This is a genomic window from Massilia forsythiae, assembly GCF_012849555.1.
GTDB classification, from domain to species: domain Bacteria; phylum Pseudomonadota; class Gammaproteobacteria; order Burkholderiales; family Burkholderiaceae_D; genus Telluria; species Telluria forsythiae.
The window spans coordinates 2,007,603-2,468,975 of sequence record NZ_CP051685.1 but is presented as its reverse complement, the minus strand read 5'-3'; the positions used below and the strand labels follow the sequence as shown (position 1 = coordinate 2,468,975).

Genomic DNA, 461,373 nt, shown 5'->3' with positions numbered 1-461,373 from the left:
AGGGCGGCACGGACCTTGTTCTCGATCTCGCGCGCCAGGGCCGGGCGGTCCTTCAAGAACTGGCGGGCATTGTCCTTGCCCTGGCCGATACGTTCGCCGCCATAGCTATACCAGGAACCCGCCTTCTCGACCAGCTTGTTGTCCACGCCCAGGTCGATGATCTCGCCTTCGCGCGACGTGCCTTCGCCATACAGGATGTCGAAGTGGGCTTCCTTGAACGGCGGCGCGATCTTGTTCTTGACGACCTTGACCTTGGTTTCGTTACCGATCACCTCGTCGCCCGACTTGATCGAACCGGTACGGCGGATGTCCATGCGCACGGAGGCGTAGAACTTCAGCGCGTTACCGCCGGTCGTGGTTTCCGGGCTGCCGAACATCACGCCGATCTTCATGCGGATCTGGTTGATGAAGATGACCAGCGTGTTGGTGCGGTTGATCGACGCGGTCAGCTTGCGCAGCGCCTGCGACATCAGTCGGGCCTGCAGGCCCGGCAGCGAGTCGCCCATGTCGCCTTCGATCTCGGCGCGCGGGGTCAGCGCCGCCACCGAGTCGATGACCACCAGGTCGACGCTGCCCGAGCGCACCAGCGCGTCGGTGATTTCCAGCGCCTGCTCGCCGGTGTCCGGCTGCGAGATCAGCAGCTCGTCCAGCTTGATGCCCAGCTTTTGCGCATAGCCGACGTCGAGCGCGTGCTCGGCGTCGATGAAGGCGCAGGTGCCGCCCAGCTTTTGCATCTGGGCGATGGTCTGCAGGGTCAGCGTGGTCTTGCCCGACGACTCCGGACCGTAGATTTCGACGATACGGCCGCGCGGCAGGCCGCCGACGCCGAGCGCGATGTCCAGGCCCAGCGAGCCGGTGGACACGGTTTGCACTTCCTCGACCGGCGTGTTGGCATCCATGCGCATGACCGAGCCCTTGCCGAACTGCTTTTCGATCTGCGCGAGGGCTGCTGCCAGCGCCTTGCCTTTTTCGGCTGCATTTACTGCGGTTTTCTTATCGTCCATAATTTTCTTTCAGTCCTAGAGTCAACCAAGATGTGGGCCGCTCGCGCGATTTCAATAGACAGTACTGTATAAAATCACAGTGGTTTTGGCAAGCTGTATTTGCGTCCGGCTTGACCGATCCGGGGAGCAGGCAACATCGAAAACCGCTGCCTGCCGTGCCGCCGGGAGAACACGCTATCCTTGCCGCACACCATATGGGGCCGCAGCGGCGCGCTTCAACCGCCGCTACCGGCGCGTCGCAGCGGTTTTAGAGGTTTATTTGTTGCGAGTTATCAAACACAATACACGCCGAGGCCAGGCCGCCCCCGCGTCCGCGCTTTCTGAACAATGGAGTGTCACCATGCGTATTCTACTTGCCGAAGATGACAGCGTCCTCGCCGACGGCCTGACGCGTTCGCTGCGCCAGTCCGGTTACGCCATCGACTGCGTCAAGAATGGCCAGGATGCCGATACCGCCCTGTCGACCCAGGAATTCGACCTGCTGATCCTCGACCTCGGCCTGCCGAAGTTGCCGGGCCTGGACGTGCTGCGCCGCCTGCGCGCGCGCGGCTCGCTGCTGCCGGTGCTGATCCTCACCGCGGCCGACTCGATCGAGCAGCGCGTGAACGGCCTGGACGCCGGCGCCGACGACTACATGCCCAAGCCGTTCGCCCTGTCCGAACTGGAGGCGCGCGTGCGCGCCCTCACCAGGCGCGGCCAGGGCGGCGGCTCCAGCACGATCCGCCACGGCCCGCTGGTGTACGACCAGGTCGGGCGCAGCGCTTCCATCGACGACCAGATGCTCGATTTGTCGGCGCGCGAGCTGGGCCTGCTGGAAATCCTGCTGGCGCGCACCGGGCGCCTGGTGTCCAAGGAGCAGCTGGTCGACCACCTGTGCGAATGGGGCGAAGAGGTGTCGAACAACGCCATCGAGGTCTATGTGCACCGCCTGCGCAAGAAGATCGAGACCGGCGGCATCCGCATCGCCACCGTGCGCGGCCTGGGCTATTGCCTGGAGCGCTATGCCGACGGCGCCCGCAAGACGGCCGACGCCGCCAACGGCGGCGCGTGAAGCGCTTCACGGCACGCCGGCCTCGTTCGCCGCATCCTGTGCCGCCACATCCGGGCGCGCCGGAACCGCTGTATTCTCCGCCGCGGCCCGAACCCGAGGAAAGCATCCAGCATTCGCTGTTCGGCGAAATCCTCGACTGGATGCTGGCGCCGCTGCTGCTGCTGTGGCCGATGAGCATCGCGATCACCTACCTGGTGGCGAAATCGATCGCCAACCAACCGTTCGACCATGCGCTGGAAGACAGCGTCACCGTGCTGGCGCAGCAGGTCAAGGAAGTCGGCGGCAAGGTGACGGCGCGCCTGCCCGGCAGCGCGCGCGACATCCTGCGCGCCGACGACGTCGACAGCGTGTACTTCCAGATCAGCGGGCCGCAGGGAGACGTCGTCGACGGCGACCGCGACCTGCCGCAGCCGCCGCCGGACGATGCCGAGCGCAGCGGGCGCGTACACTTCCGCAACGCCAGCCTGCACGGCGCGCCGCTGCGCGTGGCCTATGCCTGGGTCAATTTGCAGCCGCTGCTGGACCCGAACGCCGAGCCGCGCCTGGCCCTGGTGCAGGTGGCCGAGACGCTCGATAAACGCGCGCGCCTGGCCAACGAAATCATCAAGGGCGTGATTTTGCCGCAGTTCATTATCCTGCCGGTGATCCTGGCGCTGGTCTGGTTCGCCCTGTCGCGCGGCCTGTCGCCACTGGCGCAATTGCAGGAGCGCATCCGCGCACGCCCGCCGGACGACCTGTCGCCGATCGACTCGCGCCAGGTGCCGGAAGAGATTTCGCCATTGGTCGGCTCGCTGAACGACATGCTGGCGCGCGTGGCCCACACCATCGATGCCCAGAAGCGTTTCATCGCCGACGCCGCGCACCAGATGAAGACGCCGCTGGCCGGCATGCGCATGCAGTCCGAACTGGCGCTACGCCAGGTCGATCCCGGCGAGATCCACCGTTCGCTGGAGCAGCTGGCCAAGAGTTCGGAATCGGCCACGCGCCTGGTCAACCAGCTGCTGGCGCTGGCGCGCGCCGAAAACCAGCCGCACGCCGGCGCCGCCCTGGCGCCGCTCGACCTGGCGGCGCTGGCCAGAAGCGTGGTGCTGGACTGGGTGCCAGCCTCGTTCGCGCACGACATCGACCTCGGCTACGAGGACCCGGACGGCGAACTGGCGGTCGACGGCAGCGCCATCATGCTGCGCGAACTGCTGTCGAACCTGATCGACAATGCGCTGCGCTACACGCCCGCCCAGGGCAGCGTGACCGTGCGCGTGCGCGCCAGCTCCGGCCTGGCGCTGCTGGAAGTGGAAGACACCGGCCCCGGCATCGCCCCCGGCGAGCGCCCACGCGTGTTCGAGCGCTTCTATCGCATCCTCGGTTCGAACGCGCCCGGCTCCGGCCTCGGGCTGGCGATCGTGCGCGAGATCGCCCAGCAGCACGGCGCCGACATCGACATTTTCAATAATCCGCGCAGCACCCATAAAAAATTCCCGGGCAGCCTGTTCCGGCTGACGTTCCCGCCACCCGCCGTCCCCGACAACGATGCCGACTGACTCCCGCCCCGTCCCGGCGCCCTCCACACCGGACCCGAACCTCGAACACCTGCACATCGAGCGCATCCGCCAGGAGCGCGCCCGGCACTGGATACGTGCGCGGCGGCTGGTGACGATCCTGCTGTGCCTGTGGCTGGCGACCGGCTTCGGCACCGTGTTCTTCGCGCGCGACCTGGCGCACCTTTCCGTGTTCGGCTGGCCGCTGTCGTTCTACCTGGCGGCCCAGGGCGCCTCGCTGATCTATCTCGCCATCATCGGTTTCTACGCCTGGCGCATGCGCCTGCTTGACCGCCGTTTCACGCAACAGCTGGAAGGCCGGCCATGAACGCGCCCGCCCCCATCGGCACGCGCGAAAAGACGCAGCGCTATTTCCGCCGCCTGACGCGCTACTACCTGTGGTTCACGGCCTGCTTCGGCCTGTTCCTGGCGGCGCTGGCGATCCTGGAAAAGGAAGGCATGCCGCGCCAGTGGATCGGCCACCTGTACATGTTCGCCACCATCATCCTGTACGCCACCATTGGCGTGGTCAGCCGCACCTCGAACGTGTCCGAATACTACGTGGCCGGGCGGCGCGTGCCGGCCCTGTTCAACGGCATGGCCACCGCCGCCGACTGGATCTCGGCGGCCAGCTTCATCAGCCTGGCCGGCACCCTGTACCTGCACGGCTTCGACGCCCTCGCCTACGTCATGGGCTGGACTGGCGGCTATTGCCTGGTGGCGCTCCTGATCGCGCCCTACCTGCGCCGCTTCGCCCAGTACACGATTCCCGACTTCCTGGCGGCGCGCTATGGCGGCGGTTCTGGAAATCGCGGCACGGCGGTGCGCGCGCTGGCGGTGGCCGCCACCATCGTGGTCTCGTTCACCTACGTCGTCGCGCAGATCTACGCGGTCGGGCTGATCGCCTCGCGCTTCACCGGCGTCGATTTCTCGGTCGGCATCTTCCTCGGCCTGGCCAGCATCCTAGTGTGCTCGTTCCTGGGCGGCATGCGCGCCATCACCTGGACGCAGGTGGCGCAGTACATCATCATCCTGATCGCGTTTTTGATTCCGACCATGTGGCTGTCGGTAAAATTCGCCGGCAACCCGGTGCCGCAGGTGGCCTACGGTTCGGTGCTGCCCAAGCTGGCCCAGCGCGAGGCGCAGCTGGCGCGCGACCCGCGCGAGCAGGCAGTGCGCGCGCGCTTCCAGGCGCGCGCCGACGCCGACGCGGCGCGCCTGGCGCAGCTGCCGCATTCCTGGGAGACCGGCAAGGTCGAGGCCCAGCATCGCCTCGACGCCGCGCGCGCCGGCAACGCCTCGCTGGGCGAGATCCGCAACGCCGAGCGCGCCCTGCTGTCCTATCCGCGCACGGCCGACGAAGCGGCGCGCACCTGGACCGAGCAACGCGCCGCCAACCTGGCGCGCGCCCAGCCGCCCGAACCGCACGCCGAACCCTTTCCCGGCAAGACGCGCGAAGAGTCGGATATCCGCCGCAACAATTTCCTGGCGCTAGTGTTCTGCCTGATGTTCGGCACCGCCGCCCTGCCCCATATCCTGATGCGCGCCTATACCACGCCCTCGGTGCACGAGACCCGGGTGTCGGTGTTCTGGGCGCTGTTCTTCATCCTGCTGATCTATCTGACCATGCCGGCGCTGGCGGTGCTGGCCAAGTATGACATCTATACCGCCGTGGTCGGCACCGACTACGCGTCGCTGCCGACCTGGGTCTCGTACTGGGCCAACGTCGACAAGGCCAATCCCCTGATCAGCATCGTCGACATCAACGGCGACGGCGTCGTGCAGCTGGCCGAGATCGCCATCGACGGCGACGTGCTGACCCTGGCCACGCCCGAGATCGGCGGCCTGCCCTACGTGATTTCCGGACTGGTGGCGGCCGGCGGCCTGGCGGCGGCGCTGTCCACCGCCGACGGCCTGCTGCTGGCGATTTCCAACGCACTGTCGCACGACATCTATTTCAAGATCGTCGATCCGGGCGCCTCGACCCAGAAGCGGGTGACCATATCGAAACTGCTGCTGCTGGCGGTGGCCTTCATCGCCGCCTACGTCGCCTCGCAAAAGCCGGCCGACATCCTGTCGCTGGTGGGCGCGGCCTTTTCGCTGGCCGGCTCGACGCTGTTCCCGGCGCTGGTGGCGGGCGTGTTCTGGAAGCGCGCCAACCACGCCGGTGCGCTGGCCGGCATGGCGGCCGGCTTCCTGGTGTGCCTGTACTACATGCTGCACACCAACCCGATCCTGGGCGGCAGCCTGGACGGCGCCTGGTTCCATATCGCCCCGATCTCGGCCGGCGTGTTCGGCGTGCCGGCCGGGATGGCAGTGCTGGTGGCGGTGAGCCTGCTGACGGCGCCGCCGCCGCGCGCCAGCGCCGGGCTGGTCGAGCATATCCGGGCGCCGGAGTGACACGCCTGCAGCGCATGGCCGATCTGCAACATTGGCACAAAATGTTGCATTAGAGAATATTCAAAATGCTATCCTCGGTGTTTCGGGCGGCGACCGGCGCTGCCGATTTTTGCAAAGGATCATCATGCCGTTCATGTCTGCCAAGCTGCGCCGCGGCACGGTGCTGGCATTCAATCTCGTGCTCGCCCTGGCCGCCCATGCGCAAGACAGCGCCGCGCCAGACGTTCCCGCACCGCGCCAGGCGACGGCCGCGTTGCCGGCACTGGCCAGCTTCTTCGACAATTCGAATTTCGGCGGCGCCCTGCTTTCGCCCGGCGGACGCTACCTGGCCGCCCGCCACGGCGCTCCCGGCAAGCGCATCATGCTGGCGGTGGTCGACCTGCAGACCAAGGCGGTCAAGGTGGTGGCCGGCTTCAGCGATGCCGACATCGGCCACATGGTCTGGGTCAACGACGAGCGCCTGGCCTTCGACGTCACCGAGCGCGACGTCGCGCCCGGGGAGACCTACCTGGGCGCCGGCTTGTACGCGGTCAACCGCGACGGCTCTTCCCTGCGCCAGCTGGCCACCCGCCGCGGCGAGTCCTTCGTCAGCGAGGGCGGCACGCATATCCAGAAAAAGATCCTGCCCTGGCATACCTTCCTGATGAACCAGACCGGCGCCCAGGACTCGGAATACCTGTACGTCACCAGCGTCGATTTCGACGAGCGCGGCCAGAAACGCAACGTCAGCCTGCTGCGCCTGAACACCCTGACCGGGCAGGCGACCAGCGTGCTGCGCCCCGCCACCGTGAGCGGGTGGATGCTGGACTACCAGGGCAGGCCGCGCCTGGCAGTGGGCGCGGAAAAGGGCAAGACCACCTTGTACTACCTCGATCCGGCCGGCGACAAGTGGCGCAGTCTGGCCAGCTACGATTCCTACAAGGGCGGGCGCAACGCCATCATGCCGCTCGGTTTCGGCCCCGACGGCACCCTGTACGTGGAAGCGCGCGGCGGCAAGGATACCTTGGCCCTGTACGCCTTCGACTACGCGAGCGGCAAGATCAGGCCCGAGCCGCTGGTCGAAACCCGGGGCTACGACTTCAGCGGCCAGCTGCTGGGCAACCGCGCCAGGCTGCTGGGCGTGCGCTACGAAACCGATGCCGAAGGCAGCACCTGGTTCGACCCGGCGCTGCAAGCCATGCAGGACAAGATCGACAAGCTGCTGCCCTCCACCATCAACCTGGTGTCGGTGCCGAGCGCGCCCGATGCGCCCTGGGCGCTGGTGCGCTCCTACTCGGACCGCCAACCGTCGGTCTACACGCTGTACGACATCAAGGCCGGCACACTGGACCGGGTCGGCGCCGCGCACCCGGAGATCGACAGCCGGCGCATGGGCCGGCAGGAGCAGGTGCGCTACAAGGCGCGCGACGGCCTCGAGATCCCGGCGCTGCTGACCCGCCCGGCCGGCGCCGCCAAGGACGCGAAACTGCCGCTGGTGATGCTGGTGCATGGCGGCCCCTACGTGCGCGGCAGCACCTGGGGCTGGAACGCCGACTCGCAGTTCCTGGCCTCGCGCGGCTATGCGGTACTGGAACCGTCGTTCCGCGGCACCACCGGCTTCGGCGCGAAACATTTCACCGCCGGCTGGAAGCAATGGGGCCTGGCGATGCAGGACGACATCGCCGACGGCGCGCGCTGGGCGGTCGCGCAGGGCCTGGCCGATCCCAAGCGCATCTGCATCGCCGGCGCCAGCTATGGCGGCTACGCCACCCTGATGGGCCTGGCCCGCGACCCCGACCTGTACCGCTGCGGCGTCGAGTGGGCCGGCGTGACCGACATCGGGCTGCTGTACAACGGCCATTGGGGCATCCAGTCCGACGTCTCGGACGAATGGAAGCAGTACGGCATGCCGGAACTGATCGGCGACCCGGTCAAGGATGCGGCCCAGCTGGAAGCCACCTCGCCGATCCGCCAGGCCGCGCGCATCCGCCAGCCGCTGCTGCTGGCCTACGGCGGTGCCGACCAGCGCGTGCCGATGTACCACGGCCGCCAGTTCCGCGACGCGGTGAGCGCGACCAACAAGCGCGTCGAGTGGATCGAGTACGGCGACGAGGGCCACGGCTGGTCGCTGCCGGCGCACCGTATCGATTTCTGGGGGCGGGTGGAAAAATTCCTGGACAAGAACATCGGCAACCAGGCTGCCGACGCGCCCCGCTGACGGCCCGGAGGGCGGCGTGCGCGGTCGTGGCCGAGGCTTACGCGACCGTGGTCTGCGCCTCGCCCTCGGCGCGGGCGCGGATCTCGCCGATGCGGTAGACGGTCTCGCCGGCCGCCTGCAGTTGCGCCATGGCGGCGTCGGCGTTTTCCCGGGCCACGATCACGGTCATGCCGATGCCGCAGTTGAACACGCGGTGCATTTCCGCATCCGCCACGCCGCCGTGCTGCTGCAGCCACTGGAACAGCGGCGGCATGGTCCATGCCTTGCCGTCCAGCGCCGCGGTCAGGTTGTCCGCCAGCACGCGCGGGATGTTCTCGACCAGGCCGCCGCCGGTGATGTGCACCAGGCCCTTGACTTCCATCGAGGCCATCAGCGCCAGCAGCGGCTTCACGTAGAGGCGGGTCGGCGCCATCAGCACGTCGGCCAGCTTGCGCCCGTGGAAGTCGGCGTCCAGGTCGGGCTTGGCGACCTGGATGATCTTGCGCACCAGCGAATAACCGTTCGAGTGGATGCCCGACGACGCCAGGCCCAGCACCACGTCGCCCGCGACGATCTTGCTGCCGTCGATGATCTGCGATTTTTCCACGGCGCCGACGGCGAAGCCGGCCAGGTCGTATTCGCCGTCCGGGTACATGCCTGGCATCTCGGCGGTCTCGCCACCCAGCAGCGCGCAGCCCGACTGTTCGCAACCTTCGGCGATGCCCTTGACCACGGCGGTGGCGGTGGCCACGTCCAGCTTGCCGCATGCAAAGTAGTCGAGGAAGAACAGCGGCTCGGCGCCCTGCACCAGGATGTCGTTGACGCTCATGGCGACCAGGTCGATGCCGACCGTGTCGTGGCGGTTCAGCTCGAACGCCAGCTTCAGTTTGGTGCCGACGCCGTCGGTGCCGGACACCAGCACCGGCTCCTTGTACTTCTTGCTGATCTCGAACAGCCCGCCGAAGCCGCCGATACCGCCGAGCACGCCTTCGCGCATGGTGCGCTTGGCGAAAGGTTTGATCGCTTCGACCAGGGCGTCGCCGGCATCGATATCGACACCGGCGTCGCGGTAGGAGAGAGAAACATTAGATGGTTGGCTCATGGTATTTGGCAGCGGAGGCGGTAAAATAGGTGGCGTTTGATCAATTGAACACGCTAGCGACAGGGCTGCCGACGGCCAACTGGTCAATCCGCTATTTTAGCAAAACAGCCTCACCCCGACGCTGTTTAACCGTCATAACAAGAACAAATGCCTTCATTCCGGCCCTTGCCAAGTGTGATCGGCACGTCGATCGGGTCCATGGCCACTATAATGCCCGATGCCCGACGCAACGAACTCTTTCGCATGACATGCAAGCGATGAAACAACTGGTGCTCGACCTGGGCGCGGAACCGGTGCAGAGTCTCGACACCTTCCAGATAGGCGCGAATGCCGAAATGGCGCACCTGATGCACCAGTTCGCGCAGCGCGCCTCGCGCGAGCATTTCTGCTACCTGTGGGCAGAGACCGGCGCCGGCAAGACGCACCTGCTGCACGGCCTGGCCGCCACGCCCGGCGCGCGCTACATCGCGGCCGACGCCGGCGCGCGCCGCTTCGCCTACGCGCCGGACGTGACGCTGTACCTGGTGGACGACATCGACCGCCTGTCGCCGGCGCGCCAGATCGACGCCTTCGCCCTGTTCAACCAGGTGCGCGAGCACGGTGCCTACATGGTGTGCGCCGGACCGCTGCCGCCGGCCGTGCTGCCGGTGCGCGAAGACCTGCGCACGCGCATGGGATGGGGGCTGGTGTACCAGATCCACGGCCTGTCGGACGAAGAGAAGATCGCTGCGCTGACCCAGGCCGCCGAGGCGCGCGGTTTGACGCTGTCGGCCAGCGTGTTACCCTACCTGCTGTCGCACTTCAAGCGCGACATGCGCTCCCTGTCGACCATGCTGGAGGCGCTCGATCAGTATTCGCTCGAGACCCAGCGCCCGGTCACGCTCCCCTTGCTGCGCGACTTGTTGCATCAGGCCAATCCGCCATCCGAAACCAAAGAATGACTACTCTCGCGCTGTTCGACCTCGACCATACCCTGCTGCCGATCGATTCGGATTACGAATGGGGCCAGTTCCTGGTACGCCATGGCGTCGTCGATGCCGCCGCCTTCCAGCGCCGCAACGACGCCTTTTTCGCCCAGTACCAGGCCGGCACCCTCGATCCGGTGGAATACCTCGAATTCGCCCTCGGCACGCTGGCCGGTTTCACGCCGGAAGAACTGGCGCGCCTGTCGGCGCTGTACCTGCGGGAAGTGATCGAGCCCGCCATCCGGCCCGAGGCGCGCGCCCTGCTCCGGCAGCACCTGGACGCCGGCGACCTGGTGGCGATCGTCACCGCCACCAACGCCTTCGTCACCGCGCCGATCGCGCGCCTGCTGGGCGTGCAGCACCTGATCGCGGCGCGCCCCGAGTTCGACGAGCGCGGCCACCCGACCGGCAGGCTGGTCGGCACGCCGACCCAGGGCCACGGAAAGGTGACCCACGTGCACGCCTGGCTGGCGGGATTGAAACGCCCGTTCGACAGCTTCGAGCGCAGCTTTTTCTACAGCGATTCGCACAACGATATCCCGCTGCTGTCCATCGTCTCGCATCCCGTGGCGACCAACCCGAGCGCCACCCTGGCCCAACATGCAAGCGCCCGCGGCTGGCCCTTGCTGCATCTGTTCGACGCACCTGTTCAATGATTAAACAATTCATCCGCAAGATCCTCGGCGTCAAAGAAGAGCGCGACCCCACCGAACCCGACATCCTCGGTCCGGACGAGCACGGCATCGACCCGAAACTGCTGTCGGCCAACGCGGTGCGCGTCACCCAGGCGTTGCAGGAGGCCGGCTACAAAGCCTTCGTGGTGGGCGGCGCCGTGCGCGACCTGCTGCTGGGGGTGAAGCCGAAGGACTTCGACATCGCCACCGACGCCACCCCGGAAGAGGTCAAAAAACTGTTCAGGCGCGCCTTCATCGTCGGCCGCCGCTTCCAGATCGTGCACGTGATGTTCGGCCAGGAATTGCTGGAAGTGACCACCTTCCGCGGCAATGCCAACACCAACAACGCGCCCAAGGACGAGCACGGCCGCGTCCTGCGCGACAACAACTTCGGTCCGCAGCACGAAGACGCCGAGCGGCGCGACTTCACCATCAACGCGATGTACTACGACCCGGCCACGCAGACGGTGCTCGACTACCACGGCGGCATCGCCGACATCCGCGACAAGGTATTGCGCATCATCGGCCAGCCGGAAGCGCGATACCGCGAGGATCCGGTGCGCATGCTGCGCGTGGTGCGCTTCGCCGCCAAGCTGCAGTTCACGATCGAGCCGGCCACGCGCGCGCCGGTGGCGGTGATGGCGCCGCTGATCAACAACGTGCCGGCCGCGCGCGTGTTCGACGAGATGCTGAAACTGCTGCTGTCCGGCCACGCGCTGGCCTGCCTGCAGGAGCTGCGCGCCTCGGGCCTGCACCACGGCCTGCTGCCGCTCCTGGACGTGGTGCTGGAACAGCCGATCGGCATGAAGTTCGTGACGCTGGCGCTGGAATCCACCGATGCGCGCGTCAAGGCCGGCAAGGGGGTGTCGCCGGGCTTCCTGTTCGCCTCGCTGCTGTGGCACCAGGTGCTGGAAAAGTGGAATGCCTACCGCGCCGCCGGGGAAGGCCCGATCCCGGCGCTGCACCTGGCCGCCGACGACGTGCTCGACAACCAGACCGACAACCTAGCCCTGCAGCGCCGCATCGCCACCGACATGCGCGACATCTGGGCCATGCAGCCGCGCTTCGAGCGCCGCAACGGCAAGTCGCCGTACAAATTGCTGGAGCACCCGCGCTTTCGCGCCGGCTTCGACTTCCTGCTGCTGCGCTGCGAGTCGGGCGAACTGGACGCCGAGCTGGGCAACTGGTGGGCCACCTTCTACGGCGCCGACGCGAATGAGCGCGAACGCCTGATCAACGGCGCGCGCGAACCGCAGGGCGGCGCCCAGAAGAAGCGGCCGCGCCGGCGCGGCCCGCGCCGGAATGGCGAGGGCGAAGCGCAGCAGGAGGGCCAGCAGCAGGACCAGCAGGACGGCGGCCACGAGCTCGAGGACGAAGCGCGCCAGGACGGGCACTCCGCTGCGCGGCCGGCGCCGCAGCCGCTCGACGCGCCGGTGGATGCACCGGCGCCGCGGCCGCCGCGCCGCCGCGAGCGCGCCAGGCCGGACGCCGCCGACGATGGCGTGAACCCGGACGCCAACACTTACGCCGACCGCGAATGATCGCCTGGATCGGCATCGGCGCCAACCTGGGCGATGCGCGCGCCGCCGTGCTGGACGCCGTCGAGCGCCTGGGGCGCCTGCCCGGCGTGCGCCTGCTGCGCGCCTCATCGCTGTACCGCACGGCGCCGATCGACGCGTCCGGCGACGACTACATCAACGCCGTGGCCGCTGTCGAGACCACCCTGGACGCGCACGCCCTGCTGGCGCAGCTGCATGCGATCGAACAGGCGCACGGGCGCGAACGGCCCTACCGCAACGCCCCGCGCACGCTCGACCTGGACCTGCTGCTGTTCGGCGGCGAGCGCATCGACGACGCGCCCACCCTGGTCGTGCCGCATCCGCGCATGCACGAGCGCGCCTTCGTGCTGGTGCCGCTGGCCGAGCTGGCGCATGAGTTGGCACCCGAGCTGACGATCCCCGGCCGCGGCGGCCTGGCAGCGCTGCTGCCGGGCGTGGCCGGCCAGGCGATCCAGCGTCTTCCCTGATCCACCCCTCTCCCGATTACCGATGCAAATCCCCGTCTTCGCCCAGACCGCCCTGCTGCTGGTCATGTCCAACGTGTTCATGACCTTCGCCTGGTACGGCCACCTGAAAACCCTGTCGAACAAGGCGTGGTACGTGGCCGCCATCATCAGCTGGGGGATCGCGCTGTTCGAATACCTGCTGCAGGTGCCGGCCAACCGCATCGGCGCCACCCAGTACAGCCTGGCGCAACTGAAGATCATGCAGGAAGCGATCACCCTGACGGTGTTCGTGCCCTTCGCGATGTTCTACATGGACCAGCCGTTCAAGCTGGATTACGTGTGGGCGGCGCTATGCCTGGTGGGAGCGGTGTACTTCATTTTCCGGTCGTGACGAGCGGCCCTTCGGCGAAGGGTGCAGAATAACGGCCGATGCGGCTTTTTCATGTTTTACAAAGGAATGACCTATGAGCGGATACCTGCAGGGCAAGGACATGGCGGCGGCGGCGCCGGCAAACAGTGCGCAGGCACCGGCAGTGCCCGCGAAACCGGTCCAGCTGGCCGTGACGATCCCGTCCTTGCGGGCGATGCGCGCGGCCGGCCAGAAGATCGCCATGCTGACCTGCTACGACGCCAGCTTCGCCGCGCTGATGGACCGCTGCGGCGTCGAGATCCTGCTGATCGGCGACTCGCTCGGCATGGTGTGCGCCGGCTACGACTCGACGCTGCCGGTGACGGTGGCCGACGTCGCCTACCACACCGCCTCGGTGGTACGCGGCCGCAAGAACGCCCTGGTGCTGGCCGACCTGCCCTTCGGCAGCTACGGCACCAGGGAGCAGGCCTACGACAGCTGCGCCACGCTGATGCGCGCCGGCGCCCAGATGATCAAGATCGAGGGCGGCGCCTGGCTGGCCGAGACCGTGCGCTTCCTGGTCGAGCGCGGCATCCCGGTGTGCGCCCACATCGGCCTGACGCCGCAGTTCGTGCACCAGCTGGGCGGCTACAAGGTGCAAGGTAAGACCACCGAAGGCGCCGAACAGCTCAAGGCCGACGCGCGCGCGCTGCAGGACGCCGGCGCCGCCATCGTGCTGCTGGAAGCGGTGCCCGCAGGCCTGGGCAAGGAAGTGACCGACATGCTGCACGTGCCCACCATCGGCATCGGCGCCGGTCCGGACTGCTCGGGCCAGGTGTTGGTGATGCACGACCTGCTCGGCGTATTCCCGGGCCGCAAGGCGCGCTTCGTGAAGAACTTCATGGATGGCCAGACCAGCATCGACGCCGCCGTCGGCGCCTACGTGGCCGCAGTCAAGGACGGCAGCTTCCCGGCGCCGGAACACTGTTTTTAAGGACGCCATGGCGACCGGGAACGGCCAAGGTGCATCCGGCGCCGCGGCGCCCTGCACGCGCCTGTTCCTGGCGCTGTGGCCGGATACCGCCGTGCGCGCACGCCTGCGCGCGCGGCGCGACGCCTGGGACTGGCCGCGCAACGCCGCGCCGGTACATGCCGACAAGCTGCACCTGACCCTGCACTTCCTCGGCGCCGTGCCGGACCAACGCGTGGCGCTGTTGCTGGACCGGCTGGCCGTGCCGTTCACGCCGTTCACGGTGCGGATCGGCCGTCCCGTGCTGTGGCACAACGGCATTGCGGTGCTGGAACCATATGAAACGCCGCCGGCGCTGCTGGACCTGCACGCACGCCTGGCGCAAGCCTTGCCGGAGCTCGGGCTGGCGCCGGAAGCGCGCGCCTACCGGCCGCACGTGACCATGGCGCGGCGCGCGGGCGGCGTCGTGGTGCCGCCGGAAGACGACCCGGTCGAATGGCTGGCCGACCACTATGCACTAGTCGAATCGCGGCCGGGTCACGGCGGTGGATATACCGTGCTGCGCGAATACCGCTAACGCGCATCGTCCGGATTCGTAGGGTGGGCGCGGCCGGCGAGGCGGCTTCGCCGTCCACCCTACGTACGATAGGCATCCACACGGTCGCGCGGTCGTGCACGCACGGCACGACGATCACGTATTACGCCCTTGGCTGCACCACCCGCGCATTCGCCGCGATGACGATCCCGGACAGGGACAGCAACCCCAGCGCCACCGCGATGCTGGTATGCGCCGCCACCGACCCGATGAGCGGCGGCGCCAGCAGCAGGCCGGCATAACCGAGCGTCGCCACCGTCGCCAGCCCGCCGCCGGCCGACATGCCCGGCGTGCGCGCCGCCGCCGCGAAGATCAGCGGCACCACGTTGGCCGCCGCCAGACCGACCAGCGCGAAGCCGAGCGCCGACAGCAGGAAATGGGTGCTCAGCACCGCCAGCATCAGGCCGCCGAACATGCCCAGGCCGCCGACCGCCATGATGCGCAGCGCGCCGAAGCGCAGCACCAGGCGGTCGCCGGCGAAGCGGCAGGCCGCCATCGCGATCGAGAACGCCGAATAGCCGAGCGCCGCCGACGCCGCATCGGCGCCGGTGCGATTCGTCAGCAGCAGCGCGCTCCAGTCGACCAGCGCGCCTTCGATGGCAAAGCACAGCATGCCGAGCAGGCCGAGGAACAGCGCCGGGCCGCGCGGCAGCGCAAAGTGGCTGCCGTGCGGCGCCGGCGCCACCGCCAGCACGCGGCGCGCGCACAGCGCGGCCAGCACGGCCAGCACGGCGAATCCCGCCAGCGCGCCGCGGCCGTCGCCCAGCCCGGCGCCGATGATGAGTCCACCCAGTGCCGCACCCAGCAGGCCGCCCAGGCTATAGAAACCGTGGAAGGAGGACATGGTCGGCACCCCGCGCGCGGCCTCGACCTCGCTGGCGTTGGCGTTCATCGACACGTCCAGCACGCCGTTGCTGGCGCCGAAGGCATACGCCGCCAGGAACAGCGCCGGCAAGCCGCCGGCGCCGCCGGCATTCATCAAGAGCGCGCCGGTGACGGTGAACAGCAGCGTGCTGCCGACGGCCACCGCGCGCGTGCCCCAGCGTCCGGACAGCCAGCCGGACAGCGGCATCGCCGAGATGGCGCCGCCGGCGATGGTCAGCAGCAGCAGGCCGAGCGTGCCGGTGTCGATGCCGGCGCGCGCCTGCACCACCGGCACGTGCGCGGCCCACAGGCCGATGCCGATGCCGTTCACCATGAAGATCAGGGAAATGGCCCAGCGCGCCGCATTGATCCTGGCGATCTCGGCAGCGGAGCGCACCGCGCCGCCGTGTTCTTTCACGGCGGCCGTCATGCGCCCGCCCTCCCCGCCAGCAGCACCTCGGGCGCCGGGTCGAGCCGGCGCAGGCGCGCCAGCACGTCGGCCGGGGCGTCGGCCTCCAGCACCAGCCGGTCGATTTCCGCCAGCGGCGCGACCAGGAACGGCGCCGGCGCTTCCAGGCGCTCATTGAGCACCGCCACCGCGCGCCGGCTGGCGGCGGCCAGCATGGCCGCCTTGACTGCGGCTTCCTCGGCATCGCTCGCGCCCAGGCCGCGGTCGGCTTCGACGCTGCAGGCGCCGACCACCGCCAGGTTCACGCGCAGGCGCCGGATCTCGGCCACCGTATGCGCCCCCAGCGCGGCGCCGGCATGGCCGGACACCAGGCCACCCAGCAGGATCACGCGGGTGGCGCGGAAATGGCCGAGCGCGAGCGCGATCTGCAGGCTGTTGGTGACGACGGCGGCGGCGTGGCCGTCTTCCAGCAGGCGCGCGAAAGCGAGATTGGTGGTGCCGGCGTCGACCAGCACGGTGTCGCCCGGCTGCACCGACTCGGCCAGCACGCGCGCCAGCACGCCCTTGCGGGCGGCGTCGGCGTCGGCGCGCTGGCTGAAAGCCGGTTCGGCGCGCGTGCGGCGCATGGCGCCGCCGTGCACCCGGCGCAGCAGGCCGGCGGCGTCCAGGTCGCGCAGGTCGCGCCGGATCGTGTCTTCGGAGGTGTGGAAGCGCAGCGCCAGCTCTGCCGCCATCACCTTGCCCTGGCGCTCGACCGTGTCCACGATCTGTTGGCGCCGTTCCTCGGCCAGTTGCATGTTCGTTCCCGTGATTGCAATAAGAATGCATCGCACTCTACAGCCATCTTCACGAACGTGCAAGAATATGCACAAACATGCATACGTACATGTGTGCATGGAACGGAACGCAGTGGTTCAGACCAGCAGCATCAGATGCTGGCGCTCCCACGAACTGATGACGCGCGAAAAGGTCGCGAATTCGAGCTCCTTGACTTCGCAGAACGCTGCCACGAACAGCGGCCCCAGCATCTCGGCCAGCGCCGGGCAGGCGCGCAGCTGCTGGATCGCATCTTCCAGGTTGCGCGGCAGTTCGCCGTGTACGTGTTCGGCGTTGTCCGCAGTGTGCGCGGACGGCGCCAAACCCTCGACCATGCCGAGGTAGCCGCAGGCCAGCGTCGAGGCCATCGCCAAGTAGGGGTTCACGTCCACGCCCGGCACCCGGTTCTCGACGCGGCGGTTGGCCGCGCCCGCATTCGGGATGCGGATGCCGCAGGTGCGGTTGTCGTAGCCCCAGTGCACGTTGGTCGGCGCCGATTCGAAGCGCGACAGGCGCCGGTAGGAATTCACGTGCGGCGCGAACAGCAGGGTCGCCGGCGGCACGTATTTTTCCAGTCCGCCGATGAAACGGTGGAACAAGGCGCTTTCGCTGCCGTCGCGGTTGGAAAAGACGTTGTGTCCGCTGGCGACGTCGACCACGCTCTGGTGCACGTGCATGGCGCTGCCCGGCTCGGTTTCCATCGGTTTCGCCATGAAGGTGGCGAAGATGCCGTGGCGCAGCGCGGTCTCGCGCACGGCGCGCTTGAACAGGAACACGCGGTCGGCCAGTTCGAGCGCGTCGCCGTGCGCAAAATTGATTTCCATCTGGCCGGCGCCGGCTTCGTGGATCAGGGTCTCGACGCCCAGCTCGTGCTGCTTGCAGAAGGCCGACAATTCCAGGAAAAAGGCGTCGAAATCGTTGACCGCATCGATCGAATACGATTGCCGGCCCTGCTCGGTGAAGCCGCTGCGCCCCATCGGCGGGATCAAAGGCTGGTGCGGATCGGTGGTGCGCGCCACTAGGTAGAACTCCATCTCCGGCGCCACCACCGGCGTCCAGCCGCGCGCCGCGTACTTGCCCAGCACGCGGCGCAGCACCGAGCGCGGCGCCAGGTCGACCAGGCTGCCGTCGAAGTTGCGGCAATCGTGGATCACCAGCGCCACCCGTTCGCTGGCCCAGGGCACCACGCGCATCGTGGCCGGGTCCGGCGCGCACACCATGTCCGGATCGGTGGGGCCCACATAGGGCGTGTTGTCGGGCTGGTCGCCGTTGACCGTGTTCAGCAGCACGCTCTTCGGCAGGCGCATCTGCTCGCCCGCCAGGAACAGGTCTTTCGGCAGGATCTTGCCGCGCGCGATGCCGGTCATGTCGGCGATGACGCACTCGACTTCGTGGATGTCGTGGTCGCGCAGGAAATCGCGCATGGTATCGCCGACCGCAGGGCTCATCGTGCTCTCGCGTCGTTCCGGTGCGGGCGACTATAGCACCGCGGGTGGCGGCGCCGCGCGCGCATCATGCTTTGCCGCCCGATGCCGCCCGGCGGCCGTTGGTGGCGCGCTTTTTGCGATTCGCGGCCGGCGCCGCCACACGGCGGGTATTCTGCGGCATACTTTTCAAAATGGAATCCCGACACGACGACGCCATCCCGACCGCCCGCATGTGGTCCGTCTATGCCTGCAGCTGGGTCGCCTACCTGGCGTTGCTCGGACTCGCCCTGCAGGTGGAAAACTTGCGGCACGGCCGTTTCGACTGGAACGAAATCGGCTCGATGTTCTGGACCCTGCCGCAGGCATTCATCCTGGCGCTGCTGTGGCCGCTCAGCGGTTGGTTGCGGCGCCGGCGCTGGCCGCTCACGGCCATCCTGCTGTCCCACCTTGCCGGCGCGACCGCCTTCGGCATCCTGTCGCTCTTGTTGATGTGCACGATGTTCAAGCTGGACAAGCCGCTGGGGTGGTACGTCTGGCCGCTGCTGTACACGATGATGATCTACGGCGTCATCGCATCGATCTTCCACACCGTGCGCATGCACGCCGCCGCGCGCCACCAGGCGCTGGCGATCCAGCAGGCGCATGCGCTGCTGGTCGCCTCCGAGCTGAACGCACTGCGCAGCAAGCTCAATCCCCACTTCCTGTTCAATACGCTGCACTCGATCATCGCCCTGACGCGCAAGGACCCGGACGCCGCCGAGACCGCGCTGTTCCAGTTCTCGGACATGCTGCGCTACGTGCTCGACACCGAAAAGAGCGGCAGCGACCGCGTGACCCTGGCAGCGGAACTCGACTTCGTGCGCGACTACCTGCAGCTGGAAGCGCTGCGCCTGGGCGGGCGCCTGAACGTCGACTGGCAACTCGACGCTGCCGCCGCCGCGCTGGCGCTGCCGGCGCTGTCGCTGCAGCCGCTGGTCGAGAACAGCATCAAGCACGCCTTCAATCCACACAGCCGGCCCGGCCGCCTGACCATCCGCAGCCGCGTCCAGGCGGGCGGGGGCGCGCTGGCGCTGAGCGTGGGCGACGACGGCCCCGGCGCCGACCTCGCCGCCGTGCGCCGCTCGAACGGGCTGGGCCTGCGCACCGTGGAACGCCGCCTGCGCCTCGAATACGGCGAAGACGGCCGCCTCGCCATCGACACCGCGCCCGGCGCCGGCTTCACGGTAACCATCTCGATCCCGCTCGACCCCCACCAGGAACCGTCCGCATGCATACCGTAAAAACCGTTTTCATCGCCGAGGACGAACCGCTGGCGCGCGAACTGCTGCGCGACGCCATCTACGCGCACGCCGGGCTGCGCCTGGTCGGCGAAGCGGCCGACGGCGCCGCGGCGCTGGCCCGCATCGACGCGCTGTGCCCGGACGTGGTGTTCCTCGACATCCAGATGCCCGAGCTGACCGGCCTGGAAGTGCTCAAGCGCCTGCGCTGCCGCCCGGCCATCGTGTTCACCACCGCCTACGACCAGTACGCGGTGACCGCCTTCGAGCTGCACGCCGTCGACTACCTGCTCAAGCCGTTTACGCGCGCCCGCTTCGATGCCGCCGTGGCGCGTTTGCTGGAGACGGGCGCGGCGCCTGGAGCGGCACAGGGAGCGGTGCAGGGGGCGGCACAGGGGGCGGCACACGGCGCGGCGCCGCTGGAGGCGCTGGAACGGGCGGTGCGGCGCGCACCGGCGCCGCTGGAACGCATCCTGGTGCGCGACCGCGGCCGCATCTTCCCGCTGGCGCTGCACGAGATCGAATACCTGAAGGCGGACGCCAAGTACACCGCCATCAGCGCGCGCGGCCAGACCTTCCTGGTGCGCATCGGCATCTCGGAACTCGAGGCCCAGCTCGATCCGGCGCGCTTCATCCGCATCCACCGCTCGACGCTGGTGAATCTCGATTTCGTCGAGTCGATGAAGGCGGACGAGCAGTCGCAGTTGCTGATCCGGATGCGCGACGGCAGCGTGCTGGCGGCGAGCCGCGAGGCGTCGAAGGTGTTGCGGGAGATGGCGCTATGATGCGAGCGCAGTTTGCGCGCTTCGAACGCTGCTTTCACCCGTAACTCAAACCGTCGTCCCCGCGGAGGCGGGGACCCATACTGAGTAACAATATTCGATACGTCGCAAGCGACACAAATATTTCAAGAATGCCGATTCCAGAAGCTCGGCATGGGTCCCCGCCTGCGCGGGGACGACGTTTTGAGGCCGACGACTTGATTGGCGTTTCACGCTGCGCAGCGCCATACGAGGATGCCGTTGTCGCGCCGAGACGGCCCGATAAAATCGATCCGATCGGGGTGGTCTGCCGCTATAATCGCGAATTTTTCCAGCCCAACATTTAGAACCCCGACCCGCTCGCCGCGCCCTGTCCGCCGCCGCCGAGCGCGATCTTCCCTGCCCCGGAGAGCCTCCTCGTGAACACTATTCTGATTTCATCCGTCGTGCTCTACCTGCTGGGCACCCTCGGGCTGGGCGTCTGGGCCGGCTCGCGCATCAAGAACACCACCGACTTCGCCGTCGCCGGACGCAGCCTGCCGCTGGTGATGGTGATCACCACCACCTTCGCCACCTGGTTCGGCGCCGAGACCGTGATGGGCATTCCGGCGCGCTTCGTGCAGGGCGGCCTGAACGGCCTGGTCGAAGACCCGTTCGGGGCCGGCGCCTGCCTGATCCTGGTCGGCCTGTTCTTCGCCGCGCGCCTGTATAAACTCAACCTGCTGACCATCGGCGACTACTACCGCGCGCGCTACGGCCGCGGCATCGAGGTGTTCTGCTCGGCCGCCATCATCCTGTCCTACCTCGGCTGGGTGGCGGCGCAGATCACGGCGCTGGGGCTGGTGTTCTCGGTGCTGACCGGCGGCGCCATGTCGGAAACCGCCGGCATGATCGTCGGCACCCTGGCGGTGCTGATCTACGTGGTGGTGGGCGGCTTCCTGGCGGTGGCGATCACCGACTTCATCCAGATGATCGTGCTGGTGGTGGGCATGTCGATCATCGCCGTGTTTTCGTCGGAGCTGGCCGGCGGCACCGGCGCCGTGCTGCACATGGTGCAGCAAAAGGATCTGTGGAACTTCCTGCCGAAGTCCAGCTTCACCGACATCGCCTTCTTCGTCGGCGCGGCCGTGACCATGATGCTCGGCTCGATCCCGCAGCAGGACGTGTTCCAGCGCGTGATGTCGGCGAAAAACGCGCCGACCGCGCGCGCCGGCGCCGTGATCGGCGGCGCCAGCTACATCCTGTTCGCCTTCGTGCCGATGTTCATCGTCGCCTGCGCCGTGATCGTGATGGGCAACGAGGCGATGGAGCTGGCCAAGAACGATTACCAGCGCGTGCTGCCGACCTTCGTGATGTCGAAGATGCCGCTCATCATGCAGATCCTGTTCTTCGGCGCCCTGCTCTCGGCCATCAAGAGCACCTCGTCGGCGACCCTGCTGGCGCCGTCGACCAGTTTTACCGAGAATATCCTCAAGAACCTGCGCCCGGGCATGAGCGACCGCCAGCAGCTGTTCGCCATGCGCGTGACCATCGTCGTGTTCGCGGTGCTGGTGCTGAGCTACGCGATCGCCATGAAGGGCACCTCGATCTACGAACTGGTGTCCTCGGCCTACCAGGTGACGCTGGTCGCCGCCTTCGTGCCGCTGGTGATGGGCCTGTACTGGAAGCGCGCCACCACGCAGGGCGCGGTGCTGTCGATCGCGGCCGGCATCGTCACCTGGATCGCGTTCTTCCCGCAGCTGTCGCCGCTGGGCGAGCGCTTTCCGGGACAGCTGGCGGGCCTGCTGATGGCGTTCGCCGGCATGATCGCCGGGTCGCTGGCGCCGCAGGTGCTGAAGAACCGCAGCGAGCCGCACAAGACGGCGGTCGGGGTGTAGTTCCCTACGCCATCCAGCCGCGCCTGCCGACGTCGGCCAGCGTCAGGTCCAGGCAATATCGGATCCGGTCGATCATCTCGTCGATCTGCGCGCAGTTCATCGACAGCGGCGGCGCCACGATCATGCGGTCGCCCACGGCGCGCATGATGACGCCGTTGTCGAACATGTGCGCGCGGCACAGCATGCCCACCGCCAGCGCACGCGCGAACGGTTCGCCATCGTGCAGCGTGGCGCCTTTCCGGCGCACCAGGTCCAGGCCCGCCGCCATGCCGATGCTCTCGGCATGGCCGACCAGCGGGTGCGCCGCCAGCGCGCCGAAGCGCGCCTTCAAATGCGGCCCGGTCTCCTTCGCCACCCGCTCCACCAGGCGCTCGTCCTGCATGATGCGCAGGTTGGCCAGCGCCGCGGCGCACGCCGCCGGATGGCCGGAGTAGGTAAAACCATGGTTGAAATCGCCGCCCTTGTCGATCAGCGCGGCCGCCACGCGCTCGCCCGCCAGCACGCCGCCCAGCGGCACGTAGCCGGAGGTAACGCCCTTGGCGAAGGCGATCAGGTCGGGGCGCATGCCCATCGTCTCGCAGCCGAACCAGGCGCCCAGCCGGCCGAAGCCGCAGATCACCTCGTCCGCCACCAGCAGGATGCCGTAGCGGTCGCAGATGCGCTGGATCTCGGGCCAGTAGGTGGCGGGCGGGATCACCACGCCGCCGGCGCCCTGCACCGGCTCGCCGATGAAGGCGGCGACCCGTTCCGGTCCCAGTTCCAGGATCTTGTCTTCCAGCCAGCGCGCCGCCGCCAGGCCGAACTCGGCCTCGCTCATGCCGCGGCCATGCTCGGCGTAGCTGGGTTGCCCGATGTGGTGGAAGCCGGGGAGCGGCAGCGCGCCCTGCGCATGCATGGCGTCCATGCCGCCCAGCGAAGCGCCGGCGATGGTGCTGCCGTGATAGGCGTTGCGGCGGCTGATGATGGCTTGGCGCTGCGGCTGCCCCATCAGTTGCCAGTAGCGCCAGGCCATGCGCACCGCGGTGTCGTTGGCTTCGGAACCGGAGCTGGTGAAGAACGCATGCTGGAAGCCCGGCGGCGCCAGGCCGGCCAGTTTCGCCGCCAGCCGCACCGCCGGCACGTTGGTGGTGTTGAAGAAGCTGTTATAGAAGGGCAGCGCCAGCAGTTGCCGGTGCACCGCGTCGGCGATGGCGCTGCGTCCATAGCCGGCATTCACGCACCACAAGCCCGACATGCCGTCGATGACGCGCCGCCCTTCCGAATCCCACAGGTAGACGCCCTCTCCACGCACCATCACGCGCGCCCCGGTCTCACGCAGCGCGCCGTGGTCGGTGAACGGATGCAGGTAATGGGCGCTGTCGAGCCGCTGCAGCTCGGCGGTGTCGAAGGCCTCGCCCGCTTGCCCGGTCATGCCCTCGTTGATCGCTCCGTTGCCGATTCCCACGCTGCCGCTTGCCATACCGGTCTCCCAGGTCTTGCGTTACGTGCGTCTGCGGGCCTCGAGAAACCGCACCGAGGCCCCTGCTGTTTTATACGTGGAGCAATAAATGCTCGCGTTCCCACGAACTGATGACGGTCATGAACTCCTGGTGCTCCAGTTCCTTCACCGCCGAATACACGTCGACGAAGCGCTCGCCCAGGATGTCGCGCAGGCGGTCTTCGCGGCGCAGCAGCGTCAGGGCTTCCGACAGGCCCTGCGGCAGCTCGACCTGCATCTTATAGGCGCTGCCCTCGACCATCGGCGTCGGCTCGACCTGCTCGGTCATGCCGAGGTAGCCGCAGGCCAGCGTCACCGCCAGCGCGAGATACGGATTGGCGTCGGCGCCGATCACGCGGTTTTCCACGCGCCGGTCCTGCGAGCCCGACACCGGCACGCGCAGGCCGACGGTGCGGTTGTCCACGCCCCATTGCAGGTTGATCGGCGCGGCGGTATGGCGCACGATGCGGCGGTAGGAATTCACGTAGGGCGCGACGATCGCCATCGCCGGCGTCATGTACTTCTGCAGGCCGCCGACGTACCAGCGGAACAGGTCGGACGGCGCGCCATCGGCGGTGCTGAAGATGTTCTTGCCGGTGTCCTCGTCGACCACGCTCTGGTGCACGTGCATGGCCGAACCCGGCTCGCCGGCCATCGGCTTGGCCATGAAGGTGGCGTACATCTCGTGCTTCAGGGCCGCCTCGCGCAGCGTGCGCTTGAAATAGAACACCTTGTCGGCCAGGCCGAGCGGCTCGCCGTGCTGGAAGTTGATTTCCATCTGGCCGGCGCCGATCTCGTGGATCAGGGTATCGACGTCCAGGCCCATCATGTCGCAGTAATCGTAGATGTCTTCGAACAGCGGGTCGAATTCGTTGACGGCGTCGATCGAATACACTTGCCGGCTGGTCTCGGAGCGGCCGCTGCGGCCGATCGGCGCGGCCAGCGGCAAATCCGGGTCGATGTTCTTGGCGGTCAGATAGAACTCGAGTTCCGGCGCCACCAGCGGTTTCCAGCCCTTTTGCGCGTACAGCTTCAGCACGCGCCGCAGCACGCTGCGCGGGGCGAAATCGACCAGGCGGCCGTCGGCGAAATAGCAGTCGTGGATCACCTGCGCGGTCGGGTCCACCGCCCACGGCACCATCGTGATGGTGCCCGGATCGGCCTTCAGGATCATGTCGCGGTCGGTGGTGGAGATGGCGCGGTCGAAGGCGTCGTCGTCGGCCGGCGAGTTGCCGGTGACGGTCATGCCCAGCACGATTTCCGGCAGGCGCATGCCGCGGTCCTCGGTGAATTTTACGCGCGGCAGGATCTTGCCGCGCGCCACCCCGGTCAGGTCGGGGACCAGGCATTCGATTTCGGTGACTCGCTTCGCATTGAGCCACTCTTCCATGTCGTTGTAAGAAAAATTGTCGCGGATTGCCATGGTTGTTCCTCGTTCTGGATTGAAAAGCGGACGCGCGCACAGGCGCGGCCCGCGCGATGCGGGAGCGGGAACGGGGAGCTAGGGGACCGGGCCGGCCGCGTCGTGGATGCAGTCGGTCATAATCGGTTCCGTTTGGTGCGTTCGTGATAGTCGCGGCAGGCATCGCCGAAGGCGCCGAACATCTTCATCGAATACGGATTGTGGACGATGCGCCATTCCGGATGCCATTGCACCGCCAGCGTGAAGCCGGGCGCCGACGCCACCGAAAAGGCTTCCACCAGCCCGTCCTCGGCCACCGCTTCGACCGTCAGGCCCGGCGCCAGTTCGTGCACGCCCTGCCCATGCAGGGAATTCACCGGAATCTCGGGCACGCCCAGGGCGGTGTGCAGCATGCCGCCTTCGGTCAGGCGCACCTTGTGCGCGTCGCCGTATTGCTCGTCCATCCCCAGCTCGGGGTTCTCGCGGTGGTCGAAGTGGCCGGGCACGGTCTGCACCGCCTGGTACAGGCTGCCGCCGAGCGCCACGTTCATTTCCTGGAAGCCGCGGCAGATGGCGATGATCGGAATGCCGCGCTTCACGGCCGCGCGGATCAGCGGCAGCGTGGTCTGGTCGCGCGCCGGGTCCTGCGGCAGCGAGGGGTCCAGCACTTCTTCCGAGTAATAGCTCGGGTGCACATTCGACGCCGAGCCGGTCAGCATGATGCCGTCGCACAGTTCCAGCATCGTCTCGAGGTCGAGCGAAGCGCCCAGCGAGGGCAGGATCATGGGAGCGCAATCGGCGCCGAGGACGACGGCGTCGACATACTTGTGCTGGGCCGCGTGATATGGATGTTCGCCGAAGTCACGGGTGCAAGCGGGGACGATAACGATCGGGCGCATGGTCTCTACCTTTCAGTGAGGCGCACGCGAACCATCTTACTGCAAACAGTTCCGCATGCGGTGGCCGTTGTTCCAGATCAAGAAATGCATGTGCACTCGGCATGCATTCCAGAAATCTGCCAGGGGAGTGGTTTCGTTCTTTGGAAACCAGTAGCAAAAGCTTAACTTCAACTTCAAAACCATGCCAACACAAAAGGGATGAGGCGATGTTTCACGACGTTAAGGACAGATGCCGGCAGGTTCGTTACGGCTGGCAAATCGATCAGTGTCCTGCCCGATCCGGCGCCGCGTGGTAAGGTAATTGTCTGACTCACACGAGAAACCGGCGAGGAACCCATGCTCAAGCTGAACGACCCTTCCCTGCTGCGCCAGCAAGCCTATATCGATGGCGCCTGGTGCGACGCCGCCGAGGGACACACCGTCGACGTGATCAACCCCGCCACCGGCGCAGCGCTCGGCACCGTGCCGCACATGGGGCAGCAGGAAACCCGCCGTGCGATCGAGGCCGCCAATGCCGCCTGGCCGGCCTGGCGCAAGAAGACCGCGCGCGAACGCGCCCTGGTCCTGCGCAAGTGGAACGACCTGATGCTGGAAAACGTCGACGACCTGGCCGCCATCATGACCGCGGAACAAGGCAAGCCGCTGGCCGAATCGAAGGGCGAAGTCGCCTACGCCGCCTCGTTCCTCGAATGGTTCGGCGAACAGGCCAAGCGCATCGAGGGCGACACCCTGGAAGCGCCGGCACGCGACCGCCGCATCGTGGTGACCAGGGAACCGATCGGCGTGTGCGCCGCGATCACCCCGTGGAACTTCCCGGCAGCGATGATCACGCGCAAGGTGGGGCCGGCGCTGGCCGCCGGCTGCCCGATCGTGCTCAAGCCGGCCGAACTGACGCCCTATTCCGCGCTGGCGCTGGCGGTGCTGGCCGAGCGCGCCGGCGTGCCCAAGGGCGTGTTCTCGGTCGTCATCGGCGACGCCAAGGCCATCGGCACGGAAATGTGCGCCAACCCGGTCGTGCGCAAGCTCAGCTTCACCGGCTCGACCCAGGTCGGCCGCGTGCTGATGGAGCAATGCGCGCCGACGGTCAAGAAACTGTCGCTGGAACTGGGCGGCAATGCGCCCTTCATCGTGTTCGACGATGCCGACCTGGACGCCGCGGTCGAGGGCGCGATCGCCTCGAAGTACCGCAACATGGGCCAGACCTGCGTGTGCGCCAACCGCCTGTACGTGCAGGACGGCGTGTACGACGCCTTCGCCGAAAAGCTGGCGGCGGCGGTGGCCAAGCTGCAAGTGGGCAACGGCATGGACGCCGGCGTGACCCAGGGTCCGCTGATCGAGGAAAAGGCGGTCGTGAAAGTCGAGCAGCACGTGGCGGATGCGCTGTCGAAGGGTGCGCGCCTGCTGCTGGGCGGCAAGCGCCACGAACTCGGCCACAGCTTCTTCCAGCCGACCGTGCTGGCCGACGTGACGCCGCAGATGCTGCTCGCGCGCGAGGAAACCTTCGGCCCGGTGGCGCCGCTGTTCCGCTTCAAGACCGAGGACGAGGTCGTGGCGCTGGCCAACGATACCGAGTTCGGCCTGGCCGCCTACTTCTATTCGCGCGACATCGGCCGCGTGTGGCGCGTGGCCGAGCACCTGGAAACCGGCATGGTGGGCGTGAACACCGGCTTGATCTCGAACGAGATCGCGCCGTTCGGCGGCGTCAAGCAATCCGGCCTGGGCCGCGAAGGGTCGAAGTACGGCATGGACGACTACCTGGTCGTCAAGTACATCTGCATGGGAGGCATCGAGTGAGCGCCGGCCCGTTCGAGTTCGTGCGCGACGCGCCCTTGTTCATCGTGCCGCGCACGCTGGAGCAACTGCGCGCCTTCCGCGCCGGCCCCAAGCTGGCCGACCTGCCCGGCGCCAATCCGTCGGCCGAGCGCGACCGGCTGGCGCTCGAACTGGAGCGGCTGGCGGACCGTTTGCTGTCCGGGATCGAGGCGCATCCGACCAAGGTGTGGGTGCTGAGCCAGTTCGGCAAGACGCTGGAAGCGGTGCAGGAAGAGGATACCGAGGCGCGCGAGCACGTGGGCAGCGAGCTGGAGCGGCTGATGGCCATCCTCGGCATCGACAGTGCGGATGGGGTGCTGGCTTATTACCTGGGCGGGATGTGATCTTTGCGTCGGCGTCGCGGATGGCGTAGGGTGGACGGCGGAGCCGCCTCGCCGGCCACGTCCACCCTACCCGCATCGGTAACGACCGTGATTTTCCGGGCAGCGCCGGCAGCCATCGTGGAGATGAAGCGTCCGGCTACCGCTTGTATTCGTGGTACTTGCGCGCATCGCCGCGCACCTGGTCGGCCGGGTACTTGGCGCGGTTGAGCACCATCTTATCCTGCACCGCGGCCAGCAGGTCGACGTCGAGCTTGTCGGCCAGGCGCACCAGGTACACCAGCACGTCCGCCATCTCGTGGCGCACCTCGGCGAGTTTGGCAGCGCCCAGTTCGTCGGGCCGGCCGTGTTGCAGCCACTGGAAGTGTTCCAGCAGCTCGGCCGCCTCGACCGTCAGCGCCGCCGCCAGGTTCCGGGGCGAGTGGAACTGGTCCCAGTCGCGCTCGTCGACGAACGCGCGCACGATGCCGCGCAGCTGCTCCAGCTCGCCGCCGGGCTGCATGCCCACGGCCGGTTCGGCCGCTTGGGCCTGCTGGGCGCCGACTTGCCGGGCGCCGGCCTGCGGCACCGCCTCAGCCGCGCCGTACGGCCCGGACGAACTCACTTGCGTTCCCCGCCTTCGCGGTAACCGGCCAGCACCGATTCCAGCTTCGGCGCGATTTCCTCGTGGCTGCTGACGGTGATGCCGAGGTCGCGCAGCAGGCCGTCCTGCAGGCCGTACACCCAGCTGTGGATGGTCAGCGGCTGTCCGCGTTCCCAGGCATCGCGCACGACGGTGGTCTGCGCCACGTTGATGACCTGCTCGGCCACGTTGAGTTCGACCAGGCGCTTGGCGGCGACCGCGCCGGCCACGTTGCCGAGGTACTGGGCGTGCTTGTCGTGCACATCGCGCACGTGGCGCAGCCAGTTGTCGGCCAGGCCGACGCGGGTGTTCATCAGCGCCGCCTGCACGCCCGAGCAGCCATAGTGGCCGCAGATGATGATGTGCTTGACCTTCAGCACGTCGATCGCGAACTGCAGCACGGTCAAGGCGTTCAGGTCGGAGTGCACCACCACGTTGGCGATGTTGCGGTGGACGAACAGCTCGCCCGGTGCCATGCCCAGCAGTTCGTTGGCCGGGACGCGGCTGTCGGAGCAGCCGATCCACAGGTATTCCGGCGCTTGCTGCGCCGCCAGCGACTTGAAGAAATCCGGGTTCTTGTCGATCATCGACGCGGCCCATTTGCGGTTGCGTTCGAAGAGTTCTGCGGCGGTGACGCCTGTGCTTTCGTTCATGTGTTTCCTTTGTTTCGTTTGCTGCCACGTCGTTCCCGCGGAGGCGGGAACCCATGCATCGCCTCCAAATCGCACATGGGTGATGCAGATGTAAATTTGGTCTTTTGAGTGTGTATGGGTCCCCGCCTTCGCGGGGACGACGGCGTGAGTCAAAAAAAACCGCCGAAGGCTTTCGCCGTTCAGCGGTCTGCGGACTTACTCGAAGAAGTCCTTCACTTTGTCCATCCAGCCCTTGCTCTGCGGGCTGTGCTTGGCGCCGCCCTCGACCGTCAGGCGATCGAATTCGCGCAGCAGGTCCTTCTGCTTGTCGGTCAGTTTCACCGGGGTCTCGACCACCACGTGGCAGAACAGGTCGCCCGAGTAGCCCGAGCGCACGCCCTTGATGCCCTTGCCCTTCAGGCGGAAGGTCTTGCTGGTCTGCGTGCCTTCGGGAATGGTGAAGGAGACCTTGCCGGCCAGGGTCGGCACTTCGATCTCGCCGCCCAGCGCCGCCTGCATGAATGAGATCGGCATCTCGCAGTGCAGGTCGTCGCCTTCGCGCTGGAAGACTTCGTGCGGCTTGATGTGGATCTCGACATACAAATCGCCCGGCGGCCCGCCGTTGGTGCCCGGCTCGCCGTTGCCCGAGGAGCGGATGCGCATGCCGTTGTCGATACCGGCCGGGATCTTGACTTCCAGCGTCTTGTTGCGCTTGATGCGTCCGGCGCCGCCGCAGGCCGCGCACGGTTCCGGGATGATCTTGCCGCTGCCGTGGCACTTCGGGCAGGTCTGCTGGATCGAGAAGAAACCCTGCTGCATGCGCACCTGGCCGTGGCCGGCGCAGGTGGTGCAGGTGACCGGCGAGGTGCCCGGCTTGGCGCCGCTGCCGTGGCAGGTGTCGCACTTGTCCCAGCTCGGCACGCGGATGGTGGTGTCGAAGCCGCCCGCGGCCTGCTCGAGCGTGATCTCGAGGTTGTAGCGCAGGTCGGCGCCGCGGTACACCTGCGGGCCGCCGCCGCCGCCGCGACGGGCGCCACCGCCGAAGATGTCGCCGAAGATATCGCCGAAGGCATCGCCGAAGCCGCCCGCGCCGAAACCGCCGCCGCCGCCCATGTTCGGATCGACGCCGGCGTGACCGTAGCGGTCGTACGCCTCGCGTTTTTCCGGTGTGGTCAGCATCTCGTAGGCTTCCTTCACCTCCTTGAACTTCTCTTCCGCTTCCTTGTTGTCGGGATTGCGGTCGGGGTGGTACTTCATCGCGAGCTTGCGATAAGCCTTCTTGATGTCATCTTCCGATGCACTTTTCGCGACCCCGAGGATCTCGTAAAAATCACGCTTTGCCATTTGTCGGCACCTTGCTGTTATCTACTTTACTGGACGAACTGTAAGTGGACCGAAACCCCGTCGTGGTGGCAGCGGTTCCGGCCGGCGCGCACAGTCCAAAAGGGTCGAGTATACAGTGAGCAACTCGGGCTTGCGCATGCCCATCAGAAATACAACGCGCACGCGGCGTGCCAAACGCTCCCGGCCTACCGCATCTTGCAAAAAAACCGAGCCGGAGCACCCTGGGGTCGCATCGGCTCGGCTCGGTGCAACGGGGCCGCCTCGATGGCGGTCCCGCATGAGGACGGATTACTTGGCGTCCTTGACTTCCTTGAAGTCGGCGTCGACCACGTCGTCGTCCTGCTTCTGCGAAGCGTCCGCACCCGGCTGGGCGCCGGCCTGCGCACCGGCGCCGCCCTGCTGCGCCTGCATGTCGGCATACATCTTCTCGCCCAGCTTCTGCGAGGCGGTGGTCAGCGCCGCGACCTTGGCGTCGATGTCGCCCTTGTCGCCCGACTTCAGGGCGCCTTCCAGGTCGGTGATCGCCGCTTCGATCTTTTCCTTTTCGCCGCCTTCCAGCTTGTCGCCGTATTCGGTCAGGGACTTGCGGGTCGAGTGGACCAGCGCGTCACCCTGGTTGCGGGCTTCGGCCAGTTCCTTGACCTTCTTGTCCTCTTCCGCGTTCAGCTCGGCGTCCTTCACCATCTTCTGGATCTCGTCCTCGGTCAGGCCCGAGTTCGCCTTGATGGTGATCTTGTTTTCCTTGCCGGTGGCCTTGTCTTTCGCGCCGACGTGCAGGATGCCGTTGGCGTCGATGTCGAAGGTCACTTCGATCTGCGGGGTGCCGCGCGCTGCCGGCGGGATGCCTTCCAGGTTGAACTCACCCAGGCCCTTGTTGCCGGCGGCGATCTCGCGTTCGCCCTGGTACACCTTGATGGTCACGGCCGGCTGGTTGTCGTCGGCGGTCGAGAACACCTGCGAGAACTTGGTCGGGATCGTGGTGTTCTTCTGGATCATCTTGGTCATCACGCCGCCCAGGGTCTCGATGCCCAGCGACAGCGGGGTCACGTCCAGCAGCAGCAGGTCCTTGCGCTCGCCCGACAGCACCGAGCCCTGGATCGCGGCGCCGACGGCGACCGCTTCGTCCGGATTCACGTCCTTGCGCGGATCCTTGCCGAAGAACTCCTTCACTTTTTCCTGCACCTTCGGCATGCGGGTCATGCCGCCGACCAGGATGATGTCGTCGATGTCCGAGACCTTGACGCCGGCATCCTTGATGGCGATGCGGCACGGCTCGATCGTCTTGGCGATCAGTTCCTCGACCAGCGCTTCCAGCTTGGCGCGGGTGATCTTCAGGTTCAGGTGGACCGGGGCGCCGTTCGCCATGGCGATGTACGGCTCGTTGATCTCGGTCTGCTGCGACGACGACAGTTCGATCTTGGCGCGCTCGGCCGAAGCCTTGATGCGCTGCAGGGCGATCGGATCCTTCGACAGGTCGAGGCCATTGATCTTCTTGAACTCGTCGATGATGTAGTCGATGACGCGCTGGTCGAAGTCTTCGCCGCCCAGGAAGGTGTCGCCGTTGGTCGACAACACTTCGAACTGCTTCTCGCCTTCGACGTCGGCGATCTCGATGATCGACACGTCGAAGGTGCCGCCGCCGAGGTCGTACACGGCGATCTTGCGGTCGCCCTTGTCGGTCTTGTCCAGGCCGAAGGCCAGCGCGGCCGCGGTCGGCTCGTTGATGATGCGCTTGACGTCCAGGCCGGCGATGCGGCCGGCATCCTTGGTCGCCTGGCGCTGCGAGTCGTTGAAGTAGGCCGGCACGGTGATCACGGCTTCCGTGACTTCTTCGCCGAGGTAGTCTTCGGCGGTCTTCTTCATCTTGCGCAGCACTTCGGCCGACACTTGCTGTGCCGCCAGTTTCTTGTCGCGCACGCCGATCCACGCGTCGCCGTTGTCGGCCTTGACGATCGCATACGGCATCAGGCCGATGTCCTTCTGGACTTCTTTTTCGTCGAACTTACGGCCGATCAGGCGCTTGACGGCGAACAGGGTGTTCTTCGGGTTGGTGACGGCCTGGCGTTTCGCCGGCGCGCCCACCAGGATCTCGCCATCTTCCTGATATGCGATGATCGAAGGCGTGGTACGGGCGCCTTCCGCATTCTCGATGACCTTCGGCTGACCATTTTCCATGATCGCGACGCAGGAGTTGGTGGTGCCCAGGTCGATACCGATGATTCTGCCCATAATATTTTCCTTTTTAGTACTCAGTTTTCAGATGTGTCGAATATTGGGAAATAGCGCTTGCTTTCAAGAGCTTGTTCAGCTCTCGTGCAACATTTATTTCGGTGCCGCAGCGGTCACGATGGCCGGGCGCAGCAGGCGGTCGGCGATCATGTAGCCCTTTTGCAGCACCGTCACCACGGTATTCGCTTCCTGCTCGGACGGCACCACGGCCACGGCCTGGTGCTTGTTCGGGTCCAGCTTGTCGCCGGCCTGCGGCATCACCTCGACCAGGCGGTTCTTCTCGAATGCGGTGGTCAACTGCTTGAGCGTCATCTCGACGCCTTCCTTGATCGAATCGACGGTGGCTGCCTCGACCTTCAGCGCCATCTCGAGGCTGTCGCGCACCGGCACCATGGCTTCGGCGAAGCTTTCGATCGCAAACTTGTGGGCCTTGCTGACGTCTTCCTGGGCGCGGCGGCGGATGTTTTCGCCATCGGCCTTGGCGCGCATGAAAGCATCATGCATCTCGGCCAGCTTGGCTTCGGTCGCGCTCAGTTGTTCTTCCAGGCCCGGCTCGGCTGCCGAAACAGTTTGCGCCTGGGCGGCATCATCGCCTTGCGGCTGATTGGCCATCTCTTGGTTTTCTTGGTCTTGCATCGAAAAAACTCCTGAAATCAAGGACTTGACTGACAAGGCGACATTGCCTTGGTTATCTCACAAGCCCCCATATAAGGCGATCTCCTACAGTTTCAAGGGGAATTGTTCAAACGCTCATGAAGACTGCAGGACGTGGACTCGCCTGACGGAACTTGGCACAGCGCCACAAAACATGCCATTTTAACAGCCGGATCGGGAAGCACCGGGATTGGGGCGGCGTTGTCACGCCAAGGCAAGAAGCGCGGCCTGCGCGCAATCGAAGGCGCCGGAATCGGTCCGGCGCCGGCTACAGCCGGTCTGGCAACACCGGCCAGGACCGCGTGTGCTAGTTGGCCGTCACGGAAAAATTACGCGCGGCGAAATCCATGCCGCCGGCCGAGGACGTGATCTCGAAGCCGTACTGGACGTCGCCCACCGTGATGTTGCCCATCCAGCCCTGGTTCTGCAGGTATTTCAGGATGGCCAGGATGTCCACCGTCGTATTGTTCGACTTCGACGTGCGCAGCAGCGAGAACACCTGGTTGCCGCCGTTGCTGCCGCGGTAGACGTTCCAGGTGGCGCCGCCCACGGATACGTTGCTGTACACCGGAATGGCGCAGCCGGCGGCGGTCCAGTTGTACGAGATCGGCTTGACGTTGCCGCAGCCGGCGGCGGTGCCGGTGTAGTTCAGCCACAGCATGATCTCGTAGGCGTTGTTGGTGTCCCAGATGTCGTAGGTCGATTCCCAGGCGCCGCCCGCGGGCGTGGTGGCGCTCACGGTCGACGTCAGGCGCGTCAATGCGCTCAGCGCGCGCCCGACCCGGTAGGTCACGTGCGGATACGACTTGATGCCGCCCGTGTTCGGCTGGTTCGACCAGACGCCCCAGTCCGCCACCGAATTGGCCCAGATCGTTTGCGGCCCGGCCCCGGCACCCCAGACGTCGTTGTTGAAGTTGTAGGCGCCGATGGTGGTGCTGCCGTACTGGTCCGACGACGACCAAGAGGCCGCCTGCGCGGACAAGGTGGTGGTAGCGGCGGCCAGCAACAGCGCGGCGGCGCGAAGCGTATGGTGCATGTTGTCTCCTCGTTATGGCGTCCCTGGTACCGGGCCGCAGGCGACACGCGGCCCGGCGCATTGCCGGGAACGGTCGGCAGTGCGTGAAGAAAACGGTTTGACTGATGGCGAAAAAGCTTGGCGGCCGCCGGCGCAAGGGGCGCCGGGATGTCCGGGGCGACGACCGTGTCGTACGCAAACACGGCGCCACCCGGCACGGCATGCGGCCGATCGCAGCGGCGCTCTTTATGGCCTTGCTTCCCCGCCCGGTAAGGCGGCGTGCAACAGGCTCATTGGCATTGGTGAGAACCAGTGTAGGAGGCGGACGAACCGGCTGTCAATGGAATTAACATGGATGTCAGGCGCTATCAGTCAGGCGCCATCATGAGGATGCGCCGCCAGCATCGGCAGCGGCATCCTCGGCCTCGGGGCACAGGCCGGCCTGCCTGTCGCGCGTGGCGCGGGCGCGTGCACGTGCGGCGTCCATCATGCCGACGGCGCGCCGATCGAAGCGTTCAAGCACCCAATTGGGCCGCATGCGCGCGGCCGGCTTCCAGCTCGCGCTTTTGTACCTCGCGCGCCTCTCCGTCGAGCCGCGTCGGCCAGCCCAGCATGTGCTGCTCGACGATGGCCGCCATGCCGTCGATCCAGTCGGGATTGTCGTTCAGGCAGGGAATGTAGTGATATTCCTGGCCGCCATTCGAGGTGAAATCGTGGCGCACTTCCATGTTGATTTCCTCCAGCGTCTCCAGGCAATCGCTGGTGAAGCCTGGGCACATCACGTCGATGCGGCGCACGCCGTCGCGCGCCAGTTGCTGCACGGTCGGCGCCGTGTACGGCTGCAGCCATTCGGCGCGGCCGAAGCGCGACTGGAAGCTGAGGATCAAGCGGTCCGGCCCCAGGCCCAGGCGCCGGGCCAGCAGGCGGCCGGTCTTCTGGCATTCGCAGAAATACGGATCGCCCAGTTCCAGCGTGCGCTTGGGCACCCCATGAAAACTGAGCACCAGCTTGTCGCCGCGGCCATGTTGCGCCCAGTAGGTTTCGACCGAACGCGCCAGCGCCTCGATGTAGGCGGCGTGGTCGTGGTAGTGCTTCACCAGGCGCAGCTCCGGGATGTTGCGCACCCGCTTGTAGTGGGCGAACACCGCATCCCAGATCGAGGCGGTGGTGGTGCCGGAATACTGCGGATAGGCCGGCAGCACCAGGATACGGTCGACATGGCGCGCCTTGAGTTCGTCCAGCACGTCCGCCAGCGCCGGAGAACCGTAGCGCATCGCCATGACGACGTCGACGTCCCGGTGGCCGCGCGCCGCCAGCGCCCCCTGCAGCAGCGCCGCCTGGCGCCCGGTGTACACCTTCAGCGGCGAACCCTCGCCGGTCCAGACCATCTCGTATTTCTTGGCCGACTGGCCGGAGCGGAACGGCAGGATCGCCAGGTGCAGGATCAGGCTCCACACCGCGCGCGGAATCTCGACCACGCGCGGGTCCGACAGGAATTGTTTCAGGTAGCGCCGCACCGCCGGCCGCGTGGGCGCATCCGGGGTGCCGAGGTTGACCAGCACGATGGCGCTTTTAAGGGGAATGCCGTGCGGCGGCGGACTGGGTTCTTTTCGAAATGGCATGGACGCGGCGGTAAACGGGTTGGAATCCCATTATAAGTGGCCGCCGCGATGCTGCCGGTTTGATAATCTTGATCGGTGCGATAGCCGCGCCCGCGGCGCCTTCAGGAGGCCAGCAGCTCGCGCGCATGCTTGCGCGTGGTCTCGGTGATCTCGATGCCGCCCAGCATGCGCGCGACTTCTTCCACGCGCGCCTTGGCGTTCAGCACGTCGATGCGCGAGACCGTCTTGCCGCCGTCCACGGTGCCCTTGGCCACCTGGAAGTGCTGGTTCGCCTGACTGGCCACCTGCGGCAGGTGGGTCACGCACAGCACTTGGCGGCTCTGGCCCAGGCGACGCAGCAGACGCCCGACCACTTCCGCCACGCCGCCGCCGATGCCGGTATCGACCTCGTCGAAGATCAGCGTCGGCACCACGGTGGCGTGCGCCGTGATCACCGAGATCGCCAGCGAGATGCGCGCCAGTTCGCCGCCCGAGGCCACCTTGGCCAGCGGACGCGGCGCCACGCCGGCGTGGCCGGCCACCAGGAACTCGACCTGTTCCAGGCCATACGCGGCCGGCTCGCACGGGTTCAGGCCGACCACGAAGCGCCCGCCGCTCATCGACAATTCCTGCATCGCTTCCGACACCTGCCCGGACAAACGCTGCGCCGCCGCCGCGCGGATGGCGGACAGCTTGCGCGCCGCCTCCATGTAGCTGGCCTTGGCCTTGGCTTCCTGGCGCCGCAGGCCCTCGACGTCGGAGGCGTCGGCCAATTGCTTGAGCTTGGCCTTCAGGGTCGCGTGCTCTTCCGGCAGGTCGTCCGGCGTGACGCGGAACTTGCGCGCGGTGCTGTGGATGGCGTCCATGCGCGCATCGACCTGCGCCAGGCGCTCCGGATCGAGTTCGACCTTGTCGACGTAGTTGTTCAGGGCGTACACCGCTTCCTGCAACTGGATACGGGCCGGTTCCATGCAGTCGAGCACGGCCTGCAGGCCGGCGTCGACGTCGGCCAGCTTCGACAGCTTCTGGTTCAGCGACGACAGTTGCGAAAGGATCGGCTGCTCGGATTCCGAGATCGCATTCAGCGCTTCCTGCGCCCCTTCGAGCAGGCTGGCGGCGTGCGACAGGCGGCTGTGCTCGTTGCTGATCTCGGCCCATTCGCCCGGCTTGACGGCCAGCTTGTCCAGTTCACTCACCTGCCATTCCAGGCGCTCGCGTTCCAGCAGCACGTTCCTGGCGTTGGTCTCGTATTCCTCGCACTGCTTGGCCAGCGCGCGCCACGCCTTGTGGCAGGCGGCCACCTGCTGCACCTCGGCCACGGCGGCGGGGTCGCGCACCGCCACCTGGTTGTCCAGCAGCGCGCGCTGGGCATCCTGCTTGAGCAGCGACTGGTGCGCGTGCTGGCCGTGGATGTCGACCAGCATCTCGCCGAGTTCGCGCAGCTGGCCGGCGGTGGCGGCGATGCCGTTGATGTAGGCCTTGGAACGGCCGGCATTGTCGATCACGCGGCGCAGCAGCACGCCGCCGTCCTCGCCCGCCAGTTCGTTGCGTTCGAGCCAGGCCACGGCGGCCGGCGTGAGCGCGAACTCGGCGCTGATGTCGGCCTTGGGCGCGCCTTCGCGCACCATGCTGGCGTCGCCGCGCCCGCCCAGCGCCAGCTGCAGCGCATCGATCAGGATCGACTTGCCGGCGCCGGTCTCGCCGGTGAATACCGAGAATCCGTTCGCGAATTCGAGTTCGATCGTGTCGACGATGACGAAGTCGCGGATGGTCAGTGTGCGCAACATGAAGATACGAATCTCCTGAAAATGGGGTGCCGGTGCGGCCTGCCCGGCTTCTTACTTGAGCTTGCCGTCGCTGGACGGATACTCGTTCCAGTGCAGCTTTTCGCGCAGCGTATGGTAATAGCTCCACCCTTCCGGATGCAGGAAGGTGATGGTGTCGGGCGAACGGGAAATGACGATCTGGTCACCGTGCTGCAGGCTGGCCACGGTTTGCATGTCGAAGTTCACGCTGATGTCGCGCCCGTTCATGATTTCGACCACGATCTCGCTGGTGTCCGGCACCACGATCGGGCGGTTCGACAGCGCATGCGGCGCGATCGGCACCAGCACGGTACCGGCCAGGGTCGGGTGCAGCAGCGGCCCGCCGGCCGACAGCGCGTACGCGGTCGAGCCGGTCGGCGTGGAGACGATCAGGCCGTCCGAACGCTGGTTGTACATGAACTGGCCGTCCACCGTCACCTTCAGTTCCGCCATGCCGGCGCCGGTGCCGCGCGCCACCACCACGTCGTTGACCGCCACCGAGCAATGGATCTGCTTGCCCTCCCGCAGTATTCTCGCTTCCAGCAGGCTGCGTTCCTCGGCCGTGGCCTTGCCGTTGAGGATCTCCCCCAGCGCCGGCAGCATGCGGTCGATCGGGATGTCGGTCATGAAGCCGAGCCGGCCCTGGTTGATGCCGATCAGCGGGGTATGGTAGCGCGCCAGCTGGCGCGCGATGCCGAGCATGGTGCCGTCGCCGCCGATCACGATCGCAGTGTGCGCCTGTTCGCCGATCTGTTCCACGGACATCGCTTCGACCCCGTCGACGCCGACGTGGGTGGCGGTCTCGGCTTCGAACACCGCACGGTAGCCGGCGCCGCGCAGGAAATCGACGATCGCCCGGACCGGCTCGTCGATGCCGGCCGTATTGTGCCGTACGACCAGCGCGATAGTTTGTTGCGGTTCAGGCGATGCGGGCATACGGATCTCGGCAGTAATGGAAGGCGTCGGACGCTGATATGGGGCACGATTTACGTAACGAAAGACCCATACGACGCGCGGTCCCGATCGGGGACACGGGAAGATTAACCGATTCGTCCGGCTTCTGCCATATCGCAACTCAGCGAATACTGTACAAACACACAGTATAGTTGGGCAAGCGGTCCGCCGGCAAGCGTACAGTCCGGCCGCTCGTCAATGCCCTGCCGCGACATAGAATACGGCGACGATCACCGCCAGGACGCTGGCCAGGTGCAGCGCCATCAGCACGAACCAGCGCGCGAAGGTGGCCAGGCGCGTGCCGCCATAGACCCGGCGCATCGCCAGCGGCAGGTAGAAGGCCAGCCACATCGCCAGCAGCGTGCCGAGCCAGGGGACGAAGGAAGGAACCAGCAGGAGCACGCTCAGCATCAGGTAGGCGAAGGCGTTGGCGTGCAGCGCGAACAGCAGGTGTTCGCCGTAGCGGCGCCGCGCGCCCAGGTACAGCAAGTTCAGGTACAGCGCGAACACCGGCATCAAGGCGAACACCGCGTACGGGGCATAGGCGAAGAACGCCGCCTTCAGCTTGTGCTCGTCGCTGCCGCTGAAACGCGCGTCGAGCTTGTCGCCCAGGCCGCTCAAGCCCGGATGGCGGTCGTGCAGCGCTTTCAAGTCTTGGTCCCTGGCCAGCTCGGCGCGCATGTCCTCGCGCAGCCTGGCCGGTACATCCTTGGCGGACGAGCGTGCCTCCTTGTCGGAATCGATCTTGACCACGTCGACGCTGTGGAACTTGATGCCGGCGATCTCGTGGTCTTCCCCCATGAACTTGAACAGGGCGAAGAAGATCAGACTCAGGGTCAGGTACACGCGCAGCGGCTCGATGTAGCGCACGCGCCGTCCGGCCAGGTATTCCCGGGTCAGCGCGCCCGGCTTCAGCACCAGCAGGCGCAGCGTGCGCCACAGCTTGCTTTCCAGCGCCACGTAGTGACCGATGAATTCGTGCAGGAATTCGCCGGCGCTGGGCGGATGCAGTTCGCCCGGCTGGCCGCAGCCGTGACAGAATTTGCCGGACAGGACGGCGCCGCAATTCGGGCAATCGCTGGCGTGGTGGTGAGCGGGGACGTGCGTCTCGACGAGTTCCGGCATCGCGGCTTCCTGCATGGTTGACGACCAGACACCATGGTAAACACATAATTGCAAAAATGCATCATCCAATTGCGCGACCACCTTCCAGGCGACGCGTTACGATTTGGACAATTGAATCGAAGGAGATCGTCATGCCCCAGGAAGAAAAAGACCGTGTGGTGAACACGGACCGCAAGATCGAGGAACAAAGCTACAAGCGCGAGCCGCACGAGCGCGACGAATCGCCCGACGGGCAGAATACCGATCCGCGCGGCATCATGAAGCAGGCCGCCGAAGACCTCAAGCAAGGGCTGGTCGATACCGACCTGCACGGCACGCCGGGTATCAGCCAGGCGGTGAACCCGAACCCGGAAGTCAACGCCGGCCAGGCCAACCCGCAGGCGGACCGCGGGGACGGCATGCGCGACCACGATGCCACGATTCCGGAGGGAGGAAAAAACCGATGACACCGCGTCCCCTCACCGCTTGCCTGCTGGCCTCGCTCGGCCTGGCCGCCCTGCACGCGCCCGCCATGGCGCAGCAATACGCCCAGGGCTTCGGTCCCAACCCGACCCTGCCGGCGCCGGAAAAATCGCTGATCCCGACCCTGAACATCGCCGATGCCGATCCGTGGCCGCAGGGCGCGCGCCCGACCCCGGCCACCGGCCTGGCGGCGACCGCCTACGGCACCGGCCTGAACCATCCGCGCTGGCTGTACGTGCTGCCGAACGGCGACGTGCTGGTGGCCGAGAGCAACAAGCCGGCGAACGCCCCGAAGGAAAGCGGCGTGCGCGCCAAGGTACAGGGCATGGCCCAGAAGCAGGCCGGCGCCGGCGTCGAATCGCCCAACCGCATTTCGCTGCTGCGCGGCGTCAAGGCGGACGGCACGGCCGAAACCAGGACCGTGTTCGCCCAGGGCCTGAACTCGCCGTTCGGCATGACGCTGGTCGGCGACAACCTGTACGTCGCCAACGCCGACGCGCTGTGGCGCTTCCCGTATAAAACCGGCGAGACCGCCCTGAGCGGCAAGGGCGCCAAGGTGCTCGACCTGCCGGCCGGCATCAACCACCACTGGACCAAGAACGTGATCGCTTCGCCGGACGGCAAGAAGCTGTACATCACGGTCGGCTCCAACAGCAACGTCGCCGACAACGGCATGGAGATCGAAAAAGGCCGCGCCGCGATCTGGGAATACGACATTGCCAGCGGCAAGCACCGCATCTACGCCAGCGGCCTGCGCAATCCGAACGGCATGGGCTTCCAGCCGCAGAGCAAGATGCTGTGGACCGCGGTCAACGAGCGCGACGAACTGGGCAACGAACTGGTGCCCGACTACATGACGAGCGTGAAGGACGGCGGCTTCTACGGCTGGCCGTACAGCTACTACGGCCAGCACGTCGACACGCGCGTGAAACCGCAGAACCCGGAGCTGGTGGCCAAGGCCATCGTGCCCGACTATGCGCTGGGCGCGCACACCGCATCGCTGGGCCTGGCGTTCTACGACGCCAACCTGCTGCCGCAATTCAAGAACGGCGCCCTGATCGGCCAGCACGGTTCCTGGAACCGCAAGCCGTATTCCGGCTACAAGCTGATCTTCGTCCCCTTTACCAACGGCAAACCCAGCGGTCCGCCGCAGGACGTGCTGACCGGCTTCCTGAGCAAGGAAGGCAAGGCCAACGGCCGCCCGGTCGGCGTCGCCGTCGACAAGGCCGGCGCCGTGCTGCTGGCGGACGACGTCGGCAACATCGTGTGGCGCATCACGCCCACCGGCAACATGGCAGCCGCTAACACCACAGCGCCTGCGCCGGCCACCACCGCGCAGGCAACCACCCCCACCAAGAAATAAGGAGCGATTCGATGATCAAACGTAATGGCAGCGCCGTCTGGAGCGGCGGCCTCAAGGATGGCAAGGGCGCCGTCTCGACCCAGAGCGGCGTGCTGAACCAGCAGCAATACGGCTTCAATACCCGTTTCGAAGACGGTCCGGGCACCAATCCGGAAGAACTGCTGGGGGCAGCACACGCCGGCTGCTTCACGATGGCCCTGTCCGGCCAGCTGGAAAAGGCCGGCATGGTCGCGCAAAAACTGGAAACCAAGGCGACCGTGTCGCTGGACAAGGATGGCGACAGCTTCGCCATTACCGCGGTGCACCTGGACCTGGTGGCCACGATCCCGGGCGCCGACGAAGCCGCCTTCCAGGAAGCCGCGCGCAAGGCCAAGGAAGGCTGCCCGGTCTCGAAACTGTTCAAGGCCGACATCACGCTGGATGCCAAGCTGCAGGCGTAAGGTTTCGAACCTTGCATGAACGCGTGGACGGCATAGCCAGCTAGGCGCCCCCGTCCACGCTACGCAGCTGTCATGACACCGATCGCGGCATATGCCCCGCCTGCAAACTTCGGCCCGAGCGCATAGAATCCCTGCTTCATTCATTTCTCCCAAGGACCACCATGCGTCTCCTGCACACCATGCTCCGCGTCGGCGACCTGCAGCGCTCCATCGATTTCTATACCAAGGTGCTCGGCATGAAGCTGCTGCGCACCAGCGAAAACACCGAATACAAGTACAGCCTGGCCTTCCTCGGCTACGGCAGCAACCCGGATCACGCCGAGATCGAGCTGACCTACAACTGGGGCGTCGACGCCTACGAGCTGGGCACCGCCTACGGCCACATCGCCCTGTCGACCGAGGACATCTATAAAACCTGCGACGAAGTGCGCGCGGCCGGCGGCGTCATCAGCCGCGAGCCGGGACCGGTCAAGGGTGGCAGCACCGTGATCGCCTTCATCACCGATCCGGACGGCTACAAGGTCGAGCTGATCGAGCGCGCCGATCACGCCGGCGGCGGCGGTATCGACAAGCGGGCGTGAACACGCCCCGGTCGCGCTGAAAACGGGCCGGCCCGGCAGCTTGCGGCCGGCCCTGCTACAATCCCTGCGTCCTTTACCAAAAGGACACACAATCAATTACGTCTTCGGGGCGGGGTGCGATTCCCCACCGGCGGTATGGCCATCACGGCCGAGCCCGCGAGCGCCTGCGTTGCAGGGTCAGCAGACCTGGTGAGAAGCCAGGGCCGACGGTATAGTCCGGATGAAAGAAGATGTGCGTCATTACGCAGGCTGCCGCGCGGTTCAAGCGTGTCCGGCTGCGCCGTTTCGCTTTGCCCTGATGCGTTTTTCGCTTTTATCTTTCCCATTGCGAGGAGCGTTTCAATGACCAGCACCACCATCGATCCCACCACCTACCCCGGCGCCTTCGTGCTCGACAGCGACAACATCGACGGCCGCATCGCCGCCGCCATCGAAGCCACGCGCGCCGGCATCCCCGTCATCCTGCTCGACGATTTCGACCGCGAGAACGAGGCCGACCTGATCGTCGCCGCCGAAAAGCTGACCACCGAAACCATGGCCGTGATGATCCGCGAATGCAGCGGCATCGTCTGCCTGTGCCTGTCGAGCGACACGGTGCGCGCGCTCGAGCTGCCGCCGATGGCGCCGGAAAACGGCAGCCGCTACGGCACCCCGTTCACCGTCTCGATCGAGGCGCGCGAAGGCGTCACCACCGGCGTCTCGGCGCAGGACCGCGTGACCACGATCCGCGCCGCCATCGCCGCGGACGCCACGCCGCACGACCTGGTACGGCCCGGCCACGTGTTCCCGCTGCGCGCCAACCCGGGCGGCGTGCTGGCCCGCGCCGGCCATACCGAAGGCTCGGTCGACCTGTCGATCATGGCCGGCCTGCAGCCGGCGGCAGTGCTGTGCGAGCTGATGAACGAGGACGGCACCATGATGCGCGGCGCAGCGATCGAAGGCTTTGCGCGCCAGCGCGGTTATCCGATCCTGACCATCGCCGAGATGATCGCGTGGAGGAAGCGCGACGAGCGTCAGGCGGCCTGAGCCGCCTGGCGTCTTGACGCGTTCCGGCGACGCATCGGCATCGGGATGCATGATGCGTCAGCTTGGGTCCCCGTCTTCGCGCACTACTGTCCAAGATAGTATTGCTGGCCTAAAGACCGTCGTTCCCGCGAAGGCGGGGACCCATAGCGAGTGTAAAAAGTTAGTATTTTTGAAGCATTCTGATTGCTTCCGGCTACCAAATTTTCTTGCTCAGTATGGATCCCCGCCTTCGCGGGGACGACGAGTTATTGGCTAGGAATGATTTTTACGTTACTGCTAGCAACAAAACCTGCTTAAGGCAGAGATAACGATTATCTTGGACAGCAGTGCGCCTTCGCGGGGAGTCGTTTCCGGCAGTGCCGGGAACGACGGCCTGGGCCGCTCAGGGCTGGATCAGCAGCGCGTTCACCGGCTGCAGGTCTTCCTCGCGCAGCGCGCCGGCCGCCGCCTTCAGGCGCAGGCCGGCCAGGATGGTGTTGTAGCGCGCGCGCGCCAGGTCGGTGCGGGTCTGGTACAGCTGGCGCTGGGCATTGAGCACGTCGATGTTGATGCGCACGCCGACCTGGTAGCCGAGCTTGTTCGATTCCAGCGCCGAGTTGCTCGATACCTCCGCTGCTTCCAGCGCCTTCACCTGCGCCAGTCCGGTGTTCACGCCCAGGAAGGCCTGGCGCGCCGTCAGCGCCGCGTTGCGGCGGTTCGCCTCCAGGTCGTTGCGCGCCTTGTCTTCCAGCGCGATCGTCTCGCGCACGCGGCTGGTGATGGCGAAGCCGCTGAAGATCGGAATGCTGTACTGGATGCCGATGGCGTTGCTGGTGGTCTTGCCCGATTGTCCGGCGACCTGGCCGCCCAGGTCGCGGTGCAGCGAACTGGCCACCAGGTCCACGGTCGGGTAATGGCCGGCGCGGTTCTTCGAGATGTCGCGCTTGGCCGATTCCAGCGCCAGCTGACCCACGGTCACCGCGTAGTTCTGGTTCTCGGCGGCCGACACCCACTGGTCGACGTTGACCGGCTGCGGCGGCGCCAGGGTGACGCCGGTGCGCAGCGTGGCCAGCGCCGCCGGCGGGGTGCCGATGATGGCCTGCAGCGAAGTCTTCTTGTTTTCCAGGTCGTTCACCGCCGCCAGTTCCTGCGACACCACCAGGTCGTACGCAGCCTGCGCCTCATGGGTATCGGTGATGGTCTGGGTGCCGACCTCGAAATTGCGCTTGGCCGAGGCCAGCTGTTCGGTGGTGGCGACTTTCTGGGCGCGGATCGATTCCAGCGTGTCCTGCGCCGCCAGCACGTCGAAATAGGCCTGCGCCACGCGCGTGATCAAGTCTTGCTCGGCCTGGGCGAACTGCGCTTCGGCAATGGCCTGCTGCAGCTTGCTCTGCTGGTAGGTTTCCCAGCGGTCCCAGCGGAACAGGGGCTGCTGCAGGACCACCGTGATGTCGCTGCTGCGCTCGTTCAGGCTGCTGCCGCGCGAGTAGACGTCGGCGCCCGCCGACTGGCCCAGCAACTGGCCGTCGTTCCAGGGAGAGAAGCCCTGGTTGTTCTTGGTGACCGACCCCGTGATGCCGACCGTCGGCAGCAACCCCGCACGCCCCTGGATGATGCGCTCGCGGCCGGCGGCGGCGGAGGCGCGCGCGCTGGCGTAGGTGGCATCGTTTGCCAGGGCTTGCTGGTAGACCTGGATCAGGTCGGCCGCCTGGGCAGTGAGCGAACAGCACGCGCTGGCCAGCAGCGCGGCGATGAGGGGTTTCCGCATTCGTTTCTCCATCAAGTCTAGTCAGGGACGCAGGCCGTCAATACTTCGGCATCGAAGGATCGACCTGTACTGCCCAGGCGTGTATTCCGCCCGTCAAATTGGTGATGTTGTTGAAACCGTTGTGTTCGAGGAAGGCGGCCACGTTCATGCTGCGTGCGCCGTGGTGGCACACGCAGACGATGGGGCGGTCGTCATCGATTTCAGTGACGCGGACCGGCACCAGGCGCATCGGGATCTGGGTCGAGCCCGCGATGCTGCAGGTGGCGAATTCCCAGTCTTCCCGCACGTCCAGCAGCAGCGGCTGCGGACGCGACGGATCGGCCAGCCAGGCGGCCAGTTCGGGAGCGGTGATGTGCTGCATGGCGTGCGGTCCCGATCAGAACTGGAAATGCGACGGCACCGGGGCGCCGCTCAGGTACTTGACGTTGGTCTCGAACACCTTGACCGCACTGAAGGTATTGTCGCCGGTGCGGGTGATGATGTTGAATTCCATGACCGGCGGCACGCCGGTGAACGCGGCGATGCGTCCGCCCACCTTGACCTGCTTCATCAGCGCTTCCGGCAGCACTTCCAGCGCGCCCGAGATCACGATCACGTCGTACGGCGCGCCTTTTTCCTCACCCTGCACGCCATTGCCCTGCTCCACCGTCACATTGGAAATACCGGCGCGCGCCAGGTTCTTTTGCGCCAGCGCGCGGCTTTCCTGGTTGATTTCGATGCTGGTGACCCTGGCGCCCTTGTGCGCCAGCAGGGCCGCCATGTAGCCGGAGCCGGTGCCGATTTCCAGGATGCTCTCGTGCTTGCGCACCTGCAGTTCCTGCATGATGCGCGCTTCGATCTTTGGCGCGAACATCGATTCGCCGCCCGGCAGCGGGATCTCGGCATCGGCGAACGCCAGGTTCTGGTACGCGGCCGGCACGAACTGTTCGCGCTTGACCACGTGCAGCAGGTCGAGTACTTCCGTGTCCAGCACGTTCCACGGACGGATCTGCTGTTCGATCATGTTGAAGCGGGCTTGTTCGATATTCATCTCAGTACTCGGCGGGAAAATAAATAATCCGATATTTTATCGTTGAACGGCTTCAACAAGCATATCTTAGTGATACGACAGTGAAGGCCGAGGGAAATTGCGACAGTCTGCAGTTTGGCGGGGATGAAATGCCGGAAAACCGGCGTAGCGACGCCCGGCGTGGCGACGCCCGGCAGGCAAGCCGGCGCGAACGCGAATCAGCCCGCGTGCACGCTGGCAGCACCGGCGCCGGCGGCCTGCGTGGCGCCGGCGCCGGTCGGCAGCAAGCCATGCAGCGCCACGTCGAGGAAGGTATCGAGGAAGGCGAGCGGCTCCAGTTCGGCGCGCGGGCACGGGCCGACCGAATGCTTCCAGGTGATCAGCATCAGCATCGGCGCCACCAGCACCTGTGTCATGAGGTTGATGTCGATCGGGCGGAACTCGCCGCGCGCCACGCCGCGTTCGAGCATGGTCGTCATGGCGCGGGTGCCGCGGTTGATGACTTCGTCCTGGTAGAACGTGGCCAGTTCGGGAAAATTGCCGGCCTCCGCGGTCACCAGCTTGATGATGCCGGATGCCTTGGTCGCGCCCACGCGCTGCCACCAGGAATGGATCAGGTGGCGCAGCAGGTCGGCGCTGTGGCCGTCGAATTCGGCCACCGAGGTCTCGGCCGCGCCGATGGCCGGCACGATGTTGCCGCGTACCACCGCCTTGAACAAGTCTTCCTTGTTCTCGTAATACAGATACAAGGTGCCCTTGGACACGCCGGCGCGGCGCGCCACGTCTTCCAGGCGCGTGGCGGCGTACCCGCGCTCGACGAACAAGTCGAGCGCGGCCTCCAGCAATTCCTGGGGCCGCGCGTCCTTGCGGCGCTCCCAGCGCGGCTTGGCGTCAAAAGGGCATGGCATGCTACTGTCCGGCAACTAAATGTTGAGTGGGACAAATATAGACCCGGGGCTGGGGGCAGTCAAGGACATCGGCACGCGCGTCCACAGGGAGTATACTGGCGCGTTGCCTATGCCCATCCTGTCCATTGTTTGCGCACCATGTCCCGCGAATCCGAACCCGTCTCTTGCCGCCCCGGCTGCGGCGCCTGCTGCACCGCGCCGTCGATCTCGTCGCCGATTCCCGGCATGCCCGACGGTAAGCCGGCCGGCGTGCGCTGCGTGCAGCTCGACGACCGGCACGGCTGCCGCATCTTCGGCCAGCCGGGCCGGCCGCGCGTGTGCGCCAGCCTGCAGCCGTCGCACGAGATGTGCGGGGCGTCGCGCACGCAGGCGATGCTGTTCCTGACGGAACTGGAGCGCCTGACCGCGTAAGCATCCCGGGACGGAGCGGACGCCGCCGGGCAAGCGCAGCAGCGCCCGCATGATGCCTCGGGCTCTTGCCTGCAGCAAAAAAGCCACCATCTCGGCGCGGGGAACTCGGCGGTAAAACACTTCCTCATGGTAAGCTTGCGCCCTTGCCCGCCGCGAGGCTCCGCAACACCCTTCCGCTTCCGGTTCTCTCATCAACCCATTGTCACCACAGCACAATTCCATGGACATCCTCCTCGCCCTGAAGGCGATCATCATGGGCCTCGTCGAGGGCTTTACCGAATTCCTGCCGATCTCTTCCACCGGCCACCTGATCCTGGCCGGCAGCCTGATCAATTTCACGGGCGAAGTGGCCAAGGTGTTCGAGATCGCCATCCAGGCCGGCGCCATCCTGGCCGTGATGTGGGAATACCGCGCGCGCATCGCGACCGTGGTGTCCGGCCTGGGTTCGGACCCGCGCCAGCGCAAGTTCGTGCTGAACCTGGTCGTCGCCTTCTTGCCGGCGGCGGTGCTGGGGCTGCTGTTCAACAAGGCGATCAAGGCGCACCTGTTCGCGCCGGTGCCGGTGGCACTGGCCTTCATCGTCGGCGCGCTGGTGATCCTGTGGGCCGAGCGCCGCCAGCGCGTGCTGCCGGGTTCGCATCGCATCGCCACCGTGGACGACATGACGGTGCTCGACGCCTTCAAGGTCGGCTGCGCCCAGGCGTTCGCGCTGGTGCCGGGCACCAGCCGTTCCGGCGCCACCATCATCGGCGGCATGCTGTTCGGCCTGTCGCGCAAGGCGGCCACCGAATTCTCGTTCTTCCTGGCGATCCCGACACTGCTGGCCGCCACCGTGTATTCGGTCTACAAGGCACGCCACGAGCTGCACGCCGCCGACCTGCCGCTGTTCCTGATCGGCGGCCTGGCCGCCTTCGTGTCCGCCTTCCTGTGCGTGCGCTGGCTGCTGCGCTACATCAGTTCGCACGACTTCACGATCTTCGCCTGGTACCGTATCGTGTTCGGCATTCTGGTGCTGGTCACGGCGCATTTCGGCTGGGTGGTCTGGGCCGAGTAATTGCATTGATTAAAGAGCTATCGAGAACCAAAGCGACACCATGACGAGCGAGATCCAAGCGGGCGAAACCCGGGCGAGCGAACTCCAGGAGCGCGCGCTGCACGTATTGGAGACGGTATTCGGCTACCCCGCCTTCCGCGGGCAGCAGGCGGATATCGTCGAGCACGTCGCGTCCGGCGGCGACGCGCTGGTGCTGATGCCCACCGGCGGCGGCAAGTCGCTGTGCTACCAGATCCCGGCGCTGCTGCGCGACGGTGTCGGCGTGGTCATTTCTCCGCTGATCGCGCTGATGCAGGACCAGGTCGACGCGCTGGCCGAGGTCGGCGTGCGCGCCGCCTTCTTGAATTCGACCCAGACCTTCGAGGAAACCCTGCGCATCGAGCGCCTGGTGCGCACCGGCGAAATCGACCTGGTGTACGTGGCGCCCGAACGCCTGATGACGCAGCGCTGCCTGGACCTGTTCGAGTCGGCGCACATTTCGCTGTTCGCGATCGACGAGGCGCACTGCGTGTCGCAATGGGGCCACGACTTCCGGCCGGAATACATCCGCCTGTCGATCCTGCACGAGCGCTTCCCGCACGTGCCGCGCATCGCCCTCACCGCCACCGCCGACCAGCTCACGCGCGCCGAGATCGCCCAGCGCCTGCAGCTGGAAGAAGCGCGCCAGTTCGTCTCGTCCTTCGACCGCCCCAACATCCGCTACTCGATCGTCGAAAAGGGCAATGGCCGCAAGCAGTTGCTGGATTTTATTTCGAGCGAGCATCCGGGCGACTCGGGCATCGTCTACTGCCTGTCGCGCAAGAAAGTCGAAGAGACAGCCGAATTCCTCAACGAGCACGGCATCCGATCGCTGCCCTATCACGCCGGCATGGACCACGCGCTGCGCGCGTCGAACCAGTCGCGTTTCCTGCGCGAGGAAAACATCGTGATGGTGGCGACCATCGCCTTCGGCATGGGCATCGACAAGCCGGACGTGCGCTTCGTCTGCCACCTCGACCTGCCGAAATCGCTGGAAGGCTATTACCAGGAAACCGGCCGCGCCGGCCGCGACGGCGCACCGTCGAACGCCTGGATGGCCTACGGCTTGCAGGACGTGGTGCTGCAGCGCCGGATGATCGACGAGTCGGAGGCGGACGAGAATTTCAAGCGCGTGCTGTCCTCCAAGCTGGACGCCATGCTCGGCCTGTGCGAAACCCTCAGCTGCCGCCGCATGCGCCTGCTGGAATACTTCGGCGAGCGCTCCGGCCCGTGCGGCAATTGCGACACCTGCCTGATGCCGCCGGTATCGTTCGACGCCACGGTGCCCGTGCAAAAGCTGCTGTCGGCGATCTACCGCGTCGACCAGCGCTTTGCCGCCGGCCACGTGATCGACGTGCTGCGCGGCGCCCAGACGGAACGCATCACCCAATGGCACCACGACCGCCTGACGGTGTACGGCGTCGGCGCCGACCGCGGCGAACAGGAATGGCGCGCCATCGTGCGCCAGGCGATTTCCCTCGGCCTGGTCACGGTCGACCACGAGTCGTACAGTTCCCTGAAACTGACCGATGCGGCGCGCCCGGTGCTCAAGGGCGAGCAAAAGGTGCAGTTGCGCCAGTACCAGAAACCGGTCAAGCAGAAGCGCGCGGACCGGCCGGCCAAGAGCTACGTCGAGATGGACCTGTCGAAGTCGGAACAGGCGATCTTCGAGAAACTGCGCTGGTGGCGCATGGAAACCGCGCGCGCCCACAACGTGCCGGCCTACGTCATCTTCGTCGACGCGACGCTGCGCGAGATCGCCAAGGCCAAGCCGGGTTCGCTGGAAGAACTGCGCGGCGTGTCGGGCGTGGGCGAGAAGAAGCTGGCCTCGTATGGCGAGGAAATCGTCGCGCTGATCGCCGACATGATGTGACGGCCGACGCCCACCCACCCATCCATCACATCATTTTTTGGTGAATACCAAGTCCCACACGCCGTGCCCCAATTTGATGCCGCGGTTCTCGAACTTGGTCAGCGGACGGTAGGCCGGCTGCGGCGCATACCCTTCGGCAGTGTTCTGCAAGGCCGGCTCGGCGCCCAGCACGTCCAGCATCTGCACGGCGTAGTCTTCCCAATCGGTGGCGCAGTGGATATACCCGCCCGGCGCCAGTTTGCTGCACAGCAGTTTCACGAACTCCGGCTGGATCAGCCGCCGCTTGTTGTGACGCGCCTTGTGCCACGGGTCCGGGAAGAAGATGTGCACACCGGCCAGGGATGCGTCGGCGATCATGTTGTTCAGCACTTCGACCGCATCGTGCTGGATCAGGCGCAGATTCGTGATGCCCTGCTCGCCGATCTGTTTCAACAGGCTACCCACGCCCGGCGTGTGCACTTCGACGCCGATGAAATCCTTGTCCGGCATCACCTTGGCGATGTGCGCCGTGGTGTCGCCCATGCCGAAGCCGATCTCCAGGACCAGCGGCGCAGTGCGGCCGAACGGCGCGTGGAAATCGACCGCTTCCTTGCGGTACTCGACCAGGAATTGCGGACCGAATTCCTCGAGCGCGCGCGCCTGCCCGGTCGACAGGCGTCCGGCGCGCGTGACGAAACTGCGGATGCGGTGCTCGGTCGGATCGTACAGCATGGGACGGCCTTGGCCGTTGGTGGGCGTGTCTGCGGACATGGGGAAAGAAGATGAGAAAAAACGGGCGTCATTATACCCCAGCGTGCGCGCGCATTTCCGCCCTCGCCGGCCGCGCACGTGGCGAGCGCTGCGCTTTGCCTGCGGCATCTCGGACATAATGTGTGTCCGACCAGAGGAGATGTCCCGATGCGCCAGCAGTCCCACCCGATCGCCACCGAAGACCATGTCGCCGGCTTCCAGTTGACCTCGTTCCACTTCGGCACGCCTCGGGGCAATGACGGCAGCGGCAGGAAGGCGTACATCCAGGCGTCGCTGCACGCGGACGAAGTGCCGGCGATGCTGGTCGCCCACGTGCTGCGGCGCGAGCTGGAACGGCTCGAACGCGAGGGCCGCGTCGTCGGCGAGGTGATCCTGGTGCCGGCGGCGAATCCGATCGGGCTGTCGCAAGTCATCCATGGCGCGCCGTTCGGCCGCTTCGACATCGCCAGCGGCATCAATTTCAACCGCTCCTACAAGCACGTGGCGAACGACCTCGAGCACAGCCTGCGCGGCCAGCTGGGCAACGACGCCGATGCCAACGCCGCCCTGATCCGCAGCCACGCGCGCCGCTCGGTGGCCGCCTGGCAGCCGGAAAGCGCAACCCAGGAACTGAAAAAGACGCTGCTCGGCATGGCGATCGACGCCGACGTCATGCTCGACCTGCACTGCGACAACGAAGCGGTGCTGCACCTGTACACCGGTACCCCGCTGGCGGAGCAAGTAAAACCGCTGGCCGCACTGATGGGCGCGCATGCCACGCTGCTGGCGCGCGAATCCGGCGGCGAACCGTTCGACGAAGCCTGCAGCCGCCTGTGGTGGGACCTGGCCGCAGCGTTTCCAGACGCCGCGGTGCCGATGGGCTGCATCGGCGTGACGGTGGAACTGCGCGGCGAGAACGACGTACGCTACCACTTGGCCGAGCAGGATGCGCACGCCCTGCTGCAATACCTGGGGCATCAGGGCATACTCGACATCGCACTCGATCCGCTGCCGGCGCCGCTGTCCCAGCCGACACCGCTGGAAGGCGTGGAGCCGGTGGCGGCGCCGCACGCGGGCGTGCTGGTGTTCCACAAGAATCTGGGAGAGCGGGTGCAGCCCGGCGATGCACTGGCCGACATCGTCAATCCGGTCAGCGGCAAGGTGACGACGCTGCGCGCCACGCAGACCGGCGTGCTGTTCGCGAGCACGGCGCACCGGCACCTGCTGCGCGGGATGAACGTGTGCAAGATTGCGGGTGAAAAGGCGTGGCGGAGCGGGAGCTTGCTGTCGCAGTAACCGCGCCGGCGGTCGAGCGGTGCGCTAAATGGAGGAAGGTCTGCGGGATGGAGCGGGTGAAGGGAATCGAACCCTCGTCATAAGCTTGGGAAGCTTCAGCTCTACCATTGAGCTACACCCGCGTTGCCTGCATTCTACGCGGATTTACACCTGCTTGACAAATCCGCGCTGCATCACATCTTCGCTTGGCACGTACGGCAATACGCTTTACCACCAAATCGTTGCTTGTTGTTCCAGCAATATTTGGCTACCACTTGAACGATTGGCTTTTTGCAATTCGCGCAGAAATACTTCGTTTCTTCTTTGTCCTTCGTTGGGCTTATATCGGAGTCGATCTTTGTTTCATCAGCTACAACCCTGATTGGCTCTTTACGCAACAAAGTCGGTCCCAAATCGAAACTTTTGATGTAATCGACGTAGGCAGGTTTATGCAGAGATAGTAATTTTTCACCAAGACTCTTGACCGTTTCGCTCGAACAGACCTTGAATATCCCTACAGTGTCTTTCAAGCTCACAGCATTCATTTTTTCGTTATACCAAGAGAAAAATTGATCGAGCTTGATAATCGACGCATCGAAATTTTCTATGTTTGGACGGTTGATGAGTGCTTTGGGCGATACAAGAATCACGGAGTGAAACGATGGCTGCAAAGTAATGCCCAAGCGTTTCGGCAGACCGATCGCTTTGAAAGCATCCTTCAAGACGGATATGTGACGGGCGTTTTGTTCTACTGGAGAAGGAATGCCCACTTCCTTTCCATCATAAAAGGTGGAAAATTCTCCTCTATCGTTGATTGCAAGACCGGTACTGAAGCTCTTGGTTTCCAGAACAAACACCTCCAAGAGCCTGTTCATCAACACATGATCGATTTGCGCTACGCGTCCATTGATTTCAAGCCGAAGATCATGGATGACAAACAAATTTTTACTGGGGGCAGCGTAGAAATCGATCTCGAATGCAGCCTGCTTTTCGGTCGCAATACCAATCGATAAGTTCCTTAACTGCTTTTCCAGCAGTTTCTTTTTTTCTGCAGAAACGCGTTCGTGAGAAAGGAGGTTTTGAAGGATTGCGATCTGCGAATCCTTGCTGTCTGCGCTTTTGATAAGCATGATAGGCTAGCGAGATACCAATACAATATTGCATTGTATCAACACAAGCGATCTTCTGTATCGGTTTTCACAATCATGTCGCTGAAAAATACATGCGATACCACAGTCACTGCTATGTCATTTCGGCATCATGAATATGATGGCAATAGTTTAATTGACCCCAATCCGCATGCGATAGATCGCCGGCGTCACCCCGAACGTGCGCTTGAACAGCGCGATGAAGGTGCTCGGCGTCGAATAGCCGAGCTCCAGCGCGATGCGCGTTACCGCGTGGCCGTCGGCCAGCATCGCCAGCGCTCGCAGCAGGCGCGCGCGCTGGCGCCAGGCGGTGAACGTAAAACCGGTCTCGTCCACGAAGCGGCGGCTCAGCGTGCGCGACCCGATGGCGGCCCAGGCCGCCCATTCCTCCAGGCTGCGCCCGTCGTCGGGCGCGGCGATCAGGGCCTGGGCGATGCGGTTCAAGCGCGCTTCCTTCGGCATGGGCAGTTCCAGCGCATCGACCGGCAGGGTGCGGATCTCGTCAAGGATGACGGCGGCGATGCGTTCGGCGCCGGCGTCGAGCGGCCCCGCCGGCCAGACGGCGGCGCGCAGTACCGCTTCGCGCAGCAGGTTCGACAGGCGGATACTGCACGGTTGCGCCGGCAGGCCGGCGCATTGGTCTTCCGCCACATATACGACAAAACCCTGAAATGGTCCATGCGAGCCGGCCCAGTGCCGGTGGTGCGGCGGCACCCACACCGCGTGCGTGGTCGGCAGCACCCACATGCCGGTGTCCAGTCCGACCGTCACCAAGCCGCGTGTCGATGCGAACAATTGTCCGCGGCTATGGCTGTGCGGCGGCGAAGCGCGTTCGCCGTCGTCGGTGCCGGCCACGGCAATCAGGATCGGCCCATCGTCGGAGGAATGGATGGCGGCAAGCGCCTTGCTGAGTTCGGGCATGGCGTCGAATCGATACAAGTTGGCTCGGCTATTGTACAGGCGCCATCCAGGCGCGGATTACAGTGGCTTCGAGCTTGCCGTTTATCGAAAGGAACCCATCATGTCCGAGCACCATTCGCTGCCCCCTGCCGCCACCCGCCCCGACCTCGACGCGCTGTACGATCCGCCCGCCGAGCGCATCCAGAAAAGCGTGCTGGATCGCTTGATCGACTTCCATGTCGATTACCTGAAGGCGGCCACCTTCTTTTGCCTGGCCACCGGCAGCGAGCGCGGCCTGGACGCCTCGCCGCGCGGCGGGCCGCCCGGTTTCGTGCACGTGCTCGACGCCCACCACGTCGCCTTTGCCGACTGGCCCGGCAACAACCGCATCGAATCGCTGCGCAACCTCGAGTGCGACGAACGCGCCGGCATGCTGTTCCTGTTTCCGGGATTGGATATCTTCATGCGCATCAACGGCCGCGCGCGCGCCACGGTCGAGCCCGGCCTGCTGGCGTGCCTGGCCGAAGGGAGCAAGATACCCAAGGCCGCGACCGTGGTGGCGATCGACGAAGTGCTGTTCCATTGCGGCAAAGCGGTCAACCGCGCCGGTTTGTGGAAAGAGGAAGCGCGGCTCGACCGCCATGCATTGCCGACGCCCGGCCAGATGGTGGTCGCGCTGAACGCCGCCGCCGCAGGCCGTCCGGCCGACCAGGCCGAGGCGGCGCAGCTGGACCAGCATTATGCGCACGCGATACGCCACAACTTGTACGGCTAGCCGCTCCGCTACACTGGACTGTCTCATGATGCGCCAAGCATGTTTTTCGCATGTCCTCATACGGATTTCTTCTTTTGAAGGCATGCGCGCCCCCGCGTATATTAAAAATTTGTCCATATCGTTTTGGAGAACGACCGTGCCGCCTGACTCACCGACAACACCCCTGCCCGCCCTGCCGCGAAGGATGGACTGATGGCGGACTTCGACATCGGCGCGATCGTGCACGGCCTGCACGAGGCGCGCAGCCGCTGGCGCGCGGCGCACCGGCCGACCGGCGAGTTGAGCGGCATCGAATTTCCTTCGCGCGACGCGCTCGGCACCATCGTCGGGCAACTCAAGAGCCTGCTGTTTCCGATGCGCCTGGGCCCGCCCGAGCTGCGCCCGGAAAGCGAGGATTTCCATGTCGCCCACGCGCTCGACGCGGCCCTGCACGCGCTGCTGCGCCAGGTGCGCCTGGAACTGCGCTACAACGCGGCTCTGCGCCAGCGCGGCGATGCCGCTGCCGACGCCGCCGCCGATGCCGACATCGACGCGCGTGCCATGGACATCACGCGTACCTTCGGCGCGGCGCTGCCGGCCATCCGCGCGCTGCTCGACAGCGACGTGCTGGCCGCCTACCAGGGCGACCCGGCGGCGCGCAGCGTCGACGAAGTGCTGCTGTGCTATCCGGGCATCCTGGCGATGATCCACCACCGCCTGGCGCACAGCCTGTACCGCCTCGGCCTGCCGCTGCTGGCGCGCATCATCGCCGAGCTGGCGCACGGGCAGACCGGCATCGACATCCACCCCGGCGCCACCATCGGCGCCGGTTTCTTCATCGACCACGGCACCGGCGTCGTCATCGGCGAGACCGCGGTCATCGGCCAGCACGTGCGCCTGTACCAGGCCGTCACGCTGGGCGCGCGGCGCTTTCCGGCGGACGCCGACGGCACCCTGCAGAAGGGCTTGCCGCGCCATCCGGTGGTCGAGGACGACGTGGTCATCTACGCCGGCGCCACCGTGCTGGGGCGGATCACGATCGGCAAGGGCGCCGTCATCGGCGGCAACGTGTGGGTGACCCACGACGTGGCGCCGGGCGCGCGCGTGGCGCAGGCGGCGGCGCGCGAAGACATGTTCGGGCCGGCGGGCGATACGGCCTGAGGCGGGCGCCCAGGTATTATTTCGGGCTCTCGACCGTGTACCCGCGCTCCTGCAGCGTTGCCAGGTAGCCGTTACGCTCCACCAGGTCCTTCATATCGAGGATGGCGAAGGTGACGCTGTTCCTGTCGAGCGCCTGCTGCGCCGCGTCCAGCCAGGTCGTGCGCAGGCGCTCGCGCACGGTGCGGAAATCCGCGTTGTTGCGCGCCATGTTGCTGGTCAGGATGGCGGCATCGCAGGCATCCTCGCGCGCGGAATAATCCAGGCTGCGGATGGCGGCGATGTCGCCGTCGGCCCAGGCGTTGGCGCGCGTGCGCATGGCGTCGAGGTCGCCTTCCAGGCTGGCCAGCGTCTTGTCGAAACAGGCCACGTCTTCCAGGCGCGCCGCCTTGAAATCCTTGATGCCCTGCTTGATCTGGGCGGTTTCCAGCGGCAGCTCGAAGCCGGTCGGTACCAGCTTGACCTTGTTCTTCCTGGCGATCTGGAAAATCTGCTCGCGCACGACGCCGCTGTCCGCCAGGCCATTGCGGTCGCGTCCGGCGCGCAGCAGCCGCTGCGCCGCGAACAGCGGACGCTGGGTTTCCAGGTCGTCGTCCTTGCCGATGTACTTGGCTTTCAGGCCGCTCCAGCGTGCGTACACGTCGGGCGGCAGCACCTCCTGCAGCGTGGCGCCGTCCGGGTTCTTCGTGATGCCGATCAGGCCCGGCAACGCCGGCAGCAGGGTCAACCCTTTCCAGAAGCCGAGCTTCGCCTGGGCCGACGGCGGCAGCAGCACTTCCTGCGACTGCGCCACCAGGCGCTCGACGCGGCCGGCATCCCATTCCATGTTGCGCGGCAGCGGGGAATACAGGCCGAACACCCACAGCACGTGGCCATCCCTGGACACCTTCCAGACGCCGGGGCCGGGACGGCGGCCGGTCACCACGATCTGGGCCGCTGGTTGCGCCGGCGCCGCATCTTCCTCCATCGGCTGCTGCATCGACTGCTGCTGCGCCGCTTCCGCACGCGCGGCTTCCCGATCCGCGGCGGCCGCCTGCTGCGCCAGCACCTGGATTGGCTGCGCCTGCCCGCCCTGCGCTTGTGCTGCCGCTACCGGGGCGCCGGCCGCATCGTGCTGCGCCAGGGCCGGCGCCAGCACCGCGCCCAGCGCCAGCGCACAGGCGCCCTGCCCGGCCAGCCGGCACACCGTACGCTGTATTCCTGCTGCCTTCATCCGCTTCGTCATGCCTGCCGCACCGCTCACTTCGGGCTCTCGACCGTGTAGCCCCTGGCCTGCAGCGCCGCCAGGTAGCTCTTCGACCCCAGCACGTCGTTCATCGACAGCATGGCGACGCTGGACGCATTGCCGGCAAGGGCGCGCTCGGCGGCCGTCAGCCAGGTCGCCAGGCGACGCTCGCGCATGCCCTGGAATGCGGGGTTGTTTTTCGCGAAGGAACTGCTGAACACGGCATCGTTGCAGGTGTCCTCGCGCTCGGCGAAGTCGAGGTTGCGGATGGCTGCGAGGTCGCCGTTGGCCCAGGCGTTGGCGCGCGTGCGCATCGCATCCATGTCGCCCTCGAAGCGCTCCAGGGTCTTGGTGAAGCAGGCCACGTCCTGCATCTGCGACTTCTTGAAGTCGGCCAGCGCACGCCCCGGGCTGTCGATCTCGATGGTGAAGCCGGTCTTGGTGGTCTTGACGTCGTGGCGCCTGGCGATCTTCTCGATCTGCTCGCGCACTTCGCCCGAGCGGACCAGGCCGTTCTTCCTGAGGCCGGCTTCCATCAATTCTTCCGCCGCAAAGATCGGCCGGTAGCGTTCGACGCCGTCCTCGTCACCGATGTACTTTCCCTTGAGCGCCTGCCAGCGCGCATAGACGTCGTCCGGCACGACGTCGTGCAGCTTGGCGCCGTCGGGGTTCTTCTTCATGCCGATCATCGCCGGCAGCACGGTGAGGGTGCCGATCCAGCTGGTGCCGATGGCCGCGAACGGCGGCAGCAGCACTTCCTGCGATTGCGCCACCAGGCGCTCGACGCGGCCGGCATCCCATTGCATTTTCTGCGGCAGCGGCGAATACAGGCCGAACACCCACAGGACGTGCTCGCCCTTCGACACTTTCCACAGGCCGGGACCGGGACGGCGGCCGGACACCAGCACCTGCTGCGCCGGCGCTTCCGCCACGACGTCGGCAGCGGCCGGCTGTGCCACCGGCTGCGCGGCGACCACGGCGGGCACGGCAGTCGTCGCAGCGGCAGGCTGCACGCCATCCTGGGCCAGCGCCGGCAGCGCCAGCAAGCCGAACGACAATGCGCACAGGCTTCGTTTGCTCATATGTATCCCTTTGTTGTTGTACGTCAAGAGAATCGATGAGCAAGCTTAGCGTAGTTACGCACGCATTGTTATGTTTTTTGAATGCATATGCCTGCCGTTCCGGATGGCCGGCAGGCAGGCGATCCTAGATGAGCCGGTCCTGCTGGTCCGGCTCTTCCAGCGGACGCTCCAGCAACTGGTGGGCCAGCTTGAGGCTGTCGACCATGATATTAAAGGCTTCGCGCTTGGCCTCTTCGCTCGGCACCCGCAGCACGTACGACGGGTGGTAAGTCGTCACCACCCAGCGCCCGCCGACGCGCATCGGCTTGCCGAGCGAATTGCGCAGCGTGACGTTGGCGGTGCGCAGCACCGATTTCAGCGCGGTTGCGCCGAGCGCCACGATGACGGTCGGGTTCACCTGCGCCAGTTCCTTGTCGAGCCAGTAGTGGCAGGCCTCGATTTCCTGCTGCGCCGGCGTCTTGTGCAGGCGGCGCTTGCCGCGCGGCTCCCACTTGAAATGTTTTACGGCGTTGGTGACGTAGATGGTCTCGCGGTCGACGCCGGCATTCGCGCACACGCGGTCGAGCAGCTGGCCGGCCGGGCCGATGAAAGGCTGGCCGGACAAGTCTTCCTGGTCGCCCGGCTGCTCGCCGACGAACATGATCTGCGCCTGTTGCGGGCCGATGCCCGGCACCGCCTGGGTCGCGAATTCCCACAGCGTGCAGCGGCGGCATTCGTCCAGTTTGGACGGCTGCTGGCGATCGGGCTGGGCGGCTTCCGGGGCGATCGGGATGGTGGTGCCGCGGCGCTGGCCGACCGCCTGGAACTGGCCGATCTTGCGCGCGCCCATGGCGGCTTCGCTGACCATGTGCGGCACGATCTTCCCCTCCGGCAGGTTCTTCCAGCGGTGCGACTGGATATGCTGCTGCATCACGGTGGTGTTCAGGCGCGCCGGGTTGAAGATGCTGCGGTAATAGGTGAGCCACAGCGCTTCGCCGCCGTCTTCCAGCTCTTCCTCTCCCTTCACCAGCGGGCCGGCGTTGTGCAGCGTGCGGCCATCCCACAATACGCTGGCGTCGGGCGTGGCGATCATCCAGCTGACCTTGCCCATGCGGTTGACGAAGTGCTTTGCCACCTGCGGCAGCACATCGTGCTGCGGCTCGTACCAGGCCACGAAGCGCGGCGCGCCGGCCTCCTCCGGCCGCTCGCGGAAGCGGATGTAGGCGTGCATGTCGTGCTCTTCGCGGCGCACCGCCTTCACCATCGCCTGCAGGCGCGCGCCATCCTCGTCGGCGGGCGACTGCACGTCGTGCTGGCCCAGCTGCCAGCGCCAGATGACGCGGTACAAAAAGGCCCAGCGGTCCGGCACGCGGCAGCAGGCGGCGCTCTGCAGCATCTCCATGAACGAGCGCGGCAGGTGCGGAGTCGGACGCGGCGTACGGGCCGGCAGCGGCGGCAGCGACGCCACATCGGGCGCGCCGGCAGCAACGGCGTCGGCGGCCGTATCGGCGCCGCCTTCCGGCGCGGCGCCGGCCTGCGCCGGCATGGCGGCGTCCTGCGCCAGGTCGGTCTGCGGCGTGCTCGTGAACAGGTCGCCGCCGCCGTGCGGCGAACCCCAGGTCACGCGTTCCGGGGCGATCTCGTAGGCCAGCAAGGCGCGCGCCGCCTCGCGCCATTCGGCGAAGGAAGCGACCAGCAGCGGCTGCCGGGCCAGCACCAGGCGCACGGCGAGGAAGGCCGGCGCACCGGCCGCGCCGGCCCGGGCCGCAGCCGGCTGCGCGGGATCGGCCGGCGCGGGATCGGCCGCCGGCGCGTGCGCCGGCGGGAATGAATGCGCGGACCGGTCCGCCGGGCGGTCGTCGTTCATGCGGCCTGCAGCTCCGGAAACAGATTCATCTGCTCGGGCGCGTCGGCCAGGTGGCGCCGCAGCAGCTCGGACGAAGCCATGCCCTGCGCCGGCTTGTAGTCGGCGACCACCACGAAGGGCGCCAGCTTTTTCAGGCTGCAGCGCAGGCGCGACAGATCTTCCCAGCGGATGCGTCGCAGGCGGCGCAGGTCGATCAGGCGCTTGGCCGAGCGCAGGCCGATGCCGGGCACGCGCGCGATCATGCTTTCGTCGGCGCGGTTCAGGTCGAGCGGGAAGTGTTCGCGGTTGGCCAGCGCCCAACCCAGCTTGGGGTCGATATCCAGCGCCAGGTTACCGGATTGCGGCAGGATCTCGCCGGCATTGAAGCCGTAGCCGCGCATCAGGAAGTCGGCCTGGTACAGGCGGTGCTCGCGCAGCAGCGGCGGCGGTGCCGACGGCACGCTGGACGGACTCTGCGGGATCGGGCTGAAGGCCGAGTAATACACCCGCTTCAGTTTATAACTGCCGTACAGCGTCTGCGCCGTGTTGAGGATGGTCTGGTCGTCGCTGGCGTCGGCGCCGACGATCATCTGCGTGCTCTGGCCGGCCGGCGCGAACACCGGCGCCTTGGGGTGGTCGTCCTTTTCGTCGAGCTTGGTGCGGATCGAACCCATCGCCAGCTTGATCGTGTGCACGCTCTTTTCCGGCGCCAGCCGCGTCACGCTGTCCTGGGTCGGCAATTCGATGTTGACGGACAGGCGGTCGGCGTACTTGCCGGCCAGTTCGATCAGGCGCGGGTCGGCATCCGGGATCGTCTTCAGGTGGATGTAGCCGCGGAACTTGTGGTCCTCGCGCAGGCGGCGCGCCACCTCGACCAGCTGCTCCATCGTGTAGTCGCTCGACTGGATGATGCCGGAACTCAGGAACAGGCCGTCGATGTAGTTGCGCAGGTAAAAATCCTGGGTCAGCTTGACCACTTCGTCGACCGTGAAGCGCGCGCGCGGCACGTTCGAGCTGCGCCGGTTGACGCAGTACTGGCAGTCGTAGACGCAGAAGTTGGTCAGCAGGATTTTCAGCAGCGACACGCAGCGCCCGTCCGGCGTGTAGCTGTGACAGATTCCCATGCCCGTGGTGGCGCCCAATCCATCCTTGTCGACCGAGTCGCGCTTGGGCGCACCGCTGCTGGCGCAGGATGCGTCGTACTTGGCGGCATCGGCCAGGATCTCGAGTTTGTCTTTGAGTTCCATCTTGGCAGAAATACTGTATGGATGTACAGTATACCCCAGTTCGCATGCCGTCTGCGGTGCGCGAACGCACTCATGTCGCAATTCCCATACGGCTGAAATCACATGAAATTTTTTACCAAGGAATTCTGGGCCAGCACCCGCGACGGCGAGGATGCCGAGCAGGGAGAAAACCCTGCCGGCAGCCGCGGCAAGGTGCTGCGCGCCTACCACGCGCAGCTGGAAGCGATGCGGCCGCGCCTGCCGGAGCACGTGTTCGCCTTTTTCGAGCGCGTCGACATCTACGAAGGCGAATTGCTGCGCCTGGACATCGCCGACGGCAGCCGCCCGGCGCCGCTCGGCCAGCCGCCGCGCCCGTGGGTCGCGCCCGGCAACCACCCGGTGCGGGTGGCGCTGGACATCCTCGACGTGTATGACCAGCTGGTGTGGACGCTGCGCTACCGCACGGTGCGCCGCATCCTGGTCGACTTCCCGGCCGAGCCGCCGCTGCTGTACCGCGACGGCGAGGGTTTCGGCGACCTCGGCTACCATGAACTGACCGATGCCGGCGACGGCTTCTTCCGGCACGAGATCCTGTATGCCAGCGGGGCCACGGTGCTGGTCGAGTTCAGGGAGGTGGAGGTGCACAGCCACGCGCGCGGGTAATACCAATGATATTGCTGACTCGAGAAGCGTCGTCCCCGGCCTCGGCGGCCCCCTTGGCGGGGACCCATGCCGAGTAACAGGATTCGATACATTAGAAGCATACCGCATGTTTCAAGATACCGATTTTGGATACTGAGCATGGGTCCCCGCCTTCGCGGGGACTACGGTTCATGCCGCTCCCGCCTGCCGTTGCGCCTGTTCCAGCAGCGCCGGCTCCATGCGCGCCGCCACGCGCTGCAGGTAGGCCGCGGCCGGCGCCAGGCCGGCGCCAGCGGCGCGCTGCAGCCATGCATACGCTTCGGCCAGGTCGGCCGCCACGCCCTGGCCGGCCGCGTACATCACGCCCAAGTTGTACTGGGCGCGCGCATGGCCCTGGCGCGCCGCGCACAGGTACCAGGCATGGGCGGCCTGATAGTCGCGTTCGACGCCGCGGGCGCTGTCGTAGCGCAGGCCGAGCGCGAACTGGGCCAGCGCGTGGCCCTGCTCGGCCGCCTTGCGGTACCAGCCGGACGCCTGGCGCGCATCGGCCGCGCCGCCGGGGCCGGCATCGGCGCGGTCCAGCATCTGCCCCACCATGTACTGGGCCGGTGCGTAGTCCTGGTCGGCGGCCTTGCGGTACCAATGCAGCGCCTGGCGCGCATCCTGCGGCACGCCGTTGCCGCTTTCGCAGCGCAGCGCCAGGTCGAACTGGGCGCGCAGGTGGCCCTGCTCGGCGGCGCGGCGCTGCCAGGCGGCGGCCGCGGCGGCATCGCGCGCCACCCCGAGGCCGGCCTCGTGCAGCAGGCCGAGGTGGTACTGGGCGGCGGCGAAGTCCTGCTCGGCCGCCAGGCGGTACCAGTGCGCCGCCTGCACGTGGTCCTGCGGCACGCCCTGGCCGTGCTCGTAGCGCAGGCCGAGGTTGTTGCGGGCGCCGGCGTGGCCCTGGTCCGCGGCCTTGCGGAACCAGGCCAGCGCCAGCGCCGGGTCGCGCGCCACGCCCTGGCCGCCGTCGTGGATCAGCGCCAGGTTGAACTGGGCGCTGGCATGGCCCTGCTCCGCGGCGCGGCCGTACCACAGCACGGCCTGGCCGCTGTCCTGCGGCAGGTGCTGCCCCTTGTCGTAGCGCAGGGCGAGATTGAACTGGGCCGGCGCGTAGCCCTGGTCGGCGGCCTTGCGGAACCAGTCGGTCGCCAGCGCCGGATCGCGCGCCACGCCCTGGCCGCCGTCGTAGCGCAGCGCCAGCGCGAACTGGGAACGCGCATAACCCTGGCCGGCAGCGCGCCCGTACCAATCGAGGGCGCGAACGGCATCCTGGGCCACGCCCTTGCCGCTTTCGTACATCATGCCAAGATTGTGCTGGGCGCCGGGGTCGCCCTGCTCGGCGGCGCGGCCGAACCAGAACAGCGCCTGCTGCACGTCGGCCGGCGTGCCTTGTCCCTTGGCGTGCAGCCAGCCGAGGTTGTACTGGGCCGGCGCGTAGCCCTGCTCGGCCGCCAGGCGGTACCAGTGGCCGGCCTGGGCCGGATCGGCGGCGGCGCCCTGCCCCTTCTGCAGCATCACGCCCAGGTTGTACTGCGCCTGCGCCAGGCCGGCGCTGGCCGCCATGCGGTACCAGGCCAGGGCCAGCGCGTCGTTGCGCGCCACGCCCTGGCCGTTGGCGTACATGAAGCCCAGGCCGTGCTGGGCGGCCGGGTCGCCACGCTCGGCCTGGTCCTTCAGGCGCAGGAAGTGCGCGCCGTGCAGGCCATGGTCGGTGCTAGCGGCGGCGCTGCTGCCGCCGCTGGCGATGGGTGGCGGCATCGCTGGCGGTCCGCGCGCTCAAGCCCGGAACGCCATCAGCGGGGCGGCGCCGGCCGGCTGGCCCTGCACGCGCAGCACGTCGGCAAAGCGCTCCAGCGGCATCGGGCGGTGGTACAGGTAGCCCTGCATGGTCAGGCAGCCGTTGGCACGCAGGTAGCGCGCCTGGGCGTCGGTCTCGACGCCTTCCGCCACCAGGTTCAGGCCCAGGCCGCGCGCGATCGAGATGATCGCCAGCACCACCGGATAGTGTCCGTGCTCGTCGTGGATCTCCTTGACGAAGGACTGGTCGATCTTGATGGTGTGCACCGGGAAGCGGTGCAGGTAGGCCAGCGACGAATAGCCGGTGCCGAAGTCGTCGATCGCCACCGACACGCCGAGCTGGCCCAGCTTGTTCAGCTGCTCGATCGCGTGCTGCGGGTTGCGGATGCAGATGTTCTCGGTGATCTCGATCTCGATCTGGCCGGGCGCGATCGCGTGCTGGGCAAGGGCGCCGCGCATCTTCTCGAAGAAGTCGCCGCGGTCCAGGTACTGCGGCGACAGGTTGAGCGACAGGCGCACGCCGTTGCCGGCGCTGTCCCACTTCAGCATGTCGCGGCACAGGGCGCCGATCATCCAGTCCGAGATCGGCAGCATCAGGCCATTCTCTTCGGCGAACGGCAGGAACTCGCCGGGCGAGACCATGCCGCGCGTCGGGTGGTTCCAGCGCATCAGCGCCTCGGCGCCGACGATGCGGCCGCTGATGGCGTCGATCTGCGGTTGGTAGTACATCTCCAGCTCGCCGTGCTCGAGTGCCTTGCGCAGGCTCTGCTCGAGCGCGATCTTCTGGTGCGAGACGTCCTGCATCGACGGGTCGTAGAAGGCGTGGCCGTTCTTGCCTTGTCCCTTGACCTGGTACATGGCGATGTCGGCGTGGCGCAGCAGTTCGTCGATCGATTCGCCGTGGCCCGGGTAGATGGCGATGCCGATCGAGGCCGAGATGTGGACTTCGTGGCCGTCCAGGTCGAACGGCTGCTGCAGGCGTTCGAGAAAATTGTCGGCCACCGCGCGCGCGTCGTCGCGCGAGCGCAGCTCGGGCAGCACGATGGTGAACTCGTCGCCGCCCTGGCGCGCCAGCGTATCGCCCTTGCGCAGGCACTCCTTGAGACGCTGGGATGCCTGCTGCAGCAGTTCGTCGCCCTTGACGTGGCCGAGGGTGTCGTTCACCAGCTTGAAGCGGTCCAGGTCGATGAACATCACCGCCAGTTCGGTGCGCTTGCGCTTGGCCTGGATCACCGCCAGCCCGAGGCGGTCCTTGAACAGGATCCGGTTCGGCAGGTCGGTCAGGATGTCGTGGTAGGCCTGGTACGAGATCACCTCTTCCGCGCGCTTGCGGTCGGTGATGTCGCGCGCCACGCCGTAGGTGCCGAAGAATTCCAGCTTCCGCACCGCCTGGTCGGGCACGTGCATGCCCATCGCGTTCAGCGAGATGGTCATCAGGGTGGTGTTGAAGGTGCGCTCGTCGGTGGCGGTGGCGTGGCACTTCAGGCGCAGCTCGACGTTGCGCGCGGCGCGCTCGTCGACGCGGCGCTCGTTGAACAGGTAACGCGCCCGTTCCAGGTCCTCGTCGTGCACCAGGATCGAGTAGTGCTGGCCGATCAGCTCGTCGCGCTGGTAGCCGAGCAGCTGGTAGGCGCGGTCGTTGACGAAGGTGAAGCGGCCTTCGTTGTTGAGCGTGTAGATGATGTCCGGCGACGAGTCGACCAGGTAGCGGTACATCTTTTCCGAGTTTTCCAGCTGGGTCGCGATGCGCGCGTTGGCCTGTTCCAGCGTGCGCTTGCCGAGCGCGTTGGCGACCGTCTTGAGCAGTTCCTCGCGGCTGTACGGCTTGCGCAGGTAGTCGTAGGCGCCGCGCTTGAGGGCGCCGATGGCGGCGTCGATGCCCACCTCGCCGCTCATCACGATGACGTCGGCGCCGAGGCGCTTGTCGTTGATGTAGTCCATCACCTGGTGGCCGCTGATGTCGGGCAGGCGCAGGTCGAGCAGCACCAGGTCGAAGCGCTGCGCCGACAGCTGGGCCAGCGCCTGGCCGCCGGTGGTGGCGGTGACCAGCTGGTAGCCGCGCCCGCGCAGCAGCTCGTGCAGCGTGGCCAGCATCAGCGGCTCGTCGTCGACCAGCAGCAGGCGAGGTTGGGAACCGGGTCCGGCGATGGCGCCGGAGACGGCACTCGACGGCAGGTTCTCGGCGGACGGCGTGGAACGGGAAACGTTGGTGGAAGTAAGGCCTGCGGAATGTGGATTCATTGTTGTCTTATGCGGGGCCAAGCGCGCGCGCCGGCAACGCGGCCGGGGCGCCGGCGCCGGCATGCGCCGGCAGCAGGATGTCGAAACTGGTCCCGGTCTTGCCGCTGCGGCAAGCGATGTGCCCGTCCAGCTGCTTGACCAGGCCGTGCACGATCGACAGGCCGAGGCCGCGGTGCGGCCCCTCCTTCGTGCTCGCCACGGGAGAAAACAGGTTGGCCAGCACCGCCGGCGGCAGGCCGGGGCCGGTGTCGGCGACGGCCAGCTCCAGGTACAGCCTGCGCTCGCGGGTGACGTGGCCGCGGTTGGCGATCTCGATGCGCCCGCCGTGTGCGCCCAGCGCCTCGACCGCGTTCTTGACCAGGTTGACCAGGATCTGCCTGAGCGTGTCCGGGTCGCCGGCGACGCGGTTGTCGTGGCCGCCGAAGCTGGTGGCGATGTCGACGTTGGACGGCACGAAGCCGGTGCCGCGGAACAGGCGCAGCACGTCGTCGGCGACGCGGGCGACATCGGCGAACGCCGCCATGGCGCCGCCGCCGCCGGCGCCGAGACCGCCGGCACCGGTGCCGGAATCGCCCAGGCCGTTGATCAGCTGGCCGACGCGGTCGATCTCGTCGTGCAGCACCGACAGTTCGCTGCCCACCGATTCCTGGCGCTCCAGCTTGCTGTCCAGGACCGACAGGTAGTTCTTGATGATGGCCAGCGGGTTGTTGACCTCGTGCGCCACGCGGCGCGAGGCTTCGCGGTATTCCTCGGCCATGCTGGCCAGCTGGCGCCGCGTGCGGTTGCGCGCCGCCATGGCGTTTTCCAGCGCGCTGGCGGCCTGGGCGCCGAACGACTGCAGGAAGCGTTCGCGCTTCTGGTAGGCGGCCAGCTGCCAGCCGGCCACGCCGCCGACCAGCACGCCCAGGCAGCGTCCGCCCGATACCAGCGGCACGCACACCAGCGACTCGGCGCCCAGCATGCGCAGCAGCTGCTCTTCCGGCAAGGCCAGCGGGGCGCCGCGCCGCACCAGCGACATGCGCCGCTCCAGCGCGGCCCTGGCCACGGCGCCGCCGTTCCTGGCCAGCGGGATGGCGAAGCCGCCGATGCGCTGGCGGCCGGCATCGGGCACGCCCACCAGCGCCTGGCCGGCCTGGTTTTCCAGCAGCACCACGGCATTCTCGAAGTCGAACAGGATGCGCGCCGAGCGGGTCACCGATTCCAGCAGGTCGCCCTCTCCGGTCTGGCGCGCGAAGGTCTGGCCGATCTCGGACACCAGCACCAGGTTGCGCATCTCTTCATCCAGGCGCTGCTGCACCGGATCCGCAGCCGCCTGCACCTGCGCCTGCGCGCTCGGGGCCGGGACGTCGTCGGCGCCTTCCAGGTCGATATCGAGGTGGATCGCCGACTTCTCGACCTGGCGCGCGGCGGCGGTCAGCATGTCGCCGGCCTCGTCCGGATCGATGCCGCACAGCGCACAGGCTTCCAGCACCTGGCGCGCATCGTCGGCATGGGTGGACAGCACGTGCGCCGTGCGCACCAGGCGGATCAGCGGATGGGCCGCTTCCAGGCGCTCGCTCGGCTCGTGGTGGTACAGCACCGAATCGGCCAGGAAGGAATCGAGCTGCCAGCGCTCGATCAGCCAGGCGCCGGCCTCGACGTGGGTGATCTGCAGGGTGCGTTCTTCCACCGCGCACAGGTCGGCGTCGTCGCGCGCGGTGAAATTGAAGGCGTACTCGCGCGGCGCCGCCGCCAGCAGCGCCAGGCGGCCGACGTTGTGCAGCAGGCCGGCCAGGTAGGCTTCGTCGGACTGGGCATAACCGATGCGGCGCGCCAGTTCGCGCGCCAGCACCGCGCTGGTCAGCGAATTCTTCCAGAACGCGCGCAGGTCGGTGGCGCCCGAATGCGGAAAGCGGTTGAAGGTCTGGAACACCGATTCGCTGATGACCAGGATCTTGATCATGTCGGTGCCCAGCGCCATCATCGCCTGCTCCAGGTCGGCCTGGCGCCCGCTGCGGTGATAGGCCGAGCTGTTGGCCACCGTCAGGATCTTGCCGGTCATGCCGGCATCCTTGGCCACCAGCTTGGCCAGTTCCGCCATGCCGAGGTCGTCCGCCTGCAGGTGGGCGAGCAGCTTGATGAGGATTTGCGGCATGGCCGGCAGCCGTGCGATCAGCAAACGATTGCGGATATCCTGGTCTGGTTGTAGGGTCTCGAGCACGGCTGCTAGTTCATGGGGCAAGGCGGACGTTGGCACTGCGCGTCGCGCGTTCTTGTAGTTATGAAAACAAAATTAGTTTCGGATAGATTTCGGAATCAACAGCTTATAGTATCACGGTAATATTTCTTCTAGTTAACAATGATTGCTACCGCAATGGATCACGCGTTCTGCATGGTCGTTCACAATTGTCTTAGTGACATAGCATAATAATCAAGCGAATTCTGCCAATCGGCAGCGACTCGCCGGCGCATTCGAGGCATTGCTCTATTCGCACAACGCATTTGTAAAAATACTACAGTGTGATCAAGAAATTCATATTGTCAGAGTGACTATTCGAGAGAATTCAGGCCGGTAAAAACCGCTATGACCCGGCCATGAAACTTTCTTTCCTTCAATCCAGGAATCGTGCCTGGCTGCTTTGCCTGACTCTCGGCCTGGGTGGCTGCGCGGCGGTTCGGCATACGCCGGCGCCGTTCATCCCCGTGGCAGATACGGCCGTCATCGCCCCGCGCACGCTGGCGCAAGGTATGCAGTTGACGCTCGACACCGGCTATGCGCGCACGCTGAAACCCGGCAGCGCCTGGCGCCGCAGCGGATCCATCGCCCAGGGCGAGGTGTAACGTCCGGTCAACGGCGTGTTCACCCTGGAAGGCGCCCACATCCACGAAGCCTACCTGGTGATCCGCGACGATACCCTGGTCGGCTTCCATCTGCCGGCTGAGGCGGGATTCTCGCCCTTGCGGACGCCGCTGCCGCTTCGTTTCACCCCCGATCACTAACAACAACAAGGAGTTCATCCATGTCATTCCCACGTTTCGGCATGCTTGCCCTGGCCATCGCCCTGACCGGCTGCGCGTCCGGTCCCAAATTCGCCGACCAGGAAGCCAGCACGCCCAAGCTTGGCGCGGAGCAGGGCCGCGTCTACTTCTATCGCACCAACAGCATGCTCGGCGCCGCTATCCAGCCGCAAGTCTCGCTGGACGGCGCCGCCGTCGGCAAATCGCAGCCTGGCGGCTATTTTTACGTGGACACCAAGGCCGGCAACCACGAAGCCGCCACCAGCACCGAAGTCAGCAACAAGCTCAGCTTCGTGATCGACAAGGGCGAAACCAAGTACGTGCGCACCAAGACCTCGATGGGCCTGATGGTCGGCCACGTGGTGCCGGAACTGGTCGGCGCCGACGAAGCGCAAAAGGAAATCGCCACGCTGAGCTACACCGGCGCCGCCAAGGCCAACTGATTTTCGCTCTACTGCCAGGCACGCCGCCCGGGCTGCGCTCCGGTGGCGTTTTTTCATTCAGGCGCGCGCCTGGCGCCGGCGGTAGTGGCGCGACACCAGCCAGCACGCCAGCGAGGCCAGCGCGAAGCCGGCCTGCCCCAGCGCCATCGCCAGCACCGAATGGGTCAGCGCCGGCGCGATGACGCCGGCGACCAGGGCGCCCATCAGCGTGGTCACGAAGGACTGGCAGGACGCCACCGTGCCGCGGATCTTCGGGAACAGGTCGAGCGCCAGCAGCGTCGCGCTGGGGTTGATGATCGAGCTGCCGAAGTTATAGAAGAACATCGGCAGCACGGTCCACGGCAGCGCCGGCGGCAGCACCGCGTGGTAGGCCACGCTGCCGCTCACCGCCGCCAGCATGAAGGCGTAGCCGATGCCGATCTGGCGCGTGAAGGGCATCTTGCCGGCCATGCGGTTGGCGGCCAGCGCGCCCAGGAAGATGCCGCTCACCGCCGGCACGAACAGCCAGGCGAAGTCCGACGGCCCCAGGTGCAGGTGTACCGGCAGCAGCACCGGCGCACCGGCGATGAACAGGAACATGCCGCCGAAATTGAAGGCGACCACGCCTGACTTCATCTGGAATGGCACCGAACCGAAGATGGTCCAGTAGCTCTGCCCGAGGAAGCGCGGGTTGAACGGCTGGCGTTTCTCGACCGGCATGGTCTCGGGCAGGTGCTGCCAGCAGACGTACCACAGCCCCAGGCTGAACACCAGCAGCGCCAGGAAGATCGCGCGCCAGTCGAGCAGGGTCACGATCCAGCCGCCCAGCACCGGCGCGATCGCCGGCGCGATCGAGAAGATCATCGTCACCATCGACAGCAGGCGCGCTGCCGCCGCGTCCGCGTACAAATCGCGGATGATGGCGCGCCCCACCACCACCCCGGCCCCGGCCGACACCCCCTGGATGATGCGGAAGACCCACAGGTAGTGCACCGAATGCGCGGCGGCGCAGCCGAGCGTGCCGACCGCGAACACGACCAGCCCCACCAGCACCACGTTGCGCCGGCCGAAGGCATCCGACAGCGCGCCGTGCCACAGCGACATGATGGCGAACGACAGCATGTAGGCGGTCAGGGTCTGCTGCACCTCGATCGGCGTCGCCTGCAGGGTTTCCTGGATGCGCGGGAAGGCCGGCAGGTAGGCGTCCACCGAGAACGGCCCCAGCATCGACAGCGCGGCCAGCAGCATCGCCAGACCGCCGGCCGACAGCATGGTCACCTTGTGCGGCGGCGCCGGCGGCACCGGGATGACCGGGTCTTTCGGCAGGTTGTCCGGATCGGGTTCGGGCAGCATGGCGGCTTTCTTAGTGGTCCTGCTTGGGTTTGGCGCTGTCGGGCTTGGCTGCGTCGCGGCGGTTGAAGCCGGCCACCATGTCGAAGCGGAACAGGCGGCATTCGAGGGCGCCGTTGAAGAACGGCGTCTTGCGCGATTCCTTCAGGCGCAGCATCTTCGGCAGGCCGAGGTCGGCGGTGAACAGGTACACGGTCCAGCCGGCGAAGCGCTGCTTCAGGGTGGTGCTCAGCGCCTGGTAGAAGCCGACCGCCATTTCGTCCTGCGGGATGGTGGAATCGCCGCGCACGCCGATGCGTTCGCCGTACGGCGGATTGGTCACCAGGAGGCCCGGCTGGGACGTCGGCGCCTGCACCTGCTGCGCTTCGATCTGCTTGAGCGGCACCTCGATCAGCACGCCGGCCGAGCGCAGGTTGTGGCGGGTCATGGCGACCATGTCGCCCGAGATGTCGGAGCCGAAGATGGTCGGCTCGGCGGGCAGCGGGTTCGGCTTGATCGCTGCCTTCATGTCCTGCCAGGCCTGGCGCTCGAAGTTGGCGAATTTTTCGAAGGCGAAGCGCCGGCGCGCGCCGGGCGGGATGCCCTGCACCATCTGCGCCGCCTCGATCAGGATCGTGCCCGAGCCGCACATCGGATCGAACAGCGGCATGCCCGGCTTCCAGCCGGCCACGCGCAGCAGGCCGGCAGCCAGGTTCTCGCGCAGCGGCGCGTCGCCGGTCTCTTCGCGCCAGCCGCGCTTGAACAGCGCTTCGCCCGAGGTGTCCAGGTAGATCGTGAAATTGCGCTGGTCGAGGAAGCCGACGATGCGCATGTCGGGCGTGCGCGTGTCGACCGACGGGCGCTTGCCGAACTGGTCGCGGAAGCGGTCGCACACCGCGTCCTTGATTTTCAAGGTCGTGAATTCCAGGCTGGTCAGCGGCGATTTGACGGCGGTGATGTCGACGCGGATGGTGTGGTCGACGCCGAACCAGTCTTCCCAGGGCTGTTCCAGCACCAGGTCGTAGATGTCGTTCTCGTTGGCGTAGGTGCGGTTGGCCATGCGCATCAGCACGCGCGAGGCGATGCGCGAGTGCAGGTTGACGCGGTAGGCGTCGAGCATGCTGCCCGAGCAATGCACGCCGCCCGGCACCTGGTTGTGGACCTTCAGCGTCGGGCTGTTCGTGTGTTGCGCGATCTCGGCCAGTTCGTCGGCCAGCGCCTGTTCCATGCCGCGCGGGCAGGGGCAAAAATAGGAGGTCATGGGGTACCCTTTGTCCGTTGTAGAAAATGACGCGGCCGGATCGATCCGGCCGTGGAATGACTGTCGTCCTCGCGCAGGCGGGAACGACGCTTTGATATTGCCGGCTTCGCTCAGAACGGCTTCACGATCACCAGGATCACGATCGCGATCAGCAGCAGCACCGGCACTTCGTTGAACACGCGGAACCACTTGTGGCTGCGCGTATTGACGCCGCGTTCGAATTTCTTCAGCAGCGAAGCGCAGGCGTGATGGTAGCCGATCACCAGCAGCACCAGTGCCAATTTCGCGTGCAGCCAGCCGCCCTGGATGTGGTAACCCAGCCACAACCACAAGCCCAGCAGCAGCGCCGGCACCGCCAGCATCGTGGTGAAGCGCAGCAGGCGCCGCGCCATGCCGAGCAGGCGCTCGGTCGCGGCCGGGTTGCTTTCCTGGGCCAGGTTCACGTAGATGCGCGGCAGGTAGAACAGGCCGGCGAACCAGGAAGCGACGAAGATGAGGTGGAAGGATTTGATCCAGAGGTACATGCGGTTCCTTGTGGGTGGTTCCCGGCGTGCCGGGGCAGCCGGTTGGTTTAGTTGACCGATGAACGTCGTCCCCGCGCAGGCGGGGACCCATGCCGAGCATCAGAATTCGTTATGTTGGAAACACGGCGGCTTTCGTGAGTTTCGGATTTTGGAAGTAGTGTATGGGTCCCCGCCTGCGCGGGGACGACGGTGCTTCGGTTTCGAAGTACCGTTACGTCCGCACCTCGCCATGCCCGAACACCACGTACTTCAGCGACGTCAACCCCTCCAGCCCCACCGGCCCGCGCGCGTGCAGCTTGTCGTTCGAGATGCCGATCTCGGCCCCCAGGCCGTATTCGAAGCCGTCGGCGAAGCGGGTCGAGGCATTCACCATCACCGAAGCCGAATCCACCTCGCGCAGGAAGCGCAGCGCGTCGCTGTAGTCCTCGGTGACGATGGCGTCGGTGTGCTTCGACGAATAGGTGTTGATGTGGTCGATGGCCGCGTCGATGCCGTCTACCACCTTCACCGCCAGGATCGGCGCCAGGTATTCGGCGCGCCAGTCGTCCTCGGTGGCGGCGGCCAGGCGCGGGTAGCCGTCCAGCAGCGCCAGCGCTTGCGCATCGGCGCGCAGTTCGACTTCCTTGGCGGCGTACAGCGCGGCCAGTTGCGGCAAGACCGTGGGCGCAATGTCTCGCGCCACCAGCAGCGTTTCCATGGTGTTGCAGGTGCCGTAGCGGTGCGTCTTGGCGTTGAACGCGATCGGCAGCGCCTTGGCGATGTCGGCCTTGCCGTCGATGTAGACGTGGCAAATGCCGTCCAGGTGCTTGATCATCGGCACCGTGGCTTCGCGCATCAGGCGCTCGATCAAGCCCTTGCCGCCGCGCGGCACGATCACGTCGACGTATTCCGGCATCGTGATGAGCACCCCGACGGCGGCGCGGTCGACGCTGTCGACCACTTGTACTCCCTGCTCCGGCAGGCCGGCGCCGCGCAAGCCCTCGGCCACCAGCGCGGCCAGCGCGCGGTTGCAGTGGATCGCTTCCGAACCGCCGCGCAGGATGGCGGCGTTGCCGCTCTTGATGCACAGGCCGGCCGCGTCCACCGTCACGTTCGGGCGCGCCTCGTAGATGATGCCGATCACGCCCAGCGGCACGCGCATCTGGCCGACCTGGATGCCGCTCGGGCGGAATTTCAAGTTGCTCATCTCGCCGACCGGGTCCGGCAGCGCGACGATCTGGCGCAGGCCGTCGACCATGGTCGTAATCGCCTTGTCGGACAGCGCCAGGCGCTCCAGCAGGGCCGGCGCCAGGCCATTGTCGCGCGCGGCGTCGAGGTCGCGCGCGTTGGCGGCGCGCAGCCGGTCGGCGTCGCGCTCGATGGCGGCGGCGATCAAGAGCAGCGCGCGGTTGCGGGTGGCGCCGTCGGCGCGCGCCATCGCGCGCGCGGCCGCGCGCGCCTGGCGGCCGATCGTGTGCATGTAGTTGGTGATATCCATCGTGCCTCGTCCAGTGCGGTTGCCCGCGTGTGTTCAAATCACCGGCGGCGCCGGTATCGTCCGGATGCACGTGCATCCATGACGTGGACGGGATCGCCGCGCACGTTGTGTTTCATTGTGCCAGCGGCCGGTTCGTGACCGGATGTGCCAGCGTCCAACCGCCATCAAATCATCCGCGCCGCCTCACGACGCCACGCGCAAGGCCAGCTGCAGCATGGCATCCCACGCATCGCCCGCGAACTGTTTCGCGCGCAGACCTTTCACCATCTTGTCGACCTGCGCCGCCTGCTGCAACGCTGCCTCCAGCGTCGGCAAGGCGATGCGCCGCAGGGCCGGCTCCATCATGCGTTCGCGCGGTCCCCAGATGCGGTATTCCTTCAGCAGCGCGCCGAGCGGCCGTCCCTGCGCCACCCCGGCCTTCAATTTTAGCAGCGTGCGGATTTCTTCGGAGACTGCCCACAGCACCAGCGGCAGCGCCTCCCCTTCCCCCTTCAGGCCGTCGAGCATGCGCACCAGGCGCGCGGCGTCGCCGGCCAGCATTGCTTCCGACAGCTTGAACACGTCGTAGCGCGCCACGTTCAGCACGGCATCGATCACCTGCTCGTGCGTCAGCTTGCCAGGTTCGTACAACAGCGCCAGCTTCTGGATTTCCTGGTGCGCCGCCAGCAGGTTGCCCTCGACGCGGTCGGCGATGAAATCCAGGCTGTGCCGTTCGGCGCCCTGCTGCTGCGCGGCCAGGCGCGTGCCGATCCAGGCCGGCAGCTGGGCGCGCTCGACGTTGGGGATCTCGATGTACACCGCCGTCTGCTGCAGGCTCGCCACCCACGCCGACTTGGCCGTCTGCCAGTCCAGCTTGGGCAGCGTGATCAGGGTCAGGTTGTCCGGGTTTAGGTCCTTCGCGTAGCCCTGCAGGGCGGCGCTGCCGTCCTTGCCCGGCTTGCCGCCGGGGATGCGCAGCTCGATCAGCTTCTTGTCGCCGAACAGGGATAAGGCCTGGTTGGCGGCCAGCAGTTCGCCCCACTTGAAGGTGCGCTCGACCGTCAGCACGTCGCGCTCGGAATAGCCGTGCTTGCGCGCCGCGCGGCGGATCTTGTCCGCCGCTTCCAGCGCCAGCAGGTGCTCGTCGCTGGTGATCACGTACAGGGGAGACAACCCCTTGGCGAGGTGCCCGTCGAGCGCCTCAGGCCGCAACTGCATGCTGTCTCCTCACCGTGCCGGCTTGATCGCCGCCAGGCGGCGGATGATCTGCTGCACCAGGTCGGCCTGCATGTCGCGGTACAGCAGCGCTTCCTCGGACTCCTTGGCCAGCACCTGCGTCTCGTCGAACGCCATGTTCCGGCGCAGCGAGATCTCGGTGGCCGGCAGCAGCTCGGCGCCTTTGGCATCGCGCACCGTGAAGCGCAGCGTATAGGTCAGCAGGTACTCGCGCACCCGGCCCAGGCTGTTCAGCGACAGGATCGACTTGCCGCGCGTTTCGCTCAGCACCACCAGCTGCGCGTCGGCGCCCTCGGCCTTGTCGGCAATCGCGACCTGGTCGCCGGCGCGCAGGTTGCGGCGCAGTTCCGTGCCCAGCGCCGAATTGTCCGGCAGGCCGACGTAGATGCTCTTGAAAGGCAGCGTATAGGTGCCGTTGGCGCCGCGCAGCTGGAACCCGCAGCCGGACAGCGAACCGGCCACCAGCAGCGCGGCCACGGCCGCGCGCACCATCTTGGAAGGGACGCGCATCGCCTACACCACGATGTTGATCAGCTTGCCGGGCACGACGATGACCTTCTTCGGCGTGCCTTCGACGAACTTCTGCACCGTTTCCGAGGCCAGCGCGGCGGCTTCGATGGCGGCCTTGTCGGCATCCTTGGCCACCTTCACCGAGCCGCGCAGCTTGCCGTTCACCTGGATCATCAGCTCGATCTCGGCCTGCTCCAGCGCGGCCGGGTCGACCTGCGGCCATTGCACGTCGAGGATGTCGCCGTAGGCGGCGGCGTAGCCGAGTTCCTGCCACAGCGCGTGGGTGATGTGCGGCGCCACCGGGTTCAGCATGCGCAGGAAGATCGACAGGCCTTCCGCGGTCACCGCGTCGCCCGCGCTGCCCTCGGCCAGCTTGGCCGACTCCAGGGTATTGAGCATCTTCATGCAGGCCGACACCACGGTGTTGTACTGGATGCGTTTCAGGTCGTAATCCGCCTGCTGCAGGATCTTGTGCACTTCGCGGCGCAGCGTTTTATGCGCTTCGTCCAAGGTCCCTTGCTGCTGGCCGGCCAGCGCCGCCGCGATGCGCTCGCGCTGGGCGTACGCGAACGCCCACACGCGGCGCAAGAAGCGGCTGGCGCCTTCCACGCCCGACTCCGACCATTCCAGCGTCTGTTCCGGCGGCGCCGCGAACATGGTGAACAGGCGCGCGGTATCGGCGCCGTACTGTTCGATCTGGGCCTGCGGGTCGATGCCGTTGTTCTTCGACTTCGACATCTTCTCGGTGCCGCCGATGACCACCGGCGCGCCGTCGGCTTTCAAGGCGGCGGCTTGCGGGCGGCCGCGGTCGTCGAACACCAGGTCGACGTCCACCGGGTTGAACCAGGTTTTTTTACCGGCTTCGTCTTCGCGATAATACGTCTCGTTGAGTACCATGCCTTGCGTGAGCAGGTTGACGAAGGGCTCGTCGAATTTCACCAGGCCGAAGTCGCGCATCACCTTGGTCCAGAAGCGCGCGTACAGCAGGTGCAGCACGGCGTGCTCGATACCGCCGATGTACTGGTCCATCGGCATCCAGTAGTCGTTGCGGGCCGGGTCGACCATCGCGTCGTTCGAACCCGGCGAGGTGTAGCGCATGTAGTACCAGGACGAATCGATGAAGGTGTCCATCGTGTCGGTCTCGCGGCGCGCCGGCGCGCCGCAGCACGGGCAGTCGACTTTCAAAAACGCTTCGTGTTTTTTCAGCGGATTGCCGCTGCCGTCCGGGACGCAGTCTTCCGGCAGCACCACCGGCAGGTCCTTTTCGGGCACCGGCACGGCGCCGCACTGCTCGCAGTGGATCATCGGGATCGGCGTGCCCCAGTAGCGCTGGCGCGAGATGCCCCAGTCGCGCAGGCGGAAGGTCACCTTCTTGTCGCCCAGGCCCAGGTTGGCCAGGTCGCCCGACACCGCGTTGACGGCGGCGATATGGTCCAGGCCGTCGTACTTGCCGGAGTTGACGACGACGCCCTTCTCCTTGTCGCCGTACCACGCCTGCCAGCCGTCCAGCGAGAAGTTTTCTCCCTCCACCGCCACCACCTGCTTGATCGGCAGGTCGTATTTTTTCGCGAATTCGAAGTCGCGCTCGTCGTGGCCCGGCACACCCATCACGGCGCCGTCGCCGTAGGTGATCAGGACGTAGTTGCCGACCCAGACCGGCACCTGCTCGCCCGAGACCGGATGGGTGACGGTCAAGCCGGTCGGCATGCCCTTCTTTTCCATGGTGGCCATGTCGGCTTCGATCACGGAACCCTGCTTGCACTCGGCGATGAAGGCCTGCAGTTCCGGATTGTCCCTGGCGGCGTGCAACGCCAGCGGGTGCTCGGCAGCGACGGCGCAGAAGGTCACGCCCATGATGGTGTCGGCGCGCGTGGTGAACACGTACAATTTGCCGTCGTTGATCGGCGCGCCGTCATCGCCCGCGATACTGTGCGGGAAGGCGAAGCGCACGCCGGTCGACTTGCCGATCCAGTTGGCCTGCATGATGCGCACGCGCTCCGGCCAGCCCGGCAGGCGGTTGTCGACGTAGTCCAGCAGCTCTTCGGCGTAGTCGGTGATGCGCACGTAGTACATCGGGATCTCGCGCTTTTCCACCGTCGCGCCCGAACGCCAGCCCTTGCCGTCGATGACCTGCTCGTTGGCCAGCACGGTCTGGTCGATCGGGTCCCAGTTCACGGTGCCGGTCTTCTGGTAGATGATGCCCTTTTCCAGCATCTTGAGGAACATCCACTGGTTCCACTTGTAGTAGTCCGGCTTGCAGGCGGTCATTTCGCGCGACCAGTCGATGGCCAGGCCCATCGACTCCATCTGGCCGCGCATGTGGGCGATGTTGGAATAGGTCCATTCGGCGGGCGGCACGTTGTTGGCCATCGCCGCGTTTTCCGCCGGCATGCCGAAAGCGTCCCAGCCCATCGGCATCAGCACGTTGTAGCCGTTCATCCGCAGGTAGCGGTACATCACGTCATTGATCGTATAGTTGCGCACGTGGCCCATGTGCAGCTTGCCCGACGGGTAAGGCAGCATCGAGCAAGCGTAGTACTTGCCTTTCGGGAAACGCGGGTCGTTCTCGACCGCTTTATAGGCGTCGATCGACTTCCAGTAAGCCTGGGCGGCCTGTTCGACTTCGGCTGGACTATATTTATCTTGCATGGTGTTCTGCGGACTGAATGGAGGTGAGCAGAACATTATACTGGCTCGCCTGGGCCGGTGGACGGCTTCGCGCCTTCGCGGTTCAGCGCCCGCCTATCGCAGCGCGAGCTCGAGCGCCGGTTTTTCGCCGTAGTCCTCGTAGCGCTCGTTGATGCCGATGATGCAGAACGCCATCTCTTCCAGCACATCCTCGGCGCGCTCGCGCAGGGCGTCGGAGTGAACGACCACGATGTGCAGGGTTTCGTCTTCCGCGAGGCGGATGCTGCTCATGCCATCCTCGTCGCGCAGGTAGCTCAGGCAATCGACCCAGGAATCCATGGTATGCGGATAGGAATCGGGAAAGCCGAAGGCGCGCTGGCTTTCGACGTGAAAACTTTCCGCATCGACGATTGCGGCGCCGTTCAATTCGACGGTGGCCATGGAATATCTCCTGTTGGAACGAAAGCTGAAAATGCGTCGTTCCCGCGCAGGCGGGAACCTATACTGAAGCGCCGACATTGACATCGCTGGCGTCATGGCGAAGCCGATAACTTCGGCAACTCAGCATGGGTCCCCGCCTGCGCGGGGACGACGGTACATGATTTCGAGGACAAATATGCAAACGCCCGCCGCTGGCCAGTATGCCAGCAGATCGCCGGCGATGCCGTCCAGTTCGGCGGGCGGGCGCGTCGGCGTGGATGCCGATGGCGCGGGTCGTCAGCCCAGCGCGCTCAAGCCGAGGTCCTGCGCCGCCGTCATCTCGGGCGCGGCCTTGAGCCCCAGCACGTCCTGCATGTCGAACAAACCGGCCTGCTTGTCGGCCAGGAAGCGCGCCGCGCGCAGCGAACCCTGGGCATAGCTGACCCGGCTGCTCGACTTGTGGCTGATCTCGATGCGCTCGCCGGTGCCGGCGAACAGCACGGTGTGGTCGCCGACGATGTCGCCGCCGCGCACGGTGGCGAAGCCGATGGTCGACGGGTCGCGCTCGCCGGTCACGCCTTCGCGGCCGTACACCGCGCATGCCTGCAAGTCGCGACCGAGGGCGTCGGCGATCACCTCGCCCATCTTGAGCGCGGTGCCGGACGGGGCGTCGACCTTGTGGCGGTGGTGCGCCTCGATGATCTCGATGTCGTAGCCTTCCGAAAAATTCTTCGCGGCCATTTCCAGCAGCTTCAGCGTGACGTTCACGCCGATGCTCATGTTGGGAGCGAACACGATCGCGGTCTTGGCGGCGGCGGCGCGGATCGCGGCCTTGCCGGCCTCGTCGAAGCCGGTGGTGCCGATGATCACCTTGATGCCGTGCTCGGCGCAGTAAGCCAGGTGCTGCAGCGTGCCTTCGGGACGGGTGAAATCGATCAGGAAATCGGCGCCCGCCAAGCCCTTGGCGAGGTCGGACTGGATCGCCACGCCGGCCAGCTGGCCGGAAAAGGCGCCGGCGTCGGTACCGATGCAGGGTGCGCCTTCGCGGTCGAGCGCGCCGGACAGGGTGGCGTCGGGTGCGGCGGCGATGGCTTCGACCAGCATGCGGCCCATGCGGCCGCTGGCGCCGGCCACGGCGATGTTCAACTGGGTCATGCTCACTCTCCCTTGCCGGCCTTTTCGTTCTTGCGCTTCATGTCGGCGATGTCTTCGTCGGCGCTCTTGACCTCGTACTTCGAAATGCCGATCAGGCGCGCAATGTATTCGCGTTCGGTCGGCAGGTTGCCGCCGTCGACATGGTCGACCTTGTTGTCCTTGAAGAACACGCTGACGCGGCTGGTGGTCAGCTCGCCGTTGCCGCGCGCCAGGTAGAACGGAAAGTCCCAGCGGTCGGCGTGGAAGGCGTCGGCCATCAGCGGCGTACCGAGGATGAATTTAACTTGATCGCGGGTCTGGCCGGGCTTCAGCTGGCCCAGCATTTCCTGGGACACGAAGTTGCCCTGCTGGATGTCCGGGCGATAAGGCGAAAACACCCACAGGAATTTCTGCAGCTTGGTGGTCTGCGTGGTCTGCGCGCCGGCGTTCGCGATGGCCGCGGCCTTGTCGGCATCGGCGGCGACCGCGCCCGGCGCAGTGCTCACCGGCGCTGCCGGCTTGGTCTGGTTACGCCAGGACGCGCAACCCGAGACCGCCAGCGCCGTGCAGGCGAGGCCGGCCACGAGCGCAGCCCGGGCGTGGGAACGATGGAAAACGGCATTCTTGATGCGCATATCTGACCTCAGTACGAATGAGCGGGAGCTCCGAAAACGCTATATCATAAAGCACTCCGCCCATATCCGAGTAACAAAACATGAGCAACAACCCTACCGACCTGAAGGCCAGCGGCCTCAAAGCGACCTTGCCGCGCCTGAAAATCCTGGAAATTTTCCAGAACAGCACGGTGCGGCACTTGACGGCGGAAGACGTCTACAAGACCTTGTTGAACGAAAACATGGACGTCGGCCTGGCCACCGTGTACCGCGTGCTGACCCAGTTCGAACAAGCCGGCTTGCTGAACCGGAACCATTTCGAAACCGGCAAGGCGATCTACGAACTGAACGCCGGCTCGCACCACGATCACCTGGTCTGCATCGATTGCGGCCACGTCGAAGAGTTCTACGACGAGGAAATCGAGAGCCGCCAGCAAAAGATCGCCCTGGAACGCGGCTTCAAGATCGCCGAGCACGCATTGGCCATCTACGGCAATTGCATCAAGACGAATTGCCCGCACCGCCACTGAGCGGCCGGTCTAGGGCATGCGCTTGTCGGCCGCGGCCATGACCTTGTTCACCGCGGCGATCACCAGCTCCGGCTCTTCCAGCTGAATATTGTGGCCGCTGTTCGCGGTCACCACCTGCGTGCCGTCACGGAACTGGCGCAGGAAATCGGCGTGCAGCGCGCGCTTGAGCGCCACCGCCTGCGGCGTCTCCAGGAAGAATTCCGGCTTGTCGGCCTGGCGCACCGACGTCAGCACCACCACCGGTACGTCCGGCAGCTTGCCGTCCACTTCCGCCGGCAATTTCCCGCTATCGAGCACCGGTTGCAACTGCTGCAGCTCCGGCTGGAATTTCGCCGGCACGATGGCGGCGAATTGCCTGTCGTCCTCGCGGGCGCGCGCCGCGTCCAGCTTGCGCAGCGCCGGATTGAAACGCTCGTTGGACGGATCGACCAGCACCATCCCGGCCACCTGCTCCGGATGGCGCGCCGCAAAGGCGCGCGCCAGCAGCCCGCCATACGAATGGCCGACCAGGATGAACGGCGGTTTCAATTGCGCGGCGGCGATCAGCTGGTCGAGTTCGCGGCTGCCCTGCAGGATGGTGCGCGGCTCCGGGCGCGCATCGGAAGCGCCGTGGCCGGCGCGCGAATACACCACGGTGCGCGCCCCGGCCGCCAGCGCGGGCGCCACCTTGCGCCAGGCGCGCAGGTCGGTGCCGAAGCCCGATTCGAAAATCACGGTATAACGGCCGCTGCCGGCGATGCTTGCCTGCACCTGCCAGGGGCCGACGGCGATGCGGTCGGCGGCCCGTACGGGTACAGATCCCGATGCGGACGCGGCCGGCGCGCCCGACTTGACCAGCACCGGACCGGACGCGGCCAGGCTGCACCAAGCAGCGGCCACCAGCAGGGCACATCGTTTCACTGCACATCTCCTCGAAAGCGCGCAGGCGCAATCCCCGAATCTAGCAGGATTTACAATGAAAATGTTGCTTTTAAAAAAAATCAACGCCCGGGCCGGCCGCGCTCGGGAATGGGCCGGCGCCTTCAGGAATGGCTCAACGCGTTGGACAGCAGCTTGGCCGTGATGTCGACGATCGGGATCACGCGCTCGTAGGCCATGCGCGTCGGCCCGATCACGCCCAGCGTGCCGACGATCTTGCCGTTGACCTCGTACGGCGCGGTGACCACGCTCATCTCGTCCATCGGCACCAGGCTCGATTCGCCGCCGATGAAGATCTGCACGCCGCCGGCCTTGCTGGACATGTCGAGCAGCTGCATCAGCCCGGTCTTTTGCTCGAACATCTCGAACATCTGGCGCAGCGAACTCATGTTGGACGACAGGTCCGACACCGACAGCAGGTTGCGCTCGCCGGCGATGACCATGTCGTCGGTTTCCTGCATCGCTTCGCTGCCCGCCTCCACCGCGGCCTGCATCAGGCAGCCCATGTCGTCGCGCAGCTGGCGCAGCTCTCCGGACAGGCGCGTGCGCACCTGGTCGAACGACAGGCCGGCGAAGTTCTGGTTCAGGTAGTTGGCGGACTGGGTCAATTGCGCCGGCGAATAATCGACTTCGGTCAGCAGCAGGCGGTTCTGCACGTCGCCGCGCGGATCGACGATCACCAGCAGGATGCGCTTTTCCGACAACCGTAAAAACTCGATCTGCTGGAACGTCGACTCGCGCCGCGGGCTTTGCACCACGCCGGCGAACTGCGACAGCGAGGACAGCATCTGCGCCGCGTTGGCGATCACCTTCTGCGGCTGGTGCGCCGGCAGGCGCATGCCGGCCTCGACGGCGTTCTCGTCGATCTGGCGCACGGTCAGCAAGGTATCGACGAACAGGCGGTAGCCGCGCGGCGTCGGCACCCGCCCGGCCGAGGTGTGCGGGCTGGCGACGTAGCCCATCTCCTCGAGGTCGGCCATGATGTTGCGGATCGTCGCCGGCGACAAATCGAGCCCGGAAAACTTCGACAGCGCGCGCGAGCCGACCGGCTGGCCATCGGCAATGTAGCGCTCGACCAGGGCTTTCAGCAGGGTTTGGGCACGATTATCGAGTTTCATGGAGTGGATACCGGTAGGGAAGGCGGATTGCGCCGCCTTCCCGCATTATGCCCGTTCGCATCCCCGGTGTGCAGTCATCCGCGCAGTCATCCATGGGTGTGTTCGAGCCAGTCGAGCAATTCGCCGAAGTCGCGCACGATCGCGTCCGGCACCACGCCGTGTTCCAGGTGCGCGCTGGAGCCGGTGCGGTTCATCCATACTGCGCGCAGGCCGGCGCGCTGGGCGCCCTGCACGTCGAGCAGCACGTCGTCGCCGACGTACACCGCATCCTCGGGCGCCACGCCCAGTTCGCGGCAGGCGGCCAGGAAGATCGCCGCGTCCGGCTTGGCCACGCCCAGCTGGTGCGCCGCCACCGATACCTTGAAGTGGTGCGACAGGCCGATCGCCTGCAAGTCGGCGTTGCCGTTCGAGATCGAGCCGACCAGCACCGTGCCGTTCAACTGCTGCAGGCGCTGCAGGCCGGACAGCACGTCCTCGTACGGATTCACGGCGTTGCGCGCGTCGGCGAAATGCGCCATCGCCAGCTCCACCTTGGCGGCTTCCTCGCCCGCGTGCGCAAAGGCGTCCAGCAGGCCGGCGCGGCGCAGCCTGGCCAGGTCGAGGTGGAACTCGGGCTGGCGCGCCAGCAGGTCCAGGCGCGCCTGGCGCAGGCTGTCGATGGTGAATTGCCCGGCCACGCGCGGCGCATGCTTGCGCAGCCAGGCGAACAGGCTTTGCTCGGCCCGGGCGATCACGGGGCCGATCGGCCACAGGGTATCGTCCAGGTCGAACAGGATGGCCTTGGGCCAGGCGCGCGCAGTGCTCATGGATAAAAGTACGAAAGTGGAAGAAGCGGCAGGAAGAGCGGGAAGTCGAGCGGTCCAAGCATAGCGACGGCCGTCGCGAAAAGCAATGCTGCACGCCCGGTTACACCGTGATACAAAGGCAAATCGGGCCGCGGCTTGGCAAATGCACTAAAATGATGGGCATTTTTCTACTCATCGGTGCTGTTGCGCCTGCCTGCCGAGAAAACATGTGAAATTGGCAAACAGCCCGGCTGCGGTGCTGGAGCCGATGCGACACTGGTTGCCCGGCCGGCACGCCCGGTGCGGGCGCCGAATCCTGTCCCTATTGGAGAAGTCATGAAGAGTTCGATCCTGCGTGCCGGCGTTGCCCTGGCATGCGCGCTGGGCCTGGCCGCGTGCGGCGGCAGCAGCGGCGACCTGCCCCTGTCCGTTACCATCAGCGGCGTCACCAAGGATGGCCTGGTACTGCAAAACAATGGTGGCGACGACTTGGCGATCGGTGCCGGCGTGACCACCGCCACCTTCAGCAAGTACGTGTCGACCGACGACAAGTTCAAGATCGCGGTGAAGAAGGATGCTTCCGGCAAGGACGTCCTGCCGTCGAACGTCTCGTCATGCACGATCACCAACGGCGAAGCGCGCGCCAATTACTATACCTACAATCGGGCAATAGTGAGCTGCACCATCAATCAGCACGACCTGATCGTCGCGATCAACGGCCTCACCGGCAGCGGACTGGTGGTGCTCAACGGTTCGGACCGCAAGACAGTCAATGCCGGCGCCACCACCGTCACCATGGACAAGGTGAACGAAGATGGTCCGTACGGCGTCACCATCCTGCAGCAACCGTCCGGCCAGACCTGCACGGTCGCCAACGGCAGCGGCATCGTGGGAGCGGTCAACGTGACCACCGTCAGCGTCAACTGCGCAGCCAGCGCTTAACCCTTGGAGAAGCACATGAAGTTTTCCCTCGCGCGTGGCGCGCTGGTCCTGGCGGCATCGCTGACGCTGGCCTCCTGCGGTGGCGGCAAGGCCACCTTTCCAATCAATGTCACGGTGTATGGCGTGGTCTATCCCGGCCTGGTGCTGAGCACCGGCGGGCAGGACCTGGCAATCAGTCCGCCGGCCACGGCCGGCGCCGAAGTGACTGCGGTGTTTCCGAACCAGATCTCGTATGGCGACAGCTACGACGTGATCCCGAAAGGGCAGGTCCTCGATTCCACCGGCGCCACCACGGCCGTGGGCGCGCAGCCGAAGCACCAGACCTGTTCGGTGTATTCGACGCAGTTTCCGGCCAAGGCGACCGCCGGCCAGTTCGCGTCGATCGACGTGCGCTATGCCTGCGTGATCAACGGCTTCAACGTCGGCGGCTCGATCACCAACCTGACCGGCGATGGACTGGTGCTGACCAACGGCAGCACCGCCGGTGCCACCGCTGCGCCAGCGAAAGGGTCGACCTCGTATGTGCTGAGCCTCAAATCGGCTTACGGCAGCACCTACGGCGTGACCGTGCTGACGCAACCGACCGGCCAGACCTGCACCGTGACCAACAATGTGGGCACCATCGACGATGCGGTCGAGACCGCGGGCAGCGTCAGCAACGTGAACGTGAATTGCGTTAACAATAGCTGAGCAACAGCTGAGTATCGCCTGGAGGGTATGGCTGAGATATGGAAGCTGGTGATATCGACTATCATCAATAAAAATTTGACTGATATGCTGTCGTGCAGCATACTAACTCTTGTCTCCTCCAACTCTCCTTAAAAAGAATTGGATTTAAGCCCGCCCTCAAAAGCGGGCTTTTTTTTATCCACGATTCACAGGCGGGCCTTTTCGGCGGCGCTCAGGCGCTTGGCGGTGACGGTTATCACGGCCACCTGTTGCGCAGCGCTCGCGTTCTGCACCGTGACGTGCTGGCGTGGTGCCGGGATCGCGGCGCTGGCGTAGCTGGTGACGCCAGCCAGGACCACGGCGGTCAGGAAGATCACTTCCATGTGTTTGAGGACGTTCATGTACGGCTCCTTGGGTTTCGCTTCGTTCGTGAGGGACGCCTTGCGGCTGTCGATGGCGTCACTCTAGGCGCCTGGCCGCAAGCGATCCAGGGAGCTGCGACGAACGGCGAAAAACGCGGGATGGAGCGCAAAAAACGGGATTTTGCGGTGCAGCAGAGCTGGCGCGAACGAGGCGCCGCAGCACCGTCCCCCGCGCAGGCGGGGACAGTGCTGGAACGATGGGGGGGTTTTATTCGGTGACCGGCTTCAGGATGTTGGCCAGCGCGACATACTGCTCCAGCGCCACCGCTTCCGGGCGCGCGCCCGGATCGATACCGGCCTCGCCCAGCTGCTGTTCGGTGAACATGCCGGCCACGCAGTTGCGGATCACCTTGCGACGCTGGGAAAACGCTTTCGTCACCACCGCTTCCAGCGTGGCGGCGTCGGCGGGCAGGCGGCGCCGGGTCGGCACCATGCGCACGATGGCGGAATCGACCCGCGGCGGCGGATCGAAGGCGGTCGGCGGCACCACGAACAGCATCGCCATGTCGTAGCGCCATTGCAGCATCACCGACAAACGGCTGTAGGCCTTGGTGCCGGGCTCGGCCACCATGCGCTCCACCACCTCCTTCTGCAGCATGAAATGCTGGTCCTCGATCAGGTACGCGAACTCGGCCAGGTGGAACAGCAGCGGGCTGGAGATGTTGTACGGCAGGTTGCCGACCACGCGCAGTTTCTTCCCTTCCGCCACCGGGATCGATCCGAAGTCGAATTTCAGCGCGTCGCCGGCGTGGATCGTCAGGCGTTCGCGCGGATAGGCTTTTTCCAGGCGCGCCACTAGGTCGCGGTCGAGTTCCACCACGTGCATGTGGTCGAGCTCCTTGAGCAGCAGCGCTGTCATCGCCGCCAGGCCGGGGCCGATCTCGACCATGGTGTCGCCCTGGCGCGGGCCGATGGCATCGATGATGTCGTGGAGGACATGGTCGTCGGTCAGGAAATTCTGGCCGAAGCGCTTGCGGGCTACGTGTTTCATGCTTGTTTTTCTATGGTTGTGCGCGTTCAGGAAACGCGCAGGGTGCCGGCGCGCGCCAGCACCATGGCCACGGCGACGCGGATCGCCTCTTCCATGCTGCCGCAATCGGCCAGGCCCAGGCCTTGCGCGGCCAGGTCGAGCGCGGTGCCGTGGTCGACCGAGGTGCGGATCAAGGGCAGGCCGAGGGTGATGTTCACGCCCCTGCCGAAGGTGGCGTGCTTGAGCACCGGCAAGCCCTGGTCGTGGTACATGGCCAGCACGGCATCGGCGTCGCGCAGGTACTTGGGCTGGAACAGGGTATCGGCCGGATACGGGCCGCGCGCATCGACGCCGCGCGCGCGCGCCGCCTGCAGCACCGGTTCGATGACGTCGATCTCTTCGCGCCCCAGGTAACCGTTTTCCCCGGCATGCGGGTTCAGGCCGGTCACCAGGATGCGCGGCGCCGCGATGCCGAACTTGTCCTGCAGGTCGGCGTGCAGGATGGCCAGCACCCGGGCCAGGCTGTCGTGGGTGATGGCGGCGGGCACGTCCTTGAGCGCCAGGTGGGTGGTGGCCAGCGCCACGCGCAGCCAGGGCGTGCGCCCATCCTCCTCCACCCCTGCATCCGGCGCCATGGCGCCGGCCAGCATCATGACGACCTTCGGCGTGCCGGTCTTGTCGGCCAGGTATTCGGTATGGCCGGAAAACGCGATGCCGGCGTCGTTGATGGTGCTCTTCTGCAGCGGCGCGGTGACGATGGCGTCGAACCAGCCGGCCCCCACGCCCTCGACCGCCAGGTCGAGCGTGGCCAGCACGGCGCGGCCGTTGGCGGCATCGAGCGTACCCGGCGTCACGTGGGCGTCGAGCGGCACGTCGATCACCGCAATCACATCCGGGCCGAAGTGCGGCAGGCCGCTGTGGCGCAGCGCCAGGGTCGAGATCGCGGACAGGCGCATCGCCGGATCGATCAGGCTGGCCGTGAGCGCCAGGAAGGCGGCGTCGCCCACCAGCACGCAGCGCGCGTCCTGGCGCAGCGCCCAGGCGGCGCGGATCGCGATTTCCGGACCGATGCCGGCCGGCTCGCCGACGGTGAGCGCCAGCGTCGGGCGCGTGCCTGCCGTCGCCATGGCCTTACTTGTCCTCGCGGAACTCGACGTAGGCGCGGTCGCGGATCTGGCGGCTCCAGTCTTCCAGCGCTTCGCCGCGCTTGCGCTCGGTCAGCACCTGGCGCGCGGCCGAACGTTCCTTTTCCTTGGACACGTCTTCGCTCTTGCGCTCGATGACCTGCACGATGTGGAAGCCGAACTGCGACTTCACCACACCCGAGATCTCGCCCGGCTTCAAGGTCTTCATCGCCTCCTCGAGTTCCGGCACCGTGTCGCCGGGGAACAGCCAGCCCATGTCGCCGCCCTTCGATGCGTAGCTGTCCTGCGACGACTGGCGCGCGATGTCCTCGAAATTGGCCTGCTTGGCCTCGATCTTCGCCTTGAAATCGAGCAGGCGCTTGCGCACCTCGTCCTCGTTCATGGCCGGCGTCACCTTCATCATGATGTGGCGCGCGTGGGTCTGCTCGACCACGGCCTGTTCGGCCTGCTGGGCGGCGCTCTTGAGCGGACGCACATCGATCAGCTTGAGGATGTGGAAGCCGACGTTGGTGCGCACGACCGGGGTCACCTGGCCGGCCTTCAGCTTGCGCAGCTCGGTGGAGAACACCGTCGGCAGGCGCTCCGGCTCGCGCCAGCCGATGGCGCCGCCCTTGAGCGCATCCGGGGCGTCGGAGTAGGTCGCGGCCATCTTGCCGAAGTCGGCGCCGGTGCGCAGCTGGCGCGCCACCTCGTCGGCGCGCGCCTTGCGCGCCGCGATCTGCTCGGGCGAGGCGTTTTCCGGGATGCGCACCAGGATCTGCGCCAGGTCCATCTCGACGCGGTCGGCGGCGGCGGCCTTTTCGGCGGCCAGGTAGGTGTCGATCTCGGCTTCCGAGACCTGCAGCTTGCTGTCGACCTCGTGCTCGACCAGGCGCTGCGTCATGATCTCGTTGCGGATCTGCTCGCGGAACGCGGCGAAGGTCAGGCCCTCCTTCTCGATCTGGTTGCGCATCTCCTGCACGCTCATCTTCTGGCCTTCGGCGATGCGGCCGATGGCGCGGTCGAGCGTGGTGTCGTCGACGCGCACGCCCATCTCCTTGGCCAGCTGGATCTGGGCGCGCTGGGTGATCATCGATTCGACCACCTGGCGGCGCAGGGTGTCGGCATCCGGCAACTGCGCCTGGCTGGCGCGCGCCTGCTGGGTGATCTCGGCCACGCGCAGGTCGACTTCGCGCTTGGTGATGACTTCGTCGTTGACGATCACGTACACGGAATCGATCACCTTGGCGTCGCTGGACGCCGGCGGCAGGAAACCGGTGGACGGCTTTGCCGCGGCGGCGGCGGCCGGTGCGGGCGCGGCGGCCGGCGCGGCGGCGCCCGGCTTGGCGGCCGGCGCCGCGGGACGGGTTGCGGCCTGGGCCAGGACGTCGCCGGCCGCGACGGCGCACAGCAGCGCCGCCGCCAGCTTGATGTGGTGCGTTTTCAGTGCGGGCAGGTGCAAACGGGTGGTACGCATAGTCAGGAAAGCACTCATTTCAGGGTTCTAGTTGTCCAGGGCCCGGTCAGGGGCGGCCGACGTTGGAGTTCAGCCGGGTGTAGCCGGGAATGCTCTTGTTGAAGGTTTCGAGCGGGTTGCCGAATCCCAGGCGCGACAAGCCGTTGAGCTCGAGCTGGAAGAAGGCCGGCGTCGAGATCGTCTGGGAAGCGGTCACGAAGCGCTGCACGCCCATCCGGAACACCCAGCAATCGGCCTTGTACTCGAGTCCGACGAGGCTCTCGAGCAGCTTGCGGTCGCGCAGCGAATAGCTGACCCGGGTCACGCCGTACCAGCGCTGCGTCAGCGGCCACTGGCCCGAGATGTCGGCGTTGCGGAAACCGGTGGCGTTGCCGACGGTGTCGCGTTGATAACGGTATTCGACGTTGACCACCTTCATCGGCGCCGGCTGGTACTGCACGCCGTAGTTCATGCTGTACAGGCTGCGCGCCTGCGCATCGTATTGTACGCCGCTGTCGAAGCTCCAGGTTTCGGAAATGCGGCCGGAGGCGGCCAGCAGCGCGTCCGAACGGGTCACGTTCGGCGCTTCGCTGGTGTCCAGGCGCACGCGCGGATCGCTGAAATAATAGCGGCTGCCGACGGCCAGGCGCAAGCGCTCGACGCCGCTGCTCTCGATGAAGCGCGAGACGATGGCGGCGGTCAGCTGGTTGGCGTCGGACACCTTGTCGGCGCCGACGAAGCGGTTCTCGGTAAACAGCTGGGCGTAGTTGAAACCGGCGATGCCGGTGTCGAAGTTCGGAATCGCGCTCTGGTCCTTGTACGGCGTGCGCACGTAGAACAGGCGCGGCTCCAGCGTCTGGGTGGCGGCGCGCCCGAAGAACGAGGCCTCGCGCTCGAACACCAGGCCGCTGTCCAGCGAGACCGTCGGCAGCACGCGCGAGATCTTGCTGTCGGCGCCGCTGGCCGTGCTGTCCAGGTCGTACTGGGTGGCGTGCAGGATCATCTTCGGCGTGAAGAACCAGCCCGGACGCACGATCGGGTAGCTGACCTGGCCGACCAGGTTGGCGCGGTTGCCCTGCACCACGCCCTTGTCCGGATGCGAGAACGACACCGCCTCGGCGTCCAGCGCCCAGTCGAAGCCGCCCAGCACGTCGTAGCGGCCGGCATGGAAATTAATCTGCGGCAGGCGGTCGTACGGACGCGGCACCGTCAGCGACGGATTGGCGGCGGCGCCCGGGTCCTGCAGCACCTGGTAGCTCTGCACGCGCGCGATCAGGCTCCAGTACTGGCCATAGTAATCGGTGCGCAGCTCGCGCAGCAGCTGGCGCTCGGCGCTGGCCGCCACCGTGCGCGAGAAATCGGACGGGTACTGGTTGTCGGAGGCGCCGTGGGCATTCCAGCCGAAGGTCCAGCCCGGCGCCAGCGTCTGGCTGTGCAGGGTATCGATCCACCAGCGGTCGCTGTGCCCGAGGCCTTCGCTGCGCGCCATGCGGTCGTTCGGCATGTACTCGATATGCGTCTCGCCGCTGTACGGCCCGCGCCCGGTCTCGCCGATGTAGCGCCCGGTCGCGCCCAGCTGCAGGCCGCGGTCGAACATGTAGCGCGGGAACACGGTCAGGTCGCGATTCGGCGCCAGGTTGAAATAGTACGGCACCATCAGCTCGGCCGAACCCTTGGAGCCCAGGCCGATGGTCGGCGGCAGCCAGCCGGAGCGGCGCGCGCCCGACAGCGAGAACGACAGCGCGGGCGTACCGAGGATCGGCACACCCTTGAAATAGATGACGGTCTTGCCGGCGGTGCCGACGTCGCGCCCCTGGTCCAGGCGCAGGGTGCTCGATTTCAGGTACCACGACGGGTCGGGGCCGTCGCAGGTGCTGTAGGTGCCGTCCACCACCACTGCCTGGTCCTCGCCCAGGAAGTCGATGCGCGCCGCCTGGCCCTGCGCATTGTTCATGTGCAGGTGGTATTGCGGATCGAGCACCCAGCCCTTGCCGGTCTCCAGGTTCAATTCCAGGGCGTCGCCCTTGTAGCGGTCGCCGAAGCGCCACATGTTGATGTGGCCTTCCGCCGTGACCTTGTCCTCGACGCGGTAGTAGCAGGCGGTATCGGCGGTGATGCCGGTGGGGCCGCGCGTGATCTCGACGTCGCGCGCCAGGTTCATCTCGCGGTCCGGCCGGCCGCTGATTTCCTCGGCGCGCATGGTGACCGGCAATTCCTGTTCGTCGGCGCGCGTGGCGGCGACGGCCGCAGGCACCGGCAGCGGTGCCGGGGCAGAAGCTGCATCGGAAGCGGGAAAAGCGGCGGCGACCGCGGCCGTGGTGGCGGGCGCGGTCTGGGCGTGCAGCGGCCCCGTGGCCACGGTGACGAGGGCGGACAAGGCGACTGCGCGCCGCGGCGGGAAAGGAAGGGCCGTAATCCAGCTCATGAAAGATCGCGATGCACCATACAGGGGCGAGGTTGGTATCGAATTCCTTATTATATGGGAATATCTCAGCCACGGTCGCAAAAGCGCCGCCCGCCGGCGCCGCGCCGGGCATTGCCAACAAACCGCAAGCCATTGATTTGCAAGGCTTCTCGCCAAGCACGCAGATACAATTGTTACACCCGAAGCAGGATGCGACCGCCCGGCTCACGGCCGGCGCAGGAGGCTTTGAGGAGGCTCAACAGTAAGCCGGCCATCCGCGCCGGGGCCGCCCGATTGCGTCCGCATTGCCATGCTCAGGTGCATGCTCTACACTTGAACGTTACCACTTCGCCGTATTCACCCATTACCGACCGGACCCACCGGGACGCTTCATGTCTTCTCTGTCTCAACTCTCCCCTACCGCCGACGGGCAGGATGCCCGCCTGGCCCAGCTGACCGCATGGCTGGGCACCCTGGACCTGGTCGAGGCCGGGAGCCTGCGCCCCGCTTCGACCGATGCCAGCTTCCGCCGCTACTTCCGCCTGGACGTGCTGCCGGCGCTGCGCGACAAGCTCGGCGCCACCCTGATCGCCATGGACGCGCCGCCCGAGCGCGAGAACGTGCCGGCCTTTATCCACGTCGACGGCCTGCTGTTCGACGCCGGCGTCACCGTGCCGGCGATCGTCGCGCGCCAGGTCGAGGCCGGCTTCCTGCTGCTGTCCGACCTCGGCACCACGACCTACCTGCAGCGTCTCGACATCGACAACGCGCCCTTCATGTACTCGGATGCGATCGATGCCCTGATCAAGTTCCAGCAGACCAGCCAGCCGGGCGTGCTGCCGGAATTCGACCGCGCCTTCGTGCTGCGCGAGATGAATTTGTTTCCGGAATGGTTCGTGGGACGCCACCTGGGCGCCACCCTGACCGACGTCCAGCAAACCCAGTTGAGTAAAGTGTTCGAGGCGATCACCGCCAACGTGCTGGCCCAGCAGCAGGTCTTCATGCACCGCGACTACCACTCGCGCAACCTGATGTTCCTCGACCAGGGCAACCCCGGCGTGCTGGATTTCCAGGATGCCGTGTACGGCCCGGTGACCTACGACCTGGCCTCGCTGCTGCGCGACGCCTACGTCCAGTGGGACGAGGAATTCGTGCTGGACTGGGTGGTGCGCTACTGGCAGAGCGCCAAGCGCGCCGGCCTGCCGGTGAACCCGGACATCGACGCCTTTTATCGCGACTTCGAATACATGGCCTTGCAGCGCCACCTGAAAATCCTGGGCATCTTCTGCCGCCTGAACTATCGCGACGGCAAGGCCGTCTACATGGGCGACCTGCCGACCGTGCTCGACTACGTGCGCAAGACCGCCAACCGCTACACCGAACTCAAGCCGCTGGCGCGCCTGCTCGATTCCTTCGAGGACAAGGCGCCGCAGGTCGGCTACACCTTCTGAGGAGGCGCGCGATGAAAGCCATGATCTTCGCCGCCGGCCGCGGCGAGCGGATGCGGCCGCTGACCGACACCGTCCCGAAGCCGCTGCTGAAGGTGCGCGGGCGGCCGCTCATCGCCTGGCACGTATTGAACCTGGTGCGCGCCGGCATCCGCGACATCGTCATCAACCATTCCCACCTCGGCCACATGATCGAGCAGGAACTGGGCGACGGCAGCCGCTACGGCGCGCGCATCGTGTACTCGCACGAGCCCACGCCATTGGAGACCGCGGGCGGCATCGCCAACGCGCTGCACCTGCTGGGCGACGAGCCGTTCCTGGCGGTGTCGGGCGACATCTACGCGCCCTACTTCGACTTCGAGCAGGTCAAGGATGCGCTCAAGGACCAGGACATGCTGGGCAAGGACATCCCGCTCGACAAGCGCGACATCGCCTGGCTGTACCTGACGCCGAATCCGTGGCACAACCCGGAAGGCGACTTCGGATTGACCATGTACACGCTGTCCAACGACGGCGCGCCCAAGTGGAACTTCGCCGGCATCGGCGTCTACCGTCCCGAGATGTTCGAGGGCATCGGCGCCGGCGAATTCCTGAAGTTCGGCCCGCTGATGCGCAAGTTCATCGAGCAGGGCCGCGTGGGCGGCGAGTTGTACGAAGGCGAATGGGTCAACGTCGGCACCGTGGAACAGCTGGAAGCCCTGAACGCGCCCTTCGGCGCCCGCAAGGGCGGAGCGGGCAACAGCGGCAGCAGCGGCAGCAGCGGCGGCGGCGCCGCATGATGGACTACGCCGGCCGCCGCGCGCGCCTGGCCGCGCAATTGCCGCCTGGCGCCGTGGCCGTGCTGATGACGGCGCCGGAAGCGCTGCGCAACGGCGACAGCGACTACCCGTACCGTCACGACAGCTATTTTTACTATCTGACCGGCTTCGGCGAGCCGGAAAGCGCGCTGGTGCTGGTGGCCGCCGCCGGCGCGACCCCGGCGCGCTCGATCCTGTTCTGCCGCGAAAAGAACCCGGAACGCGAGATCTGGGACGGCTACCGCCACGGTCCGGAAGGCGCGCGTACCGCCTGCGGCGTCGACGCGGCCCATCCGATCGCCGACCTGGATGCGCAGATGGGCACATTGCTGGCCGATGCGCCGGCGCTGTACTGGGCGACCGGTGCCGACCATGCCTTCGACGCGCGCGTAAACGGCTGGGTCAAGGCGGTGCGCGCCCAGGCCAGGAGCGGCGTCACCGCGCCCGACACCTTTCGCAACCTGCTGCCGCTGATCGACGAGATGCGCCTCGTCAAGGACGCCGACGAACAGGCGCTGATGCTGCGCGCCGGCGTCATTTCCGGCCAGGCGCACGCGCGCGCCCTGCGCGCCGCGCGCGCCGGCGTGTTCGAATACGAACTGGAAGCGGAGCTGCTGTACGAATTCCGCCGCAACGGCGCCCAGTTCCCGGCCTATACCCCGATCGTCGCCTCCGGCCCCAACGCCTGCGTGCTGCACTACAACGCCAACGACCGCCGCACCCGCGACGGCGACCTGGTGCTGATCGACGCCGGTTGCGAACTGGACGGCTACGCCGCCGACATCACCCGCACCTTCCCCGTCAACGGCCGTTTTACACCGCCGCAGCGCACCTTGTACGAGCTGGTGCTGGCGGCCCAGCAGGCGGCCTTCGAGGCGATCGCCCCGGGCCGGCCGTACGCCGCCTTCCACGAGGCTGCGCTGCGCGTGCTCGCGCAAGGCATGCTCGACCTCGGCCTGATCCCGGCCGGCAAGTACGCCGGCGTCGACGAGGCCATCGCTGCGCGCGCCCACCTGCCCTTCTACATGCACGGCACCGGCCATTGGCTGGGCATGGACGTGCACGACGTCGGCGCCTACCGAGACCTGCAGCTGCCGGACAAGCCGTCGCGCCTGCTGCGGCCCGGCATGGCGCTGACGGTGGAACCGGGCATCTACGTGCGCCCCGGCGAGGGCGTGCCGGAACAATTCTGGCACATCGGCATCCGCATCGAGGACGACGTGATCGTCACCGACGACGGCTACCGCGTGCTGACCGCCACGGCGCCGAAGACCGTGGACGAAATCGAGGCGCTGGCCGGCAAGGCCCAGCCGGCGGGCGCCTGACGCAACATGCTGCAACACGATGGAAGCTGATATGACGACTGACCAATTCAACCCGGCCGACGGTGCGCCCGGCGCCGCCGCGGCGGCCGATGCCGCGGCGGCCGATGCCGTGGCAACCGGCAACGCGCCTGCCGTACCGCCGCTGCATGCGGACGTGGCCATCTGCGGCGCCGGCCCGGTCGGCCTGGCGCTGGCGGCGCTGCTGGTACGGCGCGGCATCGACGGCAGGCGCATCGCGCTGGTCGATGCCAGGTCGCTCGGCCAGGCGATTTCCGACCCGCGCTCGATCGCGCTGGCCTGGGGCAGCCGCATGCTGCTGGACGACGTCGGCGCCTGGGCGGCCGTGGCGCCGGCGGCCACGCCGATCCACCAGATCCACGTGTCGCGCCGCGGCCACCTGGGCCGCAGCCTGATCGGCCGCGAGGAACACGGCCTGGAAGCGCTGGGCTACGTGACCCGCTACGGCACGGTGGTCGACGCGCTGGCGCGCGCCTGCGAGCGCGCCGGCGTGCAGGTGCTGCGCCCGCAGCGCGTGAGCGCCGTCGAGGAGCGCGGCGCCGAAGTGGTGCTGCAACTGGACGACGGCCGCGCGCTGCACGCCGCGGTGGCGGTGCAGGCCGAGGGCGGCGTGTTCGGCGAACAGGCGGATAAATCGCGGCGGCGCGACTACGACCAGACCGCCGTCATCGCCCGCGTCAGCGCCGATGCGCCGGTCGCCCACCGCGCCTTCGAACGGTTTACGGACGAGGGTCCGCTGGCGCTGCTGCCGCAGGATGGACCGGACGGCCACCAGTACGCGCTGGTGTGGTGCGTGCGGCCCGAACGCGCCGAGCAGTTGCGCCAGCTGGGCGCGGACGCCTTCCTGCGCCAGCTGGCCGAGGCCTTCGGCGAGCGCGTCGGCAATTTCACGAAGGTGTCGGAACGGGCCGCCTTCCCGCTCGGGCTGAACGCGGACGCGCGCGTGACGGCGCGCACGGTGGCGATCGGCAACGCCGCGCAGACGCTGCATCCGGTGGCGGGACAGGGGCTGAATCTCGGACTGCGCGACGCGGCGGTGCTGGCGCGGCTGCTGGGACGCGCGCTGGCTTCGGCACCCGCTGCGGACGGCGGCGCCGAGGTGCCGCAAGCGCTGGCGCAGTTCGCGCAGGAGCGCGGGCGCGACCGCGGCGCCATCATCCGCGCCACCGACACGATGGCGCGCGCGTTCGCCGGCCGCGGGCCGCAGCAAGCCCTGTTCGGGCTGGCGCTGGCGGCGCTGGACACGCTGGCGCCGGCGCGCGCGCTGCTGGCGGATTTGATGATGTTCGGGCGGCGGTAAACGGTATATTGCGTTCTTGCGCGTGTCGCTCGAACGCGTGGACGGCTATACCACGGTAATCGAAACACCGGCGCGGTGACCGCCGTCCACGCGTCCAGCAATCGCCCGGACCGCCATGCATGCCATCGCCCCTACTCCACCGCCTTGACCATCGACTCGATCACCTTCTTCGCATCGCCGAACACCATCATCGTGTTCGGTTGATAGAACAGGTCGTTGTCCAGCCCCGCATACCCGGACGCCATCGAGCGCTTGTTGACGATGATGCTTTTCGCTTTATAGGCTTCCAGGATCGGCATGCCGGCGATCGGCGACTTTGGATCCTTGGCTGCCGGATTCACCACGTCGTTGGCGCCCAGCACCAGCACCACGTCGGTCTGGCCGAACTCGCCGTTGATGTCTTCCATTTCCGCCACCTGGTCGTAGGGCACCTCGGCTTCGGCCAACAGCACGTTCATGTGGCCCGGCATGCGCCCGGCCACCGGGTGGATCGCATAGCGCACCGTCACGCCGTGTCCGGTCAGCTTGTCGACCAGTTCCTTCACCGTGTGCTGGGCGCGCGCCACCGCCAGGCCGTAGCCGGGCACGATGATCACGGATTCCGCATTCTGCAGGATGAAGGCGGCATCCTCCGCCGAGCCGGATTTGACCGGGCGCTGCTCCTGGGCGGCGCTGCTGCCGGCGCCGGCCGCCTCGCCGCCGAAGCCGCCCAGGAGTACGTTGAAGAACGAGCGGTTCATGGCCTTGCACATGATGTACGACAGGATCGCGCCGGACGAGCCGACCAGCGAGCCGGCGATGATCAGCATCGAATTGTTCAGCGAAAAGCCGATGCCGGCCGCCGCCCAGCCGGAATACGAATTCAGCATCGACACCACCACCGGCATGTCGGCGCCGCCGATCGGGATGATGATCAATACGCCCAGCACGAAGGACAGCGCGGCCATCGCGATGAACGGTCCCCAGGCCGGCGCCGCGCCGCCGTCGAAGCAGAACGCCAGGCCGAGCGCGACGATGGCGATCGCCGCCAGCAGGTTGACCGTGTGCTGGCCGGGGTAGCGCACCGGGGCGCCCTGGAACAGGCGGAATTTGTAGCTGCCGGCCAGCTTGCCGAAGGCGATCACGGAACCGGAAAAGGTGACCGCGCCGACGAAGGTGCCGATGAACAGTTCCAGCCGGTTGCCGAACGGCAGCGCCGCCCCGCGCGCGGCGATGTTGAAGGCCCACGGTTCGGACACGGCGGCGACGGCGATGCACACCGCCGCCAGGCCGATCAGCGAATGCATGGCCGCCACCAGTTCCGGCATCTTGGTCATCTCGACGCGGCGCGCGGCGGTGGCGCCGATGGCGCCGCCCACCGCCACGCCCAGCAGCACCAATCCAAAACCCATGCCGCCGCCGGCGAGTTCCTGCTTCAATTTCAGCATCAGCGCGATCGTGGTCAAGACCGCGATCGCCATCCCGCCCATGCCGAAGGCGTTGCCGACGCGCGCCGTCGACGGCGACGACAAGCCTTTCAAGGCCTGGATGAAGCAGACCGACGCCACCAGGTAGAACAGTGTCACGGTATTCATGCTGATCGCGTTCATGCGGCCTCCCCGGCCTTGGCGGGCTTGGCGGCGTCGGCGGATGCCTGTACTGCGGCGCCGGCCCTGGCTTTCGGCGCCTTTTTCTTGAACATCTCCAGCATGCGCTGGGTCACCAGGAAGCCGCCGAACACGTTGACCGCCGCCAGCGCCACCGCCAGCGTGCCCGCCACCCGGCCGGCGAGGCCCTCGGTGAGGCCCGCCGCCAGCATGGCGCCGACGATGATGATGGCCGACACCGCATTCGTCACCGCCATCAGCGGCGTGTGCAGCGCCGGCGTGACGGTCCATACCACGTGGTAGCCGACGTAGATCGCCAGCACGAAGATGATCAGGTTGATGATGGTGTGACTGATTTCCATGCCGGTCTCCTTTTGTGTTCTCGACGTGCTCGCATGCTTCCGGTGTACGGGATCTTGTTGCTCCGTATGGGTTCCCGCCTGCGCGGGAACGACGGTTTTTTTGCGCCGGGACGACGGGATGCCTACTGTCGTCGGAATACTTGCCCGTCGGCGCAGACCAGCACCGCGCGCACGATCTCGTCCTCGCGGTCGACGGCCAGCCGGCCCTCGGCGTCGATGATCAGCTTCAAAAAGTCGAACACGTTGCGCGCATACAGCGCGGAGGCGTCGGCCGGCACCAGCGTCGCCAGGTCCGGTTCGCCGATGAGGATCACGCCGTGCTTGACCACGGTCTTGCCGTATTCGGTCAGCGGGCAGTTGCCGCCCTGCCCGATCGCCATGTCGACGATCACCGCGCCCGGCTTCATGGCGCGCACCGTGTCTTCCGCAATCAGCACCGGCGCCTTGCGCCCCGGGATCAGCGCGGTGGTGATCACGATGTCGGCCAGGCGGGCGCGTTCGTGCACCAGTTCGGCCTGCCTTTTCATCCAGTCGGCCGGCATCGGGCGCGCATAGCCGCCGGCGCCCTGGGCGATCTCGCGTTCCTCGTCGGTCACGAAAGGTACGTCGATGAACCTGGCGCCCAGCGACTCCACCTGTTCCTTGACCGGCGGGCGCACGTCGGACGCCTCGATCACGGCGCCCAGGCGCTTGGCGGTGGCGATCGCCTGCAGGCCGGCCACGCCGACGCCCATGATCAATACGCGCGCCGCCTTGACGGTGCCGGCCGCCGTCATCAGCATCGGCATGAAGCGGCCGTAGGCGTTGGCCGCCATCAGCACCGCCTTGTAGCCGGCGATGTTGGCCTGCGAGGACAGCACGTCCATCGACTGGGCGCGCGTGATGCGCGGCGCCGCTTCCAGGGCAAAGGCCTGCAGGCGGCGGTCGGCCAGCGCGGCCAGGGTATCGGTGTCGAACGGATCGAGCATGCCCACCAGCGCCGCGCCCGGCGCCATGAGGCCACGCTCGCGCGCGTCCGGCGCGCGCACCTTCAGTACCAGTTCGGCCCGGAATGCTTCCTCGGCGCTGCCGATGCGGGCGCCGGCGGCGGCATAGGCATCGTCGGGCGCGGCGGCGTGCAGGCCGGCGCCGGATTGCACGATCACGTCGTGCCTTGCGCAGAGTTTCTTGACGGTTTCGGGAGTGGCTGCGACGCGTGTCTCGCCCGGCTTCGATTCGGCCGGAACACCAATTTTCATGATGCCTCCGTAGAATTGATAAACTGTCTACAATCTAGCATGCAAGCCAGAAAAACAATGCGTGCCGGCGGCAGTAAATATCGATAAGTGGTTTTTCGTAAACAGACTGGCAATTGTCGTATCCAATGTGATACACACCCAGGACTATTCCAACTTTTGTCGTAACAGATCAATACCTTGGCCGCACAGAAAGTGTTGCGCTGCAACGTGCGCGCAAGCAACTGCCGTTCCGTCAAGGTAGAATGTCGGCTCATTTCCAAGGACGCGCATGACCCATACCTTCAGACCTTCGGTGACCGTCGCCGCGATCATCGAACGCGACGGCCGTTTCCTGCTGATCGAAGAGGAAACCAGCGACGGTATCCGCTTGAACCAGCCGGCCGGCCACCTCGACCCCGGCGAATCGCTGGAACAGGCGGTGGTGCGCGAGGCGCTGGAAGAAACGGCGCACGAATTCATTCCCGAAGGGCTGGTCGGCATGTACATGTCGCGCTATCACTCGAAGTCGCGCGGTGCCGACGTGACCTATCTGCGCTTCACCTTCTGCGGCAAGCCGGGACGCGATTTCGACCAGCCGCTCGACGAAGGCATCCTGCGCACCCTGTGGATGACGCGCGACGAGATCGCCGCCACCCAGGAACGGCACCGCAGCCCGATCGTGCTGCGCTGCGTGGACGATTACCTGGCGGGCAAGCGCACGTCGCTGGACCTGCTGTACACCGACCATTCGGTTTTCGATGGCGGACCAACTATCTGAGCGGACGTAACATGAGCAAGAAAAAAGTCGTGATCGGGATGTCGGGCGGCGTCGACTCCTCGGTCGCGGCGTGGATGCTGAAGGAGCAAGGCTACGACGTCGTCGGCCTGTTCATGAAGAACTGGGAAGACGACGACGACTCCGAATACTGCTCCACGCGCCAGGACTGGATCGACGCGGCCAGCGTGGCCGACGTGGTCGGCGTGGACATCGAGGCGGTGAACTTCGCCGCCGAGTACAAGGACCGCGTGTTCGCGGAATTCCTGCGCGAGTACCAGGCCGGCCGCACGCCGAATCCGGACGTGCTGTGCAATGCCGAGATCAAGTTCAAGGCCTTCCTCGACCATGCGATGAAGCTGGGCGCCGACCTGATCGCCACCGGCCATTACGCGCGCGTGCGCCCGAACGGCGGCAAGTTCGAATTGCTGAAGGCGTTCGACGCCACCAAGGATCAAAGCTATTTCCTGCACCGCCTGAACCAGGCGCAGCTGTCGAAATCGCTGTTTCCGCTGGGAGAAATCCCGAAGACGGAAGTGCGCAAGATCGCCGAGAAACTGGCGCTGCCGAATGCGCAAAAAAAGGATTCGACCGGCATCTGCTTCATCGGCGAGCGCCCGTTCCGCGAATTCCTGGGCCGCTACGTCTCGCACAAGCCCGGCCCGATCAAGCTCGACGACGGCCAGACCGTGGGCGAGCACGTCGGCCTGTCGTTCTACACGCTGGGCCAGAGAAAAGGGATCGGCATCGGCGGCCTGAAGTCGCACAAGAACGCGGACGGCACCAGCGAACCGTGGTTCGTGGCGCGCAAGGACATCGCCACCAACACCTTGTATATCGTGCAGGGCCACGACCATCCGTGGCTGCTCTCGAGCGCGCTGGCGGCCGGCCAGGCCAGCTGGATCGCCGGCGCAGCGCCCGAAGCGCGCGCGCTGTCGGCCAAGACCCGCTACCGCCAGGCCGACGTCGCCTGCGAGATCGCACCCGAAGGCCGGGACCGCTTCGCGCTGCGCTTCTCCGATCCGCAATGGGCGGTGACGCCGGGGCAATCGGCGGTGCTGTACGACGGGGAGGTGTGCCTGGGGGGCGGGATCATCGATGCGGCGGGGACGCGCTGAGCCGTCAGCATATTGCTGACTCAAAGACCGTCGTCCCCGCGCAGGCGGGGACCCATGGTGAGCATCAGAAACTCATCTAGCTTGGAACGCTGTACCGTTTCTACCTGCGTGGTGTTGGTAGCGATGCATGGGTCCCCGCCTGCGCGGGGACGACGTGCTGCTGTCAAGAACGGTGTAACCGGCGCGGTGCCGGCCACGAGCCATGCCGCCTCAGGCCGGCTGCAGGCTGTCCTGCTGTTCTTCCACCCCGTTCTGCACCTTGAACCACTGCGCGAACGCCTCCGGCGCCAGCGGCCGGGCGAACAGGTAGCCCTGCGCCTCGTCGCAATCGGCCTGGCGCAGCACCTGCGCGACACCTTCCGTTTCCACGCCTTCGGCCACCACGCGGTGTCCCAGGTCGTGCGACAGCTTGATCATGGCCGACACCAGCGAGCGCTTGCGTTCGTCCTGCTCGATGCCGCGCACGAAGGACTGGTCGATCTTGACCACCTGGACTGGCAGGCTCTGCAGGTAGGCCAGGCTGCTGTAGCCGGTGCCGAAATCGTCGATGGCCAGGCGGATGCCGGCGGCGTTCAGCGACGCCAGCGTGGCTTCGGCCAGCTTGGGGTTCTGCATCAGCGTGCTTTCGGTGATTTCCAGTTCCAGGCAGCTCGGCGGCAGGGCATGGCGGCGCAGGCCGTCCACCACGCGCTCGCAGAAGTCCGGCTCCATCAGGTTGACCGCCGAGACGTTCACCGCCAGTTCCAGCTCGACGCCTTCCAGGCGCCACTGCGCCAGCTGGCGCATCGCCGCTTCCAGCACCCAGCTGGTGGTCGCGCGCAGCATCGAGGTGCGCTCGACGATCGGAATGAATTCGCCCGGCGACACTTCGCCGAAGCCCGGGTGGGTCCAGCGCAGCAGTGCCTCGGCGCCGATGCAAGCGCCGCTGGCCAGGTCGACCTTGGGCTGGAACACCAGGCGCAACTGGCTGGCGCCGTCCTCGGGCACGTCCAGCGCGGCGCCGAACTCGTTGATCAGCAGGAAGCGGCGCCGGTACAGCACGTCCTGTTCCTGCGAAAACGTCGACACCTCGCAATCCTGGTCGAGGCTGTGCTGGACCGCCGAATGCAGGTTGCGCAGCAGGTCGGTGTGGGTGGTGACGCCGACCTCGAACGGCGCCACGCCGATGCGCGCGGTGGTCACGAAGCGCGACGTGGTCGAGGCGGCGCGCCGCTGCAGCCAGCTTTCCAGCGTGGCGCGGAACGCCGCCGGATCGGTCCCTTGCGGGGCGATGAAGGCGAATTCGGTCGGGGTGACGTGGTAGACGATGCTGTGCACGCCGAAGGTCTGCGCCATCAGGCGCACCGCCTCGCCGACGATCTCGTCGAGGTAGGCCGGCCCCATCGCGCGCAGGGCATTGCTCAGCTGTTCCGGGCTGGCCAGGTTGATCAGCGCCGCCAGGCGCGCCTCGCCATGGACGCAATCGGCAGACATGTCCTTGAAGTCGTCGATGAACTGGTTGCGATTCGGCAGGCCGCTGAGCGGGTCGACGCGGCCGAGCGCGTGCTGCAGCTCGATCTGCGCCATCACCATCGCCGCCAGGTCGCGCAGCACCGCGCCTTCGGCCGGGCTGATCTCGCGCGGGAAGGTGCCCAGCACGCACATCGCGCCCAGGCAATAGCCGTCATGCGTGACCAGCGGCGCGCCGGCATAGAAGCGGATGCCCGATTCGGCCAGCAGGCTGTCGCGGTAGCAATCGTCCTGCTGCAAGTCGTTGATGACCAGCAGCATGCCGTCGTCCGCCACCTGGCCGCACGGCGCCTTCATGCGCGGAATCGAGTCGTGCTCGACGCCGACACGCGACTTGAACCACTGCCGGTTGCTGTCCGTCAGCGACACCGCGGCGATCGGCAGATTGAACATCTGGGCCGCCATGCGCGTGATACGGTCGAACGCCTCGGTCGGCGGCGTATCGAGGATATTCAGTCTGCGCAGCGTGTCGAGCCGGTTGGCTTCCTTGTGCGCCAGGGATAGGGGGAGACTCATGATCACTGTAGCCAACCTATTTGACGGAATTGATTAAATAATTGAATTTGCTAAGATTGTGCCCGTAACATTTCCAATAGTCAATTAAAGTTTCCATATTATGACAATTTTTTGCCGTGATAGTGGCTTGTAGATGACATCAGTCAATACAAAATCATAATCAAATTCATCAAATTATTGATCATAAAGTTGATTGCAAGTAAAATTCATTTGTCTTCAGCTGCATTATCCTCCCCATGTCTTCCTCATCAGACAACACCGATGATCCCGTGTTGACGACCGCCGCCGCCGCCCGCCTGCTGGGGGTTGCGGTCAGCACTACCCAGCTCTGGCTGGAAAGCGGCGCTCTTCCCTCCTGGAAGACGCCCGGCGGCCATCGCCGGGTCAGGCACAGCGCCGTCATGAAATTGCTCAAAGAGCGTGGCGGTCCCGTGCGGCCGGTCGCCCATGCGGCGCCAGCCGCCGCAGTGCAGACGGCTGCGCCGGTTTCCGCGCCAGGCGCTGCCAAGCCTGCCGACTTCATCCCGGCGCCCCAGCCCGCCTATCCGATACCGCTGGACGAACGGGCGCGCCTGGCTGCGCTCGAAGCCAGCAGGCTGCTCGACACGCAGCCGGACAACGTGTTCGACCGCCTGACCCGGCTCGCTGTCCAGGTCACTGAGTGTCCGATCGCCCTGGTCACGCTATTGACGGCGCAGCGCCAGTGGTTCAAGTCGGGCGTCGGCCTGGATATCGGCGAAACGCCGCGCGGCTGGGCCTTCTGCAACCACGCGATCCTGCAGGACGGGCCGTTCATCGTGACGGATGCCGGACAGGACCCGCGTTTCCGCGCCAATCCGCTGGTGGTCGGCGCGCCCCATGTCCGCTTCTACGGCGGCATTCCGCTGCGCGATGCCGGCGGCCATGCACTGGGCGCCTTGTGCGTGATGGACCGCGAACCGCGCCGCCTGCGCGAGCGCGAATTGCAGGCGCTGCAGGAACTGGCGGCGATCGCCACCGACGAGCTGCGCCGGCGCACCTGAAGCGTTTCCGGCCTGCGCCTAGATAACCGCTGGCACAGGGTCCAGGGCAAGACGACGCAACGCCACCATGGAGCGCGTGCCGGCGGCGCCTATTGCGGCCCCATGCGCTTGACCATGGCCAGCACGGTATTGCGGATGGTGCGCAGCACCGTCTCCGCCTTGAACGGCTTGACGATGAAGCCGTGCACGCCGCGCGCCAGCGCGGCCTGGATCGCCGCCGCATCCAGCGTGCCGGACACCATGAATACCAGCGTCTTCGGCAGGCTGGCGCGCAGCTGCTCGACCACGCCGTTGCCGTCCTCGACCTGCTCGCGCGCGATGCAGATGATGTGCGGCTGGTGCTTGAGCGCCAGGGAATACGCGAGCGCGCTGGTGTGGCCCTGGCCCACCACGTTGTAGCCGCCGTCCAGCAGCACGGTGTTGAGCAGGCCGCGCGACACTGCGCTGGAATCGATGATCACCGCCTTGAGCATGTCTTGTCTCCGTTTCGATGCGATGCGCGGCGCGGATCAATGCGCATCGTAGGCCAGCATGTTCCAGCTGACGCCCAGGCGCACGTCGGTCTTGACGTGCACCAGCTGCCGTGAAATTTCGAGGATCCCGCGCTCGGCGCGCAAGCGCTCGCCGAGCGGCGTCTTGAGGATGCCGGCGCCGGCGATCACCGCATCCAGGTCGCCATAGGCGTTCAGCAGGCGCGCCGCAGTCTTCATGCCGACCTTCGACACGCCCGGCACGCCGTCGGTCGGGTCGCCCATCAGCGCCAGCAGATCGTGCAGGCGCTCCGGCGCGACGCCGAAGCGCTGGCGCACCCAGGCGTCGTCGTGCCATTCGTTCTTGAAATGGTCCCACACCAGCGCCCCGTGCGCGATCAGGTGGTGCAAGTCCTTGTCGGTGGTGGCGACGATGGCTTCGCCCTTCCCTTCCGACAGCCAGCGCAGCACGCCGGTGCCGATCACGTCGTCGGCCTCGACACCGGGGATCGCCAGCACCTGCAGGCCGACCTCGCGCAGGCGCTGGTGAAAGCCCGGCAGCGCCGCGCGCAGCACCGCCGGCATCGGCGCCCTGCCCTCGCGGTAGCGCGGATACAGCGCGTGGCGCCAGTTTTCGCCGCCATGGTCGAACGCCGCCAGCACATGGGTCGGCTGGTGCGTTTCCAGCAGGTTGCGGAACGACGACAGCGCATGCCGCAGGGCGATGCTCGCCTTCAGGTCCGAGTCCGGTTCCGGGCTGGCTTCGTACACGCGGCGCACGATGTTCAGTCCGTCGATGGCGAGCAGTTTGGCCATGGCTGGTCCGATGCCTTCCTTGCAGCGCTTACTTCACGAAGTCGTACTGGCCGCCGCGCTCGAGCGCACGCCGGTAGGCCGGGCGCGCATGGATGCGCTCCAGGAAACCGACCAGGTTCGGGTAGCGGCCGTCCAGCCCGCCGCGCGAGGCGGCCGCTTCCAATGGAAAACTCATCTGGATGTCGGCGGCGGAAAACGCGCTGCCGGCGAACCAGGTGCGCTTGCCCAGTTCCCCCTCCAGGAAGGCCAGGTGGGTGTCGAGCTGCGGCTGGATGAAGGTGCTCGTCACCTTGGCGGCGATGCCGCGCGCGATCGGTTTCACGAAGAACGGCGCCGGCCCGTTGGCGACGCGGTCGAACACCAGCTTCAGCAGCAGCGGCGGCATCAGCGAGCCTTCGGCGTAGTGCAGGAAATAGGTGTAGTGCAGGCGCTCGGGGGTGCCCGGCGCCGGCGCCAGGCCGGCGCCCTGCGCGCTGACGCCATGGCGCCCGGTCAGGTAGTCGACGATCGCGCCGGATTCCGCCACCACCGTGTCGCCGTCGCTGATCACCGGCGACTTGCCGAGCGGGTGCACGGCGCGCAGCTCGGGCGGCGCCAGCATCGTCTTCGGATCGCGCTGGTACTTCTTGATCTCGTATTCCAGGCCGAGTTCCTCCAGCAGCCACAGGATGCGTTGCGAACGCGCGTTGTTCAAGTGGTGGACGATGATCATAAGCAACCTTATGTTGGCAAATGCGCTAGCTTAGCATGGGGCGGACACGCGGCAGGGGCGTCACCGTTTCGCGACAATCGACGCAGGTTTGGCGAAACCGATATTCTTTTCTGGCAAGCTTTGCTATTCTTGCCGACTTTCCAAAAAGAAATACCAATTTCTTTTAATTCATCGGCCGTTCGCGGCATATCTTACCCGTTTCCATGACCTTCCTTTCCAGATTGACCATCGCGAAAAAACTCGGCCTGCTGACCCTGATCACCGGCCTGGGCATCGCCCTCGTCGCCGCTGCCCTGCTGGTATCGGAACGGCGCCTGATCGCCGACGAGCGCGGCCGTGCAGTGCGCCAGGCGGTTGAGGTGGCCAGCGGCGTGGTGGCGCGCTACCAGCAACTGGCGGCCGCCGGCGCCATGAGCGAAACACAAGCCAAGCGCGACGCGCTGGAAGCCCTGCGCGGCCTGCGCTATGACGGCAAGGAATATTTCTGGGTCAACGACATGCAGCCGCGCATGCTGATGCACCCGATCTCGGCCAAGCTGGAAGGCCAGTACCTGGCGCCGCTGGCCGATCCGCAGGGTTTTCACCTGTTCAGCGCCATGGTCGAGGTGGTGCGCACCAGCGGCGCCGGCTTCGTCCCCTACCTGTGGCCGAAGCCGGGCAGCGCTGCGCCGGTGCCCAAGGTATCGTATGTGAAAGGCATTCCGGGCTGGGGCTGGGTGCTCGGCTCCGGCGTCTACATGGATGCGGTGGACGCCGCCTTCTGGCCGCGCATGGCGCTGTTCACGGGCGCCGCACTGCTGCTGGCGGGCGTGCTGGCGCTGTGCGGCCACCTGGTCTCGCGCAGCATCCGCCGGCCGCTGGCGCGCGCGGTGGCCCTGGCGCATACGGTGGCCGCCGGTGACTTGACCACCGTGATCGAGGCGCGCGGCAACGACGAGACCGCCCGGCTGCTACGCGCCCTGCGCGAAATGAACGCCAGCCTGTGCGGCATCGTCGGCGCGGTCGACACCGGCATCCGCACCATCTCCGACGCTTCCCGCCAGATCGCCAGCGGCAACCAGGACCTGTCCAGCCGCACCGAGCAGCAGGCCGGGGCCCTGCAGCAGACCGCGGCGACCATGGAGCAACTGACCGGCGCCGTGCAGCAGAACGCCGGCAATGCGCGCCATGCCAGCCAGCTCGCCGCCAGCGCCGCGGAAGTGGCCCAGCGCGGCGGCGCCGTGGTGGGCCGGGTGGTCGAGACCATGGATGCCATCGACGCCTCGGCGCGCCGCATCGCCGACATCATCGGCGTTATCGACGGCATCGCCTTCCAGACCAATATCCTGGCACTGAACGCGGCGGTGGAAGCGGCGCGCGCCGGCGAACAGGGGCGCGGCTTCGCGGTCGTGGCCGGCGAAGTGCGCACCCTGGCGCAGCGTGCGGCCGCCGCCGCCAGGGAAGTGCGCACCCTGATCGACGATTCGGTACGCAAGGCCGGCGCCGGTGCGGCCCTGGTGCAACAGGCCGGCGGCACCATGCGCGAGATCGTCGACAGCGTCACGCGCCTACACGACATCATCTCCGACATCGCCGGCGCCGGCGAGCAGCAGCAGGCCGGCATCGCCATGATCAACCGCGCCATCGCCGAGATGGACGACGCCACCCAGCAGAATGCGGCGCTGGTCGAGCAGGCCGCCGCGGCGGCCACGGCGATGAACGAGGAGGCGCGCCACCTGGGCGACGTGTTCAGCGTGTTCAAGGTCGGCGCCGCCGATAGCGGCAGCGCGCGGCGCGGCCTGGCGCCGGCCTGAAGCTTATCTGGACTCGGCCAGCGCCGCCGCCGGTAGCGCAGCAATGTCGCCGCCCGCGGCGCCGGCGCCATCCAGCGCTTCCAGCCAGCTAAAAATGGCCGGCCAGATGCGCGCGTGGGCATTCCGTCCCACCAGCACGCCGACGTGCTGCAGGTTCACGCCGACGTCGCCCATGTAGTGCAGCAGCAGCTTGCGTGCGCTGGATGCCGCTTCATGGAAGGGCAGCATCGCCGCCAAAGGGATCAGCTTGCTGCGCGGATCGACCACGCTGACCAGCGGCGCGCGCAGGTCGCGCGGGCCGATGCGGCGTCCGCCCACCACCAGCTCGCCGCGCATGAATTCGTCGTGCCGGTACAGCGACTCGACGATGTCCGTGAACAGTTTACCGGGCAGCGGGAATTCGTCGTGGGTCCAGCGCTCCACGCGCAGGTGCGTCGCCAGCGCCTGCGGATCGGCCATCGACAGCCAGCGGTCCATGACGCGCTCCCACTGGAAGGCCTGCGGTTCGGCGATCGCGCTCATCATGTTGAGGAACGCGCCCGGCACCTGGCTGAACGCCTCGGCGATGCGGCCGGCGTGCGGCGTGGCTTCCACCAGCGGGCGGAAGCAGCACAGGCGCGGCTCGACGTGCAGCGGCGACTCCAGCAGGATGGTGGCGCGCACGTGCTGCGGGTGCAGCGCGCTGTAGACCGCGGCCAGGATGCCGCCCAGCGAGTGGCCGGCGACGATCGGTTTTTCCGTAGCGCCATCGGCCTCGATCGCGCCCCGGCACGCTTCCAGCATGCGGTCGCCGTAGTCGTCCAGTCCGGCATCCTGCCGGCCTTCGGCCACCGGCCCCCATTCCACCAGGTACACGCGGTAACCGCGCTCGAGCCAGCGCCGTACCACGCTGACCTCGGGAGACAAGTCCCAGATATAGGCGCGCTTGATCGGCGCCGGCACGATCAGCAGCGGCGCACCGCCTGCGCCCGCGTCGGCATCGCCGTACCGGCGCAGGGTGAAACCGGCTTCGGCGTGGATCACCGTCGACGGGGTCTGTTGCGGCCCATGGCCGGCGCGGTCCATGTCCACGCCGCGCGCCTGGCGGCTGCGGTCCATGTTCTTGAGGGCTTGCACGCCAAGCGTGCCCAGCGGGTTCCAGTCGGTTGCGCTCATGAAGGTCTCGTCTCGTTCAGGGTGCGAGAAGGGTACGCCAACCGGCCTGGGCTTCCAACCGTGTTCCAGCCGAATGGCGCTCGGGTTTGCGGCGCATTAAAGGAACCTCGAAAAATCGTAGCGAGCGGCGGCAGTTTCGGCTGAGAAGCGCAGCCGTACAGGCGTACGGCGAGCATCGCAAGTCGAAAATGCAACGCGCAGTAGATTTTTCGAGGTTTCCTTAAATGCGTCATGTCCATAATGTATCAAACCGCATGAACAGCGGAATCGATCCATGTGTTGCCTGGACGTTGCAGATTGCCAGCATCCCGATTGCATGACGCGCCCGGCTTGGGTACTATGCTTTTTTGCAACTTTTAACAATGTTGCTGATTTTTCAATCGATCCGTGGAGATTCCGATGTCGCGCCCCCGCCTGCCGTCCCTGTCCGCCCTCTTCCTGGCCACCGCCGCGCTGTGCAATACAGTGTACGCCCAGACCGCGCCGATGGCGCCCGACATCCCTGCATCGAAATTCGCCACCACCGTGCCGAATGCCGACTACGTGCGCCAGGAAGTCATGATTCCGATGCGCGACGGCACCAAGCTGTTCACGGTGATCGTGATCCCCAAGCGCATCGGCGGCGCCAAGGCGCCGATCATGCTGACGCGCACGCCGTACAACGCGGCCCGGCGCGCCGGCCGCATGAAAAGCCCGAACATCACCTCGATCCTGGGCGACGGCGACGATGCCTTCATCGAGAACGGCTACATCCGCGTGTTCCAGGACGTGCGCGGCAAGTACGGCTCCGAAGGCGATTACGTGATGACGCGCCCGGTGCGCGGCCCGCTCAACGATACCAAGGTCGACCACGTCACCGATGCCTGGGACACCATCGACTGGCTGGTCAAGAACGTAGCGCAGTCGAACGGCAAGGTCGGCATGGTCGGTTCGTCCTACGAAGGCTTCACGGTGCTGATGGCGCTGGTCGAGCCGCACCCGGCGCTGAAGGCGGCGGTGCCGATGAGCCCGATGGTCGACGGCTGGCGCGGCGACGACTGGTTCCACAACGGCGCCTTCCGCAACACCAACCTGAGCTACATCGCCAGCCAGAATTCGGCGCGCGGCGAAGGAGAACAAATCGTCACCGGCAACTACGACGACTACGACGCCTTTTTGCGCGCCGGTTCGACCGCCGACTTCGCCCATGCCTACGGCGTCGACCGGCTGAACTTCACCAAGAAACTGTTCGAGCACCCGGCCTACGACAGCTACTGGCAGGAACAGGCGCTCGACCGCATCCTGGCCAAGCGCCCGCTGACGGTGCCGACCATGAGCGTGGTCGGCCGCTGGGACCAGGAAGACATCTACGGCGCCTACGCCACCTATGCCGCGGTGGAACCGAAGGACACGAACAACAAGCTCAATTCGCTGGTGGTGGGCCCGTGGCGCCACAGCGGCGTCAACTACGAGGGCTCGACGCTGGGCGCGCTCCGCTTCACCGGCGATACCGCCCAGCAGTTCCGGCGCGACGTCATGCTGCCCTTCTTCAACCAGTACCTGCAGGATGGCGCGCCGGCCTTCGACACGCCGCCGGTGTGGTCGTACCAGACCGGCGTCAACCGCTGGCGCCGCCTGGAGCGCTGGCCGCTGGCGCCGGCCACCACGCCGCTGTACCTGCAGGCGGGCGCCGCACTCGGCTTCGACAAGGGGCCGGGCGCCGGCCGCGCCGCGGGCACAAACGCCGCCTTCGACGAATACGTGTCGGATCCGGCCAAGCCGGTGCCCTTCGTGCCGCGCCCGGTGCGCATGGGCGAAGGCACCGTCTGGAAACCGTGGCTGGTCACCGACCAGCGCTCCTACTCGGACCGCCCCGACGTGCTGACCTGGACCAGCGCCCCGCTGGCGGCGCCGCTGCAGCTGGCCGGCCAGCCGATGGTCAATTTGTTCGCCTCCACCAGCGGCACCGACAGCGACTGGGTCGTGAAACTGATCGACGTGTATCCGGACGAAGTGGCGGCGCAGCCGGACCTGGGCGGCTACCAGTTGCCGATCGCCATGGACATCTTCCGCGGCCGCTACCGCCAGGGGCTCGACAAACCGCTGGCGATTCCGGCCAACAAGGCCGAGCGCTACCGCTTCGCCCTGCCGAACGTCGACCACGTGTTCCTGCCGGGACACCGCATCATGGTGCAGGTGCAATCGAGCTGGTTCCCGCTGTACGACCGCAACCCGCAGACCTTCGTCCCGAACATCTTCCTTGCCAAGCCGGGCGACTACCGCAAGGCGACCCAGCGCGTCTACCACGCGCCGGGCATGGAAAGCGCGATCGAGTTGCCAGTAGTAAATTCTCAGCAATAAAGGTCGCCGGGAAACCGGCGTTGCGGCCCCGGCCATGGACGACGGCCGCGGCCGCGACAAACATGTCGAACAGCAGGGACGCGCACGCGAGACGGGAGTAGGCTTGCCACGTCGATCACACGGCGGGACCGTCCCGCCCCAACGCGAGGTGCGTCATGAAACGCTTGCTTCCCGTCGGCGCGCTGCTGCTCGGCAGCGCGCTCGTCCATGTTCCGGCGGCGGCCCAGGCGGCCGTCTGGAGCTTCACCTACACCGGCTTCTACGACCAGGAAGCCCGATCCTTCCTGCCCGACACGAAGCTGTCCGGGTCCTTTTCCGGCACCGACGGCAACGGCGACGGCACGCTCGAACTGGGAGAACTCACCACCCTGATGGTGGGCGCGACCGATTTCATTTCGTGCGCCGCCGCCAGCAACGCCTTTTACCATTGCGGCGCCGACCGCTTCCGCTTTTCGCCCGCGAGCGGCCTGTCGTTCAGCCTGGGCGAATACGGCAGCGACCCCGAAGGCTGGGTCGGCGGCGGCCACCTGGTCGAGACCGGCGCGCTCAGCTACGAATACCGGTTCGACCCGTACAGCAGCTACGAGCGGCACCTGCAGTGGACCAGGAGCACGACGCTGCAGGTGGTGTCGGTGGTGCCGGAACCGGCCGGGTGGGCCATGCTGGGCGGCGGCCTGGCGGGCATCGCCTTGTGGCGCAGGCGGCGCGCCTGATGCCAGGGCGGGCCGGCCGCGCAAGCATGCCGGGAAATGGACTCAGCGCTTCACGTGCAGCTGGATGACCTTGCGTCCCTGTGCATCCTGTTCCGGCAGCGGCGCCTCGGGCGCGCAGCTGCCGCAGGTATCGCAGCCGCTGCCGCAGCCGCTCTCGGTGCCCAGCCACTTGGCCAGGCGCCCCTGTTCGCCGCCGCGCGCGAATCGGTAGACCAGTTGCCGGCGCCAGGCCAGCGGCAGGTACCTGGCGCCGGCATACAGCGCGGCCAGCGCGACGATGACGGCGACGACGAGTGTTTGCAGCATGTCAGCCCCCCAGGAAGTGACGCGCGACCTGGTACGTGATGAACGAAGCGGCGTAGGCCAGCGCGAACATGTAGCCGGCCATCAGCCAGGCATAGCGCGCGCTGCCGGTCTCGCGCCGCACCACGGACAGGGTCGACAGGCATTGCGGTGCGAACACATACCAGGCCAGCAGCGACAGCGCGGTCGGCAGCGTCCAGGACGCGGCGATCAGCGGCGCCAGCGAACCGGCCACGTCGTCGCCCGAGGCCGACAGCGCGTATACCGTGCCGAGCGCGCCGACCGCCACTTCGCGCGCCGCCATGCCCGGCACCAGCGCGATGCAGATCTGCCAGCCGAAGCCGATCGGGGCGAAGATCACGGACAAGGCGCGCCCCAGCATGCCGGCCACGCTGTAGTAGATCGGCGGGTGGGTCGCCCCTTCCGGCGCGCCCGGGAAGCTCGACAGGAACCAGATCAGGATCATCAGCGTCAGGATCACGGTGCCGACGCGCATCAGGAAGATCTTGGCGCGCTCCCACAGGCCGAGCGCCAGATTCTGCAGGTGCGGCCAGTGGTAGGCCGGCAGTTCCAGCATCAGCGGGTGCTGGCCGCGCGCTTTCAGGCTGCGCTTGAAGAACCAGGCCACGCCCATGGCGCTGACGATGCCGGCCGCGTACAGGATGAACAGCACCAGCCCCTGCAAATTGATGCCGGCCCCCAGCTTGCGGTCCGGAATGAAGGCGGCGATGATCAGCGCGTACACCGGCAGGCGCGCGGAACACGTCATCAGCGGCGCGATCATGATCGTCACCAGGCGGTCGCGCGGGTTCTGGATGGTGCGCGCCGCCATCACGCCGGGAATCGCGCAGGCGAACGAGGACAGCAAGGGGATAAAGGCGCGCCCGGACAGGCCGACGCCGCCCATCATGCGGTCGAGCAAGAAAGCGGCGCGCGGCAGGTAGCCGCAATCCTCGAGGATCAGGATGAAGAAGAACAGGATGAGGATCTGCGGCAGGAACACCAGCACGCTGCCGACGCCGCCGAAGATGCCTTCTACGATCAGGCTGCGCAGCGGCCCTTCCGACATGCCCTGGCCGACCAGCACGCCCAGGTGCTCGACGCCGCCCTTGATCAGGTCCATCGGCACCGCGGCCCAGCTGAACACGGCCTGGAACACCAGGAACATCAATACCGCCAGGATCACCGGACCGGCCAGCGGGTGCAGCACCACCGCGTCTATCTGCTCGCTCAGGTTGCCGGTGTCCTTGTCGAAGCTGACGGTGGCGTCGATGATGCGCCGTACCTCGCGCTGGGTTTGCTGCACCGGCACCGCATCGATGGCGGACAGGGGCTGCGCCTTGACGGCATGGTCGAACGGCATCGCGGCCAGGGCCGCCAGCAGCGCCTTTTCGCCGCCGGCCTGCACCGCGACCGTCTCGATCACCGGCATGCCGAGCTCCTGCGACAGGCGCGCGGTATCGATCTCGATGCCGCGCTTTTTCGCCACGTCGACCATGTTCAGGGCCAGCACCATCGGCAGGCCGAGGCGCTGGATTTCCAGCACCAGGCGCAGGTTCAGGCGCAGGTTGGTGGCGTTCACCACGCACACCACGGCGTCCGGCGCCTGTTCGCCGGCGCGCAGGCCGGCCACCACGTCGCGCGTGATCGCTTCGTCCGGCGTATGCGCCGACAGGCTGTAGGCGCCGGGCAGGTCCAGCACGCGCAGCGGCTTGCCGCTTGGCAAAATAAAACTGCCTTCCTTGCGCTCGATGGTGACGCCCGCGTAGTTGGCGACTTTCTGGCGCGAACCGGTCAGGCGGTTGAACAAGGCGGTCTTGCCGCAATTCGGATTACCCAGCAGGGCAATGAGCGGCGTCCTGGCCGCGGTGCGGACCTGCTGTTCTACTGCTCCCATATGTTTCGTTCCGTCATTCCGGCTGGATCGAGACCAGCGCCGCCTCGAAGCGGCGCAGGGCGAACGTGGATTGGCCGACCTTGACCGCCAGCGGTCCGCCGGTGAAGCCGCGCTTGAGCATGCGGATGCGTTCGCCCGGCACGAAGCCGAGTTCCATCAGGCGGCGCGAGACGTCGAGCCCTTCGCCGCCGATCGCGTTCGCGCTCGGCGCGAGGTGGATCACGGTGGCGCTCTGCCCGGCTTTCAGGGCATCGAGCGTGGTCAGGGTAGGTGCGAGGGTCATGGCGTCGTTTCCGGTAAGTGGAGCGCTGCGGTGGCTTCAGCGCAAAGCCTTGGATGGCAAGAATTTGATGAAGATGGTGCGCTGATGAGACAACTATGTGCATGATAAACCTAAATGCGAATTATTTCTATTTGCGCTTTGTCTACTTCTGCCCGATCCGCGCGCTGGAACAACGAAAACGCTTGCATTCGTCCATCGAGTTCGGGAGAATACAAACCCGAATGAGAATGATTCGCATTATAGGCAGATCGATAACGCCTGTCCGGATCGCTCCCGACCTCTTCCCGGCTCACTGCACGTTTATTGAAATCGACATCATGATCGTCTGCGTCTGCAACAACATCTCCGACCGTGAAATCCGCCAGGCGGTGGACCTCGGCCTGACCTCGATGGCCGACCTGTACAAGGAACTCGGCGTCGGCACCTGCTGCGGCAAATGCGTCAGCTACGCCCGCGAAGTGATGCACGAACACCTGGAAAGCAAGACCACGGTCACCGAGCTGCGCCGCGCCCCGCACGGCGGCATGGTGGCCTGACTCCGCGGCGGCGCAATGCCGCCGCCGCATCGGTTTTCTCCCTTGCATCATCCCGGTGTTGCAGCGCGTCCATCGATGCGCCACCGCGGCCGCGTCCCGGCCGGTCTTGGTACACTGTGGTCTCCACCCCGTATCCAGGCCTGCTCCCATGCCCGTGATCCCGTTCCGTTCACCAAGAGCGCCGTTCAAGGTCGAATTGCCGCCGGTGCCGTCGCGCCGCGCCGTCGTCACCGAGTGGCTGCGCAAGGCGCATGGCTGGATCGGCTTGTGGGGTGCCGTGCTCGGCCTGCTGTTCGGCGGCACCGGCATCCTGCTCAACCACCGCGCCGCGCTCGGCCTCGCGCCCGCCCAGGTGCGCACGGCCACGGTACAAATTCCGCTGCCCGCGCCGGTGCCGGCCGATGCCCGGGCGCTGGCCGCCTGGCTGCAGCAATCGCTCAAGCTGGAAGCCGAACCCGGCAGCGTGCGGACGGAGGCGGCCAGGCCGGTGGCCTGGGGCCGGCGCTCGCTGCTGCAGCCCGCGCGCTGGCGCGCCAGCTTCGCCTCGCCGTCGGAACGGGTGCAGGCCGAATACTGGGTCGGCAACGGCTTCGTCACGCTGCACCGCAGCGACAACGGCGTGCTGGGCACGCTGGCCGGCCTGCACCGCGGCGCCGGCATGGGCGCCGGCTGGATCCTGCTGGCCGATACCGTGGCCGGCTCGATCGTGCTGCTGTCGCTGTCCGGCGTGGCGCTGTGGGCCCTGACCAGCCGCCGGCGCACGGTCGGCCTCGCCATCGGCGCGCTGGCGCTGCTGGCAGCCGGCGCCCTGGCGCTGGCCGCGCTGTAGGCGCCGGCTTGCGCCGGTTCGCCGGTTTGCAACGCGGCGGCCGTAAACCCTGTCCGGCATGTCCATGCTTTTGCTATGATGGCCGGATCGTAAACATCAAAGGCAATCATGAAGGGCGATCCCACCATCATCCGGCACCTGAATGCGCAGCTGACCAACGAGCTGACCGCGATCAACCAGTACTTCCTGCATGCACGCATGTACAAGCACTGGGGTTTCTTCAAGCTGGGCAAGAAGGAATACGACGAGTCGATCGGCGAGATGAAGCATGCCGACTGGCTGATCGACCGCATCCTGATGCTCGACGGCCTGCCCAACCTGCAGGCCCTGCACAAGCTCCTGATCGGCGAGTCGACCGAGGAAATGCTGAAGTGCGACCTGACGCTCGAGCGCGGCGCCCAGATCACGATCAAGGAAGGCATCGCCGCCTGCGAAGCGGCGCACGACTACGTGTCGCGCGACCTGCTGCTGAAGATCCTGGACGATACCGAAGAGCACATCGAGTGGCTGGAGACGCAGCTCGACCTGATCGTGAAGATCGGTATCCAGAATTATTTGCAAAGCCAGATCGGCGACGAGTGATTCCACGCCCGCCATACGGCGTCGTCCCCGCGAAGGCGGGGACCCAGTGGGAGTAACCCAAGCCGCCGGCTTCGACCCTGGCGAGCTGATGCTAAGGCAGCGAGTTCCGAAGCGCGGCATGGGTCCCCGCCTGCGCGGGGACGACGGTTATACCGGTAGCCGTCTGGAAACGATCACAATGCCGAATCGGCCTTGACCGCCGGCTCGCGCCAGCGATTGACCCACTTGTCGTAGAAATTCATGTCGCGCGGCACCGCGCCACTGACTGCGCAGATGGCGCCGGCAAATTCGTTGGCGCGCGCCAGCGTCAATGCCAGCGGCCAGCCGCGCACCTGTCCCAGCAGGAAGATCGCGGAGAACGCATCGCCGGCCCCCGCCGTGTCGATCACGAACGGCGGCGCCGGGTTGTCGCGGTTGGCGATCAAGCCGCCGTCGGCGCCGAAGTACACCGAGCCGCGGTGGCCCAGGGTGACGATCAGGGCTTCCAGGCCGAAGCGGTCCATCAGCGCGCGGCAGGCCGCATGCGTCTCGTCCTGCGAGAGCGGCGCATCCTGCGGCTGGATCTGGAAGTACCACTGGAACAAGGCCTGCAGTTCCTCTTCGTTGACCTTGGCGATGTCGGCCGTTTCCAGCGCACGCGTGACGATCGCTTCGCCGGTGTGGTCCGCATGCAGGTTGAGGTCGAGGAAGCGCTTGGCCGGCGTGCTGGCCAGCACCGCCTGCAGCGCCAGACGCGAACGTTCCTCGCGCTGCACCAGCGTGTCGAAGCAGAGCATGGCGGCCGGTGAGGCCAGGCCGGTCATGGCGGCCACCGCGGCGCGCGGGTCGATGAAGTCGTAGGCCTGGCGCGGCGGCAGCACGGCGCGCTGTCCCTGCCCGCCGCGCCCGGCCAGTGCCCGGCCGGTTTCCTCCATCGGGTCGACCTGCAGCCCGAGGTCCGGCATCACGAAGCGTTCGAACTCGGCGCGCACGATGGCGCCGTTGCGGTCTTCGCCGACGCGCGTGATCATCAGCGGCGGCGACAAAAAGGCGGCCAGGTGGCGCGCCACATTGAAGGGCGCGCCGGCCGCCTGGGCGCCGCTGCCCTCGTCAACCAGGGTCTCGCCGAATACCACCACCGTCCCGCTCCGCTCCAGCATGGGCTTGCTCCGTCCGTTCGATCGCATTGCGGGCATTGTAACGCACCAGGGTCACCGCGGCGGCGGCGCAGAGCAGCAGCGCGCCGGCCAGGCGCACCACGTTTTCCGGCCGTCCGCCGAGCCAGGCCTGGTAATACAGGGGCAGAGTGAAGATCTGCACGATCATCGGGATCACGATGAACATGTTGAAGATGCCCATGTAGACGCCGGTGCGCTGCGGCGGCAGGCTCGATGCCAGCATCGCGTACGGATTGCCCATGATGCTGGCCCAGGCCAGGCCGATGCCGACCATCGGCACCAGCAGCAGCGCCGGGCTGTGGATGTGCGGGATGGCCAGCATGCCGGCGCCCGCCAGCAGCAGGCACACCCCGTGCACGTTGCGCGCCCCGTGGCGGCGCACGAACGGCAGCATGGCGAACGCGGCGAAGAAGGCGACCAGGTTGTAGAACGCGCCGATCTGCCCGTTCAGCAGGCCGGCGTCGCGGAAGCCCTGCGAGGCCGGGTCGCTGGTCCCGAACAGCGTGCGCGCCAGCGCCAGCGTGATGAATTGCCAGTAGCAGAACATGGCATACCACTGGAACAGTTTTACCCATGCCAGCTGGCGCATCGTGGGCGGCATCTCGCGCAGCGCCGCGCCGATCTCGGCCAGCGTGTGGCGCCAGCCGGACGGCGCCGCGCGCAGCGCCGCCAGCGTCGCGGCCGGCAGCGGGTCTTCAGGCGTGGTCCGGACTGACCACAGGACCGAGCCCAGCGAGCAGACCGCGCCGATCATGAAGGCGGCGATCACGATGTGCGGGATATGGTTGGCGTTGACCGCATCCTTGTCCATGCCGAGCCAGACCAGGAGCGAGGGCGCCAGGTAGGCCAGCGTCTGTCCCAGGCCGGTGAACGCGCTCTGGGTCAGGAAGCCCAGCGAATGCTGGGACGGCGGCAGCTTGTCGCTGACGAAGGCGCGGTACGGCTCCATGGTGATGTTGTTGGCGCTGTCCAGGATCCACAGCAGGCTGGCGGCCATCCACAGGGTGGGACTGTAGGGCATCAGCAGCAGGCCGATGCTGCACAGGATCGCGCCGATCAGGAAGTACGGCGTGCGCCGGCCCCAGCGGCTGGTGGTGCGGTCGCTCAGCGCGCCCACCAGTGGTTGCACCAGCAGGCCGGTGACCGGCCCGGCCAGCCACAGGTAGGGCAGGCTGGCCTCGTCGGCGCCGAGGTAGCGGTAGATCGGACTCATGCTGCTCTGCTGCAGGCCGAAACTGAACTGGATGCCGAAGAATCCGATGTTCATGTTGACGACCTGCCAGAAGCGCATGCGCGGCTTGGCGGCAAGGGCGGACAGGATGGTTGACATGGGCTCTCCTCAGGCGCCGAACCAGCGCGCGGCGAACGGCCGGTAGAACGCCAGGTCGTCCGGCACCGCGCCGACGATGCCGCACACGGCCCCGGCGAACTCGTTGGCACGCGCCAGCGTCAGGGCCAGGGGCCAGCCGTGCGCGCGCCCCAGCAGGAACACCGCGGAAAAGGCGTCGCCGGCGCCGACCGTGTCGGCGATGGCCACCTGCGCCGCCGGCGCCGGGATGGCGATGCGCTCGCCGCCGGCGCCGAAGTACACGGCGCCGCGCGCGCCGAGCGTCACGATCAGCCCCTGCAGCTTGAACACGCGCAGCAGCGCGGCGCAGGCGCGCCCGACCTCGGGGTCGTCCATGTCGGCGGTGGACAGGCGCATGTGGGTGTACCAGCCGAACAGGTCGTGCAATTCCTCCTCGTTGACCTTGACGATGTCGGCCGCGTGCAGCGAGGCGAACACGCATTGCTCGGTCACCTGGCCGGCGCGCACGTTCAGGTCCAGGTAGCGGCAGGCGCCGCTGGCGGCGAGCAGGTGCTGCAGCGCGGCGCGCGCCGTCGCCTCGCGCTGGGCCAGGGTGCCGAAGTACAGCGTGGCCGGCGTGACCGCCGCCATGGCGGCCAGCGCCGGCCCGGCCTCGATCGCATCGTAGGCCTGGCGCGGCAGGATCGTGAAGCGGTGCTCGCCGGCGCCGGTGCGCTCGACCGTCACCCGTCCGGTCGGCAGCGCGTCGTCCACCTGCAGGCCGCCCGGTTCGAGGCCGAAGCGCGCGAACTCGGCGCGCATGCGCGCGCCGCTGGCGTCGCGTCCCACCCGGGTCAGCATCAATACCGCTTCCCCCAGCGCCGCCAGGTTGCGCGCCACGTTGAAGGGCGCGCCGCCCACCACCTGCCGGTCGCCGAAGTCGTCGACCAGCGCTTCGCCGAACACCACGATGGCCGGCGCCGCCGCATCGGGGACGCGCGCACCCTCGTATTCTTCACGCTCGCATTCTTGCATCGCTTGTTTCATCGTGTCTCCTCGTCGCTCGCGGCCACGGCCAGCCAGGTAGCCCGGTCCAGCCAGGCCTGCTCCCACGGACCCAGCGCCAGCGCCCCGTGGCCGCCGAACTCGGCCAGGTCGAGCGCCAGCGTGCGTCCCGAAAAATTGAACAGCCCCAGGAAGCGCGCGCCGCGCGCCAGCGCCAGCACGGCCGGGTCATGCGCCGCCAATGCTTCGCAGCGGGTGCCGGCGGCCAGGTCGGGCAGGCGCCGGCGCAGGCCGACCAGGCGCACGAGGCCGGCCCAGGCGCGTCCCGGCACGCTGTCCGGATCGTGGCGCAGTGCCGCGCGCGCGGCGTCGAACGGCGCGCGCTGGACCCAGCGGGTATCGTGCGCGCGCGCCGGATCGGCCAGGTAGCCATGGTCGTTGGCCATCGCCAGCTCGTCGCCCATGTACAGCATCGGCAGGCCGCCGAAGCACAGCGCCAGGCCGTGCACCAACAGCAGCCGGCGCAGCGCGTGCTCGGTTTCCTCCGGCGTGGCCGCCTTGTCCAGCCCGCTCAGGGCGGCGGCGCTGCCGTTGGTGGCGGCGCCGCCCTGGAAGCCGATCCCGGCCGGGTAGCCGGCGCCGCCGTTATAGAAGGCGGCGATACGCTCCAGGCGCGCCATGCTCCCGGCTTCGGCCAGCAAGTGCTTCCAGCCGATGTCGTCGTGGCAGCGCACGTAGGTCAGCCAGCTGGCGCCGGGCGGCAGTGGCGGCGTGGCGTCCGCCACCGCGCGCACCGGGCCGGCATCCTGCTCGGCCAGCGCGGCCCAGCCGGCCGTCATCAGCGTGCTGTGGTAGGCCAGGTGGCATTCGGGGGCGCCGGCCGCGCCGAAATACGCCGGCAGTTCGCGCGTGGCCACGATCGCCTCGGCCTTCAGCAGCACGCCGGGCGCGGCGATGTCGACCAGGGCGCGCAGCGCCTGCAGGATCAGGTGCGCCTCCGGCTGGTTCATGCAGTCGGTGCCGAGGCGCTTCCACAAGAAGGCGGTCGAATCCAGGCGGAACACCTCGATGCCGCGGTTGGCCAGGCCGAGCAAGGCGGCCGCCACCGCCGCGAACAGCGCCGGGTTGGCATAGTTCAGGTCCCACTGGAACGGATAAAAGGTGGTCCAGACCCAGCCGCCCATCGCCTGGTCGTAGGTGAAATTGCCGGGCGCGGCCTGCGGGAATACCTGCCCCAGCGTGCGCTCGTAGGCCGCGGCCTGCTCCTGCTGCGGCAGCACGTGGAAGAAATCGCGCAGGCGCGCGTCGCCGGCGCGCGCGCCGCGCGCCCACGGATGGTCGTCGGCCACGTGGTTCAGGATCAGGTCGGCGCACAGGCTGATGCCGGCGCCGCGCAGGCCGTCCGCCAGCGCTTCCAGGTCGGCCATGCTGCCCAGTCTCGGGTCGACCTCGTCGAAGCTGGCCACCGCGAAGCCGCCGTCGTTCTCGCCGGCGCGCGGGCGCAGGAAGGGCAGCAGGTGCAGGTACGTCACGCCGAGTTCGCGCAGGTGCGGGATGCGCCCCGCCACCCCGCGCAGGTCGCCGCCGAAGCGGTCGACGTAGGCGCTGTAGCCGAGCATGCGTTGATCGCAGAACCAGGCCGGATCGGCTTCGCGCGCGGCGTCCAGCGCGCGCAGCGGCGCTGGGCGCGCCGCCATCAGGCGCCCGGTCCCGGCGAGGAGCTCTTCCAGCCAGGCCGCGTGGCCGGGCAGGTGGCCGTACAGCCACCCCAGGCGGTCGCACAGCACCGCCTGGTGGCGCGCGAAGCGCCGGCGCGCATCGTCGTGGCGCTCGGCGGGCAAGGCGTCGAGCAGGGATTGCAGCAGGGTCGGCATCGTCATCATCATCATGGGTAAAACGGCCGGCGCACCGGAAGGCACGTGCGCCGGGAATCGCGCGCCTGAACGGCGCCTGCATCAGAACGCGTACTTGACGCCGGCCTTGACGGCGCGCCCGGTGACCGCGCGCGCGGCATGGCCGTCGCTTTCGATCTCGGTATAGCCGATCTTGTTGAACAGGTTGTTGGCGCTCACGCTCAGTCCGATCTTCGGCGTCAACTGGTAATTCAAAAAGGCGTGGACCACGGCGTAGCCGGGCAGCACCAGCGTGTTGGCGTCGTCGCCCCAGCTCTTGCCGGTGCCGACCACGGTCAGGCCGAAGCGCGCCTGGCCGAGCTCGTAGCTCGGCGCCAGCTGGTACACGGCGCGCGCCTGGCGCCGCGGCGTGTGGCCGATGTTGGCTTCGCCGCCCGGCGCGGTGGCGGTGATCTCGGCGTCGGTCAGGGTCAGGCCCCCGGTCAGGTTGAAGTCGCCCACGCGCCAGGCCGCTTCCAGCTCGGCGCCCTTGGCATCGTAGCTGTTGGCGGTGGACAGGCGGGTGGTGGCCTCGAAATTGGTCTCGCTGGTGCGCGCGCGGAACAGCGTCAGGAAGGAACTGAAGCCGCCGCTGCGCCATTTGACGCCGCCTTCCAGCTGCCTGACGGTGTTGATGTTGACCGGCGCGCTGCCGTCCAGGGGCGTACCGAACAGGATGCGGTCGGCGTTGAAGGCGACGCCCTCGCTGGTGCGCGCGAACAGCGCCAGCGCCGGCGTGGCGCGCCAGTTGGCGCCCACCGAGTACGAGGTGTGGCCGATCTCGTAGTCGACCCGCTGCACGGTCGCGGCCTGGTAGGCCACGGCGCTGGCGGCGATGTTGGCGCTGCCATCGGCATGCTGGCGGTCGCGCCGCACGCTGGCATCGACGTTGACGGCGCCCTGCTCCCAGCCGAGGTTGGCGTACGGCGAGTTGGTGCGGTATTTCATGTCGACCGCGCGCGAGCAGCAGCCGCCGAAGGCCGCGCCGACCAGGCCCGGGGTGGTGCTGGCGGTGCGCAGCAGCGCCGGCTGGTCGCCGCTGGCCTGCAGCAGGTACTGGTTGAAGTTCCAGGTCAGGCCGAGTTTCTGCTGCGACGCGTACCAGCCGGCGGTCAGGTTCAGCTTGGCGCCGTCGAGGCGGAAGGTCTTGCTCAGGCGCGCATCGTTGAGGGTATTGCCGGCATCGTCGATCGAGGTGTTGAACACCACGGCGTTGATGGCGCGGCCGCGGTAGGCCTGGCCGGCATTCGGGCCGGTGGCGAAGGTGTAATTGCCGACCGTGCCGTTGTCGGCCGGGAACACGCCGATGAAGCGGCCGCTGTTGTCGGCCTTGCGGAAGCGGTCGGAGACGGTCCAGCCGTTGCCGAGGTCGTACGATCCTTCCAGGCCGAGGGCGTTGCTCTTGACGGACAGGCCGTCGTTGACGTCGCTGGACGCCTTGCCGTTGCCCTTGGTGAGGGTGACATCCTTGACCCAGTACGGCGAATAGAACGCCGCCTCGCGCGGGTCGATGCCGGCGATTTCCGCGATATGGCCGTTGCGGGTCGTCACCGGCACCGGCAGCGCGGTCGGGCTCTGGTCGTCGAGGTGCTTGAACGACACGCGCAGGAAGCCGCCGTCGAACTCGTGGGTGTAGTTGGCGCGCACCTGGCCGCCGCGCTCTTCCTTGACGCCGGTGTTGCGGATGCCTTCGCCGTAGCGGTAGAAGCCGGCCACGAAGAAGCGGTCTTTCGGCGACAGCGGCATGCCATAGTCGAAGTCGACGCGCGTGCTGTCGTAGTCGAGGCCGCGCGACAGGCCGATGCTGCCGCCGGCCTGGCTGCCGTCCTTGCTGATGAAGTTGATGATGCCGCCCGGCGAATTGGTGGCCAGGGTCGAGGCCGAGCCGCCGCGCACCGCTTCCACGTGGTCCAGGGCGCCGTCGATCTTGACGAAACTGTCCGGGGTGGCGAAGTTGAAGTCGCCGAACTGCAGCACCGGCAAGCCGTCTTCCTGGATCTGTACGTAGCGCGCCCCGCCGGCCGAGATCGGCACGCCGCGCACCGTGATGTTGGCGTTGCCCTCGCCGCCCGAGGATTCCGAGCGGACGCCGGGAATCGCGCGCAGCACGTCGGCGGCGCTGGTCGGCGCCAGGCTGGCGATGGTATCGGCCTCCAGCGTGCTGACCGACACGCTCGATTTCAGCTTGCTGGTACCGCTAGCGGTGCCGGTGACCACGATGCGCTCCATGCGCAAACCGTCGCCCGGGGCAGCCGCGGCGGCCACGTCGGCGGCGCCAACCTGTTGCTGGGCGGATGCCGCGCCCACGTGCAGCAAAGCCAGCGCCACGGCGCGCGCCGTGTGCTTCATGCGAATTTCCATGTCTCCTCCATGTTGTAGTGGTCGCCCGATGGCTCCAGCCGGCCTCGTCGGGCACATGTGGATTATTCAACGAAATTCCTGCAATTGCAATCGATTGCAATCGAATCAGGAAAGTGTTGTTTTCGGCGACTTTACCGATGTACGCAGCGAAACTGACTTTGAGGGCAAGGAATGAGACGACGAAAAGCTAACTTTTAAAGACCTTCTGCAAACGTTTGCAAAAACCGATGCAAGGATGCTGCTGCTGTTTGGTGCGGCCAGACGTCAGGCGGCGCTGGCGCGCACCACCAGTTCGGTGGGCAGGAGCGAGGAAGGAACGGGCTGGCCGTCGATGCGGGCCAGCAGCGCGGCCACCAGGGCGCGCGCGGCGGCGTCGCGCGGCTGGCGCACGGTGGTGAGCGGCGGATGAAAATAGGCGGCCAGTTCGATGTCGTCGTAGCCGACCACGCCCACGTCGGCCGGCACCGCCCTGCCCTCGGCGCGCAGCGCGTGGATGGCATGCATCGCCATCAGGTCGCTGCAGGCGAACACGCCGTCGTAGGCGGCGCCGCGGCGCGCCAGTTCGTGCACGGCGTCGGTACCGCTTCCGGGCAGGAACGAGGCGGCCACCTGCAATTGCGGATCGGGCGCCAGGCCGTATGCCGCCAGCGCCTCGACATACCCCTGGTGGCGCAGCGCCGCCTCGGGCAGGCCGGTGTCGCCGAGGAAGGCGATGCGGCGGCGGCCGTGCGCCAGCAGGTGCTCGGTCGCCATGCGCCCGCCGGCCACGTTGTCGCCGCCGACCGTGGTGTACAGTTGCTGCGGCAACTGGGCGCCCCAGACCACCACCGGCACGCCGCGCGTGGCCATGCGGTTGAGCTGGTCGTGATGGCGGCCCTGGCCGATCAGCACCACGCCGACCACGCGCCCGCTGTCGAACGGCGCCGAGGCGGCATCGACCTGGTCGGCGTCGACGCGCGAGACCAGGATGTCGAAACCCTGCTCGCTGAGCACGTCGGCCAGGCCGCCCAGCATCGACAGCAGGAAGGGGTCGGACAATTGCTGGCGGGTCGACTTGTCCAGCGGGACCACGGCGGCCACCGTGCGGTTCTGCTGCAGGCGCAAATTCTGCGCGCCGATGTTGATCGAATAGTTCAGCGAACTGGCCAGTTCGAGGATGCGCTCGCGGGTTTCCTGGTTGACCAGGCCGCTGTGGTTGAGGGCGCGCGAGACGGTCGAGGTCGATACCCCGGCCAGGCGCGCGATGTCCGCCATCTGCAGGCGCCGCGAAGTCGACATGCGCGTGCCCTTCAGCGCGGAACGGTGTCCTTGAACGACTGGCGCTCGGACAGCTTGTCGAACAGGCGCGCCAGGTTCGGATAATCGCCGCGCCAGTCGATGTCCGGGAAGCGGAACGCCAGCCAGCCCAGCGTGCAGCCGAGCGCGACGTCGGCCAGCGTGTAATGGATGCCCATGCAGAACGGCTGCTCGCCGAGGTTCACCGACATCACGTTCAGGCCGGCGCGCACCTTGCCCAGCTGGCGCTCGGTCCAGGCCTGGCTGCGCAGCTCCTCGGGACGCCAGGTGCGCTCCAGGTAGGCCAGCACGGCGGCGTCGAGCACGCCGTCGGCGAGCGCTTCCCAGACCTTGACGTTGGCGCGGTCGCGGCTGTTGGCGGGCAGCAGCTTGCAGACCGGGGTCAGCGTGTCGAGATATTCGGCGATCACACGCGAATCGTACATCGTGCTGCCGTCTTCCATGACCAGGCACGGCACCTTGCCGAGCGGGTTGGAGGCGGCGATGGTGGTCTCCGGCGACCAGACGTTTTCGAGCTCGAACACGCATTCGAGCTTTTTCTCTGCCAACACGACGCGCACCTTGCGCACAAACGGACTGGTGACAGAACCGATGAGTTTCATAAATGCCCAGTTAAGGAGAGTGGCAGACAGTATAGCATCGGCCCATGACGCGCCAAAGACGCCCGCCGCGTTCCCGATCTCCCCGCAACCGCCCTGCAACGCCTGCGATTCGCCCTTGACAAACCCGCTTGACGGCAGGTGCGCAAAGGCGGGCCGCGAGCCGCGGCCGATGGTAGAATCGGCGCTTTTGCACGGACCGCCCGCCATGACCTCCACCACTTCTTCCCCGACCCTGTCGGCCCTGTCCCCGCTGGACGGCCGCTACGCCGCCAAGACCGACAAGCTGCGCCCGATCCTGTCGGAAGCCGGCTTCATGCATCACCGCGTCAAAGTCGAGATCGCCTGGCTGCAGGCGCTGGCGCAGGCCGGTTTCAGCGAACTGACACCGTTCTCCAGCGAAGCGGCGGCCCTGCTGGACCGGCTGGCGGCGGATTTCTCGGAAGGCGATGCGGCGCGCATCAAGGAAATCGAGGCGGTCACCAACCACGACGTCAAGGCGGTCGAGTACTGGCTCAAGGAACAAGTCAAGGACGTGCCGGAACTGGTGGCGGCGAGCGAGTTCATCCACTTCGCCTGCACCTCGGAAGACATCAACAACACCTCGCACGGCATGATGCTGAAAAGCGCGCGCGACGGCGTGCTGCTGCCGGCGCTGCAGGCCATCGTCGCCAGGCTGACCGACATCGCGCACGCCAACGCCGAGCTGCCGATGCTGTCGCGCACCCACGGCCAGACCGCCAGCCCGACCACGCTGGGCAAGGAATTCGCCAACGTGGTGGCGCGCCTGCAGCGTGCAGTCAAGCGCATCGCCGAGGTCGAAATCCTCGGCAAGATGAACGGCGCGGTCGGCAACTACAACGCCCACTTGTCGGCCTACCCGGGCTTCGACTGGCCGGCGTTCTCGCAGGACGTGATCGAGCAGCGCCTGGGATTGACCTTCAACCCGTACACCATCCAGATCGAGCCGCACGACTACATGGCGGAAATGTTCGACGCCATCGCGCGCGCCAACACCATCCTGCTCGACCTGAACCGCGACATCTGGACCTACGTATCGCTGGGCTACTTCAAGCAGAAGCTGAAGGCCAGCGAGATCGGTTCCTCGACCATGCCGCATAAAGTCAACCCGATCGACTTCGAGAATTCGGAAGGCAACCTGGGCCTGGCCAACGCCGTGCTGCGCCACATGGCGGATAAACTGCCGGTATCGCGCATGCAGCGCGACCTGACCGATTCCACCGTGCTGCGCAACATCGGCGTCGGCTTCGGCTACACCCTGCTGGCCTACGACAGCTGCCTGCGCGGCCTGAACAAGCTGGAAGTCAATCCGCAGCGCCTGGAGCAGGACCTGGACGCCAACTGGGAAGTGCTGGCCGAGCCGGTGCAGACCGTGATGCGCCGCTACGGCATCGCCAATCCCTACGAGCAGTTGAAGGAACTGACGCGCGGGAAAGGCATCACCCGCGACGCTCTGCAGGAATTCGTCAAGGGCCTGGCGATTCCGCAGGATGCCAAGGACCTGCTGCTGGCGATGACCCCGGCCAACTACACCGGCCTGGCGGCAACGCTGGCCAAGGCGATCTGATCCGCCCGGACGCGCGCCACCCGGCAGCGCTTGCTTGACGACGGCGCCGCCGGATTACGATCCGGCGGCGCCGTCATGCGTTTACCGGCGCTTCCTGCACCGGCAAGCGAGGAGTGCCCCGTCACCGATTGTTCCACTTGCTGAACAATGTTATCCGTTCCATTGGCTAGCGCGCCTTGGATGGAACCTATAAAGTGTCTCCATCGCAATTCCATCATGCTGTCGGGATCTGCCAGCGTAAAGACAGGACGCTATGGTTCGCAGCAACGCTTTTTTGATAAGATTTCCGCTCAACATAAGGACCAGGCCATGCAGCGCTATACCAAGACCGCGATCGCGCTTCACTGGCTGGTCGCCCTGCTGATCATCGGCGCCTTCACGCTCGGCCTGGTCATGACCGACATTCCCGGCTTTTCGATGACCAAGCTGCGCTACTATGCCTGGCACAAGTGGGCCGGCGTGACCGTGCTGGCGCTGGCGGCGCTGCGCCTGCTGTGGCGCCTGGGCCACCGTCCGCCGCCGCTGCCGTCCACGATGCCGGCCTGGCAGCGCGGCGCCGCGCACGGGCTGCACCACCTGCTGTACGTGTTCATGTTCGCGCTGCCGCTGTCGGGCTATTTCTATACGCTGGCGGCCGGCTTCCCGGTCGTGTATTTCAACCTGGTCCAGCTGCCGGTACTGATCGGCAAGGACCCGGCCCTGGCGGAGGTGCTGAAAGTCGTGCATTACTGGCTGGCCATGAGCCTGGCCGCGCTGGTCGGCCTGCACGTGCTGGCCGCGCTGAAGCACGCGGTCGTCGACCGCGACGGCACGCTGCGCCGCATGCTGCCCGGCCGTTCCGCCTAACCTCACGCACAACAGGAGAAAACCATGCTGTCCAAGCGCCTCAACCGTTCTACATTCGCCGGCGTGCTGGCCGGCGCCGTGCTCGCTGCCGTCGCCACCGCCGCCCCGCTCAAGACCGATGCCGCGCACAGCAGCGTGTCGGCCGTGTTCAAGCAGATGAACGTGCCGGTCGAATCGAATTTCAAGCGTTTCAACGCCGTCCTCGACTATGATGCCGCCCATCCGGACAAGGCATCGGCGCGGGTCGACATCGACATCGCCAGCTTCGACCTGGGGTCGGCCCAATACAATCAGGAAGTGACCAAAAAGGGATGGTTCAATGCCGCTCAATTCCCCAAGGCCAGCTTCGTGTCGTCCTCGATCAAGCCGGCCGGCGCCGGCAAGCTGAACGTCACCGGCAAATTGACCATCAAAGGCAAGACGCAGGATGTCGGCTTCCCGATGACCGTCAAGACCGCAGCCGGCAAGCAAGTGTTCGAGGGCCAGTTGCCGATCAAGCGGCTGGCGTTCAATATCGGCGAAGGCGAGTGGAAAGACACCGATATGGTCGCCGACGACGTCGTCATCAAGTTCCGCGTGACGGCGGGACAGTAACAACCATTTTTTTACCCACGCAAAACCAACGGAGAGAAGCGCACCATGAAAATGAAACACCTGAGCCTGGGCCTGCTGGCCGCCGCCATCGCCACCGGCGCCTTTGCTGCCGACACCTACCAGATCGACCCGAGCCACACCTACCCGAGCTTCGAAGCCGACCACTTCGGCGGCCTGTCGACCTGGCGCGGCAAGTTCAACGAGACCAAGGGCACCATCGTGCTGGACCGCGCCGCCAAGACCGGCAGCGTCGACATCACCATCGACGCCGGCAGCATCGACTTCGGCCATGAAAAGCTGAACGAGCATGCCAAGGGCAAGGAAATGTTCGACACCGCCAAGTTCCCGACCGCGACCTACAAGGGCAAGCTGGTGTTCAAGGGCGACGTGCCGGCCAGCGTCAACGGCGAACTGACCCTGCACGGCGTGACCAAGCCGGTCACGCTGACCATCAACAAGTTCAAGTGCATGCAGAACCCGATGACCAAGAAGGACACCTGCGGCGCCGACGCCTCGGCCACCTTCAACCGCAGCGATTTCGGCGTGAGCTACGGCGTGCAGTACGGCTTCAATCCGGAAGTCAAGCTGGCGATCCAGGTCGAAGGCGTCAAGCAGTAATCGGCTTCGGGGAACCGTAAAAAAAGTGGGGTGGACGGCCAGGCCGTCCACCCCACTTTTTTTGTCGAACCAATTCAACCGATCCAACCGATGCGACCGCCGATGAGCGGCAGCCGCATCATGTCAAATCAACGACCGTCGCGGTCCGAATCGCCCGGGATCGCGCGCTCGACGCGGTTCCACGCGGCGCGGCTGGCCAGCTTGGCCTGGTCCCACGACAGGCGCGAATGGCCCTTCACGCGGTCCCACTCGCTCGCCATCTGCGGCTCGGCCTGGTCGTAGCTGTTGAAGCGGCCGGTGTTGTTGTAGCCCAGTGCATAGGCCGGCGAGTAATCGTCGTAGCTGAAGCCCGGGGTGTAGTACGACTGGCCCTGGAACGAATTGCGCCAGTAGGCGTCTTCTTCCTGCGGGTTGACCAGGTGGCCGGCGCCCTTGCCGACCATGCCGCCGGCGATGCTGCCGATGGCAGCGCCTGCCGCCATGCCGACCGGACCCCCGACCGCGCCCAGCGCCGCGCCGGCCACTGCGCCGCCGCCCACGCCGACGCCGCCGGCCAGGTTGTGCTCATGCAGCTCGTCGCCCGCCTTCGGGTTGGCGACTTCGCCCACGCCGCGGCCGGCCACGCCGCCGGCGATGCCGCCGATGGCCGCACCGGCGACCGCGCCGATCGGGCCGGCAGCCGCGCCGATTGCCGCGCCGGTCAGGGCGCCCGCGCCGGCGCCGGTACCCTGCGCCAGGTTATGTTCGTGCAGGCGGTCTTCGCCATGCGGATTCACCACTTCGCCAGCACCGCGGCCGGCAGCGCCGCCCGCCAGGCCGCCGATCACCGCACCGGCAGCCATGCCGATCGGACCGGCCACCGCACCGACGGCGGCACCGGTAGCGGCACCGGCGCTGGCGCCCACGCCCTTGGCCAGGTAGTGTTCGCCCAGGTCGTCGCCCGCTTTCGGGTTGACGACTTCGCCGGCGCCTTTGCCGGCCAGGCCGCCGGCGATGCCGCCGATCGCCGCACCCGCTACCGCGCCGACCGGGCCGGCCACGGCGCCGATGGCAGCACCGGTGGCGGCGCCGGCAGCGGCGCCGACGCCGGTACCGATCACGTGCGAACCGCCTTCATCGGTGAACGAACGCTGGATGTGGGCCACGTCTTCGTCGTTGCGGGCGTTCACGCCCATCACGATGCCGCCCTGCTCGATGCCTTCTTCGTAGTGCTTGACGCGCTCTTCCGGAATGCCGGCGCCGATCAGCGCACCGATCAGGCCACCGGTGATGCCGCCCGCGCCCGCGCCGGCCAGGGCCGCCGCCAGCGGACCGGCAACGATCAGACCGGCACCCGGGATCACCAGGCTGGTGCCGATCGCGGCCACGCCGGCCAGCACCGCGCCGATGGTGCCGCCGATGCCGGCGCCGACGCCGGCGCCTTCGGCGGCCTTGCTGCCCAGTTCAGTCTCGGTATCGCCGAAGTGGGTCTTGCGGGTCGAGTCCGACATCATCAGGTTGATGTCGTCCTTGCTGTAGCCGCGGGTCGAGATCGAGTTGTAGGCGCGTTCTGCACTGGCGCGGTCCGGGAACAGGCCGGTCACCATGCGGTTCTGGTTATTCTGGGTGGTGTCGGTATCGGTGCCGAAAATGCTCATGATGTGTCCTTTCAAGGTCGATGTACGGGCTGGTTGGAAACCTGCCGCTCGGTTTGCTTTGGCGATGCCAGTGAGGCAACAATATTCCTCTGACACGGTGGCGCTCTGTTCGATGACGCACCCTATTTGCAGATTTTGCCGCGCAAAGAACATTGATGCAGTTTGTGCATCTAACGTACGTTGCCGCACCGACCTGGAGGCTCGCGCATCCCTAGACTTTGCTCCATGGCCGCGACATTCCATTGGCCTGGAACCCATTGGCTTGAAGCCTACTTTTAGACCTTTAGGAGAGTTAACATGTTGTTCATTATCTGGATCGTGGTTGGTGGCATTTTGGGCTGGCTGGCAAGCATGGTCATGAAGACCGATGCCGAGCAAGGCATGATTCTCAACGTCGTCGTCGGTATCGTCGGCGCCTTCCTGGGCGGCTGGCTGCTCTCCCCGCTGTTTGGCAGCGGCACCATCAATTCGGACGATTTCAGCGTGTCGTCGCTGCTGGTTTCGTTCCTCGGCGCCGTCATCCTGCTGGCCATCGTCAACCTGCTGCGTCGCGGCCGCGTTCGCTAAGCCGGTGCAAGTTGCTCACTAAAAACCAACGCTCCCCGGCGTTGGTTTTTTTACGTCCAAAATAGTTATGCGTGTCAAAAGACCTACATTAATACTGATTACCTGCATCGCGACGATCGTCGCCGGCCTGCTGGTGCTGAATTTCGCCCCGAGCGAAAGGAAGATCGAATCCCCCCTGACACGCGACTACGATTCCGGCGACCCGCAATTCCGCCGCTCGCTGGGCGTACTGCTGGGCCCGCCCATCGTCGAGGGCAACAAGGTCGACGTGCTGATCAACGGCGACCAGATCTTCCCGGCGATGCTGAAGTCGATACGCGAAGCGCAGCACTCCATCAATTTCGAAACCTATATCTACTGGTCGGGCACGATCGGCAAGGAATTCAGCGATGCCCTGTCGGAACGCGCGCGCGCCGGCGTGAAAGTCAACCTGCTGCTGGACTGGATCGGCAGCATCAAGATCGACGACAAGTCGCTGGACGAGATGCGCCGCGCCGGCGTGGAAGTGCACCGCTACCACAAGCCGGTGTGGTGGAAGCTGGCCAAGCTGAACAACCGCACCCACCGCAAGTTGCTGGTGGTCGACGGCCGCATCGGCTTCACGGGCGGTGTCGGCATCGCCGACAAGTGGCGCGGCAACGGCCAGGACGAAGACCATTGGCGCGATTCCCACTTCCGGGTCGAGGGCCCGGTGGTCGGCCAGGTGCAGGCCGTGTTCAACGACAACTGGCTGAAGGCGACCGGCAAGGTGCTCGACGGCGAGGATTATTTCCCGGCGCTCAAGGCGGAAGGCACGATGCCGGCGCAGATGTTTTCCAGTTCGCCCACCGGCGGCAGCGAAAGCATGCATTTGATGTACCTGATGGCCATCAACGCCGCACGCCACACGATCCACCTGTCGAACTCGTATTTCGTGCCGGACGATTTGGCAGTAAACGCCCTGGTGGCCGCCGCCAAGCGCGGCGTCGACGTGCGCATCATCACGCCCGGCGAGATCATCGATTCCGACATCGTGCGCGCCGCCTCGCGCGAACGCTGGGGCAAGCTGCTGCGTGCCGGCATCAAGATGGCCGAATACCAGCCCACCATGTACCACGTGAAGGCGCTGGTGGTCGATTCGCTGCTGGTCTCGGTCGGGTCGACCAACTTCGACAACCGCTCGTTCAGCCTGAACGACGAGGCCAACCTGAACGTGTTCGACCACGATTTCGCCAACCAGCAGGAAAGCGTGTTCGAGGACGATTGGGCGCACGCGCGGCCGATCACGCTGCGCCAGTGGGAACACCGGCCGATGACCGACAAGATCGCCGGCGAGGTGGCCGACCTGATCGGTTCGCAGCTGTAGGCGCCTGGGCGCCCGCGGCGCCGCTCCCTGCGGCGCTGCGGCGCCCGGCGCCGCGGAAATAGTGGTTGACGTTGCCAGGACCGTTCACGATACTATCGCGTGCTCCACGGAGCCGCAGATGATCGACCACAGTCCTCCCAGCAGTCTTCTCACTACCTACGCGATGAAAAAGACCCTCCTCTCGCTCGCCATCCTGACCAGCTTCGCCGCACAGGCCGAAGAAGGCATGTGGATGCCGCAGCAGCTGCCACAAGTAGCCAAGCAACTGAAAGCCGCCGGCCTGAAGCTCGATCCGGCCACCCTGACCAAACTGACCGAATTCCCGATGGGCGCGGTGGTGAGCCTGGGCGGCTGCTCGGCTTCCTTCGTCTCGCCGCAGGGCCTGGTCATCACCAACCACCATTGCGTGTACAACAGCGTGGCGGTCAACTCGACCCCGCAGAACGACCTGCTGACCAACGGCTTCCTGGCCAAGACCATGGCCGACGAACTGCCGGCGGCGCCGGGCAGCCGCGTGTTCGTGACCGAGGAAGTGAGCAACGTCAGCAACCGCGTGATCAGCCCGGACGTGGCCAAGCTGACCGGCAAGGCGCGCGTGGACGCGATGGAAAAGAACCAGAAGGCGCTGGTGGCCGAGTGCGAGAAGGATGCCGGCTACCGCTGTACCGTGGCCAGCTTCTACGGCGGCCTGGAGTTCTATCGCATCAAGCAGCTGGAAATCCGCGACGTGCGCCTGGTGCATGCGCCGCCGTCGGGCGTGGGCAAGTTCGGCGGCGACACCGACAACTGGATGTGGCCGCGCCACACCGGCGACTACGGGTTCTACCGCGCCTATGTCAGCCGCGACGGCAAGGCCGCCGACTATGCCAAGGACAACGTCCCCTACAAGCCGAAGCACGTGCTGAAGGTGGCCAGGGAAGGCGTCAAGGAAGGCGACTTCATCATGGCGCTCGGCTACCCGGGCCGCACCAACCGCCACCGCCTGCCGTCGGAAGTGGCGTTCACCTTCGATTGGAACTACCCGGCTTTCGTGAAAGCGTCGGGCGAGACCCTGGCCGTCATCGAGCGCGAGACCAAGAACGATCCGGCCGCCAGGCTGAAGTACGCGGGCCAGGTCGCCGGCGTCAACAATTACTATAAAAACCGCAAGGGCATGATCGCCAGCTACGAAGGCAGCGACATCCTGGCGCACAAGACCGCCGAGCACAATGCCCTGAAAGCCTGGGTCGACGGCAATGCGGCGCGCAAGGCGGAATTCGGCGCCGACATCGACACCGTCGAAAAGCTGATCGCCCAGCGCGACGCGGCGACCAAGCGCGAATTCTTCCTGGGCTACTCGACCCCGCGCTTCCTGAATTCGGCGCGCACGCTGTACCGCCTGTCGAACGAACGCACGAAAGCCGACGCCGAGCGTAAATCCGGCTACCAGGAACGCGACCTGCCGCGCCTGACCTCGGTCATCAGCGGCCAGGACCGCACCTACGACGAAAAGGTCGACAAGGCGCTGGTGCTGAACTTCCTGAAGCAGTACAGCGCGCAGCCGGCGGCCGAGCACAACGCGGCGTTCGACAACGCCCTCGGCATCCGCGCCGGCATGGGCGAAGCCGAACTGAAGGCGGCGCTGGACAAGCTGTACGCCGGCTCGCAGCTGCAGAACAAGGACTTCCGCAGCGCCTGGATGAACAAGTCGCCGGCCGACTTCAAGGCCAGCAACGACAGCTTCATCAAGGCCGCCGTCGCCCTGTACGACGCCGACCGCAAGGACGAGGCCGACGAAGAAGAATTGGGCGGCAACATCCAGAAAGCCTACGCCAGCTACATGAAGGCCAAGATCGCCTACATGAACAGCAAGGGGCAAGCGGTCTACCCGGACGCCAACTCGACCCTGCGCGTCACCTTCGGCAACATCAAGGGCCGCGACTACGGCGCCGACGGCACCGGTTCCTGGACCGCCTTCACCACCGTCAAGGGCGTGGTGGCCAAGCACACCGGAGAAGGCGAATTCAACGCGCCGGAAAAACAGCTGGCCGCGATCCGCAACAAGGACTTCGGCCGCTTCGCCGATCCGAAGCTGAAAACGGTGCCGGTCGACTATCTGGCGACGCTGGACATCACCGGCGGCAACTCGGGCTCGGCGGCGCTGAACGCCAGGGGCGAACTGATCGGCCTGGCCTTCGACGGCACCCTGGATTCCATCATCTCCGACTGGGATTTCAACAAGGCCGCCACGCGCGACATCCAGGTCGACATCCGCTACATCCTGTGGAACATGGAAAAGGTGGACCATGCCGACAACCTGCTGAAGGAAATGAACGCGATGTAAACACGCGCGTCTTGCGTCGAGCAGCCGCGTCACTGCAGGGTGACGCGGCTTTTTTTCGCGCCACGCCGGCTTCGCCATCGTAAATCTGCCGTCCGCCGACGCGTCTTGCGGATTCCTCCTATACTGACCGGCCCGCCGCGGCAAGGTCCCCGGCCAAACCCTACACAGCATTCATCAGGAATCCCATGGCAGAACTGTTTACCCCCTTTACCCTCAAGGACGTCACCCTGCGCAACCGCATCGCGGTGCCGCCGATGTGCCAGTACAGCGCCGTCGACGGCCTCACCAACGACTGGCACGAAGTGCACTACGCCGGCATCGCGCGCGGCGGCGCCGGCCTGGTGATCGTCGAGGCGACCGCGGTGTCGCCGGAAGGCCGCATCACCCCGGGCTGCACCGGCTTGTGGAACGACCAGCAGAAAGAAGGCATGGCACGCATCGCCGCCGCCATCAAAAAGGCCGGCGCGGTGCCCGGCATCCAGATCGCCCACGCCGGCCGCAAGGCCAGCGCCAACCGTCCGTGGGAAGGCGACGACCACATCCCGTCCGACCAGCCGGGCGGCTGGGACACCATCGCCCCGTCGGCGATCGCGTTCGGCGCCAACCTGCCGAAGGTGCCGAAAGAGATGACCCTCGACGACATCGCGCGCGTAAAAGCCGATTTCGTGGCGGCCGCGGTGCGCGCGCGCGACGCCGGCTTCGAGTGGCTGGAACTGCACTTCGCGCACGGCTACCTGGGCCAGAGCTTCTTTTCAAAGCACTCGAACCAGCGCACCGACGGGTACGGCGGCGATTTCGCGGGCCGCAGCCGCTTCCTGCTCGAGACCCTGGAAGCGGTACGCGAAGTGTGGCCGAAGAACCTGCCGCTGACCGCGCGTTTCGGCGTCATCGAGTACGACGGCAACGACCAGCAGACCCTGGACGAATCGATCGAACTGGTGCGCATGATGCGCGCGCGCGGCCTGGACATGCTCAGCGTCAGCGTCGGTTTCACCATTCCCGATACCAGCATCCCGTGGGGTCCGGCCTTCCTGGGACCGGTCGCCAAGCGCGTGCGCGAGGAAGCCGGCCTGCCGGTGGCCTCGGCCTGGGGCTTCGACGGCCCGCACCTGGCCGAGCGCTCGCTGGCCGACGGCCAACTGGACCTGGTGATGGTCGGCCGCGCCCACCTGGCCGATCCGCACTACCCGCTGCAGGCGGCCAAGGAACTCGGCGTGGAGCGCCCGACCTGGGTGCTGCCGGCGCCGTACGCGCACTGGCTGGAGCGGTACCAGATGCAGAAGTGATAGTGGCTGGTGTGGCGTGGTCGTAGCCATGACCAGTCACGCTAAACCGTCGTCCCCGCGCAGGCGGGGACCCAAGCTGACGCATTAAAAGTCGTCTAGTCAGCATGACGTCCGGATCTAACGAAGAAAGCCGCATCCTTTTAAAAAGCATGCGGCTTTTCTATTGAACGGCAATTCAGCTGCTTCTGGTTTCAGACGAGTCAGCTTGGGTCCCCGCCTCCGCGGGGACGACGGTGGATATTAATGCGTCAATTCCACACTCGCCGCATCCGCCCGGTTCAAGCGGCTGTTGCGCATCCCATACCCGAAATAGGTCAGCACCGCCACCGCCATCCACACCGCGAACACGGTATAGGTCATGGGCGACAAGCCATGCACCAGGTACAGGCAGGCCAGGATCGACAAGCCCGGCACCAGGTAGGGGCCGAACGGCACGCGGAAACCGCGGCTGCCTTCCCTGCGTGCGCCGTCGCCCTGCTTGCGGCGGATCACCGGCACCGCGATCGACACCACGATGAAGGCCACCAGCGTGCCCATGCTGACCATGTCCCACAGGAAGGTCGAATCGACCAGGCCCGCGACGATGCCGACCACGATGCTGACGATCAGGGTATTCGCCACCGGCGACTGGGTACGCGGATTCACGCGCTGGAATGCCTTCGGCACCAGGCCGTCCTTGGCGATCGCGTACAGGATGCGCGTCTGGCCGTAGATCGTCACCAGGGTCACCGAGAACACGGAGATGACGGCGCCGCCCGACAGCACCAGCGCGGGCCAGGCCTTGCCGGTGACGTTCTGCAGGATCACCGCCAGGCCCGCTTCCTGCCCTTCGAACAGGTGCGCCGGCTGGGCGCCCATGGCGGCCACCGCCACCAGCATGTAGAACACGGTGACGATCAAGAGCGCCGCCAGGATCCCGATCGGCACGTCGCGCGTCGGGTTGCGGGTTTCCTCGCCGGCGGTGGCGATGGTGTCGATGCCGATGAAGGAGAAAAACACGGTGCCGGCCGCCGCGGTCACGCCGGCCATGCCGCCGGGACCGTGGCCATCGGCGGCATTGAAGAACGGGTGAAAATTGTCGATGTTAAAACCGGTCAGCGCGATGGCCGAGAAGAACACCAGGATGGCCAGCTTGATCACGACCATGATGGCATTGGTGGTCGCCGATTCCTTGGTGCCGCGGATCAGCAGCACGCAGCACAGGATCACCAGCAGGATCGGCGGCAGGTTGATGTTCCCGGCATGGAATTCGACGCCGGCCTTGCCGGACACGATCATCGGCGAGCGCAGCGCGCTGGGAATCTGCCAGCCCAGCGCATTCTGCAGGAAGTTGTTCAGGTAATCCGACCAGCCGATCGCGGTGGCGCTGGCCGCCAGGCCGTACTCCAGCAGCAGGCAGGCGGCGACGATGAAGGCGGCGAACTCGCCCACGGTGGCGTAGGCGAACGAATACGAGGAACCGGACGCCGGCACGCGGTCGGCCAGTTCGGCGTAGCACAGCGCGGTCAGGCCGGCGGTGATGGCGGCGAACAGGAAGGAGAGAATGACCGCCGGGCCGGCCTTGGGAACCGCTTCGACCATGGTGAAGAAGATGCCGGTGCCGATGGTGGCGCCGACGCCGATCATGGTCAGCGGGAACAGGCCGAGGCTGCGGCCCAGTCCACCGCCGTGCCCCGTTTCCAGTTCGCGCTGCGCCGTTTTGGTTCGCAACAGCTTCTGTCCCAATGTCTGCTTCACGGCGTGTCCTCTGGTCGCGCTGGATGGAAGGCAGCGGCCGGGCCGTTGCCAAAGTGTGCGATTATAGGACCAGTCGCGAACGAGTTGCAGACGATTATCGGCAACCCGAGCAAAAAATAGTTTCGCGAAAGTCCTAGATAATCTGCATTTTCAATGCATGTTTAGGTAGAATCCATCGTCGCCACAAACAGAACCAATGCGTCTTACCCGTTTTTCCGATATCGGCTTGCGCGTGCTGATTTACCTCGAACGCGCCGCCGATCCCGCGCACCCGCGATCGCATCCGGTCACGGCGGCCGAGATCGGCAGCCAGTTCGATATCCCGCTGAACCACCTGGTCAAGGTGGTGGGACAGCTGGCCAAGCTGGGCTGGGTGGAAGCGCGGCGCGGACGCAACGGAGGCCTGCGCCTGCTCGCCGATCCGGCCACGCTGACCATCGGCCAGGTGCTGCGCAAGCTGGAAGGCGACGGCGAGAATGACGGCAATGAGCTGGTCGATTGCGAGGGCACGCAATGCGCGTTGAAGATGGATTGCCAGTTGCGCGGCATGCTGCGCGCCGGCATGCGCGCCTTCTACGAGGCGATGGACCGCTACACGCTGGCGCAAGCGACCTCGGGCGCCACCGGAGAGCAGGTGATCCGCATGCACCGCATGTTCTGGAGCGGCCCGCGCGCCGGCGTGGAAGACGCCGCCGAGACGGCCCTGGCCAGCATGGCCGACGGGTGAGCGGCCGGCACGCTGTACAGCAGCGCTCGCATTGCGGGCGTTTTTTTGAACTTTAAATATGCATTTAAAATGCATCATTAAGGATAGACGATGATCTCCGCAGCATCCCGCCCCTACATCGACGCCAGCGTGCCGGTCCTGCGCGAGCACGGCCTCGCCATCACCAGGCTGTTCTACGCCAACATGCTGGGCGCCCACCCCGAGCTGACGCGTATCTTCAACATGGGCAACCAGGCGCGCGGCGCGCAGCAGCAATCGCTGGCGGCGGCGGTGTTCGCCTACGCGGCCAACATCGGCAACCCGGCGGCGCTGGGACCGGTGGTCGAGCGCATCGTGCACAAGCACGTCTCGGTCGGCATCCGCGCCGAGCACTACCCGATCGTCGGGCGCCACCTGCTGGAAGCGATCGCCACGACCCTGGGCAACGCCGCCACGCCCGCCCTGCTGGACGCCTGGAAGGAAGCCTATAATTCGCTGGCGAAGCTGCTGATCGACGCCGAGGCCGCCATGTACCGCACGGCCGGCATCGAACCGGGCGAGACCCGGCCGATGCGCGTGACCGAGGTCGTCCCGGCCAGCGCCGGCGTGCTGTCGATCCGCTTCGCGCCGCTGGACGGCAAGCCCCTGACCGCCTTCAAGCCGGGCCAGTACGTCAGCGTCGCGGTGGACCTGCCGGACGGCCGCCGCCAGCTGCGCCAGTACAGCCTGTCGGACGTGCCGGGCAATGGCAGCATGCGCATCTCGGTCAAGCGCGAGGATGCGTTAAATAGCGGCAGCGACACTGCCGCGCCGGCCGGCGAGATCTCCAGCTGGCTGCACGCCAACATCGCGGTCGGCTCGATCCTGGAAGTGACCCACCCGTTCGGCGAATTCACGCCGGACACCGAAGGCGACGGCCCGCTGGTGCTGCTGTCGGCCGGCGTCGGCATCACGCCGCTGGTATCGGTGGTCAAGCGCATCGCCGCGGCGAATCCGCAGCGCCATGTCGTGTTCGCGCATGCCGCGCGCGATCCCGATCACCATCCGCTGCGCGCCGAGGTGGCGGCGCTGCGGGCGACGATGCCGAACCTGGCGCTGGCGACCTTCTACGACGACCCCCAAGGCGCTATCGAGGCGATCCCCGGCCGCATGGACGTGGCGCGCCTGCCGGCCTGGCCGCGCGAGCAAGCCGAGGTGTACCTGTGCGGTCCGCACGCGTTCATGCAGGCGCAATGGCTGGCGCTGCTGGACGCCGGCGTCCCCGCCGCGCGCCTGCACCGCGAAGTGTTCGGGCCCGAGATGCTCGATCACCTGCTGTAGAGGTCGCAGCGGTCAGAGCAGGGGTCAGAGCCCGGTGTTGCCTTTAAAAGGGCTCTGACCCCGGTGTTCCGCCGCGAACGGTTTTAGCACCTCATGCAAGCACGAGCCGGTCGGACGCGTGGACGGCATCGGCGCCGCCGCAACGCAAAACCATGCGGTCGAGCCGCCCACCCTACCGGTCGGCCACGCGTCCCCACCATCGTCACATCACGCTCAATTCACCACCTGCACCAGCTTCCCGCTCACCGAGCGCTGCGCCGGGTTGCCGTACACGCGGATCCCGCCCGACCCGCCGTTGTAGGCCAGCAGCGACTGCCTGACGTTGGCCGTCATCCCGCCCGAGCCGTTCGACGACAAATCGGCCTGCTCGCTCTCCAGGCCGGACAGGTCCAGGTGCCCGGACCCGTTCGAACGCGCCGTCAGCATGCGCACCGCGCCGGCCACGCGCAACTGGCCCGAACCGTCCAGCCTGGCCGTCGCACGCTCGCCGCGCACCTGGCCGACGTTCATGCGGCCGGAGCCGGCCAGCGCCAGGTCGGCGCTGCCGCTCTGCAGCGTGGCGGCGTCGATGCTGCCGGAGCCGCTGCCCTCGGCCTGCAGGCTGGCGACCTGCCCGGCCAGCAGCACCGAACCCGATCCCTTGTGCGCCACCGTCAGCGGCGCGCCGTTCAAGCCCTGCACCGACAGGTGTCCGGAACCGCTGTGACGGATGGCGGCGAGGCGCGGCGTCGTGTAGACCACGCGCAGCGGATTGCTGCTGCGGTAGGAGCGCGTGGCCTCGACGACCAGGGTATCGCCCTGGACGTCGGTGCGCACCAGCGGCAGCAGGTTGTCGTCGGCCTCCACCACCAGCGACCTGGCCGGGCCGACGCGCACCTCGACCAGGATCGAGCCGTTTACTTCGAGGCCCTGCACGGTGCCGACCATGCGCTGGTCGCGCGCCGCCACGCCGCTGCCCTTCACGGCGTCGCTGGAAAACGGGGTGCGGACCTGCACGTCGTCGTTGCCGGGAGCGACGATGATGGCGCAGCCGCCGAGGCCGGCGCAGGCGGCGGCGGTGGCGATGACAAGCGTGAACGCGTTACGCATGAAGGGACCTTTTCTTGTCGTGGTTGAAGGACGGCAGTGCCGATGCCGTAATCTAGCAAGACGGTCCCGTACCGATCAGCCCCGTGCGACGGACTGCGCAAAACGGGGCATGAACGGTTGCCGGCGCATGGGCGGATACGAGTGGCTCAGCGCTGGCCCAGGCGCGTATCGCCGAACAGGTTCTTGTATTCGTGCGGTTGCGAGCGCCAGTACTGCGGCGGCGCCGTCACGCTCGCGCCCAGTTCCGCCGCCGCGTGCCACGGCCAGCGCGGGTCGTACAGCATGGCGCGCGCCAGCGCCACCATGTCGGCCTGGCCGGCGGCGAGGATGGTCTCGGCCTGCTTGGCCTCGGTGATCAGGCCGACGCCGATGACCGGCATCGTGCTTTCCCGCTTGATGCGCGCCGCGAACTCGATCTGGTAGCCGGGACCGACCGGGATCTTCTGCAAGGGCGACAGCCCGCCGCTGGACACGTGGATGAACTGGCAGCCGCGCGCCTCCAGCGCATGCGCCAGCGCCACGCTCTGTTCGATGTCCCAGCCGCCCTCGACCCAGTCGGTGGCCGAGATGCGCATGCCGACCACCATCTCGGCCGACACCGCGGCGCGGATGGCGTCGAACACCTCGAGCGGGAAGCGCATGCGGTTTTCCAGCGAACCGCCGTACTCGTCCTCGCGCCGGTTCGACAGCGGCGACAGGAACTGGTGCAGCAAATAGCCGTGGGCGGCGTGGATCTCGATCGCGTCCAGGCCGAGCGCATCGGCACGGCGGGCGGCGGCGGCGAAGGCGTCCTTGATGCGCTGCAGGCCGGCAGCGTCCAGCGCCACCGGCACGGTCTCGCCCTCGGCATGCGGCACGTTTGAAGGCGCCTCGGTCTGCCAGCCGCGCGCGTGATCGGGCGGGATGTTGGCGCCGCCGCGCCACGGCACTTCGCTGGAGGCCTTGCGTCCGGCGTGGGACAGCTGGATCGCGATCCTGATCGGCGCGTAGCGGCGCATCGCATTGATGACCGGCTCCAGCGCGGCGGCGTGCCGGTCCGACCACAGCCCCAGGTCGTCCGGCGAGATGCGTCCCTCCGGCGTGACCGCGGTCGCCTCGATGGTCAGCAGGCCGGCGCCGGACAAGGCCAATTGTCCCAGGTGGATCATGTGCCAGTCGGTGGCCAAGCCCTCGTCCGCCGAATACTGGCACATGGGGGCGATGGCGATCCGGTTGTCCAGGGCCAAAGGTCCCAGCTTGATTGGAGAAAACAGCATGCTCATGAAACACTCCCTACGGTCGAAACGGCCAGTCTAGCGCGCTCCCTCCCTTGCACGCGTTTCATTGTCGCGCGATAACGAATGCCGCATCTGCGAAGCCGGCGCTACACTGGAATCCACTTAGAACCTATCTCAGTAGGCAGGGGGAAGCTAATGGCGATGCATGGCAAGCAGGGGCAAGGCGCGAGGACGCCGCATGGCGAGCCATGCAAGGACGAGCAACGCAGCGCCTGTTTGTCAGGCGCGCCAGTAGCGACTCCGGACTATTGAGATAGGTTCTTAGTAGGAAACGACATGAAGATCACCGGACTGACCACCTACCGCGTTCCGCCGCGCTGGATGTTCCTCAAGATCGAGACCGACGCCGGCATCACCGGCTGGGGCGAGCCGGTCGTGGAAGGACGCGCGCGCACAGTCGAGACCGCCGTACACGAGCTGTCCGAATATCTGGTCGGACGCGACCCAGCCCACATCAACGACTTGTGGCACACCATGTACCGCGGCGGTTTCTACCGCGGCGGGCCGATCCTGATGAGCGCGATCGCCGGCATCGACCAGGCGCTGTGGGACATCAAGGGCAAGGCGCTGGGCGTGCCGGTGTACGAACTGCTCGGTGGCCTGGTGCGCGAACGCATGAAGACCTACAGCTGGGTCGGCGGCGACCGTCCGCACGACGTCGTCGACGGCATCGCCGCACGCCGCGAGGCCGGCTTCGACACTTTTAAAATGAACGGCACCGACGACCTCGGCATGATCGACAGCGCCCGCAAGATCGCCGAGACGGTCAAGCGCGTGGCCCACATCCGCGAGACCTTCGGCGATGCGATCGAGTTCGGCCTGGACTTCCACGGCCGCGTATCGACGCCGATGGCCAAGGTGCTGCTGCGCGAGCTGGAACCGCTGCGTCCCCTGTTCGTCGAGGAGCCGGTGCTGCCGGAGCACGCCGATGCCTACCGGCGCCTGGCCGACCAGACGTCGATCCCGATCGCCGCCGGCGAGCGCATGTTCTCGCGCTTCGACTTCCGCCGCGTGTTCGAGCAGGGCGGCCTGGCCATCGCCCAGCCCGACCTGTCGCACGCCGGCGGCATCACCGAGTGCGTGCGCATCGCCGCCATGGCCGAAGCCTACGACATCGCGCTGGCGCCGCACTGCCCGCTCGGCCCGGTGGCGCTGGCCGCTTGCCTGCAGGTCGACTTCGTCGCCCACAACGCCGTGCTGCAGGAACAGAGCATGGGCATCCACTACAACCGCGGCGGCGAGGTGCTCGACTACGTCGTCAACCGCGCCGACTTCGCCATCGTCGACGGCTGGATCAAGCCGCTGCCCAAGCCAGGCCTGGGCGTGGAGATCGACGAGGCGCGCGTGATCGCCGCCAGCCGCGACGCGCCGGACTGGCGCAATCCGGTGTGGCGCCATCCCGACGGCAGCATCGCCGAATGGTGATTCCGGAAGGAGCGACATGACGGACATGGACAGCAAGCCGGCCGGCGCCGATGAACAAGCGCGAGCCCAGGAACGATCGAACGTAGGGAAGCGCCGCCTGCTCGGCATCGACTGGGGTACCAGCAACCGCCGCGCCTACCTGGTCGATGGCGGCGGCGCCTGCCTGGCCAGCCGCGCCGACGACCAGGGCCTGCTGGCCGCGCGGCCGCACTTCGGCGCCTCGCTGGCGGCGCTGCTGGCGGCCATGGACATCGCCCCCGGCGTGCCGGTGGTCGCCTCCGGCATGGTCGGCAGCGCCCAGGGCTGGCGCCAGACGCCGTACCTGGACATCGGCGTGCCGCTGCTGGAACTGCCGGCCCACCTGACGCGCGTGGACGAAGCGGACGAGAACGACGATTTGGGCGGGCGCAGCGTGCTGCTGGTGCCCGGCTACAGCCAGCACGAGCGCGGCGCCGACGGCCACGTGCGCATCGACGTGATGCGCGGCGAGGAGATGCAGCTGCTCGGCGCGCTGATGCTGCGCACGCACGGCGGCGATGGCAGCAACGGCGATGGCTGGTACGTGCTGCCCGGCACCCACAGCAAATGGGTGCGCCTGGAAGGCGGCGCGATCCGCCACATTGCGACCTTCATGACCGGCGAACTGTTCGCCACCCTCGGCAAGCAGGGCACGCTGGCGCCGCTGATGGAAGGCGCCGCCGGCGAGGAAAGCCCCGAGTCCGACGCCGCCTTCGACGCCGGCGTCGACGAAGCGCGTCGGCGCGCGCCGCTGAGCAATGCGCTGTTCGGCGTGCGCGCCCGCGTGGTCACCGGCGCCATGCCGGCGGCGCACACGCGCGCCTTCGTCAGCGGCCTGCTGATCGGCGCCGAACTGGTGGCCGCCCTCGACCTGGCCGGCCACGATCCCGGCACTGTGACCTCGGTCTGCACGCCCGCGTTGCACCGCCATTACGCGCGCGCCGCCGGCCGCCTCGGTGTCACGCTGCAGGCGCTGGACCCGGACCGCGTCTACCGGGCCGCGCTCGGCTTTTTTCTCCGCCACATCGACCCTACCTACCAAAGAAGCCAGCCATGACCGACCTGGAACGCATCGATTTGCCGCTGGCCGCCATCCTGCGCGGCCTGGCGCCCCAGGAAGCGGCCGGCGTCGGCCGCGTGCTGATCGACGCCGGCTTCGGCCTGCTCGAAGTGCCGCTCAACCGCCCCGGCGCGCTGGACGCCATCCGCATCCTGCGCGCCATGGCCCCGCCAGGCAGCCTGGTCGGGGGCGGCACCATGCTGACGATCGCCGACGTCGACGCGGTCGCCGACGCCGGCGGCCAGCTGTTCGTGTCGCCCAACTGCAATCCGGCGGTGATCGCCCACGCCGTCGAGCGCGGCCTGCTGTGCGCGCCGGGCGTGGCGACACCGACCGAAGCCTTTATGGCGCTGGACGCCGGCGCGCACGTGCTGAAACTGTTTCCCGCCGAGTCGATCGGGCCGGCCGGGCTGAAGGCGATGAAAGCGGTGCTGCCGGAAGGCACGCCGCTGTGGCCGGTCGGGGGCGTGACGCCGCAGCAGATCGGGGAATGGAAAAAGGCCGGCGCCACCGGGGCCGGCATCGGCAGCCAGCTGTATACGCCCGGCATCGCGCTGGATGAACTGGCGCGCCGCGCCGCGGCGTTTGCGGCGGCCTGGCGCGCGCAGGCAAACTGACGGCGGAATGGCAAGTACCGGACCCGCAAAAGTGCAGTCGGCGCGTAGGGTAGAAGCGGTCGTCTTCAGCCGATCCGCACCACCATGATCCCCGCGCGCAACCCGACGCGCACGTCCGGATTCGGGAACACGACGAATTCCTCGTCGTGCTGCACGGTGTAGACGGTGTCGCCATCGGTGGCGATGACTTCACCCTTCTTGAGCGGCGTGAAGTTCTCGGTCTCGCGCCCGAAGCTCATGCGGAACGCGTCCGACAGCTTGGTGATCGACTGCGCCGTGTCGAACACCAGCGGCCTAGGATATTGCAAGCTCCCCTGCCCCGCCGCCCCGGTATCCGCCGACGCCGCGCCGCGCAACAACCCGTCCAGCGCAGCCGCCGCGGCGGCGAACTGCGACAAATCGTTCTGCCCCAGCGTGCCGACCCGCCCCAGCTCCACCGTGCTGGCGGCGGCGCCGTGGCGTTCGGCACTCCAATAGCTGTAGGTGCCGGCCGAGGCCGGATTCATGATCACCGCCTCGATGCCGGCCCGGCCGAGCCAGCCGATCAGGGACTGGCGCGCATCGTCCGCGATCAGTTGCGGCACGATCGCGAACTTGGGATAGCGCGAGGCGCGGATCGCCGTGTGCAGGTCGAGGTGCCAGCGCTGCGGCCCCGCGCCGTCGAAGAAGTCGCGCGTGGCGGCGATGATGGCGTCGGCGCGGCCGGCCTCGAAGGTGCCGGCCAGGTCGCCGCGCGCGTCGCGGAACATGCGGTTCAGGTCGGCGTCGATGAAGCGCTTGCCGGCGGCGATCGCATCGACGTTGCCGACGCACAGCATCAAGTCCACCGCCAACGCCTGCGGCGCGCGTGAAACGGCTTCGATGGCATGCGCCACCATCTCGATCGGCCCGGTCTCGTCGCCGTGCACGCCGACCGACAGCAGCACGGCCGGCCGGGCGGCGCTCGACGGCGCCGCGACGGCATCCGGGCCGCGCTTGACGGTCAGGATGCCGCCGGCAGGCAGCCCGACCGTGCAACCGGCGTCACGGAAGCGCGCCGCCACCTGGCCGAAGTCGGCCCGGGCCAGGGCCCGGACCGCTTCCGGCAGCGCCGTGAAGGAAGCCGCCGTCATGGCTCAGGCCACCGCCGCCAGGCGTTCCGGGTTGGAACCTTCCGACAATGCCCAGACGTCGAGCATGGCCTGCTCGAGGTCGGTCGGCTGGGCGTAACCGCTCAAACCCATCGCCGCGGTCAGTTCCGTCACCGCGCCCTGCAGGTCGCCGCCCTGCTTGCTCCGTTCCAGCACCTGCATCAGCAGGCGCTGCTGGGTACGGCGCAGCGCCTGCAGCGCGTAGTTGCGCAACTGCTCCTGCGACTTGCTCGTGGCCGGCAGGCTCAGGCCGCGCTCCAGCGTGTCGATGCCGGCGGCCCCGCGCAGCAGCATGCCGGCGCGCAAGAACTCGCCCAGCGACATGCCTTGCGGACGCTGCACCGACACCGCCGCGAACAGGAACGCCGCCAGCGATTCGACCGTGTCGACCGCCTTCCAGGCTTGCGCGAAGGAAGACGGCAGGCCGGCGTGGCTGTCGGCATCCGACTTGGCCGGCATCAGCTGGCGCAACTGCTCGGGCTGGGCGAACAGGCTGGACAGTTCCGTCATGCCGCCGGCGCCGGCCTGCTCGGCCGGCAGCGACAGCACGCCCTCGATCACGGTGCGCAGCATCACGCGGGTGCGCGCATCGACCGCCTGCGACACGTCGCGCGGCACGCTCAACGCTTCCTCGTCCAGCGCCTCGAACACCGGCGCCAGGTGCAGCGCGGTCCAGGCCTGGCCCCATGCCTCGACCACTTTGGCATCGTCGATGTGGTGTTCCTGGGCCAGGTCGCGCAGCATCAGCGGACCGCAGCGGTTGACCGATTCGTTGGCCAGCACGGTCGCCAGGATGGCGTTGGCCAGCGGGTGCGCCAGCGGCTCGCGGGTGGCGACCAGCTGCGCCGGGAAGTACGGGCGCAGGATGGTCTCGGCCCACGCTTGTTCCGTCAGCGGCAGCGCGGCCAGGATGCGCTTGAAGCGGTTCTTGACGTTGGCCACCACCACCGCCAGTTCCGGCGTGGTCAATCCCTGGCCGAGCGCCTTGCGGCGCTGCAGCTCGGTCTCGCTCGGCAGCTGCTCCAGCTCGCGCGATACCGCGCCTTCGCTTTCCAGGCTGGCGATCAGGGCGGCGTAGCCGTCCACCACCGCGGCGGTCGACTGGGCCTGCGCCTCGCGCACCAGCAGGTGGGTCTGCAGCGTGTTGTCGCGCAGGACCAGCTGTTCGATGTCGCCGGTCATCTCGTTCAGCACGCGGTTGCGATCGGCTTCCGACAGCTGGCCGGCGTTGACTTCGGTGTCCAGCCAGATCTTGACGTTGACTTCGTGGTCGGAGCAATCCACGCCGGCCGAGTTGTCGATCGCATCGGTGAAGATGCGCCCGCCCGCCAGTGCGAACTCGATGCGGCCGGCCTGGGTCGCGCCCAGGTTGCCGCCCTCGGCCACGACCTTGACGCGCAGCGCGTTGCCGTCGACGCGGATGTTGTCGTTGGCGCGGTCCTTGACCTGCGCGTGGCTCTCGGTCGAGGCCTTGATGTAGGTGCCGATGCCGCCGTTATAGAACAGGTCGACCGGCGCCAGCAGGATGCGGTGCATCAGCTCTTCCGGCGTGAGGGTGGTTTCCTCGATGTCGAGCGCGGCGCGCACCTGCGGCGACAGGGCGATGTGGCGGCTGCTGCGCGGGTACACGCCGCCGCCTTCCGAGATCAGGTTCTTGTCGTAGTCTTCCCACGAAGAGCGCGGCAGCGCGAACATGCGCTGGCGCTCCTTGAACGAGACCACCACGTCCGGCGTCGGGTCCAGGAAGATGTGGCGGTGGTCGAACGCCGCCAGCACTTTCAATTGACGCGACAGCAGCACGCCATTGCCGAACACGTCGCCCGACATGTCGCCCACGCCGACCATGGTCACCGGCGTGGTGTTCATGTCGTGGCCCATCTCGTAGAAGTGGCGCTTGACCGCCTCGAACGCGCCCTTGGCCGTGATGCCCATCTTCTTGTGGTCGTAGCCGTTCGAGCCGCCGGAAGCGAAGGCGTCGCCCAGCCAGAAGCCGCGCGAGACGGCGATGCCGTTGGCGATGTCGGAGAAGGTCGCGGTGCCCTTGTCGGCCGCCACCACCAGGTACGGGTCGTCCTGGTCGTAGCGCACCGTGTCGGCGGGCGGCACGATCTCGCCGCGCACGCGGTTGTCGGTCACTTCCAGCAGGCTCGCGATGAACAGGCGGTAGACCGCTTCGCCCTCGGCCGCCACCACGTCGCGTGCGGCTTCCTTCGGCATCTGCTTGCAGACGAAGCCGCCCTTGGAGCCGGCCGGCACGATCACGGCGTTCTTGACCATCTGCGCCTTCACCAGGCCCAGCACCTCGGTGCGGTAGTCTTCCATGCGGTCCGACCAGCGCAGTCCGCCGCGCGCCACCGGGCCGCCGCGCAGGTGCACGCCCTCGAAGCGGCGCGAGAACACGTAGATCTCGCGGAACGGACGCGGTTCCGGCACCAGCGCCAGGTTGCTGGTGTCGAACTTGAAGATGATCTTTTCTCCACCGTTCTGGAAGTAGTTGGTGCGCACGGTCGCCATCACCAGGTCGACCAGCGCGGCCATGATTTCCTCGGTGTCGGCGTGGTTCACCTGCGCCAGGCCGGCCTTCAGCGCGGCCAGGCGCGCGGCGCCGGCGTCGCGTTCCTCGGCGGGCAGCGCCGGATCGAAGCGTAGGCGGAAACCGTCGACCAGTTCCTTGACCAGGCCGGCGCGCACGCGCAGTGTCTCGGCCATGTAGCGGGTCGAGAACTTGCTGCCGGCCTGGCGCCAGTAACTGATGTAGGCGCGCACCAGCTGCACCTCGCGCAGCGACAGGCCGCCTTCGATGGTGAGGCCGTTCAGGCGGCCATCCTCGGCCTCGTCGTTGAACAGCGCGCCAAACAGTTCCTCGGCGACCGGCCCGATGCCGGGTTTGGCCAGCTTCGCGGCCGAGTCGGCGTCGACGAACAGGCTGGTCACGAAGTGGCGGGTGCCGTCGGCGCCGGTGATGGCGAAGGCTTGCTCGCGGTCGATCGCGATGCCGGCATTCTGCAGCGCCGGCAGGATGCGCGACAGCGAAGGCACGCTGCCGGTCGAGTACAGGCGCACCGACGGCACGCCGGCTTCCTGCTCGACGCGCACCGACACGTGCTGCGGGGTGCCGTTGCCGAGCAGCGCGCGCACGTCGCGGAAGGCGACTTCGGGCGCGGTGGCGGTCACGTAGTTCACCGGCAGCGTCGGCAGCAACTTGCGCAGCATGTTGCGCGCCGGGACGTCCTCGACCGCATCGCTGAGGGCGATGTAGCGGTCGTGCCAGCCGTCCAGCACGCCCAGCAGCGGCTGCTGGATGTCGGTTTCCAGGTCGAGCGGGTTGCGCGCGGCCTGGGCGATCAGGTAGACGCGCGCCAGCGGGCCGTCGGCCACCAGGGTCTGCGAGCGCACGTCGCTGGCGCCCGAGCTTTCCTTCAGGGCTTGCGCCAGCGCGGCGCCGACGGCGGCGCTGTAGCGCTCGCGCGGCAGGTAGACCAGCACGTTCAGGTGGCGGCCGTAGACGTCGCGGCGCGCGAACACTTTTGCGCGCGGCTGCTTGTACAGGGACACGACCGCGCTGCACACCTGCGCCAGCCATTCCGGATCGGCTTCCAGCGCCTCGGTGCGCGGCAGCGATTCCAGGATCTCGATGAACTTTTCGGCGCGGAAGCCTTCCTGGCGCACGCCGGCGATGCCGAGCACCTTGGCCACGCGCCCGCGCGCGAACGGCAGGCGCGCCAGCGGCGTCGAGGTGGCGGCGCGGGTGAACAGGCCGACGAAGCAGTGCTCGCCGATGGTATTGCCCTGGGCGTCGCTGGCGCGCACGCCGATGAAGTCGAGCGGCTGGTCGCGGTGCAGGGTGCCGGCCACGTCGGCCTTGACGATCGACAGCGTCTCTTCGCGCGGATTCAGGATCTCGAAATCGCCCGGGATGTTGGCCAGGCAGGTGCCGTAGACCGGGTGCGCGGTGTCCTGCAGCACGCCGATGCGGCTGGCGACGTCGCGTTCCAGTTCGCGTACGCCCGGCTTGACGAAGTAATAGGCATAGCCGAACGGCTCGAAGCCTTCGTTCTTGGCCCAGTCGAGGAAGGCGGCCACTTCCTGGCCGTTGGCATTGTTCGCGCCCGCACCCTGCGCCGCCGCATCGGCGGCGACGGCGGTCATGCGGTCGCGCATGGCGACGGCGTCGCGGTGCACCACGGCGGCGTCGCGCGCCACCATCTGCAGGTTGCCGACCAGCGCGTCCAGTTCGTCCTGCGGCAGGTCTTCGGCCAGCAGGCACAGCACGTAGGATTCGAGCGGCGCGCCGGCTTCGCCGACGGCGGCGACAGTGCCCTGCGCGTCGCGGCGCACCGGCAGCACGGCGTTCATCACGCCGGCAGCGACCACGCGCTGGCGGCGCAGCGCCATCACGAAGGAATCGACCAGGTAAGGCATGTCCTCGTTGGCGATCAGCAGCGCGGTCGACATGCCGCGGCTGCCGTCGGCGTAGCGCATGCGCGCGATGCGGCAGCCCGGGCCGCTGCGCTGGGCCACCGCGGCGAAGCCCTCGCGCAGGACGCTCGCCAGGCTTTGCGGCGCCACGCCGGCCAGGTCTTCGTCATCCAGGGCGCCGAGCCAGGCGCTGATCAGCGCGCCCACCGGGTCGGCGCCGCCGGCCGGCTGGTTCTGATTGTGTTCGGTGACCAGGGCCAGCGTACGGGTACGCAGGTCTTGAGGCATGTCCTTGTTCATGTGCTTCTCCAAAGCTTGGTTGTGTTCGCCGGGACCGCTGCAACTCGTGGTTGCGCGTTCCCCGCTTTATACGGACGGGGGTGTCCCGTCCAGATCTCGCGCTTCCCCGTCTCCCCGGGAAGCCGTCATTAAATCACGCCGCGCACCGTGCACGGCAAGCCTTCTCACGTCAGGTCGTACAAGCCCGGCAGGCCGAGGATGCGCTCCAGTTCTTCCAGCGCCCCCGCGCACTCGCGCGCCAGCTGCGGGTCGGCCAGGTCCTTCGGCTCGATGCGGTCGCGGTAGTGCCTCTCGACCCAGGGCGCCAGGCGTGCGTACAGGTCTTCCGTCATGATCACGCCCTGGTGCATGGCGCGCGCCTCGTCGTCGGTCAGGCTGACGCGCAGGCGCAGGCAGGCCGGGCCGCCGCCGTTGCGCATGCTCTGGCGCAGGTCGAATTCGGCCAGCTCGTCGATCGGCCCGCCGCTGTTCACCAGCTGCGCCAGGTAGCTCGCCACCGCCGGGTTCTCGCGGCATTCGTGCGGCACCACCAGCGCCATGCCGCCGTCCGCCTTCGACAGCAACTGGCTGTTGAACAGGTAGCTGGCCACGGCGTCCGCCACCGGCACCGCGCTGGCGGGTACGCGCACGGCGCGCAGTTCCGTGCCGACGCTCGCCAGGGCGCGCCGCAGCGCGTCCAGCGTGGCGGCTTCGTCGAAGAACGCCTCTTCGTGGTAGAACAGCACGTTGCCGTTGCCGACCGCGATCACGTCGTTGTGGAACACGCCCTGGTCGATCAGGTCCGGGTTCTGCGCCGCGAACACGGTGCGCGCCGGGTCGAGCCCGTGCAGGCGCGCGATCGCCTGCGAGGCTTCCAGGGTCTGGCGCGCCGGGTATTTTTTCGGGGCTGGCGCCGATGGGTCGAACTCGACGCGGCCGTACACGAAGAACTCGACGCCGGCGGCGCCGTAGGCTTGGGCGAAGCGCGTGTGGTTGGCCGCGCCCTCGTCGCCGAAGGCGGGCGTCGAGGGCAGCGGATCGTGCACCACGAAGCGCTCGGAATGGGCGAACAGCGCGCGCAGCGTGCGCGTGGCCTGCACGTGTTCGTCGGCGCGGTGCAGCTTGTTGTTCAGGTTGGCGGCGGTGAAGTGCACGCGGCCGTCCGCGGTGTCGGCCGAGGGGCTGACGGTGGCGGCGTTGGCGGTCCACATCGGCGACGCCGACCAGGCGCAGGCCAGGATCACCGGCGCCTCGCGCCAGGCCCGGGCCAGCACGTCGGCGTCGGTGCCGCTGAAACCGAGCTTGCGCAGCAGGCGGAAATTGGGGCGCGCCTGCGGCGGCAACAAACCCTGGGCGAAGCCGCGCGCGGCCAGTTCGCGCATCTTGGCCAGGCCCTGCAGCGCGGCCTGGCGCGGGTTCGACGCGCTTTTCACGTTGCTGAAGGAAGCGACGTTGCCGAACGACAGGCCGGCGTAGTTGTGCGACGGCCCGACCAGGCCATCGAAGTTGAATTCACGGGCAGTGTACATAATTCAAAAATGCAGTCCCGGCGACAGCTTGGCCGGCAGTTCCAGTTCGGACGTTTCGATCGAGGCCACCGGATAGGCGCAGTAATCGGCCGCGTAATACGCACTGGGGCGGTGGTTGCCGGACTTGCCGACGCCGCCGAAGGGCGCCGAGCTGGCGGCGCCGGTGGTGGGACGGTTCCAGTTCAGCACCCCCGCGCGCGCTGTCACCGCGAAGCGCTTCCACAGCGCCTCGTGCGGCGACAGCAGCGCGGCGGCCAGGCCGAACGCGGTGGCGTTGGCAACCTTGATGGCGGCGTCGAAATCGTTTACACGAATCACCTGGAGCAGCGGACCGAACCACTCCTCGTCGGGAATCCCGGCCGCAGCGGTGACGTCGACGATGCCGGCCGTGACGAAGCCGGCATCGGGGTCCGGCTGGCGCATGCGCAGCAGCACGGTGCCGCCCTGTTCTTCCATCATCTGCTGGGCCTGCACCAGGCGCGCGGCCACGGCGCTCGACACCACCGGCCCCATGAAGGGCTGCGGCTCGGCGTTCGACGGCCCCAGCGCCAGCTTGCCGGCCACGGCCACCAGGCGCTGGATGAAAGCCTGGCCGGCCGGGGTATCCTGCACGATCAGGCGGCGCGCGCAGGTGCAGCGCTGGCCGGCCGAGACGAAGGCCGACATCACCGTGTGGTGCACGGCGGCGTCGATCTTGTCGGCTTCGATGTCCCATACCACCAGCGGGTTGTTGCCGCCCATTTCCAGCGCCAGCATCTTGCCCGGCTGGCCGCCGAACTGCTTGTGCAGGGCGGCGCCGGTCTGGCTGCTGCCGGTGAACAGCAGGCCGTCGACGTCGGCCCGGCCCAGCGCGATGCCGGTATCGCGTCCGCCGTTGACCAGGTTCAGCACGCCCTGCGGCAAGCCGGCCTGTTCCCACAGCTGCACGGTCAGCACCGCGGTGCGCGGCGCGTATTCGCTCGGCTTGAACACCAGCGTGTTGCCGGCGATGAGGGCCGGCACGATGTGGCCGTTGGGCAGGTGGCCCGGGAAGTTGTACGGGCCGAACACCGCGAACACGCCGTGCGGACGGTGGCGCAGCACGGCGCTGCCGTCGGCGACGGTTGCGCTGTGTTCTCCGGTGCGCGCCGCGTGCGACTGCACCGAGATGTCGACCTTGTTGGCCATGGTCGTCACCTCCGTGCGCGCTTCCCACAGCGGTTTGCCGACTTCCTCGGCGATGATCGCGGCCAGGTCCTCGGCGCGCTCCTTGAGCAGGTCGCGGAAGCGCCGGCAGACGGCGATGCGCTCGTCCAGCGCAGATAAGGACCAGTCGTCGAAGGCGGCGCGCGCCGCCGCCACCGCGCGCGCCACATCGTCCACCGTGGAGGCCTTGCTGGTCCAGGTCTGGCGGCCGGTGGACGGGTCGACGGTGGCGAGTTCCTCGCCGCCGCCGGGCAGCCATGCGCCGCCGATATAGTTCGAAACGTTAGCCATTGATGGGTTTCCTCACGTTGAGCGCCAGCGTGCGCACCGGGTCGCCGGCCTGGCAATGCAGCAGTTGCAGTTCGCGCGCCGACAGCGCCACATGGGCGCCCCCGTTGCACGCCTGCGTCAGGATCATCCGGAAATCGTCCAGGCGCGTGTTCGAAACCAGCGTGATGTCGCATTCCCCCTCCGGCTGGCCCTCTTGCGCCACGGTCGGCACGCTGTCGCGCACCGCGCGCAGTTCGCCCACGCGGCCCTGCAGCACCGGGCCGGCGTCGAAGATGTCGACATAGCCCTCGTAGTGCATGCCTTCCTGCTCCAGCAGCTTCCTCGCCGGCAGGGTCGAGGTATGCACCTGGCCGATCACCTGCTGGGCGTCGTCCGGCAGGTAGGCCACGTACAGCGGCTGGCGCGGCATCAGTTCGGCGATGAAGGATTTCTTGCCGACCGCGGTCAGGCCGTCGACGTGGTTGAAGTCCATCTTGAAGAAATGGCGGCCGAGACCCTCGTAGAACGGCGAGGTGCCGTCGTCGAGCTGGTAGCCGCGCATCTCGGCGATGATCTTTTCGGTGAACAGGTGCTGGAACTGGGCGATGAACAGGAAACGGCTTTTCGACAGCCACTTGCCGTTGGCGCCGGCGCGGTACTCGGGGCGCAGGAACAGCGAACACAGTTCGGTCGATCCGGTGAGATCGTTGGACAGGTACAGCGTGTCCATCCGTGTAAACACGTTCAGCTCGCGGCTGGAATGCACCAGCGTGCCGATGCGGTAGTTATAAAAGGGCTCGGCCAGGCCGACCGCGGCCTTGATGGCGCACACGCCGGCCAGGCGGCCGTCGGCGGTGTCTTCCATCACGAACATGTAGTCGCGTTCTTCGGGTGCGACGGTCTGGCCGAACGAGCCGACCGCGATGCGCACCCGTTCGCCCAGCATGGCGCGGTCCGGCTTCAGCGTGGTCATGCCGCTGCCGACCTGGCGTGCCATCTCGATCAGCGGATCGATGTCATCGAGGGTGATTGCGCGGATGACGAGCATGGATTCCTCTTCCATTAGATGCGGACGCAGATGACGGAGTCGCCGGACGCCACGCCCAGCGCCTGGCGCGCCCAGGCCGGCAGGCAGATCGACTCGCCGCTGTCGATGGGTGCGCATGCCGCCACCACCGCACGGAAATTGCGCTCGCCGGCGGCGACGGCGTAGTGCACCAGCGCCTCGGGCGTGCAGGCCGGCTGGTCCTGCGCCGCCACGCGCCGCACCATCGAGCCGGTGAACGAGCGCAGGCCGTTGCGGTGCGCCTGCAGGATCGGGCCGCCGTCGAAGATGTCGATGTATTCGTCGGCTTCGAAGCCTTCGGCCGTGAGCAGGTCGAAGGCGAGCTGGCCGTTCGGGTGGATCTGCCCCATCGCCGCCTGCGCCGGGCCGGGCAGCAGCGGCACGTACACCGGGTAGTGCGGCATCAGCTCGACGATCAGGGTGCGGTTGCGGGCGCCGCCGATGGTGCGCTCGGCATCCAGGAAATCCATCTTGAAGAACTTGCGGCCGAGCGCATCCCAGAACGGCGATTGCCCCTCTTCGTCGGTGACGCCGGCCAGCGGCACGAAGAAGCGGTCGCCGAAGCGGTGCGGCGCCAGCACCGCGTACAGCAGGCGCGCGCGCGACAGCAGGGCCGCCTCCAAGCCGGCGCCGGCACGCCGGCGGATGCTGAAGCCGGACAGCTGCGAGTAGGCGGTGAGTTCCGAGCACAGCGTCAGCGCATGCACGCTGTGGCTGATGTTCAGGTCGCGCGAGACTTGCTGGATCACGTCGTTGCGGAACGCGAAATAGGTGCCGTTGGAGCCGGCCGAGGCGTGGATGGCGGCGGTGCCTGCCAGTTCGCCGCCGGCGGCTTCCTCCAGCACGAACAGGTAGGTTTCTTCGCTGGGAATGTCGACGTGGGCCGCGAACGAGGCGACCGAGCGCTCGACCAGCGCGGCGATCTTTTCACGGGTGCGCGGCAGCGTGTGCACGCCGGGCGTGGACGCCGCGAGCAGGCTCTCGAGGGGGCCGATATCCGCAGGTTCGACCGGACGGACTACATACATGGAGACTCCCAAAAAGATGGCTGCCGGCGGGCGGCCGGCAAGGCGCCGGCGGCGCCCCGGCGATCCGCTTGCGGCGAACCGGTCGCGCGCAGGGACTGCGATCGCGCGGGCTGCACGCCGCCGGGAACGGGCGCCTGCGCGCGCCGGGGAATACCGCGGCAATTGCCGCCGCCCTGCCCCCGCGGGCGCGGCGCCGGCCCGATCGGCAGCCGGCGCAGCGCCGCCCGCACCGGGATCAGCCTGCGCTGAACTGGTCGGCCGCGGCGCGCATGATGCGGTCGGCTTCGTCGATCTGGGCGTCGGAGACGATCAGCGCCGGTGCCAGGCGCACCACGTCCGGGCCGGCGATCAGTAGCATCAGGCCGAGCTTTTCGGCGACCTTGGTGTAGTCCTTGGCGCGGCCCTTCTGCTCAAGCGCCATCGGCAGGCCGATCAGCAGGCCCTTGCCGCGCGGCTTGGCGAACAGCGCCGGGTAGTCGGCGGCCAGCTGCTCGAGCTTGGCGAACACCCTGGCGCTGGCGTCGCGCACGCGCGCCAGAAAGGCCGGCTGGTTGATCTGCTCGATCACGTTCAGCGCCACGGTGGTGGCCAGCGGGTTGCCGCCGTAGGTGGTGCCGTGCGAGCCGACGTTCAGGTGCTGGGCGATCGCCTCGGTGGTCAGCATGGCGCCGATCGGGTAGCCGTTGCCGAGCGCCTTGGCCGAGGTCAGGATGTCCGGGGTGATGCCGACGTTCATGTAGTCGTACAGCGCGCCGGTGCGGCCCACGCCCGACTGCACTTCGTCGAACACCAGCAGCGCGCCGGTCTGGTCGCACAGCTCGCGCAGCGTTTTCAGGAAGTCGATGTCGCCCGGGATCACGCCGCCCTCGCCCTGGATCGGCTCGACGATCACGGCGGCGACGTCGTCGCCGATGGCGGCGCGCGCCGAGGCGATGTCGTTGTAGTTGATGTGGTTGATCTGCGGCGGCAGCGGCTCGAAGCCTTCGGTGTACTTCGACTGGCCGCCGACCGACACCGTGAACAGGGTGCGGCCGTGGAACGAGGCGTAGCACGACACGATGCGCGATTTGTGCGGACCGAACTTCTCGTGCGCGTACTTGCGCGCCAGTTTCAGGGCGGCCTCGTTGGCTTCCGCGCCCGAGTTGCAGAAGAATGCGCGGTCGGCGAAGGTGGCCTCGGTCAGCGCCGCGCCCAGGCGCAGCACCGGCTCGTTGGTGTAGCCGTTGCCGAGGTGCCAGACGGTGTTGATCTGGCGCGTCATGGCATCGACCAGCACCGGGTTGCAGTGGCCCAGGCTGGAGACGGCGATGCCGGAGGTGAAATCGAGGTAGTGCTTGCCTTCCTGGTCCCACACGTCCAGGCCAGCGCCTCGCACCGGGATCATCGCGGCCGGCGCATAGGTCGGCACCAGCACTTCGTCGTAAGTCTGGCGTGTGACAGGCCGCGTGGTGACACCCGAGTCGAGTTTGGCATTCATGACGTTTTCCTCATCCTAAATTAAAGGGACCGCGCGACTCCAGCAGCCGCACCGAGCGCCCCATTATAGAAAGGGCACACCTACAGTTCTTTTCAATCTGCGACAGGCATTTTCATTTTTGGACGAGCAGCAAACCTTTGTGCTCCCACAAACCGGGGTCAGAGCCCGATTTTTGGCAATTTCCTCAACCACTGCCAATGCCTTGGATACATAGCCAAAATTCGGGGTCAGAGCAGATTGGCGGCGCGATTGGGGCATCGAATCCAGGTCGACGTCGCTGAACGGCCGGCGATCGGCCCTCTACGGCGCGCTATTGCATGCACGCGATCGACGAGATTGTGCTCTGACCCCGAACTTGCCCGGATTTGTGCTCTGGCCCCACATTGCAATCGGGTGAAAGTCTAGCCGAGAGGAAATTGCCAAAAATCGGACTCTGACCCCGGTTTGATGGGGGTCATCATTCGCTGAGTTTGCGTTGGCGTTCTTCGCGCGGGGTGTTGCCGAACAGGGCGCCGAAGGCGGTGGAGAAGTGGGAGCCGGAGGAAAAGCCGCACATCAGGCCGACCTGCACGATCGAGTGGTTCGAGTCGCGCAGCAGCTGGCGCGCGCGTTTCAGGCGCAGTTCGAGGTAGTAGCGCGACGGCAGGCTGCCCAGGTATTGCTTGAACAGGCGTTCCAGCTGGCGCCGCGACAGGCCGGCCAGCTGCGCGATCTCGTCGGTCGACAGCGGTTCTTCGATGTTGGCTTCCATCAGGGTGACGGCTTCGGTCAGCTTCGGCTGCAGCACGCCGAAGCGCGCCTGCAGCGCCATGCGCTGGCGCTCTTCCAGGCCGCGCACGCGCTCCACGCACAGCACTTCCTTGACCTGCGCTTGCACCGTGGCGCCGAACAGCAGGTCGACCAGGGTCAGCGCGAAGTCGATGCTGGCGGCGCCGCCGCAGCAGGTCAGGCAGGCGCCGTCGATCTCGAACAGGTGCGGGCTGAACAGAGCATGGTCGGCGATGGCGTCGGCGTCCGGGTACAGCGACCAGGGCAGCGCGCTGCGCACGCCGTTCAGCACGCCGGCCTCGGCCAGCCACAGCACGCCGGCGCCGACCCCGCCCCAGCAGGGTGCGGCGCGGCAGCGCGCGGCCAGGCTGCGCATGTTGGCGGGGCGCAGGCCGGCCTCGGCCTCGTCCGCCGCCAGCAGCACCAGGTGCCAGGGGCGCAAGGCTTCGCCGGCGAACTTGTCCGGACTGCGCACGTCCACGTGCAGGCGCTGCGGCCCGAGCAGCTTGGCCGCCAGCCGCAGCGGCTGCACCAGTCCGGACCAGGTCAGCGAATCCGGCTCGCCGGCGTTCACCAGCAGCAGGCGCAGCGGCGTCTCCTGCGCCAGGCGGATCAGGTCAGCGTGCTGCATCGGGGCGGCTCAGGCGGCGGCTCAGGCGGCGGCTCAGGGAGCGATTCACGGGTCGGTTCGGCATCGGTCAAGTCGGTCACTCGGGCGCGAGCGCGGCGGCGGGCCGGCCCTCGCTGTTCCATTGGCTGATGATCATACCGGAGATCAACAGCGCCGCCCCCAGCCAGCCGCGTCCGCTCATCGCTTCTCCCAGCCAGAGGAAGCCGAAGAAGGCGGCCGCGCCCGGTTCGAAGGCATAGATCACGGCCGCCTCGTTGGCGCTGGTGCGCGCCTGGCCCCACGCCTGCAGCGAGATGATGGCGGCGGTGCAGACCACGCCCAGGTAGGCGAAATTCGGCCAGTAGCCGGCCAGGCTGGCGCCGATGTGGCGCCAATACAGCGCCGCTTCCGCGCTCGTCCCATGCGGCGCTTCCCCGACCAGCAGCCACAGCGCGGCGCAGGCGGCCACGGTGGCGATCTGCGCCGCCGTCACGCCGAGAAGGCGGTGCGCCCGGCGCGTGCGGCTTTCCATCAGTTTGACGTAGGCGCCGAAGCAGAACGCGCCCAGCAGCGCCAGCGTGTCGCCGCGGCCCCAGGCGCCGCCGTCCCAGCACAGCGCGGCCAGGCCGGCCAGCGCCAGGACCAGCGCCAGCACGATGCGGCGTTCCGGCCAGCGTCCGCCCAGCACGCCCAGCAGCGGCACCACCAGCACGTTCAGGCCGGTGATGAAGGCGTTGCGGTTGGAACTGGTCAGCGCCAGGCCTTCGACCTGGAACAGGTAGCAGAAAAACAACACCAATCCGAGCAGCAGGCCGGCGGCCAGGTCGGCGCGGCGGGCGCGCCACAGGAAGGGCGACAGCAGCAGTGTCGCCACGGCGAAGCGCACCAGGATGATCCAGACCGGAGAAAAGGTCGCCGTCAGGTCCTTCATCGCGGGAAAAGTCGTGCCCCACACGAGGACGACGAGGACGAGGGCGAGGATGCCGCGCAGTGGCTGGGTCATGGCGAACGGGAAGATGGCGAAACCGGCTATGGTACCTTGCCCCGCCGTCCCTGGCGATGGCGAGGCTGCCGCGGGCGGCGGACGGCGCCGCGCGGGACGGCTATAATCGCGCCATCGCCGGCGCCCAGCGCCCGGCACCCCTCCAACAAGAAAAGGAATATCGTGAACACTGCCCTGCTCGAAGGTAAAAAGCCGGCCCATTTCGACAAGCACATCATCGGCAACCTGCTGCTCGACGTCGCCTCGCCCGAGGAAGTGCGCGACGAGCCGATGCAGATCGGCGTGCGCAACGAGGCGGGTGAAATCTACCGCCTGATCGGCGCCGCCACCCTGAACAGCTTCATGAATGCGGTCGAGGAATTGTTCGACCTGGGCCTGATCGACGAACTGCAGGACACCGAGGAAGCCAAGGATGGCTGCGACGCCATCTTCAGCGAACCCTGACGGCATTCCCGGCGCCGGCCGTCGCAGCGCGCCGGCGCATGGACCGCTTCCCCGAAACGGCGATGGTTTGAGAGTATAATTTTTCCCATGGATAGAATCGACGCCCTCAAGCGCATCGCCGCACAAGCCGCCCGCGGCGACCTCAGCTTTCCTACCAACGTCGACGCCACGCTCAAGCTGCAGCGCGCGCTCGCCAATCCCGATTGCCACGTCGATGAGGCCGCGCGCCTGGTGCAGACCGAGCCCTTGCTGGCCGCGCGCACCGTCGCCATCGCCAACTCGGCCGCCTACAACCGCTTCGGCAACGACGTCACCAACGTGCGCAGCGCCGTGCAGCGCGTCGGCTTCCGTACGCTGGGAGCGCTGGCGGCGTCGGTGATCGTGCGCCAGCTGGCCGGCGGCATCACCGACCCGGAACTGCGCGCCAAGTCGGACCAGTTGTGGCGGCACTCGGCGCACGTCGCCGCGCTGTCGCAGGTGATCGCCAAGCGCGTCTCGCACGTCGATCCGGAAACCGCCATGTTCGCCGGCATCGTGCACGAGGTCGGCGGCTTTTACCTGCTGTCGCGCGCGGCCGAGTTCCCGGGCCTGCTGGAAGGCGGCGCCGACGACTGGATCGAGCATGGCGAAACCATGATCGGCCGCGGCGTCCTGCTCAAGCTGGGCGTGCCGGCGCCGGTGATGGGCGCGATCGAGGCGCTGTGGAACGGCATGCGCGCGCTGCCGCCGGAAACCCTGGGCGACACGCTGCTGCTGGCGAACGATTTGTCGCCGGTGGGTTCGCCGCTGATGGAGCGTCCCGGCGCCGCCGGCATCCAGACCGCCGCCACCATCGACTTCGCGGTCGGCGAAGGCACCCTCACGCTGATCCTGGAAGAATCCGCCGCCGAAGTACGCGGATTGAGCGCCGCCCTGTCCTGAGCACCCTCCTGCCCGAAGCGCTCGTCCGGAGCGCTCACCATCATTGTCCTGCACCCTTTGCGACGCCACACTTTCGCGGCAGACGGCAAAAAAAAACCCGCTCCTGGGGAGCGGGTGAAGTCCAAAACTAGGGATGTCCTGAAAGAGACAGGATAATAGTAGTTCCCTTGACTTATAAATTCTGTGCGCTGCCTCACACTTGTTAAATTTTTTGACGTTTGTTTGATATAGAACAGATAATAAATAAGATTACAAACACACAAGAGCAAAAAAAAAAACCCACTTCGAAGGGAAGCGGGCTGAAGTCCAAAACTAGGGATGTCCTGAAAGAGACGAGTCCATGGTAAGGGCCGCACTCCCCCCGCTCTGTGCGGCGTTTCACATAACCAAAAATTCATCGGTTCAATGTTCGTGCCGTTTGCGCCGGCGCAAAAAACAAAATCCGCCACGGCCAAGCCGGGCGCGCTTACACCACGGCGCCGTCGGTCTCGTCGCGCTCCTTGACCGGCTTGATCAGGTCTTCGCGCTTGACGCCCAGCCACATGGCGATGGCGGCGGCCACGAACACCGACGAATAGATGCCGAACAGGATGCCGATGGTCAGCGCCACGGCGAAATAATGCAGCGCCTGGCCGCCGAAGAACAGCATCGACAGCACCATCATCTCGGTACAACCGTGGGTGATGATGGTGCGCGAGATGGTGCTGGTGATCGCGTGGTCGATGACCTCGGTCACGCTCATCTTGCGCTGCTTGCGGAAGGTCTCGCGGATACGGTCGAAGATCACCACCGATTCGTTGACCGAATAACCCAGCACCGCCAGGATCGCCGCCAGCACGGTCAGCGAGAATTCCCACTGGAAGAAGGCAAAAAAGCCCAGGATGATCACCACGTCGTGCAGGTTGGCGATGATCGCCGCCACCGCGAACTTCCACTCGAAGCGCACGGCCAGGTAGATCATCACGCCCACCACCACCATGATCAGCGCGTTCAGGCCGTTCTGCGCCAGTTCGTCGCCGACCTGCGAGCCGACCGAGTCGACGCGCTGCAGCTTCACCACTTCGGCGCCGGCGGCGTTCACGCAGCTGGTGCGGGTGATGTTCTCGCCCTTGTCGGTGGTTTCCTGGATCTGCTTCGGGGTGCCGCCTTCGGCCGCGCACAGCGCGTTGAACACGGTGGCCGAAGGCGCCACGCCGGTGGAGTTCTTCAGCGGCGGCAGGCGCAGCATGATGTCGCTGGCGGCGCCGAAGCTGGTCACCACCGGTTCGAAGCCCAGCTTTTCCAGATTGTGGCGGATCTTGTCCTGGTCGGCCGCATGGTTGTAGCGCAGCTCCATGGTGGTGCCGCCGGTGAACTCGACCGAGTAGTTCAGGCCCCTGTGCAACAGGAAGAATACCGCGGCGACGAAGGTCAGCGCCGAGATCACGTTGAAGATCAACGCATGGCGCATGAACGGGATGTCCCGTTTGATTTTGAAAAATTCCATGTCAGTTCCCCGGTTCCCTTATTCCTTGACGGCGCGCTTGGTGGCGCCGCCGGTCATGCCCGGCGTCCACACGGTGCCGATGGCGATCTTGCCCAGTTTCTTCTTGCGGCCGTACCACAGATTGACCACGCCGCGCGACAGGAACACCGCCGAGAACATCGAGGTCAGGATGCCCAGGCAGTGCACCACGGCGAAGCCGCGCACCGCACCCGAACCGAACACCAGCAGCGCCAGGCCGACGATCAGGGTGGTCACGTTCGAGTCCAGGATGGTGGCCCAGGCATGCTTGAAGCCGGCCGAGATCGCTGCCTGCGGCGTGTTACCGGCGCGCAGTTCCTCGCGGATGCGCTCGTTGATCAGCACGTTGGCATCGATCGCCATGCCCAGCGCCAGCGCGATCGCGGCGATGCCCGGCAGGGTCAGGGTGGCCTGCAGCGTCGACAGCAAGGCAAGCAGGAACAACAGGTTACAGGCCAGCGCGATGACGCTGAAGAAGCCGAACAGCTGGTAATAGACGATCATGAAAATCGCGATCGCCACGAAGCCCCACAGGGTCGAGTGCAAGCCCTTGGAAATGTTTTCGGCGCCCAGTTGCGGGCCGACCACGCGTTCCTCGACGAATTCCATCGGCGCGGACAAGGCGCCGGAACGCAGCAGCAGTGCCAGCTCGGCGGCGTCCTGCGGGCTGCGCATGCCGGTGGTCTGGAAGTTGGCGCCGAATTCGCCCTGGATGGTCGCGACCTGCAGCACGTTGTACTTGCCCTTTTCCTTCAGCAAGGTCGCCATGCGCTTGCCGACGCGCTCGCGCGTCATGGCGCGCATCTTGCGCCCCCCCTCGGCGTTCAGCTCGATGTTCACGGCCGGGCGCTGGTTCTGGTCGAAGCCGGCGGTGGCGCTGATGATCGACTTGCCGGTCACGACGGCATCCTTCGACACCACCACCGGCACGTCCCGGCCCTGGGTGAACAGTTCCGAGTTCAGCGGGATGGCGGCGCTCAGTTCCGTGCCCGGCACGACGGTGTCGTCGGTCACGCGGAATTCCAGGGTCGCGGTGCGGCCGATGATGTCCTTGGCGCGGGCCACGTCCTGCACGCCCGGCAACTGCACGATGATGCGGTCGCGGCCCTGCTGCTGGATCACCGGCTCGGACACTCCCAGCGCGTTGATGCGCTTGGACAGGGTCGAGATGTTCTGCTTGACGCCCTCTTCCACCGCGCGCTGCAGCGCTTCCGGCTTGAGCGTGACGACCAGTTTGAGGTCGGTGCCGTCGGCGGCGTCGGCGAAGGCGAGATCCGGGTTCTGGCTGGCCAGCACGTTGCGCGCCTGGGTGCGCGTATCGGCGTCGCGGAAGTTGATGTCGACGCGGTTGCCGACGCGGTCGATGCCGGCGTGGCGCACGTTCTTGTCGCGCAGCTGGGTGCGGACCGCGCCCAGGATGCCCTTGATGCTGGTTTCCTGGACCTCCTTGGCATTCACCTGCAGCAGGAAGTGGACGCCGCCGCGCAGGTCGAGGCCGAGGTTCATCGGCAGCGCGCGCAGTTTCTGCATCCACATCGGGGTGTTCTTGACCAGGTCGACGCTGACCGTGTAGTCGGGGTCGCTGTGGTCGCGGTTCAGGTCGCGCTCGAGCGCCAGCTTGGCCTTGAACTGGGCGTCGGTGGTGGCGAAGCGGGCGCGCACCGCGCTGCTGTCGCCGGCGCCTTCCAGGGTGACCTGGTCGGCCGGCACGCCGTCGCGCTTGAGGGCGTCGGCCACCTGGGTGACGGTGTCGCTGTTGACCCGGACGGTGGCCTTGTCGGTGGTGATGTGCAGCGCCGGCGAATCAACGAAATAGTTGGGCGCCGTGTACAACAGGCCGAGCAGTACTGCCACCAGGATCAGTATGTATTTCCAGAGGGGATAGCGATTCATGATGTTCCAGCGTTCAAGAATGGGCAGGTGCGCTCAGTGTGCGATCGATGCGCGATGGCGTGAGCGACGCGGCGCCACCGGCTGCGGACAGCCGGAAGCGGCCGGCTTACAGGGACTTCAGGGTGCCCTTCGGCAGCAGGCCGGTGACGGCGTTCTTCTGCACCACCATTTCGGTGCCGGCCGCCACTTCGATGGTGACGTAGGCATCGGTGACGCGGGTCACGCGGCCGAGCACGCCGCCGACGGTGATGACTTCATCACCTTTACCCAGTGCATCCATCATCGTCTTGAGTTCCTTCTGGCGCTTTTGCTGCGGGCGGATCATCAGGAAATACATGACCACGAACATCAGGATCAGCGGGGCGAACGTGGTCAGGCTACCCATCAGGCCCGGGTCGGCGGCGCCGGCGGCGGTTTGCGCGTAAGCGTTGGAAATGAACACAAGGACTCCAATTAATAATTAGTATGAAACGATTGGTGAAAAAACGAGCGCTGTATTCTAGCACCCGCATCCCGTCGAGCGGTGGTTTCCCGCCATGTGGCATCGGCGCACAAAATTGCAAGATGTCAACAAAATAAGCGGCCGCCGCACCGCCGCTTACACCCCGCGCGCGCGGTCGGCGTTGAACTGCAGGCGGAACGCGTGGAAGCGGTCGGCGTCGATCGCGTCGCGGATTTCCTGCATCAGGTTCAGGTAGTAATGCAGGTTGTGGATCGTGTTCAGGCGCGCCCCCAGGATTTCCTTCGAGCGGTGCAGGTGGTGCAGGTAGGCGCGCGAGAAATGCTTGCAGCAGTAGCAGCTGCACGACTCGTCCAGTGGCGCGGTGTCGTCCTTGTAGCGCGCATTCTTGATTTTCACGTCGCCGAAGCGGGTGAACAGCCAGCCATTGCGCGCATTGCGGGTAGGCATCACGCAATCGAACATGTCGACGCCGTTGGCCACGCCCGCCACCAGGTCTTCCGGCGTGCCCACGCCCATCAGGTAGTGCGGCTTGTTGTCCGGCAGGCGCGGGCCGACGTGTTCCAGGATGCGCATCATGTCTTCCTTCGGCTCGCCGACCGACAGGCCGCCGATCGCCAGGCCCGGGAAGTCGATTTCTTCCAGCCCGGCCAGCGATTCGTCGCGCAGGCGCTCGTACATGCCACCCTGCACGATGCCGAACAGCGCGTTCGGATTCTCGCCCCTGTTGAATTCGTTCATCGAGCGCTGGGCCCAGCGCAGCGACATGCGCATCGATTTTGCCGCTTCCTCGCTCGTGGCCGGGCGGCCGTCGATCTCGTAGGGCGTGCATTCGTCGAACTGCATCACGATGTCGGAATTCAGCGAGCGCTGGATTTGCATCGAGATTTCCGGCGACAGGAACTGGCGCGAGCCGTCGATCGGCGAGGCGAACTTGACGCCCTCTTCCGTGATCTTGCGCATCGCCCCCAGCGAAAACACCTGGAAGCCGCCCGAGTCGGTCAGGATCGGCTTGTCCCAGCCCATGAAGCCGTGCAGGCCGCCGAACTTGTCCATGACTTGCGTGCCGGGACGCAGCCACAGGTGAAAGGTGTTGCCGAGGATGATCTGCGAGCCGACCTGCTTCAGTTCGTCCGGGTCCATCGCCTTGACCGAGCCATAGGTGCCGACCGGCATGAAGATCGGCGTCTCGATGGTGCCGTGGTTGAGTGTCAGGCGGCCGCGCCGTGCGTGCGACAGGCCGCTGGTGTCTTTTTTGAGAAGGGTAAATTCCAGCATGTTCTAGTTGGGAGTTGCGTTGGCGCCGTCGGCGCGTGATGGGGTCGTCAAGAGCATGGCATCGCCATAGCTGAAGAAGCGGTATTCGCTGGCGATCGCATGCGCGTAGGCGGCGCGGATCGCCTCATAGCCGGCAAACGCCGACACCAGCATCATCAGCGTCGACTTCGGCAGGTGGAAATTGGTGATCAGGCGCGTCACCGTCTTGAACGCGTAGCCGGGCGTGATGAACAGCCTGGTGTCGCCGCTGCCGGCCGCCAGGCTGCCCGATTGCGAAGCCGATTCCAGCGCGCGCAGCGAGGTGGTGCCGACCGCCACCACGTCGCGCCCGGCCGCGCGCGCCGCCTGCACCGCCTCCACGGTCGATTGCGGGATCGTGTACCACTCGCTGTGCATCTGGTGCTCGGCCAGGTTTTCCATCCGCACCGGCTGGAAGGTGCCGGCGCCCACGTGCAGGGTGACGTAGGCGATGTGCACGCCTTGCGCCACCAGCCGGTCCAGCAGCGGCTGGTCGAAGTGCAGGCCGGCGGTGGGCGCCGCCACCGCGCCCGGCTCTTTCGAGTACACGGTCTGGTAGCGCTGCTCGTCGAAGTCGTCGGCGTCGTGCTCGATGTAGGGCGGCAGCGGCAGACGGCCGTGCGCCTCGATCAGCTCGAACACGTCGCCGCCCTCGTTCGGGAAATGCAGCGTGAAGAATTCGCCGGCACGCGCGCCGACGCCGACCTCGAACGCGTCCGCCAGGCGGATGCGCGTGCCGGGCTTGGGCGACTTGGAAGCGCGCACCTGGGCCAGCACCGTGCGCGGGTCGAGCACGCGCTCGACCAGCACCTCGACCTGGCCGCCGCTGTCCTTTTGGCCGAAGAAGCGCGCCTTCAGCACGCGCGTATTGTTCATCACCAGCAGGTCGCCCGGCTGCAGCAAGTCGACGATGTCGGAAAAATGGCGGTCGGCGATGCGCTCGCCGTCCAGTTGCAGCAGGCGCGAGGCGCTGCGGTTTGCCAGCGGCACCTGGGCGATGCGCTCGGGCGGCAGGTCGAAATCGAAGTCGGAAAGGGAGTAGATTTTGCTCATGTCGGGAAAAACGGCCCTGGCAGGCGGGAAAGCGCGAATCACTGTCGTAACTGCACGGCGGCGGCGCTGCCGTGCAGTCGCGACGGCGGTGCGCGCTTCCCCTTACAATATGGGCTCAAGCGTGTGCGGCGAACCTTCTATTTTACCCGCTTTTCAACCGAGCTTTTAACCGATCATTCCGGACCGGCACACGCCCAGACGACGCCCCATGCCCGCCACCAAGACATCCACCTCGACGCCAAGCCCGCCGCCTCCCTCGTCCGCCGCCAAGAACATCGACGGCAAACTCGCCAAGCTCGGCCTGCGCACCGACATGGACCGCGTGCTGCACCTGCCGATGCGCTACGAGGACGAGACCGAGGTCGTCACGATCCGCGAAGCCTGCCTGCGCGGCGGCCACGTGTCCCAGGTCGAAGGCGTCGTCGTCAAGAACGAAATCAGCTACAAGCCGCGGCGCCAGTTGCTGGTGTCGATCGCCGACGAGACCTCGGACATCCAGCTGCGCTTCATGAATTTCTACGGCAGCCAGGTCAAGCAGCTGGCCGAAGGCACGCGCGTGCGCGCGCGCGCCGAGGTGCGCCACGGTTTCCTCGGCGCCGAGATGGTCCATCCGAACTACAAGGTGATCAACGAGGGCGCGCCGCTGCCGACCTCCCTGACGCCGGTGTACCCGTCCGGCGAAGGCTTGTCGCAGACCGTGCTACGGCGCGTGATCGCGGACGCCATGAAGCGCGTCGACTGGCAGGACACGGTGCCGCAGGCGGTGCGCACGCGCTTGAACCTGGCCGAGTTCCAGCCGGCGGTGCGCCTGCTGCACTACCCGCCGCCCGACGTCGACACCCACGCGCTGGTCGAGCGCAGCCACCCGGCCTGGACCCGGGTAAAGTTCGACGAACTGCTGGCGCAGCAGCTATCGCTGAAGAGCGCGCAGCAGGCGCGCCGCGAAAAAGGCGCGCCGGTGCTGGCGGCGGTGGGCAGCCTGTCGCGCGACTTCCTGGCGGCGCTGCCGTTCAAGCTGACCCGCGCCCAGGCGCGCGTGGTGGACGAGATCCGCGCCGACCTGGGCGAAGGCTACCCGATGCAGCGCCTGCTGCAGGGCGACGTCGGCAGCGGCAAGACCGTGGTGGCGGCGCTGGCCGCGGCGCAGGCGATCGACAGCGGCTACCAGGCTGCGCTGATGGCGCCCACCGAGATCCTGGCCGAGCAGCATTTCCGGAAGATCGCCGCCTGGATGGAACCGCTGGGCGTGAAGGTCGCCTGGCTGACCGGCAGCCTGAAAAAGAAGGACAAGGTGGCGGCCAGCGAACTGGTGGAATCGGGTGCGGCGAACCTGGTGATCGGCACCCACGCGCTGATCCAGAACACGGTGCAGTTCGCCAAACTCGGCCTGGTGCTGGTCGACGAGCAGCACCGCTTCGGCGTCGGCCAGCGCCTCACGCTGCGCAACAAGGGCAGCGACGGCCTGGTGCCGCACCAGCTCATGATGTCGGCCACGCCGATCCCGCGCACGCTGGCGATGACCTATTACGCCGACCTGGAAGTGTCGGTCATCGACGAGCTGCCGCCGGGCCGCACGCCGATCGTCACGCGCGCCATCGACCAGAACCGGCGCGACGAAGTCATCGAGCGCGTGCACGCGGCGGCGCAGGAAGGCAGGCAGGTGTACTGGGTCTGCCCGCTGATCGAGGAATCGGAAGCGCTGCAGCTGCAGACCGCCACCGACACCTACGAGACCCTGGCCGCTTCCCTGCCCGACCTGGTGGTCGGCCTGGTGCACGGGCGCATGAAGCCCGCCGAAAAACAGGTGATCATGGATGCCTTTACGGCCGGCGAGGTGCACGTGCTGGTGGCGACCACGGTGATCGAGGTCGGCGTCGACGTGCCCAACGCCTCGCTGATGGTGATCGAGCACGCCGAGCGTTTCGGCTTGTCGCAGCTGCACCAGCTGCGCGGACGGGTCGGGCGCGGCTCGGCGGCCAGCGTGTGCCTGCTGCTGTACCAGAGCCCGCTCGGGCCGGTGGCCAAGCAGCGCCTGATGACGATGCGCGAGACCACCGACGGTTTCGAGATCGCCCGGCGCGACCTGGAAATCCGCGGCCCCGGCGAATTCCTGGGCGCGCGCCAGTCCGGCGAAGCCATGCTGCGCTTCGCCAACCTGGAGACCGACGGATGGATCGTCGACCAGGCGCGCGACGTGGCGGCCTGGCTGCTCGGTTCCGACCGGCCGGAGGCGGAGGCGATCGTCGAAGCCCACCTGGCGCGCTGGCTGGGCGGGCGCGAGGAATTCCTCAAGGTTTAATTGGTTGGCCGGTAGCGCATCGCCACGTTGCAGCGTGCATAGCGGGCGCCGTACTGCGCCATGATCTCGGCGTCGTGCTGGAACCCCAGCTTTTCGTACAGGTGGATGGCGGCCGCGCACTTGGCGTTGCTGAGCAGGTAGAGCGGATCGGCCGCCAGCTTCGCGGCGCGCTCGATCACCGCGGCCAGCAGAAATTCGCCGGCCTTGAGTCCGCGCGCCTCGCGCCGCACGCCCATCTTGGTCAGCTCGAAGCTGTGTTCTCCGGTCTTCTGCAGCGCGCAGGTGCCGACGATGCCCAGCCCGCGGGCTTCAACGAACAGGATGTCGCCGCCGGCATCGATGATGTTCTTGCGCGGATGGCGCAGCACTTCCTTGTCGGTTTCTTCGAGCGTGAACATGTCGCCGATCCACTCGGCATTGATGTCGTGGAAGGCATCCGCCAGCTCGTTGCTGTATTCGCGGATCGTCAGCACGTCCCGGTCGAGCCGGCCGGCCAGCACCTCGAGCGGCGTGGCTTCCAGCGCCGCCTCCAGGTCGGCCAGCTGCGCGAAGAACGCCTCGGCACCATCGCCCAGCAGGGTCTCGACCGCGCCGCCGACGCGCGGCAGGACATACGACTTGGCGCGCGCCAGGACCGACTTGCCGGCCTCGCTCAGCGACACCGCCCGCTGGCGCTGGTCGTCGCCCTGCTGCGCCTGCACCAGGCCCAGTTCGAGCAGCTGGCCGATGGCGCGCGTGATGCCGGGCTGGCTGATGCCCACGGCCTGCGACAGCTGGCCGATGGTCAGCGCGCCTTCTTCCAGCGCCGCCAGTAAGGGAATCTGCGGCGGCTGCACAGGCAGTCCGGCTTCGTTGATGACCTTGGTGGCGCCCGCCTGCAAGCGTTCGCCCAGCCGTTTCAAGCGGCTGCCCAGGAAAATCGCGCCATGCTGGCGTAACACGTCCGTCATTTGTTTAACTCCATAACAAGGTATATAACACACTATATATCATGCTATGGGACTTCGATCAACCTATACGGATCTGTAGAAACAAAAAAGGGAGGCGCGATGCGCACCCTGCCGCAGCAGATCGCGCATCGCGCCGCAAGCGCACTGCTTGGCCGGCGTTATTACCGGCATTCAGCGGCTGGTTTTACTTGCTGGCAACCGGCGTGGTAGCGGTATCGGTGGCTTCCTTGCCATCCTTGCTGTCCTTGGCGCCCTTGCCGGCGTCGGTCTTGGTGCCTTGCTTGCTCTTGCTCTTGGTGGATTTGCCGGCCTTGGCGTCGCTCTTTTCATGCTTGGCCTGGGCCTTGGCCACTGCCGGCGACACGCTCGAATCGGGCGCGGTGGCCACTGGCGGCGTGGTGAGCGGGGCGGGTGCGCCCGGGGCCGGGGCAGCGGTCTGGGCAAAGGCGGCGCCGGCGAACAGGCTGGCGGCCAGAATGGCGAGGGTGCGTTTCATGATGATGTCTCCTGGTGGCTCGTGGGTGTGAAGGCGGCGCGTGTGCCGGGCTAAGGGTTCCTGCTCAACGCGCTGGCCCGCCTTCCTGTTGACCGGTTTCTCTTGCTTTTATTACTTGGCATCCGGGGTGACGGCGGCGACCGTGGTTTCCTTGGTCTTGACGGTCACGGCCTTGGCCTTGTGCGCGGTCTTGGCGGCAACATGCTTGGCGCCAGCCTGCGCCGCTTTCGCGTCCGCCTTGGCGGTTTCCTTGGCGGCATGCGCCTCGGCCTTGGCTTCGGTCGCGGCTGCCTTGGCATCCGCCTTCACCGCGGCCGGCGCGGTGGCGGTCGTGGCGGTGCTGGTCGTCGTGGTCGTGGTCGTGGCGGCGGGCGTCTGTGCGAATGCGGCGCCGGCGAACAGGGTGGCGATCAGGGCAGCGGTAGCGTTTTTCATGATGGAGCATCCTCGGGTAATTTTGGGTTCGGTGCACGATAGCGTGTCACTCCCTTCCATAACGGCGACCTGGACCGGGCTGTTGACCGTCATTACAAACGCTTACACGCGTGGCAATTTCTTACAAGTATCACGATCGGTGCGCATCGTGCATCAACCCGTTAGCACTACTTTAAGATCAATATCATATTTACAAATGGGTATAATTTGAGCGTGCCCAGCAGTCACTTTGTCAGGAGATCGTATGCGCGATGTGATCGAAAGCTTCCTGGATGCCGCCACCGGGCGCCAGCACAACCGCATCCTGCGCTTGTCGTTTCCCAACGGCGATGGCCCGAACGCGATGCTGCTGGTGAACACGCTCGACGCCTTCGAAGGCTTGTCGCGTCCCTTTGCCTACACGCTGGAACTGCTGTCCGACGACGCCCTCATCCATTTGAAGGATTTGCAGGGCAAGATGCTGTGCGTGGAACTGGTGCGCCGCGACGGCAGCGTGCGCTACTTCACCGGCCGCGTATTCCGCTTCGGCCTGAAAAAGGTCGACGGCGGCCTGGCGTATTACGAGGCGCGCCTCGGTCCCTGGCTAAACTATCTTGACCTGCGCAAAGACAACTACCTGTTCCACGACGCGACGCTGTACGACCAGACCCGCGCCATCTTCCAGGACTATGGCGGCTTGCCCGACTGGGACTGGCGCGTGCGCGGCGCCGCCGTACCGATGACCGACGCCTGCCAGTTCGACGAAAGCGACGGCAACTACCTGGCGCGGCGCTGGGCCGCCGCCGGTTTGCTGTACTGGTTCGAGCACGACGCCAAGGGCCATAAACTGATCGTGTCCGACGATTCCACCGCCGTGTTCCCGATCGACGGCGACCTGGAAGTGCCGTACCAGCGCCACGGCGGCGCCATCGAGGAAGACGGCATCGGCGACTGGTCGCCGGTGCGCAACCTGGTGCACGGCAGCGTCGCCCTGAGCAGCTACGACTTCAAGAGCCCGCGCCCGGCCCTGTCGACGATGCCGACCCTGAACCGGCAAGGCGACGTGCCGGCCATCGAATCCTACGAATACACCGGCGCCTTCGGTTTCAAGGACCACGAGGGCGGCCGCAAGCTGGGCCACCTGCGCATGGAGGAAATCGAAGCGCGCGCCAAATTGTTCGAAGGCGGCGGCAACAACCGCCAGCTGATGCCGGGCCGCTGGTTCCGCCTGACCGGCCACTTCGACGAGGACGGCGGCGACCAGGCCAGCGAATTCGTGGTGGTCGAGTGCACCCACCACGCCACCAACAACTACCAGGTCGGCCAGGAACGGCAGGGTGCGCCGCGCTACGCCAACCGCGTCGGTTGCCTGCGCCGGCGCATCCCCTGGCGCCCGGGCCGCGGTTTTCACTGCAATGAAACCAGGATCTACGGCATCCAGACCGCCACCGTGGTCGGTCCGGCCGGCGAGGAAATCCACACCGACGAGTATGGCCGCGTGCGCGTCCAGTTCCACTGGGACCGCGAAGGCAAGAACGACCAGCGCAGCTCGACCTGGCTGCGCGTGGCCACGCCCTGGGCCGGGTCCAATTTCGGCATGACCTCGATCCCGCGTATCGGCAGCGAAGTCATCGTCTCCTTCATGGGCGGCGAGCCGGACCGGCCGATCATCACCGGCATGATCCCCAACGCCAACACCATGCCGCCCTGGGAGCTACCGGCCAACAAGACCCAGAGCGGGATGCTGTCGCGCTCCACGCCGGGCGGCGGCTACGAGAACGCGAATGCGATCCGCTTCGAGGACAAGAAGGGGGCGGAGCAGTTGTGGATACAGGCGGAGCGCAATCTGGACACGGTGGTGGAGCACGACGAGACCAAGGCAGTCGGCAACGACCGCGATCTGCAGGTCGGCGGCAACCATACGCAGGGAATCGGCAAGGACGTCACGCACACGGTGGGCGGGTCGCATACCGAAACCGTCAAGCGCGACATGACCCTGAACGTCACCGAGGGCCGCCAGGACAGCACGATCAAGGGCGACGTCACCATCACGTCGCTCGCCGGCGAAGTCACGGTCAGCTCCCCCACCAAGATCGTCCTGGTCGTCGGCGGCAGTTCGATCACCATGACGGCGAACGACATCACCATCGTCGCCGGCAAGATTTTCCTGAATCCTTGAACGGAACACCCATGAGCGACCAGTTTCCATCGACCCAGGCGGCGACGCCGGCACGCATCGGACTGCACGAGGGCAGCGTGTGCCTGCCGGCCGGTTTCGAAGACCGCACGACCAACCTGTTCGTGCCCATGGACCCGCAAAGCCAGCCCAACCTCAGCATCGCCCGCGACTGGTTCGCACCGGGGGAAACCCTGGCCACCTATGTCGACCGCCAGCTCGGCATCCTCAAGGCGCGCATGCCGGGTCACAAACTGCTCGGACGGCAGGACGAACGCCTGGGCCTGCACGACGTTTCCATTGCCGGCGAGCGTATCGAAGCCCAGTACAAGAACGGTGCGCAAGTGATTCGGCAGCGCCAGGCGGCATTCGACCTCGGCAACGGCCGTGTCCTCGTCTTTACCGCCGCCACGCCACGCGCGTTCGACGAACAATTCGACGCGCTGTGGCGCGACTGGCTCGCCAGTTTTCGGCCGGCAGCATCCCCGGCGGACGGCGCCGATCAACCGCACGTGGGCTGACAGGAGGCCATTCCACCATGTTCGAGGCCGCCCGCCTGACCGACCCGATTGCGCATACCGGCGCACTCGGCGGCTTCCTGATCGGCGCCCTCGTCGGCGTCGCCCTGATCGCCACCGTCGCCTTCGCCACCTTCACCTGCGGTTTCGGCGTCGCCCTGCTGGCCGGCCTGCTGGCCGGCGTCGGCGCGAGCGCCATCCTCGGACTGGGAGAAGCGATAGGGCGAATGTTTTCATCGCCATCGGGCCAGATCAGCAGCGCCTCGCCCAACGTCTTCGTCAACAGCCGCGGCGCCGCCTACGCCACCGTCAGCACGACGGTGTGCAACAAGCACAATCCCCTGCCGTTGGTGGCCGAAGGGTCCGGCTCGGTGTTCATCAACGGCTTGCCGGCGGCGCGCAGGCAGGATGCGATCACCTGCGGCGCGAAAATCGACGGCGGTTCCAGCAACGTCTTCATCGGCGGCGGACGGGTGACGTATCTGCCGGTCGACGACGAAGTGCCGGGATGGCTGCGCACCAGCGTCGATTGGGCCTTCGCGCTGGCCGGCCTGGTGGGCGGCCTGGCGGGACTGGTCAAGGCCGCCGGCGGCTTGTCGCGCGCACTGGTTCCTTGCGCCGCCAAGTTCATCGGCGGGTTCATGATCGGCGAAGCGGTAGGACGCTATGTGGCGGCACCGGTGGTCAGCCGCGTGATGGGTGGCCTGTTCGGCAGGCCGGTGGACGTGGCGACCGGACGCAAGCTGCTGCTGGCGCAGGACGAAACCGACTTCGTGGTGCCTGGAGCGCTGCCGATCGTCCTGTCGCGCTTCTACGCCAGCGACATCGCCGCCGAGGGCGGCCTGGGCGCCGGCTGGGTGCTGCCCTGGGAGCAGCGCCTGCAGCAGCGCGACGGCCAGCTCTGGCTGACCGATGCGCAGGGCCGCGAGACCGGTTTCCCGCTCGTCCCGCCGGGCCATACGCTGTACAGCGAGGCCGAGCAGCGCTATCTCGCCTGTACCCATGACGGCCGCTACATCATGTACGACTTGAACGAGTTGTATTACGACTTCGGCCACTTCGATGCGGCGGCCGGGGCGGTCGGACGATTGCAGCGCATCGAGGACCGCAGCGGGCAATGGCAAGCCTACGATCGCGATGGACATGGACGCGTGCGCGCCATCCACGCCAGCGGCGGCCAGCGCCTGCGCCTGCACTACAGCGACACCCAGCCGCAGCGCCTGACCGGCATCGAACGCGAGGGCGACGCGGCCGGCATGTTGGTCGGCTATGCCTACGACACGCTCGGCCAGCTGGTCGCCGTGACCGATGCCAACGGCAACGTCAGCCGCCGCTTCACGTATGCCGATGGCGTCATGACCAGTCACACCAATGCGCTGGGATTGGTTTCGCACTACGAATGGATGGAAGTGGATGGCCGGCCGCGCGTTGCCGCATGCTGGTCGAGCGAAGGCGAACGCACCGAGTTCACCTATGACCCGGCGCAGCGCCAGACCTGGGCGCGCGATGAACTCGGCCGGGTGGCGCACTGGGTGTACGACGACCAGCTGCAGATCGTCGCATGTACCGATCTCGATGGCGGCGCCTACCGGCTGACCTACAACGCGGCCGGGCAACCGACGCAGATCGAACTTCCCGGCGAACGGCGCCTCGCATTCGACTACGACGATGCCGCCCGCATCGTCGGCGAGACCGATCCGCTCGGGCGACGCACCGAGACCGTCTATGACGGCAACAGCGTGCGAATCAAACAATTGACCCTGCCCGGCGGCGCGCGCTGGCGCGCTGACTACGACTATCTGGGACGCCTGCTGCAAACGATCGACCCGCTCGGCCGCGTCGAACGTTACGAGTATCCCGCCGGACTGAGCGACCGGCCGCAGGCACACATCGATGCGCGCGGTGGACGCCAATCCATGGCCTGGGACCGCCTGGGCAACCTGACCACCTACACCGATTGCTCGGACAAGACCACGCGTTACGATTACGACGCCGCCGGTCATCTGTCGACCGTGACGGATGCCTTGGGCCACAGCACCCGTATCGCGCGCCTGCCGACGGGCGAACCGGTCAAGGTCACGCTGCCGGACGGCAGCGTACGGACGTACCGCTACGATGCGGCCGGCCTCCTTGTCGATCAGGAAGATGGCGTGCTGCTGCGATGGCAATGGCTGAGGAATACCCGGGGCCAGGTCATCGAAGCCATCGACCCGGCCGAGCGGCGCCTGCGCTATCGCTACGATGCGCGCGGTAGGCTGACCGAACTGGCCACCGCTGCCGACACCCGCTACCTGTTCGACTACGATGCCGGCGACCGGCTGGTGTGGGAAATCCGTCCGGACGGCGTCGAGCGCCTGTTGCGCTACGACGCCGGCGGAGAACTCGCGGAACTCGAAAAGCTCGGCAGCGCCGTGTCCGATTCGCCCGAACGCCCGCGCCGCAGCACCCTCTTCCAACGGGACAAGATGGGGCGGCTGCTCGCGCAAACGACCGCCACCTCGATCGGCGCCTACATCTGGGACGACGCGGACAGGCTCGTGGCGGCCACACGGACACCGACGGACGCCGGCGCCGCACTCGGCGTCACGGCCAGCAGCATCGCGTTCGATTATGACGAAGCCGACCGGCTCGTCGCTGAGCACGGCGCCGAAGGATCGGTGGCCTATGACCTGGACGAACTCGACAACATCGTCTCGCTCGGCTTGCCGCATGGGCAACGGATCGACATGCTCGCCTACGGCTCCGGCCATGTGCACCAGATCCGCACCGCCGGCCTCGTCGTCAGTGATATCGAGCGCGACGACCTGCACCGCGAGATACTGCGAACGCAAGGCCGCCTGAGCCAGCGCAGCGGCTACGACGGACTCGGCCGCCGCAGTTGGCAGGCATCCGGCGCCGATCCGGATTCGCTGGCGCCGGGGCGAGGACAACTGTGGCGCAGCTATCGCTACAACCGGCAAGGCGAACTGGCCGAGCTGCACGACGGCCTGCGCGGACGTATCGACTACGACTACGATCCTGCCGGCCGCCTGCTGCGTCAAAACCATGCCGTCGATCGCGCCCAGGAGCGTTTTGCCTGGGATGCGGCCGGCAACCTGCTGGACAACACCGATGGCAAGAGCCGCGGCTTGGTCGAAGGCAATCGCCTGAAGGTATGGCAGGACATCCGCTTCGAGTACGACCCCTGGGGCAACGTTAGCCGCAAGCGCAAGGGCACGCATTCGAACCAGCGCTTCAGCTTCGACGCCGAAGACAGGCTGGTCGCGGTGACGACCGAGGATGCGCAGGGCGTGACCGAAACGCGCTTCGAATACGACCCGATCGGGCGGCGCATCGCCAGCAGCGAGCAACGGCGGAGGTTTTCAGGCGACGGACCGATGCAGCGCAAGCGCTTCGTCTGGCAGGGCTTGCGCATGGTGCAGGAAGTGCGTGAGAGCGGGGTCAGCAGTTATGTGTACAGTCCGGATGAGCGCTATACGCCGCTGGCACGGGTTGATGCGGTCATTGGCGGTGCGTTGGCGGCTACGGTCATCGAGAACGCACGTGCGGCGACGAGGGTCTATCACTTTCATACCGATCCGGTAGGCACGCCGCTGGAAGTCACCGATGAGTCGGGAGAATTGGCCTGGGCTGGAAAATATGCGGCGTGGGGCAAGGTCGAGCGTGGTGAAGATGCTGCATTGATGGGGCGTATCGAGCAGCCGCTGCGCTATCCGGGGCAGTATGCAGATAAGAGCACCGGGCTGCATTACAACACGTTCAGGTATTACGACCCGGATGTGGGAAGATATATAAGTCAAGATCCTGTTGGATTGACTGGCAGCGAAAATCTGTACTCATATCTTCCATCCCCATCCAATTGGTTTGATCCTTTAGGCTTAATGCCGTGGCCCGAGCCAAACAGGGTCGGTCATCATTTGATTCCTCAAAGTTTAGCTCGCTCTACGGGAAACGATGTCATTTCAGAACTTTTTGGAAGCAATAATAAAACTCCAACATTTTTCTTCGAAAATCCTTATGTAGAAGGAAGTCACGAAGCAGTGCACGCAGCTCAGAGACCTTTTGTTGGCCGCTTGTCTGGAAAATGGTCGGGTAAACCTGTTGAATTAGTACGTGCCTCTGGCAAAGGATTGAATTCACTTTCAAATATCCGAGGCGAACTTCGAATTCCAGCGACTGGGGAAGTTTTAGCTACTAATGTAACGCCTCGACAAGCATTTTCAGCATTACTACGTTGGGCAAATAAAGAAAAAAGGCGTAGAAATATAAGCGGATGCAACTAATTTGGAGATCAAAATGCAAGAAATAGAGGTAGTGGTGGATTTTAATGGAATAGTGATATTTGATCCAGAAAGATTAAAAGAATATTATGGAAATATTGACATTGGAACCAATCTCCTTAAGCGATTTACCACGACTAATGAAGGGGAAGAAGTTATAAAACAAGGCATAGTCACTCCCATTATTGGAATAAATGATAGTGCGTACAAGGTTTTTGTTCGCGAAGATCATGAGCAATCTGAAATACATCCAAACTCGATTATCCTATCCAACTCCTTTTTCCCACTTGGTATTACCAATAGAGCTGTAATTTCTGACTTATCAACCCTATACGAATGGTACCCTGATGAAAATTGGATAGAAATCCATATTCCAGTCGGTTTTTATTCGGTAAAAATCAATGGATTCCATCTTATTGAAAATGATGAAATCATTGACTTTGGTTTCGAATTCGTTTTCTCGAAAGAACACATTCTCCCGAAATTTTCTGGCTCACTTACACAAAATATGCAGGTTCTCGAATTAAAATAATTCGATTATTTATGTGTCGAGTTGCATTCGATCATAAACGCCTTTGACGGATGACGCCGACCGCTTTTGCGGTTGTTCTTTTAATACGAAAATGGGTGTTGCACTGCCGTTAGGACAATGTGAAATGTGCTGGTTGTACAGATTGAGATAGTTGAGCAATATGGCCTGCAGATCCGCCTTGGTATCGAAATGGATCCGCTGTAGAAGCTAGTTGATACGTCCATTGAAACGCTCGACCACAATGCGAGTTTGCGTATGGCGCGGTGGTGCTAGCCGATGCTCTGCAAGCAGCACTACGCAGGCGTGGTCAAAAGCATTCCTGCCGCCAGGCTTCTTGAACTAGAACCTATCTCAGTAGGCAGTGGGGAGCTAATGGCGATGCACGGCAACTAGGAACAAGGCGCGAGGACACCTCATGGCGAGCCATGCAAGGATGAGCAACTCAGCACCTGTTTGTCAGGCGTGCCAGTAGCGACTCGGGTCCACTCAGAGGCTGTTATGAGTAACCGGAATAGAAACTTTCCGGTAGATTCATTGTCAAACCGGCATGAACACGCGAAAACCCTACCCAAGCGACGTCAGTGACGAGGAATGGGCACTGATTTCCTCGTACCTCGAACTTCTTCCAGAAGCCTCTTGCCAGCGTCAGCATGCCTCGCGTGACGTGTTTAACGCGTTGCGCTACGTGGTGAAAAGCGGCATCCAATGGCGCATGCTGCCGCATGATTTCCCACCATGGGAAGCGGTGTATCAGCAGAGCCGGCGCTGGCTTTCTGCCGGCGTATTTGATCACCTGATGAGCGACTTGCGTGAATTGCTAAAGGAGGCGCAAGCTAAAAAGTCGGCCCCGACTGCTTGCATTCTCGACAGCAGGACATTGCAATCCACGCCGGAGTCCGGTGCGCGCGCCGGGTTCGATGCAGGTAAAAAGCGCAAGGGCAGCAAGGTCCATCTGGCGGTCGATACGTTGGGTTACCCGTTGGCGATGGAAGCAGGCCCGGCGAACGAACAAGACCGTGATCAAGTGGCTCCACTTCTGGAAAAAGTGCAGGACGAGACTGGCGGAACGGTCGAAGTGGCATACGCAGACCAAGGTTATACCGGTGAAAAACCGGCCCAAGCCGCCGAGGTTGAGGGTGTCGAACTCGTCATCGTCAAGCGTCATCCGGATCAGCACAGTTTCATCGTCCTTCCCAAGCGTTGGATCGTCGAGCGCAGCTTTGGCTGGATCGCCAGGTGCCGCCGACTATTGCGTGATTTCGAGCGCTTGATTGAAGTCCTCGTCGGAATGCATATGGTTGCGTTTGTCTGCCTAATGCTGCGTCAGGTAAGTCAACTGCTTTGGGGAACTTCATAACAGCCTTTTAGAAGTCCAACAGCTAAACCGGAGATTTGCGACGAATAGCATGAGTGAGACGCAGCTTCTTTTAGGAATAAAAAGAATTCAAGATTTAGCAAGAATAGGATTGGAAAACGGAAAATATTTGGTAGATTCAACTACAGGAAGACTGCTATGACTGAAAAAAATTTCTATGTATTAAAATATACAGACAAAAATGCTGGCTGCCCAACCTTTCTATCCGCAGAACTAACGCCCAGTGAAACTGAATGGGAACTTTTCGTTCCCAACCCATTCAATATTAATATAAAAAATAAATATATTTTAAAAATAATAGATCCAGATATAGAAAATATTGCTTTTGATATGGATAGTAGTGATCAAAAATACGTTTCAAAGCAATTTTTAAATGTATGCGACTCTCTTTCCATTTCTTATCGCGCAATTCCTTTAGAAATACTATTTACAGATGGAAGAAAAACGACTAAAGATTATTTTTTCTTTTTACCAGGAAAAAATATTGAATTACTAGATCGAAAAAAATCTTCTTTTAAAGAAGAAAAAGTACTCGGCAGCAATCAAACAGAAATGAATGGGGTTTTTCCTTCTTGCCCTATATATAGCAAGATAGAAAGATTTGTACCAGTACAGACATATACAGAAAATCTTTTCTTCTGTATAGAGATTTTTGAAATTGTTTGTACTGAAAGTTTTAGAAAAATTGCCTTACAAAAAAACTTAATTGGTATTGATTTTTTACCAATTGATGAAGACTACCAATATAATCCATGGAATGAGTAACAACAAAAATTTGATGCCAATAACAAAATGAGAAATGTTTTTTGAGCGCCACATTCATACCTGGATGATACGGTTGGTCTTATGACCGCTGTGCATCCATCTACAAGCTTGAGCGCCGCAGCTGGCAGGCCGCCGGCGCCGATCCGGATTCGCTGGCGCCGGGGCGAGGACAACTGTGGCGCAGCTATCGCTACAACCGCCAGAGGCAATTGGCCGAATTGCGCGATGGACTGCGCGGCCGCATCGACTACGACTATGACCCGGCCGGCCGCCTGCTGCGCCAGAACCATGCCGTCGACCGCGCCCAAGAACGCTTCGCCTGGGATGCGGCCGGCAACCTGCTCGACAACACCGACAGCAAGAGCCGCGGACTGGTCGAGGGCAATCGCCTCAAGGTATGGCAAGACATCCGCTTCGAATACGATGCCTGGGGCAACGTCAGTTGCAAGCGCAAGGGCATGCATTCGAACCAGCGTTTCAGCTTCGGTGCCTAGGACAGGCTGGTCGCGGTAACGACCGAGGATGCGCAAGGCGTAACCGAAACGCGCTTCGAATACGATCCGATCGGGCAGCGCATCGCCAGCAGCGAGCAGCGGCGGCGGTTTTCAGGCGACGGACCGGTGCAGCGCAAGCGCTTCTTCTATCAGGGCTTGCGTATGGTGCAGGAAACGCGCTCTGGACAGTCTTATCAAGCGTATCGAACACAATGCAAAAGGTTTGCCAGTCAAGATCAGCGACACGTCTTGTGAAGCAGATATAAAAACCTTGCACATGAACGAGATGCGCCTGGACAGCTCGGCCTCAAACGCATACAGGCATACATATCGATTTCATATGTATCCACAAGCTTCCATCTTTTGTTTTACCCGCCGCAAACGTTCCGCCTGCATCCCCCGCAACCGCTCCACCCGCTCCACCCCCGCCGCTTCCGGCGAACCGCAATCGAACGGCGGCTGCGGGTCATACTCGAACGCCAGCTGCAGCGTCTTGGCCACCTCCTCGCCACCCAGTTCCGCCGCCAGCGTCAGGCCGAAGTCGATCCCTGCCGTCACACCCCCGCCCGACATCCGGTTACGATCGCGCACGATGCGCTCCGCCACCGGAATCGCGCCGAAGCGCGGCAGGTACTGGCGCCACATCCAGTGGCACGCCGAACGATAACCGCGCAGCAGGCCGGCGGCGCCCAGCACCAGCGATCCGGTGCAGACCGAGGTCACATACCGTGCCTGCTCGCCCTGCCGGCGCAGGAAATCCAGCGTCTCGGTATCGTCCAGCAGGAATTCGATGCCGAAGCCGCCCGGCACGCACAGCACGTCCAGAGGCGGGCATGCAGCGAAATCGGTGGTCGGGTTGATGCTGAACCCGGCGTCGGTCGCCACCGGCTCGCGGTTCTTCCAGACCAGGTGCACCTGGGCGCCGGGCACGCGGCTCAGGACCTGGGCCGGGCCGGTCAGGTCGAGCTGGGTCACTTGGGGAAACAGCAGGAATCCGATATGGCAGGTGGCGGTCATGGTCAGCTCCGTTGGGTGGGGATACAGCCATTCTAGGAAGCGCCGCGCTTGGCAGCAATGTCATTATCTGGTCAAATCCTGCCAATGAAGACACCGAACCATGTGGCGATCCTCGCCTTCGACGGCGTGCAGGTGCTGGACGTGACCGGCCCGGCTGCCGTGTTCGCGGCCGCCAACGATGCCGCCGGCCAGCCTTGTTATCGCATCCATATCCTGTCCGCGCATGGCGGACTGGTCACCAGCAACAGCGGCGTGGCGCTGCAGACGCAGGCGCTGTCGAGTACGGCGCCGGCCGGCATCGACACGGTGCTGGTCGCCGGCGGCAGCGCGGACGGCTTGCAGGCGCTGGCATGCGACGACAAGGCGAGGGACTGGACAACGCAAGCCAGCGCCAGGGCGCGGCGCTACGGCTCCGTGTGCAGCGGCGCCCTGGTGCTGGCCGCCTGGGGCCTGGTGCGCGGCAAGCGCGTGGCCACGCACTGGGAAGCGACCGAACTGCTCGGCCGCCATGCGGACCTGCAAGTCGATGCGGATGCGCTGTACGTCGAGGATGGGCGCGTGTGGACTTCGGCCGGCGTCACCACCGGCATCGACATGTGCCTGGCGCTGGTGGCGCGCGACCTGGGCGACGGCGTCGCCAATGCGATCGCCCGGCGACTCGTGCTGTATGCGCGCCGGCCCGGCTACCAGTCGCAGTTCAGCCCGATGCTGACGGCACAGGCGCGCGCGGAGTCAGGGTTCTCGTCGCTGCTGGACTGGGTGCGCGAGCACCTGGCCGAGCCGCTCGACGTCGAGCGGCTGGCCGAACGCGCCGGGATGTCGCCGCGCCATTTTCACCGGCGCTTCACCGAGGCGTTCGGCGCCACGCCGGCGCGCTTCGTCGAGACGCTGCGGCTGGATGCGGCGCGCCAGTTGCTGGCGGCGCAGGTGCCGCTGAAGGAGATCGCGGCCCGGACCGGCTATGCGAATCCGGGCCAGTTTTCCAAGGCCTTCGTGCGGCGTTTCGGGATCAGTCCGGGACTGTTCCGCGAAACGCAGGGAGCGTCTCACACGGCGTGACCGTGCCAGGCATCCTTGAATTCCTGGGCGCGCGCGTCCACCACTTCCGGGCGGGCGCGCAGCCAGTGCACCACCGCTTCGCGGTCTTCCTCGCTCGGCGAGCCGCGCTCGATGCGCGCGATCACGCCTTCGGTCTCGCTGAACGGCTCGCGCCCGCCGAAGCCGCCGCCCAGCAGGTTGCGCTGCTCCAGGAAGCCGAAGAAGTCGTTGATGAAGTCGTGGTAAGGCTCGCCGCGCATCGGTGCGTTGAACACGAGTTCGATGTCGAAGCAGTGCTCCTTGAATTCGCCGACGCGCAGCTTCTTGCGCTGGCGCGGCTTCAGGCGGCGCAGGCGGCCGGTCGAACGGGGATCGCGTTTCATGGGGTTCTCCTTGTGGTTCATCGTTGATTCGTCAGGCAACGGCGTCGGCGGCATCGGCTGCATACTGCACGCCGACCTGGCGCCGGATGGCGTCCATCACGCCCATCAGCGCCAGCGTCTCGTCGTGCGGCATGCCCGGGCTTTCGACCAGGCCTTCTCGCCAGCAGCGCTGGGCCTCGATCACCTCGTGCACGTAGCCGTTGCCGAGATACGGCGTCTCCACCGTGCGCGCGCCGGCGGCCGTGGTCACGGTCACGTTGCGGGCGCGGTGGAACATGCCGTTCATGCGCACGTGGCCGAGTGCGCCGGACAGGGTCAGCTCGCCCGGCGTGCGCGCCCGCAGCGAGCAGGCGCAGGTGGACAGGCCGCCGCCGCGGTGCCTGAGCAGGAAAGTGGTCTGCTCGTCGACGCCGGTAGGGCCGATCGCGGCTTGCGCCAGCACCGATTCCACCGGTCCCAGCAGCGCCGCCGCGATCGACAGCGGGTAGATACCGATGTCCAGCAACGCGCCGCCGCCCAGCGCCGGGTCGAACAGGCGGTGCTCGGGGCCGGCGTCGGAAGTAAAACCGAAGTCGGCCGACAGCTGGCTCACGGCGCCGATTTCGCCGGAAGCGACGATGCGGCGCACTTCGGCCAGCGCCGGCATGAAGCGCGTCCACATCGCCTCCATCAGGAACAGCTTTTTATCGCGCGCCAGCGCCACCAGCGGCTCCGCCTCGCGCCGGTTGAGCGTGAACGGCTTTTCGCACAGCACGCCCTTGCCGGCTTCCAGCGCCAGGCGCACGTTGCCGGCGTGGGCCGGGTGCGGGGTGCCGACGTAGACCAGGTCGATGTCGCCGGCCGCCACCAGTGCTTCATAGCTGCCGTAGGCGGCGCCGCCGAATTCGTCGGTGAACGACCGTGCGCTGTCCAGGCTGCGCGAGCCGACGCCGGCCAGCACCGCATCCGGCACGTCCTTGAGGGCGTTGGCAAAATCCCGGGCGATCCGGCCGGTGCCGAGGATGCCCCATCGTACGCTTGCTGTCATGTGTTCTCCTGGTTGTATTTGTTGTGGCTGGAACCGGCCGGCTGCGGCTGGCGCCTGGGCCGGAACACCGATCGGTCGGCATAGAAGGCGGCGTCTTGATCGGGCCACCAGCCCGGTACGCCCAGTACCTGCAGCGGGGTGAAGGCGGCATTGCTCACGCCTTCGGCCGCCAGCGCCGTCGCCACGCTGCGGTCGATCCAGTCGCGCCGCTCGTCCCACGGCAGGGCGAACCAGCCGGCGTCGGCGAACAGCACGCGCGTGTGCGCGGTGATCGCCGGGCGCGGCGCCACCAGTTTCTCCATTAGCGCGTGGCCAAACAGCCAGGCCTGGGCGGCCGGGCCGAACAGGGCGCGCCGCATCAGCAACGCGTCCAGCCATTCGTGCGCGCGCAACGCGTCGACCAGCGCGCGCCCTTCCCCATCGTCGCGCACCACCAGCAGCGCGGCGTTCTCGTCGAAGATGGTGGCGGCGTCGCGCGCCGGCCCGCGCGATTTACCGACACCGGCGGCGGCGATCTGCGCCGCCTGCAGCGCGTTCAGTTCGCGCTTGATGCGCGGGAAGGTCTGCCACACCAGGCCGTTGAAGAAGTCGTGCAGGTTGTCGCGCGTCGGCACGCCGCCCGTGGCGCCGATGAATTCCTCGTAGGCCGTGTCCGGCGGCAGCGCCGCCTGCGGCACGAAGCGCAGCGGCTGGCCGCGGTGGTTCACCAGTCCCAGGCGCGCGGCATTGGCGTTGAAGGCGTCGATGAAGGGTCCGGTGCGCCCGCCGTCGCCGACGATGCGGCCGATCGGATGGCCGGCGCCGCTTGGCTCAAGGCTGTCGAAGGCGGGCCGCACCGTGTTGTACCACGGGCGGCGCCAGTCGATCTGCGCGAACACCGCTCGCGCCCCGCTTACCGCATCTTCCAGCCGACCTGCTCGCCGGCGTTCAGCGGCACCAGCTCGTGCTCGCCCATCGGCACGGTGGCCGGCAGGGTCCAGCTTTCGCGCTGCAGGGTGATCGTGCCCCCGTTGACCGGCAGGCCGTAGAAATTCGGGCCGTTCAGGCTGGCGAAGGCTTCCAATTTATCCAGCGCGCCGGCCTGGTCGAAGGCGGTGGCGTACAGCTCCATCGCGTGCAGCGCGGTGTAGCAGCCGGCGCAGCCGCACGACGCTTCCTTGGCGTGCACCGCGTGCGGCGCCGAATCGGTGCCGAGGAAGAAGCGTTCGTCGCCGCTGGTGGCGGCGGTGACCAGCGCCAGGCGGTGCTCCTCGCGCTTGAGCACCGGCAGGCAGTAGTAATGCGGCCGGATGCCGCCGCGGAAGATCTCGTTGCGGTTGTACAGCAGGTGGTGCGCGGTGATGGTGGCCGCGATCGGGCCTTCGGCTTCGGCCACGTACTGGGCGGCGTCGCGCGTGGTGATGTGCTCGAACACGATCTTGAGTTCCGGGAAGTCGCGGCGCAGCGGACGCATCACGCGCTCGATGAACACGGCTTCGCGGTCGAACAGGTCGATCTCGTTGTCGGTGACTTCGCCATGCACCAGCAGCGGCATGTCGGTTTCCTGCATGACTTCCAGCGTTTGATAGCACTTGCGCAGGTCGGTCACGCCGGCGGCCGAGTTGGTGGTGGCGCCGGCCGGGTACAGTTTTACGGCGTGGATGAAACCGCTGTCCTGGGCGCGGCGGATTTCGTCCGGGTCGGTATTGTCGGTCAGGTACAGCGTCATCAACGGTTCGAATGCCATCCCCGGCGGCAGCGCCGCCAGGATGCGCTCGCGGTAGGCGGCGGCCAGCGCGACCGTCGTGACCGGCAGCTTCAGGTTCGGCATGACGATGGCGCGCGCGAACTGGCGCACGCTGTGCGGCAGCACGCTGGCCAGCGCCGCGCCGTCGCGCAGGTGCAGGTGCCAGTCGTCGGGACGGATGAGGGTAATGCTGTCTGGGGATGCGATGGTGGACATGACGGCTCTCGGATTGCGGACCCCGACATTCTACCCGCAGCGGGCATGGGCGGCACGCGCCAGGCCGGGCGGCGCTACAATCGACGGCGGCCGCGCGTGCGGCGCGCGAAAGGATGGCATGGCATTCGACTTCGGCACGCTCGCCCCGCTGGCGGCCATCATCGTGTTCGCCTACACCGTGTTCGGCCTGACCGGCTTCGGCGCCGGCATCACCGCCATCCCGCTGCTGGCGCAGGCGATTTCGCTGCACATGGCGGTGCCGCTAATGCTGCTGTACGACCTGACCGCCAGCGTGCTGCTGGGCCTGCGCAACCGGCGGGCGATCGCGCGCCGCGAAGTACTGCGCATCCTGCCTTGCCTGGCGGCCGGGATGGGGCTCGGGGTGGTCACGCTGGTGCGCACGCCGGAACGTATCCTGCTGCTGGTGCTGGGTGCGTCGCTGCTGTGCTACGCGTCGTGGAGCCTGTTGCGGCGCGGCGCCCCGCGTCCGCTCGGCGCCGCCTGGGTGGTCCTGTTCGGCACCGCCGGCGGCTTCTTCACCGCCACCTTCGGCGTCGGCGGTCCGTTCTACACGATCTACCTGACGCGGCGTTTGCAGGACAAGCTGGTCCTGCGCGCCACCATCGGCGGCGTGCTGTTCATCAGCGCGCTGGGACGCCTGGCGCTGTTTTCCGGCGCCGGGCTGTACCGCCAGGACGCCCTGCTGCCGCTGGCAGGGCTGCTGCTACCGTTCGCGCTGCTCGGCCTGTACCTCGGCAACCGCCTGCACCAGCGCCTGCCGGCCGAGCGCGTGGTGCAGGCGATCTGGCTGGCGCTGATCGCCGGAGGCGCCAGCCTGGTGCTGCGCAATCTGTAACAAAGCGGCCACGCAAGCAGCGCCAAACAATCCCCAAGTTGATTATTTCATCCCGCCGCCGGCACGCCCCGCAGCATCGTGGGAACCTGCTGGACGATCGGCTGTGATCCATCGATAACAACCAACGGAGACAAGATGAAGACACCTCGGTACAAGGCCTTGGCGCACGGCTGCGCCCTGTTCGCGCTGTGCGCCGCTGCAAGCGTCGATGCCCAGGCGGCGTTCAGCATCACCACTACCACCGGCACTGTCGGCGGCGTGGCCAACCAGCCGACCTTCTACACCATCGACACCGACGCCGGCCTGGTGTTCACGATCCGCGCCTACGACAACGGCAGCAGCACCCAGTCCGCCGGCGACATTTCGAGCCTACGCTACAACGGCGTCGAATACGCCGACCAGGCGCGCGGGACGCAGCTCAACAGCGGCGCCGACTACCTGTACAGCGGCGTCTCGGCCGTGGGCGTGACGGCCGAAGCGGTGAATGCCAACGGCGTGCCGACGCCGGCATCGAGCGCCAACAACGGCGTGGTCGCCGCCAGCGACTACATCAAGGTCACCATCACCAGCGACGGCGGCGCCAGCGGCAAGCTGACCCATTACTACATGGCGAAAAGGGGCGATCCGAAGATCTACATGGGCACCTATTTCACCGGCGAGCCGAATACCCTGAATCTGGTGCGCTTCATCGCGCGCGTGCCGATCGGCGTGCTGCCTTCGGGCACCGCGGCCGGTACGCCGGGCGGCGCCTTCCCGAACGGCACCTGGCCCGACGACCTGCGCGGCACCAGCGGCGCGATCGAGTCGGGCGACGTGTTCGGCATCACCAGCGGCGCGCTGGCCGGCGAGACCCGCTCCAAGCACTATTCCAACATGCGCCTGAAGGACTGGAATTACATCGGCGGCACCGGTCCCGGCATCGGCATGTGGATCGTGCGCGACAATAACGAAGGCGGCTCGGGCGGACCGTTCTACCGCAGCCTGCTGAACCAGATCACCAGCACCAACAACGAAATCACCTACATCGTCAACTACGGCGAAGGCCAGACCGAAGGTTTCAGGTTGAACCGCCTGAACGGCTATACCATCGCCTTCACCAACGGCGCCGCGCCGGCGCCGGTCGACACCGCGTGGTTTGCGAAGATGAACCTGCTCGGCTACGTGGCGCCAAGCGGGCGCGGCGCCGTGTTCGTGCCGGCCATCTACGGCCGCAACGCGGCGTTCAATTACACGGTCGGCCTGGCCAACGCCACTGCGCAGTACTGGGGAGACGCCGCCGCCAACGACGGCAACGCCACCGTCGCCGGCGTCATCCCGGGCGACTACACGATGACGGTGTACAAGAACGAACTGGCGGTCGCCACCAGCCAGGTGACGGTCACGCCCGGCACCACCAACATCGTGCCGGCGCTGACCATCGGCGCCGACCCGCTCAACCCGGCCGACGACCCGCGCGGCAAGTGGCACCTGGCCAAGGGCGACCCGAGCCTGACCACGGCCCTGTTCCGCATCGGCGAATGGGATGGCACGCCAACCGAATTCCTCAACGGCGACAAGCTGACCAGGATGCATCCGCAGGACGTGCGCATGGCCGACTGGTGGGGCAGCGCCACCGCCGCCAACCCGTACGTGGTCGGCGATTCGAAGCCGGGGCTGCACATGCCGGCCTACCAGTGGAAAGGCCTCACGTCCGCCCCGCCAGGGCCGATCGTGGTCAATTTCACGCTCAAGCCGAGCCAGGTTTCCACGGCGTCCACATACCGCTTCCGCATCGGCGTCACCACCGCCCAGGCCGGCGGGCGGCCGCAGATCTCGGTAAACGGCTGGACCTCGGGCTACGTCGGCTCGCAGTCGGGCGACGTGTTCCCGCCCGCCCAGCCCTCGACCCGCACCATGACGGTCGGCACCTACCGCGCCCGCAACGTCGTCTACGACTACACGATCCCGGCCAGCGCCCTGGTGGCCGGCGCCAACACCCTCAAGATCAACGTGGTCAGCGGCTCGACCAGTACCTCGAAGTGGCTGACCCCGGCATATTCGTTCGACGCCATGGACCTGATCAAGACGCCTTGATCGTTCGCCAAGCATCCATATCGTTTATACGGATTATCATGACCTTCAAACCGATCCATTTTGCTGTCGCCGCCCTGCTCGCCCTTGCCCTGTCCAGCGCCGGCGCCACATCGCTTGCCATCGGCGCCGCCGGCCTGCCGCTCGCCATCGACGACTTGTCGACCACCCGCTCCAGCATCGGCATCGCCAGCCACGGCACGGTGCGCGACATCGACGCCCTGATCAACATCACCCACTCGTGGGATGCCGACCTGGTGCTGGCGCTGTCGCATGGCGGTATTACCGTGCTGCTGTCGAACCGCAACGGCGGCTCGGGCGGCGCCGACTACGCCGGCACGCTGTTCGACGACGGCGCGCCGGTCGCCATCGACGCCGGCTATGCCTACGCGCCGTACAGCGGCGCCTTCCGTCCGCAGGAAGCGCTGGCGGCGTTCAACGGCCAGGACATCTTCGGCGACTGGACCCTGAGCGTGAGCGACATGGAAGCCGGCGACAGCGGCGTCCTGAACGGCTGGCGCCTGCTCGCCGAGGTGCAAGCGGCGGAGGTGCCGGAACCGGCCTCGCTGGCGCTGTTCGGTCTCGGCCTGGCGGGGCTGTACGGCATGCGCCGCCGCCGAGGCTAGCGCACGATCCGCGCCAGGAATTCGCGCGCCCGGCTGGAAGCGGGCGCGTCGAAAAAGGCGGCGGCCGCGCCCTCCTCGACGATGCGCCCGCCATCCATGAACACCACGCGGTCGGCCACCCGGCGCGCGAAGCCCATCTCGTGGGTCACGACCATCATGGTCATGCCGTCCTGCGCCAGGCCGCCCATCACCTCCAGCACCTCGCCCACCATCTCCGGGTCGAGGGCCGAGGTCGGCTCGTCGAACAGCATGGCGACCGGGTCCATCGCCAGCGCGCGCGCGATCGCCACGCGCTGCTGCTGGCCGCCCGAGAGCTGGTGCGGGAACTTGTCCTGGTGCGCCAGCAGGCCGACCCGCTCCAGGTAGTGCAGGCCCTTGGCGCTCGCCTCGGCGCGCCCGCGCTTGCGTACCTTCACCTGGGCCAGGGTCAGGTTGTCGCGCACCGACAGGTGCGGGAACAGCTCGAAGTTCTGGAACACCATGCCGATGCGCGCACGCAGCGCCGGCAGGTCCGTTTGCGGCGCACCGACCGACACGCCGTCGACGCGGATCGCGCCTTCCTGGAACGGCTCGAGGCCGTTGACGGTCTTGATCAGGGTCGACTTGCCGGAACCGGACGGTCCGCACACCACCACCACCTCGCCGCGCGCCACCCGCGTGCTGCAGCCGTCGAGCACCCTGGCGGCGCCGTACCACTTGCTGACGTTGTCGATTTCGATCATTCTCTGGCCGCTTTCAGGTATGCGCGGCGGGTCGCCGGCGTGCGCTATTGTCGTTTATTTACAAGGCCTTGAGCGTGCTTGACAGCACCAACAAGCACAAGGATACTGCGGGGCTTGTCAATATCATCAGTATCGGGACAGACCGCGCGAAACCACCCTATTTTGCCCGAGATCCTGTCCTGGATCGCCCGGTCCGGTACGGACGATCTCCCGCCGACCGCCGCGCCGCCCACACCAGAGGAAGCCCTATGAACAATCGAAACCGCCTCACCACCTACATCATCGTGGGCCTGGTGCTGGGCATCGCCGCCGGCTATGTCGCCAACGTCAGCCTGTCCAACCCCAAGGGCTTCGCGGACACGCTGTCGCTGGTCACCACGCTGTTCCTCCGCCTGATCAAGATGATCATCGCGCCGCTGGTGTTTTCCACGCTGGTGGTCGGCATCGCCAAGATGGGCGACGCCAAGGAGGTCGGCCGCATCGGCGTCAAGGCGCTCGGCTGGTTCGTCATCGCTTCCATCCTGTCGCTGACCCTGGGCCTGATCCTGGTGAACCTGTTCCGCCCCGGCGACGCGATGGCGCTGTCGGCAAGCCTGCCCTCGACCGGCACCTCGTCCGGCATCACTGCTTCCGGACTGACGCTGAAGGATTTCATCTCGCACCTGGTGCCGACCTCGATCGTGGACGGCATGGCCAAGAACGAGATCCTGCAGATCGTGATCTTCTCGATCTTCTTCGGCACCGGCGCCGCCGCCGTGGGCGCGCGCGCCGCTCCGCTGATCGACGCCATCGACGGCGCCGCCCACGTGATGCTGAAGGTGACCGGCTACGTGATGAACTTCGCGCCGTTCGCGGTGTTCGCCGCGGTGGCCGCCGTGATCGCCGAGAGCGGCGTCGGCGTGCTGGCGACCTACGGCAAGTTCATGGGCGAGTTCTACCTCGGCATCATCCTGCTGTGGGTGCTCCTGATCGCGATCGGCGCGCTGTTCGTCGGCCCGCGCATCACCAGGTTGCTGGCCGAACTGCGCGAGCCGACCATCCTGGCATTCACTTGCGCCTCGTCGGAAGCGGCCTTTCCGAAGACGCTGGAAGGCCTGGAGCGCTTCGGGGTGAAAAACCGCCTGGCCGCCTTCGTGCTGCCGATCGGGTACTCGTTCAACCTGGACGGCTCGATGATGTACTGCACCTTCGCCACCCTGTTCATCGCCCAGGCCTACGGCATCGAGGTGCCGCTGTCCACCCAGCTGACCATGATGCTGGTGCTGATGCTGACCTCGAAGGGCATGGCCGGCGTGCCGCGTGCCTCGCTGGTCGTCATCGCCGCCACCCTTAACCAGTTCCACATCCCGGAAGCCGGCCTGCTGCTGCTGCTCGGCATCGACCACTTCCTCGACATGGGCCGCTCGGCCACCAACGTCATCGGCAACGGCATCGCCACCGCCGTGGTGGCGAAGTGGGAAGGCGAACTGACCGACCCGGCGTTGGCCGGCAAGGACATCGCGACCGCGCCGCTGCGCTGAGCGGGCGCTGCACGAACCCGGGGCTTTCCGTGATTGGAAAGCCTTTTTTTATGAGCCGTCGTTCCCGCGCAGGCGGGAACCCATACATCGCCACCGAAGCCGGAGCAGTTGAATTGATTCGATCGATTGCAGGATCGAGACTTCGGTTACTCAGCATGGGTCCCCGCCTGCGCGGGGACGACGTTTTGATGTTTATTCCCAAGGAAACCGTATGCCCTCTCTGACCTCTACCCGGGCGCTGCTGGCAGCGTTCGGCCTGGCCGCCGCCATGGCGACCGCCCAGGCGCAAACCGCCGCCAATATGAAACTGCCCAACGTGACCATCCTGGCCACCGGCGGCACCATCGCCGGCACCGGCGCCACCAGCACCACCACGGTCGGCTATACCGCCGCCACGGTCGGCGTCGACACCCTGATCAAGGCAGTGCCGGAACTTCAAAAAGTGGCGCACGTCAGCGGCGAGCAGGTCTTCCAGATCGCCAGCGAAAACATGGGCAACGAACAGTGGCTGGCGCTGGCCAAGCGCGTCAACGCGCTGCTGGCCAAGCCGGACGTGGACGGCATCGTCATCACCCACGGCACCGACACGCTGGAAGAAACCGCCTACTTCCTCGACCTGGTGGTCAAGAGCAGGAAGCCGGTGGTGCTGGTCGGCTCGATGCGCCCGTCCACCGCGATGTCGGCCGACGGCCCGATCAACCTGTACAACGCCGTCATCACGGCCGGCAGCCAGGACGCGGTCGGCAAGGGCGTGCTGGTGGTGATGAACGACCAGATCAACGCCGCGCGCGACGTCACCAAGACCAACACTACCACCACCGACACCTTCAAGACGCCGGAACTGGGCATGCTGGGCTACGTGATCGCCGGCCAGCCGCATTTCTATCGCGCGGCGCTGCGCAAGCACACCGCGGACACCGAGTTCGACGTGAGCAGCCTGAACGCGCTGCCGCAGGTCGACATCGCCTACACCTACGCCAACGTCGGCCCGGTGGCGGTGAACGCGCTGGTGGCGGCCGGCGCCAGGGGTCTGGTGCATGCGGGCGTGGGCGACGGCAGCCTGCCAGCCAAGGTGCGCCCGGCCCTGTCCGCCGCGCGCGAAAAAGGCGTGATCGTCGTGCGCTCCAGCCGCGTCGGCCAGGGCATCGTGGCGCGCAACGGCGAGGCCAACGACGACCAGCTGGATTTCGTGGTGTCGGATACCTTGAATCCGCAAAAGGCGCGCATCCTGCTGATGCTGGCGCTGACCAAGACCGGCAGCACCAAGGAGATCCAGCGGATGTTTTACACGTATTGATGCCTAGGGTGGACGGATATCCCGTCCACGCGCGCTTCGGACACGAAACCGATACACCAACGCAAAAACGCCGCCTCGAAGGCGGCGTTTTCATTGGCGCGTCCGGCGTCGTTTAGACCAGCGCATGCCCCTGCAAGCGGCTCAAAATGGCCAGCGGACTCGATTGCTTGTCGTACTGGTGCAGCGGCGACAATTGCAGCGTGTGCTCCAGCATGTACTGCCCCGACATCGCCGCGTGCGACGTCTGGTCCGAGAAGCAGATCCAGGCCGAACCCGGCGGAAAGCCGAACGTCAGCTGCGGGCCGTTCTGCTGGTAATCGAGGTCGCCCTTCATCGCATCGTGCAGCTGCAGCATCAGGTGGTCGTACTCGCTGCGCAGCGATTTGGTGACGCCGAGCGCGTTCAGCACCCTGGCCTGCCAGGCCGAATACGGTTTCGTCAGCGGCAGGAAGCGGCGCGCCACGTCCTCGAACGGCTCGCCCACGCGCCACACGCGCGGCACGCCTTCCAGGTTGACGTTGGTGAACACGCGCAGCAGGCGCTCGCCGCGATTCGGGCGCGACGGGAACGCGTCCACATGCATGCGCTTGTCGTCGGCGCGCCAGGATTGCACGCGCGTCTCCACCACCGACGGGCGGAAGCTGGTGGCGCCGCGGCGCAGGTGGTCGCCGTAGCGCGGCACCAGGTTGCCCAGCAGCGCTTCGGCCTCGGCGCGGAAGCGCCCGATCATCCCGGCCAGCATCGCCTTGGTATCGTCGCCGCCGGCCGCGCCTTTCAGGTTGCCGCCGGCATCCAGGCTGATGTTGCGGCTCTTGGGGTCGCGGATGTCTTCCCTGAACAGCGCCAGCTCTTCCTTCTGCGGCGTAAAGCCGGCCCCCGCGAACGACCCGAAGTTCGGGAAGTACAGCACCTTGCCCGCTTCCAGCGCGGCGATCCAGTCCGGATTGCCGTGGCCGACGTCGGCCATGTCGATCTCGACGATCTGCTTGTCCATGCTTTCGGTTTCCTACGTTAGTCTTGTTCGATCGTTTCCGGCGACGCCAGCGCTTCGTCCTGGCGGGCCTGCTGCCGGTCCCACATCTGCCGGTACAGGCCGTCGGCCGCGATCAGCGCCGCGTGCGTGCCGCGCTCGACGATGCGGCCGTGGTCCAGCACCAGAATCTGGCCGGCGTCGGCGATGGTCGACAGGCGGTGCGCGATCACCAGCGTGGTGCGCTGCCGGGCGATTTCCTTCAACTGCGCCTGGATCGCCTGCTCCGACTTCGAGTCCAGCGCGGACGTGGCCTCGTCGAAGATCAGGATCGCCGGGTTCTTCAGCAGCGTGCGCGCGATCGCCACGCGCTGCTTCTCGCCGCCGGACAGTTTGAGGCCGCGCTCGCCCACCATTGTCGCATAGCCGTCGGGCAGGCTTTCGATGAAGTCGTGGATGGACGCCGCGCGCGCTGCCGCCACCACCTCGTCGTGCCCGGCGCCGGGGCGGCCGTAGGCGATGTTGTACTCGATGGTGTCGTTGAACAGCACCGTGTCCTGCGGGACGATGCCGATCGCGTGGCGCAGCGATTCCTGGCTCACGTGGCGCAGGTCCTGGCCGTCGATGCGGATCGCTCCTGCCTGCACGTCATAAAAGCGGAACAGCAGGCGCGACAGGGTCGACTTGCCGGAACCGCTGTGGCCGACTACGGCGGTGGTGGTGCCGGCCGGGATGGTGAAATCGACGTCGAACAGGATCTGCCGCTTGGGGTCGTAGCTGAATTCCACGTGCGCGAATTCGACCCGTGCACCCTGCGTGGCCAGCGGCTGCGCATCGGGCGCATCGGCCACTTCGCGGTGCTGCTCCAGCAGGCCGAACAGGCGTTCCATGTCGGCCAGGCTCTGCTTGATCTCGCGGTAGATCACGCCCAGGAAGTTCAGCGGGATGTACAGCTGGATCATGAACGAATTCACCAGCACCAGGTCGCCCAGCGTCATGGTCTTGTCGATCACGCCTTGCGTGGCGCGCCACAGGATGGCGGTGACGGCGGCGGCGATGATCAGCGACTGGCCGCTGTTGAGCAGCGACAGCGAGGTCTGCGAGCGCACCGCGGCGCGCTCGTAGTGCTGCAAACCCTCATCGTAGCGCTTGGCTTCGTAGTCCTCGTTGCCGAAATATTTGACGGTCTCGTAGTTGATCAGCGAATCGATGGCCTTGGTATTCGCCTTCGAGTCCAGCTCGTTCATGGTGCGCCTGAAATGGGTGCGCCACTCGGTCACGCTGACGGTGAAGGTGATGTAGGTGACCAGCGCCACGCCGGTGATGATCGAGAACCACTTGTCGTAGTGCAGCGCCAGGTAGCCCAGCACCAGCGTGATCTCGACCAGCGTCGGCAGGATCGAGAACAGGGAGTAGGACACCAGCGAACTCACGCCGCGTGTGCCGCGCTCGATGTCGCGCGTCATGCCGCCGGTCTGGCGGTTCAAGTGAAAGCGCAGCGACAGCGCGTGCAAATGGCGGAACACACGCAGCGCGATGGTGCGCACCGCGCGCTGGGTCACGCGCGCGAACAGGAACTCGCGCAGCTCCGTGAACAGCGTGGTCGAGAAGCGCAGCGCGCCGTAGGCCACCAGCGCGCCCAGCGGCAGCACCAGCAGCGCATGCGGATGATTCGGATCGATGGTGAGCGCGTCGATCAGGCGCTTGAGCACCAGCGGCACGCCGACGTTGGCCATCTTGGCGCCAACCAGGCAGACCACGGCCGCCAGCACGCGCCATTTATACACCCACAGGTAGGGCAGCAGCGTGCGGATCGTGGCCCAGTCGTTGCGCTTGGCGTTCGGGTCGGTTGGTGGGGGGAGATTGCCGGGAGAGCGTCGCATGACAGGTTTTGGCCATTTATGTTTCAATGGACGATTGTAGCTTTTACCGAGAATTCAAGATGACCCAGCCACAAAACACGACCGCCTCGTCCCTGCGCCTGCCCGAAGGAAAAATGCCGATGCTGCGGATGATGCCCTCCCCCGCCGATGCGAATGTCTACGGGGACGTGTTCGGCGGCTGGATCATGGCGCAGGTCGACGTGGCCGGCTCGCTGCCGGCGGTGCGCCGCGCCAACGGCCGCGTGGCCACCATCGCCGTGAATTCCTTCCTGTTCAAGGAACCGGTGTTCGTCGGCGACCTGCTGTCGTTCTACGCCGACGTGGTCAAGGTCGGCAATACCTCGATCACGGTCTACGTCGAGGTGTACGCCGAGCGCAACCGCTTGCAGACCGACGTCGTGAAAGTCACCGAGGCGACGCTGACCTACGTGGCCACCGGGCCGGACCGCAAGCCGCGCCAGCTGCCGCCGCTGGAATCGCTGATCGCATATTGAGCGCGCACCCAGCCCGCCACAGCCAGACCCGACACCGATGACGCCGCCGTCGCCGACTGCGCGCCGCCTGTTCCTGCTGCATGGCGCGCGGCTCGCCGCCGCCCTCTCCGCTACGCACGTGGCGACTGCGGCGCCGGCCAACGGCGCCGGCTACCCGTTCGGCCTGGGCGTCGCTTCCGGGTCGCCGCTGCCCGATTCGGTGATCCTGTGGACGCGCATCCTGCCCGATCCGCTCGACGCGCGTTCCAGTCCGCGCCTGGCAGTACCGCTGCGCTGGGAAGTCGCGCACGACGAGGGTTTCAGAAAAATCGCCGCGCGCGGGTCCGCCGTCGCCACGCCCGAGCTGGCGCACAGCGTGCGCGTGAACGTCACCGGCCTGGCGCCGGCGCGCTGGTACTGGTACCGCTTCCTGCTGGGCGACGCGGTCAGCCCGGCCGGGCGCACCCGCACCGCGCCGGCGCCGGACGACATGCCGGGCCTGCTCAAGCTGGCCGTGGCATCGTGCCAGCACTGGGAATTCGGCAGCTACGCCGCGCACCGCCATATCGCCGCCGCCAACCCCGACCTGGTCGCCTTTGTCGGCGACTACATCTACGAGTGGGGCGCCTATCGCCTGCAGCATCCGCAGCGCGCGGTGCGCCAGGACGAGTCGTTTACGCTGGACGATTACCGCCGCCGCTACGCCCAGTACAAGTCCGACCCGGACCTGCAGGCGGCGCACCTGGCCGCCCCCTGGATCGTGACCTGGGACGACCACGAGGTCGCCAACGATTACGCCGCATTGCGCGACGAGCGCCTGTCCGCCGATTTCGCCCGGCGCCGCGCCGCCGCCTACCAGGCCTTTTACGAGCACATGCCGCTGCGCCTGCCGCCGCCGCGCAGCTTCGACGACGTGCGCATGTTCCAGCGCGTCGACTGGGGCCGGCTGGCGCGCTTCCACGTGCTGGACGACCGCCAGTACCGCGCGGCGCAGGCTTGCCCGCGTCCCAACGCCGGCGGCTCGTCGTCCGCGTCGCCGCGCGACTGCCCGGCGCTGCTGGACCCGGGCCGCAGCATGCTGGGGCGCGCGCAGGAAGCCTGGCTGGCGCAGGGCCTGCGTTCCTCGCGTGCGCGCTGGAACATCCTGGCCCAGCAGACCCTGATGGCGCGCTCCAGCCAGGTGCCGGTGCAGGCGCCCGGCGACGGCCGCTTCTGGACCGACGGCTGGGACGGTTATCCGATCGCCCGGCGGCGCCTGCTGGACACGTTGGCCGCCAGCAGCGCCACCAATCCGCTGGTGCTGGGCGGCGACGTCCACACCTTCTACGCCACCGAACTGCGCGCCGACTTCGCGCGGCCGGTGTCGAAGGCGAACCCGGTGCTGGCCACCGAGTTCGTCGGCACCTCGGTCACCTCCAGTTCGCGCCCGCAGGAACGCACGCTGGCGCAGGTGGCGCTCAATCCGCACATCAAGTACGGGCGCAGCGACCGGCGCGGCTACATGCTGCTGGAGATCACGCCACAGGAAACCCGGACGCATTTCATGGGGCTGGACGACGTGCACGATGCGCATAGTGCGGTGCGCGAGCTGGCGGCGTTCCGGGTGGCGGACGGCAAGGCGGGGATCGAGGGCGGATGAGGCAACGTACGCCGTTGGCTGAAGCAACGGTAACGATTATCTGGACAGCACGACGCGCTAGCGCTCCTGCTGCGGCACCGGCGCCGTCGCCACGAAACGCGCCTGCACCACGCCGATGCCGGCGGCGATCTTGTCCACGGCCAGCACCATGCCCGACGCGTCGTAGGTCTTCAGGAACACGTCCGAGCGCCGTTCGGCGTGGCCGCCGATCACCGCCACCCAATTGAGCGGATTGAACCAGTTGGTGCCGTTCCTGGCGCTGAGCAGGCGCCAGTTGCCGTCGTCGGGCAGGTAGACGTCCAGCGGTTCCTCGTCGCCGCCGGCGGACAGCAGCGGCTTGTCGGACACGCCCAGGTCGTACACCTGCACCGCCATCGCGCCGCTGCCCTTCTGGTCCCAGGTGATGGCGTCGGTGGAGACGGTGAAGTCGATCGCGCGCACGTTTTCCGAGACCAGCGCCAGGCGCTGGCGGTCGGGCGAGACGCGATAGAAACGGTTGGCGGCGCCGCACGGCGAGCCGGCCAGGCGGCTGCCGGTCTTGCGGCGCAGGACCACGGCGTGGTTGCCGGCCTGCTTGGCCACGATCACCATGCCGTGCTTGAGCGGCAGCAGCACCAGGTCGCCCAGGCGGCGCGCGGTCTGGTCGCTCGATGCGGTCTGCTGGCGGATCCAGCGTTCCATGGTGGCCTGCTGCACGCCGGCGCCGCAGTCCAGCAAGCTGTCCAGGTAGGCGGCCAACAGGCGCGACCGGTCCGGCACCTCTTCCAGCGGCTGGGTGTCGAGCGCCTCGTTCGGGCCGGGGTGGATCGAAGTGCGGCGCTCCTTCAGCTGCGCCGAGCGCTCGTCCAGGGTGTACACGCGGATGTCGTCGGAGGTCGTCAGCACCAGCGCGGGATTGGCCGGGTGGGTCACCACGACCGCGCCGGTGTCCGCAGCCGCTTGGTAGGCGAACGCGGCGGGTTGGACCGTGACGGTCCAGGCGGCAAGGAGGACGAACAGGCTGCGCATCGGAATTCCGGGGATGGTGCGGGTGGACGGGAACCGGCACGGCAGAGTCAACCCTGCCGTGCCGGTTCCAAGTCTACTGTAAAACCCGGTGGCGGCCCGTCCGCTTGTGGCGCGTAGCCCGGAAGGTCAGACCGCCTGCTTCTCGTCGCGCAGTTCGCGCCGCAGGATCTTGCCGACGTTGGTCTTGGGCAGCGTCTCGCGGAACTCGACGTACTTGGGACGCTTGTAGCCGGTCAGGTTTTCCTTGCAGTAGGCGGTGACGTCTTCCTTGGACAGCGCCTTGTCGCGCCGCACCACGTACAGCTTGACCGCTTCGCCGGAATTCTGGTCGGGCACGCCCACGCACGCCACTTCCAGCACGCCCGGGTGTGCCATCAAGACTTCCTCGATCTCGTTCGGGTACACGTTGAAGCCCGAGACCAGGATCATGTCCTTCTTGCGGTCGACGATGCGGGTGTAACCGCGCTCGTTCATGATGCCGATGTCGCCGGTCTTGAAGAAGCCGTCCGGCGTCATGACCTTCGCGGTCTCGTCCGGACGCTGCCAGTAGCCGGCCATCACTTGCGGGCCGCGCACCGCGATCTCGCCGGAGGTGCCGAACGGCACCCGGTTGCCGTCGTCGTCCAGGATGCACAGTTCGGTATCCGGCAGCGGCAGGCCGATGGTGCCGGTGAAGTCGGTGATGTCGCAGCGGTTGGCGGTCACCACCGGCGAAGTCTCGGACAGGCCGTAGCCCTCGACGATCGGGATGCCGGTCAGCGCCAGCCATTTGTCGGCCACCGCCTTCTGCACCGCCATGCCGCCGCCGGGGCACACCAGCAGGCCGGAAAAGTCGACGTCGGCGAAGGCCGGCTGGTTCAGCAGCCCGTTGTACAGCGTGTTCACGGCCGGGAACACGTTGATGCGGTAGCCCTTCAGTTCCTTGATGAAGCCGCCGATGTCGCGCGGGTTCGGGATCAGGAGGTTCATGCCGCCCATGCGCATGCCCAGCAGCGCGCAGACCGTCAACGCATAGATGTGGTACAGCGGCAGCGCGCAGGCGAACTGCGGCTGCTCGCCGGCTTGCAGCTTGGCCAGGGTCGGGCCGAACCAGGCTTCGTTCTGCAGCACGTTGGCGATCACGTGCCTGTGCAGCAGCACCGCGCCCTTGGAGATGCCGGTGGTGCCGCCGGTGTACTGCAAAAAGGCGATGTCGTCGTGCCCGGCTTCCACCGGCTTCAGGCTAAGCCGCGCGCCCTCGGCCAGCATGCGCTTGAAGCCGACCGCGCCCGGCAGCGACCACGCCGGCACCAGCTTCTTCACAGTGCGCACGACGAAGTTCACCAGCGGCCCCTTGATGCCCAGCAGGTCGCCCATGCTGCCCACCACCACATGCTTGAGACTGGTATGCGGCAGCACCTCGGCCACCGTGTGCGCGAAGTTTTCCAGCACCACGATGGCTTCGGCGCCGGAATCCACCAGCTGGTGCTGCAGCTCGCGCGCGGTGTACAGCGGGTTGACGTTGACGATGGTGTAGCCGGCGCGCAGCACGGCCGCCATCGCCACCGGGTATTGCAGCACGTTGGGCAGCATGATCGCCACGCGCGCGCCCGGCTGCAGGCCGCGGTGCTGCAGCCAGGCCGCCATGCGGCCCGACATCCGGTCCAGCTCGGCATAGCTGATGGTCTTGCCCATGCAGGCGAAAGCCTGGCGGTCCGCGTACTTGCGGAACGCCTCTTCCAGCAGGTGCGTGAGGGAGCGGTACTGCGTCCAGTCGATGTGCGCCGGCACCCCTTCCTGGTACGACGTCAGCCAGAATTTGTCCATCCGTTGTTCTCCGTTCTCGTTGCTCGTTGCTCGTTGCTCGTTATTTGTTGCGCGCTGCGCGTTGTCCGCCTTGCGCGCAAAAAAACCGCCCGGCGCGCGGGCGGCTGTCGCCATCCTGGTTCGCCGTCACGCCGGCTGCCGTTCCTCGCGCAGCGCGCGCCGCAGGATCTTGCCGACATTGGTCTTCGGCAGTTCGTCGCGGAACTCGATGTACTTCGGTCTCTTGTAGCCGGTGAGCTCGCTGCGGCAATACGCCATCAGCCCGTCGGCGTCGAGGCTGGCGTCGCGGCGCACCACGAACACCTTCACCGCCTCGCCGGAATGCGCGTCCGGCACGCCGACCACGGCGCATTCCAGCACGCCCGGATGCGCCATGATCACCTCTTCCAGTTCGTTCGGGTACACATTAAAACCCGACACCAGGATCATGTCCTTCTTGCGGTCGACGATTTTTACATAGCCGCCCTCGTCCATGGTGCCCAGGTCGCCCGACTTGAACCAGCCGTCCGCCGTCATTACCTTGGCCGTCTCGTCCGGCCGGTTCCAGTAGCCGGCCATCACCTGCGGGCCGCGGATCGCGATCTCGCCGGTGCGCCCGAGCGGCAGCGGGTTGCCGTCGTCATCCAGGATCGCTACCTCGGTCGACGGCACCGGCAGGCCGATGGTACCGGTGAAATCGGCGTCGCAGCGGTTGCAGGTGGCTACCGGCGATGTCTCGGACAGGCCGTAGCCCTCGATGATGCTGGTGCCGGTGATCGCCCGCCACTTGTCGTTGACGGCACGCTGCACCGCCATGCCGCCGCCGTTCGACACTTTCAATCCCGAGAAATCGACGTGGCGGAAGCCCGGGTTGTTCACCAGCGCGTTGTACAACGTGTTCACCGCCGGCAGCATGTTGATGCGGTATTTAGCCAGCTCCTTGACGAAGCCCGGGATGTCGCGCGGGTTCGGAATCAGGAGGTTCAGCGCGCCCACGCGCATGCCCCACAGCGCGCACGCGGTCAGCGCGAAGATGTGGTACAGCGGCAGCGCACACACGATGGTCGGGAACTCGACCAGCGGCGGGCGGCTCATCGCCTGCTTCGACCAGGCCTCGCTCTGCAGCACGTTGGCGATCACGTTGCGGTGCGTGAGCGCCGCGCCCTTGGCCACGCCGGTGGTGCCGCCGGTGTACTGCAGAAAGGCGATGTCGCCCGATGCCAGCCGGGCCGGCGTGAACGGCATCTTGCCGCCCTGCGCCAGCGCATCCTTGAAGCGGACCATCTGCGGGATCGAGAATTCCGGCACCAGCTTCTTCACGCTGCGCACCACGAAGTCGACCAGCATGCCCTTGGCGCCGCCCAGCAGTTCGCCCATGCTGGCCACCACCACGTGGCGTACCGGCGTCTTGCCCAGCACCTGCTGCACGGTGCGCGCGAAGTTCTCCAGCACGACGATGGCTTCGCTGCCGGAATCGGTCAATTGGTGTTCCAGCTCGCGTGCGGTGTACAGCGGATTGACGTTGACCACCGTGTAGCCGGCGCGCAGGATGGCGGCCAGCGCCACCGGATACTGCAGCACGTTGGGCATCATGACCGCCACGCGCGCGCCCGGCACCAAGCCGCGGCTCTGCAGCCAGGCCGCCAGCCGCGCCGACATGGCGTCCAGCTCGGCGTAGGTGAGGAAGCGGTCCATGCAGACGAAGGCCTGGTTGGCGGCGTACTTCCGGAACGATTCTTCCAGCAGCTGCACCAGCGAGCCATAGGCGTCGGGATCGATGTCCGCGGGAACGCCGGGAGGATACGACTTGAGCCAAATCTTGTCCATCGCTGCCTCTGTCTCCAGTGTTTTTTTATCGACCCCGAAAAAAACGCACGGTCGTGCTTACTTTAAGACGTGATGCTATCGGGCACTGCGCCCGATAGCAAGTATTTTAAAGTCAATTCGAACAAGCCTACTAAGAACCTATCTCAGTAGACCGGAGTCGCTGCCGGCGGCGCCTCGCTACGCTGCACCATCAGCGGCGCCGGCGTCACCGGCGGCGCCAGCGCCTTCAGGATGCGGTGACGGTCGGCGCGATCGAGTTCGGCCAGCCGGCGCACCGAGCGGTAGAAGCGCGGGAAGCTGCCGTCGCGCTTGAGCATGGCGCGGAAGGCCGGCACGAAATCCTCGTAGGTGGCGATCGAGGCCAGGTGCGCGTTCGACAGCGGCTGCTCGAAGAAGCGGTCGTAGCCGGCATAGCCGCCCCAGCTCCCTTTTAAAACCTGGTACTCGTCCTTCAGCTCCTGGAACAGGCGCGCCTTGACCACGCGCTTCTGGGCGTCGCCGCGGTCGACCACGGCGTAGTTCTGCTCCAGCGCCTTCCGGTACTTCATCAGCAGCGCCAGGAAATCGTGCTTGCGGCCCCGGTAGCGCGCATAGGCGTCGCGCATCGCCCCGTTGCCGAAGCGCGTCATCCAGTGCTCCACGCCGACCTCTTCCACCGTGCTGGCGAAGGCTTCGTTGAACTGCGAGTCGCCGGGGGCGTACACCACCTGGTGCGCCAGCTCGTGGAAGATCATGCGCGCCAGTTCGCCGTCCGGGTAGTTGATGAAGGTCGAGATCAGGGGGTCGCTGAACCAGCCCAGCGTGGAATACGCGGCCACGCCGCCGACCTCGACGTCGTTGCCGTCCGCCTGCAGTTCCTTGGCGTAGGCCTGGGCCGCGCCCTTGTCGTAGTAGCCGCGGTAGTCGACGCAGCCGGCCACCGGAAAGCACCACTGCAGCGGTTTCAAGGAGAGTTCGGGCGTGGCGACCACGTTCCACAGCACATACGGGCGCTTCAGGGCCGCGTAGTTCTTGTAGCTGTTGTTGTCGGGTAAATCCATTTCGCTAACAGCGAAGCGGCGGATCTGGCGCGCCGTCTCGAGGCGATGGCGCAGTTTGGTACTGGTGCCGGGGTCGGCGATCCAGTCGTCGATCGGACGGGCGTCCGACAGGAGTTCAAGCTGGCCCTGGGCCGCCTGCGTGTAGTAGTTCAGCGTCGAGCAGCTGGCCAGCAGGCCCGCCGCCGCGCCCGCGGCCAGCATGGGCCGCAACCACGGGGTGATGCGCGATAGGAGTGTCATATCTCGTTTTGACGGTGCGGCTCGGCGGCGCCTCGTGCAAGCGCCCGCGCCGTGCGTGACGATTGCTCAAGATGCCCTCTCCACCTGCACCAGCGTGTCGTAGAAGGTGGGCGCCCGGCCCATGTCGGTCAGGCGCTGGCTGGTGACTTCATTGGCGTTCTTGCCGTCGCTGGCGAGCTTTTTCCACCAGATCGACAGGCCGACCACGAGGCCGGCCCGCGCTTTTGGCGTGACCCGGGCGCGCGCGACGAACGCGCCCCGGTCGTTGAAGATGCGGACCATCTCCTTGTCGGCGATGCCGCGCGCGGCGGCATCGATCGGATGGATGTCCAGGCGCGGCTCGCCCTCGGTCGCGCGCAGGCTTTGGACATTGACAAAGGTCGAGTTCAGGAAGTTCCTCGCCGGCGGCGAAATCATCGCCAGCGGGTACTTTTGCGCCAGTTCCGGGCTGGACGCCACCGACTCGTAGTTCGGGATGTAGTCCGGCAGCGGATCGAGGCCGTCGGCCAGCATCGAGGCAGAATAGAACTCGCACTTGCCGGACGGGGTCGGGAAGCCGCCGGCGGCGAACGGCGCGGCCGGCATGTTCAGCTTGCTCCAGCCGCTGCGCTTGAGCGATTCCCAATCGAAGTGGACGGCGCGCGCATCCTGCTTGTTGAAGGCTTGCGATGCCAGCTGGTCGTCGCTCTCGTCGAACAGCGCATCGGTAAAGCCCATGCGCCTGGCGATCAGGCGGAAGATCTCGGTGTTCGGCTTCGACTGGCCCAGCGGAGCAATCGCCGCGTTGTTGGCCATCATGTAAAGGTGGCCGTAGGACAGGTGGGCATCGACGTGCTCGAGCTGGGTGGTGGCCGGCAGCACGATGTCGGCATAGTCCACCGAATCGGTTCTAAAGTGTTCCAGCACCACGGTGAACAAGTCGTCGCGCTCGAAGCCGCGCTGCACCTTCGACGAATCCGGCGCGATCGCCACCGGGTTGGCGTTGTAGACGATCACCGCCTCGATCTTCGGTCCGAATGCCGGCGAAGCCTCGCGCAGCAGGTCGTCGCCGATGGTATTCATGTTGATGGTGCGCGGGGTGCGTCCGGCCAGCAGGTCGGCGCGCTGCAGCGCCGCCTTGTTGGACGGGAACGAGCCCGAGCTGGACAGCTGGATGCCGCCGGCCGCGTGGCGCCAGGCGCCCACCAGCGCCGGCAGGCAGGCGACGTTGCGCACCGCCATGCCGCCGCCGCGCACGCGCTGCATGCCGTAGTTGACGCGGATCGCCACCGCATCCCCTGCCATCGCGGTGCGGCCGTAGTCGCGCGCCAGCTGCACCACCTCGTCCACGCCGATGCCGCAGGTGGCGGCGGTAAGCTCGGGCGTCCACGCCGCCACGCGCTCCTTCAATGCCGCGAAACCGAGCGTGTGGGCATCGATGTAGGCGTGATCCAGCAGGTCTTCGGCGATCAGCACATGCATCATGCCCAGCGCCAGCGCGGCGTCGGTGCCCGGCATCAGGGCGATGTGCTGGTGGCACTTCTCGGCGGTGAGGGAACGGTACGGGTCGATCGCGATCAGTTTTGCGCCGCGGCGCTTGGCTTCCTGCACGCGCGTCCAGAAGTGCAGGTTGGAAGCGATCGGGTTGCCGCCCCAGATCAGGATCAGCTTGGCATCCTGGAAGGTTTCCATGTCGGTGCCGATCGAGCCGCCGATGGTGTACTTGTAGCCCGTAAAACCGGCGGTGGCGCACACGGTGCGGTCCAGCAGGGACGCGCCCAGCGAATGAAAGAAGCGCATCGCCATGGCTTCTCCCTGCACCAGGCCCATGGTGCCGCAATAGCTGTACGGCAGGATCGCCTGCGGATCGCGTGCGGCGATGGGAGACAAGCGCGCCGCGATCTCGTCCAGCGCCTCGTCCCAGCCGATCGGCGCGAACTTGCCTTCTCCCTTCTTGCCGACGCGGCGCAGCGGGGTCAGCAAGCGGTCCGGATGGTAGGTGCGCTCGATGTAGCGCGACACCTTGGTGCACAACACCCCGGCCGTGGTCGGATGCTCCGGATCGCCCTTGATCTCGGTCGCCACCCCGTCTTCCACGGTCACGAGGATGGCGCAGGTATCGGGGCAGTCATGCGGGCAGGCGGCCCTGACGAGGGTCTTGGTCATTCAATCAATCCGGGGAAAAACGTCGAGAATCCAATACTTTATCCGATTCCAGCCGCTGCCGTGCAGGTCTGGCGGCGGGCGCCACGGAAGGGCTAGAATAGACCCGACAGGCATTGCCAGGCAGGCAGCGGCAAGGCGCCGACACAGACAACAGGGAGATCACAATGCGACTCGTCGAACCCATTCTCGCTTTCCAGTCCGAACTCGAAACCATCCGGCGCGACATCCACGCCCACCCCGAACTGAGCTACCAGGAACAGCGCACCGCCGACGTGGTCGCGGCGCGCCTGACCGAATGGGGCATCCCGGTGGTGCGCGGCCTGGGCGTCACCGGCGTGGTCGGCATCATCAAAAACGGCAGCTCCGAACGCGCGATCGGACTGCGCGCCGACATGGACGCCCTGCCGATGCAGGAACTCAACACATTTGAGCACGCGTCGCGCAATCCGGGCAAGATGCATGCGTGCGGCCATGACGGGCATACCACCATGTTGCTGGGTGCGGCCCATTATCTGTCGCAGAACCGCAACTTCGACGGCACCGTGTACCTGATCTTCCAGCCAGCCGAGGAAGGCGGCGCCGGCGCCCGGCGCATGATGGAAGACGGTTTGTTCGACCAGTTTCCGATGGACGCGGTGTACGGTCTGCACAACTGGCCGGGCATCAAGGCCGGCACCTTCGCCGTCACCGCCGGCCCCATGATGGCCTCCAGTAACGAGTTCCGCGTCACCGTCAAGGGCAAGGGCGCGCACGCGGCGCAGCCGCACCGCGGCATCGACCCGGTGATGGTGGCGGTGCAGATCGCGCAAGCCTGGCAGACCATCATTTCGCGCGAAAAGAACCCGCTGGACAGCGCGGTGCTGTCGATCACACAAATCCACGCCGGCAGCGCCACCAACGTGATCCCCAACGAGGCCGAGCTGGTCGGCACCGTGCGCACCTTCAGTACCGGCGTGCTGGACCTGATCGAGCGCCGGATGAGCGAAATCGCCGGCGGCGTCGCCGGCGGCTTCGGCGCGGCGGTCGACTTCAAGTTCAAGCGCAATTATCCGCCGCTGGTCAACGACAAGGACAAGACCGCGTTCGCGATCGAGGCGATGCGCGCCGTGGTCGGCGCCGACAGCGTGGACATCAATGTCGAGCCGACCATGGGCGCCGAGGACTTCGCCTTCATGCTGCAGGCCAAGCCGGGCTGCTACGTCTTCCTCGGCAACGGCGACGGCGAACACCGCATCGGCGGGCATGGGCTGGGGCCGTGCCAGTTGCATAACGGCAGCTACGATTTCAACGACCAGCTGCTGCCGATCGGGGCCAGCTATTGGGTACGGCTGGTGGAGATGAGCTTGGCGGTGGGTGGTACGTCGGCCTGATGTCGATCACTCGTCGTTCTCGGCCTCGGCGGCCTCCTGGCAGGAACCCAAGCTGACCTTACCAAAGCTGCATCGCATGCATTATTGTGGACTCAGTATGGGTCCCCGCCTTCGCGGGGACGACGCGCTTTAGAACTTATCTCAGTAGGGAACCGGTCAGCCGCTCCCAGTTACGGTACGCAAACCCGGCCTTTTCCTTCTCCTCCAGCCCGCAGCTGTCCAGGAACCGGCGCGCATCGCCCCCTTCGCGGTACTGGTACGGATAATCGGTCGAGAACAGCAATCGCTCCGGCCCGACCAGCGCCATGGCGCGTTCCAGGTAATGCGGCAGGAAGATGCCGCTCGAGGTCACGTACAGGTTCCTGCGCAAATACGCCTCGATCGGCTGTTCCAGCCCGGCCACGCGGTCCATCGCCGCCAGGCGTTCCGCATAGAACAGCACCACTTCTCCCCAGTGGCCGAGGATCAGCTGCAAGTCGGGAAAGCGGTCGAAGGTGCCGGCCAGCACCAGGCGCACGAACTGGATGCCGGCATCGTAGTGCCAGCCCAGGCCGAAGGTGGCGAAGGCGCCATCGACCTCGGCACTGAAGCCGGAATAATAGGCGTCGCGCACCGCCTGCGACGGCGTGCGCGGGTGCAGCATGACCGGCACCCGCAGCCTGGCCACGGTCTCGAAGATCGGGCGCAAATCCGGATGATCCAGGTTGCGCGCGCCCACCCGCCCGTGCAGCATCGTGCCCTTGAACCCCAGCGTCGCGACGCAGCGTTCCAGTTCACGCGCGGCCGCTTCGGGTTCCGTCACCGGCAGCGTGGCGAAAGCCTGGAAGCGGTCGGGATGACGGGCGATGGCCTCGGCCACGCCGTCGTTGACGCGGCGCGCCATGTCGACGCTGCCCTCGGTGACTTCATGCAGCGCCGGCGTGGTCATCGACAGCACCTGCACGTCCAGTCCGGTTTCATCCATCAGTGCCAGGCGTTCGCTCGCGATGTCCATGATGCGCCGCTCGATCACGCCGGACTGGTGGCCGACGCTGGGATCGAGCGCGTCCAGGCCGGCAGCGCGCCAGGCGGCGCGGACTTCGGGTGTCAAGAAGTGTTCTTCGATGCCGATCAATTTCATGCTGGTCTCCGTGGAAAGTGGCGGATGGCCGCGCAGGCCGGCGTGTGGCCGGCTGCCCGGGCATGCGCTCATGGTGACGCAGCAAGCCGGCCGGACGGCGCACGCGATGTCCGCCCAGCCGATGCCCGATGGCCGATGGCGTACACATTGCCGGCTACCGCGCCATGTGCCGCGTTCTCCAGGAGGCATGCATGCAGGCGGCTAGCCGGCGCCGTCCGGCAGGCAGTCCGGCCGGTCGCCCAGGCGCTTGCCGGGATTCAAGCGCTCCAGCGCGATTAAGGCGGCGGCGTGGTCGGCCGCCGGCAGGTCGGCGGCCAGCGCTTCGTAGTGGCGCGTCACCAGCTCGGTCAGCGGCAGCTGCAGGCCCGCATCGCGCGCTGCCGCCAGGATATTCGCCTGGTCCTTCGACTGCGTCTTGACCTGGCCGCCGGGGATGAAATTCCGTTCCAGCATGCGCTGTCCGTGCACGTCCAGCACGCAGCTGCCGGCAAAGCCGCCGCGGATCGCCTCGCGCACCGCCGCCGGATCGGCGCCGGCGGCGTCGGCCAGCAACAGCGCCTCGGCCACGATGCCGATGGTGGCGCCGACGATCAACTGGTTGCACAGCTTGGCCACCTGGCCGCTGCCGACGTCTCCCACCCTGGTCGGCTGGCCGAGCACGCGCAACACCGGCTGCGCGCGCGTAAAGTCGGTTTCATCGGCGCCGGCCATGATCGCCAGCGACCCAGCCTCGGCGCCGAGCACGCCGCCCGACACCGGCGCGTCGACGAAGGCGCAGCCGCGCGCGGCCAGGCGCCGGGCGAAGTCGACGGCCTCGTCCTGGCGCGTCGAACTCATGTCGATCCACAGCGTGCCGGGCGCCAGCGCCGGCAGAGAAGCATCGATCACGGCGCCGACCGCCGGGCCCGCCGCCAGCATCGAGACGACGATGGCGGCGCCGTCCAGCACGTCGGCCAGGCTGGCGCAGGGCAGGATGCCGGCCGCGGCATCCTCGGCGCGCAAGGCTTCGGCCTTGTCCGGATGGCGGTTCCAGGCGCGCAGCGGATGGCCGGCCCGCGCCAGCCGCAGCGCCATCGGCTTGCCCATCAGGCCGATGCCGAGAAATGCCAGGGTTGGATGATCCATCGGGTCCTCGCGGGTGAAAGTGTGATGCCGATTCTACAATTGACGGCCCGGCCACGTAAAACTCGCGGCACAGCTAAAATACCGGGATTCGCCGGCTTCTCTTTTATTTCCACGGCGCTCATTCATAAAAGGCATACGGAATATGGTCTCCTCTAAAAAACTCGTGATGTCGCTGGCCGCCGTGGCGGCGCTGGGCGTGTCCCAGGCAAGCTTCGCCGCCGACGGCTGGTACGACTCGGTCGCGCTGGAAGGCGGCGGTGGCGAGCACGTGCAGGTGGTGCGCCTGTCGGCCCAGAAGAACTGGAACAGGAACTGGCTGCCGACCGCCGGCTACCATTTGTCCGGCTACTGGGACGCCAACGTCGCCTACTGGCGCGCCAACCGCTGGGACGACGTCGCCGGCCGCCGCAAGAACCTGGCCGTGATCGGCATCACCCCGGTGTTCCGCTGGGAAGCCGACGACAAGCTGGGCCTGTACGGCGAAGCCGGCATCGGCGCCAGCGTGTTCTCGAGCGTCTACCGCAATACCCACCGCCAGCTGTCGACCGCGTACGAATTCGCCGACCACGTCGGCGTCGGCTACGTGCTGCCGAACAAGTGGGACATCGGCGTGCGCATCCAGCATTACTCGAACGGCGGCATCAAGCACCCGAACGGCGGCGTCAACCTGGCGCTGGTGCGCGCGGCCTACCAGTTCTGATCATCGCGCTCGGGCTCCAGGCCGGGAACTGAAAATCGGCGCCTGGTCATTTATGTGACAATCGTCGGACCACACCCGTCCGGCGTGTCACAAAGACGAACCCGATGACCGACACCAGCACCTTCAAAAGCTACCTGCCGTGGCTGGTGGCCACCGCGCTGTTCATGGAACAGCTCGACGCCACCATCGTCAACACCGCCATCCCCAGCATCGCCGCCGATCTCGCGGTCACACCGCTGAGCCTGAAATCGATCGCCACCAGCTACATTTTGAGCCTGGCCGTGGGCATCCCGGTGAGCGGCTGGATGGCCGACCGCTTCGGCACGCGGCGCGTGTTCGGCAGCGCGATCGCGGTCTTCACGCTGGCCTCGGTGCTGTGCGGCCTGGCGCTCAACCCGCAAATGCTGGTGGCGGCGCGCCTGCTGCAGGGCTTGGGCGGCGCCATGATGATGCCGGTCGGACGCCTGGCCATCATCCGCACCTTTCCCAAGAACGAATTGCTGGGCGCGATGAATTTCGTGATCCTGCCGGCATTGATCGGGCCGCTGCTCGGGCCGACCGTCGGCGGCCTGCTGGTGCACCTGACGACGTGGCGCACGATCTTCTTCGTCAACGTGCCGGTCGGCCTGACGGCGCTGTACCTGGTGGTGCGCTACATGCCGGACTACCATGGCGCCGAAAAGCGGCCGCTGGACGTGCTCGGCCTGATCCTGTTCAGTTCCGGCACCGCGATCCTGTCGTGGCTGCTGGAAGTGTTCGGCGAACACACGCTGGACGGCGTCACCGCCGGCCTGATGCTGGTGCTGTCGATCGCCCTGCTGGGCGCCTACGTCCGGCACGCGCAGCGCGACCCGTTTCCCCTGCTGCGCCTGGCGCTGTTGAAGATACGCACCTTCCGCATCTCGGTGCTGGGCGGCTTCATCACGCGCCTGGGCGTGGGCGGCCTGCCCTTCCTGCTGCCGCTGCTGTACCAGCTCGGCCTGAAGTTGCCGGCCTGGCAGTCGGGCCTGCTGATGATGCCGACCGCGGCGGCGGCGATGGGCATGAAGCTGATCGCGCCCAGGGTACTGGCGCGCTTCGGCTATCGGCAGGTGCTGGTGGTGAACACGATTTGCATCGGCCTGACCATCGGCCTGTTCTCGCTGGTCGGACCGGGCACGCCCTGGTATGCGATCGCCGGCATCGGCCTGCTGCAGGGCTTCTTCAATTCGCTGCAGTTTTCCAGCATGAATACGCTGGCCTATTCCGACGTCGAGACCAAGGATTCCAGCATGGCCAGCACCATCGCCAGCTCGTTCCAGCAACTGTCGATGAGCTTCGGCCTGGCGTCGGGCTCGCTGGTGACCGCCTGGTTCCTCGGCCGCGTGCCGCAGACCAACCAGCCGATGGTCACCCAGGCGCTGCACCACGCTTTTATCGCACTGGCGGTGACGACGATGCTGTCGTCGCTGGTGTTCTGGCGCCTGCGCCGCAGCGATGGCGAGAGCATCAGCAAGGGCAAGGCGGCAACGGCGGTAGCGCAGGACCCGGCGCCGCTGTCGCAGGCCTGATCACGCAAGCATGATGCAGTCAGCCGTATTCACTCGGATAGCGTCATGCTTTTATAGTTCGGATCTGCTTTGATCTTGTCCTGGGTAAAAGGCAGCACCGGCCACTCCTTGCGCGCATAGATGCCGATCTGGTCGGCATAATACGGCGACTTCGGATCCACCGACTGCCCGTAGGTCAGCATGGCCTGGGCCAGCGGGCCGTTGTCGTCGAAGGTGACCGTCTGGATATAGCTGGCGCCCCAGTACACGTTGTTGTAGCCGGTCGGGGTCAGGTCCGTGCTCATGCGGATCGAATTGTAGGATCCGTCGATGTCGCCGACGCCGCCGTGCATGGGCGTGCGCACGCCGTTGCGCGTTTCACCTTGGTAATCGCCCAGGCGGCCGTCGAACGGCACGTTGACCGACTGCAGTTTCAGCGCGGCAGTCTTGAGCGCGGCCAGCATCGCCGGCATCGCCGCCGGCGCCACGCCGGACGGCGTGTTCACCGGGTCGGCGGGATTCAAGGGCACCGCCCATTTATTGCTCAGGTTGGCGGCAATGTTCCAGAACTCGCGGAACAGCACGGCGCCGCGGCTGTCGACGTTGGTGCGCCGGTCCCAGCCCTGCAAGGCGGTGCAGGCCTGGACGATAGTCGCGTCGCTGCTCGCCGCGCAGGCCGGCAACAGGTCCGGCAGTACCAGTTCCGCCGCATACACGCGGTCGGCGAACATCAGATCCTGCAGATCGCTTAGTTGCAGCTTCTGCTTTTGCTGGACGCGCTCCTCGAACTGGCGGAAACCGATGCGCGTACGCAGCTTCTGTTCGATGCCGGTGCGGCCGTACAGCGGTGAATAGCCCAGCGGCGCCGGCCCGGTGAGCAGTGCGCGCGCATTGGTCAGCCAGTAGCTGTCGTTGGAGTTGGCGACATAATCGGTACGCAGCATCGACGGCGCATTGGCCGGCGAATAGATGCCGGCCGGCGCATTCGCATCCTGTCCCAGGGCGCAAGCCGCACGCGAGCCGTCGAACAGGGCGAGCGCCGCCAGCAGCAGGCAATCGCTGGCGAACTTGTCGGCGCCCATGCGCGGCACCACGCTGGCATCGGCGAACAAGGCATTGCCGTCGCGGTCGGCCGCCAGCGTGTACACCCACGGCAGGCCGGCCACTTTGTCGAGCGACGCCTTGAGGGTCTGCACGCTGGTCGCCGTGCCGATGCCGAGCCATTGTTCCAGCAGGCGGGTGTTGTTGCGGTTGGGATCGTTCAACACATAAGCCGCGTTGGTGGTCCAGTTGATGCCGGCTTCCGGCTTGACCAGCACCGCGCCCTGACGGCTGAAATAGAAAGTCTTGCTGCGTTTTACCAGGCTGCCGTCCGCCATCAGCATATCGATGGTCACGGTCTTGGACGACATCTTGATGCGCTCGCCATCGATCAGGTACGTCGTGCCGGTGGCGTCGCCCTGGTCCAGGGCCAGCCTGAACGTGGTGAAATGGTTGGCGAAGCTGACCGTATGGCTCCACGCCACGTTCTGGTTGAAGCCGATCACGATCATCGGCATGCCGCCGAGGATGACGCCCATCGCATCGTAGCGTCCGGGGACGGTCAGGTGCGCCTGGTAGAAGCGGTCGGTGCTGGTCCACGGATAGTGCGGATTGCCCAGCAACAGGCCGCGTCCGCTGGCAGACATGTCCTTGCCGACCGCAAGCGCGTTGCTGCCGAACGCATGGCGCTGCATGTGTTGCAGGCGCGCCATGAAGAAGGCAGGGTCGGGCTTGCGCCTGGCGTACGACAGCACCGGTGCGCTGATGCCGGGGTCGCGTGCGCCGGCCACCAGTTCCTTGGCGAACACTTCGCCCGAGGCGTGCAGGGCCTTTTCCGCCAAGACCAGATACATGTCGTCGAGCGTGATCGGCCGCACCCATTTGGCATTGTTGCAGGCAGCCGGGTACTTGCCGGCATAGTCCTTCAGGTAACGGTTGTACCCGGCGACATAACCTTCGAGTACATCGCGCGGTTCCTTGGCGCCGGCAGCATAATTGGCGCGCAGCTGGTCGAGGTCGACGTAGCCTTTGAAGAAAAAGTCGCTGTCCTGGTTGCTCAGGTCCATGAAGCCGCTGGCGGAACCGTATTCGTCGCCGCTGCGCGCGGTAGCATGCGCGTCCGGCCCGAAGAATTGCGAGCGTTCACCGCGCGCGGTCAGCAGCGAATCCGCGAACATGCAGATGTTGTCCTGGGCGTACGCGTAGGCCAGCCCATAACCGAGACTGCGGAAATCGTTGGCGCGCACGTGTACCAGGCCATGCGAGGTCCGCGCTACTTCGGCGCTGAAGGCAGCCGTGACAGGTGGCGGCGACGGTTGGGTATCGTGGGAATCGTGGTGGCACGCGCCCAGGCCGGTGGCCATGATGGCGGCCAGGACGATGGACAGGCCTGGGTTGGCAGCTCCTTGCAGACTATGCAGTGAACGGTGCATGAAGGTCCTCATTCTCGTTTGCTGATGCGTGAAAGTGCGCAAACAATATAAATAAAGAATTCACCATCGCGTTCATGATGAGATACAAATTGATAAAGATCAAATGGTATCAATTCATAAAGGACACATAGTCACAAGCTGGCAACAATGGATCGTTGTCCCAAAACGAAAAACCTCGCCTAGAGTGAGGATCTTCACCGCAGATCTGGACGGTGGGGTTTGCTTTTCCAAAAGCAAAAAGCCCCGCTCAGTTCACTGAGCGGGGCTTTGCTTATAACTAGCCTGACGATAACCTACTTTCACACTGGTTGCAGCACTATCATCGGCGCAAAGTCGTTTCACGGTCCTGTTCGGGATGGGAAGGGGTGGTACCGACTTGCTATGGTCATCAGGCATGACTTGTACGGGTGCGTCGTGCTGTGCGCGACGCCACCCTGAATCTGGAAGAAGTGTTTTCTGTAATCTGTGGTGTTGCCTGTATCAACAAACAGCCGAACCCTCGTCTCTGGCATGACTGCCAAGGTTATAGGGACAAGCCGTACGGGCAATTAGTACTGGTTAGCTTAATGCATTACTGCACTTCCACACCCAGCCTATCAACGTCCTGGTCTCGAACGACCCTTCAAGGAGCTCAAGGCTCCGGGAAATCTCATCTCAAGGCGAGTTTCCCGCTTAGATGCTTTCAGCGGTTATCTCTTCCGAACTTAGCTACCCGGCAATGCCACTGGCGTGACAACCGGTACACCAGAGGTTCGTCCACTCCGGTCCTCTCGTACTAGGAGCAGCCCCCTTCAAATTTCCAACGCCCACGGCAGATAGGGACCAAACTGTCTCACGACGTTTTAAACCCAGCTCACGTACCACTTTAAATGGCGAACAGCCATACCCTTGGGACCGGCTACAGCCCCAGGATGTGATGAGCCGACATCGAGGTGCCAAACTCCCCCGTCGATATGAACTCTTGGGAGGAATCAGCCTGTTATCCCCAGAGTACCTTTTATCCGTTGAGCGATGGCCCTTCCATACAGAACCACCGGATCACTATGTCCTACTTTCGTACCTGCTCGACTTGTCGGTCTCGCAGTTAAGCACGCTTATGCCATTGCACTATTAGCACGATGTCCGACCGTACCTAGCGTACCTTCGAACTCCTCCGTTACACTTTAGGAGGAGACCGCCCCAGTCAAACTGCCTACCATGCACTGTCCCCGACCCGGATCACGGGCCAAGGTTAGAACCTCAAACAAACCAGGGTGGTATTTCAAGGATGGCTCCACGGGAACTGGCGTCCCCGCTTCAAAGCCTCCCACCTATCCTACACAGATTGGTTCAAAGTCCAATGCAAAGCTACAGTAAAGGTTCATGGGGTCTTTCCGTCTAGCCGCGGGTAGATTGCATCATCACAAACATTTCAACTTCGCTGAGTCTCGGGAGGAGACAGTGTGGCCATCGTTACGCCATTCGTGCAGGTCGGAACTTACCCGACAAGGAATTTCGCTACCTTAGGACCGTTATAGTTACGGCCGCCGTTTACTGGGACTTCAATCAAGAGCTTGCACCCCATCATTTAATCTTCCAGCACCGGGCAGGCGTCACACCCTATACGTCCACTTTCGTGTTTGCAGAGTGCTGTGTTTTTATTAAACAGTCGCAGCCACCAGTTTATTGCAACCCTTTCACCCTCCTGCAGCAAAGCAGTCAAGCTACCGGGGCGTACCTTTTCCCGAAGTTACGGTACCAATTTGCCGAGTTCCTTCTCCCGAGTTCTCTCAAGCGCCTTAGAATACTCATCTCGCCCACCTGTGTCGGTTTGCGGTACGGTCTCGTATGACTGAAGCTTAGAGGCTTTTCTTGGAACCACTTCCGATTGCTTCGTGGCACATGGCCACACGTCCCAGTCCCTTGAATCCCGCGCCCGGATTTGCCTAAGCGCCTTCTATGAACCAGAAACCAGCTATTCCAACAGCTGGACAACCTTCCGCGATCCGTCCCCCCATCGCATCATACGACGGTGCAGGAATATTAACCTGCTTCCCATCAGCTACGCATCTCTGCCTCGCCTTAGGGGCCGACTCACCCTGCTCCGATGAACGTTGAACAGGAAACCTTGGGCTTACGGCGTGCGGGCTTTTCACCCGCATTATCGCTACTCATGTCAGCATTCGCACTTCCGATACCTCCAGCATCCCTTACGAGACACCTTCTCAGGCTTACGGAACGCTCTCCTACCATCTTCAATAAAGAAGATCCGCAGCTTCGGTGACTGGCTTAGCCCCGTTACATCTTCCGCGCAGGACGACTCGATCAGTGAGCTATTACGCTTTCTTTAAATGATGGCTGCTTCTAAGCCAACATCCTGACTGTTTTAGCCTTCCCACTTCGTTTTCCACTTAGCCAATCTTTGGGACCTTAGCTGGCGGTCTGGGTTGTTTCCCTCTTGACGCCGGACGTTAGCACCCGACGTCTGTCTCCCAAGCTCGCACTCATCGGTATTCGGAGTTTGCAATGGTTTGGTAAGTCGCAATGACCCCCTAGCCATAACAGTGCTCTACCCCCGATGGTGATACTTGAGGCACTACCTAAATAGTTTTCGGAGAGAACCAGCTATTTCCAGGTTTGTTTAGCCTTTCACCCCTACCCACAGCTCATCCCCTAATTTTTCAACATTAGTGGGTTCGGACCTCCAGGGCGTGTTACCGCACCTTCATCCTGGCCATGGGTAGATCACCTGGTTTCGGGTCTACACCCAGCGACTGTCGCCCTGTTCGGACTCGATTTCTCTACGGCTCCCCTATCCGGTTAACCTCGCCACTGAATGTAAGTCGCTGACCCATTATACAAAAGGTACGCCGTCACGGATCAAGTCCGCTCCGACTGTTTGTATGCACACGGTTTCAGGATCTATTTCACTCCCCTCCCGGGGTTCTTTTCGCCTTTCCCTCACGGTACTGGTTCACTATCGGTCGATTACGAGTATTTAGCCTTGGAGGATGGTCCCCCCATCTTCAGACAGGATTTCTCGTGTCCCGCCCTACTTGTCGTACGCTTAGTATCACCGTCCGGATTTCGTGTACGGGGCTATCACCCGCTATGGCCGGAGTTTCCAATCCGTTCCACTATCCGATCGACTATCACGTACAAGGCTCATCCCATTTCGCTCGCCACTACTTTGGGAATCTCGGTTGATTTCTTTTCCTGCAGCTACTTAGATGTTTCAGTTCGCCGCGTTCGCTTCGTACACCTATGTATTCAGTGTACGATGACCCAAAGGGCCGGGTTTCCCCATTCGGAAATCTGCGGATCAAAGCTCGTTTGCTAGCTCCCCGCAGCTTATCGCAAGCTACTACGTCCTTCATCGCCTGTAATCGCCAAGGCATCCACCATGTGCACTTATTCACTTGTCCCTATAACTTTGGCCCCTGCATGAGTGTCAGGGAACGTCATAATTACAAGAGTTCAGCTTACTTTGTTTGTTGATACATACAGATTACTACCCTAAGTGTGCATTTGATCTTTCGACCAACTACACGCTTAAAGAAAACTTTACTTCTTCCAGATTGTTAAAGAACGAAAAAACAGTGATCTCGAAAAGACCAAACCTAAACGCATGCTCTCGCATCGCTTACGTTTGAACTTTTGGTGGAGGATGACGGGATCGAACCGACGACCCCCTGCTTGCAAAGCAGGTGCTCTCCCAGCTGAGCTAATCCCCCGGAATTCATTCACAAAAAAGTACAAACCTACTTTTTTGTGGATCCAGATAAAAATCCCTGGCAAAGCCAGATGATTTTTATAGGCAACTGCGTTGACTGGTAGGGCTGGTTGGACTCGAACCAACGACCCCCGCGTTATCAACACGGTGCTCTAACCAGCTGAGCTACAGCCCCGAAACACTGTTCTTTACTGTTCAACAGCCGATAAGCGTGGACGCTTGATGCTGGGCTTTCGCCCCGGTGCTACTCTAGAAAGGAGGTGATCCAGCCGCACCTTCCGATACGGCTACCTTGTTACGACTTCACCCCAGTCACGAATCCTACCGTGGTAAGCGCCCCCCTTGCGGTTAAGCTACCTACTTCTGGTAAAACCCGCTCCCATGGTGTGACGGGCGGTGTGTACAAGACCCGGGAACGTATTCACCGCGGCATGCTGATCCGCGATTACTAGCGATTCCAACTTCACGCAGTCGAGTTGCAGACTGCGATCCGGACTACGATACACTTTCTGGGATTAGCTCCCCCTCGCGGGTTGGCGGCCCTCTGTATGTACCATTGTATGACGTGTGAAGCCCTACCCATAAGGGCCATGAGGACTTGACGTCATCCCCACCTTCCTCCGGTTTGTCACCGGCAGTCTCATTAGAGTGCCCTTTCGTAGCAACTAATGACAAGGGTTGCGCTCGTTGCGGGACTTAACCCAACATCTCACGACACGAGCTGACGACAGCCATGCAGCACCTGTGTTCAGGCTCCCTTTCGGGCACACTCCAATCTCTCGGAGCTTCCTGACATGTCAAGGGTAGGTAAGGTTTTTCGCGTTGCATCGAATTAATCCACATCATCCACCGCTTGTGCGGGTCCCCGTCAATTCCTTTGAGTTTTAATCTTGCGACCGTACTCCCCAGGCGGTCTACTTCACGCGTTAGCTGCGTTACCAAGTTAATTAAAACCCGACAACTAGTAGACATCGTTTAGGGCGTGGACTACCAGGGTATCTAATCCTGTTTGCTCCCCACGCTTTCGTGCATGAGCGTCAGTCTTGACCCAGGGGGCTGCCTTCGCCATCGGTGTTCCTCCACATCTCTACGCATTTCACTGCTACACGTGGAATTCTACCCCCCTCTGCCAGACTCCAGCCTTGCAGTCTCCAACGCAATTCCCAGGTTGAGCCCGGGGATTTCACGTCAGACTTACAAAACCGCCTGCGCACGCTTTACGCCCAGTAATTCCGATTAACGCTCGCACCCTACGTATTACCGCGGCTGCTGGCACGTAGTTAGCCGGTGCTTATTCTTCAGGTACCGTCATTAGCCGGGGATATTAGCCCCAACCGTTTCTTCCCTGACAAAAGAGCTTTACAACCCGAAGGCCTTCTTCACTCACGCGGCATTGCTGGATCAGGCTTGCGCCCATTGTCCAAAATTCCCCACTGCTGCCTCCCGTAGGAGTCTGGGCCGTGTCTCAGTCCCAGTGTGGCTGGTCGTCCTCTCAGACCAGCTACTGATCGTCGCCTTGGTGAGCCTTTACCTCACCAACTAGCTAATCAGATATCGGCCGCTCCAGGAGCATGAGGTCCTTGCGAATCCCCCACTTTCATCCTTAGATCGTATGCGGTATTAGCGTAACTTTCGCTACGTTATCCCCCACTCTTGGGTACGTTCCGATATATTACTCACCCGTTCGCCACTCGCCGCCAGGTTGCCCCGCGCTGCCGTTCGACTTGCATGTGTAAAGCATGCCGCCAGCGTTCAATCTGAGCCAGGATCAAACTCTTCAGTTCAATCTCTGTTTGTTGGCATTGCTGCCACCCTTGGGTTACCAAGGGGTCGCTCACTCAAAATACTGACCGTCGCTCATTGCTGAGCAACGTATTTCTTTTTCGTGAACATTTGATAATTTAAGTAATCGGCAGCGCTTTCGCAGCTGCCGGCACCTTCATCAAACGCCCACACTTATCGACTGTTTATTGTTAAAGAACTCGTATTTGGTACTGCCTTGCTGCGTTTGCGAATCGTTTTGTTCGTCAGCAGCAGAGAAGCGAGATTATGCAGTGTTTCGTTTGCGTCGTCAACTTCTTTTTTCGCTTCGCTACAACAACCTGTTCGTTATTGCATTTCGGCACGCTAGATTTTCTTGCAATTCATGCGTGCCGTGAAGCGGACGCGAAGTATAGCAATCTCGTCGCGGCTCTGCAAGGGGAAGCGTAACCAAAGCGTACGCCGTGCCATACCTTTATTCCGTGGTTCAACGTCGACATTCAGGAGGGTTGTCAGGGCACCTCTCTCCATACGACTAACTTTTATCCATATAGTTCCCACTATCTTACTCATAGCTGACTTCCGTCTGAAACAAGCAAGCTTGGTTGGATGCCATATATCGCATCGTTCAAAATACTTGCAATATTCAACACTCCGCCTAGTATGGTCTACAGACCAGCTACAGGAATCTCAGGCAAAAATTCGATCCTTTCATATCACAGTCCACAAAACGATCGCGGCCCATGTAGCCGCCGCTCAAGGACGTAGGAGACAGCATGGAAATAGCCGTAGAACACGTTAAGCGTGTTCATCTGGTCGTGCGTGGGCGGCTCGATTCAAACCATGTATCAGGTGCCATATCACCGGGATCAACGACGAATCCGGACCGCGAATCGAACTTCCCTGCTGCCGCCAATCGCATCACCCAATCCTGGATCCGCTGTCTCAACGAGTACAAACTGGATCCAGGCGCATGCAACGATCCGGAAGTCGTTTCGCCTGCCGAATTGCAGGAACGTCAGGAACGACTCGCCGATCTGCAAGCCGTCGCCAAAGTCGAGATGGCCAACCTGTACCAGCAGTTGGCAGACTCCGGCTATGCGATCATCCTGACGGACCGCGATGGCGTGCTGCTGAATTATTTCGGCGACCCGGCATTCACCCATGCCGCGTCCAAGACCGGCTTGCTGCCCGGCGCACTGTGGACCGAGCGCGCGCAAGGTACCAATGGGATGGGCACTTGTCTGTTCGAACGACGTCCCCTGACCGTGCATCAGGACGAACACTATTTGTCACGCAACATCGGCCTGTCCTGCGCCGCCGCGCCGATCTTCGACCATGAAGGCGAACTTGTTGCCGTGCTCGATGCATCCGGCGAATCGCACCTGGCGCAGCAGCACACCCTGGCCTTGGTCAGCATGTCGGTGCAGATGATCGAAAACCGGGTGTTCCTGCATCAGTTCCGTCACGATTACATCGTGCGCTTTCATAATCGGCCGGAGTTCGTCGGCACCTTGAGCGAGGGTGCGATCGCGCTGAGTGTCACCGGCAGGGTACTGGCAGCCACGCGCAGCGCCCTGTTCCAGCTCGGTTTGCGCTGCCGCAGCGAGATCGTCGGACGTGACATCACGGAGTTGTTCAATGTAACGTTTTGCGGCTTGATCGATTCCAGCATCAAGAAGTCCTTCCACCCGGTTCCGATCTTCGAATGCCGCAATGGCGCACGTTTTTTTGCCCTCATGTACCAACCGGTATCGAACGCCGGTATTCGTCCCACGATAGATGCTGGGTCCGCCAGCGCCAAGTCGACACGGCCTGCAGGCGTATCGAACACTGCGCTCGATGCGCTCCACTTCGGCGATCCGGCGATGAATGCCAACATCCATATGGCAAAGCGTGTGTTCGAACGAAATGTCGCCATCCTGCTGCAAGGCGAAACCGGAACCGGCAAGGAGATGTTTGCCCGCGCAGTCCATCTGTCGAGCAGCCGCGCAACCCGGCCTTTCATAGCAATCAATTGTGCTTCGATACCGGAAGCACTGATCGAAAGCGAACTGTTCGGATATCGTTCAGGCGCGTTCACCGGCGCCAGCAAGGAAGGCCAGCGCGGCAAACTGCTGCAAGCGAACGGGGGCACCCTGTTTCTCGACGAGATCGGCGACATGCCGGTTGCCCTGCAGGCGCGACTGTTACGGGTTCTCGAAGAACGTGAAGTGGTGCCGCTGGGGAGCGAAACCCCGGTCAAGCTCGATATCCGCCTGCTCAGCGCCACCCACTGCGACCTGCAAAAAAAGATTGGCCAGGGCGAATTTCGCGAGGATCTGTATTACCGCCTGCAAGGTGTGACGATCACACTGCCGCCGCTGCGCGACCGCGCAGACCGTCCCGCCCTGATACGCCACCTCGCAGCCGAGGAAAGCGATGATGGCAGTCCGGTCGAGCTCGACGCGAACCTGCTTGCCCTGCTCGACCGGCAGCGCTGGCCGGGTAACGTGCGGCAGTTGCGTCACTTGCTGCGCACCATGATCGCGCTGCGACAATCCGACCGCCTTGGCGTACACGACTTGCCGGCCGAGTATCGTGTTCATGCCTTCGACGTCGCCGCGTTGTCGCAGATCCCTGCCGCCACGCCGGTGATCCCAGATCTGTCGGCAGATGTACTGCCCCATGGCCAGCTGCAAATGCCGCATGATCAGAAAAACACGTCGAGCAGTGAAGCGGCCGGCACGAGCGACAGCGATATATTGGGCGCACAAAAACTGAACCCGCTCGAAAGCGCCGAACGCTATGCGCTGCTGAAGGAGCTTGCGCAACGCGACTGGAACCTGAGCTGCGTGGCGCGCGAACTCAACATCAGCCGCAATACGCTGTACCGCAAGTTGCAACGGCTGCAGATCAAGACCCCCGACAAATCGTTGTTCCATTGATGCCTCGCCATGCCCGCCCGCTATACGGCTACCGCGATTACCCTGCACTGGCTGCTTGCGCTGCTGTTGCTCGGCCAGTTCGCATTCGGTCTGCTGGTGGCGGACATCCCGCGCGGCACGCCGGCGCGTGGCTTGTATATCAACCTGCACAAGAGCAGCGGCATCCTGATCGGTCTGTTGATCCTGGTGCGCATCGGTTGGCGCCTGACGCACAGGCCGCCGCCGCTGCCCGCTTCGATGCCGGCTTGGCAACGCCATGCGGCCACGCTCAGCCACGCGATGCTGTACCTGTGCATGGCGGTGCTGCCGCTGTCCGGCTATCTCGCTTCGAACTTCAGCAAACATGGCATCAAATTCTTCAACCTGGTCCACTGGCCCCCCTGGGGGCCGGACGACAAGACCTGGTATGCGCTGTTCAACCTGACGCATCACGTGGCAGCCCTGGTGCTGGCCCTGTTCGTCCTGCTGCACCTGCTTGCCCTTGCCAAGCACATGCTGATCGACCGCGATGGCCTGTTGTTGCGCATGTGGCCGCCGCGCAGTGCACACCGTAATCACCCGCGTTCCGACCATCCACTGGAGACTCGATGATCACCAGACGACATCATTTCACCGTATTGGCAAGCCTGGCCCTGGCGCCCTTGCTGTGCTCGCCATGGGCCGCCGCACAATCGAACAGCAAGCCAGATATTTCTGCGGCTGGCACACCGTCGAGCGCCTCACTCGCATATGTGCCAAACGAGGGTTCGGGCACGATCTCGGTCATCGATACCGCCACCGACCAGGTGCTCGCCGAACTGCCGGGCGGCAGCAAACCCCGCGGACTGGCGGTAGGAACCGACCGCCGCTGGCTGTACGTCAGTGACCAGCCGCACAACCGCCTGCAGCTGGTCGATGTGGGCGCACGCGCGCTGGGCGGCACGATCGCACTGGGCAAATCGCCCGAAGGCGTGTCGATCTCCCCTGACGGCCGCTGGGTGGCGGCCGCCGTCGAGGGCAAGAACGAGATCGCGGTGACCGATACGCGCACCAATGCCCTGGCATTCTCGATCAAGGTGCGCGGCACCAATCCCGAACATGCAGTGTTCAGTCCGAATGGGCGCCTGCTGTTCGTGAGCGCCGAAGAAGGCGAAGCGGTCGATGTCGTCGATTTCGCCAACCGCAAGCAAGTGGCCCAAGTGGCGGTGGGTGCGCGTCCGCGCGGCATCGGTTTCCTGCCCGATGGCAGCCGCGCCTACGTTGCCGCCGAAAATGCGAGCGAGGTATTTGTCATCGACACCAGCAACTTCGCCATCGTCGCCCGTATCAAGGCCGGCCTGCGCGCCAACGGCATCGCCGTGCATCCGGGTGGCCGCGAAGTGTATGTATCGAACGGCGGCGACGCCAACGTCTCGGTGATCGATACCGCCAGCAACCAGATGGTCGCCACCATCCCGGCAGGCCAGCGTCCGTGGAACATGGCGCTCACCGCCGACGGCAAGAAGCTGTACGTCGCCAACGGCCGCTCGAACAACGTATCGGTGATCGACACGGTACACCGCAGCAAGCTGCGCGACATCCCGGTCGGCAAGCTGCCATGGGGCGTGGTGATCCGATAAGCGCCCTTCTTTTTTCAGGCCACGCCGACGTCGACGCTGACGGCGCGCCGCATGCCGGCCGGAAGCGCCTGCGCCGTCATTGCGCCAGGGCCGTTCAGCAGATCGAGCACCAGTCCGGCCGGGTTGCAGCCGATCGACGCATGCAGGCCGGCATAGGCCGTGGTCAGGCGTGGATTTACATCGAGCACCATGGCGCCATGCGCGGTCAGCACGAAGTCGACCCCGACGTAGCCCCACAGGCTGGGAATGGCCGCCGCCACTTGCTGCGCCAGGCGCGCCAGCACGCCGTCATCGTCGGCCAGGCCATTGACGACGCTGCCGAGAAAATGAAAACGGTTGTCGTGCATCGCCACGCGTTCCTGGTTGCAGGCCAATACGCGCGCTGCGCCATCGCAGCAGATCAGGGACAGGCTGCCCAGCTTTCCTGCTACAAAGGGTTGCAAGACATAGCCGTCCGCGCCATGCGCGCGTATCCAGGCCAGCGCCGCGGCACGGTCGCCGAACAAACGGGTGTCGAGGCAGCCGGCGCCGTCGTCGGGTTTGACGACCCAAGGACCGCCATCCTGTGGCAGCGCTGCATGCGGACTGTAGGTGGCCACCGCCGCCACGCCACCGTCGGCCAGTACGCGCGCCAACTTGAGCTTGCTTGCAGCGACTTCCACCGCGCCGGGCGCGCTTCCCAGCAAAATGCGCTTGCCGCGCAGGACGCCGAGCGAAAGGCATTCCAGCACACCATCCGATTCGCTGGCCAGCGGCCATACCGCGTCCGCTGCCTGCATGCCGGCGATGAGATGGGCGCCGAACCGATGCATCCCGCGCAGCATCGGTGCGCTCGCCGATGAGCATGCTGCCGGCCATGTCCGTGACCGTACCGTCGCCTGCCCCTCCCTCGGCGTTTTCGTCCATCCTGCCGATTTTGTCTTCTCGGCTTCCGTCGCTGCGGCAGTCCCTGCTGCTCCGTTGCCACCGTCGACGCCGGCAGGATGACCGGGCGCTGCACCCGATCGCGTCATGCTGACCACCTCGATGCCGGACAATGCATCCAGGTCTGCCAGCAATGCCTGGTGCAGCATGTCGCCTTGCCTCTTGAGCGATTGCGGCAAGGGCCGCGCCGGAATGCCGCCGGCGGCGATCGGATCGAACACCAACACTTTCAAGCGCGCCATCGAATGCCCTCCGGCAGATGCCGATGTCCGGCCCAGCCTGCGACGTCCGCATTCAGCGTCCGGAATGCGTGAGACCGACAAGTGTGAGCGTTTCGTCGATCGCCGGTGCCGGGTGAGCGGAGCCGGGCGCTGCGGCGGGCGGCGCCATGGTCGTGCTCAGCACGCTGTTGGCTACCGTCACGCCGGACGACCCGCTGCCGGCCACGACTGGGCCACCCTCATTGGCCAGCGAACTGCGTAATTGATACACGCCGCCCGGCACCTGTTCGCTGACGACGAAGGTATAGGTCTTGTGCAGGTATTGTTCGAAACGCGCATGCATCGGATCGTTCAGATAAGGCTGGATGCGCACTGCCTGCGCCGGCAGCGATTTACCCTGATACGTGATGGTTTGCGAAGTCACTTGCGCGCCTTCGGCCAGCGCCATCCTGATGCGCTTGCGAAAATACGCGGTCGAACCGCCGGTCAGCCGTTTCATCTCGGCGATGTCGCGCTCGAGAAACCCGAGCAGCACCGGATTGCCGTGGGCATCCTGCAGCGCCGGAATGTCGTGCTTGTGCTCGCCCGACAGGAAGTGCAGGGTGGCGCTGGTCTTGCCCTTGCTGCCCGCCAGGTCGAGCTGTACCTTGTCGGTGAAGCCCGGCTCGACATTGCTCACCTTGCGGAACTCGTACGTCAACGCGGCTGGAGGCTTGATACGGGCCAGGTGATCGGTTTCGAACAGCAGGGTTTCAGCCTGGGAAACCGCCGCGGAAGCCGGCTGGGCGCGAACATGGTCCGCCCACCCCATGCACAGCACTGCCATGCCGAGACAGCAGGCAAGCCGCGTCGAATAAAAGCGCCTCCGTTGCGGCCGGCCGGGCGGCTTCACGGCCGCTTGCATGGGCGCGCCCATGCCTGCATGCACGGCCGGCGCCATCACGGTATGCCAGCCTGCCGGGACGGCCGCAGTGCCTGTCCCTTCTGGTCGAGCAAGGGAACGCCATATTCCGCGAGAATGGCGTTGATCTTGTCCTGGTTGGCGTCGATCAGCCCGTCGATACGCTGCTTGAATGCCTTGTCGCCATGCCTTACCGCCATGGCAATGTCGAAGTCCAGCTTCATTCCCGGACCCGATGCCAGCGGCACTGCGACGATGGGCGCCGAGCGCGTGTGGCGTGCGAAATAGCCGGCGATCGGTCCCCAGACGAACGCCAGGTCGATCTTGCCGCTGGCGAGGTCATGCTCGATAATTTCCCCCGGATATTGCTCGGCGTCGCCAGACTGGATCTGGTACCACGCGATCTGGCTCATGAGATCGTTCTTCAGCATCCACTCGGTGACGGGCGACGCCGTGAACACGCCGAAGCGCAACTTGCCGCGCTGCGCAGGCGCCAGCGCCAGCAGGTCGTCCAGGCCGCGCACGCCGTCCAGGCCCGTGCCTCGCCCTCTCACGTAGACCAGTGCGTAGCTGGAATGATAGTAGGGGTGCGTCGTGGCGGCCATCTCGAATCCGGTCGGCACCCCGGTGACCAGGTCGCATTTGAACCGGTCCGAATGCGCCTGCCGGGCACGCAGGGTATTGCGGATGAACCCGATCCGTTGCGGAAACCAGGTGGTTTCCAGCTTCCAGCCCAGCTGCTGGGCGAACAGGGCCGCGATGCGGTTTTCGAACCCGGCCTGGGAGCGGTTCGAGAACGGCAGGTTGTTCGGATCCTGGCACACGCGCAGCACCTTGTCCTCGCCGGGCCCGGCCGCATCCGGCGCCGGCTGGCCGCCGTCCTGGGCCGCGGCCGGCGGCGCCAGCGTCCACGACGCGCAGACACACAGGCAGCCGAGGGCGAGCGCAGCGCGCGCCCTGTTGGCGTATGTATGGATCGTCATTTGCCGATCTCCTGCAGGCGGCCGGGCTGGATGGCGCCGTCCGAGCGCCCCTTCAAGTAGGCGTACAGGTTGTCGATGTTCTCGACCACCATCTTGCTGCCGTCGAAGTTGGGCATACCCTTGTCGATCCGCCCTTTCAGCACGGTTTCCTTGAACTGGTCCTTGCTGAGGACTTTCAGGCTGTTGACGAGCGACGGCCCTACCATGCCTTCCTGTGCAGGACCGTGGCAGCGCTCGCAAGCCAGGGCACGCCAGGTACGCCAGCCGCTCAGGGTGTGGGCATCCACCTTGTTGCCTTCGCTGACCTGGTACGGCGCCGCATCGGCCGCCTGGGCCTGGGCCAGTACCGGTGCGAATACGGGCACGAAGAACAGCATGCTGCCAGCGGCCATGGACAGCATGGCTTTCTTGATCATGGACATATCGATTCCTTGGAGAAGCGAGGCCTCGGGCACAAACCGCACGGGCGCGCATGCCGCATGGCGGCGCCGGCGCCCATCCGACAGGGGCTCAGCGATCGGACAACGCGAACACGGTCAGCACGCCGCCGAGTTCGGTGTACTTGGCGAGATCCTTGTAGCCGCCGACCGCGCCCAGCCCTTCGGTGCCCTTGGTGAGGCCTGCCGCCAGGCCGATGCCGGCCCAGCCGCCGATGCCCGACAGGACGCCGACATATTGCTTGCCCTTGTACTCCCAGGTCGTGACGTTGCCGATGATGCCGGACGGCGTCTTGAACTTCCACAGTTCCTTGCCGTTGAGGTCGACCGCCTTCAGGTAGCCTTCCAGGGTGCCGTAGAACACCACGTCGCCGGCCGTGGTCAGCGCGCCGCTCCATACCGAGAAGCGTTCCGGCTTTGACCACACCATCTTGCCGGTGCCGGCATCCCAGGCGATGAAGTTGCCCATGCCGCCATGGCTGTTCGGCGCCGCATACATCGAGAGGGTCGAACCGACGTAGGGCTGGCCGGCCGTGTACTCGATCTGGAACGGTTCATAGTCCATGCAGACGTGGTTGGTCGGCACGTAGAACAGGCCGGTGCGCGGCGAATAGCTGGCCGGCTGCTGGTCCTTGGTGCCCAGCGCCGACGGGCACACGCCTTTGGTATTCACGTCCGGCCCGTTCTTATCGGTACTGTATTTGGCGACCACCTGCGGCCGGCCGCTCTTCATGTCGACGTGGGTGGCCCAGTTCACCACCGGATCGTATTTTTCGGCCACCAGCAATTCGCCGCTCACCCGGTCCATCGTGTAGGCGAAGCCGTTGCGGTCGAAGTGCACCAGCGCCTTGTGCGGCTTGCCCTTGACCTTGATGTCGGCCAGGATCATCTCGTTCACGCCGTCGTAGTCCCACTCGTCGTGCGGCGTCATCTGGTAGACCCATTTCGCCATGCCGGTGTCGAGATCGCGCGCGAAAATCGTCATCGACCACTTGTTGTCACCCGGACGCTGGCGCGGGTTCCAGGTGCTCGGATTACCGGTGCCGTAATACACCACGTTCAGCGCCGGATCGTAGCTGTACCAACCCCAGGTGGTGCCGCCGCCCAGCTTCCACTGGTCGCCCTGCCAGGTCTTGAGCGAGGAATCGGGACCGATCGGCGCCATCTTGCCATCGGTCCAGGTCATGGTCTTGGCCGGATCGACCAGCAATTCATTGTCCGGCCCGGTGCTGTAGGCTTTCCACAGGACCTTGCCGGTATTGATGTCGTGCGCCGTGATGCGTCCGCGCACGCCGAATTCACCGCCGCTGATGCCGGTCAGCACCTTGTCCTTGAAGATGTGCGGGGTATTGGTGGTCGTTTCGCCGATCTTGGGGTCGCCCACCTTGACCTTCCACAGCTCGTTACCGGTCTTGGCATCCAGCGCCACCAGCGTGGTGTCGGCCTGCTGCAGGAAGATCTTGCCGTTGGCATAGGCCAGGCCGCGGTTGACGGTGTCGCAGCACATCACCGGGATCACGGTGGCGTCCTGCTTCGGCTCGTACTTCCAGCGGATGCTCTGGTCTTCCAGAGCGATGGCGAATACCTTGTTCGGGAACGGACTGTGCAGGTACATGGTGTCGCCGATCACCAGCGGACCGCCCTCGTGCCCGCGCAATACGCCGGTCGAGAAGGTCCAGGCCACGCTGAGGTTCTTGGCGTTCTTGGTGGTGATCTGCTTCAGTTCGCTGTAGCGGTGGTTGTTCAGGTCGCCGGCCTGCATCGCCCAGTTCTTCGGGTCCTTGGTCAGTTGCGCGACGTCGGAATCGGCCGCGAACGCCGTCCCGGCCAGCAGCGCCAGGCAGGTACCCCAGCAGGTGGTTCTCGATTGAAATGACATGGTGAAGTCTCCTCGTGGTTTTTATTTGGGTCCATCAAGTCTTCCAGCATGTAGCGTGCCAACCGTCATTGCGGGGCAAGCGGATAATCTCGTACGCAGGTTCGGGACAGCCGGCGCCCTGCCCTGTATCGCCCGCGGTACAGCGTCACGCGAACGCAGCGCTACGGTTGTTGCGGCACGGCGCATGCCTTGTTGGCGCCGGTTTCGATCGTCTTGTACCTACTCGCCATGTCCTTGACCGCGGCCGCGTCGCGGAACACCCCGCCGCGTTCCCCCGGCAAGCCCTGGTTGCGCAGTGCGACCGACATCGCCACGTAATCGTCGTAGGACAGTGCGTTGGCGATACGGTCGATGACGCACGAGCACTTGTAGAGATACTCGTATTTGCCGTCATGCTTTTGCATGCACTCCAGCACGTACTCGACGCGTCCGCTGGTGGGGTAGTCGCCGGCATGCGCCGCCGGTGGCGCTGCCCATGACGGCGATACCAGCGCCAGCACGGCGGGCAACAGCAAATGACATGGCCTCATTCGGCTCTCCAGTCGTCGTACGGCATCAATCCTTGAGCACGCCGCGCTGGCGGGCGACATGGGTCGAGATCGCATCCATCAGCGGCGGCGACAGCACGTCGTAGGGCGGCAATCCGAGTTCCTGCAGGCGCGCGCGCACCGCGCCCATCTGTTCGGGCCGGGCGCCCGATTCGATGATCGAGGACACGAAGGCGGCAAATTCCGGCGCCGACCAGCCCGGTTGGTCCGACAGCTCGGGGTGCACGAAGTCGAGTCCGTAAAAGGCGTGCTGGTCGTTCTCGATGCGGCCGTACAGATGCACGCCGCACACCTCGCAGGCATGCCGCTGGATGGTGGCGCCCGCATCCACCACCTTCAGCTTGCCGCCATTGGCCGTGACCTTGACCTTGTCGCGTGCGACCACCGCTACCTGCGAAAACAGCGATCCGTCCGGCTTCCAGCATTTGGTACAGCCGCACACGTGGTTGTGCGCCACCTGCGCGCCGACCTCGACCGTCACCGGATCGCTGGCGCAATGGCAGGACAGGGTGCCACCGGCAAAGCCCGGCCGTGCCGGCGCGATACCGGCATCGACCGACGGGTGAATCTTGACCGCATCGCTCATGATTTTCTCCTTGTTGGGTGATTCAATACAGGACCACCGAGCGGATCGATTGCCCGCTCTTCATCAGCGCGAACCCATCGTTGATGCGTTCGAGCGGCAGGGTGTGGGTGATCAGGTCGTCGATATTGATCTTGCCGTCCATGTACCAGTCGACGATGGTCGGCACGTCGGTGCGGCCGCGCGCGCCGCCGAACGCGCTGCCCTTCCACTGGCGACCGGTCACCAGCTGGAATGGCCGGGTGGCGATTTCCTGCCCGGCAGCGGCGACGCCGATGATGAAGGACTGGCCCCAGCCCTTGTGGCAGCACTCCAGCGCCTGGCGCATGACGCCGACGTTGCCGATGCATTCGAACGCATAGTCGGCGCCGCCGTCGGTCATCTGCACGATGTGGTCCACCAGGTTGCCGACCTCGTTCGGATTGACGAAGTCGGTCATGCCGAAGCGGCGCGCGATCTCGATGCGGCCGGGATTCAGGTCGACGCCGATGATGCGCCCCGCCCCCACCATCTTCGCGCCCTGGATCACGTTCAGGCCGATCCCGCCCAGGCCGAACACCACCACGTTGGCGCCGGGCTCGACCCTGGCCGAAAACACCACCGCGCCCACGCCGGTGGTGACGCCGCAGCCGATGTAGCAGGCCTTGTCGAACGGTGCGTCGGCACGGATCTTCGCCAGCGCGATCTCGGGCACCACGATGTAATTGGAAAAGGTCGAGGTGCCCATGTAGTGGTACAAGGGCCGGCCGTCGAACGAGAAGCGGCTGCTGCCGTCCGGCATCAGGCCGCGGCCCTGGGTAGCGCGGATCGCCTGGCACAGGTTGGTCTTGCGCGACAGGCAGAATTTGCATTGGCGGCATTCGGGCGTGTACAGCGGAATCACATGGTCGTCGCGCCGCACCGAGGTCACGCCGGTGCCGGTCTCCAGCACGATGCCGGCGCCTTCGTGGCCGAGGATGGCGGGAAACAGGCCCTCCGGGTCGGCGCCCGACAAGGTGTAGTAATCGGTATGGCAGATGCCGGTCGCCTTGATCTCGACCAGCACCTCGCCGGCGCGCGGTCCTTCCAGATCGACCTCGGCGATCGACAATGGTTCTCCAGCCTTCCAGGCGATGGCAGCGCGTGTTTTCATGGCGTTTCCGGAGTCGTTGATGGGTGGCGATGCAAGGAAGGCAATCGCAAGGGCCGTGCCAGCGGCCTTGCCCGGCGCGCAGGGTACTCACCGTTCCGGGAACGCAACAGGTGCGCCGCCGGTTGTACCGTGACTGTTCCGGATCGCGTACAAGTCACCGAATGGCTGGCTATGTGGGCAACCTAACAGAAGCGCAGGATGGCAAGCACATAATGGGATGCTTGTTTCCTTGATTACATCCTTCCTGCGAAAGCCCTCGATGTCCGACCAGCTACCCGATCCGTCCACCGAAGCAGAGGTGGACAATGCACGCCGCGGCTTCATGCAATCCGCCCTGCTCGCCGCCGGCGCCACCCAGTTGCCCGTCCACGCGGCAGCCGCCGCGGCAACGCCCGGTCCCGCGCCCGCACCCATGGCGCCGGCGCGTCCGCTGACCCTGAACATCAACGGCACCGACCACCAATTGTCCCTGGAGCCGCGCGTGACCCTGCTCGACGCCTTGCGCGAATCGATCGGCCTGACGGGTACCAAGAAAGGGTGTGATCGCGGCCAGTGCGGCGCCTGCACCGTGCTGGTCGACGGCCGCCGGGTGAATGCCTGCCTGACGCTGGCCATCATGCACCGGGGCGCGAAGATCACGACCATCGAAGGCATCGCCCAGGGAGAACAACTGGCGCCGATCCAGGCCGCCTTCATCGAGCACGACGCCTTCCAGTGCGGCTACTGTACGCCGGGCCAGATCTGTTCCGCGGTGGCCTGCATCGCCGAGATGCGCGCCGGCACCGCCAGCGCCGTCAGCCCGAACGTGCGCGAGCAGGCCATCGCCTTCACCGATCCGGAGATCCGCGAACGCATGAGCGGCAACCTGTGCCGCTGCGGCGCCTACAACAACATCGTCGCCGCCATCCGCGCGACCGCCAAGGCCTGAGGAGGCGCGCATGCATTCCATCGAATTCGACCAGGCCGTCGACCCGGCGTCGGCGCTGCGCCTGGTCCAGCAGCCGAACAGCAAGTTCATCGGCGGCGGCACCAACCTGATCGACCTCATGAAAGGCGACGTCGAGCGGCCGGCGCGCCTGGTCGACATCAACCACATCGGGCTGGCGGACATCACCGAGCTGCCCGGCGGCGGCCTGCGCATCGGCGCGCTGGCGCGCAACAGCGACACCGCCAACCATTTGCTGGTGCGCACCCGCTATCCGCTGCTGACGCAGGCGCTGCTGGCGGGCGCCTCGCCGCAGCTGTGCAACATGGCGACGGTCGGCGGCAACCTGCTGCAACGCACGCGCTGTCCCTACTTCATGGACACCGCCTTCGCCATGTGCAACAAGCGCGCGCCCGGCAGCGGCTGTGGGGCACGCGAGGGCGTCAACCGCACGCATGCGATCCTGGGCACAAGCGACGCCTGCATCGCGGTGAATCCGTCGGACATGAACGTGGCCCTGGCCGCGCTCGACGCGGTGGTGCAGGTCAGCGGGCCGCGCGGCGCGCGCAGCATTCCGATACTGGAATTCCATCGCCTGCCGGGCGCGACGCCGCAGGTCGACACCGTGCTGCAGCCGGGCGAACTGATCACGTCGGTCGACCTGCCGCCGCCGCTGTTCGCGCGTCACACCCACTATCTGAAGGTACGCGACCGCAACAGTTACGCGTTCGCGCTGGTCTCGGTGGCGGCGGCGCTGGACGTCTCCGGCGGCGTGGTGCGCCAGGCGCGCATCGCCCTCGGCGGCGTCGCGCACAAGCCATGGCGCATGCCGGCGGCGGAGGCGCTGCTGGCCGGGCATGCGCTCGACGATGCGCGCTCGAATCACGCCGCCGCGCTGCTCCTGGCAGGGGCGCACGGCTTCAAGGACAACCGATTCAAGATCAAGCTCGCCGAACGCGCCATCGTGCGCGCCCTGCGCGAAGCCCAGGACAACGCCGGAGGAAGCGCATGAGTGTCATCGGACAAGGAATCGACCGCCTCGACGGCCGTTTGAAGGTCACCGGCCAGGCGACCTATTCGGCCGAGCACAAGCTGCCGCGCCTGGCGCACGGCGTGATGGTGCTGTCGACGGTGCCGAAGGGACGCATCACGGCGATCGACAGCGCGATGGTGAAACGCATGCCGGGCGTGATACTGGTGCTGACGCACGAGAATGCGCCGCGCCTGCCCAAGCCCAAGGAAGGAGGCGAAGGCAAGACCGGCGGCGGCGAGCAGTCGAAGCCGGACCAGAAGAAGCAGCCGCCGAACCCGAAGTTGTCGCTGCTGCAGGACGACCGCGTCCAGTACAACGCGCAGCCGATCGCGGTGGTGGTGGCGGACACCTTCGAGCATGCGCGCGCCGCAGCGCGCAGCCTGCAGGTGCGCTATGCCGCCGAACCGGCGCAGCTGGATTTCCAGCAGGCCAAGCTGCGTCCGCGCCGCCCCGAGCCGCAACCCGACCGGCCGCCCGAGACCGGGCGCGGCAACGCGGTGCGCGGCCTGGAAAGCGCGGCCTCGCGCATCGACGTCACCTTCACCACGCCGATGGAAAACCACAATCCGCTCGAGCCGCACGCGACCATCGCGGATTGGCAAGCGGAGGGATTGACGCTGTACGACTCGACCCAGAACGTCAGCGGCGTGCGCAAGGTGGCGGCCCAGACCTTCGGTATCGACGTCGAAAGAATCCGCGTCGTGTGTCCGTTCGTGGGCGGCGGCTTCGGCAGCAAGGGCACGACCTGGTCGCATGTGATGCTGGCGGCGATGGCCTCGCGCGTCGCCGGCGTGCCGGTGAAACTGGCGCTCGAGCGCACGCAGATGTACGGGCCGGTCGGCGCCCGTCCGCTGACTGAGCAGCACTTGCGCCTGGGCGCCAGCCGTGACGGCAAGCTGCTGGCCGTCATGCACGACACCATCTCCAGCACCTCGTTCGTGGACGACTTCGTCGAGCCCTGCACTGCTGTCACCCGTAAAGCCTATGCCAGCGACAGCCTGCAGACTTCGCAGCGCCTGGCGACGCTGAACGTCGGCGTACCGACCTACATGCGCGCGCCGGGCGAATCGAGCGGCAGCTTCGCGCTGGAATCGGCGATGGACGAACTGGCCTACGCCCTCGACATGGATCCAGTGCGGCTGCGCCTGTTGAACTATGCCGAGAAGGATCCGGAGAAGGACATTCCGTGGTCGAGCAAGTCGCTGCGCGAGTGCTACCGGGTCGGCGCCGAGCGCTTCGGCTGGGCGCGCCGCACAGCGGCGCCGGGATCGATGCGCAAGGGACGCACGCTGGTCGGCTGGGGCATGGCGACCTGCGCCTACCCGGCCAACCGCAAGGGCGCCAAAGCCTCGGCATTGATCAATGCGGACGGCACGGCGCTGGTGCGCAGCGGTACCCACGACCTGGGTACCGGCACCTATACGGTAATGACGCAGGTGGCGGCCGACGCGCTGGGCATGCCGGTATCGACCATCCGCTTCGAGCTGGGCGACACGCGCTTTCCGGAAGCGCCGGTATCGGGCGGCTCGCAGACGGTGGCCAGCGTCGGCCCGGCCGTGTACCAGGCGGCGACCGCGGCGCGCGACAAGCTGATCGCGACGGCGCTGGGCGACAGCGCCTCGCCGCTGCACGGCTTGACTCCAGCCGATATCGAAGCGGTCGACGGCTGGCTGCGCGCCAAGGCCGATCCACAACGGCGCGAGGCCATGGGCGCGGTAGTGGCGCGCAACGGCGGCAAGCCGATCGGCGCCGAAGCCAGCGCCGACCAGGGTGACGAAAAGAAGCGCTACGCGATGCAGGCTTTCGGCGCGGTGTTCGTCGAAGTGCACGTGGACCCGGACCTCGGCACGGTGCGGGTGCCGCGCGTGGTCGGCGCATACGGCGTGGGCCGCGTATTGAACAGCAAAACCACGCACAGCCAGCTGATGGGCGGGATCGTCTGGGGACTCGGCATGGGCCTGATGGAAAAGACGGAAATGGATTGGCGTTTCGGGCGCGCGGTGAATGCCAACCTGGCCGATTACCACGTGCCGGTGAATGCCGATATCGGCGACATCGACATCACGGTGGTGGACGAGCATGACCCGCACATCAACGAGCTCGGTACCAAGGGCGTGGGCGAGATCGGGATCACCGGGGTGGCGGCAGCGGTCGCGAATGCGATCTATCACGCGACGGGCAAGCGGATCCGGGATTTGCCGATTACGCCGGACAAGCTGGTCGTTTGATTCGTAATCAAGAAACAGCGTCAGTATCGTCGTCCCCGCGCAGGCGGGGACCCATGCTGAATGTCCAATTTATTATCTTGGAACCATTGGGGCAACTCTTGAGTTACCGGATTCTGTTGCTCAATATGGATCTCCGCCTGCGCGGGGACAACGCTGTTCGGTGCCGAAACAAAAATACAAAGCAAAAAGCCCCGCTCAGTTCACTGAGCGGGGCTTTGCTTATAACTAGCCTGACGATAACCTACTTTCACACTGGTTGCAGCACTATCATCGGCGCAAAGTCGTTTCACGGTCCTGTTCGGGATGGGAAGGGGTGGTACCGACTTGCTATGGTCATCAGGCATGACTTGTACGGGTGCGTCGTGCTGTGCGCGACGCCACCCTGAATCTGGAAGAAGTATTTTCTGTAATCTGTGGTGTTGCCTGTATCAACAAACAGCCGAACCCTCGTCTTTGGCATGACTGCCAAGGTTATAGGGACAAGCCGTACGGGCAATTAGTACTGGTTAGCTTAATGCATTACTGCACTTCCACACCCAGCCTATCAACGTCCTGGTCTCGAACGACCCTTCAAGGAGCTCAAGGCTCCGGGAAATCTCATCTCAAGGCGAGTTTCCCGCTTAGATGCTTTCAGCGGTTATCTCTTCCGAACTTAGCTACCCGGCAATGCCACTGGCGTGACAACCGGTACACCAGAGGTTCGTCCACTCCGGTCCTCTCGTACTAGGAGCAGCCCCCTTCAAATTTCCAACGCCCACGGCAGATAGGGACCAAACTGTCTCACGACGTTTTAAACCCAGCTCACGTACCACTTTAAATGGCGAACAGCCATACCCTTGGGACCGGCTACAGCCCCAGGATGTGATGAGCCGACATCGAGGTGCCAAACTCCCCCGTCGATATGAACTCTTGGGAGGAATCAGCCTGTTATCCCCAGAGTACCTTTTATCCGTTGAGCGATGGCCCTTCCATACAGAACCACCGGATCACTATGTCCTACTTTCGTACCTGCTCGACTTGTCGGTCTCGCAGTTAAGCACGCTTATGCCATTGCACTATTAGCACGATGTCCGACCGTACCTAGCGTACCTTCGAACTCCTCCGTTACACTTTAGGAGGAGACCGCCCCAGTCAAACTGCCTACCATGCACTGTCCCCGACCCGGATCACGGGCCAAGGTTAGAACCTCAAACAAACCAGGGTGGTATTTCAAGGATGGCTCCACGAGAACTGGCGTCCCCGCTTCAAAGCCTCCCACCTATCCTACACAGATTGGTTCAAAGTCCAATGCAAAGCTACAGTAAAGGTTCATGGGGTCTTTCCGTCTAGCCGCGGGTAGATTGCATCATCACAAACATTTCAACTTCGCTGAGTCTCGGGAGGAGACAGTGTGGCCATCGTTACGCCATTCGTGCAGGTCGGAACTTACCCGACAAGGAATTTCGCTACCTTAGGACCGTTATAGTTACGGCCGCCGTTTACTGGGACTTCAATCAAGAGCTTGCACCCCATCATTTAATCTTCCAGCACCGGGCAGGCGTCACACCCTATACGTCCACTTTCGTGTTTGCAGAGTGCTGTGTTTTTATTAAACAGTCGCAGCCACCAGTTTATTGCAACCCTTTCACCCTTCTGCAGCAAAGCAGTCAAGTTACCGGGGCGTACCTTTTCCCGAAGTTACGGTACCAATTTGCCGAGTTCCTTCTCCCGAGTTCTCTCAAGCGCCTTAGAATACTCATCTCGCCCACCTGTGTCGGTTTGCGGTACGGTCTCGTATGACTGAAGCTTAGAGGCTTTTCTTGGAACCACTTCCGATTGCTTCGTAGCACATGGCTACACGTCCCAGTCCCTTGAATCCTGCGCCCGGATTTGCCTAAGCGCCTTCTATGAACCAGAAACCAGCTATTCCAACAGCTGGACAACCTTCCGCGATCCGTCCCCCCATCGCATCATACGACGGTGCAGGAATATTAACCTGCTTCCCATCAGCTACGCATCTCTGCCTCGCCTTAGGGGCCGACTCACCCTGCTCCGATGAACGTTGAACAGGAAACCTTGGGCTTACGGCGTGCGGGCTTTTCACCCGCATTATCGCTACTCATGTCAGCATTCGCACTTCCGATACCTCCAGCATCCTTTACAAGACACCTTCTCAGGCTTACGGAACGCTCTCCTACCATATCCAATAAAGGATATCCGCAGCTTCGGTGACTGGCTTAGCCCCGTTACATCTTCCGCGCAGGACGACTCGATCAGTGAGCTATTACGCTTTCTTTAAATGATGGCTGCTTCTAAGCCAACATCCTGACTGTTTTAGCCTTCCCACTTCGTTTTCCACTTAGCCAATCTTTGGGACCTTAGCTGGCGGTCTGGGTTGTTTCCCTCTTGACGCCGGACGTTAGCACCCGACGTCTGTCTCCCAAGCTCGCACTCATCGGTATTCGGAGTTTGCAATGGTTTGGTAAGTCGCAATGACCCCCTAGCCATAACAGTGCTCTACCCCCGATGGTGATACTTGAGGCACTACCTAAATAGTTTTCGGAGAGAACCAGCTATTTCCAGGTTTGTTTAGCCTTTCACCCCTACCCACAGCTCATCCCCTAATTTTTCAACATTAGTGGGTTCGGACCTCCAGGGCGTGTTACCGCACCTTCATCCTGGCCATGGGTAGATCACCTGGTTTCGGGTCTACACCCAGCGACTGTCGCCCTGTTCGGACTCGATTTCTCTACGGCTCCCCTATCCGGTTAACCTCGCCACTGAATGTAAGTCGCTGACCCATTATACAAAAGGTACGCCGTCACCCCACGAAGGGGCTCCGACTGTTTGTATGCACACGGTTTCAGGATCTATTTCACTCCCCTCCCGGGGTTCTTTTCGCCTTTCCCTCACGGTACTGGTTCACTATCGGTCGATTACGAGTATTTAGCCTTGGAGGATGGTCCCCCCATCTTCAGACAGGATTTCTCGTGTCCCGCCCTACTTGTCGTACGCTTAGTATCACCGTTCGGATTTCATGTACGGGGCTATCACCCGCTATGGCCGGAGTTTCCAATCCGTTCCACTATCCGATCGACTATCGCGTACAAGGCTCATCCCATTTCGCTCGCCACTACTTTGGGAATCTCGGTTGATTTCTTTTCCTGCAGCTACTTAGATGTTTCAGTTCGCCGCGTTCGCTTCGTACACCTATGTATTCAGTGTACGATGACCTATAAGGCCGGGTTTCCCCATTCGGAAATCTGCGGATCAAAGCTCGTTTGCTAGCTCCCCGCAGCTTATCGCAAGCTACTACGTCCTTCATCGCCTGTAATCGCCAAGGCATCCACCATGTGCACTTATTCACTTGTCCCTATAACGTTGGCCCCTGCATGAGTGTCAGGGAACGTCATAATTACAAGAGTTCAGCTTACTTTGTTTGTTGATACATACAGATTACTACCCTAAGTGTGCATTTGATCTTTCGACCAACTACACGCTTAAAGAAAACTTTACTTCTTCCAGATTGTTAAAGAACGAAAAAACAGTGATCTCGAAAAGACCAAACCTAAACGCATGCTCTCGCATCGCTTACGTTTGAACTTTTGGTGGAGGATGACGGGATCGAACCGACGACCCCCTGCTTGCAAAGCAGGTGCTCTCCCAGCTGAGCTAATCCCCCGGTACGTGCTACCCGGCGACAACTTGGTAGGGCTGGTTGGACTCGAACCAACGACCCCCGCGTTATCAACACGGTGCTCTAACCAGCTGAGCTACAGCCCCGAAACACTGTTCTTTACTGTTCAACAGCCGATAAGCGTGGACGCTTGATGACAGAGCTTTCGCTCTTGGTGCTACTCTAGAAAGGAGGTGATCCAGCCGCACCTTCCGATACGGCTACCTTGTTACGACTTCACCCCAGTCACGAATCCTACCGTGGTAAGCGCCCCCCTTGCGGTTAAGCTACCTACTTCTGGTAAAACCCGCTCCCATGGTGTGACGGGCGGTGTGTACAAGACCCGGGAACGTATTCACCGCGGCATGCTGATCCGCGATTACTAGCGATTCCAACTTCACGCAGTCGAGTTGCAGACTGCGATCCGGACTACGATACACTTTCTGGGATTAGCTCCCCCTCGCGGGTTGGCGGCCCTCTGTATGTACCATTGTATGACGTGTGAAGCCCTACCCATAAGGGCCATGAGGACTTGACGTCATCCCCACCTTCCTCCGGTTTGTCACCGGCAGTCTCATTAGAGTGCCCTTTCGTAGCAACTAATGACAAGGGTTGCGCTCGTTGCGGGACTTAACCCAACATCTCACGACACGAGCTGACGACAGCCATGCAGCACCTGTGTTCAGGCTCCCTTTCGGGCACACTCCAATCTCTCGGAGCTTCCTGACATGTCAAGGGTAGGTAAGGTTTTTCGCGTTGCATCGAATTAATCCACATCATCCACCGCTTGTGCGGGTCCCCGTCAATTCCTTTGAGTTTTAATCTTGCGACCGTACTCCCCAGGCGGTCTACTTCACGCGTTAGCTGCGTTACCAAGTTAATTAAAACCCGACAACTAGTAGACATCGTTTAGGGCGTGGACTACCAGGGTATCTAATCCTGTTTGCTCCCCACGCTTTCGTGCATGAGCGTCAGTCTTGACCCAGGGGGCTGCCTTCGCCATCGGTGTTCCTCCACATCTCTACGCATTTCACTGCTACACGTGGAATTCTACCCCCCTCTGCCAGACTCCAGCCTTGCAGTCTCCAACGCAATTCCCAGGTTGAGCCCGGGGATTTCACGTCAGACTTACAAAACCGCCTGCGCACGCTTTACGCCCAGTAATTCCGATTAACGCTCGCACCCTACGTATTACCGCGGCTGCTGGCACGTAGTTAGCCGGTGCTTATTCTTCAGGTACCGTCATTAGCCGGAGATATTAGCCCCAACCGTTTCTTCCCTGACAAAAGAGCTTTACAACCCGAAGGCCTTCTTCACTCACGCGGCATTGCTGGATCAGGCTTGCGCCCATTGTCCAAAATTCCCCACTGCTGCCTCCCGTAGGAGTCTGGGCCGTGTCTCAGTCCCAGTGTGGCTGGTCGTCCTCTCAGACCAGCTACTGATCGTCGCCTTGGTGAGCCTTTACCTCACCAACTAGCTAATCAGATATCGGCCGCTCCAGGAGCACGAGGTCTTGCGATCCCCCGCTTTCATCCATAGATCGTATGCGGTATTAGCGTAACTTTCGCTACGTTATCCCCCACTCTTGGGTACGTTCCGATATATTACTCACCCGTTCGCCACTCGCCGCCAGGTTGCCCCGCGCTGCCGTTCGACTTGCATGTGTAAAGCATGCCGCCAGCGTTCAATCTGAGCCAGGATCAAACTCTTCAGTTCAATCTCTGTTTGTTGGCATTGCTGCCACCCTTGGGTTACCAAGGGGTCGCTCACTCAAAATACTGACCGTCGCTCATTGCTGAGCAACGTATTTCTTTTTTGTGAACACTTGATAATTTAAGTAATCGGCAGCGCTTTCGCAACTGCCGGCACCTTCATCAAACGCCCACACTTATCGACTGTTTATTGTTAAAGAACTCGTATTCGGACCTGCCTTGCTGCATTCTGCGAATCGTTTTGTTCGTCAGCAGCAGAGAAGCGAGATTATGCAGTGTTTCGTTTGCATCGTCAACTTCTTTTATTTCGCGTCTCGCGGAAACGTTTCGGTCAACAACGGCTTTAACTACTGCTGCACCGTTCGATCAACCGTCGTTTTCGACGAGGGAAAGAATGATATCAAGGCCGCAGCATTCCCGCAAGCCCTGCGCAATCGAATTCGGCCGGTGCACCCGCGTACAATGGCCGCTTTATTCCTCCCTCCAGCGCACCGCCATGACCATCCTGCTCGCCACCCTGAATGCGCGCTATGCCCACGCGTCGCTCGGACTACGCTATTTGCTGGCGAACATGGGCACATTGAAGGAGCAGACCGCGCTGATGGAATTCGTCATCGGCGCCAAGACCACCGACGTGGTCGAACGCTTGCTGGCGCGCGCACCCAGCATCGTCGGCTTCGGCGTCTATATATGGAACGTCGAGGAAACCGCACGGGTCGTCGCCATGCTCAAGCGCGTCGCGCCGCAGGTGACGGTGGTATTGGGCGGTCCCGAGGTGTCGTACGAGACCGGCCAGCAAGAGATCGTGCGCCTGGCCGACTACGTCGTCACCGGCTGGGGCGACGTCACCTTCCCCAAGCTGTGCGGCGAGATCCTGCATGGTCCCAAGCCGCTGATGAAGGTGCACGCCGGCGTGCAGCCGCCGATGGCGGACATCGCCCTGCCCTATTCCCTCTACAGCGACGACGACATCGCCCACCGCACCATCTATGTGGAAGCCTCGCGCGGCTGCCCGTTCAAGTGCGAGTTCTGCCTGTCGTCGCTGGACAAGACCGCCTGGCCATTCGGCCTTGACACCTTCCTGGCCGAGATGGAAGACCTGTACCGGCGCGGCGCCCGCCTGTACAAATTCGTCGACCGCACCTTCAACCTGAACGTCAAGACCAGCCAGCGCATCATGCAGTTCTTCCTGGACAAGCTGGCGGCGGCGCCCGGCGATCCGGTGTATGCCCACTTCGAACTGGTGCCCGACCACCTGCCGGAAGCGCTCAAGGAAACCATCGCCCGCTTCCCGCCCGGCGCGCTGCAGTTCGAGATCGGCATCCAGAGTTTCAACCCAGAGGTGCAGGCCCTGGTGAGCCGGCGCCAGGACAACGTCAAGGCTGCCGCCAACATCCGCTGGCTGACCGAACACTCGCACGCCCACCTGCACGTCGACCTGATCGCCGGCCTGCCGGGAGAAGACGTGGACAGCTTCGCGCGCGGCTTCGACCAGCTGGTGGCGCTCGGCCCGCACGAGATCCAGTTCGGCATCCTGAAACGCCTGCGCGGCACGCCGATCATCCGCCATACCGAACCCTACGGCATGGTGTACGACCCGTACCCGCCCTACACCGTGCTGGCCACCGACCGCATCGACTTCTCGACCATGCAGCGGCTGGTACGCTTCGCGCGCTACTGGGACCTGGTGGCGAATTCGGGCCGCTTCGCGCACACGGTCGAGGCCATCCTGGGCGAGGCGCCATTCGCCAACTTCATGGCCTTGTCCGACTGGCTGTACACCAGGACCGACGCCACCCACCGCATCGCCCTGGAACGCCTGGCGAAACTGGTGCAGGAATGGCTGCAGCTGCGCGGCATGGCGCCGCAGGCGGCAGCCGAACTGCTGGCCAGCGACTATGCCGGCCAGCAGAATGGCCAGCGCGCGGACAAGCCGGCGGCCAAGGCAAGCGAGCCGGCCAGCGCGCCGGCCGCGCCGACAGCAGCACCCGCCGCACCGGCGCGCCAGGCCCGCCACCTGGCGGCCTGAGCACGCCAGGCGGCGCGCCGGTGGCACCCATGGCGAATCTCTTTTACACTCCTGCAATGCCGAGTGAAAATGCGCCAACATTAACGATCGAACATCCCAGTACCGGTACGGAGCGATCCGTGGTGGCGCACGGCGTTTGGCAGGTACATGCGCTGAGCCAGCGCGGGGCGCTCAAGGCGATCAACAAGACCCTCGATGCGCTGCGCGGGAACGACCTGACCTGGGACCTGTCCGGCATCGCCAGCCTCGATCACATCGGCGCCCAGATGTTCTGGAATGCCTGGGGCAAGCGCCGGCCGGACCGCTTGCTGCTGGACCCGCGCCAGGAAGACCTGTTCGCGCGCGTCGAAAAGGCCGGCAAGAACGCATTGCCGCGCACCCGCACCAGCCCGTTGAATTGGGTGATCGCGCTGGGCCGCGGCGTCCTGACCTTCTTCGAGCACATGCGCGGCGCGATCACCCTGATCGGCCAGGTGGTCCAGGACATCGGCCGCTTCATCCGCCATCCGATCACCGGGCCGTGGCGCGAAGTCTCGGCCAACATCTATCACTCCGGCTTCCAGGCGCTCGGCATCACGGCGCTGGTCGGCTTCCTGATCGGCGTGGTGCTCTCTTACCTGTCGGCGCAGCAGCTGCGCATGTTCGGCGGCGACATCTACCTGGTCAACATCCTCGGCATGAGCATCATCCGCGAACTCGGGCCGCTGCTGGCGGCGATCCTGGTCGCGGGCCGCTCCGGCTCGTCGATCACGGCGCAGCTGGGCGTGATGCGGGTGACCGAGGAACTCGACGCCATGCTGGTGATGGGCATCTCGCACGGCTACCGCCTGATCATGCCGAAGGTGGTGGCGCTCGCCGTCGCCATGCCGCTGCTGGTGGTCTGGACCGACGCCATGGCCCTGATCGGCGGCATGGCGTCGGCCAAGGTCGAGCTCGGCCTGACGGCGCGCTACTTTTTCCAGAAACTGCCGTCGGCGGTGCCGCTGGTGAACTACACCATCGGCATGGGCAAGGGCATCGCCTTCGGCATGCTGATCGCGCTGGTGTCCTGCCACTTCGGCCTGCGCATCAAGCCGAACACCGAAAGCCTGGGACGCGGCACCACCACCTCGGTGGTCACCGCGATCACCGTGGTGATCCTGGCCGACGCCGTGTTCGCGATCGTGTTTTCGGGAGTGGGATTCTGATGGACCAGCCGAACGCCGCGCCGCAGCCCGAGCGCCAGCCGGACGCCGATCCCGCCAAACCGGCGCGTGCGCCGCAGCGCCTGAACCGCAAGCCCGAGGAAGACGTCGGCCCGCCGGTGGTCGAGATCCGCAACCTGTGGACGCGCTTCGGCAAGACGGTCGTGCACCAGGACCTGAACCTCGACATCTACGGCGGCGAGATCCTGTCCATCGTCGGCGGCTCCGGCACCGGCAAGACGGTGTTGCTGCGCCAGATGCTGGGCCTGGAGCGGCCGTCCAGCGGTTCGGTGAAGGTGTTCGGCGAGGACGTCAGCGGCGCCAGCCCGGAGCAGCTGCAGCGCATGCGCAACCACTGGGGCATGCTGTTCCAGGAAGGCGCGCTGTACTCGGCCTTGACGGTGTTCGACAACATCGCCCTGCCGCTGCGCGAACTGAAGGCGCTGCCGGAGCCGGTGATCCGCGACGCCGTGCTGCTCAAGATGGACATGGTCGGCCTCGCCATCGGCGACGCCAAGAAGATGCCCTCGGACCTGTCGGGCGGGATGGTCAAGCGCGCCGCGCTGGCGCGCGCGCTGGCGCTGGAGCCGCAACTGCTGTTCCTGGACGAGCCGACCGCCGGCCTCGACCCGGACCTGTCCGACACCTTCGTCGAGCTGATCCAGACGCTGCACAGCGAACTGCACCTGACGGTGGTGATGGTGACCCACGACCTCGACAGCCTGTTCGCGCTGTCCTCGCGCATCGCCGTGCTGGCCGAGAAGCACGTGATCGCGGTCGGCCCCTCGTGCGACGTGCTGCGCGTGAAACACCCATTCATCAAACAATTTTTCCTCGGCCCGCGCGGCCAGCGCGCGCTGGAAGTGCTCGAAGAGCGCTATGCGCGCAAGGAATCGGAAGACTGACATGGAAAACAGATCGTATGCCCTGATGACCGGTTTTTTCACGGTGGCGCTGCTGGTGGCGGCGATCCTGGTCGGCCTGTGGCTGAACCGCGACCGCACCGAGACGCACCCGTACGAGATCGTCACCACCCAGACCATTCCCGGCCTGAATCCGCAGGCCACGGTGCGCTACCGCGGCCTCGAGGTCGGGCGCGTCGACGACATCGTGTTCGACCCGCGCGTGACCGGGCAGATCTTGATCAAGCTGTCGATCGAGGACGGCGCGCCGGTCACCACCACCACCTTTTCCTCGCTCGGCTACCAGGGCGTGACCGGCATCGCCTTCATCCAGCTCGACGACGACCGCACCGGCTCGCCGCTGCTAAAGAGCGATCCGGGCCGCGTGGCGCGCATCCCGCTGCGCCCGGGCCTGCTGGACCAGCTGGAAACGCGCGGCCTGGCGATCCTGGAAAAGACCGAGCGCATCACCGACAGCCTGAACACCGTGCTGAGCCAGCAGAACGCCGAGAAGCTGGCCGGCGCGATCGACAACGTCAGCAAGGCGGCCGAAGCCTTCGGCGAAGTGCCGCGCCAGCTGCAGCCGACCCTGGCGCGCCTGCCGGCGCTGGCCGGCAAGATGGACCAGACCATGAACTCGGTGAACCGCCTGGCCGACAGCGCCACCGCCACCGTGCAGAACTACGACCGCCTGGCCAGCAGCTTGCAGGCGCCGGGCGGCCCGGTCGAGCGCGTCGGCGCGGCCATCGATTCGCTCGGCGGCGTCACTGCCGACCTCGAGCTGCACACGCTGCCGCACGTGGTCGAGATGGCCGACGAGGCCAAGACCTCGCTGCGCGCCGTGCGCCGCACCGTGACCGGCCTGGGCGAGCGCCCGCAGAGCATCCTGTTCGGCGCGCCGGCCAACCAGCCCGGCCCCGGCGAACCCGGCTTCGTGCCACCGACCAAATAAGGAATCTTCCGATGCCGACCCCGTCCCGTACCCTGGCCGCCGTGCGTTCGCCGCTGCTCTGGGCGCCGGCCTTGTTCTCCCTGCTGCTGGCCGGCTGCGCATCGAACAAGGCGCCGCCGGCCACCCAGTTCGACTTCGGCCCGGCGGCGCCGCTCGCCGCACAAGGCGCCGCGCCCGCCGCCGCCGGCGCACTCGACGCGGTGGTGGTCACCGACGTCACCGGCTCCAGCGCGCTCGACAACGAACGCATGTTCTACCGCCTGAGCTACGCCGACCCGCTGCAGGCGCGCACCTACGCCAACAGCCGCTGGACCACCAATCCGCTGCAGATGATGACCCAGCGCATCAAGACGCGCATCGGCCAGTCGGGCGCCAAGGTGCTGTCGGAAACCGACGCCTCGGCCGGCATCCCGATCCTGCGCATCGACGTCGACGATTTCGTCCACGATTTCAGCGGCGTGAGCCAGAGCGCCGGCGTGGTGGCGGTGCGCGCCTCCCTGTTCAAGGGCCATACCCTGGTCGACCAGAAGCGCTTCGTGCGCAGCACGCCCGCGCCCAGCGCGGATGCCGCCGGCGGCGCGCGCGCGCTGGCCGCCAGCACCGACGCGGTCGCGGCCGACATGGTGGGCTGGCTCGGCGCGCTGAACCTGCAATCCCGATGAGCGACGCGCACGAAGGCGGCGCGCAGGGAGGCGATGCACGGCAAGACGGCGTGCAGCCGCCCGCGCCGCTGGCGCCCGCCGCGGCGGCGCAGTCTTCTCCCGTGCAGCCCGCCCCGCTTCCACCCGCCGACCCCGAGGACGACAACGGCCCGCGCTCGTCCCCGGTGGCGCGCGCCGCCCTGCTGGCGTATGTCCTGCTGATCGTGTACGCCAGCTGGTTCCCGTTCACCGGCTGGCGCAGCAGCGGCCTGTCGCCGTTCGCTTTCCTGAACCTGCAGCCGCAGCGCTACTGGACCGGCTTCGACGTGATGGTCAACGTAGTCGGCTACATGCCGCTGGGCGCACTGCTGGTGCTGTCGCTGTACCCGGCGCTGCGCGGCATCCTGGCGGTGCTGGCGGCGGGCGTGGGCGGCATCCTGATCTCGGGCACGATGGAGACGGTGCAGAACTTCCTGCCCAGCCGCGTGCCCTCCAACCTCGACCTGCTCACCAACTCCGGCGGCTGCCTGGCCGGCGCGATCGTCGGCGCGCTGCTGGCGCGCGGCCTGCTCGACCAGGGCCGCCTGTACCAGTTGCGGCGGCGCTGGTTCTCGGTGCATGCGAGCCAGGGCCTGGTGCTGATCGCGCTGTGGCCGCTGGCCCAGGTCTATCCGCAGGGTTTCCTGTTCGGGAACGGGCAAGTGCTGCCGCTGCTGTCGGAATGGCTGTCCGAGTGGCTCGACACCGACATCGACCTGGTCATGCTGCTGCGCGGCGACGCCGGCATCACGGTCGAGCAGTACTGGCTGTCCGAGACCGTGATCACCGCCTGCGGCATGGCCGGCGCCGCCCTGACGCTGCTGTGCCTGACCCGGCGCGGCGCGCCGCGCCTGTGGCTGGTGCTGGCGCTGATCGGCACCGGCCTGGTGACCAAGACCCTGGCCAGCTCGCTGTTCTTCACGCCCGAGAATGCGCTGGTGTGGATCACGCCGGGCGCCGAGGGCGGCTTCCTGATCGGCCTGATCATGCTGGCCGGCCTGGCCTTCGCGCCGCAGGTGGCGCAGCGCCGGCTGGCGGTGGTGACGCTGGTGCTGTCGCTGGTGGTGGTCAACACGATCCCGGCCAACCCGTATTTCGTCTCCACGCTGCAGGCCTGGAAGCAGGGCCAGTTCCTGAATTTCAATGGCGCGGCCCAGTTCCTGGGCATGGTATGGCCCTTCATCGCGCTGTGGTTCCTGCTGCTGCCCTCGCACCGGCTGAACCGTCCGTGAACCTAAGCGGACGGAAGCCCACGGCATAAGGGCGTATCATGGTGGCCGATGGCGGACACCGGCCGCGTTGACCCAATCGAGAACGACATGAACGACACCAAACCCTATTACGAGCACCACGTGTTCTTCTGCATGAACGAGCGCGAGGGCAAGGATTGCCGCGAGAGCTGCGGCGCGCACGGCGCCGAAGCCGCGCAAAAGCACGCCAAGAAGCGCGTCAAGGAACTCGACCTGAACGGCCACGGCCGCGTGCGCATCAACAAGGCCGGCTGCATGGACCGTTGCGAGGAAGGCCCGGTGCTGGTGGTCTACCCGCAAGGCACCTGGTACACCTACGTGGACAACGCGGACATCGACGAGATCATCGACCGCCACATCGGCAAGGGCGAAGTGGTCGAGCGCCTGAAAATCTGACGCCCACATGAACAAGCAATCGCAAAAGTTTTACCTGACCGGCCACGCCGGCAAGATGGAATGCGTGCTGGACGAACCCGAGGACGGCACGCCGCGCGGCATCGCCCTGGTGGCGCACCCTCACCCGCTGTACGGCGGCACCATGGACAACAAGGTGGCGCAGACGCTGGCGCGCGCCTTCGTCGGCCTCGGCTACGTGACGGCGCGCTTCAACTTCCGCGGCGTGGGCGCATCGGAAGGGGTGTACGACGACGGCCGCGGCGAAGTCGACGACATGGAAGTCATGTTCGATTACATGCTGCAGCAGTACCCCGGCCTGCCGGTGGCCTTGAGCGGCTTTTCGTTCGGCACCTTCGTGCAGGCCCAGCTGCAGCAACGCTTGACCGCCCAGGGCCGCCCCGCCGAGCGGCTGGCGCTGGTCGGCACCGCCGCCGGCAAGTGGCCGATGCCGCCGGTCCCGCCCGACACCATCCTGATCCACGGCGAACTCGACGACACCATCACACTGGCGCAGGTGTTCGAGTGGGCGCGCCCGCTCGACATCCCGGTGACCGTGATCCCGGGCGCCGACCATTTTTTCCACCGCAAGCTCGTGCACATCAAAAATCTCGTCGCGCAACTGTGGCGGCGTGACGGTGGTCCGGGCCCTGCCCTATAATTCACTGTCTTTTTCTTGGGCAATGCTCAAGGGGAAACCTTTGAGCACTGCCTGCGCATTGCGCCCCATCTTCTACTGCTCACCTCGTTTGCTCCCATGAAAAAGTTAATCGCGGCGCTCGCCGCCAGTGCCCTCCTGATGTCCGCCGCCAGCGCCCAGACCGTGCCGGCCCCGCAAATCGCCGCCCGTTCCTGGCTGCTGCTGGACGCCACCAGCGGCCAGATCATCGCCTCGCAGGATCCGGACGCGCGCATCGAACCGGCCTCGCTGACCAAGGTCATGACCGCCTACGTGGTGTTCGGCGCGCTGCGCGACAAGAAGCTCACGCTCGACCAGATGGTCAACGTGTCGGTGCGCGCCTGGAAGGTCGACGGCAGCAGCTCGAAGATGTTCATCGACCCGGCCACCCCGGTCAAGGTGAACGACCTGCTGTACGGCCTGATGGTCCAGTCGGGCAACGATGCGGCGGTGGCGCTGGCCGAGGCGGTGGCCGGCGACGAGGCCACCTTCGTGCACCTGATGAACGAGCAGGCCCAGCGCATGGGCATGACGAACACCCGCTTCGCCAACCCGCACGGCCTGCCCAGCCCGGACAATTTTTCCACCGCGCGCGATTTGTCGACACTGGCCTCGCACGTGATCAAGGACTTCCCCGAGTTCTACAAGATCGACTCGGTCAAGGAATTCACCTACAACAAGATCAAGCAGCAGAACCGCAACCGCCTGCTGTGGCTGGACCCGACCGTGGACGGCATGAAGACCGGCCACACCGAAGCCTCGGGCTTCAGTATGATCGCCTCGGCCCATCGCCCCAACGGCAACTCGGGCGAACGCCGCCTGATCTCGGTGCTGTCCGGCGCCACCTCGGACGGCAACCGCACCGCGGAAAGCCAGAAGCTGCTGAACTGGGGCTACCAGAACTTCGACACCGTCAAGCTGTACTCGAAGGGCCAGGCGATCCAGACCCCGGAAGTCTGGAAGGGTTCCAAATCGACCGTCAAGATCGGCTTCCTGAACGACGTGCTGGTGACGGTGCCGAAAGGCGTGGCGCAAAAGATGAAGCCGGTGCTGGAGCGCAAGGACCCGCTGGTGGCGCCGCTGCCGCGCAACGGCCGCGTCGGCACGCTGAAGATGATGGTGGACGGCAAACCGCTGCTGGCGCTGCCGGTGGTGGCGCTGGAGGAAGTGCCGGAAGCGTCGGTGTTCGGGCGGGCGTGGGATTCGATGCGCTTGTGGATGAAGTGACGATCGCAGCACACGTAGCGTCGTCCCCGCGCAGGCGGGGACCCATGCTGAGCATCCACAGTTGGTATTTCTGAAATATTCCAGTTGCTTCAATGGTAATGAATTCTGTTGCTCAGTATGGGTCCCCGCCTGCGCGGGGACGACGAGCTATGGGTTAAAGCAGAGATAACGATTATCTTGGACAGCAGTGCGCCTGCGCGGGAACGACGTTTTGAGGCAGCGATACATGGTTGGCATCGCTATAATCATGCAATCTCTGCAACCTGATCACCTGAAAGCACACCCATGACCCACGCCCTCCCCCACGACCTGTCCTGCCCGCGCATCCTGACCCGCGAAGGCGGACTCGAACTGTCGCGCGTGGTCGCCGGCATGTGGCGCATGGTCGACTGGGGCATGACGGTCGAGCAGCGCGTGGCCTTCATCGAGCAGTGCATCGCCATCGGCGTGACCTCGTTCGACCACGCCGACATCTACGGCAACTACGGCGTCGAGGGCCTGTTCGGCGAGGCGCTGCGTGCGCAGCCATCGCTGCGCGCGCGCATTCAGCTGGTCAGCAAGTGCGGCATCAAGCTCGTTTCCGGCAAGCGCCCGCAGCACACCATCCAGCACTACGACACGACTGTCGCCCACATCATCGCCTCGGCCGAGGAATCGCTACGCCAGCTGCACACCGACCGCCTCGACCTGCTGCTGATCCACCGTCCCGACCCGCTGATGGATTTCGACGAAGTCGCCGGCGCCTTCACGCGCCTGCGCGAGGCCGGCAAGGTGCTGCACTTCGGCGTGTCGAACTTCAGCCGCCACCAGTTCGAATCGCTCGACCGCCGCATCCGGCTCGCCACCAACCAGGTCGAGTTCTCGCCGCTGCACGTAGCGCCGCTGTTCGACGAGACCTTCGACGGCCTGCAGGACCGGGGCGTGGCGCCGATGATCTGGTCGCCGCTGGGCGGCGGCCGCCTGTTCAGCGCCAACGATGCCGGCGCCGAACAACTGCGCCTGGTGATCAAGGAAATCGCCGATCGCCTGCACCAGCCGTTCGCCAGCGTGGTCTTCGCCTGGATCATGCAGCTGCCGTCGCGCCCGATCCCGCTGACCGGCTCCGGACGCATCGAGGCGATCAAGGTGGCGGTGGCCGGCGCCGGCTTCCAGCTGGCGCGCACCGACTGGTTCGCGATCCTGCGCGCGGCGCGCGGCCACGAAGTCGCTTGAACCTTATTCTCCCATGCCCGATTCGCTGAAGATCGTCGAGGGGCGCGCCCTGAGCGCCCAGCAGAAAAAGGACCTGCTCAACCGCCTGGCGCGCGTGGAAGGCCAGCTGCGCGGCATCCAGAAGCTGGTGGCGCTGGCCGACGCGCCGTCCGATTGCGAGGCGGTGGCGCAGCAGATGGCGGCCGCGCGCAAGGCGCTCGACCGCTCCTTCGTGCAGCTGCTGACGGCCAGCATCGTCACCCATACCGGCAACGCGGCCGACATTGACGAAGCCAGGGAAAGCGCGGCGCGCCTGGCGGCCTTGTTCGACAAGTTCGCGTAACGCGAACGTTCAATCGTCGGCGTCGTCGAACACCTTGGGCGGCGCCACGCCGCGCCAACCGCCCTTCCACGCCATGTTCAGCAGCAGCGTGGCGGCGATATAGAACACGAAGAACAGCACGAAGAAGCGCGTCTGCAATAGTGCCAGCAAGACCACGCACACGCCGACCGCGGCGAGCAGCGTCGATTTTGGCTGCTTCGAGCTGGGAAAGCGCAGCGTCGACACCATTAGCGTGCCGACCCCGATCATCAGCGCCATCACCATGAAGGCCTGCGCCATGCTCGCCATCGGGTCCGGCCAGGCCACCACGACCGAGGCCACGCAGGCGGCGCCGGCGGTGATCGGCATGCCGACGAAGTAGCGCGGGTCGGTCTTGCCGACCATGACGTTGAAGCGCGCCAGGCGCAGCGCGCCGCAGGCGACGAACACGAAGCAGGCCAGGCCGCCCATGCGCACCAGGGTCGGGTGCGCCGCGCTCATCTGCGCGAAGCCGTAGCAGTACAGCAGCAGGCCGGGCGCGCAGCCGAAGTTCATCACGTCGGCGATCGAATCGAGCTGCACGCCGAAGGCCGACTGGGTGTTGGTGGCACGCGCCACGAAGCCGTCCAGCGCGTCGAACACGCCGGCCAGCACCAGCAGGATCGCGGCCAGGCGGTAGTCGGCGGGGTCGCCCACCTGGGCATTGTCGACCGAGATCACGATGCTGCCGAAGCCGCAGGCGATCGACAGCAGGGTCACGAAACTGGGCAGGGCGAACTTGGCGCGGGCGAGGCTGGGATTCAAATCGTTTGCTCGGAAGGTGAAATATTGGCTTATTTTACATGTACTTAAGCGCGTTTCGAATTCGCTGCGCGGCGCCATCGCCGATCCGCGATTTGTCCTAGAATGGAGGCTCTTTTGCCCCGCTGGCGGCGCACGTTGGAGTGGATATGATGAGCAAGATGCATCGCACGAAGGGCATGCTCGGCGCCCTGGTCGCCGCCTGGGCGCTGGCGGCCTGCGGGGGCGGCGGCAGCGGCAACGGCACGACGTCGAGTGCCGCCAGCGCCACGCCGGCCACCGGCGTCGCCGGCACCGATGCCGCGGCGCCCGCGCTATCCGGCAACGTGGCCACCGATGGCCGCAACTGGATCAATTACCGCCGCAGCCAGATCGGCCTGCCCACGCTGGAACACAACACCATCATCGATAGCGCGGCCCAGGGCCACTCGGATTACCAGCGCATCAACAACACGGTCACCCACGACCAGCAGGCCGGCAAGCAGGGCTTCACCGGTGCGGCGCTGGCCGACCGCATGCGCGCGGCCGGCTACACCTTCACCGGGTCGAATGCCATCGGCGAGGTGATCGCCGCCAGTTCCAGGCAAAACGGCTTCACCATGGCGGAAGAACTGGTGACGGCGATCTATCACCGCTTCGTCATGTTCGAGCCGCAGTTCAAGGAAATCGGCAGCGGCGCCGCGGCGACTTCGGCCGGCTACAACTACCTGACCGCCGATTTCGCCGCCAACAACGGCCTGGGCAGCGGCCTGGCCGCCGGCGCCCTCGCCGCCTGGCCCTTCAATGGCCAGACCCAGGTGCAGGTCAATTTTCTCAGCGATTCGGAAGAACCGGATCCGGTGCCGGACCGGAACGAGGTCGGCTACCCGATCAGCCTGCAAACCAACCTGAGCAACGTCATCGCGGTACAAAGCTTCACGGTGCGCCCGCGCGGCGCCACCACCGACCTGGCGACGCGCCAGGTGGACAACCAGGTGGCGAGCAGCAATCCGCTGCAGCGGCACAACCTGTCCGCGGTCGCCATCATCCCGCTGGCGCCGCTGGCGGCGGCCACCATCTACGACGTCACCTTCATCGGTACGCTGAACGGCGCCGCGGTCGGCAAGACCTGGTCGTTCACCACCAAGTGACGTGTCCGGCATGAACGATTTGGCCGAACCGCCTGCGCAGCCCGGCGACGGTGGCGAGCATGCTGGCGGTGACGCCGGTGCGGACATCGACCATGCCGGCGCCATCGCGCGCCTGATGGGCGACGGCGCCCTGCTCGCGCGCGTGCTGGCGCGCTTCCGCAACGAGTACCGCCCGGCGGCGGCCAGGATCCGCGCTGCCCTCGATGGCGGCGACGTACCGCTGGCGCTGCGCCTGGCGCACACGCTCAAGGGTGCGGCGGGACTGATCGAGGCAGTGCCGCTGCGGCGTGCGGCGCAGGCGCTGGAACAGGTGCTGCGCGCCGATGGCGCCGATCCTTATCCGCACCTGGCGCGCTTGGAACGGGCCCTCGAGCGCGTGCTGCGCGAACTCGACGCCGTACCCGCTACCGTGCTGGAAACACAGGACGCCGCCAGGCAGGCCGCCGTGCGCATGGCGGCGCCCGCGCGGCAATTCGACGACCGGGATGTGCTGGCGCGCCTGGCCGGTTTGCTCGACGACGGCAACGGCGACGCCGTCGACCTCGTGTGCGACGCGGCGGCGGCATTGACGGCGCAATTGGGGGAGCACGGCTACCGCGAACTGGCAAGCTTGATCGATGCCTTCGACTTCGACGGCGCGCTGGCGCTGCTGAAACGGCACGGCGCGGCCGGCTGACGAAGAGCGCCGCGGCCGCACGCGATGATGGTGACCGGCGCGGCAGCCGGCGCCGCCAGCGGCAGCCGGTTGCCGGGGCCGATCAACGGGTGTATTCCGCTTCCTCGTCGAACGAATCGGCGCACGGCTTGCCGCAGAAGCGGCGCACGCTGTCGAGCGGCTTTTCGCAGTACCAGCACGAGCCCTTCGGCGGCAGGCTCTGCCGTGTCGGCGCGGCGCCTCCCGACGATGCCGCGGCGGTCGGCTCGACCGCCAGGCCCTGGCCGGGCACACTTTCCTGTATCGTTTCCAAGGCTACCCCCTTACCGGCAACACGTCAGTAACGCAGAGATTACTTCAGTGGAACACTGTGTGCATGAGAAAGCGCAAGCCCCGCTTGACCATTGCTTGCTGCCGGCCCTTCCATGCGATTCAGTGTGCACCCATTGCGTCGGCTGTGCAACGCCCTGGCCGTTACCCATCCTGCAGAAACAACAGTTGCCGGACCACCCGAATGCCGCAAATGATAGCAGCCAGGACAAGGGCCGCGCGGCGCGGGAAAATACCGTGGGGTGTCAACGCACCGGTTCGAGCGTCACGAACAGCGCCCCGGGCGCCGTCTCCAGCCGGGTCGGCACGAACTGCACGCCGGCGTAGCGCAGGTCTTCGGGGCGGAAGGTGTACACCGCCATGTCGCGCACCAGCTGGTTCACCAGCAGGTCGGCCGCGCGTCCGAGGTCGCGCGACTGGCCGGCGTCGATCCCGTTCACGTCGAAGCGGTCGACGTGGGTATCGGTGAGGAACACGGCGTTGCGCGCCGGGTCCAGCAGCAGGCGCCCCGACAGGCCCATGGTGCCGCGCCAGGACTGGCGCATGAACGGCGGCGCCACCGACACGTCCAGCGTGAGGCCGACGCGGTCGCTCTGCGGCATGATCGCCAGTTGCGGCCGGGTCAGCTGGACGTCGAACAGTTCCAGCATACGGTTGTGCAGCGGGAAGCGGCGCTCCAGGCCGGCCTGCAGGCGCGCCTGCGGCAATTCGACGCGGCGCGGCCCGACGATGCTGGCGCAGGATGCCAGCAGGCCGCCGGCCACCAGCGCCGCCACCGCACCCGCGAAGCGACGCCGCGTGACGCCCGCCGTTGCCGCCTGCTCGCGTGCCGCCTGCTCGTGTGCCGCTTGCCGTATCGTTTCCATGCGCGCCTCGCCTTGCCTGTCTAGATGGGCAGAGCGTAGCACATCGAGGCGATGTCAGAGCAGCATGCCGCCCGAGGCTTCGATGCGCTGGCCGGTGATCCAGCCGCTGCCCTCGGCCAGCAGGGCGGCCGCGGCGGCGCCGATGTCGTCCGGCAGGCCGGCGCGTCCCAGCGCCGTCTGCGCCGCCACCCAGGCATTCAGGCCGGCATCGTCGCGCACGCGCCCGCCGTTGAAATCGGTGGCGATGGCGCCCGGCGCCAGCGTGTTCACCGAAATCTTCCTGGAAGCCAGCTCGCGCGCCAGGTAGCGCGTCAGCACCTCGACCGCGCCCTTGGCCGCGGCGTACGCGCCCGCACCCGGCACCGTGAAGCGAGCCAGGCCGCTGGAAATGTTGAGGATGCGCGCACCGTCCGCCAGCAGCGGGGCCAGCGCCTGGGTCAGGAACAGCACCGGTTTGACGTGGATGGCGACCATGGCGTCGAACTGCGCCTCGGTGGTCTCCAGCAGCGGCGCGTGCAGGCCGCTGCCGGCGTTGTGGACCAGGATGTCGGCGCCGTCGCGTCCCCAGCCCTGCAGCAGCGCGTGCACCGCGGCGGCGAACGGCGCGTACGAGGCGCCGTCGGCCACGTCCAGGCGCAGCGCATGCGCCCTGGCGCCGAGCGCCTCGATGGCGGCGACGGTGTCCTGCGCCGCCGCTTCGTCGCGCTGCCAGGTGAAAACGATGTCGACACCGGTTTGCGCCAGGTGCAGCGCCATGCTGCGTCCCAGGCCGCGGCTGGCGCCGGTGATGATGGCAATACGTCGGTTGATCGCTTGGTTCATTGCAGGCTCCTCGTTGATGGAAGCCTCCAGTATATTTTTCAGCGCATCGCCAATAAACTGGCTGGAATCGAATGCACTTTGCAGGAATCACGAAGAATCCCGAGCCCATGAACGAACTCGACACCATCAAGATTTTCCTGCGCGTCGCCGAACTGGAAAGCTTCAGCGGCGCCGCGCGCCAGCTCGGCCTGCCCAACGCCACCGTGTCGGCGGCGGTGCGCCAGCTCGAGCAATTGCTGGGCACGCGCCTGCTGCAGCGGACCACCCGGCGCGTGCAGATGACCCAGGAAGGCCAAGCGTTTTACGCGCGCAGCCGCGAGCTGCTGCAGGATGTCGAGGCGCTGCGCGCCATGTTCCGCGGCGGCGGCGAAGCGCTCACCGGCCGCCTGCGGGTGGACATGTCGGTATCGATCGCCTCCAAGGTGATCTTGCCGCGCCTCGGCGAATTCATGGCCAGGCACCCGCTGCTGGCGGTCGACCTCGGCACCGCCGACCGTCGCGTCGACGTGATCCGCGAAGGCTACGACGTGGTGCTGCGCGCCGGCGCCCTGCGCGATTCCTCGCTGGTGGCGCGCCCGCTGGGCAGCTACCGCCTGGTCAACTGCGCCAGTCCGGCCTACCTGGCGCAGTACGGCACGCCGCAGTCGCTGGACGATCTCGCCGGCCACCGCGTGGTCCACTACGACGCCCAGCTGGATGGCAGCGCGCCCGGCTGGGAATGGTTCGACGGGCAGCGCACGCAGGTGGCTGCGGTGGGCGCCGCGCTCACCGTCAACGGCACCATGGCCTACGAGGCGGCCTGCCTCGCCGGCCTCGGCATCGTGCAGGCGCCGCAGGCCGGGATGCGCGAGCATTTGCGCAGCGGCGTGCTGGTGGAGGTGCTGCCGGCGTACCGGCCGGCGCCGATGCCGGTGTCGTTCGTGTATCCCACGCGGCGCCATGTGCCGGCGCGTGCGCTGGCGTTCATGGACTGGGCCGAAGGGTTGTTGGCGCCGTGGATCGCCGGCGGCGGAGAGGACGCTGCTGCCGCCCCGGCGCTGCGGCCATAAACTCACTTGCCGATGCAGAAGCGGCTGAAGATCACCCCCAGCAGATCGTCCGGCGTGAATTGCCCGGTGATGCTGGACAGCTGGTCCTGCGCCAGGCGCAGCTCTTCGGCGAACAGGTCGAGCGACTGGTCGTCCTGGGCTGCATGCTGGCCGGCCAGGTGCAAATGTTCGCGCGCCGCGCGCAGGGCAGTCAAATGACGCTCGCGCGCCAGGTACAGCGATTCGCCGGTCTGCTGCCAGCCGGCGATGCGCAGCAGTTCGGCGCGCAGCAGGTCGATGCCGATCTTTTCATGCGCGGACAGGTAGATGTGGGTCGCGTCCGGCCCCTGGTCCACCGACGGCTTGTGGCCGGACAAATCGATCTTGTTCCAGATACGCACCACCGGCACGGCCGGCGGAAACGCGGCCACGATCTCTTCGTCGGCCCTGGCCGGGCCGAGGCCGGCGTCCAGCAGGTGCAGGATCACGTCGGCCTTGCCGACCTCTCCCCAGGTGCGCTCGATGCCGATGCGCTCGACCACGTCGACGCCCTCGTCGATGGCGCGGATGCCGGCGGTGTCGACGATGTTCAGCGGGATGCCCTCGACCTGGATGGTTTCGCTGACCTTGTCGCGCGTGGTGCCGGCGATCGGCGTGACGATCGCCACGTCGGCGCCGGCCAGCGCGTTCAGCAGCGAGGACTTGCCGACGTTCGGCTGGCCGACCAACACCACGTTCAGGCCCTCGCGCAGCAGTGCGCCCTGCGCCGCCTGGCGGAACACGTGTTCCAGCGATTCGACGATGCCGGCCAGCTGGCCGCGCGCATTCGATTTTTCCAGGAAGTCGATCTCCTCTTCCGGGAAGTCGAGCGTGGCCTCGACCAGCATGCGCAGGTTGATGGTCTGCTCGACCAGCCGGTGCACCACCTGGGAAAACGCGCCCGACAGCGATTGCGAGGCGGACTTGGCCGCCGCTTCGGTGGAGGCGTCGATCAGGTCGGCCACCGCTTCGGCCTGGGCCAGGTCGAGCTTGTCGTTCAAAAAGGCGCGCCGGGTGAATTCGCCCGGCTCGGCCAGGCGCAGGTCGAGATCGACGCCGGCTTCCAGCACGCGTGCCAGCAGCATGCGCAGCACCACCGGGCCCCCGTGGCCCTGCAGCTCCAGCACGTCTTCGCCGGTGTACGAATGCGGCGCCTTGAAATACAGGGCCAGGCCTTCGTCGATGACGCTGCCGTCGGCGGCCTTGAACGGGATATAGGTGGCGTGGCGCGGGGCCAGTCGGGTATTCGGAAACAGGGCGTCGATCAGCGCCGCCAGCGACTTGCCGGACGCGCGCACGACGCCGATGCCGCCGCGGCCGGGAGCGGTGGCGATGGCGGCGATGGGGGAGGTGTCGAGTTTCATGGGTGGGATTGTAGTGGATTGCGAGCCGGGAAGAGCGAGGGGTCGGGCACGGACATGGTGAAGTCGGCAACCTGAATACGACGCGCCGCCCTTCAACGTCGTCCCCGCGCAGGCGGGGACCCATACTGAGCAACAGAATTCGTTACCATTAAAGCAACTGGAATATTTCAGAAATACCAGCTTTGGATGCTCAGCATGGGTCCCCGCCTGCGCGGGGACGACGGTCTTTAGGCCAGCACTACTATCTTGGACAGTAATGCGCCTGCGCGGGGACGACGGCTCATCTGCCGGTGGTCCCAGGCACGCTGGTGGTCTCATCTGCCGGCGGTTCAAGATACGCCAGCGATCATTAAAATAAAAAAGCCCGTGCAAGCACGGGCCTTTTCGAAGCAAGCGGACAGCGGCTACTTCGCCGGCGCGAACTTCTTGGTGATCACGTACTGCTGCGCCATCGAGATCAGGTTGTTCACCACCCAGTACAGCACCAGGCCGGCCGGGAAGAACAGGAAGATCACCGAGAACGCCAGCGGCATGAACATCATCATCTTGGCCTGCATCGGGTCGGCCGGCTGCGGGTTCAGGCGCTGCGTGATGAACATCGAGATCGCGTACAGGATCGGCAGGATGAAGAACGGGTCCTTCTGGGTCAGGTCCGGCACCCAGCCCCACGAGGCGCCGCGCATCTCGACCGCGGCCTGCAGCACCCAGTACAGCGCCAGGAACACCGGCATCTGCACCAGGATCGGCAGGCAGCCGCCCAGCGGATTGATCTTCTCGGTCTTGTACAGCGCCATGGTTTCCTGCTGCATCTTGACCGGGTCATCCTTGTAGCGCTCGCGGATCGCCTGCATCTTCGGCGTCACGGTCTTCATCTTGGCCATGCTGCGGTAGCCGGCGGCGGACAGCGGGAAGAACAGCAGCTTGATCAGGATGGTGAAGGCGATGATGGTCCAGCCCCAGTTGCCGATCATCTGGTGCAATTGATCCATGGTCCAGAAGATCGGCTTGGCGATGATGGTCGCCCAGCCGTAGTCGCGCACCAGTTCCAGGCCCGGCGTGACTTTTTCCAATGCCGTCTCTTCCTGCGGGCCCGAGTACAGGCGCGCCGCGTTCGACAAGGTGGCGCCCGGCTGGATGGTGCCCAGCGGCAGCTGCGTGTTGATGGCGAACAGGTTGTTACCGTAGCTGACGGTCTCGATCGTGCGCGGCAGCTTGTCGGCCGGGATGAAGGCCGAGACGAAGAAGTGCTGCGAGATCGCGATCCAGCCGTCGGTGGCCTTGGTCGAGTGCTCGGCGGTGTGCTTCTGGATCTTTTCGAAGGTCAGCTTCTGGTACTTGTCCTGCGAGGTGTACAGGGTCGGGCCGGTGTAGCTGCTGTTGAAATAGGTGTCGCCTTCCGGCTTGCTGCCGTCGTGCTGCAGCTGCAGGTACAGCGACGGGCTCACGGCCGTGGTGCCGACGTTCTTGACGTCGTGGCGCACGTCGATCACGTAGTCGTTGCGCTTGAACGTGAAGGTCTTGGTCAGGTGCACGCCGCCCTGCTCTGCGTCCAGCACCACCTGCACCTGGTTGTTGCCGTCCAGCGTGCGTGGTCCCGGCGCCACCGTGAACGCGGTGTTATGGTTCGGCATCAGGCCGGCCGGGCTGTTGCCGGTCAGGCCGGTCTGGGCCAGGTACACGCGGCCATTGTTGTTCTGGAACAGCACCTGGTTCTTGGTCGGATCGACCTTGTCGCGGTACTTCAGCAGTTCCAGGCGGCGGATCACGCCGCCGGCGGTGTCGATGTCGACTTTATAGACGTCGGTGGTGACGGTGACGATTTCGGTGCGCACCGGCGCCGGCGCGCCCGCGACCGGGGTTGCGCCCGGCACCGCAGCCGGCGTGGCGGCGTTCGGCAAGTCGTTGACGGCGGCCGGCTGCTGGGCCGGCGCGGTGGCGACCTTGGCCGGCTGCGTCGGCGAGAACAGCGACTGCCTACCGGTGGACACCATCCAGTCGTTCCACAGGACGACCAGCGAGATGGCGAACACGATCCACAGGATGGTACGTTTATTGATTTCCATTGGGTCTTAGTCAGGAGTGCTTGCAGGCGCAAGCGGTGGGTGATGAATGCGCGTGTCCGGCAGCGGGCGCGGCAGTGCCATCGTCCGCCGGGACGCCCTGCTCCATTGGCGCGCCGTGGCGCGGCACCGGGTCGACGCCGCCCGCGTTCCACGGATGGCAGCGGCACACGCGGCGCACGGCCAGCCAGCCGCCTCGGGCGGCGCCGTGCACCTCGACCGCTTCGATCGCGTAGTTGGAGCAGGTCGGATAGAAACGGCAGTTCTGTCCGAGCATCGGAGACACCAGTAACTGGTAACCGCGCAACAGCCAGACGAGCAGCCGGTTCATGATGGCGTGGATTCCGCTTGCGCCCCGGGCGCCGGCGATGCGCGGGCGCCGGCCGGCTTGCGCGGACGCGGCGCCTGCGACGCGAACAGGCGCGCCAGCTCGGCATGCAGCAGCTTGCGCAGGGCGGCGCCGGTGGCCGGCCCCTGCTTCGTGTTGACCGGGCGCGCCAGGCGCACGATGCAGTCGAACGCCGGCAGCGGCATGGTGCGGAACAGTTCGCGCGTGATGCGCTTGATGGTGTTGCGCGTTACCGCGCGCGGCGCGAAGCGCTTGGCCGCGACGACGCCCAGCCGCGCATGAGGCAGGGCATTCGGTCGGGTGTACAGCACGAAATGCGCGGATTTATACGCTGGCCGCAAACGAAAAACGGATGAAAACTCATCCGTTTTTACGATACGCCGAACGCGCGCGAAGTCGTGCGAACCTTCGCCTGTCATGGTTGACCGCGGCGAGTGGTGCAGACCCGGCTTAGACAGCCAGGCGCTTGCGGCCCTTGGCGCGGCGAGCGTTCAGGACGTCACGGCCACCACGGGTAGCCATACGAGCGCGGAAGCCGTGCGTACGCTTGCGACGGACGACGGAAGGTTGGTAAGTACGTTTCATGGTGGTCTCGCTTAAAGCAAATTAATATGCAAAATCGGGGCTGGGCTTCAATAAGCTCGCAAGAACCCCGCCGAACCGGTCGAAATTCTGTCGTTGAAGTCAGCATTACGCCAATGACATTTCGCAGTTGTTAAGCCAGCGTCACGCCACAGCAGAGCTTGTTCGCCAGCGGGCAGGATGTCAATCTGACAACGTGTGCTGGCGGAGAACCTTGGATTAGACCTCATTTCGCGGTTGGCTGTCAAGAAAGCTGTTGCGTCCTGTGGCCATGAGATGCAACGCCGATCCCGATAATTTGCCTGTTGAAAAGTCGCGCAAACGGTTGCGCGCCGGTGCCGGCCTGTTGAAATTCGGTGGAAAAAACGCGTGGCGCCTGTGGATAACTTGCGAGAAGACAGGTAAAATAGCGTGTTACGCTCAACTAAGTCGATGTATGGAAAACTTCTGGCAGACCTGTTCCGCACAGCTGGAACTGGAGCTGACGCCGCAGCAATATACGGCGTGGATCAAACCGCTGGTCGCCGTCGACTACGAGGACGGCAAGCTGCGCATGGCCGCGCCCAATCGTTTCAAGCTCGATTGGGTCAAGACACAATTTGCCAGCCGCATCACCGAGCTGGCTTCGCAGTATTGGGAACGCCCGGTCGACGTGCAGTTCATCCTCGATGCGTCCAAGAACAATGTACCGAAGCCGGCGGCCGCCCCTGCCCCGTCGGCGATCGCCATGCCGTCGAATGGCCCGGCGCACGCCGCCATGGGCGCCGTGGGCGTGAATGCCGCGGCCGACAAGACCGTACCAGACATGCCGGTGGTCACGCCGGACAATGTCATCGCCAACAATCCGCGCCGCGAGCAGAGCCGCGTGAATCCGGACCTGACGTTCGAGAACTTCGTTACCGGCAAGGCCAACCAGCTGGCGCGCGCCGCCGCCATCCAGGTCGCCAACAACCCGGGCGTGTCGTACAACCCGCTGTTCTTCTACGGCGGCGTGGGCTTGGGTAAAACCCACTTGATCCATGCGATCGGCAACCAGGTGATGGCCGACCAGCCGGGCGCGCGCATCCGCTACATCCACGCGGAACAGTACGTGCGCGACGTGGTGACCGCATACCAGCGAAAAGGTTTCGACGACTTCAAGCATTACTACCACTCGCTGGACATGCTGCTGATCGACGATATCCAGTTTTTTGGGGGCAAGAGCCGCACGCAGGAAGAATTCTTCTATGCATTTGAAGCGCTGATCGCGGCCAAGAAGCAGATCATCATCACGTCGGACACCTATCCGAAAGAGATCACCGGCATGGACGACCGCCTGATCTCGCGCTTCGATTCCGGCCTGACGGTGGCGATCGAGCCGCCGGAACTGGAGATGCGCGTGGCGATCCTGATGAAGAAGGCGGAATCCGAAGACGTGACCTTGTCGGACGACGTCGCCTTCTTCGTGGCCAAGCACCTGCGCTCGAACGTGCGCGAGCTGGAAGGCGCGCTGCGCAAGATCCTGGCGTACTCCCGTTTCCACGGCAAGGACATCACCATCGACGTGGTCAAGGAAGCGCTGAAGGATCTACTGTCGGTGCAGAACCGCCAGATCTCGGTCGAAAACATCCAGAAAACCGTCGCCGACTTCTTCAACATCAAGGTGGCGGACATGTATTCGAAGCGCCGTCCGGCGAATATCGCCCGCCCGCGCCAGATCGCCATGTACCTGGCAAAAGAGTTGACCCAGAAGAGCCTGCCGGAAATCGGCGAACTGTTCGGCGGCCGCGACCACACGACCGTGCTGCACGCGGTGCGCAAGATCGCCCAGGACCGTACCAAGAATGCCGAGTGCAACCACGAGCTGCACGTGCTGGAACAGACCTTGAAAGGCTGAAGGCGCGCAGCAGGTTTGCCGGGCCAGCCCGATGAAAAGCGAGGCAATGTCCCCATATAGAAGCTTGAAAAGACAGCGTTTTTTGCTTCACAGGGGATGATGTTTTCTTGCTGATTTCTGGCAAAATATTGCGCAAAGAATATCTGTCGCAATGCATCTGTATTTGTAAAACCCACTACCGAGGATATTTATGCAACTGGTCAAATCCAACCGAGATACGCTATTGCGGCCACTGCAGATCGTGAGCGGTATTGTCGAGCGTCGGCACACCATGCCGATTCTGGCCAATATCCTCATCCGCAAGGACGGCGCCAACGTGTCCTTCCTGTCCACCGACACCGAAGTGCAGATCACCACGCATGCCGACATCGGCTCGGGCGCCGACGTGACCGGCACCACCGTCGCCGCACGTAAATTGCTGGACATCTTGCGCGCGCTGCCGGAATCCGGCGACGTGACGATGACCCTGCTGAACAAGCGCCTGACCGTGCAGAGCGGCAAGTCGCGTTTCGCGCTGCAGACCCTCGCCGCGGAAGAGTTCCCGACCGTGTCGGTGGCCGACACCCACAACGCCTCGGTGACCCTGCCGCAAAAGACGCTGAAGCACCTGTTCAACATGGTGCACTTCGCGATGGCGCAGCAAGACATCCGCTATTACCTGAACGGCCTGCTGCTGGTATTGGACGGCAACAACGTGATCGCGGTCGCCACCGACGGCCACCGCCTGGCCTTTGCCCAGGTGGCGACCGAGCAGCAGTTCGAGCGCCAGGAAGTCATCATCCCGCGCAAGACCATCATCGAACTGCAGCGCTTGCTGGAAGAAAGCGACGACCCGGTACAGCTGGACATCGCCGCTTCCCAGGTAAAACTGACCTTCGCCGACATCGAACTGGTCTCGAAGCTGGTCGAGGGCAAATTCCCGGATTACACCCGTGTGATCCCGAAGGGTTACAAGAACGATTTCACGATCAGCCGCGAAGCGCTGCTGCGTTCGCTGCAACGCGCCGCGATCATGACCAGCGACAAGTTCAAGGGCGTGCGCTGCATGATCTCGCCGGGCTCGATGAAGATCAGCTCGACCAACGCCGACCAGGAAGAAGCGGTCGAAGAGCTGGAAATCGACTACGGCGGCGATTCGCTGGACATCGGTTTCAACGTGACGTACCTGCTGGACGTGCTGAACAACCTGAAGTGCGACCAGGTGAACATCTCGCTGGGCGATTCGAATTCGTCGGCGCTGATGTCGATTCCGGAAAATGGCGACTTCAAGTATGTCGTCATGCCGATGCGGATTTAAACAAGGCTGGAACGACCCCATATCGTTTTGTTGGCCGGGACCGCGGACGCCCAGTCCGCGGTCTGATTGAAGGGACCCCGAAAAACCGTCGCGAGCGGCAGCAGTTTCGGCTGGGAAGCGCAGCCGTTTCGAGGTTCCCTTACCCGTTTTTTGAGAAAGCAGTCATGTCCGAGAACACTCAAGCAGTTTTGGAAACCTCCCCTGCCAAGGCGGAAGAGTACGGCGCCGCGTCGATTCAGATCCTCGAAGGCCTGGAGGCCGTACGCAAGCGTCCGGGCATGTACATCGGCGACACGTCGGACGGCACCGGCCTGCACCACCTGGTGTTCGAGGTGCTGGACAATTCGATCGACGAAGCCCTGGCCGGCTTCTGCTCCGAAATCCATGTCACGATCCACTCCGACAATTCGATTTCGATCACCGACAACGGCCGCGGCATCCCGACCGGCATCAAGATGGACGACAAGCACGAGCCGAAGCGCTCGGCCACCGAGATCGCCCTGACCGAACTGCACGCCGGCGGCAAGTTCAACCAGAACGCCTATAAAGTGTCCGGCGGCCTGCACGGCGTCGGCGTGTCGTGCGTGAACGCGCTGTCGAAGCTGCTGCGCGTGACCGTGCGCCAGAACGGCAAGACCCACCAGCTGGAATTCTCGCGCGGCGTGCCGCTGGAACGCATCATCGAAGTCGTCGACGGCGTGGAAGTGTCGCCGATGAAGATCCTCGGCGACACCGACAAGCGCGGCACCGACGTGCACTTCTGGGCCGACGAAACCATCTTCACGACGGTCGAGTTCCACTACGAGATCTTGAGCAAGCGCATCCGCGAACTCTCGTTCCTGAACAACGGCGTCAACATCAAGCTGTCCGACCAGCGCACCGGCAAGGAAGAAGTGTTCGCCTTCGAGGGCGGCACGCGCGGCTTCGTCGAGTACATCAACAAGGCCAAGACCGTGCTGCACCCGACCGTGTTCCAGGCCACGGGCGACCGTGTATCGGAAAACGGCACGAATGTATCGGTGGACGTGTCGATGCAGTGGAACGACGCCTACAACGAGCAGGTGCTGTGCTTCACCAACAACATCCCGCAGCGCGACGGCGGCACCCACCTGACCGGCCTGCGCGCGGCGATGACGCGCGTGATCAACAAGTACATCGACGAGAACGACTTCGCCAAGAAGGCCAAGGTCGAGATCTCGGGCGACGACATGCGCGAAGGTCTCACTTGCGTGCTGTCCGTGAAAGTGCCGGAACCGAAATTCTCGTCGCAGACCAAAGACAAACTCGTGTCGTCGGAAGTGCGCGGTCCGGTCGAGGAAATCGTGGCCAAGACGCTCACCGACTTCCTCAACGAAAAGCCGAACGATGCGAAAATCATCTGCGGCAAGATCGTCGAAGCCGCGCGCGCGCGCGAAGCCGCGCGCAAGGCGCGCGACCTGACGCGCCGCAAGGGCATCATGGACGGCCTCGGCCTGTCCTCGAAACTGGCCGACTGCCAGGAACGCGACCCGGCGCTGGCCGAGCTGTACATCGTCGAGGGCGACTCGGCGGGCGGTTCCGCCAAGCAGGGCCGCGACCGCAAGTTCCAGGCGATCCTGCCGCTGCGCGGCAAGGTGCTGAACGTGGAAAAGGCGCGCTTCGAAAAGATGCTGTCGTCGGAACAGATCACGACGCTGATCGCCACGCTCGGCACCTCGATCGGCCCGGACGAGTTCAACGTCGACAAGCTGCGCTACCACCGCATCATCATCATGACCGACGCCGACGTCGACGGCGCCCACATCCGCACCCTGCTGCTGACGCTGTTCTACCGCCAGATGCCGCAGCTGGTCGAGCGCGGCCACATCTATATCGCCCAGCCGCCGCTGTACAAGGTGAAGGCCGGGCGCGACGAGCGCTACCTCAAGGATGACGTCGAGGAAGCCGCCTACATGATGCGCTTCGCGCTGAACACCGCCGCGCTGGTGCCGCAGGAAGGCGCCGAGGCGATCAGCGGCGACGCCCTGGGCGCGCTGGTGCAGCAGTACAACCTGGCCAACGCCATCATGATGCGCCTGAGCCGCGTGATCGACCGCGCCGCCCTGTCCGCCATCATGACCGGCGTGACGCTCGATTTGTCGACCCAGGACGCTGCCGAGCAATCGGCGCGCGCGCTGGCCGAGGCCATCGGCGACGCCAGCGTGAAGGTGGGTGTACGTTCGGACGAACTGTCCGACAAGCACGCGCTGCGCATCGAGCGCATCCACCACGGCAACGTGCAGGTGACCTCGATCGATGCCGACTTCGTGGCCGGCGCCGACTACGCCACGCTGGCGAACTCGGCGGCGACCTTCCAGGGCCTGATGGGCGACGGCGCCCTGGTGCGCCGTGGCGAGGGCGAGCGCATGAAGGAATTTGCGGTGCGCGACTTCCACGGGGCCATGAACTGGCTGCGCGAGGAGGCAGAGCGCGGCGTGTCCAAGCAGCGCTACAAAGGGCTGGGCGAGATGAATCCGGAGCAGTTGTGGGAGACCACGATGGATCCGACGGTGCGTCGCTTGCTGAAGGTGCAGATCGAGGATGCGATTGCGGCGGACCAGATCTTTACCACGCTGATGGGGGATGAGGTGGAACCGAGAAGGAATTTCATCGAGTCGAATGCGCTGCAGGCGGGGAATATCGACGTTTGATCGGCCCATCTCTGAGGTAAACCAAGGCCAGCCCGTGAGGCTGGCTTTTTATTGTGGCCAAGCCATCCGCCCTGCCTACGCTACAATCACGCCCTCCACCGCCACTCCCAATGAAAGCCGACAAACCCCTCGCCATCTACCGCCAACTGCGCACCCAGCCCCTGTGGCGCTTGCTGGCCGCGGATACGGGACCGACCGTGCTGGCGTTGCTGCAGACCCACCTGTACGAGGACGAGCGCAGCCTGCCCGCCTCCATCCTGCATGAGCGGATCGAACGCGATCTCGAACAGTTGCGCAATCGCGGCGAGGACTGGCCGCAAACCGCCCAACTGTACGTGGCGCGCTGGCTCGGCGAGGGTTACCTGGAACGCCGCTTTCCACCCGGTTCCAAGGAAGAGGAATACGAACTCGCCACGTCCACGGTCGATGCGATCCGTTACGTGGCCGGCCTGACGCGTCCGCACAACGCCGCCACCGAAAGCCGGCTGAGCTTGGTGATCGGCGCACTCGCCAAGCTGGCGGACGATACCGACGCCGACAAGGACCGGCGCATCGCGCGCCTGCGTGCCGAACAGGAACGGATCGAGCGCGACATCGCTGCCATCGAACGCGGTACGGCCCAGTTGCTGTCCGAAACTGCGGCCCTCGAGCGTACCCGCGAAATCATCGCGCTGGCGGACAGCCTGGCCAGCGATTTCCGGCGCGTGCGCGACCAGTTCGAGCAGCTGAACCGCGACCTGCGCGAACGCATCATGGACAACGACGGCAGCCGCGGCGAGGTGCTCGATGCGCTGTTCGCCGGCATCGACGTGATTTCCGAAAGCGATGCCGGCCGCACGTTTGCCGCGTTCTGGCGCCTGCTCACCGATCCGGTCCAGTCGGCGTCGCTCGACGATGCACTGGACCAGCTGATGTCGCGCGAGTACGTGTCTGCGCTGGACGCGGCCGAACGCCGCTTCTTGCTGCGCCTGACGCGCACCCTGCTCGACCAGGGCGGCATGGTGCACGACGTGCTGCAATCGTTCGCGCGCAGCCTGAAGCACTTCGTGCAGAGCCGCGAATTCATGGAGCAACGCCGCTTGACGCAGCTGCTGCGCAAGGCGCAACGCGCCGCCCTGGCCCTGAAGGACGAAGTCAAGGTGACCGAGATGCTGGAATACACGCTGCCGCTCACCAGCAGCAAGCTGGCCTCGCTGTCGCAATGGGTCTTGCACGATCCCGCCCTGCAGGCGCTGCCGGGGACGATGGCCGAAGGCGAGGCCGCGCCGCTCGACCTGGCGATGATCGGCGAACTGGTGGCACAATCCGAGATCGATTTCCGTTCGCTCCAAGCCGATGTAGACAGCGTGCTGGAAACGCATTCTCAAGCATCGATCGGCGAGGTCTTGCTGGCCTTTCCAGCCAGCCAGGGCCTCGGCAGCGTGCTGGGCCTGCTTGCATTGGGCGCGCGCCATGGCATCGTGGGAGAACGCCACGAAACCATCGCCTGGACCGGCGGCGACGATGTCGTGCGCCAGGCGCGCATCCCGCTCATCTATTTTTTGAGGAATCAGCAGCATGACCCTGCCCGAGTCGATCCAGGGCGCGCCTGACACGTCCGCTGCCGTCGGTGAAGACCTGCCGGCCGGCGCGCTGTTCGTCAACGATACCGGCGAATTGCCGCTCGATACCCGGCGTGTGCTGGTGCAATTGCTGTCCGGCCCATCGCTGGAGGGCCGCCGTCATCCGCGCCTGTGGCCGGTCCTGCTGCGCGACGAGCAAGTCGTCCGCCGCCGCCTCGCCGAACTGTTTCTCGAACTGGTGCTGGACCGCGACCTGCAAGTGGCGTTTACCAGCCAGGTGGCGGCGGAAGAGCTGGACATCCCGATCCTGCTGCGGCGCGCGCAACTGACGTTCATCGATTCGGTGCTGCTGCTGTTCCTGCGCCAGCGCCTGACCCAGGCCGATTCGCACGGCGAGCGCGCCGTGATCGCGCGCGATGAAGTGCTCGAGAACCTGATGCTGTACGAACGCGCCGCCAGCACCGACAAGGCCGGGTTCGGCAAGCGCGTGAATGCGTCCATCGAAAAGCTCAAGAAGCACAACATCCTGCAAAAGCTGCGCGCCAGCGACGACCGCTTCGAGATTGCGCCGACGCTCAAGCTGCTGTTTTCGGCCGAGGAAATCATTTCCCTGACCGCGCTGTACGAACGCATGGCGGCCGGCGAACTGCCGGACCTGGCGCGCCAGCCTGTCGACGACGAGGACGACACATGAACACGCCGATGCCGGGCAGCGCCCAACAGTTCCGCATGACCCGCCTGCAAGTGTTCAACTGGGGCACCTTCGGCGGACTGCATGACATCCCTGTCAGCGAACGCGGTTTCCTGATCGTCGGACGCTCGGGCGCCGGCAAGTCAACCCTGCTCGATGCCTTGTCGGCGCTGCTGGTGCCGCCGCGCTGGCTCGACTTCAACGCGGCGGCGCGCGAAGCGACGCGCGCCGGCCGCGACCGCAGCCTGGTCAGCTACGTGCGCGGCGCCTGGACCGCCCAGACCGACGCCGCTTCCGGCGAATCCGCAGTGCGCTACCTGCGCAGCGGCACCACCTGGACGGCGTTGGCCCTGCAGTACGCGAACGGCCTGGGACAGCAGGTGGCGCTGGTGCAGCTGTTCTGGGTACGCGGCAACGCCAACGCCAACCGCGACGTCAAACCCTATTTCCTCGTGCTCGAACGCGATTTCGACCTGCGCGAACTGCAGGATTTCGCCGGCACCAACTTCGACGTGCGCAAGCTGAAGCAGGCGCTGCCGGATGCATTCGCGCGCGACGAATTCCTGCCGTACCGCGAGCGCTTTTGCCGCCTGCTCGGCATCGACAGCGAGATGGCCCTGCGCCTGCTGCACAAGACGCAATCGGCCAAGAACGTCGGCGACCTGAATGCCTTCTTGCGCGACTTCATGCTGGACAAGCCGGAAACCTTCGAGGTGGCGGACCGCCTGGTGAATGAATTCGGCGCGTTGAACGCCGCCCACCAGGCGGTGGTCACCGCGCGCGAACAGGTGCAGGTACTGGCGCCGGCACGCAGCCGCCACCAAAAGATGGAAACGCTGGCGGCACAGCACAGCGCCCTGCAGGAGCTGGTGGCAGGCATGCACAGCTACCGCGAGCGCTTGCGCATGACGCTACTGGCCGAGCACATCGACGCGCTCGGCATCGCCCTGGAAGGCATGGCCGGCAACGTCCGGCGCCACCAGGACGTGCTCGCCAACCGCAGCGCCGCCTTGGCCGACCTGCAACGCCAGCGCCGCGAAGCGGGCGGAGAACAGATCGAGTTCTTCGAGAAGGAACGGCAGACACTGGAAACCCAGCGCGACGAGCGTATGCGCAAGCGCACCCAGGCCATCGATGCCTGCAAGACGCTGGGCTGGGATTTCCGCCCGAATCCGCAGGGATTCGCCGAGCTGATCGGCATGGCGCGCCAGGAGATCGACGACTGGCAAAACGAGGATCGCCAGCAGGACGCCATCCTGGCACTGGACCGCGAGTTGACCGCCGTCGCCGGGCGCCGCGCCGGCATCGACCGCGAAGTGCTCTCCCTGCGCCGCCAACCGTCGAACATTCCGGCGCCCATGCTGGCGCTGCGGCGCGAGATCGCCGACGCGGTCGGCGTGGCGGAAGCGGCACTCCCCTTCGTGGGCGAACTGATCGAGGTGAAACCGGGCGAAGCGGCATGGCGCGGCGCCATCGAACGCGTGCTGCACGGCTTTGCCTTGTCGATCCTGGTGCATGAAGACCAGTACGCTGCCGTGTCCAGCCACGTCAACCAGACCGATCTCGGACGCAAGCTGGTGTACTACCGCACCGTGCGCGCCGAGCAGCCGGCGCGGCCGCTGCAGGCGCAGTCGCTGGTGCTCAAGCTGCAGGTGAAGGAAGGCGGCCTGGGCGGGTGGCTGCAAATCGAATTGCGGCAGCGCTTCGACTACGATTGCGTCGATTCGCTGCGTGCCTTCCGTGCGGCGCATGAACGCGCACTGACGCGCGAGGGGCAGATCAAGCACAACCGCGCACGCCACGAAAAGGACGACCGCAGCAACGTCGACGCGCGCCAGCACTGGGTGCTCGGTTTCGACAACCGCGAGAAGCTGGCCTTGTACGAACAGGAAGCGAGGCAACTGCAGCAGCAGGAAGAGCAGCTGCGTACGCAACTGGCCGGCTTGCGCGGCCAGCGCCTGGCGCAGGCCGGCCGGCTGCTGCAATGCCAGACCCTGGTCAACCTGCAATGGCAGGAAGTCGACGTGCTGCCGTCGGCCGAACGCATCGCCGTCATCCAGCGCCAGCTCGACGCGCTCCGCAACGGCAACACCGACCTCCAGCGCATCGACGAGCGCCTGCGCCAGCAGGACGAGCTGGTGCAGGGAGCGCGCACGGCGCTCAACGAAGAACTGGTGGAGCAGCGTGCGCAGCAAAAACTGTGCGCCGAACAGCAAGCCCAGCTGGCCGCGCTGCAGCAGGACCCCGGCATCGTGCCGCTGACGCCGCACCAGCAGGCCGGCCTGGATGGGCGCTATGCGGCATGGAGCGAACGCGTGCGCCTCAAGGAAGTGGACAATGCCGACCGCGCGGTCGGCAAAACCCTGCAAGACGAGCTGCGGGCGATCGATACCGAACTGGCGCAAAGCGAAAAATACGTGGAAGCGCAGTTCGCCATCTTCGTCAACACCTGGCGTGCCGATACCGAGGGCCTGGATCCGCGCATGGCCGCGGCAACGGATTTCTTCCGCAAGCTGGCGCGCCTGGAGTCGGACGGCTTGCCTGCGCACGAGCAGCGCTTCTTCGATCTGCTGAAGAACCAGAGCCACCAGAACCTGGCAGCCCTGTCGAGTTACCTGAACGATGCGCGCAAGGCGATCCTGGCGCGCATGGACCTGGTCAACGAAAGCCTGCGCCAGGTGCCCTTCAACAGCAGCGAGCAGCAGCGCACTTACCTGTACATCCAGCCCAAGGACCGCCAGCTACCGGAAGTCCGCCAGTTCAAACAGGACATCGTCGGTGTGCTGAGCCATGCCTGGATCGACGATCGCGCATTCGCCGAGACCCGCTTCATCGACCTGCGCCGCCTGGTGAACCGCCTCGCCTCGCAGGAGCCGGAACATCGGCGCTGGCGCGACGCGGTACTGGACGTGCGCCAGCACGTGGAATTCATCGGCAAGGAGTTCGACGAGGCCGGCCAGGAAGTGCAGGTGCATCAGAGCGGTGCCGGGTTGTCCGGCGGCCAGCGCCAGAAGCTGGCGACGACGGTGCTGGCCGCCGCCTTGCGCTACCAGCTCGGCGGCAGCGACAACGGCGTTCCACGCTATGCGCCGGTGGTGCTCGACGAAGCCTTCGACAAGGCGGACAACGAGTTCACCGCGCTGGCCATGAACATCTTCGCCAATTTCGGGTTCCAGATGATCGTCGCCACGCCGCTCAAATCGGTGATGACGCTGGAACCCTTCATCGGCGGTGCATGCTTCGTCGATATCCGTGAACGCAAGGCATCGAGCGTCTTGCTGATCGAGTACGACGATGAACGCCAGCGCTTGAAACTGAGCGACCGGCTGCAGACGGGAGACCTGCTTGAAACTGCCGGATGACGTGCGCGACTGGTTGCGGCGCCGTTTCGACAGCCGCCACCGCGACTGGCTGGCCGACCTGGCAGGCGATGCCGCCTGGCCGCTGGACATTGCCCTGGGCATCCCCAGCGAGCAGGCGGCGATCGCGCGCCTGGATGCGACCCGCGCCTGGGTCGCTGCCTGGCAAGGCTGGCATGGCGCCGGCGAACTGCAATGGACGCAGCGACGCTGGCGCACGCTGGGCACGCAACGCTTGCCCGAACTGCTGCGCCTCGACAGCCCGCGCCAGGTCGCCGATTGGCTCGGCGAGGGCGAGCGCTGGGAACGCGCCGCCCGCCGCCAGGCTCTGCTGGAGCAGCGCTGGCCGGTGCTGAAGCGGCGCTTGGGCCGCCTGTTCGCCGCCCTTGCCACCTACACGGACGCCGATGTCGACCGGCTGGTCGCCACCCTCGCCTGGATCGAGCGGCACCCCGATTCCAACCTGTATCTGCGCCAGCTCCCGATCCCCGGGCTGGACACCAAATGGGTGGAGGCACGCAAGGGGGTGCTGGCGGAACTGCTCGGCCACATCCTCGCCCGGCCGGACGACACCGAAGACTTTCATGCGCTGTGCGGCTTGCGGCGCCCGTCTTCGCTGGTGCGGATGCGCGTCCTCGATCCGGCACTGCGCGCCCGCCTGGGCGGCATCGGCGACATGGCCGTGCCGGCAGATGAACTGGCGCGACTGACGATCGCGCCCAGGCACGTCGTCGTGGTCGAAAACCTGCAGACAGGATTGGCCCTGGGCGACCTGCCCGATACCGTCGCCTTCATGGGACTGGGCTATGGCGTCGACGTGCTTGCGGGCCTGCCTTGGGTACGCGACGCCGACTGCATCTATTGGGGTGACATCGACACCCATGGATTGGCGATCCTGGGCAGATTACGGTCGCATTTGCCTGCGGTGCGCTCGGTTCTCATGGACGAAGCCACCCTGCTGGCGCATCGGGCGTTCTGGACGCAGGAAACCAGCCAGCATGCTGCGCAGGATCCATCGCATCTTCTGCCGCTGGAACGGGCACTGTACCAGGCCCTCAAGGGCCATGCGCTGGGTCCGTCCGTACGCCTGGAACAGGAGCGCATTGGATGGACGACAGCATGGGATGCGCTGTTACGCATTCACGCACAGGTTCCATGAGTGTCGAGTCCCGTCCGATCATCGACACGTTGAACGAATAACGCCGGCCGCTTCTGCTGCCATTGCTTGAGCGCGAGGACAAATTTTTTTACTGCCAATGGCGCGCTGCGGAAGCCATTTCCTTAACATAGACCACCAGCAATGCTTTTACCGGTGCGCAGGTCAAATCCAAAGTAGCAGGTGTACCCACTACCCGAATTGAAAGTACACCAGACCTTATCCTTGCTCCGACTGCGTGCGCCTTTTTCGCCACTACAGGTCTCCTTGTCGTCAGGAGGCATGGCATTGAAAATTTCTTTTGCTGGTTGCCCCTCGATGATGAAGGAAAGCTTGCGATCACTGTGAGTAGGTGCCTGCTGATCGCCCAACTCGCCAGAATAAATGGTGTACTCCCCCTTGAACTGCCGATAGGGTGCAGGCCATTGAGCTTGCTCGGTAGCATATGCCAAGGAAAGCAGCGCACTTGCTCCGATAATTGCCACGATCTTCTTCATCGCACACTCGCTCGTATCGCTACATGGAAATGATCGTCATGATGCACTAGCGGCCTAACTCCAGAAATACTCAGGTCGTTGAAGAACACTTTGGTTACTGCTGGATGGGATTGGAAAATGCCGATGAGACGTGCCGTCGCTTCTTTGTCATAAGCTGCCTGGAAATAGTTGACGCCAACCCGCGCGCCATCCTTTCGCAGGGGGCGGATATCGACTTGAAGACCATCCATGTGGGAGTCGTGCGGCTTGAACTTGCCGCCTCCGGCCAAGCTGATATTCCCAACCCCAAATTTCCTCCGGTCGATGGCTTGCCACTCGCGTTCAACCACAAAGAGAAGTGTCATCATTTCAGGGTGAGCGTAGTGTCCTCTCCCCTTCTCGGGTGTTCCATATACATAGTAACCGGCGTCGTCGGGCGCTTGCGGCAACATGAAATAGCCACGCGAATCCCTTGGTTGGACTTCGAGCATGGTGGCCTCCGTTTATGCGATACGATTGGTCGCCAGATCCCAACCGCCGGCCGTATTGCCCCCAGAGCCGCCACCGATCTTCTGTTGCGTGTACTTCCACTTAACTTTCGAAAATTTGAGCGCTACGGCATCTTGCAGAATGCTGCCTTCGTGTACCGCCTGATTGATGCTGCCGATCAGTACATTTTCCAGCTCGACTTCGTAGTACTTGACCGGTTTGCCATCGCTGTCGGCACGCATGAACTCCAGCTTGGCCTTGGGAATGGTCTTTCCTGACGAGCAGGTTTGCATCAATAGCGGTGAAGAAAGGTCGGCCAGTTTCGTTACCGTGATGCTGCGGTGTTCGCAACGTTCGGCAGTGTGACCGCCTGCCGTCGATGCCGTTGCTGACTTGGGCTGCAATACGCCCCACTGCGCCGATGTCAGTTCGATCCAGCCTTGGTGCGTGGAATCCTGGGATTCGCCTTTGATACCGTCGATCTGCAGATAGACATCGATTGCCATGAGCGTGACTCCAGAGTTGAGGTTGACCGCTTCATACAGCCTTGCCCCCGGCAAGACTCATTCTCGAATAGAAGCGGTAGCGTTTTGAAGTATTCGCTGGAACACATCAGGTAGACGATGCGCTCCCTCAACAATCTCATGAGAAACAGCAGTCAGCGATCGATCAGTCGCGTCTTGAACACGCCCGTATGCCTGACCGGCACGGTTGCGCGTGCCCATGACATGACGGGAATGGCTTGCGGATTGCGCCGAGCCACCTCACCCAAAACACGGCCGAGCGGCGCTTCGATGCAGCGCTGGAACAGCGCGCCCGCACCCAGGCTGGCACTCCACGCCAACAGCACGCCGATCGTCTGCAGGTATGCCTGCTCCGGCACGAAACGCGTGAACAGCGCATTCACCACCAGGCACACCGGAAAGTGAACCAGGAACACCGAAAACGATATCTTCGCCAGCGCATCGATCACCTTGAAAGCGCTACCCGCGCAGTGCGTCAGGCGCGTACGCCCGAACAGGAACAGCACCCCGGCCACCACCGACGCCACCGCGATGCGGCTGCGGAAATCCACGCCCAGCGCCACCGTCGCCAGCAACGCCATCAGCGACAACAAGCCCATCGACATGCCCGGCTTGCGCGCCGGATCGCCGGCCCACCAGGCCAGGATACCCAGGCCATAACTGCCGAAGAAATACGGCGCCCACACATCCCAATCGGCATCGCGGTTGAAATACAGCAGCGACGCGCCGACACCGGCCGCCACCAGCAACGGCATCAGCCACGGCGCGCGGCGCCCGGCCAAGGTCCCGGAAAACCACAGCAGCAGCGTCGTCAACGCATACAGCTGGAAATCGATCGCCACATACCAGGCGCCGGCCGACAGCGATTCATAGCCCAATACCCCATGCAGCAACAGCACGTGCGCGCCCAGTTGGCCGATGGTCGGCGGCGGGGAAATCGAATCGTCGGTCATCCACAGGCCGGCCACGGCCGAGGCGGCGATCGCCAGCAGCATCGCCACGATGAAGGGCGGCGCCAGCTTGACGTAGCGGCGCCAGATGGTCTGCACGGGGTCGGCGATGCCGGGCAAGCCCTGCGGCGACAGGGATTTCGCCGCCAGGAAGCCGCCGACGACGAGGAAGACCTGCACGGCGATGCGCGCATAATCGTAGAGCCAGTCGACCAGCGCCGGCATGATGGTGCGCGCGTGGTCGGACATTGGCCCGTAGAAGGCCAGGTGATGCAGCACGATCAATTGCGCCGATCCGGCTTTGAGAAAATCAATCAGGACGAACTGTGTCTGCCTGGTGCGCGCCGATCCGGGCGCCGTGGTTGCTCCACTCATGGGGTTCCAGCCTTACTCAACAATGTGTCACCCGGCGCAAATAGATTCACAATGTTGTCGAAATGGCCGGGTGACGCACTATAGCCGAGCCGGAAACATCGAGGCAGCGCGTTACATTCGGTAACTTCTTCCAATTATCGGTATTTACATGCCATTTTTACGTTATTTGGCAAAGAACCAGTCGACATCGCGCAGGATGGCGATCCGATCCGGTTGCCGGCAGCCACAAATGTGATGAAATCAAGTAATCAATTATTCATGTAAAAGAAATAAGCCGGTCATCTTGCAGGACTAATCTGCGGCGCATTCCAACCGTCCGCCCCGTTCGATGAACCCGACCACTTCCGCTGTCCCGCGCCCTTCCCTGATCGCCTTCGCCGTCGCCATGCTGTGCGCCGCGGCCGCCCATGCCGACGACAAACCTGCCATTGCCGAGGACGCGCCGCCGGCAGCGGCCGCCCCGGCCATCCAGGACACCACGCCCGCCGGCGCCATCGCCACCGTCGAGATCTCGACCCGCAAGACGCGCTCCTCGGTGGCCTTGAAAGGCGCCGAGATCCAGAAGGTGCTGCCGGGCGTGAATCCATTGAAAGCGCTGCAGGCCCTGCCCGGCGTCAGCTTCCAGACCGCCGACCCGTGGGGCAACAACGAGCAGAACCTGTCGCTGTTCGTGCACGGCTTCAACGCCCAGCAAATGGGCTTTACCATGGATGGCGTGCCGCTCGGCGACCAGAGCTACGGCAACTACAACGGCCTGGCGCCGCAGCGCGCGCTCACCAGCGAGAACGTGCGCAGCGTGGTGCTGGCCACCGGCGCCGGCGACCTCGGCACGCCGTCGACCAACAACCTGGGCGGCACCATCGAGACCTATTCGACCGACCCGGCCAAGCGCCGCAATATCGGCCTGCAGCAGACGCTGGGCAGCCACCAGGCCACGCGCAGCTTCGTGCGCTTCGATTCGGGAGACATTGGCGGCGGCAACAGCTTCTTCCTGTCCGGCCTGCACCACGAGGCCAAGGCCTGGGATTTCAATGGCCGCCAGAGCAACGACCAGTTCAACGCCAAATTCGTGCACCAGGACAACCGGGGCAAGCTGACGCTGTTCGCCGACTGGTCCGACAAGACCGAGCCGAACGAGGATTCGTCGCTGCACCAGGCCGGGCTGAACTCGCCCTACACGCGTCCCTTCCTGTACCCGGACTTCCGCGCCGCGCTGGCCTACCTCGATGCCAACGGCGCACCGCCGGCGTCGGTCGGCGCCAACTTTCGCAACTACTACAGCGACGCCCAGCGCACCGACAAGCTCGCCTACGCCAGGTACGAGGCCTTCATCAGCGACGATGTCACCTGGTCGAACCAGTACTACTTCCACCACAACGACGGCGTCGGCGTGGTCGCCGGCCCGATCAACCAGGCCGGCCTGCCGGGACTGTTCCGCGTGTATTACCCGAACCAGGATTTGAAGACGATCTTCGGCGGCTCCGGCTACGCCACCCGCACCACCGAGTACAGGATCAACCGCCAGGGCTGGCTATCCAACCTGCGCTGGGAACTGGGCGCGCACCGCATCCAGGGCGGCCTCTGGTTCGAGCACAACAACTCGGGCGCCTACCGCCGCTGGTATGCGCTGGACGTGAACAACCCGAGTTCGCCCTACACGCGCCCGCGCAATCCACTCATCACGCAGTATGGCAGCGACATCGACAACAAGGTGGTGCAGCTGCACCTGCAGGACGAATGGCGCCTGCGTCCCGACCTGGTGCTGCAGGGCGGCTTCAAATCCAGCCTGCAGTTCGCCGAGGGCCGCTTCCCGGTCAACACGCTGCCCAGGGCGATCAGCGCCACCGCCACCGGTGGCCTGCCGGAAGGGAAGATCGACACCCGGAAATGGTTCCTGCCCGGCGTCGGCGCACGCTGGGACGTGTCGACGAGCGACCAGCTGTTCGCCAACGTGCAAAAGAACCTGCGCCAGTTCATGACCTACGGCGGCGGCGGCAATTCGCCCTGGAGCCTGTCGTCGCAGGCCGCGTTCGACTATTTCAAGGCCACGGCGAAGCCGGAAACCTCGGTCACCTACGAGCTGGGCCTGCGCGATTCGCGCACCCTGGCCCTGGGCGCCTTGACCGGCTTCGACGGCCAGGTGGCGCTGTACCACGTCACCTTCCGCGACCGCCAGCTGGCGATCAGCTCGAACCCGATCATCACCTCGTTCGCCGGCGGCACCACGATCCTGTCCAACGTCGGCAGCGTCAAGACCGACGGCGTCGACCTGGCCGGCACGCTGCACTTCGGGCGCGCGTTCTCGTTCTACGACGCGCTCTCATACAACCGCTCCGAATACCAGGACAGCTATTATTCCGGCACCACGCTGGTCCCGACCGCGGGCAAGACCGTGCCCAACACGCCGAAGTGGATGAACAAGTTCGTCGCCACCGTCAAGCCGGGCGCGGACGTCGAACTGCAGCTGTCGGGCGACTACGTCGGCAGGCGCTACGCCACCTACACCAACGACCTGGACATCCCCGGTTATTTCCTGATGGGGTTGAGCGTATCCGGTAAAGTACCGTTGTCGGCCGGCTTCTTGAAAAACCTGCGCTGGACCGTGAGCGCGACCAACCTGCTGAATCGCGAAGGCCCGCTGCAGCCGGTGGTGGGCCAGCCGAGCGGCAGCTACGCCACCTACCCGATCCCGCCGCGCATGGGATTCGTCACCTTGAAAGCGGATATCTGATGCGGCCGATCCTCCTGCCTTGCGACCCGCTGCGGCGGCGCCTGTTGAAAGGCACGGCCGCCGCCGTCGGCCTGGCCGGCCTGCCGCGCTTGGCCGCGGCGCAAGCGCGCCGCCTCGACCCGGCATCCAGGCCCACGCTGTACGCCCACCGCGGCGCCAGCGCGCTGCGGCCCGAGCACACGCTGGCGTCCTACGCCAGGGCGATCGCCGACGGCGCCGACTTCGTCGAGCCGGACCTGGTCTGCACCCGCGACGGCGTGCTGGTGGCGCGCCACGAAAACGCCATCACCGACACCACCGACGTCGCCGCGCGCCCCGAGTTCGCCGCCCGCAGGAACCGCAAAGTAATCGACGGCGAGGCGCACGAGGGCTGGTTCGTGTCCGACTTCACGTTCGCCGAACTGAAGACGCTGCGCGCGGTGGAACGCCTGCCGGCCATGCGCGGCACTGCCTGGGACGGCCAGTTCCAGGTGGTCAGCCTGGAAGAAGTCATCGACTTCGTGGCGGCCGAGGCGGCGGCGCGCGGGCGCATCATCGGCCTGGTTCCGGAACTGAAGCACTCGACCTGGTTCGCCAATGCCGGCCTGCCGCTGGAAGAGCGCTTCATGTCGACCCTGAACGCGCACGCCTACACGCGCCGCGCACCGGTCACGGTGCAATCCTTCGAGACCGCCAACCTGAAGGCGCTGCGCAAGGCGTTCGGCCGGCGCGACAACGTGCGCCTGGCGCAGCTGGTCGTCGCCGGCGGCAAGTACGACGCCATGCGTCCGGCGGACGTGGCGCTGGTCGGCGGCGGCCTGACTTACGGCGAGATGGTGTCGCGCCGCGGCCTGCGCGACGTGGCCAAGTACGCCGACGTGGTGGCGCCGATCACGCGCGCCGTGATCCCGCTGGGTGCCGGCGAGCGCCTGGCCAGGCCGACCGCACTGGTGGAGGACGCGCACGCGGCCGGCCTGCAGGTGGTGGTGTGGACGTTCCGGCCGGAGAACGCGTTCCTGGCGGCCGATTTCCGCAACGGCGACGGACCGAACGCGCGCAACGAGGCGGGGTCGATCGCCGAGATCCGGCGCTACCTGGACACCGGCATCGACGGCTTGTTCAGCGACGATACGGCGCTGGCAAGGACGGCGATCGGGCGTTTGTCGGCAGCGAGCTGACGCGCACGCTATGTGCCTCGTCAGCCTGTGCACGACGAGGCAGGGGCCGAGAGTGCGTTGTAGATAGATTCCGGCAGACCGGAAATAATGACCGGTTGCGCCCTTGCGATCCGTCCATGCGATGATGCCGCATGACCTACCGACTCGCGATCTTCGACTTCGACGGCACGCTGGCCGACTCCTTTCCCTTCTTCCTCAGCGTCTTCAACGTCATCGCCGACAAGCACGGCTTCCGGCGCATCGACGTCAGCCGCGCCGGCCAGCTGCGCCACCACGGCGTGCGCCAGATGATGGCGCACGTCGGCATGCCGGCCTGGAAGCTGCCGCTGGCCTCGCGCAGCTTCATGGCGATGATGACGGAACACGCCGACACGATCCCGCTGTTCGACGGCGTCGCCGAGGCGCTGCGCCACCTGGCCGCGCACGGCGTGCGGCTGGCGCTGGTGTCGTCGAATGCCGAACACAACGTGCGGCGCATCCTCGGGCCGGAACTGGCGGGGCTGATCGCCCAGTTCGAGTGCGGCATGTCGGTATTCGGCAAGGCGGGGCGGATCCGCGCGGTGCTCAAGGTGCAGGGCGTGGCGGCGCGGGACGCGATCTATGTCGGCGACCAGGGCACCGATGCGGAAGGCGCACACGCTGCCAAGGTGGCGTTCGGCGCCGTGCATTGGGGCTATGCCACCATTGAGGCCCTGCGCGCGGAAGGATGCGCGTGCGAGTTCGTCACGCCGCACGCGTTGCGGCGGATTGCCGGCGTAGACACCGCGTAATTCATCCCGACAGTCACACGGGGTGGACGTGGCCGGCGAGGCGGCTTCGCCGGCCACACGATCCACGCCGAGTTGAAAGAAATTACTTCGCATGCTAAACTTTCGCATATAAACAGTGTCCAATACAAATATTTACATGCCCACGATCCTGCCGGACCAGCTCCTGAGCCAATTGACCGCCGCCCTCACCCACGCCTCGCGCGCCTACCGCGCCGCCGCCGACAAGGTCGCGGCCGACTACGGCCTGTCGCAGGCGACCGGTTTGCCGGTGCTGGTGATCAGCCGCTTCGGCGACAGCGGCGTGCGCCCCGGTATCCTGGCCGAAACGCTGAGCCTGGAAGCCTCGTCGCTGGTGCGCGTGGTCGACCACCTGATCGAGTCCGGCCTGCTGGAACGCCAGGAAGACCCCAACGACCGCCGCGCCAAGATCCTGCGCCTGACAGACGAGGGGCAAAAGACCGCCACCCTGATGGACCAGGCCCTGACCCCGTTCCGCCGCAAGCTGTTCGGCCAGTTCGACGCGCCCGACGTCGAAGCCTGCCTGCGCGTGCTGGGCGGCTTGCCGGCGGCGATCGCCAACATCGCTGCCACCGGCGCAGCCGACGACAACGCCAGGCAGGACACCGCCGCGGAGCGCAAGCGCGCATGAAGCTGGCAAGCCGGACGGAGCTGCTGTTCTCCGTCAAATCCTTCGCGGCAGCGATGCTCTCGGTATATCTATCGATGCGCATCGGACTGCCGCGCCCGTTCTGGGCGATGATGACCTCGTACATCGTCGCCGCGCCGTTCGCCGGTCCGACCCGCTCCAAGGGGTTGTACCGCGCCGGCGGCACCGTGCTGGGCGCGATCATGGTGACCTTCGCCGTGCCGCAGCTGGTGAATTCTCCCGAGCTGCTGTCGCTGGTGCTGGCGCTGTGGATCGGCGCCTGCCTGTATTTTTCGCTGCTGGACCGCACGCCGCGCTCGTACATGCTGATGCTGGCCGGGTATACCGCCGGCCTGATCGCCTTCCCGGCCGTGAACCAGCCGGAAGCGGTGTTCGACATCGCGCTGGCGCGCGTCGAGGAGATCGTGCTGGGCATTACCTGCGCGACGCTGGTGCACAGCCTGGTGCTGCCGCAGGCCTACGGTCCGGTGCTGCTGGCGCGCCTGGACAACGCGGTCAAGGACGCCCACGCCTGGATCCGCGACGCCCTCAATCCAGCCGGCGACGCGCGCAGCGCGGGCGAGCGCCGCAAGCTGGCCGGCGACATCACGGAACTGCGCATGATGAGCGTGCACCTGCCGTTCGATACCTCGTGCCTGCGCTGGACCGGCAAGGCGGTCAATGCGCTGCAGGAGCGCCTGGCGCAGAGCGTGCCGGTCGTCTCGGCCATCGAGGACCGCCTGGGCGCCCTGCGCGACATCAAGGCGCGCACCGTGTCGGAACGCTGGGATGCGCTGCTCAAGGACGTCACCGCATTGATCGACGCCGGCCCCGGCGCGCCGCTGCCGGCCGCCGGCGCCGCCCTGCACGGGCGCATCGACGCGCTGGCGCCGCGTGTCGACCGCACGCTCGGCTGGAGCGGCCTGATCGAACTGAACCTGGCCGCGCGCCTGCGCCGCCTGATCGACATCTGTGTCGACACGCGCACCCTGCGCGCTCACATCGACAGCGGCATGCACGGGCGCCTGCCGGACGCGGTGCGCAACCTGCCCGGCGTGCCGGTCAGCGCTTTGCACCAGGACCGCGGTATGGCGCTGCTGTCGGCATTCGCCGCGGTGGCGGCCACGCTGACCTGCTGCGCCTTCTGGATCCTGACCGGCTGGCCGGCCGGTTCCGCCGCGCCGATGATGTGCGCGGTGCTGTGCTGCTTCTTCGCCACCCAGGACGATCCGGTCCCGTTCATCAAGAGTTTTTTGACCTATACGATTTATTCGATTCCGGCGTCGGCGCTGTACCTGCTGGTGCTGCTGCCGGCGGTGCACGGCTTCGAGACGCTGGTGCTGGTGTGCGCGCCGCTGTTCCTGGTGCTGGGCGTGCTGCTGGCGCGCTCCGCCACCTTCGGGCGCGCCATGCCCTTCCTGTTCGGCGTGTGCGGCACGCTGGCCATGGTCGACACCCACAATGCCGACATGGTCACCTTCACCAACAGCATGCTGTCGCAGGTGTTCGGCTTGACGGTGGCCGCGGTGATGACCGGCATGCTGCGCCGCGTCGGCGCCGCCTGGACCGCGCGCCGCCTGCTCAAGGCCGGCTGGCGCGAATTGTCCCGCCTGGGCAGCGGCGAGCGCGTGGTGCCGCTGGCGACCTTCTCGGCGCGCATGGTCGACCGCATCGGCCTGCTGACCCCGCGCCTGGCGCTGGCCGGCAACCACGAAGACCTGCAGGCGGTCGATACGCTGCGCGACCTGCGCATCGGCCTGAACATGACGATGCTGCAGGAAGTGCGGCCCCGGCTGGGCCGCGGCGAGGCGGCGCTGCGGCCGCTGATGGCGGCACTGTCGCGCCACTTCGCGCGCCGACCGCAGGTCGACGCCGCCGCCGAGGCGCAGCTGCTGGACACGCTCGACAATGCCCTGCGCGCGGTGTGCGCCGGCCCGCACGACGCCGCCCAGTGCGAGGCGCTGGCCGCGCTCACCGGCATGCGGCGCGACCTGTTCCCGCAGGCGGCGCCGTGGCAGCCGGCGTTGTATGAAATCGCAACCGATGAGGAGGGCCGATGATCGGCGAAGTCAGTATTTACGGCCTGTACGTGCCGCCGCTGCTGCTGTTGACGCTGGCGGCGCTGCTGGTGATGCGCCTGTTGAACCTGGTGCTGGCGCGCACCGGCTTGTATCGCCTGGTGTGGCACCCGGCATTGTTCGATGTATCCCTGTTCGTCATCGTGCTCGGCGCGCTGGCGTATTTCACACGCAACTGGTCTTGAGATGGCTTCCAAAATTTCTTTGCCGGCGATCGGCCGGGTCGGATTCACCTTGCTGTTCGCCGCCGGCGCCGCCTATGCCGGCTGGCAGCTGTGGCGCCACTACGAGGTCGAGCCCTGGACGCGCGACGGCCGCGTCAAGGCGGACGTGGTGCAGGTGGCGCCGGACGTGACCGGCCAGGTGACCAAGGTGTACGTGCACGACAACCAGCCGGTGAGCGCGGGCCAGCCGCTGTTCGAGATCGACCGTGCCCGCTTCGAGCTGGCGCTGCGCCAGAGCGAGGCGCAGGTGACCGCGGCCGAGGCGGCGCTGGGCCAGTCGCAGCGCGAAAACAAGCGTAATACCCAGCTGGACGACCTGGTGTCGCAGGAAACCCGCGAGCAGGGCCAGACCCGCAGCGACCAGGCGCGCGCCACGCTGGCGCAGGCGGTGGTCGCGCGCGACATCGCCAGATTGAACCTGGAGCGTGCGCACGTGGTCTCGGCGGTGGACGGCATCGTCACCAACCTCGATTTGCGCGAAGGTGCCTATGCCACCGCGGCGCGGCCCGTGATGGCGCTGGTCGACCGCAACAGCTTTTATGTGGAAGGCTATTTCGAAGAGACCAAGCTGCCCGGCATCGCACTCGGCGACCGCGTCGACGTGACCCTGATGGGCACCCGCCAGCCGTTCCACGGCCATGTGGAAAGCATCGCCGAGGGCATCGCCGACCGCGACCGCAGCACCGGCGCCAACATGCTGCCCAACGTGAACCCGACCTTCAATTGGGTGCGCCTGGCCCAGCGCATTCCGGTGCGCATCGCGCTCGATCCGCTGCCGGCGACTGTGCGCCTGGTGGCGGGGCAGACGGCGACGGTAAAAGTACTGCCGCGGACGGCGCAGCAGAGCGCCCCGGCCACGCCGGCTGCGAAAGCGCCGGCGGCTGGCGCTCCTGCCACGGTGGCCGCAGCGCCGGCCACGGCGGCAGCTCACGCGCCGGCCAGCGCCGCAGCCCCGCATTAAGGAATGAACATGAACCGATACCCCTCCCTCACCCGCCGCGCGCTGACGCTGACGGCGTTGGCGGCGGCCCTCGCCGCCTGCACCACCGTCGGCCCGAATTACCATGTGCCGGACCAGGCTGCCGTAAAACGTCCGGAAGCCAACGCACCCTTCCTCGGCGCCGCAGAAAAATCGTACACCTCCGACCCGCTGCCGGCCGACTGGTGGCATTTGTACCAGGACCCGGTACTGGACGGCCTGATCGCCAAGGCCTTCAGCGCCAACGCCGACCTGCGCGTGGCCGCCGCCAATTTGCAGCGCGCGCACGCGGTGCTGGAAGAAGTCGAGGAAAAGAAGCGTCCGGAAGTCGAGATCGCCGCGGCGCCGCAGTACGGGCGCATCGCCGGCGCCTCGCTCGGCATTCCGGAAGAGATTCCGGCCGGCGGTTTGTACGAGGCCGACATCAAGGTCGCCTACCAGGTCGACATGTGGGGCCGCATCCGCCGCGCCATCGAGGCGGTGCAAGCCGACCAGGACGCGGCGCAGGCCGCCAGCGACCTGGCCCACGTGACGGTCGCCGCCGACACCACGCGCGCCTACGCGGACGCCTGCTCGGCCGGCTACCAGCTGAAAGTGGCGCAGGCATCGGTCGACCTGCAGCAGCGCTTCGCCAAGCTGACCGCGGAGCGCGTGCAGGGCGGACGCGGCATCGCCATCGACAACAGCCGCGCCCAGGCCCAGCTGGACCAGCTGCGCGCCAACCTGCCGCCGCTGGCGGCGCGCCAGCGCACCGCGCTGTACCGCCTGGCGGTGCTGACCGGCGAGGTGCCGAGCCGCTTCCCGGCCGAGGTGGCGAAATGCGCCACGCCGCCGCGCGTGGCCAGCGCCATCCCGGTCGGCGACGGCGCCGCCCTGCTGCGCCGCCGTCCCGACGTGCGCCAGGCCGAGCGCCAGCTGGCCGGCGCCACGGCGCGCATCGGCGTCGCCACCGCCGAGCTGTACCCGAACGTCAGCCTGGGCGCCTCGTTCGGCGGCGTCGGCTTCATCAAGGATGCCGGCGCGGTCAATACCTGGAAGTTCTCGGTGGGGCCGCTGATCTCGTGGAACCTGCCGTCGACCAGTTCGGCGCGCGTGCACATCCGCGAAGCCAACGCATCGAGCGCCGGCGCGCTGGCCAGGTTCGACGCGGTGGTGCTGAACGCGCTGCGCGAGACCGAGAGCGCGCTGACCGTCTATGCCCGCGAACTCGACCGCAACGCCGCCCTGCGCGCGGCGCGCGAGCAAAGCGCACTGGCGGCGCGCCAGACGGCGAAACTGTACCAGTTCGGCCGCACCGACTTTTTGGCGGCGCTGGATGCGGACCGCACGCTGGCCAGCGCGGAAAGCGTGCTGGCGGCGTCGGATGCACAGCTGGCGATGGACCAGGCGCAGCTGTTTTTGGCGCTGGGCGGTGGGTGGGAAAATACGCGGCCAGCGCACGGCGAAGGGCATGGCGCGGCGACCGGTGGTGGACCTACTGCGCACGGCGTCGAACACGGCGTCGCAGCGGTTGGTACGCATGGCAGTCACGCGCCGCAATAAGCACCGATAGCACCAAATTCGTCGTCCCCGCGCAGGCGGGGACCCATACGAAGTTTCAATATCCGTCCTATCAAAACAGCGATGCACGTTTGCTGATGTGACTTCGGAAACTCAGCATGGGTCCCCGCCTGCGCGGGGACGACGCGGTGCGGTCGTTGCCGCTATAGCGACAATCCACGCATCACCACACCTGCATCACAACAGCTTATCCAGGGTAATCGGCAAATCCCTCACCCGCCTGCCGGTCGCGTGGAACACTGCATTCGCCACCGCCGCGCCCACGCCGGTGATGCCGATCTCGCCGATCCCCTTCGCCCCCAGCGGGTTCACGTGCGGGTCGTCCTCGTCGACGATCTGCACGTCGATCGACTGGATGTCGGCATTGGTCGGCACGTGGTATTCGGCCAGGTTGCCGTTCACCGCCCGGCCCGCGCGACCGTCGATCAGGGTCGCCTCGAACAGCGCCAGGCTGATGCCCCAGACGATGCCGCCCATCAGCTGGCTGTAGGCGGTCTTTTCGTTCATCAGGCGGCCGACGCCGTACACGCCGACCGCGCGCGGCACGCGGATCTCGCCCAGGTCTTCGTCGACTTCTACCTCGATGAAGATGGCGCCGAAGGCGTGCATCGAATACTGCTCCTTTTCGCTTCCGGGTTCGGTCCTGGCAATGACCTCGATCCCGTCCCCGCCATGGCGCGCGACGATGGCCGCCAGCGTTTCGCGCCGCGACGGATCGGCCAGCAGGTACAGCTCGCCCTGCTCGGCGCCGACGCCGTCGGCCGTCGCGCCGCACAGCGGCGAACGTTCGTCGGCCAGCGCGATGCCGGTCAGTTTCAGGCGCAGCGCATGGCCGGCCGCCTGCACCGCCGGACCGACGCTGGCGACCGTGGTCGAGCCGCCCGAGACCGGCGCTTCCGGCAGCGTCGAATCGCCCAGTTCGAAGCGCACGCGCTCGACCGGCAGGCACAGCGCGTCGGCGGCGATCTGCGTCATGACGGTGTAGGTGCCGGTGCCCAGGTCCTGGGTCGATGAGCGGAACAGCGCCGTGCCGTCCGCCAGCATGGCGGCCGCGCATTCGCCCGGCGAGCGGTTGGTCGGATACGTCGCGCTGGCCATGCCCCAGCCGACCAGCTTGCCGTCGCGGCGCATCGAGCGCGGTCGTGCATCGCGCTCCTTCCAGCCGAAGCGTTCGGCGCCGATCTCGTAGCACTGGCGCAGCGACTTGCTCGACCACGGTAACTCCTTGCCGGGATCGCGCTCGGCGTAGTTCTGCAAGCGCAGCGCGAGCGGGTCCATGCCCAGTTGGTGCGCCAGCTCGTCCATGGCGGATTCCAGCGCGAACGAGCCGGACGCCTCGCCCGGCGCGCGCATGAAGGTCGGCGTGCCCAGGTTCATCGGCGCCAGCCGGTGCGTGGTCTGCTGGTTGGGCGTTGCGTACATCATGCGCGTCACCAGGCCGCACGGCTCGATCCAGTTTTCCAGCATTGAGGTGTAGGCGACGGTGTCGTGCACGGAGGCGGTGAGGCTGCCGTCCTCCTGCGCCGCCAGGCGCAGGCGCTGCTCGGTGTTGGGGCGCTGGCCGACCGGGCCGAACATCTGGTTGCGGTCCAGCGACAGTTTTACCGGACGGCCAACCTGCTTCGCGGCCATGGCGGCAAGGGCCACGTGCGACCACGCCGAGCCCTTCGAGCCGAAGCCGCCGCCGACGTAGGGGCAGATCGCCGTCACGTGTTCGGGCGGCAGGCCGAAGATCGCCGCCATGATGCGCTGCACGCCCTTCATGTACTGGGTCGAATCGTGCAGCGTCAGGCGCTCGCCGCCGTCGTCGCCCTGGCGCCACTCGGCGATGGTGGCGTGGGTCTCGAGCGGGTTGTGGTGTTCGATCGGCGTGGTGTAGGTGGCGTCCAGGCGGGTGCTGCCGGCCTGCCAGCCGTCCAGCAGGTCGCCGCGCCGGGTGTCGGATTCCTCGGCCATCACCTTTTCCGGGGTGCGCAGCGATTGCCTGGCTTGCCCGAAGTCGAGCGCCGCCGGCTTCGTCTCGTATTCCACGCGCAGGCGCGCCGCGGCGTCGCGCGCGTGTTCCAGCGTATCCGCCACGACCACGGCGATGGGCTGGTTGTTGTAGTAGACCTCGTCTTCCTGCAACAAGGTCAGGCGGCGGCCGACCGGCGGCTGGATCTTGCCGTCTTTCGTTTCGCGCGGCAGGCGCGGGGCGTTCTGCGGCGTCATCACCAGCAGCACGCCGGGCACCTGCCGGGCCGCGCCGTCGTCGATGCGCAGCACGCGCCCGCTGGCAATGGTGGACGTGACCAGCACGGCGTGGACCAGGCCTTCGACCGGGTGCTCGGCCGCGTAATGTGCCGCGCCGCTGACCTTGGCCCAGGCGTCGATGCGGTTGATGGGGGCGCCGATGTTGCTCATGCCTGGTCTCCTGGGTTGCTCGCTGCCGGGACGATCGGGATGACGTTCGCGCCCGTCGGCGCGGCGGTCTGCGGCGGGTTGGCTGCATTCCGGATGGCGCGCACCACGGCGCGCCGGGCCAGTTCGACCTTGAACGCGTTGTCGCGGCAGGGTCGAGCGCCCTGCACCGCGGCGGCGGCCGCGCGCGCCAATACGTCGCTATGCAATGCCTGGCCGCGTAAAACGTCTTCCGCCGCGTACGCGCGCCACGGCTTGTGCGCCACGCCGCCCAGCACGATGCGCGCGTCGCGCACGGTATCGCCGTCCAGTTCCAGCGCGGCCGCCACCGACACCAGCGCGAACGCATAGCTGGCGCGGTCGCGCACCTTCAGGTAGTGCGCATGTTCTCCCCAGCGCGACGGCGGCAGTTCCACCGCGGTGACCAGTTCACCCGGCCGGATCACCGTGTCGTCCTGCGGCCGGTCTTCCGGCAAGCGGTGAAAGTCGAGCAGCGGCACCTGGCGCGCGCCGTCCGGTCCCCGCAGGTGGACGACGGCGTCCAATGCGGCCAGCGCCACCGCCATGTCGGACGGGTGGGTGGCGATGCAGTCCGGGCTGGCGCCCAGGATCGCATGGATGCGGTTGTGGCCGTCGATGGCGTCGCAGCCGGAACCGGGATCGCGCTTGTTGCAGTGTTCGAAGGCCGGGTCGGTGAAGTAATGGCAGCGCGTTCGTTGCAGCAGGTTGCCGCCCACGGTCGCCATGTTGCGCAGCTGGGTCGAGGCGCCGTTCAGCAGCGCTTCCGACAGCAGGCGGTAGCGCCGGCGCACCAGCGGGTGGTTGGCCGCCGCGGTGTTGGTCGCCATGGCGCCGATGCGCAGGCCGCCGTCGGCCGTTTCCTCGATGGCGGCCAGCGGCAGGCGGCTGACGTCCACCAGGCGCAGCGGCTTTTCGATGCCGCTTTTGTACAGGTCGAGCAGGTTGGTGCCGCCGCCGATGAATTTGGCGCCGGGCTGGCGCGCCAGTTCGATGGCGTGGTCCACGTCGTTGGCGCGGTCGTAGAAGATCGATTGCATATTCTCTCCTTCACGCTTCGCGCAGCACGACGCTGCGGATCGCCTTGACGATGTTCGGATAGGCGCCGCAGCGGCACAGGTTGCCGCTCATGCGCTCGCGGATTTCGGCGTCGGAGAGCGCGCCCGGCGCCAGCTCGTCGCCATCGGTCAGCATGCTGGCCTGGCGCGCCTTGACCTCGTCCAGCAGCGCCACCGCCGAGCAGACTTGTCCCGGCGTACAGTAGCCGCACTGGAAGCCGTCGCAATCCATGAAGGCTTGCTGCATCGGATGCGGCTGCCCTTCCTGGCCCAGGCCCTCGATCGTGGTGATTTCGCGGCCCTCGTGCATGATCGCCAGCGTCAGGCAGGCATTGATGCGCTGGCCGTCGACCAGCACGGTGCAGGCCCCGCACTGGCCGCGGTCGCAGCCCTTCTTGGTGCCGGTCAGGTGGATGACTTCGCGCAGCGCGTCCAGCAGCGTGACGCGCGGCTCGATCGTCAACGCGTGATCGGCGCCGTTGATGTGCAGCGTCACGGCTTGCGGCGGCGCATAGGGGGATAAAGGCGATGGCGGCGCGTCCTGCACACGTCCTTCGCCCTGGTGTTGGTCGTCTTGTGGCATTGCTGTACTCGCTTCCCGAAAGGCGGGCCGGCTTGCCGGCAAGGCGTACCGTTCCCTTGGTGGCTGGACAAACGTTGCCGGTTCATGATCGCCGAAATCGAAAAAGCACGGAGCGCGTCACGGGCCAATTCCTCCGGGAAATCAATTACTTGCGGACGTGCGGCGACATACGGCGAAACGAACGCCGTTGCAGGCATACTTGGAAGGGTTTTATACTCGCGCCAGCGATGCTGCCCGGCATCGCCAACCAGGAACGACCATGCGTTTTCCCCTGTCCCGCCCGAAATTGCTGTCGCTGACGCCGCTGTTGCTGGCAGGCTTGCTCGCCGGCTGCGTCAACGAATCGGCCAGCTACCTGATCGACGGACGCGACCATGCGGTGACGGTATTCGTCACGCAGAATGTTTTCTGGAGCAAGCAGGCCGGCTTGAGCGTGGTCGCCTCGCACCTGCCGGACTGCCAGCGCCGCTTCGACTTCGGCAAGATGCCGCTGGCCGACTTCACCCTGGAACTGTTCTCGACGGGCACGGAGACCTTCCTGCTGCGCGCGGGCGACGACATGTGGCAGGTGGAAACCGTGGGCTGCACCCAGTTGCCGGAACCGTCGGCCGACGTGCAGGCGCAGCCGATCGGCGTGTTCCACTTCGATGCCAGGAAAAACCTGGTGTTCGAGCGCGCGGATGGGGCGGCCGGCTGAGCCCAGGCCGCGCTCAAGCCTTTTCGCTGTCCAAATGGGCCATCTGGCTGGCGTTGTAGCGTGCGCCCGCGGCCGCGCCGGGCGGCACGATCGCTTCCAGGCGCGCCAGCTCGGTCGGCGCCAGCACCGGCACCCCCAGCGCTTCCTGCAGGCGGTCGCGCCGGCGCGCACCGATCAGGGGGACGATGTCCGGTCCCTGCGCCGCCACCCAGGCGATCGCCAGCTGCGCCACCGTCACGCCGAGTTCCTGCGCCAGCGCGCGCATGCGCTCGACCAGCGCCAGGTTGGCGGCCAGGTTCTCTTCCTGGAAACGCGGGCTGGCCAGGGCGCGGAAATCCTTGTCGCCGCCTCGCTCGCGATGCCAGTGGCCGCTGATCAGGCCGCGCGACAGCACGCCGTAGGCGGTGATGCCGATGCCGAGTTCGCGCGCGGCCGGCAGGATCGCCGCCTCGATGCCGCGCGAGATCACCGAGTATTCGATCTGCAGGTCGCTGATCGGATGCACGCGGCTGGCGCGGCGCAGCGTGTCGGCGCCGACTTCGGACAGGCCGATGTGCCTGACGTAGCCGGCCTTGACTAGGTCGGCGATCGCACCCACGGTATCTTCGATCGGCACCGCCGGATCGAGCCGGGCCGGGCGGTAGATGTCGATATAGTCGGTGCCCAGGCGTTTCAGGCTGTAGGCGACGAAGTTGCGTACCGCCTGCGGCCGGCAATCGTAGCCGCTCCAGGCGCCGTCCGGCCCGCGCAGGGCGCCGAACTTGACGCTGACCTGCACGCTGTCGCGCGGGCGCGCGCCCAGCGCCTCGCGGATCAGCAGTTCGTTGTGGCCCATGCCGTAGAAATCGCCGGTGTCGAGCAGCGTCATGCCGGCGTCCAGCGCGGCGTGGATGGTGGCGATGCTTTCGTGGCGGTCGGCCGGGCCGTACAGGTCCGACATGCCCATGCAGCCGAGGCCGATGCGCGACACGCGCGGGCCGTACCGGCCCAGTCCAGTCTTGTCCATGACTCCTTTCATGCCCAGGTCAGCGCTGCCCCGTCAGTTGGCGCAGGCGTGCGATCTCGGGACCGCGCCCCAGGCGCTCGAGCGCCTTTTCCAGCAGCGTGCGGTCGCCCTCGCGCAGCATAGTCCATTGGGTGAAATACTCGTGTACGGTACGCCAGGGCGGAAAGTCGGGCGGCATGCTGCGCCACGCGGCGCCGGTATGCAGGAAGTACAGGATGGCGCAGAACACGTCGTACAGGTCGTGCTTGCGCGGCCGCGTCTTGCGGCGCGCCGCCTCGAGCATGTCGCGTACCCCATCGAACTCTTCGCGCGCAACGTCGCTTGGAAAGGTTTGCCTGGCCATGTCGATCGCCTCAAAGTCACTTGGAGACGGTGGATCCGGAACGGTTCCCGAACAAAGCATGACGGCGGCGCATCTCCGGCGCCGCGATCAGGAAGAAGTATGTACGAGTCTAGCACGCGTTCAGGATCGCGCCAGGACGATGCGTGCACGAAACAAGGCCCCGCGCGATGCGGACAAAACGGGCGCCGCGCAAACAAAAAGGGCGGCCTGCGCCGCCCCGGTCCGCTGCCTGCGCAAGCCTTCAGTCGTGCGCCAGCGACAGGAATTCGGTGCGCAGCGCCAGGTTCGGCTGCAGTTCGCCGAGCATGGCCGACGTGATGGTTTCCTCGCCCGGCGTGCGGATGCCGCGGCTTTCCATGCACATGTGGCGGCATTTGATGACCACGCCGACCGCCTTCGGTTCCAGCACTTCCATCAGCGTGTTGGCGATCTGCACCGTCAGGCGTTCCTGCACCTGCAGGCGCTTGGAAAACACGTCGACCAGGCGGGTCAGCTTGGACAGGCCGACGATCTTGCCGTTCGGCAGATAACCGACGGTGGCCTTGCCGAAGAACGGCGCCAGATGGTGTTCGCAATGGCTGTACACCGGAATGCCGCGCACCACGATCAGTTCGTTGTATTCCTCGGCGCCGTCTTCGAAGGCCTTGAGGATCTCGACCGGATCCTGGCCGTAGCCGGAAGTCCAGTGCTTCCAGGCCTTGGCGACGCGCTTCGGCGTTTCGTGCAGGCCGGGACGATCGGGATCTTCGCCGAGGCTGGCCAGCAGGCGGCGCCAGTCGTTTTCGGTGAAGAGTTCTTTGTCAGACATGGTAAACCCTAAAATTTTCGATTGCCGAGAGTATATAGAAAATGCGCCGCCTCCACAGGTGCAAGCCATTTGCTTGATCTAGACGAACGCAGCCGTAACCGGGACGCGCTAGCGTGATCGAACCATCGTCCTCTGCGGGAGATCAATCATGCTCGGCAGCACTGTCTTGGAAGTCGCGATCGGCCTGACATTTTGCTATGGCACGGTCGCCCTCATCGTGAGTACCCTGCAGGAAGCGCTGGCGGCGCTGTTCCGGCTGCGCGCCAACACTTTATTGGCGGGCATCAAGACCATGCTCAACGACCCGCGCTTTGCCGGGCTGGCGCGCGCCGTCTACGCGCACCCGCTGGTCAATCCGCACACCGACGGCAATGCCCGCAGCGAGGGAGCGCTGCGCTCGAAACCATCCTACATCGAACCGGCGCACTTTGCGATTGCGCTGGTGGACAGCCTGTGGCGGGTTCCGGGCGACTTCGTGCAATTGCGCGCCTCCATCGACGCCCTGCCCGATCCGCAGCTGCGCGCCGCGCTCCAGGGTTTGTATGGGCGCGCGCACGACCTGCAGCAATTCCAGGACATGCTGGCGAGCTGGTTCGACAATGCGATGGCGCGCATGTCCGGCGCCTATAAACGGCGCCAGCTGCTGATCTCGCTGTTGCTGTCGCTGCTGCTGGCGATCCTGTTCAACATCGACAGCATCCACCTGTTCAAGACCCTGTGGCAGCAACCGGCCTTGAGCGCCCACCTGCAGCACGCACCGGCGGCGCTCGATCCGGCGCTGATCGGCGCCCTGAGCGTGCTGCCGATCGGCTGGCGCGACTTCCCGCCGCGGTTCGACGCCGACTTCGCCCTGCAGGTGGCAGGCTGGATGGTGACCGCCTCGACCACGCTGTTCGGCGCGCCGTTCTGGTTCGACCTGATGCAGCGCGTGGTGCGCATGCGTAACACCGGCGCCAAGCCCGAGGAAAGCGGCGCCGCACTGCGCGTGGACAGCCGCATCGCCGCCGCGGCGCCGGGCGGCGCGCCGAGTAGCGTGCCGATTACGGCGGCGGTGACGGCGGTGACGGCGGTGAGCACGAACGCCGGCGCCTCCGCGCTGCCCAGGCTGCCCTGACGGCGCCGCGATGCCGCTGCCATGATGCCGCCGCGCCGGTGCGCTCCGGTCAGCGGCCGGGCGGGCGGTGCGCGTCCACCAGCATGCTCGAGATCGACACCTGCGGCACCCGTTCCGGCCAGTCGTCGCCGGGACCGAACCAACGCGCCTCCAGGATCTCGGCCGGATCGGTGCGGATTTCTCCTTCCAGCCAGTCGGCCGTGAAGGCGATCATCAGCGAATGCGGGAACGGCCACGACTGGCTGCCGAAGTAGCGCAGGTTGTGCACGCGCAGCCCGACTTCCTCGAACACTTCGCGGTGCACGGTTTCCTCGATCGATTCGCCCGCCTCCACGAAGCCCGCCAGCGGCACGAAGCGCGCCACCGCCGACTGCGCGTGTAGCGCCAGCAGCACCGCGTCGCCCTTGCGGATCAACACCATCATCGCCGGCGAGATGCGCGGATAGGCCATGTGCCCGCACTGCAGGCATTGGAAGCAGCGCTCGCCCTGCAGGCGCGCGGTGGCGCCGCCGCAGGCGCCGCAGAAGCGGTGCGTGCGCGCCCATTCGGCGATCTGGAAGGCGCGGCCGGCCACGCCCAGCAGCGCCTCGTCCAGTTCGCCGAACAGCGAACGCAGGCCGCGCCAGGCGTAGCCGGCCGGTGCCGCCTCGTCGTCGACCCAGCCGGTGCGGCAATAACGCCCGTCCAGCAGGCCGAGCGGCTGCAGGCGCTGCCGATCCGGCACCAGCGCCCCTACCGTGGCCGCATCGGGCAGCGCCAGGTCGGCTTCCCGCACCAGCAAACGTCCGCCATGGAAGACGAAGGAGAGCGCTTGTGCATCCGCTTGCGGCTCGGGCGGGACAGTGATCGAGGGTGTGAACGACGCGGGCGTTTGCAGCATGACAGGTCCAGGTATCCAGGTTTCCGGTGAATGATTTGCGATGATAGCGCCTTTGGCGCGACGGCTTCGGCCATGCGCCGTACCGCTGAACCAATCGCGCCTGCCGGGCTCCAATGTTGGCTGGACCGTGGACCATATCCGATCGCCCTCGACAAGGAGAACACGATGAACGATGCCGCCAACGCGTCCGGCGCGCCCCTGGTGCTCGGCAGCCCGGTGAGCGAGCTGACCGAGCACTGGAGCGGCGCCGCCTACGTGCCGGGCGACTGGCGCGAAACGACGTCGTTCTACCGTGCCGACCGCGAGCGCGTGCTGTGCATCGGCAAGCAGGTGTGGGAGCGCGACGATGCGCACCCGGTCGGGCTCGGCATGTTTTATTCCCTGTTGACGCAAGCGCTGTTCCCCGGAGAAGGCAACGAAGGCAAGGTGACCGACCTGGCGCCGCACGGCGATGCGCACACCATGCACCTGCCGCCGCTCGCCGTCGAGGCGGCGCTGGCCGGGCGCGACGACATCCGGGTCGATTACCTACCCGACCCCGGCGCCCTGGCCAGGCGCATGCTCGACCTGCTGGCCGGCCAGCGCGTGCTCGGCCTGATCCAGGGCGCGAGCGAATTCGGACCGCGCGCGCTGGGCCACCGCAGCATCCTGGCCGATCCGCGCCGCGCCGCCATGGGCGACTGGATCAATGCGCGCGTCAAGGGGCGCGAATGGTTCCGTCCGCTGGCCGCGGCGGTGCTCGAAGAGCGCGCGGCCGCCTGGTTCGACCTGCCTAGCCCGTCTCCCTTCATGCAGTTCACGGCACCGCTGCGCGCGTCCGCGGTGCCGCAGGTGGCGGCCGTCACCCACGTCGACGGCACGGCGCGCCTGCAGACCGTCGGCGCCGACGACGACCCCTTGCTGCGCCGCCTGCTGGCCGGCTTCGAAGCGCGTACCGGCGTGCCGATCCTGCTCAACACCCCGTTCAACGGCAAGGACGAACCGATCGTGGAAACGCCGTCCGAGGCGCTGGCCGCCTTTTGCCGCATGCCGCTGCACGCGCTGGCACTGCCGCCGTTCCTGGTGACCAAGCGCAGCGAACCGGAGCTGCCCGCATGATGGGCCGATGACGGAGCAAGTCGATATGTACCGCCGTTCCCTGCTGCAACGCCTGGCCCCGTCCACCGTCGTCGTGTTCCGCGCCCTGCAGCTCGGCGACATGCTGTGCGCGGTGCCGGCGCTGCGGGCGCTGCGCGCCGCGCTGCCGCGCGCCCGCATCGCGCTGGTCGGCTTGCCGTGGGCGCAGCAATTCGCCGAGCGCTTCGCGCAGTACGTCGACGAATTCATTCCCTTTCCCGGCCATCCCCTGCTGCCGGAACAGCCGGTGCGGCACGAACTGCTCACCGGTTTCTACAGCAGCCTGTGCGCGCGCCGTTTCGCGCTGGCGATCCAGCTGCACGGCAACGGCGCCGTCAGCAACGACATCGTCGGCGGTTTCGGCGCCGAGGCGATGGCCGGCTTTTGCCGCGGCGAGCCGGTCGCGCGCGAGCACACCGCGCTGTTCACCTATCCCGACACCGGGGCCGAACCCGAGCGCCTGCTGTCCCTGATGCGGCAGCTCGGCGCCAGGGCGGACGGGGCGCACCTGGAATTTCCGCTGCTGCGCCGCGACGAGGACGAACTCGATGCCAGCGGCTTGCGGCGCGGCCTGCAGCCGGGAGACTACTTCTGCATCCACCCCGGCGCGCGCCAGCGCGACAAATGCTGGCCGGCGCGGCATTTTGCCGAGGTCGGCGAACGCCTGGCGGAGGAATTCGGACTGCGGCCGGTGCTGACCGGATCGCCGCAGGAAACCGACCTCACCGCCGAGGTGGCGGCCCGCATGCACACGCAGCAGCCCGCGCTCGATGCGGCCGCGCCGATCTCGATCGGCGCCATGGCCGTCCTGATGCGCGATGCGCGCCTGCTGCTGTGCAACGACACCGGCGTGTCCCACATCGCCGCCGGCCTGAAGCTCAAGAGCGTGGTCATTTTCAGCAAGGCGGACATCGCGCGCTGGGCGCCGCTCGACCGCCATGCGCACCGCTGCATCTGGGACCCGGGCGCGGAGCGCACCGCCGTCGTGCTGCAGCATGCGCGCGCCTTGTTGGCGGGCACGGCGCCCAGCCGGCAGCGTACGGTCGGCATGTGGCCATACTGGTGACGACGGCGCCGGGCGCGCCCGGCAACCATCGGCGGCATTCAGCCACGATCGATCGAGCCGGTTTGCACACGGCGGCGTTGCGCCAGCGCCGCGCGCGCCAGGCCGGCAACCTCGGCCACCCTCACCTCGTCCACGAAGCTGGCGTCGTGCGCACAGCGGCGCGCCAGGTTGTCCTGCCCGCATACCGGACAGCGCGTGCGCGTCGCCAGCGCGGCGTGCAGGCCGGACGGACGCAGGGGCATGCCCTCGACCAGGTTGGTCAGCCAGAAGATGCCGACGCAGGGCACGCCCAGCGCCAGCGCCAGGTGCAGGGGTCCGGTATCGTTCGACACCACCAGCGCCGCCCGCGCCAGCAGGCCGCACAGCCCGCCCAGGCCGAGCGCGCTCGCGGTGCCGTCCAGGCCAGGCGCAGGCGCAGGTGCAGGCACGGGTGCCGGCGCCAGTGGGCCCGCCAGCGTCGTGGCCGGATGATGCATGTGTCCGGCCACCTCCGCCACCAGCCCCGCTTCCTGCGCGGAACCGTTGACGACGATGCGCGCGCCGTCCCGCGCCAGCATGTCGCCGAGTTGGGCGAAGCAGCGCGCCGGCCAGCGGCGGCGCGGGTCGCTCGCGCCCGGCTGCAGCAGCACCAACCTTTCGCCGGCGCCTGGCGCCACGGCGCGCGCCGCCTCGATCCGGTCGGCCGGCGTGAGCGCCAGTTCGGGCAGCGGCAGGTACGTCGGCCAGGCGCCCGCCAGCCCGGCGATTTCCAGCAACGCCAGGCGGCGGTTCACCGGTTCGCGCCAGGGCAGCGAGCAGTCCAGCGCCGCCGCATCCGGCGCGCGCGCGCCGACGCTCACTCGAGCGTCCTGGAGCGGCGCGCCGGATGGCGTTCCAGCGACAGCACGTACGGCGCATCGACGCTGCGCGCGGTGACCGTGGTCGGCAATTCCATGTGGTAGGCGCCGGACGGCAGGATGGCGCAACCGCCGTAGCGCGCCATTACGCGCTGCTGGGCGAGCACGTCCTCGCCGCAATGCTGGGGCGGCAATTCCTGCCAGAAGTCGAAGCCGCCGGCGGCGCGCAGCAAAAAGGTGTCGAACAGCACGCAGCCGCCGACCCAGGCGATCTTGTAGCGCCGCACCGCGGTATCGCCGGTGGCCAGGCGCGTTTGCACGTGGAACAGGTTGGCGGCGCTGTGCAGGTGGTGGCGCGCCCAGGCCGTGCTGCCGGGACGCACCGCTTCCGGCCTGACCGGGCCGTCCCAGAATTCGATGGCTTCCTGCGCCGGCCGCAACTGGCCGAGATAACTCAGGCCGTGCAGCGCGCTGCCGACGAAGCCGCAGCGCTCGGCGCGCAGTACCGCATGCAGGCGCGCGACCATGCCGGGTTCGAGAATGACGTCGTCGTCGAGGAACAGGCAATATGCCGAGCGCACCTGCGCCAGCAAAAAAGCGCGCTGCTCGGCCATGCCCCGGCGCGGGCGTACGAAGGTCTCCACCACGCGGCCGGTGGCGCGCAGGTAGCGCAGCACGGCCTGCACTTCGGCCCGTTCGAAGGCGCCGGCATCGTCCGACTGGTCGGCCACGACGATGCGCAGCTTGGGCCAGGTCTGGCCGCCCAGCGCGGTCAGGGTGACGGCCAGCGCGGCCGGGCGGTTGCAAGTCGGCACCAGTACGTCGATGGTAGCGCCGGCCGGCATGCCCGGCGCGGCGCGCATGCCGGCGCCGCCGGCGTCGCCCGTCCCGGCCGCTCCCTCCCCGGCCAGGCGGCTCATGGCGCCGTCCTGCCGCCGCCCGCCGCCTGCCCGTTCAGCCAGGGATTCAGCGCCGGATCGTTGTACATCTTGAACTGGCGGTACAGCTTGAAATAGGCGTGTCCGGCGCGCGCCTCGTCCAGCAGCGCGTCCAGGCAGGACTGCAGGTCGCGGCGCTGCCCTTGCAGGCGCTCCAGCTTGGCGGCGCAGGCGCGCACGTGGTGCCCGCCGGCGTCCAGCCGCAGGGCCTGCGCGCGCATGTGGTGGATTTTGAGGGACAGGATCGACAGGCGGTCGATCATGGCGCCCGCGGTCTCGCTCGACAGCCTGGCCTCGGGCCGCGCAACGACGTGTTCCAGCGTGGCCAGCAGCGCTTCGTCGATGGCTTCCACCGCATCGTTGCGGCGCTGGTTGTAGCGGTCGATCAGGCGCTTGCCGGCGGCGATGTCGTCCGGCGGCGCGTCGCGCCGGCGCGCGCGGTCTTCCTCGCGCCACAACAAGCCGTTGTAGCGGTGATTGGCGTCGATCCATTGCCACAGGCTGGACGAGGGCTGGGCGTGGGACAGCATCGGCCAGTCGCGCTCGCGCAATTGGCGGTCGTGGAAGGCGGTGATGGAAGCGCCGATCGTGGCAACGGCCGCGGTGGATGCGCCCGGGGCAGATGGTCCTGTAGCGGATGGTCCTGTAGCGGATGTCCCTGTAGCGGATGTGGCGCCGGTTTCGGCTGGCATGACGACTCCGTTCTGAACGAATCAAGCGGAGTTGCTTGGAGCCTTGAAGCGTGCTGGAGTTCGGGGACTTGCACTGTCGCTTGGCACAGCGCAAAGGCGGGACACTGCCCGCCGCGTGCATGCACCCCTTACGCCGCCAGGCGCGCCGTCGGCCGCGCACGCGCCGGCGCCGGCGCTGGCGAGAGCGCGACGGCGACGGCTGCGCCCGCCGCCGCATGCTCGCGCACATCCAGGCGGAACACGCTCACCAGGCGCGCCAGGCCGCCGGCGCGGTCCTGCAGCGCCTGCGCGGCGCCGGCCGCTTCCTCGACCATGGCGGCGTTCTGCTGGGTCACGCGGTCCAGCTGGCTGATGGCATCGTGGATCTGCTCGATGCCCGCGCGCTGTTCCTGGCTGGCGCTGGTGATGTCGCCCATGATGTCGGCCACGCGGTGGATGCTGTCGCACACTTCGCGCATGGTGGCGCCGGCCTGGTCCACCAGGCGGCTGCCGCTGTCGACCTTCTCGACCGAATCCGAGATCAGTTCCTTGACTTCCCTGGCCGCCGCCGCCGCGCGCTGGGCCAGGCTGCGCACTTCGCCGGCCACCACGGCGAAGCCGCGGCCTTGTTCGCCGGCGCGCGCCGCCTCGACGGCCGCGTTCAGCGCCAGGATGTTGGTCTGGAAGGCGATGCCGTCGATGACGGCGATGATGTCGACGATCTTGCGCGCCGAGGCGTTGATCGCGCCCATGGTTTCGACCACCTGCGTGACCGCGGCGCCGCCTTTCAAGGCGACTTCCGACGCCGCGTTCGCCAGGCCGTTGGCCTGGTGCGCGTTGTCGGCGTTCTGCTTGACGGTGGCGCTGAGTTCCTCCACCGAGGCGGCGGTCTCTTCCAGCGTGCCGGCCTGGCGCTCGGTGCGCGAGGACAAGTCCATGTTGCCGGCGCTGATCTGGGTCGAGGCGGCGGCGATGGTGTCTGTGCCGGTGCGCACTTCGCCGACGATGTTGGCCAGGGAGGCATTCATGTCGCGCAGGGCCGCCAGCAGCTGGCCGAACTCGTTGCGCGAGTCCACTTCGATCGCGCCGCTCAGGTCGCCCTGGGCGACGCGGCGGGCGATGGCGACCGCCTGCTGCAGCGGCGTGCCGATGCTGCGCGACAGGAAGATTGCCGCCGCCACGCCGGCCAGGCAGCCGAGCGCGACCGCCGCCAGCATGATGATTTCGCGGTCGGTGGTCTGGGTATGCGCCAGTTGCGCATTGTCGTGGCTGCGCTTGCCGAGGAAGGCCTGCAGTTCGGCATACAAGGGCTGGGCCTTCTTGTAGGTCGGATTGACGTCCTGGATCAGGATGCGCTCGGCCTCGTCCCACTGCCCGCCTTCGATGGCCCTGGCGGCCGCGCCGATGGCCTGCACGCCGAGGCCGGCGCTGGCATCGATCCATTTGCGCACCAGCTCGCGCGCCTCGGGATCTTGCAGCGAGGCGTCGAATTCGGCGCGCGCCCGTTGCAGCGCGCCGGTGTTGTCGGCGATCTGCTTGAAGTGCACCGTCAACGGGTGATCGTGCATCTTGGCATAATCGGTGCCGGGGTTGTGCTGCAGCGCCTGCAACAGCTGGCTGCGGTTGGTTTCCATGTGCAGCATCAGCGTGTTGATCATGACTTGCTGGCGCGCGTCGCGCAGCGACATGCCTTCCAGCACGGACACGGCGTGCTTGGTGGTGGTGTAGCCGAGTGCGCCCACGGCCAGCACTACGCCGATCAACAGGGCGACAACGGACGTGATGACGTATTTGATACGGAAATGTCTCATCGGTTCAGATTCGGAAGAACGGCGCGGAAAAAGGCAGGACGGGCGGCGCCGGCGCTCGCCGGGGTGACGTATCGGCAAAATCCCTCTTGCCGAACGTTGTATTGTCGTTGAAACGGCCAAGTTTTTCCGTGCGGAAATATTACGAATCGTCCAGAATAGATGGCTGACCGGTATTGACCCTAAAAGCATGGACAAGCTCTCGACACTGATCGGCCGCTTCACCTTCAATGCGCGCGTGTTCTTCAACGGCGATTTTTGCGATACGAACCAGTTCCAGGCAGACGGCGCCGCCGGCCACCTGCACCTGGTGCGGCAGGGTCCGGTGGTGTTCGAGCATGCGCACGGCGAACTGCTGCGCGTGGACGAGCCGTCGATGGTGTTCTATCCGCGCGGGATGGCGCACCGGCTGAGCGTACCGGACGGCGCCGCGGCGACGCTGCTGTGCGCCACCATCGCCTTCCAGGACGGCGGCGCCAATCCGCTGGCGCGCGCCCTGCCCGAGTGCATGTGCATTCCCCTGGCCGGGATGGCGCCGATGCGCCACACGCTCGACCTGCTGTTCGCCGAAGCCGCCGTGGAAGCGCAGGGACGCGCGGTGATCCTCGACCGCCTGTGCGACGTGCTGATGATCCAGGTCATCCGCCACGAGTTCGACCAGGGCCACCTGCACGCCGGCGCCCTGGCCGGCCTGGCCGATCGCCAGCTGGGTCCGGTACTCGACGCCATGCACGGCCGCCCGCACGAGTCCTGGCAACTGCAATCGCTGGCGCGGCTGGCCGGCATGTCGCGCGCCCGCTTCACCGAACATTTCCGCACCGTGGTCGGCACCCCGCCCGTGGAATACCTGACGCGCTGGCGCATCGGCCTGGCCTGCAAGCTGCTGCGCAACGGGCTGCCGGTGAAGGTGGTGAGCGCGCAGACCGGCTACACCAGCCCGCCCGCATTCACGCGCGCCTTTACCGAGAATATCGGCATGTCGCCGCGCCAGTGGCTGCGCACCCAGGAAGCGGCAGCGCCGGCGCCTGGCGCCTGACCCTGCCGCCCGGCGCCGGCGCGCCGCGACATCGGTTCAGCTACGGGCCTCGCCATCCGCCGCCTGCATGCGCGCCTTGAACTGGACGATGAAGTCGCGGTAGGCGCCGGCGATGGGCGCCGTCCGATTGACTTCTTGGCGTGCGGAGGATCCGGCTTGCTCCGGCTAAGATGCCGTATCGCCAGGCCGGTACCGCCGCGCCTGCTCCAGCACACCAATCCGGCCCTGGCGGCCGACGAAAGGACGACGATGCAGAGGTTTTTGTTCGCCACCGGGATCGAGAGCAGCTATCCGGTGATCAGCCTGCCGGACGGCACGTCTAAGCGCGTGGACGAGATGGAAAAGAGCGGACATTACCGGCGCTGGAAGGACGACCTCGGGCTGGCGCATTCCCTCGGCGTCGACGCCCTGCGCTACGGGCCGCCGTACTACCGCATCCACCTGGGGCCGGGCCGCTACGACTGGGAATTCACCGACCAGGTGTTCGCCGAGATCAGGCGCCTGGGCCTGGTCCCGATCGTCGATTTGTGCCATTTCGGCGTGCCCGACTGGATCGGCGATTTTCAGAATCCGGATTTTCCGCAGTACTTCGCCGAGTATGCGCGCGCCTTCGCCGAGCGCTTTCCCTGGGTCGCGCTGTACACGCCGGTCAACGAGATGTACGTCGCCGCCAAGTTTTCGGCGCGCAAGGGCCTGTGGAACGAGCGGCAAGCCACCGACCGCGCCTTCGTCACCGCCGTCAAGCACCTGGCCAGGGCGAATATCCTGGCCACCGAGGCGATCCTGCAGGTGCAGCCCGAGGCGCGCTTCGTGCAGAGCGAATCGTCGGAGTACTACCACCCGTCCGGCCCCGACGCCATGGAACACGCCCGCCACCTGAACGAGCTGCGCTTCCTGGCGCTGGACTTCACCTATGGCGTCGACGTCAGCGGCCGCACCTACGAATACCTGATGGACAACGGCCTGACGCGCGAGGAATACCACTTCTTCCTCGACCGCAGCGTCAAGACCCACTGCATCATGGGCAACGACTACTACGCCACCAACGAGCACATCGTCTACCCGGACGGCAAGGTCTACGTGTGCGAGATGTTCGGCTACTACGTCATCACCAAGCAGTACTACGACCGCTACCGCATCCCGGTCATGCACACCGAAACCAACAACCGCGACGAGGGAGCCGGCGAAAAGGATGCGCGCGTGTGGCTGGAAAAGCAGTGGTCGAACCTGCTGCGGCTGAAGGCGGACGGCGTGCCCATCCTTGGCTTCACCTGGTACAGCCTGACCGACCAGGTCGACTGGGACAGTTCGCTGGGCGAGGATGCCGGCCGCGTCAACCACTACGGCCTGTTCGACCTGGAGCGCCGCATGCGCCCGGTCGGCGACGCCTACCGCAACCTGATCCGCACCTGGCGCAGCCAGGTCGACAACGGCTTCATCTGCCTGCGCTGAGCGCCGGCTCGCCCGGCTATGTTGCAAATACAACATTCAAGAGATACCATGCGGCTCTGCACAATTGATAGCGCTAACGCCGGATCGGCACGGCGCCCCGGCTAAACCTTGCCTCGTGCGGATGCCGCCCGCATGAAAGCGGCTGCGGGCTTATTGCTAAGCAGCATGGATAGTGCTTTACAAAGTTTCCAGCCTGTTGAAGACTTGTCATCAAACAAAATGATAGCGCTAACGGTATAGCGCTGACAACGATACACGCCGGAGACGACATGGCCTTACCAAGCAATCCCGCATCTCCCCTGCCGCGTCCGCAGCGCTGGGTGGTCATGGGCGTCTGCGGCTGTGGCAAGAGCACCGTCGGCGCCGCGCTGGCGCAGGCGCTCGGCGTGCGCTACCTCGAAGGCGACGCCTTCCACCCGCCCGCCAACGTGGCCAAGATGTCGGCCGGCCTGCCGCTGGAAGACCGCGACCGCGCCGGCTGGCTGCAGGCCCTGGCCGGCGAGATCCGCGCCGCGCGCGCGCAGGATACCGGCCTGGTGCTGTCCTGCTCGGCGCTCAAGCGCGCCTACCGCGACCTGCTGCGCCAGGCCGACCCGGACCTGCGCTTCGCCCACCTGCAAGGACCGCGCGACCTGATCGCCGCGCGCCTGGCGCAGCGCCGCGGCCACTACATGCCGCCGGCGCTGCTGGACAGCCAGCTGCGCGACCTGCAGCCGCTGCAGGACGACGAGGCCGGGCTGGTCCTCGACATCGGCCAGGCGCCGCAGGCGCTGGTGGCGGCGATCCTGTCCGCCGGCCGCTAGCGCGCGGCGGCAGCCCCGGCAGTACAGGCCATACAAGCACCACCGGCACCACCGGCACCATCGGCAACACCGGCAACAGACCCACGGAAAGGACGGACCGCACAGCAACACGCCGCAACGCATCGCGCAATTCAACGCGCAAGGCATCACGCAATGGATCGACAAGTTCAGGCACAGCCGCCCACCGTCCGAGGCGGCATGCCCACAACACCAATAAGGGAGACAACATGCGTACACCACTGCAAGGCAAACTGATCCACCTCGCCGTTGCCGGCGCCTGCTGCGCGCTGGGCGCGGCTGCCCACGCCCAGGCGCAATCCACGGGCACGGCGCCCGCCGGCGGCGCGCAGCCGCCCGGCACGGCGGCCATCCAGGATGGCGCTGCCGCCGGCCCGGATGCGGCGCAGTCCGCGCCGGCCGGGCCGGTTCCTGCGGCGCCATTATCGGCCCCGGCCACGGCAACCGGCGACACCACGGTGGTGCGCATCTCCGGCTCGCGCATCGCGGCGCGCGGCTTCACCCAGCCGACCCCGACCACCAGCCTGACGGCGGCGGACCTGGAAAAGGCGGCCAAGCCGAACCTGTTCAACACCCTGGCCGAACTGCCCGCGCTGCAGGGCAGCACCGGCCGCACCACCAGCACCAACAGCACCAGCAGCGGTATCCAGGGCTTGTCCTCGCTGTCGCTGCGCGGCCTGGGCACGATCAGGACCCTGACGCTGCTGGACGGCCAGCGCGTGGTCGGCGCCAACGTCACCGGCGTGACCGACGTCAGCCAGTTCCCGCAACTGCTCGTGAAACGCGTGGACGTGGTCACCGGCGGCGCCTCGGCCTCGTACGGCTCGGATGCGGTGGGCGGCGTCGTGAACTTCATCACCGATAAAAAATTCACCGGCTTCAAGGCCAACATCGAAGGCGGCCAGACCTATTACGACGACGACAAGAGCGGCACCCTGCAGGCCGCCTGGGGCCGCGGCTTCATGGGAGACCGGCTGCACGTCACCGTCAGCGGCGAATTCAGCAAGGAAAACGGCATCGATTCGCCCGGCTTCGGCGAGGTCGGCGCCGGCGGGCGCACCTGGTACCGCAATACCGTGTTCCAGCGCCGCACGCTGGCGCAGACGACGGACGGCCTGCCGGAATACCGCGTCATCGACCACGCCCAGCAATACCAGTACGCCAAGTACGGCCTGATCACCAACGGTCCGCTGCAGGGCACTGCCTTCGGCGCCGGCGGCGTACCGTACCAGTTCCAGTACGGCTCGAACGGCGTGCCGACCCGCACCGGCGCGGTGACCAATTGCGTGAATCCGTTCTGCGTGGGCGGCGACCTCAGCGGCAGCGTCGGCGCCGGCACCAACCTGGCGATGAATTTCAAGCGGCAGGTCGCCTACACGCGCCTGTCCTGGGACCTCGACCAGGACAACGAACTCTATGTCACCGCCAACTATGCGCAAGTAAAATCGAACTTCACGCCGAACCCGGGCGCGGCCAAGCAGGCCAACCTGACGATCCAGTGCGACAACGCCTTTTTGCCGGCGTCGATCGCGGCGGCCTGCGCCAGCAACCGCATCGCCAGTTTCCAGTACGGCACCGCCAACGCCGAGTTCCCGGCGAATATCAACGTGCACCCGGTACGCACCCAGCGCCGCTTCGTGCTCGGCGCGGACGGCAAGTTCGGCCTGTTCGGCAAGCAGTGGTCGTACGACGCCTATGCCGAACACGGCGAGAACACCACCGTCATCAACGTCCACGACATCACGCTGAACACGCGCTACAACAATGCCATCGACGCGGTGCGCGACGCCAGCGGCCGCATCGTCTGCCGCAACGCGGTGGCGGCGGCCAGCGGCTGCGTCCCGCTGAACATCATCGGCGACAACCCGGTCGACCCGGCCGCCTGGGCCTACGTGGCGCCGGCCAATGGCCCGGTCCAGCGCACCCGCCAGAAGCAGGACGTGGCCAGCGCTAACGTCAACGGCGAGCTGCTGGAAGGCTGGGCCGGGCCGCTGGCGCTGGCCGCCGGCGCCGAGTGGCGGCGCGAACAATACACGGTGCGCGGCGATGCCTACGGCGCCGGCGTCTCGCCCGACTCGCCCAACAACGCCGCCTACCCGGCCGACCCGACGCTCAACACAACGGTCGGCAACAACTGGTACGCCGGCAACTACCACAACGGCCAGGGCGCCTACAATGTGCGCGAAGCCTACCTGGAACTGAACCTGCCGCTGCTGAAGTCGGCTACCTGGGGCGAAGCCAACCTGAACCTGGCCGACCGCCAGACCCGCTACAGCACCGCCGGCAGCATCGGCAGCTGGAAACTGGGCGCCACCTGGAAGACCGGCATCGACGGCCTGCGCCTGCGCGGCGTGACCTCGAAGGACGTGCGCGCGCCCAACCTGAGCGAGCTGTTCGCGGCGCCGGTGGTCGTCAACAACCAGGTGCAGTACCAGGGCAACGCGATCAGCGTCCAGCAGCGCACCGTCGGCAACACCAACCTGCGCCCCGAGATCGCGCGCAATAACTCTTTCGGCATCGTGCTGAGTCAACCGTCGTGGGCGCCGGGCTTCTCGGCCTCGCTCGACTACTTCGACATCAAGGTCAAGGACGTGATCTCGACCCTGTCGATCCAGCAGGAAGTCGACCTGTGCGCGGCCGGCAACCAGGAAATCTGCTCGGCGATGGTGCTGAACAGCCCGGGCAACAACTACGTCACCGTGCAGAATTTCAACCTGGCCTCGCTGCGCGTGAAGGGTGTCGACATCGAAGGCGCGTACCGCAGCAACCTGGCGCCGCTGAACCTGCCGGGCCGACTCACGCTGCGCGCGCTGGCCACGCGCAACCTGCACTTCATCACCAATTCCGGCGTGGTCGGCACCATCCCGAGCGAGGGCGCGGGCGTCAACCTGGGCAACACGCCGAAGTGGAAGCTGCTGGCCACGCAAACCTGGGACGGGCTGCTGCAGGACAAGCTGAGCCTCACCTTGAGCGAGCGCTGGTTCAGCGACGGCGTGTACAGCAACGAGTACATCGAATGCCAGACCGGCTGCCCGGTATCGACGCTGATCCATCCGACCATCTACGACAACCGCATGAAGGGCGCGACCTACCTCGACTTCGGCGCCGGCTACAACGTGACGAGAGAACTGTCGGTCTACTTCAAGGTGGACAACCTGACCGACCGCGATCCGGAACCTGCGCCGCAGGCCAACCCCAGCTTCGCCATCAATCCGGCGCTGTACGACGTGGTGGGACGCACCTACCGCGCCGGCCTGCGCCTGAACTTCTGATGCGGGTTTTCAAAAGGAGGCCGCCGTGTTGAATCTGTTTTGCGTGCTGCTGGCGGTCGGCCTGCTGACGGTATTGATCGCCTGGGGTAAGGTGCAGCCGCTGATCGCCTTCGTGCTGGCGGCGCTGGCGGCGGCCCTGATGCTGGGCATGCCGCCGGCGAAGATCCCCGGCGCCATCGAAAAGGGCATCGGTGACCTGCTCGGCTCCTTGGTGGTGGTGATCTGCCTGGGCGCCGTGTTCGGCAAGCTGATCGCCGACAGCGGCGCCGCGCGCTGCATCGCCCGCACCCTGGTCGACAAGCTGGGCGCGGCGCGGCTGCCGGTGGCGCTCACCGTCACCGGCTTCGTGGTCGGCCTGCCGCTGTACTACAACGTCGGTTTCGTGCTGATGGTACCGCTGATCTTTTCGCTGGTGGCGGGCTCCGGGCGGCCGGCGGTGGCGCTGGCGGTGCCGCTGCTGGCCGGCCTGTCGATCGCGCACGGCTTCCTGCCCCCGCATCCGTCGCCCACCGCGCTGGTGGCGGCGGTGCATGCCGACATGGGCACGACGCTCATCTATGGCCTGGTCGTGGCGATTCCGACCCTGATCATCGCCGGGCCGCTGTTCGCGATGACGCTGCGCGGCATCCGCGGCCAGCCGGCGGCACTGTTCCGCGGTGCGGCGCAGGCGGATGCGGCGGCGCCGGCCGCCAGCGTGGCGGGCACCGGGTCGCCGGGCATCGACACGCCGGGCGCCTTCAACAGCTTCGCCACCGCGCTGCTGCCGGTGCTGCTGCTGGCCGCGTCGACCCTGCTCACGCTGGCCCGTCCCGAACTAACTAAACCGTTAGCCTTCTTTTCCAGCCCGCTCGTGGTGATGCTGGTCTCCTACGGCGTGGCCATCTGCACGCTCGGGCTGGCGCGCGGGCGCTCGCTGCCCTCGGTGATGGCCGGCGCCCAGGACGCGCTGCGCGAGATCGCGCCGATCCTCCTGATCATCGCCGGCGCCGGCGCCCTGAAACAGGTGCTGGTGGAGTCCGGCGTCAGCGCCGAACTGGGTGCGCAACTGAGCCACCTGCCGGTGCCGCCGCTGCTGCTGGGCTGGGCGGTGGCGACGCTGATCCGCATCTGCCTGGGCTCGGCCACCGTGGCCGGCGTGACGGCGGCCGGCGTGGTCGGCCCGCTGGTGCAGACCTCGGGCTGCGACCCGAACCTGATGGTGCTGGCGGTCGGCGCGGGCAGCCTGATGTGCAGCCACGTCAACGATTCCGGCTTCTGGATGTTCAAGGAATATTTCGGCCTGTCGCTGAAGGACACCTTCCGCTCCTGGTCGATGATGGAAACCCTGGTCGGCGTGTTCGGGCTGCTGTTCGTGCTGCTGCTGTCGATGGTGGTCAAATAAAACAAAAGGAAATCAACGAATGAAGATGCTCCCGAATTCGCGCCCGGTGCCGGCCTTGGCCCCGACCTTGGCGCCCCTGGCGCTGGCCCTGGGCCTGGCCTTCGGCGCCTGCGGCGCGCAGGCCGCGTCCATCCCGGCCTCCGTCTCCGCCTTCCAGCAGATGCCGGACGATCCGCACGCGGTCGTCGTGCGCGCGAAAGGCGACGGCATCGCCGACGACAGCGCCGCCATCCAGCAAGCCATCGACAGCGCCGCCAACAAGGGAGAAGGCGGGCTGGTATTCCTGCCCTCCGGACGCTACCGCATCACGCGCAGCATCCTGATCCCGCTGGCGGTGCGCGTCTACGGCGTCGGCAAGACACGTCCGGTGTTCGTGCTGGCGCCGAACACGCCGGGCTTCCAGCAGGGCGTGGCCAACATGGTGATCTTTACGGGCGGCGACCAGTACACGGTCGGCAAGGTGCCGATGCCGGTGCCGAGCGCGGTGCCGTTCAAGGGCGACGTGCGCGACGCCAATTCCGCCACCTTCTATTCCGCCCTGTCCAACGTCGACTTCGACATCGGCGCCGGCAACCCGGCCGCCGCCGCGGTGCGCATGCACACCGCCCAGCACTCGAACCTGAGCCACATCGATTTCCACACCGGCTCCGGCCTGGCCGGCGTCTACCAGGTCGGCAACGTCGCCTACGATCTGCGCTTCTTCGGCGGGCGCTACGGCATCCTCAGCGAAAAGACCTCGCCGGCCTGGCAATTCACCCTGCTCGATTCGCATTTCGAGGGCCAGCGCGAGGCCGCCATCCGCGAACACGAGGCCGGCCTCACGCTGGTCAATACCGAAATCCGCGACACCCCGGTCGGCATCGACATCGACCGCGGCTACGGCGACTGGCTGTGGGGGCGCGACGTGCGCTTCGAGAACGTGTCGAAGGCGGCACTGGTGATCAGCAACGAGGACAACGTCTACACGCAAGTCGGCTTCGAGGGCGCCTCGGCGCGCAACGTGCCGACCTGGGCGCGCATGCGCGACAGCGGCAAGACCCTGAACGGCGCGGGCCGCAACTACCGCGTCGACGCCTTCAACTACGGCCTCACCCTGCAGGACATGGGCACGCCGGGCCGCTTCGCCGTCGACTACAAGACCTCCGCCTTGCCGGCCGCGCCGGCGGCGGCGCCCGCGCCCGCCCTGCGTTCGCTGCCGCCGAGCGCGCAATGGGCCAACGTGCGCAGCTTCGGCGCGCGCGGCGACGGCAAGACCGACGACACCGCCGCGATCCAGAAGGCGATCGACGGCAACCGCGTGGTCTACCTGCCGCTCGGCTTCTATCTCGTCAACGACACCATCCGCCTGAAACCGGACACGGTGCTGGTCGGCCTGCATCCGGGCCTGACCCAGCTGGTGCTGCCGAACGGCGCGCCCGCGTTCCAGGGCGTCGACGGCCCGAAAGCGCTGTTGGAAAGCGCGCGCGGCGGCGACGCCATCGTGTCCGGCATCGGCCTGGCTACCGGCGAAGTCAACCCGCGCGCGGTGGCGCTGCTGTGGCGCGCCGGCGAACGATCGCTGGTGGACGACGTGCGCATCCAGGGCGGCCACGGCACGCGCACCGCCGACGGCAACCGCAACGACCCGTACAAGAAGGATGCGAACTTCGACACCACCGCCTGGTGGGACCGCCAGTATCCGAGCGTGTGGGTGACGGACGGCGGCGGCGGCACCTTTTCCGGCATCTGGACGCCGAGCGGCTACGCCCAGGCCGGCTTCTACGTTAGCAACACCAGCACGCCCGGCCACGTGTATGAACTCTCGGCCGAGCACCACGTGCGCGCCGAGATCGTGCTGGACGGGGTGAAGAACTGGGAATTCCTGGCGCCGCAGACCGAGGAAGAGGTACGCGACGGCATGGACTCGGTCTCGCTCGAGATCCGCAATTCCAGCAAGCTGCTGTTCGCGAACTACCACGCCTACCGCGTCACGCGCTCGATCAAGCCGGCGCCCGCGGCCGTGAAAATCACCAATTCCAGCGACATCCGCTTCCGCAACGTGCACGTCAACGGCGAGAGCGGCTTCGCCACCTGCGACGACAACGGCTGCGCCACCTACCTGCGCGCCTCCAAGTACCCGTACGAGAACGCCATCGTCGACGTGACCCGCAACCTGCAGGTGCGCGAGCGCGAATTCGCGGTGCTCGACTACAGCGGCAGGCAGGCCGCTGCGCCGGCGCCCAGCGGCCAGGTCGAAAAGCTGGCCGACGGCTTTTATTCGATCGCCGGCGGCGCGGTGGACGCCAACGGCAAACTGTATTTCGTGGACCGCCACTGGCGCCGCATCCACGGCTGGAGCCGGGAACAAGGCTTGACGGTGGAACGCGACGCGCCACTCGATCCGGTCAACCTGGCGATCGACCGCAGCGGCAACCTGATGGTGCTGTCGAGCTACGGGCCGGAAGCGACCGTGTACGCCTTCAAGCCGGGCACGCCGGCGACAAGCATCACCGTGATCAAGCCGACGCCGGTGATGCAGCGCGCCGGCGCGCGCGTGGCGGTGCCGGTCAACTTCTGGCAGAACGGCGAGTTCCAGGACCAGATCGACCCGAAGACCTACGAATTCACCACGCTGGCCACCATGTTCAAGCGCGACGTGGCGCTGCCCAAGGCGCGCGAATACGTGTCGCCGGACGGCAGCCTGGTGCTGCCGGCCTACCGCGTGCTGCGCCAGGGCAGCGCCGATCACCTCGGCTACCGCTGGTCGGACACGCTCGACACCCACGGCTTCGTCAGCGCGCCGGCGGGCGAGCGCGTGGTGTTCACCAACGGCTCGGAAAACCGTACCTTCAGCGGCTTGATGGGAGCAGGCGGCGCCATCACCGACCTGAAACAGGTGGCCGACCGCGGCGGAGAGAGCGCAGCAATGGGGCCGGACGGCAAGGTGTACGTGGCCAACGGCCAGGTGTTCGTGTACGGCGCCGACGGCAAGCCAAGCGGACGCATCGACGTGCCGGAACGGCCGCTGCAGCTGCTGTTCGGCGGCCCGGACCGGCGCACGCTGTTCATCCTGACCCATCACAGCCTGTATGCGGCGCGCGTGGAGTGACCGAAGCATGCAACGATCGCACACGATGCGCCGCATCGCCGCGGCCGCCTTCTGCACCCTGCTGGTGCTGCCCGGCGCCGGCGCCCTGGCCCAGCAGGACGCGCCGCCGGTGTTTCAGCTGTGGCCGGACGGCACGCCGGGGTCGGCCAAGCGCCACGGCGAGGCGGAAAAGCTGGCCGACGGCGCCTACGTCAGCAACGTCCACGACCCCTCGCTGACGGTCATGCGCGCCGACCCGCGCCACGCCAACGGCGCCGCCGTGATCGTGGTGCCTGGCGGCGGCCACCGCATGCTGGTGTTCCAGAACGAAGGCATGCTGGCGGCGCAGCACCTGAAGCGCCTGGGCGTGTCCGCCTTCGTATTGAAATACCGGCTGGCGCGCGATCCGCAATCGCGTTCCGATGCGGGCGCGGGCTACAGCATCGAAGGCGACGCCGCCGCCGACCTGCGCCGCGCGGTGCGTTGGGTGCGCGCGCACGCGGCCGCGTACGGCGTCGATCCGCAGCGCATCGGCGTGATGGGTTTTTCGGCCGGCGGCGAGCTGGTGACGCTGGTGGCGGACAATCCCGAACCCGCCGCGCCGGCGTCCAGCAGGCGCGATGCGCTGGACGGACAAAGCGGCCGCCCCGACTTCCAGGTGCTGGTGTATCCGGGCCCGCTGGGCGTGCCGGCCAAGGCGATAAGGGAGGCGCCGCCGGCCTTCCTGGTGGCGGGTTCGCGCGACGCCTGCTGCATGGCGCCGGCGCTCGACTTGTACCGGCAATTGACGGCGGCCGGCGTGTCGGCCGAACTGCACCTGTACGCCGACACCGGGCACGCCTTCAACCTGGGCCAGCGCGGCGAGCGCGTCTCGCTGCAGCACTGGCCGGACCGGCTGGCAGACTGGCTGTCCGACGGCGGCTGGCTGACGGCACGCAACGGGCGCAAGCCGGAAGGCGTGCCGGCGCCATGACAAAGAAAGCGCACATGAAGAATGCGATCCTGGCCCTGGGCGCGGCGGCGCTGCTGGCCGCCGCCCCCTTTACTTGTGCGGAGAGCCAGTACAAGCTGCTGGTGCTGGCGATTCCCAACAAGTACCACTACGAATACATCCCGGTGGCGCGCGACAGCCTGGAGCGGCTGGCCAAGCTGCACGCCTTCGAATTCACCTACGCCAACAATACCGGCGTCTTCGACGGCGACTTGCGGCAGTACGCGGCGGTGGTGTTCCTGAATACGCCGGGCGAGGAACTCAATCCATCCCAGCGCGCCCGCTTCGAAGCCTATATGCGCGGCGGCGGCAACGCGGTGGTGGTGCACCGCGCCGCCATCACGCCGCCGAGCGCGGTGCCGAACCCGGCGCCGAACGCCTGGCCCTGGTACGAGCGCCTGGTCGGCCGCACTTTCAAAATCCACCCGATGCTGCAGACCGCCGCGGTGGACGTGGTCGATCGGGACTTCCCGGCCGCCTGCGGCCTGCCGCCGCGCTGGATCTGGAGCGACGAGTGGTACGAGACCACCGATCCGTACAAGGTGGCGATCCGGCCGGTCCTGAACGTGGACGAGAGCAGCTACGACCCGACGAAAATCTGGCCGGGCCAGGTCGCCACCGGCATGGGCAAGAGCCACCCGGTGGCCTGGTACCACCGCTACGAGGGGGGCCGGGTGTTCGTCACCCTGCTTGGCCACGACGTCGCGATGTACAAGGACCCGCAGTACTTGTCTCACCTGATGGGCGGCATCTGGTGGGCCGCCACCGGCAAGGGCCAGCGCACCGACTAGGACTTGAGGAAGTCCAGCATCAGCGCGTTCAACTGCTGCGCATGGGTGGCCGCGAAGCCATGCGGCGCGCCCGCGATCACTTCCAGGCGGCTGCCCGCGATCAGTTCGTGCGAACGCTGGCCCGAGACTTCGATCGGCACGACCTGGTCGGCGTCGCCGTGCACCACCAGCGTCGGCACCGTGAATTTGGCCAGGTCGGCGCGGAAGTCGGTGGTGCCGAAAGCGACGATGCATTGCGCGGTGGCCAGCGGCGAGGCGGCCCAGGCGATCCACTTGCTAAAGGAGAGCAGTTCCTTGCCCTTGTCGTCACCGGCGTCCAGGCCATAGAAGGTGGGGAAGAAGCCGCCCAGGAAGCCGATGCGGTCGCTCTTGACACCGTCGAGCATGCCGTCGAATACCGACTTGTCGACGCCTTCCGGGTTGTCGGCGGTCTTCAGCAGGAACGGCGGCACCGCGCCCAGCAGCATGGCCTTGGCGATACGGTCGCTGCCGTAGCGGCCGATGTAGCGCGCCACCTCGCCGCCGCCCATCGAGAAGCCGGCGATGACGGCGTCGCGCAGGTCGAGCTGCGTGATGAGGTCGTTCAGGTCGGCGGCGAAGGTGTCGTAGTCGTAGCCGCCGGTCGGGTGGCTGGAGTCGCCGAAGCCGCGCCGGTCGTAGGCGATGACGCGATAGCCGGCCTCGGACAGGGCGGTGATCTGCGATTCCCACATGCGGTGGCTGAGCGGCCAGCCGTGGATCAGCACCACGGGCTGGCCCTGGCCCTGTTCGTAGTAGTACAGGTCGGTGGCATCGGGGCCGGACGTTTCGATATAAGGCATGCGTGCTCCTTTCGCTGGTCAGGGGTGAAGGAAATCCAGTATAGGATGTCCCAGCCCAGCGATTCGCACGCTTGCCTGTCGAAAACAGGCGTCGGCCGCAGCCGGCGATCAGCCCGCCAGCCCGCGGCTCGCCGCCGCCTCCTGCAGCAGCTTTTCGACGCTGCCGAAATCCGCCGGCTTGGTCAAGTGCGCATCGAAGCCGGCGGCGCTGGAGCGCTGGCGGTCTTGCTGCGCGCCCCAGCCGGTGAGCGCCACCAGCGTCGCCGCCTCCATGCCGTCGACCTTGCGCAGCGCCAGCGCCACGTCGAAGCCGCTCTGGTCGGGCAGGCCGATGTCCAGGAACACCACGTGCGGCACGAAGCGCCGGGTTTCCGCCAGCGCCGCGGCGCCGTCGTGGGCCAGCGCCACCGCGTGGCCGCTCATCTCGAGCAGGGCACCCAGCGTCTCGGCGGCGTCGAGGTTGTCGTCGACCACCAGCACGCGCAACTGGTTCGCGGCCGCTACAGCGGCAGGCGCCTCGGCTGCCGGCGCGGGGGCGACGGCGGCGCCATCGCCGGTGGCCGTGTCCGGCGCCGTCAGCGGCAGGCGCACGGTAAACCGGCTGCCCTGGCCGGCGCCGCCGCTCTCGGCATGGATACGCCCGCCATGCAGTTCGACCAGGCGCTTGACCAGGTTCAGGCCGACCCCGAGGCCGCCCTGCGCCATGCCTTCGCCGTCGTGCGCCTGCGCATACATGTCGAAGATGCGCGACAACATGTGCGCGCCGATGCCGATGCCATTGTCGGACACCGCGACCACGATCTCCTTGCCGTCCAGGCGGCCGTCGACCTCGATGTGGCCGCCCTTCGGGGTGTACTTGGCGGCGTTGTTGAGCAGGTTGCTCAGCACCTGCGCGATGCGGTGGCGGTCGACGTGCAGCGCCACCGCGGCGGCCGGCAGGCGCAGGCTCAGGCGGTGGTCGCCGGCCTGGATCAGCGGCGTGCTGATCTCGACCGCGTCGTTGACCACCTCGGCCAGCGTCACCGGTACGCGCCGCAGCTCCACCTTGCCCTCGGACAGGCGTGCCATGTCGAGCAGGTCGTCGACCAGGTGCACCATGTGGTTGACCTGGCGCCGCATCATGCCCTGCACCTCGGCGGCGTTGGGCGCGCCGGGGCGGATGCGCATCAGCTCCAGGCCGGTGCGGATCGGCGCCAGCGGGTTGCGCAACTCGTGCGCCAGCGTGAACAGGAACTCGCTCTGCATGCGGTTCTTTTCGGTCAGCTCGTGCGCCAGGCGCTGCAGCTCCTGCTCGGATTGCTTGTGGCGGCCGATGTCGATGGTGACGCCGTCGAAGCGCACCGCCTGCCCATCGGCGTCGAGCGCGCACCAGCCCACCGCGCGCAGCCAGCGCTGCAGGTCCGCGCTCCTGAATTCCAGGTCGAGCGCGCTGCCGCCGCGCACCGCGGCGGCGATGCCGGACGCCAGGCGGGTGCGGTCGTCGGGGTCGACCGCCTCCAGCAATTCGTACAAGGAGACCCGCTCGCGGCCCGCCAGTCCCAGATGCGCCGCCATCTGCGGGTTCAGCTGGAATTCGGAGAACGGCAGGTCGGCATACCAGACGCCGATGTCGCCGGCGCGCGCCACCTGCTCCAGGCGCTGGCGCAGCAGCGTGCGTTCGTGCACGTCGACCACGGTGCCGACGAAGCCGGCGCGCCGGCCGTGCTCGTCGACGTGCGCCATGCCGGCATCGACGAACCAGCGGTAGGTGCCGTCGTGGCGGCGCAGGCGGTAATCCACCGAGAACGGCGTGCCGGCCGCGCTGGCCGCCAGGAAGGCGTCGCGCGCATGCGGGCGGTCGTCCGGGTGCACGTTGTCCAGCCAGCCCAGGCCCAGGTCCTGCTCGGCCGAGCGGCCGGTGTAGTCGTACCAGCGGCGGCTCAGGTAGGTGCACTGGCCGTCTTCGTCGGTGGTCCACAGCATCACCGGCGCGACGTCGACCAGCGCATGGAAATACGATTCGCGCAACGCCAGTTCGCCCTGCTGGCGCTGGCGCTCGCGCACCAGCGCCACCTGGTGGCGCACCCGCGCCAGCAGCTCGTTGGCGGCGAACGGCTTGACCAGGTAGTCGTCGGCGCCGGCCTGCAGGCCCTCGATCTTGGCCTCTTCGCCGGCGCGCGCCGACAGCAGGATCACGGCCAGGTGGCGCAGCGACTCGGTGGCGCGGATGCGCGCGATCAGGCCGAAGCCGTCCAGGCGCGGCATCATCACGTCGCTCAGCAGCAGGTCCGGCGGGTCCTGCAGCAGCAGCTCGAAGGCAGCCTCGCCGTCGGCGCACACGCTGACCTCGGCGTGCGGGTCGAGCAGCGACTTCACGTAGGCGCGCATGTCGTTGTTGTCGTCGGCGATCAGGATGCGCGGCGGCTTGGCCGCCGGCGCCAGCGCGTCGCCGGCCGCGGATGCCGGACGCGCCGGCGCCGGCAGCGCTGCGTCCGGCAGCCAGCGCAGGGCTTCCTCGACGAAGGCGGCGCCGGTGCGGTGGCCGTCGTCGGCCGGCAGGTCGCCGTGCAGGATGCGGTCGAACGGCAGGTGCGCGTGCCCGAACGGGATGGCGACGTCGAAGCGGGTGCCCTCGCCCAGTGTGCTGTGCACCGAGATGCTGCCGCCGTGCAGGCGCACCAGTTCCTGGATCAGCGCCAGGCCGATGCCGGTGCCTTCGTAGGTGCGGCCGGGCGTGCCCTCGATGCGGTGGAAGCGCTCGAACACGCGCGGCAATTCGTGCTCCGGGATGCCGCTGCCGCTGTCCTGCACCGACAGGCGCGCCATGGCGCCGTCGCGCACCAGGCGCACGCTGACGCCGCCCTGCAAGGTGAATTTAAAGGCGTTCGACAGCAGGTTGAAGACGATCTTTTCCCACATGTCGCGGTCGACGTACACCGGCTGGCCCAGGTCTTCCAGCGCGACCGAATAGGCCAGGCCGCCCTTGTCCATGGCCGATTCGAACACGCTGGCCAGCTCGCCGGTCAGGCGCGCCAGGTCCAGCGGCGCGTAGCTGGCCTGCACGCGCCCGGCTTCGATGCGCGAGAAATCCAGCAGCGAGTTCACCAGCTTCAGCAGGCGCAGCGCGTTGCGGTTGGTGACCTCGATGCGGCGGCGCTGGCTCGGCCCGAGCGGGTCGTCGCGGTCGGCCAGGGCGTCTTCCAGCGGCCCCAGGATCAGGGTCAGCGGGGTGCGGAACTCGTGCGAGACGTTGGAAAAGAAGGCGGTCTTGGCACGGTCGATCTGGGCCAGTTCCTCGGCGCGGCGCTGTTCCTTTTCGTAGGCGACCACGTTGCCGGCCGCGGTGTTCACGGCCGCGCCCAGCAGTTCGTAGAAGCCCAGGTATTCGTCGTCCAGCGCGCGCGCCGCGCTGACGCCGGCCACCACGAAGCCGTACAGGTCCTGCTGCCCCGGCACGCCGATCGGCAGCACCAGCGCCGTATCCGGCGGCGTCTCGTACGGGCCGCAGGTGCGGGCGCCCTGCTCCTGGGCGGCGAAGCGCGCCGCCAGGCCGTCCACGCGCTGGGCGCTGCGTTCGCGCGCCGTGGCGGCGAACGGCCAGCAGGTGTCGTCCAGCTCCGCCAGCGCCGGCGCCAGGCCGGAGCGCGGATCCAGGCCGGCGCTGGCGCGCAGCAGCAGCTTGCCGCTGTCCGGATCGATCTGGTACAGCAGGATGAAGGGCAGGTCGAGCGCCAGGTTCTGGTACTGCGATTCGATGTCGCGGCCGACGTCGCCGATCGCGCGCGCATCGCCGATGGCCGTGCTCAGGTCGCGCAGGCCCTGGGTGCGGCGCGCGTTCAGCACCGTCTGGGTCGACTCGGTGATCGGGTGGAAGATGCCGCCGACCTCTCCCGATTCGTCGCGGATCGGCGAGAACGAAAAGGTCATGAAGGCTTCCTCGAGGTAGCCGTGGCGGTCGAGGAACATGCGCTGGTCCTTGATGTAGGCGCCTTCTCCCTGGTGGGCGCGCTCGAAGGCGTCGCCCACCACCGGCAGCGCGCTGGCCCAGATCTCCTTGAAGGCGCCGCCCATCGAGCGCGGGTGCAGGTCGCCGCAGATCGGGCGGTAGGCGTCGTTGTAGATCTGGATGTCGTGCGGCCCCCAGGCCACCAGGATCGGGAAGGTCGACGACAGGCACAGGCTGACCGAGGTGCGCAGGCTCTGCGGCCAGCTTTCCAGCGGCCCCAGCGGCGTGACGGACCAGTCCATGGAGCGGATCAGCTTGCCCATCTCGCCACCGTCCACCAGCCAGGTCGATTGGTCGTTGGTGGTAGGCGTCTGGGGAAGGGACATGATGGCTCGGCTCTGCTGACAATGATGGAATGTGCCGGCCAAGTGACCGGCCCATGATTGTAAGGCAAGCAAGCGCTTTTTTCCTCAAATGCGATTTACGCAATGTTTGGTGCGAGGCAACAAACCAGGTGTCGTGCCGGTGCCTGTGACTGCGGCGCCGGCTCAGTCCTCGCCGGCCTGGTGGAACACCAAGTCCTCGACGTGTCGTCCATGCAACAGATGTTCGTCGATGATGCGGTCCATGTTGTCTGGCGTGACGTTGTAGTACCAAGTGCCGTCCGGCTGCACGCACACGATCGGCCCGCCCTTGCAGGCCGCGAAGCAGCCGACCCGGCTGCGTTTGACGCGCAGGTCGCCGGCATTCAGGCCGGCCGCCTTGAACTTGTCGCCCAGGCTGTCGAACAGCGCCTGCGAGGCGCCGTCGGCGCTGCAGCGCGGGCCGGTGCACACCAGCAGGTGGCGCTTGTAGCTGCCGATCTTGGGTTTCACCACCGGCTCGGCGGCGGCGGGTTGATCGTCGTGGTTGTCGCTGCTGCTCATGATTCGCTTTCCTCGTTGGCGGGCGCCGCGTCGGCTTCCCAGGGTTCGTCCAGCGTGGATTGGATGTAGTCGGCCGGCAGGCGGTGGCGCGCGGCCAGGGTGGCGATGCTGGCGCCGGCGGCGTGTTCCTCGCGCAGCGTGTCCAGCCAGCCGAGCAGGCCGGTGGACAGCGAGCGGCCCGCCTTTTCGCCCTCGCGGGTGGCGCCGCCCTCTTCCATGTCGTACTTGTTGGCGTAGCCGCGCGGGGTGACCATCAGGCCGTGCCGGACGAAGGTGTTGCTGTTGCCGATCAGGACCGTGCTGAGCATGCCGATGTCGGCATCGGCCATGCAATCGAGCGTGGTAAACACGATGTTCTGGCGCCGGCGGTAGCCGCTTTTCACGATCGCCACCGGCGTGTCCGGACGGCGGTGGCGCAGGAACAGGCGCTGCGCCTCGACGATCTGGCGCGTCCGCCGGCCGCTCTTGGGGTTGTACAGCGCCACCACGAAGTCGGCCATGGCGACCGCGTCCAGCCGGCGCGCGATGGTCGGCCACGGCGTCAGCAAATCGGACAGCGAGATCGCGCAAAAGTCGTGGGTCAGCGGTGCGCCCACCAGCGCGGCGCAGCTGTTCAGGGCCGAGGCGCCGGGCACGATCTCGACCTGCACGGCGTCGTCCGGGGTCCAGCCGGCCTGGAACAGCACCTCGTAGGTGGGGCCGGCCATGCCGTACACGCCGGCGTCCCCGGACGAGATCAGCGCCACCTTCTTGCCGGCGCGCGCCCCTTCCAGTGCGCTGACGGCACGGTCCAGCTCTTCGGTCATCGACTTGCGGATGATTTCCTTACCCTCGATGAGGTCGGCCACCAGCTTGATGTAGGTGACGTAGCCGATCACCACGTCGGCCTCGGCGATGGCGGCGCGGGCGCGCTGGGTCATGTGCTCCACGCTGCCGGGACCGATCCCGACCAGCATGATCTTGCCGGCCGGTGCAGCGGTGTCGGCGCTCCCGGTTTCATGCGCGTTGTTTGCTTCGGCGTTGTTTGCTTCGATGGTCATGCATCTTTCCTTGCGATCGAGACGGTGGCATTGCGGCCATCGGCGCCCCGGTGTTTGTGTTTTTCGACGGCCAGCGCGCTCGATGGCGCGGCGGCGCCGGCGCACGGACCGGCGGCCAGCAGCGCCGCCGCCTCGCTCACCGACGGCGTGCCGGTATAGCGCCGCACCGTCTCGGACGGATTCGGCACCGCCACCCCCGCCAGTTCGTGCGCCTCATAGAAATGCAGCGGCCAGCCGTGTTCCCGCGCCAGCGCCAGCAGGGCTTGCTCGTCGCGCTTCAGCGTGATGCTGGCGGCGGCCGTTACCTGGTCCGGGCGCGCGCCGGCTTCCTTCAGCGCCGCGTCCACCGCCTCGCGCACGGTCTGCAGCGCCACGCCGCGGTCGCAGCCGAGGCCGATGGTGAATATGCTCATGATGCGGTGCTCATGCGGCGGCGCTGCTTTCGGTCGCGTCCTGCGGCGGGCGGTACACCACCAGCCGTTCGTGCAGCGCGTCCCAACGTTCCTGCGGCACCTCGGCGTGGGTCACCCACAGCACCGCGGCGTAGCGCTCCAGCGGCACGGCGTCGAAACTGGTAAAGCGGTGGATGGTGTCGGGCAGCGGCGTCGGGCGGGTCCACCAGTCCGGGCTACCGGCTTCCTGCACGAAGGCGATCGGCTCGCCGTTCACCACGTGCGCCGAGACGCGCGTGACGTTGATCTTGGGCGCTTCCACGCGCCAGCCCAGGTGGCGCCCGAGGATGTCCACCGGGATGGTGCGGCCGACGTCGGATGCGGTGGTCAGCACCGGCGCCGCGCCGAGCAGGTCGGCCACGCGCTCGCTCATGGCGTTGGCGCCGCCGACGTGGCCGGACAGCACCGGAATCACGTACTGGCCGGCGTCGTCGACCACGATCACGCCCGGGTCCTCGTCCTTGCTGATCAGGTGCGGCGCGATCAGGCGCACCACCGCGCCCAGCGAGACGAAGAACACGATCTGGTCGTAGCCGGCGAACAGCGGGCCGATCTCGTCGCGCAGGGCGCCGTCGTAGGCGCGCACGGCGTTGGATACGTCCTTGAACTGGGCGCCGAACTTGGCCGAGGTGCAGATGTCGGCTTCGGGCAGGTCGGCGGCCAGGCGCACGGCCTGGGCCGCGCCGTGCCTGGTGATCGCCACCAGGCAGATTCTCGGAAACTGCGTCGGTGTGGCGGTCGGGTTGTGTGCTTCGCTGCTCATGCGCTCTCCATAAGGGGTTGTGGCGGGCCGTCCTTCTTGAGGCAGCCCTTGATGCGTTCGCCGCGGATGCGGTGCGGGTGCTTGACGATCAGCAGAGACAGATAGCTGACCTTGGTGCCGCGCAGCGCCAGGATGTCGTTGCCGCTGAAGCGCCGTTCGTCCGGCGCGCCGACGCGCTCGATGAAGTGGGCGCCGGCCAGCAAGTCCCTGCTTTCCATCCAGTCGATCAGTTCGTCCAGCAGCGGTTTTACCTTCATGAGCACCAGCGTGTCGAAGTCCGGCAGCAGGCGGTCGACCGCGCTGACGCCGTAGGCGGCCGGCACGATGGCGACCGTGTCGTCCTGCTCGGCGAACGGTACCGGCACCTGCGCGCAGGCGGCCGTAAAGGCGTTGACGCCGGCGACGATCTGCACCGGCACCTGGTCGTCCAAGGCCTGCACGGTGCGCGCCAGATGGCCGAAGGTGGCGTAGGTGCTGGCGTCGCCCTCGACCAGGAACAGCACGTCGCGGCCGGCGCGCAGCCACGGCAGCACCGTATCGGCGGCTTTCAGCCAGGCGCGCGCCAGCTTGTCGCCGTCGTGCGTCATCGGGAACAACAGCTGCATGTGCGTTTCCGGCGCTTCGACGCCGGCGCGGCGCACGATGTCGAAGGCATAGCTGGGCGTCTTGCCGCTGCGCGCCGGGTAGACCCAGACCGCATCGCGCCGCTGCAACAAGTCCCAGGCGGCGCGCGTGATCAGGCCGGGGTCGCCGGGCCCGAGCGAGACGCCGAACAGGGTGCCGTGGCGGACGATGGGTGTGCCGCCGATCGGGTCGATGGCGTCAAGCATCGTTCGCCTCCTGCGCCGCGGCGGCCGGTGCCGCCTCACGCCGCGCACAGACGATCCACACCGGATTCTCGGCCGCCATGCGGTGCATGTGCAGGATCGGCTTGCTGCGCGCGGCCTGCAACTGCAGCACGTCCCAGGCGACGCCTTGCGCTTCCAGCGCCTGCAGCGCGGCGGTGGCGGTGGCCAGGTTTTCCAGCGTGACGAAGTTCATCACCAGCGTGCCCTGCGGGCGCAGGCGGCGCAGGATGCCTTCGATCAGTGTGGCCAGTTCGCCGCCGGAACCGCCGACGAAGACCGCGTCCGGATCGGGCCAGGCGTCCAATCCGTCCGGCGCCTTGCCGTGGACCAGGCTGTAGTTGGCAACCTCGAAGGCGGCATGGTTCCGGCCGGCGATGGCGAAGTCGGCCTCGTTCTTTTCGATGGCGTACACGTGGCCTTGCGGGCACAGGCGCGCCGCTTCCAGGCCGACCGAGCCGGACCCGGCGCCGATGTCCCACACCACGCTATCGAGCCGCAGCTGCAGGCGCGCCAGGCTGACCGCGCGCACTTCCTGCTTGGTGATCAAACCCTTTTCCGGCTGGCGCTGGACGAATGCGCTGTCGGCCAGGCCGAAGCGCACCGGGCGCGCCGGCGCGCTGGTGCGCCACAGCAGCACCACGTTCAGGTCGGCGAAGCGCATGCCGGCCGCGTCCCGCGGGCTGAGTTCGGCCAGCACGCGCTCTTCCGGCTGCAACAGGTTTTCCGCCACCGCCATGTGGAAGTCGTCGCCCAGGCCCTCGGCCAGCAGCAGGCGCGCGATGCGGTCGGGGCTGTTGTCCGGCCCGGTCAGCACCAGCAGGCGCGCATGCGCGCGCACGGCTTGCGCCAGCGCGTACAGGCCGTGCGTCGGCGTGCTGCCGCGCGCCCACTCGCCGGCATCGCGCGCGTGGATCGAGACGATCCTGGCTTCCTGCCAAGCCAGGCCGATGCGCGCGCAGGCCAGCTGCAGCGTCGACACGTTGGGCAGGATGTCGAGCGCCTGCACGCACAGGTGCTGGGCGAGATACGGCGCGATGCCGTGGCACAGCGGATCGCCGGTGGCCAGCACCACGCAACTGCGGTGGGCATCGCGCGCTTGCCGTACCCAGCCGACCACGGATTTCATGTGGCCGGTCATGTCGTGGCGGGTGGCGTCCGCCTTGATCTCGGCGCCGAACAGCGCCAGCGTGCGGGTGGCGCCGATCACCACGTCGGCGCTGCGCAGATACGCCAGCGCGGTCGGGTTCAGGCTGGCGACGCCGTCGTCGAGCACGCCGATCACGCGGCAGGGGTTGGGGTCTTGAATGCAGGTATCCATCATCTAGTCGTTGTCGTTTTCCGCATGGGCGATGGCGCCGATGCCGATGCGGCCGGCGCTCGCGGGTACGTCGTGCGGCAGCGCCGGCGCCGACCACACGTCGGCCACCTGGTTGCCGGAAAAATCGGTCACCAGCACGCGCAATTGAAAGGCGCGGCCGTAACGGTCGGGCGCGGTGAGGGTATCGATCGCGGCCTGCGCCAGCGCCGCATGGAAGGCATCGCCCAGGCCGCGCTCGACCATCAGCTCGGCGCCGAAGCGCGCGGTCTCGGCGGACGCCATGGCGGCGCAATCCTCGGCGCTGGCGCCGATGCGGCGGCCGATCTCGGCCACCAGGTCGGTGTCGACCTCGCTGCGGTTGGCGTGGGTGATGGTCTCTCCCTGCGCGATCTTGGTCAGCTTGCCGACCATGACCGCCAGCACCACCAGGCCGATGCCCTGCGCCGCCGCCTCGTCCAATGCGTAGCGCAGGAAGTCGCCCATCTGCACGAAGCAGGCCGACGGCAATTCCGGCCGCTCGGCGCGCAGGGCGGCGATGGCGAAGGTCTCGGTGCGCCCGCCGGTGGTCAAGGCGACCACGCCATGGCCGGTGGTGGCCGCCACCTGCACCCCCTGCACCACGCTGGCGCGCCACGCCGCCGTCGAATACGGCTTGACGATGCCGGTGGTGCCGAGGATGCTGATGCCGCCCAGGATGCCCAGGCGCGCATTGGTGGTCTTCTTGGCCATCACCTGCCCGTCCGGCACGCTGATGGTGACTTCGATGCCGTGCCGTGCCAGCAGCTCCGGCGCCGCTTCGCGCAGGTTGTCGGCGATATTCCGGCGCGGGACCGGGTTGATCGCCGGGCCGCCAACTTCCAGGCCGAGGCCGCGCATGGTGACGGTGCCGACGCCGTCGCCGGCCACGTAGTCAACCACGCCGGCCTGGTCCGGTAGCAGGCGCAGGTCGACGGTCAGGTGGGCGCCATCGGTGCAATCCGGATCGTCGCCGGCGAATTTCACGACCATCGCGTGGGCAAGGCCGGCATCCAGGTCGCAGCGGCCATCCTGCACGGCGAAACGCACCCGGCTGCCGTTCGGCAGTAGGCTCTCGATTTCATCGGGCACATCGCCGCCGGCCAGGCCCAGCACCGCCGCGCGCGCGGCGGCGGCGGCGCAGGCGCCGGTGGTGAAACCGGTGCGCGTGCCGCGCTCGGCGGCCGGCTTTTCCTTCATGGCGTTACCGTCTCCATGGTCTTTTGGCCGGTTTTCTGGCGTTGTTCGGCCAGCGCCAGCAGCGCGTGCAGCGCCGCCACCACCAGCGTCGAGCCGCCCTTGCGGCCGCGGATCACGATCCACGGCACCTCGTGCAGTTCGGCCATCAAGTCCTTCGATTCGGCCGCCGACACGAAGCCGACCGGCATGCCGACCACCAGAGAAGGACGCACGCCCTCCTCGCGGATCAGGCGCACCAGTTCGATCAGCGCGGTGGGCGCGTTGCCGATGCCGACGATGGCGCCGTCCAGCAGGCCGAGCTTGTGCGCCTTACGCATCGCCTGCACCGCGCGCGTGGTGTCTTGCTGCCTGGCGGTCTCGATCACGTCGGCGTCGCTGATGAACTGGTACGTGTTCATGCCGAAGTGGGCCAATCTCGGCTTCGACAGGCCCGAGCAGATCATCTCGACGTCGGCCACCACGGGACGGCCGCCGGCCAGCATGGCGGCGACGGCAGCGTCGACCGCGTCAGGATGGAAATCGGTGAGGCCGTTGAAGTCGAAGTCGGCGTTGGCGTGGATCATGCGGCGCACGATCGGCCATTGGCCCTCGGTATAGGCATGCGGGCCGACCTCGGCGTCGATGATGGCGAAGCTGTCGTGCTCGATCGCCTGGCCGGCGCGGGTCAGCTGTTCGGTGACGGTGTTCACGGTGCTCATGCGTTGTGCTCCGCCTTGTGCGGATGGGCGTGGTCGTGCGCGGCATGGCCGTGATCGTCGTGCGCATGGTCGTGGCCGTGCCCATGGTGCGCGTGATCGTGGTCGTGGTGCGCGTGACCGTGGTCGTGCGCGGCATGCGCATGATCGTGTCCATGTGCGTGGTCATGGCCATGATCGTGTGCAGGCGCGTGCTCGTGTCCCTGTTCGGCGCCATGCGCGTGCCCGTGGTCATGCGTGTGCGCATGCGAGTGCCCGTGTCCCATCTCGTGCGCCAGCTCGCGGTAGCTGCAGCCGTCGCATGGCAGGCGGCTGGCCGGCGCGCCGGCGCCGAGTTCCTGCACGCGCTGTTCCATCAGCTCGAAGATCTCCTTCTCGAAGCCGAAGTGCTCGGTGCAGGCGAAACGCACCTGCGGGTACTGGGCGCGCAGGTGCTCCACCTGGCGGTGGATGCGTTGCATCAGCGTGCCGGTGTACAGGTAGTACGGCAGCACCACGACCTGGCGCATGCCGAGCAGCGTGTGGCGCTGCACCACTTTTTCCAGGCGCGGCCAGGTGATGCCGGTAAAGGCGAGATCGACCAGTTCATGGTCGCCCTCTTCCAGCAGCCAGCGCGCCATCTTCGCCATCTCGCCGTTGGCACCGCGGTCGGACGAGCCGCGCCCGAGCAGCACCACGCCGGTGGTGGTCGGATCCGGCATGTCGAGCGCATTCATGGCTTTGCGCAAGCGGCGTTTCAGGATGGCGAGGATCGGGTCGCAGGCGGTCAGGTGCGGCGCCAGCAGGATCTCGGTATGCGGGCAGGCGCGGCGCGCGTCTTCCACCGCTTCCGGGATCTCCATCTTGACGTGGCCAGCCGCGTTCAGGATCAGCGGCACCACCAGCACCCGGCGCGACGAGCGCGCCGCGGCCAGCAGGGCGGCGTTCATTTCCGGCGGCGCGAACTCGATGAAGCACAGCTCGATGCGCCAACCCGGCTGGCGTACGCGCCACTGGTCGACGAATGCGCGGATTTCCTGGTTGCCGGAATCCTCGCGCGAGCCGTGGCCGACGATGAGGACGGTGTCGCCGCCCTGCACCGGCGCCGACCGCAGCATGATGGCCTCGCTGACGGGGGCCGGCGTGGTGAAGGCCTGCTGGTTGGTCGGCTGCTCGTTGATGGCCTGTTGCTCGTTGAGAGCCGCGGTGGTGACGATGTGCGTCATGCGCTCGCCTTTCTGAAACGGTGGGTGAAAGTGGGGTCGTACAGCTTGGAGCGCACCAGCGTCTCCCAGTGCAGCGCGCCCAGGGTGGGGCTGGCGACGATCATCGCCTGGCTGGCCACGCCGGACTCGCGGCAGCGCGCCTTGATGTCGGCCAGCGTGCCGCGGATGATCTTCTCCTCGCCCGGCCAGCTGGCCTTGTGCACCACCAGCATCGGCGCATCCTCGGGCCAGCCGGCCGCGCGCAGCGCCGCCTCGACCTTGTACAGCAGCGTGATCGACAGGAAGATGCAGATGGTGCTGCGGTGCGCCGCCAGGCTGGCCAGGTCTTCGCCTTCCGGCATCGGCGTGCGCCCCTCCACGCGCGTCAAGATGACCGTTTGCGTCACTTCCGGCAGCGTCATCGATTCGCCGGCGGCGGCCATCGACGCCATCGCCGACGACACGCCCGGCACCACGGCCCATTCGATGCCGGCCGCGACCAGCGGGCGCGCCATCTCGATCAGCGCGCCATACAAGGCCGGGTCGCCGGTCTGCAGGCGCACCACCACCGCGTGCGCCTGCGCCTGCTCGATCAGCCAGGCAGTCATCTCTTCCAGCGTCATGTCCTTCGAATCGCGGATGACGGCGCCGGGCGGCGCGTACAGCGTGGCGGCGCGGTCGACCAGCGAACCGGCGAACAGCACCGCACCCGCTTGCGCCAGCAGCTTCTGGCCCTTGACGGTGATGAGTTCCGGGTCGCCCGGGCCGGCGCCGACGAACCAGATCTTGCCGGGACCGCCGGTGGCGGGAGTGGATGCGGATGTCATGCGGGCGTTTCTCCTGATCGATGATGCGCGTGGCCTTGCCGGTCCTGCGGCTGCCCCTGTTGCGGCTGATTTTGCGTTTGTTCTTGCGTCTGCGGCGCCGGCGCGTGCCGCTGCGCTGCTGGCTCTGGACACGCCAGGGGCTGCGCCGGTGATGCCGCCGGCAGTGCATGCAGCGCTTCCAGTAACGCATCCACGCTGCGCGGCGCCGGCCCGTCCGCCAGCACGCCGCGCGCCGCCAGCGCCGCGTGCAGCGCCAGCGCGGCCGGCTGGCGCTGGCCGGCGGCCTGCAAGGCATCCGCCTGCAGCACGACATCGTGCGCCGCGCCGGAGGCGATGCAGCGTCCGGCCGCCATCAGGTGGATGTCGTCGGCCCAGGCGTAGGCGAAATCGACGTCGTGGGTGGACAGCAGCACCGTCACGCCGCGCGCCGCCAGGCCGTCGAGCAGCGCGGTCAGCTCGCGCTGCATCGGCGCGTCCAGCCCGGCCATCGGCTCGTCCAGCAGCAGCACTTCCGGCTGCATCGCCAGCACGCCGGCGATGCAGACGCGCTTCTTCTGGCCGAAGCTGAGGTGGTGCACCGCGCGCGCGCCGAATCCGGCCAGGCCGACCGCGTCCAGCGCCGCCGCCACGCGCGCACGCACGGTGGTCTCGTCCAGGCCCAGGTTCAGTGGCCCGAACGAGACGTCTTCCTCGACCTGCGCCGAGAACAGCTGGCGCTCCGGATTCTGGAACACCAGGCCGACGCGGCGGCGCAGGTCGGTCAATCCGGCGCGCCCGTATTCGTAGGGGCGACCGTTCCACAGCATGCGCCCGCCGGTGGGACGCAGCAGGCCGTTCAGGTGCTGCAGCACGGTGGTTTTACCGGCGCCGTTGGGGCCGAGCAGCGCGTGGCGGCGTCCGCGTCCGAGCGCCAGGCTGCAGCCGCGCAGGCCGGCGCTGCCGTCGGCGAACACGTGCTCGACCGCCTGCAGTTCCAGCAGGGCCGGGACCGCCGCCAAGGCAGCGGACGCGCTCGAAGTGGGTACGCTCGACGCCGGCACGCTCGACGCGGACCGGTTGGCGCCGGGCGTGTTCATGGCGGGCGCGCTCACAGCCGGTCTCCCACCGCCAGCGCCAGCAACACGGAACCGGCCAGGACGGCGTACGCGTTCTGGCGCGGCGCCTGCGGGAACACGGCCGGCAGGAAGCGCAGCGAACCTTGCAACGCGCGCGCCTCGGCCGCCGTCTGCAGCGCCGCCGTGCGCTGCCACACCTGCACCGCCATCTGGCCAATCAACAAACCCATCGAACGCCACGCATGGCGCCAGCTGCGGTAGCCCAGGCGCGCGCGCTGCGCGGTGACGCCTTCGTCCCAGGCCTGGCGGAACACGAACAGCATGCGGTAGCACAGCACCATCAAGTCCAGCAGCAGTTCCGGCGTGCGCAAGCGGCGCAGCAGGCCGATCAAGTCCGGCAGCGGCGTGCTCAGCACCAGGCCGAGCAGCGCGGCCAGCACCGCCAGCGCGCGCAGCGCGGTGCGCGTGACGACCGGCAGCAGCGCGGCGGTCCAGTGCCAGCCGCCGTCCGCGCCCGGCGTGGCGACGCCCGGCGCGGCGACGCCCGGAGTCACCAGCATCGTCAGGCAGGACAGCAGCAGGAAGCCGAGCGGCGGCAGCGCCACGGCGAGATAGGTACGCAGCGGCACGCGCGCGCCCGCGACGGCGGCCAGCACCAGCAGCGCGGCGAGCGCCGCCAGCACCGCCGGGCTGCGCGCGATCCAGGCGGACACCACTCCGGCCAGCGCGAACAGCGCCTTGGCCGACGGCGCCACGCCGCGCCAGCGGCAGGCGTAGGCGGCCGACTCAACCCGCACGGTGCTCCTGCGCGGTGGTGGCGCTCGATGCCGGACCTGCAGCGGCCGGCGACCCGGCGGCCGGAGACTCGGCGGCCGGCGATCCGCGAGTCGGCGACCCGGCGGCCGACTCGCGGGTATCCGCAGCAACGGCGTCGATGGGGCGCGGCGCCGGGGAGGCGGCCGCGCGTTTGGCGCGCTCGCGCGTCACCGCGCCGCCCAGCCAGTAGCCGATCACGCCGGCGCCGATGGCGGCCTGCAGCGCGAACAGCAGCGAGGCGATCTCGCTGCTGGCCGGTTCGATCAGCGGCGCAAACCACGGTTTGTAGCCGGGCGCGATGCTGCCGATCGCCTTTTGCGCGCGGTCGTCGGAACCGCCGAACAGCGCCGGCGCGTCCGCCCCCGGCTGCGCCGGCGGCGCGCTCGCCAACCACAGCGGCAGCACGGTCAGCAGCACCACCGCCGCCAGGATCAGCCAGTTGCGGACCTTCATGCGCGCTCCCGGCGGCCGTAGGCCATCAGCGGCAGCGCGCGCAGCTCGTCGGCATTGAAGCGCGCCATCGCGTTCGTCACCAGCACGGTGAGCAACCCTTCGCTGATGGCGATCGGCACTTGGGTCAGCGCGAAGATGCCGGCGAACTTGACGAACGAAGCCGGCACACCCCCGGCCGCGTCCGGAAAGGCCCAGGCCAGCTGCAGCGAAGTGGTGACGTAGGTCGCCAGGTCGCCCAGGCAGGCGGCCAGGAACACGGCGATGCTGCGCGGCAATCCCAGCGCACCGACCGCGCGGAACACGCCATAGGAAACGAAGGGGCCGACGATGGCCATCGAAAATACGTTGGCGCCGAGCGTGGTCAGGCCGCCGTGCGCCAGCAGCAGCGCCTGGAACAGCAGCACGACGAAGCCGACCGGCACCATCGCCGCGGGCCCGAACAGCAGCGCGCCCAGGCCGACGCCGGTGGGATGCGAGCAGCTGCCGGTGACGGACGGCAGCTTCAGCGCCGACAGCAAGAAGGCGAACGCCGCGGCCACGCCCAGCAGCATGCGCCGCTCGGGATGCGCCTGCAGGCCGCGCCCGATGCTGCGCAGGCCCCAGGCGACGAAGGGAACGGCGGCAGCGGCCCAGCCCAGCGCGTGCGCCGGCGGCAGGAAACCTTCCATGATGTGCATTCGAAACCTCCCGTCGAATGGTCGATAAGAGCACCATGGCGGAGGCGAAGACGGTCGACGGGGCGGCAGAAACTGCGTGCAGAAAGCCGGTCGACAGCGGCTTCCCGTCACCCCGGGGAATGATGCTGGCAATGTCTGGGCCGGTATTCTGGCTCGCCGTCATCCTTCCCTGCCCCTTCCCGCGCAGTGCGCAGTGGTCATCGGCAGGGTCGTCAGGCTTACAGCAGCGGGGGCTGCACCGGAATGGCCGTGCGCTACGCACGGTTTCACCGGTTTCCCGTTTAACGCCCGTCCCGGTCGGGAAGGAGCGCACCCAAAGGGAGGATATTACACTGAGCGGTGATCGCGTGCCAGACCTGGCGCGCGGCGCTGTCGTGCGCATGCCGACATGCCCGGCGGCGCTCCCGGCTGGTCGTCAGGCCAGCTTGACCGGACATTTACCGTTCGCGGCCACCCCGAACGGTCGCGTCCGCAGTATGCTCGGAAGACGATCCGGTCAATACCACGGATCGCAGCGGGATTTTTCCGTTGCCGATGAGGTCCATGCAATACCAACCCACAGGAGAACGATCATGGCGTATGTCGATGGTTTCGTGGTGCCGGTCCAACAGTCCAAGCTGGAGGTGTACAAGGAGATGTCCCGACAGTGCGGCGCCATCTGGCGCGAACTCGGCGCGCTCGAGTTCCGCGAATGCGTCGCCGACGACGTCAAGCCCGGCCAGTGGACCTCGTTTCCGCAGAGCGTGCTGCTGGAAGAAGGCGAAGTGGTGGTGTTTTCCTGGATCGTCCATGCATCGCGCGCCAGGCGCGACGAGGTCAACGCCAAGGTGATGCAGGATCCGCGCATGGCCGAATTCATGAAACCGGAAAACACGCCGTTCGATGGCAAGCGCATGATCTACGGCGGGTTCGAGATGGTGGTGGATTTGTAGCGCAGACGAGAAAACGCCCTCCAGATCAGAAATCTGGAGGGCGTTACGCATTGCTTGGTTTATTTTTCAGAACGGAATATCGTCATCCATATCCGAGAAGTTCGCGGCCGGCTTCGGCTGCGGACGTGCGGCCGGTGCCGGCGGCGCCTGGCGCGGTGCCGGACGGCTCGGTGGGGCGTCGTAGCCCTCGTCGCCGCCGTAGCTCTCGCCGCCGCCCATGCCCTGGCGGCCACCCAGCATCTGCATGTTTTCCGCGACGATGTCGGTCGAGTAACGCTCGACGCCGTCCTTGTCGGTGTACTTGCGGGTCTGCAGGCGACCTTCGACGTAGACCGACGAGCCCTTCTTGAGGTACTGGCCGACGATCTCGGCCATGCGGCCGAAGAAGGAAATGCGGTGCCACTCGGTCAGCTCTTTCTGCTCGCCGCTATTGCGGTCCTTCGACTTGTACGAGGTCGCGACGGCGATGTTGGCGATGGCGTCGCCGCTCGGCATGTAACGGATTTCCGGGTCGCGGCCGAGGTTGCCGACGATGATGACCTTGTTGACTGATGCCATGGTGAAACTCCTATGCTGGTTCCCTGACTCTGCGTGGTGTCTAAGTGCCAAGGAAGTTGTTTAAAAATTGATCCGCTATTATGCGTTGCCGGGTAGTTCGAAGCAACGTTTCGATGCGTTTTTCGCATGCGCGGCGACGGGGTTTTTACGACACCCGCTCAGACATCGGAAGTGGGGGCAAAGTGCCTCGAATGGAAGAGATGGGCGTCAATATTCTTGGGGTCTTTGTGAAGTAGGCAAGGAAAAAAAATTTTCGGTTTTTGGTGAGTCTGTCATTGAATTGGGCGCGATGCAGACCACATACGGAAGACCCCGGTTTGCCCGTTGTTGAGTGCCTTGCCAAAGAGGCATTTCAAGCCGTTAACGCGCGCGCGCCGTCGCGCCGGGGCCGAATACGTACGTAATCGAAACCCGCTATAGTGACGGGTTCTCCCTTGATTGGCCCGCTCGGCGCGACGATCTCGTGTGCCGGCCGCAGGCGCCCTTACCATGGAAAGGCTGCAAAACTAGCTAATGGAAGAAATCCGTATCCGCGGCGCTCGCACGCACAACCTCAAGAACATCAATCTCGACCTGCCGCGCAACAAGCTGATCGTCATTACCGGCCTGTCGGGTTCCGGCAAGTCCTCGCTCGCCTTCGACACCCTGTACGCCGAGGGCCAGCGCCGCTACGTCGAGTCGCTGTCGGCCTACGCGCGCCAGTTCCTGCAGCTGATGGAAAAGCCGGACGTCGACATGATCGAGGGCTTGTCGCCCGCCATCTCGATCGAGCAGAAGGCGACCTCGCACAACCCGCGCTCCACCGTCGGCACCGTCACCGAAATCCACGACTACCTGCGCCTGCTGTACGCGCGCGTCGGCACGCCCTACTGCCCGGACCACTCGCACGAGCCGCTGACCGCGCAGACCGTGTCGCAGATGGTCGATGCCGTACTGGCCATGCCGGAAGGCACCAAGCTGATGATCCTGGCGCCGGTGGTGGCCAACCGCAAGGGAGAACATGGCGACCTGTTCCAGTCGATGCAGGCGCAGGGCTTCGTGCGCTTCCGCGTGCAGAGCGGCACCGGCGTGGCCAAGATCCACGAGATCGAAGACCTGCCTAAGCTCAAGAAGACCGAAAAGCACACGATCGACGTCGTCATCGACCGCGTAAAAGTCAATCCGGAGATCAAGCAGCGCCTGGCCGAGAGTTTCGAGACCGCGTTGCGCATCGCCGACGGCCGCGCCGTGGCCTACGAGATGGACACCGAGAAGGAACACATCTTCTCGAACAAGTTCGCCTGCAATGTCTGCGGCTATTCGCTGCAGGAGCTGGAGCCGCGCCTGTTTTCGTTCAACAACCCGATGGGCGCCTGCCAGGAGTGCGACGGCCTGGGCCACATCGAGTTCTTCGATCCGAAGCGCATCGTGGCCTTCCCGAACCTGTCGCTGGCGTCCGGCGCCGTCAAGGGCTGGGACCGCCGTAACCAGTTCTATTTCCAGATGCTGAGCAGCCTGTCGGAGCATTACGGCTTCGACCTGGATAAACCGTTCGAGCAGTTGCCGAAGCCGGCGCAGGACGTGGTCCTGTTCGGTTCCGGCAAGACCTCGGTGCCGTTCGCCTATGTGAACGAGCGCGGCCGCACCGTGATCCGCGAGCACACCTTCGAGGGCGTGGTCAATAACCTGCAGCGGCGCTACCGCGAGACCGATTCGATGGCGGTCAAGGAAGAGCTGGCCAAGTTCATCAACGAAAAGGAATGCCCGACGTGTAATGGCGCGCGCCTGCGCACCGAGGCGCGCTACGTCAAGATCGGCAATGGCAAGCAGCAGCGCGCCATCTACGAGGTGGCCAGGACGCCGCTGCGCGATTGCCTGAAATATTTCGATGGCCTGGAACTGACCGGCGCCAAGAAGGACATCGCCGACCGCGTGATCAAGGAAATCGTGGCGCGCTTGAAATTCCTGAATGACGTCGGTCTGGATTACCTGTCGCTCGACCGCAGCGCCGACACCCTGTCCGGCGGCGAGGCGCAGCGCATCCGCCTGGCGTCGCAGATCGGTTCCGGATTGACCGGCGTGATGTACGTGCTGGACGAGCCGTCGATCGGCCTGCATCAGCGCGATAACGACCGCCTGATCGCGACGCTGAAGCATTTGCGCGACATCGGCAACAGCGTGCTGGTGGTCGAGCACGACGAGGATGCGATCCGCACCGCCGACTACATCGTCGACATGGGTCCCGGCGCGGGCGTGCACGGCGGCGCCGTGATCGCCGAGGGTTCGCTCAAGGACATTCTCAAGAACAAGAATTCGCTGACCGCGCAATACCTGAGCGGCCGGCGCAAGATCCATGTGCCGGAAAAGCGCCATGTGTCGAATCCTGAGCGCCAACTCGTCATCACCGGCGCCACCGGCAACAACCTGAAAAGCGTCTCGCTGGAATTGCCGGTCGGCTTGCTGACCTGCGTTACCGGCGTGTCGGGTTCCGGTAAATCGACGCTGGTCAACGATACGCTGTATCCGGCCCTGTCGCGTCACCTGTACGGCTCGCAGACCGAACCGGCGCCGCACGAGACCATCCACGGCCTGGAGCATTTCGACAAGGTGATCTCGGTCGACCAGGCGCCGATCGGCCGCACGCCGCGCTCGAATCCGGCGACCTACACCGGCGTGTTCACGCCGATCCGCGATTTGTTCGCGACGGTGCCGACTGCCAAGGAACGTGGCTATTCGGCCGGGCGCTTCTCGTTCAACGTCAAGGGCGGGCGCTGCGAGGCCTGCCAGGGCGACGGCGTGATCAAGGTCGAGATGCACTTCCTGCCGGACGTGTACGTGCCGTGCGACGTCTGCCACGGCAAGCGTTATAACCGCGAGACGCTGGAAGTCCAGTACAAGGGCAAGAACATCACCGAAGTGCTGGAGATGACGGTCGAGGACGCGCACGAGTTCTTCAAGCCGGTACCGGTCATCGCCCGTAAGCTGCACACGCTGCTGGACGTGGGCCTGGGCTACATCAAGCTGGGGCAAAGTGCGACCACGTTGTCGGGCGGCGAGGCGCAGCGCGTCAAACTGTCGCTGGAACTGTCCAAGCGCGATACCGGACGCACCTTGTACATCCTGGACGAGCCGACCACCGGCCTGCACTTCGCCGACATCGACCTGCTGCTGAAGGTGATCCACCGCCTGCGCGACCAGGGCAACACGCTCGTCATCATCGAGCACAACCTGGACGTGATCAAGACCGCGGACTGGATCGTCGACCTGGGGCCGGAAGGCGGCGCCGGTGGCGGCACGATCGTGGCGCACGGCACGCCGGAAGCGGTGGCGGAAAATCCGGCCAGCGTGACGGGCAAGTATCTGAAGCCGTTGCTGGCGCAATAAGGCGGGTGCCGCTGCTTCCGGCGGCAAGGCATTACCGTTGAAAGCGTAAAGCGAGCGGGCCACGATCTTCATCGTGGCCCGTTTCACTTGCACGTCGTCCCCGCGCAGGCGGGGATCCATACGAAGTGTGCAAAATTGCTAGCTTTAAACTATCTGGGCAGCTCTTGAGGTACCTAATTTTGTGGCTCAGTATGGGTCCCCGCCAAGGGGGCCGCCGAGGCCGGGAACGACGTGCTAGAGCCAACTCAACGATTGGCTGCCGTGATCTTCACCAGCACCACATCATTCACCCGCATCGGCACCTGCACGCTCGCCGACCCCTTCGCCCCCACCTTCACCTGCCGCGTCTCCGGCCGGTCCGCCGTCAACGCATGCAACTGCGCCACCTGCGCCGCATTCAAGTTCTTCGGCCGCCCCATCTCCAGGTAACGCGTGTACGCATCGTTGGCCTTGAACCCGGTGCGATACACCTGCATCGCGTACGTGCCCGGCTTCATCCCCGTCAACGCCAGCGTCAGCGGCTGGCCGGCGCGCGTCGGCTGCACCCTGGTATAGAACGGCCGGTTGCTCAGCTTGCCCTGGTCGGGCGACTGGAAATCCCAGGCCAGCACCTGCACGCCGCCATCCGCATCGCGCGTGATCCAGCTCTGCGCGTCATCAGTCCGGACTTCCCGGTCGCCCAGCTGGTTCAGGTATTTGTAGGCGAACCAGGCCGGCTTGCGGATGCCCTGCGGGTTCATCAGGCCGAAGCCGCCTTCGAAGGGCGCGGTCGGCGGACCCGGTTCCTCGAACAGGTCGGAATAGGTCCAGTAGCTCATGCCCTGCAACTGCCCTTCGGACGCCTTCAGCTTGCTCAGGATATAGGGCGCGCTGACATATGAATCGTGTACCGGATCGCGCGGGGTGTAGCTGGTGCTCCATTCGGTGAAATACAGCGGTAGTTTGGGCAGGTAGGAGGCTTCGATTTCCTTCCTGACCTTGCGCACGTCGCCGACGATGGCGTCCGGTTTCGGCGACAGCCTGGTGTCGTCCTTGCCGTTTTCGTCGAGGAAGCCGCCGTCCACGCCATAGGTATGCGTGGTGACGAAATCGACCGCTGCCCCGCTCTGGCGCGTGTGCGCCAAGAATTCCGGCACCCAGGCCGCGCCCGCGGTCGAGGGGCCGCCCACGCGCAGCGCCGGGTCGATCGCCTTGATGGTGCGCGCGGTCAGGTCGTACAGCGCGAAATAGGCCGGCTGGTCGGCCTTTTCCCAGAAGCCGTCCAGGTTGGGCTCGTTCCACACCTCAAAGAACCAGGTTCTCACCTCTTCCTGGCCGTAGCGTTGCTGCACGTGGCGCACGAACGCATCGACCAGGCCCTGCCACTGCGCATGGTCCGGGTGCGAGGTATTGCCCTTCCAATAGAAAATGCTGTTGTTCGAGGTCTTCATCGCATCCGGCGTGAAGCCGAGTTCGACGAAGGGCTTGATGCCCATGGCCAGCAGTTTGTCGTAGAGGGTATCGATCTTAGTCCAATCGTACACCGGCTTGCCGTCGACCACCTTATAGGTGCCCAGCACGTCATGAAAAATGCCGTGGAAGCGGATGAAGCGGAAGCCCAGTTCGTCCCGGGCCAGCTTGAGCTGGGCCAGGCTGTCGTCGCGGATCAGGGTGCCGGGGTAATCCGAGCCGACCGACAGGTCGTAGAAGCGGTCGCGCGGACTGGTCGGCGCGGCGGCGTCGATGGCGATGCGGCGCTCGGCCGGCGCGGCGGCGCCAGCCGGGGCGGCAACGCTGATGGAAGAAGCGAACGCCAGCGCCAGTGCGGCGCCGAGCAAGCTGCGGCGGTGTCTCATGATGGTTATCCTTGATTGTCGGCGTCGACGTTGCCGGCGTGATGTTTGCGCTAACAACGTGTGTCGACGTCAGGATATCGGATAACCGATCGCGCGTAAAACGGAGGATGCGATCGATCAACCGTCGATATGCACCGACACCCCGGTATTGCTGTACTCGAGCGTCGCCTTGTAGCCGTCGGCGACCACGCCGCCGAACACGCCCTTGCGGGTGCCGGCGCGCAGCACCCGGTAGCTCGCGCCCACGCTGGGCTTGAAGCCGCCGGCGAAGCGCAGGCGCAGGGTGCCGCCGACGATCGTCGCCGTGTTCCTCACCGCCAGCGTGCCGGCGTTGTTGGCGCCGAGCGTGATGTCCAGCGTGCCCTTGTCGAGTTGGGCGTAGTTGCCGCCGATGGCGAGCTGGCCCGGCCCCTTGCTGGCCAGGGTGCCGGCCGCACCCACGTACACGTCGCCGCTGCCCAGCGCGCCGTCGGCCGCGCTTTCCAGCGTGCCGCCGTCGATCTGCGTACCGCCCGTAAACGTGTTCTTGCCGTACAGCGCCAGGCGGCCGCTGCCCTTCAGGGTCAGCTTGCCGCTGCCGGCAATGTCGTTGCGCCAGGCGTCCATCGCATAGAAGCCGCCGCGCGCCGCATCCATGGTCACGACGACGTTGCCGCTGAAAGCGCCGTAGCCGTCGGCGGCGGCGAACAGGTTCAGGCGGCCCCAGCCTTCGGCATCGTCCAGCAGCGGATAGCCGGACGGCAGCGCGGTGCTGCGCAACACGGCGCGGCGCTGCATCGCATCCAGGTAAGGCAGGCGGGTTTCCAGGATCGCCTCGGCACCCTTGGGGACCACGGCGGCGCCATTCGTCGCCTTGATCGGGCTGAAGCCAAAGCTCAGGCGGCGCAGGTAATTGGCCTTGTTGGCATCGTGGTCGGCGAAGCGGTCGGCGCCGGCCGCGGCCGCATGCGCGTAGGCATACAGCGTATTGGCCGTGGTGCCGGTCTGGCCCTGGATCCATGCGTGGGCATCGGCATGGGCTTTTTGCTTGAGGGCGGCGTTGGCGGGGTCGTTGATATTGCCGGTGAAAATAGCGTGCGACAGCATGCGGCCGCCCATCACATCCAGCGGCGAATGCATGCCGGCCAGGATGCGGTTCTCGCCCAGCTCCAGGCCGCGAGAGAGCATTTCCTGAAAACGTTCCGGCATCGCGTACGCCATCGCCAGCGAGTTCAGCATGCCGGCATTCGTGTGGCCGCTGGGGAAACCGCCATCGGTGTTCGGGGTCGGGCTCTTGGCCGGTTCCAGCGCCGGCACGACCTTGACGGCGCTGCTCCAGCGCCACGGGCGCGGGTATTTATAAAAACGCTTGGCCGGTTCGGTCGACCCGTTATTGCGCATGGTGTTGATGAAGCCGACCACCGAGCCGAACGCGGCCGTGGTGGCATCGCCGGCGCCATTGCCGCCATCGTCGTATTTCACCGTGGTGGCGTCGGCGGCGACAGCGGTAATCGTGGTGGTGGCTTTCGCGCCGGCGCGCCAGGCCGCGGTCAAGGGGCCGAGGCCGTCGACGATGCTGTAAGCCTGGTTCTGGCGGTCGTCGAGGTAGGCGGCGGTGGCCTGCGCCGCCGTGCGCTGGGCGGTGGCGTCCACCACGTACTGGATGTTGCGGTCGTGCACCGCCTGGTTCAGCACGGTTCCCTGCCCCGGCAAGCCGCTCCAGGTGCTGACGTCGACCGTCCGCGTGAGCGGCTGCCACAGTTCCAGGAACGGCGACAGGGCGCGCACCCCGGCGTTGACGTCGATCGTCAGCTGGGTCTGCTGGTTGGTGGCGGCGCTGTCGACGAAGGCGGGTGCCACCGGCAGCGGCACGTTTTCGACGAAGCCCGGGTCGGCCGGCGCCGCCGGGGCGGTCGTGACCGGCGACACGTCGACGTAGTCGCTGCCGCCGCAGGCCGCCAGCAGGGCAAGGACGGCGGCGGCGATGGCGGCATTGCGCGCCGCCTGCGGTGGCGGAGATGAATGGATAGACGTGGTCGAACTGGCGAAACGCGACATCGGTTGCTCCGGAAGCATGAAGGATCGGAGCGAGGCATTATCACTTTGGAATGTGACGCGCTGATGAAGCGCAGGGCGGCCGGTCGACCATCCGTCAATTCAATGCGCGATCGCGATCTTGCCGACGTGCCGTCCGCCGGAGGCCAGTTCGGCATAGGCCGCACGCACCTCGTCGAGTCCGAACACGCGGTCGATCACCGGCACGATGCGGTGCGCGGCGATGAACCCCACCGCCGCGGCCAGGTCGGCCCTCGATCCGGTGCTATTGCCGATCACGCGCACGGCCTTGGTAATGACCGGCAGCAGGTCGAGCGACGCCTTGGTGCCGCCCAGGATGCCGATCGTGAAGACGGTGCCGCCCACCGCCACCGCGTTCAGCGAGCGTGCGATGGTCGCCGCGCCCACGGTTTCCAGCACCAGGTCGGCGCCGCGCCCGCCAGTCAGTTCCAGCGTCTGCGCGTCCCAGTCCGGCGTGCCACGGTAGTTGATCAGGTGGTCGGCGCCGAGCCTGCGGACGCGCGCCAGTTTTTCGTCGGACGAGGAAGCGACGATCACCGTGGCCCCGAGTGCCTTGGCGAATTGCAGGGCGAACAGGCTGACGCCGCCGGTGCCCAGCAGCAGCACGACCGATCCCGGCCCCAGCGCCGTCGAGCGCAGCGCATTCCAGGCGGTGGTCGCGGCGATCGGCAGGGCCGCCCCCTGGATGAAATCGAGGTGGCCGGGCAAGGCGACCAGGCTGGCGGCGGGCAGCGCCACGTACTCGGCCAGCGATCCGGGCAGGCTGATGCCGCGCATGGCGACCATGGCGCGCGCCGTAGGAGGACCGTCCAGCCAGGCCGGCATGAAATGCGGGACGACGCGCTCGCCGACGGCCCAGCCGTCGACGCCCTCTCCCAGCGCCGCGATCTCGCCGGCGCCGTCGGCGACCGGGATCAAGGGAAAACGCGGGGCGGGAAAGGCGCCGGTGGCAACGGCTACGTCGGCATAGTTCAGCGTGGCCGCGCGCAGGCGCAGCACGACTTCGCCGGGGCCGGCGTGCGGTTCGGGATAATCGGTGGCGCGAAACGCGTCCAGCGACGGGGCGGTCAGTTCGATGGCTTTCATGGTGTTCTCGGTATGGTGAGCAAGCGGGCTTGCGGGATGCTCATCTTCACTCCACAGCAAACGGAGATAAACTGCGGTTTCGTTGGATGATCTGAAACCGGGAGTGCGCAATGGATTTACTGGACAGCATGCGGGTGTACGTGCTGGCGGTCGACAAGGGCAGCCTGAGTGCCGCCGCCGCCGCGTCCGGCATCTCGGCGACGATGGCGGGCAAGCACCTGCGCACGCTGGAACAGCGCCTCGGCATGCAGTTGCTGCGCCGGACCACGCGGCGCCAGCACCTGACCGAGTTCGGCAGCGATTACTATGCGCGCTGCAAGGAAATCCTGCGGCTGGTCGCCGAAACCGATGCGCAGGCGCAGAACCTGCAACTGGCGCCGGCCGGTACGCTGCGCATCACGGCGCCGGTCAGCTTCGGCACCGAAGCGCTGATGCCGGCCCTGTCGGATTACCTGGAACGCTATCCCGACGTGGATGTCGACGTGACGCTTTCCGATCGCGTGGTCGACCTGGTCGAGGAAGGCTTCGAGGCGGCAATCCGCATCGGCCGCCTACCCGATTCGACGCTGGTGGCGAAACCGCTGGCGCCCTATCGCCTGATGATCTGCGCCTCGCCCGCCTACCTGGCGCGCCGCGGTACGCCTGCCGTGCCGGACGACCTGGCCCGGCACGAATGCCTGTCCTTCAGTCCGGCCGCGCTGGCGCAATGGCGCATCGGCGGTGGCGGTGGCGATGATGCGTTCTGCGTGCACGTGTCGGGACGGCTACGCGTCAACCATGGCCAGGCCCTGCGCGTGGCCGCCATCCATGGTGCCGGCATCATCCTGCAACCGGCGATTTTGCTCGAAGACGATGTCCGTGCCGGGCGCCTGGTGCAATTGCTGCCGGCATTTTCCCTTCCGGCCCGTCCGATGAGCGTGGTCTACCCGCTTGATCGCTACCGCGCGCCCAAGCTGCGCAGCTTCGTCGATTTCCTGGCCGAGCGTTTTATTTAATCAGTGTAATCAATGAAAAAAGGGACAAGCACACGCTTGTCCCTCCTTCGTTGTCGCGGCTGCTGGTCCGTGCCGCAGCCGTCGTCTCCTCGCTGGTACTCCCCGAGTTCTTTTGAGCCCGCCTAGTCGGCCAGGCTTTGTTCCAGGCGCCGCTTGGTCGCCATCAGTTCTTGCGGCAAGCCGTAGGCCAGCTTGTCGAACAGTTCCGTGTGCAATTTGAGTTCCTCGCGCCACGCATCCCGGTCGATCGAGGTAATCCTGGTAAATTGCTCGACGCTGAATTCGACGCCGGTCCAGGTGATGTCGCCATACGCCGGCGTGGTGCCGAACATGTGCTCGACGCCGCCGGCGGTGCCCTCGACGCGTTCCAGGATCCATTTCAGCACGCGCATGTTGTCGCCATAGCCCGGCCACACGAAGTTGCCGGCCTCGTCGGTGCGGAACCAGTTGACGCAGAAGATCTTCGGCAGCGCCTGCGGATTGCCCTCGGCCACCTTGCGGCCCAAGTCCAGCCAGTGCTGGAAATAGTCGCTCATGTTGTAGCCGATGAAAGGCAGCATCGCGTACGGGTCGCGCCGCACCACGCCCATCTGGCCGGCGGCGGCGGCGGTGGTCTCGGAACCCATGGTGGCGGCCATGTACACGCCTTCGCTCCAGTCGCGCGCCTCGGTCACCAGCGGCACCGTGGTCGAGCGGCGCCCGCCGAAGATGAAGGCGGCAATCGGCACGCCGGCCGGATCGTCCCAGGCCGGGTCGATCACCGGATTCTGGGTCGCGGCCACCGTGAAGCGCGCGTTCGGGTGCGCGGCCTTGGTGCCGCATGCCGGGGTCCAGTCATTGCCCTGCCAGTCGATCAGGTGCGCCGGTGCTTCTTTCGTCATGCCTTCCCACCAGACGTCGCCGTCGTCGGTCAGGGCGACGTTGGTGAAGATGACGTTCTCGCGCAGCGAGGCCATGCAGTTGGCGTTGGTCTTTTCGTTGGTACCGGGTGCCACGCCGAAATAGCCGGCTTCCGGGTTGATCGCGACCAGGCGGCCATCGGGGGCCGGCTTGATCCAGGCGATGTCGTCGCCGATGGTGGTGACCTTCCAGCCTTCGAAGCCGGCCGGCGGGATCAGCATCGCGAAGTTGGTCTTGCCGCAGGCCGAGGGGAAGGCGGCGGCCACGTATTGCTTGTCGCCCGCCGGCGATTCCACGCCCAGGATCAGCATGTGCTCGGCCAGCCAGCCGGTGCCGCCCTGCCGGGCTTCCTGGTAACCCATGTTGGACGCGATGCGCAGCGCGAAGCATTTTTTGCCGAGCAGCGCATTGCCGCCGTAGCCGGAACCGAAGGACCAGATCTCGCGCGTTTCCGGGTAATGCACGATGTACTTGGTGGCGTTGCACGGCCAGCGCACGTCCTGCTGGCCCGGCAGCAAGGGCATGCCGACGCTGTGCACGCAGGGCACGAACGCGCCGTCGCTGCCAAGCACGTCGTACACGGCGCGGCCCATGCGCGTCATGATGCGCATATTGACGGCCACGTACGGGGAATCGGACAGTTCGATGCCGACATGGGCGATCGGCGAGCCCAGCGGCCCCATCGAGAACGGCACCACGTACATGGTGCGGCCGGCCATGCAGCCGTCGAACAGACCGTGCATGGTCGCGCGCATCTCGGCCGGGTCGACCCAGTTGTTGGTCGGGCCGGCCTGCTCGCGCGTGCTCGAACAGATGAAGGTGCGGTCCTCCACGCGCGCCACGTCGCTCGGGTCCGAGCACGCCAGGTAGGAATTCGGACGCTTCGCAGGATTCAGGCGCCGCATGGTGCCGGCGTCCACCATTTGCGCGCACAGGCGGTCGTATTCTTCTTCCGAGCCGTCGCACCAGTGGATGGCGGCCGGCTTGGTGAGGGCGGCGATGTCCGCCACCCAATGCATGAGCTTCTGGTGCTTGATGTAAGCTGGGACCTTGAGTGCGGCGATGCCGCCCATCGCGGGTTGATTCATGAGTACCTCCAATGCCAATAAAGAAACTTGTCTTGTCCCGGCACGGCAGGATCGTCGTCGGGGAACGCCTCTCGGGCTGGCGCAGCCATCCGTTGTCGTCGGTCTGCGCGGTATGCTCACGCGTCAGGATCGGGGATCATGCTGCTGACCATAAATGATGTCATTCAGACATCGCTGATCTTTATGTCTGGTCGATTCTACACTCCTGGGGACGGCTTTAAAATCCTCCGACAACAAAAATGTAGGATTTTTGGTTGACCAATGTAGTAGGGTATTTTTGCCGTTTTAATTCGTGTCATTTCATTACCTCCACACCGCCAACTTCGACGAACTCTCATGAAAATAGCGATTCTTGACGATTACCAGGATGCGGTCCGCCAGCTCGACTGTTTCAGTTTGCTGGACGGCCACGAGGTCAGGGTATTCAACAATTCCACGCGCGGACTGGGCCAACTGGCGATCCGCCTGGCGCCGTTCGACGCCCTGGTGCTGATCCGCGAACGCACGGCTTTTACGCGTGCATTGCTGGCGAAACTGCCGAACCTGAAGCTGCTGTCGCAGACCGGCAAGGTCTCCGGCCACGTCGACGTGGCCGCAGCCACCGAACTCGGCGTCGCCATTGCCGAGGGCGTCGGTTCGCCGGTGGCGCCGGCCGAGCTGACCTGGACGCTGATCATGGCGGCCTCGCGCCGCATCGTGCCGTACGCCACCAACCTCAAGGAAGGCCTGTGGCAGACCGCGTCGATCAATCCGGCGCTGAACGGGGTCGGCCGGGTGCTGCGTGGGCGCACGCTGGCGATCTGGGGTTACGGCAAGATCGGGCGCCTGATCGCAGGCTACGGCAAGGCCTTCGGGATGCAGGTGCTGGTGTGGGGCAGCGAAGCCAGCCGCGCAGCCGCCACGGCCGACGGTTACCATGCCGCGCCGTCGCGCGCGGCATTCTTCGAGCAGGCCGACGTGCTGAGCCTGCACCTGCGCCTGGTGGATGCCACGCGCGGCCTGGTCACGGCGGACGACCTGGCCCGGATGAAGCCGGATGCGCTGTTCGTGAACACCAGCCGCGCCGAACTGGTGGCGGAGAACGCGCTGGAAGAAGCGTTGAAGCGGGGACAGCCGGGGCAGGCGGCGCTGGACGTGTTCACCAGCGAGCCCTTGGCGGCGGATGCACCGTTGCTGAAGATTCCGACGGTGCTGGCGACGCCGCACCTGGGGTATGTAGAGCGCGACAGCTACGCGCTGTATTTCAGGGCGGCGTTCGAGAACGTGGTGAATTTTGCGGATGGCAAGCCGACCGGGATCTTGAATCCGGATGCATTGCGCCGCGATGCATGATCGGTATCCATCTACCGTCGGTGGCGGTGGCTCACGCCATCACCGCAATTCCGGCTCGCCCGTGAAATTCGGCTTACGTACCGGCATCTCGTGACGCCGCGTCCACAGGCCGGCCCAGCCCGGCGGCCAGCCGACGTCGGGGCCGGTGTACGGCGGCAGGCCGGCGCGCACCGGCACCACCGGTACCGGCGGCATCTCGACCAAGCCGCCCCCTTGGGCGGCGGCGCCATGTCGAAACTGTAGGTGTAACCCGGCAGCAGCGCATCGCACACGCTGGCGAACCAGGCGGTGTGGTCCTCGTCGCGCCCGAGCCCGCGCGCCAGGCCTTCCGGATCGAACCTGGCCAGCGCGTGGATCAGTTCCTCGGTACTGGCGCCGGGCGCGTCGCCCCACCCCATGACCGGGTTGTTGTTGTAGTCGGCGCCGGAGCCATACCAGCCTTCGCGCCAGGGACGCTGCATCCAGTCGCGCTGGCCGGCGAACAGGTGCCAGCGCCAGTGCAGGCCGGACGGCTTTGGCCAGGAGTGCAGGTACAGTTTTTCGTAGCCGGCCATGTGCAGTTCGCGCACCATCGCCATCAGGCGCGCGTGCGGCATGCGGTCCGGCGGCGAACGGCGGAAGTGGATCGCCTCGCCGTCGGCGTGCTGCACCTCGTCGGTCGAGAGGTTCAGGTCGAGCGTGCGCGCTTCGTTGCCGAAACGGGCCGAGATCCAGCCGGTCAGCAGGTTGACATGGGTGATGACGCCATAGCCGCGATGGCGGTGGAAGATGACGGTTCCGGGAGCGACGGGTTTCATTGACGAGGCGGGCTCATGCCCGAATGGGAAGGTGGATACTCATCCGATCCGGTCGATTCTAGCGCGTCATACCCGGATACACTACCGTTTGCGGCTATCATTACCCACCTTTTTTTACTGCGTTTCCAAACCATCATGACTTTGCGGATCATCGCCACCGGCGGCACTTTCGACAAACATTACAACGAACTCAACGGGGTGCTGGGCTTTGCCGAGAGCCACTTGCCCGAGGTAATCAAGCGCTCGCGCATGACGGTGCCGGTCGAGCTCGAAACCCTGCCCCTGCTCGACTCGCTCGAGATGCAGGACGCCGACCGCCAGCGCGTGCTGGCCTCGGTCCAGGCCGCGCCGGAGTCCGCCATCGTGATCGTCCACGGCACCGACACCATGCGCGAAACCGCCGAGGTGCTGGGCGCCGCGGCGGCATCCGGCAAGACCATCGTGTTCACCGGCGCCATGATCCCCTACGCGATCGCCAACTCGGATGCGCTGTTCAACTTCGGCTTTGCCTGCGGCGTGGCGCAGGTGCTGCCGGCCGGGGTGTACGTGGCCATGAACGGCAAGATTTTCAGCTGGGACAACGTCAGCAAGAACCGCGCCGCCGGCGTGTTCCAGGCCCGCTGAGCTGCGGGACTGTTAGTTAGGGAAAAGGAACTTTCCCATAGGCTGCAGAACGCTGCTCAAATTCATCAATTCCTATAATGCATGGACTCATCACCATAGGAGGAATGAATATGAGCGAGCAGCGTAAAACCCTGACCACGCGCCAGGGCCATCCGGTGCGCGACAACCAGTCGATGCGCACCGTCGGCGAGCGCGGTCCGGCGACCCTCGAGAATTACCAGTTCATCGAAAAGATCACCCATTTCGACCGCGAGCGCATCCCCGAGCGCGTGGTGCATGCGCGCGGCACCGGTGCCCACGGCTACTTCGAAGCCTACGGCACCATCGGCGGCGAACCGGCCAGCAAGTACTCGCGCGCACGCGTGCTGAACGAAACCGGCGTGCAGACCCCGGTATTCGTGCGCTTCTCGACCGTGATCGGCGGCAAGGAATCGCCCGAGACGGCGCGCGACCCGCGCGGCTTCGCGATCAAGTTCAAGACGTCGGAAGGCAACTGGGACCTGGTCGGCAACAACCTGAAGGTGTTCTTCATCCGCGACGCCATCAAGTTCCCCGACATGATCCACGCCTTCAAGCCGGACCCGGTCACCAACCAGCAGGAACCGTGGCGCTTCTACGATTTCATCTGCAGCCACCCGGAAGCGCTGAACATGGTCACCTTCGTCAAGAGCCCGTGGGGCATCCCGGCCACCTACCGCGAAATGGAAGGCTCGGGCGTCAACACTTATAAACTGGTGAACGACCAGGGCGTGGCGCACCTGGTGAAATTCCACTTCGAACCGAAGCAGGGCGTGCGCAACCTGACCGCAAAGCAGGCGTCCGAGATCCAGGCGCACGACACCAGCCACGCCACGCGCGACCTGTATGCGGCGATCGAGCGCGGCGAGTATCCGGAATGGGAATTCTGCGTGCAGGTGATGGCCGACGGCGAGCATCCGGAACTGGATTTCGACCCGCTGGACGACACCAAGCGCTGGCCGGAAGACCGCTTCCCGCTGCTGCCGGTAGGCCGCCTGGTGCTGAACCGCAATCCGGACAACGTGTTCGCCGAGACCGAACAGTCGGCTTTCGGCACCGGCGTGCTGGTGGACGGCATCGATTTCTCGGACGACAAGATGCTGCAGGGCCGCACCCTGTCCTATTCCGACACCCAGCGCTACCGCGTCGGCCCCAACTACCTGCAGCTGCCGATCAATGCGCCGCAATCGAAGGCGGTGGCGCGCACCAACCAGCGCGACGGCCAGATGACGTTCTATGTCGACAACGGCGAGTCGGAAAAGCACATCAACTACGAGCCGAGCATCCTGGGCGGCCTGCAGGAAGCGCCGCAACCGGAAAAGGATTACCACCAGCCGGTGCAGGGTCACCTGGGCCGCTACCAGACCAGCAAGACCGCGGCCGACTACCAGCAGGCGGGCGAACGCTACCGCACCTTCGAGGACTGGGAGCGTGACGAGCTGGTGAGCAACGTCGGCGGCGACCTGAAGCAATGCCCGGAACCGATCCAGCTGCGCATGGTCTGGCACCTGTGGCACTGCGACCAGGACTATGGCCGCCGCGTGGCCGACGTCGCCGGCATCGACCTGGAAAAGGCCAAGGCCCTGCCGCCGTTGCCGGGCAAGCCGGCGCCCAACCAGGACCGGCAGGGACCCACCTACACCAGCGGCCAGTCCGAGCAGGGTGGCGCCAGTGCTGCCAAGGAACCGGCCACCAGCGAGGAAGTGGCGGCTGCCAAGTAAATGCGTGCTGGATGATGCCGGCGGTAACGCTACTGCCGGCAATCAGCGGGAAAGGGCTGCCGGCACGGGCAGGCTACTTTCCGGAATAATATTGCTGACCTGACGTCGTTTCTGGCATTGCCGGAAACGACTCCCCGTGCAGGGTATCCAAACCCGGTATCGTTGCACTAGTTGGGTAACTCTTGAGGTACCGAATTCTGTTGCTCAGTATGGGCCCCCGCCTGCGCGGGGACGACGAGCTATTGGCCGAAAGCAGGGTAACGATCGTCTTGAACAGCAATGCCGGCAGGCCGGGGGCCAGTCACTGCGGCTGGCCCGGCGCTTGGTGCGATTGCGCCGGCGCTGGCGACGGCGCGGGCTGCAGCTGCGGCTGCCCTTCCAGCGGCTGCAGCCACGCCGCGTCGTCGGCGCGACCTGGAAAGGCTTCGCCGCGCGCCAGCAGACCCGGCGCGTCGCTGGTTAGGTCCATCGCGTACACCTGGCCGGCGCCCGGCTGCGGGTCGTCGCGCACCGTCATGCGGTAGTACAGGCGCGCGGCGCCCAGCAGCGCATCCCACGCCGCCAGCGGCACGATGTATGCCTCGAAGCCGACTTGCGCGCCATCCTCGCGCGCCGCGGCCGGCGTCAGCCATCCCGAACTGAAATAACCGCGTCCGGGCGGCTGCTCCGGCGCGCCCTTCGCCGGATTGGGAACGGCCTGGTCGCCCGCCGGATCGCCGAGCGCCGGTACGCCGGCCGCCGGTACGCCGGGCGCCGGTACGCCGGGCGCCGATACGCCGGGCGCCGATGCAACGGCAGCCAGGCCGGCAAAGCCGGCCGGATCGTTGCTCAGTTCGACCGCATAGGCCTGGGCCCGGCCCGGGTCGATGCGGAACGCGGGCGAACCCAGCAACGGATCCCACAGCAGCGGCCCTTCGATATCCGGCTTGCCGTCGCCGGTGGCGACCAGGCGCATCAGTTCCGTGATGGTGCGGCGCCGTTCTCCGGTGCGCGGCGGTGCGCCGATGCCGGCACGGATCTCGATCGACGGCGCCATGGCCGCCATGTCGTCGGTGGTGGACACCGTGTAGTCGACGTAGTCGTCCGGCCGGGCCGAGGCGCCGACCCGGTACCACAGGCGCGGCGCATTGCGCAGCTGCGCCCAGACCGTCGCCGGCAGCCGGTAAGTGGGGTCGACCTGGAACGGCTGGTCGGACCAGGAACCATAAAAATTGCCGCTGGTGCGCGCGCCCAAGTGGCCGGTGGCGTCGAACAGGCGCGGATCGGCCGCCACTTCCACCACGTAATAGCGGTGCGGCCCCGGATTGATATGGAAGCGCGGCGGCGGATCGGTGCGGGTCCAGGCTTCGGGGCCGGCGATCGTCGGCGCATCCGCTGCCGCAACCGGCGCGCTGCGCGCGGCGCGCACCGCGGCCTCGGCGTCGAGGCGGCCGTAGCCGAAGCGCTCGCTGTGGCCGGCGGCGTCGTAGGCGTCCGGGCCGCCGATGCGTTCGGCGCTCTGGCGCAGCAGGCTGCGCACGTCCGCCGCACCGAGCGCCGGGTTGGCCGACAGCATCAATGCGGCGATGCCGGCCGCCAGCGGTACTGCGGCCGAGGTGCCGCCGAAGCAGTCGGTGTAGGCGCCGCCGCTCTCCGGGCCAGCCCGCCGCGCACCTGCCTCGTTCCCGCCCCCTCCTCGCTCGCCTTTTCCGCTTTCGCCTTTTGCCCTCGAGCCTTCCTGGCTCGGACCTTCCCCACTCACACTCTCCCCGCTCGCACCTTCCCGGTGCGCATCGGTGTCGCCGTCGCCTTCCAGAACGGCACTTTTTTCGTACATATCGTTTACATCGTTTCTTGTACCCGGACCGTTCTGCACGCCGGCACGCAGGCCATAGCCGGCCGGCCAGGCGCGGTCGGCCGTGAGGATCGCGTGTTCGTCCGCCGATCCGCTCGATGGCGCGCAGGCGAACAAGCGGGCGCCGTAGCTGCCGTAGGACGCCGCCAGGCCGCGCTCGCTGCAGGCGCCGATCGCCATCACGTCCGGGTTGGCGGCATAGCCGTCGCCGTCCAGCGCTTCGGCGCCGTTGCCGGCGGCCCAGAAGATCGGCGTGCCCTTGCCGCCGCGGCCGTGCTGCAGGCAATAGCGGATCGCCAGGCGGGTGGCGGTGGGCAGCGGGCACGGCGTGCCGGCCGCCGGCCCCCACGCGCAGCCGAGCACGTCGGCGCCGGCGTCGACCGCCCATTCGAACATGCGCGCTTCTTCCGACACCGCCAGGAAGCCGGGCGTCCTGGCCAGTACCAGGCGGCAGCCCGGCGCCACGCCGGCCACCGCGATGCCGGCGGCGCCGGCCACCCCGGCACATGCGGTGCCGTGACGGTCGGCATACGACTTGGGAGAAGCGTCGGCGCTGCCGTCGGCGAAATCGTAGCGGGCCGCCACCTTGGGCTGCCCGGTCGCGACCTCGCCGGCGAATTCGGGGTGGCCCGCGTCCACGCCGTCGTCGAACAGGGCGATGCGGATCGCCGGGCTGCCGCGGTTGTCGCGCCAGGCCTGCGGCACGCGGCAGGCGTGCAGGTGCCATTCGCGCGCCAGCCGGGGCGCCTGCATGGGGTCTGCGGCCGTGCCGGCAGCGCCGCCGGCGCTGTGCAGGTGGCGCGCCTGCACCAGGTCCGGTTCGGCGAACAGGACGATGCCTTCCTCGACCAGCGCGTTGGCGGCCGCCAGCGCGCCCAGGCCGTTCACGCCCGGCGCACAGCCGAGCAGGAAGCCGTTGGGAGCCGCGTAGCGCAGCGGTTCCAGGATGCGCAGTCCCAGCAATTCGAGCGTATGCAGGATCTTTTCGATGCCCGGCTCGACGCGGAACTTGGCCAGCAGGCGCGCCGTCGGCACCAGCGAATCACCGCCGCCGCGGCCATGGCGGCAAGCCTGGAAAGCCTGCGCCACGCCGTCCAGCCGGTGCAGGCGCTCGACGCAGGCGGCCGCCGAACCGGTGCGGTAGACACCCAGGCCATCGCGCGGCAAAAAGGCGAGCGGCGCCGCGCCGGCCAGCACGGCGGCGGCCGGCATGCGCGCCGCCCGCGCCTGCGCGCCGGCGGCCGGCGCGCGGCAAGTGTCGCGGTCGAAGCGCACGGCGAACACGTGCGGATCGGGGAACAGCGGCACGCGCTGGGTGCCGGCGTAGTAGTAGGCGCTGGCGCCCTCCTCGTCCTGGACGCTCATCGCGCTCAACCCTGGATCAGCAGCGCCGGAATCGCCTCGCCGTCGCCGTCGCGGCTGGACACCTCGTAACCGTCCCAGGCATCCTGGCGGCGCGAGCTGAGCACGCGGTAGTACAGGCGTTCGCTGTCGGCGCGCAGGCGCTGCCAGACCGCGGCCGGCAGGCTGTACTGGCTGCCCTGCATCAGCGCGGTATCGCTCCACGACCCATAGAAATTGGTGTCGCTGCGCACATGGCCGACGTCGGCGCTGTTGAACAGTTCCGGCTCGGCCGCCAGTTCCACCGCGAAGTAGCGGTTGCTGTCCACGTGCACGCTGAAGGTCGGCGGCGGCGCCGCGCGCGGGACGGCGGAAGGTCCTTCGATGCTCGGTCCGCTGTCCTGCACGGGGCCAGGCTGCTGCGGTTCGCTGCCGGGCGCCGCCATGGCGAACGGTTCCTGCGCCTCGAACCCGTCGTCCTGGCGCCCGGTCGTATAGTAGTTCGGCGTCTGGGTCGACGGCATGCGCGCCAGGATCGCCTGGTGAAACGCGCGGTAGCTGCCCTGGAAGTCGCCGTTGCCCCACACCGCCAGCAGGTTGGCGGTGAACAGGCCGTTGACGTCGCCGTCGGACGACAGCTGGTTGTCCTGGCAGCCGGAAATCAGGAGCACGCTGGCCTCCATCTCGCTGCGCTTGCGCGCGCCGGCGGCGAACTGCAGCGCGTCATAGAAACGCTTGCGGCGCCGGTAGTCGGCGGCGGCCACCTGCGCCGGCATGGCCTTGAAGCGCGCCGGTGCGCCCGCTTTCGCGCCCGGCCGGTAATGGCGTTTCAGGGCCGGATCGGCCGCCAGCGCCTGGTACTCCATGGCGCGCGTCACGCTGCCGCTGTGGCAGCTGTCCGACAGCACCACGATGCGGCAGCGCCCGAACTGGTTCCACAGGTTGTACAGCTCGTCGTCGATCAGCTGGCGCTCGTACAGCACCCAGGTCTCGTCCTGGCCGTCGTCCTCGTCGCCGTCGGCGTCCGGCATCTGGCCGCCGTGGCCGCTGTAGGTCAGCAGCAGGATGCCGTCCTGGTCGAGGCTGCGCGCGGCCCGGCCGATCTCGGTGATCACGCGGTCGGCGGTGGCTTCTTCGTTCAACAGCAGCGTCGAGCTGTAGCCGAGATTGTCGGCGATCGTGCGCATGCAGTCGGCGTCGTTGACGCAGGCGGTCAATTGGCCGTCCCAGCCGTCATACGCATTCGGGTCGACCCGGTTCAGGCCGATGTGGATGGACATTGCGCTGGTCATGGCATTCTCCTTATTTGAGCAGGTCCCAGTTCAGGGTCACGGCATTGCCTGCGCGCAGGTCGGCCTGGAACCAGCCCTTGGTGGTCACGGTGCCCGCCAGGCTGGTCATGCTCACCTGGAATTCCAGCGTGCGCGGCCCCTGGTAGACGGTCAGCGGCAGCGTGAACGCCGCTTCCCCCATGGTCTGCTCCTCGTTCATGGTCACCGCGCGCTCGCTGCCGGGCACTTCCTTCAGGCGCGCACGCAGGTCGAGACGGCGCAATTGATGGTTGGCGTAGTTGATGACGTTGATGAACAGGACGTTGGTCTCGATGTTCTCGACGAAGCTGCGGATTTCCTCCAGCGTGGCGGCGTCGCCGGGCGGGATGGTGTACACCGGCCAGCCGGGCTTGCTGCCGGCAGGTAGCGCAATCGACATCGTTTCGCCCGGCGCCAGGCGGCGCTCGGCCGGCAGCATCGTCAGCGCGCCGTCCGCGTCCAGCGCCGCCAGGTCGCTCAGGTCCACCGGACTCTGGATGCGGTTGGTGAGTACGGCGTTGGCGCCATCCTGCGCCAGCTGCAGCGGCCCGCCGTCCCACGGCCCGGTCAGCCGGTTCAGGTCGAGCACCAGCGTGCTGGTGAATCCGGCGCCGTCCGGCAAGGTAAACGTCAGGCTGGCGTTGGCGCCGCCATGCTTGAGCATTTCCTGCAGCATCAGCGCGCCGGCCGGATCGGTCGCCAGCGTGACCTGGAAGCCGTCCCAGGAACGCTCGACGTCCGGCGCCATGCCGGCCAGCCAGTCGCTTTGCTCGACCGTGCAGTCGATGGCATTGATCAGGTCCAGCAGCGGCGCCGGATGCAGGCGTTTCAAGGCGGCGTCGATGCGGTGGCGCTGGTCCGGGCTCAGGTCCGGCTGCAGCGATGCCATCAGCACGCAGCGGTCGGTTTCCGGATGATCCGGATCGAGCGTCGAATACAGGTAGATGGCCGGCCGGTAGGCGCTCTCCCTCGCCCGGCGCGAAATGGGTGATCAGGTACGTGGACGGCAGCAGCACGAAGCGGCCCGGCTGGGTGAGCGAGCGCAGCACCTTGCACGGCAGCCCGGCCAGCGCGGCGTCGTCGACCTGCTCGACCAGCGCCAGCGGCACCTGGCCCAGGCTGAACGCTTCGCGGCAGCCGATCGCCGTCAGCGCGTCGTCCTGCTGCTGGCAATACAGGGTGCCCAGGGTGGTGCACGGAAAAAACACGTCGAGATCCATGCGCCGGCCCTGGGTCTGGCGCGCGTAGCGCCACTTGGCCATGGCTTGCTGGATCACCGCTTCGTTCTGCGGGTAGGACGGGATACGGATGGCCGACACGGTGCCAGCAGCGTACGACGTGGCCGACGATCGCGCGGGCGCCGGGTCGGCCGTGCGGCCGGAGCTTGCCCACGCAACCGGATCCGGCGCGCGCCCCGCTCCATCACCGGCATCGGCCGGAACGCCGGGGCCACCGGCGTGCGCCAGCCCCAGAAATGGTCGTCCTTGCCCTTGAACATGTCGGCCAGCGCATTCTGCGCCGCTTCCAGTTCGGCCGCCGGCGGCGCGGCCGTGGTGGTGAAGGTGATCAGGCCGCCGGCGACCTCGCGCGTGCCGGTGGCGCCGACGGTGGTGTCGGCGCTCTGCACGCCCAGGAAGTGGGTCAGGTGGAATTCGCGCGGGCCGGTGTCGACGTTCGCGCGCGACAGGCGCACGGCACCGGGCATCCAGTAGTACACCGGCGGCTTGCCCTCGCGCTGCAGTTCGTCGTTGTGCAGGTCCGGCAGGAACAGCAGTTCATACTGGCCGGCCTTGATCGCCTGGAAACCGCCGGCGAACAGCGGCCCGACTGCGTTGGTCATCGCACACCTCCGTTCTTTTGCATGCTCTGTTGGTCAGGGCGGCCGCACGGCCGCCGGAGCGAGAAACGATGCTAGCAGGGAGGCGGCGCGGCTTCGCGGCCATGGCAATCGAGCGGTCGATCGTGTGATTCGACGCAAATGCCGGTACGGGACGCGGTGCAAAAACGCGCGGGCGGGAGTCGAATGGAGCGTCCTGGAGCACGCCAGGCACGGGGCTGCCAGACGGCGGCCCCATGGGAAGAACGGCCGCGGCTTAGGCCTTGGCTTCGCCGCCCAGCGCCTCGACCAGGTCGGACAGCATCTTCGACAGTTCGCCGGTCATCAGCATCATGTCGTTGTCGAAACGCTCGTCGTCGCTGTAGGTGATGGTCTCGCCTTCCTTGATCACGTCGAGCGGCTTGATGCTCTTGATCGCCAGCGATTCGGTCAGCACGAAGGAAATGCGGCTGTTCCAGGTCATGGCCAGGCGCGTGCACTGCTTGCCGCCGGCGATGTGGCGGCGGATGTCTTCCGGATCCAGCGAATGTTTTACGTAGCGCACCGTGGCCTTGCTCTCGCCGGTGGCGCGCAGTTCGGTATCCTGGTCGATGGTGAAGTTGTAGGGCGCCTCGTCGGTTTCCAGCCAGGTGGTCATCATCGCCACCGGCGAGCTCTGCACGCGCAGCGATTCCAGCGGCATCTTGTCGATGCCCTTCAGCAGCAGCTTGATGACGTCGTCGGCCTTGTTCGGGCTGGCGGCATCGACCACCAGCCAGCCGTTGACCGGGTCGATCCAGGTGAACACGTTGCCGCGGATCGAGAACGCGCGCGGCAGCAGCTCGTCGGCCACGCGCTCCTTGAGTTCCTTCATCGCCTTTTTACCGGGCGCGAAGCCTTGCTGCTCTTCCATTTCCGCCGCCTTGGCCTTGGCGACCTGGTTGATCACCGAGCTCGGCAGCAGCTTCTTTTCCGTGCCCAGCATCATCAGCATCTGCTTGTTCACCACGTGCACCAGGTGTTCGTTGGCGCGCGGCGAATCCCAGCCCTGCTGTAGCAATTCATTGCTGTTGGCGGGCACGAAGGCTTGCGGACGCAGCGCTTCTTCCATTTGCTCGGGGGTGAACGCCCATGGCGCGGGCAGGCGGTAGATCTGCAGATTCTTGAACCACATAACTTGGCTTTCTCGGGTCAGTATTTCAGGGGAACGACATTTTACACGCTGCCGAACGGCAAAAATCCAACGGCAGCGCAGGCTTTTTCAAGGTGTTGCCGGTTCGTCAAAACCGGTTTCTTCGGCCGCTTTCAGCCGAACAGGTTCAGCTGCTCGACCTGCTCCGACTCGCCCAGGCGCACGCCCACGCCCAGCAGGCGCACCGGGCGGCCGGCGCGCAGCCAGCCGGTTTCCAGCAGCCGGATATACGTCTCCATGTCCGGCGCACGGCCGACGCATTCGACCGTGGTCTGCTGGAAGTCGGAAAACTTGATCTTCACGAACAGCTTGTTGATGAACTTCTCGCAGCCGGCCCGCTTGATGCGCCCCAGCAGGTGCTCGAACAATTCGGGCAGCAGCGCCACGCAGGCCGGCAGGTCGGGCACGTCCGGCGTATACGTTTCCTCGGTGCTGACCGACTTGCGCTCGCGCGACGGTTTTACTTCGCGCACGTCGATGCCGCGGCACAAATCGTGCAAACGCTCGCCGAAGGAGCCGAAATGCCGGCGCAGGTCCGCCATGCTCCAGCCGCGCAGGTCGGCGCAGGTGTGGGCGCCCAGCCGGTTCATCTTGGCGGCCGTCACCTTGCCCACGCCGAACAGCTTTTTTACCGGCAGCGCCGCCACGAAGGCATCGACCTCGTCCGGCCGCACCAGGAACAGGCCGTCCGGCTTGTTCCAGTCGCTGGCGATCTTGGCCACGAACTTGTTCGGCGCCACGCCGGCCGAGGCCGTGATGCCGACGGTCTCGAAGATCCGTCGCCGGATTTCCTGCGCGATCAGGGTGGCGCTGCCCTTGCAGTGCGGCGACGCGCTGACGTCGAGGTAGGCCTCGTCCAGCGACAGCGGCTCCACCAGTTCCGTGTAGTCGCGGTAGATGTCCATGATCTGGTGCGAGGCGATCCGGTACTTTTCCATGTTGGTCGGGATCACCAGCAAGTCCGGGCACAACTTGACCGCCTGCGCCATCGCCATCGCCGAATGGATGCCGTAGCGGCGCGCCTCGTAGTTGCAGGTGGCGACCACCCCGCGCCGGTCAGAGCTGCCGCCCACCGCCAGCGGCCGGCCGCACAGCGACGGATCGTCCCGCATCTCGACGGACGCGTAGAAACAATCGCAATCGCAGTGGATGATCTTGCGGACAGGGACGTTCACGGTGGTGCGGTCGCGCCGGCATGGGCGACTACTGTAATTGCATACAGTATCGATGAGAACGGCGTTTCATGCAAGACCGCAGCGCCGCCGCAGGGGTCGGAGCCCGGTTTTCGCGGGTGGGCTCTGACCCCGGAGCCGGCGGCATCCGCCTACCCTTGCAGGCGCTGGCGATGCGCACCGGGGTCAGGGTCGTTTTAAAGGCAACACCGGGCTCTGACCCCTCTACTGGGTGATGCTGGAGTAGCTGCAGGCCTTGACCACGTTCGGAACCGGATCGCCGAACACGGCGTTCGAGCAGGCGGTCGAGCCGGTGAACACGCGCGAGACGTAGGTGGCGCCGGCGCCGTAGCGCACTTCTCTCGTGCCGCTGAAGGCGCAGGTGCCGTTCTCGTCGGCACAAGCGGTCCAGGTGGGCGTGACGGTCACGCTCGAATAGCTGCACGACTTGACCACGTTCGGGGTCGGGTCGCCGAACACGGCATTGGTGCAGGCGACCGAGCCGTTGACGGTCTTGCTGACGAAGGTGGTGCCGGAGCCGTAGCGTACTTCGCGGATACCGCTGAACGAGCAGGTACCGCCTTCGCTGGCGCACGCGGTCCAGGTCGGCGTACTCGGCGTCGTGGTGGCACTGGTGCCCAGCGCGGCGTTGACGGCCGCCGCCGCGTCGACGATGCCGGCGCCGCAGCCGCTGCAGGCGGCCGGAAAGGCGCGCGCGGTCGATTTCAGTTTCGCTTCGACCTCGTCCGGCGTCAGGTTCGGATTGGCCGACAGCATCAATGCCGCCACGCCGGCCACGTGCGGGGCCGCCATCGAGGTGCCCTGGTAATACGCGTAGGTGTCCGCGGCCGGGGTCGTGTTGCCGCCGTTGAGCGTGGACAGGATGCCGCCGCCGCTGCTGTCGCCGCCCGGCGCCGCCACGTCGACCACGCTGCCGTAGTTCGAGTAGGAGGCCTTGCCGCCGCTGCGGCCGACCGCCGCCACCGCGATCACGCCGGCGCAGTTGGCCGGGCTGGTGCTGCCGGCGTCGACGTTCGCATTGCCGGCCGCGACCACCACCACCGCGCCGCGCGAGCGCGCGCCGTTGATGGCGTTCTGCGTGGTGGTGTCGCAGGCGCCGCTGCCGCCCAGCGACAGGTTCAGCACCCGCGCTTTGTAGGGAGCGGCCGGGACGTTGGCGACGGTGCCGCCCGAGGCCCAGGCGATGGCGTCGGCGATGTCCGAGGTATAGCCGCCGCAGCGGCCCAGCACGCGCGCCGGCACGATCCTGGCGTTGTAGGCGATGCCGGCCACGCCGACGCCGTTGTTGGTCTTGGCGGCGATGGTGCCGGCCACGTGGGTGCCGTGCCAGCTCGACAGCGTGTCCATGGCCGGCACGCCGGCGCCGCAGCTGCCGGCCGGCGCCCAGTCGCCGGGGTCGCTGGCATCGGTGTCGCGGCCGCTGCCGTCGTTGGCGATGGTGGTGTCGGAAATGAAATCGTAGCCCGCCAGGATCTGGCCGGCGAGGTCGGCATGCGGACGGTAGCCGGTGTCGATCACTGCTACGTTGACGCCGCTACCGGTCGACTTGTCCCAGGCGGCCGCCACGTTGATGCCGCCCTTGGCCTCGAACAGGTCCCATTGCTGGCTGTAACTCGGGTCGTTGGGGGTGGCCAGCGGCACCATGATGCGGTCCGGCTCGGCGTACTGGACGTCCGGATCGCGCGCCATGAGTTCCGCCGCCAGCTGCTTCGCTTCCACCAGCGTCATGCTGCGGCTCAATTTGAGCACGTTGGCGCCGTTGACGGTGGCGCGCAGCGCGCTCAGGGTGGCGCCGAAGGTCTGGCCGGCGCGCGCGAGCAGGGCCTGGCGCGCGGTCGAAATGGCGCCGGCGGCGATGCCCCTGGCGGCATTCGTGTCGGCATCCTTGTAGCGCACGATCAGGCGGTCGGTCTGGGTGACGAACTGGGTGGCTTGCGCCGGCGCCTGGCTCGGCTGGCCGGCGCTGGCGGCCAGCGGCGCGAGCGCCGCCATGGCAACGGCGCACAAAGTAAATGCGGAAACAATCTTGCGGTGCTGCTTCATGCTGGTCCTTTCCTGGTCGATTCACCCTGGATTTGGTTCCAGGGAGCAATCTCTTTTTGGTACATACGTGGCAACCGGACCACGAAGCCTAAAGGAAAGCGAACTCGACAGGACCGAATTCAATGCGCATAGCGAGAAAAAATTTTTGGCGATTGCGTGATTGACAACAAAATCCGCAAAAATGGATGAAAAAAGGCGCTCCATGGAGCGCCCTTCCAGCGATTCTGTATCTGGATGACAACAGCGTCATGGCCCATATCGTACTACCGCGCCATGACGCTCCTCCATCGCTGAACTTATTGCGTGGCGGCGGTCACCGCTGCCGAGGCGTCGACGATGCCCACGCCGCAGCCGCTGCACGATGCCGGGAAGGCGCGCGCGCTCGACTTGAGCTTGGTTTCCACCTGGTCCGGGGTCAGGTTCGGGTTCTTCGACAGCATCAGCGCCACCACGGCGGCCACGTGCGGAGTGGCCATCGAGGTGCCCATGTAGCTGGCATAGCTGTCGGCGCCCGGGCCCTTGGTGCCGGCGTTCAGGGTCGACAGGATGCCGCCGCCGGTGCCGCTGTCGCCGCCCGGGGCCGCCACGTCGACGATGGTGCCGTAGTTGGAGTAGGACGCGCGGCCGCCGGCGCGGTTGGTGGCGGCGACCGTGATCACGCCGCTGCAGTTGGCCGGGTTGCTGTTGCTGGCGTTCTGCGCCTCGTTGCCGGCCGCGACCACGACCACGGTGCCGCGCGAGCGGGCGCTGTTGATCGCGTTCTGGGTCGTGGTGTCGCACCTGCCGCTGCCGCCCAGCGACATGTTGATCACCTGGGCGCGCGAGGCGATCTTGGTCACGCCGGACACGGTGCCGCCGGACGCCCAGATGATGCCGTCGGCGATATCCGAGGTATAGCCGCCGCACTTGCCGAGCACGCGCACCGGCACGATCTTGGCGCCGTAGGCGATGCCGGCCACGCCGCTGCCGTTGTTGGTCAGCGCGGCGATGGTGCCGGCCACGTGGGTGCCGTGCCAGCTCGAATTCGAGGCCGGCTGGCCGGCGCCGCACTCGCCCGCCGCGGTCCAGTCGCCCGGATCCTGGGCATCGCTGTCGCGGCCGTTGCCGTCGTTGGACACGGCGGTGTCGGAAATGAAGTCGTAGCCGGCCACGATCTGGCCGTTCAGGTCGGCGTGCGGGCGGTAGCCGGTGTCGATGACGGCCACGCGGATGCCGGTGCCGGTGGCCTTGTCCCAGGCCGCCGGCACGCGCATGCCGCCGGTGGTTTCATAAAAATCCCACTGCTCGGTGTAGCGGCTGTCGTTCGGCGTCAAAAGCGGATGCATCATGCGGTCCGGCTCGGCGTACTCGACCGTGCTGTCGCGCGCCATCAGCTCGGCCGCCACCTGGGCCGCCTCGGACAGCGAGGTCTTGCGGCTCAACTTGAAGATGCGGGCGCCGGTGGCGATCTTGTGCGATTCGCTGAGCAGGAAGCCGAACTGCTGGCCGGCGCGGTCGACGATGGCCTTGCGCGCGGTCGACAGCGGCGCCAGCGCGCCGGCGGCGGCACGCGCCACGGTGCCGTCGGCGCCGGCCACCACCGGTGCCGTCTCGTCCTTGTACTTGACGATGATGCGGTCGGTCTCTTCGACGATGGCCACGCCGCGCGCGACGGGTGCGGCCGGCTGGTCCGCAGGGACGCCTGCGAACGCGGCGCCTGCGCCGAGTCCGAGAACGGCGGCGGCGCACAGTTTCAACACTACCGGGTGTTTCGATTGCTTCGACTTCATGTTTGTTCCTTTTTTTGAGAAAAACACAAAAGTACAGTTTCCGCAGGCATCCGCCGGATGCCCGAGATCTCGTTATACGGCGCCGTCACCGGGCGCCGCTCGTCCGTCTTGAAGCGGACGATCCAGAGTAACGCCAAGCAAGCAAATGTGGACGGAATTCACATTTGAATTCGATGCTTTTACAACACAAAGGGCCTTTGGTAGCGCTAAAACCTATTTTGTTTGGAGAAACCTCAACTCAACAAAACAAGATATTGCTCTAAAAAATTAAATATTTAAACAATTGGCCATTTCAGATACGCGCGAAATGTCACAAATGTCTGTATGTGGGCGATGGCGACACGCGCTCGAACGCCGTCGTGCGCGCAGCGGCGGCAGTGCTGCGGCAGCAACCCGTGCAAGGCAAAAAAAAGGCCGCGATCGCTCGCGGCCCTGGTCGTTCACGCTGACGCGTCGATCAGAAATTGCCCTTGAACTGCACACCGTAGGTGCGCGGTTCGTTGGTGAAGCCGGTCAGGTTGTTGAAGTCGATGGCGCCGGTGATGCGGCGCTGGTCGAGGATGTTGCGGCCGAACGCCGCCAGTTCGTACTTGCCGCCGGCCCAGTTATAGCCCACGCGCAGGCCGCCTTCGGTCAGCGGCTTGCCGGTGAACTCGGTCGCCTCGTACAGGAAGAAATTGATCTTGGTACGGTACGACCAGTCGGTGTAGACGAAGAACTCGCCGTCGCCGACCGGTACGCCGTAGCGCGCGCTGGCGTTGACGATCCACTTCGGCGCCTGCGGCAGCGGGTTGCCGTTGATCGAGACCAGGCCGTTGGCGGCGGTCGGATCGGTGATCGTGCACTGGGCGCAGCGGGCCACGGTCAGGCTCGGGTCGTCGATTCTGGTGAAATTGTAGCTGGCGCTGGCGGTCAGGCGCAGGGCCGGGCTGACGATGCCTTCGATGTCGAACTCGGCGCCCTGCCCCTTGCTCTTCTTCGCGTTGATCAGCTTGGTGACGTTCGAGTTGCCGCCGACCACGGTCAGCTGCTGGTTCTTGACTTCGAAGTCGTAGATCGAGAAGTTGACGCGGGCGCGGCGCTCCAGCAGGTCGGCCTTGATGCCGCCCTCGTACGAGGTGACGGTCTCGGCGTCGGCCAAGGTCACCGGCACGGTGGCGGAGGCGGCGGCGATGCTCGGCGCGCGGAAGCCGGTGGCGACGCGCGCGTACAGGTTCACGTCCGGATTCAGTTTATAGGTACCCGACAGGTCCCAGTTCACCTTGCTCTTGCTCTCGCTGACGCCGGCCGGCCCGATCAGGGTGACGTTGGTGTGCTCGAGGGTCGTGAAATCCTTCTTGTCGTCGGTGTAGCGCACGCCGCCGCGCACGCTGAAGGCGTCGTTGACGGCGTAGGTCACGGAACCGAAGCCGGCCCAGGCCTTGTTCTTCTGGTTCGAGACCACGCGCGAGGTCTGCGCCTGGGTCACGCTGTCGAAGTTGTCGCTGCCGCCGGTGGCGTCTTCATTGAAGTAGTACACGCCGGCCTGCCAGTTCAGCGGACCGGTGTTCTTCGACTCGACGCGGAATTCCTGCGAGTACTGGCTCAGGTCGGTCAGGCGGCTGGCGGTCTGCACCTGGAACGGGATGCGGCCCGGGCCGGCCGGGATGCCGCCGTCGATGTCGCCGCGGCTGCCGTAGTGGTCGACGCCTTCGTAGCCGGTGATCGAGTACAGCCGGACCGCGCCCAGGTCCCAGGACAGGCGCAGGTTGGCGCCGTTGGTCTTCAGGTCCTGGTAGTTCAGGGCGTTGGTGACGATGCTGCCGAGGTCGGTGCCGTCGGCGAAGTCGTTGGTGCCCTTCTTGATCAGGTTGGCGCGGAACAGGCGCGCGCTGCCGTTGGTGGTGCGCTGGTGCACGTTGAACAGGGCGCTGAAGGTCGAATCCGGGGTGTACAGGAACTGCACGCGTTCGGCGTGTTCGTTGTAGCCGTCCAGTTCGCCGGTCTTGTTGGTCTTGGCCAGGTCGCTGTAGCTGTCGACGTAGTCGTCGCGGTGCTGGCGCAGGGTCGACACGCGCATCGCCCACTTGTCCGACAGCGGCACGTTGACGGCGCCATCCACGTTGGTGGTGCCGTGGGTGCCGTAGGACAGGTTGTAGTAGCCCTCGACCTTTTTCAGGTTCGGCTTCTCGGACTCGAATTTCACCACGCCGGCGGGGGTATTGCGGCCGAACAGGGTACCCTGCGGGCCGCGCAGCACTTCCACGCCGGCCACGTCGAAGATCGGGAAGCCTTTCAGGATCGGATTTTCCTGGACGATGTCGTCGACGATCAGCGACACCGGCTGCGAGGCGAACAGCGAGAAGTCGGTGTTGCCGTAGCCGCGGATGTAGAAGCGCGGGAAGGTGCGGCCGTTGGAAGACTCGATGTTCAAGCTCGGCACCTTGCCGGCCAGCAGGCGGATGTCTTGGCCGCCCGAGACCAGCACGTCCAGCTTTTCGCCCTTGATGGCGGACACCGACACCGGCACTTCCTTGATGTTTTCGGTGCGGCGCTGGGCGGTCACGGTCACGGTCTGCAGCTCGGCCGGCTGCGCAGCCTGGGCCAGGGCAGCGCCGGCAGGCAAAGCGGACAGCACCAGCAACGCGCCTTGTGCGCTCAGCACGCGCTTGTGCATCTTGGACATCTTGATCATTGAGTTTTCCTAGGGAAGAGTGAATGAAACCGTCGCGTGTCTCCGCTATTCCCCTCTTCGCCGCCAGGACCGGCGCGGGCCGGCAACCCCGCATCTTGTCGATGTCTAAACGTTGCCGGCCCTATAAAGGCGATATTGTCGAACATGTGCATAAGCTTATGCAAGAATTTATGGCGCGACCGCCGCAGGCTTACAACAGCTTGATCGCCGGGCAATGTGCCGCCGGACTGGACGATCTAGCCACTTTTTTTGGAAAAGCTCTTGCGCGCCTTCAAATGGATACGCTATGATTCGGTCCTCTTCGGACGTGGTGACAAACGTCGGACAGAAACTCTGAACAGAGTGCGGGCGCTTAGCTCAGTTGGTAGAGCGGATCCCTTACAAGGATTAGGTCGGGAGTTCGAGCCTCTCAGCGCCCACCAGATGCAGGGTTTCAGATACACGAAGAACCGATCAAGTAAAACGGAGCGGTAGTTCAGTTGGTTAGAATACCGGCCTGTCACGCCGGGGGTCGCGGGTTCGAGTCCCGTCCGCTCCGCCAACATTCAGCAGGAAGAGTGTTCCCCCTGCGGGGAACACGGTCCCCGGACTCGAAGGGATTCGCTTGTAAGCGAATCCGCGGTCCGCGGAACGTGGACGAGTCCCGTCCGCTCCGCCAACATTCAGATGCGCAAGCATCAAGAAAAAAGGCCCGATTCGTCGGGCCTTTTTTCGTTTTCATTGGTACATGCCGCTCTTGCTGCGTCGTCCCCGCGCAGGCGGGGATCCATATTGAGCAACGGAATTCGGTACCTCAGAAACGTCATGAACGCTTCAAGGGATGTTGATTCGAATGCCGAGCTTGCGCAGGAATGAGGTTTCAAGCGCATTTCAATATCGCCGCCCCCACCTCGACCCGGTTGCGCCCGCCGCTCTTGGCCGCATACAGCGCGTGATCCGCGCGCGCCAGCGCCGCCGTCAATTCCTCGTTCGGCTCGATCAGCACCAGGCCGATGCTGACCGTGACGCGGTAATCCCCGGAGCAGCCGGGCAGCGGCGCCGCGGCGACTGCGAGGCGCAGGCGCTCGGCGGCCTGGAAGGCGCCGTCGAGCGTGGTGCCGGGCAGCGCCAGCGCGAATTCCTCGCCGCCCAGGCGTCCGATCAGGTCGTGGTCGCGCAGCACCGCGCCGGCAGTGTCGGCAAACATGCGCAGCGCCTGGTCGCCGCAGGCATGTCCGAAGCTGTCGTTCAAGCGCTTGAAATGGTCGAGGTCGAGCATGACCAGCGCGACCGGCTTGCGCAGGCGCAGCGCCAGCATGCGCGCGCTTTCCGCGCGCTCGAAAAAGGCACGCCGGTTGAGGGCGCCGGTCAGGCAATCGACCGTGGCCAGGCGCTGCATGTTGGCATCGTCCTGTTGCTTGCACATCAACAGGAAGCCGAAGCCGTTGACGATCATCAGCAGGTAGCTGGCCATGTAGGCGAAGCCGACCAGGGAACTGGCACCCAGCGCGGCCACGTTGCCCCTGGTAACACCCATGGTGGCCCAGATCGCCAGCGCGAACAGGGCGTCGTTGGCGCCGATGATCCGCTGCAGCAGGGATGCGCCCTTTTGCGGCCGCAGCAGCACGGCCGCCGCACCCGCAGCGAACAGGGCGACGATCATGGCCACCACGCACACCATCTGCTCGGTGGTGGCGCCGGCCAGCAACGCCAGCGTCACCACGGCCATGCCGGCGACGCTGGCCGGATACAGGAAGCGGCGCCAATGCGCGAAGCCGAAGAACAGGCAATAGGCCGCCAACTCCAGCGCCACCCCGACCACCGAGGCGAACGACGCCAGCTTGCCGGCCAGCGGAAAACCGAACTGGGGCGCCAGCCAGCAGCACACTTGCGCCAGGCCGGAAAACAGGCGCGCCCAGATCCATACCGTCAGGCTCGGACTGGGCGTGGCGCCGCGCATGTAACCCGCCATCAGCAGGGCGAAGGTGACATTGCCGACGCCGAGCGACAGCATGAATGTCAGGATATCGATCACTGTGTTTCCTCAGCGGAAAAGAGGACAAGATCCATGTCATTCATATAAATATAGTTTCTCAAAGGAACTATATTACACCTTTTTCATGTTCCGCATACATGATTCGCGCGTTTCCGTAATGATGACAGTGTGTGCGGCGTGCTTACAGGGATCAAGGCATGATTGCTACCTGAGGCAAATTAACCGTAAATAATGACAAGCAGCCGCCAGGCCGCATTCTGGAGTTCCTGTGATCTTTGGTTTCATGAAATCGCCGACCCTGTCGCCGCGCCAGCGCCGGCTGCAGGGTACATCGCTGTTCAGTACGCTCAAGCCGATCGAAGTCAAATTCGTCGATGGCCTGATGCACGAGAGGCGCTACCTGCGCGACGAAGTCATCTTCGACGAAGGCGAGGAAGGCCAGGCGCTGTACCTGGTGATGAGCGGGCTGGTACAGATCAGCCGCGGGCCGGAAGGCGCGCGCCAGCTGGTGACCGAGCTGGGGCCGGGCAGCTTTTTCGGCGACCTGGCGCTGCTCGACAATTCGCCGCGCAGCGCCCAGGCGCGCGCGCTGGAAGCCTGCGAGGTGGCGGTGTTCTTCCGCGACGACTTCCTGGCGCTGATGGAAAACGATCCCGTCATCGGGTACAAGATCTCACTGTCGCTGGCACGCCACATCGGCCAGCGCCTGCGCTTCCAGCTCGACGGTCGCGCCCAACTGGAAGCGCTGTAATGCACGACGAACATTCGGGACCGGTCGTCTGGACCGGCATCATCGGCGTTACCTGCCTGCTGCTGGTGCTGCTCGAGCACATGCTGTGGCTGGTGCTGCCCTTCATCTTCGGCACCATCATGTACTACCTGCTGCTGGTGCCGAAGCAGCGCCTGCTGCGCGCCGGGTTTTCGCGCGACCTGGCGACCATGCTGGCCTTCGCCCTGTTCTTCGGCACGCTGGCGCTGCTGACCATGGCGGCCATGTCCTGGAGCGTGACGCCCGGCGGCGCCAATTGGTACGAGATCGTCGTGCGCTACATCAACGGCGGCCTGGCCTTCGTGCGCAATACGCTGGCGCTGCTGGAAACCAAGTTCCCGCCGCTGGCCGAGATGCGCCTGAGCTCGATGGTCGACAAGGGCGTCAAGACCTACACCGACAACTTCGCCCAGCGCTACCTGGCCGGCATCCTGGTGGCGGTGGCCGGCTGGCTGCCTTCGCTGCTGCTGGCGCCCTTCCTCGCCTTCTTCTTCCTGCGCGACGGCTTGCTGTTCAAGAAGTTCCTGGCACGCGCCGTGCCGAACGCCTATTTCGAACGCACCCTGTATCTGCTGCGCCAGGTCGACCAGACCGCGCGCGCCTATTTCGAGGGTTTGTTGAAGCTGACGGTGCTCGACACCATCGTGCTGGGCTTCGGCTTGTGGGTGATCGGCGTACCCTCGCCGCTGCTGCTCGGTTTCATTTCGGCGGTGCTGGCCTGGGTGCCCTTCGTCGGCTCGATCGTCGGCTGCCTGATGGTGGTCATCGTGGCCGCCACCGACGCGCCGGCCAATCCGCTGGTGGCCTATGGCGCGATCGTGGTGTTCATCCTGGCGCGCCTGCTGGACGACTTCGTGTTCATGCCGCTGACGCTGGGCCGCAGCCTGCAGATGCATCCGCTGGTGACCGTGCTCATGATCTTCGTCGGCGGCACCCTGTCCGGCGTGGCCGGCCTGATGCTGGTGCTGCCGCTGCTGGGCGTGGTGATGGTGGTCGGCGAGACGCTGGGCCGGCTGGTGACCAATCCGCGCCTGCGCGCGCGCCACCGCTATGCGCGTGCGCTGCGCGACAGGCAGGCGAATACGGATTTGCAGGTGTAAGGATAGGAACCGATGCACGTCGTCCCCGCGCAGGCGGGGACCCATGCTGAATGACAAAAGCTGTGTTATCAAAAGTCGCGCGTACTTTCGACACGATGAATTCTGATGCGTGATATGGGTCCCCGCCTGCGCGGGGACGACGCGGCGATATGGGCGCTGTACAAAAAAACCGGGCAGCGCCCGGTTTTTTGATGCTGTCACGTCCTGCCGTGCCTGCTACTTGCGCCCCGCCTTCGGCTTGGCCTTGATAGTCGACAGGATCGACGGCGCCACCTTCGATGGCGGCGCCATGAACGGCGTGGTGGCCGGCACGCGCTCGTTGCGCCGTTCGCCACGCGCCGGCGCCGCACGGCCGCCATTGCGCTCGCCGGCGCGGGCACCGGCCAGCGCATCCCCCGGACGCGCATTGCGCTTGGGCGCCACCTCGATCACGCGGCCCTGCGGCGCGGCACCAGGCCCCGGCGGGCGGCGTTCGCCGCGTTGCTGCGGCACTTCTTCGCCGCCGCCGCCGGTGGCCGGCACCAGATGGCGCTCGCCGTTGCCGATCAGGTCGCCGCGGCCCATGCGCCGCAGGCCTTCGCGCAGCACCGGCCAGTTTTCCGGATCGTAGTAGCGCAGGAAGGCTTTGTGCAGCTTCCTGGTCTTGCCGCTCTTGGCGGTTTCGACGACTTCCGAATCCTCGCTGACCTTGTGCAGCGGATTCTTGCCCGAGTGGTACATGGTGGTGGCCATCGCCATCGGGGTCGGCGTAAACGTCTGCACCTGGTCCAGGTGAAAATTGTTCTTCTTGAGCCACAGCGCCAGGTTCAGCATGTCCTCGTCGGTGCTACCCGGGTGCGCGGCGATGAAGTACGGGATCAGGTACTGCTTCTTGCCGGCTTCCTTGGAGTACTTGTCGAACAGCGCCTTGAACTCGTCGTAGGCGCCGATGCCCGGCTTCATCATCTTGGAGAGCGTGGCTTCCTCGGTGTGCTCCGGCGCGATTTTCAGCAGGCCGCCGACGTGGTGCGTCACCAGTTCCTTGACGTACTCGGGTGAGCGCACGGCCAGGTCGTAGCGCAGCCCGGAACCGATCAGGATCTTCTTGATGCCGGGAATGGCGCGCGCCTTGCGGTACAGCGAGATCAGCTTGCTGTGGTCGGTGCCCAGGTTGCTGCAGATGGTCGGGTACACGCACGACAGGCGGCGGCAGGTTTCCTCGATCTTCTTTTCCTTGCACGCCAGGCGGTACATGTTGGCGGTCGGGCCGCCCAGGTCGGTGATGGTGCCGGCGAAGTTCTTGGTGGTGTCGCGGATCAGCTCGATCTCGCGCAGGATCGACGGTTCCGAGCGGCTCTGGATGATACGCCCCTCGTGCTCGGTGATCGAACAGAAGGTGCAGCCGCCGAAGCAGCCGCGCATGATGTTGACGGAATAGCGGATCATTTCCCAGGCCGGGATATGGGCCTTGCCGTAGCTCGGGTGCGGCGCGCGCGCATAGTTCATGTCGTACACGCCGTCCATCTCGTCCATCTGCAGCGGCAGCGGCGGCGGGTTCAGCCAGACGTCGCGGTCGCCGTGCTGCTGCACCAGCGCGCGCGCGTTGCCCGGATTCGACTCCAGGTGGAACACGCGCGAGGCGTGTGCGTACATCACCGGGTCGACGCTGACGGTATCGAAGCTCGGCAGGCGCACCACGGTCTTGCGGGCTTTTTCCCTGGCCGCGGCCTGGCGCTCTTCGCGCGTCATGATGACGATCGGTTTCAGGATCGGCTGCGCCTCGGGCTCCGGCTGCGCATTGTCGCGCGCGCACTGCTTGGGGTCTTCCAGCGCCATCGCATACGGGTTCGGCTGCGGGTCGATGCGGCCCGGCACGTCCACGCGCGTGGAGTTGTGCACGCTCCACTCGTCGTCCGGCAGCCAGCCGTGCGGCACCAGGAAGGCGGTGCCGCGCAGGTCGCGGATGTCGCGGATGTTCTCGCCGGCGGCAATGCGGCGGGTCGCGTCGACCAGCGCGCGCTCGGCGTTGCCGAAGATGACGAGATCCGCCTTGGATTCGAACAGCACCGAGCGGCGCACCTTGTCCGACCAGTAGTCGTAGTGCGCGATGCGGCGCAGCGAGGCTTCGATGCTGCCGGCGATCACCGGCACGCCGGGATACGCTTCGCGCGCACGCTGGCAATACACGGTCACGGCGCGGTCCGGACGCTTGTTCGGCGCGCCCTCCGGCGTGTAGGCATCGTCGGAGCGGATCTTGCGGTCGGCCGTGTAGCGGTTGACCATCGAGTCCATGTTGCCGGCGGTGACGCCCCAGTACAGGTTCGGCTTGCCGAGCGCGCGGAACGGCTCCACGGAGGTCCAGTCCGGCTGGCTGATGATGCCGACGCGGTACCCCTGCGCTTCCAGCAGGCGGCCGACCAGCGCCATCCCGAAGCTGGGGTGGTCGATGTAGGCGTCGCCAGTGATCAGGATGATGTCGCACGAATCCCAGCCCAGCTTGTCCATTTCGGCGCGCGACATGGGCAGGAAGGGCGCGACGGGTGCGCGGCTGGAACGCTTGGGAACGTTCGCGAAGAGGTTGGCTGGGGAGTTCATTGGCCGGTATTTTACCGGAAAACCAATTTACGAGCGCTTCCCGCCTCTGAAATTTGCTTAAGTATCAACGACTTGGCAAATCGGTTGGAGGATTTGTTGCGTTGGTTGGACGCGTGGACGGCGGAGCCGTCCACCCTACCATCCGGCAGAATCAACTATTGCGCCGAACTTGTGTCAGATACCCATGTTGGCCAGGATGGTGCCGAGCTGGCGCAGGGCCGGTTCCAGGGTCGGGTGCTTGGCGGCGAAGCGCGCGGTGAGTTCCTGCGAGCGCGAGGCCAGACCATAGGTGTTGGCGTCCAGGTTGTCTTCGTCGCGCTTGTCCAGCAGGCGGTTGATGTCGCCATCGAGTTGGCGCAGCAGCATCTGCAATTCCTCGTCGACCTGGCCGGTCTCGTTGAGGTTGCGGTGCAGCGTTTTCAGGTGCGCCTTCAGGTCGGATTCGTTCTCGTTCAGCATGTCATTCCCTCTCGTTGGTGAACCTGGTCTCCAGATACAACTGCTCGACCTTGTCGCGCGCCCAGGGCGTCTTGCGCAAGAACTTCAGGCTCGACTTGATGCTCGGGTCCTTGATAAAACAGTTGATGTCGATACGGCGGCCGAGTCCGGCCCAGCCGTAGTGCTCGACCAGGCGGGTCAGCACCGATTCTAAGGTAATACCGTGTAGGGCTTGCACACTCATTGCGGGGTAAGGGGATGGCGGTTTGTCGGGGAAGTGTAGCGCCGATGGCAGCGGCCCGGCGCAGGCGGGAATCCATGTTCAGCTTCCGAATCCGGTACAGCCACTATAACGCGGACTACGCGACTTCGGTTCTTCGGTATGGGGTCCCCGCCTGCGCGGGGACGACGTGCTGAGGTACGTGGACGGCATTTCGCTGCGGTATTGCTCTACCGTCCATATCCCTTCGAGAGACGATCACTCGCCCGTCAAGCCGCGGCGCTCCAGCAGCGGCTGGATCCTGGCGTCGCGGCCGCGGAAGTTGCGGTACATGTCCATCGCGTCCATGGTGCCGCCGCGCGACAGCAGCATCTGGCGGAAGCGGTCGCCGTTCTTGCGCAGCAGGCCGCCGTTTTCCTTGAACCACTCGACGGTGTCGGCATCCAGCTTCTCGGCCCACAGGTAGCCGTAGTAGCCGGCCGAGTAGCCGCCCGAGAACACGTGCGAGAAGTAGGTGGTGCGGTAGCGCGGCGGCACCAGCGGGAAGTCGACGCCGGCGTCGTGGAGCGCCTTGGCTTCGAAGCCCAGCACGTCGCCCGGAACCTGGGCGGCGCCCAGCTGGTGCCAGCTCTGGTCGAGGATCGACGCCGCCAGGTACTCGGTGGTGCGATAGCCCTCGTTGAACTTGCTCGACGCCTGCACCTTGTCCAGCAGGGCCGACGGCATCGGCGCGCCGGTCTGGTAGTGCTTGGCATAGTTGGCCAGCACTTCCGGCCAGGCCATCCACATCTCGTTGACCTGCGACGGGAACTCGACGTAGTCGCGCGGCACGCGGGTGCCCGAGAAGCGCGGGTACTTCACGTTCGAGAACATGCCGTGCAGCGCATGGCCGAACTCGTGGAACATGGTGCGCACTTCGTCGTAGGTCAGCAGGGTCGGCTCGCCGGTCGCCGGCTTCGGGATGTTCAGGTGGTTGGCGATCACCGGATGCGTGCCCAGCAGCGTGTTCTGGCCGACATAGGCGTTCATCCAGGCGCCGCCGCGCTTGTTGGCGCGCGCGTACGGATCGTGCAGGAAGATCGCCAGCTGCTTGCCGTCGGTGTCGAACACGTCGAACACGCGCACGTCCGGGTCGTACACCGGCAGGTCCTTGCGTTCCTTGAAGGTGATGCCGTATTCCTTGGTGGCGGCGAAGAACACGCCGTCCAGCAGCACGCGGTTGTACTCGAAATACGGCTTCAGCTGGTTCTCGTCGAAGGCGTATTTCGCCTGGCGCACCTTGTCGCTGTAATAGTTCCAGTCGTAGGCCGCCGCCTGGAATTTGCCGCCCTCGGCGTCGATCACCTTCTGGATCTCGGCCGCTTCCTTCCTGGCGTTGTTCACGGCCGGCTTGGCGAATTCCGCCAGCAGCCCGTTGACGGCGCCGGTGGTCTTGGCCGTCTGGTCTTCCAGCATGTAGGCGGCGTGGCTCGGGTAGCCCAGCAGCGCGGCGCGCTCGGCGCGCGCCTTGACCAGTTCCAGCACCAGGTTGCGGTTGTCGAACTCGCCGCCATGGCTGCCGCGCGCCAGCGACAGTGCCAGCAGTTTTTCGCGGGTGGCGCGGTTGGTCAGTACCGACAGGGGCGCCTGCTGGGTGGTGTTCACCACCGGGATCACGAACTTGCCGTCCATCCCGCGCTTCTTGCCTTCCACGGCCGCCGCGTCGATCGCCTTGTCCGACATGCCGGCCAGTTCGGCGCGGCTGTCCACTACCAGCGCCGAGGCGTTGGCTTCCTTCAGCACGTTCTGGCTGAACTGGGTCTGCAGCGCGGCGATCTTGCCGTTATACGCCTTCAGCTTTTCCTTGTCGGCGGCGGACAGCTTGGCGCCGGCGCGCACGAAGTCGGTGTGATAGCGTTGCAGCAGGTAGGCCGACTCGGCGTCCAGGTGCAGCTTGGCGCGCTTGTCGTACAGGGTCTGGATGCGCTTATACAGTTTCTCGTTGAGGCGGATCTTGTCGCTGTGGGCAGCCTGTTTCGGCGCCAGTTCCTTGTCGAGCGCATCCAGCGCCGGATTGGTGTTGGCGCCGACCAGGCTCGAGAAGACGGTCGAGACGCGGTTCAGCAGCTGGCCCGAACGCTCCATGGCGACGATGGTGTTCTCGAAAGTGGGCGCCGCTTTGCTATTGGCGATGGCTTCGATTTCCAGCGACTGCTGGCGCATGCCTTCCTCGAATGCCGGCTTGAAGTCCTCGTTCTTGATCTTGTCGAAGGCCGGGTATTCGAACGGCAGGGTGCTCGGCTTGGCGAATGGATTCGAGGCCGGCAGCAGCGAGGCCGGGGCGGCGTAGGCCAGGTTGGCGACGGCCGCGGTAACGGCCAGTGCCAGGATGTGGGAACGGTTCATTCTCAGTCTCTTCAGGGGTGGAATTCTGGTCATGGGTGGCGCGGCACCGGGCATTGGTAGCGCCCGGGCCGCGCATGCGGCGCCCGATCGGTTGCCGCGCGGTTGCCCGTCAGTTGCCCGTCAGGCCGCGGCGTTCCAGCAGCGGTTCGATGCGCGCATCGCGGCCACGGAAATTGCGGAACAGGTCCATCGCATCGGCCGAGCCGCCGCGCGACAGCAGGGTCTGGCGGAAGTGGTCGCCGTTCTTGCGCAGCAGGCCGCCGTTTTCCTTGAACCACTCGACGGTGTCGGCGTCCAGCTTTTCGCTCCACAGGTAGGCGTAGTAGCCGGCCGAATAGCCGAGCGAGAAGCTGTGCGAGAAATAGGTCGTGCGGTAGCGCGGCGGCACCGGCGCGAAGTCGACGCCGGCGTCATGCAGCGCCCTGGCTTCGAAGCCCAGCACGTCGGTCGGCACCTGGCTCGGGGCGATCTGGTGCCAGCGCTGGTCCAGCAGCGAGGCCGCCAGGTACTCGGTGGTGATGAAGCCCATGTTGAACTTCCTCGACGCCTGCACCTTGGCCAGCAGTTCTTTCGGCATCGGCGCGCCGGTCTGGTAATGCCGGGCGTAGTTCGCGAGGACCTCGGGCCAGGTGGCCCACATCTCGTTGACCTGCGACGGATATTCGACGAAGTCGCGCGGCGTGTTGGCGCCGCCGAAGGTCGGGTAGGTCACGTTGGAAAACATGCCGTGCAGCGCGTGGCCGAACTCGTGGAAGGCGGTGCGCACTTCGTCGTAGGTCAGCAGCGTCGGCTGGCCGGCGGCCGGCTTCGGAATGTTCAGGTGGTTCGCCACCACCGGGTGGTTGCCGAGCAGCGTCGATTGGGTGACGTACTCGTTCATCCAGGCGCCGCCCTGCTTGTTGGGACGCGCATAGTAATCCATGATGAAGATCGCCAGCTGCTTGCCGTCGGCATCGAACACGTCGAACACGCGCACGTCCGGGTCGTACACCGGCAGGTCATGGCGCTCCTTGAAGCTGATGCCGAATTCCTTGTTGGCGGCGAAGAACACGCCGTTCTGCACCACGTTGTTCAGCTCGAAATATGGTTTTAATTGACTCTCGTCGAACGCGTATTTCGCCTGGCGCACCTTGTCCGTATACAAGGCCCAGTCCTGGGCGGCGACCTGGAAGCCACCTTTCTCGCTATCGATGACTTTCTGGATCTCGCCGGCTTCCTTCCTGGCGTTGTTCACCGCCGGTGCCGCCAGTTCTCCCAGCAGTTTATTTACCGCTTCCGGCGTCTTCGCGGTTTCCTCTTCCAGGGAATAGGCGGCGTAGTTGGCGTAGCCCAGCAGCGTCGCCTTTTCGGCGCGCAGTTTTACGAGACGCTGCACCAGCGCGCGGCTGTCGAACGCGCCGCCGCGGCTGCCGCGCGCCAGCGAGGCTGCCATCAGGCGCGTGCGCGTGGCGCGGTCGGTCAACAGCGCCAGCGGCGGCTGGATCGTGGTGTTGGCCAACGCGATCACGTACTTGCCGTCCAGGCCGCGCTTCTTGGCTTCCGCGGCGGCGGCGGCGATGTCCGCTTCCGGCAGGCCGGCCAGTTCCGCGCGGCTGTCGACCACCAGTGCCGAGGCATTGGCTTCCTTCAGCACGTTCTGCGCGAACTGCGACTGCAGGCCGGCGATCTCGCCGTTGTACCCCTTCAGCCTGGCTTTATCCGCCGCGGACAGGTTGGCGCCGGCGCGCACGAAATCGCGGCGGTAGCGCTCCACCAAGTGCAGCAATTCGGCATCCAGTTTCAGGCCGGCGCGCTTGTCGTAGATGGTTTTCACGCGCTGCCACAGTTTGCCGTTCATGTAGATGGCGTCGTGGTGCGCGGCCAGACGCGGCGACATCTCGCGGTCGATCGCGTCCAGCGCATCGTTGGTGTTGGCGCTCTGCAGGTTGGAGAACGTGGTCGAGACGCGCGCCAGCAGCTGGCCGGAACGCTCCAGCGCCACGATCGTGTTCTCGAAGGTCGGCGCGGCGCGGTTGGCGGCGATGGCGTCGACTTCGCGCAGCTGCTCGCGCATGCCCGCTTCATAGGCCGGCTTGAAGTGCTCGTTCCTGATCTTGTCGAAGGCCGGGTAGTGGAACGGCAGTGCGCTGACCGTGGCGAAGGGATTCGAGGCGTCGAGGGCGGCGGCTGCAGTAGCGGTAGCGTCAGCGGGGCTTGCGGGCGCGGCGGATGCGGGCGCGATGGTCGTCGCGTAGGCCAGCGCGATGCCGGCCGCGACGATGAGACGGTGTGGACGTTTCATTGGGTCTTTCACGGACAATAAGAACCCGTCCCGGCGGGAGTCCGGCGTTGCCGGGACAGGCTCCAAAGAACGCTGCCGGGACCAGCCCGGCAGCACGTGCGTGGAAGATCATAGCAGGCTTATTGCCGTATCGTCACATCGGATTTGTAGCGTTGCGGAGCGATCCACGCAAGGAAAACGCTCATCCGTCATCCCGGTCGTCTGATTCTTTGCGCTCGGCTTCTTCGGCCACCTTGCGCTCGATGCGCCGGTCCGGAATCAGCCACCAGACCGCCACGCCCACATACACCACGAAGCCCATCCAGGCCTGGAACCAAGACAGCGCCACGCCGACCAGGTACAGCACGCTCGACAGCTTGCCCTTGCGGTTATCGCCGATCGCCTCGGCCAGCACGTCGTTGCTGTCGTGATTGCGGATCAGGCTGTGCGCCAGCGTCATGTAGGCGATCGAGCACATGAACAGCACGATGCCGTAGGCGGTGGTCGGCACGGTCTCGAAATGGTTCTCGCCGGTCCAGGCAGTCACGAAAGGCACCAGCGACAGCCAGAACAGCAGGTGCAGGTTGGCCCACAGGACGCCGCCGCCCACCTCTTCCACCGCGTGCAGCATGTGGTGGTGGTTGCTCCAGTAGATGCCGACGTAGACGTAGCTGAGCACGTAGCTCATGAAGACCGGCCACAGCGGGAGCAGCGCCTTGAGCGTGGGGTTGTGCGGTACCTTCAGTTCCAGCACCATGATCGTGATGATGATGGCGATGACGCCGTCACTGAACGCTTCCAGTCGATTTTTTCCCATCCATTTCCCTGGTCTGGCTACATCAGCGTGATCCCGAACCGTTTAATGCACGCTGCAAATAATACGAAGCATACAACGGTTAACAGAACACAAGCCGCGAGTGTCGGCCAGAATCCCAGGCGGGGAAGCAATACGGGGAACACCAGGAACATCGGCAAGGTCGGCACGACATACCAGAAGGTGTACCAGGCGTGGTTGGCCACCCTGGCTTGCGGCTGCCGTTCGACGTGCAGCCAGATCAGGGTCAGCACGGTCACCAGCGGCAGCGCAGCGATCAACGCGCCCAGCTTGTCGCTGCGCTTGGCGAACTCGGACACCAGCACGACGACGCCGGCAGTGATCAGGTACTTCGTCAGCACCCAGGCCATGCTGTTCCTTCAGGACAGCAGCTTGACGTCCTGCCCCGGACCGGCGAGCTCATGATAGATATCGTCCAGGAAGGTACCGATTTCCTCGGTCTCCAGCGTCGGCGGGATGAAGAGATCGTCCTCTTTCATACGCTTTCCCGGCCCGAGACGATACACTTCCCAGGAGTCGTTTTCCCGTCGTACCTCGAGCTGGAAGCGACCATAGATATTGAAACGCATGATATGAAATCCCCAACGGTTGTACTGCGGGTGTTTCGATACAACACTCACCCGGCATTGTCCATTGTAGTGCGTGTTCCCTCTGGGACAACGAAAACCACGCTAAAATAGTGCACAGGAACAACACTTATTTTACAGTTAGTACACAATTCGACCGGGTTTCGTGTAATGGCAGGCCGATGCCGGCGTGCCGGATGCTGCGCCAGGCAAGCACCCTATCATGCTGTCCCCACCCGTAAATACGCAGAAACTCACAAGCAGATCGTCGAGGTCGATTAATAGTGTGGCGGACGTTCGTTGAGCGGCCCCTGGCCGGCGTCGCGCAGGGTGCGAACGTGCTCCGCCAGCTTGGCCGCCAGTGCTTCCAGCTGATCGATGCGGCGGCCTTGTTCGTAGACGGTGCGGTTCAATGCATCCACCAGGTTTTCCTGCTCGGACAACTTGATCTCGATATCGATGAAGCGGTTTTCGTCGTTCATGCGTTTTCCTTATAAAAATAAAGAGCCGCATGTTTCCATGCGGCTCCTTCATATTTTGGTACCGTAAGTCCGGTACCGCGATGCGGCATGCGCCGGGTCAGGCAGGGCTCAACCTTTCCAGACTTCGTAGACCACGCCGTTCTGGATGCTGCCGATGACCTGTGCTTGATTTTCCGGGCTTTCGCTGAAGAAAGCCAACACCTGTTCGCGGCTGGCGCCCTTGTTGTCGATCGAATCGACCCAGAAATTGAAGCCGCCGGCTTCCGGGTCGCGATGCAGCACATTGTGATACAGGTTCGTCACGAAGTCGCTGGTGCTCGGGTTGCTGCCGTACATGCCGATGAATTCCGCCGACTTGGTAAAGGACAGCGCAATTTCCTGCAGCGAATGGCCGATATCCATGGCGTTGATCCAATAGCCCAGGCCACCCGCTTCGGCCGGACGGTCGAACGCCGCCTGGTACAAGCGGAACATCTGGCCGGCATTGCCGTTGATGTCCAGCGCCACGTCGGCATCGTTGAAATGCAGACGCTCGACGTTGATCAAGGCATCGTGGCCGCCGTTGCCGGCATTGTCGGTGACGCCATAGCCCCACACTTCCTTGGCCACGGTAAAATTCGCGCGTGCGCCATTATAGGTGACGGTATCGATGCCGCCCTGGCCATCGATCGCCGTCGAGCCGGCCGTAGCGGTCAGCTTGTCGTTGCCGGCGGTGCCGGTGATGTTTGCCGTATTGGCCACGTTGAAACTCAAGGTGGTGCCGGAACTGGTCGCATTGCCGGCAGCATCGACCGAGACCGCGACCAGGCCATAGCTGCCGTTCGGCAACGGCGAGGTAGTGACCGACCATTTGCCGTCGGTGCCGACCTTGGTTTCCGAGATTTCGATGTAATCGGTGTTGCGCAGCAACTGGATCGTGGTGCCCGCTTCGCCGGTACCGCTCAGCGTGGCCTGGTTGCTGCCCTGTGTGTAAGACAGGCTGGACGTCGGAATGATCGGCGCGGTGGCGTCGATGTTGAAGGCGATCGCGTCGCTGGCCGCCGACGTCTGGCCGGCACCGTTGGTGGCAATGGCATAGATCTGGTAATTCATGCCATCGTTGAAGGGACTGAGCTTCAGGCTCCACAAGCCCTTCGCGTCGGCAGTGGCGGTGCCGACAAGCACATTGGTCGTCGTAAAGACCTTGATCACAGCATTGGCATCGGCGCTACCGCTGACCAATGGCATATTGCCGGATGCATAACCATTGGCATTCTTGGTAACGGTCAACTGCGGTACCATTGGCGACCCGGTTGCGGTTGCCACGACATCCGCATGCGACATGCTGAGATCGGCGAAGCGCAGTGTTTCGATCGAGCTCAGCGTATCGGTGCCGTCGCTGCCGTCCTTGCTGGCTACCACGAGATCGCCGTTGGCGAGCACGCTGAAGTTGTAATTGTTGCGTACACCATGGAACACGGCGGTGTCGTTACCGTTTCCTCCATTGATCATGTCATTTCCTCCATTTCCTTCAAATGTGTCGTCGGCATCGGTGCCGGTCAGAGTGTCGGCGCCGCTGGTGCCTGCCAGGTAGCGGCCACCGGTGGCCGAATTGATGCCCAGGGCACCGCGCAGGCCATCGCCGCCGTACAGCCACATCAAGGCGGCCACGTCGTCCTGGCTGTATGTCGTGTAGGGGCCGCCCACGTCGGTGTAGGACATCAGTGTATTGACCGTGTTGTCCTGGCTGGCCGGCAAGGTCGCGCTGTTGTCGCTGGTGGTTTCAAACGGGTGCTTCAGGCCGAGCGCGTGGCCGAGCTCGTGCAGCAAGGTTTCGTAACCATTGCCACCCGCTGCCAGGTTGCCGTTTTGCGAACCCCATTCGACGTTGTCCAGATAGACGTAGACGTCGGCATCGTAGCTGGCCAATTGGGTGCCGCTGTAGGTATAGCTGCTGTGCCAGCTGGCCAAACCGGTCACATTGCTGCCGATGAGGTTGGCATTGGCCAGGTGAATCTGTGCATTCGTCCCGATTGCCGTTTCCACGAACTCGATGCCGGTCAGCTTCGTGATATAGGCAAAAGCGGAGCGCACCGCCGCTTGCTGGGAGGCGGTGAAGGCTTGCTGCGTTCCAGTGAAATTCTTTGCTGCGGACTGCGCATCTTCATTGCCGGAGGCAACCGAAAACGTGTAACTCAGGGTGTTCAGGGGCGTCCTGGAACTATCGGTCAGAAAATTCCAGTCGGGGCCGCTATCGAGCAGTGCGTCGATATAGTTGAGCCCGGACAGGGGCGTCTTGGTGACGTCGGATACGGTTGCCATTGCTAGTGCTTTTAATACTGCTAAGATTTATTGTGACAAAGTCACTTCGAGAAAGTATTTCCTGCTCAACAGTCCAAGTCAAATAAGATTCAATCGTGCGCGCCTCATGCGTGTTTTGTATAAGGCAAATGCGACACAGCACGATGTGCAATCGGTCGGGCAGGAATAGGGAACGCCGGCCGGACACCCGAGGGTGCGGCCAAGCGCGGTGCCGGTCACGCTTTCGGCGTCGCCAGCAAAGCCTTCAGGTTCGCCAGGCGCGCCTTCGGGGTCAGTACTTCGGTTTCCTTCGGTGGAGCATCGCCGATGTCGAGGGCCATTTCCTTGATGAAGCGCGACGGATCGCAATGCACCAGTTCGCCGGCGCGCTTGCGCTTCTTGCACCAGGTAACGTGCAGGCTGCGCTGGGCGCGGGTAATGCCGACATACATCAGGCGCCGTTCCTCCTGGATGCGTGCGGCGATTTTCTCGATCGGATCGTCCGGATCGCCCTTGTGCGGCAGGATGCCTTCCTCGCAGCCGACCAGGTAGACGTGCGGATATTCCAGCCCCTTGGAAGCGTGCAGGGTCGACATGCGGATCGCATCCGGCTCTTCGTCCTTCCCTTCCAGCATCGACATCAGCGCTACCATCTGCGTCAGTTCGAGCAGGTTCTTTTCCTCGCCATCACGCTCGCGTCCACCGCGCCCGCGCTCCTTGAGCCAGTTGACGAATTCCAGCACGTTCTGCCATTTGCCCTGGGCAGCGCGGTCGTCGAAGTTCTCGTACAGGTAATGCTCGTAATTGATCTCCTTCATCATGTCGTCGAGCAGCTCGGCGGCATTGTCGCCGCTGCCGGAGGGGCCGGGACGGGTCGCGCGCGATTCCAGCTCGTTGATCCAGTGACAGAATTCGCGCAGCGGGATCAATTGCCGGTCCTGCAGCCTGGCCTCGATGCCGCCCTTCAGCGCTGCCTCGAACAGCGAACAATTCCACTGCTTGGAAAACTCGCCGAGCGCCTCGATGGTCGCCATGCCGACCCCGCGCTTGGGCGTGGTGATGGCGCGAATGAAGGCCGGATCGTCGCCTTCGTTGGCGATCAGGCGCAGGTAGGCGATGACGTCCTTGATCTCGGCCTTGTCGAAGAAACTCTGGCCGCCCGAGATGGTGTACGGGATACGCTCCTTGCGCAGCGCCTGTTCGATGACACGCGCCTGGTGATTGCCGCGGTACAGGATGGCGAAGTCGGACCATTTGTTCTTGCGCTGAAAATGGTCGGCCGAGATCATGATGGCGACCTGGTCGGCTTCCTGCTCGTCGCTCTGCATGCCCAGCACCCTGATCGGCTCGCCGAGACCGTGTTCGGACCACAGCGACTTTTCGAACAGCTTCGGGTTATTGCCGATCACGGCGTTGGCTGCCTGCAGGATGCGCGTGGTCGAGCGGTAGTTCTGCTCCAGCTTGATCACGCGCAGGTCGGGAAAGTCGGTCTGCAGGGTTTTCAGGTTTTCCACCGAAGCGCCGCGCCAGGCATAGATCGCCTGGTCGTCGTCGCCGACGGCGGTGAACATCGGCTTCTTGCCGAGGCCCGTCACCAGCAATTTCACCAGTTCGTACTGGCAGGTGTTGGTATCCTGGTATTCGTCCATCAGCAGGTAACGCAGGCGGCGCTGCCAGCGGTCGCGGATCGGCTCGTTATTTCTAAACAATTCCACCGGCAGGCGGATCAAGTCGTCGAAATCGACCGCCTGGTAAGCCTGCAGCGTCGCCACGTAGCTGCGGTAGATGCGGCCGGCCTGCGCTTCGTCCTCGTCGCGCGCATCGCGGATCGCATCGTCCGGGTCGACCAGACCGTTCTTCCATAGGGAAATCGCGTTCTGGATGCTGCGGATTTCCTGCTTATCCGTGGTCATCGCCAGGTCCGAGACCACGGTGTAGCAATCGTCGCTGTCCATGATCGAAAAGCGGTCCTTGAGGCCGACGCCGGCCGCTTCCTGGCGCAGGATCTTGACGCCCAGCGAGTGGAAGGTCGACACGGTCAACTGTTTCGCCTGCTTCGGTTGCTTGAGCAGCTTGCCGATGCGTTCCTGCATCTCGAGCGCAGCCTTGTTGGTGAAGGTCAGCGCAGCGATCGTGCGTGGATCGTAGCCGCGGTGCTCGATCATGTAGGCGATTTTCTGGGTGATCACGCGGGTCTTTCCCGAGCCGGCACCGGCCAGCACCAGGCAGGGGCCGTCGAGATAGAGCACGGCTTCGCTTTGCGGACCGTTGAGGCCGAAGTTTGGGGTGTTGGACATGGGAAAGTATTTCTGGAGGGACAGTTAAGCATTGTAGCGAAGGCGGGCTCAGCCTGCGCGTGACTGTATGTAATCGGCCACGCAATCGTTTATAGGCCATTGATGAAGGTGATAAGTCGCGCGCTGTGGCGTGCTTGTAGAAATGCCCCCGCATCACCATTTATGACGTTTGCGGCTCGCCGGGACAATTGAATTTGCCCGCCCGAGCACGGATTCGACCTGAAAAGAGACGACACGATGAAATTCGAACACCTGATTGAGATTAACGATCCGCTCAACCCGCTGATGGACACGATTACGCGCGAACAGTTGTGGCGTGGCCTGGTGCTGCGTGCGGAAGACCCGAAGCGCTTCGTGCCGCACCTGGACGAGTGCACCATTGACGAGCGCGACAGCGGCAGCTTCAAGCGCCGCCTGCGCTATGGCGACCTGGTGATCGCCGACCGTGTGGTGCTGACGCCGCTGCAGGAAGTGCGTTTCGATGTGCCGGCCCAGGGTGACATCGCCAAATCCAGCCTGACGATGTCGATCGAAACACCGTCGGAGCATTCGCTGGTGGTGCGTTTCCGCTACGACGACGGCAACCCGTCGGCAACCGACGATACCGGCAAGATGTACGAGGATTTCAAGAAGTCCGCCTATCACGAGGCCGACATCGACACGGTCAAGATCGTGCGCCAGTTGGCGGCCGGGGGTAAGCTGGACGCCAGCTACCTGAACTGATTGTCCCGAAAGCATGCCGTCATGTTCGAACCAAGTCACGGCAGCTGTTCAGCAGTGCGTGTCATGGCTGCATACGGACACGATTGAAAGCAAACATTCGTCCGATGGACAGGAACCCGAGACTAGCCGGGCTGTCTATGCTCAGGCGTGATCGAAACACCACGTGTTGAACTGGGCAGCACTTGCCGACCTGGGGTTCCGTTATCGGGGGGAGCGTACATGGAGACAGGTGTAAGCCCAGCCGTTCATGACGGCTGGCCTTGTCGTTGGCGGCGGCGCAGCCGCCGCCAACGCAACGGCATTCGAATAGTCGATCGGTATTTTTAGTGCTTCAAAAAGCAAAGGCACAAAGCAAAAAGCCCCGCTCAGATCACTGAGCGGGGCTTTGCTTATAACTAGCCTGACGATAACCTACTTTCACACTGGTTGCAGCACTATCATCGGCGCAAAGTCGTTTCACGGTCCTGTTCGGGATGGGAAGGGGTGGTACCGACTTGCTATGGTCATCAGGCATGACTTGTACGGGTGCGTCGTGCTGTGCGCGACGCCACCCTGAATCTGGAAGAAGTATTTTCTGTAATCTGTGGTGTTGCCTGTATCAACAAACAGCCGAACCCTCGTCTTTGGCATGACTGCCAAGGTTATAGGGACAAGCCGTACGGGCAATTAGTACTGGTTAGCTTAATGCATTACTGCACTTCCACACCCAGCCTATCAACGTCCTGGTCTCGAACGACCCTTCAAGGAGCTCAAGGCTCCGGGAAATCTCATCTCAAGGCGAGTTTCCCGCTTAGATGCTTTCAGCGGTTATCTCTTCCGAACTTAGCTACCCGGCAATGCCACTGGCGTGACAACCGGTACACCAGAGGTTCGTCCACTCCGGTCCTCTCGTACTAGGAGCAGCCCCCTTCAAATTTCCAACGCCCACGGCAGATAGGGACCAAACTGTCTCACGACGTTTTAAACCCAGCTCACGTACCACTTTAAATGGCGAACAGCCATACCCTTGGGACCGGCTACAGCCCCAGGATGTGATGAGCCGACATCGAGGTGCCAAACTCCCCCGTCGATATGAACTCTTGGGAGGAATCAGCCTGTTATCCCCAGAGTACCTTTTATCCGTTGAGCGATGGCCCTTCCATACAGAACCACCGGATCACTATGTCCTACTTTCGTACCTGCTCGACTTGTCGGTCTCGCAGTTAAGCACGCTTATGCCATTGCACTATTAGCACGATGTCCGACCGTACCTAGCGTACCTTCGAACTCCTCCGTTACACTTTAGGAGGAGACCGCCCCAGTCAAACTGCCTACCATGCACTGTCCCCGACCCGGATCACGGGCCAAGGTTAGAACCTCAAACAAACCAGGGTGGTATTTCAAGGATGGCTCCACGAGAACTGGCGTCCCCGCTTCAAAGCCTCCCACCTATCCTACACAGATTGGTTCAAAGTCCAATGCAAAGCTACAGTAAAGGTTCATGGGGTCTTTCCGTCTAGCCGCGGGTAGATTGCATCATCACAAACATTTCAACTTCGCTGAGTCTCGGGAGGAGACAGTGTGGCCATCGTTACGCCATTCGTGCAGGTCGGAACTTACCCGACAAGGAATTTCGCTACCTTAGGACCGTTATAGTTACGGCCGCCGTTTACTGGGACTTCAATCAAGAGCTTGCACCCCATCATTTAATCTTCCAGCACCGGGCAGGCGTCACACCCTATACGTCCACTTTCGTGTTTGCAGAGTGCTGTGTTTTTATTAAACAGTCGCAGCCACCAGTTTATTGCAACCCTTTCACCCTTCTGCAGCAAAGCAGTCAAGTTACCGGGGCGTACCTTTTCCCGAAGTTACGGTACCAATTTGCCGAGTTCCTTCTCCCGAGTTCTCTCAAGCGCCTTAGAATACTCATCTCGCCCACCTGTGTCGGTTTGCGGTACGGTCTCGTATGACTGAAGCTTAGAGGCTTTTCTTGGAACCACTTCCGATTGCTTCGTAGCACATGGCTACACGTCCCAGTCCCTTGAATCCCGCGCCCGGATTTGCCTAAGCGCCTTCTATGAACCAGAAACCAGCTATTCCAACAGCTGGACAACCTTCCGCGATCCGTCCCCCCATCGCATCATACGACGGTGCAGGAATATTAACCTGCTTCCCATCAGCTACGCATCTCTGCCTCGCCTTAGGGGCCGACTCACCCTGCTCCGATGAACGTTGAACAGGAAACCTTGGGCTTACGGCGTGCGGGCTTTTCACCCGCATTATCGCTACTCATGTCAGCATTCGCACTTCCGATACCTCCAGCATCCTTTACAAGACACCTTCTCAGGCTTACGGAACGCTCTCCTACCATATCCAATAAAGGATATCCGCAGCTTCGGTGACTGGCTTAGCCCCGTTACATCTTCCGCGCAGGACGACTCGATCAGTGAGCTATTACGCTTTCTTTAAATGATGGCTGCTTCTAAGCCAACATCCTGACTGTTTTAGCCTTCCCACTTCGTTTTCCACTTAGCCAATCTTTGGGACCTTAGCTGGCGGTCTGGGTTGTTTCCCTCTTGACGCCGGACGTTAGCACCCGACGTCTGTCTCCCAAGCTCGCACTCATCGGTATTCGGAGTTTGCAATGGTTTGGTAAGTCGCAATGACCCCCTAGCCATAACAGTGCTCTACCCCCGATGGTGATACTTGAGGCACTACCTAAATAGTTTTCGGAGAGAACCAGCTATTTCCAGGTTTGTTTAGCCTTTCACCCCTACCCACAGCTCATCCCCTAATTTTTCAACATTAGTGGGTTCGGACCTCCAGGGCGTGTTACCGCACCTTCATCCTGGCCATGGGTAGATCACCTGGTTTCGGGTCTACACCCAGCGACTGTCGCCCTGTTCGGACTCGATTTCTCTACGGCTCCCCTATCCGGTTAACCTCGCCACTGAATGTAAGTCGCTGACCCATTATACAAAAGGTACGCCGTCACCCCACGAAGAGGCTCCGACTGTTTGTATGCACACGGTTTCAGGATCTATTTCACTCCCCTCCCGGGGTTCTTTTCGCCTTTCCCTCACGGTACTGGTTCACTATCGGTCGATTACGAGTATTTAGCCTTGGAGGATGGTCCCCCCATCTTCAGACAGGATTTCTCGTGTCCCGCCCTACTTGTCGTACGCTTAGTATCACCGTTCGGATTTCATGTACGGGGCTATCACCCGCTATGGCCGGAGTTTCCAATCCGTTCCACTATCCGATCGACTATCACGTACAAGGCTCATCCCATTTCGCTCGCCACTACTTTGGGAATCTCGGTTGATTTCTTTTCCTGCAGCTACTTAGATGTTTCAGTTCGCCGCGTTCGCTTCGTACACCTATGTATTCAGTGTACGATGACCCAAAGGGCCGGGTTTCCCCATTCGGAAATCTGCGGATCAAAGCTCGTTTGCTAGCTCCCCGCAGCTTATCGCAAGCTACTACGTCCTTCATCGCCTGTAATCGCCAAGGCATCCACCATGTGCACTTATTCACTTGTCCCTATAACGTTGGCCCCTGCATGAGTGTCAGGGAACGTCATAATTACAAGAGTTCAGCTTACTTTGTTTGTTGATACATACAGATTACTACCCTAAGTGTCCAATTTACCTTTCGGTACATTGAACGCTTAAAGAAAACTTTACTTCTTCCAGATTGTTAAAGAACGAAAAAACAGTGATCGCTAAAAGATCAAACCTAAACACACGCTGCCGCGCTGCTTACGTTTGTGCTTTCGTTTGCTGCCAGATACTTGGTGGAGGATGACGGGATCGAACCGACGACCCCCTGCTTGCAAAGCAGGTGCTCTCCCAGCTGAGCTAATCCCCCGGTACGTGCTACCCGGCGACAACTTGGTAGGGCTGGTTGGACTCGAACCAACGACCCCCGCGTTATCAACACGGTGCTCTAACCAGCTGAGCTACAGCCCCGAAACACTGTTCTTTACTGTTCAACAGCCGATAAGCGTGGACGCTTGATGCTGGGCTTTCGCCCCGGTGCTACTCTAGAAAGGAGGTGATCCAGCCGCACCTTCCGATACGGCTACCTTGTTACGACTTCACCCCAGTCACGAATCCTACCGTGGTAAGCGCCCCCCTTGCGGTTAAGCTACCTACTTCTGGTAAAACCCGCTCCCATGGTGTGACGGGCGGTGTGTACAAGACCCGGGAACGTATTCACCGCGGCATGCTGATCCGCGATTACTAGCGATTCCAACTTCACGCAGTCGAGTTGCAGACTGCGATCCGGACTACGATACACTTTCTGGGATTAGCTCCCCCTCGCGGGTTGGCGGCCCTCTGTATGTACCATTGTATGACGTGTGAAGCCCTACCCATAAGGGCCATGAGGACTTGACGTCATCCCCACCTTCCTCCGGTTTGTCACCGGCAGTCTCATTAGAGTGCCCTTTCGTAGCAACTAATGACAAGGGTTGCGCTCGTTGCGGGACTTAACCCAACATCTCACGACACGAGCTGACGACAGCCATGCAGCACCTGTGTTCAGGCTCCCTTTCGGGCACACTCCAATCTCTCGGAGCTTCCTGACATGTCAAGGGTAGGTAAGGTTTTTCGCGTTGCATCGAATTAATCCACATCATCCACCGCTTGTGCGGGTCCCCGTCAATTCCTTTGAGTTTTAATCTTGCGACCGTACTCCCCAGGCGGTCTACTTCACGCGTTAGCTGCGTTACCAAGTTAATTAAAACCCGACAACTAGTAGACATCGTTTAGGGCGTGGACTACCAGGGTATCTAATCCTGTTTGCTCCCCACGCTTTCGTGCATGAGCGTCAGTCTTGACCCAGGGGGCTGCCTTCGCCATCGGTGTTCCTCCACATCTCTACGCATTTCACTGCTACACGTGGAATTCTACCCCCCTCTGCCAGACTCCAGCCTTGCAGTCTCCAACGCAATTCCCAGGTTGAGCCCGGGGATTTCACGTCAGACTTACAAAACCGCCTGCGCACGCTTTACGCCCAGTAATTCCGATTAACGCTCGCACCCTACGTATTACCGCGGCTGCTGGCACGTAGTTAGCCGGTGCTTATTCTTCAGGTACCGTCATTAGCCGGAGATATTAGCCCCAACCGTTTCTTCCCTGACAAAAGAGCTTTACAACCCGAAGGCCTTCTTCACTCACGCGGCATTGCTGGATCAGGCTTGCGCCCATTGTCCAAAATTCCCCACTGCTGCCTCCCGTAGGAGTCTGGGCCGTGTCTCAGTCCCAGTGTGGCTGGTCGTCCTCTCAGACCAGCTACTGATCGTCGCCTTGGTGAGCCTTTACCTCACCAACTAGCTAATCAGATATCGGCCGCTCCAGGAGCACGAGGTCTTGCGATCCCCCGCTTTCATCCATAGATCGTATGCGGTATTAGCGTAACTTTCGCTACGTTATCCCCCACTCTTGGGTACGTTCCGATATATTACTCACCCGTTCGCCACTCGCCGCCAGGTTGCCCCGCGCTGCCGTTCGACTTGCATGTGTAAAGCATGCCGCCAGCGTTCAATCTGAGCCAGGATCAAACTCTTCAGTTCAATCTCTGTTTGTCGAAACCGGCATTGCTACCGATTTCGAAATCGATCCACTGGATCGATTTCGCTCACTCAAAATACTGACCGTCACTCATTGCTGAGCAACGTATTTCTTTTTCGTGAACATTTGATAATTTAAGTAATCAGCAGCGCTTTCGCAACTGCCGGCACCTTCATCAAACGCCCACACTTATCGACTGTTTATTGTTAAAGAACTCGTATTCGGTACTGCCTTGCTGCATTTTGCGAATCGTTTTGTTCGTCAGCAGCAGAGAAGTGAGATTATGCAGTGTTTCGCTTGCTTCGTCAACCCCTCTTTTTTCTTCAGCGCCAGCGGCCTTGTCAAAAAAGCCAGCTCAACCTCTTGATTCGGTTCAACTTTTTACTGCGCTGCAGAAGCAGGACGCGAACTATAGCAAATGGATGAGCCATCGCGCAAGCCCCCATTGTACCAGTAACACCAGTTGGCATTCGGCTTGCTAGACTGGACATCACATTCGGTATCCACCGGACGTAGACCGATCGCCACGCCGTTCGTTGTTCCGCTTCGGTACAGGTGCTCCATTAATGAACAGTGGTATTCCAGTGAACAGAGCCGCAGTCCAGGGCCGTCAAGGAGACATGGAATGACTCACCGACATGCAGCCGCAGAACCGCTCCACCCCGTCACGCCGCCGCACGGATGGAACCCCGACATGGCGGCGGCGATCGCCACCTCGCACCGGCGCTCCCACGAATACGGACTGTACCCCGGCGTCCATCCCGACTTCGCGCCCCTGTCCGGATCCGACCTGTCATTCCTGGTGGAGCGCAACCGCATCCTGCACACCCATGCGGTGCCGGCCATGGAAACCCTATACCAGCAGATCGCGAATACCCATAACATGGTCTTGCTGACCGATGCGCAGGGGGTGATCGTGCATTCGCTGGGCGACGCCGACTTCCTGGAAAAGGCCAACCGGGTCGCATTGACCGCGGGCGTCGACTGGTCAGAGGAAAGCAAGGGCACGAATGCGATCGGCACCGCGATCGCCGAACACGCCCCCGCCACGGTGCACGCCGACCAGCACTTCCTGGCGGCCAATCACTTTCTGACCTGCTCGGCGGCGCCGATCACCGACCACGGCGGCAACGTGGTCGGCGTGCTCGACGTCAGCGGCGACCGCCGCAGCTTCCACAAGCACACCATGGCCCTGGTGCGCATGTCGGCGCTGATGATCGAAAACCAGCTGTTCGCCGCCGCCTTCGAAAATGCGATCACCCTGCACTTCCATGCGCGCCCGGAATTCATCGGCACGCTGATGGCGGGGATCGCCTCGTTCACGCCGGGCGGTCGCTTCCTGGCGGCCAACCGCAACGGCCTGTTCCAGCTCGGCCTGTCCTGCCCCGCCCTGCAGGCCCATACCTTCAGCTCGCTGTTCGGCCTGCCCCTGTCGGCCTTGTACGACCATTACCGCAGCGCCGCCCCCGGCCTGCTCGACTTGAACATGCACAACGGCGTGCGCGTGCGCGGGCGTGCAGAACTGCGCCTCACCAACGGCATGCATGTGCTGACCGGTGCGTTCGAGCCCATGCCCGCGGCGCAACCGGTCGCCCAGCCAGCGCCCAGGCCCGCGCCGCGCCGCATGTCCAGCCTGCGCTACCTGAACACCGGCGATGCGCAGCTCGAGCAGGTCATCGCCAAGGTCGGCAAGGTGCTCGGACGCGACGTGCCGATCCTGGTCATGGGCGAAACCGGCACCGGCAAGGAATTGCTGGCCCAGGCCATCCACAACGATTCGCCGCGCGCCGCCGGCCCCTTCGTGGCCGTGAACTGCGCCTCGATCCCGGAGACGCTGATCGAATCCGAACTGTTCGGCTACGAGGAAGGCGCCTTTACGGGCGCGCGCAAGAAGGGCGCCAGCGGACGGCTGCTGCAGGCCAATGGCGGCACCTTGTTCCTGGACGAGATCGGCGACATGCCGTACTCCCTGCAGGCGCGGCTGCTGCGCGTGCTGCAGGAACGCATGGTGACGCCGCTGGGCAGCGGCAAGTCGATTCCCGTGGACATGGAACTGATCTGCGCCACCAACCACGACCTGCGTAAGCGCATCGCCGACGGCCTGTTCCGCGAAGATCTGTACTACCGGCTGAACGGACTGGTGGTCAAGTTGCCGCCACTGCGCGAGCGCACCGACCTAGAGACGGTAGTCAGGAAGATCCTGGTTGGCGAACGCGAGGATGGCCGCCACCGCATCTCGGACGAGGTGCTGGCCCTGTTCCGGCGCCACCGCTGGCCCGGCAATTTCCGCCAATTGAACAACCTGCTGCGCACCGCCGTCATCATGGCCGGCGACGAGCACGAGATCGGCCTGCGCCACATGCCCGACGACTTCCTCGACGACATCGCCGACACGCCGGCTGCCTTCGCCGGCACGTCCGCCGTCCCGGCGCCGGCGGCGCCGGTGGCCGGCGCCAACCTCGAGGAACTGGAGCTGGCGGCGATCCTGCAAGCGCTGGCGGCCAACGGCGGCAACATCTCGGCCACCGCGCGCGCGCTGGGCGTGTCGCGCAACACGATCTATCGCAAGCTGCCGCACCTGCGCTAGCGCGGGGGAAGTCAGATCGACGGCAAACCGGCCGACTGCCAGCGCGCGCCGTCCTTGCCGATCGTGAGCCGGTCACGCCGGAGAGGTCCGCCGCCAGCGCGTGGGAACGGCATGCGCCCATGACCATGAAGGCAGTCGGCGGCAGGCACGCGCGTTGGACGACGGTGCGCATCGGCAGCATGCAAGCGCCCGGTCAGATCCCGGTGGCCAGCTTGAACACCCACACCGAGCCGCCCTGCTCGAGGAAGTTGACCTTCCTGGCGACTTCGCCGCCCCACAGCGGCACTGCGCCGCCCCAGCCGGAAACCACGGCCACGTACTGCACGCCGCCGTCTTCCCAGGTCACCGGCGGCGCCACCACGCCGGAGCCGGTCTGGAACTTCCACAGTTCCTTGCCGGTTTTCGCGTCCAGCGCCTTCAGGTAACCCTCCGGCGTGCCATGGAACACCAGCCCGCCGGCGGTGCTCATCACCCCGCCCCACAGCGGCGCCGTATTTTTGGCTTCCCAGACGATCTTGCCGGTCTTCGGATCGACAGCGCGCAGCACGCCGATGTAGTCGTCGAACAGCGGCTTGATGGTGAAGCCGGCGCCCAGGAAGGCGCCGCCCTTCTTGTAGCTGATCGGTTCGTTCCAGATGTCCATGCCCCATTCGTTGGCGGGCACGTAGAACAGGCCGGTCTGCGGGCTGTAGGCCATCGGCATCTGGTTCTTGGCGCCGAGGAAGGCCGGCGCCGCGAACACGGTGCTGCCCTTCTTGCCATCCTGTGCCTTGGTCGGGTCGCTCGGGCGGCCGGCCTCGATGAATTTCGGGCGTCCGCTCTCGATGTCGATGCCGCTGGCCCAGGTGATCTTGCGCACGAACGGGAAGGCGTTCTGCAGCTTGCCGGTCCTGGCGTCGATCACGTAGAAAAAGCCGTTGCGGTCGGCCTTGCCGCCATAGCGCTTGCCATCCATGTCGAAGGTGACGAATTCGTTGGCGCCGTCGAAATCCCAGGAATCGTTGGGCGTGTTCTGGTAGGCCCACTTGATTTGCCCGGTCTGCGGGTCCAGCGCCAGCGTCGACGACGAGTACAGGTTGTCGCCCGGGCGCAGGTGGCTGTTCCACGGCGCCGGGTTGCCGGTGCCGAAGTAGGCCATGCCGGTGGCGGGGTCGTAGGTGCCGCCCATCCAGGTCGAGGCGCCGCCGGTCTTCCACAATTCGCCCGGCCAGCTTTTATTCAGGGTGCCTGTCAGGCCGTTTTCGATTTCCTTGCCGTCCTTGTCGTAGCGGTAGCCCATGTGGCCTTCGACGGTCGGGCGCATCCACAGCAGCTCGCCGGTGAGCGGATTTCTCCCCTCGACGCGGCCGACCACGCCGAACTCGCCGCCGGACACGCCGTTGAGCAGCACGCCATTGGCGATCAGCGGCGCCGCCGTCATCGAATACCCGGCCGCGTAGTCGTCCACCTTTTCCTTCCACACCACCTTGCCGGTGGCCTGGTCGAGCGCCACCAGTTGCGCGTCCAGGGTGCCGAAGATGACCAGGTTGCCGTACAGCGCGGCGCCGCGGTTGACCACGTCGCAGCAGGGCATGATCCCGTCCGGCAACCGGTGCTCGTACTTCCACAATTTGTTGCCGGTCTTGAGGTCGATGGCGAAGATGCGCGAATACGAGGCAGTGACGAACATCTTGCCGTTGGCGACCAGCGGCTGCGATTCCTGGCCGCGCTGCTTTTCGCCGCCAAACGAGAACGACCAGGCCGGCACCAGCCGGGCCACGTTCCTGGTATTGATCCGGGCCAGCGAGGAAAAGCGCTGGCCCTGCGATCCCATGCCGAACGACAGCACGTTGCGGGTATCCTTGGCCGCGTTGTCGAGCATGGCGTTGGTGATCTCGGCCGCATGCGCCGGCAGGGCGAGCGGGGCCAGGCCTGCGAGCAGGACCATGATTGTCTTCTTCAAGTTCGTCTCCTTGTCGTCATGCCGGTGCGATGCCATCGACGCCGTCGTCGCCGGCGGTGTCGTCGATGCCGCGTCGAGGTCACATCAGAAGAAGCCCAGCGCCTTCGGGCTGTAGCTCACCAGCAGGTTCTTGGTCTGCTGGTAGTGCTCGAGCATCATCTTGTGGTTCTCGCGCCCGATGCCCGACTGTTTATAGCCGCCGAACGCCGCGTGCGCCGGATACAGGTGGTAGCAGTTGGTCCACACGCGCCCGGCCTGGATCGCGCGGCCGACGCGGAAGGCGCGGCTGCCGTCGCGCGTCCACAGGCCGGCGCCGAGTCCGTACAGGGAATCGTTGGCGATGCGCAGCGCGTCGGCCTCGTCCTTGAAGGTGGTCACCGAGGTCACCGGCCCGAAGATCTCTTCCTGGAAGATGCGCATGTTGTTGTCGCCCTTGAACACGGTCGGGCGCACGTAGAAGCCGCCGGCCAGTTCGCCCTCGTGGGTGGCGCGTTCGCCGCCGGTCAGCACCTGCGCCCCTTCCTGGCGGCCGATGTCGAGGTAGGACAGGATTTTATCCAACTGCTCCTGCGAGGCCTGGGCGCCGATCATGGTGCCGGCATCGAGCGGATTGCCGGCCTTGATCTTCGAGACCCGGTCGATGGCGCGCTCGATGAAGCGCTCGTAGATCGATTCCTGCACCAGCACGCGCGATGGGCAGGTGCACACCTCGCCCTGGTTCAGCGCGAACATGGCAAAACCTTCCAGGCACTTGTCGAAGAACTCGTCCTCGGCGTCCATCACGTCCGCGAAGAAGATGTTGGGCGACTTGCCGCCCAGTTCGAGCGTGACGGGAATCAGGTTCTGGGCGGCATACTGCATGATCAGGCGCCCAGTGCCGGTCTCGCCCGTGAAGGCGATCTTGGCGATGCGCTTGCTGGAAGCCAGCGGCTTGCCGGCTTCCAGGCCGAAGCCGTTGACCACGTTCAACACGCCGGGCGGCAGCAGGTCGCCGATCAGTTCGACCAGCACCATGATCGAGGCAGGGGTCTGTTCGGCCGGTTTCAATACCACGCAGTTGCCGGCGGCCAGGGCCGGCGCCAGCTTCCATACCGCCATCAGGATCGGAAAGTTCCACGGGATGATCTGGCCGACCACGCCCAGCGGCTCGTGGATGTGGTACGCGTAGGTGTCGTTGTCGATGGTCGAGATCGCCCCTTCCTGGGTGCGGATGCAGCTGGCGAAGTAGCGGAAATGGTCGACCGCCAGCGGCAGGTCGGCCGCCATGGTTTCGCGGATCGGCTTGCCGTTGTCGATGGTCTCGGCGGTGGCCAGCATGGTCAGGTTCTGCTCGATGCGCTCGGCGATGCGCAGCAGGATGTTGGCGCGCTCGGCCGGCGAGGTCTTGCCCCAGGCGTCCTTGGCGGCGTGGGCGGCGTCCAGCGCCAGCTCGACGTCCTCGGCGCTCGAGCGCGCCACCTCGCAGAACGGCTGGCCGCTGATCGGCGTGACGTTGGCAAAGTATTCTCCCTTGGCCGGCGCCACGAAGCGCCCGCCGATGTAGTTGTCGTAGCGCTGGCGGAACGGGTTGGCCACGCCCAGCTTGCTGATGTCCGCGAGATTCATGTCGTCCTCATCTTTCTCCGATTGGTATGGGTCCAGGCATCCCGGATTGCGGCGCCGTGGTCGTGTGAAGCACATGCAGTGCTTCGCAAGCCGCGTGCCAGCCCGCGTTGCGGCGCGTCCGCCGGGCAAGCACCGCCGCGGCTGCATCGTCCACGCGTCGGCGCCGGCCGTTTCTGGTACAGGTGTCACGAACTGGCACACCCCGGCGGATGCGGGGAACACCGGAACGCAACGGCGGTCTGTCGGATGGGCGCATCCGGATAGGCGGCGTCAGGATTCCCGGATGGCAGGTATATTGCTTGGTTGAATAGTCGGCGCAGCGATGCCGGACGCACGAACGATATGGAGAAAAAATGAAGACCACCGCACATCCCCTGCGCGCCATCGCCGCACTGCTCGCCGTCGCCCTGCCGCCGCTCGCCTGCGCCGGCCCGGCCGCCGCGGACGCCGCAGCGGACACGCCGGCCGATGCCCAGGCCGCGCCCGCCTCCCCCATGAACGTGGTGGTCGTCAGCGGCAGCCGCAGCGAGCACCTCAGTTTCGACTTGCCGGCTTCGATCGACGTAGTCGACGCCGAGCGCATCGGCGCGGCCCAGATGCGCGTCAACGTGTCCGAGGCGCTGGCGTCGGTGCCGGGCATCGTGGTGCAGAACCGCCAGAACTATGCGCAGGACCTGCAGATCTCGTCGCGCGGCTTCGGCGCCCGCTCTGCCTTCGGCGTGCGCGGCGTGCGCCTGATCGCCGACGGCGTGCCGGCCACCATGCCCGATGGCCAGGGCCAGGCCGCCACCTTCGACCTCGACCTGGCCGAACGCATCGAGGTGCTGCGCGGGCCCTTCTCCGCCCTGTACGGCAACCACTCCGGCGGTGTGGTCCAGCTGTTCACGCGCACGCCGCAGGGCGCGCCGGAAGTCGAATTCAACGTTGCGGCCGGCAGCTACGGCCAGCGCAAGACCGACGTCAATGCCGGCGGCAAGCAGGGCAATTTCGGCTGGCTGCTGGACGCCTCGCGCTTCGAGACCGACGGCTACCGCGCCCACAGCGCCGCCACCCGCGACCAGGCCTACGCCAAGCTGGTGTTCGACGTGATGCCGACGGCGCGCCTGACCGTGACCGCCAGCGGCCTGCGCCAGGACGACACCCAGGACCCGCTCGGCGTGACCTGGGCCACGTACCAGCGCGACCCGCGCGCCGGCGAGATCGACACCACGGATACGGTGCGTCCCCAGCGCACCCTGGCCGACCGCTACGACACCCGCAAGAGCATCGACCACCAGCAGGTCGGCGTGACCTGGGACCAGCGCTTCGGCGAAGACCGCCTGCGCGTGACCGCCTATGGCGGCAACCGCCGCGTGATCCAGTACCAGGCGTTTTCCAGGGCCTTCCAGGCGCCGGCCAGCCATTCCGGCGGCGTGGTCGACTTCGACCGCGATTTCTATGGCTTCGACGCCAACTGGACCATGGCGCGCCCGCTCGGCGACGGCATGCTGCGCACCACGGTCGGCCTGGAAGCAGGCAAGTCGACCGACGGCCGCCAGGGCTTCGAGAACTACGTGGGCGACCAGTTCGGCGTCAAGGGCCGCCTGCGCCGCGACGAGACCGACGCCGTGAACAACGTCGACCCCTATGTGCAGCTGGAGTGGGAGCGCGGGCAGTGGGTGTTCACCGGCGGCCTGCGCCACAGCCGCGTGCGCTTCGACGTCGACGACCGCTACCTCTCCAACGGCAACGACAGCGGCGGCGTCGACTACCGCCATACCACGCCGCTGCTGGGCGCGTTATACAAAGTGTCGCCGTCGTTGAACCTGTACGCCAGCGCGGCGCGCGGCTTCGAGACGCCGACCCTCAACGAAGTGTTCTATTCCGGCGCCGGGGCCGGTTTCAACTACAACCTGGCGCCCGCCACCAGCACCCACCTGGAACTGGGCGCCAAGGCGCAGCTGGCGCGCGACGTGCGCCTCAACGCCGCGCTGTTCCAGGCGCGCACGCGCGACGAGCTGGTGGTGGACGCCTCCAGCGGCGGCCGTACCAGCTACCGCAACGCCAGCGCCACGCTGCGCCAGGGCCTGGAACTGTCGCTCGACGCCGACCTGCGCGCCGGCTTTTCGGCGCGCCTGGCCGCCACCGCGCTGCGCGCCATCTACGACGAAGCCTTCACCGGCGTGGCCGAAGGCAACCGCCTGCCGGCCGTGCCCAAGGCCAGCCTGTACGGAGAATTGGCCTGGAAGGATACAGCCGAGCGCTTCGGCGCCGCACTGGAGACGATCGCCAACAGTAAAATCTATCCGGACGACGCCAACGCCGCGATTCCGGCGCCGGGCTACGCCATCTTCAACGCGCGCGTGCAGGCGCGCCAGCAATTTGCTGGCTGGCGCGTACGCGAGTATGCGCGCATCAACAACCTGTTCGACCGCAACTACATCGGGTCGGTGATCGTGGGCGACAGCAACCGCCGTTATTACGAGGCGGCCCCTGGCCGCAACTGGATGCTGGGGGCGAGCGCGCAGTACCAGTTCTGATGCCGCCGCCCCGCGCAACGCGGGGCAAGCTTAGGGCTTGACCACCTGCACGCCGTACTTCGCGAACAGGGCCTGCAGTTCGCCGCTGCCGCGCAGATCGTTCAGCGCCGCCTGCAAGCGGCGCGCCAGGTCCACTTGTTCCTTGCGCACCGCCATGCCGATCGCCCAGCCGGCGCGCGGCAGGCGCTCGAACGCTAACTCCTGCAGCGCAAATGCCGGGTCGCCGCGCATGACCGACTCGATCTCGGAACGGGTCGCCAGCACGGCGTCCAGCTCGCCTGCCTTGAGCCGCGCCAGCGCCTGGACCGCGCTGTCGCAGATGCGCACCTGGTCGCGGAAGCGTCCACCGCCTTCTCCCAGCATCACCATGGCGGCGATCGACACCTTTTCCACGCCGATGCGTCGGCCGGCCAGGTCGTCGAGCCCGCCGAACACCGGGATGCTGCGCAGGCTGCGCACCAGGCGCACGGTCTCGACGTGGTAGGGGGCGAAGATCGTCACCTGCGGATTGGCATTCATCAGCATGCGGTCGACCGGCACGTGCAGCATCACGTCGGCCGGACCGTAGCCGAGGTAGTGGCCCTTCCAGACCATGTTGCGCAGGTCGTCGTTCAGGTCGTCGCCGGCGTTGAAGGGCAGCAGGGCCAGCTTGACGCCCAGCCTGGCGGCCAGCGCGGCGCCGAGGTCGGCGTCGATGCCCTGCCCCTTGTCGGAGAACGGCGCCAGGTCGTTGTAGACGGCGACCTTGAGCAGGCCGCCGTCTGCTGCCGGTGCGTCGGCGGCAACGGCAGCGGCGGCATGGCCGGCGATGATGCTGGCGCCGAGCCGCAGGCAGGCGCGCAGCGCGCGGCGGCGCGTGGGGATGAAACGGGTCATGGGTGCCGCCTCAGTCCGCGCTGCGGCGCGATTCGAGGTAGGTCTTGATTGCCCACATCGCTTCCTGGTTGAACACCCCCTCGAACGGCGGCATGTAGACCGCGCCGTTGCGCACCTTGCCGTGGCGGATGCTGGTCAGGTAGTAATTGTCGATCTCCTTGAAGCAGGCCTGCTGCTTCTTCTCGTTCTTGACGCCTGTGCAGTCGCGGTCGAGCAGGCGCAGGTCGGGCGCGATGCCGCCCGATACCGCTTCCAGGCCATGGCAGCGCGCGCAGTTCTGGGTGTAGGCCGAGGCGCCGATCTTGAGGGCCAGCTTGTTGGTTTTATAGGGGTTCTCGTCGCGCCATTTGTCGCCCAGCACCGGCAGGCCGGTGGTATCGACGGCTTGCGGCACCACGTTGCCGTGGGCGCTGGCCAACAGGGAAGCGAGGGTCGCGGCGCCCACGAACAGGGCGCCGCCGAGGATGCGGGTGCTGGGCTTCATGATGTCTCCTGTAGGGTATCGGTCTGATGCCTACATGAGCAATCGGCGTGCCATGGGCGCACGCACGCCGGCCTCCCGGGGCTGGCGCAACGATCCTCGTTTCAAGCGCCCGGTCTCGAACGCTTGCCGTCCCGCGCTTCGTGTCGACCGCCTTGTGTCAATTTGACGCAGGTGTCACAGGCGTGCGCGTGCCAGCGCGCGCGCCGCCGCGTCCGGGTACAGGCGCTCGAGCGTCTCCACGGTCACCTGGCCCAGCAGCGCCTGCAAGGGTCCGGCGGCCGCGGCCGCATCGGGCGCCGCGCGTGCCGTTTGCCACAGGCCTGCCAGCGCGGCCTCCCGGCGCCCCAGGGCCGCCTCCACCTCGGCCTGCCAGAACGGCGGCGCCTCCGCTTCGACGAAGTTGCCGCGCCCGCGGCCGAAGTGCGCCACCGCCAGGTAGCGCAGCACGCTCCCCACCAGCAAGGTGCGGAGGAACGGGTCGGCGAACTGCACGCTCGGGTGCGCGCGCTCGGTGCTGGTATTGAAACCCCAGGCGGCGCCGGCGGCGGTGAGGCCGCCGACGATGGCGCCGATCAGCGCGCCGCCGCCGAGGGTCAGGCCGCCCGCCATCAGGTCCGCCGACAGCCCGGTGGCGGCGCCCGAGACCACCGCGCCCAGCAGGCCGGCCTGCGCCTTGTCGACCGGCGCGCGCACCGCGAAATGCTCGCGCACGCGCGCATTGATGCGGCCGGCCTGGCCCGGGTCCAGGCGGTACAGCCGCAGCAGGCCGACGGTGGTGTCGCCGATGCGCCGCTCCAGCCGCTCCACCAGGCCGGCCATGGCGGTATCCTGGCGCTGCTGTTCTCCCTTGCCGAGCTTGATCATCTTGAGGGCGCTGCGCAGCAGCTTGCCCTTGCCATCATCGTCGGCGACGTCCTGCTCGTCGCGCGCGGCGGCGGCCAGCAGCTGGGCGCTCAGGGCCAATGCGGCGTCGAAGCGGCGCAGGTTCTCGGCCTGCCAGCCGGCCAGCAGGCGCGCATAGCCGGCCTGCTTGGATGGCTCGACCAGCTTGCCGACCCGGTCATAGAACACGTCCTCGTGCACCCAGCAGCGCGCGAACGCATCCAGCGCGAGCACGTCGCGCACGATGCCGTACTGGCTCAAATGCTGCTTCCAGCGCGCCTGCTCGCCCTGCTCCAGGTTGTCCGGACGCGGCGGCCCGAGCTGGTTGAGCAGCACGACCACCGGCTTGTTCAACCATTCGAGGATGCGCATCTCGGCTGCCAGGTAGCCGGCGTCGCGCGGGTCTTCGGAGGAATTCACCAGGTACAGCACCACGTCAGCGGCCTCCTTGGCCGCCTTCAGTGCCTGCTGGCTGAGCCAGAACGGGCGGTCGCGGTAGCGGTCGAACACCTCGCGCAGGAACCAGCCGATCGGATTGCCGGCCATGGCCAGGCGCTTCAGCAGGCGCACCGAATCGCCGAAGCCGGGCGTGTCCCACAACAGCAGGCGGTCGCCGGCGGCGCTGGTCTGCAGCAGGTGCGCTTCCGACGTGACGGTGACGTGGGCGGCATCGCGCACCTCGCCGACGTCGACCCCGACCAGCGTGCGCGCCAGCGTGGTCTTGCCGTTGTTGGTGTGCGAGACCAGCGCGAACTGGATATCCACGGGGTGGTCGCTCATCGCGCCCCCGAGACGGTCAAGCCGCTGCCCATGTCGAGCGGGTATTTGTCGGGGTGGAGCAGGTCGACCACGGTGACGGCGGCGCCGTGGTGATGGCAGAACTGGCGCCACAGGGCGGCGCGCTCCTCGATGCGCGCGTCGAAGCCGGCCTGGCCGGCGCCGCGCTCGACCAGGCCCGATTCGTCGACCAGCACGGCGATGCCGCGCGGGGTGTTGCGCACCAGGTAGTCGAGGAAGGCGCCGTGGTTCTCCTGTTCCGGCGTGGCGGCCAGGTTGAACAGCGCCGCGCTGATGGCGACCTCCTGGTCGTCCAGGCGCGCATCGCGCAGCGTGTCCTTCGGTTCTTCGCCATACGGGCTGGACGGACGCAGCATCAACTGCGCCTGCTCGCCCAGCACCTTGTTCGCCAGCGCAGCCAGGCCCTTGTGGCGCGCTTCGTCGACGGTGAAGCTGTACGGGATCACGCGCAGCACGGATGGGCCGGACGCGCCGATGCGGTCGGCCAGCACGCGATAATAGGGCTGGCCGAGATCGAGCGGGAAGCGGCGGGCGATGCGGCGCGCGCGCCAGCCGGAGACCAGGGCCAGCACGACGCGCGGCAGCACGACCAGCAGCAGCAAGGTGGCTGCATACAGGTGCACCCAGCGCGCGCCGCCGGCGGGCGACGGCGCCTGCACGAAACGCAGCGCCTCGATCTCGGCAAGACTGAAACCCTGGAGCGGGAAGATGGCGAGCGCGGGAGCGAACAGCACCGACAGCAGCGTGTGCACTTGCCGCGCATCGAGAAACGTGCTTTCCCAGCCGGCCGCGTACGCCGTCACCACGCCGCGCGCATACAGCGAGGCGATGGCGCCCAGCGCGAACGCCGCCGCGGCCAGGTGCACGGCACGGCCCAGGCGCAGCTGCGCCAGCTTGGCCGACAATCGCGGCCAGTCGATCAGGTACTGCGTGAGGCCGGCGGCAAGCGGCGCCGGCAGCTTGCGCGGCAGTGCGCTCTTGCCGACCGCCAGTCGCTGCAGCAGGGATGGACTGGCCCAGCCGGTGGATCTGGAGGGAATGCACGCCCACACGATCAGGATCAGGTACACCAGCAGGTTCCAGCCGACGATCAACAGCAGCGGCGGCGACAGCAGGTCGACGCGGTGCGGATCGGCGATACGGTCCAGGCCGGCGCCGGCCAGGAAACCGAACAGCGGCAGCAGCACGGCGAACGCCGGCAGCAGGGGGCGGCGCTGCACGAAGGAAGCGAAGGCGGGCGTGCGTTCGGACAGGCGTTTGAGGATGAGATCGGCGCGTTGCTGCAGGAAGTGATCGAGCGAGGGTGCGCTCTTGCCTTCCGCGGCCTGCCAGTTGGCTAGTTCGCGCGCGCTGCGGCTGGCGTACAGCCTGTCGTCTTCGGAAAGAACCTCGTGTTTGGTGTCCGCCGTTTCGATGGCGCGCATCAAGACGACCTTGCGGGCAGTCCGCTCGTCCATATCCCTCCTATCACTTTGGCAAGTCGATGGAGGTATTGTGCCTGAGATCGCGGATCGGGACCGTACGGTCGGATGAGGACTGGATCCGATGAACGGATTTTGAAAAGCAAAAAGCCCCGCACAGTTCACTGAGCGGGGCTTTGCTTATAACTAGCCTGACGATAACCTACTTTCACACTGGTTGCAGCACTATCATCGGCGCAAAGTCGTTTCACGGTCCTGTTCGGGATGGGAAGGGGTGGTACCGACTTGCTATGGTCATCAGGCATGACTTGTACGGGTGCGTCGTGCTGTGCGCGACGCCACCCTGAATCTGGAAGAAGTATTTTCTGTAATCTGTGGTGTTGCCTGTATCAACAAACAGCCGAACCCTCGTCTTTGGCATGACTGCCAAGGTTATAGGGACAAGCCGTACGGGCAATTAGTACTGGTTAGCTTAATGCATTACTGCACTTCCACACCCAGCCTATCAACGTCCTGGTCTCGAACGACCCTTCAAGGAGCTCAAGGCTCCGGGAAATCTCATCTCAAGGCGAGTTTCCCGCTTAGATGCTTTCAGCGGTTATCTCTTCCGAACTTAGCTACCCGGCAATGCCACTGGCGTGACAACCGGTACACCAGAGGTTCGTCCACTCCGGTCCTCTCGTACTAGGAGCAGCCCCCTTCAAATTTCCAACGCCCACGGCAGATAGGGACCAAACTGTCTCACGACGTTTTAAACCCAGCTCACGTACCACTTTAAATGGCGAACAGCCATACCCTTGGGACCGGCTACAGCCCCAGGATGTGATGAGCCGACATCGAGGTGCCAAACTCCCCCGTCGATATGAACTCTTGGGAGGAATCAGCCTGTTATCCCCAGAGTACCTTTTATCCGTTGAGCGATGGCCCTTCCATACAGAACCACCGGATCACTATGTCCTACTTTCGTACCTGCTCGACTTGTCGGTCTCGCAGTTAAGCACGCTTATGCCATTGCACTATTAGCACGATGTCCGACCGTACCTAGCGTACCTTCGAACTCCTCCGTTACACTTTAGGAGGAGACCGCCCCAGTCAAACTGCCTACCATGCACTGTCCCCGACCCGGATCACGGGCCAAGGTTAGAACCTCAAACAAACCAGGGTGGTATTTCAAGGATGGCTCCACGAGAACTGGCGTCCCCGCTTCAAAGCCTCCCACCTATCCTACACAGATTGGTTCAAAGTCCAATGCAAAGCTACAGTAAAGGTTCATGGGGTCTTTCCGTCTAGCCGCGGGTAGATTGCATCATCACAAACATTTCAACTTCGCTGAGTCTCGGGAGGAGACAGTGTGGCCATCGTTACGCCATTCGTGCAGGTCGGAACTTACCCGACAAGGAATTTCGCTACCTTAGGACCGTTATAGTTACGGCCGCCGTTTACTGGGACTTCAATCAAGAGCTTGCACCCCATCATTTAATCTTCCAGCACCGGGCAGGCGTCACACCCTATACGTCCACTTTCGTGTTTGCAGAGTGCTGTGTTTTTATTAAACAGTCGCAGCCACCAGTTTATTGCAACCCTTTCACCCTTCTGCAGCAAAGCAGTCAAGTTACCGGGGCGTACCTTTTCCCGAAGTTACGGTACCAATTTGCCGAGTTCCTTCTCCCGAGTTCTCTCAAGCGCCTTAGAATACTCATCTCGCCCACCTGTGTCGGTTTGCGGTACGGTCTCGTATGACTGAAGCTTAGAGGCTTTTCTTGGAACCACTTCCGATTGCTTCGTAGCACATGGCTACACGTCCCAGTCCCTTGAATCCTGCGCCCGGATTTGCCTAAGCGCCTTCTATGAACCAGAAACCAGCTATTCCAACAGCTGGACAACCTTCCGCGATCCGTCCCCCCATCGCATCATACGACGGTGCAGGAATATTAACCTGCTTCCCATCAGCTACGCATCTCTGCCTCGCCTTAGGGGCCGACTCACCCTGCTCCGATGAACGTTGAACAGGAAACCTTGGGCTTACGGCGTGCGGGCTTTTCACCCGCATTATCGCTACTCATGTCAGCATTCGCACTTCCGATACCTCCAGCATCCTTTACAAGACACCTTCTCAGGCTTACGGAACGCTCTCCTACCATATCCAATAAAGGATATCCGCAGCTTCGGTGACTGGCTTAGCCCCGTTACATCTTCCGCGCAGGACGACTCGATCAGTGAGCTATTACGCTTTCTTTAAATGATGGCTGCTTCTAAGCCAACATCCTGACTGTTTTAGCCTTCCCACTTCGTTTTCCACTTAGCCAATCTTTGGGACCTTAGCTGGCGGTCTGGGTTGTTTCCCTCTTGACGCCGGACGTTAGCACCCGACGTCTGTCTCCCAAGCTCGCACTCATCGGTATTCGGAGTTTGCAATGGTTTGGTAAGTCGCAATGACCCCCTAGCCATAACAGTGCTCTACCCCCGATGGTGATACTTGAGGCACTACCTAAATAGTTTTCGGAGAGAACCAGCTATTTCCAGGTTTGTTTAGCCTTTCACCCCTACCCACAGCTCATCCCCTAATTTTTCAACATTAGTGGGTTCGGACCTCCAGGGCGTGTTACCGCACCTTCATCCTGGCCATGGGTAGATCACCTGGTTTCGGGTCTACACCCAGCGACTGTCGCCCTGTTCGGACTCGATTTCTCTACGGCTCCCCTATCCGGTTAACCTCGCCACTGAATGTAAGTCGCTGACCCATTATACAAAAGGTACGCCGTCACCCCACGAAGAGGCTCCGACTGTTTGTATGCACACGGTTTCAGGATCTATTTCACTCCCCTCCCGGGGTTCTTTTCGCCTTTCCCTCACGGTACTGGTTCACTATCGGTCGATTACGAGTATTTAGCCTTGGAGGATGGTCCCCCCATCTTCAGACAGGATTTCTCGTGTCCCGCCCTACTTGTCGTACGCTTAGTATCACCGTTCGGATTTCATGTACGGGGCTATCACCCGCTATGGCCGGAGTTTCCAATCCGTTCCACTATCCGATCGACTATCACGTACAAGGCTCATCCCATTTCGCTCGCCACTACTTTGGGAATCTCGGTTGATTTCTTTTCCTGCAGCTACTTAGATGTTTCAGTTCGCCGCGTTCGCTTCGTACACCTATGTATTCAGTGTACGATGACCCAAAGGGCCGGGTTTCCCCATTCGGAAATCTGCGGATCAAAGCTCGTTTGCTAGCTCCCCGCAGCTTATCGCAAGCTACTACGTCCTTCATCGCCTGTAATCGCCAAGGCATCCACCATGTGCACTTATTCACTTGTCCCTATAACGTTGGCCCCTGCATGAGTATCAGGGATCGTCATAATTACAAGAGTTCAGCTTACTTTGTTTGTTGATACATACAGATTACTACCCTAAGTGTCCAACCTACCTTTCGGTACATTGAACGCTTAAAGAAAACTTTACTTCTTCCAGATTGTTAAAGAACGAAAAAACAGTGATCTCGAAAAGACCAAACCTAAACGTATGCTGTCGCATCGCTTACGTTTGAACTTTTGGTGGAGGATGACGGGATCGAACCGACGACCCCCTGCTTGCAAAGCAGGTGCTCTCCCAGCTGAGCTAATCCCCCGGAATTCATTCACAAAAAAGTACAAACCTACTTTTTTGTGGATCCAGATAAAAATCCCTGGCAAAGCCAGATGATTTTTATAGGCAACTGCGTTGACTGGTAGGGCTGGTTGGACTCGAACCAACGACCCCCGCGTTATCAACACGGTGCTCTAACCAGCTGAGCTACAGCCCCGAAACACTGTTCTTTACTGTTCAACAGCCGATAAGCGTGGACGCTTGATGACAGAGCTTTCGCCCCGGTGCTACTCTAGAAAGGAGGTGATCCAGCCGCACCTTCCGATACGGCTACCTTGTTACGACTTCACCCCAGTCACGAATCCTACCGTGGTAAGCGCCCCCCTTGCGGTTAAGCTACCTACTTCTGGTAAAACCCGCTCCCATGGTGTGACGGGCGGTGTGTACAAGACCCGGGAACGTATTCACCGCGGCATGCTGATCCGCGATTACTAGCGATTCCAACTTCACGCAGTCGAGTTGCAGACTGCGATCCGGACTACGATACACTTTCTGGGATTAGCTCCCCCTCGCGGGTTGGCGGCCCTCTGTATGTACCATTGTATGACGTGTGAAGCCCTACCCATAAGGGCCATGAGGACTTGACGTCATCCCCACCTTCCTCCGGTTTGTCACCGGCAGTCTCATTAGAGTGCCCTTTCGTAGCAACTAATGACAAGGGTTGCGCTCGTTGCGGGACTTAACCCAACATCTCACGACACGAGCTGACGACAGCCATGCAGCACCTGTGTTCAGGCTCCCTTTCGGGCACTCCTCAATCTCTCGAGGATTCCTGACATGTCAAGGGTAGGTAAGGTTTTTCGCGTTGCATCGAATTAATCCACATCATCCACCGCTTGTGCGGGTCCCCGTCAATTCCTTTGAGTTTTAATCTTGCGACCGTACTCCCCAGGCGGTCTACTTCACGCGTTAGCTGCGTTACCAAGTTAATTAAAACCCGACAACTAGTAGACATCGTTTAGGGCGTGGACTACCAGGGTATCTAATCCTGTTTGCTCCCCACGCTTTCGTGCATGAGCGTCAGTCTTGACCCAGGGGGCTGCCTTCGCCATCGGTGTTCCTCCACATCTCTACGCATTTCACTGCTACACGTGGAATTCTACCCCCCTCTGCCAGACTCCAGCCTTGCAGTCTCCAACGCAATTCCCAGGTTGAGCCCGGGGATTTCACGTCAGACTTACAAAACCGCCTGCGCACGCTTTACGCCCAGTAATTCCGATTAACGCTCGCACCCTACGTATTACCGCGGCTGCTGGCACGTAGTTAGCCGGTGCTTATTCTTCAGGTACCGTCATTAGCCGGGGATATTAGCCCCAACCGTTTCTTCCCTGACAAAAGAGCTTTACAACCCGAAGGCCTTCTTCACTCACGCGGCATTGCTGGATCAGGCTTGCGCCCATTGTCCAAAATTCCCCACTGCTGCCTCCCGTAGGAGTCTGGGCCGTGTCTCAGTCCCAGTGTGGCTGGTCGTCCTCTCAGACCAGCTACTGATCGTCGCCTTGGTAGGCCTTTACCCTACCAACTAGCTAATCAGATATCGGCCGCTCCAGGAGCATGAGGTCCTTGCGAATCCCCCACTTTCATCCATAGATCGTATGCGGTATTAGCGTAACTTTCGCTACGTTATCCCCCACTCTTGGGTACGTTCCGATATATTACTCACCCGTTCGCCACTCGCCGCCAGGTTGCCCCGCGCTGCCGTTCGACTTGCATGTGTAAAGCATGCCGCCAGCGTTCAATCTGAGCCAGGATCAAACTCTTCAGTTCAATCTCTGTTTGTTGGCATTACTGCCACCCTTGGGTTACCAAGGGGTCGCTCACTCAAAATACTGACCGTCACTCATTGCTGAGCAACGTATTTCTTTTTCGTGAACATTTGATAATTTAAGTAATCGACAGCGCTTTCGCAGCTGCCGGCACCTTCATCAAACGCCCACACTTATCGACTGTTTATTGTTAAAGAACTCGTATTCGGACCTGCCTTGCTGCATTCTGCGAATCGTTTTGTTCGTCAGCAGCAGAGAAGTGAGATTATGCAGTGTTTCTTTTGCTTCGTCAACCTCTCTTTTTTCTTCAGCGCCAGCGGCCTTGTCAAAAAAGCCAGCTCAACCTCTTGATTCGGTTCAGCTTTTTACTACGCTGCAGAAGCAGGATGCGAACTATAGCAAATGGATGAGCACCTGCGCAAGAGGCCGTTGCGCAAATGCGATCGCCATATCGCCGGTCCACATCACGCCATTTTTGCCGCTCACGTCCCCGGCTCGATCGCATCCGGATCGATGTCGCTGGCGCCCTTGGCCAGGTTCGCCGCAAGGTCGCGCAGGGCGGTGCGCACGCCCTCTTCCACCACCGGGTGATAGAAGGGCATGTCCAGCATCTGCTCGACCGTCATGCGCGCCTGCACGGCCCAGGCCAGCAGGTGGCCCAGGTGCTCGCCGCGCGGCGCGATCATCTCGGCGCCCAGGAAACGGCCGCTGCCGTACTCGCCGTACACACGCAACATCCCCTTGTTCTGCAACATCACCCGGCTGCGGCCCTGATTCTCGAACGACACCTGCCCGACCGCGAATTTGAGGCGCCCCGGTTCGCACAGCGTCTTGTAACTGGCGCCGAGCGTGACGATGTTCGGTTCCGTGAAGGCGGCGGTCAGGGGCGCGCGGCGCAGGCCGGCGCGGATGTCCGGATAGCGGCCGGCATTGTCGCCGGCGATCTTGCCGTGGTCCGCCGCTTCCGGCAGCACCGGGCGTTCGCTGTTGGCGTCGCCGGCGATGAAGATATGGCTGGTCCCGCACTGCATGGTGCGGCTGTCGAACAGCGGCACGCCGTTGGTGCCCAGTTCCAGGCCGCTGTGCTCGATACCGATGGCGGTCACGTTGGGCGTGCGTCCGGCCGCCTGCAGCACGTACTGGAAGCGCGCGCGTTTCTCTTCGCCGCCCTCGCGCGTGGTCAGCAGCACCTCGTCGCCATCCTGTTCGGCCCCCACGATCTCGGCCTGGAAGTGGATGTCCAGCTCCTCGCTCATCACGCGCGCCGCATTGCGCAGCACCACCGGGTCGGTCAGTTGGGCCACGCTGCCGCCGCGCGCGTACACACTCACGCGCACGCCCAGGCGCGCCAGGGCCTGGCCCAGCTCCAGGCCGATCACGCCGGTGCCGATCACGGCCACCGAGCGCGGCAGGTCCTGCCAATCAAACACGTCATCGCTGATGATCACGCCGGGGCCGACATCCTGCAACTTCGGCAGCCGGGTCGGCGTGGAGCCGGTGGCGATCACCACGCGCGCCGCCTCAAGGTCGACGTCCTGGCCATCCGCGCCATCCACGACCAGCGTGTGCGGCCCCGTAAAGCGCGCATGGCCGCGCAGCTTGTCCCCAGCGGGAATGCTGTCGACGCCTTCCAGCACGAAACCGACGAAGCGGTCGCGCTCGCGCCGTACGCGTTCCATCACCGCCACGCCATCGATGCGCTTTTCGCCGGCATGCACGCCGAAGCCGGGCGCCGCATCCAGCATGTGCGCCGCCTCGGCCGCCGCGATCAACAGCTTGCTCGGCATGCAACCCACGCGCGCGCAGGTGGTGCCGTAGGGGCCGCCCTCGATCAGCACGGCGTGCGCGCCATGCGCCCTGGCCGTGCGATAGGCCACCAGGCCCGCGGTGCCGGCGCCGATCACGGCGACATCGACCTTCAGTTTCTGCATCTCTTCCTCCACTGGTTCGCGTACGTGACGATACGCGATTTTCACGAAGCCGGCGGCGGCGCCATGCGCCATCGCGGCTATTCGAACTGGATCTGGAAATCGTACGAGGTTTTGACCACCATGGCGGCCGGCATGCCGGCCGGCTGCGGATAGCGGCGCAGGGCGCGGTCGGCCACCTCGCCGAGTTCCTTTTCGAAGCCGTCCGCCGACCTGCTGCCGCGCTCGCGCGCCGCGTCGCCGTTGACCAGGCCGAGCAAGAGGTACTCCTGCACGCCGCCGCGCTGCATCTCGATACGCGGTACCGCGGGCAGGAAACGGATGCCCACATGGCCGCCGACGCCTTCGACGAAGGCCTGGGCCGGATAGCGGGCCTCGGCCGCCAGGGTCGACATCACGCCGGTCACGTAATTGCACATGGCCAGCCGCGCTTGCGGCCAGGTCTGCAGCTCGGCTGCGAAGCGGTCGATATCGTCGGCCGCGGCGCGACCGACCGCGCACTCCGGCAACCAGTCGCGGCCGCGACCGCGAACAGCCCACCACAGGGCTGCGGCCACGTCGGCGCCGTTTTCGGGGGCCGCGTAGCCTGCGGCCAGGCGGTCCGCCCCTTCCCGCAGGCCGCCTTCCCACGCCTGGATATAGAACGGGATGGCGCGCTCCCAGTCGCGCTTCACGCACACGCCATTCTCGTACATGCTCCCCGCCAGCATGTTCGCCTCGGGGAAGCCTTTTTTCAGGCTGGTCTTGAGGTCGTCGATCGCGCCGGCGCAATCCTTCAAGCGGATGCGCCCCTTGATCGCGCTCACCGCTTTCTCGCCGTAATGCGACGGGGCGTCGGCGCCGGCCGCGCCCGCGGGCAAGCCCAGGGACAGCAAAATCAAGGCTGCCGGGATGGCGGCCAGCGCAGCAAATCGTCGGATGCGTGGAACGGGCATGGCGTCTTTCAAGCGAAGGATGATCAGATGTCGAGCGGATCGACTTCGAGCGACCATCTTACCCGGCTCTTCAGTGCGCGCAAGGCATCGACCCACTGCACCAGGAAGGCTTGCAGCGCCGGGCGCGACCCCGACTCCACCAGCAACTGGGCGCGCTCGACGTTGTGTACGCGCGTCATGGTCATCGGGATCGGATCGTTGATGACGATGGCGTCCGCCGCCACGCTGTCGCGCGCCGCTTCGAGGAAGGCGATGGCGACCGCCAGCTCCGGCGCCTCGGCGCGCAATAAAGCCTGGTACATGTAGGGCGGCAGCGCGGCCTGGCGGCGCTCTTCCAGCAAATCGCCGGCAAAGCGGTCGTAGTCGTGGCGCATCACCGCGCCATACAACGGGTGGGTGCAGTAGCGCGACTGGATCAGCACTTCGGATTCGAGGCCGGCGCGCCCTGCCCGTCCCGCCACCTGCATCAATTGCGCGAACAGGCGCTCGCTGGCGCGGTAATCCTGGGAAAACAGCGCGGTGTCCGGATTCAGGATGCCGACCAGGCTGAGTTTCTTGAAGTCGTGGCCCTTGGCGACCATCTGCGTGCCGATCAGGATATCCACCTCTCCGCGGTGCACGCTGTCGAACGCGGCCTGGGCGCTGCCCTTCAGGCGCGTCGAATCGGCGTCGATGCGCAGGATGCGCGCCTGCGGGAACAGCGCCTGTAAACCCTCCTCGATGCGCTGGGTGCCGCGTCCCAGCGGCTGCAGGTCGATATTGCCGCAGGTCGGGCAGGCGTGCGGGATGCGCAGCTCCAGCGAGCAGTGGTGGCAGCGCAGGCGGCGTTCCGGCTTGTGCAGCACCATGAAGGACGTGCAGCGGGTGCAGTTGCTGATCCAGCCGCAGGCGTCGCAGCACAGCACCGGCGCATAGCCGCGCCGGTTCAGGAACAGCAGCGACTGTTCGCCGCGCTCCAGCCGCTGGCGCAGCGCCTGCATCAACGTCGCCGTCAAGCCCTCCCTGGGTTTGTCGCGCTCCATGTCGACCAGGCGCACGCGCGGCAGCACGGCGTCGCGCACGGCGCGCTCGCGCAGTTCCAGCTTGCGGTACCTGCCGGTCTGGGCATGGTGCCAGCTCTCCAGCGAGGGCGTGGCCGAACCCAGCACGATCGGAATGCCGAGCTGGTGGGCACGCCATACCGCCAGGTCGCGCGCCGAATAGCGCAAACCTTCCTGCTGCTTGTACGAGGGGTCGTGTTCCTCGTCGATGACGATCAGTTTGAGGTTCGGCAGCGAGGCCAGGATCGCCAGCCGGGTGCCGAGCACGATGCGCGCGCGGCCCTGGTGCGCCGCCAGCCAGTGCAGCATGCGCTCGCCCTCGGACAGGCTGCTGTGCAGCGTGGCCAGCATCACGCCCGGAAAGCGGGCGCGGATGTTGGCTTCCAGCTGCGGCGTCAGGTTGATTTCCGGGACCAGCACCAGGATCTGCGCATCGGCATCGCGCGCCAGCACCTGGGCGCAGGCCTGCAGGTACACCTCGGTCTTGCCGCTGCCGGTGACGCCGTACAGCAGCAGCGGCGTAAAACCCTGGGCGCCGCCGATGACATCGGCAGCCTGGCGCTGGGCGGAATTCAATGCCGGCATGCCGGCCGGCGCGGCGTCGTGCGCCGCATCCAGCCTGGCCAGCTTCTTGAGGGCACGATCCAGCGCCACGGTGGACGGCACGCGCAGGTTTTTCGGCAGTCCCGGCAAGGCCACCTCGCCCAGCGGACGGTGGTAATAACCGGCGGCGAAGCGCGCCAGCCGGATCCAGCGCTCGGACAAGGGCGCCAGCTGGCTGCGCACGGCCAGCGCATCTTTCAGCTTGTCGGCCGGGACGTCGGTCTCGTGCTTGACGGCGACGATCAGGCCGACCGCTTCGCGGCGGCCGAAGCTGACCAGCGCCAGCTGCCCGACCAGGGGTTCGGCGCCAGGCTCGCACGGCCAGCGGTAGTCGAACACGCTGTCGAGCGGGGTATCCAGGGCGATTTGTAAGATGCAATGGGCCAAGCGAAAAACCTGAAAGGTGCCTGTGGAAAACTGTGGAAAACTTTGTGGAAAATGGAAAGCTTGACCGGGACAAAGGTTTACGTTAAATCAAAGCCATTAGCACTTTTCTAATTTCAACAAATATTTTAGCTATTAAATTCAATCACTTAACTACAGCCACTTGAACAGGATGAAAAAACCGCTCGCTCGCTTGCTTCTGTGTATAACTGGGCATTGCCACTGAAAAACTAGCACGCAATGCAGCAAAATCCTGATGCAACACTTGAAGAAATGACGTAAACCCCGGTAAACCAAGCACTTTTCGGGATTATTCACAGAAGCTGTGCATAACTTTGTGAACAAGGCTCTGGACAAACCGTCGAAAGTGCGTATTACCAGACTGAAGTGAGCCGGACGGGACCGCCCCGGATTCCACATAAGTTATTAAAATCAGTTACTTATAATGGATTTACACAGCTTTTTCATTTTTACCTCGCTCAGCATGGCATACCGGGATTTTGTGAATAAGTGTGATGTTCCGGCTTTTTGCGGACACTCTCCGGCATTGCATGTCGGAGAGCAAGTTCGTCAAGCGACGCGCTGGCGGCGGCTGAATTCGTGCACGGCATCCACCATCGCCGTCACGGATTCCGGCGGCGTGAATTGCGAAATGCCATGGCCCAGGTTAAACACGTGGCCGTGGCCGTCCGAGGGCGCGCCGTAGCTGGTCAAGGCCTTTTCGACTTCGCTGCGCACTTGAGCCGGGGAAGCAAAGAGCACGGCCGGGTCGAGGTTGCCCTGCAGGGCGACGCGGTCGCCGACCAGCGCACGCGCACGGCCCAGGTTGACGGTCCAGTCCAGGCCGAGCGCATCGGCGCCGATATCCGCCATCTGGTCCAGCCACAGGCCGCCGCCCTTGGTGAACACGATCGCCGGGATGCGCACGCCATCCTTTTCGCGCTGCAGCTGCGCCACCACCTGGCGCATGTAGTGCAGCGAAAACGCTTGGTAGGCGCCATCGGCCAGCGCCCCGCCCCACGAGTCGAACAGCATCACGGCCTGGGCGCCGGCATCGATCTGGGCATTCAGGTACTGGGCCACGGCCTGCGCATTGATCTCCAGGATGCGGTGCATCAGGTCCGGACGCGCATACAGCATCTTCTTGATGGTGTGGAACTCCTTGGAGCCGCCGCCCTCGACCATGTAGCAGGCCAGCGTCCACGGGCTGCCGGAAAAGCCGATCAGCGGCACGCGGCCGTTCAGCGCGGTACGGATGCTGGTCACCGCCCGGAACACGTAGTCGAGCGAGGCCATGTCCGGCACCCGCAGCGCCGCCACGTCGGCCTCGGTGCGTACGGTGCGCTCGAACTTCGGCCCTTCTCCCTCCTCGAAATACAGGCCCAGGCCCATCGCGTCCGGCACCGTCAGGATGTCGGAAAACAGGATCGATGCGTCCAGCGGATAGCGGTCGATCGGCTGCAGCGTGACTTCGGTGGCGAAGTCCGGGTTCTTGGCCAGGCCCAGGAAGGAACCGGCGCGTGAGCGGGTGGCGCGGTATTCCGGCAGGTAGCGCCCCGCCTGGCGCATCAGCCACACCGGGGTGTAGTCGGTCGGCTGGCGCAGCAGCGCACGCAGGAAGGTGTCGTTCTGGAGCGGGGAGAATTGTGGCATGGCAACCTGGCTGAAAAATCGGGGTAAACGGGTATTATCGCATTCCCGGCGGGCCAGCACCGCCCGGCTGAGCTGCAGCGCGGCGTGCCGCCGGTGCGGCGGCGCCAGGCGGCGCTCAGCGGCGCACGCTCTTATAATGCGCTTTCCCCATCGCCAGGACCGATCATGCCCGACATCTCCAAACAGGCCGCTCCCTGCGGCGCCTGGACTTCCCCGATCAGCGCCGCCGTGGTCGCGGCCGGCGCCACGCCCTTGTCGCAACTGCTGCTCGACGGCGCCGACGTCTACTGGCTGGCGGGCCGCGCCAGCGAAGGCGGCCGCAACACGCTGCTGCGCCGGCGCGCCGGACAGACGATGGAATTGACGCCGGCGCCGTTCAACGTGCGCACCCGCGTGCACGAATACGGCGGCGGTGCGCTGCTGGCGGCGGGCGGCACGGTATGGTTCTCGCATTTTGCCGACAACCGCGTCTACCGCATCGACGGCGATGGCGCGCCGGTGGCCCTGGACGGCGCCGCCGCTGCTGCTGCGGGGCCCGCCGCCACGCGTCATGCCGACTTCGTGCTGGATGCCGCGCGCGCCCGCCTGGTCTCGGTGCGCGAAGACCATGCCGCCGGTGGCGCGTATCCGGTCAACACACTGTGCGCGCTCGGCTTCGACGGCAGCGAGGCCGTGCTGGTCGAAGGCAACGATTTTTATTCGTCGCCGCGCCTGTCGCCGGACGGCTCGCAACTGGCCTGGCTGTGCTGGGACCACCCGCGCATGCCCTGGCAGGGCACCGAGCTGTGGCTGGCCGACGTCGGCGCCGACGGCACCCTGATCAATGGCCGCCTGGTCGCCGGCGGAGCGGACGAATCGATCTGTCAGCCGGAATGGTCGCCCGCGGGTATCCTGCACTTCGTCTCCGACCGCAGCGGCTGGTGGAACATTTATCGTTTCGCGCACGGCGTGACCCATGCGGTGTGCGAGCGCGCCGCCGAATTCGCCGGCCCGCACTGGACCTTCGGCAATGCGATGTACGGCTTCCGCTCCGAGCGGGAAATCGTCTGCACCTATATCGAGGATGGCGTCAGCCATCTGGCGCGCCTGGACACGGCCAGCGGCGCCTTGACCCCGATCGACAATCCATACCAGGAAATCAAGGAATTGCGCGTCGTGGGCGATACCCTGGCGCTGCTGGCCGGCGCACCCACCATCGCGCTGGAACTGGCCTGCATCGACTTGCGCGACGCCAGCCGCGAGGTGCTGGCGCGCTCGATCGAGGATCTGCCCGACGTCGGCTATTTGTCGGTGCCGCGCAGCGTCAGCTACCCGAGTGCGGACGGCCGCGTGGCGCACGCCTTTTATTATGCGCCGCAGAATCGCGACCAGGAGGCGCCCAAGGGCGAGCTGCCGCCGCTGATGGTGATCGGCCACGGCGGCCCCACCAGCATGGCCACCAGCACCCTCAAATTGGCGACCCAGTTCTGGACCAGCCGCGGCATCGCCGTGCTGGACGTGAACTACGGCGGCAGCACCGGCTTCGGGCGCGCCTACCGCGACCTGCTGCGCGGCCAGTGGGGCGTGGTCGACGTCGAGGATTGCGTGGCCGGGGCGCGTTATCTGGCGGACCAGGGCCTGGTCGACCGCGAGCGCCTGGTGATCCGCGGCGGCAGCGCCGGCGGCCTGACCACCCTGTGCGCACTGGCCTTCCACGACGTCTTCAAGGCCGGCGCCAGCTACTACGGCGTGTCCGACCTGGCCGGCCTGGACGCCGACTCGCACAAGTTCGAGTCGCGCTACAACGAATACCTGATCGCACCCAAGCCGCAGGCCGCCGCCGTCTATGCCGCCCGCTCGCCGGTCAACCACGCCGATAAACTGGCGCGCCCGATGATCTTCTTCCAGGGCCTGGACGACAAGGTGGTGCCGCCGCCGCAGTCGGAAGTCATGGTCGACGCGTTGCGCGTGCGCGGGGTGCCGGTGGCCTACCTGACGCTGGCCGGAGAGGGGCACGGCTTCCGCAAGGCCGACAGCATCGTGCGCACGCTGGAAGCGGAACTGGTGTTTTATCTGCGCGTATTCGGCATTCCGGTGCCGGCCGGGTTGCCGCCGGTCGAGATCGAACATCTCGCCGGATGACCGGCGCTGTCGATGGCGTCATGCATGCGGCGCACGAGCCCGCGCACGTCCTGCGCGCACGCTTCGAGGCATGCGACACGGGCGCCCGCCTGATCCTGGCGCTGCTGGCGCTGGCCGGCGAACCGATGGGCCGGCGCCGCATCCACGAACACCTGTCTCCGCTGGCGGCCGAGGATGGCGCCGTCCTGCTGGAAGACGACCTGCTGGAACCGCTGGAAGGCTTGCGCGCCGCCGGCCTGGCCGGAGAATTGCCGTCGCGCGGCTACGTGGTCGCGCCGGAAGTGTCCTGGCCGGCAATCGACTGGGCGCTGCGCGAACGCCGTTTCAAGGCCCTGTGCGAGGTTTATCAGCGGGTGATGCCGCTGCGGGTCGACTGGGACGGTACGCCGATGCTGCGCAGCTATCGCCAGGGCGTGGCGCTGCTGCGCATGGCGCTGCTGGCCGGCGAAGGCCCGAAGGCGGTGGCGCCGCTGCTGGCGGCCTGCCTGCGCTGCCACGAAGCCGCCCACCTGCACCCGCTGGTGGAGATCTGCCTGCGCCCGTTCGCGCCGGACCTGATGGAACGCATCGGCGGCCTGCTGCGCGACGACGTGCTGGCGGTGCTGGTCGACCACGTCCAGCGCGAGCCTAGCGCCGCGCCGCCAGTGCGCGCCTATACCGACGAGTACGTCGCGCAAGGCCATGCGTCGATGGCGCTGCGCACGGCGCTGGCCGAACACTGGATCCTGTGCGGGCGGCTGGATGCGGCCGAGGCGCTGCTGCACGACCTCGACGAATCCACCGAACTGTTCCTGCGCAGCGTGCTGCAACTGCTGCGCGAGGAATTCGATGCCGCCCTGGCCGGCTTCGACAAGGCGTTAAAAGCCCTGCGGCGCGAGACCGGCAAGCGCAAGGCGGTGTTCGCGGGCATCGGCGGGCACCTGTACGTGGCGGCCCTGCTGAGGAGCGGCGCTCCCAAGCACCAGAAGGCGGCGGAAAGCTACCTGGACGCCGCCACCCGCGCGGTGCAGCGCCACGACAGCGCCGTGTATCAGCAATTGTCGATGCTGCGCCAGATCCGCGGCGGCACCGTAGACGCCGAGGTGCTCCCCTCGCGCAACTGGGAAAGCACGCCGCAGCCGGTGATGTTCCGCGCCCTGCTGCACTGGTGGCTCGGCCTGCCGCAACTGGCCGAGCGGCGCGCCCTGCTGGAGCAGCAGTTCGCGGCGGCGCAGGCTGCCGGCTTCGACTTCATCGCGGCCCAGATCGGCGGGGTTCTGGGCGGGCTCGGCATGGTCGGCAGCGAGCGCCAGGCGATCGCGCTGCGCCAGCAGCACCGCTTGACCGACATGACGCTGTGGTTCGCGCGCGAGGAACCGTGGGAACGCCAGTTGAACGCGCTGATCAACCTGCAGCCGGCGGTCAATGTCGAGGTGGTCAAGGAATCGCGCCTGGCCTGGCTGCTTGGCTGGGACGAGCACCTGGGCGTGCGCGCGCTCGAGCCGCGCGAGCAGAAGCGCGACGCGCAAGGCGGATGGAGCCGCGGACGGGCGATCGGCCTGAAACGCCTGGCCGAGGAAGCCGCCGAACTGGATTTCCTCACCGCCCAGGACATCCAGGCGGCCGGCGCGATCGGCGCCTTCCGCTACTACAGCGGCACCGGCACGCGCTACGAATTCGACCTGGACAAGGCGGTGGCGGCGCTGGCCGGCCATCCGTTGCTGTTCTGGATGGATGCTCCCGGCACGCGCATCGAACTGCTGCCGGGCGAGCCGCAACTGATGGTGCGCGCCGGCGGCGGCCTGGTCACGCTCACGCTGGTGCCGCCCTTGCGCGAGCAGCAGGGCGATGTCGTGGTCACGCGCGAGACCGCGACGCGCCTGCGCATCGTGCGCGTCCGTGACGAGCACCGCCGCATCGGCGCCATCGTCGGCGACGGCTTGACCGTGCCGCTGCAGGCCGAGCGGCGCGTGCTGCAGGCGATCAGCGCCATCTCGACCATCGTCACCGTGCAGTCGGACATCGGCGCCAGCCCCGGCGACATCGAGCAGGTGGCGGCCGACGCGCGCCTGCACCTGCACCTGCTGCCGTATCAACAGGGGCTGCGCATCCGCATCCTGGTGCGTCCGCTGCCTGACGCCGGCCCCTACCTGCGTCCCGGCGACGGGGGCGAGAGCGTGATCGCCGACGTGCTCGGCGTGCGCACCGAGGCGCGCCGCGACCTGAACGCCGAGCGCGAGGCCGAGCGCCAGCTGCTGGCCGATTGCCGCGCACTGGAAGCGGCCGAGCACGAGCCGGAGCACGGCGAATGGCTGCTGGGCGCGCCGATCCTGTGCCTGGAACTGCTGGCCGAGCTGCAGGAACTGGCCCCGGGCCGGATCGTGGTGGCCTGGCCCGAGGGCGAACCGTTCCGCATCGCGAACAAGGCGGCGTCGAAGTCGGTGCGCTTGACGATCCGCCGCGACCAGGACTGGTTCGCCGCCAACGGCGAGATCCAGGTCGACGAGGGCCGCGTGATGGACTTGCGCGAGCTGCTGTCGCGCCTGCGCGAAGACCGTTTCGTCGCGCTCGGCGACAACCAGTTCCTGGCGCTGACGCACGAACTGCACCGGCGCCTGCTGGACTTGCGCGCCTATACCGATGCGGATGAAGAAGCGTTACATGTGCATCCGCTGGCCAGCTTCGCGCTGGAAGAACTGGCCCAGGACGCTGGCGGGGTCGAGGCCGATGCCGCCTGGCGCGCGCACCTGGAGCAGATGCGCGCCAGCGCCGATTACCGTCCCCAACTGCCGTCCACACTGCAGGCCGAGCTGCGCGACTACCAGCGCGACGGCTTCGAATGGCTGGCGCGACTGGCGCACTGGGGCGTGGGCGCCTGCCTGGCCGACGACATGGGCCTTGGTAAAACGCTGCAGGCGCTGGCGCTGGTGTTGTCGCGTGCGCCGGACGGGCCGACGCTGGTGGTGGCGCCGACCTCGGTGGCCACCAACTGGATGTCGGAAGCGGCGCGCTTTGCGCCGACGCTGAACGTCAAGTTGTTCGGGCCCGGGGACCGCGCCGCCATGCTGCGTGGCGCCGGCGCCTTCGACGTGATCGTGGCCAGCTACGGCCTGCTGCAACTGGAGGCGGCGGCGTTCGCGGACCAACGCTGGCGCACCATCGTGCTGGACGAGGCGCAGGCGATCAAGAACGCCCACACGCGCCGTTCGCAGGCAGTGATGGCCTTGAAGGGGGATTTCCGCATGGTGGCCACCGGCACCCCGCTGGAAAACCACCTGGGAGAACTGTGGAACCTATTCCGCTTCATCAATCCGGGCCTGCTCGGCAGCGCCGACCAGTTCAACCTGCGCTTTGCCGGACCGATCGAGCGCGCCCAGGACAAACGGGCGGAGAGCGCGGCGCGCGCGCGCCTGCGGCGCCTGACGCAGCCGTTCATCCTGCGCCGCACCAAGGCGCAGGTATTGTCCGAGCTGCCGCCGCGCACCGAGATCGTGCTGCCGGTGGAACTCAGCGTTGAAGAGACCGCACTGTACGAATCGCTGCGGCGCGAGGCACTGGAGCGCATCGCCACGCTGGAAGCGCCGCAACACCAGAAGCAGATCCAGATCCTGGCCGAGATGATGAAGCTGCGCCGCGCCTGCTGCAATCCGCAGCTGGTGGCGCCGGACAGCGGCATCGCCAGCAGCAAGCTGGAAACCTTCGCGCGCCTGGCCGACGAGCTGCTGGAAAACCGCCACAAGGCGCTGGTGTTCAGCCAGTTCGTCGACCATTTGAGCCTGATCCGCAAGCACCTGGATGCGCGCGGCATCCGCTACCAGTACCTGGACGGCTCGACGCCGATGCACGAGCGCCAGCGCCGCGTGGACGCCTTCCAGGCCGGCGACGGCGATTTGTTCCTGATTTCGCTGAAGGCGGGCGGGGTCGGCATCAACCTCACCGCGGCCGACTACGTGATCCACATGGACCCGTGGTGGAACCCGGCGGTCGAGGACCAGGCCTCGGACCGCGCCCACCGCATGGGCCAGCAGCGTCCGGTGACCATCTATCGGCTGGTGGCGCGCCACACGATCGAGGAAGGCATCGTCGAGCTGCACCGCCACAAGCGCGACCTGGCCGACAGCCTGCTGGAAGGATCGGACCTGGCGGCGCGCCTGGCCCCCGACGACATGCTGGCCATGCTGCGCGAGGGATTGAAGTGACGTATTGTTTCAAGGTTTTGCAAGCCCGCTGAATGGTGCTAACCTGACGCCCCGCCGCGACCCCATCCGTCGCGCGCACCATCTGGCCCTTTATTTTACGTAGGCAGACAGATCCCATGATGAAATCCAAACTCGCGCTTGCCGTCCTGCTGACCAGCGTCGCGCTGGCGCCGGCCGGCGCGCGCACCAGCAAGGTGGCGAAGTCGAAGCACGCCAGCAGCGCCAAGGCCAAGCCGTCCACGCACGCCAAGGCGGCGCCGGTGAAGAAGGCGGCCGCCGCTGCGGCCACCGCAGCCGCCACGGCGGCAGCACCGGCCGCGGCGCCCGTCTCGGCGCAAAGCCGCAACGACCGCTACATGGACACGCTGTCGATGCAATTCCTGACCGCCCTGTGGCGCATCGACCCGGAAGACGGCATCTACGTCGGCAAGTTCGACGCCGCCGCCAAACTGACCATTCCCGACGTGCCGACGCGCGCCAAGGAACTCGCCTTCATCGACGAGTGGCTCGACAAATTCCGCAAGCTGGATGCCGGCCGCCTGTCGCCCAACCAGCGCACCGACCTGGCGCTGTTGATCAACAAGCTGCAGGCCGACCGCTGGCGCCTGACCACGCTGCGCGAATTTCAATGGAACCCGGCCCAGTACAACGTGGCGCAGGCCTTCGACCTGATCCTGAACACCGACTACGCGGCCAGGCCGCAGCGCCTGCGCACCATCCTCAAGCGCCTGGCCGACGTGCCGGCCTATTACCAGGCGGCGCGCGCTTCGCTGGTGAACCCGACCCACGAGCACACGCAGCTGGCCATTTCTCAGGCGCCGGGCACGCTGGTGGTGCTGGCCGACCTCGGCAAGGCGGCCCAGGAATCGCAGCTGACGGCGCAGGAAAAAACCATCTTCGCCCAGCGCATCGCGAATGCCGGCAGCGCGGTGCTGGCCTGGGTCGATTCCCTGACCGACCTGGACAAATCGCCGGCGCAGGCGCAGCGCGCCCGTTCGTTCCGCCTCGGCAAGGATCTGTACGAGCAGAAGTTCGCCTTCGAGATCCAGTCGGCGAATACGGGCGAGCAGACCTACCGCAAGGCCCTGGCCGCGCGCGAAGAACTGCTCACGCGCATGGACGGCCTCGCCGACGGGTTGTGGGACAAGACCATGGGGAATGTCGCCAAGCCGCAGGACCGCTACCGCAAGATCGGCATGGTGATCGACAAGCTGTCGCTGCAGCACACCACGCGCGAGAATTTCCTGCCCGAGATCCGGCGCCAGATCCCGCAATTGCAGGATTGGGTGATCAAGAACAACCTGGTCAGCATCGACCCCAGCAAACCGCTGGTGGTGCGCGAGACCCCGCTGTACCAGCGCGGCGTGGCCGGCGCCAGCATCGACGCGCCCGGTCCCTACCGGCCCAAGGACAAGACCTACTACAACGTCACCCCGCTGGACGGCCTGACGCCGGCGCAGGCCGAGAGCAGCCTGCGCGAGTACAACAACTGGATGCTGCAGATCCTGAACATCCACGAGGCGATTCCCGGCCATTACACCCAGCTGATGAACGCCAACCGCTCGCCGTCGCTGGTGAAATCGCTGTTCGGCAACGGCGCCATGGTCGAGGGCTGGGCCGTGTACGGCGAGCGCATGATGCTGGACTCGGGCTACGGCGACAACGCCCCCGAGCTGTGGCTGATGTGGTGCAAGTGGAACCTGCGCAGCGTGTCGAACACCATCCTCGACTACGGCGTGCACGTGCAGGGCATGACGCGCGAGCAGGCGATCGACCTGCTGGTACGCCAGGCTTTCCAGACGCGCCAGGAAGCCGAGGAAAAATGGCGCCGCGCCCAGTTGTCGTCGGTGCAGCTGACCAGTTATTTCAGCGGCTACAGCGACATCATGGAACTGCGCGAGCGCCGCAAGCAGCAGCTGGGCGAGCGTTTCGACCTGAAGGCGTTCCACGACCAGTTCCTCGGCTACGGCAATGCGCCGGTGCGGGTGATCGGGCAATTGATGCAGTGACAGTAGGCCGCGCAGGCGCATTGCTGTCCAAGACAATATTGCTGGCCTAAAAACCGTCGTCCCCGCGAAGGCGGGGACCCATGCTCAATGTCCGAAGCTGGTATTTTTGAAGATTCGAGTTGCTTCTGAAGCATCGAATTCTGTTGCTCAGTATGGGGTAAAGAATGCCAGTGGCATTCTTTACCCTTCGCGGGGACGACGTGTCATGGGCCAAGGCAGAGGTAGCGACTACCCTCGCATCCCCAACCACATAAGCCGTGCAAATCCGCACACCGTGCGTGCCTGGGCACGGACTTGCGTACCCGCCCCACTCTCCTAAAATGAAATACGGCAATTGGCTGTGCCGTCAATCAACAATACAGGAGACACCCATGCGTCAGTTTCTCTCCGGATCGCTTGCGTTAGCGCTGGCGCTCGGTACCGCCAATCCCGTCCAGGCCCAGGTCGCCGCCGGTCCCGGCGCCTGGAGCGCCAGCCAGACCTGGGCGGCGGACACCGTCAATGGCGGCAGCCTCACCGGCTACTTCTATTGGCCGGCCACGAAGCCGGCCCTGAACGGCAAGCGCGCGCTGGTGCTGGTGCTGCACGGCTGCGCCCAGACCGCGGCCGGCGACGTGATCGACAGCAGCGCCGACAAGGGTTTTAATTGGAAGACGATGGCGGACCAGTACGGCGCCGTGATCCTGGCGCCGAACGCCACCGGCAACGTCTACGGCAACCATTGCTGGGACTACGCCAGCACCGGCCACAACCGCAGCAGCGGCCACGACGGCGTGTTGCTCGAGCTGGTGAAACGCTTCAGCGGCGATGCCCGCTACGCGATCGATCCGAACCAGGTCTATGTCGCCGGCCTGTCGTCGGGCGGCGGCGAGACCATGGCGCTCGGCTGCCTGGCGCCGGACATCTTTGCCGGCGTCGGCATCAATGCCGGCCCGCCGCCGGGCACCACCACGGCCCAGATCAGCTACGTGCCGTCCGGGTTTACGGCGAATACCGCCGCGGAGCGCTGCAAGGCATGGTCGGGCGCCAGCACGGCAGCGTTCGCCACGCAGGTCGCCAGCGTGATCTGGGGCACCGGCGACTACACGGTGTCGCAGCAATACGGTCCGATGGATGCGCAAGCCATGCGCCTGGTCTACGGCGGCAGCTTTACGCAGGGCTCGGCCATCGCCCTGGCCGGCGGCGGCAACGGCATCCCGTACAGCGACAGCCGCGGCAGGCTGCGCACGGTGGAGATCACGGTGAACGGCATGGGCCACGCCTGGCCAGCCGGCACGGGCGGCCAGAACACCAATTTCGTCGACGCCGCCCACGTCAACTATCCGGCCTTCCTGATGGATTTCTGGACCAGGAACAACCTGCGGGTGGCGCGCGCCGATGCGCCGGTCGTCAGCGCCTGCAACGCGAGCGCGTCGGGCAACAGCGTCACCGTGTCCGCCACCGGCACCGACAGCGCCGGCGCCATCTCCAGCTGGCGCGTGCTGCTCGACGGACCGACGCCGGTCAGCGACGCCGCCGCCGGCAGCGGCGCCAGCTTCAGCAAGACCTACGCCAACCTGGCCGACGGCTACTACAGCGGCAGCGTGACGGCGACCGACAACGGCACCGGCTTGAGCTCGAACGCCTGCGCGATCGGCCGCTTCCTGGTGGGATCGGCGCCGGCGCTGCAGCCGCCGACCGGCCTGGCGGTGTCCGCCAGCGGCGCCGACAGCATCACGCTGACCTGGAACGCGGCCGCCGGCGCCACGGGCTACAACGTGTACCGCAACGGCACGCGCGTCAATGCAAGTACCTTGACCGGCACCGGCTACACCGACGGCGGCCTGGCCGCGGCCACCACGTATTCGTACCAGGTGTCGGCGCTGGCGGGCGGCGCGGAGAGCGCCCTGTCCGGTGTGGTCATGGGAAGCACGAAAGCGGCCTGGACCTGCAGCACGACCCGGTCCAGCAACTACGCCCATGTGCAGGCCGGGCGCGCGCACGACAGCGGCGGTTATGCGCTGGCCAACGGCTCGAACCAGAACATGGGTCTGGACAACACCTTCTATACGAGCACGCTGGCCCAGACGGCGCCGGGTTACTACGTGGTCGGCAATTGTCCGTGAATCCGTGCGTGAATCTGTCTGTGAAGGCGGCCGGGCGCCGCTTCACGCATGTTCTTCGGGCGCCTGGGTCACGCGCACGAACACCGGCGCCAGCAGCAGGCCGAGTTCGAACAGCAGGCACATCGGCACGGCCAGCGCCAGCTGGCTGACCACGTCCGGCGGGGTGACGACGGCGGCGATGACGAAGGCGCCGACCACTGCGTACGGGCGGATCGAGCGCAGCTTTTCCACGGTGACGAAACCCATGCGCACCAGAATGACGACGATCACCGGCACCTCGAAGGTGGCGCCGAAGGCCAGGCACATCGACATCACGAAATCGAGGTAGTTCTCGATGTCCGGCATCACCGCGATCGAATTCGGCGCGAACGCGGCAATGAAGTGGAATACGCGTCCGAACACAAAGAAATAGCAGAACGCCACGCCGGCGATGAACAGCAGGGACGAGGAAATCACCAGCGGCAGCACCAGGCGCTTTTCGTGCGCATACAGGCCGGGCGCGATGAAGGCCCAGACCTGGTAGAACACCCAGGGCAGCGCGATGATCAGCGCCAGCACCAGGGTCACCTTCATCGGCACCAGGAAGGGCGCGGCGACGCCGGTGGCGATCATCTTGGCGCCGGGCGGCAGCGAGGCCAGCATCGGCGCGGCCAGGAAGTCGTACACCTGCGCCGGGCCGGGCCACAGCAACAGCAGTCCGCAGGCGATAGCGACGCCGATCGATGCCTTGACCAGGCGGTCGCGCAACTCGACCAGGTGGGAAATAAAGGTTTCTTCGCCCGCGGCTTCTTGAGTCATCTAGAGAGGGAGGTTGGATCCAGGCCTGCGCCTAGAAAAACGAGGCGCCCGATTTGACGCCGGGACGGAATTTGCGCACGCGCGCAGCGCCGGACAACACGTGCTGGCGCGCCCCTTGCCGGTTCTTGTACCAGGCCGGCACGCTCGAGGTGCGCACCAGCTTCTTGCGCCGGAACTCGCGCGCCTTGCGTTCGATGTCGTCGTGGGTGAGCGGTTCCAGCGCCGGCGCCGGCTCCGTTGCCGGGGTATCGCCGCGCCAGGCAGACTCGACTTCGTCCATGTGCGAGGACACGGTCCCCTCGACGTCCGTCTTGAAGCCGTCGACGCTGGACTTGAAGCCCTGCGCGGCCGCCTGCGCCTCCTTGTGGATGTTGCGCAGCTCTTCCAGCTCGATCTCGCGCGAGACCTCCGACTTGACCTCGTGCAGGTAGCGCTGGGCACGGCCGTACAGGGTGCCGGCCATGCGCGCCACCTTCGGCAGTTTTTCGGGGCCGATGACGACCAGCGCCACTGCGCCGATCACGGCGAGCTTGGTAAGACCGAGATCGATCATGGAAGCGTCAGCCTGTGGTCAGCTCAGAAGCGGTTCTTCTCGCGCGTCTCGACATCGATGGTGCCCTTGTCGACCACCTGCTGCGGCGGCACCGGCGGCACCGACGTGGTCGTCGTCGGCGTGACCACGCGCTCGTCGTCGCCCTTGACGCCATCCTTGAAACCCTTGACGGCCTTGCCCAGGTCCGAGCCAGCATTCCTCAGCTTGCTCGTGCCAAACACCACCACCACCACGACCAGCACGATCAGCCAGTGCCAAATACTCAGCGAACCCATGTTTTCTCCTTGCCGGGCCGGTGCCCGATATGTGCGTGAAGCCCGTGCGCAGTATACGCCATGCCGGGCTGGAACGCTTCTTTCCTAATAGAGCGCCTAATAAAACCCTCATGGCTGCGTTGCATTCGTCTCGCCGTACTAGCGTACTGTCTTCGACGATGCGTCGGTGGGCCGCGCCCCTTGCCCTGAGGCTTTTCTTAGGCGCTCATACAAACCAGGATCAGGTACCCAAGCCGCGCCAAGGGCGCGCACCGCCGTACACGTGCAGGTGCAGGTGGTACACCTCCTGCCCGCCGTCCGGACCGCTGTTGATCAGGGTCTTGAAGCCCCCGCTGTGCTGGCCATCCGGCGCGGTCTTGACGGCGATGCCCTGCTCGGTCGCCAGTTGCGGCGCCAGCGCCAGCATCTTGCCCAGCAGTTCGGCATGCTCGCCGGTGCAATCCGACAGGGTTTCCAGGTGCTGCTTGGGAATCACCAGCAGGTGCACCGGCGCCGCCGGATTGATGTCCTTGAAGGCGAGCAGCTGGTCGTCCTCGTAGACGACGTCGGCCGGGATCTGCTTGGCGATGATCTTGCAAAAGGTGCAGTTGTACATGTTCTCTCCAAAGGGTAGATGGTGGCGCACGGACGCGCCGTCAAGACCGGCCGGGTCGGCGTCCGGCTTTCATTCCTGCGGCCGCGCCGCCTTTTCCTCGATGCCGGACACGCCTTCGCGCCGCGCCAGCTCGTCGATCACCTGCTGCGGGGTCAGATCGAAACGCGCCAGCAGCACCATCGAATGGAACCACAGGTCGGCGGTCTCGTACAGCAGCTTCGACGGATCGGCGCCGGCGCGCACGTCCTTGGCCGCCATCACGGTCTCGACCGCTTCCTCGCCGATCTTTTTCAGGATCGCATCGTCGCCCTTGGCGAACAGGCGCGCCACGTACGATGTTTCCGGGTCGCCGCCGTGTTCCGGCTTGCGCGATTCGATGACCGCCGCCAGGCGTTCGAGGGAGTTGCTCATGGTAGATGACGCTTTCGGTTACGGGTCAGGCCGGCTTGGCGCGGCCCTTCTTGGGATTGGTATAGATGGTGTCCGGGTCTTGCAGCACCGGCTCGACGCTGTTCCAGTCGCCGTTGTCGAACTTCTGGAAGAAGCACGAGTGGCGCCCGGTATGGCAGGCGATGCCGCCGGCCTGCTCGACCTTCAGCAAGACCACATCCTCGTCGCAGTCGAGGCGGATTTCCAGCACGGTCTGCACGTGGCCGGACTCTTCTCCCTTGTGCCACAGCTTCTTGCGCGAGCGGCTCCAGTACACGGCCTGGCCCAGCTCCACGGTCTTGGCCAGCGCTTCACGGTTCATCCAGGCAAACATCAGGATGTCGCCGCTGGCGGCTTCCTGGGCGATCACCGGCACCAGGCCGTTCTCGTCCCATTTGACTTTCTTGAGCCAGGGCTGGGCGGGAATCGAGGGGGTCGTCGTCGGGGTAGCCATGTGTCAGTCCAGGCGCATCGGGATGCCGCGGTCGAGCATGAAGCGCTTGGCTTCGCCGACCGTGTGCTGCCCGTAGTGGAAAATGCTGGCGGCCAGCACCGCGTCGGCGTGGCCTTGCAGGATGCCGTCGGCCAGGTCGTTCAAGCCGCCGACCCCGCCGGAGGCGATCACCGGGATGCCGACCGCGTCGGAGACGGCGCGCGTCAGGCCCAGGTCGAAGCCGGACTTGGTGCCGTCGCGGTCCATGCTGGTCAACAGCAGCTCGCCGGCGCCCAGGCTTTCCATGCGGCGCGCCCACTCCACGGCGTCGAGGCCGGTCGGGTTGCGCCCGCCATGGGTGAACACTTCCCACTTGCCGGGCGCGACCTGCTTGGCGTCGATCGCCACCACGATGCATTGCGAGCCGTGCTTGTGCGAGGCGTCGCGCACCAGCTGCGGATTGGTCACCGCCGAGGTGTTCATGCTGACTTTATCCGCGCCGGCGTTCAGCAGGCGCCGTACGTCCTCGACCTTGCGCACGCCGCCGCCCACGGTTAGGGGAATGAACACGGTCGAGGCGACCGCCTCGATGATCGGCAGGATCAGGTCGCGCCCGTCGGACGACGCCGTGATGTCGAGGAAGGTGATCTCGTCGGCACCCTGGCCGTCGTAGCGGCGGGCGATCTCGACCGGGTCGCCGGCGTCGCGCAGCTCGGTGAAATTGACGCCCTTGACCACGCGGCCGCCGGTGACGTCGAGACAGGGGATGATGCGTTTTGCGAGCATAGAATCTCAGTGTTGGCTTCAAAACCGTCGTCCCCGCGAAGGCGGGGACCCATGCTGAGTTCGCAGTATCGTCAGCTCAAGCCATGTTGCAGGCTATGTATGGGTCCCCGCCTGCGCGGGGACGACGGCGGGTGCGCGGCCGTTCAGCGCCACGCACCGCGCTGTTGTCGTTCAGGCCTGCGCACCCTCGGTCAACTGATCGGCGCGTTCCTGCGCGCTGGCCAGGTCGAGCGTGCCTTCGTAAATCGAGCGGCCGCAGATCACGCCTTCGATGCCTTCGTCCTGCACCGCGCACAGCGCTTCCACGTCGCGCACGTCGTGCAGGCCGCCGGAGGCGATGATCGGGATGCGCACCGCCTGCGCCAGGCGCACGGTGGCCTCGATGTTCACGCCGGCCATCATGCCGTCGCGGCCGATGTCGGTGTAGACGATCGATTCCACGCCATAGCCCTCGAACTTCTTGGCCAGGTCGATCACTTCGTGGCCGGACATCTTGCTCCAGCCGTCGGTGGCGACCTTGCCGTCCTTGGCGTCCAGGCCGACGATGATCGAGCCGGGGAAGGCGCCGCAGGCGTCGTGCAGGAAGCCCGGGTTCTTGACGGCGGCGGTGCCGACGATGATGTACGAGATGCCGTCGTCCAGGTAGCGCTCGATGGTGTCGAGGTCGCGGATGCCGCCGCCGAGCTGCACCGGGATCTCGTCCAGGCCGTTGTCGTCGGCATAGTCCTGCACCACTTGCAGGATCGACTTGATGGCGTCCTCGTTCTTCGGCTTGCCGGCGAAGGCGCCGTTCAGGTCGACCAGGTGCAAGCGGCGCGCGCCCTTCTTGAGCCAGTGCAGCGCCATCTCGGCGGGATCTTCGGAGAACACGGTGGCAAGGTCCATATCGCCCTGTTTCAGGCGAACGCAGTGACCGTCTTTCAGGTCGATGGCGGGGATCAGCAGCATGGTCGTAGTCGGTAAGGGGTCAGTGAAGTAAAGCGAACGCGCTTCGGAGGTCGATGCGCGCTCAGGGATTCCAGTGGACGAAATTGCGGTACAGGCGCAGCCCGGCGGCGGCGCTCTTTTCGGGGTGGAACTGGGTGGCGACGATGTTGTCACGCGCCACGGCGCAGCAGTACGGGGCGCCGTAGTCGGCTTCGCCGATGGTGTCCGACGCCAGTTCCGGCGCCGCGTAATAGCTGTGCACGAAGTAGAACCAGGCGCCGTCCTCGACGCCGTCCCATAGCGGGTGCGCGCGCACCTGGCGCACGCGGTTCCAGCCCATCTGCGGCACCTTGAAGCGCGAGCCGTCGGCCTGCAGCTTGCCGTCGAGCCGGAAGCGCACCACCTTGCCCGGCAACAGGCCCAGGCCGGGCGTGCCCTCGTTTTCCTCGCTGGCGTCGAACAGCATCTGTTCGCCCACGCACACGCCCATCACCGGCCGCGTGCGCGCCGCGCGCAGCAGCGCTTCCTCGGCGCCGGATTCGCGCAGGCTGGTCATGCAGTCGCGCATGGCGCCCTGCCCCGGCAGCACGATGCGGTCGGCGCTGTCGATGTCGGCCGCCGCATTGGAAATCACGATCTCGGCTTCGGGCGCGGCGGTACGCAGCGCCTGCGCCACCGAGCGCAGGTTGCCCAGGCCGTCGACCACTACGATCTTGTTGGTCATGTCGATGCGTGCCTTACAGGCTGCCCTTGGTCGATGGAATGGTGCCGAGCGAGCGCTCGTCCAGCTCGCTCGCCATGCGCAACGCACGGCCGAAGGCCTTGAACACGGTCTCGCACTGGTGGTGCGCGTTCACGCCGCGCAGGTTGTCGATGTGCAGGGTCACGCCGGCGTGGTTGACGAAGCCGCGGAAGAACTCGATGGTCAAGTCGACGTCGAACGTCCCGATGGTGGCGCGCGTAAACGGCACATGCATTTCCAGGCCGGGACGGCCGGAAAAGTCGATCACCACGCGCGACAGCGCTTCGTCCAGCGGCACGTAGGCATGGCCGTAGCGGCGGATGCCCTTGCGGTCGCCGATGGCCTTGGCCACCGCCATGCCGAGCGTGATGCCGGTGTCCTCGACCGTGTGGTGGGCGTCGATGTGCAGGTCGCCGACCGCCTCGATTTCCAGGTCGATCAGGCCGTGGCGCGCGATCTGGTCGAGCATGTGGTCGAGGAAGGGCACGCCGGTATTCAGTTTCTGGCGGCCGGTGCCGTCGAGGTTGAGCGCGACGCGGATCTGCGTCTCGCTGGTGTTGCGCGTGATGTCTGCGGTACGGGTCATTACGGGGTGCTCGTGATTGCGGGCGTTCTGGGGGCGGCGGCTTGCTGGATCATGCGTCGAGCGAAGCCTTCAGGGCGTTCAGGAAGACGGCATTCTCTTCCGGGGTGCTGACCGTCACACGGATGCAATTGGCCAGCAATTCATGCATTTTACTCAAATTCTTGATCAAGACCTTTTCGGCGAACAGTGTAGCGCAGGTGCGCTCGGCATCGGGCACGCGGACGGTAATGAAATTCGCGCTGGAGGGGAACACCTCGATGCCGGGCAGCGCGCGCAGCGCCGCGTCCAGCTCGGCGCGCGCCGCGTTCAGGCTGGCGGCCTGCGCGTTCAAGACATCCACGTGGTCGAGCGCGAACTCAGCCGCCACCTGGGTCAGCACGTTGATGTTGTAGGGCGGGCGCACCTTGTCGAACTGTTCCAGGAGCAGCGGCGCCGCGGCCAGGTAGCCCAGGCGGATGCCGGCCAGGCCGAGCTTCGAGAGCGTGCGCATCACCACCATGTTCGGGTACTGCGGCAGGCGCTCCATGAAACTGGTGCGGGCGAACGGCTGGTACGCTTCGTCGACCACGGCGATGCCGTGTTCCCCGAGCGCCTCGATCACCGCGACCATGTCGTCCGCGTCGAACAAATTGCCGGTCGGGTTGTTCGGATAGGCCAGGAACACAACGGAGGGCTTGTGCTCGGCGATCGCGGCCAGCATGGCGGCGCGGTCCAGGGAAAAATCGGCTTTCAGGGGTACGCCGACGAAGTCCATGCCGGCGAACTGCGCCGAGCGCTGGAACATCACGAAGGCGGGCACCGGGGCCAGCACCACCGAGCGTTTGTCTTGCCGGGCGGCCGCGGTGCAGACGATCGAGATGATCTCGTCCGAGCCGTTGCCGAGGATGACGTCGTAGCCGGCCGGCACGCCCAGCTTGGCGCGCAGCTTCTGCTTCAGGGTGGCGTAGGACGCCACCGGATAGCGGTTCAGCACCGCCTCGGCCAGGCGCTGCGCCAGTTCGCGCCGCAGCGGATCCGGCAATTCATACGGGTTTTCCATCGCGTCCAGCTTCATGTAGCCGCTGGCATCCGGCACTTTATAGATATGGCCGGCGCGCACGTCCTCGCGGATCGTGTTGGCGATCAGGTTATCGATATCGATCGTGCTGTTCATGCTTCGCTGGCTCCTTCGGCGGTGGGGGTCGTGTCGGTTGCGGTTGCGGTTGCGGTTGCGGTCGTGGCGGTGGCGCGCACGGCAGCGCGGCGCTTCTTGGGTGCCGCCTGGATCGGCGCGGCCAGGCGCGCCCGGGCGATCTCGCAATAGGCGGCGTTCAATTCGAACCCGGTGAAATGGCGGCCGCTGCGGCGCGCGGCCACGGCGGTGGTGCCGCTGCCCATGAACGGGTCCAGCACCACGCCGCCCGCCGGGCACGAAGCCTTGATCATGCGCTCGATGATCTCGAGCGGCTTCTGGGTCGGGTGATCGACCCGCTCGGCGTGCTCGCGGTGCAGGCGCGACACGCTCCACAAGTCCTTCGGGTTGTAGCCGACCTCGAGCCACTTGGCGCCGATGAAGATCGAGCGCGAGCGCGCTTTTTTTGTCGCGGCGTCGTACGGGATGCGCACCGCGTCCAGGTCGAAATAGTAATCCTTGCGCTTCACGAAAAAGCCGATGGTGTCGTGCACCGAGCTGAAACTGCGGGTACTGCCGCCCATCGAGGGCACGCGGCGGTCCCAGATGATCTCGTTCATCATCGTCATGCGGCGCTTGAGCAGCACGAAGATCTCGGGCGCGAAGCGCCAGGTCAGGAACAGGTACAGGCTGCCGTTGGCCTTCAGCTTCGGCAGCGCGGCGTCGATCCAGGCTTCGGTCCAGGCCAGGTAGGCTTCCACGCTCTGCTGGTCGGAGTCGTTGCCGTAGTCCTTGCCGAGGTTGTACGGCGGGTCGGTCAGGATCAGGTCGATGGACCCGTCGGGAATGCGCGCCAGGCCGGCCAGCGCATCCTCGCAAAACACCTGGTCGACCCAGTCCGTCATGACGGCGTGCTGTCGTCGTTGCCGACGCCGGCCTGCAGCCGCAGTTCGGCGCTGCGCGCGTGCGCCTGCAGCCCCTCGCCGTAGGCCAGTTCGGCCGCCACCTTGCCCAGCGTCTGCGCCCCGGCTTCGGACACGAACAGCACGGACGAACGCTTCTGGAAATCGTACACGCCCAGCGGCGACGAGAAGCGCGCCGTGCGCGAGGTCGGCAGCACGTGGTTGGGGCCGCAGCAGTAATCGCCCAGCGACTCCGACGAGAAGCGGCCCAGGAACATCGCGCCGGCATGGCGGATTTGATCGGCCCACTGCTGCGGTTCGGCGGCCGAGATTTCCAGGTGCTCGGCGGCGATGTGGTTGGCGATGGCGCAAGCCTCGTCCATGTCGCGCACCTTGACCAATGCGCCGCGGTCGCTCATCGAGGTGGCGATGGTGGCGCGGCGCGGCATGGTCGGCAGCAATTTGTGGATGCTGGCTTCGACGCGCGCGATGTACTCTGCGTCCGGGCACAGCAGGATGGCTTGCGCCAGCTCGTCGTGCTCGGCCTGCGAGAACAGGTCCATGGCGACCCAGTCCGGATCGGTGCTGCCATCGCACAGCACCAGGATCTCGGAGGGGCCGGCGATCATGTCGATGCCGACCGTGCCGAACACACGGCGCTTGGCGGCCGCGACGTACGCATTGCCCGGTCCGACGATTTTATCCACCGCGCCGATGGTCTCGGTGCCGTAGGCCAGCGCCCCCACCGCCTGGGCGCCGCCGATGGTGATCACGCGCGTGACGCCGGCGATCGCCGCGGCGGCCAGCACCATGCGGTTCTTGACCCCATCCGGGGTCGGCACCACCATCACGATTTCCTTCACGCCCGCGACCTGCGCCGGAATCGCGTTCATCAGCACCGACGATGGATACGCCGCCTTGCCGCCCGGGACGTAGATGCCGACCCGGTCCAGCGGGGTCACGCGCTGGCCCAGCACGGTGCCGTCGGCTTCGGTGTACGTAAAGCCGTTCAGCTCCTGCTTCTGGCGTTCGTGGAACACGCGGATGCGCTCAGCGGCGACCTGCAGCGCCGCGCGCTGGGCATCCGGCAACGCCGCCAGCGCCTGCTGCAATTCGTCCTGGCCGATATCGAACGCCGCCATGCTGGCTGCGCCGCCCGGAATGCGGTCGAACTTGTTGGTATATTCGAGCACGGCGGCGTCGCCGCGCCGTTTGACGTCGGCCAGGATGGTCGCCACGGCGGATTCGATGGCGTCGTCGGTCTCGGCTTCGAAGGCGAGCAGCGTGCTCAGTTGCTGCTGGAAACCGGCGCCGCTGGAGTCCAGCTTGCGGACCTGGATACGTGCGCTGTCTTGGTCGGTATTCTGTTGCATGTTGACGTTACCCTTGCAGCTTGGAGGCGCGTTCGAACGCCTCGATGATCGGTTGCAGGCGCTCGCGCTTGAGTTTCAAGGCAGCCTGGTTGACCACCAGGCGCGAGGAGATCTCCATGATCTTTTCGACTTCGACCAGGTTGTTGGCGCGCAGCGTGCCGCCGGTCGAGACCACGTCGACGATGGCGTCCGACAGGCCGACCAGTGGCGCCAGTTCCATCGAGCCGTACAGTTTGATCAGGTCGACGTGCACGCCCTTCTTGGCGAAGTGCTCGCGGGCGGTGTGGACGAACTTGGTCGCCACGCGCAGGCGCGCGCCCTGGCGCACCGCGTTCTCGTAGTCGAAGCCGGCATTCACCGCCACCGACATGCGGCAGCAGGCGATGCGCAAATCGACCGGCTGGTACAGCCCTTCGCCGCCATGCTCGAGCAGCACGTCCTTGCCGGCCACGCCGAAGTCGGCGGCGCCGTGCTGCACGTAGGTCGGCACGTCGCTGGCGCGCACGATCAGCACGCGCACCGCGGGATCGTTGGTCGCGAGGATCAGCTTGCGCGAGGTTTCCGGATTTTCCAGCACCTCGATGCCGGCGGCGGACAGCAGCGGCAGCGTGTCTTCGAAGATGCGGCCCTTCGAGAGGGCGAGGATCAGCTGCGGGCTGGCCGTGTTGGTGTCGTTCATGTCACTGCTTTAATGTTAACTTCGCGTCGTCCCCGCGAAGGCGGGGACCCATGCCGAACCTCCGGACAAGGTGCGCGCGATATTGGCGAATCACTTGTCGGAGCCTGGGTATGGGTTCCCGCCTCCGCGGGAACGACGGTGTTCGCGTTATCGCTCTTCTCTCTTACTTGATCCGGACGATCTCCGCCCCCACCGCCGACAGCTTGTCTTCCATGCGGTCGTACCCGCGGTCCAGGTGGTAGATGCGGTCGACCACGGTCACGCCCTCGGCCGCCAGACCGGCGATCACCAGCGAGGCCGAGGCGCGCAAATCGGTCGCCATCACCGGCGCGCCGACCAGGCGCCCGACGCCCTTGATGAAGGCGTTATTGCCCTCGGTGGAAATCTGCGCGCCCAGGCGGTTCATTTCCTGCACGTGCATGAATCGGTTCTCGAAGATGGTCTCGGTCACGTGGCTGGCGCCGGCGGCGATGGTGTTCACCGCCATGAACTGCGCCTGCATGTCGGTCGGGAAGCCTGGGTATTCCGTGGTGCGGAACGACACCGGCTGGGCGCGTCCGTCCATGCGCGCGCGGATGCTGTCGCCTTCCACCGTCATCTGCAGGCCCATCTCGCGCAGTTTATCCAGCGCGGCGTCGAAGATGTCGGTGCGGGTGCGGGTGATGCGGATGTCGCCGCCGGCTGCCGCCACCGCGCACAGGAAGGTCACCGCTTCGATGCGGTCCGAGATCACCGCATGCTCGGTGCCGTGCAGCGCCTCGACGCCCTGGATCACCAGGCGGTCGCTGCCGATGCCGTCGATCTTCGCGCCCATCGCCACCAGCATGTTGGCCAGGTCGGTCACTTCCGGTTCGCGCGCCGCGTTTTCCAGCACGGTCTCGCCCTCGGCCAGCGTGGCCGCCATCAACAGGTTCTCGGTGCCGGTGACGGTGATCATGTCGGTGTGGATGCGCGCGCCCTGCAGTTTCGCGCACTTGGCGTGGATGTAGCCGCCCTCGATCGTGATCTCGGCGCCCATCGCGCGCAGTCCCTTGATGTGCTGGTCGACCGGACGCGAGCCGATGGCGCAGCCGCCCGGCAGCGACACCCTGGCTTCGCCGAAGCGCGCCAGCAGGGGCCCCAGCACCAGGATCGAGGCGCGCATGGTCTTCACCAGTTCGTACGGCGCCACCAGCGAGGTGATGGCGGCGCCGTTCAGCGTGACGCGTTCGTCGTCGCGGGTCACCTTCAGGCCGGTCTGTTCGAGCAGGCGCAGCATGGTGCGCACGTCGTGCAGGCGCGGCACGTTGCTGAGCACGAGGTCGCCCGCGGTCAGCAGGCCGGCGCACAGGATCGGCAACGCCGCGTTCTTGGCGCCCGAAATCGGGATGTCGCCGTTCAGGCGCTTGCCGCCGGTGATCTGGAGCTTGTCCATGCTTGGTCCTCGATGCTTATTGTTGGCTCATTGTTGATACTCTTCCGGCGTCAGCGTCTTCATCGACAGCGCGTGGATTTCCTCGCGCATGCGGTCGCCCAGCGCCGCGTACACGACCTGGTGGCGCTGGATGCGGCTCTTGCCGGCAAAGGCCGGCGAGACGATCACGGCGCTGAAGTGCTGGCCGTCGCCTTCGACTTCCAGGTGGGTGCAGTCCATGCCGGCCTGGAGGTAGCCGTGGATGAGTTCGGGAGTGGTGGCCACGATGGTTCCTTGATCTTTACTATGTACTTGTCGACTGCGCTTCAGTGACGCAGCTTGTAGCCGCGGCGCAGCATGTTGATGGCGATGGCGGCCAGCGCAACGAAGAACACGCCGACGATGACCAGGCTGGTCCAGGGCGACACGTCCGACTTGCCGAAGAAGCCATAGCGGAATCCGTCAATCATATAAAAGAACGGATTGAAATGCGAGACTGCCAGCCAGAACGGCGGCAATTTCTTAATGGAATAAAACACGCCGGCCAAGAATGTTGCAGGCATGATCAGGAAATTCTGGAATGCGGCCAACTGGTCGAACTTTTCCGCCCACACGCCGGCGATCACGCCCATGGTGCCGAGGATGGCCGCGCCCAGGAACGCGAACACGACGATCCACAGCGGGAAGGTGAACGACAGGTGCGCGAACCAGGCGGTGATCACGAACACCCCCAGGCCGACCGCCAGGCCGCGCACCACCGAGGCGGTGACGTAGGCCGACAGGATTTCCCAGTGCGACAGCGGCGGCAGCAGGATGAACACCAGGTTGCCGGTGATTTTCGACTGGATCAGCGACGACGAGGAATTGGCAAAGGCATTCTGCAGCACGCTCATCATCACCAGGCCGGGGATCAGGAAGGCGGTATAGCTGACGCCGTCCAGCATTTGCACTTTGCCTTCGAGCACGTGGCCGAAGATCAGCAGGTACAGCATCGAAGTCACGATCGGCGCGGCGACGGTCTGGGTGGCGACCTTCCAGAAACGCAGGATTTCTTTATAGAACAGGGTGCGGAAACCCACCGAAAAGACATTCATCGCTGTGCTCCCGGGTTAGCTGCGCCGCTGTCCATGATTTGCAGGAAGATGTCTTCCAGGTCGGCCTGCTGCAATTGCATCTCGTCGATCTGGGCGCCGGATTCGCGCAATTTCGCCAGGATGCCTTCCACTTCGCTATAGTCATTCACGCGCAGCGTGTACTTGTTTCCGCCGCCATTGCTGGCGCCTTCGTCGTGCTGGTCGTGCGCGACCAGGTGGCGCAAGCCTTCCGGCAGCGTGCCGTGCTTCAGGTGCACCACCAGCGACGAGCCGGACACCCGGCGCAGCAGCTGCGACATGGTGTCCAGCGCAACCACGTTGCCGGTTTTCAGCATCGCCACGCGCTGGCACATGGCTTGCGCCTCTTCCAGGTAGTGGGTGGTCAGCACGACGGTGTGGCCTTCGCGGTTCAGGCGCGAGATGAATTTCCACAGGGTCTGGCGCAGTTCGACGTCGACGCCGGCGGTCGGTTCGTCCAGCACGATCACCGGCGGTTTATGTACCAGCGCCTGGGCCACCAGCACGCGGCGCTTCATGCCGCCCGACAGCGCGCGCATGTTGACGTCGGCCTTGGGCGTCAGGTCGAGATTTTCCATGATCTCGTCGATCCACTTGTCGTTGCTCTTCAGGCCGAAATAGCCCGATTGCAGGCGCAGCGTCTCGCGCACCGTGAAGAAGGGATCGAACACCAGTTCCTGCGGCACCACGCCCAGGTTCATGCGCGCGCGGCGCTGGTCGGTGACGACGTCGTGCCCGTGGATGCGAACGCTGCCGACGTCGGGCCGGATCAAACCGGCGATGGTGGAAATCAGGGTGGTCTTGCCGGCGCCGTTCGGACCGAGCAGTCCAAAGAATTCGCCTTGTTCGATGGTCAGGGAAACGCCCTTCAGCGCCTTGAAACCCTTGTAGCTCTTTTCGACGCTGTCAATCTGGATGGCTGTCATTCGTGGGCATACCCGGGCAATGCGGGCACCGTGCGGGGAAACCAGCCATTATAGAAGAAATACGGATAGGTGTCGGAGGCTGCCCCATTCGCCGTCAATATCAGCGTTAGGGTGGACGGCTTTGCCGTCCACGCGTTCATGCACGCGCGATCAACTCGTCGACGCCATACAGCTTGGCCAGCGCATCGATATTCGCCGGCACGTTGGCGAACGCCAGTGCGCGCCCCTGCGCATGGGCGCGGCGCTGCCACGCCAGCATCAGCGCCAGCGCCGACGAATCGGCGGCTTTCACGCCGCCGAGGTCGAACACGGTTTCGCCGGCGCCGATCGCGGTGCAGCCCTGCTCCAGCGCCGCCTTCGCGTTCTGGAACGTCAGGGCATCGAGCGAGAGCATGGGATTCGCTTGCGCCATGCTTACTTCGAGGTTTTCAACGGCTTGCTGGCCAGCTGCTGGTTGCGGTTCTGCAGCGTGTTGATCAGGCCGTCGATGCCGCCCTTGCTGATTTCCGACTTGAAGGTGCTTTTATAGGTCTCGACCAGCCACGCGCCCAGCACGTTCAGGTCATAGATCTTCCAGCCTTGCGGGCCCTTGCTCAGGCGGTAGTTCAGCGTGATCGGCTCGCCGCGGGCGGTATTCACCTGCGAGTTGACGGTCACGTCGGTATCGCCCGCATCGGCGCGGAACGGCTTGAACTCGATGGTCTCGTTCTTGATCTGCGACAGCGCGCCCGAGTAGGTGTACACCAGCAGCGTGCGGAACTCTTCCGACAGGCGCTTTTGCTGCGCCGGCGTGGCCTGGCGCCAGGCCGGGCCGGCCGCCAGTGCGGTCATCTTGTCGGAATCGACATAGGGCAAGATCTTGCTGTTGACCAGGTCCATGATCTTGCGGGTGTTGCCGGACTGGATGTCCTTGTCGGCCTTGACGGTATCGAGCACGTCGGTGCTGAGGCGCTTGACCAGCACGTCCGGTGCTTCGCTGGACACCGGAGCGGCCATGACGCTGGTGGAAATGGCGACGGCGGCGGCGGTCACGATCAATTGTGCGATTGGCTTCATATGCTTCCTTTGTCTGGTTGGAATGGTGCCGGGCGGTGCTGGCCGTCTCGGAACGGATGCACAGCCTGGTTTCCTGCCTTGTTTACTCTATTAACTACTTGCGGGCCGGTTCGGATGACACCGGCGCCGGCGAATTCTTCGGCGGCGTACCCAGGTCCGGATTGCCGGTCGGCGCCGGCACGGTCGGCTCGGCGGCCGCCGGCGCGCCATTTTCCGCGCCCGGCGTCTCGGCCTTCTTGACGCCCAGCTTTTCCTGCACCTGGTCGAACCGTTCCTGCACCTTTTCCTGCACCTTGTCCAGGCGCTCCTGAACCTTCTCGGCGCGCACCTGCGCCTTGTCGGTATCCAGCACGCGGCTCTGGCGGCGCTGCAGGTAGCCGTCGCGGATGAACTCGTAGCGGTCCAGCGCGGCGTCTTCCAGCAGGTTCGACGCGTCCAGCACGGTGGCGCGCTGGTCGACCGCGCGCAGCACGATGCCGCTGTTGCGCCACGGGATGTCGTTCACGTGCGTCCACGGGTCGCCCCAGAAGTCGCCGGGCAGCGCCGCGGTGTCACGCACCGTAGATGGGCCCAGGATCGGCAACATCAAGTACGGTCCAGGCGGCACGCCCCAATAACCCAGGGTCTGGCCCAGGTCTTCGTTGTGCTTGCGCAGGCCGGCCGGGCTGGCAATGTCGAGCACGCCGCCCAGGCCCAGCGTCGAGTTCACCGCGAAACGGGTGAAATCGTTCATGCCGTCGCGGCCCTTGAACTGGGCCAGGTTATTGACGGAACTCCACAGGTCCGACAAGTTACCGAAGAAATTGTTCACGCCCGTCTGCACGAAGCCCGGCGTCACCTTCTTGTAGGCGGTGGCGGCCGGCTTGAGCGCGGTGCGGTCGACCGTGTCGTTGAAACTGAACATGGCCCGGTTGAATTTCTCGAACGGGTCTTGCGGATTGGCCGGGGTGGCGCAGCCACCCAGCAACAGGGAAGCCCCGATCAGGCTTGCCAGCCCGACTGCGCGGACCCCGCCAGATGCGTTACGGTCTTTCATTTATCTCCGTCCTTTCCTTCAGCTGCCTTGCTATAAATAAATTGGTTAATCAAGTCTTCGAGCACGGTCGCCGATTGCGTGCGGTTGATGCGGTCGCCGTCGGCCAGGTTATTGGTGTCGCCGCCCGCCTCGATGCCGACGTACTGCTCGCCCAGCAAGCCGGAGGTCAGGATTTTCAGCGAACTATCTTTTGGAAACTTGTACGCCGGATTGATGTCGAGGCGCACGTTTGCCTGATAGCTCTTGTCATCGAAATTGATCGCGCCCACGCGGCCCACGACGACACCCGCGCTCTTGACCGGCGCCTGCGGCTTGAGTCCGCCGATATTGTCGAACTTGCCGGTGATGGCGTAGGTCTTGCTGAACGAAATCGAGCTCATGTTACCGGCTTTGAGTGCCAGGAATAGGAGCGCTACCACACCCAGCAGTACAAAAAGTCCGACCCAGACGTCAATAGTTTTGCGATGCATACGATTTTCCTAATATATAAAAGCGCACATCCGGCCGTGAAGCACGAATACGGCCCGGCTTCCGGTTATTTATTGAACATCAGGGCGGTCATGATGAAGTCCAGCCCGAGCACCATCAGCGACGCGATCACCACGGTACGCGTGGTCGCGCGCGACACGCCTTCCGGCGTCGGCTGCGCCTCGTAGCCCTGGAACAAGGCGGTGAAGGTGACCGCGACGCCGAACACGAAGCTTTTCAGGACGCCGTTCATGACGTCGCGGCGCACGTCGATGTTGCTTTGCATTTGCGACCAGAAGGCGCCCGGATCGACGCCGATCAATTCCACGCCGACCAGGTAGCCGCCGATCACGCCGATCGCGGAAAACACGGTGGCCAGCACCGGCATGGCGATCAGGCCGGCCCAGAAGCGCGGCGCCAGCACGCGCTGGATCGGGTTCACGGCCATCATTTCCATCGCCGTCAATTGCTCGCCGGCCTTCATGAGGCCGATCTCCGCGGTCAGCGAGGTGCCGGCGCGGCCGGCGAACAGCAGCGCCGTCACCACCGGCCCCAGCTCGCGCAGCAGCGACAAGGCCACCAGCTGGCCCAGCTTTTCCTCGGCGCCGAACTGGCTCAGCGTGTAGTAGCCCTGCAGGCCCAGCACCATGCCGACGAACAGGCCGGACACGGTGATGATCAACAGCGAATAATTGCCGATGAAGTGGATCTGCTCGGAAATCAGGGCCGGGCGGCGCAATGCGCCGGGCGCCTTGCCCAGCAGGCCGAAGAAGGACCGGGTGACGGCGCCGACGCGCGCGAACATGTCCAGCACGAACCCGCCGATGGCGCCCAGCAGGCGGCCGATCATCGTTGCGCTCCCAGGCCGAGGTCGTCGGCCAGCGATTTGCCCGGATAGTGGAACGGCACCGGACCGTCCGGCTCGGCATTCACGAACTGTTTCACGTACGGATCGGTCGAGCGGCGCAGCTCGTCCGGCGTGCCGAAGGCGACGATTTTTCCTGCGGACATAAAATAGACGTAGTCGGCGATGGCGAAGGTTTCCTGCACGTCGTGCGAGACCAGGATCGACGTCGACCCGAGCGTGTCGTTCAGGTTGCGGATCAGATTGGCGGTCACGCCCATCGAGATCGGGTCGAGTCCGGCGAACGGCTCGTCGTACATGATCAACTGCGGATCCAGCGCCACCGCACGCGCCAGCGCCACCCGGCGCGCCATGCCGCCCGAGATCTCGTTCGGTTTCAAATGCTGGGCATTGCGCAGGCCGACCGCGTTCAGGCGCATCAGCACCAGGTCGCGCAGCACTTCTTCCGGCAAGTCGGTGTGCTCGCGCAGCGGGAAGGCCACGTTCTCGAACACGGTGAGGTCGGTGAACAGCGCGCCGAACTGGAACAGCATGCCCATCTTGCGGCGCAGGCGGTACAGGTTTTCGGTATCCAGCTGGTGCACGATCTCGCCGTTGACCGACACCGTGCCGCGCTGCGGACGGATCTGGCCGCCGATCAGGCGCAACACCGTGGTCTTGCCGCAACCCGATCCACCCATCACGGCGATCAGCTTACCGCGAGGAAAATCCATGCGCAGGTTCGACAGGATGGGGCGATCTCCATACGAAAAATGCAGATCGCGGATTTCGACAAGGTTGGACACGGTGGATAGCGGAATTTGGGAATCTCGTATTGTAGTGCAGAAACGGCAATCTCTGCTCGACAGGGCCCGATTAGGGACGGTATGTACGACGTGATAATACAACACTACTGAACAAAGAGTCAGATATCTTGAATCCTAAGTGCTTGTTTTTATTAACTTATGCATATCACAGATTGTTGCAAATGCTTTAAATAGTTTAACGATCTGTCATGTTTGCGGCAGTTTCCCAGGGGTTTCGGGAGGCCCATGCGGGTGTGGCGCGAACGATGCGTCAAGGCGCAGCAAAATGCTCTCCGCGCATTTTGCGGTAAACCGCTCGCGTGCAGCGGACGGCTGGCATGCGATACCCATCCTGCGCCGCAAACACAAGAAAAAGGCCCGGAAAAACCGGGCCTTCAAAGTCGGCGAAGATGCGATCGGTCAGCGCGGCAGTTCGGACGAACCCATCAGGAACTCATCGACCGCGCGCGCGCACTGGCGCCCTTCGCGGATCGCCCATACCACCAGCGACTGGCCGCGGCGCATGTCGCCGGCCGTGAACACCTTCGGCACCGACGTCTGGTAGCAGGTCTCGCCGTCGACCGTGGCACGGGCATTGCCGCGCGCATCCTTTTGCACGCCGAAGGCATCCAGCACTTGCTGAACCGGGGAAACGAAACCCATGGCCAGCATCACCAGGTCGGCCTTCAGTTCGAACTCCGAATTCGGCACTTCGCTCATCTTGCCGTCCTTCCACTCGACACGGCAGGCGACCAGCTTTTCCAGCTTGCCGTTCTTGCCCTCGAAACGCTTGGTGGCCACCGCCCAGTCGCGCTCGCAGCCCTCCTCGTGCGAGGACGAGGTGCGCAGCTTGGTCGGCCAGTAGGGCCAGACCAGCGGCTTGTTTTCCTGCTCGGGCGGTTGCGGCATCAGTTCGAACTGGGTGATCGAGGCAGCGCCGTGGCGGTTCGAGGTGCCGACGCAGTCGGAACCGGTGTCGCCGCCGCCGATCACGATCACGTGCTTCCCGGTCGCCTTGATCTGGTCTTTTACTTTATCGCCGGCATTCACGCGGTTCTGCTGGGGCAGGAATTCCATCGCGAAGTGCACGCCCTTCAGTTCGCGGCCGGGCACCGGCAGGTCGCGCGGCTGCTCGGCGCCACCGGCCATGACCACCGCATCGAAGTCCTTGGCCAGGTCTTCCGGGAAAATGGTCTCGCGCGCCATGTTGCTGACCGCGGTCGGGAAATCCTTGCCGATCAGGGTGCTGGTGCGGAAGGTCACGCCCTCCGCCTTCATCTGTTCGACCCTGCGGTCGATCAAGTCCTTTTCCATTTTAAAATCGGGGATGCCGTAGCGCAGCAGGCCGCCGATGCGGTCGCTCTTCTCGAACACCGTGACGTCGTGGCCGGCGCGCGCCAGTTGCTGGGCGGCGGCCAGGCCGGCAGGCCCGGAACCGATGATCGCGACTTTCTTGCCGGTTTTATGCGCCGCCGGCTGCGGCACGATCCAGCCATGTTCCCAGCCGGCATCGGCGATCTTGCGCTCGATCGACTTGATGCCGACCGGGTCGTCGTTGATGCCGAGGGTGCAGGCGGATTCGCACGGCGCCGGGCAGATGCGGCCCGTGAATTCCGGGAAATTATTGGTCGAGTGCAGGTTCTCGACCGCATTGCGGTAATTGCCGTGATAGACCAGGTCGTTCCAGTCGGGGATCTGGTTGTTGACCGGGCAGCCGGTGTTGCAGAATGGGATGCCGCAATCCATGCAGCGTGCGCCCTGCACCTTGGCCTGGTCGTCGCTCAAGGTGAGCGTGAATTCCTTGTAGTTCTTGAGGCGGGCAGCGGGTTCCAGGTGGCCTTCTTCCTGTCGCTGAAATTCCATGAAGCCGGTGATCTTACCCATGTTCGGTCCTTGTCTTGTCGGGGGCGCGGGGCCTGGTCGTGTCGTGTTTTGTGCGGTGTTTGGGGTGCGGAGGGTGCGGCTTCAGTTCACCTTGTATGGGTCCCCGCCAAGGCGGCCGGCCAGGTCGGGGACGACGCTCGAAGGCTGATGACTACGTTTTATTCACGTTGCCTATCACCGTCGCCCCCCGCGTAGGCGGGGGCCCATACTGAGCATGCAGTCAGACAGCCCGTCCCGGCAGCGCTTACGCCACCAACTCAATCTTGTCGTTGGCCTCTTCCATGCTGGCAAAGTGCATCTCTTCCAGCGCGCGCTTGTAGTCGGTCGGGAACACCTTGACGAACTTGGTGCGGCTGGTGGCCCAATCGTCGAGCAGGTTGCGCGCGCGCGTCGAGCCCGTGTGCTTGAAATGGCGCTCGATCAGGCGTTTCAGGATGGCCTCGTCCGATTCGCGCGGACCGTTGCGGGTCTGGGCGTGCCAGCTGGACTGGTCGCTCTGTTCCTTGGTCGATTGCACTCGCTCCAGGTTCACCATGCTGGTGTTGCAGCGCCCTTCGAACTCGCCCTTCGGGTCGTACACATAGGCCACGCCGCCCGACATGCCCGCCGCGAAGTTGCGGCCGGTGTCGCCCAGCACCACCACGGTGCCGCCGGTCATGTATTCGCAACCGTGGTCGCCCACGCCCTCGACCACCGCGGTGGAACCCGAGTTGCGCACGGCGAAACGCTCGCCGGCCACGCCATTGAGGAAGGCTTCGCCGGCGATGGCGCCGTACAGCACGGTATTGCCGACGATGATGTTGTCCACCGCCCAGCCGCGGAATTCGGTGTTCGGGCGCACGATGATGCGTCCGCCCGACAAGCCTTTACCCACGTAGTCGTTGCCTTCTCCCACCAGGTCGAGCGTGATGCCGGCCGCCAGGAAGGCGCCGGCCGACTGGCCCGCGGTGCCCTGCAGCTGGATGTGGATGGTATCGTCCGGCAAGCCGGCATGGCCGTAGCGCTTGGCGACTTCGCCCGACAGCATGGTGCCGACGGTACGGTTGACGTTGCGTACCGGCGAGATGAACGACACCCGCTCTCCCTTTTCCAGCGCCTGCTTGGCCTGCGCGATCAGCTTGTGGTCCAGCGCGCGCTCCAGGCCGTGGTCCTGGGTATCGCTGTGCAGCAGCGCGCGCGGGCTGTCGACCTTCGGCTGGTAGAAAATGTTGCTGAAGTCCAGGCCTTGCGCCTTCCAGTGGCCGACAGCGCGGCTGCGGTCGAGCAGGTCGGCGCGGCCGATCAGTTCGTCGTAGCTGCGGATGCCCAGCTGCGCCATGATCTGGCGCGCTTCCTCGGCCACGAAGAAGAAGTAATTCACCACGTGTTCCGGCTTGCCCGAGAACTTGGCGCGCAGCACCGGGTCTTGCGTGGCGACGCCGACCGGGCAAGTGTTCAGGTGGCACTTACGCATCATGATGCAGCCCTCGACCACCAGCGGCGCCGTCGCGAAACCGATCTCGTCGGCGCCCAGCAGCGCGGCGATGACGACGTCGCGGCCGGTACGCATCTGGCCGTCGGCCTGCACGCGGATGCGGCTGCGCAAGCCGTTCAGCACCAGCGTCTGCTGCGTCTCGGCCAGGCCCAGCTCCCACGGCGTGCCCGCGTGTTTGACTGACGACAGCGGCGACGCGCCGGTGCCGCCGTCATGGCCGGCCACCACCACGTGGTCGGCCTTGGCTTTGCTCACGCCCGCGGCGACCGTGCCGATGCCGACTTCCGACACCAGCTTTACCGAGATCGAGGCGTTCGGGTTGGCATTCTTGAGATCGTGGATCAGTTGCGCCAGGTCTTCGATCGAATAGATGTCGTGGTGCGGCGGCGGCGAGATCAGGCCGACGCCCGGCACCGAGACGCGCAGCGAGGCGATGTATTCCGACACCTTGTGGCCCGGCAACTGGCCGCCTTCTCCCGGCTTGGCACCCTGCGCCATCTTGATCTGGATCTGGTCGGCCGATGCCAGGTACTCGGCGCTGACGCCGAAGCGGCCCGACGCCACCTGCTTGATCTTCGAGCGCAGCGAATCGCCTTCCTGCAACGGGATGTCGGCCACCACGCGGTCGGCACCCAGGATCGAGGCGAGGCTTTCTCCCTTGGCGATCTTGATGCCCTTGAATTCGCCCATGTAGCGGCGCGGATCCTCGCCGCCCTCTCCGGTGTTGCTCTTGCCGCCGATGCGGTTCATGGCCACTGCCAGCGTGGCGTGCGCCTCGGTCGAGATCGACCCCAGCGACATGGCGCCGGTGGCGAAGCGCTTGACGATTTCCTTGGCGGGTTCGACCTCGTCCAGCGGGATCGCACGGCTCGGATCGATCTTGAATTCCATCAGGCCGCGCAGCGTCAGGTGGCGGCGGCTCTGGTCGTTGATGATCTGGGCGTACTCTTTATAGGTACTGAAGTTGTTGGCGCGGGTCGAGTGCTGCAATTTCGCGATCGCGTCCGGCGTCCACAAATGGTCTTCGCCGCGCACGCGGAACGCATATTCGCCGCCCACGTCCAGCGCCTGCGCCAGCACCGGATCGTTGCCGAAGGCCAGCGCATGCAGGCGCAGCGCCTCTTCCGCCACCTCGAACAGGCCGATGCCTTCCACCGTCGACGAGGTGCCCTTGAAGTACTTGTTCACCAGCGATTTATTCAGGCCGACGGCTTCGAAGATCTGGGCGCCGCAATACGACATGTAGGTCGAGATGCCCATCTTCGACATCACCTTCATGAGGCCCTTGCCGACCGCTTTGGTGTAGTTGAGCATCACCTTCTCGGGGGCGATCTCGTGCGGCAAGCCGTGCGCCAGGTCGGCCAGCGTTTCCAGCGCCAGGTACGGGTGCACCGCTTCCGCGCCGTAGCCGCCCAGCAAGGCGAAGTGGTGGGTTTCGCGCGCGGAACCGGTCTCGACTACCAGGCCGGTGGAGGCGCGCAGGCCGCGCTGCACCAGGTGCTGGTGGATGGCGGACGTCGCCAGCAGCGCCGGGATCGCCACCGTCTCGGCCGACAGCGCGCGGTCGGACACGATCAGGATGTTGTGGCCGGATTTGACGGCGTCCACCGCTTCCGCGCACAGCGAGGCCAGCGAGGCTTCGATGCCCTCTTTCCCCCACGCGACCGGATAGCAGATGTTCAATTCGTACGACTTGAACTTGCCGCCGGTGTGCAGGCTGATGTTGCGCAGGCGCGCCATGTCGTCGAAACCGATCACCGGCTGCGACACTTCCAGGCGCATCGGCGGGTTCACGTTGTTGGTGTCGAGCAGGTTCGGCTTGGGGCCGATGAAGGACACCAGCGACATCACCATCGCCTCGCGGATCGGGTCGATCGGCGGGTTGGTCACCTGGGCGAACAGCTGTTTGAAGTACGAATACAGCGGCTTAAGCTTGTTCGACATCACCGCCAGCGGCGAGTCGTTGCCCATCGAACCGGTCGCCTCTTCTCCCAGCACCGCCATCGGCGCCATCAGGAATTTCAAGTCTTCCTGGGTATAGCCGAACGCCTGCTGGCGGTCGAGCAGCGAGACGGCCGCCTTTTCGCCCTGCGCCGGCGTGTCCTTGGTGCGGCCTTGCGCCAGTTGCGATTCCGACAGCTTGATCTCGCCCAGCTTGATGCGCACCGACTTGATCCAGGCTTTATACGGCTTGGCGTTCGAATACGTGTCCTTGAGTTCCTTGTCGTCGATGATGCGGCCGGCTTCCAGGTCGATCAGGAACATTTTTCCGGGCTGCAACCGCCACTTCTTGACGATGCGCGATTCCGGGATCGGCAGCACGCCGGACTCGGACGCCATCACGACCAGGTCGTCGTCGGTGACCACGTAGCGCGCCGGGCGCAGGCCATTGCGGTCCAGGGTGCCGCCGATGTGGCGGCCGTCCGTGAACGCCATGGCGGCCGGGCCGTCCCACGGTTCCATCATCGCCGCATAGTATTCGTAGAAGGCGCGCCGGTTCTCATCCATCGACGCGTGGTTTTCCCAGGCTTCCGGGATCATCATCATCATCGCCTGCGCGATCGGGTAGCCGGCCATCACCAGCAGTTCCAGCGCGTTGTCGAAGCAGGCGGTGTCCGACTGGCCTTCATAGATCAGCGGGAACAGTTTATTCAGGTCGTCGCCCAGCACCGCCGACTTCATGACGCCTTCGCGCGCGCGGGTCCAATTAAAATTGCCCTTGACCGTGTTGATCTCGCCGTTGTGGGCGATCAGGCGGTACGGGTGGGCCAGCGGCCATTCGGGGAAGGTATTCGTTGAGAAACGCTGGTGCACCAGCGCCAGCGCCGACACGCAGCGCGGATCCTGCAAATCCTTGTAGTAGACGCCGACCTGGTCCGCCAGCAGCAAGCCCTTGTAGACGATGGTGCGCGCCGACATCGACGGCACGAAGAACTCCTTGCCGTGCATCAGTTTCAGCGCCTGGATCGCATGGCCGGACGACTTGCGGATCACGTACAGCTTGCGCTCGAGCGCATCGGTGACCATCACGTCCGGGCCGCGGCCGATGAAGATCTGGCGGATCACCGGTTCCTTGGCGCGCACGGTCGGCGACATCGGCATGGTGTCGTCCACCGGCACGTTGCGCCAGCCGAGTACCACCTGCCCCTCGGCGCGCACGGCGCGCTCGATTTCCTGTTCGCAGGCAATGCGCGACGCGTGTTCCTTCGGCAGGAACACCATGCCGACGCCGTACTCTCCCGGCGGCGGCAGTTCGACGCCCTGGCGGCCCATCTCGTCGCGGTAGTACTGGTCGGGGATCTGGATCAGGATGCCGGCGCCGTCGCCCATCAGCGCATCGGCGCCGACCGCACCGCGGTGGTCCAGGTTTTTCAGGATCATCAGGCCCTGCTCGATGATCGAATGGCTTTTATTGCCCTTGATATGGGCGATGAAACCGACGCCGCAGGCGTCGTGTTCATTGGCGGGATCGTACAGACCTTGGGCAATCATATGTGGCTCCGCAGCATTTTGATGATGTCGATTGCCGAGAATAGAGTACGTACCGGTAAACATCAACCACAACAATTAGGGTCGGAGTCGAATTAAATAAAACATCAAGCCTTGAATTTATATATGGGGACATAGTGAAACGGCTTAAAAAATCGCTAACGCGCGATTCAACGAGCCCGCCACAGGTCGATGCCGCGCCAGCGTTCGCGGTCTTGGTCCAGTGCCGTATCCACATGGTGTTGCTCGCTTGCGGCTTTGGCCTGTTCGAATACCGGTCCCCACATGGGATGGCCACGCTCGCTCGGGCGCAATACGAAACCGGCGTCGAGCGCCAGCGACGGGTCGAAGGCGTGGCGGCATGCCGCGTAGTCTTCCATGACGCAATAGCTGAATGCAGTGTATTTCAGCGCTTCGACCTGGATGGCATGCGGCGCGTCGCGCATCCCGGGGGCCGCCAGTGTAGCGATCGCTGCCTTGTAGTTACCGTTTTCATACAACCGGATACCGTCGAGCAGGATGGCCGCCGATTTGTGCACGTCATCCTGTGCATGCTGCATGCCTGCCGCGGCGCGCGGCGGATCGAGATCGGCACAGCCGGCCAGCATCAGCGGCAGCAGGACACAGCACAACCGCGAACGGCAACTGCGCATCCATGGCGAGGGGAACGACATCATGGGCGAGAAGCCGCGCCGGGCATTCATTGCGGCACGCCGTCGAAATCGACCGCGATGCGGCCATTGTCCCTGGCCGTGTCGATATCCAGCATGCGGTCGCGGGAACCGGGATTGGTCACCAGGATCGCATGTCGGCCCGGCGCCAGGTTCAATTGCTTGATGGGTGGGCTGACGCCGCGCCGTACGCCATCCACGTGCACCACGCCCCAGGGCCGGATCTGCAGATCGAACACGGCGCCGCTTGCCGCCGCGGATGAGCGTGCGGCGGCGGGCCGCACGGCGCGCGTTGCCCCTTCTCTCGCGGCGTCCGATGGCGTCGATGCCGGCCTCGATGCGCTTTCCTCCGGTGCTGCGGAGACTGGCGCCGGCGCCGGGGTGCCCGACGAAGCGGTCGGCGACGAGAATGCGGCCACCACTGGAGCGGCCAGGACGGCCGGGGGCGACGCGGCGGACGCCGCTGCCATTGCGGCCGTGGCGGCCGTGGCGGTCGTGGCGGTCGTGGCTGGAGCCGCCGTCGTTGCAACCGTGGCCGATGGCGTGGGCGCTGTCGCCGCCGCGGTCGCTGCCGGTGTGGAAGGGGCCGCGGCAGCGGTAGCGGCCCGGTGCCGGCTTTCAGGTGCCTGTGCGCGGTGCCCGTGTGCCGCCCTGCCGCTTGCGGCAAGGCCGGCACCATCCGTGTCTGCCTGCCGGCCACGCTTCCCGGCGCCTGTATTGCCGGCGTCCGTCCGCTCGATGCGGAGCGGCGCCGCCGCATCGGGCGCGGTGGATGGCGCCGGTTCGGACAATGCCGCGGCATGCGGCGCTTCGGTGCGCGGCGCTTCGTTGTGCGGCAGCGCTGCACGCATGGCGTCGGGACGTTGCGTCGATGCCGTCATCGGCTGGTCGAAGGTGGGAGAACGGCGCAGCACGGCGAACCAGGCCATCCCCACGAGCAACAGCATGGCCAGGCCGCCGATGCAAGCCTGCACCCGGCGCCGCTTGCGGGCCGGCAGCGGCGCCCGGAGCACGCGTGGCGCAAGCGCTTCGAGCGGATAGGCTTGCACGCCAGGGCCGGACGCCCCGGCCGCCGGCATGCGTGGACAGACGACGATACCGAGCAGGTCGCGCAGGTCGCCGATGCTGTGCGGCCGCCGGTCCGGGTCGGCTGCCAGGCTGCGGTCGATCGCCGTCATGATGGAATCGCTGTAGCCGGCCAGCCCGCGGCCGCGCAAGGGGCGGGCGGGCACCACTTCGCGCGTGATGGCGTAATGGACGAACCTGGCCAGCGCCGTCAGGTCGTCGGCGATGTCGGCTGCCGGATCGCCAGTGAAAGAGGACAGCAGCCTGGGGGTCCCACCCTCGTCGAAGGCGATGCTGTCCGGCGTGATGATCCGGTGCGGCAAGTGCAGCGCGTGCTGCCGCTCCAGCGCGTGCAGCAAATGGCGCAACAGCTTGCGGCACCATACCTCGCTGATTTGCTCGGGATAATGTTCGACGAACTCCCTGACCGTCAGCGCAGCGTCATTGGATTTCTTTATTTTAATTGTAGATGGGCTAATCATTTCGCCACGCAAAAGAATAAGCGGCTGACAAAATATCGCTGCAGTGACGCTAACACTGCATGCCGATCGACTCAAGCGTGCGCACGACGCGCGATGTCATGCCTCAAATCCGCATTAACAATCCTTTCTAATTCTTGGCTGAAATATTTCACCAATAATGACCCGCAGTTGGCATATTGCGACATTTTTTTCTGCTGGATTAAGGTTTGCCAGCCAAATTTACATCATTAATACCGCGCCGCCATTATCTCTACAGCCATTGCGAACCGTCAGATTTTAATTTCTCCATTCGTCCAAGCTCGGGCTAATACACATCGTATTCGCTTGTCCGGCATTCACCTTGTTTCAAAGAATTTACGCAAATTCTCCATGTCAGAAGATTTTTATTAAAGAAATTGATTCAGTCATTCGCTGTCATGCGTTTTCGAATAATGCTGCAGAGCTTTTGGAAGGATGCAAGCCCATGTGGAATCATGCGCGTTCGAGGTTGTTGTTCATCGGCGGGTTGTCGATCGTCCTTGCCCGCCCCCTGCAGGCGCAGACGGCGCAGGAAGACGCGGCGCCGGACGCCGGCCAGCGCCCGCCCAGGGTCGCGCCGCTGTTCGAGCAGCCCGGCGTGCTGACGCCGCGCGGCACCTATGTCGTCGAGCCTGCCGTGCAATTCGCCCATTCGTCGAGCGACCGGATCGCGTTCGCGGGGTATGCGATGATCCTGACGCTGTTCGATCCCCGCATCGACGTGCGCGAAGTGCGGCGCAACAGCACCGTGGCCAGCCTGACGGCGCGGCGCGGCATCACCAACCGTTTCGAACTGGAAGTGCGGGTTCCCTATGTGTATCGCAGCGACGATATCGTAAGCCGCGACATGGTTGCCGGCGCCGTAACGGATCGCGTCGTTCAAGACAGCGGCAAGGCCATCGGCGACGTCGAACTCGCGGCGCGCTACCAGTTAAATCAGGGCAGCCTGCATAGACCGTATTTTGTCGGCGGCGTGCGTTTCAAATCGCGTACCGGACGCGATCCTTTCGAAGCGGTCACCGATTGCCTGGTACGTTGCACAGAACAGAATGCCGCCGGCACCGGCCTGCCGTCGAATCTGGCGACCGGTTCCGGCTTTTATGCGCTCGAACCGAATATTGCGTGGTTCATGCCCGCCAATCCCGCCACGTTTTTCGGCACTGTAAGCTACATGCACAATTTCAAACGCAGTAATGTCAACCGTAAAGTATTGAATGGCGGCAGTGAGCCGCTCGGCACCATCACGCCGCCGGATTCGTTCGGCTTCAATGCCGGCATCGGATTTGCATTGAACGATAAAGTGGGACTCAGTGTCGGCTACGACCATATCTCGGTCGGCCGGGCAAAGCAGAACGGTCAGACGCTGCCGAACTCCCTGCGCCTGCAGCTCGGCACGATCATGGCGGGCTTTTCCTACCGCCTCGATCAGCGGCGCACGATCAACGTGTCGATCGGCGGCGGACTGACGCGCGACGCGCCCGACGTCGGCCTGATGGTGCGCGTGCCCTTGGCTTTCTGAGACGCGCTCGAAGCAGCCGACTCAGCTCGTCGAGGAGGTGTCCTTCACCTTGAACGGCCGTCCGCGCTTGGCCGGCAGGATGCGGCGCCTGGTCTTCTTTTCCAGTTCCGTCTTGAAGGCGTGTGAACCCAGCGCCGCGCCCTTCTGCACGGCGCCGTCGATGGCTTCCAGCTGGTCCATGGCCAGGCCCTGCTGCGCCAGCGCGTTGTAGGCCGCTTCACGCTGGAACGGCGTATTGCCCAGTTCCCAGAACTTGGCGTGGTCAGTGATCAGCGCATCGGTACGCACCCCGGCGTGGTGGGCGTGGCTCGACCATGGGTAGTCGAGCGCGGCGGCTGCCTGCTGCAAGCGCACCGGGTGCAGCTCGATGTAGCACATGCAGGCCAAAAAATACTGCATCGGGTCGATGACGGAAGTGCGGAAACGTCCGCCGAACAGGGTGCCGGAGCGGCCATGTTTCGCATTGAACCACGGCACATACAGGCGACCGACCTTTTGCATCATCAGCGCCAGTCCCGCTTCGTCGGCAGGGGTGGCGAGCAATTGCAGCTGGTCCGGCAGCAGCACGTAGGCATGGATGGCGACCCGGTAGGCCCGGGCGCTGTCCTTGAGCCAGGCGAGGAAAGCGCGGTAATCCTCGTCGTCGCGGAAGATGACCGCATTGTCGTTGCCGCGCTGGACGAGGTGGTGCGGCTGGTGCGGCAGGATCAGGCGGGACTGGCGGGCCATGACGGGGCAGGAGGGGAATCGAAACGATGATTCTAGCGCGCCGCCAATGCCCTGTCCCCGATTAATCCAAGCGACATGTTTCCATTCAGCCACATTGTCCCTGATTGCCGTCTCTCATTCGAACGGCGATGCTACGCGCAGGAATACGCCGGCACAGGGCGGATCGGGCCACAACAGGCGCCAGGGTTCACGGCGCTCGACGTGCAGGAAACGGCGGCGATGGCTCAGGCCAGCGTGAACCCGGCCGACAGGCTGTAGCCCTCGCCATACGCGCTGCGCAGCGGCAGGTCCTGCCCCAGTCCGGTGCGCGCCTTCTTGCGCAGGCGGTAGACCAGCATGTCCACGCGGCGGCTCGCATCCGGGTCGTCGCCGCCCATGCCGGCCACGATCACCTGGCGCGGCACCGGCCGGGTGTTGATCGTCAGCAGGTGCAGGAAATTGCACTCCTTTTCGGTCAGGTCGATGACCTTGCCCATCAGTTCGAGCTGGCGCGCGGACACCCGCAGCGTCCACTTGCTCGGCACCGGGGCCGGCTCCGCCGGACGCACGCGCCGGTCCAGCGCCTCGATGTGGGCGGCCAGTTCCGGGAACTTGATCGGTTTCGTCAGGTAGTGGTCGGCGCCCAGGCGCAGGCCGAGGATGCGGTTGTCGAAGGCCACGCGGCCGGTCAGCACCAGCAGCCCGATCTCGGGATACAGCTGGCGCATGCGCGGAATGACGTTGAAGCCATCCTCGTCCGGCAAGCCGAGGTCGAGCACCACCACCGCGGCCGGGGTGCGCGTCAGCGCCGCCCACATGTCGCCGGCGGTGGTGGCGATCGTCACCTCATGGCCCAGTTCCTTGAGAAAGTCGGCCATGTCGCCGGCGTACTCGCCATTGTCTTCAACAATCAGTATTTGCGTCATGGGTTTGCCATGTTTCTTTGTATATCGTTTTGGGCACGTCGAAACACCGCCGCGTGCGACGGTGTTTCAAGGTGCCCTTTCCCGGCCTTGCTGGACGTTCGAACCGTGCCGTGTGTCGTATGCATGACTGCGCTGCGCGCCGTGGGTGTTGGACGGCGCTGCGTCGCAATCGAGACTGCCGGCATGCGAGACGATTGTTCAGGTCTCTTCCTTTGGCGGGCGGCTTTCCCCATTGTCATTCCGATTATCACTGCTGGCCTCGCGCGAGGCAAGGTCTTTCGCCCCGGCATCCTGGGCCGGCAGCCACAAGCGGAACTCGGCGCCGCCGCCGGCCGCCACCACGCCCAGCGCGCCGCCGGCCGCTTCGGCCACCGAACGCGCCATGTACAGGCCCAGTCCCTTGCCCGGCAGGCCGGCCGCGTTGGCGCCGCGGTAACCCTTGCCGAAGATGTGCGGCGCCTCCGCTTCCGGCACGCCCGGCCCTTCGTCGCGCAGCGCCAGCTCGACGCCGCCGCCGGTGCGGCGGCCGCTCACGTGCAGCGCACTGCCGGCCGGCGTATAGCGCAGCGCATTTTCCAGCAGCACCTTCAAGGCCAGGCGCAGGCCGGCCGCCTCGCCGCGCAGGACCGACGGCACATCGTCGGCATCCAGTTGCACCGGGCGGCCGGCCACGCGCGCCTGCGCCGTCACCTCTTCCAGCAGCAGCCGCGGCGACACGCCGTTCGGCTGGCGCTGGCGTCCCAGCTGCGCCATCCGCTCCGGCGACAGATAGTCGTCCAGCATCGCGATCAGTCGGTCGGCAGCCACCGCGATCTTGCGGTAGCGCTGGCGTGTCGCCTCGTCGGCATTGGCGCCGGTCGCTTCCAGGCGCTGGATGGCGCCGTCGATGGTCGACAGCGGTGTGCGGAATTCGTGATTCAGCATGCTGGCGAAGCGCTTCTGCTCGAGTTCGCGCGCACGCCGCGCCGACAGGTCGCGCACGATGCCGGCCAGCGCGGCCGGCTTGCCGTCGGCGCCCGCCAGCAGGGTCGAGATCACCTCGACCGGCGCCAGGCGTCCGTCGGGGCGGCGCACCTCGAATTCGCGCAGCACGCGCAGGCGCGAACCGTCGCCGGCGGCGAAGCGCCGCAGGCGCTCGCGCAGGCCGCCGCACAATGCCGCCAAGGGGCCGTCGCCGCCTTCGGCGAGTTGCTGTTCAATATCTTTTGCATTGTACCCCAGCAGGTCGTCGATACGCGCGCTGAGGTAGACCGGCATGCCGGTAGCACAGTCGAGGATGAAGGCGAGATCGCCGGCTAGTTCGGCGATGCTGCGGAAGGCATCGGCGCTGGCCAGCGGCGCGGAAGGAGGAACGGGGGCGGGAGCGCTGCAGGTCACGAAAGCTTCCAATCGGTTTCGTCGCGGACACGACTAGCCGGGAAGTATAGTGCCGGGTCCGCTATCTTGCATAGCAGCATGGCCTGGCGCCGTTGCATGGCGCGCATATGTCTGGCAAGAAAAGCAAAAAAGCAAGCCGCTACGGCTTGCCTTTTCGGTGCCTCGGAATGCGAGGAATGCGCCCCGGGCGGGGCCGCGTCACTCCTCCAGCGGTGCGAAGATCGCCTGCAGGTCTTCCTGGGTCAGCGCCATCTTCTGCGATTCGCCTTCGGCCAGAATCGA

General features: G+C 65.7%; 368 protein-coding genes, 11 tRNA genes, 12 rRNA genes, 2 pseudogenes and 2 riboswitches (2 of these 395 running past the window's edge). Of the genes and pseudogenes, 149 read left to right on the top strand and 244 right to left on the bottom strand.

Annotated elements, in window-relative coordinates; genetic code table 11:
* A protein-coding gene (gene recA / locus HH212_RS10675; RefSeq protein ID WP_170202461.1) for a recombinase RecA crosses the window boundary here: on the bottom strand, positions 1 to 1,004 show its 5' portion. It extends 79 nt beyond the left edge of the window; only the first 1,004 of its 1,083 coding nucleotides appear in the window; its start codon is at positions 1,002 to 1,004; its stop codon lies off the left edge, out of view.
* 340 nt (positions 1,005 to 1,344) lie between these two features.
* On the opposite strand from recA, the gene HH212_RS10670 reads away from it, so the two are divergent.
* The 5 genes from HH212_RS10670 (at position 1,345) to HH212_RS10650 (ending at position 8,187) form a co-directional block, all read left to right on the top strand.
* Positions 1,345 to 2,055 carry a response regulator gene (locus HH212_RS10670; protein ID WP_170202460.1) on the top strand — a complete coding sequence of 237 codons (711 nt, stop codon included), beginning with the start codon at positions 1,345 to 1,347 and terminating at the stop codon, positions 2,053 to 2,055.
* A gap of 38 nt (positions 2,056 to 2,093) precedes the next feature.
* On the top strand, positions 2,094 to 3,593 hold the full coding sequence (locus tag HH212_RS10665; protein WP_229217661.1) for a sensor histidine kinase: 1,500 nt from the start codon (positions 2,094 to 2,096) through the stop codon (positions 3,591 to 3,593).
* A complete protein-coding gene (locus tag HH212_RS10660) occupies positions 3,583 to 3,918 on the top strand; it encodes a DUF4212 domain-containing protein (protein ID WP_170202459.1) in 336 nt (111 codons plus the stop codon). The genes HH212_RS10665 and HH212_RS10660 overlap by 11 nt, the downstream gene beginning before the upstream one ends.
* On the top strand, positions 3,915 to 5,990 hold the full coding sequence (locus HH212_RS10655; protein ID WP_170202458.1) for a sodium:solute symporter family protein: 2,076 nt from the start codon (positions 3,915 to 3,917) through the stop codon (positions 5,988 to 5,990). Before HH212_RS10660 ends, HH212_RS10655 begins: the two co-directional genes overlap by 4 nt.
* Before the next feature lie 124 nt (positions 5,991 to 6,114).
* Positions 6,115 to 8,187 (top strand): S9 family peptidase, encoded by a 2,073-nt coding sequence (locus HH212_RS10650; RefSeq protein WP_170202457.1) that lies wholly within the window; start codon positions 6,115 to 6,117, stop codon positions 8,185 to 8,187.
* A 37-nt stretch (positions 8,188 to 8,224) separates the two neighbouring features.
* Here the strand turns inward: HH212_RS10650 and purM are convergent, their stop codons facing one another.
* Complete coding sequence (gene purM, locus HH212_RS10645; RefSeq protein WP_170202456.1) at positions 8,225 to 9,268, bottom strand: phosphoribosylformylglycinamidine cyclo-ligase; 1,044 nt, start codon at positions 9,266 to 9,268, stop codon at positions 8,225 to 8,227.
* A gap of 257 nt (positions 9,269 to 9,525) precedes the next feature.
* On the opposite strand from purM, the gene hda reads away from it, so the two are divergent.
* From hda to thpR, 7 genes are all read left to right on the top strand, one after another.
* Complete coding sequence (hda, locus tag HH212_RS10640) at positions 9,526 to 10,209, top strand: DnaA regulatory inactivator Hda (protein WP_170205371.1); 684 nt, start codon at positions 9,526 to 9,528, stop codon at positions 10,207 to 10,209.
* Positions 10,206 to 10,889: a histidinol-phosphatase gene (locus HH212_RS10635; RefSeq protein ID WP_170202455.1), complete on the top strand. Its 684-nt coding sequence runs from the start codon at positions 10,206 to 10,208 to the stop codon at positions 10,887 to 10,889. Before hda ends, HH212_RS10635 begins: the two co-directional genes overlap by 4 nt.
* A complete protein-coding gene (gene pcnB, locus HH212_RS10630; RefSeq protein WP_170202454.1) occupies positions 10,886 to 12,448 on the top strand; it encodes a polynucleotide adenylyltransferase PcnB in 1,563 nt (520 codons plus the stop codon). The genes HH212_RS10635 and pcnB overlap by 4 nt, the downstream gene beginning before the upstream one ends.
* Positions 12,445 to 12,933 carry a 2-amino-4-hydroxy-6-hydroxymethyldihydropteridine diphosphokinase gene (gene folK / locus HH212_RS10625; protein ID WP_170202453.1) on the top strand — a complete coding sequence of 163 codons (489 nt, stop codon included), beginning with the start codon at positions 12,445 to 12,447 and terminating at the stop codon, positions 12,931 to 12,933. The genes pcnB and folK overlap by 4 nt, the downstream gene beginning before the upstream one ends.
* Positions 12,934 to 12,955: 22 nt before the next feature.
* Positions 12,956 to 13,303, top strand: a complete 348-nt coding sequence (locus tag HH212_RS10620) for a DMT family protein (protein WP_170202452.1) — start codon at positions 12,956 to 12,958, stop codon at positions 13,301 to 13,303.
* Positions 13,304 to 13,376: 73 nt separating this feature from the next.
* On the top strand, positions 13,377 to 14,255 hold the full coding sequence (panB, locus tag HH212_RS10615; RefSeq protein ID WP_211172484.1) for a 3-methyl-2-oxobutanoate hydroxymethyltransferase: 879 nt from the start codon (positions 13,377 to 13,379) through the stop codon (positions 14,253 to 14,255).
* Between the two features lie 7 nt (positions 14,256 to 14,262).
* The gene (gene thpR / locus HH212_RS10610) at positions 14,263 to 14,808 is read left to right on the top strand and encodes an RNA 2',3'-cyclic phosphodiesterase (protein ID WP_170202451.1); all 546 of its coding nucleotides are present in this window, start codon (positions 14,263 to 14,265) and stop codon (positions 14,806 to 14,808) included.
* 121 nt (positions 14,809 to 14,929) lie between these two features.
* Here thpR and HH212_RS10605 read toward each other — a convergent pair whose 3' ends face one another.
* The 3 genes from HH212_RS10605 to HH212_RS10595 all read right to left on the bottom strand — a co-directional run bounded on the left by HH212_RS10605 (position 14,930) and on the right by HH212_RS10595 (position 18,363).
* Positions 14,930 to 16,120 (bottom strand): MFS transporter, encoded by a 1,191-nt coding sequence (locus HH212_RS10605; RefSeq protein ID WP_170202450.1) that lies wholly within the window; start codon positions 16,118 to 16,120, stop codon positions 14,930 to 14,932.
* The gene (locus HH212_RS10600) at positions 16,117 to 16,896 is read right to left on the bottom strand and encodes a DeoR/GlpR family DNA-binding transcription regulator (RefSeq protein WP_170202449.1); all 780 of its coding nucleotides are present in this window, start codon (positions 16,894 to 16,896) and stop codon (positions 16,117 to 16,119) included. The genes HH212_RS10605 and HH212_RS10600 overlap by 4 nt, the downstream gene beginning before the upstream one ends.
* Positions 16,897 to 17,013: 117 nt before the next feature.
* Entirely contained in the window at positions 17,014 to 18,363 is a 1,350-nt protein-coding gene (locus tag HH212_RS10595; RefSeq protein WP_170202448.1) for a glutamine synthetase family protein, read from the bottom strand.
* 170 nt (positions 18,364 to 18,533) lie between these two features.
* Between HH212_RS10595 and HH212_RS10590 the strand changes: the two genes are divergently transcribed.
* From HH212_RS10590 to HH212_RS10580, 3 genes are all read left to right on the top strand, one after another.
* Positions 18,534 to 19,622, top strand: a complete 1,089-nt coding sequence (locus HH212_RS10590) for a sensor histidine kinase (protein WP_229217660.1) — start codon at positions 18,534 to 18,536, stop codon at positions 19,620 to 19,622.
* Positions 19,610 to 20,404, top strand: coding sequence for a LytR/AlgR family response regulator transcription factor (locus HH212_RS10585; RefSeq protein ID WP_170202447.1), 795 nt, complete (start codon positions 19,610 to 19,612; stop codon positions 20,402 to 20,404). Before HH212_RS10590 ends, HH212_RS10585 begins: the two co-directional genes overlap by 13 nt.
* Positions 20,405 to 20,799: 395 nt before the next feature.
* The gene (locus tag HH212_RS10580; protein ID WP_211172483.1) at positions 20,800 to 22,257 is read left to right on the top strand and encodes a high affinity choline transporter 1; all 1,458 of its coding nucleotides are present in this window, start codon (positions 20,800 to 20,802) and stop codon (positions 22,255 to 22,257) included.
* A gap of 4 nt (positions 22,258 to 22,261) precedes the next feature.
* Here the strand turns inward: HH212_RS10580 and HH212_RS10575 are convergent, their stop codons facing one another.
* From HH212_RS10575 to HH212_RS10565, 3 genes are all read right to left on the bottom strand, one after another.
* Positions 22,262 to 23,668: an aspartate aminotransferase family protein gene (locus HH212_RS10575; protein WP_170205367.1), complete on the bottom strand. Its 1,407-nt coding sequence runs from the start codon at positions 23,666 to 23,668 to the stop codon at positions 22,262 to 22,264.
* A gap of 118 nt (positions 23,669 to 23,786) precedes the next feature.
* Complete coding sequence (locus tag HH212_RS10570) at positions 23,787 to 25,157, bottom strand: glutamine synthetase family protein (RefSeq protein ID WP_170202446.1); 1,371 nt, start codon at positions 25,155 to 25,157, stop codon at positions 23,787 to 23,789.
* A gap of 116 nt (positions 25,158 to 25,273) precedes the next feature.
* Positions 25,274 to 26,035 carry a gamma-glutamyl-gamma-aminobutyrate hydrolase family protein gene (locus tag HH212_RS10565; RefSeq protein WP_170202445.1) on the bottom strand — a complete coding sequence of 254 codons (762 nt, stop codon included), beginning with the start codon at positions 26,033 to 26,035 and terminating at the stop codon, positions 25,274 to 25,276.
* A 336-nt stretch (positions 26,036 to 26,371) separates the two neighbouring features.
* Here HH212_RS10565 and gabD point away from each other — a divergent pair, with 336 nt between their 5' ends.
* Both gabD and HH212_RS10555 read left to right on the top strand, forming a co-directional pair.
* Positions 26,372 to 27,829 carry an NADP-dependent succinate-semialdehyde dehydrogenase gene (gene gabD, locus HH212_RS10560; RefSeq protein ID WP_170202444.1) on the top strand — a complete coding sequence of 486 codons (1,458 nt, stop codon included), beginning with the start codon at positions 26,372 to 26,374 and terminating at the stop codon, positions 27,827 to 27,829.
* Entirely contained in the window at positions 27,826 to 28,191 is a 366-nt protein-coding gene (locus tag HH212_RS10555) for a DUF4844 domain-containing protein (RefSeq protein WP_170202443.1), read from the top strand. The genes gabD and HH212_RS10555 overlap by 4 nt, the downstream gene beginning before the upstream one ends.
* A gap of 136 nt (positions 28,192 to 28,327) precedes the next feature.
* Here HH212_RS10555 and HH212_RS10550 read toward each other — a convergent pair whose 3' ends face one another.
* The 10 genes from HH212_RS10550 to HH212_RS10505 all read right to left on the bottom strand — a co-directional run bounded on the left by HH212_RS10550 (position 28,328) and on the right by HH212_RS10505 (position 40,169).
* Positions 28,328 to 28,690, bottom strand: a complete 363-nt coding sequence (locus HH212_RS10550; protein WP_170205366.1) for a nucleotide pyrophosphohydrolase — start codon at positions 28,688 to 28,690, stop codon at positions 28,328 to 28,330.
* A 98-nt stretch (positions 28,691 to 28,788) separates the two neighbouring features.
* On the bottom strand, positions 28,789 to 29,463 hold the full coding sequence (gene can, locus HH212_RS10545; protein ID WP_170202442.1) for a carbonate dehydratase: 675 nt from the start codon (positions 29,461 to 29,463) through the stop codon (positions 28,789 to 28,791).
* A gap of 195 nt (positions 29,464 to 29,658) precedes the next feature.
* Positions 29,659 to 30,786, bottom strand: coding sequence for a molecular chaperone DnaJ (gene dnaJ, locus HH212_RS10540; protein WP_170202441.1), 1,128 nt, complete (start codon positions 30,784 to 30,786; stop codon positions 29,659 to 29,661).
* Between the two features lie 288 nt (positions 30,787 to 31,074).
* On the bottom strand, positions 31,075 to 33,015 hold the full coding sequence (dnaK, locus tag HH212_RS10535) for a molecular chaperone DnaK (protein ID WP_170202440.1): 1,941 nt from the start codon (positions 33,013 to 33,015) through the stop codon (positions 31,075 to 31,077).
* Between the two features lie 93 nt (positions 33,016 to 33,108).
* On the bottom strand, positions 33,109 to 33,651 hold the full coding sequence (gene grpE / locus HH212_RS10530; RefSeq protein ID WP_170202439.1) for a nucleotide exchange factor GrpE: 543 nt from the start codon (positions 33,649 to 33,651) through the stop codon (positions 33,109 to 33,111).
* Between the two features lie 325 nt (positions 33,652 to 33,976).
* Positions 33,977 to 34,705: a GH12 family glycosyl hydrolase domain-containing protein gene (locus HH212_RS10525; RefSeq protein WP_170202438.1), complete on the bottom strand. Its 729-nt coding sequence runs from the start codon at positions 34,703 to 34,705 to the stop codon at positions 33,977 to 33,979.
* 494 nt (positions 34,706 to 35,199) lie between these two features.
* Positions 35,200 to 36,306 (bottom strand): ferrochelatase, encoded by a 1,107-nt coding sequence (gene hemH / locus HH212_RS10520; RefSeq protein WP_170202437.1) that lies wholly within the window; start codon positions 36,304 to 36,306, stop codon positions 35,200 to 35,202.
* Positions 36,307 to 36,407: 101 nt separating this feature from the next.
* Complete coding sequence (recN, locus tag HH212_RS10515) at positions 36,408 to 38,072, bottom strand: DNA repair protein RecN (protein WP_170202436.1); 1,665 nt, start codon at positions 38,070 to 38,072, stop codon at positions 36,408 to 36,410.
* Positions 38,073 to 38,123: 51 nt separating this feature from the next.
* Positions 38,124 to 39,026, bottom strand: coding sequence for an NAD kinase (locus HH212_RS10510; protein WP_170202435.1), 903 nt, complete (start codon positions 39,024 to 39,026; stop codon positions 38,124 to 38,126).
* A 213-nt stretch (positions 39,027 to 39,239) separates the two neighbouring features.
* Entirely contained in the window at positions 39,240 to 40,169 is a 930-nt protein-coding gene (locus HH212_RS10505) for a DUF3667 domain-containing protein (RefSeq protein WP_170202434.1), read from the bottom strand.
* A gap of 131 nt (positions 40,170 to 40,300) precedes the next feature.
* On the opposite strand from HH212_RS10505, the gene HH212_RS10500 reads away from it, so the two are divergent.
* From HH212_RS10500 to ribB, 5 genes are all read left to right on the top strand, one after another.
* Positions 40,301 to 40,615, top strand: a complete 315-nt coding sequence (locus HH212_RS10500) for a hypothetical protein (RefSeq protein ID WP_170202433.1) — start codon at positions 40,301 to 40,303, stop codon at positions 40,613 to 40,615.
* Positions 40,612 to 41,994, top strand: coding sequence for a PQQ-dependent sugar dehydrogenase (locus HH212_RS10495; RefSeq protein ID WP_170202432.1), 1,383 nt, complete (start codon positions 40,612 to 40,614; stop codon positions 41,992 to 41,994). The genes HH212_RS10500 and HH212_RS10495 overlap by 4 nt, the downstream gene beginning before the upstream one ends.
* Positions 41,995 to 42,005: 11 nt before the next feature.
* A complete protein-coding gene (locus tag HH212_RS10490) occupies positions 42,006 to 42,434 on the top strand; it encodes an OsmC family protein (RefSeq protein ID WP_211172482.1) in 429 nt (142 codons plus the stop codon).
* 161 nt (positions 42,435 to 42,595) lie between these two features.
* A complete protein-coding gene (gene gloA, locus HH212_RS10485; protein WP_170202431.1) occupies positions 42,596 to 43,015 on the top strand; it encodes a lactoylglutathione lyase in 420 nt (139 codons plus the stop codon).
* A gap of 96 nt (positions 43,016 to 43,111) precedes the next feature.
* Positions 43,112 to 43,251, top strand: a riboswitch (FMN riboswitch).
* A 106-nt stretch (positions 43,252 to 43,357) separates the two neighbouring features.
* The gene (ribB, locus tag HH212_RS10480; RefSeq protein WP_170202430.1) at positions 43,358 to 44,041 is read left to right on the top strand and encodes a 3,4-dihydroxy-2-butanone-4-phosphate synthase; all 684 of its coding nucleotides are present in this window, start codon (positions 43,358 to 43,360) and stop codon (positions 44,039 to 44,041) included.
* 382 nt (positions 44,042 to 44,423) lie between these two features.
* Here the strand turns inward: ribB and HH212_RS10475 are convergent, their stop codons facing one another.
* From HH212_RS10475 to HH212_RS10460, 4 genes are all read right to left on the bottom strand, one after another.
* Positions 44,424 to 45,788, bottom strand: a complete 1,365-nt coding sequence (locus HH212_RS10475; protein ID WP_170202429.1) for a TolC family outer membrane protein — start codon at positions 45,786 to 45,788, stop codon at positions 44,424 to 44,426.
* Positions 45,789 to 45,825: 37 nt separating this feature from the next.
* Positions 45,826 to 46,149, bottom strand: coding sequence for a rhodanese-like domain-containing protein (locus HH212_RS10470; protein ID WP_170202428.1), 324 nt, complete (start codon positions 46,147 to 46,149; stop codon positions 45,826 to 45,828).
* Between the two features lie 15 nt (positions 46,150 to 46,164).
* A complete protein-coding gene (locus HH212_RS10465; RefSeq protein ID WP_170202427.1) occupies positions 46,165 to 46,818 on the bottom strand; it encodes a protein-L-isoaspartate O-methyltransferase family protein in 654 nt (217 codons plus the stop codon).
* A 197-nt stretch (positions 46,819 to 47,015) separates the two neighbouring features.
* Positions 47,016 to 47,705 (bottom strand): TetR/AcrR family transcriptional regulator, encoded by a 690-nt coding sequence (locus HH212_RS10460; RefSeq protein WP_170202426.1) that lies wholly within the window; start codon positions 47,703 to 47,705, stop codon positions 47,016 to 47,018.
* A 138-nt stretch (positions 47,706 to 47,843) separates the two neighbouring features.
* Between HH212_RS10460 and HH212_RS10455 the strand changes: the two genes are divergently transcribed.
* The 3 genes from HH212_RS10455 to recQ all read left to right on the top strand — a co-directional run bounded on the left by HH212_RS10455 (position 47,844) and on the right by recQ (position 51,061).
* Positions 47,844 to 48,116 carry a YkgJ family cysteine cluster protein gene (locus tag HH212_RS10455; protein ID WP_170202425.1) on the top strand — a complete coding sequence of 91 codons (273 nt, stop codon included), beginning with the start codon at positions 47,844 to 47,846 and terminating at the stop codon, positions 48,114 to 48,116.
* 220 nt (positions 48,117 to 48,336) lie between these two features.
* Positions 48,337 to 49,170, top strand: coding sequence for an undecaprenyl-diphosphate phosphatase (locus HH212_RS10450; protein WP_170202424.1), 834 nt, complete (start codon positions 48,337 to 48,339; stop codon positions 49,168 to 49,170).
* 40 nt (positions 49,171 to 49,210) lie between these two features.
* Positions 49,211 to 51,061: a DNA helicase RecQ gene (recQ, locus tag HH212_RS10445; RefSeq protein WP_170202423.1), complete on the top strand. Its 1,851-nt coding sequence runs from the start codon at positions 49,211 to 49,213 to the stop codon at positions 51,059 to 51,061.
* 30 nt (positions 51,062 to 51,091) lie between these two features.
* Here the strand turns inward: recQ and trmB are convergent, their stop codons facing one another.
* Positions 51,092 to 51,772 (bottom strand): tRNA (guanosine(46)-N7)-methyltransferase TrmB, encoded by a 681-nt coding sequence (gene trmB, locus HH212_RS10440; RefSeq protein WP_170202422.1) that lies wholly within the window; start codon positions 51,770 to 51,772, stop codon positions 51,092 to 51,094.
* Between the two features lie 186 nt (positions 51,773 to 51,958).
* Between trmB and HH212_RS10435 the strand changes: the two genes are divergently transcribed.
* The gene (locus tag HH212_RS10435; protein ID WP_170202421.1) at positions 51,959 to 53,086 is read left to right on the top strand and encodes a succinylglutamate desuccinylase/aspartoacylase family protein; all 1,128 of its coding nucleotides are present in this window, start codon (positions 51,959 to 51,961) and stop codon (positions 53,084 to 53,086) included.
* Positions 53,087 to 53,134: 48 nt separating this feature from the next.
* Here HH212_RS10435 and HH212_RS10430 read toward each other — a convergent pair.
* The 3 genes from HH212_RS10430 to HH212_RS10420 all read right to left on the bottom strand — a co-directional run bounded on the left by HH212_RS10430 (position 53,135) and on the right by HH212_RS10420 (position 55,134).
* A tRNA-Gly gene (locus tag HH212_RS10430) sits at positions 53,135 to 53,208 on the bottom strand.
* 51 nt (positions 53,209 to 53,259) lie between these two features.
* The gene (locus tag HH212_RS10425) at positions 53,260 to 54,195 is read right to left on the bottom strand and encodes a nuclease-related domain-containing protein (protein WP_170202420.1); all 936 of its coding nucleotides are present in this window, start codon (positions 54,193 to 54,195) and stop codon (positions 53,260 to 53,262) included.
* A 150-nt stretch (positions 54,196 to 54,345) separates the two neighbouring features.
* Positions 54,346 to 55,134 (bottom strand): AraC family transcriptional regulator, encoded by a 789-nt coding sequence (locus HH212_RS10420; RefSeq protein WP_170202419.1) that lies wholly within the window; start codon positions 55,132 to 55,134, stop codon positions 54,346 to 54,348.
* 100 nt (positions 55,135 to 55,234) lie between these two features.
* Here HH212_RS10420 and HH212_RS10415 point away from each other — a divergent pair, with 100 nt between their 5' ends.
* Both HH212_RS10415 and epsC read left to right on the top strand, forming a co-directional pair.
* Positions 55,235 to 55,888: an MSMEG_1061 family FMN-dependent PPOX-type flavoprotein gene (locus tag HH212_RS10415; protein ID WP_170202418.1), complete on the top strand. Its 654-nt coding sequence runs from the start codon at positions 55,235 to 55,237 to the stop codon at positions 55,886 to 55,888.
* 192 nt (positions 55,889 to 56,080) lie between these two features.
* Positions 56,081 to 57,028, top strand: a complete 948-nt coding sequence (gene epsC, locus HH212_RS10410) for a serine O-acetyltransferase EpsC (protein ID WP_170202417.1) — start codon at positions 56,081 to 56,083, stop codon at positions 57,026 to 57,028.
* Positions 57,029 to 57,044: 16 nt separating this feature from the next.
* Here epsC and HH212_RS10405 read toward each other — a convergent pair whose 3' ends face one another.
* The 4 genes from HH212_RS10405 to HH212_RS10390 all read right to left on the bottom strand — a co-directional run bounded on the left by HH212_RS10405 (position 57,045) and on the right by HH212_RS10390 (position 62,404).
* On the bottom strand, positions 57,045 to 58,250 hold the full coding sequence (locus HH212_RS10405; protein WP_170202416.1) for a TraB/GumN family protein: 1,206 nt from the start codon (positions 58,248 to 58,250) through the stop codon (positions 57,045 to 57,047).
* A gap of 14 nt (positions 58,251 to 58,264) precedes the next feature.
* The gene (locus HH212_RS10400; protein WP_170202415.1) at positions 58,265 to 59,332 is read right to left on the bottom strand and encodes a TraB/GumN family protein; all 1,068 of its coding nucleotides are present in this window, start codon (positions 59,330 to 59,332) and stop codon (positions 58,265 to 58,267) included.
* Positions 59,333 to 59,456: 124 nt separating this feature from the next.
* A complete protein-coding gene (locus tag HH212_RS10395) occupies positions 59,457 to 61,178 on the bottom strand; it encodes a UdgX family uracil-DNA binding protein (RefSeq protein ID WP_170202414.1) in 1,722 nt (573 codons plus the stop codon).
* Positions 61,175 to 62,404: a putative DNA modification/repair radical SAM protein gene (locus tag HH212_RS10390; protein WP_170202413.1), complete on the bottom strand. Its 1,230-nt coding sequence runs from the start codon at positions 62,402 to 62,404 to the stop codon at positions 61,175 to 61,177. The genes HH212_RS10395 and HH212_RS10390 overlap by 4 nt, the downstream gene beginning before the upstream one ends.
* 102 nt (positions 62,405 to 62,506) lie before the next feature.
* On the opposite strand from HH212_RS10390, the gene HH212_RS10385 reads away from it, so the two are divergent.
* A complete protein-coding gene (locus HH212_RS10385; RefSeq protein WP_170202412.1) occupies positions 62,507 to 63,046 on the top strand; it encodes a hypothetical protein in 540 nt (179 codons plus the stop codon).
* A gap of 168 nt (positions 63,047 to 63,214) precedes the next feature.
* On the opposite strand, the gene HH212_RS10380 is transcribed toward HH212_RS10385, so the two are convergent.
* Genes HH212_RS10380 through HH212_RS10370 form a run of 3 tightly spaced genes read right to left on the bottom strand, consistent with a single transcriptional unit; the run spans position 63,215 to position 69,239 of the window.
* Entirely contained in the window at positions 63,215 to 64,825 is a 1,611-nt protein-coding gene (locus HH212_RS10380; protein WP_170202411.1) for an SEL1-like repeat protein, read from the bottom strand.
* Positions 64,826 to 64,843: 18 nt separating this feature from the next.
* Entirely contained in the window at positions 64,844 to 67,105 is a 2,262-nt protein-coding gene (locus HH212_RS10375) for a putative bifunctional diguanylate cyclase/phosphodiesterase (RefSeq protein WP_170202410.1), read from the bottom strand.
* A 7-nt stretch (positions 67,106 to 67,112) separates the two neighbouring features.
* On the bottom strand, positions 67,113 to 69,239 hold the full coding sequence (locus HH212_RS10370) for an HDOD domain-containing protein (protein ID WP_170202409.1): 2,127 nt from the start codon (positions 69,237 to 69,239) through the stop codon (positions 67,113 to 67,115).
* A gap of 440 nt (positions 69,240 to 69,679) precedes the next feature.
* Here HH212_RS10370 and HH212_RS10365 point away from each other — a divergent pair, with 440 nt between their 5' ends.
* Genes HH212_RS10365 through HH212_RS10355 form a run of 3 tightly spaced genes read left to right on the top strand, consistent with a single transcriptional unit; the run spans position 69,680 to position 70,545 of the window.
* Positions 69,680 to 69,925 carry a hypothetical protein gene (locus tag HH212_RS10365; protein ID WP_170202408.1) on the top strand — a complete coding sequence of 82 codons (246 nt, stop codon included), beginning with the start codon at positions 69,680 to 69,682 and terminating at the stop codon, positions 69,923 to 69,925.
* Between the two features lie 15 nt (positions 69,926 to 69,940).
* Positions 69,941 to 70,084, top strand: a complete 144-nt coding sequence (locus HH212_RS10360; RefSeq protein ID WP_170202407.1) for a hypothetical protein — start codon at positions 69,941 to 69,943, stop codon at positions 70,082 to 70,084.
* 20 nt (positions 70,085 to 70,104) lie between these two features.
* The gene (locus HH212_RS10355) at positions 70,105 to 70,545 is read left to right on the top strand and encodes a DUF2846 domain-containing protein (RefSeq protein ID WP_170202406.1); all 441 of its coding nucleotides are present in this window, start codon (positions 70,105 to 70,107) and stop codon (positions 70,543 to 70,545) included.
* Between the two features lie 57 nt (positions 70,546 to 70,602).
* Here HH212_RS10355 and HH212_RS10350 read toward each other — a convergent pair whose 3' ends face one another.
* From HH212_RS10350 to HH212_RS10305, 10 genes are all read right to left on the bottom strand, one after another.
* Positions 70,603 to 71,877, bottom strand: coding sequence for a multidrug effflux MFS transporter (locus HH212_RS10350; protein ID WP_170202405.1), 1,275 nt, complete (start codon positions 71,875 to 71,877; stop codon positions 70,603 to 70,605).
* Positions 71,878 to 71,887: 10 nt separating this feature from the next.
* A complete protein-coding gene (locus tag HH212_RS10345; RefSeq protein WP_441295194.1) occupies positions 71,888 to 73,114 on the bottom strand; it encodes a THUMP domain-containing class I SAM-dependent RNA methyltransferase in 1,227 nt (408 codons plus the stop codon).
* Between the two features lie 110 nt (positions 73,115 to 73,224).
* Positions 73,225 to 73,638 carry a CopD family protein gene (locus tag HH212_RS10340; RefSeq protein WP_170202404.1) on the bottom strand — a complete coding sequence of 138 codons (414 nt, stop codon included), beginning with the start codon at positions 73,636 to 73,638 and terminating at the stop codon, positions 73,225 to 73,227.
* Between the two features lie 211 nt (positions 73,639 to 73,849).
* Entirely contained in the window at positions 73,850 to 75,115 is a 1,266-nt protein-coding gene (locus tag HH212_RS10335; RefSeq protein WP_170202403.1) for a glutamate-5-semialdehyde dehydrogenase, read from the bottom strand.
* Positions 75,116 to 75,298: 183 nt separating this feature from the next.
* Positions 75,299 to 76,312 (bottom strand): DNA polymerase III subunit delta, encoded by a 1,014-nt coding sequence (holA, locus tag HH212_RS10330; RefSeq protein ID WP_170202402.1) that lies wholly within the window; start codon positions 76,310 to 76,312, stop codon positions 75,299 to 75,301.
* 9 nt (positions 76,313 to 76,321) lie between these two features.
* Entirely contained in the window at positions 76,322 to 76,840 is a 519-nt protein-coding gene (locus tag HH212_RS10325) for an LPS-assembly lipoprotein LptE (protein ID WP_229217659.1), read from the bottom strand.
* A gap of 3 nt (positions 76,841 to 76,843) precedes the next feature.
* Positions 76,844 to 79,489 (bottom strand): leucine--tRNA ligase, encoded by a 2,646-nt coding sequence (leuS, locus tag HH212_RS10320; protein WP_170202401.1) that lies wholly within the window; start codon positions 79,487 to 79,489, stop codon positions 76,844 to 76,846.
* A 93-nt stretch (positions 79,490 to 79,582) separates the two neighbouring features.
* On the bottom strand, positions 79,583 to 79,909 hold the full coding sequence (locus HH212_RS10315) for a barstar family protein (protein ID WP_170202400.1): 327 nt from the start codon (positions 79,907 to 79,909) through the stop codon (positions 79,583 to 79,585).
* A gap of 276 nt (positions 79,910 to 80,185) precedes the next feature.
* Positions 80,186 to 81,043, bottom strand: coding sequence for a 4-hydroxy-tetrahydrodipicolinate reductase (gene dapB, locus HH212_RS10310; RefSeq protein WP_170202399.1), 858 nt, complete (start codon positions 81,041 to 81,043; stop codon positions 80,186 to 80,188).
* A 2-nt stretch (positions 81,044 to 81,045) separates the two neighbouring features.
* The gene (locus HH212_RS10305; RefSeq protein ID WP_170202398.1) at positions 81,046 to 81,657 is read right to left on the bottom strand and encodes an outer membrane protein assembly factor BamE; all 612 of its coding nucleotides are present in this window, start codon (positions 81,655 to 81,657) and stop codon (positions 81,046 to 81,048) included.
* A gap of 80 nt (positions 81,658 to 81,737) precedes the next feature.
* On the opposite strand from HH212_RS10305, the gene fur reads away from it, so the two are divergent.
* Positions 81,738 to 82,166, top strand: a complete 429-nt coding sequence (gene fur, locus HH212_RS10300) for a ferric iron uptake transcriptional regulator (RefSeq protein ID WP_170202397.1) — start codon at positions 81,738 to 81,740, stop codon at positions 82,164 to 82,166.
* A 9-nt stretch (positions 82,167 to 82,175) separates the two neighbouring features.
* On the opposite strand, the gene HH212_RS10295 is transcribed toward fur, so the two are convergent.
* The 3 genes from HH212_RS10295 to HH212_RS10285 all read right to left on the bottom strand — a co-directional run bounded on the left by HH212_RS10295 (position 82,176) and on the right by HH212_RS10285 (position 85,008).
* Positions 82,176 to 83,066: an alpha/beta fold hydrolase gene (locus tag HH212_RS10295; RefSeq protein WP_170202396.1), complete on the bottom strand. Its 891-nt coding sequence runs from the start codon at positions 83,064 to 83,066 to the stop codon at positions 82,176 to 82,178.
* A gap of 122 nt (positions 83,067 to 83,188) precedes the next feature.
* Positions 83,189 to 84,202, bottom strand: coding sequence for a heat-inducible transcriptional repressor HrcA (gene hrcA / locus HH212_RS10290; protein WP_170202395.1), 1,014 nt, complete (start codon positions 84,200 to 84,202; stop codon positions 83,189 to 83,191).
* A gap of 86 nt (positions 84,203 to 84,288) precedes the next feature.
* The gene (locus HH212_RS10285) at positions 84,289 to 85,008 is read right to left on the bottom strand and encodes an HAD family hydrolase (RefSeq protein ID WP_170202394.1); all 720 of its coding nucleotides are present in this window, start codon (positions 85,006 to 85,008) and stop codon (positions 84,289 to 84,291) included.
* A 315-nt stretch (positions 85,009 to 85,323) separates the two neighbouring features.
* Between HH212_RS10285 and HH212_RS10280 the strand changes: the two genes are divergently transcribed.
* On the top strand, positions 85,324 to 85,929 hold the full coding sequence (locus HH212_RS10280) for a hypothetical protein (protein ID WP_170202393.1): 606 nt from the start codon (positions 85,324 to 85,326) through the stop codon (positions 85,927 to 85,929).
* Positions 85,930 to 85,944: 15 nt separating this feature from the next.
* Positions 85,945 to 86,619 carry a hypothetical protein gene (locus tag HH212_RS10275; protein WP_170202392.1) on the top strand — a complete coding sequence of 225 codons (675 nt, stop codon included), beginning with the start codon at positions 85,945 to 85,947 and terminating at the stop codon, positions 86,617 to 86,619.
* 185 nt (positions 86,620 to 86,804) lie between these two features.
* On the opposite strand, the gene HH212_RS10270 is transcribed toward HH212_RS10275, so the two are convergent.
* From HH212_RS10270 to HH212_RS10250, 5 genes are all read right to left on the bottom strand, one after another.
* The gene (locus HH212_RS10270) at positions 86,805 to 86,999 is read right to left on the bottom strand and encodes a hypothetical protein (RefSeq protein WP_170202391.1); all 195 of its coding nucleotides are present in this window, start codon (positions 86,997 to 86,999) and stop codon (positions 86,805 to 86,807) included.
* Between the two features lie 229 nt (positions 87,000 to 87,228).
* Complete coding sequence (rsmA, locus tag HH212_RS10265) at positions 87,229 to 88,011, bottom strand: 16S rRNA (adenine(1518)-N(6)/adenine(1519)-N(6))-dimethyltransferase RsmA (protein ID WP_170202390.1); 783 nt, start codon at positions 88,009 to 88,011, stop codon at positions 87,229 to 87,231.
* Positions 88,012 to 88,037: 26 nt separating this feature from the next.
* Positions 88,038 to 89,117 carry a 4-hydroxythreonine-4-phosphate dehydrogenase PdxA gene (gene pdxA / locus HH212_RS10260; protein ID WP_170202389.1) on the bottom strand — a complete coding sequence of 360 codons (1,080 nt, stop codon included), beginning with the start codon at positions 89,115 to 89,117 and terminating at the stop codon, positions 88,038 to 88,040.
* A 4-nt stretch (positions 89,118 to 89,121) separates the two neighbouring features.
* Entirely contained in the window at positions 89,122 to 90,591 is a 1,470-nt protein-coding gene (locus HH212_RS10255; protein WP_229217658.1) for a peptidylprolyl isomerase, read from the bottom strand.
* A 46-nt stretch (positions 90,592 to 90,637) separates the two neighbouring features.
* Entirely contained in the window at positions 90,638 to 92,995 is a 2,358-nt protein-coding gene (locus HH212_RS10250; protein WP_170202387.1) for an LPS-assembly protein LptD, read from the bottom strand.
* 371 nt (positions 92,996 to 93,366) lie between these two features.
* On the opposite strand from HH212_RS10250, the gene HH212_RS10245 reads away from it, so the two are divergent.
* From HH212_RS10245 to HH212_RS10230, 4 genes are read left to right on the top strand one after another with little or no spacing between them, the layout of a single operon-like run.
* Positions 93,367 to 94,425, top strand: a complete 1,059-nt coding sequence (locus HH212_RS10245; protein WP_170202386.1) for an aminoglycoside phosphotransferase family protein — start codon at positions 93,367 to 93,369, stop codon at positions 94,423 to 94,425.
* A gap of 11 nt (positions 94,426 to 94,436) precedes the next feature.
* A complete protein-coding gene (gene murU, locus HH212_RS10240) occupies positions 94,437 to 95,201 on the top strand; it encodes an N-acetylmuramate alpha-1-phosphate uridylyltransferase MurU (protein ID WP_170202385.1) in 765 nt (254 codons plus the stop codon).
* Entirely contained in the window at positions 95,198 to 96,544 is a 1,347-nt protein-coding gene (locus HH212_RS10235) for an aminopeptidase P N-terminal domain-containing protein (RefSeq protein ID WP_170202384.1), read from the top strand. Before murU ends, HH212_RS10235 begins: the two co-directional genes overlap by 4 nt.
* Positions 96,545 to 96,575: 31 nt before the next feature.
* Positions 96,576 to 97,862 carry an FAD-dependent monooxygenase gene (locus HH212_RS10230; RefSeq protein ID WP_170202383.1) on the top strand — a complete coding sequence of 429 codons (1,287 nt, stop codon included), beginning with the start codon at positions 96,576 to 96,578 and terminating at the stop codon, positions 97,860 to 97,862.
* Between the two features lie 131 nt (positions 97,863 to 97,993).
* On the opposite strand, the gene HH212_RS10225 is transcribed toward HH212_RS10230, so the two are convergent.
* The 3 genes from HH212_RS10225 to HH212_RS10215 form a co-directional block, all read right to left on the bottom strand.
* Positions 97,994 to 99,451, bottom strand: coding sequence for an NAD(P)(+) transhydrogenase (Re/Si-specific) subunit beta (locus tag HH212_RS10225; RefSeq protein WP_170202382.1), 1,458 nt, complete (start codon positions 99,449 to 99,451; stop codon positions 97,994 to 97,996).
* Entirely contained in the window at positions 99,448 to 99,810 is a 363-nt protein-coding gene (locus HH212_RS10220; protein ID WP_170202381.1) for an NAD(P) transhydrogenase subunit alpha part 2, read from the bottom strand. Before HH212_RS10220 ends, HH212_RS10225 begins: the two co-directional genes overlap by 4 nt.
* A 122-nt stretch (positions 99,811 to 99,932) precedes the next feature.
* Positions 99,933 to 101,048, bottom strand: a complete 1,116-nt coding sequence (locus HH212_RS10215; protein ID WP_170202380.1) for a Re/Si-specific NAD(P)(+) transhydrogenase subunit alpha — start codon at positions 101,046 to 101,048, stop codon at positions 99,933 to 99,935.
* Between the two features lie 268 nt (positions 101,049 to 101,316).
* On the opposite strand from HH212_RS10215, the gene HH212_RS10210 reads away from it, so the two are divergent.
* Complete coding sequence (locus HH212_RS10210) at positions 101,317 to 101,805, top strand: NUDIX hydrolase (RefSeq protein WP_170202379.1); 489 nt, start codon at positions 101,317 to 101,319, stop codon at positions 101,803 to 101,805.
* Positions 101,806 to 101,816: 11 nt separating this feature from the next.
* On the top strand, positions 101,817 to 102,920 hold the full coding sequence (gene mnmA, locus HH212_RS10205) for a tRNA 2-thiouridine(34) synthase MnmA (protein WP_170202378.1): 1,104 nt from the start codon (positions 101,817 to 101,819) through the stop codon (positions 102,918 to 102,920).
* Positions 102,921 to 103,130: 210 nt separating this feature from the next.
* Here mnmA and HH212_RS10200 read toward each other — a convergent pair whose 3' ends face one another.
* Complete coding sequence (locus HH212_RS10200) at positions 103,131 to 104,945, bottom strand: sensor domain-containing phosphodiesterase (protein WP_170202377.1); 1,815 nt, start codon at positions 104,943 to 104,945, stop codon at positions 103,131 to 103,133.
* Positions 104,946 to 105,126: 181 nt separating this feature from the next.
* Entirely contained in the window at positions 105,127 to 105,348 is a 222-nt protein-coding gene (locus HH212_RS27285) for a hypothetical protein (protein ID WP_229217785.1), read from the bottom strand.
* Between HH212_RS27285 and HH212_RS10195 the strand changes: the two genes are divergently transcribed.
* The gene (locus HH212_RS10195; protein WP_229217727.1) at positions 105,242 to 105,967 is read left to right on the top strand and encodes a GAF domain-containing protein; all 726 of its coding nucleotides are present in this window, start codon (positions 105,242 to 105,244) and stop codon (positions 105,965 to 105,967) included. The genes HH212_RS27285 and HH212_RS10195 overlap by 107 nt on opposite strands.
* 89 nt (positions 105,968 to 106,056) lie before the next feature.
* Here HH212_RS10195 and HH212_RS10190 read toward each other — a convergent pair whose 3' ends face one another.
* The 3 genes from HH212_RS10190 to HH212_RS10180 are packed head-to-tail and all read right to left on the bottom strand — an operon-like array spanning position 106,057 to position 107,965.
* Complete coding sequence (locus tag HH212_RS10190) at positions 106,057 to 106,440, bottom strand: response regulator (protein WP_170202375.1); 384 nt, start codon at positions 106,438 to 106,440, stop codon at positions 106,057 to 106,059.
* 36 nt (positions 106,441 to 106,476) lie between these two features.
* Positions 106,477 to 107,253, bottom strand: coding sequence for a 5'-3' exonuclease (locus tag HH212_RS10185; RefSeq protein ID WP_170202374.1), 777 nt, complete (start codon positions 107,251 to 107,253; stop codon positions 106,477 to 106,479).
* A 28-nt stretch (positions 107,254 to 107,281) separates the two neighbouring features.
* A complete protein-coding gene (locus HH212_RS10180; RefSeq protein ID WP_170202373.1) occupies positions 107,282 to 107,965 on the bottom strand; it encodes a glutathione S-transferase in 684 nt (227 codons plus the stop codon).
* Positions 107,966 to 108,168: 203 nt separating this feature from the next.
* Between HH212_RS10180 and HH212_RS10175 the strand changes: the two genes are divergently transcribed.
* Positions 108,169 to 109,758 carry a methyl-accepting chemotaxis protein gene (locus HH212_RS10175; RefSeq protein ID WP_170202372.1) on the top strand — a complete coding sequence of 530 codons (1,590 nt, stop codon included), beginning with the start codon at positions 108,169 to 108,171 and terminating at the stop codon, positions 109,756 to 109,758.
* Positions 109,759 to 109,761: 3 nt separating this feature from the next.
* Here the strand turns inward: HH212_RS10175 and HH212_RS10170 are convergent, their stop codons facing one another.
* Positions 109,762 to 110,913 (bottom strand): alpha/beta fold hydrolase, encoded by a 1,152-nt coding sequence (locus HH212_RS10170; RefSeq protein WP_229217657.1) that lies wholly within the window; start codon positions 110,911 to 110,913, stop codon positions 109,762 to 109,764.
* Positions 110,914 to 111,312: 399 nt separating this feature from the next.
* Here HH212_RS10170 and HH212_RS10165 point away from each other — a divergent pair, with 399 nt between their 5' ends.
* Entirely contained in the window at positions 111,313 to 113,253 is a 1,941-nt protein-coding gene (locus HH212_RS10165; protein ID WP_170202371.1) for a CocE/NonD family hydrolase, read from the top strand.
* A gap of 155 nt (positions 113,254 to 113,408) precedes the next feature.
* Entirely contained in the window at positions 113,409 to 113,966 is a 558-nt protein-coding gene (locus HH212_RS10160) for a PEP-CTERM sorting domain-containing protein (protein ID WP_170202370.1), read from the top strand.
* Between the two features lie 42 nt (positions 113,967 to 114,008).
* On the opposite strand, the gene HH212_RS10155 is transcribed toward HH212_RS10160, so the two are convergent.
* The 3 genes from HH212_RS10155 to HH212_RS10145 are packed head-to-tail and all read right to left on the bottom strand — an operon-like array spanning position 114,009 to position 116,449.
* A complete protein-coding gene (locus HH212_RS10155; protein WP_170202369.1) occupies positions 114,009 to 114,272 on the bottom strand; it encodes a DUF6587 family protein in 264 nt (87 codons plus the stop codon).
* A 1-nt stretch (position 114,273) separates the two neighbouring features.
* Positions 114,274 to 116,166, bottom strand: coding sequence for a ferrous iron transporter B (gene feoB / locus HH212_RS10150; RefSeq protein WP_170202368.1), 1,893 nt, complete (start codon positions 116,164 to 116,166; stop codon positions 114,274 to 114,276).
* Positions 116,167 to 116,179: 13 nt separating this feature from the next.
* Entirely contained in the window at positions 116,180 to 116,449 is a 270-nt protein-coding gene (locus HH212_RS10145) for a FeoA family protein (RefSeq protein ID WP_170202367.1), read from the bottom strand.
* Positions 116,450 to 116,766: 317 nt separating this feature from the next.
* Here HH212_RS10145 and HH212_RS10140 point away from each other — a divergent pair, with 317 nt between their 5' ends.
* The 3 genes from HH212_RS10140 to bfr all read left to right on the top strand — a co-directional run bounded on the left by HH212_RS10140 (position 116,767) and on the right by bfr (position 118,396).
* Complete coding sequence (locus tag HH212_RS10140; RefSeq protein ID WP_170202366.1) at positions 116,767 to 116,985, top strand: (2Fe-2S)-binding protein; 219 nt, start codon at positions 116,767 to 116,769, stop codon at positions 116,983 to 116,985.
* A 148-nt stretch (positions 116,986 to 117,133) separates the two neighbouring features.
* Positions 117,134 to 117,814, top strand: coding sequence for a PepSY-associated TM helix domain-containing protein (locus tag HH212_RS10135; protein WP_170202365.1), 681 nt, complete (start codon positions 117,134 to 117,136; stop codon positions 117,812 to 117,814).
* A gap of 108 nt (positions 117,815 to 117,922) precedes the next feature.
* On the top strand, positions 117,923 to 118,396 hold the full coding sequence (gene bfr, locus HH212_RS10130) for a bacterioferritin (protein WP_170202364.1): 474 nt from the start codon (positions 117,923 to 117,925) through the stop codon (positions 118,394 to 118,396).
* A 173-nt stretch (positions 118,397 to 118,569) separates the two neighbouring features.
* On the opposite strand, the gene HH212_RS10125 is transcribed toward bfr, so the two are convergent.
* The 7 genes from HH212_RS10125 to HH212_RS10095 form a co-directional block, all read right to left on the bottom strand.
* A complete protein-coding gene (locus tag HH212_RS10125; protein WP_170202363.1) occupies positions 118,570 to 119,535 on the bottom strand; it encodes a PfkB family carbohydrate kinase in 966 nt (321 codons plus the stop codon).
* Entirely contained in the window at positions 119,486 to 120,883 is a 1,398-nt protein-coding gene (locus HH212_RS10120) for an MFS transporter (protein ID WP_211172481.1), read from the bottom strand. The genes HH212_RS10125 and HH212_RS10120 overlap by 50 nt, the downstream gene beginning before the upstream one ends.
* Before the next feature lie 9 nt (positions 120,884 to 120,892).
* Positions 120,893 to 121,888 (bottom strand): PfkB family carbohydrate kinase, encoded by a 996-nt coding sequence (locus tag HH212_RS10115; RefSeq protein ID WP_229217656.1) that lies wholly within the window; start codon positions 121,886 to 121,888, stop codon positions 120,893 to 120,895.
* Positions 121,885 to 123,735 (bottom strand): alpha-amylase family glycosyl hydrolase, encoded by a 1,851-nt coding sequence (locus HH212_RS10110; protein WP_229217655.1) that lies wholly within the window; start codon positions 123,733 to 123,735, stop codon positions 121,885 to 121,887. The genes HH212_RS10115 and HH212_RS10110 overlap by 4 nt, the downstream gene beginning before the upstream one ends.
* A 66-nt stretch (positions 123,736 to 123,801) precedes the next feature.
* Positions 123,802 to 126,099, bottom strand: coding sequence for a TonB-dependent receptor (locus HH212_RS10105; protein ID WP_170202362.1), 2,298 nt, complete (start codon positions 126,097 to 126,099; stop codon positions 123,802 to 123,804).
* A 264-nt stretch (positions 126,100 to 126,363) separates the two neighbouring features.
* Positions 126,364 to 127,377 carry a LacI family DNA-binding transcriptional regulator gene (locus HH212_RS10100; protein WP_229217654.1) on the bottom strand — a complete coding sequence of 338 codons (1,014 nt, stop codon included), beginning with the start codon at positions 127,375 to 127,377 and terminating at the stop codon, positions 126,364 to 126,366.
* Between the two features lie 11 nt (positions 127,378 to 127,388).
* Positions 127,389 to 127,997: a glutathione S-transferase N-terminal domain-containing protein gene (locus HH212_RS10095; protein ID WP_170202361.1), complete on the bottom strand. Its 609-nt coding sequence runs from the start codon at positions 127,995 to 127,997 to the stop codon at positions 127,389 to 127,391.
* 205 nt (positions 127,998 to 128,202) lie between these two features.
* Here HH212_RS10095 and purB point away from each other — a divergent pair, with 205 nt between their 5' ends.
* The 4 genes from purB to HH212_RS10075 all read left to right on the top strand — a co-directional run bounded on the left by purB (position 128,203) and on the right by HH212_RS10075 (position 131,640).
* Positions 128,203 to 129,582, top strand: coding sequence for an adenylosuccinate lyase (gene purB, locus HH212_RS10090; RefSeq protein ID WP_170202360.1), 1,380 nt, complete (start codon positions 128,203 to 128,205; stop codon positions 129,580 to 129,582).
* A gap of 309 nt (positions 129,583 to 129,891) precedes the next feature.
* Complete coding sequence (locus HH212_RS10085; RefSeq protein WP_170202359.1) at positions 129,892 to 130,428, top strand: cytochrome b; 537 nt, start codon at positions 129,892 to 129,894, stop codon at positions 130,426 to 130,428.
* A gap of 24 nt (positions 130,429 to 130,452) precedes the next feature.
* A complete protein-coding gene (locus HH212_RS10080) occupies positions 130,453 to 131,022 on the top strand; it encodes a YceI family protein (RefSeq protein WP_170202358.1) in 570 nt (189 codons plus the stop codon).
* A 45-nt stretch (positions 131,023 to 131,067) separates the two neighbouring features.
* Positions 131,068 to 131,640 (top strand): YceI family protein, encoded by a 573-nt coding sequence (locus HH212_RS10075; RefSeq protein ID WP_170202357.1) that lies wholly within the window; start codon positions 131,068 to 131,070, stop codon positions 131,638 to 131,640.
* Positions 131,641 to 131,768: 128 nt separating this feature from the next.
* On the opposite strand, the gene HH212_RS27080 is transcribed toward HH212_RS10075, so the two are convergent.
* Entirely contained in the window at positions 131,769 to 133,277 is a 1,509-nt protein-coding gene (locus tag HH212_RS27080) for a hypothetical protein (RefSeq protein WP_229217653.1), read from the bottom strand.
* Positions 133,278 to 133,574: 297 nt separating this feature from the next.
* On the opposite strand from HH212_RS27080, the gene HH212_RS10060 reads away from it, so the two are divergent.
* From HH212_RS10060 to HH212_RS10045, 4 genes are all read left to right on the top strand, one after another.
* Positions 133,575 to 133,844: a GlsB/YeaQ/YmgE family stress response membrane protein gene (locus HH212_RS10060; protein ID WP_020656446.1), complete on the top strand. Its 270-nt coding sequence runs from the start codon at positions 133,575 to 133,577 to the stop codon at positions 133,842 to 133,844.
* 67 nt (positions 133,845 to 133,911) lie between these two features.
* Positions 133,912 to 135,189 (top strand): cardiolipin synthase, encoded by a 1,278-nt coding sequence (gene cls / locus HH212_RS10055; RefSeq protein WP_170202356.1) that lies wholly within the window; start codon positions 133,912 to 133,914, stop codon positions 135,187 to 135,189.
* Positions 135,190 to 135,352: 163 nt separating this feature from the next.
* The gene (locus HH212_RS10050) at positions 135,353 to 137,512 is read left to right on the top strand and encodes a S46 family peptidase (RefSeq protein WP_170202355.1); all 2,160 of its coding nucleotides are present in this window, start codon (positions 135,353 to 135,355) and stop codon (positions 137,510 to 137,512) included.
* Between the two features lie 185 nt (positions 137,513 to 137,697).
* Entirely contained in the window at positions 137,698 to 138,798 is a 1,101-nt protein-coding gene (locus tag HH212_RS10045) for an NADH:flavin oxidoreductase/NADH oxidase (protein ID WP_170202354.1), read from the top strand.
* 240 nt (positions 138,799 to 139,038) lie between these two features.
* On the opposite strand, the gene HH212_RS10040 is transcribed toward HH212_RS10045, so the two are convergent.
* Entirely contained in the window at positions 139,039 to 140,535 is a 1,497-nt protein-coding gene (locus HH212_RS10040) for an APC family permease (protein WP_170202353.1), read from the bottom strand.
* 196 nt (positions 140,536 to 140,731) lie between these two features.
* Here HH212_RS10040 and HH212_RS10035 point away from each other — a divergent pair, with 196 nt between their 5' ends.
* A complete protein-coding gene (locus HH212_RS10035) occupies positions 140,732 to 141,262 on the top strand; it encodes an RrF2 family transcriptional regulator (protein ID WP_170202352.1) in 531 nt (176 codons plus the stop codon).
* A gap of 90 nt (positions 141,263 to 141,352) precedes the next feature.
* Positions 141,353 to 142,561, top strand: coding sequence for a globin domain-containing protein (locus HH212_RS10030; protein ID WP_170202351.1), 1,209 nt, complete (start codon positions 141,353 to 141,355; stop codon positions 142,559 to 142,561).
* Between the two features lie 213 nt (positions 142,562 to 142,774).
* On the opposite strand, the gene HH212_RS10025 is transcribed toward HH212_RS10030, so the two are convergent.
* Both HH212_RS10025 and HH212_RS10020 read right to left on the bottom strand, forming a co-directional pair.
* The gene (locus tag HH212_RS10025) at positions 142,775 to 143,650 is read right to left on the bottom strand and encodes a head GIN domain-containing protein (RefSeq protein ID WP_170202350.1); all 876 of its coding nucleotides are present in this window, start codon (positions 143,648 to 143,650) and stop codon (positions 142,775 to 142,777) included.
* A 146-nt stretch (positions 143,651 to 143,796) separates the two neighbouring features.
* Positions 143,797 to 144,912, bottom strand: coding sequence for an NADH:flavin oxidoreductase/NADH oxidase (locus HH212_RS10020; RefSeq protein ID WP_170202349.1), 1,116 nt, complete (start codon positions 144,910 to 144,912; stop codon positions 143,797 to 143,799).
* Between the two features lie 291 nt (positions 144,913 to 145,203).
* On the opposite strand from HH212_RS10020, the gene dgoD reads away from it, so the two are divergent.
* Genes dgoD through HH212_RS10005 form a run of 3 tightly spaced genes read left to right on the top strand, consistent with a single transcriptional unit; the run spans position 145,204 to position 148,047 of the window.
* On the top strand, positions 145,204 to 146,352 hold the full coding sequence (gene dgoD / locus HH212_RS10015) for a galactonate dehydratase (protein WP_170202348.1): 1,149 nt from the start codon (positions 145,204 to 145,206) through the stop codon (positions 146,350 to 146,352).
* Between the two features lie 16 nt (positions 146,353 to 146,368).
* The gene (locus HH212_RS10010; protein WP_229217652.1) at positions 146,369 to 147,427 is read left to right on the top strand and encodes a 2-dehydro-3-deoxygalactonokinase; all 1,059 of its coding nucleotides are present in this window, start codon (positions 146,369 to 146,371) and stop codon (positions 147,425 to 147,427) included.
* Positions 147,424 to 148,047: a 2-dehydro-3-deoxy-6-phosphogalactonate aldolase gene (locus HH212_RS10005; RefSeq protein ID WP_170202347.1), complete on the top strand. Its 624-nt coding sequence runs from the start codon at positions 147,424 to 147,426 to the stop codon at positions 148,045 to 148,047. Before HH212_RS10010 ends, HH212_RS10005 begins: the two co-directional genes overlap by 4 nt.
* A gap of 65 nt (positions 148,048 to 148,112) precedes the next feature.
* Here HH212_RS10005 and HH212_RS10000 read toward each other — a convergent pair whose 3' ends face one another.
* From HH212_RS10000 to HH212_RS09960, 9 genes are all read right to left on the bottom strand, one after another.
* Positions 148,113 to 149,159 (bottom strand): succinylglutamate desuccinylase, encoded by a 1,047-nt coding sequence (locus HH212_RS10000; protein WP_170202346.1) that lies wholly within the window; start codon positions 149,157 to 149,159, stop codon positions 148,113 to 148,115.
* Between the two features lie 3 nt (positions 149,160 to 149,162).
* Positions 149,163 to 153,896 (bottom strand): NAD-glutamate dehydrogenase domain-containing protein, encoded by a 4,734-nt coding sequence (locus HH212_RS09995; protein ID WP_170202345.1) that lies wholly within the window; start codon positions 153,894 to 153,896, stop codon positions 149,163 to 149,165.
* A 164-nt stretch (positions 153,897 to 154,060) separates the two neighbouring features.
* Positions 154,061 to 155,404: an N-succinylarginine dihydrolase gene (astB, locus tag HH212_RS09990; RefSeq protein ID WP_170202344.1), complete on the bottom strand. Its 1,344-nt coding sequence runs from the start codon at positions 155,402 to 155,404 to the stop codon at positions 154,061 to 154,063.
* Between the two features lie 3 nt (positions 155,405 to 155,407).
* Positions 155,408 to 156,880: a succinylglutamate-semialdehyde dehydrogenase gene (gene astD / locus HH212_RS09985; protein WP_170202343.1), complete on the bottom strand. Its 1,473-nt coding sequence runs from the start codon at positions 156,878 to 156,880 to the stop codon at positions 155,408 to 155,410.
* Positions 156,873 to 157,907 (bottom strand): arginine N-succinyltransferase, encoded by a 1,035-nt coding sequence (astA, locus tag HH212_RS09980; RefSeq protein WP_170202342.1) that lies wholly within the window; start codon positions 157,905 to 157,907, stop codon positions 156,873 to 156,875. Before astA ends, astD begins: the two co-directional genes overlap by 8 nt.
* A gap of 14 nt (positions 157,908 to 157,921) precedes the next feature.
* On the bottom strand, positions 157,922 to 158,953 hold the full coding sequence (locus HH212_RS09975) for an arginine N-succinyltransferase (RefSeq protein WP_170202341.1): 1,032 nt from the start codon (positions 158,951 to 158,953) through the stop codon (positions 157,922 to 157,924).
* A gap of 235 nt (positions 158,954 to 159,188) precedes the next feature.
* On the bottom strand, positions 159,189 to 160,430 hold the full coding sequence (locus HH212_RS09970; RefSeq protein ID WP_170202340.1) for an acetylornithine/succinyldiaminopimelate transaminase: 1,242 nt from the start codon (positions 160,428 to 160,430) through the stop codon (positions 159,189 to 159,191).
* Positions 160,431 to 160,887: 457 nt separating this feature from the next.
* Positions 160,888 to 161,829, bottom strand: coding sequence for a GlxA family transcriptional regulator (locus tag HH212_RS09965; RefSeq protein ID WP_170202339.1), 942 nt, complete (start codon positions 161,827 to 161,829; stop codon positions 160,888 to 160,890).
* Between the two features lie 76 nt (positions 161,830 to 161,905).
* Positions 161,906 to 162,811, bottom strand: coding sequence for a DMT family transporter (locus HH212_RS09960; RefSeq protein WP_170202338.1), 906 nt, complete (start codon positions 162,809 to 162,811; stop codon positions 161,906 to 161,908).
* A 162-nt stretch (positions 162,812 to 162,973) separates the two neighbouring features.
* Here HH212_RS09960 and HH212_RS09955 point away from each other — a divergent pair, with 162 nt between their 5' ends.
* Together HH212_RS09955 and HH212_RS09950 are read left to right on the top strand one after the other, a co-directional pair.
* Positions 162,974 to 163,255 (top strand): hypothetical protein, encoded by a 282-nt coding sequence (locus HH212_RS09955; protein WP_170202337.1) that lies wholly within the window; start codon positions 162,974 to 162,976, stop codon positions 163,253 to 163,255.
* Between the two features lie 87 nt (positions 163,256 to 163,342).
* Entirely contained in the window at positions 163,343 to 164,176 is an 834-nt protein-coding gene (locus HH212_RS09950) for an HDOD domain-containing protein (RefSeq protein WP_170202336.1), read from the top strand.
* A gap of 466 nt (positions 164,177 to 164,642) precedes the next feature.
* On the opposite strand, the gene secF is transcribed toward HH212_RS09950, so the two are convergent.
* The 5 genes from secF to queA all read right to left on the bottom strand — a co-directional run bounded on the left by secF (position 164,643) and on the right by queA (position 170,373).
* Positions 164,643 to 165,662 (bottom strand): protein translocase subunit SecF, encoded by a 1,020-nt coding sequence (gene secF / locus HH212_RS09945; protein WP_170202335.1) that lies wholly within the window; start codon positions 165,660 to 165,662, stop codon positions 164,643 to 164,645.
* Between the two features lie 18 nt (positions 165,663 to 165,680).
* On the bottom strand, positions 165,681 to 167,573 hold the full coding sequence (secD, locus tag HH212_RS09940) for a protein translocase subunit SecD (protein ID WP_170202334.1): 1,893 nt from the start codon (positions 167,571 to 167,573) through the stop codon (positions 165,681 to 165,683).
* A gap of 106 nt (positions 167,574 to 167,679) precedes the next feature.
* Positions 167,680 to 168,015 carry a preprotein translocase subunit YajC gene (yajC, locus tag HH212_RS09935; RefSeq protein ID WP_170202333.1) on the bottom strand — a complete coding sequence of 112 codons (336 nt, stop codon included), beginning with the start codon at positions 168,013 to 168,015 and terminating at the stop codon, positions 167,680 to 167,682.
* 156 nt (positions 168,016 to 168,171) lie between these two features.
* Positions 168,172 to 169,311 (bottom strand): tRNA guanosine(34) transglycosylase Tgt, encoded by a 1,140-nt coding sequence (gene tgt / locus HH212_RS09930; protein WP_170202332.1) that lies wholly within the window; start codon positions 169,309 to 169,311, stop codon positions 168,172 to 168,174.
* 3 nt (positions 169,312 to 169,314) lie between these two features.
* Positions 169,315 to 170,373, bottom strand: a complete 1,059-nt coding sequence (gene queA / locus HH212_RS09925; protein ID WP_170205355.1) for a tRNA preQ1(34) S-adenosylmethionine ribosyltransferase-isomerase QueA — start codon at positions 170,371 to 170,373, stop codon at positions 169,315 to 169,317.
* A 217-nt stretch (positions 170,374 to 170,590) separates the two neighbouring features.
* On the opposite strand from queA, the gene recG reads away from it, so the two are divergent.
* Entirely contained in the window at positions 170,591 to 172,681 is a 2,091-nt protein-coding gene (recG, locus tag HH212_RS09920) for an ATP-dependent DNA helicase RecG (protein WP_170202331.1), read from the top strand.
* Here recG and HH212_RS09915 read toward each other — a convergent pair.
* From HH212_RS09915 to HH212_RS09905, 3 genes are all read right to left on the bottom strand, one after another.
* Positions 172,678 to 173,631, bottom strand: a complete 954-nt coding sequence (locus HH212_RS09915) for a bifunctional helix-turn-helix transcriptional regulator/GNAT family N-acetyltransferase (protein WP_170202330.1) — start codon at positions 173,629 to 173,631, stop codon at positions 172,678 to 172,680. The two genes, recG and HH212_RS09915, sit on opposite strands and share 4 nt — an antisense overlap.
* Positions 173,632 to 173,815: 184 nt before the next feature.
* Positions 173,816 to 174,127: a hypothetical protein gene (locus HH212_RS09910; protein ID WP_170202329.1), complete on the bottom strand. Its 312-nt coding sequence runs from the start codon at positions 174,125 to 174,127 to the stop codon at positions 173,816 to 173,818.
* Between the two features lie 111 nt (positions 174,128 to 174,238).
* Positions 174,239 to 174,562, bottom strand: coding sequence for a hypothetical protein (locus HH212_RS09905; RefSeq protein WP_170202328.1), 324 nt, complete (start codon positions 174,560 to 174,562; stop codon positions 174,239 to 174,241).
* A 244-nt stretch (positions 174,563 to 174,806) separates the two neighbouring features.
* On the opposite strand from HH212_RS09905, the gene HH212_RS09900 reads away from it, so the two are divergent.
* The 7 genes from HH212_RS09900 to HH212_RS09870 all read left to right on the top strand — a co-directional run bounded on the left by HH212_RS09900 (position 174,807) and on the right by HH212_RS09870 (position 184,681).
* A complete protein-coding gene (locus HH212_RS09900) occupies positions 174,807 to 176,720 on the top strand; it encodes a type VI secretion system Vgr family protein (RefSeq protein ID WP_170202327.1) in 1,914 nt (637 codons plus the stop codon).
* A gap of 11 nt (positions 176,721 to 176,731) precedes the next feature.
* Entirely contained in the window at positions 176,732 to 177,238 is a 507-nt protein-coding gene (locus HH212_RS09895; protein WP_170202326.1) for a DcrB-related protein, read from the top strand.
* Positions 177,239 to 177,255: 17 nt separating this feature from the next.
* Positions 177,256 to 181,518 carry an RHS repeat-associated core domain-containing protein gene (locus HH212_RS09890; RefSeq protein WP_170202325.1) on the top strand — a complete coding sequence of 1,421 codons (4,263 nt, stop codon included), beginning with the start codon at positions 177,256 to 177,258 and terminating at the stop codon, positions 181,516 to 181,518.
* A 13-nt stretch (positions 181,519 to 181,531) separates the two neighbouring features.
* Positions 181,532 to 182,047, top strand: coding sequence for a hypothetical protein (locus tag HH212_RS09885; protein ID WP_170202324.1), 516 nt, complete (start codon positions 181,532 to 181,534; stop codon positions 182,045 to 182,047).
* Positions 182,048 to 182,594: 547 nt separating this feature from the next.
* Positions 182,595 to 183,404 carry an IS5 family transposase gene (locus tag HH212_RS09880; RefSeq protein ID WP_170202323.1) on the top strand — a complete coding sequence of 270 codons (810 nt, stop codon included), beginning with the start codon at positions 182,595 to 182,597 and terminating at the stop codon, positions 183,402 to 183,404.
* A 156-nt stretch (positions 183,405 to 183,560) separates the two neighbouring features.
* Complete coding sequence (locus tag HH212_RS09875) at positions 183,561 to 184,187, top strand: Imm43 family immunity protein (protein ID WP_170202322.1); 627 nt, start codon at positions 183,561 to 183,563, stop codon at positions 184,185 to 184,187.
* Positions 184,188 to 184,396: 209 nt separating this feature from the next.
* Positions 184,397 to 184,681 carry a hypothetical protein gene (locus HH212_RS09870; RefSeq protein ID WP_170202321.1) on the top strand — a complete coding sequence of 95 codons (285 nt, stop codon included), beginning with the start codon at positions 184,397 to 184,399 and terminating at the stop codon, positions 184,679 to 184,681.
* Positions 184,682 to 185,017: 336 nt separating this feature from the next.
* On the opposite strand, the gene HH212_RS09865 is transcribed toward HH212_RS09870, so the two are convergent.
* Complete coding sequence (locus tag HH212_RS09865) at positions 185,018 to 185,698, bottom strand: DJ-1/PfpI family protein (RefSeq protein WP_170202320.1); 681 nt, start codon at positions 185,696 to 185,698, stop codon at positions 185,018 to 185,020.
* 84 nt (positions 185,699 to 185,782) lie between these two features.
* On the opposite strand from HH212_RS09865, the gene HH212_RS09860 reads away from it, so the two are divergent.
* Complete coding sequence (locus HH212_RS09860; RefSeq protein ID WP_170202319.1) at positions 185,783 to 186,757, top strand: GlxA family transcriptional regulator; 975 nt, start codon at positions 185,783 to 185,785, stop codon at positions 186,755 to 186,757.
* Here the strand turns inward: HH212_RS09860 and HH212_RS09855 are convergent.
* Genes HH212_RS09855 through pyrC form a run of 4 tightly spaced genes read right to left on the bottom strand, consistent with a single transcriptional unit; the run spans position 186,745 to position 190,088 of the window.
* Positions 186,745 to 187,119, bottom strand: a complete 375-nt coding sequence (locus tag HH212_RS09855) for a YggL 50S ribosome-binding family protein (RefSeq protein WP_170202318.1) — start codon at positions 187,117 to 187,119, stop codon at positions 186,745 to 186,747. The two genes, HH212_RS09860 and HH212_RS09855, sit on opposite strands and share 13 nt — an antisense overlap.
* Positions 187,120 to 187,150: 31 nt before the next feature.
* The gene (locus HH212_RS09850) at positions 187,151 to 188,146 is read right to left on the bottom strand and encodes a Gfo/Idh/MocA family protein (protein WP_170202317.1); all 996 of its coding nucleotides are present in this window, start codon (positions 188,144 to 188,146) and stop codon (positions 187,151 to 187,153) included.
* Complete coding sequence (locus tag HH212_RS09845) at positions 188,143 to 189,024, bottom strand: DUF3025 domain-containing protein (protein WP_170202316.1); 882 nt, start codon at positions 189,022 to 189,024, stop codon at positions 188,143 to 188,145. The genes HH212_RS09850 and HH212_RS09845 overlap by 4 nt, the downstream gene beginning before the upstream one ends.
* Positions 189,025 to 189,038: 14 nt before the next feature.
* Entirely contained in the window at positions 189,039 to 190,088 is a 1,050-nt protein-coding gene (gene pyrC / locus HH212_RS09840; RefSeq protein WP_170202315.1) for a dihydroorotase, read from the bottom strand.
* Positions 190,089 to 190,206: 118 nt separating this feature from the next.
* Between pyrC and HH212_RS09835 the strand changes: the two genes are divergently transcribed.
* The 3 genes from HH212_RS09835 to HH212_RS09825 all read left to right on the top strand — a co-directional run bounded on the left by HH212_RS09835 (position 190,207) and on the right by HH212_RS09825 (position 193,640).
* On the top strand, positions 190,207 to 190,944 hold the full coding sequence (locus HH212_RS09835) for a sulfite exporter TauE/SafE family protein (RefSeq protein ID WP_170202314.1): 738 nt from the start codon (positions 190,207 to 190,209) through the stop codon (positions 190,942 to 190,944).
* A 135-nt stretch (positions 190,945 to 191,079) separates the two neighbouring features.
* A complete protein-coding gene (locus tag HH212_RS09830) occupies positions 191,080 to 193,017 on the top strand; it encodes a rhamnogalacturonan lyase B N-terminal domain-containing protein (protein ID WP_170202313.1) in 1,938 nt (645 codons plus the stop codon).
* 38 nt (positions 193,018 to 193,055) lie between these two features.
* Positions 193,056 to 193,640 carry a PEP-CTERM sorting domain-containing protein gene (locus HH212_RS09825; protein ID WP_170202312.1) on the top strand — a complete coding sequence of 195 codons (585 nt, stop codon included), beginning with the start codon at positions 193,056 to 193,058 and terminating at the stop codon, positions 193,638 to 193,640.
* On the opposite strand, the gene HH212_RS09820 is transcribed toward HH212_RS09825, so the two are convergent.
* A complete protein-coding gene (locus HH212_RS09820) occupies positions 193,637 to 194,362 on the bottom strand; it encodes an amino acid ABC transporter ATP-binding protein (protein WP_170202311.1) in 726 nt (241 codons plus the stop codon). The genes HH212_RS09825 and HH212_RS09820 overlap by 4 nt on opposite strands.
* A 248-nt stretch (positions 194,363 to 194,610) precedes the next feature.
* Between HH212_RS09820 and HH212_RS09815 the strand changes: the two genes are divergently transcribed.
* Together HH212_RS09815 and HH212_RS09810 are read left to right on the top strand one after the other, a co-directional pair.
* Positions 194,611 to 195,882 (top strand): dicarboxylate/amino acid:cation symporter, encoded by a 1,272-nt coding sequence (locus HH212_RS09815; protein WP_170202310.1) that lies wholly within the window; start codon positions 194,611 to 194,613, stop codon positions 195,880 to 195,882.
* 211 nt (positions 195,883 to 196,093) lie between these two features.
* Positions 196,094 to 197,179, top strand: a complete 1,086-nt coding sequence (locus HH212_RS09810; RefSeq protein WP_170202309.1) for a type II asparaginase — start codon at positions 196,094 to 196,096, stop codon at positions 197,177 to 197,179.
* 112 nt (positions 197,180 to 197,291) lie between these two features.
* On the opposite strand, the gene kdoO is transcribed toward HH212_RS09810, so the two are convergent.
* Positions 197,292 to 198,173, bottom strand: a complete 882-nt coding sequence (gene kdoO, locus HH212_RS09805) for a Kdo hydroxylase KdoO (RefSeq protein WP_170202308.1) — start codon at positions 198,171 to 198,173, stop codon at positions 197,292 to 197,294.
* A gap of 17 nt (positions 198,174 to 198,190) precedes the next feature.
* Complete coding sequence (locus HH212_RS09800; RefSeq protein ID WP_170202307.1) at positions 198,191 to 200,032, bottom strand: ABCB family ABC transporter ATP-binding protein/permease; 1,842 nt, start codon at positions 200,030 to 200,032, stop codon at positions 198,191 to 198,193.
* A gap of 59 nt (positions 200,033 to 200,091) precedes the next feature.
* Here HH212_RS09800 and HH212_RS09795 point away from each other — a divergent pair, with 59 nt between their 5' ends.
* Positions 200,092 to 200,526, top strand: a complete 435-nt coding sequence (locus HH212_RS09795; protein WP_170202306.1) for an acyl-CoA thioesterase — start codon at positions 200,092 to 200,094, stop codon at positions 200,524 to 200,526.
* A 37-nt stretch (positions 200,527 to 200,563) separates the two neighbouring features.
* Positions 200,564 to 202,144: an alkaline phosphatase D family protein gene (locus tag HH212_RS09790; protein WP_170202305.1), complete on the top strand. Its 1,581-nt coding sequence runs from the start codon at positions 200,564 to 200,566 to the stop codon at positions 202,142 to 202,144.
* Positions 202,145 to 202,201: 57 nt separating this feature from the next.
* Here the strand turns inward: HH212_RS09790 and HH212_RS09785 are convergent, their stop codons facing one another.
* The 5 genes from HH212_RS09785 to HH212_RS09765 all read right to left on the bottom strand — a co-directional run bounded on the left by HH212_RS09785 (position 202,202) and on the right by HH212_RS09765 (position 210,189).
* Positions 202,202 to 203,152: a hypothetical protein gene (locus HH212_RS09785; RefSeq protein WP_170202304.1), complete on the bottom strand. Its 951-nt coding sequence runs from the start codon at positions 203,150 to 203,152 to the stop codon at positions 202,202 to 202,204.
* Positions 203,153 to 203,278: 126 nt separating this feature from the next.
* Positions 203,279 to 204,958 (bottom strand): long-chain-fatty-acid--CoA ligase, encoded by a 1,680-nt coding sequence (locus tag HH212_RS09780; RefSeq protein ID WP_170202303.1) that lies wholly within the window; start codon positions 204,956 to 204,958, stop codon positions 203,279 to 203,281.
* A gap of 126 nt (positions 204,959 to 205,084) precedes the next feature.
* Complete coding sequence (locus HH212_RS09775; protein ID WP_170202302.1) at positions 205,085 to 206,764, bottom strand: long-chain-fatty-acid--CoA ligase; 1,680 nt, start codon at positions 206,762 to 206,764, stop codon at positions 205,085 to 205,087.
* 143 nt (positions 206,765 to 206,907) lie between these two features.
* Complete coding sequence (locus HH212_RS09770) at positions 206,908 to 208,044, bottom strand: aminopeptidase (RefSeq protein WP_229217651.1); 1,137 nt, start codon at positions 208,042 to 208,044, stop codon at positions 206,908 to 206,910.
* A gap of 66 nt (positions 208,045 to 208,110) precedes the next feature.
* Entirely contained in the window at positions 208,111 to 210,189 is a 2,079-nt protein-coding gene (locus HH212_RS09765) for a molybdopterin-containing oxidoreductase family protein (RefSeq protein ID WP_170202301.1), read from the bottom strand.
* Between the two features lie 164 nt (positions 210,190 to 210,353).
* Between HH212_RS09765 and HH212_RS09760 the strand changes: the two genes are divergently transcribed.
* On the top strand, positions 210,354 to 211,559 hold the full coding sequence (locus tag HH212_RS09760; protein ID WP_170202300.1) for a M20 aminoacylase family protein: 1,206 nt from the start codon (positions 210,354 to 210,356) through the stop codon (positions 211,557 to 211,559).
* Positions 211,560 to 211,695: 136 nt separating this feature from the next.
* Here HH212_RS09760 and HH212_RS09755 read toward each other — a convergent pair whose 3' ends face one another.
* A complete protein-coding gene (locus HH212_RS09755; protein ID WP_170202299.1) occupies positions 211,696 to 212,679 on the bottom strand; it encodes an amidohydrolase family protein in 984 nt (327 codons plus the stop codon).
* A 201-nt stretch (positions 212,680 to 212,880) separates the two neighbouring features.
* Positions 212,881 to 213,804, bottom strand: a complete 924-nt coding sequence (locus tag HH212_RS09750) for an NAD(P)-dependent oxidoreductase (RefSeq protein WP_170202298.1) — start codon at positions 213,802 to 213,804, stop codon at positions 212,881 to 212,883.
* 142 nt (positions 213,805 to 213,946) lie between these two features.
* On the opposite strand from HH212_RS09750, the gene HH212_RS09745 reads away from it, so the two are divergent.
* Together HH212_RS09745 and HH212_RS09740 are read left to right on the top strand one after the other, a co-directional pair.
* Entirely contained in the window at positions 213,947 to 214,504 is a 558-nt protein-coding gene (locus HH212_RS09745) for an acyloxyacyl hydrolase (protein WP_170202297.1), read from the top strand.
* A gap of 104 nt (positions 214,505 to 214,608) precedes the next feature.
* Entirely contained in the window at positions 214,609 to 216,054 is a 1,446-nt protein-coding gene (locus HH212_RS09740) for a DHA2 family efflux MFS transporter permease subunit (RefSeq protein WP_170202296.1), read from the top strand.
* A gap of 29 nt (positions 216,055 to 216,083) precedes the next feature.
* Here HH212_RS09740 and HH212_RS09735 read toward each other — a convergent pair whose 3' ends face one another.
* The 6 genes from HH212_RS09735 to HH212_RS09710 all read right to left on the bottom strand — a co-directional run bounded on the left by HH212_RS09735 (position 216,084) and on the right by HH212_RS09710 (position 224,003).
* Positions 216,084 to 218,507, bottom strand: a complete 2,424-nt coding sequence (locus HH212_RS09735; RefSeq protein WP_229217650.1) for a penicillin acylase family protein — start codon at positions 218,505 to 218,507, stop codon at positions 216,084 to 216,086.
* 280 nt (positions 218,508 to 218,787) lie between these two features.
* Positions 218,788 to 218,900: ribosomal RNA gene (gene rrf, locus HH212_RS09730) — 5S ribosomal RNA — on the bottom strand.
* Positions 218,901 to 219,034: 134 nt separating this feature from the next.
* Positions 219,035 to 221,911, bottom strand: a 23S ribosomal RNA gene (locus HH212_RS09725).
* A gap of 233 nt (positions 221,912 to 222,144) precedes the next feature.
* Positions 222,145 to 222,220: transfer RNA gene (locus HH212_RS09720), tRNA-Ala, on the bottom strand.
* Between the two features lie 97 nt (positions 222,221 to 222,317).
* Positions 222,318 to 222,394 (bottom strand) — tRNA-Ile (locus HH212_RS09715).
* Positions 222,395 to 222,472: 78 nt separating this feature from the next.
* Positions 222,473 to 224,003, bottom strand: a 16S ribosomal RNA gene (locus tag HH212_RS09710).
* Together the 16S, 23S and 5S rRNA genes with 2 tRNA genes alongside form the textbook arrangement of a ribosomal RNA operon.
* A 753-nt stretch (positions 224,004 to 224,756) precedes the next feature.
* Here HH212_RS09710 and HH212_RS09705 point away from each other — a divergent pair.
* From HH212_RS09705 to HH212_RS09695, 3 genes are read left to right on the top strand one after another with little or no spacing between them, the layout of a single operon-like run.
* Entirely contained in the window at positions 224,757 to 226,907 is a 2,151-nt protein-coding gene (locus HH212_RS09705) for a sigma-54-dependent Fis family transcriptional regulator (protein WP_170202295.1), read from the top strand.
* A 9-nt stretch (positions 226,908 to 226,916) separates the two neighbouring features.
* Positions 226,917 to 227,498 (top strand): cytochrome b, encoded by a 582-nt coding sequence (locus tag HH212_RS09700; protein ID WP_170202294.1) that lies wholly within the window; start codon positions 226,917 to 226,919, stop codon positions 227,496 to 227,498.
* Positions 227,495 to 228,505, top strand: a complete 1,011-nt coding sequence (locus HH212_RS09695; protein WP_170202293.1) for a beta-propeller fold lactonase family protein — start codon at positions 227,495 to 227,497, stop codon at positions 228,503 to 228,505. The genes HH212_RS09700 and HH212_RS09695 overlap by 4 nt, the downstream gene beginning before the upstream one ends.
* Positions 228,506 to 228,519: 14 nt before the next feature.
* Here HH212_RS09695 and HH212_RS09690 read toward each other — a convergent pair whose 3' ends face one another.
* The 8 genes from HH212_RS09690 to HH212_RS09655 form a co-directional block, all read right to left on the bottom strand.
* Positions 228,520 to 229,752: an ATP-grasp domain-containing protein gene (locus HH212_RS09690; RefSeq protein WP_170202292.1), complete on the bottom strand. Its 1,233-nt coding sequence runs from the start codon at positions 229,750 to 229,752 to the stop codon at positions 228,520 to 228,522.
* Positions 229,724 to 230,590: a hypothetical protein gene (locus HH212_RS09685; RefSeq protein WP_170202291.1), complete on the bottom strand. Its 867-nt coding sequence runs from the start codon at positions 230,588 to 230,590 to the stop codon at positions 229,724 to 229,726. Before HH212_RS09685 ends, HH212_RS09690 begins: the two co-directional genes overlap by 29 nt.
* A complete protein-coding gene (locus tag HH212_RS09680) occupies positions 230,590 to 231,534 on the bottom strand; it encodes a quinoprotein dehydrogenase-associated putative ABC transporter substrate-binding protein (RefSeq protein ID WP_170202290.1) in 945 nt (314 codons plus the stop codon). Before HH212_RS09680 ends, HH212_RS09685 begins: the two co-directional genes overlap by 1 nt.
* Positions 231,531 to 231,950, bottom strand: a complete 420-nt coding sequence (locus HH212_RS09675) for a c-type cytochrome (RefSeq protein WP_170202289.1) — start codon at positions 231,948 to 231,950, stop codon at positions 231,531 to 231,533. Before HH212_RS09675 ends, HH212_RS09680 begins: the two co-directional genes overlap by 4 nt.
* 94 nt (positions 231,951 to 232,044) lie before the next feature.
* Positions 232,045 to 233,850, bottom strand: coding sequence for a methanol/ethanol family PQQ-dependent dehydrogenase (locus tag HH212_RS09670; protein WP_170202288.1), 1,806 nt, complete (start codon positions 233,848 to 233,850; stop codon positions 232,045 to 232,047).
* Between the two features lie 161 nt (positions 233,851 to 234,011).
* Positions 234,012 to 234,380, bottom strand: coding sequence for a hypothetical protein (locus HH212_RS09665; protein ID WP_170202287.1), 369 nt, complete (start codon positions 234,378 to 234,380; stop codon positions 234,012 to 234,014).
* A gap of 25 nt (positions 234,381 to 234,405) precedes the next feature.
* On the bottom strand, positions 234,406 to 234,984 hold the full coding sequence (gene gfa, locus HH212_RS09660) for an S-(hydroxymethyl)glutathione synthase (protein WP_170202286.1): 579 nt from the start codon (positions 234,982 to 234,984) through the stop codon (positions 234,406 to 234,408).
* 22 nt (positions 234,985 to 235,006) lie between these two features.
* Entirely contained in the window at positions 235,007 to 236,113 is a 1,107-nt protein-coding gene (locus tag HH212_RS09655; protein ID WP_170202285.1) for an S-(hydroxymethyl)glutathione dehydrogenase/class III alcohol dehydrogenase, read from the bottom strand.
* A 259-nt stretch (positions 236,114 to 236,372) separates the two neighbouring features.
* Between HH212_RS09655 and HH212_RS09650 the strand changes: the two genes are divergently transcribed.
* From HH212_RS09650 to HH212_RS09640, 3 genes are read left to right on the top strand one after another with little or no spacing between them, the layout of a single operon-like run.
* On the top strand, positions 236,373 to 237,041 hold the full coding sequence (locus HH212_RS09650; RefSeq protein WP_211172480.1) for a 2Fe-2S iron-sulfur cluster-binding protein: 669 nt from the start codon (positions 236,373 to 236,375) through the stop codon (positions 237,039 to 237,041).
* Between the two features lie 10 nt (positions 237,042 to 237,051).
* On the top strand, positions 237,052 to 238,050 hold the full coding sequence (locus HH212_RS09645; RefSeq protein ID WP_170202283.1) for an FAD binding domain-containing protein: 999 nt from the start codon (positions 237,052 to 237,054) through the stop codon (positions 238,048 to 238,050).
* Positions 238,047 to 240,299 carry a xanthine dehydrogenase family protein molybdopterin-binding subunit gene (locus HH212_RS09640; RefSeq protein WP_170202282.1) on the top strand — a complete coding sequence of 751 codons (2,253 nt, stop codon included), beginning with the start codon at positions 238,047 to 238,049 and terminating at the stop codon, positions 240,297 to 240,299. Before HH212_RS09645 ends, HH212_RS09640 begins: the two co-directional genes overlap by 4 nt.
* A gap of 228 nt (positions 240,300 to 240,527) precedes the next feature.
* Here the strand turns inward: HH212_RS09640 and rrf (HH212_RS09635) are convergent.
* From rrf (HH212_RS09635) to HH212_RS09615, 5 genes are all read right to left on the bottom strand, one after another.
* Positions 240,528 to 240,640: ribosomal RNA gene (gene rrf / locus HH212_RS09635) — 5S ribosomal RNA — on the bottom strand.
* 134 nt (positions 240,641 to 240,774) lie between these two features.
* Positions 240,775 to 243,651 (bottom strand): 23S ribosomal RNA (locus HH212_RS09630).
* Positions 243,652 to 243,884: 233 nt separating this feature from the next.
* Positions 243,885 to 243,960, bottom strand: a tRNA-Ala gene (locus HH212_RS09625).
* Positions 243,961 to 243,984: 24 nt separating this feature from the next.
* A tRNA-Ile gene (locus HH212_RS09620) sits at positions 243,985 to 244,061 on the bottom strand.
* An 80-nt stretch (positions 244,062 to 244,141) separates the two neighbouring features.
* Positions 244,142 to 245,670 (bottom strand): 16S ribosomal RNA (locus HH212_RS09615).
* A gap of 492 nt (positions 245,671 to 246,162) precedes the next feature.
* Between HH212_RS09615 and HH212_RS09610 the strand changes: the two genes are divergently transcribed.
* From HH212_RS09610 to HH212_RS09560, 11 genes are all read left to right on the top strand, one after another.
* The gene (locus HH212_RS09610) at positions 246,163 to 247,695 is read left to right on the top strand and encodes a B12-binding domain-containing radical SAM protein (protein WP_170202281.1); all 1,533 of its coding nucleotides are present in this window, start codon (positions 246,163 to 246,165) and stop codon (positions 247,693 to 247,695) included.
* A 56-nt stretch (positions 247,696 to 247,751) separates the two neighbouring features.
* Positions 247,752 to 248,882, top strand: a complete 1,131-nt coding sequence (locus tag HH212_RS09605; protein ID WP_170202280.1) for an MlaE family ABC transporter permease — start codon at positions 247,752 to 247,754, stop codon at positions 248,880 to 248,882.
* On the top strand, positions 248,882 to 249,784 hold the full coding sequence (locus tag HH212_RS09600; protein ID WP_170202279.1) for an ABC transporter ATP-binding protein: 903 nt from the start codon (positions 248,882 to 248,884) through the stop codon (positions 249,782 to 249,784). The genes HH212_RS09605 and HH212_RS09600 overlap by 1 nt, the downstream gene beginning before the upstream one ends.
* Position 249,785: 1 nt before the next feature.
* Positions 249,786 to 250,733, top strand: coding sequence for an MlaD family protein (locus tag HH212_RS09595; RefSeq protein WP_170202278.1), 948 nt, complete (start codon positions 249,786 to 249,788; stop codon positions 250,731 to 250,733).
* Between the two features lie 11 nt (positions 250,734 to 250,744).
* On the top strand, positions 250,745 to 251,395 hold the full coding sequence (locus HH212_RS09590; RefSeq protein WP_170202277.1) for an ABC-type transport auxiliary lipoprotein family protein: 651 nt from the start codon (positions 250,745 to 250,747) through the stop codon (positions 251,393 to 251,395).
* Positions 251,392 to 252,645, top strand: coding sequence for a VanZ family protein (locus HH212_RS09585; protein ID WP_170202276.1), 1,254 nt, complete (start codon positions 251,392 to 251,394; stop codon positions 252,643 to 252,645). Before HH212_RS09590 ends, HH212_RS09585 begins: the two co-directional genes overlap by 4 nt.
* 87 nt (positions 252,646 to 252,732) lie before the next feature.
* Entirely contained in the window at positions 252,733 to 253,059 is a 327-nt protein-coding gene (locus HH212_RS09580; protein ID WP_170202275.1) for a (2Fe-2S) ferredoxin domain-containing protein, read from the top strand.
* 7 nt (positions 253,060 to 253,066) lie between these two features.
* Positions 253,067 to 253,717, top strand: a complete 651-nt coding sequence (locus HH212_RS09575; protein WP_170202274.1) for an alpha/beta hydrolase — start codon at positions 253,067 to 253,069, stop codon at positions 253,715 to 253,717.
* A 96-nt stretch (positions 253,718 to 253,813) separates the two neighbouring features.
* The gene (locus tag HH212_RS09570) at positions 253,814 to 254,962 is read left to right on the top strand and encodes a D-alanyl-D-alanine carboxypeptidase family protein (RefSeq protein WP_170202273.1); all 1,149 of its coding nucleotides are present in this window, start codon (positions 253,814 to 253,816) and stop codon (positions 254,960 to 254,962) included.
* 285 nt (positions 254,963 to 255,247) lie between these two features.
* Positions 255,248 to 256,174, top strand: coding sequence for an aldo/keto reductase (locus HH212_RS09565; protein WP_170202272.1), 927 nt, complete (start codon positions 255,248 to 255,250; stop codon positions 256,172 to 256,174).
* Positions 256,175 to 256,187: 13 nt separating this feature from the next.
* Positions 256,188 to 256,496, top strand: coding sequence for a metal-sensitive transcriptional regulator (locus tag HH212_RS09560; protein ID WP_170202271.1), 309 nt, complete (start codon positions 256,188 to 256,190; stop codon positions 256,494 to 256,496).
* A gap of 9 nt (positions 256,497 to 256,505) precedes the next feature.
* On the opposite strand, the gene pssA is transcribed toward HH212_RS09560, so the two are convergent.
* Positions 256,506 to 257,279: a CDP-diacylglycerol--serine O-phosphatidyltransferase gene (gene pssA, locus HH212_RS09555; protein ID WP_229217649.1), complete on the bottom strand. Its 774-nt coding sequence runs from the start codon at positions 257,277 to 257,279 to the stop codon at positions 256,506 to 256,508.
* A 146-nt stretch (positions 257,280 to 257,425) separates the two neighbouring features.
* On the opposite strand from pssA, the gene HH212_RS09550 reads away from it, so the two are divergent.
* Both HH212_RS09550 and HH212_RS09545 read left to right on the top strand, forming a co-directional pair.
* A complete protein-coding gene (locus HH212_RS09550) occupies positions 257,426 to 258,406 on the top strand; it encodes a CAP domain-containing protein (protein WP_229217648.1) in 981 nt (326 codons plus the stop codon).
* 10 nt (positions 258,407 to 258,416) lie between these two features.
* Positions 258,417 to 259,082 (top strand): Hpt domain-containing protein, encoded by a 666-nt coding sequence (locus tag HH212_RS09545; RefSeq protein ID WP_170202269.1) that lies wholly within the window; start codon positions 258,417 to 258,419, stop codon positions 259,080 to 259,082.
* Positions 259,083 to 259,164: 82 nt separating this feature from the next.
* Here HH212_RS09545 and HH212_RS09540 read toward each other — a convergent pair whose 3' ends face one another.
* The 3 genes from HH212_RS09540 to HH212_RS09530 all read right to left on the bottom strand — a co-directional run bounded on the left by HH212_RS09540 (position 259,165) and on the right by HH212_RS09530 (position 261,079).
* A complete protein-coding gene (locus HH212_RS09540; RefSeq protein ID WP_169433512.1) occupies positions 259,165 to 259,374 on the bottom strand; it encodes a hypothetical protein in 210 nt (69 codons plus the stop codon).
* A gap of 262 nt (positions 259,375 to 259,636) precedes the next feature.
* Entirely contained in the window at positions 259,637 to 260,257 is a 621-nt protein-coding gene (locus HH212_RS09535; RefSeq protein WP_170202268.1) for a DUF1439 domain-containing protein, read from the bottom strand.
* A gap of 54 nt (positions 260,258 to 260,311) precedes the next feature.
* A complete protein-coding gene (locus tag HH212_RS09530; RefSeq protein WP_170202267.1) occupies positions 260,312 to 261,079 on the bottom strand; it encodes an SDR family NAD(P)-dependent oxidoreductase in 768 nt (255 codons plus the stop codon).
* Positions 261,080 to 261,186: 107 nt separating this feature from the next.
* Here HH212_RS09530 and HH212_RS09525 point away from each other — a divergent pair, with 107 nt between their 5' ends.
* Entirely contained in the window at positions 261,187 to 262,128 is a 942-nt protein-coding gene (locus HH212_RS09525) for a LysR family transcriptional regulator (RefSeq protein WP_170202266.1), read from the top strand.
* Between the two features lie 2 nt (positions 262,129 to 262,130).
* Here HH212_RS09525 and mnmE read toward each other — a convergent pair whose 3' ends face one another.
* The 5 genes from mnmE to rpmH all read right to left on the bottom strand — a co-directional run bounded on the left by mnmE (position 262,131) and on the right by rpmH (position 266,504).
* Positions 262,131 to 263,510, bottom strand: coding sequence for a tRNA uridine-5-carboxymethylaminomethyl(34) synthesis GTPase MnmE (mnmE, locus tag HH212_RS09520; protein ID WP_170202265.1), 1,380 nt, complete (start codon positions 263,508 to 263,510; stop codon positions 262,131 to 262,133).
* A 404-nt stretch (positions 263,511 to 263,914) separates the two neighbouring features.
* On the bottom strand, positions 263,915 to 265,573 hold the full coding sequence (gene yidC / locus HH212_RS09515) for a membrane protein insertase YidC (protein WP_170202264.1): 1,659 nt from the start codon (positions 265,571 to 265,573) through the stop codon (positions 263,915 to 263,917).
* Between the two features lie 10 nt (positions 265,574 to 265,583).
* A complete protein-coding gene (yidD, locus tag HH212_RS09510; RefSeq protein WP_170202263.1) occupies positions 265,584 to 265,901 on the bottom strand; it encodes a membrane protein insertion efficiency factor YidD in 318 nt (105 codons plus the stop codon).
* Positions 265,898 to 266,338 carry a ribonuclease P protein component gene (gene rnpA, locus HH212_RS09505; RefSeq protein ID WP_170202262.1) on the bottom strand — a complete coding sequence of 147 codons (441 nt, stop codon included), beginning with the start codon at positions 266,336 to 266,338 and terminating at the stop codon, positions 265,898 to 265,900. The genes yidD and rnpA overlap by 4 nt, the downstream gene beginning before the upstream one ends.
* Positions 266,339 to 266,369: 31 nt before the next feature.
* Positions 266,370 to 266,504 (bottom strand): 50S ribosomal protein L34, encoded by a 135-nt coding sequence (gene rpmH / locus HH212_RS09500; RefSeq protein WP_010401996.1) that lies wholly within the window; start codon positions 266,502 to 266,504, stop codon positions 266,370 to 266,372.
* Positions 266,505 to 266,937: 433 nt separating this feature from the next.
* Here rpmH and dnaA point away from each other — a divergent pair, with 433 nt between their 5' ends.
* From dnaA to HH212_RS09465, 7 genes are all read left to right on the top strand, one after another.
* The gene (gene dnaA / locus HH212_RS09495; protein WP_170202261.1) at positions 266,938 to 268,377 is read left to right on the top strand and encodes a chromosomal replication initiator protein DnaA; all 1,440 of its coding nucleotides are present in this window, start codon (positions 266,938 to 266,940) and stop codon (positions 268,375 to 268,377) included.
* A 190-nt stretch (positions 268,378 to 268,567) separates the two neighbouring features.
* On the top strand, positions 268,568 to 269,674 hold the full coding sequence (dnaN, locus tag HH212_RS09490; RefSeq protein WP_170202260.1) for a DNA polymerase III subunit beta: 1,107 nt from the start codon (positions 268,568 to 268,570) through the stop codon (positions 269,672 to 269,674).
* 164 nt (positions 269,675 to 269,838) lie between these two features.
* Entirely contained in the window at positions 269,839 to 272,343 is a 2,505-nt protein-coding gene (gene gyrB, locus HH212_RS09485; protein WP_170202259.1) for a DNA topoisomerase (ATP-hydrolyzing) subunit B, read from the top strand.
* 110 nt (positions 272,344 to 272,453) lie between these two features.
* On the top strand, positions 272,454 to 273,935 hold the full coding sequence (locus HH212_RS09480) for a DUF3375 domain-containing protein (RefSeq protein ID WP_170202258.1): 1,482 nt from the start codon (positions 272,454 to 272,456) through the stop codon (positions 273,933 to 273,935).
* Entirely contained in the window at positions 273,901 to 274,599 is a 699-nt protein-coding gene (locus HH212_RS09475) for a DUF4194 domain-containing protein (RefSeq protein ID WP_170202257.1), read from the top strand. Before HH212_RS09480 ends, HH212_RS09475 begins: the two co-directional genes overlap by 35 nt.
* Positions 274,596 to 277,958: an ATP-binding protein gene (locus HH212_RS09470; protein WP_170202256.1), complete on the top strand. Its 3,363-nt coding sequence runs from the start codon at positions 274,596 to 274,598 to the stop codon at positions 277,956 to 277,958. Before HH212_RS09475 ends, HH212_RS09470 begins: the two co-directional genes overlap by 4 nt.
* Positions 277,942 to 279,114 (top strand): DUF3322 domain-containing protein, encoded by a 1,173-nt coding sequence (locus HH212_RS09465; RefSeq protein ID WP_170202255.1) that lies wholly within the window; start codon positions 277,942 to 277,944, stop codon positions 279,112 to 279,114. The genes HH212_RS09470 and HH212_RS09465 overlap by 17 nt, the downstream gene beginning before the upstream one ends.
* Before the next feature lie 122 nt (positions 279,115 to 279,236).
* Here the strand turns inward: HH212_RS09465 and HH212_RS09460 are convergent, their stop codons facing one another.
* The 4 genes from HH212_RS09460 to HH212_RS09445 form a co-directional block, all read right to left on the bottom strand.
* Complete coding sequence (locus HH212_RS09460; RefSeq protein ID WP_170202254.1) at positions 279,237 to 279,608, bottom strand: hypothetical protein; 372 nt, start codon at positions 279,606 to 279,608, stop codon at positions 279,237 to 279,239.
* A complete protein-coding gene (locus HH212_RS09455; protein ID WP_170202253.1) occupies positions 279,605 to 280,078 on the bottom strand; it encodes a penicillin-insensitive murein endopeptidase in 474 nt (157 codons plus the stop codon). Before HH212_RS09455 ends, HH212_RS09460 begins: the two co-directional genes overlap by 4 nt.
* Before the next feature lie 12 nt (positions 280,079 to 280,090).
* Positions 280,091 to 280,582: an Hcp family type VI secretion system effector gene (locus HH212_RS09450; RefSeq protein WP_170202252.1), complete on the bottom strand. Its 492-nt coding sequence runs from the start codon at positions 280,580 to 280,582 to the stop codon at positions 280,091 to 280,093.
* A gap of 152 nt (positions 280,583 to 280,734) precedes the next feature.
* Positions 280,735 to 281,925 (bottom strand): acyltransferase family protein, encoded by a 1,191-nt coding sequence (locus tag HH212_RS09445; RefSeq protein ID WP_170202251.1) that lies wholly within the window; start codon positions 281,923 to 281,925, stop codon positions 280,735 to 280,737.
* 328 nt (positions 281,926 to 282,253) lie between these two features.
* Here HH212_RS09445 and HH212_RS09440 point away from each other — a divergent pair, with 328 nt between their 5' ends.
* The 8 genes from HH212_RS09440 (at position 282,254) to HH212_RS09405 (ending at position 292,052) form a co-directional block, all read left to right on the top strand.
* The gene (locus HH212_RS09440; protein WP_229217647.1) at positions 282,254 to 284,656 is read left to right on the top strand and encodes a TonB-dependent receptor; all 2,403 of its coding nucleotides are present in this window, start codon (positions 282,254 to 282,256) and stop codon (positions 284,654 to 284,656) included.
* A complete protein-coding gene (locus HH212_RS09435) occupies positions 284,656 to 285,813 on the top strand; it encodes a glycerophosphodiester phosphodiesterase (RefSeq protein ID WP_170202250.1) in 1,158 nt (385 codons plus the stop codon). The genes HH212_RS09440 and HH212_RS09435 overlap by 1 nt, the downstream gene beginning before the upstream one ends.
* A 131-nt stretch (positions 285,814 to 285,944) precedes the next feature.
* Entirely contained in the window at positions 285,945 to 286,583 is a 639-nt protein-coding gene (locus tag HH212_RS09430) for an HAD hydrolase-like protein (protein ID WP_170202249.1), read from the top strand.
* 136 nt (positions 286,584 to 286,719) lie between these two features.
* Positions 286,720 to 287,232 carry a MarR family winged helix-turn-helix transcriptional regulator gene (locus HH212_RS09425; protein ID WP_170202248.1) on the top strand — a complete coding sequence of 171 codons (513 nt, stop codon included), beginning with the start codon at positions 286,720 to 286,722 and terminating at the stop codon, positions 287,230 to 287,232.
* Positions 287,229 to 289,289 (top strand): FUSC family protein, encoded by a 2,061-nt coding sequence (locus HH212_RS09420; protein ID WP_170202247.1) that lies wholly within the window; start codon positions 287,229 to 287,231, stop codon positions 289,287 to 289,289. The genes HH212_RS09425 and HH212_RS09420 overlap by 4 nt, the downstream gene beginning before the upstream one ends.
* Positions 289,286 to 289,492 (top strand): DUF1656 domain-containing protein, encoded by a 207-nt coding sequence (locus HH212_RS09415; protein WP_170202246.1) that lies wholly within the window; start codon positions 289,286 to 289,288, stop codon positions 289,490 to 289,492. The genes HH212_RS09420 and HH212_RS09415 overlap by 4 nt, the downstream gene beginning before the upstream one ends.
* A gap of 1 nt (position 289,493) precedes the next feature.
* Positions 289,494 to 290,492 carry an efflux RND transporter periplasmic adaptor subunit gene (locus HH212_RS09410; RefSeq protein WP_170202245.1) on the top strand — a complete coding sequence of 333 codons (999 nt, stop codon included), beginning with the start codon at positions 289,494 to 289,496 and terminating at the stop codon, positions 290,490 to 290,492.
* 9 nt (positions 290,493 to 290,501) lie between these two features.
* Positions 290,502 to 292,052 carry a TolC family protein gene (locus HH212_RS09405; RefSeq protein WP_170202244.1) on the top strand — a complete coding sequence of 517 codons (1,551 nt, stop codon included), beginning with the start codon at positions 290,502 to 290,504 and terminating at the stop codon, positions 292,050 to 292,052.
* Positions 292,053 to 292,247: 195 nt separating this feature from the next.
* On the opposite strand, the gene HH212_RS09400 is transcribed toward HH212_RS09405, so the two are convergent.
* The 3 genes from HH212_RS09400 to HH212_RS09390 are packed head-to-tail and all read right to left on the bottom strand — an operon-like array spanning position 292,248 to position 296,171.
* A complete protein-coding gene (locus HH212_RS09400; protein ID WP_170202243.1) occupies positions 292,248 to 294,473 on the bottom strand; it encodes a xanthine dehydrogenase family protein molybdopterin-binding subunit in 2,226 nt (741 codons plus the stop codon).
* On the bottom strand, positions 294,470 to 295,528 hold the full coding sequence (locus tag HH212_RS09395) for an FAD binding domain-containing protein (RefSeq protein ID WP_170202242.1): 1,059 nt from the start codon (positions 295,526 to 295,528) through the stop codon (positions 294,470 to 294,472). Before HH212_RS09395 ends, HH212_RS09400 begins: the two co-directional genes overlap by 4 nt.
* A 10-nt stretch (positions 295,529 to 295,538) precedes the next feature.
* Positions 295,539 to 296,171, bottom strand: coding sequence for a 2Fe-2S iron-sulfur cluster-binding protein (locus HH212_RS09390; protein ID WP_441295193.1), 633 nt, complete (start codon positions 296,169 to 296,171; stop codon positions 295,539 to 295,541).
* Positions 296,172 to 296,388: 217 nt separating this feature from the next.
* Between HH212_RS09390 and HH212_RS09385 the strand changes: the two genes are divergently transcribed.
* Positions 296,389 to 296,826: a hypothetical protein gene (locus HH212_RS09385; protein WP_170202240.1), complete on the top strand. Its 438-nt coding sequence runs from the start codon at positions 296,389 to 296,391 to the stop codon at positions 296,824 to 296,826.
* A gap of 13 nt (positions 296,827 to 296,839) precedes the next feature.
* On the opposite strand, the gene HH212_RS09380 is transcribed toward HH212_RS09385, so the two are convergent.
* From HH212_RS09380 to folE, 3 genes and pseudogenes are all read right to left on the bottom strand, one after another.
* Entirely contained in the window at positions 296,840 to 297,832 is a 993-nt protein-coding gene (locus tag HH212_RS09380) for an aldo/keto reductase (protein WP_170202239.1), read from the bottom strand.
* Positions 297,833 to 297,890: 58 nt separating this feature from the next.
* Positions 297,891 to 298,175 (bottom strand): annotated as a pseudogene (locus HH212_RS09375) (transposase); the annotation flags it as partial.
* A gap of 241 nt (positions 298,176 to 298,416) precedes the next feature.
* Positions 298,417 to 298,983, bottom strand: coding sequence for a GTP cyclohydrolase I FolE (gene folE / locus HH212_RS09370; protein ID WP_170202237.1), 567 nt, complete (start codon positions 298,981 to 298,983; stop codon positions 298,417 to 298,419).
* Positions 298,984 to 299,131: 148 nt separating this feature from the next.
* Here folE and HH212_RS09365 point away from each other — a divergent pair, with 148 nt between their 5' ends.
* Positions 299,132 to 300,097, top strand: coding sequence for a hypothetical protein (locus tag HH212_RS09365; protein ID WP_211172479.1), 966 nt, complete (start codon positions 299,132 to 299,134; stop codon positions 300,095 to 300,097).
* Positions 300,098 to 300,146: 49 nt separating this feature from the next.
* Here the strand turns inward: HH212_RS09365 and nudC are convergent, their stop codons facing one another.
* Positions 300,147 to 300,977, bottom strand: coding sequence for an NAD(+) diphosphatase (gene nudC, locus HH212_RS09360; RefSeq protein ID WP_170202236.1), 831 nt, complete (start codon positions 300,975 to 300,977; stop codon positions 300,147 to 300,149).
* Positions 300,978 to 301,142: 165 nt separating this feature from the next.
* Between nudC and HH212_RS09355 the strand changes: the two genes are divergently transcribed.
* Complete coding sequence (locus HH212_RS09355; protein WP_229217646.1) at positions 301,143 to 302,075, top strand: carbamoyltransferase C-terminal domain-containing protein; 933 nt, start codon at positions 301,143 to 301,145, stop codon at positions 302,073 to 302,075.
* 25 nt (positions 302,076 to 302,100) lie between these two features.
* Positions 302,101 to 303,159: a glycosyltransferase family 9 protein gene (locus HH212_RS09350; RefSeq protein WP_170202234.1), complete on the top strand. Its 1,059-nt coding sequence runs from the start codon at positions 302,101 to 302,103 to the stop codon at positions 303,157 to 303,159.
* A gap of 38 nt (positions 303,160 to 303,197) precedes the next feature.
* Here HH212_RS09350 and HH212_RS09345 read toward each other — a convergent pair whose 3' ends face one another.
* The 4 genes from HH212_RS09345 to HH212_RS27700 form a co-directional block, all read right to left on the bottom strand.
* Positions 303,198 to 303,998 carry a glycosyltransferase family 9 protein gene (locus tag HH212_RS09345; RefSeq protein ID WP_169433511.1) on the bottom strand — a complete coding sequence of 267 codons (801 nt, stop codon included), beginning with the start codon at positions 303,996 to 303,998 and terminating at the stop codon, positions 303,198 to 303,200.
* Complete coding sequence (locus HH212_RS27280) at positions 303,995 to 304,915, bottom strand: glycosyltransferase family 2 protein (RefSeq protein ID WP_229217645.1); 921 nt, start codon at positions 304,913 to 304,915, stop codon at positions 303,995 to 303,997. Before HH212_RS27280 ends, HH212_RS09345 begins: the two co-directional genes overlap by 4 nt.
* Complete coding sequence (locus HH212_RS27275; protein ID WP_170202233.1) at positions 304,912 to 305,625, bottom strand: DUF4254 domain-containing protein; 714 nt, start codon at positions 305,623 to 305,625, stop codon at positions 304,912 to 304,914. The genes HH212_RS27280 and HH212_RS27275 overlap by 4 nt, the downstream gene beginning before the upstream one ends.
* A 128-nt stretch (positions 305,626 to 305,753) precedes the next feature.
* The gene (locus HH212_RS27700) at positions 305,754 to 307,415 is read right to left on the bottom strand and encodes a methyl-accepting chemotaxis protein (RefSeq protein WP_170202232.1); all 1,662 of its coding nucleotides are present in this window, start codon (positions 307,413 to 307,415) and stop codon (positions 305,754 to 305,756) included.
* Between the two features lie 187 nt (positions 307,416 to 307,602).
* Here HH212_RS27700 and HH212_RS09325 point away from each other — a divergent pair, with 187 nt between their 5' ends.
* The 8 genes from HH212_RS09325 to HH212_RS09290 all read left to right on the top strand — a co-directional run bounded on the left by HH212_RS09325 (position 307,603) and on the right by HH212_RS09290 (position 320,223).
* Complete coding sequence (locus HH212_RS09325; protein ID WP_170202231.1) at positions 307,603 to 308,448, top strand: AraC family transcriptional regulator; 846 nt, start codon at positions 307,603 to 307,605, stop codon at positions 308,446 to 308,448.
* Positions 308,449 to 308,697: 249 nt separating this feature from the next.
* Positions 308,698 to 309,900 (top strand): family 1 glycosylhydrolase, encoded by a 1,203-nt coding sequence (locus tag HH212_RS09320; protein ID WP_170202230.1) that lies wholly within the window; start codon positions 308,698 to 308,700, stop codon positions 309,898 to 309,900.
* Between the two features lie 269 nt (positions 309,901 to 310,169).
* On the top strand, positions 310,170 to 310,703 hold the full coding sequence (locus tag HH212_RS09315) for a gluconokinase (protein ID WP_229217644.1): 534 nt from the start codon (positions 310,170 to 310,172) through the stop codon (positions 310,701 to 310,703).
* A 227-nt stretch (positions 310,704 to 310,930) separates the two neighbouring features.
* A complete protein-coding gene (locus HH212_RS09310; RefSeq protein WP_170202229.1) occupies positions 310,931 to 313,993 on the top strand; it encodes a TonB-dependent receptor domain-containing protein in 3,063 nt (1,020 codons plus the stop codon).
* 25 nt (positions 313,994 to 314,018) lie between these two features.
* Entirely contained in the window at positions 314,019 to 315,374 is a 1,356-nt protein-coding gene (locus HH212_RS09305; protein WP_170202228.1) for a gluconate:H+ symporter, read from the top strand.
* Between the two features lie 19 nt (positions 315,375 to 315,393).
* The gene (locus HH212_RS09300; protein WP_229217643.1) at positions 315,394 to 318,462 is read left to right on the top strand and encodes a glycosyl hydrolase family 28-related protein; all 3,069 of its coding nucleotides are present in this window, start codon (positions 315,394 to 315,396) and stop codon (positions 318,460 to 318,462) included.
* A gap of 7 nt (positions 318,463 to 318,469) precedes the next feature.
* On the top strand, positions 318,470 to 319,414 hold the full coding sequence (locus HH212_RS09295) for an alpha/beta hydrolase (protein ID WP_229217642.1): 945 nt from the start codon (positions 318,470 to 318,472) through the stop codon (positions 319,412 to 319,414).
* Positions 319,415 to 319,428: 14 nt separating this feature from the next.
* Positions 319,429 to 320,223 carry a ThuA domain-containing protein gene (locus HH212_RS09290; RefSeq protein ID WP_170202227.1) on the top strand — a complete coding sequence of 265 codons (795 nt, stop codon included), beginning with the start codon at positions 319,429 to 319,431 and terminating at the stop codon, positions 320,221 to 320,223.
* On the opposite strand, the gene HH212_RS09285 is transcribed toward HH212_RS09290, so the two are convergent.
* The 16 genes from HH212_RS09285 to HH212_RS09210 all read right to left on the bottom strand — a co-directional run bounded on the left by HH212_RS09285 (position 320,220) and on the right by HH212_RS09210 (position 337,238).
* Positions 320,220 to 321,044, bottom strand: a complete 825-nt coding sequence (locus HH212_RS09285; protein ID WP_170202226.1) for an alpha/beta fold hydrolase — start codon at positions 321,042 to 321,044, stop codon at positions 320,220 to 320,222. The genes HH212_RS09290 and HH212_RS09285 overlap by 4 nt on opposite strands.
* Before the next feature lie 108 nt (positions 321,045 to 321,152).
* On the bottom strand, positions 321,153 to 325,355 hold the full coding sequence (locus HH212_RS09280; RefSeq protein WP_211172478.1) for an ATP-binding protein: 4,203 nt from the start codon (positions 325,353 to 325,355) through the stop codon (positions 321,153 to 321,155).
* Between the two features lie 162 nt (positions 325,356 to 325,517).
* Complete coding sequence (locus HH212_RS09275) at positions 325,518 to 325,895, bottom strand: (2Fe-2S) ferredoxin domain-containing protein (protein ID WP_170202225.1); 378 nt, start codon at positions 325,893 to 325,895, stop codon at positions 325,518 to 325,520.
* Positions 325,892 to 326,851 (bottom strand): precorrin-3B C(17)-methyltransferase, encoded by a 960-nt coding sequence (gene cobJ, locus HH212_RS09270; RefSeq protein ID WP_170205345.1) that lies wholly within the window; start codon positions 326,849 to 326,851, stop codon positions 325,892 to 325,894. The genes HH212_RS09275 and cobJ overlap by 4 nt, the downstream gene beginning before the upstream one ends.
* 80 nt (positions 326,852 to 326,931) lie before the next feature.
* A complete protein-coding gene (locus tag HH212_RS09265; protein WP_170202224.1) occupies positions 326,932 to 327,348 on the bottom strand; it encodes a cobalamin biosynthesis protein in 417 nt (138 codons plus the stop codon).
* Between the two features lie 10 nt (positions 327,349 to 327,358).
* Positions 327,359 to 328,150, bottom strand: a complete 792-nt coding sequence (locus tag HH212_RS09260) for a cobalamin biosynthesis central domain-containing protein (protein ID WP_170202223.1) — start codon at positions 328,148 to 328,150, stop codon at positions 327,359 to 327,361.
* Positions 328,147 to 328,980 (bottom strand): precorrin-2 C(20)-methyltransferase, encoded by an 834-nt coding sequence (gene cobI, locus HH212_RS09255; protein ID WP_170202222.1) that lies wholly within the window; start codon positions 328,978 to 328,980, stop codon positions 328,147 to 328,149. Before cobI ends, HH212_RS09260 begins: the two co-directional genes overlap by 4 nt.
* The gene (gene cbiE, locus HH212_RS09250; RefSeq protein WP_170202221.1) at positions 328,973 to 330,319 is read right to left on the bottom strand and encodes a precorrin-6y C5,15-methyltransferase (decarboxylating) subunit CbiE; all 1,347 of its coding nucleotides are present in this window, start codon (positions 330,317 to 330,319) and stop codon (positions 328,973 to 328,975) included. The genes cobI and cbiE overlap by 8 nt, the downstream gene beginning before the upstream one ends.
* Positions 330,320 to 331,531 carry a cobalt-precorrin-5B (C(1))-methyltransferase gene (locus HH212_RS09245; RefSeq protein ID WP_170202220.1) on the bottom strand — a complete coding sequence of 404 codons (1,212 nt, stop codon included), beginning with the start codon at positions 331,529 to 331,531 and terminating at the stop codon, positions 330,320 to 330,322.
* Positions 331,528 to 332,229, bottom strand: coding sequence for a precorrin-8X methylmutase (locus HH212_RS09240; protein ID WP_170202219.1), 702 nt, complete (start codon positions 332,227 to 332,229; stop codon positions 331,528 to 331,530). The genes HH212_RS09245 and HH212_RS09240 overlap by 4 nt, the downstream gene beginning before the upstream one ends.
* Positions 332,226 to 333,323, bottom strand: a complete 1,098-nt coding sequence (locus HH212_RS09235) for a sirohydrochlorin chelatase (protein ID WP_170205344.1) — start codon at positions 333,321 to 333,323, stop codon at positions 332,226 to 332,228. Before HH212_RS09235 ends, HH212_RS09240 begins: the two co-directional genes overlap by 4 nt.
* Positions 333,324 to 333,427: 104 nt before the next feature.
* Positions 333,428 to 334,237 (bottom strand): precorrin-4 C(11)-methyltransferase, encoded by an 810-nt coding sequence (gene cobM, locus HH212_RS09230; protein WP_170202218.1) that lies wholly within the window; start codon positions 334,235 to 334,237, stop codon positions 333,428 to 333,430.
* Positions 334,234 to 335,328, bottom strand: coding sequence for an energy-coupling factor ABC transporter ATP-binding protein (locus tag HH212_RS09225; protein WP_229217641.1), 1,095 nt, complete (start codon positions 335,326 to 335,328; stop codon positions 334,234 to 334,236). The genes cobM and HH212_RS09225 overlap by 4 nt, the downstream gene beginning before the upstream one ends.
* Entirely contained in the window at positions 335,325 to 336,089 is a 765-nt protein-coding gene (gene cbiQ / locus HH212_RS09220) for a cobalt ECF transporter T component CbiQ (protein WP_170202217.1), read from the bottom strand. The genes HH212_RS09225 and cbiQ overlap by 4 nt, the downstream gene beginning before the upstream one ends.
* Entirely contained in the window at positions 336,079 to 336,561 is a 483-nt protein-coding gene (locus HH212_RS27810) for an energy-coupling factor ABC transporter substrate-binding protein (protein ID WP_170202216.1), read from the bottom strand. The genes cbiQ and HH212_RS27810 overlap by 11 nt, the downstream gene beginning before the upstream one ends.
* Positions 336,558 to 337,238, bottom strand: a complete 681-nt coding sequence (locus tag HH212_RS09210) for an energy-coupling factor ABC transporter permease (RefSeq protein WP_170202215.1) — start codon at positions 337,236 to 337,238, stop codon at positions 336,558 to 336,560. Before HH212_RS09210 ends, HH212_RS27810 begins: the two co-directional genes overlap by 4 nt.
* 121 nt (positions 337,239 to 337,359) lie before the next feature.
* Positions 337,360 to 337,570: riboswitch (cobalamin riboswitch) on the bottom strand.
* A gap of 240 nt (positions 337,571 to 337,810) precedes the next feature.
* Here HH212_RS09210 and HH212_RS09205 point away from each other — a divergent pair.
* A complete protein-coding gene (locus HH212_RS09205; protein WP_170202214.1) occupies positions 337,811 to 338,170 on the top strand; it encodes a DUF1428 domain-containing protein in 360 nt (119 codons plus the stop codon).
* 66 nt (positions 338,171 to 338,236) lie between these two features.
* Here the strand turns inward: HH212_RS09205 and ssb are convergent, their stop codons facing one another.
* Complete coding sequence (gene ssb, locus HH212_RS09200; protein WP_170202213.1) at positions 338,237 to 338,728, bottom strand: single-stranded DNA-binding protein; 492 nt, start codon at positions 338,726 to 338,728, stop codon at positions 338,237 to 338,239.
* A gap of 513 nt (positions 338,729 to 339,241) precedes the next feature.
* On the opposite strand from ssb, the gene uvrA reads away from it, so the two are divergent.
* A complete protein-coding gene (gene uvrA, locus HH212_RS09195) occupies positions 339,242 to 342,091 on the top strand; it encodes an excinuclease ABC subunit UvrA (RefSeq protein ID WP_170202212.1) in 2,850 nt (949 codons plus the stop codon).
* Between the two features lie 245 nt (positions 342,092 to 342,336).
* Here uvrA and HH212_RS09190 read toward each other — a convergent pair whose 3' ends face one another.
* From HH212_RS09190 to HH212_RS09180, 3 genes are all read right to left on the bottom strand, one after another.
* Positions 342,337 to 343,926, bottom strand: coding sequence for a GH39 family glycosyl hydrolase (locus HH212_RS09190; protein WP_170202211.1), 1,590 nt, complete (start codon positions 343,924 to 343,926; stop codon positions 342,337 to 342,339).
* A 117-nt stretch (positions 343,927 to 344,043) separates the two neighbouring features.
* The gene (locus HH212_RS09185) at positions 344,044 to 345,963 is read right to left on the bottom strand and encodes an acid phosphatase (RefSeq protein ID WP_170202210.1); all 1,920 of its coding nucleotides are present in this window, start codon (positions 345,961 to 345,963) and stop codon (positions 344,044 to 344,046) included.
* Positions 345,964 to 346,062: 99 nt separating this feature from the next.
* Positions 346,063 to 347,067 (bottom strand): zinc-dependent alcohol dehydrogenase family protein, encoded by a 1,005-nt coding sequence (locus HH212_RS09180; RefSeq protein WP_170202209.1) that lies wholly within the window; start codon positions 347,065 to 347,067, stop codon positions 346,063 to 346,065.
* Positions 347,068 to 347,177: 110 nt separating this feature from the next.
* On the opposite strand from HH212_RS09180, the gene HH212_RS09175 reads away from it, so the two are divergent.
* Entirely contained in the window at positions 347,178 to 348,062 is an 885-nt protein-coding gene (locus HH212_RS09175) for a LysR substrate-binding domain-containing protein (RefSeq protein ID WP_170202208.1), read from the top strand.
* Positions 348,063 to 348,184: 122 nt separating this feature from the next.
* Here HH212_RS09175 and HH212_RS09170 read toward each other — a convergent pair whose 3' ends face one another.
* Positions 348,185 to 350,050: a phosphoenolpyruvate carboxykinase (GTP) gene (locus tag HH212_RS09170; protein ID WP_170202207.1), complete on the bottom strand. Its 1,866-nt coding sequence runs from the start codon at positions 350,048 to 350,050 to the stop codon at positions 348,185 to 348,187.
* Positions 350,051 to 350,386: 336 nt separating this feature from the next.
* Between HH212_RS09170 and HH212_RS09165 the strand changes: the two genes are divergently transcribed.
* Positions 350,387 to 351,382 carry a D-2-hydroxyacid dehydrogenase family protein gene (locus tag HH212_RS09165; protein WP_170202206.1) on the top strand — a complete coding sequence of 332 codons (996 nt, stop codon included), beginning with the start codon at positions 350,387 to 350,389 and terminating at the stop codon, positions 351,380 to 351,382.
* A 39-nt stretch (positions 351,383 to 351,421) separates the two neighbouring features.
* On the opposite strand, the pseudogene HH212_RS09160 reads toward HH212_RS09165, so the two are convergent.
* Positions 351,422 to 352,179: pseudogene (locus HH212_RS09160) on the bottom strand (L-asparaginase).
* A 135-nt stretch (positions 352,180 to 352,314) separates the two neighbouring features.
* Between HH212_RS09160 and HH212_RS09155 the strand changes: the two are divergent.
* Positions 352,315 to 352,803, top strand: coding sequence for an asparaginase domain-containing protein (locus HH212_RS09155; protein ID WP_170202205.1), 489 nt, complete (start codon positions 352,315 to 352,317; stop codon positions 352,801 to 352,803).
* A gap of 110 nt (positions 352,804 to 352,913) precedes the next feature.
* Positions 352,914 to 354,542, top strand: a complete 1,629-nt coding sequence (locus HH212_RS09150) for a catalase (RefSeq protein ID WP_170202204.1) — start codon at positions 352,914 to 352,916, stop codon at positions 354,540 to 354,542.
* Between the two features lie 301 nt (positions 354,543 to 354,843).
* Here the strand turns inward: HH212_RS09150 and HH212_RS09145 are convergent, their stop codons facing one another.
* From HH212_RS09145 to HH212_RS09135, 3 genes are read right to left on the bottom strand one after another with little or no spacing between them, the layout of a single operon-like run.
* On the bottom strand, positions 354,844 to 357,741 hold the full coding sequence (locus HH212_RS09145; protein WP_170202203.1) for a S8 family serine peptidase: 2,898 nt from the start codon (positions 357,739 to 357,741) through the stop codon (positions 354,844 to 354,846).
* A gap of 5 nt (positions 357,742 to 357,746) precedes the next feature.
* Positions 357,747 to 359,009, bottom strand: coding sequence for a caspase family protein (locus tag HH212_RS09140; protein ID WP_170202202.1), 1,263 nt, complete (start codon positions 359,007 to 359,009; stop codon positions 357,747 to 357,749).
* 10 nt (positions 359,010 to 359,019) lie between these two features.
* The gene (locus HH212_RS09135; RefSeq protein ID WP_170202201.1) at positions 359,020 to 359,916 is read right to left on the bottom strand and encodes a hypothetical protein; all 897 of its coding nucleotides are present in this window, start codon (positions 359,914 to 359,916) and stop codon (positions 359,020 to 359,022) included.
* Between the two features lie 98 nt (positions 359,917 to 360,014).
* Here HH212_RS09135 and HH212_RS09130 point away from each other — a divergent pair, with 98 nt between their 5' ends.
* Positions 360,015 to 360,275 carry a hypothetical protein gene (locus HH212_RS09130; RefSeq protein WP_170202200.1) on the top strand — a complete coding sequence of 87 codons (261 nt, stop codon included), beginning with the start codon at positions 360,015 to 360,017 and terminating at the stop codon, positions 360,273 to 360,275.
* A 25-nt stretch (positions 360,276 to 360,300) separates the two neighbouring features.
* Here the strand turns inward: HH212_RS09130 and HH212_RS09125 are convergent, their stop codons facing one another.
* The 6 genes from HH212_RS09125 to HH212_RS09100 form a co-directional block, all read right to left on the bottom strand.
* Positions 360,301 to 360,867 carry a hypothetical protein gene (locus tag HH212_RS09125; RefSeq protein ID WP_170202199.1) on the bottom strand — a complete coding sequence of 189 codons (567 nt, stop codon included), beginning with the start codon at positions 360,865 to 360,867 and terminating at the stop codon, positions 360,301 to 360,303.
* Between the two features lie 253 nt (positions 360,868 to 361,120).
* Positions 361,121 to 362,017: a recombination-associated protein RdgC gene (locus HH212_RS09120; protein ID WP_170202198.1), complete on the bottom strand. Its 897-nt coding sequence runs from the start codon at positions 362,015 to 362,017 to the stop codon at positions 361,121 to 361,123.
* Positions 362,018 to 362,148: 131 nt separating this feature from the next.
* Complete coding sequence (gene dinB / locus HH212_RS09115) at positions 362,149 to 363,210, bottom strand: DNA polymerase IV (protein WP_170202197.1); 1,062 nt, start codon at positions 363,208 to 363,210, stop codon at positions 362,149 to 362,151.
* Between the two features lie 222 nt (positions 363,211 to 363,432).
* Entirely contained in the window at positions 363,433 to 365,271 is a 1,839-nt protein-coding gene (locus HH212_RS09110) for a S8 family peptidase (protein ID WP_211172476.1), read from the bottom strand.
* Between the two features lie 296 nt (positions 365,272 to 365,567).
* Positions 365,568 to 367,040, bottom strand: a complete 1,473-nt coding sequence (locus HH212_RS09105; protein WP_170202196.1) for a S8 family peptidase — start codon at positions 367,038 to 367,040, stop codon at positions 365,568 to 365,570.
* Between the two features lie 457 nt (positions 367,041 to 367,497).
* A complete protein-coding gene (locus tag HH212_RS09100; protein ID WP_170202195.1) occupies positions 367,498 to 369,714 on the bottom strand; it encodes a TonB-dependent receptor in 2,217 nt (738 codons plus the stop codon).
* A gap of 23 nt (positions 369,715 to 369,737) precedes the next feature.
* Here HH212_RS09100 and HH212_RS09095 point away from each other — a divergent pair, with 23 nt between their 5' ends.
* The 3 genes from HH212_RS09095 to HH212_RS09085 all read left to right on the top strand — a co-directional run bounded on the left by HH212_RS09095 (position 369,738) and on the right by HH212_RS09085 (position 370,255).
* Positions 369,738 to 370,004, top strand: coding sequence for a hypothetical protein (locus tag HH212_RS09095; protein ID WP_170202194.1), 267 nt, complete (start codon positions 369,738 to 369,740; stop codon positions 370,002 to 370,004).
* Positions 370,005 to 370,060: 56 nt separating this feature from the next.
* Positions 370,061 to 370,136 (top strand) — tRNA-Val (locus HH212_RS09090).
* A gap of 42 nt (positions 370,137 to 370,178) precedes the next feature.
* Positions 370,179 to 370,255 (top strand) — tRNA-Asp (locus tag HH212_RS09085).
* A 318-nt stretch (positions 370,256 to 370,573) separates the two neighbouring features.
* On the opposite strand, the gene HH212_RS09080 is transcribed toward HH212_RS09085, so the two are convergent.
* Positions 370,574 to 371,728 (bottom strand): GGDEF domain-containing protein, encoded by a 1,155-nt coding sequence (locus HH212_RS09080; RefSeq protein ID WP_170202193.1) that lies wholly within the window; start codon positions 371,726 to 371,728, stop codon positions 370,574 to 370,576.
* A 244-nt stretch (positions 371,729 to 371,972) separates the two neighbouring features.
* Here HH212_RS09080 and HH212_RS09075 point away from each other — a divergent pair, with 244 nt between their 5' ends.
* Together HH212_RS09075 and HH212_RS09070 are read left to right on the top strand one after the other, a co-directional pair.
* Positions 371,973 to 372,440 carry a cyclic nucleotide-binding domain-containing protein gene (locus HH212_RS09075; RefSeq protein WP_229217640.1) on the top strand — a complete coding sequence of 156 codons (468 nt, stop codon included), beginning with the start codon at positions 371,973 to 371,975 and terminating at the stop codon, positions 372,438 to 372,440.
* Positions 372,440 to 373,558 (top strand): AI-2E family transporter, encoded by a 1,119-nt coding sequence (locus HH212_RS09070; RefSeq protein ID WP_170202191.1) that lies wholly within the window; start codon positions 372,440 to 372,442, stop codon positions 373,556 to 373,558. The genes HH212_RS09075 and HH212_RS09070 overlap by 1 nt, the downstream gene beginning before the upstream one ends.
* Before the next feature lie 216 nt (positions 373,559 to 373,774).
* Here the strand turns inward: HH212_RS09070 and HH212_RS09065 are convergent, their stop codons facing one another.
* The 11 genes from HH212_RS09065 to HH212_RS09015 form a co-directional block, all read right to left on the bottom strand.
* Positions 373,775 to 376,132 carry a YgiQ family radical SAM protein gene (locus tag HH212_RS09065; RefSeq protein ID WP_170202190.1) on the bottom strand — a complete coding sequence of 786 codons (2,358 nt, stop codon included), beginning with the start codon at positions 376,130 to 376,132 and terminating at the stop codon, positions 373,775 to 373,777.
* A 174-nt stretch (positions 376,133 to 376,306) separates the two neighbouring features.
* Complete coding sequence (locus tag HH212_RS09060; protein ID WP_170202189.1) at positions 376,307 to 376,591, bottom strand: DUF4404 family protein; 285 nt, start codon at positions 376,589 to 376,591, stop codon at positions 376,307 to 376,309.
* Between the two features lies 1 nt (position 376,592).
* Entirely contained in the window at positions 376,593 to 376,814 is a 222-nt protein-coding gene (locus tag HH212_RS09055; protein WP_170202188.1) for a VF530 family protein, read from the bottom strand.
* Positions 376,815 to 377,048: 234 nt separating this feature from the next.
* On the bottom strand, positions 377,049 to 379,175 hold the full coding sequence (locus HH212_RS09050) for a M3 family metallopeptidase (protein ID WP_170202187.1): 2,127 nt from the start codon (positions 379,173 to 379,175) through the stop codon (positions 377,049 to 377,051).
* 109 nt (positions 379,176 to 379,284) lie between these two features.
* Positions 379,285 to 381,456, bottom strand: coding sequence for a M3 family metallopeptidase (locus HH212_RS09045; protein WP_170202186.1), 2,172 nt, complete (start codon positions 381,454 to 381,456; stop codon positions 379,285 to 379,287).
* 181 nt (positions 381,457 to 381,637) lie between these two features.
* Entirely contained in the window at positions 381,638 to 382,252 is a 615-nt protein-coding gene (locus HH212_RS09040; protein ID WP_170202185.1) for a TMEM175 family protein, read from the bottom strand.
* 17 nt (positions 382,253 to 382,269) lie between these two features.
* Positions 382,270 to 382,620, bottom strand: coding sequence for a DUF3147 family protein (locus HH212_RS09035; RefSeq protein WP_170202184.1), 351 nt, complete (start codon positions 382,618 to 382,620; stop codon positions 382,270 to 382,272).
* Between the two features lie 9 nt (positions 382,621 to 382,629).
* On the bottom strand, positions 382,630 to 382,839 hold the full coding sequence (locus HH212_RS09030) for a DUF7661 family protein (RefSeq protein ID WP_170202183.1): 210 nt from the start codon (positions 382,837 to 382,839) through the stop codon (positions 382,630 to 382,632).
* Between the two features lie 275 nt (positions 382,840 to 383,114).
* Positions 383,115 to 383,318, bottom strand: a complete 204-nt coding sequence (locus tag HH212_RS09025; protein WP_170202182.1) for a SlyX family protein — start codon at positions 383,316 to 383,318, stop codon at positions 383,115 to 383,117.
* A gap of 108 nt (positions 383,319 to 383,426) precedes the next feature.
* Positions 383,427 to 385,619, bottom strand: a complete 2,193-nt coding sequence (locus HH212_RS09020) for a DUF4214 domain-containing protein (RefSeq protein ID WP_170202181.1) — start codon at positions 385,617 to 385,619, stop codon at positions 383,427 to 383,429.
* Between the two features lie 215 nt (positions 385,620 to 385,834).
* Positions 385,835 to 387,895 (bottom strand): UvrD-helicase domain-containing protein, encoded by a 2,061-nt coding sequence (locus tag HH212_RS09015; protein WP_170202180.1) that lies wholly within the window; start codon positions 387,893 to 387,895, stop codon positions 385,835 to 385,837.
* Positions 387,896 to 388,132: 237 nt separating this feature from the next.
* Here HH212_RS09015 and HH212_RS09010 point away from each other — a divergent pair, with 237 nt between their 5' ends.
* The gene (locus tag HH212_RS09010; RefSeq protein WP_170202179.1) at positions 388,133 to 388,618 is read left to right on the top strand and encodes an SRPBCC family protein; all 486 of its coding nucleotides are present in this window, start codon (positions 388,133 to 388,135) and stop codon (positions 388,616 to 388,618) included.
* A 398-nt stretch (positions 388,619 to 389,016) separates the two neighbouring features.
* Here HH212_RS09010 and rrf (HH212_RS09005) read toward each other — a convergent pair.
* The 5 genes from rrf (HH212_RS09005) to HH212_RS08985 all read right to left on the bottom strand — a co-directional run bounded on the left by rrf (HH212_RS09005) (position 389,017) and on the right by HH212_RS08985 (position 394,175).
* A 5S ribosomal RNA gene (gene rrf, locus HH212_RS09005) occupies positions 389,017 to 389,129 on the bottom strand.
* A gap of 134 nt (positions 389,130 to 389,263) precedes the next feature.
* Positions 389,264 to 392,140 (bottom strand): 23S ribosomal RNA (locus HH212_RS09000).
* 251 nt (positions 392,141 to 392,391) lie between these two features.
* Positions 392,392 to 392,467 (bottom strand) — tRNA-Ala (locus HH212_RS08995).
* A 24-nt stretch (positions 392,468 to 392,491) separates the two neighbouring features.
* A tRNA-Ile gene (locus tag HH212_RS08990) sits at positions 392,492 to 392,568 on the bottom strand.
* Between the two features lie 78 nt (positions 392,569 to 392,646).
* A 16S ribosomal RNA gene (locus HH212_RS08985) occupies positions 392,647 to 394,175 on the bottom strand.
* Between the two features lie 692 nt (positions 394,176 to 394,867).
* Between HH212_RS08985 and HH212_RS08980 the strand changes: the two genes are divergently transcribed.
* Positions 394,868 to 396,760, top strand: coding sequence for a sigma-54-dependent Fis family transcriptional regulator (locus HH212_RS08980; RefSeq protein WP_170205341.1), 1,893 nt, complete (start codon positions 394,868 to 394,870; stop codon positions 396,758 to 396,760).
* 193 nt (positions 396,761 to 396,953) lie between these two features.
* Here the strand turns inward: HH212_RS08980 and HH212_RS08975 are convergent, their stop codons facing one another.
* On the bottom strand, positions 396,954 to 398,687 hold the full coding sequence (locus HH212_RS08975) for a PQQ-dependent methanol/ethanol family dehydrogenase (protein ID WP_170205340.1): 1,734 nt from the start codon (positions 398,685 to 398,687) through the stop codon (positions 396,954 to 396,956).
* 99 nt (positions 398,688 to 398,786) lie between these two features.
* Positions 398,787 to 400,307, bottom strand: coding sequence for an aldehyde dehydrogenase (gene adh / locus HH212_RS08970; protein ID WP_170202178.1), 1,521 nt, complete (start codon positions 400,305 to 400,307; stop codon positions 398,787 to 398,789).
* Between the two features lie 353 nt (positions 400,308 to 400,660).
* Between adh and HH212_RS08965 the strand changes: the two genes are divergently transcribed.
* Positions 400,661 to 402,826, top strand: coding sequence for a TonB-dependent receptor family protein (locus tag HH212_RS08965; protein ID WP_170202177.1), 2,166 nt, complete (start codon positions 400,661 to 400,663; stop codon positions 402,824 to 402,826).
* 30 nt (positions 402,827 to 402,856) lie between these two features.
* Here HH212_RS08965 and HH212_RS08960 read toward each other — a convergent pair whose 3' ends face one another.
* The 13 genes from HH212_RS08960 to hemE form a co-directional block, all read right to left on the bottom strand.
* Positions 402,857 to 403,702, bottom strand: a complete 846-nt coding sequence (locus HH212_RS08960; protein ID WP_170202176.1) for a substrate-binding periplasmic protein — start codon at positions 403,700 to 403,702, stop codon at positions 402,857 to 402,859.
* A gap of 10 nt (positions 403,703 to 403,712) precedes the next feature.
* Positions 403,713 to 404,186, bottom strand: coding sequence for a cytochrome c-550 PedF (pedF, locus tag HH212_RS08955; protein ID WP_170202175.1), 474 nt, complete (start codon positions 404,184 to 404,186; stop codon positions 403,713 to 403,715).
* 174 nt (positions 404,187 to 404,360) lie between these two features.
* On the bottom strand, positions 404,361 to 405,848 hold the full coding sequence (locus HH212_RS08950) for a GTPase domain-containing protein (protein WP_170202174.1): 1,488 nt from the start codon (positions 405,846 to 405,848) through the stop codon (positions 404,361 to 404,363).
* Positions 405,845 to 407,323: a DUF2868 domain-containing protein gene (locus HH212_RS08945; RefSeq protein WP_170202173.1), complete on the bottom strand. Its 1,479-nt coding sequence runs from the start codon at positions 407,321 to 407,323 to the stop codon at positions 405,845 to 405,847. Before HH212_RS08945 ends, HH212_RS08950 begins: the two co-directional genes overlap by 4 nt.
* 153 nt (positions 407,324 to 407,476) lie before the next feature.
* Positions 407,477 to 407,589, bottom strand: a 5S ribosomal RNA gene (gene rrf, locus HH212_RS08940).
* Between the two features lie 134 nt (positions 407,590 to 407,723).
* A 23S ribosomal RNA gene (locus tag HH212_RS08935) occupies positions 407,724 to 410,600 on the bottom strand.
* Between the two features lie 233 nt (positions 410,601 to 410,833).
* A tRNA-Ala gene (locus HH212_RS08930) sits at positions 410,834 to 410,909 on the bottom strand.
* Between the two features lie 97 nt (positions 410,910 to 411,006).
* A tRNA-Ile gene (locus HH212_RS08925) sits at positions 411,007 to 411,083 on the bottom strand.
* Positions 411,084 to 411,162: 79 nt separating this feature from the next.
* Positions 411,163 to 412,693: ribosomal RNA gene (locus tag HH212_RS08920) — 16S ribosomal RNA — on the bottom strand.
* Positions 412,694 to 413,174: 481 nt separating this feature from the next.
* A complete protein-coding gene (locus tag HH212_RS08915; RefSeq protein WP_170202172.1) occupies positions 413,175 to 414,623 on the bottom strand; it encodes a dihydrolipoyl dehydrogenase in 1,449 nt (482 codons plus the stop codon).
* Between the two features lie 77 nt (positions 414,624 to 414,700).
* A complete protein-coding gene (locus HH212_RS08910) occupies positions 414,701 to 415,555 on the bottom strand; it encodes an SEL1-like repeat protein (RefSeq protein WP_170202171.1) in 855 nt (284 codons plus the stop codon).
* Positions 415,556 to 415,578: 23 nt separating this feature from the next.
* The gene (locus HH212_RS08905; RefSeq protein ID WP_170202170.1) at positions 415,579 to 417,585 is read right to left on the bottom strand and encodes a primosomal protein N'; all 2,007 of its coding nucleotides are present in this window, start codon (positions 417,583 to 417,585) and stop codon (positions 415,579 to 415,581) included.
* 567 nt (positions 417,586 to 418,152) lie between these two features.
* Complete coding sequence (gene hemE / locus HH212_RS08900; RefSeq protein ID WP_170202169.1) at positions 418,153 to 419,235, bottom strand: uroporphyrinogen decarboxylase; 1,083 nt, start codon at positions 419,233 to 419,235, stop codon at positions 418,153 to 418,155.
* Positions 419,236 to 419,400: 165 nt separating this feature from the next.
* On the opposite strand from hemE, the gene HH212_RS08895 reads away from it, so the two are divergent.
* The 4 genes from HH212_RS08895 to HH212_RS08880 all read left to right on the top strand — a co-directional run bounded on the left by HH212_RS08895 (position 419,401) and on the right by HH212_RS08880 (position 429,648).
* On the top strand, positions 419,401 to 421,356 hold the full coding sequence (locus HH212_RS08895; RefSeq protein ID WP_170202168.1) for a dipeptidyl-peptidase 5: 1,956 nt from the start codon (positions 419,401 to 419,403) through the stop codon (positions 421,354 to 421,356).
* 20 nt (positions 421,357 to 421,376) lie between these two features.
* Positions 421,377 to 425,534 (top strand): DEAD/DEAH box helicase, encoded by a 4,158-nt coding sequence (locus tag HH212_RS08890; RefSeq protein ID WP_170202167.1) that lies wholly within the window; start codon positions 421,377 to 421,379, stop codon positions 425,532 to 425,534.
* 116 nt (positions 425,535 to 425,650) lie between these two features.
* Entirely contained in the window at positions 425,651 to 427,543 is a 1,893-nt protein-coding gene (locus HH212_RS08885) for a DUF885 domain-containing protein (protein ID WP_170202166.1), read from the top strand.
* A 371-nt stretch (positions 427,544 to 427,914) separates the two neighbouring features.
* Entirely contained in the window at positions 427,915 to 429,648 is a 1,734-nt protein-coding gene (locus HH212_RS08880; RefSeq protein WP_170202165.1) for an extracellular catalytic domain type 1 short-chain-length polyhydroxyalkanoate depolymerase, read from the top strand.
* A gap of 42 nt (positions 429,649 to 429,690) precedes the next feature.
* Here the strand turns inward: HH212_RS08880 and tatC are convergent, their stop codons facing one another.
* From tatC to HH212_RS08740, 28 genes are all read right to left on the bottom strand, one after another.
* Entirely contained in the window at positions 429,691 to 430,446 is a 756-nt protein-coding gene (gene tatC, locus HH212_RS08875) for a twin-arginine translocase subunit TatC (protein WP_170202164.1), read from the bottom strand.
* A gap of 31 nt (positions 430,447 to 430,477) precedes the next feature.
* Positions 430,478 to 430,999, bottom strand: coding sequence for a Sec-independent protein translocase protein TatB (gene tatB, locus HH212_RS08870; protein ID WP_170202163.1), 522 nt, complete (start codon positions 430,997 to 430,999; stop codon positions 430,478 to 430,480).
* 23 nt (positions 431,000 to 431,022) lie between these two features.
* Positions 431,023 to 431,274 carry a Sec-independent protein translocase subunit TatA gene (gene tatA / locus HH212_RS08865; RefSeq protein WP_170202162.1) on the bottom strand — a complete coding sequence of 84 codons (252 nt, stop codon included), beginning with the start codon at positions 431,272 to 431,274 and terminating at the stop codon, positions 431,023 to 431,025.
* A gap of 220 nt (positions 431,275 to 431,494) precedes the next feature.
* Positions 431,495 to 431,869: a histidine triad nucleotide-binding protein gene (locus HH212_RS08860; protein WP_170202161.1), complete on the bottom strand. Its 375-nt coding sequence runs from the start codon at positions 431,867 to 431,869 to the stop codon at positions 431,495 to 431,497.
* Positions 431,870 to 431,938: 69 nt separating this feature from the next.
* Entirely contained in the window at positions 431,939 to 432,280 is a 342-nt protein-coding gene (locus tag HH212_RS08855) for a phosphoribosyl-ATP diphosphatase (protein WP_170202160.1), read from the bottom strand.
* A 25-nt stretch (positions 432,281 to 432,305) separates the two neighbouring features.
* Complete coding sequence (hisI, locus tag HH212_RS08850; protein ID WP_170202159.1) at positions 432,306 to 432,752, bottom strand: phosphoribosyl-AMP cyclohydrolase; 447 nt, start codon at positions 432,750 to 432,752, stop codon at positions 432,306 to 432,308.
* Positions 432,753 to 432,755: 3 nt separating this feature from the next.
* A complete protein-coding gene (gene hisF, locus HH212_RS08845) occupies positions 432,756 to 433,517 on the bottom strand; it encodes an imidazole glycerol phosphate synthase subunit HisF (protein ID WP_170202158.1) in 762 nt (253 codons plus the stop codon).
* A gap of 171 nt (positions 433,518 to 433,688) precedes the next feature.
* Complete coding sequence (gene hisA, locus HH212_RS08840) at positions 433,689 to 434,465, bottom strand: 1-(5-phosphoribosyl)-5-[(5-phosphoribosylamino)methylideneamino]imidazole-4-carboxamide isomerase (RefSeq protein ID WP_170202157.1); 777 nt, start codon at positions 434,463 to 434,465, stop codon at positions 433,689 to 433,691.
* A gap of 61 nt (positions 434,466 to 434,526) precedes the next feature.
* Positions 434,527 to 435,168: an imidazole glycerol phosphate synthase subunit HisH gene (hisH, locus tag HH212_RS08835; protein WP_170202156.1), complete on the bottom strand. Its 642-nt coding sequence runs from the start codon at positions 435,166 to 435,168 to the stop codon at positions 434,527 to 434,529.
* Positions 435,169 to 435,181: 13 nt separating this feature from the next.
* Positions 435,182 to 435,772 carry an imidazoleglycerol-phosphate dehydratase HisB gene (gene hisB, locus HH212_RS08830; RefSeq protein WP_170202155.1) on the bottom strand — a complete coding sequence of 197 codons (591 nt, stop codon included), beginning with the start codon at positions 435,770 to 435,772 and terminating at the stop codon, positions 435,182 to 435,184.
* A 49-nt stretch (positions 435,773 to 435,821) separates the two neighbouring features.
* A complete protein-coding gene (hisC, locus tag HH212_RS08825; protein WP_170202154.1) occupies positions 435,822 to 436,925 on the bottom strand; it encodes a histidinol-phosphate transaminase in 1,104 nt (367 codons plus the stop codon).
* Positions 436,922 to 437,788 carry a DNA-methyltransferase gene (locus HH212_RS08820; RefSeq protein ID WP_170202153.1) on the bottom strand — a complete coding sequence of 289 codons (867 nt, stop codon included), beginning with the start codon at positions 437,786 to 437,788 and terminating at the stop codon, positions 436,922 to 436,924. Before HH212_RS08820 ends, hisC begins: the two co-directional genes overlap by 4 nt.
* Positions 437,785 to 439,158: a histidinol dehydrogenase gene (hisD, locus tag HH212_RS08815; RefSeq protein WP_170202152.1), complete on the bottom strand. Its 1,374-nt coding sequence runs from the start codon at positions 439,156 to 439,158 to the stop codon at positions 437,785 to 437,787. Before hisD ends, HH212_RS08820 begins: the two co-directional genes overlap by 4 nt.
* Before the next feature lie 7 nt (positions 439,159 to 439,165).
* On the bottom strand, positions 439,166 to 439,837 hold the full coding sequence (gene hisG, locus HH212_RS08810; protein WP_170202151.1) for an ATP phosphoribosyltransferase: 672 nt from the start codon (positions 439,835 to 439,837) through the stop codon (positions 439,166 to 439,168).
* 163 nt (positions 439,838 to 440,000) lie between these two features.
* Positions 440,001 to 441,251, bottom strand: a complete 1,251-nt coding sequence (murA, locus tag HH212_RS08805) for a UDP-N-acetylglucosamine 1-carboxyvinyltransferase (RefSeq protein WP_170202150.1) — start codon at positions 441,249 to 441,251, stop codon at positions 440,001 to 440,003.
* A gap of 27 nt (positions 441,252 to 441,278) precedes the next feature.
* A complete protein-coding gene (locus tag HH212_RS08800) occupies positions 441,279 to 441,515 on the bottom strand; it encodes a BolA family protein (RefSeq protein WP_170202149.1) in 237 nt (78 codons plus the stop codon).
* A 41-nt stretch (positions 441,516 to 441,556) separates the two neighbouring features.
* The gene (locus HH212_RS08795) at positions 441,557 to 442,324 is read right to left on the bottom strand and encodes an ABC transporter permease (RefSeq protein ID WP_170202148.1); all 768 of its coding nucleotides are present in this window, start codon (positions 442,322 to 442,324) and stop codon (positions 441,557 to 441,559) included.
* A complete protein-coding gene (locus tag HH212_RS08790; protein ID WP_170202147.1) occupies positions 442,321 to 443,268 on the bottom strand; it encodes an ABC transporter ATP-binding protein in 948 nt (315 codons plus the stop codon). The genes HH212_RS08795 and HH212_RS08790 overlap by 4 nt, the downstream gene beginning before the upstream one ends.
* Before the next feature lie 136 nt (positions 443,269 to 443,404).
* Positions 443,405 to 443,680 (bottom strand): STAS domain-containing protein, encoded by a 276-nt coding sequence (locus HH212_RS08785; protein WP_170202146.1) that lies wholly within the window; start codon positions 443,678 to 443,680, stop codon positions 443,405 to 443,407.
* Positions 443,681 to 443,682: 2 nt separating this feature from the next.
* Entirely contained in the window at positions 443,683 to 444,324 is a 642-nt protein-coding gene (locus tag HH212_RS08780; protein ID WP_170202145.1) for an MlaC/ttg2D family ABC transporter substrate-binding protein, read from the bottom strand.
* Between the two features lie 94 nt (positions 444,325 to 444,418).
* A complete protein-coding gene (locus tag HH212_RS08775; protein WP_170202144.1) occupies positions 444,419 to 445,360 on the bottom strand; it encodes an MlaA family lipoprotein in 942 nt (313 codons plus the stop codon).
* Positions 445,357 to 445,830, bottom strand: coding sequence for an outer membrane lipid asymmetry maintenance protein MlaD (gene mlaD / locus HH212_RS08770; RefSeq protein WP_170202143.1), 474 nt, complete (start codon positions 445,828 to 445,830; stop codon positions 445,357 to 445,359). The genes HH212_RS08775 and mlaD overlap by 4 nt, the downstream gene beginning before the upstream one ends.
* A gap of 65 nt (positions 445,831 to 445,895) precedes the next feature.
* Entirely contained in the window at positions 445,896 to 446,678 is a 783-nt protein-coding gene (mlaE, locus tag HH212_RS08765) for a lipid asymmetry maintenance ABC transporter permease subunit MlaE (RefSeq protein WP_170202142.1), read from the bottom strand.
* Positions 446,675 to 447,478, bottom strand: a complete 804-nt coding sequence (locus tag HH212_RS08760) for an ABC transporter ATP-binding protein (RefSeq protein WP_170202141.1) — start codon at positions 447,476 to 447,478, stop codon at positions 446,675 to 446,677. Before HH212_RS08760 ends, mlaE begins: the two co-directional genes overlap by 4 nt.
* Positions 447,479 to 447,898: 420 nt before the next feature.
* Positions 447,899 to 449,362: a glutamate synthase subunit beta gene (locus HH212_RS08755; protein ID WP_170202140.1), complete on the bottom strand. Its 1,464-nt coding sequence runs from the start codon at positions 449,360 to 449,362 to the stop codon at positions 447,899 to 447,901.
* Between the two features lie 244 nt (positions 449,363 to 449,606).
* A complete protein-coding gene (locus HH212_RS08750; RefSeq protein ID WP_170202139.1) occupies positions 449,607 to 454,328 on the bottom strand; it encodes a glutamate synthase-related protein in 4,722 nt (1,573 codons plus the stop codon).
* A gap of 167 nt (positions 454,329 to 454,495) precedes the next feature.
* Complete coding sequence (locus HH212_RS08745) at positions 454,496 to 455,029, bottom strand: TssQ family T6SS-associated lipoprotein (protein WP_170202138.1); 534 nt, start codon at positions 455,027 to 455,029, stop codon at positions 454,496 to 454,498.
* Positions 455,026 to 456,429: a serine/threonine-protein kinase gene (locus tag HH212_RS08740; protein WP_170202137.1), complete on the bottom strand. Its 1,404-nt coding sequence runs from the start codon at positions 456,427 to 456,429 to the stop codon at positions 455,026 to 455,028. Before HH212_RS08740 ends, HH212_RS08745 begins: the two co-directional genes overlap by 4 nt.
* 577 nt (positions 456,430 to 457,006) lie before the next feature.
* On the opposite strand from HH212_RS08740, the gene HH212_RS08735 reads away from it, so the two are divergent.
* Positions 457,007 to 458,080, top strand: a complete 1,074-nt coding sequence (locus HH212_RS08735; RefSeq protein WP_229217639.1) for an acetate kinase — start codon at positions 457,007 to 457,009, stop codon at positions 458,078 to 458,080.
* A gap of 21 nt (positions 458,081 to 458,101) precedes the next feature.
* On the opposite strand, the gene HH212_RS08730 is transcribed toward HH212_RS08735, so the two are convergent.
* From HH212_RS08730 to HH212_RS08715, 4 genes are all read right to left on the bottom strand, one after another.
* A complete protein-coding gene (locus HH212_RS08730) occupies positions 458,102 to 458,809 on the bottom strand; it encodes a transposase (RefSeq protein ID WP_170202136.1) in 708 nt (235 codons plus the stop codon).
* A 224-nt stretch (positions 458,810 to 459,033) separates the two neighbouring features.
* The gene (locus tag HH212_RS08725; protein WP_170202135.1) at positions 459,034 to 459,714 is read right to left on the bottom strand and encodes a response regulator transcription factor; all 681 of its coding nucleotides are present in this window, start codon (positions 459,712 to 459,714) and stop codon (positions 459,034 to 459,036) included.
* A 198-nt stretch (positions 459,715 to 459,912) separates the two neighbouring features.
* On the bottom strand, positions 459,913 to 461,103 hold the full coding sequence (locus HH212_RS08720) for a PAS domain-containing sensor histidine kinase (RefSeq protein WP_229217638.1): 1,191 nt from the start codon (positions 461,101 to 461,103) through the stop codon (positions 459,913 to 459,915).
* Positions 461,104 to 461,289: 186 nt separating this feature from the next.
* Positions 461,290 to 461,373, bottom strand: the end of a protein-coding gene (locus HH212_RS08715) for a DEAD/DEAH box helicase (protein ID WP_170202134.1). It continues 3,027 nt past the right edge of the window; the window shows 84 of its 3,111 coding nt (coding positions 3,028-3,111); its start codon lies off the right edge, out of view; the stop codon is at positions 461,290 to 461,292.

Bases quoted from the DNA above. Each gene is read 5' to 3' on its own strand.
- HH212_RS10670 (WP_170202460.1), top strand. From the start codon at position 1,345: ATGCGTATTCTACTTGCCGAAGATGACAGCGTCCTCGCCGACGGCCTG.
- HH212_RS10660 (WP_170202459.1), top strand. From the start codon at position 3,583: ATGCCGACTGACTCCCGCCCCGTCCCGGCGCCCTCCACACCGGACCCG.
- HH212_RS10655 (WP_170202458.1), top strand. From the start codon at position 3,915: ATGAACGCGCCCGCCCCCATCGGCACGCGCGAAAAGACGCAGCGCTAT.
- HH212_RS10650 (WP_170202457.1), top strand. From the start codon at position 6,115: ATGCCGTTCATGTCTGCCAAGCTGCGCCGCGGCACGGTGCTGGCATTC.
- purM (WP_170202456.1), bottom strand. From the start codon at position 9,268: ATGAGCCAACCATCTAATGTTTCTCTCTCCTACCGCGACGCCGGTGTC.
- hda (WP_170205371.1), top strand. From the start codon at position 9,526: ATGAAACAACTGGTGCTCGACCTGGGCGCGGAACCGGTGCAGAGTCTC.
- HH212_RS10635 (WP_170202455.1), top strand. From the start codon at position 10,206: ATGACTACTCTCGCGCTGTTCGACCTCGACCATACCCTGCTGCCGATC.
- pcnB (WP_170202454.1), top strand. From the start codon at position 10,886: ATGATTAAACAATTCATCCGCAAGATCCTCGGCGTCAAAGAAGAGCGC.
- folK (WP_170202453.1), top strand. From the start codon at position 12,445: ATGATCGCCTGGATCGGCATCGGCGCCAACCTGGGCGATGCGCGCGCC.
- HH212_RS10620 (WP_170202452.1), top strand. From the start codon at position 12,956: ATGCAAATCCCCGTCTTCGCCCAGACCGCCCTGCTGCTGGTCATGTCC.
- panB (WP_211172484.1), top strand. From the start codon at position 13,377: ATGAGCGGATACCTGCAGGGCAAGGACATGGCGGCGGCGGCGCCGGCA.
- thpR (WP_170202451.1), top strand. From the start codon at position 14,263: ATGGCGACCGGGAACGGCCAAGGTGCATCCGGCGCCGCGGCGCCCTGC.
- HH212_RS10605 (WP_170202450.1), bottom strand. From the start codon at position 16,120: ATGACGGCCGCCGTGAAAGAACACGGCGGCGCGGTGCGCTCCGCTGCC.
- HH212_RS10600 (WP_170202449.1), bottom strand. From the start codon at position 16,896: ATGCAACTGGCCGAGGAACGGCGCCAACAGATCGTGGACACGGTCGAG.
- HH212_RS10595 (WP_170202448.1), bottom strand. From the start codon at position 18,363: ATGAGCCCTGCGGTCGGCGATACCATGCGCGATTTCCTGCGCGACCAC.
- HH212_RS10590 (WP_229217660.1), top strand. From the start codon at position 18,534: ATGGAATCCCGACACGACGACGCCATCCCGACCGCCCGCATGTGGTCC.
- HH212_RS10585 (WP_170202447.1), top strand. From the start codon at position 19,610: ATGCATACCGTAAAAACCGTTTTCATCGCCGAGGACGAACCGCTGGCG.
- HH212_RS10575 (WP_170205367.1), bottom strand. From the start codon at position 23,668: ATGACCGGGCAAGCGGGCGAGGCCTTCGACACCGCCGAGCTGCAGCGG.
- HH212_RS10570 (WP_170202446.1), bottom strand. From the start codon at position 25,157: ATGGCAATCCGCGACAATTTTTCTTACAACGACATGGAAGAGTGGCTC.
- HH212_RS10565 (WP_170202445.1), bottom strand. From the start codon at position 26,035: ATGCGCCCGATCGTTATCGTCCCCGCTTGCACCCGTGACTTCGGCGAA.
- gabD (WP_170202444.1), top strand. From the start codon at position 26,372: ATGCTCAAGCTGAACGACCCTTCCCTGCTGCGCCAGCAAGCCTATATC.
- HH212_RS10550 (WP_170205366.1), bottom strand. From the start codon at position 28,690: ATGCAGCCCGGCGGCGAGCTGGAGCAGCTGCGCGGCATCGTGCGCGCG.
- can (WP_170202442.1), bottom strand. From the start codon at position 29,463: ATGAACGAAAGCACAGGCGTCACCGCCGCAGAACTCTTCGAACGCAAC.
- dnaJ (WP_170202441.1), bottom strand. From the start codon at position 30,786: ATGGCAAAGCGTGATTTTTACGAGATCCTCGGGGTCGCGAAAAGTGCA.
- dnaK (WP_170202440.1), bottom strand. From the start codon at position 33,015: ATGGGCAGAATCATCGGTATCGACCTGGGCACCACCAACTCCTGCGTC.
- grpE (WP_170202439.1), bottom strand. From the start codon at position 33,651: ATGCAAGACCAAGAAAACCAAGAGATGGCCAATCAGCCGCAAGGCGAT.
- HH212_RS10525 (WP_170202438.1), bottom strand. From the start codon at position 34,705: ATGCACCATACGCTTCGCGCCGCCGCGCTGTTGCTGGCCGCCGCTACC.
- hemH (WP_170202437.1), bottom strand. From the start codon at position 36,306: ATGCCATTTCGAAAAGAACCCAGTCCGCCGCCGCACGGCATTCCCCTT.
- recN (WP_170202436.1), bottom strand. From the start codon at position 38,072: ATGTTGCGCACACTGACCATCCGCGACTTCGTCATCGTCGACACGATC.
- HH212_RS10510 (WP_170202435.1), bottom strand. From the start codon at position 39,026: ATGCCCGCATCGCCTGAACCGCAACAAACTATCGCGCTGGTCGTACGG.
- HH212_RS10505 (WP_170202434.1), bottom strand. From the start codon at position 40,169: ATGCCGGAACTCGTCGAGACGCACGTCCCCGCTCACCACCACGCCAGC.
- HH212_RS10500 (WP_170202433.1), top strand. From the start codon at position 40,301: ATGCCCCAGGAAGAAAAAGACCGTGTGGTGAACACGGACCGCAAGATC.
- HH212_RS10495 (WP_170202432.1), top strand. From the start codon at position 40,612: ATGACACCGCGTCCCCTCACCGCTTGCCTGCTGGCCTCGCTCGGCCTG.
- HH212_RS10490 (WP_211172482.1), top strand. From the start codon at position 42,006: ATGATCAAACGTAATGGCAGCGCCGTCTGGAGCGGCGGCCTCAAGGAT.
- gloA (WP_170202431.1), top strand. From the start codon at position 42,596: ATGCGTCTCCTGCACACCATGCTCCGCGTCGGCGACCTGCAGCGCTCC.
- ribB (WP_170202430.1), top strand. From the start codon at position 43,358: ATGACCAGCACCACCATCGATCCCACCACCTACCCCGGCGCCTTCGTG.
- HH212_RS10475 (WP_170202429.1), bottom strand. From the start codon at position 45,788: ATGCGGAAACCCCTCATCGCCGCGCTGCTGGCCAGCGCGTGCTGTTCG.
- HH212_RS10470 (WP_170202428.1), bottom strand. From the start codon at position 46,149: ATGCAGCACATCACCGCTCCCGAACTGGCCGCCTGGCTGGCCGATCCG.
- HH212_RS10465 (WP_170202427.1), bottom strand. From the start codon at position 46,818: ATGAATATCGAACAAGCCCGCTTCAACATGATCGAACAGCAGATCCGT.
- HH212_RS10460 (WP_170202426.1), bottom strand. From the start codon at position 47,705: ATGCCATGCCCTTTTGACGCCAAGCCGCGCTGGGAGCGCCGCAAGGAC.
- HH212_RS10455 (WP_170202425.1), top strand. From the start codon at position 47,844: ATGTCCCGCGAATCCGAACCCGTCTCTTGCCGCCCCGGCTGCGGCGCC.
- HH212_RS10450 (WP_170202424.1), top strand. From the start codon at position 48,337: ATGGACATCCTCCTCGCCCTGAAGGCGATCATCATGGGCCTCGTCGAG.
- recQ (WP_170202423.1), top strand. From the start codon at position 49,211: ATGACGAGCGAGATCCAAGCGGGCGAAACCCGGGCGAGCGAACTCCAG.
- trmB (WP_170202422.1), bottom strand. From the start codon at position 51,772: ATGCTGTACGATCCGACCGAGCACCGCATCCGCAGTTTCGTCACGCGC.
- HH212_RS10435 (WP_170202421.1), top strand. From the start codon at position 51,959: ATGCGCCAGCAGTCCCACCCGATCGCCACCGAAGACCATGTCGCCGGC.
- HH212_RS10425 (WP_170202420.1), bottom strand. From the start codon at position 54,195: ATGCTTATCAAAAGCGCAGACAGCAAGGATTCGCAGATCGCAATCCTT.
- HH212_RS10420 (WP_170202419.1), bottom strand. From the start codon at position 55,134: ATGCCCGAACTCAGCAAGGCGCTTGCCGCCATCCATTCCTCCGACGAT.
- HH212_RS10415 (WP_170202418.1), top strand. From the start codon at position 55,235: ATGTCCGAGCACCATTCGCTGCCCCCTGCCGCCACCCGCCCCGACCTC.
- epsC (WP_170202417.1), top strand. From the start codon at position 56,081: ATGGCGGACTTCGACATCGGCGCGATCGTGCACGGCCTGCACGAGGCG.
- HH212_RS10405 (WP_170202416.1), bottom strand. From the start codon at position 58,250: ATGACGAAGCGGATGAAGGCAGCAGGAATACAGCGTACGGTGTGCCGG.
- HH212_RS10400 (WP_170202415.1), bottom strand. From the start codon at position 59,332: ATGAGCAAACGAAGCCTGTGCGCATTGTCGTTCGGCTTGCTGGCGCTG.
- HH212_RS10395 (WP_170202414.1), bottom strand. From the start codon at position 61,178: ATGAACGACGACCGCCCGGCGGACCGGTCCGCGCATTCATTCCCGCCG.
- HH212_RS10390 (WP_170202413.1), bottom strand. From the start codon at position 62,404: ATGGAACTCAAAGACAAACTCGAGATCCTGGCCGATGCCGCCAAGTAC.
- HH212_RS10385 (WP_170202412.1), top strand. From the start codon at position 62,507: ATGAAATTTTTTACCAAGGAATTCTGGGCCAGCACCCGCGACGGCGAG.
- HH212_RS10380 (WP_170202411.1), bottom strand. From the start codon at position 64,825: ATGCCGCCACCCATCGCCAGCGGCGGCAGCAGCGCCGCCGCTAGCACC.
- HH212_RS10375 (WP_170202410.1), bottom strand. From the start codon at position 67,105: ATGAATCCACATTCCGCAGGCCTTACTTCCACCAACGTTTCCCGTTCC.
- HH212_RS10370 (WP_170202409.1), bottom strand. From the start codon at position 69,239: ATGCCGCAAATCCTCATCAAGCTGCTCGCCCACCTGCAGGCGGACGAC.
- HH212_RS10365 (WP_170202408.1), top strand. From the start codon at position 69,680: ATGAAACTTTCTTTCCTTCAATCCAGGAATCGTGCCTGGCTGCTTTGC.
- HH212_RS10355 (WP_170202406.1), top strand. From the start codon at position 70,105: ATGTCATTCCCACGTTTCGGCATGCTTGCCCTGGCCATCGCCCTGACC.
- HH212_RS10350 (WP_170202405.1), bottom strand. From the start codon at position 71,877: ATGCTGCCCGAACCCGATCCGGACAACCTGCCGAAAGACCCGGTCATC.
- HH212_RS10345 (WP_441295194.1), bottom strand. From the start codon at position 73,114: ATGACCTCCTATTTTTGCCCCTGCCCGCGCGGCATGGAACAGGCGCTG.
- HH212_RS10340 (WP_170202404.1), bottom strand. From the start codon at position 73,638: ATGTACCTCTGGATCAAATCCTTCCACCTCATCTTCGTCGCTTCCTGG.
- HH212_RS10335 (WP_170202403.1), bottom strand. From the start codon at position 75,115: ATGGATATCACCAACTACATGCACACGATCGGCCGCCAGGCGCGCGCG.
- holA (WP_170202402.1), bottom strand. From the start codon at position 76,312: ATGCAGTTGCGGCCTGAGGCGCTCGACGGGCACCTCGCCAAGGGGTTG.
- HH212_RS10325 (WP_229217659.1), bottom strand. From the start codon at position 76,840: ATGCGCGTCCCTTCCAAGATGGTGCGCGCGGCCGTGGCCGCGCTGCTG.
- leuS (WP_170202401.1), bottom strand. From the start codon at position 79,489: ATGCAAGATAAATATAGTCCAGCCGAAGTCGAACAGGCCGCCCAGGCT.
- HH212_RS10315 (WP_170202400.1), bottom strand. From the start codon at position 79,909: ATGGCCACCGTCGAATTGAACGGCGCCGCAATCGTCGATGCGGAAAGT.
- dapB (WP_170202399.1), bottom strand. From the start codon at position 81,043: ATGACCCAGTTGAACATCGCCGTGGCCGGCGCCAGCGGCCGCATGGGC.
- HH212_RS10305 (WP_170202398.1), bottom strand. From the start codon at position 81,657: ATGCGCATCAAGAATGCCGTTTTCCATCGTTCCCACGCCCGGGCTGCG.
- fur (WP_170202397.1), top strand. From the start codon at position 81,738: ATGAGCAACAACCCTACCGACCTGAAGGCCAGCGGCCTCAAAGCGACC.
- hrcA (WP_170202395.1), bottom strand. From the start codon at position 84,202: ATGAAACTCGATAATCGTGCCCAAACCCTGCTGAAAGCCCTGGTCGAG.
- HH212_RS10285 (WP_170202394.1), bottom strand. From the start codon at position 85,008: ATGAGCACTGCGCGCGCCTGGCCCAAGGCCATCCTGTTCGACCTGGAC.
- HH212_RS10280 (WP_170202393.1), top strand. From the start codon at position 85,324: ATGAAGAGTTCGATCCTGCGTGCCGGCGTTGCCCTGGCATGCGCGCTG.
- HH212_RS10275 (WP_170202392.1), top strand. From the start codon at position 85,945: ATGAAGTTTTCCCTCGCGCGTGGCGCGCTGGTCCTGGCGGCATCGCTG.
- HH212_RS10270 (WP_170202391.1), bottom strand. From the start codon at position 86,999: ATGAACGTCCTCAAACACATGGAAGTGATCTTCCTGACCGCCGTGGTC.
- rsmA (WP_170202390.1), bottom strand. From the start codon at position 88,011: ATGAAACACGTAGCCCGCAAGCGCTTCGGCCAGAATTTCCTGACCGAC.
- pdxA (WP_170202389.1), bottom strand. From the start codon at position 89,117: ATGGCGACGGCAGGCACGCGCCCGACGCTGGCGCTCACCGTCGGCGAG.
- HH212_RS10255 (WP_229217658.1), bottom strand. From the start codon at position 90,591: ATGCGTACCACCCGTTTGCACCTGCCCGCACTGAAAACGCACCACATC.
- HH212_RS10250 (WP_170202387.1), bottom strand. From the start codon at position 92,995: ATGAGCTGGATTACGGCCCTTCCTTTCCCGCCGCGGCGCGCAGTCGCC.
- HH212_RS10245 (WP_170202386.1), top strand. From the start codon at position 93,367: ATGTCTTCTCTGTCTCAACTCTCCCCTACCGCCGACGGGCAGGATGCC.
- murU (WP_170202385.1), top strand. From the start codon at position 94,437: ATGAAAGCCATGATCTTCGCCGCCGGCCGCGGCGAGCGGATGCGGCCG.
- HH212_RS10235 (WP_170202384.1), top strand. From the start codon at position 95,198: ATGATGGACTACGCCGGCCGCCGCGCGCGCCTGGCCGCGCAATTGCCG.
- HH212_RS10230 (WP_170202383.1), top strand. From the start codon at position 96,576: ATGACGACTGACCAATTCAACCCGGCCGACGGTGCGCCCGGCGCCGCC.
- HH212_RS10225 (WP_170202382.1), bottom strand. From the start codon at position 99,451: ATGAACGCGATCAGCATGAATACCGTGACACTGTTCTACCTGGTGGCG.
- HH212_RS10220 (WP_170202381.1), bottom strand. From the start codon at position 99,810: ATGGAAATCAGTCACACCATCATCAACCTGATCATCTTCGTGCTGGCG.
- HH212_RS10215 (WP_170202380.1), bottom strand. From the start codon at position 101,048: ATGAAAATTGGTGTTCCGGCCGAATCGAAGCCGGGCGAGACACGCGTC.
- HH212_RS10210 (WP_170202379.1), top strand. From the start codon at position 101,317: ATGACCCATACCTTCAGACCTTCGGTGACCGTCGCCGCGATCATCGAA.
- mnmA (WP_170202378.1), top strand. From the start codon at position 101,817: ATGAGCAAGAAAAAAGTCGTGATCGGGATGTCGGGCGGCGTCGACTCC.
- HH212_RS10200 (WP_170202377.1), bottom strand. From the start codon at position 104,945: ATGAGTCTCCCCCTATCCCTGGCGCACAAGGAAGCCAACCGGCTCGAC.
- HH212_RS27285 (WP_229217785.1), bottom strand. From the start codon at position 105,348: ATGACGGCGCTGTGCCTGACCCGGCGATGGCCGCCGGGCGTCTTCCAG.
- HH212_RS10190 (WP_170202375.1), bottom strand. From the start codon at position 106,440: ATGCTCAAGGCGGTGATCATCGATTCCAGCGCAGTGTCGCGCGGCCTG.
- HH212_RS10185 (WP_170202374.1), bottom strand. From the start codon at position 107,253: ATGGCCAAACTGCTCGCCATCGACGGACTGAACATCGTGCGCCGCGTG.
- HH212_RS10180 (WP_170202373.1), bottom strand. From the start codon at position 107,965: ATGATCATCGTCCACCACTTGAACAACGCGCGTTCGCAACGCATCCTG.
- HH212_RS10175 (WP_170202372.1), top strand. From the start codon at position 108,169: ATGACCTTCCTTTCCAGATTGACCATCGCGAAAAAACTCGGCCTGCTG.
- HH212_RS10170 (WP_229217657.1), bottom strand. From the start codon at position 110,913: ATGAGCGCAACCGACTGGAACCCGCTGGGCACGCTTGGCGTGCAAGCC.
- HH212_RS10165 (WP_170202371.1), top strand. From the start codon at position 111,313: ATGTCGCGCCCCCGCCTGCCGTCCCTGTCCGCCCTCTTCCTGGCCACC.
- HH212_RS10160 (WP_170202370.1), top strand. From the start codon at position 113,409: ATGAAACGCTTGCTTCCCGTCGGCGCGCTGCTGCTCGGCAGCGCGCTC.
- HH212_RS10155 (WP_170202369.1), bottom strand. From the start codon at position 114,272: ATGCTGCAAACACTCGTCGTCGCCGTCATCGTCGCGCTGGCCGCGCTG.
- feoB (WP_170202368.1), bottom strand. From the start codon at position 116,166: ATGGGAGCAGTAGAACAGCAGGTCCGCACCGCGGCCAGGACGCCGCTC.
- HH212_RS10145 (WP_170202367.1), bottom strand. From the start codon at position 116,449: ATGACCCTCGCACCTACCCTGACCACGCTCGATGCCCTGAAAGCCGGG.
- HH212_RS10140 (WP_170202366.1), top strand. From the start codon at position 116,767: ATGATCGTCTGCGTCTGCAACAACATCTCCGACCGTGAAATCCGCCAG.
- HH212_RS10135 (WP_170202365.1), top strand. From the start codon at position 117,134: ATGCCCGTGATCCCGTTCCGTTCACCAAGAGCGCCGTTCAAGGTCGAA.
- bfr (WP_170202364.1), top strand. From the start codon at position 117,923: ATGAAGGGCGATCCCACCATCATCCGGCACCTGAATGCGCAGCTGACC.
- HH212_RS10125 (WP_170202363.1), bottom strand. From the start codon at position 119,535: ATGCTGGAGCGGAGCGGGACGGTGGTGGTATTCGGCGAGACCCTGGTT.
- HH212_RS10120 (WP_211172481.1), bottom strand. From the start codon at position 120,883: ATGTCAACCATCCTGTCCGCCCTTGCCGCCAAGCCGCGCATGCGCTTC.
- HH212_RS10115 (WP_229217656.1), bottom strand. From the start codon at position 121,888: ATGAAACAAGCGATGCAAGAATGCGAGCGTGAAGAATACGAGGGTGCG.
- HH212_RS10110 (WP_229217655.1), bottom strand. From the start codon at position 123,735: ATGATGATGATGACGATGCCGACCCTGCTGCAATCCCTGCTCGACGCC.
- HH212_RS10105 (WP_170202362.1), bottom strand. From the start codon at position 126,099: ATGGAAATTCGCATGAAGCACACGGCGCGCGCCGTGGCGCTGGCTTTG.
- HH212_RS10100 (WP_229217654.1), bottom strand. From the start codon at position 127,377: ATGTCGACTTCGCGGCGCCTGCAGATGGCGGACATCGCGCGCCTGGCC.
- HH212_RS10095 (WP_170202361.1), bottom strand. From the start codon at position 127,997: ATGAAACTCATCGGTTCTGTCACCAGTCCGTTTGTGCGCAAGGTGCGC.
- purB (WP_170202360.1), top strand. From the start codon at position 128,203: ATGACCTCCACCACTTCTTCCCCGACCCTGTCGGCCCTGTCCCCGCTG.
- HH212_RS10085 (WP_170202359.1), top strand. From the start codon at position 129,892: ATGCAGCGCTATACCAAGACCGCGATCGCGCTTCACTGGCTGGTCGCC.
- HH212_RS10080 (WP_170202358.1), top strand. From the start codon at position 130,453: ATGCTGTCCAAGCGCCTCAACCGTTCTACATTCGCCGGCGTGCTGGCC.
- HH212_RS10075 (WP_170202357.1), top strand. From the start codon at position 131,068: ATGAAAATGAAACACCTGAGCCTGGGCCTGCTGGCCGCCGCCATCGCC.
- HH212_RS27080 (WP_229217653.1), bottom strand. From the start codon at position 133,277: ATGAGCATTTTCGGCACCGATACCGACACCACCCAGAATAACCAGAAC.
- HH212_RS10060 (WP_020656446.1), top strand. From the start codon at position 133,575: ATGTTGTTCATTATCTGGATCGTGGTTGGTGGCATTTTGGGCTGGCTG.
- cls (WP_170202356.1), top strand. From the start codon at position 133,912: ATGCGTGTCAAAAGACCTACATTAATACTGATTACCTGCATCGCGACG.
- HH212_RS10050 (WP_170202355.1), top strand. From the start codon at position 135,353: ATGAAAAAGACCCTCCTCTCGCTCGCCATCCTGACCAGCTTCGCCGCA.
- HH212_RS10045 (WP_170202354.1), top strand. From the start codon at position 137,698: ATGGCAGAACTGTTTACCCCCTTTACCCTCAAGGACGTCACCCTGCGC.
- HH212_RS10035 (WP_170202352.1), top strand. From the start codon at position 140,732: ATGCGTCTTACCCGTTTTTCCGATATCGGCTTGCGCGTGCTGATTTAC.
- HH212_RS10030 (WP_170202351.1), top strand. From the start codon at position 141,353: ATGATCTCCGCAGCATCCCGCCCCTACATCGACGCCAGCGTGCCGGTC.
- HH212_RS10025 (WP_170202350.1), bottom strand. From the start codon at position 143,650: ATGCGTAACGCGTTCACGCTTGTCATCGCCACCGCCGCCGCCTGCGCC.
- HH212_RS10020 (WP_170202349.1), bottom strand. From the start codon at position 144,912: ATGAGCATGCTGTTTTCTCCAATCAAGCTGGGACCTTTGGCCCTGGAC.
- dgoD (WP_170202348.1), top strand. From the start codon at position 145,204: ATGAAGATCACCGGACTGACCACCTACCGCGTTCCGCCGCGCTGGATG.
- HH212_RS10010 (WP_229217652.1), top strand. From the start codon at position 146,369: ATGACGGACATGGACAGCAAGCCGGCCGGCGCCGATGAACAAGCGCGA.
- HH212_RS10005 (WP_170202347.1), top strand. From the start codon at position 147,424: ATGACCGACCTGGAACGCATCGATTTGCCGCTGGCCGCCATCCTGCGC.
- HH212_RS10000 (WP_170202346.1), bottom strand. From the start codon at position 149,159: ATGACGGCGGCTTCCTTCACGGCGCTGCCGGAAGCGGTCCGGGCCCTG.
- HH212_RS09995 (WP_170202345.1), bottom strand. From the start codon at position 153,896: ATGAACAAGGACATGCCTCAAGACCTGCGTACCCGTACGCTGGCCCTG.
- astB (WP_170202344.1), bottom strand. From the start codon at position 155,404: ATGTACACTGCCCGTGAATTCAACTTCGATGGCCTGGTCGGGCCGTCG.
- astD (WP_170202343.1), bottom strand. From the start codon at position 156,880: ATGGCTAACGTTTCGAACTATATCGGCGGCGCATGGCTGCCCGGCGGC.
- astA (WP_170202342.1), bottom strand. From the start codon at position 157,907: ATGCTCGTCATCCGCGCAATCACCCTCGATGACATCGATCCGCTGATC.
- HH212_RS09975 (WP_170202341.1), bottom strand. From the start codon at position 158,953: ATGTATGTAGTCCGTCCGGTCGAACCTGCGGATATCGGCCCCCTCGAG.
- HH212_RS09970 (WP_170202340.1), bottom strand. From the start codon at position 160,430: ATGAATGCCAAACTCGACTCGGGTGTCACCACGCGGCCTGTCACACGC.
- HH212_RS09965 (WP_170202339.1), bottom strand. From the start codon at position 161,829: ATGCAGCACGCTGACCTGATCCGCCTGGCGCAGGAGACGCCGCTGCGC.
- HH212_RS09960 (WP_170202338.1), bottom strand. From the start codon at position 162,811: ATGACCCAGCCACTGCGCGGCATCCTCGCCCTCGTCCTCGTCGTCCTC.
- HH212_RS09950 (WP_170202336.1), top strand. From the start codon at position 163,343: ATGGATAGAATCGACGCCCTCAAGCGCATCGCCGCACAAGCCGCCCGC.
- secF (WP_170202335.1), bottom strand. From the start codon at position 165,662: ATGGAATTTTTCAAAATCAAACGGGACATCCCGTTCATGCGCCATGCG.
- secD (WP_170202334.1), bottom strand. From the start codon at position 167,573: ATGAATCGCTATCCCCTCTGGAAATACATACTGATCCTGGTGGCAGTA.
- tgt (WP_170202332.1), bottom strand. From the start codon at position 169,311: ATGCTGGAATTTACCCTTCTCAAAAAAGACACCAGCGGCCTGTCGCAC.
- recG (WP_170202331.1), top strand. From the start codon at position 170,591: ATGCCCGCCACCAAGACATCCACCTCGACGCCAAGCCCGCCGCCTCCC.
- HH212_RS09915 (WP_170202330.1), bottom strand. From the start codon at position 173,631: ATGACGGACGTGTTACGCCAGCATGGCGCGATTTTCCTGGGCAGCCGC.
- HH212_RS09910 (WP_170202329.1), bottom strand. From the start codon at position 174,127: ATGAAACGCACCCTCGCCATTCTGGCCGCCAGCCTGTTCGCCGGCGCC.
- HH212_RS09905 (WP_170202328.1), bottom strand. From the start codon at position 174,562: ATGAAAAACGCTACCGCTGCCCTGATCGCCACCCTGTTCGCCGGCGCC.
- HH212_RS09900 (WP_170202327.1), top strand. From the start codon at position 174,807: ATGCGCGATGTGATCGAAAGCTTCCTGGATGCCGCCACCGGGCGCCAG.
- HH212_RS09895 (WP_170202326.1), top strand. From the start codon at position 176,732: ATGAGCGACCAGTTTCCATCGACCCAGGCGGCGACGCCGGCACGCATC.
- HH212_RS09890 (WP_170202325.1), top strand. From the start codon at position 177,256: ATGTTCGAGGCCGCCCGCCTGACCGACCCGATTGCGCATACCGGCGCA.
- HH212_RS09885 (WP_170202324.1), top strand. From the start codon at position 181,532: ATGCAAGAAATAGAGGTAGTGGTGGATTTTAATGGAATAGTGATATTT.
- HH212_RS09880 (WP_170202323.1), top strand. From the start codon at position 182,595: ATGAACACGCGAAAACCCTACCCAAGCGACGTCAGTGACGAGGAATGG.
- HH212_RS09875 (WP_170202322.1), top strand. From the start codon at position 183,561: ATGACTGAAAAAAATTTCTATGTATTAAAATATACAGACAAAAATGCT.
- HH212_RS09865 (WP_170202320.1), bottom strand. From the start codon at position 185,698: ATGACCGCCACCTGCCATATCGGATTCCTGCTGTTTCCCCAAGTGACC.
- HH212_RS09860 (WP_170202319.1), top strand. From the start codon at position 185,783: ATGAAGACACCGAACCATGTGGCGATCCTCGCCTTCGACGGCGTGCAG.
- HH212_RS09855 (WP_170202318.1), bottom strand. From the start codon at position 187,119: ATGAAACGCGATCCCCGTTCGACCGGCCGCCTGCGCCGCCTGAAGCCG.
- HH212_RS09850 (WP_170202317.1), bottom strand. From the start codon at position 188,146: ATGACAGCAAGCGTACGATGGGGCATCCTCGGCACCGGCCGGATCGCC.
- pyrC (WP_170202315.1), bottom strand. From the start codon at position 190,088: ATGTCCACCATCGCATCCCCAGACAGCATTACCCTCATCCGTCCCGAC.
- HH212_RS09835 (WP_170202314.1), top strand. From the start codon at position 190,207: ATGGCATTCGACTTCGGCACGCTCGCCCCGCTGGCGGCCATCATCGTG.
- HH212_RS09830 (WP_170202313.1), top strand. From the start codon at position 191,080: ATGAAGACACCTCGGTACAAGGCCTTGGCGCACGGCTGCGCCCTGTTC.
- HH212_RS09825 (WP_170202312.1), top strand. From the start codon at position 193,056: ATGACCTTCAAACCGATCCATTTTGCTGTCGCCGCCCTGCTCGCCCTT.
- HH212_RS09820 (WP_170202311.1), bottom strand. From the start codon at position 194,362: ATGATCGAAATCGACAACGTCAGCAAGTGGTACGGCGCCGCCAGGGTG.
- HH212_RS09815 (WP_170202310.1), top strand. From the start codon at position 194,611: ATGAACAATCGAAACCGCCTCACCACCTACATCATCGTGGGCCTGGTG.
- HH212_RS09810 (WP_170202309.1), top strand. From the start codon at position 196,094: ATGCCCTCTCTGACCTCTACCCGGGCGCTGCTGGCAGCGTTCGGCCTG.
- kdoO (WP_170202308.1), bottom strand. From the start codon at position 198,173: ATGGACAAGCAGATCGTCGAGATCGACATGGCCGACGTCGGCCACGGC.
- HH212_RS09800 (WP_170202307.1), bottom strand. From the start codon at position 200,032: ATGCGACGCTCTCCCGGCAATCTCCCCCCACCAACCGACCCGAACGCC.
- HH212_RS09795 (WP_170202306.1), top strand. From the start codon at position 200,092: ATGACCCAGCCACAAAACACGACCGCCTCGTCCCTGCGCCTGCCCGAA.
- HH212_RS09790 (WP_170202305.1), top strand. From the start codon at position 200,564: ATGACGCCGCCGTCGCCGACTGCGCGCCGCCTGTTCCTGCTGCATGGC.
- HH212_RS09785 (WP_170202304.1), bottom strand. From the start codon at position 203,152: ATGCGCAGCCTGTTCGTCCTCCTTGCCGCCTGGACCGTCACGGTCCAA.
- HH212_RS09780 (WP_170202303.1), bottom strand. From the start codon at position 204,958: ATGGACAAATTCTGGCTGACGTCGTACCAGGAAGGGGTGCCGGCGCAC.
- HH212_RS09775 (WP_170202302.1), bottom strand. From the start codon at position 206,764: ATGGACAAGATTTGGCTCAAGTCGTATCCTCCCGGCGTTCCCGCGGAC.
- HH212_RS09770 (WP_229217651.1), bottom strand. From the start codon at position 208,044: ATGACACTCCTATCGCGCATCACCCCGTGGTTGCGGCCCATGCTGGCC.
- HH212_RS09765 (WP_170202301.1), bottom strand. From the start codon at position 210,189: ATGACCAAGACCCTCGTCAGGGCCGCCTGCCCGCATGACTGCCCCGAT.
- HH212_RS09760 (WP_170202300.1), top strand. From the start codon at position 210,354: ATGCGACTCGTCGAACCCATTCTCGCTTTCCAGTCCGAACTCGAAACC.
- HH212_RS09755 (WP_170202299.1), bottom strand. From the start codon at position 212,679: ATGAAATTGATCGGCATCGAAGAACACTTCTTGACACCCGAAGTCCGC.
- HH212_RS09750 (WP_170202298.1), bottom strand. From the start codon at position 213,804: ATGGATCATCCAACCCTGGCATTTCTCGGCATCGGCCTGATGGGCAAG.
- HH212_RS09745 (WP_170202297.1), top strand. From the start codon at position 213,947: ATGGTCTCCTCTAAAAAACTCGTGATGTCGCTGGCCGCCGTGGCGGCG.
- HH212_RS09740 (WP_170202296.1), top strand. From the start codon at position 214,609: ATGACCGACACCAGCACCTTCAAAAGCTACCTGCCGTGGCTGGTGGCC.
- HH212_RS09735 (WP_229217650.1), bottom strand. From the start codon at position 218,507: ATGCACCGTTCACTGCATAGTCTGCAAGGAGCTGCCAACCCAGGCCTG.
- HH212_RS09705 (WP_170202295.1), top strand. From the start codon at position 224,757: ATGGAAATAGCCGTAGAACACGTTAAGCGTGTTCATCTGGTCGTGCGT.
- HH212_RS09700 (WP_170202294.1), top strand. From the start codon at position 226,917: ATGCCCGCCCGCTATACGGCTACCGCGATTACCCTGCACTGGCTGCTT.
- HH212_RS09695 (WP_170202293.1), top strand. From the start codon at position 227,495: ATGATCACCAGACGACATCATTTCACCGTATTGGCAAGCCTGGCCCTG.
- HH212_RS09685 (WP_170202291.1), bottom strand. From the start codon at position 230,590: ATGGCGCCGGCCGTGCATGCAGGCATGGGCGCGCCCATGCAAGCGGCC.
- HH212_RS09680 (WP_170202290.1), bottom strand. From the start codon at position 231,534: ATGACGATCCATACATACGCCAACAGGGCGCGCGCTGCGCTCGCCCTC.
- HH212_RS09675 (WP_170202289.1), bottom strand. From the start codon at position 231,950: ATGATCAAGAAAGCCATGCTGTCCATGGCCGCTGGCAGCATGCTGTTC.
- HH212_RS09670 (WP_170202288.1), bottom strand. From the start codon at position 233,850: ATGTCATTTCAATCGAGAACCACCTGCTGGGGTACCTGCCTGGCGCTG.
- HH212_RS09665 (WP_170202287.1), bottom strand. From the start codon at position 234,380: ATGAGGCCATGTCATTTGCTGTTGCCCGCCGTGCTGGCGCTGGTATCG.
- gfa (WP_170202286.1), bottom strand. From the start codon at position 234,984: ATGAGCGATGCGGTCAAGATTCACCCGTCGGTCGATGCCGGTATCGCG.
- HH212_RS09655 (WP_170202285.1), bottom strand. From the start codon at position 236,113: ATGAAAACACGCGCTGCCATCGCCTGGAAGGCTGGAGAACCATTGTCG.
- HH212_RS09650 (WP_211172480.1), top strand. From the start codon at position 236,373: ATGTCCGACCAGCTACCCGATCCGTCCACCGAAGCAGAGGTGGACAAT.
- HH212_RS09645 (WP_170202283.1), top strand. From the start codon at position 237,052: ATGCATTCCATCGAATTCGACCAGGCCGTCGACCCGGCGTCGGCGCTG.
- HH212_RS09640 (WP_170202282.1), top strand. From the start codon at position 238,047: ATGAGTGTCATCGGACAAGGAATCGACCGCCTCGACGGCCGTTTGAAG.
- HH212_RS09610 (WP_170202281.1), top strand. From the start codon at position 246,163: ATGACCATCCTGCTCGCCACCCTGAATGCGCGCTATGCCCACGCGTCG.
- HH212_RS09605 (WP_170202280.1), top strand. From the start codon at position 247,752: ATGCCGAGTGAAAATGCGCCAACATTAACGATCGAACATCCCAGTACC.
- HH212_RS09600 (WP_170202279.1), top strand. From the start codon at position 248,882: ATGGACCAGCCGAACGCCGCGCCGCAGCCCGAGCGCCAGCCGGACGCC.
- HH212_RS09595 (WP_170202278.1), top strand. From the start codon at position 249,786: ATGGAAAACAGATCGTATGCCCTGATGACCGGTTTTTTCACGGTGGCG.
- HH212_RS09590 (WP_170202277.1), top strand. From the start codon at position 250,745: ATGCCGACCCCGTCCCGTACCCTGGCCGCCGTGCGTTCGCCGCTGCTC.
- HH212_RS09585 (WP_170202276.1), top strand. From the start codon at position 251,392: ATGAGCGACGCGCACGAAGGCGGCGCGCAGGGAGGCGATGCACGGCAA.
- HH212_RS09580 (WP_170202275.1), top strand. From the start codon at position 252,733: ATGAACGACACCAAACCCTATTACGAGCACCACGTGTTCTTCTGCATG.
- HH212_RS09575 (WP_170202274.1), top strand. From the start codon at position 253,067: ATGAACAAGCAATCGCAAAAGTTTTACCTGACCGGCCACGCCGGCAAG.
- HH212_RS09570 (WP_170202273.1), top strand. From the start codon at position 253,814: ATGAAAAAGTTAATCGCGGCGCTCGCCGCCAGTGCCCTCCTGATGTCC.
- HH212_RS09565 (WP_170202272.1), top strand. From the start codon at position 255,248: ATGACCCACGCCCTCCCCCACGACCTGTCCTGCCCGCGCATCCTGACC.
- HH212_RS09560 (WP_170202271.1), top strand. From the start codon at position 256,188: ATGCCCGATTCGCTGAAGATCGTCGAGGGGCGCGCCCTGAGCGCCCAG.
- HH212_RS09550 (WP_229217648.1), top strand. From the start codon at position 257,426: ATGATGAGCAAGATGCATCGCACGAAGGGCATGCTCGGCGCCCTGGTC.
- HH212_RS09545 (WP_170202269.1), top strand. From the start codon at position 258,417: ATGAACGATTTGGCCGAACCGCCTGCGCAGCCCGGCGACGGTGGCGAG.
- HH212_RS09535 (WP_170202268.1), bottom strand. From the start codon at position 260,257: ATGGAAACGATACGGCAAGCGGCACACGAGCAGGCGGCACGCGAGCAG.
- HH212_RS09530 (WP_170202267.1), bottom strand. From the start codon at position 261,079: ATGAACCAAGCGATCAACCGACGTATTGCCATCATCACCGGCGCCAGC.
- HH212_RS09525 (WP_170202266.1), top strand. From the start codon at position 261,187: ATGAACGAACTCGACACCATCAAGATTTTCCTGCGCGTCGCCGAACTG.
- mnmE (WP_170202265.1), bottom strand. From the start codon at position 263,510: ATGAAACTCGACACCTCCCCCATCGCCGCCATCGCCACCGCTCCCGGC.
- yidC (WP_170202264.1), bottom strand. From the start codon at position 265,573: ATGGAAATCAATAAACGTACCATCCTGTGGATCGTGTTCGCCATCTCG.
- yidD (WP_170202263.1), bottom strand. From the start codon at position 265,901: ATGAACCGGCTGCTCGTCTGGCTGTTGCGCGGTTACCAGTTACTGGTG.
- rnpA (WP_170202262.1), bottom strand. From the start codon at position 266,338: ATGACAGGCGAAGGTTCGCACGACTTCGCGCGCGTTCGGCGTATCGTA.
- rpmH (WP_010401996.1), bottom strand. From the start codon at position 266,504: ATGAAACGTACTTACCAACCTTCCGTCGTCCGTCGCAAGCGTACGCAC.
- dnaA (WP_170202261.1), top strand. From the start codon at position 266,938: ATGGAAAACTTCTGGCAGACCTGTTCCGCACAGCTGGAACTGGAGCTG.
- dnaN (WP_170202260.1), top strand. From the start codon at position 268,568: ATGCAACTGGTCAAATCCAACCGAGATACGCTATTGCGGCCACTGCAG.
- gyrB (WP_170202259.1), top strand. From the start codon at position 269,839: ATGTCCGAGAACACTCAAGCAGTTTTGGAAACCTCCCCTGCCAAGGCG.
- HH212_RS09480 (WP_170202258.1), top strand. From the start codon at position 272,454: ATGAAAGCCGACAAACCCCTCGCCATCTACCGCCAACTGCGCACCCAG.
- HH212_RS09475 (WP_170202257.1), top strand. From the start codon at position 273,901: ATGACCCTGCCCGAGTCGATCCAGGGCGCGCCTGACACGTCCGCTGCC.
- HH212_RS09470 (WP_170202256.1), top strand. From the start codon at position 274,596: ATGAACACGCCGATGCCGGGCAGCGCCCAACAGTTCCGCATGACCCGC.
- HH212_RS09460 (WP_170202254.1), bottom strand. From the start codon at position 279,608: ATGAAGAAGATCGTGGCAATTATCGGAGCAAGTGCGCTGCTTTCCTTG.
- HH212_RS09455 (WP_170202253.1), bottom strand. From the start codon at position 280,078: ATGCTCGAAGTCCAACCAAGGGATTCGCGTGGCTATTTCATGTTGCCG.
- HH212_RS09450 (WP_170202252.1), bottom strand. From the start codon at position 280,582: ATGGCAATCGATGTCTATCTGCAGATCGACGGTATCAAAGGCGAATCC.
- HH212_RS09445 (WP_170202251.1), bottom strand. From the start codon at position 281,925: ATGAGTGGAGCAACCACGGCGCCCGGATCGGCGCGCACCAGGCAGACA.
- HH212_RS09440 (WP_229217647.1), top strand. From the start codon at position 282,254: ATGAACCCGACCACTTCCGCTGTCCCGCGCCCTTCCCTGATCGCCTTC.
- HH212_RS09435 (WP_170202250.1), top strand. From the start codon at position 284,656: ATGCGGCCGATCCTCCTGCCTTGCGACCCGCTGCGGCGGCGCCTGTTG.
- HH212_RS09430 (WP_170202249.1), top strand. From the start codon at position 285,945: ATGACCTACCGACTCGCGATCTTCGACTTCGACGGCACGCTGGCCGAC.
- HH212_RS09425 (WP_170202248.1), top strand. From the start codon at position 286,720: ATGCCCACGATCCTGCCGGACCAGCTCCTGAGCCAATTGACCGCCGCC.
- HH212_RS09420 (WP_170202247.1), top strand. From the start codon at position 287,229: ATGAAGCTGGCAAGCCGGACGGAGCTGCTGTTCTCCGTCAAATCCTTC.
- HH212_RS09415 (WP_170202246.1), top strand. From the start codon at position 289,286: ATGATCGGCGAAGTCAGTATTTACGGCCTGTACGTGCCGCCGCTGCTG.
- HH212_RS09410 (WP_170202245.1), top strand. From the start codon at position 289,494: ATGGCTTCCAAAATTTCTTTGCCGGCGATCGGCCGGGTCGGATTCACC.
- HH212_RS09405 (WP_170202244.1), top strand. From the start codon at position 290,502: ATGAACCGATACCCCTCCCTCACCCGCCGCGCGCTGACGCTGACGGCG.
- HH212_RS09400 (WP_170202243.1), bottom strand. From the start codon at position 294,473: ATGAGCAACATCGGCGCCCCCATCAACCGCATCGACGCCTGGGCCAAG.
- HH212_RS09395 (WP_170202242.1), bottom strand. From the start codon at position 295,528: ATGCAATCGATCTTCTACGACCGCGCCAACGACGTGGACCACGCCATC.
- HH212_RS09385 (WP_170202240.1), top strand. From the start codon at position 296,389: ATGCGTTTTCCCCTGTCCCGCCCGAAATTGCTGTCGCTGACGCCGCTG.
- HH212_RS09380 (WP_170202239.1), bottom strand. From the start codon at position 297,832: ATGGACAAGACTGGACTGGGCCGGTACGGCCCGCGCGTGTCGCGCATC.
- folE (WP_170202237.1), bottom strand. From the start codon at position 298,983: ATGTCTGACAAAGAACTCTTCACCGAAAACGACTGGCGCCGCCTGCTG.
- HH212_RS09365 (WP_211172479.1), top strand. From the start codon at position 299,132: ATGCTCGGCAGCACTGTCTTGGAAGTCGCGATCGGCCTGACATTTTGC.
- nudC (WP_170202236.1), bottom strand. From the start codon at position 300,977: ATGCTGCAAACGCCCGCGTCGTTCACACCCTCGATCACTGTCCCGCCC.
- HH212_RS09355 (WP_229217646.1), top strand. From the start codon at position 301,143: ATGAACGATGCCGCCAACGCGTCCGGCGCGCCCCTGGTGCTCGGCAGC.
- HH212_RS09350 (WP_170202234.1), top strand. From the start codon at position 302,101: ATGTACCGCCGTTCCCTGCTGCAACGCCTGGCCCCGTCCACCGTCGTC.
- HH212_RS27280 (WP_229217645.1), bottom strand. From the start codon at position 304,915: ATGAGCCGCCTGGCCGGGGAGGGAGCGGCCGGGACGGGCGACGCCGGC.
- HH212_RS27275 (WP_170202233.1), bottom strand. From the start codon at position 305,625: ATGCCAGCCGAAACCGGCGCCACATCCGCTACAGGGACATCCGCTACA.
- HH212_RS27700 (WP_170202232.1), bottom strand. From the start codon at position 307,415: ATGAGACATTTCCGTATCAAATACGTCATCACGTCCGTTGTCGCCCTG.
- HH212_RS09325 (WP_170202231.1), top strand. From the start codon at position 307,603: ATGGACAAGCTCTCGACACTGATCGGCCGCTTCACCTTCAATGCGCGC.
- HH212_RS09320 (WP_170202230.1), top strand. From the start codon at position 308,698: ATGCAGAGGTTTTTGTTCGCCACCGGGATCGAGAGCAGCTATCCGGTG.
- HH212_RS09315 (WP_229217644.1), top strand. From the start codon at position 310,170: ATGGCCTTACCAAGCAATCCCGCATCTCCCCTGCCGCGTCCGCAGCGC.
- HH212_RS09310 (WP_170202229.1), top strand. From the start codon at position 310,931: ATGCGTACACCACTGCAAGGCAAACTGATCCACCTCGCCGTTGCCGGC.
- HH212_RS09300 (WP_229217643.1), top strand. From the start codon at position 315,394: ATGAAGATGCTCCCGAATTCGCGCCCGGTGCCGGCCTTGGCCCCGACC.
- HH212_RS09295 (WP_229217642.1), top strand. From the start codon at position 318,470: ATGCAACGATCGCACACGATGCGCCGCATCGCCGCGGCCGCCTTCTGC.
- HH212_RS09290 (WP_170202227.1), top strand. From the start codon at position 319,429: ATGAAGAATGCGATCCTGGCCCTGGGCGCGGCGGCGCTGCTGGCCGCC.
- HH212_RS09285 (WP_170202226.1), bottom strand. From the start codon at position 321,044: ATGCCTTATATCGAAACGTCCGGCCCCGATGCCACCGACCTGTACTAC.
- HH212_RS09280 (WP_211172478.1), bottom strand. From the start codon at position 325,355: ATGTCCCTTCCCCAGACGCCTACCACCAACGACCAATCGACCTGGCTG.
- HH212_RS09275 (WP_170202225.1), bottom strand. From the start codon at position 325,895: ATGAGCAGCAGCGACAACCACGACGATCAACCCGCCGCCGCCGAGCCG.
- cobJ (WP_170205345.1), bottom strand. From the start codon at position 326,851: ATGCTGGTCGGGATCGGTCCCGGCAGCGTGGAGCACATGACCCAGCGC.
- HH212_RS09265 (WP_170202224.1), bottom strand. From the start codon at position 327,348: ATGAGCATATTCACCATCGGCCTCGGCTGCGACCGCGGCGTGGCGCTG.
- HH212_RS09260 (WP_170202223.1), bottom strand. From the start codon at position 328,150: ATGAGCAGCGAAGCACACAACCCGACCGCCACACCGACGCAGTTTCCG.
- cobI (WP_170202222.1), bottom strand. From the start codon at position 328,980: ATGCTTGACGCCATCGACCCGATCGGCGGCACACCCATCGTCCGCCAC.
- cbiE (WP_170202221.1), bottom strand. From the start codon at position 330,319: ATGATGGATACCTGCATTCAAGACCCCAACCCCTGCCGCGTGATCGGC.
- HH212_RS09245 (WP_170202220.1), bottom strand. From the start codon at position 331,531: ATGAAGGAAAAGCCGGCCGCCGAGCGCGGCACGCGCACCGGTTTCACC.
- HH212_RS09240 (WP_170202219.1), bottom strand. From the start codon at position 332,229: ATGAGCACCGTGAACACCGTCACCGAACAGCTGACCCGCGCCGGCCAG.
- HH212_RS09235 (WP_170205344.1), bottom strand. From the start codon at position 333,323: ATGCTGCGGTCGGCGCCGGTGCAGGGCGGCGACACCGTCCTCATCGTC.
- cobM (WP_170202218.1), bottom strand. From the start codon at position 334,237: ATGACATCCGCATCCACTCCCGCCACCGGCGGTCCCGGCAAGATCTGG.
- HH212_RS27810 (WP_170202216.1), bottom strand. From the start codon at position 336,561: ATGAAGGTCCGCAACTGGCTGATCCTGGCGGCGGTGGTGCTGCTGACC.
- HH212_RS09210 (WP_170202215.1), bottom strand. From the start codon at position 337,238: ATGCACATCATGGAAGGTTTCCTGCCGCCGGCGCACGCGCTGGGCTGG.
- HH212_RS09205 (WP_170202214.1), top strand. From the start codon at position 337,811: ATGGCGTATGTCGATGGTTTCGTGGTGCCGGTCCAACAGTCCAAGCTG.
- ssb (WP_170202213.1), bottom strand. From the start codon at position 338,728: ATGGCATCAGTCAACAAGGTCATCATCGTCGGCAACCTCGGCCGCGAC.
- uvrA (WP_170202212.1), top strand. From the start codon at position 339,242: ATGGAAGAAATCCGTATCCGCGGCGCTCGCACGCACAACCTCAAGAAC.
- HH212_RS09190 (WP_170202211.1), bottom strand. From the start codon at position 343,926: ATGAGACACCGCCGCAGCTTGCTCGGCGCCGCACTGGCGCTGGCGTTC.
- HH212_RS09185 (WP_170202210.1), bottom strand. From the start codon at position 345,963: ATGTCGCGTTTCGCCAGTTCGACCACGTCTATCCATTCATCTCCGCCA.
- HH212_RS09180 (WP_170202209.1), bottom strand. From the start codon at position 347,067: ATGAAAGCCATCGAACTGACCGCCCCGTCGCTGGACGCGTTTCGCGCC.
- HH212_RS09175 (WP_170202208.1), top strand. From the start codon at position 347,178: ATGGATTTACTGGACAGCATGCGGGTGTACGTGCTGGCGGTCGACAAG.
- HH212_RS09170 (WP_170202207.1), bottom strand. From the start codon at position 350,050: ATGAATCAACCCGCGATGGGCGGCATCGCCGCACTCAAGGTCCCAGCT.
- HH212_RS09165 (WP_170202206.1), top strand. From the start codon at position 350,387: ATGAAAATAGCGATTCTTGACGATTACCAGGATGCGGTCCGCCAGCTC.
- HH212_RS09155 (WP_170202205.1), top strand. From the start codon at position 352,315: ATGACTTTGCGGATCATCGCCACCGGCGGCACTTTCGACAAACATTAC.
- HH212_RS09150 (WP_170202204.1), top strand. From the start codon at position 352,914: ATGAGCGAGCAGCGTAAAACCCTGACCACGCGCCAGGGCCATCCGGTG.
- HH212_RS09145 (WP_170202203.1), bottom strand. From the start codon at position 357,741: ATGAGCGTCCAGGACGAGGAGGGCGCCAGCGCCTACTACTACGCCGGC.
- HH212_RS09140 (WP_170202202.1), bottom strand. From the start codon at position 359,009: ATGACCAGCGCAATGTCCATCCACATCGGCCTGAACCGGGTCGACCCG.
- HH212_RS09135 (WP_170202201.1), bottom strand. From the start codon at position 359,916: ATGGCATCGCTGCAGCCGGACCTGAGCCCGGACCAGCGCCACCGCATC.
- HH212_RS09125 (WP_170202199.1), bottom strand. From the start codon at position 360,867: ATGACCAACGCAGTCGGGCCGCTGTTCGCCGGCGGTTTCCAGGCGATC.
- HH212_RS09120 (WP_170202198.1), bottom strand. From the start codon at position 362,017: ATGTGGTTCAAGAATCTGCAGATCTACCGCCTGCCCGCGCCATGGGCG.
- HH212_RS09110 (WP_211172476.1), bottom strand. From the start codon at position 365,271: ATGAAGCAGCACCGCAAGATTGTTTCCGCATTTACTTTGTGCGCCGTT.
- HH212_RS09105 (WP_170202196.1), bottom strand. From the start codon at position 367,040: ATGAAGTCGAAGCAATCGAAACACCCGGTAGTGTTGAAACTGTGCGCC.
- HH212_RS09100 (WP_170202195.1), bottom strand. From the start codon at position 369,714: ATGATCAAGATGTCCAAGATGCACAAGCGCGTGCTGAGCGCACAAGGC.
- HH212_RS09095 (WP_170202194.1), top strand. From the start codon at position 369,738: ATGAAACCGTCGCGTGTCTCCGCTATTCCCCTCTTCGCCGCCAGGACC.
- HH212_RS09075 (WP_229217640.1), top strand. From the start codon at position 371,973: ATGAAATCGCCGACCCTGTCGCCGCGCCAGCGCCGGCTGCAGGGTACA.
- HH212_RS09070 (WP_170202191.1), top strand. From the start codon at position 372,440: ATGCACGACGAACATTCGGGACCGGTCGTCTGGACCGGCATCATCGGC.
- HH212_RS09065 (WP_170202190.1), bottom strand. From the start codon at position 376,132: ATGAACTCCCCAGCCAACCTCTTCGCGAACGTTCCCAAGCGTTCCAGC.
- HH212_RS09060 (WP_170202189.1), bottom strand. From the start codon at position 376,591: ATGCTGAACGAGAACGAATCCGACCTGAAGGCGCACCTGAAAACGCTG.
- HH212_RS09055 (WP_170202188.1), bottom strand. From the start codon at position 376,814: ATGAGTGTGCAAGCCCTACACGGTATTACCTTAGAATCGGTGCTGACC.
- HH212_RS09050 (WP_170202187.1), bottom strand. From the start codon at position 379,175: ATGAACCGTTCCCACATCCTGGCACTGGCCGTTACCGCGGCCGTCGCC.
- HH212_RS09045 (WP_170202186.1), bottom strand. From the start codon at position 381,456: ATGAAACGTCCACACCGTCTCATCGTCGCGGCCGGCATCGCGCTGGCC.
- HH212_RS09040 (WP_170202185.1), bottom strand. From the start codon at position 382,252: ATGGGAAAAAATCGACTGGAAGCGTTCAGTGACGGCGTCATCGCCATC.
- HH212_RS09035 (WP_170202184.1), bottom strand. From the start codon at position 382,620: ATGGCCTGGGTGCTGACGAAGTACCTGATCACTGCCGGCGTCGTCGTG.
- HH212_RS09030 (WP_170202183.1), bottom strand. From the start codon at position 382,839: ATGCGTTTCAATATCTATGGTCGCTTCCAGCTCGAGGTACGACGGGAA.
- HH212_RS09025 (WP_170202182.1), bottom strand. From the start codon at position 383,318: ATGAACGACGAAAACCGCTTCATCGATATCGAGATCAAGTTGTCCGAG.
- HH212_RS09020 (WP_170202181.1), bottom strand. From the start codon at position 385,619: ATGGCAACCGTATCCGACGTCACCAAGACGCCCCTGTCCGGGCTCAAC.
- HH212_RS09015 (WP_170202180.1), bottom strand. From the start codon at position 387,895: ATGTCCAACACCCCAAACTTCGGCCTCAACGGTCCGCAAAGCGAAGCC.
- HH212_RS09010 (WP_170202179.1), top strand. From the start codon at position 388,133: ATGAAATTCGAACACCTGATTGAGATTAACGATCCGCTCAACCCGCTG.
- HH212_RS08980 (WP_170205341.1), top strand. From the start codon at position 394,868: ATGGCGGCGGCGATCGCCACCTCGCACCGGCGCTCCCACGAATACGGA.
- HH212_RS08975 (WP_170205340.1), bottom strand. From the start codon at position 398,687: ATGGTCCTGCTCGCAGGCCTGGCCCCGCTCGCCCTGCCGGCGCATGCG.
- adh (WP_170202178.1), bottom strand. From the start codon at position 400,307: ATGAATCTCGCGGACATCAGCAAGCTGGGCGTGGCCAACCCGTTCCGC.
- HH212_RS08965 (WP_170202177.1), top strand. From the start codon at position 400,661: ATGAAGACCACCGCACATCCCCTGCGCGCCATCGCCGCACTGCTCGCC.
- HH212_RS08960 (WP_170202176.1), bottom strand. From the start codon at position 403,702: ATGACCCGTTTCATCCCCACGCGCCGCCGCGCGCTGCGCGCCTGCCTG.
- pedF (WP_170202175.1), bottom strand. From the start codon at position 404,186: ATGAAGCCCAGCACCCGCATCCTCGGCGGCGCCCTGTTCGTGGGCGCC.
- HH212_RS08950 (WP_170202174.1), bottom strand. From the start codon at position 405,848: ATGAGCGACCACCCCGTGGATATCCAGTTCGCGCTGGTCTCGCACACC.
- HH212_RS08945 (WP_170202173.1), bottom strand. From the start codon at position 407,323: ATGGACGAGCGGACTGCCCGCAAGGTCGTCTTGATGCGCGCCATCGAA.
- HH212_RS08915 (WP_170202172.1), bottom strand. From the start codon at position 414,623: ATGCAGAAACTGAAGGTCGATGTCGCCGTGATCGGCGCCGGCACCGCG.
- HH212_RS08910 (WP_170202171.1), bottom strand. From the start codon at position 415,555: ATGCCCGTTCCACGCATCCGACGATTTGCTGCGCTGGCCGCCATCCCG.
- hemE (WP_170202169.1), bottom strand. From the start codon at position 419,235: ATGCCACAATTCTCCCCGCTCCAGAACGACACCTTCCTGCGTGCGCTG.
- HH212_RS08895 (WP_170202168.1), top strand. From the start codon at position 419,401: ATGCCCGACATCTCCAAACAGGCCGCTCCCTGCGGCGCCTGGACTTCC.
- HH212_RS08890 (WP_170202167.1), top strand. From the start codon at position 421,377: ATGCATGCGGCGCACGAGCCCGCGCACGTCCTGCGCGCACGCTTCGAG.
- HH212_RS08885 (WP_170202166.1), top strand. From the start codon at position 425,651: ATGATGAAATCCAAACTCGCGCTTGCCGTCCTGCTGACCAGCGTCGCG.
- HH212_RS08880 (WP_170202165.1), top strand. From the start codon at position 427,915: ATGCGTCAGTTTCTCTCCGGATCGCTTGCGTTAGCGCTGGCGCTCGGT.
- tatC (WP_170202164.1), bottom strand. From the start codon at position 430,446: ATGACTCAAGAAGCCGCGGGCGAAGAAACCTTTATTTCCCACCTGGTC.
- tatB (WP_170202163.1), bottom strand. From the start codon at position 430,999: ATGATCGATCTCGGTCTTACCAAGCTCGCCGTGATCGGCGCAGTGGCG.
- tatA (WP_170202162.1), bottom strand. From the start codon at position 431,274: ATGGGTTCGCTGAGTATTTGGCACTGGCTGATCGTGCTGGTCGTGGTG.
- HH212_RS08860 (WP_170202161.1), bottom strand. From the start codon at position 431,869: ATGTACAACTGCACCTTTTGCAAGATCATCGCCAAGCAGATCCCGGCC.
- HH212_RS08855 (WP_170202160.1), bottom strand. From the start codon at position 432,280: ATGAGCAACTCCCTCGAACGCCTGGCGGCGGTCATCGAATCGCGCAAG.
- hisI (WP_170202159.1), bottom strand. From the start codon at position 432,752: ATGGCTACCCCGACGACGACCCCCTCGATTCCCGCCCAGCCCTGGCTC.
- hisF (WP_170202158.1), bottom strand. From the start codon at position 433,517: ATGCTCGCAAAACGCATCATCCCCTGTCTCGACGTCACCGGCGGCCGC.
- hisA (WP_170202157.1), bottom strand. From the start codon at position 434,465: ATGCTGCTGATCCCCGCCATCGACCTGAAAGACGGTCACTGCGTTCGC.
- hisH (WP_170202156.1), bottom strand. From the start codon at position 435,168: ATGACCAACAAGATCGTAGTGGTCGACGGCCTGGGCAACCTGCGCTCG.
- hisB (WP_170202155.1), bottom strand. From the start codon at position 435,772: ATGACCCGTACCGCAGACATCACGCGCAACACCAGCGAGACGCAGATC.
- hisC (WP_170202154.1), bottom strand. From the start codon at position 436,925: ATGAACAGCACGATCGATATCGATAACCTGATCGCCAACACGATCCGC.
- HH212_RS08820 (WP_170202153.1), bottom strand. From the start codon at position 437,788: ATGACGGACTGGGTCGACCAGGTGTTTTGCGAGGATGCGCTGGCCGGC.
- hisD (WP_170202152.1), bottom strand. From the start codon at position 439,158: ATGCAACAGAATACCGACCAAGACAGCGCACGTATCCAGGTCCGCAAG.
- hisG (WP_170202151.1), bottom strand. From the start codon at position 439,837: ATGAACGACACCAACACGGCCAGCCCGCAGCTGATCCTCGCCCTCTCG.
- murA (WP_170202150.1), bottom strand. From the start codon at position 441,251: ATGGACAAGCTCCAGATCACCGGCGGCAAGCGCCTGAACGGCGACATC.
- HH212_RS08795 (WP_170202148.1), bottom strand. From the start codon at position 442,324: ATGAATGTCTTTTCGGTGGGTTTCCGCACCCTGTTCTATAAAGAAATC.
- HH212_RS08790 (WP_170202147.1), bottom strand. From the start codon at position 443,268: ATGACAGCCATCCAGATTGACAGCGTCGAAAAGAGCTACAAGGGTTTC.
- HH212_RS08785 (WP_170202146.1), bottom strand. From the start codon at position 443,680: ATGGCGCAAGCGAATCCCATGCTCTCGCTCGATGCCCTGACGTTCCAG.
- HH212_RS08780 (WP_170202145.1), bottom strand. From the start codon at position 444,324: ATGAAGCCAATCGCACAATTGATCGTGACCGCCGCCGCCGTCGCCATT.
- HH212_RS08775 (WP_170202144.1), bottom strand. From the start codon at position 445,360: ATGAAAGACCGTAACGCATCTGGCGGGGTCCGCGCAGTCGGGCTGGCA.
- mlaD (WP_170202143.1), bottom strand. From the start codon at position 445,830: ATGCATCGCAAAACTATTGACGTCTGGGTCGGACTTTTTGTACTGCTG.
- mlaE (WP_170202142.1), bottom strand. From the start codon at position 446,678: ATGATCGGCCGCCTGCTGGGCGCCATCGGCGGGTTCGTGCTGGACATG.
- HH212_RS08755 (WP_170202140.1), bottom strand. From the start codon at position 449,362: ATGGGTAAGATCACCGGCTTCATGGAATTTCAGCGACAGGAAGAAGGC.
- HH212_RS08750 (WP_170202139.1), bottom strand. From the start codon at position 454,328: ATGATTGCCCAAGGTCTGTACGATCCCGCCAATGAACACGACGCCTGC.
- HH212_RS08745 (WP_170202138.1), bottom strand. From the start codon at position 455,029: ATGAATGCCCGGCGCGGCTTCTCGCCCATGATGTCGTTCCCCTCGCCA.
- HH212_RS08735 (WP_229217639.1), top strand. From the start codon at position 457,007: ATGTGGAATCATGCGCGTTCGAGGTTGTTGTTCATCGGCGGGTTGTCG.
- HH212_RS08730 (WP_170202136.1), bottom strand. From the start codon at position 458,809: ATGGCCCGCCAGTCCCGCCTGATCCTGCCGCACCAGCCGCACCACCTC.
- HH212_RS08725 (WP_170202135.1), bottom strand. From the start codon at position 459,714: ATGACGCAAATACTGATTGTTGAAGACAATGGCGAGTACGCCGGCGAC.